This window comes from Nanhaiella sioensis (genome assembly GCF_046557775.1).
In the GTDB taxonomy this organism is placed as follows: domain Bacteria; phylum Bacillota; class Bacilli; order Bacillales; family SM2101; genus Nanhaiella; species Nanhaiella sioensis.
The window spans coordinates 1,268,772-1,730,144 of the sequence record NZ_JBKAEG010000001.1 but is presented as its reverse complement, the minus strand read 5'-3'; the positions used below and the strand labels follow the sequence as shown (position 1 = coordinate 1,730,144).

Below are 461,373 nucleotides of genomic sequence, written 5' to 3'. Positions count from 1 at the left end.
AATCAAACATATAGTGAGTATATGGAAGAGCAAGTATTTTCGCCGTTAGGTATGAATAATGCTGCAGCAGATAATGATACAGCATATGAAAGAGGGTATTTAGCTGGGTACCAGTCATGGTTTGGAATTCCACGAAAAAGTTCAGTAACATATGATAATGGTGGAGCACCCTATGGGTACATCACGGCTAGTGCAGAAGATATGGTTCAATTCATACGTTTTCTCAGTCAACAAGATGGAAATTCATTGCTAAATGAAAAATATATGAACCTTTATTTAACTCCTCATGTTCAAACAGGTGATAATCGATTCTATGGTTTAGGTATTAGAATTTCAAACCCATATTCTGAGGATAAAATAGTATGGCATTCAGGTTCAACGCCTGATTCGCACTCTGAAGTATTTTATCTTCCTGAATCAAAGTGGGGTGGTGTCATTCTCACTAATAAAAATCATGCTTTAGAAGAAGTGGCACTTGTAAACCTAAAACAAGGAATGATAAACATTTTACATGGTGATGATCCAGTTGAGATATCGAAGTTCACTCCTATCTTGCAGTTGATTATATTAGGAATAGTTGTTCTATTAATTATGTTGTTTGTTTACCGATTAATTACCGTTAAATCAGTAAAAGTTCGACGAAGAAAAAGGTGGAGCATCATTGGTATGTTGCTATTAGTATTAGCATTTGCCATCAAGCCGGTATTTAGTTATAGCGTTGGATCACCTTGGCATTCAATTAAAGTATTCGGTCCGGACGTTGCGTTCCTTACTAATTTAATGATGATTCTTCTAGCATTGAACGGCATATTATCAATCTACATTTCTTTAAAATATAAGAGGTCGAAGGAACATGTAATAGCAGCATAGTTTTATCGATCAGAAGCTACGTCTTCCAGTCTCTCAAGTCATTTCGTCAAAGGGAACAGTGCCCTTGAAACGAAATGACTCTAAGGCATGTCGGAGAAGACCATGGTGCTTACGCTTTTCATACAGTCATTTATTTTAAAATAAACTGAACTAATTTTGTGCTTAGTTCTTCGTCAAGAGGCAAATTTGCATTTGTATATGTTGCAAGATTTCCTGTTCTATCAGCAGGAGCTTGTTTTAATATATGATTCATTCCTTCTATCATAAATAATTCAGCTTGAGGGTTTGCTTCTTTAAGCAGATGTGCTTCTTTTTCAGTTACTTGTATATCGTTTGTCCCATTTACAATTAATAGGGGTATGTTGAGTGAACTAATAATATCTACTGGATTATATGTAAACCAAGAAATTAAATAAGGTTGCACAGAAGGCCTAAATAAAGCACTTAATTCTTGAGAAACATCTGTTACTTGTTTTCCTTGCTTAAGTTGATTCAGAATATTTTTCGTTTCGTCCATTAATTTTGGCGGTAATTGTCCATCAAGTTGTTCGAGCAAGAGCTTATCGGCTGATTGCCCTACACCAGCTAAAGAAATAAATTTATCAACCGATGCTTCCTGTGCAGCTATCATTCCAATTAATGAACCTTCACTATGTCCAACGATATTTACTGAAGCAAATCGGCTATCTTTTTGGATATAATGAACAATCGCTACAACATCATTTACGTATGATTCGATTGTTAAGTCTTCTTCCTTGTTAACGAGGCCTGTATTATCTCCTACACCTCGTTTGTCATAGCGCAGAGTTGCAATACCACGTTCATTCAAGGCATCAGAGAGCATTTTTAGACTATTGTTCTTACCGTTTGCCCCGACTGTATTCCCATCTTTGTCTGTAGGACCAGAACCCGCAATAATAATAGTAATAGGTAGAGAATCCGTTCCCTCTGGTATGTCGAGAACAGCTGTTAAAGTACCATTTTTAACTGGAATTGAAAGTGTGTTTTTCTCTATTGACCCGTTTTTTAGCTGTTCTTCAGATTGATTGGAACAGGCTACAATTAATAAGGACATGATTAACAAAACCCCTCCAGTCAGTGTTTTCTTCATTGTAAATCACCTCTTAATGTAAGACTGTTTTCCCGTTAGAACATATATGTATACAGAACTGGGTGCGTGTCTTCTATTATTCTATATAAACAATGACAGCCGCATAAACCTCCATCTTACTGCTTTCATTTTATTGCCTTTTTTCACTTATTATGAATAACTAAAATGTATTATCCGATTTTATAGCCTGTAGAGAAGATAAGAAGCTGAACGTGAGTAGCCCTTATGTTGAAAAGCAACAATTAAAACAAAAGCCGCCATGAGTCATTACTTGTTAAACATAGGTGAGAAAAAAATTGGAGTGAAGGTCTGCTTGTTTTTTTACTTTGACATATCTTATCCATGTTGTGGTTGAGATCTCCTTCTCACAACACATGATACGAGGCAAGGTAGTGTAAAAAATGACTATTATTATTCTAGGTATATTTTTATCTTGTGTAATAAATATATAATAGATTATGAATTATGTAGAAAATTATTCCATGTTAATTGAAGAGTAACTAGATTGAGTAAATTAATTATCTATCTTATAGGTAGAGAGTATCGATAATCCGATGAATATAAAAATAACAAGTAATGAAAGGGACGATAGTTATGCAAATTAAAAGAACAGACATCAATTCAGTGATATCAAAAGTTGTTAAAGAAACAACGTTTTCTGGAGTCATTTTACTAAAGGATGACAAGAATAATATTTTTGAAGAAAGTCATGGCTACGCAAATAGATCAGAAGAGGTTGCTAACACAATAAAAACACGCTTTGGAATTGCCTCTGGCTGTAAATTATTCACTTCTATTGCTATTTGTCAGTTAGTAGAGAAGGGATTATTATCATTCAATACAAGGCTCGATGAGTGTTTAGAAATTGAATTCCCACACTTCGATGAAGCAGTAACGATTCATCACCTGTTAACCCATACTTCAGGTATCCCTGACTACTATAACGAGGAAGTTATTGAAGATTATGAAGACCTGTGGAAAGATAGACCAATGTATGTGATGAACACTTTAAAAAGCTTTCTGCCAATGTTCCAAAACGAGAAAATGTTGTTCACACCTGGCGAGAGATTTCATTATAATAATACCGGATTTATCTTGTTAGGACTCATTGTAGAGCAACAAACAGGTTTAAGTTTTACAGAGTATGTCGAACAGCATATTTTTATGCCATGCGGAATGAGAGAGTCAGGTTATTTTTCACTTGACAGACTACCTAAAAACACAGCTATTGGCTATATAGATAACGATGAAGAGGGTACATGGAGAACAAACACTTACGCTATTCCTATAAAAGGTGGTGCTGATGGTGGTGCATTTATAACTGCCCCTGATATGATGAAGTTTTGGAATGGGCTATTTAGTTATGAATTATTAAGTGAAAGGTGTACTAACGAATTGTTAACTCCACATACTCATGAAGATGGTGATGACTACTATGGGTATGGTATATGGATTAAGAAAAAGAATAGTAGAATTTATAAATATCATGTAATGGGGTACGATCCAGGCTTATCATTTCACTCATCTTTTTACCCTGATAGTGGTGTGACGATGGTCATCACTTCAAATGATGAAAAGGGAGGCCCATATAAAATAACTAGAACGCTAGAAGAGCATGTATTGGATGTTTGATAGGTTACAAAATTGCAGGAAATACTATTGTTAATCTCAGACGAAGTAGCAGCTAAAGTCAAGCACTGTTCTTTAGCTGCTTTAACTTTGTTAGCAATTTACTAGACATGCATTTTATTTACTCCAACGAAGGGTAATCCCTCCCCATCCAAGACCCGCACCGCAACCAACTAGTACGATTAAATCTCCATCATTAATGTTTCCTTTCTTTCATTTTATATGGAGCAATAATGTTACAAGTTTTCCAGGTCGTAAATTATTATTAAAGTAGTTTGTAGCATGCTATACTTCTATTAGGAGGGTTACTACTATGAAAAAACTACTATTAACAGGATTTGTTCCGTTTTTAGATAATCCTATTAATCCAACTGAAGACATTGTGAAAAAATTAGATAAAACGACTATCGGAAATTATGAAGTGTTTGGTCGTGTGCTACCAGTGGAATTTGCAAAGTCAGGTAAAGAAATAATAAAGCTATATGAGGACATTGAACCTGACGCTGTTATTTCGTTAGGATTAGCGGCTGGAAATAACCGAATAACACCAGAAAGAATTGCAATTAACTGTAATGATGGTGCTGTTGACAATACGGGTGCAGCTATGAAAGACCAGCTGATAAATATTGAAGGGCCTGATGGTGTTTTTTCAACATTACCAATTCGCCGTTTTGTAGATGCTTTACAAGAGGAAGGACTCCCTGCAGAAATCTCTAATTCTGCTGGCACTTATTTATGTAACAATGTGATGTATACTATGCTTACATATTTGCAACAGCATAATAAACCAGTTCCGTCAGGGTTTGTCCATATTCCAGCTTCCCATGAGCTTGCCTTAAAAAATAGGAAGCTACCAAGTTGGTCTAGTGAAGATTTAATAAAGGCAGTTACAACGATGATTGGTGTGTTAGATGAAGCGTAATTAACCAAAGGTTGTTCACAATCACCATTTAGTTAGTAGTGAGTATTTAGCAAATAAACTGTATACTCGCTACTATTTTAGTTGTATAGAATTATGGTTGAAAAAATGTGTGGGGTCACGTCGAACATTTATCATTATTAACCTCCCACAATGACAAAAATATAGGGTGATCGATTTGAAGCCATTTGCATTTTATCCTATTGGTGATTCAGGAATAAAGATTCAATTAAGCGATGATATCTCGTTACATACTAATAAGAATGTTCATCAAGTCTGTAAGGTGTTAGAGGAGAGAAAGGTAGATGGAATCGTAGAGATTGTGCCATCCTACCATTGCTTTTACGTATACTATAACCCACTGAAACTGAAAATATTTCATATTGTCGATTCAGTAGAGCATGCCTTTCACCAGCTTGGAGCTCAAGTTGAGGAGCAGAATGAGGTCGTTTTAGTCCCAACTTTATATGGTGGGGAATATGGCATAGATCTCACTCGAGTGGCGCAAGAAAATGGTGTTTCAGAAAGTGAAGTTATTCAAATACACTCCAGTATAGATTATTTTATATACATGATGGGTTTTTTACCTGGATTTCCTTATTTAGGCGGAGTTGAGGAGGCAATTGCTACACCTCGTCTTACAAATCCTAGAACAAAGGTTGCTGCTGGTTCTGTTGGAATTGCTGACCGTCAAACAGGGATTTATCCAGTTGGTTCGCCAGGTGGCTGGAACATCGTTGGGAGGACGCCTTTACCACTTTTTAATGCTGACTCTGCAAAGCCATTTCTTTTTCATGCTGGACAGTATATTCGCTTTACACCTATTTCAGAGGATGAGTTTTACTTTATTCAGGAACAGGTGAATAACGATACGTACGTAGTGAAGGTAGTAAAAAAGTATAACTAAAAGAGCTATGACCATAGGGATAAAGAGGTGACTTTATGTTGAAAAGCATTGACTTAAACTGTGATTTAGGAGAGAGCTTTGGTGCATATACGATCGGGCAAGATGAGGCTGTCCTTGAGTATGTGACATCTGCAAATATTGCTTGTGGATTCCACGCTGGGGACCATAACGTCATGGCCAAAACAGTAAAACTTGCAAAGGAAAAAAATGTAGCTATCGGTGCTCACCCAGGGCTTCCAGATTTAATTGGCTTCGGTAGGAGAGAAATGAAAGTGTCTCCGGAAGATGTATATCATTTTGTTATCTATCAACTAGGAGCCTTACAAGCATTTTGCACAGTTCATAATGTAGACATGCAGCATGTGAAGCCGCACGGAGCACTGTACAATATGGCTGTAAAAGATAGACAAATTGCCGCTGCTATAGCTAAGGCCGTTAAAGCTATAGATCCACAGCTCATCCTTTTTGGTTTAGCAAACAGTAAGCTTATCGAGGCCGGCCATGAACTGGGATTAACAACAGCATCTGAAGTATTTGCTGATCGGACATATCAACAAGATGGAACATTAACACCTCGCAGTGAACATAATGCACTCATTCATGATGACAATGTAGCAGTCAATCAAATAATTGGTATCGTTCAAGAAAAAACTGTAACGGCTATAACAGGAGAAAATATACATTTACATGCTGACACAGTTTGCGTTCACGGGGATGGTCCACAAGCGTTGATGTTCGTAAAGAAACTGTATAAAACATTAACAGACAAAGGATTTTCAATTAATAAAGTAGGTGGCTAGTATATGGGTAAGCCAATATTTTTTGTGAAAAAGAAGGGGTTATTTACAACATACCAAGATTTAGGTCGATATGGCTACCAAAAATATGGGGTGCCTGTTTCTGGTGCAATAGATCAATTGGCATTAAAGGTAGGTAACTTATTAGTTGGAAATTCCATACGTGAAGCGGGAATTGAAATTACGATGCTTGGGCCACTATTAATTGCAGAAAATAAATGTCTCATAGCAATCACCGGCGCTCATTTAGGAGCAAAAATAAACGGCAAGCCAGCACCATTGTGGAAAGCATTTTTGTTGAACAAAGGTGATGAACTCTCATTCTCTGGTCCGCAGGAAGGTATGCGTGCTTATATTACTGTAGCTGGTGGCTTTGATGTGCGTACAGTAATGGGAAGTAAATCAACTTATGAAAAGGCTGATATTGGCCAAGCAATCGATGATGGAGATATTATAAAATGTAATAATTCATATGAAGAGCACACGAAATCAAAACTACATCAAAACGGTAATGTCATACGAAATCATTGGCTTGCAACACATACTGTCCCTACATACGGAAAACATATTGTTGCTCGCATCATTAGTAGCCCTCATAGGGAACAATTCACGAGCACAAGTTTAAAAACATTCGCTCAAACTACGTATACTGTTAAACAAGCTGATCGCATGGGCTATCGCTTAACATCACCTTCACCCATTGAACATAACATCGGTGCGGACATCATCTCTGAACCAATACCAGTTGGCACAATCCAAATATCTGCAAACGGTCAACCTATTATTTTAATGTCCGACAGACAAACGATAGGTGGTTATACAACGATAGGAACGGTCATCACTGCTGACATACCAAAAATCGCACAGCTCCCACCAGGTGGCACGATTCAATTTCAAGTTGTTACTGTAGATGTTGCACATATGCTAATAAAAGAAGAACGCACGATGCTTGCTCAAATCGCTTTAGGTGTAACTGGATGTGGGGCACAGGCTTTAGCACTTATAAATGAATGATTGTAATATAACGTAAATGTATTTGGTGCAGGTCTATTGAACTTGAGAGTGTGAGGAAATGAAATAGTTAGACAGTAAAACTATTAATTTGGATAGTAAACAAGCCAGTTTGGACAGTAAAACACCAAAGTTGGATAGAAACCTAACTAGTTTGGACAGTAAAGCACCGAAGTTGGATAGAAAACTGGCTAGTTTGGACAGTAAAACACCGAAGTTGGCTAGAAAACGAGCTAGTTTGGACAGTAAAGCACCGAAATTGGCTAGAAACCCAGCTAGTTTGGGCAGTAAAGCACCGAAGTTGGATAGAAACCTAGCTAGTTTGGACAGTAAAGCACCGAAGTTGGATAGAAAACTGGCTAGTTTGGACAGTAAAACACCGAAATTGGCTAGTAAACTAGCTGAAACGAACATAAAGCTACAAAATGTTATTGAAATTGTCTAAATTTCAGTAAGCTGAAAAAAACAATCAAGGTTCGATTGCTGTTTTCCAATTAAATCGTCTCCATTTATTTCAATTTTACAAACTTTACATGTGTAGCATGTTAAGTTGACACAAGGTCGCTTGAGTAAGGAACATTTTACTCTTCTGAAGGCGTTGGTTTTCAACTGCTCGTTCCCTATCTTTTCCTCACCCATTAACATCTCTGCAAGTGGATTAATTATCAGTGAACAATTGTATATCTCGATCAACAACTTTAAGAGGCTTTTTTTGAATGTGTATTTTTTTGTAGGGGTTTTAATCAATTTAGGGTGAAAATATAGTAGCAAAAGCAAATGTGCTTTTATATTTCGAAAATCTTTATTTGGCTTTCTTATGTTAAATGTTATTGCAGCGAATATTTCTTCTCGGTAATAATCCCTGTAACTTTTTACTTAACTGTATGAGAGAAAATTCAACTTAAAAATAGTATTTTCAAGTGTCACCGAATGTTCAAATACAGTTGTCGTATCTAATAATTTTTGTATTCTATGTAGAAAGAAATAATCTTCTTGTATGAACTGCTAAAGACAATCATACATATAAAAATATATAGAATTATTTAAGATAAAATTGATTATTTTGTACAAAATGTATAGTGCATAATGGTTTACAAATTCTTTGCATCAAAACAATCTTTGAGCTATGATGTTAAATGATGGAATGGAAACGCCAAGAGACATAATAATAAATAGGATGATGGGTATGAAAAGAGCGCGAATTATATATAATCCAACATCAGGACGCGAAGCATTTAAGAAGCATTTACCTGAAGTACTTCAGCGGCTTGAACAAGCTGGTTATGAAACCTCATGTCATGCTACAACTGGTGAAGGTGATGCAACAAAGGCTGCACAAATTGCTGTAAAGAGACGTTATAACCTTGTAATAGCAGCTGGTGGAGATGGAACGATTAACGAAGTTGTGAATGGAATTGCAGAACAGCAATACCGTCCTAAATTAGGGATTATACCAGTAGGAACAACGAATGATTTTGCGAGAGCAATCGGTGTACCTCGGTCAATTAATGCAGCTTGTGATATTCTCGTCGAAGGTGAACCGGTACCAATTGATTTAGGTAGAGTTAATAAGCAATACTTTATTAATATTGCAGGTGGTGGCCGCCTAACTGAATTAACGTATGAAGTACCTAGTAAGTTAAAAACGATTCTAGGACAGCTAGCATATTATTTAAAAGGGATTGAAATGCTACCTTCAATTCGTCCTACAGAAGTGGAAATTGAGTATGATGGGAAGTTATTTGAAGGAGAAATCATGCTTTTTTTAGTAGCAAACACAAACTCTGTAGGTGGCTTTGAAAAACTAGCTCCAAAATCAACATTAAACGACGGCATGTTTGATTTGCTTATTTTGAAAAAAACAAACCTTGCAGACTTTATTCGTATTGCTACATATGCGCTAAGAGGAGAGCATATTCGTGACCCGAAAGTGATTTATGCAAAAGCCAACCGCATTAAAGTGCAAACACATGATAAAATGCAATTGAACCTTGATGGGGAGTACGGTGGCTTAATGCCAGGTGAATTTGTAAACCTCTATCAGCACATTGAAGTATTTGTATCGAAAGATAAAGCCGCGAAAATGAAAAAAAAGTCATAGACTGTGTTTCGGTTGAGAGGGATGACACAATCGTTTTCAAGTAGGAACATAGCTCAGCATATTCATTTGTAGAAGTTGTAGCGGAAGCTGCTAGCTAATGTTTCTCCATGGTAAGTTATTGATAGGCCGTCATAAGCGGTCTATTTTTGATGGTCATGAATAACCTTCAGGTGCTCAGCACATGCAATTTATGTTACAATCGTTTCAGTATTTTATTGAAAAGGAAGTAGTCATGATGACAAAGGAAATAGCACCTATAGCAAAAAATGAGTTTGTGACGGTAACGTTTGAAGACCTTACTCATGATGGAGCAGGGGTCGCAAAAATTGATGGGTTTCCATTGTTCGTTCCACAGGCATTACCTGGTGAAACGGCTAAAATAAAAGTAATAAAAACAAAAAAAGGCTATGGTTTTGGGCGCTTAATCGAAATAATTGAACCGAGCAAGCACCGAGTAGAGCCAATCTGCCCGATATATAAACAATGTGGTGGTTGCCAATTGCAGCATATGAGCTATGAAGGGCAGCTTTCAGCAAAGCATAAGCAAGTAACAGACGTTTTAACTCGTATCGGACATATAGAAAATGTGACAGTGCACCCAGTCATCGGTATGAACGATCCATGGCGCTATCGGAATAAAGCACAGGTTCCAGTTGGAGAACGTGAAGGAGGACTTGTCGCAGGATTCTACCAACAAAGATCTCATGAAATTATTGATATGGAGTCTTGTGACATTCAGCACGAGCAGAATGATTTTGTCGTGCAAAAAGTTAAGTCCATTTGTGAAAAATATGGCGTTCGTGCGTATGATGAGAAAAAGCATCGTGGTACACTACGTCATATTATGGCTAGGTACGGTCAAGTTACAAAAGAAGCTATGATCGTACTCATCACCAAAACGGCGGACATCCCTCAAAGGAAAAAGATAATAAAAGAAATCGTGGAAAGCATTCCAAACGTAAAATCTATCGTTCAAAACGTCAACACAAAACGGACGAATGTTATCTTTGGTGATGATACGTCGGTTCTTTGGGGAAATGAATATATTTATGATTATATCGGCAACATCAAATTTGCCATATCCGCACGATCATTTTTTCAAGTAAACCCAGAACAAACAAAAGTACTATATAACAAGGCGCTAGAATATGCAGAGCTTACTGGTGAAGAAACAGTCATCGATGCATACTGTGGCATCGGTACGATCTCCTTATTTTTAGCACAAAAAGCTAAACAAGTATACGGAGTTGAAATCGTACCAGAAGCAATTGAAGATGCAAATAGAAATGCACAGTTGAACAACATATCAAATGCCGAATTTGCAGTAGGAAAAGCCGAAGAAGTCATTCCAGCATGGTATGAACAAGGCATACACGCAGACGTCATGGTGGTAGACCCACCACGTAAAGGCTGTGATGAAGAACTACTAAAAACAATTATCGATATGAAGCCTAAACGAGTCGTTTATGTGTCATGTAACCCGGCAACGTTGGCAAGAGACTTACGAGTGCTTGAAGCAGGGGGATATGAGACGAAGGAAGTACAGCCTGTTGATATGTTTCCGCATACGGGGCACATTGAGTGCGTCTCGCAGATCGTTTTAAAAGAAGCAGCAGGCCCTAAATAGGGATTCCTGCTGCATTTTATTCGATTATTGGAGCCGAAAAGCGATAGTGAATATTAAAACTGCTGTCTTCATTTACTTCAATACGATTGACTAGTCGAGATAAAATCTCTGGTGACAGCTCATTAAAGTTAAGGAAGCTGAGTAGTTCTTCTTTTAACTTTTCTATACTATCTATAACTTGTTCATCCTCAATTTTTGATAATAACTCATTTTTCTTTTTAACTAATTGTTCGATTTCAATATTGCTTGCTTCAACGTTTTCACGATAATCTTCATGAGTTATTTGTTCGTCAGCCAACATATTAATATATTTACTTTTCCGTCTTTTAAATACAAGTATTTGTTTATTGGCTTTGTCTATTCTTTTCATAAGATCATGTTTAGATTTCTTTGTCTTTAGCTCTAGTTGCTTGAGATATTCTTCTTTATTAATTTGTTTCACTAACAATTTAATGTCGGTTAAAATCGTATTTGTAAGATGCTCCTCTTTTACAAAATGACTACTGCAGGCTTTCTTACCATGCCGTGCGTAATTGCCACAAATATACCCTTTTCGGTTACTACGATACCACAATCCTTTACCACAATCAGCGCAGTAAAGAATGTTAGTAAATAGGTGTCTCTTAGGTGCAGTAATATATTTAGTTCTTACTTTCATTTGTTGCTGAACAACATTAAACATTTCTCTTGGAATAATTGCTTCATGAGTATCTTTGTGGATGATTTGATGTTCCTTTTTAACTTTTTTACGTTTCTTGCTTGTAACACTGACTGTAGTTGTGCGCCCCTGAACTAAGTCACCAACATAATGAGGATTTGATAAAATAAGTCTAATGGTCGAGTCATTCCACTTGTCATTAGCATTTTTTTTACCAGCAACTTCAGCAGGAGTAGAAATACCATCGTTATAGAGCCCTCTTGCTATACTTTCTCGTCCAGCTCCACGTAAATATTCGTTAAAAATCCTCCTAACGATATCAGGTGAATCGTCATTTCTAATATGCAACTTTCCACCTCTAACTTCATAACCATACGGAGGGCTAGATCCCTTAAAGAGCCCTTTTTGTGCTCTAGTTCGCAAAGTCTCTTTCACACGGTTACTCGTATTTTCTGATTCTTGTTCATACATCCATGCGTAAAGTCCAAACATATTAGTATTTCCAGTTGTGGTATTAATGGCATTATCTAAAGTGATGATATGGATGTCTTGATTCTCACATAAATTTTTTATTTTATATGAAAGCTCTCCGTTCCGTGCTAATCGAGAAAGTTCCTTAGCCAAGATTATATCGAATTTTTTCTCTTCAGCATCTTTAATCATCTTTTGAAGATTTTTTCTCTTCGCTGTAGTTCCAGATTGGACATCCACATAGAATTCGTAGATGTCCCATCCTTGTTCCTTAATATATCTATAAAATAGTTCTTGTTGATACTTCAATGATGCTTTTTGTTCCTCTTTATCGGTTGATACACGAATATAAACTGCACATCTCATAGTAAATCCAACCCTTCAGGTTTATTTTGAGATGTAGCAGTGCTTACCTTGTTAGCATTATTAACAATTTCATCAATTTTATTATGAATAATTAAACTAATAAGTTCGTTAAATCCAGTTTTTGGATCGGTATAAATTCGTTTAGCAATAGTCTTTTTTGTGTTCTTCATCTTTTTTCCTCCTTTCCAAAGAAGTAAATAAATGAAGATCTATAGTATGAATAGGTAACTTCCTTTTGAATTTTTGAGTAGGTTTATGGTTGTGAAATAGTGACCTTGCATAATAATTAATATTTGTATTCATAAAGATGATCCTTTCTTACATTAGTTGTGAAAAATAAAAAGCCGCAAAGTATTAGCTTTAATGAGCTAATTAAACTTTGCGGTTTTCGCTTTTCTTGTTATTTTGTTTTTTGCTAATTTAATTTTCGGTTTTCATTATTTAATCCGATTTTTCTTACTCACAATATTTGTAAACCTTACAAATACTATATGTCTTTGGGGTTTCTTATTTCGAGAACATCTCCTTCCTATTCAAATTAGTAATATGCTTTATGGTTAACATAGTATATTGTATCTTCGTTTTTTTATATTTTAATGCTATTTTTATAAAAAATATATTTTTCTTCGGTTTTTTGACCAAGAAGAATATTTATGATTCGATTTTACAACCATCGAAGTATACTTCGATGGTTAAATAACCGAAGAATTGCCTCCAAAAACCCTTGATTACAAGGGTTTTTGATGTGTGTATATCTTAGAGTCAAAAATTCAATGGCCTATCTTCGGTTTTTTAACCAGACAAATCCTCGACCTTGTTAATTTTTTCGGTAAAGTAACTAGTTACATTTTCCAAAGACACAAACGGTGAGAGTCTGTAATTAATCTCTAATTCATTGTCTTTTTGAAAGTTGACTTTTACTTCTTTAAAATACATGAGAAAAAATACTCTCAGTTCTGTATCTGTAAATTTAAAGAAGGAGTGTTTTTTTAGTTGTGTAACAAATTCATAGAAATAATCGTCATTTAAAATTCTGCTAATTTCATCCTTGGTGCTATTCAAATAGATGATGTCATTCTCAAAGTTTTTCTTAGCTGAAACAAAGACATCTCCTAAATCTTTGTCTGAAGCAATTTCGTTGGCCATTATTTTTTCGTTGTATTGTATTTTTTCTAGTTGTTTTTTAAGCATTTTTTCTGATCTGTCTAATTTCACTGACCAACCTTTTAGTTGTTTGTTAGCAGTTTCAGCAAAACTACTTAGTTGAGTAGACCACTTATTCTTCAAGTCATTTAATATAACGTTATGAATTTCAATAATTGGTAGTGAATTCTTACACTGATTACATCTATAAATCATATACATGCCTTTTTTACTTTTTGGAGAGTTATCCTTGGCTATCATTATACTATTACAATTACAACATTTGATTAAATTACGAAGGTAATAAGGTGTTTCCATTTTTCCATGCTTTTCTTTTAATTTGTTCATTTGTTTAACAAGATGTGCTAGAGTTACTGAAATAATTGGCTCATGCACTTGTTTAAATAATTCAATATCTTTATCAGGTTTAGGTTTACTAAGATCATATTTTGTTCTTACATACCATGCTAGGTCACCATTATATACTTTATTGTTAAGAATATAACCAATGGTGCTGCTGTTCCAAAATATAATCTGTTTCGTTGTTATAGAACAGCGATTTAAATGGTTAGCGATTTTTTGATGTGAGTAGCCCCAACTTGCAAGATAGTAAATATATTCAATTACTTCAGCATCTTGATTAGGAAATAGACATGCGTCTATCATATCGTAACCAGCAGGTGATTTTGAGCCAGGACGCTTACCAGCAGAAAGTGAATTTTTCTGTGAATCTTTTGCTCTCGAAGATTTAATCTCTGATTCTTCTGATGCAAAAACTAATTTAGATTGAACTAATGGATTATTAGGATCCCAAATTCCAATAGATTGAGTACTGTAGAATCTTGAATCAGGGTATTGACCTATAATTGGTAAATAAAAGTCGTAATAAAAATCCGTAATACTTCTAGTCACCCGTGATTCCTCATAAAAACAAATCGCTATTACACCTTCATTAAGATATTGAAAGATCTCTTGAATACCTTTTCTTTTTGAAACATTATTGTGAAAAGCGCTTGTAGCCTCGTCTATACACCAAGCTACAATGTCAATACCTTCTTCTTCAGCAGTTAAGAGAATTTGTCTCTTTTGTATATCTAATGAATGATTTCCATGCTGTTTTGTATCCGAGTATCGTAAATATCCTATACCTCTCACTTTTTTCATGAAGTCTCAACTTCTTTCATGTATTTTGCTAGGAATAGTTCAACACTTACATGATCATCATAAATAATAGCCTTTTTGACTAGTAGTTTAATCAACTTAAATATATCCAGTTTATCCTGGTCATGATCAAAATCAAATATCATAGCTTTTATGTCTTTTATCTCATGTTTTAGTTTTAAAAGACTAGCAAGGTCATTATTTATCAATTTGTATTGTTTTTTTAATTTATAGATTTCTTTTAAAATTTGTTGGTAATTGAATCCTTTTGACTTTCCTCTAATGCTTATTTCTATAGATAAATCGTCACAACGTTTTGAGATTTTCTTTTGTTCTCGAACTAATTCCGTACTTCTAAGTTTAATCCCTTCTTCCATTAATCTCTTAGAAATGCTTGGGCTAATATTCTCCACATGTTCTAACACTGTTTGTGTAATTACATCATTAAATTCTTTAATGTCCATAAAATTTCTCTTATGCTTAGAACTGCAAACAAAGTAGCCAACATCAAGTACGTTTTTCTTCTTATGTTTCATAACTTGTTTACACATCCCACACTGTGGAATGAACTGGATCTCTGCATTGACATCATGAACTTTATTTTTGTATTGGGTGTAGAAGCTATTAATAATTTCATTAACTTCAGTAAACAATTTTAAACTAATGATAGGTTCTACATAAGAAAGTGGCTGATATCCACCACCATGTGATTTATGATGTCCAGAGTAAAATGGATTTCTAAGTATTTTTAATATCTTATCAACATTGTTTATTCCTTTTCTACGCTTAATGAGGACTTCAAAAAATTGATCTTCATTTTCCACTTTTTTTAAATCTTTAAATAATACTTCAATAGATTTTTTTTGCTCATGATTAATGACATACTTTACATTTTCTTTTCCTTGTTCTTTTCCTTTTATGCGTTTATATCCGAATATTCTAGAGGGATACAGCATTCGGGCATCAGCTGTACGAGTCCGAATGTTTTCACCTTCAACTTGACTAAATATCCCATACAATGCTTCAACACTTAGTTTTCCACTAAAGGGTGGTTCATTACTTGCGGTGTAAACTACTTCAACACCATTGTTGAAAAATATTCTATTAATATCCACACACTCATAAAAGTTTCTAAACAAACGATCGCGTTTATAGACAATTAATTTTTTAACCTCCCCATTTTTAATTAAATCAATGACCTTCATTAAATCTGATCTTTTAGTCATAGGGAGTTGTGTAGCTGATACATCTTTATCACGGAAAAAATAAATTAAATCTTCATCACCATTCAATCCGATTGATTTCAAATACCTTATAGCAGCAGTTTCTTGGAGCTCAAGACTTTGTGTTGCAGAACTTACACGTCCATAAACTGCAATAATATTAAGTTCTTCCATAAAATGTTCCTTTCATTATCGGTTTTTACTAATTAAAAGAGTTCGAAGTTTATCATCATCACGAGTTAAGTGGTTTAAAAGTGCCTTTTCAATGAATCGCTCTAGCCATAATTCAGATTCTGAAGACAATTCTTCTGAATAGGTGACTTTTACAACTCTGTACTTTTCACTCATATTTATCCCTCCAGTAAAAATGGTTGATATCCATCTTAGCCTGAAGGGACATTATTTATACCAGTGAGAATTTACTTCCTTTATCACTCTGAATCAATCTCTAGAGATAATTGAGATCCTTCATTTTGTTTGATATTTTTACCCTTTCTAGGTTTAATAACTACCTTAGTTTTATAGCCGGGAATTTTTAGCTTTTCTATTATTTGGTTCATAATCCCAACCTCTTTGCCGGATAAACAATTTGATTATGGCTTTGGATATACCGTCAGATTCACATTGTTCTAAACATCGATAGTGCCATATAAGGCTGTGCTTTCCAATATCCATCATCGAGGAAGTCCTCCTTTCTATATTTTTATACACTGAGTAGTGTGTAAATATAATAATTAGTATTAATGAATATTCTTATAGGACTTTTGTCCTGTTTTGTGTTTTGGAATTAATATTTTGAAATTTAAGGGAGACTAATTTTTACAGAAGAATTAAAAGCGTGCTTTCATTGGTGAGTTTTTTAGATATGTTTGTGTCCATAAGATTCTGAGGAAATAGGATAAAAGATGTCTAGTGGTAGAGTCCAACTGTGCATAATACGTGAGATCCAGCAGCGTGAACTTGCTGTCGAAAGCTAAATCCACAGACGTGTTATACCTACACACTGATACTGTTTTTTAGCAATATATCAAACAATTGGATAAACACTACTATCATCATATTTGTTTGAAACAAAGATTTTTCTCCCCATAAATGAATAACACTCCATGAAAGTATTAATCTATCTATCCTTATATTTTTGGTATGTCTTGTCAATAATTTATAACAAAGGGGTGGTAATATGGATAACAAACAATTCGTAGAATATTTTTTATGGCTATGAGGCGTGAAATAGTGAATTTTCATAGAATTAGGTTTAAAAGGGTTATTGTAGAATTTAGAATGATTTGGAGGGACAACTATTGACATCAACGTTATCTTGGACTAAATTCGGACCATTAGAAGAAGAGACTACTATTCTTGATCCGTTAGCTTTTAATTATTTTGCTCAAGTACTAGGTAATGTGATTCTGCCTAGTTTTACTACAAGGACATCTAGGGCACGTTATTACAGTATGGTATGTTACGGCATTTATATATCTAATCTACATCTTAAAAAAAAAGACAAAATTAATTACGAGAAGGACGTTTTAAATGCTTTTAAATTATATGAGAGATTTTGGGCAAGGGCAATTGTTGAACATTATAAAGGGAAATTATCTGAAGGTGATGGAAAAGAACGAGATTTTAGAGGCAAACGTCCTGCAATAAGCTCTTACAAAGATAATACCTTTTCACTCCATTACCCTTTTCTTACAAGGCAGTTAGAGTTAGGTGGATTAGGAGCGTACCGAACAAGTCTCGAAGATTTAGAGTTAATTAAAGAAGATCTGAGCCTTACTCATAAAGGATTGAAACTTGCGGAAAACTTTGTTAATACTAGCAGGTACGACAAACTAGTACTTCAAGCGATGAATAAAGAAAAGATCGTCTTTAAAGAAGGGAATGCAACTATTAAATCATTTGGCTTTCATGGATCATTGGACGCAACGACTAATGAGGCAATAGCAAAAAAATTTGTGCCAAGTCATCAGGATGAAATAATTTTATTAAAAGAATACATTTTGGATCATCCCAAAAATGCTGCTGCTGTTACATTTATTTATGAGAACCAAAGTGCAGGTAAAGCCATTGACGTAATCGTGCAGATTTCAAATAAGCTTGCCCAAACTGAACAGGGAACAAAAGTAATAGATGGATTTAAAACGGTACTTGCCTTTGAACAATTGGTAATTATCATAAACCGTATTTGGTGTGCGATTATTCGGACTGCTGAAGAGCATTTGGGCACAATTAATGTTACCCAAGCTGTCAGTGGTTGCAGAGATTATCTTGATATTCTTACAAGTGAGGGGCAATATATCAAACATTTCTTAGAACAAAAAGAATACATGATTATAGCGAATAGCTTACATGGATCGTCATTTGCGGTTTTATTAAACAGTTTTCAGAAAATGAGCTATGATCGATACTGCGATTTCCTCATTGAGTTAATCAAATATCATGCCAGTGTTATGAAAAGAAGAAATAGTGGGCCGTGGATTATTCTTGATGGTAACGATATTGTTGTTACTACTGGCTATGATTATCCTAAAAAAACAGAGAAGCTTCCATTTTTACATAGTTTCAAAATACCGAATATCTTGACGTTGATAAAGGATACGGGGTGGGTACCAAGTGATAAAGTATACTGATTTTTTCGAGTTACTAAATACAGAAAAAGAAGATCCTGTAGCAGCCCTTTTTATGACATATGGATTTGATGCTGAGCTATTTGAATATTTTGTTCTCCCAAACTTTTTAGGGATCATTGGAAATTCCGATGATAGAAAAGAAAAAGCTAGATTTCGTCATCAAATTGCCTTGAAATTAAAGGATATACCTGTAACTGTTTTCTCAGATGGAAAACAGTATCATGGCGGCAGGACTTTTTTATATGATCATATTACGATTTCAACACAGACCTTTCATCCAAAGAGTTACCTACTTTTATATAAGACTTTTTTAAGGGTGATTATTGCGTCATGTAATATATCTAAGGGTGGGTTATGTTTTAATGCAGAGACGGTATGGTATGAAGATATTAAACTAGACAAGCCTTCTAGTATTTCAAAAAATCTTTTGAAAATTTTGATATGGATTGCAGATCACTATGGTACCCAGGGTAATGATGCAATAAAGGAAATTATAAGGTTCTTAAAAGAAACAACTGTTTCTGGCGAAGAATTCCCAAAGTTAGTATCGACGGTTAACAAGAATTGTGTGTTTCGAACCCTTTTTTCTGTAATACAAGAAGTAAACGAAGAATGCGAGAGTATTTCGATCTTGTCACCCTTTTATGAAAATGATAGAGATAGGGCAGTAGAGAAATCATTATTAATTGAGTTTTCCGATGAATTTAAAACAGCTTTTCCAAAGGCAAAGATGAAAATCTATTTTCCTGCCGTTAAAAGCCAAGAAGAAGGTCTCTATAAAGTGACAGCTCCAGTTAACATTTTTGAAGAGGTTTATACTAAATATAAGGATATTGAACTTAATGTTATTCATAGGGAATGGCTACGTGAGGATGATGAGCCTGTTCTGCGGGTATTACATGCAAAAATCATTATGTTCGAATTAAAGAGTGGGAAGAAGCTAATATTGAGCGGTTCAATTAATTTTACGAATAATGCGATGAGATCGAAAATTGGTGCACTTAAAAATATTGAAATTGGTGTCCTTGAATATGGAAAAAGTAATTTTGAATTCCCCAATAGCACATTAGTCCAAGTAAAAGATCTTTCTTATGAAGATAAAAAAGTTAGTGAAAAGAGTATGGTTATCTTTGTTGAAAGAGCTGTATTAGATGAAAAAAAATTAATGATAATACTGCTAAAGGAACAACAGACTGTGCCATTTAAAATTGAATATCAAAACCATGCCATCTATGAATGGAATGGGAAGGAAGATACGATTAGTATTGAAGCCTTTCACTTAAAACAATCACAGGATTTACATATTATCTGTGCGGACTATGATTTTTACGTACCAATTGAAGTTATGAGAAAGGATGAAATTGTAACTGACGATCTAAAGCTATCCTTTGAGTTAAATATTAAGGATATTATAGATTTTCTTGCTGGAAAGTATAAGAGCATTTCAGAGATTAAGAGGTTAAAAAGGGTTCAAGGAATAAACACCATTGAGGGAGTTGGTGAACTAACTGTTTACTTCAAATATAATCTACAAAGATACTATAAGGCGATGGCCTCGTTAAAACAAGGGTTAGAATTACCTTATTATACTGAAATGGCATTTAAAAACTATTTAGCAAATCCAATCGGATTAAAAAATCTAATCTACTTAATTGTAGAAGATTTTAAGGAAGGTAGGTCCAGAAATGAAGAAACATTCCTATTTTTAGTTGAGATTGAGAATGTAATTAATCATTTACAGTTTCCTGAAGATAGACTTGACAAAGATTTTAAAAAGCTTGAGCTTCAAAAGATGATGATTGAACCTATTATTATTCGAAAACGTATTTATAAGAAGTCTAAGAAAACTATTCGGGAACAGTTTGATGTCATGTTAAAAGCATATGGATTGGGAGTGTAATAGATGTTGGATACAAAAGTAAAAGACGTTACCCAGTTGTTGGATTTATCTGTAAGTATTGATCGCAACACAGCAGCCTTGCAGATGAAAACTTGTATCCAAATGATTGATATGCTTAAAAAAGTGCCGGGTATCATCCTTGGTGATGATGTGGGTATGGGGAAAACCTATATCGCTTTTAGCACTGCGGTATGGTTTCTAGTAAATAATCCAAATAAACCAATAGTTATTATTACACCAAGTTGGTTGTTAAACGCAAAGTGGCATAATGATATTCGCAATATTATTGAGAGAAACCTATATTTTGATCATGTAGAGCTTTCAGAATCTGACGTCGTTATGATCCAAGAGAGAAATGGGACGTATATGAATCAGATTGCAGTAGCAGCTAATAAGGCGAAGGTTATATTAATTCCGATGAATGTATTTGCTTCTGGGGGATGGAAGCGTGAGAAAAGCTTCTTTTTGTCATGCTGGTTTAAGCATAAACGGTTTGGGGATAGAAAAAGGGAAACAATTTTGAAGGCATTGAATGGAGAAAAGAACCTATTGGAACCAGAAGAATTCACAAATATGGGAATCACCTATCAGGAAATATCAGCTAGCTTCTATGAAATACTAGATCAAATCTATCAGGAGGAGGGTCTTTCCCATGCTGGGGTTCGAAGTCTAAAGAAAGCAATCAAGGAGTTCCGTTATAAAGCGATCAATAAAGTCATGCCTAGATCTTCCCTTCTTATTTTAGATGAAGCCCATAAAATGAAAAACCCAGAAACGGTCAAAAGAAAAGCCTTAGAAAAAGCAGTTTTCCATAAATTTGAAAAGGGGATATTTCTAACTGCAACTCCTTTCCAATTAAGTGAAGGAGAGTTAAGATCTGTATTAAATATGTTTAAATCAGCAGTGTTGTATAAAAATAAAATGAAAGACTTTGAAATGTTAATTTCTAATATGTATTTTGAGATGAATAAATACCAGGAATTGATGCACACATTTGAGTACTATATTCAAACCATGAGTTCAGATGAAGGAATTCAGCTTGAGAATGTAATTCAATCAGGGATGATAGAGAATGTAGGTTACGACGTTATCGAAACATATGATTTGTACAAAAGGCTTACAGAACAAAAAAATATACTTGAATCAAATATGAAAAAGTTGATTATACGAAATGTAAAAAAGAAGAATGAATATAGACAAGAAATCATCGGGTCATTACAAAACGAAGATAAGGTAGGGATACCGTTAACTAATGAATCGTATATCCCATTTGCAATTATGGAGAAGGCGATTTACCAAATTCTTTCTCAAGGGGATAAGACGTTTATTGCTAATGTGAAGAAGACTTTTACATCTTCCTATGAAGCAGTGAAAAATGCTAGTATTTATAAAAAAGATCTTGAAGCAATAGAAATGCTGAGCGAAATTAAATTGGATAAGATTAAACATCCCAAGTTAAATGCTGTCACAAATGAAGTTGTAACAACATTACAAAGTGGTGAAAAGACCCTATTATTCTGCGGTAGAATTGAGACAATAAAACAGTTGAAAACAAACATCGAAAAAAGGCTGAATTTTTCATATAACAAAAATATTAAAAAAGTATTTCCAGAAAGCGGGATAAAAGGTTTCGAGAATTACTGCAAACGTTTTTACAATAAGCAAGATGTTTCTTGGCTTCTATTGCAGGAAAGCTATATCCATTCCGTCTTGGTCCCAATCTTAAAGCGATGTGGTAAAAATATGAGAAGTATCCCAAAAGCTAATCAAATCTCAGGTGAAGTAATCAAAACATATCGAAAGTACAATTCAACAGTTAAAGCAAATTATATGTATATCAAACGCATAGTCGAACAGATTGTTTTTCGAGAGGCATTACAAAAAGCAAATGGTTGGGAAAGTATGTTACATCATAATCCCGAACTCTTGGATACTGTCACTCATATTCTACATCCAAACTATATTGAATTAGGGTTGAATCCCCAAAAAGATGTTGATGAGGAAACCCTATCTGAAGACGTAGGTACTGAACATAGGAATATTTCAACAAAACTGATCCAAACTGTCATAAACTATAAAGGCATTTGGCATCTTTATCAAGAAAATTTAAATAAATTACCCCCTGTTGATCGTGATGGAATATTAACATCGATGATTCACTTTTTAAGAAGGGATAAACGGTTTTTCATCAAGCTAAGATCATTAAAGGAAAAGTATCCAGACAAGGATGATAGTTTTCTCGTAGAAAAGACTTTTCGGAAAGGAAATATTCTGGATTGGGAAAATGCTTTTCAAAGGTTTCTGACGAAATATTGTAATGAAACTGCTGCAAATAGGGAAGAAATGCAGTTGGGATTATCTAGCTCAGATGTTGTCGCGATAATAACCGGTGGTACTAAAAATGATACTAGAATGAAAATAAGGGCTGGATTCAATACACCTTTTTACCCACAAATTCTGATTGCAACAGCGATAATGCAAGAAGGAATTGATTTGCAGGTAGAGTGTAGAAGAGTTATCCACTATGATTTAGAGTGGAACCCAGCTTCGATGGAACAGAAGGTAGGAAGAATCGATAGAATTGGAAGTCTTACATCAACACTTAGAGAAAAACAACAGGATATTACCTTAGACGTGTTTTATCCATATATTAAAAATACGATTGATGAAAGTATTTATAAGACAGTTAAGGACCGCGAAAAATGGTTTAATCTCATACTAGGAGGGACACCCCAATGGGATACATTCGAAATTGATCCAGAAGTAAACAATATCAAACCCTGGGTATTTAAAAAGTTGCAGATTAATTTAAGTGTAGACTAGGTGAGCTATATTCAACTAATAAAAAATATTGAACTTCTTAGAGGTGTTGGAGAGCGGTTATAATTAAGACCTTCTATTTAATAAGGGAGGAACTATTTTGTGGGTAAGGATTGCAGGAATAAAAGATTCTACTATTCATACACTTGGAAGAAATAAGCCCTTTCAAAGATGTGTGCTTTATGTTCCCTAGGACTAAACGGTTGTGGGGGGGTATTATGGGGGTCTAATTATTACGCGGAAAAAACTACTACGTGTTTAAATTTGTTTGTAACGTAAAGTCGAAAAAAATTCGATAAATCGAAATGATAATTGACATATCGAAAGAAAACTATTAAGTTTAATATTGGTTAATAGTGTACTTTTGTTTCGAATGATTGCGAGGTGCGATATGAATATCAATTATAAAGGGTTATGGAAAATACTTATTGATAGAGATATGAGTAAATCTGACCTTCGTAGTACAACGGGAATTGCTGCAAGTACTTTTACAAGGATGTACAAGAATGAATATGTATCTTTAGAAGTCTTAGTGCGTATCTGCTCAGCACTCAATTGTCAAATTAGTGATATTGTTGAAGTTGAGTTTAATCCCGCGAATGATGAGAAAAAGAAAGATAGATAATTAACATAATTGCTGATCGTTATCAATTAGGAGGATATTATGACAAAAGCTAATTTTACTAAAGTAATGTTTGATGAAACTTCAATTAATGTAAGTAAAGAAGTTGCCTTGATCTTTTCTATCGCAAACACGCTTAGGGGTACATATAAATCCGATAAGTATAAGGATGTCATCATTCCTATGATTGTAATACGCCGCATAGAGTGTGCGTTAGATTCTACAAAAGAAAAAGTTGTTGAATTGTTCGAAAAAAACCCAAATACTCCAAGTAGAATATTGGAACGCACATCAGGATACAAGTTTTACAATACAAGCAGGTATACTTTAAAAGAGTTATTAAATGATTCTCAAAATATTGCAACTAACTTTACTAGTTATATAGAAGGCTTTTCTTCGAATATCCAAGAGATTATACGTAGTTTGGACTTTGAAAAAGAAATATTAAAAATGGATAAAAATAACCGTCTATTAGGCGTAGTAAAGAAGTTTTCTGAACTAGACTTAGACCCAGAAACAATTGATGGAATAAAAATGGGTTATATGTTTGAAGAAATTATTCAAAGGTTTTCTGAAAATGCGGAAGCAGGTGACCACTACACCCCTCGTGAGGTTATTCGCCTGTTGGTTAATATTATCTTGGCTGAAGGTTGTGATGACCTTTTTACTGAAGGCAAAATCACTACCGTTTTGGATATGGCATGCGGTACAGGTGGTATGCTTTCTACAACTTATGATTTTGTAAAGCGTATGAATCCTGATGCAGATGTAAGATTATTTGGCCAAGAAATTAATCCTGAGTCTTATGCTATTTGCTTAGCTGATATGTTGATCAAGGGACAAAATGCCGAGAATATTCATTTTCAAGATACTATGAAGAAAGACTGCTTCGATAATCAGTCAATGCGTATTGTAATTGCTAATCCTCCTTTCGGAAACCCTTGGGGTGGCAAAGACGCAGCTGATGGTGTGGAAAAAGCGGTTAAAGAGGAACATAAGGAAAAAGAGAGTCGTTTTTCAGCAGGACTCCCGTCAACTGGAGATATGCAATTGTTGTTTATGCAACATGCAATTTATAAGATGGATGAAGATTTTGGGCGTGCTGCAATTATCACTAACGGTTCACCACTTTTTAGTGGCAACACAACCAGTGGAGAGAGTCAAATTCGTAGATATATGCTAGAAAACGATTTGGTCGAAGCAATCATTGCACTGCCTACCGATCTGTTCTATAACACAAATATAGGAATATATGCGTTTATCCTCTCTAAGAATAAACGACCTGAACGCAAAGGTAAGGTACAACTTATTAATGCAGTTGATTTGTGGAAACCACTAAAGAAATCGTTGGGGAAAAAACGTAAAGAGATATCCCGTGAAGATATGAAAAGAATTACTGAGATTTACGCATCTTTTGAACCTGGTCCAAATTGTAAAATATTCACTAACGAAGAATTTATGTACAAAGAATATGCTGTTTACCAACCATTGCAAAGAACAGGTAGCATTTCTCACGAAAATATAGAACGTCTGAAAAAAAGTGCTTTCTTTACTACCAACTCCCATATTTTTAATGAAGCAGATTTCAAAGAGCTTTCTGAAATAAATCCTCGCCCTGCTGTTGAAGAAAAGAAATTTAAAAAATATAAAAAAGGCTTTGTTTTTATAGAGACCGTTATTAAAATCTTGACAGAAAATGCATCAGATAAGGAATTCAAGAATTTTGCAGAATTTGAAAAATTGTTGAAAAAACTTCTTAAAGATGTTGAGTTGATGACACCCAGCCGTCTTAGAAATATAGCTATCGAGCTTTCTGTATTGGATAAAACGGCAGTTATACAAAAAGATAAAAAAGGTAATATTCTTTATGATTCAACAACTAAAGACACCGAGATAGTTAAATTAACACTTGATGTTGAAGAATATTTTAAAACTGAGGTCTATCCACATGTGCCAGATGCGCATTATATGTATGAGTATGATGAGAATAAAAAGGTTAGTTCCTCAAATAGAGAAAGACTAGGTGCAGAATTTCCATTTACACGCTTTTTTTATGAGTACAAGGAGCCTGAAAAAGCAGATGATCTTTTGCTGCATTTTATGGAACTTGAAAAATCTTTGACTGCAAAAGTAGCAAAGCTTTAAGAAGGTGAGGTTTTAGTATGACAAAGGAGACAAAACCTAGCGGTATTTGGTGGATTGGGGATATTCCGTTAAGCTGGAATGTTAAAAGAATCAAATATATTGCCAATTTAAAAGGTCGGATAGGTTGGCAAGGGCTTACATCTGATGAATATACAGATGAGGGAGCGTACCTTATTACTGGTGTAGATTTTAAAAATGGTCACATTGATTGGGATAAGTGCGTCCATGTACCAATTGAACGTTGGAAAGAGGCACGTGATATTCAAATTAAAAACGGTGATTTGCTTATTACTAAAGATGGTACAGTTGGTAAAGTTGCAATTGTGGATAATTTAAATAAAGAAGCTTCCTTAAATAGTGGTGTATTACGTATAGTTACTGATGAAAATTATGATAGAAAGTTTTTATTTTGGGTGTTGCAATCTAAAGTGTTTTGGACATGGTTTAATTATAGAAATTCTGGAAACAGTACAATTATTCACCTTTATCAAAATGACTTCGCTGAATTTAAATATCCTATTCCTCCGATGCTAGAACAAAAAGCTATTGCAAATTTTTTAGATACTCAATGTGCAAAACTTGACTCTATTATTTGTGATATGGAGAAACAAGTGGAAGTTCTTCAAACATATAAAAAATCTCTCATAATTGAAACGGTAACTAAGGGGATTGATAAATCGGTACCAATGAAAGATTGCGGTATTAAGTGGATTGGAGACATTCCAAAGCATTGGGAAGTGGCAAGGTTAAAAAATCTTTTTCTTCTACAGAGAGGGTATGACTTAGCACAGAGTGAATTTATTGCTAATAATACACCAGTTTATGGATCAAATGGGTTAATTGGTTATCATGACACAATTACTACCAAATCACCAAATGTTACGATAGGCAGAAGTGGAAGTATTGGGGAAGTAAATTACATTGAAGAAGATTTTTGGGCACACAATACTGCGATTTTTATAAAAGATCTTAAGGGGAATATTGCAAAATATTTATATTATGTATTGAAGAGTATTGATATTAAGAGCTTAGGAAGTGGTTCAGCAGTTCCAACATTAGATAGGAAAAATGTGCAAAATTTCCATTTCCCCTATACCATTAATACTTCAGAACAGCAAAGAATCGCTAATTACCTTGATCAAAAATGTGAAAAGATTGATACAATCCTTGCTGAAAAGAAACAGTCGATTGCAAATATGAGGCAATATAGAAGATCCTTAATTTATGAATATGTAACTGGTAAATCACGGGTAAAGGAGGTTGAAGAAATATGCCAATAACAGCAAACCAGTTACGAGAAAAAGAAGATTATCAAAAGCTAATTGTTGAGCGGCTTGAGGAGGACAACGGTTATCTGGTTCGACCAGCTGAAAAATATAGTTCAAGATTAGCGATGGACACTGAGATTTTACTACAGTTTTTGGAAAACACACAACCAAATGTAATGGAAAGGTTGCGAAAGTTTTACAAAAACAAAACTGAACAAACTATTATAAACTTTATTAATCAAGAAATTAATAAATCTAGTAGGAGTTTGATTGATGTATTAAAAAATGGTGTTGAATTTGATAATGGTGCAACACTTCAACTAATGTATCGTCAGCCAGCTACTTCGTTTAATCAGAAAGCAACAGCACTATATAATGCAAATATCTTGTCTGTTATGGAGGAGGTCTATCATAAAGAGGATGAGCGTATAGATTTGGTTATATTTCTAAATGGCCTTGCAATATTTGCTGTTGAGTTAAAGTGTAATACCTCGGGTCAAAATTATGAGGATGCAATTAAGCAATTTAAGGAACAGCGTGATCATAAGACTCGTCTGTTTAGGTTTAAGTCTGGTTGCTTAACTTGTTTCGCAATGGACTTAAAGGAAGTCTTTATGTGTACCGAACTAAAAGGAATGTCGTCATTATTCCGTCCATTTAACAAAGGATCTGAAGATTATGGCAGAGGAAATCCGCATAATAAAGATGGAATTAACGTTTCTTATATGTGGGAGGACATCTGGAAAACGGATAAAATCTTTTTTCTGATTGAGCGCTTTATTTTTGTGGAGCAAAAAGAAACTAAAAATCCAGACACAAGTAAAAAAAGTTACTCGGAAAATCTGATATTTCCACGTTATCATCAGCTTCGGTGCATAGAAAAACTGATGGACGATATGATTGAAAACCGAACAAGTAGTAATTATTTGATTGAACATTCAACAGGCTCTGGTAAAACAAATACAATAGCCTGGCTAGCTCATATACTTTCATCCCTTTATGACCGTTCTGAAAGAAATATCTTTGATACTATTCTTATCATTACAGATAGAATTATTGTGGACAGACAGTTGCAAGATGCTGTGTCAGGTATTGATCATAAGTTAGGGCAAATTAAGGTAATGGATGATAAGTGTACATCCGCAGACTTAGCAGATGCATTGGCAGGGAATACAAAGATAGTCGTAACAACAATTCATAAGTTTTACTATATTCTAGAACAAAATTTATTAGGGAATATGAAAAATAAGAGTTTCGCAGTTCTAATAGATGAAGCACACTCCTCTACAAGTGGTACTTTAATGAATGCTGTAACCACTGTGCTTTCAGGTGGAGAAACTGATGAGGAAATAACCGAAGAAGACAAAATTCGTGAGGAAATACAAAAGTGTGGAAAACAGGAAAATGTATCAATGATTGCATTTACGGCAACTCCAAAACCTGAGACTATTCAACTTTTTGGAACACTTAACGAACAAGGCCAAAAAAACGCATTCGATCTGTATCCAATGAAACAGGCCATTGAAGAAGGATATATTTTAAATGTGTTGGATAACTACGTGACCTGGAAAACATATTTTCATTTAAATAAAAAAACCGAGGAAGATCCAGAATTACATTCTATCCCTGCAAAGCGTAAGATAGCTAGATTTATCGACTTACATGATACTAATATTGCTCAGAAGATAGAAATAATTATTGAACATTTTAGGTCAAATGTTGCTCATTTATTGGATGGAAAAGCAAAAGCTATGGTTGTAACATCTTCTCGTAAATTGGCGGTCCGATATAAGCAGGAATTTGAAAAATACATTATTTCTAATGGTTATAATAATATTCGTGCTCTTGTCGCTTTTTCTGGAAAAGTGCCAATTGAGGGTAAAGACTATACAGAGCCGGTTATGAATGGTGTTAGCGAAGAAGAGTTAAGAGAGGAGTTTGATAAAAGTAGTTATCAAGTGCTTCTTGTAGCAGATAAATATCAAACAGGTTTTGATCAGCCCAAGCTGGTAGCTATGTATGTGGATAAGAAGTTGCATAAAACTTCTGCTGTTCAAACATTATCTCGCCTAAATCGCATCTATCCTCCATATGACAAAACAACTTTTATTCTTGATTTTAAGAATGAGTACGAGGATATTAAAAGAGCGTTTGAGCTTTATTATAAAGACACTATTTTGTTTGAAACAATTACTCCTTCAGATATTCGTCATGTAGAAAAGGTAATTGATGGACATGGTATTTTGGATTCGGATGATATAGATATATTTAATACATATCTATATCAGGAAAAGCGTACAAGTAAGGATAAATCAAAGATGTGGTCACTTTTGGATAAATCATTGAGGGAATTTGATAAAAAGGCAGAACTAAAGAAGGTTGAAGTTCGTGGAACAATTAAACAATTTTTGAAGGGTTATACCTTCTTGATTCAAGCTACTGCCTATGAAAATGTTACTTTGCATAAGAAATACAACTTTTTGTCTTATCTAATCAAGGAAATCAATGTTGGGGGAGGCGGTAATGATTTTGACGTCGCTGACAAAATTACCGTTAGTAGCTTTAGGCAAGTAAAAACTTTTGAAAATAAGACAGCCGATGTTAAATCTACTCCAGAAGTAAAACTCAAAAAACCTACACCTTCCAATCCAGAGGTTGTAAATAAGAAGTTATTGTCAGCAATAATAGATGAAATAAATTCTTTGTATGATAAAGATTATGAGCCGGATGTGGCATCAAAATCTGCAATGCAAATTCGAGATTTATTATTAAAAGATGGAAGATTAAGAGCGAGTGCTAAAAATAACCCAATAGATGATTTCAAATTCACTTATGAAGATAGCGTCGAGGATGCTCTGGTGGCAGGGTACGAGCAAAACATGGATTTCTATACATTGTTACTTGAAAATGCAGAACTTCGGGAGCGGATAACCATTGTGTATATGGAAGAAATTTATAGGTTATTAAGAGAGGATAAATAGATCCAATTGGATACCTTTATGTGATCAATAGCTTTATTTAACCCTTTATGTTTGTTCTGATTTAGGACATTTAATAAAAGAGGGGTAATGAAAGTGGGTTTAAGGAGAGGATTCATGAAACAAAAATATACATCTTCATTTGTACCAATTGTATATAAAGACGATTTTGATGCAGTTACAAGTGAATTTTTAAATAAGTATTGCCCAAAAGCCTTGAAAAAGCCGATGCCTGTCCGAATCTTAGACATTGCAGAAAAAAATACAATTAAAAGTTATTGGGACAGAGAGTTTTTCTGAAAATCTGGATATTATAGGTGGAATTACACTTTGTGATGGATTCATTGATATTATAATTCCGTCACAAAGGAGTATATAGGTTTATAAGTGAAAAAAGGTACGGTATTTATCAACAGATATGTAAACCATACAGGACGAGAGAATAATACACTTGCCCATGAGTGTGTTCATTGGTTTAAGCACCGTCCATATTTTATCCATCAAAGTAAAAAGGAAGATACTTTTACTACTATTGCTTTTCGTTGTCCAGTAAAGACAATACCGGATGATAAAAGTAATTGGTCAGCAATGCCGAGTGGATGGAGTGGCAAGCAACTGGAATTGTACCAAGGATACTCATGCCAAGAGTAATGGTGAAAATTAAAATTCAGAAAATAGGATAAGGAGTATAAAATCTATGGCTAGTGGGGTTGAAGAAGAAATTTACAATCGAGAAATAGAAATTGAAGAATTGTATCAGCTAGCTTCACAGTCACTTAAACCTTCTATAAAAGCTATTTGACAACCAAAAGAGACTCAACTTTTGTGTGATTAAAATTCTTATAAATATAATGGGTATTTTTGGAATGAGGGTTGAACTTCAAAGGTATAACAATTTCGACAAAATGGCGTTTTTCAGAAATAATACTGAAAAGCGCCTTTGTTTGTTTGCTTTTTTTACATTAGAATTATTATTCTATAGTAATTATATTGAATAGTTGCCGAACATCCAATTAATAGACAACAAAGGCTTCTTAAAGATTTTTCAACTCTTAGTACATTTGGAAGTCTTACAGTTGAATGAAATTGAAGTTTTAAGTGAACTAATTAATTTTGAAAAGTAAAAATCAACATCAGGATAGGAAGCCTGATGCTCTTTTTGTCTCTTAAATAATAACGGTGAACCATATTTTCTGACTTTTCAAGATAAAAAGTTATTCTAAACCTATTGATTTTTGGACTATAACCAAAAATTCAATTGTATCTCTAAAAGTGTACTATTGATCTTTTCTAATTTAAAGAAATTATCAATTCCCTTTGCTAGGTGGTTGGTTTACTTATGTTATTTGTTTTATCTTCGAGATCACAAGTGTTGTTTTCAAATAAATTAAAAGAGTGTAGAGAAAAACTACCTCATTCCCTACACTCTGACCACACGTTAGTGCAAGTGGTTTTAATTAAAGTTGAATCATTTAGAAATATTTATTAATACAACCTCTCGTTTTAGGTTTATTTCATTTCCAAATATAAGCCAAGTAAAGAATATGCTCCTTTGGCCTTACTGTTTTGTTACAGATGTTTTAACAAATTTCCCATATATATCTTCATCTGAATCCTGTAAACCGTTATAGTCACTTATGTATCTTTGTAGTACCTTTTGAATGAGAACTATACGTTCTTCTTCTTATGATGGATCAATGAGTTCATAAATAGATTTAGCTTGATGAATGTCTCGTATGAGTTGTTCATACTCAGCTGTTTCTTCTTCAGTTAAATAGACATAAGGTAGATGAACCTTTTTTTAGTGCAACTTGGTTATCATATTGATCAGATGTTATGTCTGTTATCTCAACTATTGCCTTCTTAGAAAGACCATGTTGAATAAGCCTACATACTGTCCTTTGAAGAGGGAGGATATTTTTATTTCTTTCATTAATTGTACAATTCATTTTATTCCAATTGAGAAAAAACCTTGATATTGTTGGGAAATATCAATAAGTAACAGACATTAAAAGTTAACATTTATTTAGAATTTAATATATTAAATTTTGAGGAGGTAAGATCTTTTTTTTCTTATTTAAACAAGTAGAACTAAGCTATTCATACCCAATCGGTTTTTACATGACAAATGGCTACAGGTGAAGACTCCCATTTAAAATAAATCTTTTCTTTTTCTTTCCACATTTGAGTAATCTTCATAGCATAAGTGGCACTGACTGTTTCTGCAATTACAATGGAACCGACATATAAAAGTTGTTCAGAATTTAATGTGCGTATTTTGTTTTTTAAATCATAAAAGTGATAAATATATTGAAAATAATATGTTTTATTAGGATGACGAATTAGCATAATATAAAACTCCCTACAAATTAATCTAATCATATTTTATAATGTTGAATTTGTATTATATTTATTATTATTGTTTCTATAATTATCATAAACCATTAGTTTAAAATCTAAACAATTAATTTTTCTATTAACCGATACTATTAGACCATAAAAGCTTTCTTTTGGTTTCTTGATGGGTATTATCTAAGACAGGAAAGGTTATTTAGAAAATTGTGTATGATGAGATTCGTCGTATAAAGAAACCTCAAAAAATTGATTCTTCCATGAATACATCTTATTTTTAAAAGGATGTAGATGAATGGATATATATATATGCTTTTCTTCGACCTAAATAATGTTTTATATCCCAATCTTTATTGTTATTATTCTGTCAATGATATTAGGTGTTCAGTTTTCGTAAGTATTTTAGCAGTGCATGGGGATTTAGCTGCTCCTTTTTGAGAGAGGGATATCAAAATACGTGTACGGGTTTTGTATTTTACCATCATTTTGGAATTGCGAACCTTGAGTCTCAGTATTTTGAAGTTACCTGAGAAACTACCAATGATATTGCTACCAAGATAGTCAGTATTGTATTTCTAAAGAATTTCATTTTGTGCTGACCTTTAGAAAATAAATACAGCTGTTTCCCACCCTCTCATCTCTTACGAACAGTCTACAATATTTTATATAGATTTATATTGGCATTAATTTTATATTCATAAGATTTTTACTTATTAATGAAATTGTAATATTTTAGTATTATAATAGAATTATTATTTAAATTTTGTTCTATGTGAGGTTAGCTTATGAATCGTCTTACTCCGGAAGCTGAAGATGCGTTAATAAAAAAGATTATTGGCTGTGAATTGAATGAATCTCAATTTAATGCTCTAGCAAGGGTATTAGGGGAATACCCACAAAACATTTACCCTTCTTTATCAAATAATGAACTGAAAGCGAATATAATAGTAACTCGTGCAAATCAAAAGGAAAAATGTAACTTAATAGAAAAAGAAATAGACATTATGATTTCCTTTAAACAAGATAAAGTAACTACAAGAAGTTTAAATAATCAATTAGCCATCGCTTTTGGAAAGTTATATGAAGATTTGTTAAACTCTCTTGAGGCCCTTGATGATGATGTTGAAGTGGAGAATGAAGGTAGTAGTGATGATGAACATACAGAATTTAGAGTGAAACTCAAAAATAAAGCAAGATTTTCAGAAAGCACAAGTGAATTAGCTGTCTTTCACAAAAATGATAATTCAGTTATGCAAAGAAAAGCGAAGAAATTAGGTTATAAATCATATAATAAAATTGAGTTAAAGGTAAGACAGTTATATCAAAGTGTTCTTGCGGAATTTCCAGTTGAAGAATACTCTGCTGAGAAAAGATTAAGTGATTTACTCAATAAGCTTTATTCATTTCTAACTGAAGAATATAAAGAAAGCCTAGATACAAGTGATCACTTATATGGAATAATTTTTGGTACTGCTTCTAGGTGCCTAATATTTAATGAATAGTGGTGTCTCTATATGACTAGAAATTTTGATTACGAGGAAATGTTATACCAAATAGAGGAAAGTTCAAAACTAAATGGATTTATTATGCTTAACTTAATGCTTAATTTTAGAAAATGTTCAATCCAACAGCTTGCAGTTGGCTTATATTTATTTAGATTTAGTAATGTCCTCCAGATAATTATCTCTGAAATCGAAAATAGCAAAGAAGTTTTTTCAGAATTTCCCCAATGGGATTACTTTAATCTCGATACAGTACTTACCCCCTTCTTAATTGAAAAATATAACGATAGATTTCAAAAAGGTTTCATTGAATTACTATCTAGAAATTTAATAAAGGTTGATGGCGAAGAATTATTGATTAATGATGAAGTTGTATTAGGTTTTAAAGAAGAAATAAGAAAAAATAAATATGTTTATAAAAAATGCGAATATATTTCAAAGGTAATTAATACATACCCTACTGATATTTTAAATGAAAAGATTTCTAAGATAGTTGGTGACTTAAATGATTAAATTATATGTAAATTATGTATGTACCCAACCCATTAAAGGTAAAGTTAACGTAATTTTGCGAAAAGGGTTAAACGTTATTCGCGCAGAAAAACTTGAATCTAGTGAGGATAATGGGCCAAGAAATAGTTTAGGGAAATCAACTTTTGTTAGGTTATTAGATTATGGGTTAGCGAGAACGGATTTCTTACAGAAGGATGATAAAATTGCGGTAAGAGAATTACTTGAGCATTACTTGATTATGGAAGTAATGATTAATGATCAGAATTATACATTAAAAAGAAAATTAGTTGATAAAAGTGAAGCTTTTATTTTTGAAGGATGGGTAGCAAAGGAGCTTTTAAAAGAAAAGCCTGTTGGAAAGTTAATTGGACCTGATTTTAATGATTATAAAGCCTTCCTAGAAGAGCATTTACTGCTACAATATAACTTTAGTGGAGAGGAAAAATTGCTAAGTCTTAGGCAATTTTTACCTTTGTTATTAAGGGACCAAGTTAGTGGATTTAGTGATATTTACAAACCTTTTGGAATGAGTGAAGGGCAACAACTTGCTCGACTCAGGGCGGAGTTTTTCTCAGGTTTAAGTACTGCAAGGAAAATGAACCTTGAAAAAGATCTTATAGATGTTGAAGAGAATAGAAAGGATGCATTACAAGACTTTAATATTATTTCAAAATATATCAATAAGAAGTTTCAAGATGAATTAGATGACTTAGAGGGTAGCATAAGTAACTTGGATGTTGAAATAGTAAAAGCACAAAAAAATGTAAAAATTCGTAGAGAAACTTTAATGAGGGAAAGTGAAGATAAGAGGATCATTAAAAAAAATATGGCTGAAGTTGAAGAGGAGATTGAAAATTTAAATAAAAGAATAAACTCTAATCATTCTAGAATACATAATTACCAAGCAACAATAAATGAAATAATTAAAGAGTTGGAAACTTTTAATTTATATTCATATGCTTCATCACTTTTTGATAATTTTGAACAAGAAACATGCCCAGTTTGTTTAAATCCTATAAATAAAAAACATAAAGGTTCAAATGATTGCAAGAAAAAGGAAAATGAAATTATCAAAGACAAAGAAAGCACAGTTTTAATTATAAAAAAGATATTGAATAATGAATTATCTGACTTGAAGAATGCAATATTTGTTCTGCGTTCGCAAAATAATAGGTTTGAAGAAAAAATTCAATTTCTTATTAAGGAAATTAAATTATTTAAAGAAGAGTTAAGAAGTAGAAATAGCAAAATTGTCGAACAACTAAATAAAGAAGAAGAAAAATTAATGGAATTTAATGGTGAAAAGACAGAACTATTGGGTTTACAAAAGGCTCTGAGTGATGTGGAAGGGTATAAAAAGAAATGGATATATTACAAGGAGAAGAAAAAGGAAATAAGTAATGAACTAGATTTAGCGAATATAGAAGTAGAAAAGAACCGTGAAAAATTAATATCTACGTATGATAAAGTGGTTAGATATTTATATAATGGTTCTAGAAAGGGGATATTAAAATTTAGTCCTAAAGCTGGGAACATCGAAGTTGCTCTTGCTTATATGAATGAAGAAGAAAGTATAGATAAAGGTGCTGCAGCTCAAATAGTAAAAGTAATAGCTTTTGACTTAACACTACTAGAATTATCACTTTCTAATCAAACGTATCACCCAAAATTTCTTGTACATGACTCACCTAACGTAAATGATATTGATATAGATGTGTACCACCGAATTTTTAGTTATATTATTGATTTAGAGAAGCAACAGATAGAGACACATGGTAAAGTTGATTTTCAATATATAATAACAACAATTACAATGCCGGAAGATGAAATAACAAAAGACCATGTAAGATTAGAACTTGATAGCAAGGGAGAAGGAGGAAAACTATTTGGTTTCACTTTTTAATTTAGATTTTGAAGATCAGGATAAAATGATAAAATTTTTAACATCGAGCTATTCGGATATGGAGTTATTTAGTCTTTTAAGACAACTAAACATAGAAAAAAATGAGGTATATTCGAAGTATTTTACTACGGTAGAGTTTTGCGAAAAAATTGTAGAAACTATTTCGAAAAGGGAACTTTCTGAAAAGTTATTATTATTACTTCAATCAAAGGAGTTTTATAGGGAACGACTGATTAATGACTTTAAACATCTGGATTTAGTCGAACCATTAACAGAGGAAAAATTTAGCCAATATAGTAATAGAGTCTATGATGTTAACGGTACTAATACAAGTGTAAATGACTGGGTTCATGAATGTAAAAATAAACTGGTGTTAATTTTAGGGAAGGACTCTCCTGAAGAAAATATGGAGGAATTGGAGAATATTTCGGGAGTGGTTGAGAGGATGGGTTATCAACCTATCTTAATAAAGAAACAGCCAGAAATAGAAGTGTTAACTAATGAGGAAAAGATGCTTGCTTATGCTTCATTATCTAGGTTTATAATAATTGAAAAATCTGTTCCAGCTGGTCAGATTGATGAAGCAAAGATCTGCGCGGTTAACCGATTTGCGGCAATCTGGATTCAAAAAGAAAATACAGGTGATACATGGATGCAAGGAGATTATGAAGTCGACTCAAAGAATATAAAGGTGTTTAAGTACACTGAATCAACTCTAGAAGAATGTTTGAGTGAATCTGTTCGGTGGGTTGAAAGCTATTTGGAAGATAAGACTATGAGGCTAAATAAATTATATCCTTGGAGATAATAAACTTGGTTTAGTTTTATTATGAATTAAAAGACTCTTTTTAAGAGTCTTTTTTTAATAGTAAGATTGTAGTTCTTCCACCTCTTTAGCAATTTCATGGGGTGAATTTTAAGTGTTTTAGAGATAATGAAAACAGTCGTTAATGTTGGTATTCTTGGATTTATTTGAATTATCAACAAGTGATGAGGAACTATAAATAGATTTACAGAGGTATTATGCTCATACACTAGGTCAAAAAAATAAGAGTTAATGACCAATTATTGACAGCTAAACAAGTCGGTCTAAACGAAAGGAATGTAATAAGTGTTTCTTCAGATATTTTTATATACGATAGTGAAGAGGTAATAAGAGGAATTGATGTAATTGTATTTGCATATCTCTGTTATGAAAGTTATAAGGAAAAGGAAAATATTATTAAAATTAAAGTTTCTGAGATTTCTAGGTGTAAATGGCATTTATTCTATGTATGTTTTGGCAGTTTGTTTAATATTAAAGTGGAATTTATATAATTGAGCTTTCAAATGTATAAATTCAGTTATCTCCGATTCAAGTCTTCCGCATAAAGGGCCAGATTGTTGAGTAAGAGGTATATCGTAGTAGAATTTATACTGCGCAGCAACATTTCCCATAATTCTGTAAAATAAGAACAATAATTATCTATTTTTTGGTATCATTTTTTTAGATCCCTTAAATTGCGAAGAGTTTCACGTAAAGTAACAAGTTAGTGGAAGAATCAGGAAAAGAATTAAGCTTTTCTCCCATATGTATATGTATTCTTTGTCTTTTGCCTCTTGAATAATAAAGGGTTGACAGGTTTTAAAGCTGGAGGATTAGAAAATATGTTGTATTATTAAGAATTTCATTATTAGCGCACTGAAAGACTCTTTTTTGAATTGTAAAAAAAGATGTATTGGAATTGAAGGTTTGGAGGATATTGTAATAACTTGTCGAACTACTTAAATTGAAGGGGGAGAAAATTTGAAAGAAGAAATTATCAATTTTTATAAAATAGAACTTGGTGTTTGGAATATGGTTTACAAATATATGAATAGGTTAGCGTTAATTATTTACATTCTTGTTTTTCTTTTGTTAATTGTTTTATTGGTTAATCTCCTACTTAACCAAAATACATTTTGGTCTTTATTGGTAATTTTGTTGTTTCTTTTAGAAGGGGCTATATTAAATCAACATAATAAAAAGATATTTGAAAAAGCACATAAGATACCTAAAAAAAAGCAAGGTATAATGTGGGGAGGATTATATTTAAATAAAAGAAGGTATGAAAAGTTAGAGCTATTTGTTTTAAGAGAATTGGATTCAAAACAACAACTTGAGAAGTTAATAGATATATTAAATAAAGAATCTGATAGTAGAAAATTCTCAGGTCTTTTCATAAGGGGGTTAGGAGTAGGGTTATTCTTACCACTTTGGAATTTTTTCGTTAAATGGATATTTGATAATGGAATTGATAACTTAAATATGGCTATTGGTTTATTTGTAATCTTTGTGGTGTTAATTTTTGTAATAATCCTTTTTACTTCAATGACTAAATTAATAGTGTTGGATTTCTTTGATAGAGAATCAACTAGAATTAATGATTTAGCAACTATGTTAGAAGACATCTCATTAAAGGATCTAAATTTTAATAAGAAAATAAGTCAATTAGTTTAGAAGGGATAACAGTGAGAAACAAGTTTAATAAACTCTTAGAGTCGTGCAATTGCTGGATCTATGTCCATTTTCATCCACAAAAAGTATTTTGAATATTGATACATTGATGGTGGAATTAGGCATGAGAATTGACATGGATCCTTTGGTCTCAAATTTAGATTAACAATGAATTCTGATAATTTAAAGGTGTATTTTTTATAACTTGAAAATTGTATCAGCTTTAAGTGTTGATGAGAGTGAAATATAAATACTGAATGAAAAAGTACAGGTATAAAATGAGGTGAATAAATTTGCCAAATTATTTAGAGTATCAAAGATCTATTGCAGCTGAATTCAAGGCATATGAAAAGAGGGTGAGAAATCTAATTGACGCTACTCATTGGGGAGAAGAGGGCCGTTACAAAGAAATTATACTGATGAATTATTTAAAACGAGTTTTACCAAAAGATCTATCAGTGGGTACTGGATTTGTAAGGAATGGTGACAAAATCACTTCTCAAATTGACATAGTAATTTACGATAATTCATTTCCGGTTTTATTTTCTGAAGGAGATTTTGTTATAACTACTCCAGAAAATGTTATTGGAGTAATAGAAGTGAAATCACTTATTCGACCAAATGAGCTATGTAAAATAATAGAAAAATCAAATCAAAATGGTACTATTATTAATGATAACTCTGATAAGTATATATTTAATGGAGTTTTTTCATACAATAGCAGTAATCGACATAATAAATATATAGAAAATTTGAGAAATTACGACTTTTCTTCACTCCTAATTAAGAGTCACTTTAATCAGATCATACCTCCTGCACTGTCTTATTGCACAAATCATATTGCTTTAGGAGATCAATATTTTCTTAAATTATGGGAAACGGGACAATCTCTAGACACCATAGGACCTCCATATTATAGTATTTATGATTTACATGGGGGACTTGCATTTTCTTATTTTTTTTCTAATTTGCAAGACTTAGTTATTCGGAGGGCTAGAGGATATACAATAGAAAAGTCAACTAATGAAAATGAATCATTTTATTATCCAATACCAAATGGAAAAGAATCGCGTTTAATTGAAAGAATATTTTTAAATTAATTTAATATATTAACATTACTCCAAGTGGATTAAAGAAAGATTCAAGAAGGGCTTTGTGAGACATCATAAGGAATTATATAATCATTCATTACAAATAGAGATGTATATTTTTCTGGGATTAATTATTCAATTTTAACAGGTGTGATTACTCATTTTAGGGTAAAATTTAATAAAAATAATATCTTGTTTCTTTTGTTATTTTCTACAATCCAGTGTGATTATTAAATTACTAATAACAATCTTTCTATGTTAAATTTAAACAAGGTAAACACCACTACATCCTTCTATCTGCCATCACCACTCAAGCCACGTGGAGTGCGTAGCGTTAATAGAGTTAAAATAGCTTGGTATCATTAGATTTAGTGTGTTTTTAACTAAAAATCGAAGTTTGTTTTATGTTCCCTCGGACAAATGGTTCGGGGGGTTTTTGCTATCACTTGCTATCAATCTGATAGCACTTTATTAATATATCCAAGCAGGGGTCTGACACAAAAAAAGTTCTGAGCAGAAAATCTACTCAGAACTCAAAGATTATTTCAATTTATTACCGTCGATATACACTTTAATTTTATCAATCTTACCTTCACGATTGAAAATAGTTTGACTTGTTACAAGATCTAAAGTATCCACATCTTCAAAAGTACTTTCTGTACCATCTTTATAACAAACGATGATTTTCTTGTTGCCTTCTAGGTAATAAATTACCGGAACTGCACAGAATGTAAATCCTAAGGAATTCTCATCTAACTCGATTGTTTCAGTTTCGGTAGCATTATTATTCCTAGGTAGCGCCCAGGTTTTCATTTCTTTTAAAAACTCAGACTTTGCTAATAACTCCGGTTTAAAACAAATACGTCCCTCCTCTACCTTTACTCCTAACTCGCCTAGTCTAGAGATAAAGTCTTCTTTTACCTGTCCGGTCATACCAGGTTGTTGTACTCCCGCAAAGCTTGGAGTATGGGAATAAGCATCTGTTGGAAATGCGCCGTATTGTTCCGGTGATTTTTCTAATCCTATTCCTGTCTTAATAGCTTCATACTCATTCATAAGCGCCTTAGTTTCTTCATTCATACCACTTTGACAATATATATCATTGAAGCTTTCTTGTGTCGCCAAAACTAGCTTTGATACCATGTGCCAATAGATAGATCCTAACCCTTCATACTTATAAAAGGTACCGGAGCGTCCTGTGAAAGCATGATGGTCAAAAAGGTTTGAGAAGATTTCTTCAACAATTTTAATATCCTCATCGTTATACTCTTTTGTGGCTTTTAGTGCTTCTCGAATCTCTTCACCGTTTCTGAACTGACCGTTAAAATGGTACTTCCCATTCACATCTTTTTCAATAAACCGTGTGTGATTCTGATTCAGTTCTGCTTTTAAAACAGTTGATGACATAACTTGTTCATCAGGAATCACATTTTTCTCTAAGAACTTTGGCAATTCACGGTTTGGATAGAGCATATAGCTGTCTTGGTCTTCGCGATAAATAGAACTATTTCTAAGTGCCTCTAGTACATTAATGGCTTCTTTTCCATCTAAAGCTTTTGAACTTAGAACGGCAACCTGACCTTCTAACATCTCATAAAGATTTGATATGCTACAGTTTTCGTTATCAAATCGGATGAGATTGTATGAGTGGTATAGACCGTCTTCTCGTTTATTCTTTTTAATTGAATCTTTTAAATGAATCATTGAAACCTCAATAAATTCTTTAAAGGAGTCTATAGAAAGTGCCGCTTTTTCGCCTGCAAAACCATTGTCATAAATAGAATTTCTATATGTTTCGCCAATCTTACCTAACGCTTTTACAATATTAAAACGAGTGTTGTCGGACATTTTATCGCCAAGATATTGTTGACTATCCTCCAATACCTCCATTGTATCATTGAACATCTGAAGCACTTCAACTGAAACCTCAACAGAGTCCTCTTTAATTTCATTAACTATTTGACTCATATAAGCTTGGAAACGATGCAAATAATAAAGGGTAACCATTGACATTCCATTCCCAACAAGAGCGTTGTTAGCATCGTTCCACTCTGGACGTTGAGTATTCATCCAAATACCACCCTCAGGCACATAGTTAGAGAACTTAGCAAGCATAGTAACCAAAAGTTTTTCCATTAAATTAACTTTGTAGATACCGTCCCTGTTGTAAACTAACTTACCATCTGATCCAAGACTTGCAACTTTGTTGTCAATATGTTGTTCACTCTCTTCACTATAAACAATACTGTTTCTTGGGTCGTCTACTAATGCATCAAATCCTTTAATTCTATAGGGCACATTCGCATATACAAAAATGTCTTTATGAAGAAGGTCCAGTAGCTTTTCAGGATTATAAGCCTTTGATAATTCCATTAGCTTTAATAGATAAATAATTTGATGATCTCCCCAGTATCCAATATTTGACCATGGATCTTCAGGGTCAAGCTTCTCCCAGTCAATTCCGTCTTTCGTAATTCGATACGGGTTATACCCGTCTGCTGTTGATGCATTTACGAATTTAGCAATTATACTCTCGGTAAATGCAGGGTAGGAAATGGATAAGGCTTCCCAGTTTTGAAATATATCACGCCAGTTCCCTTCAAACTTTAGCTCCTTGCTTCCATCTTCTTTGGTAATCTCTATATTAAATTTATTCCATGGACGACTTGGATCTCCATGTCGCCTACTGAATGTAAGTGGTAAGTACTCTAATACTAAACGTTCAAAATCCTTGCAATTAAGCTGTCCTACCATAGCAATGAGTTCATTATAGTTAATTGTTTCAGGTAATCGGCTCATAAAATCCAGTTGCTTCGTATATACTTCTTTATTCCAATTCCCTACAAATGCTTTGAAATCCTCTCTATCAATCTCATAGCCATCTACATATATGCCACCTCGCATAATATTGTAAAGGGTATTTGAAAAATGTCTATAACCCTCCTTCTCATTTGAAGTACATTGGAATCCATCTGCATTAAACACTAGTTTTTTAAGATTGTACTCACTCTTTGAAACATCAACTTCAATCTCTTCAAGAATCGATTGATTGTTCATAACTTCTTTAATAAGTTTCTCAACTTTCGAAGCGCTTTGATTAAGCTCAGCTACTACATACCAGTTTTTCGATTCATTACCATTAAGGTGGATAGAATCTACGACATAGTAAGAACCTCTTCTACCCTTAATATCAACTTCTGTTTGAATCTCTTCGTTTTGTGAGAACGCTCTAATCTGTTGTTCTGACAGAAGGTAGCTAGGATTCTCAAGTCCCTTTGACCAAACCGTCGTTGCTTTCAATGATTCACTTGGCTCAGCTTTATCTGTTATGATCGAACTAAGTGTGTAAATACCAAGCCCTGCTTTTTCTACTAATTCACATCGTTTATATCCATCGACAAGCGTACTTTTTGTGGTTTGTAAAAGCGTATTGACACCATATGGTAGTAAGTTACGAATTCCGTCTAGGACTCTAATATCTACTTCCTTATCAGCCATGTTAACTATTCTAGATTCTTTAATAAATCCAAATAAATCACTACTCTTCCATGTATAGGTATAACTAACCTCTAGGTCATGGTTGATCTCTTCAAACATAACTTTATTGCCTATAGTGTTTTTATATAGGTTTCTTGTAATCTTATATACATTGTCATTATGAAAAGAGAAAGGTTTCCACAGGAAGTTCCTATCGTCTTTATTGACGATTAGGACTGTATGTGATCCGGTTGTCTCAATACTGTCATGGATTTTATCATCTGTATAATATGGAAATAAAGCTGTCTCTGCATTTTTACGACCGCAAGTCAGCCCGCAAGTACTTGATATAAACATCCAAAGGTCAACATCACTTACTACTGTCATAAAGAATGGATTCATATGATTGTAGTTTTCAATCTTAAAATAAGTGTCCTTATTCATAGTTACCGTTTTAAGCGAAACCGCTTTCGTTTCGGCGTGCAAAGATGCATTTCCTAAGTGCAAATTTGGTGTTTTCTTCATTATATGTTCCTTTCTGAATCAGATTTTAAAATTTATCTCGTCACTAAATATTATAATGTGATAAGGCTAAAAGTACAATAAACTTCATAATTGGAGAGGAATTTTAAGAATTAAAAATGGTAGTTTCTAGAGCTGAAGATTTAAAAAAGAGGTACTTAAAGAAGATGTATTCACGATAGAACAGTGAATATAGAAAGAGAGGTTTGGGATAAAGAGGATGAAGGATAAGAGGATGAATCACTCATTCGCAAACAGATTGAAAAGTGGCTATATACGAAACTGTTTCGTAAATATGAGAAAGAAAAAGACATAAGCGTAAAGTGTAGAAAAGTAAGTAACGATGGCAAAGTAAGTGGAGCTCTTAATAGCTGGGGAAAATCAAATGCTTCGCCTTGGGGAGAGAAATGGAGTAAAACTTGGCATTCTTAACTATTTATCCGAAAAAAGGGTACTACTACAAGGAAAACAAAAGTGACATCGAACAGTCATTGTCGATAATCCATTTTGAAAAACATCAATTTCTTAGATCTTTCGGTGTGTTTAATATCTTTCATTAGCTGTTTATTGTGAAAATATCGAGTTTAAACAATTTTAGTTGTAAAATTATAGTATATTTGTCTGTGATAATATTAATAACATGTAAGCATAGTACAGCAGTTCTAGTAAGTGATGCGAAGCTATATCAGAAATAACAGAGGCCTTATTGTTAAACAGCTTAGCCCATATTTAAAGCAAAATGGGTGTAGATATGGTTAATCAAAATCCAAACCAAATAGCGAGAGAGAATCCATGTAGGTTGGGCTTGGACAATACCTAAAGATGCTAAGGAATAACGGTTAGGTGAAAGACTATTAAAAAAATGAGGGGTGTAACGTGTACATTTTGAAAGGAAATAAAGCTGAAAAAATAGATGCAGTTAAGTTTGCTGAGCTAGGTATGCAAGAGAGTGATATGGAAGAAGTTGTAAGGTCTGATATTGATCTGATTTGTTCGGATGAGGAATCGATGCTTATTGTCGGACAACAAGTGCAGAATGAGAAGAGAGGTCGTAGTGACTTAACAGCAGTAGATAACAATGGGAACATTGTTTTAATTGAAATTAAGCGTGACCGTAGAGATATAGAGGGAAAAAAAGAGGCTTTTGAATTTCAAGCAATTCGTTATGCGGCAAGTTATGCAACAATCGATAGCCCAGATGAACTTGTGAAAAAGGTCTATGCTCCTTATATTGAAAAGTACCATAGAGAATTTGAACTGGGTGAATTAACATCGTATGAGCTTGGTATCCGTAAGTTGAATGAATTCCTCTTGGTCAACGAAGCAGAAAAAAGCTTCAATAAAAAGCAAAAGATAATATTAGTAGCTTCTGATTTTGATGAACAAACATTATCTGCCGTGGCATGGCTAAATAGCAATCAAGTTGATATGAGCTGCTATAAATTGACCCCTTATAAGTTTAATAATGATGTTTATTTATATACGGAGAAGCTGTTACCTGTAACGAATTACGATGATTACTATGTGAACTTAATGGATAATTCACTACCCGCAACAGTAAAAAAGAGCAAAGGTTTCACTAGGCGATCACTGCCAAAAATTGATGCAATGTTGGGATGGGGCGTGGTTAAAGAAGGGGATATTATTGTTGCTAAGGATAGAAACAATGAAGGAATACTTCTTCCAAGTGGAAATGTCAGGGTTAACGGACAAGAACTATCGATGCAAGTATGGTTAAAAGAAATATATGGGTGGTCTAGTGTACAAACGTATGTATTTGCTATTCATAAAGAGAGTGGGAAATCACTATCACAAATTCGTAAGGAATATATGGAACAACAGGAGAAAAAAGTAGCTGAAGAATAATTGAACATAAGGGCAAACCAAGTGGTTGGTCTCAGACTGTCGACAAATTCGATGATAATCGTTTTTGTCTGCAGTCTTTTTTTATAGTTATTAATAAGTTCCGTCTAACTAACAGATGAATGATAAGGGCTTCTTGTTTCTTTTCATATGTTGTACTAGGTTTGACCAAAAGCATTTGAATTATGTTCCGTTATTTTACAAAGTAAGAAACACTGATACTTCGTTATATAGTTGTATTTAACAAAATAATAGGTGTACAAAACTAATATATTGCGTTAATCAATCAACGTCCGATACTTCTCGATGTTCTCTTCTATCAAAACCTCATTTTTATAAAAATACCTTGTGTAAACGGTTAACATCATTTCATTTTTTTCCGTAATTACCGTCTTCGATAATACGCGGTTAATAATACTTGCTAGCTCTTTAGGATTAGCATGCATCGTATTCCATGCACGTACTTGCAATTCTAAATCGTCACTTAAGGCTGCTAGTTCAATTTCTTCTTTTGGAACATGAACCTTTTGATGAGCATAGGGATCTTCATAAACGTCTGTATAAATAAACTTAATCGGGTTGTATTCGTTTAAATTATATGTAAAGTGTTTGTTATCTACAGTAACGATCATTTCATTTTGTCCATATTCAATCGATCCGTTTTCAATTACGATGTTCTCCGATACTAATTGGATGGCACACTCTATATGAGGTGTAATTAACCAATAGTCAAATTCTGAATTTAACCTTGAAATATATTCAGTAACTGGCGTCTGTTCAAGCTTCCTATCATTTCTCAATAATATATATTCCTTTGGATGATAAAAATACTGGGCTTCTAGCTCCTTCATTGTAATTGTCCACTGGCTATAGGGACCTTCAAATAAGACTCGAAAGGCAAACTCATCATCGGTTTTCTGTAATTCATCATAAACAAACCATTGTCCAACTTGGATTGGTTTGTCCATTTCTTCTGATGTAATACCTTTAAAAATGAGGTGAATAAGTGATTTTGAAGAAAATCCACCGTCTGTATTAATATAAAGATGAAGTGTATTCCCGTCTCGTTCAACTCGTTCAATAGTTGAGTCATGCAAGCCTCCGGCAAAGACATCTTGAACTGCAGTTGATAAGAAAGGGACAGCTTGTTTTTTTTGTTTATAAGCAGCATCTAAGGTTTGTTCAAATTCCTTGCGCGCCTCCAGCATCCATTGTAAATAATCCTCTCGTACTGCTTTAGGTAGTGTCGGTTGATTTAATGTACCATTCTCTAGATATGGAATGAAACGATTTGGCAACGTATGTAGTAATTCTCCTTTTACTCTAGCAAGTTGTTCTTTCAAATAGGTAAAGAGAGCGTCCTTTTCTTCTTTCCCACCTCTAAGTGCAATTTCCCAATCGTGATCGGATTCATGAATGGGGAGAAGGTTACATTTTAAAAAATTCTCTTGTGCTTCTTTACATATATTCCACATCATAGCACCTCATAGTAGTTGTTGAAACTAGTATACTATCATTTTTTTAAACAATTGATTTTAATCCTATGGTAGACAGAGTTATCGATGAAGGGACACTATTGTAAAAAGTTGGTTTTTTTAATAGACTAAAATAAAGATAAACTAGGAAGTGTTTGGAGGGAAAATTAAGGCTCATACTCTGTTATTACTTGACTAACATCGTGGAAAGAAGAGTAGTTAGAGATTTCTATTCAAGGGAGTATCTGCAACAAATCTGTATACTTAACTAAAGATGGAATTAATGAAAATCTATTTTGGGGATTAATAATAAAGTTATCTAGCAGCTAAACTATACAAATCAAGAATAATAAATGAAAATATCAAATAAGATAGATATAAAAAATACATGCTAGAATCTAGGAGGTATATAGTATGCTAAAAGAAGAGTTAAGGAAACGAGCCTTGTCGATAGTCGAAATTCCAGCTAATTTTCAACCTATCATAGAGGAGTATGCTGAGGGAGAGAATGGAGAAGGTCAGGCAATGTTTTCATGGGCGAATGAAAAAAGAGATAAAGGGGTTATTATCAATCTTGATTTGTCCGGTAATTTGACAAGTTTAACAATTGACATGGGTGCTGGTGGAAATTCCAATACGGTTCTTTCAGATGTAGAGGAAAGAAAAGAACGAGCGGAGCAATTTTTACTTAGTCATTACCCTGACGCTTTAAATGATTTAACTTTCTCTGAAATGAGAAAGCTGGATCATGCATATCGCTTTAACTATGAACTGGTTGTCATGGACTTACCACTTAAGTCTACAGGCTGTATTATTGACGTAGACCATATGGGTAATATTGTGAAATTTTCTTATAAAGTTGCGAATCAGATACCCGAAATACCAACAACTTTGATTTCAAAAGAGAAACTAATTGAACATGTAAAAAATAAGCTGAATTTTCAGCAAGCTATTACAAATCTATATACTATTAATCATAATGTAGCGGATGATGGACTAAGCCTTGTTTATGAACTAGAGCCATCTTCCATGAAGTTCAAAGCAGATGTATTGACCCCAACCTTGAGCATTATACATGATGAAGATATTCAAGAAACCTACGTTCTACTGCCAGCTCCTTTAAATACAGCCACACAAAAAGTTTTAGCTATTAAAGAGGTCATTGGAATACCAGATGAATTTGAAGTTATTAGGGAAGTAGATATGGGGGAAGAAATAGGCATTGTATGGCGGGACCGGAACTGGAAGTTGGAGGAGCAGGACTTATCTTTTGAAGGCTTTTTGAAGAGACATACAGAAGATACAGTTAAAGCCTTCATATCAAAGAAAACAGGAAAAGTTAGAAGTTTTGTGTGGTTCAATGAACGAAGTGGCGATCTCAGACTTACTCGTGAAGAATGTTTGCAACATGCGACCCGTTTTCTTGAAGGGGTCATTCCAAATTATCATAAATATCTACAATTGGTTGCTCGAGAGAATGGGGAAGAGGTGAACGATACGAGAAAAAAAGAAACATTTTCTTTCCGTATTCATAATGGTAATGGCATACCAGTTCAGTTAGAAAAAGTAGTAGTTACAGTTAATTGTGAAACAGGACAAATTGATCATTATAGTGGGCCAAGCTTTGACATAGAACAATTGAGCCAAATCCCTGCAGAGCCTGCAATTTCAAAAGAAGAAGCGAGAGATATATTTTTCAATCATTTGGACTTTGAATTGGCTTGGAACAAAAATTATAGTGGTGAAACAGAATCCTACATTCTTGTCTACCAAGCATGTGATCGGTATCCCAGAACTCCCATTAAGTACATTGATGCTATGACTGGGGTCGTTATTTCAGCAAAAGAAAAATAGCATATGGTGCTAAAATCAATTGCATTCCTTGACAAATAGGCCGTTCAGAGTGATTACTAGTCTACTATTTGTAAGGAGTGTCATGAAAGTAAATTTTGTGAAAAAAGAAGTACTGATCAATCGAGACAGGCGAATCTGTATGATAAGCTTAATGATTTTAAAGAATGGTTACAAAGTAATAGAGGATCAGCGAAAGCTCAAGGTATTGAATGTGGCAATGAATTTTTATATGATGCAGTAAATAATGCAACTAAGACCATGGGTGACATTAGTAAAGAAATGAGACTACAAGTAGGAAGCTTATAAGTGTTTTCTGCCGAAAAACCGTTAGTTATTTCAAAAGTATAGTATACACTCAGCACCTGCAACCTTAAATCAAAATAGGAAGTTATAAGATTTAAATAAGATAAGGACATTAATACTAGCGTGAAAAAATAAAATTCAAATTTCGGCTAGATAGGACTTAGAATTATAGTTAGTAGTACTAAGAATGGAGCAAGCAAAATACATTAGGAGTTATAATGTTTAAAACTCTATTTGGTATGAACATCAGCTTATGTGTTGAAGACGGCCAATCACGATTTGTTGGTTGAAAAATCTACCTTTACATCTCCTTACTATAGCTGCAAACCACCTTTTTCTTTAGTAAGAGAGATTAGTACTATTATGAAGCTCACTTTCTACAGAAAGATAAGAATAATGAGAGTTAAAGAAACTTGCATTAGAATTAGTTCTAAATAAAATATTGGTCTACCGTTATTATGATTTATATAACTTTTACAACAACAAATATCATATAAAACCTGTCTTTTCTTTTCATGTTTTTTCTTGTAAAAAAGAACTAGATAGATGTAACATTAGCAATAATAAGGAGGGGTTATATGATATTGGAAGCGGTTATGCTACAAGTTAGGAAAGGTATGGAGGAGGAGTATGAGGAGGCTTTTCGTCAGGCATCAGAAATCATTTCCTCAATGAAAGGGTACATTAATCACGAATTACAGCGTTGTATAGAAGTAGAAGGAAAGTATCTACTATTAGTGAAATGGGAAACGTTAGAAGACCATACGGTTGGCTTTAGGCAATCAAAAGAGTACCAAGAATGGAAAAAGAAATTGCATCATTTCTATGATCCATTTCCAACAGTTGAGCATTTTAACAAAGTTCCTTTATCATAAATCTCTGCTCTAAAACATTTCACTACATATTAATTACTTAGTGGAGAATGCTCTAAAATAATTTTTTTACAATGTGTAATATCTTAGAGGTTTGACAGGTACAGTTTATATCCTACCTATGACCAGAAGCTACCGAAATTGACATTAATGAAATTTCACATCTAATGTATGTAAAATAGTATAATTAAGAAAGCAGCTTGTAAACAAGCTGCTTTCAAGCTATCCGAACTATTTAGATCTATCCGCAGCCAAAAACTCCTCTTTCAATATAGAATACATTTTTAAATCTTGGTGTTTGCCTTTTGCGAGCATTCCTTTTCGAATGATGCCTTCAAAGGTCATGCCTAATTTTTGCATTACTCGTTCTGAACCGATGTTTTCTATGAAGCATCTCGCTTGAATACGGACTAAATCCATATGGTTAAAACCGAATGTTATAATTTCTTTTGCAGCTTCAGTCACTATGCCTTTTCCCCAATACGCTGGAGAAAGGACATAGCCAACCTCAGCTCGATTATGGTTTGGTTGCCATAAAATAAAATCTGCCGTTCCGATTAATTTACCGTCTTCCTTATATTCGATACCCCAAGGAGCTACATTTTTATTTTCATATTGGCATAGTACAAAGTCTACAAATGCTTTAGTGTCAGATAATGTTTTATGTGCGTCCCAAGTCACGTATTTAGCTACTTCTTCATTAGAACCGTATGAATAAATGTCATCAACATCATCTAGTGTGATTTTTCTCAGAATAAGACGCTCTGTCTCCAATGTTGGTAAATCACCGTATATTTCTTCAATTTCCATAAGCTCACCTCCACATCATATGAAATATGATCTAATATTTTGTTTGCAGAATCACCAGAAAATTTAATAAACAATAATTTTTATAGATTATATATTATATTTTTTAAGGTGTCTATGGATTAAATAACAATTAGCAGTGCTACAGGTTGTTTACACTTCTAATTGTTAATTATGGATAGACATGTAGATATGCTAGGATGAACGTAGGGGTAGAAACTATGAGAAGTTATAAAGATAAATTGGCGAAGTGTCGTCGGTGGTTTTTTACTAAAATAGCTATTAGGAAAGAAACAGGGATTCTTAAACAGCCTGTTTCTTTCCTTTGAGAAATAGGATAAGGAAATATAGTATTTATTTCTTCTAAAAATACCAATAAAGAAACAGTTTTTTTTTGAGGTAAAGGATTAGGAATTCTATATTTTTTAGTGATGAAGTGACTACTAATAGTACAAAAATACAGTTATGATACTATATGGGGATGAGACATGATATATAAATGAAATTGTGGAGGTGATTTTTTTGAGTGATGTTAATTTAGGCGACTTAATATTTCAATTATTTACTTTTGGAAGTCTAATACTAGGTATCATTCTAATTGTGCTATTCATTCGTTCTATTTCAAAACGAAGAAATCAACTTGATAGTATAGAGAAGAAGGTAGATGCCATAAATGAACGTATAAATAAAAATAACGATTAACATGAGTCTACATAATAATTATATTTCTAGTTTGTTGTTATCATATAGGGAGGAAGCGATGAAGAAGAACATTCATGTGGTTGGAGGGAATACTTTTGTTTTGCTAGACTTTACTTTTGTTTTAGCGAAAAATGGATTAATGATAGTAGTGCATAATAATATACAAAAATAGGAAGTTGTAAAATTCACTATTCAACATATAAAACGTTCATGCTAGGTAGTTCTAAACAATTAAGTCTGTGACCGTAAGCGCATCCACCATCAATTCCGATAATGTTATTTTTGCCAACAAAAACATCAGGACGCTTATGTAAATAGTTTGTAGGTGTGTGTCCGAAGATTACGGTTTTGTCCCCTGTATAACCATGATGAAATTCTTCTCGAATCCACACTAATGTGTATGGATCTGTATCATGTATAGGTGTTTGGGGATGAACTCCAGCATGTACAAAAATATAGTCTTCAGTTTCATAATAATAGGGAAGGTCCTTTAAAAACTCAATGTGTGGGTGAATTTCATCATTGATTGCTATAGGATCTGGGAATTCATCCGTTGTATACCAATATTTAGCATCATCTCTTTTGATCTCATACCCATAATTTTGAAGCGTCTTAATACCTCCGTTGTAATACCATCTTTTTAGGTTCATTGGATCATCTTGGTTTGCAAATGCATCTATCATCATCTTGTCATGGTTACCAAGTAAAGCAATGGCACCGTCATTCTTCAATTGAATGATTTTATCAATGACTGCTCTTGAATGAGGACCTCTATCAACATAATCTCCTAATAAAAGTAATTGATCTTGTTCTTTATTATATTTAACTAATGTTAAAAGTCTCTCAAACTTTTCTATATCTCCATGAATATCACTTACAGCAAGCATGCGCTTCAATTTAGTCACGTCCTGTCTCTATCCTTTTAGCTGTTTTCACATTGATTGTTGTTTTTCTTAAACGATTAACTACGTACACAACCCAATTATGTGGCGTTTTTCCCTTATAATAAGTTAGCTGTAACGTAAAACGATAGTTAACACTTTTGCATATAGGAACAATAGCAACAAAGTTTTCAAAAGTAGGATTTCTTTTTCACTGCCCATGTATATTTTACCATATTTTTCATCTTGACGTCTGTTGAAAATGGAGGAGCTACATTCTTTAATACAATAATGTGATGGGGGTAGGTAGCCCAATGCTTAATATCACTGGGCTACTGACCTCCTATATGACATTTATCATAGTTTGTATATGATACCTGCTACTAACATTATTTTTTCATTGCTCTATAATAAAAATTATCTACATTATGGAAGGGAATTCGACGGATATGACCTTACAAAAGAGCATGAAAAATTTGAAAAAACAAGTTTCTCCTTTTGAGAAGTCGACTAGAGCAAAAAGTGTGTGGCAGATAATAAATACAATTGGACCATTTCTTATCTTATGGTACCTCGCATATATAAGTCTTTCAGTATCTTATTTGTTAGCACTCGTTCCTATTGTGCTTGCTGCAGGATTTTTAGTAAGGGTTTTCATTATTTTCCATGATTGTACACATCATTCGTTTTTTAAAAATCGTCGTGTCAATCGCTTGCTTGGAACTATTACAGGAGTTATATCGTTATTTCCGTTTGATAAATGGGGGCATGAGCATTCCGTTCATCATGCTACAAGTGGTAATTTAGATAAACGTGGGACAGGAGATATATGGACTCTTACGGTAAATGAATATGTAGCAGCACCATTTAGAACTCGTTTAGCTTATCGTCTATTCAGAAATCCGGTTGTTATGTTTATATTAGGTCCAATTTACGTTTTTCTGTTGACAAATAGATTTAACCGCAAAGGCGCAAGAAAGAAAGAGCGCATGAATACTTATTTAACAAATTTACTTATCGTTGCTATTATAGGAATATTATGCTGGACAATTGGATGGCAATCATTTCTAATCATACATGGTTCCATTTTCATGATCTCAGGTTCAGCAGGCATTTGGCTCTTTTATGTACAACATACATTTGAACAATCGTATTTTGAAAAAGATCAAGAATGGGAATATGTACTTGCAGCAGTAGAAGGCAGCTCGTTTTACAAACTTCCAAAAGTTTTACAATTCCTTACTGGTAATATAGGCTACCATCACGTTCACCATTTAAGTCCAAGAGTACCAAACTATGAATTAGAGAAGGCACACAACAATACTAAGCCTTTAGAAAATGTACCAACAATAACAATGGCGAAAAGTTTACAGTCTTTAAAGTATCGTTTATGGGATGAACAAGGCAAGGATTTTGTTACTTTCAAAGAAGCAAAACAGTTAATGAAAAAAAGCATGGCTGTTCAAGTAAAACCTGAACATTAAGTCTAGCCGGTCTAAATGTAAAAGCATGTTAATAAACGTTGAAATTCAGTAATGGCTCTTTTCTAAACTTTGTTGCCACGGTTTCTAAAATACATGAAAAGATGTCCCAAAACTTGGCTTTATACGTGTTTATTTATTGTACAAAAAGTAACGCGAAAACAACCTTAGTAATAAATGTAGCACTCAACAAGCGCTCGGAAATTTTTCCGAGCGCTTTTCTTTTTTTAAGGCTCGTTTTGTTAACATTGTTGTACAAAAGAAAAGATGCCAAGGACTCTAGTTGTGTACGTGTTTACTTCCTAATCCGAAAAACAACACATTCCACATTTAAACAACCCATTACATGCTAAAAGAAGTATGGTTTTGGGGGCTGTTGTTGGTGGAGGGACATTGGTTGGTGTTCCACTTTTTTGTATTTTAATTATGGGAGTTGATAGCACTACACGTAATATTTATCCGACTTATGCTCTTGCTAAAAAATTACGATCGGTGAATTTTATTAATCGAATTGAAGTTGTGGTAGTTGGTGTTTAAGCGCTATAAAACATTGAACAGGTAGTGTAGACGTTGTATAAAAAGGAATTACCATTAAAACAACGAATTATTACATAAGTTCTTTTAGTGGAGGAGATCTAGGTGTTATTTCAAAACAACAAGTTAAAAGTTCGTCAACTAGAATTAAAAGATAATATATTATTAGCTAAATGGCTTTCTAACCCTATCGTTCTCAAATATTATGAAGGCAGAGATAACCCATTTAATGTTGAAAAAGTAAATATGGAGTTTTATAACAGACTGAACGGTGTAACAGGTTGTATCGTTGAGTATGAAGGAGTTGAGATTGGCTACATACAATTTTATGAATTAGATGATGCAACAAGAAAAGCTTACGATTATGTGAAAATTCCTGAACGTATTTACGGTATCGATCAGTTTATTGGAGAAGTAGAATATTGGAATAAAGGTATTGGTACGCTTCTCGTACGGTCTATGGTGAAGTTTTTATGTGAAAAAAAGCAAGCAGATAGAGTAGTAATGGATCCTCAAATGTGGAATGACAGAGCCATTCGCTGTTATGAAAAGTGTGGTTTTAACAAAGTGAAAATGTTACCTAAACATGAATTCCATGAAGGCGAGCATCGAGACTGCTGGCTAATTGAATATAAGCATGATTAATATTAGTTGGCTCTTTTCATTAACTGTAGTGCTATTTTTAGTAAAGGCTCATTTCATAGACTCTGTTGCTATTGTTATCGAATGAGTACCATAAAAAGTGGTTTTACATGTCAATCATCGTTGTACAGAAGAAAAGATGAATGCTAGAGTATGTGTGTTTATATCTAATGACGAAATACCACAATCAATGTGAAAACAGCCTATTATTAAGGGCTTTTTATGTGTTTTCAGTGTCGTTATAATGACGGAATTAAAAACAGCGAAGGGTAGTTAAATAAGATTGTCATCTTATAGATGGAAGTGAAGATGTTTCAAAATCTAAAGGTCGGGGTTTTTGTAGCATCTGGGAGAAAAAGAGTATAACATGTTAGACGAATAATATGGCAATAGAATTTAATAAATGCGATCGTAAACGGAGGAAGGACATGTCTATTACTTATCTAGGTATTTTAGCAGGTATATTAACGAGTTGTGCATTTATTCCACAGGCTATTAAAGTATTGGTAACAAATAGAACACAAGATATATCAATTTTAATGTACAGTTCTTTTACTTTGGGAGTGTTTATTTGGGCAATATATGGTTTCATCATAGGAGATTTAGCAATTATATTAACAAACATTGTCACGTTCATTCCAGCTGTACTCATTTTAGTACTTACGGTTAAGAATAACCGTAAGAAAACTAGTCATTAATTGTAAATAATAGTGCGGTTATTTTTTATCCCAAGATGATTTTGCTGAGTAGCAGCAAAGTTTACGAAAAAAGCCAAAAAAAATAAAGATGGGAGCAGTTGTAATGAGTGAAATGAATCCTTTACTGGAAGCTTATAACGAAACAGCATATCAAATAGCAGGTCATAGCAAAAGAGATATCCGAGTTTTAAAGGAATCTTTTAAAGATATTGCTGAAGGGCTTGAGAGTGATATTTATGGTAAGGGTAAAATAATTGAAAATTTCGAAGTGAAAATGGCAAAGTTTTTAGGGAAAGAATCAGCTGTGTTTTTTCCAAGTGGAACGATGGCACAGCAGATCGCATTAAGAATATGGTGTGATCATAAAGGGCTAAAGAAAATTGGTTATCATCCATTATGTCATTTAGAAATTCATGAAGAGGATGGGTTGAAAGAATTACACCATATTGAACCTGTGTTATTAGCGGATAAAGATAGACTCATTACTTTGGAGGATATTGTCAGTATTGATGAGGATGTGGCTTGCGTATTATTAGAGCTACCTCAACGTGAGATTGGGGGGCAATTGCCAGATTATACAACACTAAAATCTATTTCTCTATACTGTAGAGATAAGGGGATTAAGCTACATTTGGACGGAGCTAGATTATTTGAAATTCTTCCGTACTACGAGAAGACTGCAGCTGAAGTTTGTAGACTTTTTGATAGTGTTTATGTGTCTCTTTATAAAGGGATTGGTGGGATTGCTGGAGCGATTCTTGCTGGTGATAACAAATTTATTGATGATTCGAAAGTCTGGAAAAGACGTCATGGTGGTGACTTAATTAGCTTATATCCTTATATCATTAGTGCTGATTATTATTTTAATGAACGGATACATAGAATGGGAGAGTATTTTGATGCCACAAAGAAGCTTGCAGGAATGATTAATGAATGCGACTTTATATCAACTAGACCACTCAATCCGGTTTCTAATATGTTCCATGTGCATGTTGATGCGCCAAAAGATGTAATTATACCAATACTAGTCTCAATATATCGTGAGACGCAAGTGGGTTTAACGAGCTATGTAAAAGAGTCACTAAACAATACATGTTATTTCGAGGTAAGCATTGGAGATAGGTATAACAATATACCAGAAGAGAAGGTGGAAAAAGCATTTCGGATGCTTGATGAACAAAGTCAGACTGTACAAGGTTAGAATTAGTAATTGTCTAGTGAGGGAAGACTCACTAGTCATTTACTTAATGCAGGTTATTTAGTTGTGGCTGATGAACGCTTTCGGGATGATTACATCTATTGAATGCCGGAAAAAGTTAGGATGTAAACGCTTCATTCTACAATTGTTTTAAATATCCAATAAATTGTTAAGACTTATGAGCAAATCTATATATAAAAATAATAGGTAGGAGGTATATACTAGAAGCATAGATTTCTAGGAGTGAGTTATTAACATGTCTCAGATTATAAATCACCAACGAAAAGCTTCAGAAGTAAATATTATAAAAAGTTTAGCTTTCTTAGCTGTCGTTTTCCAAAGTTCTTTGATCTTTGCTGTAGATCAAGGAAATATTTCACCAGAAGAGACAGTGATGATTGGTATGTTATTTAACTTCGTAAAATTTTCTGCACCTGTCTTTATTTTCGTAACTGGATTTCACTTAATATATCATCATAAACAGCAAGTGAAGTATGCATCTTACATTACTCACAAGTGGTCTGAGTTAATAGTGCCATATTTATTTTGGTCGGCTATATATGTGATTTTCTTCACAAACTTTACTAGTACTTCAACTCTTACATTAAGTGAAATGATAAAATCGATATTTACAGGGTCAGCTGCTCCGCATTTATGGTATGTAGTGATGGTGTTTCAATTTCATCTAGTATTTCCGCTGCTCTTTGTGATATTTAAATGGCTGGATAAGAAATTCACATCTGCTAAGCACATTGCTTATACGGTTGGTTGCGTAGCAGTAAGTTATTTATTGCTTATGTGGTTGTCATCTCGATTTATATTTAATGGTAATTTGTTAACAGACGTGGCGTGGTTAAAGTATACAGACAGAAGTTTGTTATTCTATTCTTTTTATTTCTTCCTAGGTGGATTAGTTGCATTAAAACTGACCGCATGGAGAAAATTTGTTTCAAAATATGTAGCATTAAACACTTTTATTTTTTTAGGTTTATTTATTGTAGTAGGTTATGAATTAGTAGCATTTAATGGTGTTACACAAATAGATTTACAGGCATCAACATATTTAAAGCCATCTATGTTTTTGTATGTCGTTTCTGAAATTATTTTATTATATGGATTGTCTATGATCATTGTTCAAACGAGAACATTTTTATACAAATTGTTAGCATTTATAGGAAAGTTTACGTATGGTTCGTATTTAGCTCATTTGTTTTTCCTTCAAATAGTCGTTACATTTATTGAGAATAATCATATTACAGGCCATTATATTTCTTTAAGTATAGCAATTTTTATTATAACAACAGTTATGTCTATAGGATTTTCTTTTATCTTTAGTCACTTGCCATTTGCAACGTCAATTATAGGACCATTTGAAAAGGTGAATTGGAGTTTGCCTGCATTAATTGGTCAGCTATTACCGAAAGAAAAGCCTGTTTATAGTAAAAGCCTTAAAGGGAGAGACTAAGTGGAGAATGCTATTTATTTCATTTAATCGGGTTTTATCTAATCAATAAAAAAAAGGGGGGCTCACATAGAGCTACCCCCAACATTGATATATTTTCACTTTCTGATTTTTTTCTATATACATTTAAGACTAAAAGAATCGGATGCTATTTCCGTGTGTTGCAAAATTAGCTATCTACCCCTTCCTTTAATTCGAAATTCCAATGCAAACCATTCTGCAAAACGCTCTCTTTCTTCATAGTTCTTTTTCTTAAAATCATGTGATATATTTTCAACGTGGTGTCCTAGTTCATGGAACAATACATCTTTTAAAGTGGCATTTTTCGAATTAATTGTTGCTTTTCCTAACACGAGATAAAGACGAATTTAACAAACGTTCGTGGCATCATTTCTTCGCTAAAGACAAAAAAATTATATCAAACAACCTCAGTTTCTCAAATGTAAGTGAAAAAAACAAAGTTTAAAGGTTAGTAAATTTTTGTTCACTCCAAGCACCATTTCTTAATCTGTTAGAAAACGCTCGAATTTTACGCATAAAAAATTCCCTATATTATCATAATCATTTATAAGGGTCTTTTATCTAGGCAGTTTTCGCATTGATTGTTGCTTTTCGTTCAAAGGTATAGTCACATATACACCCAGCGTTCGTGGCATCATTTCTACTTATACAATTATTGAGCTCTCATAAAACTCATCATACTGTCGAATCTTAGTGAAAATAACAACAAAGTTTACCAAAAGAGCCTTTATTTAAAATATAATTTTAAGTAATTTAAGGATATGTTTTCATGTTGTTAAATTAATGTTAACAGACAGTAAAATTTTTAGCTCAAGTTTTGTTGACAAATATTTATCCTAATGTTAGGATAAAAATATCCTGAAGTTAGGATAAATAATTATAGGATAACTTATACATGATTTAACTCGTTATAAAGAGAAAGCAATAAAGGAGTCACATATTCACGTTGTTCTTGTGTTGATTAATTTATCCCAATGATAAAAGGAGATGAAAATCATGTTTCAAGGAGATGATCAAAGTGAGCTTGATCTAAGGTTGTTTCGCGTTTGGATGAAATCCTTTAATACTGTCTTCAAAAACATTAGCTTAGATATAGACAGTTACGGAATTAGTCATGAACAATTTATGATTCTTGAGCTTCTGTATAGTAAAGGTCCACATCCTGTTCAAAAGATTAGCGAAACTTTTTCTATTCCAAGTGGGAGTATCACATATGTTGTAGATAAGCTTGAAAAGAAAGACATGGTCAAAAGAGAACCAATTCCTTCAGATAGAAGAGCGTTCAATGTTACGCTAACAGAAAAAGGAAAGGAATTATTTGATACGATATTTCCGAAACACGTTGAAACAATTTCTCAAAATCTATCGTTTGTTACGAACGATGAGAAACAACAGTTAATTGAATTATTAAAGAAAATTGGTTTCGGTGCACAAAAATTATAAAAAACAAAGGGAGAGTGTAAATATATGAAATGGGTTACTCGTATTATTCAAGGATTACTTGCAGTTGCATTTATTTTATCTGGTGTAATGAAATTTGTAGGTGGTACAGAACAACTTGAAATGATGGCAGGGGGATTCGGATATGCTGTTGGGTTTATGTACTTTATAGCCGCTTGTGAAATCTTAGGAGGGATTGGACTAATTGTTGGATACTGGAAAGCAACAATTGCATTACTTGCTTCAACAGGATTAGTCATTCTTATGGGAGGGGCTGTATTTTCACACTTAAATGCGGGCCAAGGTATGGGCGCAGCAATGCCTTCTTTAGTTCTCTTTATTTTAGGATTAGTTGTACTTATCGGTAAGGTGAAAAAATAAATACAATAGAAAACACACGACATAATTAACATGTCGTGTGTTTGTTTAACTAAGGCTACTGTCATTCGAATTTGTGCACTATTTTTTTCACTAATGACTTAAACATATAATATATATCGTTGACTCATACGAAAAGAGCTAAAGAATAGCAACAAGGCTAGTTTAATTAATACTTACAGATTACAAATATTTATTAAAAAACTCGCATATTGCTCTGTACACTTTTACCTCATTTTCTTTTTTGGAAAAACCATGCCCCTCGTCTTCTAAAACGAGGTATTCAACTTCACGACCTTTTTCTTTTAAAACAGCGACAATTTTATCAGATTCCTCCTTGACTACTCGTGGGTCGTTCGCTCCTTGAATGACCAACATCGGCTTAGACATATTTTCTAAATAAGTGATCGGTGAAAACTCGATTAGCTTTTCTTTATCTTTTTCTGGGTGCCCAACCCACTGGGTCAACATTGGTTTCCAATGCTCTGGTACTGACTCAACGAAGGAGAATAGATCACTAGGTCCACAAATATCGACAACCGCTTTAAAGTATTGTGGATGTCTACCGTGAAGTAATAGGGACATGTAACCACCGTAGCTTCCGCCCATAAGAAGTACTTTGTCACGGGCAGCGAGCCCATTTTTAAATAAAAATTCTAGACCTTCAATGTTATCGAGTCTTGGTCCATGTCCCCAGTCACCTTCAACCATTTTTGTAAATGCTAAACCGTATCCGGTAGATCCACGGAAATTAGGTGCGAAAATACTATATCCCTCATTTAAAAGGTACTGAAATACGTCGTTAAATTCTTTACGCTCAGCATGCTGAGGACCTCCATGTGGCCATAATATAACGTGACCGTTACTAGTCACAGGATTTGCTTTAAAGTAAAGCGCTTCTATGTCAAGGCCATCAAATGATTGATAAGATAAGACAGCTGGATCAATAAGCTCGTCTTCATGTACACCCATAACACGGTTATTTGTAAGTTGTTCCCAACGATGTTTATTAGCGTGTTTTCTAAACATATTTGAAGGTTTTGTAGCTGATGTACCAACGAGGTATACATTTCCTTGGGCAGTCACTTCTAGCTTGTTGATATTTCCAATTGGACATTCAAGTTCTGTCAGTTTTGCTGTAATAATATCATAAGAGTATAGATGATCCTCTACACCTCTCTCACTAACAAAATATAAAAGGTGATGTTTTTCATCAAACTTAATCATTTTAAAGCCCTCACTTGGAAGTGAAACGACTTTACTAAATTCTTTTTCAGCTAAGTCAAATTTCGCAATATATGAAAAATCTGCTCCAAAGTTAGTAATGAAATAGATGTCTGAGTCTGAGGCATAAACACCATTTGTTACTGTGTGCTGCTCATCTAATTCTGGAGTTAGGGGAATCACTTCATTATCTACTTTTACATAAGCTAGCATATGTGTAGTAGAGAAATACTTTATAAAAAGAAAACTATCTTCACTTGGGCTAATATCATATAAATATGTAGCTCCACCGTCTCCATCTATGATTATTTCTTCTTCCTTTGTGTCTATGTGATAGCAATAGCTTTTCAGAAAGGTTGGATCCTCCTTATTAGAAGTGTAATATAAGCGTTTTCCATCATCTGATAAGATAGGAACTACATGTTGGAATCCTTCAGCAATTCTAATAGGCTGCAGCTGTCCCCCCTCTGGTGGTATCATATATAGCTGTGAATTTTCATCACCATCACGGTCAAAAGCTGTAATGATAAATCTTCCTGCCTTGTCGTAGCAAAGCCCTTGACAACTCTGATCATTAAATGTGAGTGGATACGGAAATTGACTTGGTAAATCCATTCCCCATAAATTATAGTTCCCACTAATATTTGTACTGAAAACGAGCTGTCTTTCATCATTACTTACGACAAAATCTTGAATTGTGTAGGCACGTAAAAATTGCTCTACATCCGGTTTTTTATACATTTCCACTCAAAATTCCCCCTTTAATTGAATGAGAAGCTGTTCAATAAATTATGAAAAAAACTGCTGTTCTATGATGAACAATGGGCGCTTTATAGTTGATTATTGTTTATCATAGGCTGTTTTCGCATTGGGTTGATATTGTAGGCACTTATTCAATTAGTTTTCTTGGTGCCAAGGCTTTTTCATAAACGATGCAAGTTGCATATGACTTAACGTGTTGTTCTTTTTTATTTGCATAACAACAAAGCATAAATAGTATAAAAATCTATGTTTAAACAAAATAGCAAGAAATACATGGTTCCCAAGGAATTTGACATTTTTCTTTATTGAATACGCACTAATATTCTATTACCGATAAATGATAAGTATTCTATGCTGTAAGTTGGATTTTCTTTACGTCTCGCGTCGGATTGAGAGTGAAATGTTCCTAAAAAATCAATAAGTTAGAAAAATTTTGTAAAAACCTCTTGAATAACGACATTGATGTCGTTATAATAATAAAAAACGACATCAATGTCTATTATGGGGAAGCAGGGGGAAAATTTAAATGAAAAGTTTAATGAAAAATAAGGGTTATGTAACATTAATGGTCGCTCAGGCTATATCAAGTATTGGGGATTGGTTAAGTATTGTCGCTATCATAACTCTCGTTGGTTTGAAGTGGAATGCTACACCGATGGAAGTATCCCTCATCTTTTTGTGCTTGGCTGTTCCAATGGCGCTGTTAGGTCCAGTAGCAGGAGTTGTGGCAGATAGGCTTAATAGAAAGACGTTAATGATAGTATCCGATGTTGTACGTGCAGGACTCATCCTTATATTGACGATTGCTGATGCTATATGGATGGTATATATTTGTTTGTTTATAATTGGTGTGTTTTCGGCGGTGTTTGTTCCTGCGAAAAACGGTAAGTTAAAAGAACTAGTAGCTCAAGATGATATGAAGGGTGCGATGTCAATTACATCTATGATTGATTCAACTACGAAGGTAATCGGGCCATTATTAAGTGGATTATTAGTTGCAGCGGTTGGTGCAAAACTAGTATTTTATATCGATTCAGCAACTTTCATCGTGTCAGCTCTAATCATTTTGTTTTTACCAAATGCGGTAAATTCGTTACAAGATGAAAATAATGAAGAAGAACACGTTAAATCGTCATTTAAAGCTGATTTTGTTTTGGGGATGTCGTTTATTAAATCTAATAGATTTATGCTTGTAGGAATGTTCTTTTTAGGTTTTAGTCTATTGATATTACAGTTATCTGATTCTCAAATTATTGTGTTAATTAGAGAGTTAACGACAGCATCTCCTGATTTGTTTGGGTATGTAGTTGCAGCAGCTGGCGTAGGGACGTTTTTTTCCGGATTACTATTAGCGAAAAAAACTGAATATAATGCTTTTCCGTTAATGCTAATAGGCGTTTGTGGAATCGGTCTTAGTTTTGGTATGATGTCCGTATTAACTTATGTTGATTTAGACTATTCGATTATATGGGGTATTGTACTTGGATTTTTTGCAGGGTTTGCAGCGGGTGTTGTTTTTGTACCATTTTATGCAACTGCACAGGTTGAAACACCTGGTCATATGACAGGAAGGGTATTTGGGGTCATTAATAGTGTTACAACAACAGCAACGATTATTGGACCGCTACTAGGTGGATGGCTTGCAACGTCAATAGGAGTTATTCCAACGTTTATGATTACTGCCTCACTCTTGATTATCGTATCATTCATAGGGTTTTTCGCAAAAAACAGCATAGAGAGGGGAAAGGATAATGTGTCCGAAAGTAAGCCAGGAGCATCTACAGAAGCGACGAACTAAAATTATAAAGGCAGCAGTACAAGTGTTTATAAAACATGGGTACGAAAGAGCTACGATGAAGCACGTGATGGAGGAAGCTGAAGTAAGTAGGGGTGGATTGTATCAATATTTCTCAAATAAAGAAGATTTATATGAAACAATTTTAAAGGAAGCCTTAGCAAAAGGAGTTTCAAAAAACAAAGAACTGTTGGAAGGTAGCGTAGATTCATACTGGGAGTTACTATTACTGAGCATGCATGGTAAAGCAAAAGAGCCTAGTGATGAAGTGGATGAGTTTGTTCCAAGTAATTTAGAGTTTTTTATCACAGGTAGAAATGATGAGCGCCGAAGAAAATATGGCAGAGATCGGTATTATAATGTTTTTGAAATATATGACTCTGTCATTAAAGCGGGACAAAATAGTGGAGAATTTAGTAATAAGTATAATAGTGAAATTATCGCAAGATCGATTGTCGCTTTTAATGATGGCTTAGCACTCCATTCGATTTTACCTAAGGAAGATATTAAGAAGAAGGAACAGTCTATTATGTTTATTGAATATTTAAAAATGGCGTTGGGAGTAGATAAGCCTAAGTAAGGATTTCTTATCCTGCCATTCCTTCAATGAACTGTTTATTTCGATGATAAATGTTCTGAAAGCAAAGAGAACAAAGAGGAGCAATTTGTTACAAATAGTGAATATAAATCGTGGATAGAGTTGTTTTTATTGGTATCTAAGGTCTATGACATGTGAGTCTAATTTTAAAGTTAGGCTCTAGTATTTATTTAATGCTGCTCTCGCATAGGTTCTTATTTTTCATACTAAAAACGTATACAACTAGATTACGTGGCAACTTTTCTTCTGTAAAACAGTGGTTGTTGTATAAAGAGACATCTTTATCTCCAAGTTTTCGAACGATAGCAATAAAGTTTCCGAAAAAAGAGCCTTTTTTAAACAAACGTTTGTTTAATGTGTCATTACAGCTTGCTAATTCTGGTTCGTATACCCTCGTACTAATTAACATTCCTAGCATTCTGTCTTCAGAACATGCTCTTTTAGTAAACTTTATTGTTTTGTAACTAATAATAGATAGTAGATAGTGTGCTATCCGAACGCCATCTAACGTAGCATAGTTACCATGTACATTAGATGTATACTCTTTAATATTTCTAGGACGAAGTATAACAATATATGAGCAAACAGCAACAATACGTAATAGGATAAAGCGTGATGTAGCTGACCTATGTTAACAAGTAGAAAAAGAACTATGGTAACTTATATAGATTAATAGAATAGTAGATAAGAGAGGGTTTTTACATGATAACAATAGGGCTTATAAGGCATGGAGTTACTGAATGGAATGATTTAAACAAAGCTCAAGGTGTATCAGATATCCTTTTAAATGAAGAAGGCAGGAAACAAGCTTTAGCTGTCGCGAATCGCTTATTTAAGGAAGAGAATTGGGACGTACTTATTACAAGTGACCTACAAAGAGCAATAGAAACGGGACAAATTATTGGTGAGAAATTAAACTTACCTATTGCTTTTGTCGATGAAAGAATACGTGAAATAAACTGCGGGAAAATTGAAGGTACAACTGAAGAGGAAAGAGTAGAAAGATGGGGTAGAAAATGGTTTGAGATGGACCTTGGCATGGAAACATTTGATGATGTTGCAAAGAGAGGTTCCGAGTTTATAGAAGAAATAGTACATAAGTATCAACATAAAAGAGTGCTATTAATAAGCCATGGCGCTTTAATTGGTCTCACTTTGAAGCACTTACTTCCTGATAAATTTCAGAAAGTATATTTACATAATACGTCAGTTACCATATTAAATAATATAGAAGGTAAGTGGGATTGTAACCTTTATAATTGTACGAAACATCTTAGCTAGTTTAACTCTTTTTTCAACCTTTTGGAGTAGAGCTTCTAAATCTAATTATTGATGAAAAATATATACCTTTCTCCGACGTTAACAACGTCGCTTTTTTTTATGATTAAAGTAACACTAGACAAAGGAGAGAGGGACAGATGAAGAATAAAGTTGTGATGATAACTGGAGCGTCTAAAGGGTTAGGTAAGGCATTAGCGATAGCTTTTGCAAAGGAAGGTGCAAATTTAGCCATTTGTGCAAGGGGTAAGATAGCCTTACAGGAAGTGGAGCAAGAGTTACTTTCATATGGTGTAAAGGTGTTAGCAATGAAGGCTGATGCATCTGAGCCTAGAGATGTGGAAAGGTTTGTGGCAATAACGGAAGATACTTTTGGTCATATTGATGTGCTAATTAATAACGCTTCAATGCTAGGTCCAAGTCCAATGCCATATTTACTTGATTATCCTGAAGAGGATTTTCAGCAAGTTTTAAAAGTTAATACAGTTGGTCCGTTTCTTGTAACTCGACGCGTCATTAGTAGTATGCTTCAACGAAATAAAGGGTCAATTATTAATGTTACTTCTGAAGCTGGTCATGTTGGTTATGCTGGATGGGGTGCTTATGGTATTTCAAAATTTGCATTAGAAGGATTAACAGAAACGTGGGCAGATGAGGTTGCTGAAACAGGAGTACGAGTAAATATGGTTGACCCGGGAGAGATGGACACTGAAATGCATGATCTTGCTGTTCCAGATTGCGATTATCCTCTTGCAAATCCAAACGATTTAACAGATGTTTTTCTCTATTTAGCTTCTGATAAAGCTAGTAAGGTTAATGGACAAAGGTTAAATGCACAAACATACCTTGAAGACAAGGAGGGTTTATGATGCAGACTGCTTTGAACTTTGAACTACCTGATCAACTCAATGCATCATCCCCTCCAGAAAGGCGAGGGCTTCGAAGGGATTTTGTGAGAATGATGGTACTGAATCGTACGAATGGAGCAGTAAATCATTCAACATTTTTTCACTTAGACAAATTTTTAGCAGCAGGAAATGTACTCGTTTTAAATATTAGTCGAACAGTCCCTGCCATTTTATATGGTGAGCAACTTCGAGGTCATAATGAAGTAAATAAACGGGTAGAAATACGTTTAGCACATCGACTAACAGAGAGTAGTTGGGAAGCATTAGTTGTGAATGATGATGTTATGGCCGGTGATCGCTTGATGATTTCACCTACATTATGCGCTACCGTGAAGGAGAGAGCAGACAGAGAGCCTTTCTTTTTACTACAGTTCTCGTTAAAAGGTTCAGAGCTTTATGAGCAAATTTATTCCCTAGGTGAGCCCATTCGATACGAATATATAACAGAGCCGTGGGGCCTAGATTATTATCAAACTGTCTATGCAGCACAGCCAGGATCTGTTGAAATGCCATCTGCAGGGCGTGCATTTAGTTGGGAGCTTTTATTAAAACTACAGCGAAAGGGAATTAAACTAGCATTTATTCAGCTTCATACAGGATTAAGTTATTTATTGGATGATAAATATCATCAACAACCATCTGAAAATAATGAATCATATGATGTACCTCCAGAAACAGTTAAGATAATTAGAGAAGCAAAACGAAATGGTAATAGAGTAATAGCTGTCGGTACGACTGTTGTAAGAGCATTGGAAACTGTTGCAAACGAAGGGGAGATATTATCATCACAAACTGGGTGGACGAATTTATATATAACAAAAAATTATCCTTTACAAATTGTCGATGGCTTAATTACTGGGTTTCATGAACCTGAAGCTAGTCACCTACAATTATTATCAGCATTTATTAATGAGGGTTACTTAATGGAGGCATATCAGCAAGCCATTGAAGAAGGCTATTTATGGCATGAATTCGGTGATATGAATATGATCTTATGAGCTTAATCAAAGGCTTTCACCATATTGCGCTTGAGGTTCAGCATGTCAACAAGTCCATTCAGTTTTATCGAAAACTGGGCTTTGAAATTGAAAAGACAATCATTGTTGAAGATGAGCCAATCACGTTTCTAATATTTGATCAGTTCCGTCTTGAATTGTATGAAAATGAACGGGCATCTTCTAGTGACGATATTCATTTTGCGTTTGAAGTTGAAAGCATACACAATATTATTGCTTGGCTAAATGAGAATGAAATCAAGATTGTAGAAGGTCCATTGGAATTGGATAATGGATGGCAAACGGTCTTTGTAAGTGGCTTGGACGGTGAATTAATTGAATTTATACAGTGCGAGTAAAATAATGGGATTGGTAGTCAGCCTATAAAAAGGCATACTTGCTTTTCTGCTATGTAAGGAGGATACCCATATTCACGAGATAGTGATTTTAAAAAAACTAGCTTCTACTTTGTAATTATACGAAGTAGAAGCTTTTTTGCTCGCTTAATAATGCATTTATTTAGCTTTTTCTTCAAATGATTTGGCTATTTCTACAATTACATTTGTTGCTTTAAGCATATTTTCCACCGAGATAAACTCATATTTACCGTGGAAGTTTTCACCACCTGTAAAGATATTAGGTGTAGGCAGTCCCATGTATGAGAGTTGCGAACCATCCGTACCACCACGAATTGGTTCTATAATTGGTTTAATTTCAAGCTTTTCCATTGCTTTATGTGCAATGTCAATGATTTCTTTAACGGGTTCAATTTTTTCTCTCATGTTGTAATATTGATCATTCATTTCTAAAACAATATTGTCATTTCCATATTCAGCTTTGAGTTCATCAGTAATCTTTTGAATCATAGCTTTTCTAGCATTAAATTTTTCTCTATCAAAGTCACGGATAATATAATTTAATACAGTGTGCTCAACGTCTCCTTCAATGGAAATGAGATGGTAAAACCCTTCGTATCCATCTGTGTATTCTGGTGCTTCCTCTTTTGGAAGGCGTCGATTAAACTCCATTGCAATCTTAGCTGAATTGACCATTTTTGCTTTGGCAGAGCCTGGATGTATATTGTTTCCTTTTACTTTAACTTTTGCTCCTGCTGCATTAAAGCTTTCGTATTGAAGTTCTCCTAGTGGCCCTCCGTCAATCGTATAAGCATATGTAGCATTAAATGCATCAACATTAAACTTATGAGGTCCTCTACCAATTTCTTCATCAGGTGTAAATGCTACTCGAATTTTACCATGTTTGATTTCTGGGTGCTTAATTAAATAAGCCATTGCGGTCATAATTTCTGCAATACCAGCCTTGTTATCAGCTCCCAGTAAAGTCGTACCATCTGTTGTAATGAGTGTATGTCCTTTGTAGTCAGCTAGATAAGGAAAGTCCTTTGGAGAAAGTGTGATATGTAATTTTTCATTTAAAACAATATCGTTTCCATCATAGCTTTCAACAAGCTGTGGATTTACACCTGTACCAGTAAAGTCAGTGGCAGTATCAACATGTGCTAAAAAGCCAATCGTTGGGACTTCTTTATCAGTATTGGATGGGAGAGTAGCCATAACATAACCATTTTCATCAATTGAAACTTCCTCCATGCCAATTTCCTTTAGTTCGTCTACTAACATATTAGCAAGTGTCAGCTGACCAGGAGTTGAAGGACATGTTTGACTCTCTTCATTGGACTGAGTATCCACTTTTACATAAGAAGTAAATCGTTCGATCATTTCATTCTTCAACATTAACTATCATCCCCTTTTTATGTATATTTTCATCTTACCATAATGACGATTACAAGCACTAATAAGGATTCTTTAACGGGTGTTTTCTTCAAAACAGTAGGCTTATTTTCGTAGAGTTTGTTGAGATTGTAATTAATTTTTGGTTTGAAAATTTATGTTTACAATAACTTGCTGACTTTAGGATGGTTGGTTTTCTATAAAAATAAAAGTCGCTTAAGGAACAACTAAACTATACGATAGCTTATCCTTGAAAACATTAGATGACAACATCTATAACTTCTTCTATATGTAACTATTACACATCACCGGATTAACGCAATTGAGGTAAGACCGCAAATTTGATTTAATTGTTTATAAGTGTTAGAGTTTTATTATTGTTTAGGTGTAAGATGAATATTTCGATAAAAAATTGCTCTCGTTCTTGGGTTTGTTGCGACAACAATCTTGATAAAGGGAGTATCTTTTTTTGGTTATAAATCGTTATAAGTTTTGGGGGAGGGATGAAGTGATGAAAGCTAAAGAGCCTTTATGGACTAAATCGTATATTATGCTTATGTTAGGTAACTTATTTGTTTTCATGTCGTTTCAAATGTTGATTCCAACGTTACCTCCATATATTAAGTCAATAGGTGCGTCAGGATTAGAAATTGGCTTAGTTACAGCGTTGTTTTCAATAGGTGCTGTATTGAGTCGTCCGTTTATTGGGTATATGCTTGAATATAAGGAAAGAAAGTCACTTGTGCTAATAGGTGTCATCTCTTTATTAATAGTTACTTTACTATATCCAGTATCTCAATTAGTTGTCCTTTTTTTGGTTTTTAGGTTTTTACACGGGCTTGCTTGGGGATGGTCTACAACGGTCAATGGAACGGTAGCTTCAGATATTGTACCTAGTTCTCGATTAGGGGAAGGGTTAGGATATTTTGGCCTTTCTATTACGCTTGGAATGATTATCGCTCCAAGTCTAGGAATTTATTTATTTCAAGTTACATCATTTTCTAACCTAATATATATTTCTGCAATACTAGGACTTATCTCTATTTGTTTATTATTTCTCATTCGTTACCAAACTCCAGATACAGTTAAAGCAACAAAAAAAGAAGACTTAAAGTTTTCTTATTTGGGTTCATTAGTTGAAAAATCAAGCTGGTATCCAGCTTTTATAACTATCATCGCAACATTTGGCTACGGTTCTGTTGTAACATTTATCGTCATATTTGGAGAAGAACGTGGTATAGATCAAATTTTTCTATTTTATTTGTTTAATGCGATAATGGCGACTATTTCTCGACCAATTGCTGGAAAATGGTTTGATAAAAATGGTCCAATGGGAATTGTGTTAAGCTGTCTTACGTTAACCTTTATTGGGTTATGGGTACTATCAATGGCTTACTCTAATTTATTTATTATTATTTCAGGTATCTTATTTGGAATTGGTTTTGGATCATTAATTCCAACATTACAATCGTGGACGTTATCTAAAACACCTCCTAACCGTCGAGGTGTAGCGAATGGAATGCTGTTTTCAGCTATTGACCTTGGTATTGGTTTAGGTGGATTAGTATTTGGTATATTAGCAACGTTTTTTGATATAGCTACATTGTTCCAGTTATCCAGTATCTTTCTAGTAATAGCGATAATAGCTACATTATTTGAAGGTCGAAAAAATAAAATTGCTCAGCAGCATTCAGTATCATCTTAGGGGCAATAATTTTAAAGGAATATTAAAAGAAACTTCTCATTTATATTGGGAAGTTTCTTTTTGCATTAAGTACTTTTCATAATAAGAGCTGAGCATGAATGTAAATATTCGTCGGTGCATCTTTTCGTCTCTAATGACTATTAACATTTAGTTGCTCAAATGTAAGTGAAAAAAAGACAAAGCTTAAGAAAATAGCCTTTGAATGTTCTACATTTTAAAATAGATAGTGAAGGGTGTATAATTTAAGTTAAGAATAATTGTCTATTTTTAGTGATTTGAGTCGAATTTTTTATGGGTTGAAAGGACTGATTATCATGTTTTTGGATTGGTTTAGTTCATTAAATCCAACGGTACAAGCGTTATTAGGTGGCATGCTTACATGGGGGTTAACTGCGCTAGGAGCAGCGACAGTTTTCTTTTTTAGAAAAATTGATAAGCATATTTTAAATATGATGTTAGGTTTTGCAGCCGGTGTAATGATTGCTGCGTCTTTTTGGTCGCTATTAGCTCCATCGATTGAATTTAGTGAACAGAATGGTCAAATTCCTTGGTTAGCACCAGCCATTGGTTTTTTACTAGGTGGATTGTTTATACGGCTACTAGACTTTATCGTACCACATTTGCATTTAGGTGAGAAAAAAGAAAAAGCAGAAGGACCCGAAACGAAGTTTCAGAAATCTACACTGTTATTTTTAGCTATAATGTTACATAACATCCCTGAAGGTCTTGCGATAGGTGTAGCTTTTGGTGCTGCTTCGTTGGGGATTGGTGAAGCATCTTTAATTGGTGCGATTGGTCTTGCAATAGGAATTGGTATTCAAAATATGCCGGAAGGAGCTGCTCTTTCAGTTCCATTAAGAGGGGAAGGGATGTCTAGGGCACGAGCATTTCATTACGGACAGCTCTCAGCAATTGTTGAGCCGATTGCAGCTGTCATTGGTGCAGCAGCTGTTTTACTCGTTCAGCCTATTCTTCCATATGCGTTAGCTTTTGCAGCAGGTGCGATGATTTTTGTTGTCGTTGAAGAACTTATTCCAGAATCTCAATCATCTGGCAGCACAGATTTGGCTACACTTGGACTAATGGGTGGCTTTGTTGTCATGATGATTTTGGACGTAGCGTTAGGGTAACAGAGGTGAGAAGCAGATCCCGATAGGGTCTGCTTGTTTTGTTTTTAACAATTAATTTTAGTATGATGTTGATTTTATGTATGTTTTTCATTTAAACTTGAAAAACAAATGATGATACTTACGTGTAAACAGTATTATTATGTATAAATTTTTAATATTAACGATACAAGATACGATATTTAGTTCGGGCACGTTCCACTCGGGGGGACTTCACCAATTCCAGCGCCTGCAGGTGTAATGCAATTATAGGGCATTACTGGGGAGAGGCAGGATGGCAACATACCACCGTTGTCATCAGAGGACCAGGTCTCGTATTTAGGTGGAATTGAAGGTGCTTACGCTTCTTTTATTGGAGAGAATGGAAATGAATAATCAAATAAATGAGACGTATGACATTATGGAAGTATGTCTACTTGCAGGAAAAATAATGTTACAAAGTGGTGCTGAAACTTATCGGGTTGAAGATACGATGACGCGTATCGCAAGAGCTTTTGATGTGAAGGAATCACATAGCTTTGTTACTCCAACTGTCATCATTTTATCAATTGAAGGGGTAGATCCGACTAAGACTAAGCTAGTTAGAATTTCTGAAAGAACGACAGATTTGCATAAAGTTACTTTAGTTAATAGTATTTCAAGGCAAATTAGCAGTGGTGAATTAACTATTGAGCAGGCATATCAATCATTAAGAGAAATAGAACAGTCCAATGTAGCTTTCCCATTTTTTGTGCAAATTTTAGCTGCAGCTTTTACCAGCGGTTGCTTTTTAATTATGTTTGACGGAGAGTGGCGAGATTTCATACCAGCATTTATTGCTGGTGGTGTGGGCTTGTTTTTTGTGATTTATTTACATAGGCTAGTCCCTATAAAGTTTTTTGCTGAGTTCACATCTTCAGTCATTATTGGTTTGTTAGCTTTATTGTTTGTGCAAATTGAGCTTGGGTATGAACTTGATAAAATTATTATAGGTTCAGTTATGCCATTAGTTCCTGGTTTGCTCTTAACGAATGCTGTAAGAGATTTAATGGCTGGTCACCTCATGTCAGGCTTAGCAAAAAGTGCAGAAGCCTTATTAACTGCATTTGCAATTGGTTCGGGGATAGCAGTGGTGTTTATGATCTTTTAGAAAGGGGCTGTAATAATGATTATAGAACAACTTGTAACAAGTTTTGTTGCAGCAGCAGCCTTTGGCATTATGTTTAATGTTCCAAGAAAATCGTTGATTAAGTGTGGCTTTGTTGGGATGTTAGGATGGATCATTTATGTCTTGTTAACGGATAATGATATCGATTCAGTATTTTCAACAGTTGTAGCATCGTTTGTAGTTGCTGTAATGAGTCAGATTTTTTCCAGAATGTATAAAACACCAATTATTGTTTTTATCGTATCTGGAATTATCCCTTTAGTACCAGGTGGGTTAGCCTATGATGCAATGAGGAATTTTGTTCAAAATGATTATAATACTGCAATAAATTTAGCAGCTAAGGCATTTATGATTTCAGGTGCTATTGCCATTGGCCTTGTGTTTTCGGAAGTAATCAATCAAGTAATTAGAAAATCAAAACTTACATTAAATAGATCAGGCTACTCAAAATAGTAGCTATGTAATAAATATAAAATGTCACTCGAATTGGTTGTTACTTGTCGTTCTAAGATATAAGCAAGTATACACCAAGCATTTATGGCATCTACATTTACCATTAATGAGATCCCACATATAACTTTCATGATTTAAAATAGCAACAGAATTTTAAAAAAGAGACAAAAAAACAGACAGGTTGGTTCTGTTTTTTTTTGTATATGAATATATCATTAGTACTAGCGAATCTGTAATTGGCTAAAAAGAGAAAACGTCGAAACTTTGATAGTAAAAATGCAATCTTGGTAATACAGCTTCATTGAACAAGGATAAATCCCACGTATTATCAATCAGTGTTTTTATAATTTCATAAGAGAATGCTGATTGACAAGGGTTGATAGTATACACGACCATATCTAAATGATATGATAATAAGCAAATATATCCAGTATTGGGGTGGTGAATATAGTGGAAAGTACAATGATTCCGCTTCGTAAATTAGGTAAATCGGACCTGGAGATTTCTGCACTGGGACTTGGTACGTGGCAATTTAGTAAAGGGAATGGCATGGTAGGCCGTTTTTGGCCAGTGCTAGAAAAAGAAGAGATTCAAGAAATCGTAAAAATTAGTTTAGAGGGCGGTATTAATTGGTTTGACACTGCAGAGGTGTATGGGAAAGGGAAGTCAGAGGAAGGGCTTGCTGATGCATTGAATGGTCTTGGGGACAAGGCGAATGATGCATTGATTGCTACAAAATGGTGGCCTGCTATGCGTACTGCAAAATCAATTACAAAAACAATTGATGAGAGGCTGAAGGCGTTAAAAGGAAGAAAGATAGATTTATATATGGTTCATCAACCATTTTCTTTTTCCAGTGTTAAGGCTGAAATGGATGAAATGGCTGAGTTGCTGAAAAGTGGGAAAATCCGTCATGCGGGTGTAAGTAATTTTAATGAGGAGAAAATGCGGGAAGCACATAAAGTATTGGATCAACATGGTTTTCCACTCGTTTCTAATCAAGTGAAATATAGCTTATTAGACAGGAGAATTGAGAAGAACGGTATATTAGATGCTGCTAAGGAACTCGGTATCACACTTATTGCGTATTCTCCTTTAGAGCAAGGGTTACTCACAGGGAAATTTCATAAAAATCCAGATTTAATTAAAAATATGTCGGGGCCACGTAAACACTTTTCTTCTTTCAAAACATCTACACTTGAAAGAACGAAACCACTGATTGATTTACTTGACAACTTGGCTGATGAATACAATGTTTCACCAAGTCAAGTTGCTTTAAATTGGCTCATCCACTTTCATGGGGAAACAATCGTTGCCATTCCTGGTGCAACAAAAAACCATCATGCACAAGAAAATATTGGCGCACTAACATTTAAATTGTCACAAAACCATCTTGATGAATTAGATATGGTGTCTAGAGATGTTTCTGTGAAATGATTGAAATACATATATAAAGTAGCCAATTTTAGAATTCAACGAGTTGCAATCAAGTTTCAACCTCGTTGAATTCTAATTATATAAAGCTTTGTTCCAGCTTGTTTGATTTTTAAATAGATTTCTAATGTGCGGAAGTATGAATGGCTTCCAATAGCTAAGTGTTTAGCTACTCCAAAAATAAAACACCTTTCCTTATCCCTTCAATCTATCAAACTACCCGTTTATAATAAACTAGTGTTAAGTTATCGTTTATTTTTTTGTGTAAACCTATCTTTGTATAGCCCATTTTTTCATATAAGTAACAATTACGCTTTTCCTCTAGGACCGTTAATAATTCCCAGCTCTTTGCTTGAGGGTACATTTGCTCAATTAATTGTAATGTTTTTTGAGCTAGCCCATTTCCCTGATAAGATGGGAGAATAAACATAGGGCTAATCCAAAATCGTGTTTCTTCTTTCGAATATATACATATCCCACCAATTAGTGTTTGGTTGACAATGATTTTATAGAATTTTCTGTTAGGGTCGATAATTCTTGTAATTACTCGATCAATTTTTTCATTTGCAGGGTTTGTTTCATAATCTTTATACTTCTGTAATAATGGTGTAAATGCAGCTACTTGTATATCAAAAATAGCTTGTGCATCAGCTTTTGTTGCTATAACTAATTTGGGTTCCATCATCTTCACTCCAGTATATTGACGATTAGCTTTACAATTATAAGAGAAGCTAATCGTATGGATAATATTTATTTTAACGGCTACTTCCACAGCTACATTGTAGAAAGTTCATTGCCTTGTGCCTCTTAATGACTGGTGACCACTCATTATTTACCAATAGTAACATAGAACAAAAGGAATCTTAACAGCTCCCTTGTTATCTACATTATTTCAATTCGAGTTCTAATCCAAAATAATTTAAAAATTAAGATAGAAAAGGTATGATAGAACTTAATATAAAATCGGATTAGTAATGTATGGAGGATTATTTATGCCAAGAGTGCTATCATTTCTTAAACCGTACCGTCTCCCAGTTGTTATTGCACTGTTGCTTATGCTTATTGAATTAATAGTAGAGCTGTGGCAACCGTTGTTAATGGCGAAAATTATTGATGATGGAATTCAACAACAGGATATGACCGTCGTGTTGAAGTGGGGCGGTTTAATGATTGGGTTATCGTTTATCGCTTTTATATCAGGAATTATTAATACGTTCTACGCTGCGCATGTAGGTCAGAGCTTCGGCTACGATGTGAGGCAGGAATTGTTTAAAAAAGTTCAATCTTTTTCATTTGCTAACTTTAATAAGTTTCCGACATCATCACTCGTTACCCGTACGACGAATGATGTAACACAAGTGCAAAATACAGTGTTTATGAGCTTGCGAATTATGCTACGTGCACCGTTATTAATTATCGGTGGAACGATTATGGCAATCGTAGTGAATGTGAAGCTAGCTCTTATTTTTTTAGCAAGTGTGCCAGTATTGTTAATCTTTCTTCTTTGGGTTATGAGAAGAGGGTGGCACTTATTTCAGTCTGTGCAGAAAAAGCTAGACACTGTAAATAGAGTAATGAGGGAAAATTTAGCTGGCATGAGATTGATTAAAGCGTATGTACGAAAGGATTACGAGTCAAATCGATTCTCAACTGCTAGCGCTGAGTTAAGAGGCGAGACAACATCAGTGTTTAGGTTGCTAGAAATAACTGTGCCAATCTTACTTTTAGTTATGAATATTAGTGTAATTGCTGTTCTTTGGTATGGGAATACAGGTGTAATTGCAGGAGATGTAGCAGTCGGGGAAGTTGTTGCAATTGTTAACTATGCGACTCGAATTACAGCTGCTCTATCGGTATTCTCGTTTATCATTATGGCTTTCTCACGTGCCAGTGCATCTGCTGAACGTATTACAGAAGTGCTTCAAACAGATATTGATGTAATAAATTCATCTGATACGAATTCGTCATTGCAGATCAGGGCAGGAAAGGTAGCTTTTCGCAATGTTTCGTTTCAATATCCAGAAAAGCAAGAACCGGTTATACAGAATATATCCTTTGAAGTAAACCCTGGAGAAACAGTCGCCATTTTAGGGGCAACTGGCTCAGGTAAAACATCTATTGTTCAACTTATTCCTCGTCTTTACGATGTGAGTAAGGGCAGTATTTTTATAGATGATCACGATATAAAAACGATGAGGCTTGAACATCTCCGCAGAAGCATAGGATTCGTTCCTCAAGAAGTATTATTATTCACAGGTTCAATTAAAGAAAATATACGCTGGGGAAAAGAAGATGCTTCTATGGAAGAAATCATTGAAGCCGCTAAACACGCTCAAATTCATGAAACGATATGGGAGCTTCCGAATAAGTATGAAACAGAGCTAGGTCAAAAAGGAATAAACTTATCAGGTGGCCAAAAACAACGGATTTCGATTGCAAGAGCACTTGTGAGGAAACCGAAAATGCTGTTATTAGACGATAGTACGAGTGCACTGGATGTACATACTGAGTCAAAATTATTAAGAGCGTTAAAAACGTATGCTTGCACTACATTTGTTATTACTCAAAAAATTAGTACTGCTAAACAAGCAGATAAGATCTTACTAATAGATGAACAGGGTAATATACAAGAGGGGGATCATAAGTATTTATTAACTTATTCAGATCTTTATAACAGAATTGTTCATTCACAGCTTGGAAAGGAGGCACTTTATGATGCTCAAGCAACTAACTAAGCCTTTCCAATATAAAAGAATTGTTGAACACGATGACAAAGTAACTCAAGTTCAATCATCTAAAAAGAAGCCACAACAGTGGTTAACAACATTAAAAAGGATTTGGATGTACTTATCTTATAAAAAGAGCTTGCTCTCGTTAGTATTATTTATGGTTGTTGTAAGCTCAAGCCTTGCAATTATAGGGCCATTTTTAGTAGGGGTAGCGATTGATGATTATATTAATACGTCAAATACTGAAGGTTTTATAAAGCTATTAATCGGCTTAGCGGTTATATATGTACTACGCTCTTTAGCACTATTATTACAAAACTATTGGATGATTGGTATCGCGCAACAAACAGTTTATAGGATGAGAAATCAGCTTTTTGAACATCTCCATAAGCTTCCAATCCCATATTTTGATAAACGTCAGCATGGTGAGCTTATGAGTAGGGTAACGAATGACATTGAAAATGTGAGCTCAACGTTAAATAGTTCAGTTATTCAAATTTCATCGAGTATACTTACGTTAATCGGAACTGTTTCAGTTATGCTATGGCTGAGTCCATTGCTTACGTTGATCACGATGACAATTATCCCTTTGTTAATTTTTGGGATGAAGTGGATTACAAAGAGAACGAGAAGAGTGTTTAAAGAGCAGCAACGAAACCTAGGAGATTTAAACGGATACATTGAAGAAATCATATCTGGCCAAAGAATCGTTAAGTCTTTTTCTCAAGAAGAACGAGTCATCTCTGAATTTATGGTTAAAAACGAGAGATTAAAAGGGACAGCGTTTTGGTCACAAACTTATTCAGGCTTTATTCCTAAAGTAATGAATGTCCTAAATAATCTAAGCTTCGCCTTGATCGCAGGAATCGGTGGTTTATTTGCATTAAATGGTATGATTTCTATCGGTACAATTGTTATTTTTACGGAGTATTCAAGACAATTTACACGCCCCTTAAATGATTTAGCAAACCAATTTAATACACTATTATCAGCTGTTGCGGGTGCAGAGAGAGTGTTTGAGGTATTAGACGAAGATGAAGAAGAAGTCAAAGGAACTAATTTGACTCACCTTCAGGCTATTCAGGGTAAAGTGGATTTTTGTAATGTTTCTTTTTCGTATGAAGAAGCTGAAAGCACGATAACTGATGTCAGCTTTACTGTCACTCCTGGTGAAACAGTTGCCCTTGTCGGTCCTACAGGTGCTGGAAAATCAACAATTATTAATTTACTATCGAGATTTTATGATGTGGATAAGGGCAAGATTTTAATTGATGATCGAGATGTAACGACTGTAAATAGAGCGAGCTTGCGAAGTAATATGGGCTTTGTATTACAGGATCCATTCTTATTTGAAGGAACAATAAGAGAAAATATTCGTTATGGAAGGCTAACTGCAACTGATGAAGAAGTTGAACAGGCTGCAGCTTTAGCAAATGCTCATTCGTTTATTCAACGATTACCACAACAATATGAGACAGTATTAACACAGGACGGTTCTGGAATAAGTCAAGGGCAAAAACAGTTATTATCTATTGCACGAGCGATTCTAGCAGATCCATCTATCCTCATTTTAGATGAAGCGACAAGTAGCATCGATACGATTACAGAAATTAAAATACAAGAAGCACTACAGCGATTAATGAACGGTAGAACAAGCTTTATTATTGCTCATCGACTGAACACAATTCGTAAGGCTGATCAAATTTTGGTATTAAATAATGGTCGTATCCTAGAAAAAGGAACACATGAAACACTACTAGAGAAAAAAGGGTTTTATAAAAAATTGGCAGGAATTTCTGTTAATTTGTCGAATGCGACAATGGGGGAATAATATGTAATTTTTATGCGTTAAACAAGGGGAATAATAGAAGGTGGCTCATGGTTACAATGACACAAATCCAACAATGAGGGTTTGGAAAATTGTTACTAGAGTCACTTTTTAATTAAGGGGAGTTTTCTGCAATTCTCCTACCTGGAGATTAATTTTAAACCTCTTGAAACATCCTCTTTTATAGAAGCCTCATTTGTAAGGCTATATTCACATAACAATTATTTTTAGTACCAAAGTTATAAAATTGTGTTTGAATATCTTCATCAAAGTGACAACGCCTCCATTCTGCTGTTATTGTTGTTTAATTAATAATGATACTATTGTGTATAAATTTATTTGGAAAATTATATAAGGAAAATGAAACGCTTTGACTGTTTGGCACGTATATGAGATGTATTATAAATATACTGTTGGAGGTTGGTTCAATGAATGATTCGGTGCTATTCATAATTATTATGGCTACATTATTACTTATAATTATTGTTGTAATGATTCCAATTCAGTATGCTTATTTCAAAAAGATTGAAGAAGAAAAGAAAAATAAACAACTTTCTCAAGGAGAATTTTTTGATGAAATGGAATTCCAAGAGCAATTACTCCATTTTAATGCACATTCTAGCATATTTATTTTCCCAGCAAACTTCATTGCATATTCAATCTATAAGAAAAGAGTTCGTAGACAGCTCGCATAGGTAATTTAAACAAACGTTTGATTAAACTGAAAAGATTGGATCACATAACACCAAACACTAATTAATGAACCTACATCATTATAATTAGTTTTTAGTGTATGTGGTCTTTTTTAATAGAAATTGTTCAAGCCTTGTTCAGTCCTGTATTTATAAATCTCTTAGATCGCTTTTTTATTGAAATATGTTAAACCGCTAACGAAAAAGGCTAGAAAGCTACCTAATATAACGAATAACAACGTTATTAAGGAGAAGTTTAATACACCAAATGTAGTGTCATCGCTCGGTAACATTGCCAAAATAGGTTGTGCCCAAGGGTAATAAGGTCCGTATTTTGATTGAATGATTAAAATATTTGGTATTGTAAAAATAACATTGATTGCCAATGGAGCAGCAAAGCTAGCCCATGCAATAGATACAAATATTTGTAAAGCAGCTAAGGGGAATGTTGCGATCCAACCACCAAGTACCCCACGCAACAATATACCCCAAGGAATCGCTTGATCAAAACCTCTTATTTGACCGACAGCGAGTATTGCTATTAAAAATAACAGCTGTGTAACGAGCAGTATAATCATTACTAATAGAAGCTTTGACATATATACGTTAGTCCGAGAAACGGGCAAGGCTAACAGTTGCTTCCAACTACCTCCAACATGCTCATAACGACAAACGAACGCTGCAAATATGCCAGTTAATAACGGTAGAAATAACAATGCATGAACGATCGTCATCATACTAAGTGTATATAACCAGTCTGCGCCTGGAATTTCTAACGGTGCTAATAAGCCTGTAATAAAGGCAAGTGCAGGACTTACAAAAATAAGTAACCAAATCGGTGATTTTCTAAGCTTTAACCATTCAGAGCGTAGAATATTATTAAATGCTTTCACTTAATTCACGTCCCTTCGCCCAAAATCAATAAGGCTAAGCATAAAAATAACCATACCTACTAATATACCTGCTAATACAGTGTATTCTACCTTACTCCAATCATTAATAAGCATGGGCCATTTCCAAAAAATCCAGTCTGGTAGCACGATAGAATACATCGATAGTACGCCACCTAAAATGCCGATAGTTAAAGGGATTGCTTGATTTTTGAATACAATTGACAACCAAATCTGCAAAGTTAAGATTGGTAGTGCTGCGAAAAATGGATAAAAGGATACTTTTAAGAGTTGTATATAAGGTATGCTAACTTCAAATTTAAATATGAAACCAAGAATGATTGAGCCGATGCCTAATAGTAAACAAGACAGGAATAAGAGCATGGCTGATAAATAAAACTTTGAAGAAAAAACGGTAATTCTTGAAACAGGTAAAGCTAAAAGCTGCTTCCATGAATTCACTTGATGCTCTATATTAGCTATCATAGACGTAATAATAGCAATTCCTAGCACTAATGTAGGCGTAGCTAATTGTTGGATATTTTCTAGGAGCCCTCCCCATAAATCAGCGGCATAATAATTTGTAAGATAGTCATAGCGCACCCCAAAGTTTACCGCTTGTAAGGCTATTACACCAAACGGACCTAAAAAGATGAGAAACCATATCATTTTTTTGCGTACTTTTAACAGGTCTGAAGATAATACTTTTGCGATCATAGGCTACCAGCCTCCCCAACGAGTTCGAGGAAGATATCTTCTAATGATTTTTTTATTTCCTCTACACGATAAATGGACACATTTTCATGTACGAGCGTTTTAATGATATGAGCAGTTTGAAAATCCGTTATGTTGTCAAATAATAGTGCTGACTCATTTTGTTCAACTGTATATCCATTTGCTAGCATCGTGCGGTAAGCTATATTAGCGTCACTAACTGCAACGTGCACTTTACTCTTTGCTCGTTGTCTTAATGTTTCAATAGAATTTTGAAAAATCATTGATCCTTTTGAAATGACACCAACTTGTGTTGCCATTTGGTCAATTTCACTAAGTAGGTGGCTAGAAACGAGAACGGTGATGCCATGTTCTTTCGGCATATTTTTGATTAACTCACGAATTTCTAAAATACCTGAAGGATCAAGACCGTTTGTAGGTTCATCCAAAATAAGTAATTCGGGATTCCCTAATAATGCTGTAGCAATCCCTAATCGTTGCTTCATTCCAAGAGAGTAGCCTTTCACAGCCCTTTTTGCATCCTTTGTTAAACGTACAATTGAAAGGACCTCATCAATTCTCTTTTTAGGTACGTCAAGAATTTTTCGCACAGCTTCCAAATTTTCATAGCCAGTTAAATGGCCATAGTAAGATGGAGATTCAACGAGAGAACCGGTCTTTCTAAGGATTGAAAGCTTATCTTGTTTTAGTTGTCGTCCGAACATAAAAATTGCCCCTGAAGATGGCTTCATCAATCCTAAGAGCATTCGGATGGTAGTTGTTTTTCCTGCACCATTTGGACCTAAAAACCCATAAATCTCTCCAGATTTTATTTCTAAATTTACACGATCGACTGCGATTCTTCCTTTGAATCGTTTCGTTAAATTTGTCGTTTGAATAATATATTCACTCATTATGATCACCTCGTCTTTCATCCTACACATCGTAGGTTAAAACGAGAGGAACTGTTAGTATAAATTTTGTTTAAAATGTACAAATCGAGGGGGAAGTCGTCAGTTGTACAAACAGAAATTAAGTTTGAAATTGATTCATGAAACGGCGGTCAATCCAATTCTTTGCATACCATGTCCACTTCCCTGAGGTAGCAAACGTACCATAAGTTAACAGTGCATGATGATTGCCAATAGATATTAGTGCTAAATAATTTTTTTGAGGTTGATATTCAAGTAAATCCTTCTTCTGTACTAGACGGTTAAGATTTTTCCATAATACTGGACCCTGTCTAACAGCGGTTACACCATTTTTAGGTATATTTAGGTCTGATTCGATAGAAATACAGTCACCTGCTCCAAATATATGAGGATATCTAATGTTCTGTAATGTGCTTTTTATGAGCATGAAGCCGTATGAATCTGTCGGTAAGGATGAATTTTTAAATAATGGAGAAGCTTGAGGTCCCCCTAAATATATTAAGTGAGAGTAATTGATTCTAATTCCTTTTTGTGTAATTAAATTTTCTTTTGTTACTGTGGCTACAGTTTCTTTACTAACTACATTTAATCCGGATTTATGTGCCAATTGCGTTATGATTTTTGATGACCTTATCCCTGTAGAATGAAGTAGAGGAGATGAATGAACTAACGTGACTTCACTGTCATTAGGGGTATACTTTTTTTTCCATGCTAACAATGACAGAGCCATTTCAATACCAGATGCTCCACCTCCGACAATAACTGGGTGCTTACTACAGCGTAGATCATTTATATGTTTCGGGAAAAGATGATTCGGTTTAACTGCAATGCTATTGTTAGCTAAATTTGGTATGTTGGGATCAATATTTAAGGAGCCAATATCAAAGGAAACATAATCAAAAGAGATCGTTTGCCCACTTGCTGAGTAAAGAGTATTGTTAATAGGATCAATAGAGCTTATTGTTAATTCTATAAATTGAATACCCACCCATTTCGATAATTGTAATAAATCAATTCTTATGTCTGACTCTTCATATAATCCTTCTACAAAACCTGAAAACATACCTGAATAATATTGATATCTAGAGCTAGAAACTAGAACCCATTCAATATCGGGTTGTTTATTTGCCTTTAGTTTTTTCACACAGTGGAGATGGCTATGACCTCCACCAACGAGTACAATCCTTTTCATATCTAAGTCAGCCCTTTTAGTAGTTTGTTCTTATCATACTCTTATAGACGAGGAAGGAAAAAGAATATGCTTAATGTAAACAGAGTATCAGTTGACATAAATAATCGCCCATAAAACTTAAGAAATTCTTTATATTTATATAAAACAAAATTTAAGAATTGCTGGTTACAATAAAAAAACGTGAAAAAGAAAATTAAATTGTCGTATACGTTGTACCCATGCTGTAACAGGATTAAAAAGTAAAAGGTATCTACTATAAAATATACTAAGGCTCTTTTCGTAAACTATTTTGCTCTTGCTATCAAATTAGTAACTTAAAAAGTGGTTTTATGTTGTTAGCTATCATTGTACAGAACAAAAGATGCCACGAACGCTAGTTGTGTGGATGTTTACTTCTTATTATTAAAACAACAATCACTGCGAAAACAGCCTATACCTAAAAATGATATCTAAGAGGGGAAAGAGATAGATGAGTAATAAAGTTTCAACTTCATTATCTCCAACTATGAAGCTTTCAATAATCGCAGCAATATTTATGTTAATTTCTGCAATATTAATCCGTCCACCAGAAAATAATCTTGCAATATTTGAAGAAGGGATGTACCATCCATATCCCATGATCAAAGATTCTCTTAAGACTATTGAAATAAATGATGATATTAGCTTAAACATTGTCACTGATACTACAGGAAATGTTTATTTCTATACACTAAAAGATGAAGAGCTGTTAACAAGTGGGCTCATTGCCAATAATAATGACTTAGAAGGGGAAATGTACTGGGTGTTAAAACAGCCTGCAACCATAATAGATGCAACTGAAGAAGATATTCGAAGTGAACGTGAACGTCAACTATTTATCGGTATGATTACGAATGCACAAATAGACAACATAGCAGTTAATGGTATAAATAGCGACATACAATATTTCGATTATAGAGGCTATAAATACTTTTATACGACTGAACAAATAGATGAGTATGCTATATTAGAAGGTTTTTCAAGCGAGAATGATTTAGTATATCAAAATGAGGTAGACTCCATTTCCGACTAGACAATATTTTCTATATGCTTTTTTCAATTACATTATACAAATGGAAAAAGGCGAAAGGTAAGCAGTTTTAAAGGATTGAAAGGAGTTAAAGAAATGAATATTTCAACTTTAATGAATGTGACAGATGTATTCTTATTGATAAGCGAAATCGGTTATCATGGGGCAATAGGATCATTCATAGCCTATTTAATATGCCGAAAAAAAGAACTGTCACGAAGAAAAATGATGACTCTACTATTATTTGGATTTATAGCTGGACTAACGCCAGATTTAACATTACTAACATCAATCTTCTTTTCTATCATTCCTACTGAAGTAAACTATGCAAATAACCTATACATGTTAGGTCATTCTATTTTGGTAGCTCCTAGCTTAAGCTTAGGGTTGGCTATCATTGCAAGACGCTTCTTTCGTTCTGAACTAACGCTAGGTTTACTATGGATAACAATGTTGTCATCATTAGTTATTGGACACTTGCTTATGGATTTTCTCGATAATGGCTTAAGTTTGTTTTATCCTATTAATGAATCAACTGATATTGGGTTAAATATATTCACAGGAAATGACGGTTTTATTGTTTATCCTTTTATTTTGTTGGTGTTATTAGTATTTTTATTTCATAACAAAACGAATAAGAAATACCAAGTCACCCTACTTATAATTGGGATATCCTTATTCATATCCTTTGCTAGTTTAAAAGGATTTTCAAAGATTCAAATACAAGAAGAATTATTAAAAGAATACCCTTATGCAGAGATTACTCTCGAACCCGTCAGTGGTAACCCATTTTCAAAAACACAGTGGAACTACGTAGTGAACGCTGAGAATCTAAATGTAGAGGGTGAAGCATCATTTTTTGAAGTGAATGAGCTAAAACGTAATGTTAATACTCACAGTGGATTTAAGCATTTATTACAAAAAATGAATATAAATAATGATGAATATTATATTACTACAAATTATATTTTTGATAACTCTGTGAATATTGATCTACTTGAAGAAAATATTCAATATGAATATGTTTATGTCTTTAAGCTCAATCCAAAAACTCAGAATTTAGAAGAGTTGGTTGATGAGGAAAAAGATGAGATACTGGACGCGTATTACCCGTTCTAAATGAGAATATGATACTAAATTTATTTATCCAAACAGAGAGAATACTATCGGACAATTATTCTATTTGTGCTTTTAAATCATGCTTTTAATCTTCGCGTGTTTGAAGAGTATTTGCGAACTGGATAATTATCTATAAAAATTCAATACTAATCTTAAATGTACAACTTGTCATTTTTTTTCTAGGTTGTTGGGTGTGCGGTACCCTTGATCATCTATAGGATTAAAAGAGGAGAAGTTTTTTTATAAAACCTCTTATATGAATGACTTACTTTGGGTGAAAGTTTTGATTATACCATCTATTACAGGAGATGAAAGAATGGAACATATATCAATTTTAATAGCTGAAGATGAGCAAGAAATCGCTGATCTAATCTCAATCCATTTGGAAAAAGAAGGTTATAAAGTTATGAAAGCTACTGATGGGGAAGAGGCTATAAAAGTTATTCACAAACAACCAGTGGACTTACTCATTTTAGATATTATGATGCCGAAAATAGACGGATATGAAGTTGCCCGCCAAATTCGTAGTGAAGGTTATAATATACCAATCATTTTTTTGAGTGCCAAAAACTCTGATTTCGATAAAGTACATGGGTTAGTGATTGGGGCAGATGATTATATGACGAAACCATTTACTCCTATTGAATTGGTTGCTCGGGTAAACGCACAGCTTCGCCGTTTTACTAAATTAAACAAATCTACAAAAAAAGAAGATATCCCTATTCTAGAGTTTGGTGGCTTAATTATTTCTCCAGAACAACGGGAAGTTACACTATATGGTGAAGACATCGATTTAACACCAAAAGAATATGAGATATTACTTTTACTAGCAAGTAATCCCAAAAAAGTATTTAATGTAGAGAACATCTTTCAGCATGTATGGAAAGAAGCCTATTTTGAAGGTGGAAACACAGTTATGGTTCATATACGTACGTTACGCAAGAAGCTCGCAGAAGATAATAGAAAGAATAAGTTTATTAAAACGGTGTGGGGAGTAGGGTATGCATTCAATGGTTAAAATCTTACAAAGTTTTCGTTTGAAAATGATTGTATTATTTTACTTTAGTATGCTTGTATCTACTCTCATATCTTTTTTGTTCTTTAAGTTATTTCAGGCACTTTATCGGACGATGGTTAATCTTGGAAATGACTTACTTCTTCCGTTGTATTCATTTATAACAGAAATTGGTGAAATTACTTTTTTTCTAGTAATATTTATTCCACTTTCAATATTCTTTTTCTTTTTATTTACTAAACCTTATGAGAATCATTTAAATGAGATTTCGAAAGGGATTCATTATCTTGCCCGAGGTGATTTTGCACATCGTGTAGAAATTTATTCAAACGATGAGTTTAGGGTAATCGCACAGGATATTAATTTGGCAAGTAATAAATTAAAAGAAGCGACAGAGAGAGGGGATTTAACTGAAAGCAGTAAGGATCAATTAGTCGTAAATTTAGCTCATGATTTGCGTACACCGCTGACTTCTATATTAGGTTATTTAGACCTGATCATTAATGACAAACATTTAACTGATGAGCAGAGGGAGCATTTTTTAACGATTGCTTTTACTAAATCTCAGCGATTAGAGAAACTCATTGATGAATTATTCGAAATTACACAAATGAACTATGGTATGTTAACAATTGATAACACACAGGTTAACCTAAGTGAATTATTGATACAATTAAACGAAGAAATGTATCCCGTCTTTGAGAAAAATTATTTAGCTGCTAGATTAGATATTTCACCCAATTTACTTATTATAGGTGATGGTGAGTTGTTAGCACGTGTGTTTGAAAACCTTCTAACTAATGCAAATCGATATGGATATGATGGGAAGTATGTAGATATTAACGGATTCGTTGATAGAGGAGAAGTCGTAATTCAGATTGTAAACTATGGAGATTATATTCCTGAAGATGAGCTACCGTATCTCTTTGATATGTTTTATACGGGTGATAAAGCTCGAACGCATAAAAAAGGTAGCACCGGTCTAGGATTATTCATTGCAAAGAATATTGTGGAGCAACATAATGGAACCATTAGTGTTGAAAGTAGCTTGGAACGAACGCTATTCGAAGTACGCTTGCCACGGGTAGATATATCAACAGATGAGGTGTGAAGAATAAGCATAAATGTTTAAGATAAATTTAAAATTTATCCTACTCTTCTTTTAAATAGTTTCTCCTATGATATATGTAAGTTAGATCAAGGGGGTACTGAAAATGAAAAAGCTGGGGTTTTTCTTTTTTATAGCATTGTGCTTCGGTATTGCAGTTAATATAGCAGCAGCACCATATTACGAAGATAAAGTAAAAGAACAAAATATTGTTGTAGATGTAAAGAAAGATGAAGAAAAAGCGATAAAAATGAAGAAAATTGAAATTGCCAAAAAACAAATTTTTGAAGGGAATTTATTATTGGTAAACAATGAATATCCTGTTCTTCAAGAGAGTGTGAAATTAGATATTGTCAATTTATACACACACATAGAACTAACAGATGGATATGGGTTGATGAATACTGAAATATATTTATCAACAGCAGTTGCAAACAACTTTTCCGACATGATAGCTGCAGCTAACAAAGAAGGAGTTAGTCATTTTATTATTAGTAGTGGCTATCGGGGATTCGATGAACAAAATAGCTTGTATGAAGAACTGGGCTCTGATTTTGCACTACCTGCAGGTTCCAGCGAGCATAATCTAGGGCTATCCCTTGATGTGGGCTCTACTCAAATGAAGATGAGTGAAGCACCTGAAGGAAAGTGGTTAGAGCAAAATGCATGGAAGTATGGCTTTATCGTACGCTATCCAAAGGATAAAATAGACATAACAGGAATTCAATATGAACCATGGCATATCCGTTATGTTGGTTTGCCTCACAGTGCTATAATGGAAGAAAAAAATCTAGCATTAGAAGAATATATAGATTATTTAAAAGAAGAAAAGAACATCTTTGCGAATGTGAATGGTGATCAATATACAGTTTCATATTATCCTGTTCCTCAAACGAGTGAAATTCAAGTACCTATTGATAAGCAATACGACATTTCAGGTAACAATATAGATGGAGTCATTGTGACGGTGTATGAAAAAATGTAATATTTAGTGGAAATCAGTTACACAATTATATATAAAGGCTGATGTGAAAAATAGCGATATTAAAATGAAAGTGGACATAAGTTGTGTAGAATAGCAATTTATGTCCACTTGCGTTGATATAAGACTAATACAGGTGCTAATAATAAAAAGCATGAAAGAGATTCAAAAGTGCATAAGTAATAATTGGAACTAAAAGATTGTTATAACGAATAGCAAGATAATAACATCGATCCTGTCAGTTATAGACGGAGAGGGAATGCTAATTTAATAGGGTTGTTGTTATTCTCGAAAATAGACACAGATACAACTAGAGCTTATCGTATCTTGTCTGCTTTATAATAGTAGGTGTTGAGTAAAATCATATTATCTCTTCTAATGGCTGCTTTCGCATAGATTTTTGTTTTTGTACTTAGGTATATGCATGTCTATACCTACGTTTGTTGCATCCTTTCTACTTTAAAAACCTATGAAGCCTTATCATACTCATCATACTGTTCATGTGAAAATAGCAACAAAGTTTACGAAAAGAGCTTTAATGAGATTATCTTCTAAATCCACCCTCTGAATGGATAATTTGACCTGTAATCCATGCAGCTTCTTCGCTTACGAGAAATTTTATCGTCTTGGCAACATCTGTAGGTTCACCTATTCTTCCGAAAGGAAATGATGGTTTTAGGTCATTCCTAATATTTTCTGTCATCCATCCAGTATCCGTAGGTCCTGGATTAACAGCGTTTACTGTTATTCCTAAGGGGGCGAGTTCTGCTGAGAGAGTAATCGTCAGTGCGTCAACTCCACCTTTCGTCGTTGCATAAGCCAATTCACCAGGCATAGGCCCTTGAAATTGCCCTGAAGTCAAGTTGACAATTCTTCCACCAAATTGTTTATTAAACCTTTGTGCAAACTGAATACTCAATAAAGTTGTCGCGCGAATATTGATCTTATAATGTTGATCTAGTTCTTTTGTGGTTAAATTAGCAAACGTGTTATTCGTAGAGTATGTAGCATTATTAATTAACATATTGGGATACCCAAGTCGCTCAACGACTCGATTTAAGAGTAGCTCGGGGGCATCAGGATTTGATAGGTCCAATTCCATACAAGACACATCAATACCTTTTTGTTGTAGCTCTTCTTTTAGTTTCATTGGTTCATCTAATTCCATGCTCCAAGGCATGCTTTTATCGTAATCTGTCCAATAAGTGAAAAATATATGGCATCCTGTTTCGGCTAATTCTCTACAAATTGCTGCTCCTATTCCTTTAAGCCTACTTGCTCCTGTTATAATAGCAATCTTGCCCTTTAAGTCATGCACAGATATGTCCTCCTTACGAAAAATAATGATCTAGTTATGCCGGTAGATAGATAACTAAACAATGTTTTGCAGACTGCTTAGATAGGTAGTCATACATGATTATTGGTATAATTTATCTAGGTTGAACTGTATAACTTCGTTAATTACTGTATAAATTTAGCAAATAAAAAAGAATTTCACAATAATTTAGTTAAACAAAGCAGTATGAACTGTATGTGAAAGGAATGAAAACGATATGAATATTAGACTTGCAGAAACAACAGATATTGAACAATTAATTAAGATGAGATGGGATTTTACATTAGAAGATGATGAAAGTGGAAAAATACAAGATAGTGAATATAGTAAGTTTCACACAGAGTGTGAGTCCTTTTTAATAGAGTCATTAGCAAGTGATGAGTGGTTTATTTGGGTTGTAGAAATTGAAGGGAAAATCGTTTCACATATATATACAGAACTTGTACAAAAAGTACCTAGACCTGGGAGAGTAACTTATCCATTTGCATTTATGACCAATGTATACACTGTTCCAGGCTATAGAGGAACAGGTATAGGAAGTAAACTATTATCAACGATTAATAAGTGGGCAAAAGAACAAAAATATGAGTTTATTATTGTTTGGCCAAGTGACCAAAGTGTAGATTATTATAGCAGAAATGAATTTGAGCATTGTAAGGGAGCAATGATGAATACGATTAACTAAGACATTGTATGGTGCAAAACCATTTTCTAGACAGATAACTTGGTACTGATTGATATATATACATATACACCTTATCTTGTTTTAAACTCTGGCTATTCATTTCAGCCTTATATAGCTTTTCATAAAATTAAGCTGTTTTCACATAGATTGTTATTTTCCGTACTAAAAAATACAACTAGATTTCGTAGCACCTTTTCTTTATAGAACGATGACTTTTATGTAAAATGACATCTTTATCTTCTAGTGTAGTAACAATAAAAAAGAAAGGGAGGAACTATGTATCCACCCTACAATGTTCTGTGATCCTTAATATAGTCATTTTGTGAAAGATAAAATATTGTACCGTGTTCATCGCTTACTTGTGACACAGAGATTTCCATTTTTTGTAGCATTAAGTGGACGATAGACAGTCCAACTTTTGCACCTTTATGCTGAGATTCAGCATTCATACCGGGACCCTTGTCTTTAATGATGAGCATGTCTTTTCCTTGTTGATTTATGATGCTAATTCCTACATACTTACCTGCTTGTGCATGGCGGTATACATTTTGTAGTAAATTATCAAGTATGCGTGTAAACCATTGCTTATCAACAACCCATTGTACTTGCTGTTCAGGTAAATTTACTTCGATTACAAAACCTTCTTTTTCAAAGATCGGATACCATGAAGCGACCGAAGAACGAACGATACGTAATATATCAATCTTCTCTGGGTTGTATGGGTATTTATTAGACGAAATGAGCGTGAACGAGAGGAGATTATCAATTAATTGACTAAGGTAATCTATTTTATCATTAATGATCGTAATAGATTGTTCACCTTCTGTACTGAGCTCTTCTTTATTCAATGAATGTGTATGACCTCTAATTGTAGTAAGTGGTGTCCGTAAATCGTGAGATAGGTTTGCAATTAATTGTTTTCGCAGTTGTTCTTCTTCTTTTTCTTTTTCTTGACTTTGTTTCAGTTGGTAAATCATTTGATTGAATGCTTCTTCTAGTTGAGCAATTTCATCTTTTTTTTGAATGAGTATTGGTTCTGGGATACCATCTGCTGTTTGGTGCGTCATCACCTGTTGTAGTGAGATAAGTCGTTTGCGAATACTTCTGAAAAAAAGCCATGATACAACAATAAAACCGATCATTAAAATGATTACTGCAAGATAAATAATGTATTCAAATTGATCTCTGTTCTTTTCCCATTCAGTTAACATGAGGTCTCTTTGAATTTGAAATACGATAAATCCTTCTGTAGTGGATTCACCGATAAATGCAATGATCGTAAACGGGTCTTTATCATACGTTTGCTTAATAAATGCTATACTATTTGAGGCTGACCATTGATTTTGAATGTCCACATCAATAGGTATTGTCAGCCTGGTTTTTCCTGTTCCATCAACCCAAAACATCGTAGCATCGGGGTATAGTTTGCTTAACTCGTGTAAGCGGGTGTCAATTGTTTCATCGGAAGCACCAGCAAGTTTAGCTGCTTCTTCATGCCACATATTTTCAAGATTTATACTGTTTGTATAAATGGTCTCATCATTATCAAGTGTACTTGTAAAAGGTAAATTAATGAGAATGATCGTTAAAGGAAAAGCGAAAGGTACGAGCATGATTGCCAAACAAATAATAATGATGTATTTAGCTTGAAGTGAATGACGAAATTTCATTGCTTTATCCTATATCCAATTCCACGGATTGTTTCTATAACCACTGGCTCACTTGGGTTCTGTTCAATCTTTTCTCGAATATAGCGGATATGTACCATTAACGTCTTATCTCCTTCTATATATTGCTCGCCCCAAACCGCTTCAAAGATTTGTTCCTTTGTTAAAATTTGATTTAGATTGTCCAATAAATAAAAGAATATTTTATGCTGTTTTCCTGTCAAAATGATTTCATCATTATTACATGTATTGATAATACGTGACTCATTAATAAATACATCAAGGTGATGAAGCTTAATCATTTGCTGTGAAGATTTTCCAAATCTACGAAGTAATACTTCGACTCTAGCATGCAACTCATCAATATGAAAAGGCTTTGTCACATAATCGTCTGCAAAAGATAATCCTTGGAGCTTATCTTCTACAGCAGTTCTTGCTGACAACATCATAACTGGCGTTTCAGGAAACTTCATTTTTAAACGCTGTCCGACAGTAAATCCATCGAGCCCAGGTAGCATGACATCTGAAATAACAAGATCAATTTGTTCTGCGTAATTTATTGCCTCATCCCCTGATTTCACCCAAGTGATGTCATATCCACACTCTGTCAAGCATGCTGATACCCATGTGCCGATTTCTAAATCATCTTCTATGTATAGAATTTTTTTAGCCATACAGTTGCTCTCCTAATTTACCTTAGTCTATTTTAGTTTTAGTCCACAGAGAATCTACGAATTAGGTGGGATAGAGTCTCAACCTAGTTCGTAGATGATCAAATTTAATTGAACTACTTTACTCTTATTGGTAGGCTCTTTTCGTAAACTTTATTGCTATTGACCCCAATAGAACTGCAATAAGTCATCTTATACGGTTGTAATCGTATTGCAAAAGAAAAGATACCATGAATTCTAGACGTCAACTTTGTTTATTTCATAGTATGTAAAACAAGGATTGATGCGAAAACAGCCTATTAATTTTATTTTATCATACATATTCTTACAAGAAGTTAGTGTTTATGAGATTGATTGACAAATAATCAACAAAAGTCTATTGTTAAGACAAATGTTGTTATTTTGGAATGTGGGGTGTATTTTCATGAATGAAAAAGAAAAATATATTTTACATTTGATAAGTAAAAACCCTTATATCTCGCAAAATGAGCTAGCAGAAACGATGAAGTTGTCTAGGTCAGCAATAGCAGGCTATGTTTCATCATTGACAAAACAAGGAAAAATTCTTGGAAGAGCGTATGTTTTACCAGAAGCGTCTCGAATAACATGTATAGGTGGAGCGAATGTAGATCGTAAAGCACAATCACAAGAGAGCATACAGTACGGCTCGTCTAATCCAGTTTCCGTTACACAATCTAGTGGTGGTGTAGCAAGAAACATTGCAGAAAATATCGGGCGAATTGGCAGTGCTGTCTCACTTGTATCGGTCGTCGGTGATGATCAAGAAGGTGAATGGTTGATTGGATCAACAAACTTATACGTTGATACAAGTCAAGTTATGAAGCTTCCAAAGATGAACACAGGAACATATACAGCTGTATTAGATCAAGAAGGTGAAATGGTTATCGCCCTTGCTGACATGGCAATATATGATTCAATCAATGATAGTTTTATTGAAAAACGTTGGAGTCACATCACGTCCTCGTCGATTGTCTTACTAGACACTAATTTACCTAGTCATTTAATACGAAAAATCATTGAACGATGCCGCCAAGATAACATTAAGCTTTGCGTTGCTCCTGTTTCCGCTCCAAAGATGAAAAAGCTTCCTAATGTCCTTGGTGGAGTTACTTGGCTTATCTGTAATCAACAAGAAGCGATGACATTAGTTGGAGAGTGTAGAAATGATCGTGTTATGTGTGAAAAAATTCAGCAGCTAGGTGTAGAGAATGTCATTATTACACGTGGCGAAAGAGGAATCGTCTACCAAATAAATGATAGCGCTTACGGAGAAATTACTGCACCTACTATAGATGCGATAGATGTTACTGGCGCAGGGGATGCGTTTGTAGCTGGCTTTCTATATGCAATGAATAAAGGAGAAAATTTTAGGAAGTCATGTAAATACGGAATGACCTGTTCAATGCTTACTTTGCAAACGCAAGAAACGGTTAACAACCAATTGCATGAGCAGTTATTGGTGAAAACATATCAACAATATTTTGAGGAGGATAAGTAAATGAATTTACAAGATGTGCTAGTGTATTCAGAGGAAGTGACAAAGGCAATAGAAGAAAAAAAGCCGGTTGTAGCATTAGAATCAACAATCATTTCGCACGGTATGCCTTACCCGCAAAATGTAGAAACCGCAAAAGAAGTAGAAGCATTAATTCGAGATAACGGTGCTGTACCTGCTACAATTGCCATATTAGATGGAAAAATAAAAATTGGATTAAATAATGATGAGCTTGAGCTATTAGCTACGAGTAAGGAAATAGAAAAAGTAAGTAGAAGAGATTTACCGTATATCGTTGCAATGAAAAAGCACGGCGCAACAACGGTGGCAGCTACTATGATTTGTGCGCATCTTGCAGGCATTAAAGTATTTGCCACAGGTGGGATCGGTGGTGTTCACCGTGGGGCAGAGCAGACGATGGATATATCAGCTGACCTTCAAGAGCTTGCTCAAACAAATGTAGCAGTCGTATGTGCGGGTGCCAAGTCAATATTAGATTTAGGACTAACTTTAGAATATCTAGAAACAAACGGTGTTCCAGTTATAGGTCATGGCACAAAAGCATTACCAGCATTTTACTCAAGAACGAGTCAATTTGAAGTAGATTATCAAATAGATTCACCGAAGGAAATAGCTAATTTAATTCAGACGAAGTGGGAGCTGGGATTACAAGGTGGTCTCGTCATTGCTAATCCGATCCCGACTGAAGATGAATTAGATGAAGTGTATATTACATCTATCATTGACAAAGCGCTCGTTGAAGCAGAAGAGAATGGAATTTCAGGAAAAGACGCAACACCTTTTTTACTAGACAAAGTGAAAGCATTAACAGATGGAAGAAGCTTGATAGCAAACATTGCCTTAGTAAAAAATAATGCAATTGTCGCTGCTAAAATAGCAGCAAATCTATAGAGGTTGGTTAATCTCACGTCTTAATAATAAGTTCAAACAGCACCGGAATCTGGTGCTGTTTGACTTTTGTTTTACTTAATAAAACACTTCTTCCTATTTTGAAGCTATGAAAGAATAGGCTCATTTAATAGGTACTATAGCTTTCTCCTCGTTAATATTTCTTTCCAGTAATACCACGCTCTTTTATATGCATCAAAATCATCTGGATGATGTTTGATGCATGCTGCTATTCTGAGGTATAAGACAATAAGTACATCCTTATATGAAAAGCAACCACGATCATCAGTTGTTAAATGCAGCATAGCTGAATCTATCGTCTCTACTGTTAACTCTACTGGAGAGGAACAAAAAGCATAAATTAAATCATAGTAGCTTCTTCCTAAAACCGGTGCTGGATCAATGACTCCCTTTAATTCTGCCAAGTCAAAAATAAAGTTGTGCATACCACAATCACCGTGAAGTAAGTACGGGTGAGTCGAAGTAGATGATTCAGGAATTAAATTAAGAACAAAATCATATTCAGCACTGCCTAAATAAGGGGCTATGTGAGTGTTCGCACGAGTGATTTCACTCTTAAGAAAGTCTCTCCATGATTCTGCTGGTTCATCTGCCCATCCCCAATTTTCCTTTGAAGTGACTGTTTGATAATTATTTATTAGCTCTAACACAAGTGTGATAAGTAAGTCTTTTTTACTTTTCAGTGTATAGTTTGTAGCGCCAGGAATAAAAGAATAAACGATGTATTTATACGATGGCTCTACAAAAATAAGGTTAGGTATTAAACTGATATTCTTATAATAATTAAGATATTCAGCCTCTGACTTCACAATATTAGTTTCATTAATTTTAATAACATAATGAGAGTTATCCACATTTTTTATTAGGTATAGTTCACTAACAGTACCACCAGTTAATGGTTTATATTCTGGTTTTGATGGGATAATATTATGTTCTATTAATTGGTTAATTATTTTTGTTACACTCATATTTCTCAACCCTTCAAAAAAATTAAGGCTATATGTCTTTTTACATTCGTTCCTCATATAATCTAAAGTTGTATATTTTAAAGCTCATCTATTTTTGTATAGGATATTTTTCATCTAGACGAGGTTCATGTTTTTTTATATATTCGTCTAACTTTCCTTGAGTAGTCTTATTTTTTGTCCAAGCACTTAATGTGTCTCTATCGTTTACGTATTCCATTAAGGGAATAGCAAAACCACAACTAGTTTGAACAGATTCTATATTCACGACAAAAATTTGTCTAGCTGATTCGGGTGGGATATGAGCATAATAATTGTCCATCCATGTAAAATATTCATCAGTATATTTTTTTATAACTTCGCCGTATCCATATGCTCTTAAAATGAGGGGCTTTTGTTCAAAACTACACCACATAAATGTAATCCTCGAATTATCGAGTAAATGATTTGCTGTTTCGTTGCCACTGCCTGCAAAATCCACATAAGAAATAGTATGGTTATTGATGACTTTTATGGAGTCGTACCCTTTTGGTGACAAATTAATTCTTCCATCACCCGTTGGGGCAGTGGCAATGAAAAAGATGTGTTGATCTTGTATGAAGTGTATTTGTTCTTCAGTTAACTCCCTAAATTGTTTTCCCATCTAAATTCTCCTCCTGTTTATAAAATGTAAAGAACTTCAGTCAAAAAGAAGAAGGTCTTCAAAGGTTTTCCAATAGTTGAAGGTATGTGATCAGTGATGAAGTAATGTTAATCATCCTATATTTTGCTAAATGAATTACCGTAATTGTAAGAACTTACAGTATAATATGTCAACTTATTACTTACATCATATTTTTATGAGCATCTCCTAATTAGAACCATTGATGACTTATTTTTAAAAAGTATAAATTGGTAAAAAATTCAATTTGTTGTTACAAAATAACTAGTTGTTAAATTTTATGAAATAAATAGAAAGTAGTATTAAAAATTTGTAATTAATGGCGATATAGTAAGGATAGGGATAATTAATAAATGAGGAGAAAGTTGGCGAAGCAATGTATAAAGTTGTAAGTAGTACATCTCAATTAGATTTGTTTAACAACATTAAGCAATCGTGTTGGCAAGAAAAAGGATTTGAAATGGAACATAATCAACACTCCGATAAATTTTTATTAATAGCTGATAATGGAGAAGCAGGGGGGACTGTTGAATTTTCACCATCTGCATACATGAGCGAATTTACAAGTAAAATATTTAAAGACGTTATTAAAGAGGACATGAAAGTCTTTGAAATTGACGGTTATGCCGTTTTACCTCATTATCGAGGTGTGTTAGGAATGAATGGAATTAGGTTGGCTGTTCAATATGCAGAAAGATATAAATACACACATGCTATTGCCTTATGTGATCCCAAAGTTTATCAATATATTGATAAAGTTTACAAGTGTGATATTAAACAAGTAAGTGATAAATTTTTCTATAAAGGAGCAGATGTAATACCTGCAATAATGGATGCAGTAGTTGTTTATGAAAATAAAAACACGTTCAATTGGTGGAAGGAAATGGCCGAAATAAAAGATGTAGTTTCAGTGTAAACAACAGAGAAGGGAAGTAGTTTTTTGCATGGAAAGTAATATGAAATTAATGAATGAAAGAAATAACATAGTCATGATTATTTTTGCTGCAATGGTTACGTTAACTCAAATATTTAACATATTAATAGGTGTGCCTTTAAACGTAGTATTACCTTTATTAGGGTTTATATATTTAGTTTTAGGACCAGTTTATTTCATTTCCAACCGATCTAAATTAAAGAAATATGTGAATATATTTAAATACTTTAATATCATTCTAGCAGGCACCTTCATGATCATGTTACTTGTCTTAGATCCTCATATTGTAAATATCATGTTCTTATTTGTATTAATGACTATAGTGGGAATATATCAAGAAAGAAATATAAACATTGTAGTTTTTATTATTACATTCGTAGTTGTGTTATTAAATCTTGACCAATCTATAGCTGAGATCACGCAACAAGATACAGCATATATTTTAATGTCATTTTTATTTGTTTTCGTTGCAAATGCTGTACAGACGAGATTTAATAATAAATTACGGGAAGAAAATGAAGAACAGAAGGCCGAAGCGATCAAATCTAAAGATAACCTTACACACATTTTAGCTAATATCCATTCCTCAATTGTTTCAGTTAAAGAGTATCAAGAGAATTTAAATACTGAAACAAACGATGCAGGTCAACGGTCTGAGGAAATGATGGCTTCAATTGAAAGTATGGTAATTGCTTATGGTGAACAAGCAAGCCTTACAGAGGAATTGTATAGTGAAATGGAATCAACAAATGTACAAATAGAAAATATTACTAAATCCGTTGTAGAAATGAATGAATATGTTGAATCTACAAAACAGGCAACAACAGAAAGCGTGAGCAAAGTCGGAGAATTAGAAAAAGATCTTGAAGAATTTAATTGTGACATTGAACTAACCGTTGATTTAATGGAAGATGTAAAAAACACAACACAAATTATTGAAGACACTTTAAGCACAATATCAGATATAGCGGAACAAACGAATTTATTAGCATTAAACGCAGCGATTGAAGCTGCTAGAGCAGGAGAACACGGTAAAGGATTTTCTGTTGTTGCAGAAGAGGTAAGAAAGCTCGCTGAGTCTTCAAAAGAGTCATCTGAATCAATTGGTGAACATCTTTTAGCTTTTCGAGAGAAAATTAACAAAGCATCGCACACGATAACTGGATCTCAGGAATCCATTAAGAAGAATCGACAAGGAATGAATCATGTAAGAATGATATCTTCAAATGTAAATTCTTACATGGAAAGTTTCCATGATAAAACGATACATTTGCAAGAATTTATAATGGGTGTTCAATCGATGATGCAAGAGGTAGGTTCAAAAGTTGAAGTTAACACAAATATCACTCAGAAGAACACAAATAGTATTGCTGATGTCAAAGAATTAGTCATTAACCAACAACAAAGTATTTCTAGATTGTCAGATGGTTTTTCTAACCTAGGAAAGAAGATTGTTACATTAGATTCATGAAAGGCTTAATAATGATACGCACGTTTTATAACAGTTAAGTATAAGATTATATTGGTAATTTTAGTTGTGTATGTTAATATACAACTAAATCTACTTGGAGAAAGGATTCGGTTCTGTTTATGCCAACATCTACTTTGTAATGGACCAACAAATTTGATAGTGCTTCTTTGAAATATGTATATATTTCCTTAGGAGAAGTCTGTCTTTTTATCCCATTACAAAGGAACGGAACGAATATGTGTAGTATGCAATATTCTAAGTTCTCTCGCTGTCGGGGGAACTTTTTTATATGCAATAATTAAGAAATCGGTCATGCTACAAAATATATCCGAGTAGTTGTTTCGTTTCTTTATCTTGTGAAGAGGTGAAGAAAATGAACGTAAAACACTATTATTGGAATTTAATTAATATGGAAGATGTGATACAAGAGCAACGCTATTGTTCAAATTGTGGTAGAGTCGTTCTCTTTTACGATACATTAATTAGACGCCATAATGCGAATGGAAAAAATATTTATCGATATGCGATTTATAAGTGTGAAAAAAACCATACGTGGAATAAAAAGCTTGAAGCTTATAAAAGCTATACCGATCACATTAGGTTGAATGAAGCTGTTCCAACTGATGACGAAGTTAATACCCCAATTTGTTATAAATCGTTAGTAGTTAATGAGATAGCATGTGTTCAAATATCAATAATTCATGTGATTGGTGATTTTCGAATAGATAAAGTGTTAGCTGATCGCTTAAGTAATATTAGTAGAAACGAAATTGTAAAAAAGTTGCAGGACGGTTTAATAACTGTTAATAAACAACATGTTAAGCCAAGTACAAGAATACGTAATGGAGATAACATTGTTCTATTAATAACTAACACTGAGCATGATGTTTAAGCCGTAGTTTTTTATATAGGGATCGGCCGAGAAATTTCTCGGTCTTTTTTTGTTTACATGTCTACATCTTAAGTGTAAATGTACAGACACTGTTACCCTAAAGGAGTTATTTTACAACTGATGAATTTCTAAATATTCTTCTTACTCTTTCTGTACATAGCTGCTCGCTAACCTTGAAGTCTTCTATAAGTGTATCGATGATTGTTGAGCTTTTGAGATTATATGCCATTATCATATGGTATGGAATTGCTGCATATAAAGTGAAATGTTGGGCATCACGCTCTTGTAAGTCTCTAAATGCTGGAGGCATCATTTGTAATTGCCAGCCGTAATGTCGAAGAATATGACAGAGCTCGTGAAAAAATTGTTCTCTCTGCTGTAAAGCTTGTACTCTTGAATCAACAGTAATGGATTTAAACTTGCCGTTCTCATAAGAATAGCTCGGTATGGGCCTTCGGAAAAAATAAATATTATTGATTTGACAAATGGTTTCTTCAAGGATATCTGATGGTTGATGGATGTTCATTTTTTTATACCAAACTGAAACCCATGTTTCTAAATGTGTTGGTTCATATACTACTTCCACAAATTTCACCTCTTACATAAATTATACAAACGTATGTTCTTATTTGCAATCATTTAGTAGTGGAAATAGAATTAAATGGAGTTGACTAAAATATTTGTAAGCTATGATTAGTCGTCCTTATTTACTTTTTTAGCGATTGCTCGCAGATATTTTAAGTGATCATTTAATGCTTGGGCTTCCTCCTCTGTAATACTCTTTTGATCAAAGAAAAATAAACTTTCTTTATGATCTTCTTGTTTTACTAGAGCTAATGACACGGGATTGTCTGCTCGTCCTAACAAGTAATCTGTTGATACATCGAAAAAATCTGCAAGGTCCTTGATTGTTTCCGCATCAGGCTTGCGATCACCAGATTCATAACGGGAGAGCTGGACATTAGATACTCCGATCGCATGAGCAACCTCCTTTTGTGAAAATCCCTGACTTAGCCGTAACGATCTGATCCGTTCCCCTAATACCTTCATCGAATATTCTCCTCTACAGTTATTTATGATTATATCTTAGCATTTACCAATTCGGTAAGTAAGTATAATTACCTAAATGGTAAAAAGATGTGGACAATTACCTTTCGGGTAAGTTAATATGATATTATCACAAAAATATGACATATTCATAAGTGGAAGAAATATTTTTTGCCAATATGGCAATTTATTTAAGGAAGGGAGGTGAATCCCGTTACACCTTAAGTAGTGGGGATGATAAATGCGATTGAAAGAAATAGATATCACAGATTCAACGTTTGAAGCTAATGTAAATGAACAACAGGCACCTTATGTTGTTATTGTAAGTAACGGGAAAGCAAAGATCTCTCAATTACCTAGTTACGGTGAAACAAAGATTATTACTCATCAAAACGAAGTGACAAGAGTTAAGTTTGATGAAGGTGAAGAGTTTTAAGAAAAATAAATCACGTTCTACCAGTCGACTGGAGGACACCAAGCTTTGGATATCATATCTGAGGTTTGGTGTCCTTTCTTATAAACTTAGTAACTAAAAAATGATGAATTGAGGTGATTTGGTAAAGATTCAACTAAGCTATAAAAAATCATTGTGAAAATTGTAGATGGTTGTCAAAAGAGTACCTTTATCCGTTTGATTGGTAAGTAATTAAAAACATTAATAGGAACATGGACTGCCATTACAGTACCATCGTCACGCAGCCTAAGATTACAAAAGTTTGTCAAAACAAAACAGTGAGAATGGAAAAAATGCAAATTGACTTTAGATAGATGGAATAAAAAAATCTTAGAACAAGTTAAGGTAGAGATAGAATATTTTTGATGAGAAAGGAGAGCTTGTATGGAATGGATTGGAATTGGATATGTCATCTCATTTTTAATAGAAGGTGTAGGTCTAGCAATTGCTATACTCCTAGCAATGATGGTTATTGATTGTATTACAGGCTTGCTCGTTGGTCTAATGAATAAAAACCTGAATGGTGCAAATGGTTTTAAAGGACTACTGAAAAAAATGTACGTCCTATTATTAATTAGTGCAGTTTATTTACTGGAAAAAATAGTGTTTAGAACAGGTTACATTGGCGACGGGGTAACAATCGCTTATATTATTATTGAGTTTATTAGTATTACAGAAAACGGTGGTAAACTTGGTGTACCAATTCCCCGACAAATACGTGAAGTAATCAAAGTATTTAATAGTAATGCATCGACGAGAAAATGAAAAACGAGTAAATCATTTAAGGTGTTGATTGGCTAGTAAATAGCCCGTATTAAAAAGAGGTGAGGACCGATAAACAGTTGAAACTGACCCGAAAGAAAGGAGAATTGACCGATAAACAGTTGAAACTGACCCGAAAGAAAGGAGATTTGACCGATAAACAGTTGAAATAGACCCGAAAGAAAGGAGATTTCACCGATAAACAGTTGGAATAGACCCGAAAGTATGAAGATTTGACCCATTAACAGTATGAAATGGACAATACCAAATAAAAAAAGCATCAAAAGAAACTTGTTTCTTTTGATGCTTAATTGTGCGTGATTTATTGTTTTTTGTTATCCGGGATTGGATCAATAATCGATGCATCTTCTGAGTTAAGTGACACTCTTAGAAAATAAATATAAACACCTAGAGTTGAGAATAGAATGATTAAGAAACCAATTGTCTTTAGCCAAAGAGCAGCCAAACCCATCCCCCCTTTGTACACTACTATGCTAACGTGTACCAAAACATTCATAGAGCATTGAAGCGTGTAAAAACTTCAATGCCCTAATGAAATAATTCTGTAAGCGGGTTAACGGTTTGTATGAGTGTGGGGAATAAATTTCTTTTTTGAAGTCGACTTTCGCTGTACAATCTTCTCTTCTATAAAACGGTGCTGTGTGATGCATATTGCGGGAGTGTCGATTGACGGAACAGTATGTAGGGAACAAATAGTAAAGCAATAATTCTGATAGCTTTACTATTTGTTTCAAATGAGCTGTTATTATTAAACCTTTCTCAGGTTACCTAATTCTTCAACGATGGCTTGCATTTCATTAGGGCTGAATGAATTTTTTTTCATGACAAGCTCGTAAATTTCCTTTAGTTCTTCGTACATTTCCTCGTCAAAATGGGATGACTTAATTGCCCCTAAATTAAGTACATTCAATTTTTCTTTAATTTGTTCAATCATATAATTCACATTATCTACTGATTTTTGAGATAAATTCATCATGTCATCCTTTCCAAAATTACTATTATTATTATTGTAACATGTTTAACATAGGTAGGTAGTTTTAATTGTTTTCTGGCTATAGCAATTGCTCTTTCATATAAATACTGTTCGTACTATAGAACTCTTGACATCTTTTTTTATAAGGCTCTTTTCGTAAACTATGTTTTGCTTTTTATATAGCTGTTTTCGTATTGACTGTTGTTCTTCGTACTAAGATATAAGCACGTATACACATAGCGTTCGTGGCATCTTTTCTTTTGTACAACGATGACTAACAACATAAAATCACTTTTTATAGTACAAATTTGATAACAATAGCAACAATGTTTACGAAAAGAGCCTTTTACATTAACAATTGAGCAACTGTTGTGTATTGTTAAATTTTTAGTCTAGCGAAGAAAAGGTACTCCGAATATTAGTAATATCAAACGCCTCTTCATAATCAAATAACCATTGAAAAATATATCATTATAAATACTATATAAGGAAGAATAATTTTATATGAGCATTATAAATGAAACAAGAGTGACATTTTAAATTCTATCTTACATATCAAATCAAATTTTGCTTATAATGGAGATGGAAAGATAAAGGAGCTGGAAAACATGATTCGAGTTTTATTTGTATGTTTAGGTAATATTTGTCGCTCGCCTATGGCAGAAGCTGTGTTCAGAGAAATAGTTAACAACCAAGGTCTTGGTGATAAAATAACAATAGATTCTGCGGGCACAGGAAATTGGCATATAGGTAAGCCACCTCACGAAGGTACTCAAGGGATACTAACAGGTAAGGGGATTCCTTTCGAAGGTATGAAAGCACGGCAAGTTGTTGAAAATGATTTAGAGAATTTTGATTATATTATTGGTATGGATTCTGAAAATATTGGAAACCTCCATAAGATGGCGGGGTACAATAAAACAGGTTATATTGGAAGACTTCTTGACCTTGTTCCTGAAAGTGATATAGATGATGTGCCAGACCCATACTTTACAGGGAATTTTGAAGAAGTATATGATTTAGTCGTCAAAGGCTGTGAGAATTTACTACAGATGATAAAAAATAAACATAATATTTGAATGGTGTAATAAAAGGGAGAGGTGAGCATGTCAGCAAATAATTTGTTCAAAGGGATGATGGCAGGCGCTTTTGTAGGTGGAGCAATTGCAATGCTAAACAAGGAAACAAGGAAAGAAGTTGTTACACAAGGAAGAAAAGCAGTGCATACTACGGGAGAATTTCTAAAAGATCCTGCAACATTAGCAGTGAAAATTAAAGATCAAATACATACAGTGAGAACAACGATTGAAGAAATAGAAGAAGATGTATCGTTTGTTACGACTAAAGCCTATGAATTAAAACAATCAACTCCTCAAATGATAGAGGTAGTGAAGGATACGAAAGAGAAAGTTTTTAACGATAAGGAAGGATAAGTGGGTGTTCTAAATGGAGACTAAGCGGAGAATGAGTGTCGTCTTCTTTGTTAAGGAGCTTTTTAGGCGGTTTAATGATGATGATATTGTAGGTTTGTCTGCTGAGTTGGCCTATTTTTTCTTGCTTTCATTGTTTCCTTTTTTAATTTTTTTAGTGACCTTACTTGCTTATTTGCCTGTTTCACAAGAGGATGTTATGGAAGTATTTCAACAATTTGCTCCAGGTGAAACACTCGAAATGATTGAAGCGAATTTAAAGCTTATCGTCGGTTCACAAAATAGCACACTTCTTTCATTTGGAATTATTGGGACGATATGGACAGCGTCGATAGGGATGAATGCGGTAGTGAGAGCTTTTAACCGTGCGTATGAAGTGAACGAAAGTAGATCACCTCTCGTAGCTAGAGGTGTGTCGATCTTATTAACATTTGCTATGATTTTTGTAATTGTTGTTGCGTTATTACTTCCTGTATTTGGACAAAAAATTGGCTTGTTTATTTCGTCATCATTTGGCTTTTCGATAGAATTTATGAATGCATGGAATGCGGTAAGGTGGATTCTGAGTTCTATTATCTTATTGGTTGTATTTTCATTTCTTTATTTCATTGCACCTAATAAACGCTTGAAAATGAAGGAAGTTACAACAGGGGCTATTTTTGCGACGGTTGGGTGGATTATCGTTTCTGTAGCTTTTTCTTACTACGTTGAAAGTTTTGGAAATTATAGTTCCACGTATGGTAGTCTCGGCGGTATTATTGTATTAATGATATGGTTCTACCTAACTGGGATGACTATTATCGTGGGTGGAGAAATTAATGCGATCATTAATTGTCGTAGAATTGATTGTGATGAGTAATGTTATTGCTTTCTTCTATAATTTACTATTATGCTTAGGGAAAAACTAGCCATATTAATTGATGATAAGTTTCTTATCATTATGAGCTAGGAGGATGAAGCAATGACGAAAAAAACGAAAAAAGATGGAGATACAAAGCAGAAAAATCAACAAGCTGGATCAAACCCTAAACATAAAACAAGCAGCAGTGCTAATGGCACAAACGGTTATCATTAACGAGAAAAGCGGAAGTATCTTATTGATTCTCGACAAGCAGTGGAGCAAATGCATCTGATGCTTTTATGCCATTGGATGTATTTACTAAATGGTTCTGCAGCTACAAAAAAGAAAAGCAAAAGGGTCTTGAATATACAACCTCAAGGCCCTTTTGCTTTTGTTACGCCTTTAGCAGCCGTAGGCCGTTTAAGATAACTAATATTGTGCTTCCTTCGTGCCCGATTACACCAAGTGGTAAATTAACAACTTGGAGGAAGTTTGACAGGATTAATAGGGAAATGACCGCGATTGAAAAAATGATATTGTGCTTTACAATACGATTCATTTTTTGTGATAGCTTGATTGTTTCCGCAATTTTTGACAGGTCGTTTTTCATGAGAACGACGTCTGCTGTTTCTAATGCGACATCTGTCCCTTCTCCCATAGCTACACCAACGTTTGCTGTAGCTAACGCAGGTGCGTCGTTGATTCCATCACCAACCATCGCTACATTGTTATATTTGCTTTTAAGTTGCTTTAAGTGTTCAACTTTCGCTTCTGGTAGACACTCGGCGATATAGTGATTTACCTGACATTCTTCTGCAATGGCCTTTGCCGTTTGTTCTCCATCTCCTGTTAACATAATCGTTTGAATACCAAGTGCTTTAAGGCTTTGAATTGCTTTAATCGCTTCCTCACGAACAGCGTCCTTTAGTGCAATAATTGCAGCGATTCCGTTAGAGTCAGCTATAAAAACGACAGTATTGCCTTCGTCAGCCAATTGATTGGCAATTCCACCGTGGAACTGTTCTGCTAATTCGCTGCCGACGAAGTCAGCTTTGCCTATTTTCCACATTTGGTTATTGTACATACCTTGTACTCCCCAACCAGCAACATCCTCTAAGCTATCAGGTTGACTAAGCGTACATTTATAGGTGCTTTTTGCGTAAGATACAATGGCTTGAGCTAGTGGGTGGCTAGAATGACTTTCCAATGAAGCTGCTGCTGTAATGACATCTTCATGAAATAGACCATCTCTCACGAGTACTTTTGTCACAGTAGGTTTACCTCTCGTAAGTGTTCCTGTTTTATCAAAAGCAATTGCCTTGACCTCACTAAGTTTTTCTAAGTGAACGCCACCCTTGAATAAAATACCCTTCTTTGCACCATTTGAAATGGCAGATAATGTAGCGGGCATAATCGATGCAACGAGTGCACATGGCGAAGCCACAACTAATAAGATCATTGCTCTATAAAATGTTTCAGTCCAGCTCCAATTAAATAGATAATGGGGTGCGAACATCATGATTAATACAGTGATTAACACAATTTTTACATAAGTTCCTTCATATTTTTCAATAAAAAGCTGAGAAGGAGATTTTTCACTTTGTGCTGATTGAACAAGTCGGATGATTTTCTGAAATAAAGTATCTTCACTATGTTTGGTCATTTTTACAAGAATGGCACCACGTAAGTTAACTGTCCCAGCAAATACTTCGTCCCCGATATCCTTCGAAACAGGGATCGATTCGCCAGTGATGGTCGCTTGATCAATGGACGTTTGCCCTTTTAGAACCTCTCCGTCAATGGGTATTCTATCACCAGGCTTAATTAAAATCGTATCACCAATTTGTAATTCTGAGATATGAACAGTTTTTTCTGAATCACCCACTAGTAAGATCGCTTCTTCAGGCTGTAAATCCATTAACGACGAAATCTCACGATTACTTCTGTTCATCGTATATGTTTCTAATGCGCCACTAAGAGAGAATATGAAAATTAATACTGCGCCCTCCCACCAATAGCCAATTGAAGCTGATCCGATAGCAGCAAAGACCATGAGCATTTCAACATTCAACTCGCGGTTTTTAATAGTTTCTTCTATTCCCTCTTTAGCTTTCGCAAAACCACCAATAAGAAACGCTAATATATATAAGGAAACTGAGAATGTTGGCATACTGAGTGTATCCATTAACCATGCAAGAAAAATGAGTACACCGGAGCTTAAAGCTGCAATTAATTCTATATGTGTTTGCAGTTTGTTAATAAATGTTTCAGTATGATCAGTTTTACAATTGATGTAAGTTGATTGGGTATTATCTTTTATTACTGCCTTTTCACTTGTTTCCATAAAATCTCTCCTCCTAATTAATCTAATTGAGAAAAGTAATCAAAATCAATATCCCAATAAAATGACGAAAACTGCCATCTTATAGGGATAGCAGCACTCTTTATAATAATTTTAATTAAATATTTATTATATTTCTTATTTAATACTCTACCATACTATATGCATTAAGGAAAGAATATTGTGCTTAAAAAGCTCAAAATACTTGTATAAAATTTTAGATTGGATTATAACTAGGTAAGTGTACTTTAAAGGATCAAGGAGATGTATTGATTTGACAGCAGAACGCTTTTTTTCTCATAAATTAGGGATGATCGCTGCGGCAGCTGCAGCGACATTTTTGTGGGGGAGTGCTTTCCCATTCATTAAGCTCAGTTATGAAGAATTGAACATTCAACCTAATGAGATTGGTGAACAAATTTTATTCGCTGGTTACCGATTCATTTTGGCTTCATTAATGATTATGGTTTTTTACGTATTTATAAAACGAAATATCTTTTTGAAAAAGAGTACAATTAAGCCACTAGTTCATATAGGTTTGTATCAGACATTTTTCCAATATGTTTTGTTTTATATAGGATTAAGCTATTCAACGGGCATACAAGGATCAATAATCGCAGGGACTACGTCATTATTTCAAATGATTTTTGCACATTTTATGTATAATGATGATTCCTTAAATAGAAAAAAGGTAGTAGGGGTACTAGTTGGGTTTACAGGCGTCATTTTAGTAAATATAACTAGAGGTTCCTTTTCTTTTTCATTCGGCTTAGGTGAATTTTTATTACTTCTTGCAATGGTTTCGGGTGCTTTTGGAAATTTAAAAGCGAGAAATGGCAGTTTTAGTATGGATGTTGGCTATTTAACTGCTTATCAAATGTTATTTGGATCCTTTGGTTTATTAGGCGTAGGGATGATAATGGCAGGTATATTTCCTTTTGAGTTTACAGTAAAGTCATTATTCTTATTGCTGTATTTAGCATTTTTATCTGCAGCAGGTTTTGTGCTTTGGAATAATGTCATGAAATATAATCAGGTCGGCAAGGTATCGATGTTCTTATTTCTTGTCCCTGTATTCGGTGTAATATTATCTAGTATACTTTTACAAGAATCGATTCACTTTTTCGTTGTATTTGGATTGTTGTTTGTTACATCAGGAATTATTATTGTGAATCGACCTGATAGGAAGCGGCTAAGAAAGGTGAATGATCAAGTTAGTTAAGCCATGTACTAATTTTTTTGCTGCCAACTAATGAGTGTTATCAAAAGTCGAATATACAAAAATACACCTCGATGTTATGTTATCGAGGTGTATTTTTTATAGTTAGTCATGTTAATGGAATTTCGAATATAAAAGGAATATTGTTAGTGGTAGAACACTTATTAATGAGGTATTGTGTTGAAAAGCAGTAAACTGTTATTCAGCGATTTCTTCAAATTGGTAGTAAGTAGTATTGTAAATATGCTCAATTTCAGCGTCTGTCATGTAGATTAAGTGATCTCGATCCATACCTTTCATTTTCTCAATGAACTCAATCATATTTTTTCTTTCTTGTCTACTCATTTATATCCGCTCCTTTTTTCATCTGTTTTAATACAGTATATTATCTTTGTTTGTATTATATAACAGTTTAATAAAAATGTGCAAATACTTTTTTGATTTTTTTGAAAATATTTTAGTCTACCGAGAGTTATTTCGTAACTGTATAAATGATGTGGTTTCTTTCTATACTTTGCTGCTGTATTTAAGGAGAACAGTTAGGGGAGTTTAGTTGACGATCGTTGTTAAATTTAGTATTTAATGCAACAAAAGCTTTGTTACACAACTAGACCTCAACTATATAAGTTGAGGTCTAATTTATCTGGGTGATGTCCTACATTATTTTTTTTGATGTAAGATGAATGCAGTAGCACAGAGGCTCGTATTAAATAGTTATTTGCTCAATCTCACAGGTTCACTTTCTTGTATGGTAGGCTGTTTACCAAAAAAAGTGACGATAAAAAATATGCTTAATAACATGATGCTTATAATAGTGAAAAAGCTAATATTTTCGAAGAATTGTATAAATGTACCTCCTAGGATAGGACCTGCTAAACTACCTACACTAAATGCAACACCACTAAGTAAATTTCCTGTTGGAAGTAGATTTTTTGGCATTAGGTCTGTCATATAACTTATACCCATGGAAAAAGTAGATCCTACTAGCATACCTGCTATGAAAATGAACGTCGTTAGTAAAACGATGGATTGTTCGAAAAAGCTGGCAGCTAAAAATGCTACAAAACCTAAGAAAAGAATGCCCATTAAGATATTTCTTCGACCAAATTTATCACTCAGCATGCCTAGTGGTAGTTGGAACACAATACCTCCTATAGCGAAGGCAGTAAGTAAAATAGAAACACTTGCTACCTCTAATCCAATACGTAAACCGTAAACAGGGAAGCTACCGTTTAAAGACGATTCTAGAAATCCGTAGCTTAATGGTGGTAAAAATGCAACCCAACCGTATTTCCAAGCTTGACTAAAACGTTGAATCGTTTCTTTGAAAGAATTTGACTCGATATCTTGTTCAGGATAGTCATTATCAAGCATAAAAATGAAAATCCATCCAATGAGACATAACAAAGATGATACTACAAAAGGGAGTGTTTCATTAATTTTTACTAAAGGAGTTAATAATGGGCCAGTCGCAAATCCAAGGCCGAAAAATAAGCCGTATAAAGAAATATTTCGTCCTCTCTTTTTGGCTGAGGAAAACGAAGTTATCCACGTTTGAGTTGCAAAGTGTAGTGCATGATCACCTATGCCAATAAAAAGACGTAAAATAAACCAAAACCAAAATGATTTCCAAAGAGGAAATAGCGCGAGAGATACGATCACTATGAGTCCGCCCATGATAATAACAGATTTATAGCCAAACCTTCTTAAAGGCTGCTCCATAAACGGAGATATAAGAAGTATGCCAATATAAAGCGCAGTTGCGTTTAAGCCATTTAAAGACGAACTAACCCCGTCATTTTCAAAAATAATTGCTATAAGTGGCAGTAGCATACCTTGTGAAAAACCAGAAATCATAACAATACTAACTAGTATCCAAAATCGAAATTTATTTTTATCCATTGTATAACCTCTATTTCTAACGATGTTAATAAAATGCACCCGATAAAGATCGTACAAATAAATGAAGAGATATACAAGGGTTTTTCAGAAATAACATCATTTGTTATATTTATTTTTTCTTAGCGGTAATACACCCTTAACTGTTTGTATAAATAAGACGAGGAATTAGTAATAATTTCTCAATGCTTAAGTGAAAAATATATGTAGTATTCAATGAGAGTGTGGTGAGTAAAAAATTTCCTTATTTTACTAATAATAATTATAGCTATAAACAGAAAGGTTTGAGGATATGAATAAAATATTTTTTCTCCTAGTAGCTACTGGTATCCCACTATCCGTTGTTGGTAGTCTATTGCATTGGTCACCTGTGATAATGTTCGTTATTTACAATATTACAATTATTGCTTTAGCTAGCTACATGGGGAGAGCAACAGAAAGTATTGCTATCGTTAGTGGACCACGTATAGGTGGACTTTTAAATGCCACATTTGGAAATGCAGTTGAGCTAATCATTTCAATCTTTGCTTTAAAAGCTGGTCTTATTGGTGTTGTATTAGCTTCGTTAACTGGATCCGTTATCGGGAACTTACTACTTGTAGGCGGATTATCTTTTTTTGTAGGAGGCTTGAAATTTAAACGTCAAGAATTTAACGCATACGATGCTCGTCACAATGCGGGTCTCCTAATGTTTGCTGTTATTGTTGCGTTTGTTATCCCTGAAGTTTTTTCAATGGAAATGACTGAAAGCCAAACGCTAGCTTTAAGTATTGGGATATCAATTATTTTAATGGCATTATACATAGCTGCACTATATTTTAGGCTTGTCTCACATCGTGGGGTTTATCAGCATAGCTCGGATGAGGTAGAAGAACACGAGGAACCGGAATGGTCGAAAAAGGTAGCCATCACAGTTTTAGCGCTAGCAACTGCAGCAGTTGCTTACGTGTCAGAAAACCTTGTTCACACATTTGAAATAGTAGGTGAAACGTTTGGGTGGAGCGAGTTGTTCATCGGGGTGATCATTGTTGCTATCGTAGGGAATGCGGCTGAGCATGCTTCGGCAATTATTATGGCGTACAAAAATAAAATGAATATCGCTGTAGAAATCGCAGTCGGTTCAACCTTACAAATTGCCATGTTTATTGCACCACTACTTGTACTTATTTCTTTATTCTTCCCGACAAAAATGGCTCTTGTGTTTACGCTTCCTGAGCTCGTAGCCATGGCTTCTTCAGTATTCTTAACGATTGTTTTGACAAATGATGGAGATACGAACTGGTTTGAAGGTGCAACACTATTAGCAGCATATATCATTATGGGAATTGGCTTTTACTTATTATAAAGCTCTTTTCAAAACCTTGTTGTTATTGGTAATAAATTAGAAGTGCAAGAAGCAGTTTTATTAATTTGTAAATATTTTACAAACAGAAAGATGGCACGTATTCTAGTTATGTAAGTGTTTATTTCTTAGCTCGAAGAAACTGCAGTCTATAGGTAAAGAGCCTATATAAGGCTCTTTCCGTACACTTTGTTGCTACTGGTTGTAAATTAGAAGTGCAATAAGTGGTTTTATCCCTTTATCATTGTTTTAAAGAAGAAAAGATGGCACAAGTTTCAAACTTTGAGAATAGTAAAGACTTGTCCATTGTTAACAAAAATCAAGATGTTTTGAACTTAAATCTCATATCATTCAAAGAATATAAATAAGGATGCCTTCAATGTATCTGACTTACCTATTAAGTTATTTATTAATAGGCAATGATTTCAGACGTTATTGTTGAAGCACCCTTAATCTTTTATGTTCAGGAAATGGAATTGTAAAATAAATATATTTCCAATCGTTATCATCTACGTAAATTCAAAGTAATTATTACCTAACTACATTCACACAAACTCACTTGTCGTATTTCGTACCTTTTTAAAGTAGTCACTACGATGATTCTACTCGATACGCATACCTCCTTATGTGTTGTATGATGCTTTCGAGATCCCTCCTTTTTGGTAAGTATAGTTTATTATATTCAAAATTTATTTGAATATTCTGTTTATTGAACGCTTTTTTTTAGTTCTTTTCATATTTTTGAATGCTTGTCATCGTTTATGTCATGAATCTTTTAAAAACAACAACAGCAATTGTGAAAACAGTTTGTTGAACTTAGTAAATGTATTGGAAGAAAAATATGCAAATTGATGTAATTAAGTTGGATAATCTATAGTCTGTTCGAAAAAACTAATGAAAAGATTATGTGTTTGAAAGGAGTAATTGCAAATGAAACGTATATCACAGTTTATTGTATTATTATTCTTTATGTCTTTAATAAATCCGAATGTCATTACAGCAGAGGAAAAGCAAAAAACAGCAAAGAATCAATATGTAATACCTGATTCTGTTGTAAATATTTCAAAAGAAAATACTTATCCAAACCCAACAGAAGATTTACCATACTTGGAGCCAAGTGAACTTGCTAAGAAGCTTATTGAAACATCAAATGTAACAATAGAAAATCCGGATCTCATACGTATTTTAAATGAGTCTTCTATAGGTAACGCTCCGCATGCAATTGGGTATCGTGCAACGATTTTTTTAGGTGAATGGCCATTAAATTATGAATCACAAGAAACGACAACAAACTGGGAATATCAAAAAATTAATACTAATTATTTTGATAATAGAGGAGGAGAAGCACCTCAGAAAATATTTTACACCCAGGATACCCAAAAGGTAGTGAAGGGAGGTTTAACTTCAACTGTCCCAAATGAAGAGGATGTAAAAAAAATGATGCTGTTAAAATCAATGGACAAAACTAAATTACAATTATCGTTTCAAACGATTGTTGGCTTAGGTACAAAAAAAGAGCAAATATATAATATACCTCCAAAGAAAGTGGGCTATTTATATTCACACTCACCTGCTGTGAATGAAAAAGGTAAAGTGACCTATGGTGAAGTATATTTAGTGTTGAGGGGTAACAGTAAGAAAATTGAGGTCAAAAATGTAACTTCTCAAGGGATAGGTGCTTGGATTCCTGTCCAAGATCATGTATCATTCTCCTTTGTTACAACAAATCATCCGAGATAAGGAAAGAGCGCTATTACGACTTTAGTGTAATGGCGCTCTTTGTTGTTATTGAAAGAATGTATTTTAATGATTGTTGCTTTTCGTACTAGGAAATAAAAATAAACTAAGCATTCTAGGCATCTTTTCTCATTTGAATTGAGGTCATTTGCATAGAATTATTTATTGTTGTTCTAAATTATTTTCAATGGTAACAAAAGCTTACGAAAAAAAACTATTGAAATTGTCTTGTGCTTGTCTCGTCGTTCATTTCTTGGTTGTTTTGTACAATTAATTGGCCTTCAGCCATTAAAATATCATGGTCAAACATAGCTTGAGCAACAATTCGTCTAGTCTCTTTCGCTGCAGTCCAGAAGTGTGCGTCATCCACTAAGCCTATAATTGTATACTCATAGCCGCGAAAGCCAGCATTTAGGGACGTCATTCCATATACTTGGAATGGTTCAACGACTTGTTCATTGTTCGTCTTTAAATAAGCTTGTAAAGAATCATTTAATTGAACACAAGTTTGCTCTAACAGTTTGAATACTTCTTCTGGATTTTCTCTAAAACTAACGACGACGCGTTCGATGACACGCATATTTTCAATATTATAGTTCTGGATTTGTTGAATTTCCCCATTACTAATAGTAAGCAACTTGCCACTCCATTCACGCACCTTCAAAAACCTGAGTCCGATCTCTTCTACCGTCCCGTTATACGTGTTGTTGACAGTGATAAAATCCCCTTTATCAAGTTGTTTTTCATACAACAGGAACACACCTGACAACACATCCTTTATTAGCCCTTGTGCGCCTAAGCCGAGTATGATTCCTGCTACACCAGCTCCAGCTAGGAGTTTTTCAGCTTCAATGTCAAAAAGCTCATCAAGCGTATATATAATAAAAGCAAATGTAGCTACGTATTTCGTAACCGAGCGAACCATACTTTCAATTGTTTGTTCTTTGCGCTCTTCAAAAAAATGTGTTCTCTTAAAAAAGTTGTGAACCATTCTATTAATAATGAGGACAGCTAACCAAACGATAAACCCAAAACGGATGACTTTAGTTATTTCATGCTGCCATACTGTATTTAGTATTTCTAACGTAGTTTGCATCATTTATCAACACTTTCTGTGAAATTAATTTTCAACATTTATATATACAATAACGATTAATCTTAAGTTTTTCAATAGAAACTGCTAAGCTTCGCTTCTTACTAGTTTCGTTTCTTTTGTTAGAAAATCAGTGTCTTTGTAATAACGATCCTTTACTAATAAATTGGGACCAAGACATTTTACAGCAGGACAGTGGCAGCTTAACATTTTTGCTAAAGGAGATCGCGTCCAAAGCTGATAAGACTCTAATAAAGAATTCGATTGTATATTCCCTAATGGGGGGGCATCACCGAAATCTGTGACAATGACTTCTCCAGTAAATATGTTTACATTTAATCTAGAACGACCGTCAGGATCATTTCTTACGGATATATTTCTACTCTCGTATAGACGTCTTAGCAAGGTGAGATCCTCATCTTTATCACTGCAAGGATAAAAAGGTAGTGTGCCAAAAAGCATCCATGTATTTTCATCACGTACGTCAAGTAAGTGATGAATGGCTGCTCGGAGTTCATCTAATGACAGAACTTCTAAGTGACTAGCAAAATCGCTCGGATACATTGGATGAATCTCGTGACGTGCACAGAGCATGTCATTGATCACTTGATGGTGGATCTTTTCTATATAAGGGAAAGTCCTTTTGTTTAACATCGTTTCTGCAGAGACCATAACACCCTCTTTTGACAATGCTCGGCTATTTTCAATGATTTGGTTAAAATACTTTTCACGCTGTTTAAACGTTGGCTTGCGCTCCATCATCGCAAACCCACCCTCAACAAATTCTTCAACTGTTCCCCAATTGTGTGATATATGAAGTACGTCTAAATATGGCATGATTTGTTCGTATTTACTTAAATGAACTGTAAGATTTGAGTTCAATTGTGTGCGCACACCACGATCATGAGCGTATTTTAATAACGGTTTAACATATCCATTAACTGAGGATGAAGATAGCATTGGCTCACCACCGGTAATACTTACGGAGCGTAAATGTGGAATCTCATCTAACCTCGTTAATAATAGATTAAGGGGCAATGGATATGGATCCTTTGATTGTAAAGTATAGCCAACTGCACAGTGCTCACAGCGCATATTACATAAAGTTGTCGTGGTGAATTCAATATTTGTTAATTCTAGTTGACCTAACTCCTCAACATCTGTGTATGCCTCCCATGGATCATTTAAGGGAGAAATTAGCTTTTTTTGTTTTGTTGTGCTCATGTAAAACTCCTTAACGATTGTTTTTGACTAATGCTCTTTTCGTAAACTTTGTTGCTATTTTTGATGAGTATTATGATAGAAAGATGCCACGAACGCTATTTGACTACGTGCTTATATCTTTGGACGAAAAGCTACAAGCAATGTGAAAACAACTTTGACTAAACAATAACCTCCGATAATTATGTAGAATGATGAGGGATGTTGTCAAATGGTTGTGAATTCGTTACGATAATAGAGAGAAAGGGGCGAGCTAGTTGGATAAAACATCAAATGGCAATCACTCACAAATAATATATTTGAAGGATCGGTTAAATATGTTTTTAGAGACGATCGACTCATTAGATCCAGAAGAAACAAAGCTTGAAGATATTGATCGTTTAATACAGATGATTGATGATATTGAAGATAAATGTGAACAAATAAAAGATCATAAATAAAGACTTTTTTCGTAAACTTTGTTGCGTTTTTTAACTTACATGAGTAACTGATGTGTATGATATGTCTGAAAAGATGCCTTGAACGTTCGTTATATTCATGTATAGCTCTTATTACGATAAGCAACAATTAATTAATCAGGTGTGGAATACTCTACACCTGATTTTTACTTTTACAGTAAAAGGGAGATAGCTTGGTCTAGAATTTATGGAAGGTAACATAGATTAAGAATATGGAGCTTATGATTCAAATTTCTCGTTTTTCTAAATGGCTTCGATATATAATGATTACGGAGGTGTTGTTGTGATGAAAACTGCATTAGTATTCGGAGGAACACGTTTTTTTGGAGTAAATTTAGTTAATGAATTATTAAAGAAAGGCTTTCAAGTAACTGTTGCAACGAGACAAAAAAGTACAATCCCATTCGGCGATGAAGTGAAAAAATTAAAGGTTGATCGATTTGATAAGCAGTCAGTAATAACTGCTGTACAAAATAGTAAATGGGATATTGTATTTGATCAAATATGCTATAATGCACAGGATGCAGAAATTACCATTGAAGCTTTAAAAGGTAAGGTAGGTAAATACGTATTTACATCAACGATGTCAGTTTATGACTATGGTGTGGATATGGCAGAAGAATTGTTCGATCCATATACATATGAAATTAACCCTATTCCTACCGACGAAATATCCTACCAGGAAGGCAAACGACAAGCAGAGGCTGCTTTTTTTCAACATGCTTCTTTTCCAGTTGTAGCAGTTCGTATTCCGATTGTGTTGGGGGAACATGATTATACAGAACGTTTGAAGCTTCATATTGACAAAGTGAAAAAACAAGAACAAATATACTTCCCTAATCTCGATGTAGAAATGGGCTTTATTAACCAGCAGGAGGCAGGGGACTTTATTGCATGGACGGGTACCCAAGATTTTGCAGGACCTATCAATGCTTGTGCTGATGGAACGATTTCGATGGGTGAATTGATGGAGCTTATTGAGAAAGAAATCGGCAAAAATACTGTGATTTCTAAAGAATCCACAAAAGACAATCACTCTCCATATGGAATTGAAGAAACATGGACAATCTCTACTGATAAAGCAAAAGGGTTAGGATATACATTCACTAATCTATATCAGTGGTTACCAAATTTAATAAAAATAATTGCTAACGAGAAATAAGTATTAACATTGAAGGTCAGAACTCATGGTACATATCTTCAGCCTTAGGTATGTAGTTGCAGAGTTATCTGCCCTTTTTTATGTTGTTCTTTTATAAGCTCTGTTGCTATTTTTTCTCACTTATCATAGCAAAACGATGTTATCTGTGTTCGATACGAGTTATAGAGAAATGACATTAATGCGATAAAAAGTCTATCACAATGAATGCTATTGGTAATATAATTACTATATTTAATTGAAAAGATCATTTTATATAATTAAAAATTACGTTAAAATGTTGTTTAGAAATAATAGGAGAGATGAAATTGGATAATATAAAAAAAGAAAAAATAAAAACTTGGTTAATCGTTGCTCTGATACTTTCGCTTGTAGGTTCATTCGTTCTTTTTTTCATAGGTTATTATACGATCGGCTTTGTGGTAGGTGGAATGTTTATGGTTTTAGCTACTATTTTAGGTCAGTGGTCTTTTCACAAAAATGCAGATTATGTACACAGAAATATCTATAATAACAAATAATAATTGCGTTTGGGTTTATTCCAAGCGCTTATTCTAGTCTTCTTAACCTTTTGACTAAGAAAATAAACATAAAGAGTAGAAAAGATAGGAACTTCAACCATTAGAATCGATTTTGGGCCTTCAGGAACCGTATTATATCAACTATCCAAAAATCACCGATCTATAATGGAATAGCCTTTAAACTATTTCGTTGTTTGTTGTGTTTTTATTTTTTCTAGTAACTCATGTTCCCTCCAATCGATTTCCTTTACCTTTTTCGAGGATTTATAGCATTTTTTACATACATAATTTCCTGGTATGAGAAAAGGTACCCAACAAAAGAATACACCGTTTGGGAATATTAATAGCAACATAGCAATTGGTAATTTAAATTCTAAATAGTTCTTTTTTTCTATCATATCTGAATCGCAATGTATACAAAGCTTCAACTTGTTGATTCCTCCTCTAACCACTGTAATCCGGCCGTTCTTTATTTAAATAATGATGTTTTTCGTGTCCAACACCTTAGCATTAATAACAAATTTTACGATAAGATTCTAAAATAATTATAGCATTATTTTCCTATTTTGTAGTGTGAAAAAGAAATCGCTTTCGAAAATAATATTGTAGGAGTATAATTTAATTGTGAAAAATAAGACAACTTCATTTTAGCGGAATATAAGGGGGATTTTGTATGGAGAAGCTTCAAGAAAGTATGTATAAGCTTATCGTTGAAACATCTACAAACTTACCAAAGGATGTCCGTAGTGCTATTGCAAAAGCGAAAAAACGTGAAAATGCAGGTACTCGAGCTGCTATGTCATTATCAACGATTACGAACAATATTTCCATGGCGGATGAAAATGTATCGCCTATTTGTCAAGATACGGGTTTGCCAACATTTAAAATTAAAACGCCTGTAGCGGTAAATCAGTTAAAGGTAAAGGATGCGATTTATAGTGCTATCGCACAAGCTACAAAGGATGGCAAACTACGTCCTAATTCTGTTGATTCCTTAACTGGAGCCAACAGTGGCGATAATTTAGGTATAGGCACTCCGGTAATTAAGTTTGAACAATGGGAGAAAGATTATATTGATGTAAGACTAATTTTAAAAGGTGGAGGCTGTGAAAACAAAAACATCCAGTATAGTTTGCCATGTGAACTAGAGGGGCTTGGTCGCGCAGGACGTGATTTAGACGGAATTAGAAAATGTATCATGCATTCAGTATATCAAGCGCAAGGGCAGGGATGTAGTGCTGGTTTTATTGGTGTTGGAATCGGAGGAGATCGTACGAGTGGTTATGAGTTAGCTAAAGAGCAGCTTTTCCGTACGGTTGATGATGTAAACCCTAACGAAGATTTACGTAAACTTGAAGAATACGTGATGGAAAATGCGAATAAGCTCGGTATTGGTACAATGGGCTTTGGTGGAGAAACAACGCTTCTCGGCTGTAAAGTGGGTGTCATAAACCGAATCCCAGCAAGCTTTTTTGTATCAGTAGCGTACAACTGCTGGGCATACCGACGCTTAGGTATGACTGTAAATCCAGAAACAGGAGAGATTAATGAATGGTTGTATCAGGACGGAGAAAAAGTAGATTTTGCTAATGATGCAAATAAAGCTGACGAGGAATCAGAAACACGCGAAGTTGTATTACAAGCACCGATAACGGAAGAACAAATCCGAGAATTAAAAGTGGGAGATGTCGTTCATATTAATGGCATGATGTACACTGGGCGCGATGCGATTCATAAATATTTAACTGACCACGATGCGCCAGTAGATTTGAACGGACAAATTATTTATCATTGTGGACCAGTAATGTTGAAAGATGAAGAAGGCAATTGGCATGTAAAAGCAGCAGGTCCTACTACATCAATTCGCGAAGAGCCGTATCAAGGTGATATTATGAAGAAGTTTGGTGTCCGTGCAGTTATTGGTAAAGGTGGTATGGGACCAAAAACACTTGCAGCTTTAGAAGAGCATGGCGGCGTTTATTTAAATGCTATAGGTGGTGCAGCACAATATTATGCTGATTGTATTAAATCAGTTGAGGGAGTTGACCTCATGGAGTTTGGCATTCCTGAAGCAATGTGGCATCTGCAAGTTGAAGGGTTTACTGCTGTAGTAACGATGGATTCTCACGGCAACAGCTTACACGAAGATGTTGATAAATCATCTTTAGAAAAGCTAGCGACATTTAAAGATCCTGTTTTTAAATAGGAGATATATATGATTTTTCAAAGGATCATTAGCAATTGCTAGTGATCCTTTGTTATTGGAGGTGTACAGTAGATTTATCGACTTACCTTTATTATTTATGGGCCAAATTAGATGTTTTACGGGTCAAATCCTGAATATACGGGTCAAATTAGATGTTTTACGGGTCAAATCCTGAATATATGGGTCAAATTAGATGTTTTATGGGTCAAATTGCTGAACTTATGGGTCAAATTAGATGTTATATGGGTCAAATCCTGAATATACGGGCCAAATTAGATGTTATATGGGTCAAACTCTGAATATACGGGCCAAATTAGATGATTTACGGGTCAAATTAGATGTTATATGGGTCAAATTCTGAATATACGGGTCAAATTAGATGTTTTACGGTTCAAATCCTGAATATACGGTTCAAATTAGATGTTTTACGGTTCAAATTCTGAATATGCGGGTCAAATTAGATGTTTTACGGGTCAAATCCTGAATATTTGGGTCAAATTAGATGTTTTATGGGTCAAATCCTGAATATACGGGTCAAATTAGATGTTATATGGGTCAAACTCTGAATATACGGGCCAAATTAGATGTTATATGGGTCAAATTCTGAATTACGGGTCAAATTAGATGTTATATGGGTCAAATCCTGAATATACGGGTCAAATTAGATGTTTTATGGGTCAAACTCTGAATATACGGGCCAAATTAGATGATTTACGGGTCGAATTCTGAATATACGGGTCAAATTAGATGTTATATGGGTCAAATCCTGAATATATGGGTCAAAGTTTATCGGTCAATTTGCTGACCTCATGGGTAAATATCTAAATTTATCAGTCAAAAGAGCACATTTGTGAAAAAAACAAGACTAGTGTAATTTTGCACTAGCCTTGTTTAAGTGTATGTTAATCAATCCCAAGGTTTTGATATTGATTAACGGAAAAAACGATTTGTTCATTTTTGTGCGAAAAACAATCTATACGAAAACAGCTTTATAAAATAGACATCGGAAAACTCTACCTAGTATGAATTTCAACTAACGTAAAAAACTAATAAAAATATGTTGAACTTACATTATTAGGAGGGTGTCGATTGAAGATTCGATTCATACAAGCAATTTTTCTATCGCTATTATTAGCAATTACTTTTTCATATGCAACAGAAGCGAGTGAATCTAACGAGCCAATTCATTGGGGGTTTAAAAGAAGTACGAATAATGAACCACCTTCAGCTGGTGAGGAACTTGACCAATTACTTGAAAAATATAATAGCTTTTATATAGGGGATACATCAAAAAAAGATATATATTTAACGTTTGATAACGGGTATGAAAATAACCAATATACTGCCAAAATATTAGACGTTTTAAAAGAGAAAGATGTGAAAGCTACTTTTTTCTTGACAGGTCATTATCTTAAAGATCAACCGAGTTTAGTCAAACGGATGGTAGAAGAAGGACATATCATTGGTAATCATTCATGGAAGCACCCTGATTTTACAACTGTTAGTGATGAGCGTTTAAAACAGGAGTTGGAGTCAGTCAAGAAAAAAACCGAGGAGTTAACAGCTCAAAAAGGTATGAGTTTCTTACGTCCACCTAGAGGAATCTTTAGTGAACGAACATTAGCCATATCAGAACAGCTAGGTTATCATAATGTTTTTTGGTCATTGGCATTCATTGATTGGCATATTGATCAACAGAAAGGCTGGAAGTATGCGTATGATAACATCATGAAACAAATTCATCCTGGTGCAGTCATCCTTTTACATGCAGTATCAAAAGATAATACAGAGGCACTTGAAAAGGTGATAGACGATCTTCGTGAACAAGGATACTCTTTCAAAAGCTTAGATACACTCATTATGGAAAAAGTGTTATTAGAGCCAATCATTTTTGAAAGATAAGATAGTAAACGTAGAATACTTTCTTTTTTTGACATAATTTCATTTAATACTTTTGTAAGATTTTTGTTATTGTTTGATAAGGTTCATCCGCGATTATAGTAGTGTACAAAAAAAGAAAGGGTGAACGAAATTATGAATAAAAAAAGTCTGTTTTTTACAGGTATTGGCATCGTAGCAGTATTAATAGGGTGGTGGTTATTGTCACCATTGTTTATAGACAAGCAAGTGAATGAGCCGTTACCTGGTTCTGCAAACGCATCCGGTGAACATGGAGAAATGATGGATGATAAAGAAGACATGGGTTCTGATGAAGAAGCAATGAAAGATGACATGGAAGAAACAATGGAGGGTGAAGATAAGGAAGGCATGTCTGAAAAAGAAGAAATGAGTGATGATGCATCTGAAGAAGCAATGAACAAAGATAAAGAAATGTCTAACGAATCCTACGCTGGAACATTTGTTGAAGTTGATAATGAGCATAATATTAGCGGTAATGCATTCACTGTCACAGCAGATGGCAAAATGTATATACGGTTTGAACAATTCTCGGTAACGAACGGTCCCGATCTTAAAGTTTATTTAACTAAAGAAGGGCAGCCAACGAGTGAGGGTATTGATTTAGGGAAATTAAAAGGTAATCAAGGTGATCAAAACTATGAAATTCCTGAGGGTGTAGATTTAAGTGAGTATAACAAAGTAGTCGTTTGGTGTCGTGCGTTTGATGTTGATTTTGGCTACGCAATGCTTGAAAAGCAATAATATCCACTCTCGTGGTACAATACGAGAAAAGAGGTAAGAGGTGGATAGTGGATGTCACAGAAAATCTTAGTTGTTGATGATGAGTCCAACATAACAGATGTTTCAAAACGTTACTTAGAACGGGAAGGTTATGACGTTTTATTAGCATCAAATGGAGAAGAAGGCATAACACTTTGGCGAAGCCACAAACCGGATTTGATTGTCCTCGATGTGATGATGCCAAAAAAAGATGGCTGGGAAGTGTGTGAAGAAATAAGAAATGAGGACGATGTACCCATCATTATGCTCACTGCAAGAGGAGAAGAAATGGATCGGCTCATGGGACTGACGCTAGGGGCAGACGATTATATGACGAAGCCATTCAGTCCCCGTGAGCTCGTATTGCGAGTGAAAGCTATCTTTCGTAGGATTCATGTTGGTAGTAAGAAGTCAACTGAGAAATCGACAACGACTAAGCTTAAATTTGATGGCTTAGAAATTGATTCTGAAATGCGTAAGGTGGTAGCGTTTAATAATAATATTGAATTAACTGTTAAAGAATTTGACATGTTGTTTTTACTTGCAAGCCACCCAAATCAAGTGTTTTCAAGGAGCCAACTATTAGATAAAATATGGGACATTGATTTCTTTGGGGATACAACTACAGTCACTGTTCATATTAGAAGACTTCGTGAAAAAATAGAACAAAATCCATCAGAACCTGTCTTTCTTCAAACTGTATGGGGGATAGGTTATAAGTTTACTGGGCGTGAATTGTTATGAAGATGCGCACGCAACTACTAATTGCTAATGCACTAAGTATTATTATCATATTAATATTCCTTACGATAAGCTATGTTCGAATGCTACTCCCTAATGAGGCGATTGAGCTTTTAACGATTGTAACCGTCGCGGCTGGTATTTTATCATTTTTTATTCATGGGTTGTTAATTAGACCCATTGAAAAGGCGATAACTCTTATTAGATTAGAATCAAAAAAAATAGCAGAGGGTAAATTTGAAGGTAAAGTTTCCTCAATAGGACCTAAAGAATTTCAGCAATTGGCAGAGCATTTTAATGAAATGAGCAGCAAGCTTGAGGAAAGCTTTACAAAGATCAAGCAAGCTGAAGCATCGAGAAAAGAACTTGTTGCAAATATTTCACATGACTTACGTACTCCATTGGCTTCAATTCAATCGTTTGTTGAAGCCCTGCAGGATGACGTTATTGAAGATAAACAAACGTTTGATCAATATTTAAAAACAATACGTCTTGAAACGAAAAGACTAGATCATCTGATTAATGATTTATTTCAACTTTCTCAGCTTGAGGCAGGTACTGAGGCATTTGAACCTACCCGATATCACTTAGATAGCTTAATTGTTGAAACACTTCAAAATCAATACTTTCAAATTGAAGAGCACGGCTTGAAAATATCGGTTCAAATACCAGATAAGCTTTCGCCGTTAATGATTATGCCTGAAAAAATAAAGCGAGTGCTTATTAATTTTTTACAAAATGCAATACGGTATGCTCCGAGAGGAAGTCAGCTAGAAATTGAAGTGAAGGAAAGTGTAGATTGTGTTAAGGTCAGTGTTACTGACGAAGGAGAAGGTATCCACGAATCAGAGCTTCCACATATTTTTGAACGGTTTTATCGAGTTGAAAAATCACGTAACAAAGCTCATGGCGGTGCTGGATTAGGATTAGCAATATCTAAATCTATAATAGATTTACATGGCGGAGAAATTGGTGTGCAAAGTAAACAAGGTGAAGGAAGCACATTTTATTTTACACTCCCGAAACAGCAATAAATAGTGAACGACAGGCGATCTTGGACCTGTCGTTTTTTGTTATAAGTTATACCCTTCCTTTAATTTAACGTCTTATTGTAAAAATAGGTAAAATAAAGTAATCTAATATAATATTATTTTGCTAAATTGTGGGAGGGAGAAAAAGGTGAATAAACTGGAGTATAAGGTTAAAAGAATAGATAATATAGATGACCTACTAGTACTAACAACGAGCGTAGCTTAGAGCTTTACTGGGCAACAGTTTGAGCTAATGTTATCTGTAGGAGCTTTCTATGGTCATTACGATAACAACAGACTTATATCCTGTGCAGGAATTTTTCAGTATGAGAATAATCTTGCATCAATTGGTATTGTTTGTGTCCATCCGCGATATCGTCGTAAGGGATTAGCTAAACAATTAATGACAATATGTATGGAAGAAGCTAATAAATTAGATTCATCAATCTCACTTGTCTCTTCTCCAGAAGGGTTTCCTTTGTACAAATCTCTTGGTTTTAAAGCAATAAGAAATATCCATAGATTACAGTTAGATAATAGTTATTTAGCGTTAAAACAAGGAGAGCTTGAGAAAATTGACCAGATGAATATAGAAGATTTAATAGATGTGATTCAGTTAGATATAGAAGCATTTGGACTTAATCGCAGTGCAATGTATGAACAGCTTTTTTATAATATGGAAAGTGGTTTCGTTGTAAGGGGAGAGGATCGAATGCTTAAAGGGTTTAGCATGACAACGAAAGTAGGAAATGCGATCAGGGTTAGTCCGTTGATAGCTAAAGACCCTAGCATAGCTAAGCTATTAATATCCAACATTTTTGGACATCACGCATGTCCAATACAAATTGATGTACCTTCAAATCAAGCGGATTTTATTAATGAATTAGAACAGAGGTATGATTTTAAAAACATACTATTATCTCCACAAATGACTTTAGATGCTACAGATTTACCAGGAAAGAATGACCATATGTATGGAATTTTAAATCCCGCCTTTGGATAAATGACTTACGTTCTCAGATAATATCATGACTATATATTATGAGGTGCAAAAACCAGGAAACTGTAATAGGTTCCTGGTTTTTATCGAAATGAGACTAGAAAAGTGGTGAATCTTCTAGCTGTGGATTATATGATTCCATAAAGTCGTTTGTTACATTTACAAAAATACTTAATGCCTTCTCAAATGCAGTAATATTTAAATTGCCATAACTAATTCTTAAATGGTGATATTCTGGATCGTTTGGGTAGCACATCGCTGAAGGTAGAAACGATAGCTCTTGCTTCTGTGCATGTAATAATAGATGTTCTGTGTTTATGTGAGTAGGAAAAGTAATCCACATGACGGGTCCACCTTTAGGAACCGTCCATGTAACACCTTCTACCTTTAAGCTTTTTAGTGCTTGAATGAGGAGGTTCCGTCGATATTTTAATAAAGAATTTTGTTTCATAAAATGCTTTTCAAAGTTAAATGTTTGCATAAATCGTGCAAGAATTCGTTGATTTAATAATGGGGAGCCGAGGTCTGAGACACTTTTGGCAGCCTTTAACTTATTTAATATTTTCCCATTTGCTACGATACATCCTATCCTAAGACCAGGAGATATTGTTTTACTAAATCCCCTCATATAAATCACATGACCATACTCATCCATGGATTTGATAGGCTTTGCAGAACCTTCTATAGTTAGCTCTGTCCAAGGATCGTCTTCAATAACGATTACATTGAAAGCCTGTGCAATTTCTATTAATCTCCTTCTCTTTTTTGGAGGAAGTATTGTCCCCATTGGGTTTTGGAAAGTGGGATTTGTGTATATGAGCTTTGGTGAAAATTGCTCACATAAACGTAAAAGCACGTTAACATTGATTCCATCTTTATTGGTAGGTATCGTTTTAATGGTTACGCCACGGGATTTAAATAAATCAATAATGCCAATATATGTTGGTGCTTCGACCAATACGACATCTCCTTCATTAAGAAAAGTCTTAGCAACTAAATCGAGCCCTTGCTGGACGCCAGTTGAGATGATGATTTGATCGGCGGTTGATGATAAGCCATAATGAGAAAGGTATTCACATATCGTTTCACGTAAAATTTTATCTCCAGGTCCAGGGCCATAAGTAGTTAAAATATTTGGCTCAGCTGTAATGACTTTTTTAGTAACTGCAGTTAATTCTTTTACTGGCAAGAATTCTTCGCTCAAGTTAGCGAGTGATAAGTTATATGTAAGTTGATTAGAAAATGATTTCATCTCCTTCCATGTTTGTGCCCTCGGTAAATAATCAACAATCATATTTTGCCAGTTATGATGAGATATCTCTTCTTGTTGCTCATGTTGTTTTTTTACATAACTCCCCTTACCATGTCTTCTTTCTATTAATTGCTTTTTTTCAAGTAATTCATATGCTTTTTGAACGGTGACTAAACTAACATGTAGTTGATCAGCAAGCTTTCGAACAGATGGTAATCTATCCCCTTCTGACATTAAGCCTGTTTTAATACGATCTGATAATGATAGGTATATTTGCTCAGGTAATGAGTGATCAGAATCTTTTGAAAGAGATATATTCAATGTCATCATCCTTTCTTTAAACTGTTATATTAAGTGTTTTACTGTTATAGAATATTTATTTTAATATTACCTAAACAAACAGCGATTGGGGAGTGGGTAATATGATTTTATTTAATTATTTATTTATATGTATCATATTTGGAACAACCTTTTTTGCAATAAAGATAGGTATTGATGCAGGAGTTGCACCTTTTTTTTCTGCATCACTAAGGTTTTTTATTGCTGGAGTAATTGTTATACTGTTCTATAAAATTCGACAAGCTCCATTTCCGCCTTTACGTATGATATTGCAATTAGCCATCATAGGTTTCTTCTTAACATTTGGCACATTTTCAACACTTTATTGGGCAGAACAGCATATTCCTTCAGGTTTAGCTGCTGTATTGTCTGCATTCGGACCGATTATGGTCTTTTTACTAAAAAAATATGAGGATAAATCAAAATTTTCACCTATACAAGTGCTTGGTTTGATTGCAAGCTTATGTGGTGTAACGCTAATAGCATGGCCAGGAATGAATGGTGATGTGAATGCGATTTGGATTATTGGTTCCATTGTTGTAATTCTAGGCCAGCTGTTCTACAGCGTTGGGACAATAAGGTCAAAAAAAATAATGTCATCAAGCTCACAGTTTTCCCCGTTTTTATTAAATGGCTTTCAAATGCTTTTCGGAGGTATCATGCTTTTTCTGCTCTCATTAATAATTGAACGACCAAATTTAGCCTCGTTCTCCAATATGACCGCACAGCTATCACTCATATATTTGATTTTCTTTGGTTCAATTTTGGGTCATGGAATTTTTTATTGGCTAGTTGGTAAGACAAATCCAGTTTTTCCTTCTACATGGTTATACGTTTCACCTATTATTGCAATGATATTAGGTATTACCTTTTTAAGTGAAGAAATTTACTTGATTTCTATCTTTGGTTCAATTTTGGTGCTTGTCGGAGTATTTTTTACTAATCAAGAAACATTTAAAGAATATTATAAAAAAGGGAGTTTAATTAAAAAAGTAGCTAAAAACATATAGTCGGAAGGGGAGTTAATCTTTATATTAGGCTGTTTTTGTATATATGACTTTACTAGTAAGAATGTATACATCCAGCTTTCGTAGTACCTTTTCTACTTAAACGTGTGGGTTCTAATAATACTTGTTCTTACTATCCATATACAGTAAAGATTGCAATAAAGTTTACGAAAGGCTCTTTTCGTAAACTTTGTTGCATATTAACATAAAAAGTGGTTTTATATGTTAGTTTTTGTTGTACCGAAGAAAAGATGCCACGAACGTTAGTTATAATCGTATTTAGCTCTAATTACGAAAAGCAACAATTAATGCGAAAATAGCGTTACGAAAAAAAACCTTAAGTTAACTCCGCTTTCAATTGTTGTTTGTTCTTCCTCCAAATAAACAAAGCAAGGACAGCTGAAATACCATATAAGCTCGCTGCTATGAAAAAAGTATACTGTACACCGAATGTATCTGAGATTACACCCATGATACCTATAGAAATTCCTAGTGTAGCAGATGTTAATAGTCCTTTTGCTGCAAAAACCTTTGGTAAATGTTTGTCTTCGACGTTTTGCTGAAAGAGAGTTTGTTGAGAAATATCACGTAATTGATATGCAGGGCCATTAATAATACTTAACAATATTGGTACAAACGGGTTAGTTGTTAATCCGAAAATTAATGTGAAAATGCTAACTACGAATGATCCAATAATCATGCTAGCGATCAGGCGGTGACTAACCCACTTTGAAAATGAAACAACGAATAACCCACCTAGAATTGTACCTATATAGTAGCTACCGCTAATGTACCCCCACCAAGCTTCATCTTTATTCAAAAATTCAATTACGTATACTAGGATGTTAGCTCCAATCCATACACCATTGGCGATTCCTTCTAATATATCCATCGTTGTAATGATTCGCAAAGCGGGATTTTTCCATAGTGATAAGTACCCTTCACTAATAGAACTGAATGCTGATTTTTTTGTTGCATGATTGGTGATCATTTCCTTCTCGTCTTTCACGAAATAAAATAAGAAGAATGATAGTAAAGATATGAATAAGGTTAGTTGTAATGAATGCACAACACCTATCTTTACTACGATAAAGCCCCCAAGAGTATACCCAAGAACAGTTAATGTTTGATTTGTAATGGATAAAAAGCCATTTGCTTTCACTAACTGGCTTTTCAATACGATACGTGGAAGCAGGGCAGAGTTTGCAGGACTGATCAACCCGTCTATAAACGATCTAATAAAAACGAAAATCAATAAGGTCATTATTGAATGAGAAAACATTGTAAAAGTTAAAAGAATTAAAAGTAAGATTATCGTATTTAGTCCTTTGGATACGAAAATTATTGTCTTTACTCTGATTTTGTCCATAACTAAGGGAGCTACAAAACCAGCAAGTAATGTCGATAATACATCGATTAACGGAAACATGGCGGCCATTGTGGCAGAACCACTTGTTTTAAAAATAAATGTAGTAATAGTCATGACATAAAACACTCTTGAAAATAATCTAGTAGCTTCACTACTTATATAAAAATAAAAATGATGGCTGAATCGCATTGTATTCACTCCTTGGACAAATGTAAAAGGGCTATTGTTTTCGATTTCGTTGTCTTTCAATCCATATAAGTAATCTCTTCGTTTAGGAGTTATATGTTTTTGTGGATTTTAAATAAAGTTAGTGAAAATATAGCAACAGAGTTATGAAAAGAAGCTTTGATTTCATTTTAATAAATCCTCATAATAATAAATGGGGGAAAGGATGGATCTTTAATTACTACTTTAGAATGAGGAATTAGTGTTTTATTAAATTATTTTAGATTGGAAAATCAAGCATTTGTTAATGTAGAGCTTGAAATAAGAGGAGACTTTCTAATGGAATTTACAATAAACAATGAACATTTTAAAAAAGCGATGAAAGAAGTAAGTAGAGCTATATCATACAAAACACCTCTTCCTATACTTACAGGAGTTAAAGTGATTGCAAATCAGGACAGTTTAACTCTTATAGGGAGTAATTCTAATATTGTAATAGAAAAAACTATTCCAGCTGTAATTGATGGCTTACGCATAGTGGATATTTATCATACAGGCAGTATTGTGATTTCAGCGAAATACTTACATGAAATAGTTAAGAAGTTACCTGATCATATTCATGTGAAAGCAAACGATAATCACACTGTGACGATTCAATCAGCTGACATAATCACTAGCTTAAATGGTATGAATGCAGATGAATACCCTAGCATACCAGAAATGGATGAGAGTCAAGTCGTTACAATAACAGGTAAAGATTTTATTGACATCATTAAACAAACATCATTTGCAGTATCCAAAAATGAATCGAGACCGATATTAACAGGTGTGCTTATGTTATTTCAACAAGGTAGGTTAACTGTTGCAGCGACAAATTCTCATAGACTAGCTCTTAGAGAGCACATGATTGAATCAAACATCCATAAATCATTCATTGTCCCTAGTTCTTGCTTAAATGAATTGACCAAGTTAATAGATCATGAATCTGACATAATAGAAATTCATGCAACAGAGAATCATATAGCATTTAGCATGAACAATAGTTCCATTTTTTCTAGATTAATTGAAGGTAATTATCCGAGCATTCACGAGTTAATACCAAAAGATGCAAAAACAGTTATAACTGTGAACACGAAGCAGCTGCTAAATGGGATAGATAGAGCTAGCTTGTTTGCTAATGAATGGACAAACAATAATATACACATCGAAATTGTAGATAAGTCAAAATTGAAAATTTCATCAAATTCATCACAAATAGGCCAAATAGAAGAAATCCAAAGTGTAAAGACTTTAAGCGGAGAATCGGAGCTAAGCATTTCACTCGATGGCAGCTTTTTAATGGATGCTTTAAGAGTTATAAATGAAGAGGATATAAGCATCAGCTTTGGGGGTTCGATGAAACCAATTCTTATCCAACCGCTGAGCAATATATCACACCTACACCTAATATCACCAGTGAGAACGTACTAATATATTTCAGCAACTTATAATTACATATAATGCTACATTTGATTGACAAGATTTATAGAAGCAAATTTTATTGTTGAAGTTTTCAGTGTGGTGATAGCAAATGACTAAGTCTAGCATTATAGTTTCTATATCGTTATTTATCGGAAGTCCCGATTTGTAGTATCGGGAGAGGCTAGTTATATGTTTGTCGAACGATTATTTTTAAAACAAAGGAGGAACCTGTTAAAGATTATAGAAACCTTATTTTACTTAACTAGTTTATAAATTCGTGAACAGGAGTGGTTAGGGATGGAAGTAAACCAACTAAAGCGTGGGAAATTAGGACAAACCATTCAAGTACGTTTAGTCTCTAACTTAACAAAATCGCAGGAATATTACCGTGATGTCCTAGGGTGTGAAATTGATGACTGGGGACACGCAAAAAGAGACGGCATGACTATTATTCTCCAACAATCGGAATTTCCTGAGGATGTGAGACCTAACGCTGCATCAAAAAAGCGTTCAGATTATCCAACTGATTGGCAAGGCCCTGAATTCGGATGGGATACGTTTATTCATTTTAGTTGGGATGATTTGGACAGTCTAGTGAAAGAAGCTCGAGGAAATGGTGGAAATATTGCGGTTGAGCCGTTTACTGGCACACACGGCGAGTGGGAGTTTAAAAATACTTGTATCCAAGACCCGGATGGATACAATATCGTTTTAGGTTCAATGCGCAAAATTTAGCCATAAGATCATACTTCCTAGCTCATACTCATGAGAAAACTTTATATCTATATAGTAACTTATCTATAAGTCTTTTTTTGAAATAGATCAATCAGCAATCTTTGGCTTACCTTATAGTAGGAATAGCACCTTGCTATAATTGTTCAGAATGGCTAGTATTCATAATGTTTTTATTTTGTGGCATGTCAAAGTAGGTTAGCTAAAGCCGTTTAAATTAGAAAGGAGTGTAAGAATGAAAAATGCTTTTACGTTCATAAAGTTTTCCAGTACCTTATGCAAAGCCCAGTGTCTGAAAGGTGAAACTTTGCATAAGGTGATGTGACAAATCACCATAATCATAGGAGTTCATTTCTGACACATTTGGTTTTGCACCTTATCATATTTACTAAATAAGGGGCTGCAGAAATGAGTAAACAGACAATTACAGAAAAATTACCTAAAGAATTACTTGTAGAACTTCAAAAGTATGTACCAGGGGAAATCATATATGTTCCTAAACCGAAAAAGGATTATCAAAAATGGGGAGTAAACTCTGGCGGCAGAAAGAAAATTGACTATAGGAACACCTTAATTAAAAATGGATTTAACAATGGAAGATCCATTGATCAATTAGCAGACGAGTATTTTCTTTCAACAGAAACAATAAAAAAAATCGTATATTCAAAAAAATAGTAATTAAAGCACTGGTCATCATTAATATATATTTGATCAGTGCTTTTGTTATGGTGAGTTTAGTGTTAGGTTATTTTTTCTATATTTATAACGATGATATAGAATTAAAGTAATGATAGCAAAAAGTTTAATTGATGTAATCATAACGATTAAGGATAAAGAGGTGAGTAGATGTATAATATCAAACAAGTTGAGCAATTGTTGAATGATCATTTCAAACTAAATGTTCGAAAAATATCGAGCTTGGGGTGGAATGATAATATGACATTTTTAATTGAGGCACATGATAATAATAAGTACGTATTAAAACAACATTTAGGAATTAAAACGGCTAACATGATTGAATCAGAGTTGCTATGGCTTAAAGCGATAGCAAAGGATACAAATTTAAATGTCCAAAGAACGATAAAAAATACATATGATGAATTAACTACTTTAGTGTTTGATAAAGTCACAGGCACAAGTTTTTATTGGACACTTCAAGTTTATATTGTAGGTGAAATATTAAAAGGTCAACCCTCTGAAAGTGAAATAGAAAATCTAGCACAATTGATGGTTACCCTACATGAACATTCGATTAATTGGAACATACCGGATGGATTTGAAAGACCTATCTATGAAACTGAAGATCTTATATATTCACTTCAACAATTAAAAAAAATGATGTCAATCAGGAAAATGACATCTAACGATTTTGAAATAATTGAAAAAGCTACTAAAAAAATATCCTTAATAATTAAAGCGCAGGACAAAACTAAAGATACATGGGGTCTAATTCATGCGGATCTTCATGAGAGTAATTATGTGCTTTATCAAGGTCAATCTGCCCCAATTGATTTTTCATCATGTGGTTTTGGTTTTTATTTATATGATATAGCAATAACTTTTCTGCATCTCAATCCACAAGGGAGAAAAAATTTTATTTCTTATTATCAAAAAGGAAGAAATCTTCAAGATGACTACATTCAAGTATTGGAGGCATTTTTCTTATGGGTAATAATAAAGAATTTAGCATTTCTTGCTAAAAATCCAAAAGAACATAAAGAGTTTGCCAATATTATCCCATTCTTAATAAAAAACTGTGTTAAATTCTTACAAGGAGAAAAGTTCTTATTATAGGTGTAATGCTGATCAAATGTTAATAGAGATAATAGTACGCTAACTTCGTAAACTTTATTGCAATAGTTCTTAAATTAGAAGATAAAGGTGTTGTATTACACAACACCCATCATTTTATAGAAGAAAAGTTGCTACGAAATCTAGTTGTGTACAAAAAACCTCAATCTATGCTAAAACAGCCTAGTAGTATTAGCATTCACTCTAAGGTGACAATCTGAAATAAAGATAATCTTCTTTCGTTTTAGGAATATTTTGCTGGAGAACCTTTGTCTATAAGTTAAATATTTACTACTATTAAACCCTTTCGGTATAATTTATTTAGGTTGGTAAATTAATCAATGTAATTCTTTTTTTGTAAGTTAATTTTAAAAGCTCACTACTACCTAATATATGTATGGTGTGGTAGAAATCACGATATATTTAGCTAAAAAGTACTTTAAAGACAAGAAGGTTTAGTTAAATATAAAACTATAATAAAAAAATAATGTGGAGAGAGTAAACGTGATGTGGTAAAACTTTCTATAGCAAAAAAAGTATTCGATTATAAGTGTAAACTCATAAATGAAAGGGTGAGGGTATTGGATATTTTATACATACCTCCTTCAAAACACTTGAGAGAATTTATAGATTGTTATTGGATATGGGAATCTAGCAATGACAATCAACAAATCAAGTTACCTAGAGTTTTACCTAGTATAAATATCGAGATGGTCTTCCACTATCAGTCCCCTATTATATTTATTAACCATAAAAAAATTCCATCTAAGCTTTCTGATGCCCATGTAGTTGGCATACAAAAAAGTTATATAGATTTACATGCAACAGGAAAAATAGGTATGATAGCTGTTCGTTTTCTACCAGGATCATTTCATCATTTTTGTAATGAAAATATGGCAAATTTCACAAATGATTTAAGGGGTATTACAGAAATTTGGGGTAACTTAGGAGACGAATTACAGTATCAAATTAAAGATTCTTCGACGTTAAAGCAGAAGGTCGAAATTATAGAAAAGTATTTATTATTGTTATTAAAGCATTATCACAAGAATACTGATTATCAAAAAATCCAAGCATATGTAATCGATAAATTAACTTATTCTAGCAGTTTTACAACGATTCAAAACCTATGTAATGAAATAAATGTTAGCCAGAGGCAGCTGCAAAGAATCTTCCGCGAATTGGTTGGGGTAAGTCCTACATTTTATCGGAAACTCTCTACATTTGCTGAAACTTCACAAAAGATTTGCTTATACGAAAAACAAAAGTATCTAGACATCATATATGAAGGTGGATACTACGATCAATCTCATTTCATTAATGTTTTTAAACAATTTTCTGGACTAAGCCCACTCTCAGTCTTATCAAAAGAATTTATGTCGTATTTTTACAATACAAAAACTCCTCCTGCATCTAAAATATGCACAAACTAACATTATTGGGGGAATTATAATGAAACTTTGGAAACTGAGCGGAATATTGCTGATTGGAACAGGAATCTTACACACCATTGTGGGTCTAATTATAGGGTGGGGAGTGCTGGGGGAAATTGTTAAAGAAGGTATTTTCAATACTGTGGGGACACAATATGATCGTAATGCTGCAGTATGGTTTTTATTATGTGGGATATTTTGGGTTATAATTGGTCAATTTATGCATTTATATGTGAAGGAAAGACAACAGCCATTACCTCGTTTCATTGGCTGGTATTTTCTTATCATTGGGATTTTAGGAGTATTCATATCTCCTGTGTCTGGTTTTTGGCTATTTATTCCGCAAGCTCTAATTATAATTTATGCGGATACAATATTTACTTACAATCCAAGAAACTAGCAGTCTACCATTCTAAAAAACGATCTAGGGAATTAATTGCATAAAGGTGATTAAAAGTTCAAATAATCGAAAAGTTTATTATGACGAGGGAAATAAACTGCTGAGTATTAAATTGAAATATCAATCAATCCAAGGTGGGCAAATTGAAAAAACAGAAATAATGGATTTCTCAATGCGACTCTATGAGTTAGAAGAATTTAGAAACACACTTATATCTAATGGCTTTCAAAATATTGTTATTCATGACATAAAAGATGGATATGGGAAAGGAAGTTCGTTTCAAGTTTTTGAGTGTACCATATAAATGTTTATTCTCGTTGTATAGAAAAAGCAAAAATAAATGAGGTATGAAATGGAAAGAGATAATAGACTAAAAGAACAATTACTTGTACTTGAAGAGAAGTTATTAAAGCCAGAAATTCGTGCATCTAAAAATGAATTAAAAAAATTGCTATCTGAGAATTTTTTTGAATTTGGAAGTTCAGGAAGAGTCTTGTATAAAAATGAGGATATTAGTGACGATGGGATAGGGGCAGTTAAGATGACGTTGAGTGACTTTGATATACATCCATTGTCTCAGGATGTAGTGTTAACAACTTACCGAATATATAACGAAGAAAGCAAACAACATACGTTGCGTAGTTCAATCTGGAAATATAGTAATGGTAGCTGGCAGATGTTTTTTCATCAAGGAACAAAGACGAATTGATAATTCATAATATGTCAATGAAGCTTGCGTAGTTAATTTCTATATATTTATTTTGAAAATGAGGTTTAAAAGGCTGGCGCAAAAAAATAAGCGTCCAGATTTTGGGCCATATTCTAGAATAAAGTTACTATCGAATAATAATCGAAGCTTAGTGATCCTTAATGATGATATAGAAAGGAAGCAGTAGGATGGTCAAAAAAATATATATTGTTAGACATTGTGAAGCACAAGGGCAGCCTTCAGAAGCACAATTAACTAACAAAGGATTTGAACAAGCGAGACTTTTGTCAGATTTTTTTTCTGACAAGAAAATAGATAGAATCATATCAAGCTCATTTATTCGAGCGATTCAATCAATAGAACCGTTAAGTGTGCATAAAAACGTAACAGTTGAAGTCGACCAACGGCTAACAGAAAGAATATTAAGTGAAGAAAATTTAGTTGATTGGCTTGAGAAATTAAAACGAACTTATGATGATTTAGATGCAAAATATAAAGGGGGAGAATCGAGTCGAGAAGCGATGAATCGTATTTCATGTGTTGTAAATGAAATCTTTAATAGTCATTTTGAAAGTACTATCATCGTTACTCACGGAAATATCATGTCATTATTGCTGAAAAAGTATAATCATCATTTTGGTTTTGACGAATGGAAGAGTTTGAGTAACCCTGATGTATATTTATTAACTAGTAAAGATAGGGCAACTAGTGTAGAGAGGGTATGGCAAGAAGGTGAGATTAATGAAATTTGAGCAATGTAATAGGGTTAACGTATTAATGTCCTCGTACAATAAACCATGGTTTATTGCTGGTGGGTGGGCAATAGATTTATTTATTGGAAAACAAACAAGACCCCATCATGACTTAGAAATAGCCATCTTTCGAAAGGACCAACTTCACTTAAAAGATTATTTCCAAGACTGGGAATTTAACAAAGTTAGCAACGGTACATTATACAGATGGGAAAAAGAATTTTTGCAGCTACCAATACACGAAATTCATGCTGAACATAAATACAATGACCAGCAGCAATTAGAGATTCTTTTGAATGAGGCTGATAATGACAAATGGCTATTTAGAAGAGATGCGCTAATTACACATCCAGTCGAGAGTATTTGGAGCTATTCTGCTTCACGTATTCCTTTCCTAAATCCTCAGATTGTGCTTCTATATAAAGTGAAAAATACGAGAGAGAAAGATCATCAAGATTTTTTTGCAACTTTACCAAACCTTAATGAAAATCAAAAAGAATGGCTTCGTCATGCAATTCAAATTCATAGTCCGGAACATACATGGCTGGAATTTCTTTAAGACTTGGAAGGGAGTAAGTATGGTTTGATGAAAAGATTTGTTGTGGCAATTATTCTATCTTATGTTATTTTAAGTGTACCGCATATATTAGGTTTTGGTTATGTAATTGATTGGGTGCCAGAAGCCTCTACAATAACAAAAATCATTACATACATACGAGAAGGCTTAGTTTATGGCTTCATGTACAAATTACTTATATCGATATTAATAGCCGTGTTGAGTAGCCTCTATGTTAAGAGGTAGAAAGTAACATTTTGGTATTTATTTACTTTTAGATCTCTTATTCTTAAAGCTGTTCTATTGTCATACATTTTATACAAACTTTGTAGCTGAATGAGGATATGCTTGGTGTATGAAGCCCTTTGTTTATCAAATGAAAGGGGAAGATTAAATGAAACTGCAGCCTTTCACGAAAAAATGGCTCCTATCAACCTTTGTTTTGCTAATGTTAGTAATAATAGTCATACCACTTTTATGGTGGAATATGCGATCATCATTACCAAGTGGCTTGTATGTAGAAAAACAAGTGGGTTCCGTTGGAGTAGAAATGGGTGAACATGAATGGGGGTTAGAGTTTTCCTTACCTGTTCAGTGGAAAAAAGCATCCCCTTGGGAGGATATACCTATTTTAGATGAAATTACTTTGTTGAATTCGTACGGGGATATCATAGCATCGGTACGAGGAAAGACCCCTTTAATGGTAGAGGTTAATAAAGATAATTTGTTAACTGAGAGATTAATAAGTGGAGAGATAGAATTAAGTATTAATGGAGAACGAATTTTGGATGATAGAGGATTTACATTAAGAACACCTTTGTCTAGTACGATGCAAGCTTCTTATCTTCCACACGAGTTGAGGTTATCATTTAATGGAGAACAAATGATTTTCCCTATGAAGGGGAGCTATAAGATTTTTCCGATTATAGAAACGATGACAGATTATAGACCAAGTGCTTGGCATGTGGAGGGTATCAAGGTGCATCAAGATACAGGGTCTAATATAACTAAGGGATATATAGTCAAATTACAAGGGCCAAAAGGTTCCACACTCAAGGATATTTTATTTTGGCTTCCGGGGATGACGAATGAATATTATAGTAATCATGTGTTATATTCACTTGATGAAAATTGGGATCGATATGATCTTGATCAATTTGATGGAGAACCGTTGTCCTTACCGTTAACCATTATGTCTAATAACTTGCTCGTTTATTTTCCTATTACAGATGAGATACGGACAAATATTAATAAAACAATCGTTCATGTAAGACCGTACTTTACCTTTTTGAATGAAGATAAGGTTGAATATTACACAGGTGGTTCTGGTAGTGTTGGTCCTTTTGAAGACGGCATAAGTAAAGAAGAAATGCTTATAGCTCCACAGAAATAGCAAAAGATTATATTATATAATTTTAATTTTAGATATTTTGCAATTAATATGTAAAGCTTAATTGGAAATCTAGAGGTAAAATCATCAGGTGGAAACTTCCTCCACCTGATGATTTTAGTTTGTAACCTCTACAACCTTCAAAATTGAGAAGTGATGTGGTGCTAGAGGTAGGATGGCATGGCTTGCTTCAGCCGCAAACTCCTCTTCTGTCCATAAATTAATGAGTTTTTTATTTTTTATATCAATTGGTAGCTCCACGTCAATGTTATTCTGTGAATTATTAATAACGAAGAATATTTCTTCTTTATGAGACGTTCTTTTATAAATGATATGGTTCGTTTCATCATTTGTGTCGACAAAATGAAAGGTACTATTTTTACTAAAGATAGCTTCAGTCTTATATATATGAATTAGTTTTTTTAGGAAATCAAATAAATCTGTATTTTGTTTGTCTTTTTCCCAAATCATACAGTTACGACATCCTGGATCTTGTCCACCTGTCATTCCTATTTCATCTCCATAATAAATGCAAGGTGACCCTGGAAATGAAAGTTGAAACAAGTATAGGAGCTTTAAACGTTCTATATCATTTTCGCATTCTGTCAATATTCTTGGTGTATCGTGACTTCCTAGTAAATTGAATTGTACCTCTGATACATTTAGTGGATACGAGTGATATACTTGAGAAATCGCATTCGCAAACTGTGTTGCTGTTACAATCTTCTTTGCGAAAAATTGTAAAGCTGTATGTGTGAACGGATAGTTCATAACTGCATCGAATTGATCACCTTCTAGCCAAGGCATTGAATCATGCCATATCTCACCAAGAATATAAACCTCAGGGTTGATTGATTTAACAGCGGAACGAAACTCTTTCCAAAACTGATGATCAATCTCATTTGCCACATCTAAACGCCACCCATCAATACCGAATTCACGTACCCAGTAACGGCCAACATCTAGTAAATAATTTTTCACTTCCTGATTTTGGGTGTTTAGCTTAGGCATTGTCTCCACAAACCCAAATGTATCATAATTTGGTGCAGGAGAAGTTTGTACAGGGAACTCTTTTATATGAAACCAATTTTTATACCGTGATTTTTCTCCATGCTTTATGACGTCTTGAAATTGTGGGAAATAGTAGCCACTATGATTGAACACAGCGTCAAGCATGACTTTAATCCCATGTTGATGACATGTGTTTACTAGTTTCTTGAATGTTTCTTTATCACCAAAGTGAGGGTCAATTTCCATGTAATTGATTGTGTCATATTTATGGTTTGAAAATGCCTTAAATATTGGTGTGAAGTATAAACCAGTTATACCCAAATCAACTAAATGAGGAATGTGGTTAATAATTCCCTCGAAATCACCTCCGAAGAAATTTGTTGAAGTAGCTTCTTCACTTCCCCAAGGTAATGTGTTTTGAGGGTTGGTCTCAGCATTTCCATTAGCAAATCTTTCTGGGAATATTTGATACCACACTGTTTTCTTCACCCATGCTGGAGCTTTAAATACATCATTGTGATGTAGAAAAGGGAAACAAAAATAATATGTAATATCATCTACAAGTATATGATTGAAAAATCCCTTTTCTGTATAAACGATCGTTTCATCTCCTGAAGTTAGTTCAAACCCATAGCGTAATCGACGAAACTGTGGTTGAATGACAACAAACCAGTAGTCAAATAAGGAATCACTTCCTTCTTTTTTCATGGAAGTTTGGCTTGTTTGCCAATTGTTTTCCTTCCAATCATATGGATCTCCATGAATGAGCTTGATGTTATCAATATTATTTTTCTTTGTACGTAAGCGTATATGTATTGTTTTTTCATCGTATGCATAAGCGTAATTGTCTTTTGGCCTATGGTAAATAGCTTCTATGATCATAGTAATACCTCCCTGAAATGAGGAACCGTTTGCACTATTTTATCAATATGGTAGTTGAAGTGTAATTAGAAGTCAATATTCGAAAGTGCGAATCTTTGAAAATATGTAAAAAAAGTATTGAAAAGAAGAATAATAAATATATAATAGAGATGACAAATAGTATGGAACCGTTTTCTTATTGTATGAAGATGGTTTGTTTTTATACTTATTTTGCGCAAACGTTTGCATAATATGATCATTTATGAGGAGGTACAAGCAATGAAGAAGGTATTCTTTCTTAGTGTGATGGCAATTTTCCTTATTAGTATGTTAGCAGCTTGTGGACCCCAAGAAGCGGTAGACCAATCATCTAGTGATAATAATAGGGATACCGAAACAAATGGTGAAATGCCAGTAAAACCAGAAAAGCTCATCGTATGGGAGGATAAAGAGAAAGGCCCAGCAATGGAAGAAGCCATTAAAAGCTTCGAAGCAGAATATGGTATTAAAGTAGAGTATAAAGAAGTGGAGATGGCTACTAGTCAAAGAGATCAATTACGTTTAGATGGTCCTGCTGGGACTGGTCCAGACGTTATCACAGTGCCACATGATCAAATTGGTCAATTAGTTACTGAAGGTTTAATTCAAGAAATAAAGGTAGAACAAAGTATATTAGACACCTTTACAGAGTCTTCAGTTACAGCTCAAATGTTTAACGGCAAGCTGTACGGTTTACCGAAAGCAACTGAAACACCTGTTTTTATTTATAACAAAGCACTAATGGAAGAAGCGCCTCAATCATTTGAAGAGCTATTTGAAATTGCAAATGACTTTGATAATAAAGATGAATTTGGCTTTTTAGCACTATGGGACAACTTTTATTTTGCCCACGGTGTATTAGGAGGGTACGGTGGTTACGTATTTCAGAATAATGAAGGTAGGCTAGACCGAAATGATATTGGCTTAAGTAATGAAGGTTCAGTAGCGGGAGGACAATATATTCAACAATGGTATAAAGACATTTTTCCTAAAGGGATCATAGGTGAGTCGGGTGGCTCAACGATGGATGGACTGTTTAATGAAGGAAACGTTGCATCTGTTATGAATGGGCCTTGGGCATTTCAAGGTATGACTGATGCAGGAATTGATTTTGGTGTAGCACCATTACCAACCTTACCGAATGGTGAACAAGTTAGAACATTTATGGGTGTTAAGGGGTGGCAAGTAACTTCATTTACAAAGCACCCTGAATGGTCAACAAAATTGGTTGAACATTTAACGAATGAAGAGAATGCAAAAATTCGTTTTGAATTAACACAAGAAATACCTCCTGTTAAATCCTTAATAGAAGACCCTATTATTGCGGAAAATGAAGCTGCAAATGCAGTGGCTATTCAATCTCAATATGCTATTCCAATGCCAAATATTCCAGAAATGGCTGAGGTTTGGGGACCGATGGCAACTGCATTACAGTTGGTTGCAAACCAAAAAGTAGATCCGAAATCAGCACTAGATGAAGCGGTAAATACGATAACAACAAATATTGAAACAAATCATCCAGATGAATAAATAATAGGAAGTAGTCTCCCTTCAAGGGGAGACTGCTCATGTGAATAAAGGGCATCAATTAAGATTTCTTACATAAGGAATTTGGGAAGGAGCTAGAGTATGTGATGGAATCTACTCCATATCAATCGAATCATAGGAAAGTTGCAGTTGTCTTATCATTGATCCCTGGTGTGGGCCAATTGTATAATCGGCAATTTTTGAAAGGTGTTTTATTTCTTGTTTTAACTGTATCTTTCTTTATCGTATTTAAAGATCTACTGAATATGGGCCTATGGGGAATCGTTACGTTAGGTGAAAAACTACCACGAGATCACTCTATTTTCCTGTTAGTTGAAGGCATTTTAGCAGTAATAATTATTATATTAGGGGCAGGTTTTTTTATATTTAATCTTGTTGATGCTTATAAGACTGGACTCAAAAGGGATATAGGTGGAAAATTAAACACACTTCGTGAGCAATACCATAATCTCATAGATAATGGGTTTCCGTATTTAATGATCTCACCGGGGTTTTTATTACTACTATTTGTTGTCATTTTTCCAATAATATTCGTCGTTCTTTTGTCTTTTACGAACTACGATTTATATCATTCTCCTCCTGCGAAGCTAGTAGATTGGATTGGTATACAGAATTTTATTGATATTTTTAAAGTTCCTATTTGGAGAAATACATTTTTCTCTGTATTAGCTTGGACAATTATTTGGACATTTGGTGCTACAACATTTCAAGTTGCTTTAGGTATTTTTTTGGCCATTATTGTAAATCAAAAAGATATAAAGGGTAAAGCAATCATACGGACGGTTTTTATACTACCGTGGGCAGTACCCGCATTCGTTTCAATTTTAGTCTTTGCTGGGATGTTCAATGAATCGTTTGGAACGATTAATCGTGATATTTTAGCAGCCTTTGGTATAGATCATATTCCTTGGATGACAGAGCCGTTGTGGACGCGAATTGCATTAATCCTTATTCAAACATGGCTAGGGTTTCCATTTATCTTTGCGATGACTACTGGCGTATTACAATCAATTTCGAATGAACTGTATGAAGCTGCAACTGTTGATGGTGCTTCTAGTTGGGGCCAATTCAGCAAGATTACATTACCGTTAGTGCTTTATTCAACAGCTCCAATATTAATTACTCAATATACTTTTAACTTTAACAATTTTAACGTCATTTTCTTGTTTAACGGTGGAGGTCCTGCAGTTTCGGGTCAAAATGCGGGTGGTACAGACATATTAATTTCTTGGATTTATAAATTAACAATGACATCTGCACAATATTCAAAAGCTGCAGCGATAACGATGATATTATCTTTGATTGTTATTACGGTTGCCTTATGGCAATTTAGAAAAACAAAATCTTTCCAAGAAGAGGATATGATGTAATATGAACATAAAACATCAAAAAAAAATAAGACTAACATTATCCTATCTAGTTGTACTAAACATGACCGTCATTATCTTTTACCCAATATTATGGATCATTGGTTCTTCATTAAACCCAGGTATGAGCTTATCTGGCTCATCAATCATTCCAGAAAATGCAACGTTAGATCATTATCGTTACTTGTTTGATCCAGCACAAAGTGATTACTTGAAGTGGTATTGGAATTCAGTAAAGATTTCTACTTTAACGATGGCTTTTTCAGTGTTAATGGTAAGTATAACTGCGTATTCTTTTTCTAGATATCGTTTTGTAGGTCGTAAGAACGGCTTATTAGCATTTTTAATACTACAGATGATACCAAATTTTGCTGCACTTATCGCTATATTTGTTTTAGCACTTGTCACAAATTTATTAGATACACATTTAGGGCTCATTCTCGTATATGTTGGTGGCCAAATTCCAATGAATACTTGGCTCATGAAAGGTTACTTAGATACGATTCCTAAGGATCTTGATGAATCGGCAAGAATTGATGGAGCAAGCCATTTAAGAGTTTTCTTTCAAATCATTCTGCCTCTTGCTAAACCAATTATTGCTGTAGTGGCATTGTTTACTTTTATTGCTCCATTTGCTGATTTCATCATGGCTAGTGTGCTGCTGCGAAGTGAAGAAAAATTTACATTGGCAGTGGGGCTATACAATATGGTAGCTAAACAATTTGGGAATGAATTTACGAAATTTGCTGCTGGGTCAGTATTAATTGCGATACCTATTTCAGTTCTCTTTCTATCGTTTCAAAAGTATTTTGTTTCTGGCTTAACAGCTGGTGGAACAAAAGGATAAATATCGAGTAGTCACTTCTCAAATAGGAGGGTATAACATGTTAGATGATAGCAGCTTTGCGATCCATCCTGGACAAAATGAAAAACACACTAAGGTGAATTATCGTGATATAAGTTCAATAGTAAGAATGCGTAAAGAAGGCAATGTGTATAGCTATTTTTGTGAAGGAGGTAGCGTTGCACTTCAATTTTTTCGCGAGGATATCGTTCGAATCGTAATGAATGTTGATAACAACTTATCTATGAAGTCGAGTGTAGCTGTGGTGAAAAAACCTGAAGAGATAGAAGTCAAGACGGAAGAGACTGCGGGGTGTTTTATGTTAAGGACGAACACCTTGAAAGTAGAAATAACGAAGTCCCCACTCCGCATCAATATATTTGATACACAAGGTGAGCTTATTGTTGGAGAAGGAGCAAGGGGCCTTGGCTTGAACGAAAAAGGAGATGTCATTTGTCATAAAATGATGAGTGAACATGACCATTTTTACGGCTTCGGTGAAAAAACAGGCTTTTTAGATAAACGTGGTGAAAAAATGACAATGTGGAATAGCGATGTATACGCACCACATAACCCTGAAACGAACGCATTATACCAATCTATTCCTTATTTTATGACCTTGCGAGACGGGAAGGCTCATGGGCTATTTTTTGATAGTACGTGGGAAACAACCTTTGATTTTCAAACTAAAACGGATAGTTATACATTTTCAGCTGCGGGAGGTCAAATCGATTATTTTGTAATGGCTGGGCCAACACCAAAGGATGTAATTAATCAATATAGTGAATTGACTGGAAGAATGCCACTTCCTCCTAAGTGGGCACTCGGTTATCATCAATCTCGTTATAGCTACGAATCTGAACAAGAAGTTCGTCATATTGCAAAGACATTTTCCGATAAAAAAATTCCGGTTGATGTGATTTATTTAGATATACACTATATGGATGAATACCGGGTGTTTACTTTTGATAAATTACAATTTCCAACACCAGCAAAAATGATTCAAGACCTTAAAGAGGTAGGGATTCGACTCGTACCAATTGTTGATCCTGGAGTGAAAGAGGATGCTGAATATGAAATTTATCAAGAGGGAATACGTGAAGATCATTTTTGTAAATATATAGAAGGTAACATCTACTTTGGTGAGGTTTGGCCTGGCAATAGCGCATTTCCTGACTTTACTTCTAGCAGCGTTCGGAAATGGTGGGGAGCAAAACACTCCTACTATAGTGATATAGGTATAGAAGGTATTTGGAATGACATGAATGAACCAGCTGTTTTTAATGAAACAAAGACAATGGATATAAAAGTCATGCACGATAATGACAATGACCCACGAACTCACCGTGAGCTTCATAATATATATGGGTTTATGATGGGTAAAGCAACCTATGAAGGAATGAAAGATCATCTAAATGGAAAACGTCCGTTTTTATTAACAAGGGCAGGATATGCTGGTATTCAACGATACGCTGCTGTTTGGACAGGGGATAATCGTAGCTTTTGGGAGCATTTACAAATGTCATTACCGATGTGTATGAACTTAGGTCTTTCTGGAGTTGCTTTTACAGGACCAGATGTAGGCGGGTTTGCACACGATTCCAATGGGGAGTTATTAACGAGATGGACACAAGTTGGTGCATTTACACCTTATTTCAGAAACCATAGTGCAATTGGTACTGTAAGGCAAGAACCGTGGTCTTTCGGCGAAAAGTATGAAAAAATTATTAAAAAGTATATTGAGTTACGCTATCAATGGCTGCCACAAATATATTCATTATTTGAAGAAGCTTCACGTACAGGGATGCCAGTGATGAGACCACTATTAATGGAGTATCCAGAAGATGAAAATACGTACAATTTATCTGATCAGTTTATGATAGGTGATAATGTCATTGTCGCACCTATTTTACAGCCTACAACTCAACATCGAGTCATTTACTTGCCTAAAGGAAACTGGGTCAATTATTGGACAGACGAACCTGTTGTTGGTGGTAAGCATCAGCTTATAGAGGCTGATTTGGAGACATTGCCAGTTTTTATTAAGCAGGGAACAATGATTGCGCATGGTGATATTAAACAATCTACAGACATAACAGACGTTAACAGAACTTTACATTTGTATGTTGGAGATACAAACACTACTTATACGTATTCACTTTATGAAGATGATGGGTCAACATTTGCTTACAAAGAGGGTGAATACTTATATAAGACCTTTACGGTTCATTGTAACTCTAATAAGGTAGAAATCGCTGTGAAGGATGAAGGTCAATATATTCCTGATTGGCAAGAATTAATTGTAGTAATCCATGGAGCAAATAGCCAACTTCAGCTGAAGGTAAATGGAGAAATTGTTAAAAATAAATCATATGACAACATTTCGAAAAAAATGCTTTTCTCCATATAGCCGTTAAAAAATACTCACAAACTAATAAGTGGATGTAGTAAAATGATTATGTCTTTAATTTAGGATCTTTTCGTAGTTGTGATTTATCTCAAATTACAACAATAAAAAAGTGTCTTATGTGATTATCATCATATATAGAAGAAAAGATATAAAGAAGCTTATTTATTAGTTTGAAAAAAAAAATTAGTTAATGGAAGGTTAATTTGTAACCAACTAAAAGAAAGAGGAGTGGAAAAATGGTAGTTACAATTAAAGATGTAGCAAAGCATGCAAATGTTGCTCCGTCAACAGTTTCAAGGGTAATTGCCAACCACCCTCGAATTAGTGATAAAACGAAGGAACGAGTGCGTGCAGCAATGAAGGAATTGGGCTATCACCCTAATTTTAATGCGCGAAGCTTAGCGAATAACTCTACTAGAGCGATCGGGTTAGTAATGCCTAGTACAGCTGATAAAGCGTTACAAAATCCTTTTTTCCCTGAAGTCATTCGTGGAATTAGCGCAGCTGCCCATGTGAAACAATATGCATTGCATATATCAACAGGTGGAACCGATGACGAAAAGCTTGATGGTGTCATGCAAATGGTACAGGGAAGACGTGTTGATGGCATTATCCTCTTATATTCTCGTGTGGATGATGAAGTATTACATTATTTGCGTGACAAGGATTTTCCCTTTGTAGTCATAGGCAAGCCTTTTACAAATGTTGAGGATATTACTCATATTGATAATAATAATTTTCGAGCAGCAAAAGAAGTAACAGAATATTTAATCCAGCTCGGACATGAGCGAATTGGCTTTGTAGGTGGGGATAACCATCTTATAGTAACGATAGATCGACTTGGTGGTTATGAAAAAGCGATTCATGAAGCTAAACTAACATATAGACATGAATATGTAATCCATGAAGAATTTTTAAAGGAGGGGGGACAAGAGGCGGTTTTGGAACTGATGTCACTTTCTCAACCTCCTACCGCATTAGTTGTATCAGATGATGTCATGGCATTAGGTGTACTGAATATGCTAGATAGGATGGGCAAAGTTGTACCTGATGATATATCTGTTGTAAGCTTTAACAACGTTTTATTATCAGAGATTGCAAGACCACCACTAACATCAGTCGATATTAATATATATCAGCTTGGCTATGAAGCCGCAAAGAATCTCATTTTACATGTTGAAAGTCCAGAAGAACCGATCAAAAGAGTAATTATTCCACACAAGCTAATTAAAAGAAGCTCGTGTATCGAGCTACAAAATAAATGATGCAATCCTAAAGGGTTGCATCATTTATTTTGGCTAAAGGCAGATTTTTATTAGTAACAATCTGGAATGACTGGTTAACACCCTTATAATTAACTACAAATATGTACATCTCTGCCCAATTAGACTAATTTTACATAAATTTATAATTTTTTTACAAATATGTGCGAAAATTTTATTTTTCATCCGTTGTATAAGGTGTAAAAGCTTTTACAAGAGACTTTTTTCGCAACTTAATAATTATATAGATTTGGGTGCTAGACGATAATTTTAGCTGATTGGCATTTTTTTAATTAAGGTGCAATTGAACGTTAATATATCTTATTATTCAATATTTAATGCGAAAGCAGTCTTACAAAAAGGAGAATAGTTACATGAAGTCTAATAATAAAAATTTTATACGGAGATTACAGCGCCAAAAAGAAGACGCTTTAGAGTTTATTGTTGATAACTATTTGCCATTAATAAAAGGAATCACATATAAAGTTCTTTCTCCACTTAACAATGAAGGCATAATAGAAGAATGTACAAACGATACTTTCTTATCAATTTGGAACAATGCTAAAAAATTCTCTGGTGACGAGAATGATTTCAAAAAATGGATTTGCGCTATTGCTAAATACAAAGCCATAGATTATTACCGAAAAGCTATTAAGAATCGTGAATCTACTTCTCGCGAAATAGATATTATCGAGGGAAAATCAGTGGAAGATGAACTGATTATGGCAGAGGATAGAGCAGAGTTATTACAGCTTATCAACGAATTGGAGCCTGTAGATCGTAATATATTTATTATGAAATTTTTTCTTGGGTTAAACAATGAAGAAATATCCCAAAAAGTAGGGCTGACTAAATCGTCCGTAGATAATCGAATATACAGAGGAAAAAAGAATTTGTCTAAACAAGCTACGAACCTTCATTTAAGGGGGAATGTCATATGAAAGATATCTATGAATTATTGAATGACTTAGACATGGATGAAAATGAATTTGAAGAAATGAAAGTTGATGAATTTGAAAAAAACAAAGTGAAAAAGGTATTAAAGCAGTCAGTAAATAAAAAGAACAAAACGAGAAGTTGGAAAAGAAATGTTGCTATAGCTTCAATGATCGCCTGTCTTACATTAACTACGTTGGTTTTAACGTTTCCTACACAAGCTGTGGGTATACCAATTGTGGGGGATTTGTTTAAATTTTTAGGTAAAACGCATCTTTACGATCAGCATCAGGAGTATGCTAAGGAAATGAATATAACCGAGGAGAGTAATGGTATAAAAGTGACAATTAAGGATGCGGTATTTGATGGGGAGTCTGTATTTTTTACATATTCTATAGAAAGTGATGTTGACTTAGGTGAAGAGCCTCATTTGGTTGAAAAACTATTCATAAGTGGTGCGAGTGGTGGCTCAGGATTTTCAACTAATGAATATGATAAAAGTAAAGACACATATGTACATAGAGGGAGCGGTGGAACTAAAAAAATCGATGACAATACTTATGTCGGCATGCAAAGCATAAATATTGGCCATGGCTATAATAATGATACAGCAACTGTAGAGTGGGAGATTAAAGGTATTAACCTCCCAAGTAAACAACAAGAAATCAAAGGAGAATGGAAGTTTAATTTTCCTGTAAGCGCACTAGATGGAGAAGTATATGACGTTTATGATAGTGTTAGACAAGATGCGATAACAGTCAATGTTCATAGGTTATTAGTTACTCCGTTAACGTCGATTGTGTATATTCAACAGCAATCGACGAGGGATGTAGATCGAAATAAGTGGGATATGATAGATACTGATATAGAAATTCGAGATGACTTAGGAAATCGCTATACAGGCCAAATGAATGATGGAGGTAGTATTGATGCATATAATAAGCTTCGGGTGAAAACCTTCGAGCTTCTTGATCCAAATGCAACAAAATTATACGTCACGCCACATGTGTCATTAATAGATTGGATCGAGGAAGAAGAAGCGGGCTATCAAATTATAGAAACTGAAGAAATGGTGCTAGATGAAATAGTAATAGATTTAAAGAAATAAAAGTATATAAGTATGTGTAAATGATGAAGAAAAATTGTTTTAAAGTGTATAATCATCATAAAAGCTCAGAGTTTTCATCCTGAGCTTTTTATTATGCTATTAATTCTTTTATAATCCTAAAATGAAAATTAAGGCGTATTCCAAAAAAACGTCGTAACAATGAGGGGAATAATAATTATAAACAATACAATGAAGCCATTACCAATTAAGCCAATTTTTCTATATAGCCCTTTTTCTGCAAACATTGCCAAAAATAACCCTATAACTGAAATGAAAATTCCGAAGTTATATAAATAATCATCTATACCGATTAGCATCAATACAAACGTAATAAGTCCAATGATGAACGATATGGTGGATAACACACTCAATTTTTTTTTCATTGCTCTCCTCCTTCCTTGAAAAACTACCTTTCTCAACTTTAACTTGATGTAGGTGGCTGAATAAGGTTCTTTTCGTGTTGTTTTTTTCACTAATTTGCGGATGTGTATTCTATGATTTTTATAACCTTTCACTGTTAATATTAGCATATATTTCCATGTATTTTTAGTATTTTTAAAGGAAACTGCACTCTAGTATAATTAATGAATAAGAAATCACTTTATTCATCACTTCGGGAGTACATTTATTATTAGAATAATAATTTAAAAAAGGTATGAAGATAAATGGGTTTTACCATAGACTTTGCTAATGTACGAATAATGATGTGAAATACCACAGCTTGAATGAAGAGGGTTTAATATGATGACTATCACAATATTGAGGGAGTTGGTTTTATGAAAGTTGGAATTATAGGTGGTGGGTTTGGTTTGCGAGTTCAAGCTCCAATCATTCAGGCTCAGGAAGAGATGGATTTAGTCGCTGTTTGTACAATGAAGCGTCACCAAATACCAGATGAGTTAAATAATGATTTGAATAGCTTTGTTCATTATCAAGATTGGAGACAGATGCTAGATAATGAAAGCTTAGATCTTCTATTTGTTAGTTCTATGCCAGTTCACCATTATGAAATGGTAAAGTACGCGTTAGAAAGAAGGATTCATGTTGTTTGTGAAAAGCCTTTTACTACGAACAGTCAACAATCTGCTGAACTTATACAACTATCAAAGCATTATAATAAAAAGGTTATTATTGACTTTGAATGGAGGTATTTACCGAGTCGTCAACGAGTAAAGTCTCTTATTCAGAACAATGAAATTGGTGAACTATTGCATTTTGAATACCATGTTAGTTACTCACAGTATCAAAATCTTGTTACAAACAAAAGAGGTTGGTTAGGACAGAAACAACAATATGGAGGTATGCTAGGTGCACTCGGCTCACATATGATCGATTGTTTGCATTGGCTAATTAATGCAGAAGTCGATACAGTTAACGGTTTAGTACATACTCATGTCCCATATGGGGGTGGGGAGGAAAGAGACGCTGATGATGCTTTCTTCATTCATGGCAAAATGACGAATAACACGACTTTTTCTATTCAGCTTTTAACTGGGGTTAATCACGGCACAGGTTCTAGCTTGAAAATTTACGGTGATTTAGGGACAGTTACTCTAAAAAATGATGACAAATTATTAATAGAAAAAATAAATCAACCTATCCAAGAAGTAGTATTACATGAACAAAAAAACAAAGCTATAGAACTTTCGGATATTGCAAATCGTTACTATCCTGCATTCTTGCCCTTTTTAGAAAAGGTCTACGAATATCTTACTTATGAAAAGTTAGATGAGGATTTACCACTTATTGATGATGGGCACAAGAATCAATTAGTCATTGATAAAGTTTTCGCAACTTGAACAACTACGACTATATAGAATTTTCCTTATTGATGATTGCTCGATAGAAGTAGCAACATGTTATGAATAAATTCCTTTTATTAAAAAGCAGGGAGTTTTTATTTAACAGCTTCAAATATTAAGTACATAATCATTGCGGTAAAATTGGACAGGTGGCACTTTTCTGTAAAATGGAAAGTGCCTTTTTGTTGGTCCAGTTGATGAGAGGAAGGAGTTTAAAGTGTACACCTGGAATGATTGGATATGTGATTAAGAGCAATTTTGTCGGTGTTGACATAATTTACTTTTATTGAATGAAAACTCATAATAGCAAAATTGTTAGTAAGTGGTGATAAATATATGAATAATAGTATTCCTCAAAAAATCCATATTGTAGGTTCAGTTGGAAGTGGAAAAACAACTCTAGCAAGGACTTTATCAAATTCGTTGAATATCCCTTATTATGAATTAGATCATGTTGTGTGGAAAAGACATGATGCCGGTGACATCCGTAGAAAGGAAGGCGAAAGAGATAAATATTTAGGAGGAATAGTCGGTCCGAGTACTTGGATTATAGAGGGTGCCCATACTCATAAATGGGTGGAGTAAAGCTTTCAGAACGCTGATCTAATTATTTTTTTGGATACACCATACTCGACTGGAATAGTAAGGATTATAAAGAGATTTATCCTACAAAAAATAAGATTGGAAAAAGCAAACTATTATCCAACACTAAAAATCTTTAAGATGATGTTTCACTGGAATGCTGTTTTTGAAAAGGAAAGTAAACCAAAGATCTTGTAAACTAGATGAAAATACATATGATCAATTATTTTAAAGAATGATAGGAATTTAAGTAAGTATATCTAGTGATATTAACTGTAACCAAATTGTTTTCTTTAGTGATTTTTTCTTATGTGAAAAGTATAAGTAATCAATTAATATAATAAGTGCCAATTTATGTGTAGTAATGACTGTAAGTATCAATTGGCACTTACCATGCTATTTAAATATTTTGAGGGTTAGGTATCTTGGATGCTCTTAGGAATAAAGCAAGTATATAGCAAGCAAACGAAACAGAAGAGAAGATAACTCGCAGTGCATTTGCTTGATTCCATGCATCACGGGTTTGCATCCAATCTTCAGGCACTGCCTTAGGTATCCAGCTTTCTGTTTCATAATTAAGAGGTAGGTTTACTTGGGAAGTGAAAATAATAATACCAAAAATGTATATCAGCCCAGCAGTAACGATTAACCAAAACGAAAAAGACTTATAGTGCCTCAAATTAACTAATATTGCTATAATAGATGCTGCTCCACCACCAAAGAAAAAAATGAAAAACATAAAGTGTCTAACATTTTCGTTAAATAGAGACTGCACAATTGCGTATATTTCACCGCCTACTTCTAACATGGCTAAATTTACATTAAACGTATAGGTATAGAAAAATCCTGCCATAATTCCAGTGATTAATAAAGTGATGGCTAAAGTTCCATTTTCCACGTAGCTAGTTCTCAATATAACCCCTCCAAAATTATTATTCAAATTTGATTAGTTATTTACATTATATTCAAATTTGAATAATTGTCAATGCTTAAATTCTGAAGTGGCTAGCTATTAATTACTGTTCTAAACGCATAATTAGATCGATATTTTTAACTGCCTCTTGAATCCATTCTTTTTCTGCTTCATATAACCGTTGATCATGCTGAATGAAAAAAGAATCGTATGTATACCTGTGACTGTTCGGTTCCAAAGAATTTAAATGTGCTTTCATTGCGTCTAATTTTTCATCGATAATTTGTATTGCCATTTGAGCGTATTCATTAATTTCTTCTTCTGTACGACGAGTATTTAATTTTAGTGCTAATTTAAAGCCATAAAAATCAGGAAATAAACCTAAAAACGATTTTTTCTGTAGAGTATCAAATTTCTTTTTCCCCTCGTTTGTAACAGTATATATTGTCTTCGTTGGATAGTTTCCCTCTTGTAATTTTTTCACTTCACTAATAAAACTTTCTTTGTGGAGCTGCTTTATAGCATGATAGATTGAGCCTATTTTTATATCTACCCACTGGTAGAATTTATTTTGATCATATATGTGTTTAATATCATAACCGCTACCTTCTCCTAACTGCTCTAAGATACCTAAAACAATAAACTGTGCTTTATTCATAAAAATGGCTCCTTTATTAATAGTTAAATACAAATATTCAAATTTAAATAATTCTAATATATCTTCTAGATATTTTTAAGTCAACTGCCTAAACATTTTATTAGTCAGTATGTATAGTTAATAAATGTTTTTATCGATATTTCTTTCTTAACCATAGAAATATAGGGGGTTTTGAAATCAAAATAAGATGATGAAATTTAAACACTAGTCTTCAAAATGTCTATTTCATGTCCTAAGAGATTATAAAAATATAGTGATTCATGAAAAAGTATATATTCATATTCTTGTCAGATCTGTGAAATACGTAGATAAATTGCAGTCTCGAAATGATGTAAAAAAGAACACAAAAAGTTCGAATTTCGTAAGATTATTAAGTGCTATACTGATTTTGAAGGTAATGTATTTGTTTTCCAATAGAGTATTTATGTTCATATCCACCTGGTCGTTAATGATCAAATAGAGGGGGAAATAGTATGGAAACTTATAAAATACTTGAGATTAAAGAAAGCGTTTTCAAAGATAATGACCAACAGGCAGCTATGCTTAGAAGCGATTTAAAAAAAGACAAAACCTTTTTATTAAATTTAATGTCATCACCTGGTTCAGGTAAAACCACTACTGTTGTAAAAACAATTGAAGCTTTGCAGAATGAAATGAGCATTGGGGTGTTAGAAGCAGATATTGACTCAGATGTCGATGCTCATACTGTTGCACAAACAGGTACAAAAGTTATCCAATTGCACACAGGTGGAATGTGTCACCTTGATGCTGATATGACTAAACAAGGCTTATCAGGATTAGGAACAGAAGGCATTGACTTCGTTATATTAGAAAATGTAGGTAATTTAGTATGTCCTGCTGAATTTGATACGGGTGCTTCAAAAAATGCCATGATTTTAAGTGTACCTGAAGGAGATGACAAACCTCTGAAATACCCTTTAATGTTTGAAGTTGCTGACGTCTTATTAATTAACAAAATGGATGCCATCGATATTTTTGATTTTGATGTAGAAGCAGTCAGAGAGCGTGTACATAAATTAAACCCAAAAATTAAAGTTATTCCGATCTCAGCTAAAACCGGTGAGGGAATAAGTGAGTGGGTAGAATGGATTCGCACTCAAATCAAAAGCTGGAACGAATAATACATTGAAGGAAAATATGATGGGGAGTTGAACTTTATGACTAAGGAAAAAGTTCTTGATCTCGCAAATAAGATAAGTCGAACAAAACGTGGCTCAAAACATGAAGTAAAGCCTGAGGATCCTGAATATCGAATTCTTGAGCCAGTTGTTACCGATGAGATGGCTGAAATCGCACTTAGCCTTGAGCTGAGACAACCAAAGACAAAGGAGGAAGTCGCTGCTATATTAGGAAAACAAGTAGAGGAAGTAGAAAAAATCTTGTTTCAGTTGGCGGATGATGGTGTTATAAGCTTTTTTTCTGAAGATGATATAGATTATTTTCAACTGGAATTGTGGGTTCCTGGTGTAATGGAATTCATGGTCGTCAACAAAGAAAATGTCAAAAAATATCCGCAGATAGCCGAATGTTTTGAAGAGTATTCAAGAAGTAAAGGTGAATTTTTGGCTGGAAATGTTCCCCCAGGTTTAGGAGTCATGAGGGTTATTCCGATAGAAAGTGCAATTGATGGTGAAACTAGAAGGGCTTCTTATGAAGAAGTTTCTATGTATCTCAATGATAATGATACCTTTTCAGTTTCTGATTGTGCTTGCAGAGCAGTCAGAGAAGCGATGGGAGAAGGTTGTGGCCACTTGAAGGAGGATATTTGTATTCAGTTGGGTGATGCTGCGGAATTCTACATTCGCACTGGAAGAGGTAGAGAGATAACTCGTGAAAAGGCTTTTGAAATTATTAAAAAGGCAGAAGATAACGGTCTTATGCATCAGATCGCAAATACAGAAGGTCCGGGAAAAACTCATGCTATTTGTAACTGTTGTGGATGCGCATGTCTAGCATTGCGTCATGCTAACCATTTTAAAAATCCTGATATCGTTAGGTCAAATTATGTATCACAAGTAGATAAAGATAAATGTGTTGCATGTGGTGAATGCGTTGAAAACTGTCCATCAAATGCATTGAAGCTTGGTCAGAAAATTTGTGAACCTAGTATCGTGGAGAAAAGGGAGCTTCCATATAATACAGAGTGGGGCCCAGATAAATGGAACCCTAATTATCGGCTTAATCGAGAAGTTGTTGTTGATTCTGGGTCAAGCCCTTGTAAAGCAGATTGTCCAGCTCATATTGGAATTCAAGGTTATATTAAGCTAGCTTCACAAGGAAGGTATACCGAAGCTCTTGAGCTAATCAAGCAAGAAAATCCGTTTCCAGCAGTATGTGGGCGTGTCTGCCCGAGGTATTGTGAATCTGCTTGTACACGAGGTGACATTGATGACCCTATCGCGATAGATGATATTAAGAAATTTATCGCTGAACAAGATTTAAATAAGGATCGTCGCTATATCCCTGAAATAAAACATCAATACGATAAAAAAATTGCAGTCATAGGTGCAGGTCCTTCAGGTCTTTCCTGTGCTTATTATCTAGCAATTGAAGGTTATCAAGTAACAGTGTTTGAAAAACAACAAGCACTTGGTGGCATGCTAACTTTCGGAATTCCGTCTTTTAGGCTTGAAAAGAATGTTGTTCAAGCTGAAATTGATATTGTAAAGGACCTAGGTGTTAAGTTTATGACCGGCGTTGAAGTTGGAAAAGATGTAAGTTTGCAGGAGCTAAGAAATCAAGGTTTTAAAGCATTTTATTTAGCAATAGGTGCTCAAGCTGGTAGAAGGATCGGTATCGAAGGAGAAGATGCTGAAGGAGTGATGACAGGGGTAGATTTCCTACGCGAAGTTAATGCTAAGCAACAAATGAAATTAGCAGGAAGAGTAGCTGTCATTGGTGGTGGTAATGTTGCGATTGATGTTGCTCGTACAGCAGCACGCGTTGGTGCATCGCAAGTAGATATGTATTGTTTAGAGAAATGGGGAGAACTACCGGCAATGATGGAAGAAATTGACGAAGCCTTATTAGAAGGTATTCGTATCAACACATCATGGGGGCCTAAACGCATTCTTGTTGATCATGGACGTGTTACAGGTATAGAATTCAAAAAGTGTATTTCTGTTTTTGATGAAAACAACAAGTTTGATCCACAATTTGATGAAAATCAAACGAAAATCGTTGCTGTAAACAATATTTTAATTTCAGTAGGTCAGGCGATCGACTGGGGTCATTTGATTGCGGACAGCAATATACAACTACATCCAAACAAAACAATTAAAGCAGATCCTGTAACTTATCAGACAGGCGAAGAAGATGTATTTGCTGGTGGTGATGCATTAACAGGGCCTAAATTTGCCATCGATGCGATTGCTATGGGCAAAGAAGGTGCAATTTCCATTCACCGTTTTGTTCAGCCAGGTCAAAGCTTATTGCTTGGACGTACGAAGAGAGATTACCGTGCGTTTGATATAGACGGGCTTGACCTTAAAGGATACGATCATATACCGAGGCAAACAGTAGATCATGTTGATGTGGCTGAATCTAAAAAAACTTTCAGGGATCTTCGTTCAACATTTACTGAAGACCAGGTGAAAAAGGAAACAGAACGATGTCTAGGATGTGGCGCAACGGTTGTTGATGAGTTTCTATGTGTGGGATGTGGTTCCTGCGTCACCAAGTGTAAATTTGACGCAATTTCAATGGTACGAAAATATGATGCTACGAGTGTTGAATTGCATGAAATAAAACCGACAATAAAGAAATATATGGTGAAACGTAAAGTGAAAGTAGCAACAAATAAGGTACCTAAGACCCTAAAAGCTATTTTCTCAAAAGAAAACAGCTAGATTTCTATTAGCAAACTGTGTTGTTAATTAAAGGCTCTTTTCATTAACTTTACTATGTTGCTGTTTTCCCCAAACTAGCAGATAGTGGTGTCTTTTTATAGAAAAGATGCCAATACGACAACAGCTTGTGATATAGATGGAAGCGAGATATATCCAATGATAAAGAACGAGAAATTTGAGAGCTATAATAATAGAATAGCTTTAGCACCATCGGTTTCAATCCCTGTTATTTTGCTTGTCTAGTGTTCGTTAATAAATCAGACGATGCATTTTCAAAAATGGTATTTAGTCGGTACCTTTTGGAGCGGGTACGGGCATGGTAGTTTAAGTTGGATTGTGGGTGTTTGCTCTTTTCTTACTTGAGGAGTAGGGGGAGTTAAGGTGCACGAGTTAAGTGTAGTTATTCATGTCATAAAATCTGTAGAAGATTTTGCTAAAACGAATGCATTAACAAAAATAGACACTTTAGTACTTCAAATTGGTGAGCTTTCCTCATTAATTCCTAAATATATTGAGGCGTGTTACCCAGCTGCGGTAGATGGTACAATTTTGCAGTCTACGAAATTAAAAATTGAGACCTTACCAGGTAATGCGATTTGCAAAAAGTGCAATATAGTTTTTAATTTAATAGAGAATAATAGTAAGTGCTCTAAATGCCACATGAAAGACTTTGAGATTTTATGCGGAAAAGAATTTATGATAAAAGAAATTATCGCTTGTTAGGCTAGGTGCTAATCAACGAGCTACTCAAAGCATACAACATCATGATATTTAACATAAAACTGCTAACTCTTATAGAGGATAGAACTTTAATTGAACACGTGTTTAATTGGTTCTACAAAAAAATGATCAATGCAAAAACAGGCTAATTCTCAGTGATTAGCCTGTTTTTGACTTTCAAACTGTAACATTGTTATTGAATATATATAAATATATGCTAAATTTGTAAGTAAAAAAATGATTACATTAAAGGAGAATTGAATGGAGAAACATCTAACATCAAATAATTTTGAAGAGTATGAAGATGCCAACTTGTACGATATGGAAAACACATTTTTGAATGATATTCCTTTTCTCACCAAGTGGGCTTCTAAACAACAGGGTATGATAATAGATTTAGCTTGTGGGACAGGTAGAGCAACGATCCCCTTAGCGAAAAAAGGGTATAAACTAATTGGTGTGGATATCTATAAAAGTATGTTGGAACAAGCAAAAAATAAAGCAAATAATCAAAATCTACAGATAGAATGGGTAGAGCAAGATTGTACCCGGCTAAATTTAAGTGAAGTGGGTTCAATGGTTTACATGGTTGGGAATGGTTTTCAGCATTTTCTTACGAATGAAGCGCAAAATCACTTGTTAACTTCTGTTAACAGACATTTAGAACATGATGGGATTTTTATTTTTGATACAAGGTTCCCTAGTGTTGAAGAACTGTTGCAACCAAATACAGAAGAGTATTGGAGAACTTACACAAGAAATGATGGGAAAACTGTTGATCTGTCAACGATTAGTACATATGACTCACTTAATCAACTTCAGCATTACACCACAATTAGAAAAGTTAAGAATGAACATGGAATCAAAATAGATGAAACAAGTACAAAAATAACTTTGCGATATGTATTTCCAAAAGAAATGGAACGCTTACTAAGTGATAGTGGATTTGAGATTTTACATATATTTAAAGATTGGAATGAAACACCTATCACCAATGATAGCTATAGCATGATCTTTGTATGTAGGAAAGTAAAGTAATTTGCATATTTTGTTCCATACCCGTCAATCTACTGAATAGTGAAAAATAACCTTTATGTTTATACAGACGCTTAGCTGTTTTAAAATAATAGGTAGGTTAGTTTAAAAAATATTAACTTAATGTCGTGAATAGGAGGTATACCAGATGACGTTTATAATATTAATTCAAGAAGTCTCAATAATAGGTTGACCAAGTGAGGTATAGCGATAAAGGAGAAAAAATATTTAATATACTTTTATAACCAATACATAAGATTAAGATTCATATAATTGTAACTCCTTAAATTTAAGAAAACAAATTCAAGGAGTGGGTTATAATGAAATATATTAACGCTAATCATGTCTTACCTGACCAACTAATACTAGAAATACAAAAATATGTTCAAGGACAAGTAGTTTATATACCTAACACTGAAGGAGTTCGTAAAAAATGGGGCGAAAATTCAGGGAATAGGGAATATTTAAACTGTAGAAATTAAAAAATCTGTGAAGAATTTAAAACTGGGAAAACTATTGACGACCTCGCAGAAAAATATAGTCTTTCTGTGTATAGCATAAAATAAATAGTTTATTCAAAGAAGATAGAACACTGAATGGATTAATCCATCCAGTGTTTTTTATGTAATGGCTGTTTTCGCATTATTTTTTGCTTAACTTAAGAGCTAAACATAAATATCGTTCATGTTTGGGGTATCTTCTTTTCCATAAAACACTGTTGAGTAAAACATCATCTTCATCTTCTAGTTTAGGAGCTATTGAAACAAAGTTTAGTCTATGAAGACGCTGCTTTCGCAACTAAGCACGAAAAGAGCCTTTCTTTATGATAATGATATTATTAGTTGTTAGTCTGATTAAGTGTTATATCAAAATTAAAGATCAGAATGATTCAGTTTCTTTCTGAATCTATTGAATTATTCTAACATTTAATCTTTTTTAAGTTATCTTTCATTTTACTTATCTTTAAGTATAATTAAAATGGAAAATAATTATACTTAAAGATAATTTTGTAAAAAACGGTACTTTAAGTAGGGAGGGGTTTGTTATGAAAAAGTTCTTATCATTTATGCTCGTGTTAGTTTTAATCCTGCCTTCAACAGCTATATCTGCCAGTATAGAGGAATGGGATACTCCTATTGGTGGGATAAAAAACACGATTCAAAAAGGCATTGATTTAGGCATTGTTCCAGAAAGATTGCAGTCACAATATGCTAATTCTATAACAAGGGAAGAGTTTGCAGAGCTTCTAGTAAATGCTATATTTATAGAGTTACAAAATACAGACTATACTCTATTTTGGACGAAAGAGATGGTTCTAGATAAAGTAACAATAGATACTCCATTTTCTGATACAGATTTAGATCACGTTAAGCTTGCCTATATCATTGGAAGTGTAAACGGTATAACAGAAACAGCATTTTCTCCTAATAATCTAGTTACAAGAGACCAGGTTGTTGACATGTTAATGAATACATTTAGCATGGAAAATATTAAGGAAGATTTAACAGGAGCGATGAAGTACTCTGAAGCTGAAGGTTTAGAAGGTTATGTTAATCAGCTTGTGGACTCATCCTTAAGTTTTGTTTCAGGAAAACATGTATTTAAGGAAGCTAATGAATCTTTATTTCCTTTTAATGGGGTCATTGGAGAAGAGGATAACTCTGATAGCATTTCTAGAGAACAAGCTATTTTAATTGTAATGAAACTGATGGACCGTACGGACTATAAAACGTTACAGTTAAGGGGAGCTATTGACGCGAACCCTATTTATGATGATTTAAATTATAGCATTGGCAAGGATTATGTTAATGTAACATATGTTGATAATAATTACAGTACTTCTGAAAAACTATTGGAGAAATATTGGACAACATTTAACATTACGAAAGATCTAAAATCAGGATATATTCATGAGAAAGCTCTGATGTTGTATCCATTCAAAGATGATTTGTTAATTGAAGAGTTTCCTTGGGTATCCTCATTAATATTAACAGGAGCAAGCTCTAACATAGACTATGGACATATGTTGGTAGACACTTTCTCTAAAGGTCATTTACTAGAATTTACACTTCTCAACAATCTAGAGCAAAACAATGAGACCGAGGAAACTAATAACCCTGTACATGTAAAGTAGAAAAGATTTAATTTGAACAAAAAAATGATAGACTTTTATTCATTATAAGGTCAAATAAATCAAGGTAAGTATGTATTACATCATGTAATATATACTTACCTGTTTTTAATACATTATTAGTCTTCAATTATATCGAGGGCATTCCCGATAGATTCCGTGAATTTGCTCTTCTTGTTGACGACTATGACCGTTGGGTACATGCACACCCTGATTCAAAACGATTAAATCGTCTTTATTACATTTTAGGAATCGACCGTTTTGAAGATCGTTGCTTGAGACTTACGAATCCTATCAATTTCACGGAATCCGACGAACTTCTACTTGAATTGGAAGAAGAAGCAATTGAACGGTATATTTACAAACTCGAAAAAGGAATCGTTATCTACGAATTAACAGGTGATAAGCAAGTTGGCGTTGTATTTGCTGACCGTTATCAATCCGAAGCAGGTCATGAACTATTGAATCGGTTGAACTTGGACGCAATTATCATGATTGACGCCAATAATCGCAAGATTTCAATGCGTAGCAAACCGAACATTGACGTGGGTGAAATTGCAAAACGTCTTGGCGGTGGCGGACATAAAAACGCCGCAGGGGTTGAATTTAATTACGAAAGTATTGACGATTTTCACGGCTCTAAGTATTCGTTATTCGGATTCTATCAAAACTACGAAAATACAATCTTCGATTTATATTGGAAGTTTCATAACACGTTTGAAGATATTGAAACGGAAGCTGTTTCGCAAATGTTTGGTGAATACAAATGAAGGAATTATAAACAACTTATAAATTAAGCTTCTTCCGTAAAAAGGAGAAGTTTTTGTTTTTTCTATATGTAACGTAACATATGCTAGGTTCATAAATCTAAACTGCTTGGGTTGATGTTCCGATACAAGTACATTGATATAGTACTAGTTCTAGTACTATTCATCCTTTTAGTTATTATTTTAGTTGCTGCAAGTGGACGTTCGAAATATGGTTCATCTTTTGAAGGTGATCACCTTCTTTCATCTTTTCCACGTACGGAAAACCTCACTATTTATGTAGTGGGGTTTTAACCTATGAAAAATGTACGCTTGTATTAGAGTATTAACCCGAGCAGTTTAGATTTTCCTTTCATAATATATATTACATCAAATATAGAAAGGAGGGATTTACATGAGCGGACATAGTTCAGCAGCAGGAATTGTTCTAGTACTATTCATTCTTTTAGTTATTATTTTAATTGCTGCAAGTGGGCGTTCAAGATATGCAGGTTTTGAAATGAATGGGGGCCCGAGATATGGGGATACCAGGCATCCAACTGGTTGTGTATTGATATAGTACTAGTTCTAGTACTATTCATCCTTTTAGTTATTATTTTAGTTGCTGCAAGTGGACGTTCGAAATATGGTTCATCTTTTGAAGGTGATCACCTTCTTTCATCTTTTCCACGTACGGAAAACCTCACTATTTATGTAGTGGGGTTTTAACCTATGAAAAATGTGCGCTTGTATTAGAGTATTAACCCAAGTAGTTTAGATTTTCCTTTCATAATATATATTACATCAAATATAGAAAGGAGGGATTTACATGAGCGGACATAGTTCAGCAGCAGGAATTGTTCTAGTACTATTCATTCTTTTAGTTATTATTTTAATTGCTGCAAGTGGGCGTTCAAGATATTCAGGTTTTGAAACAAATGGGGGCATGAGATATGGGGATACCATAAAGGCTCTTTTCAAAAACTATGTTATTTTTTTCACTTCTATTTGAGTAATTGGTAATTTTGATTATTGTTTTTTAATGAATTGATTAATTCTCCAATATTGTTAATATTGAATATGGATAAGCTATTTTTTATTGGATGGAGCTCTAGTAGAAAGCTGAGCGAAATTATAATACTCTTTATAATTGTGTTTAGTAGTTACGAAAAATAACAAACTAATTGCGTGATTATTGTATGGAGTTAGCATCATCGGATTAGTTGCGGTAAATATGCTACTTTTAAATGATCTCTTTTTGCTATTTTTTATTTTGCAGGTTTCTTAAAATTTATAACTGTTAAGGTTCTGCCACGGTAGTTAATTCTTTAAACCTGGTAACAAAGTTTATCAGAAGAGCCTACTTATCATATTACTTGTAATAGATTATCTAGTTGAGATTCAGCAATAACAACTTCAGAAAGGATGGTTACCTTGATTAAACATGTTATATTCGATTTTGATGGAACACTTGTCAAATCAAGAGATTTAGCAGTATCACTTTTCAATGAACTTTCAACAAAATATGGGTATCGAAAAATGAGCAAAGATGAGGTTGAGTACATGAGCACCTTATCAATAAAAGAAAGGTGTAAAATGTTAGGGGTATCATGGTATAAATTGCCTTTAATAGTTTATGATATGAAATCAAACTACAATACAAGAATAAATGAACTAATAGTGGTAGAAGGTATAAAACATCTTCTAATGAACCTAAAAGAACGGAAATATAAACTAGACATTATCTCCTCCAATAATGAAGAAAACATAAGAACATTTTTAAAAGCAAACAATATTGATGTATTTGATAACGTAATTTGCACAAGGTCATTATTTCAAAAAAACATAACAATAAAAAAACTCTTGAAGCGACTCGAGTTAAAGAACAGTGAAGTTTTATACATATGTGATGAAATTCGTGATATCCCTCCTTGTAAGGAAATAGGTGTTACATCTGTTGCTGTTACTTGGGGGTACGACGCAAGACAAAGCTTGGAAGTGGAAAGACCTGACTATATTATAAATAAACCTACTGAACTATTAACTATCCTTGATAAGGAAGCGTAGTTTGTTGTTCTTCATAGATAGACTTAAACCCGGGTTCAACTAAAATTCAGGGGGGTTTTTCTTCTCAATTACTACGTAACCTTTTCTAGTGAGTTGCTTTATTAAATTTATTAGTAACATAGTTCACGGAAAGGGTCTATTGAGCTGAGAGAAAAATAGCTTCGATAACCGGGGGAGAAATTCCACACATTCATCGAGAGCCTGTCTTTTTTCCTCATTCAACCGAGGGATGAGAGGCTCAGTTATTTTACCTCGTGTAATAGATAATAGTAACAAAGTAAATAATTAAATAACTTTAATTACAAAGACAACACTTATGAAGCACCGATACTTTGCGGTGAAATCTAAATTTGTTAGCTTTTCTAGTTATTTTACAAAAGTGGTAATTAATCTTCTTGTTTAGTTGTGATGGCAAGAAGATTGCTAAACTCCACATCCCCGTAGTTATCAATTGTCCTCTTTTTGTATTATGTTGTAGCTACTTGCTTGTAAACCTTCCTCTACTAAAGCCACATAAATTAAACTGAATATTATCAGCATTAAATGTTTTATATGGTTCTTCATTTCTGTGAATCTCATAAGCACCGATGAGAAATAGCTTAAGTAATTTGGAAATAATTACATTATATAGAATAAATTCATGCTAAGCTTATTAAAAGGGGCTTTTTGTAAACTTTGCTGCTATTATTACAAATAACAAGAAGCTTAAAGAGATTTTGTGATTATTTTAGAAGATAATATGCTACAAAATCAAGTTGTAGAATTCTTAGTACGAAAAATAACAAAAAATGTGAAAATAGCATATTAATAAGGAAACTCAATATGTTGCTATTGAAAGGATAATATATGAGCAACCATATTTTTGTAAATTGGGATGGACATCACGTAAAACTTTCATGGTTACCAATGGTACATATACAAGACGTTAAACAAATTACAAGCGCACATGGTTATTGTTTTAGTCAAGGTAAAATTCTGTTAGTGGATGTAAAAGGTAGAGGATTTAATATACCAGGTGGACATGTTGAGGATGGAGAATCACCTGAGGAAGCGTTTCATAGAGAAGCATTTGAGGAAGGTTATGTCAAAGGTAAGGTAGAGTATATTGGAGCAATTGAAGTAAGTCACGAACATAATCCACTCTTTAAGCATGGTGGGAAGTATCCTCTTGTTGGCTATCAAATATTTTATCGAATGGAAATAGAAGAGTGTTTTCCTTTCCAAAGAGAGAATGAAACTTCCTCACGTATTTGGGTAGAACCAGAGGAAATACCATATGTAATGAATGACCATGAACTTTCTTTACAAGTATTAAATGAGGCATTAAATAGTAAAAAAAGTGTTATGTAGAGGATTTTTTTAATACTTAGTTGTGATTGTTATCTTTGCATGAACAGTTGTTTTTTAGAGATTATTTAAGAAGTAACGAAAAAATGAGAAGTGAGTATGAATAGCTAAAAAACGCTTAGTAAATAAAAATAAAGATAAATATGCAGAAAAACAAACTAATTTTGTACAGTCTATACTTGAGAATCAATTACTCAGTTAATTAAGGTTAAAAAGAAGTGCGTTTAAGGAATGTTGACGAAAATCATATTATTATTGGTTACAGGAGTAGTTTGATTTGATATTGGTGAAAAACTATTGAAAAGAAACTTACGACTACTAATAGTGCTGAAGAAGAGTGAACCTATGAAGTTTTAGCCTTTTTATTAGCAATTGGGCTAAGGGTCTCGTATGTTTTAAATTATACTAAAGATAACTATGCAGGTGAAATAAAACCAGTGTTGATGTGGATAATCAACGCTGGTTTTATTGTAACGCTTTTTAAAGATTTGTTAATAAATGGTCCACCATAGAATCATATTGTGCAAAATTTCCAGAAGTCCTTACTAACAGGGGAGCACCTTGTGCAACCGCTAAGAATAGGCGTGCTTGATCTCGTAAATCCTCAGCTTGTATAGGATTTTCAGTTGCTTTTTTTTCAGCTAACACATTTTCAAGCCATTTTGCATTATCAACAAAAAATTGATTAATATTACCACGTATTTCCTCTGGGAAGGAAGAAATTTCTGCTGCCATCATCGTACATAAACAAATTTTTGAGTTATTGTCTAGAGTATTACGATACAGTTGGAAAAAAGCCTTAAGTTTTTTTACAGGGTCATTAAACTTTTGATCTATTTGGAAAAGATCATTAAGAAAATCCTTGTGATATTGCTGTAGAACAGCTTGGACCAATTCTTTTTTTGATGGAAAATAGTAATGAATACTTGCCTTTTTTATACCGACCTGCTCAGCAATATCAGCATAGCTAAAGCCGTTATAACCGTTTTTCTGAATAAGATGCTGACCGACATCTAAAATTTTTTGTAATGTAGTTTTATTATCCATATAAATAATCTACTATCAAGTAGATAAGTAGTCAAATGACAAGCCCTATTTATGAATACCTCATGAGCATATCGTAATAATATTTGCTCATACTATGTTATGCTAACATCATAAATACTATTATTGAGGTGCAAACGATGAAAATCGAAGTATATTCAGATTTTGTATGTCCATTTTGTTATATAGGAAAAAGACATTTAGAGGATGCATTAGAACGAACATCCCTAAAAAATATAGCTGATGTATCTTATAAAAGTTTTGAACTTGATCCAAATTCACCGCGAGATACGAACTTATCAATTCATGAAATTATTGCTAACAAATACGGTGTGTCCATTGAACAGGCGAAGCAAAATAATGAGGGGATTCGTAAAAGAGCTGAAGAAGTTGGCTTGGACTTTCGTTTTGAAAACATGCTACCCACAAACACGTTTGAAGCTCATCGTTTAGCAAAATATGCTTCGGTTGTTGGTAAGGAAGAGGAACTAACTGAAAAATTATTAAAAGCTTATTTTACCGATTCTAAGCATATTGGAGATCATAGCACATTACTTGATATTGCTGAAGATGTTGGGCTTGACCGGGAACAAGCGAAATCAGTATTAGAAAGTGAGCAATATAAAGATGAGGTTCGCAGTGATGAATCCGAAGCAAGGAGCATTGGGGTTCAAGGTGTGCCATTTTTCGTCATTAATGATAAGTATGCCATATCTGGTGCGCAACCGACAGAAGTATTTGTTGGTGCACTAGAGAAAGTGCTAGAAGAAGAAAAACAATCAAGCAAACTAACTTCGCTTAATACAGAAAATGCAAAAGGTACCTATTGTGATGATAATGGCTGTGAGTGAACAGCTAAAGATATCTAGTTGAACATTGTATATAGAAACATAAGGAACTTTCGACGTGAACACATCCGATGATTAACGACTGACATGAAGGATGCAGTTCATTATAAGAAAGTTCCTTTTTCTATTTTATAAGCTCTTTTCGTATATTTTTCTTATTCTCATTTTATTGAACAATGAAGTTCTAACATTCGTAGCATAGCATTTGGTACATAAACTAATTTCTACTTTAAAACCTCATCTCATCCTAGAGAGTAGTATCAAAGAAGGTATATGTCCCCCATGATTTTGAAATAGGTCAGAAGTGCCGTTTTTACAGCATAAGTTAAAGAATAAGAGAGTGTGATATCTAAAATCATAGTTCTATTATCTTAATTTACAATAAATTCTGAAGATTACTTTGTTTTCTAATCTCGATTCCTGTACAATTTTATCAAAAAAAGAGATTGGAAAAGAGGAGAATAGTATGAGGAAATTAGTCACCATTATACTAATATTTAGTAGTTTAATATGTTTTAACGTTACAGTAGCCTATGCGAAGAATGAGGACTTACGCTTAAATATTGTCGATGAGTTGACAAAAAGAGGAGACTTTGAAGGTGCAAAGGCTTATGCGCAAGTTTATGAAAACGATACAAAGGTTGGTGTTCAATATTCATTTTTTTATCCATATAATGGCGTAATGGATGGAGCAGTTGGACAAGGTGCTCATGAAGGAGATTGGGAAAAAGTAAGAGTGATAGCTGATAAAGAGACTGAGGAAATTGAAACAGTGTACTATGCAGCCCATTCAAATGAAGGGCAATGGTACGATGACAGCTTTATATATAGTGAAAATATGAAAAGCTATGAACGTAGTAATTATGATACAGGGCAAAAGCCATCAGTAGCAGTTACTGTTGATGGAATGGTTATTGAAGTGCATGAAAATGAAGTTACCGGTGGAAGTCTTTATTATAATTTGGGGAAAATTGTTGATCAAAAGGTTGAGTGGCTTCGTTTAGGAACTAAATACGATACTGGGCAAAATCCAGCACTTACTGTTACCAATGACGGTAAAATTATTGAAGTACATGAGAATGAAGTTACTGGTGGGAAATTATATTATAATATTGGAACAATTGAAGGGGATAAAATCAATTGGACAACGAATGGAACATATTATGATACTGGACAAAATCCTTCTGTAAGTGTTACTACGGATGGCACAATTATCGAAATTCATGAGAATGAGGTCACAGGTGGGAATTTGTACTATAGTGTAGGGAAATTGAACGGCAACAAAATAACCTGGATGACAAAAGGTCATAAATACGATACGGGCCGTCACCCTTCTGTTACAGTATCAAATAATACAATTGTTGAAATGCATGAATCATCGGGAAATCTATACTATAATGTTGGCTCTTTAAATGGAGAACAGGTTGATTGGACTTCTAATGGAACGTTTTATGATACAGGGTATCTTCCTGATGTTACTGTCACACAAGATGGTAAAATATTTGAAATTCATGAAGGTGGTGACAGGCTATACTATAATATCGGCCAATTAAATGGTGAAAATATACAGTGGTCAAAATGGAATGGAACTAAAGTAGTTGGAACGCCTCTAGACTTTGGGAGCAAACCCTCTGTGCATTTCTCCTCTAAGAATGACGTTATTGTAGTGAGTGAGTCTCATAGTAGTTATCACATAAATGCTCGAATAGCAACGTTATTAGATGATTATAGACCTGTAGGTTTTTCTTCAAAGATTTCTCATGCAAGTTATCCAAGGGTAGCCACATATTCTAGATTTCCACTGCCAAATGATGTGACAAATAGAGGTCCAATATGGGATATTCAAGAAAATTTCTCATTGATCGGTAGTGATTACAGAACGAATGATTTGTACAGATGGGTAGCCTATGATGGCTTATGGGGAAATACGTATGAGGATGATTTAATTGGTACGAAGAGTCCTAGCTTTGGAATAGGAAGTGGATGGTTTAAAGATAGAACAGGTAGTTCTGTAGCATACGATGTCGTCGTGGCTGATTATAATCGAGCTATGTATTATGCAAAAAACTTTGCCCCAATTATGTATATGCATAGCGAAGATATCGATCATCCATCAACTGTAGAATGGTTTTTACAACGGGTTCAACTGTTATACAAAGATGAAGTTCTTTTAGATGTAGGCGAAGTAAACCCAATTTCACTAGTTGAGGTTAATATACAGTGATTATGCTATTGTTTTCGTAAAAAGGGATGGCTCTGTTCGTAAACTTTGATGTTATTTTTACTTAGAAATGGACAGAGTGATCTTTTTGAAGGGGCTCAATAATTGTAAAAGTAGAAAAGATGCCACGAACGGTAGATGTATACGTGCTTATACCTTAGAACAAATGCTTATTATATAAGCTCTTTTCTAAAATTTTATTGCTTTTTTCACTTAAATGTTAGCAACTGATGTATTAATGACTTTAATAGTCTTTATTGGTGAAAAGATGCCGAACGTGTTTAGTTCTTATGCATAAAGGACCAATTAATGTGAAAACAGCTCTATATAAAAACTCATAAGTTGAGCTTATTTAGTAAGAATACAACTGCAACTAAGTATTGAAAATAACCTTTAAAAACATGAAACAAATTTCCGGTCATTTGCGTCATATTTAGTAATAATTTCCTTAATTGACTGGAGTGGTGTGATGAATAGAATGATTTATTTTAGTTTAAGTTTCTTATTATTAGTATCGCTTGTTTTCACTGGTTGCAAAGCTGAAACTGCAAAGGTAGATAGTGATAACGAAAGGATCCAGACTGATTGGACTGTCCGACAAGAATATAGTGACAATGGTGAGACGTTATTTACTGTTTATCCTGATCCTACGCTTGTTGCTGGTAGGTCGTATGGTTATTTGATTAGCTTTACAGCACCATTTGAAACCTTTAATGGGAAAACAATTGAAATAGAAGCCTACCATAAGGGAACGGGGAAACGTATTAATGCCATACCCCCACAAACGATTACAGAACCTACCTCTGGTTACGACAGTTTAAACCGCTTTACAGTGAGCTTTATGCGGATGGCGGAACATTTAAGAGTGCAAAAGAAAAAGATTTTCAAGTCGTTTTACAACTATTAATTCAAGCAGCTACATGGTTACAAACAAAAGGTACAACGCAATGGGATTATTATCTTACTCATTTAGAGGAAAATACACAAGAGATATTAGATTCTATTTTAAAAGGGAATACTTATATTTTAATGAAAGAAAATAAAGCAATTGCTACGATTTCATTGGAGGATCAACCAACTGAATGGGATACTGATATTTGGGGACAAGCGCGAAACAACAATGATATTGTTTATTTGCATCGAATAGTCGTTGACAGAGAATATGCTGGTAAACAAATAGGTGAAAAATTAATCGAATGGGCAGTACAATTAGTAAAAGGTCAAGGAAAACAATACATCCGTTTTGATTGTCTTCGAAGTAATAAAGGATTAAATACTTATTATCAAAGAAAATATGAATTAAAAGGCATTGCGAATATTTATGGTGAGCATTGTAAATATGAAATAGTGGTGTGATATAACTATCATAATCTCTATTAACTTTTTCTGAGCTTAAGGTATATCCATTCTTATTATTAAGCTTAGGATAAAAGTACCAGAATAAGAGCCTGTTTAATTCTATCATGATAACAGGCTCTCTATTTTTTCTACCAAATTGAATCTGACCTTTCAACAACTATAATGCTTCTTTTATGACTTTTTTGTAATAAAGAACAGATAACACGCCAAAGATCGAATACAGGGCAGTATATAATATCATAACGATAATCATTGGTGTCCAAAGCTCTGTTCCAAACCAAAACCATCCTGATTGAACTGCAAAATAGCTATGAAGTAGCCCAAAAAGCAGTGGTATTCCAAAATTATACATTTGCTTTACTTGAATTCCTTTTAATAAGTCCTCTTGTGTGAAGCCGAGTTTACGTAAAATTGTAAAGCTTCCCTTTTCCTCTTCACTTTCATCCAATTGCTTAAAATACAGGATGCATCCTGATGTAATCAAAAAGGTTAATCCTAAAAAGCCAACGATAAACATAAGCAACCCTATATTTCTTTTATGGCTATTACTCATTTGTAGGCTTGATGAATGAGCATTCTCACTATCAAGTGTTTGGTATATATCATTTGCTGTTAAAATATTTTCGTTGTTAATAATATCAATTCCGATATAGACCGAGGATTCTTTTTGTATGTCTGGATTTAAATCAGTCGTTAATTTATTGAATGTTATGGCATCTACAATTGCAACTGCTAATCCTCCAAAGGTAAAGTAACTTGAGATGTAGAAGTCATTACGATTAATCCCTATATAATTTTGCTTTAAGACAATATTTTGCCCCATCAATTCAATTTCTCCACTATTGTTAATCGGCATCATTGTTTGTTTAGCATTCTCATAACCTGCAAGAAGGATTTCATTTGGATCTAGGTCAATTTCTTGCAAGGCATGATCACCTATAACTGCTACAGTCGTTAAGCTTGGATCAGTGTTTATTTCTTCTATATTTACATCTAATATATCCTCTAGATTGGCATGTGCTTGAATCACATCTACTTTTCTTTCTAAAAAGTTAATATTTTGTGACTTCAATGCCTGTGCGAATTGTTTCGCATCTTGTACATTGGTGAAAGCAAAATCAGCAGCTACACTATTCCTAGCAGATTTTTCTGCTGAGTAATAAGAAATATAACTTAATGATAATAAGCCGATTGCAAGGGCAGATACGGTCGTAATGACTGTTAATAGCAAGGCATTAGATTTCATTCGGAACATAATCGTTGAAAGTGATAACACCTCATTAATGTTTAAATAACCATCCTTTCTTTTCCTGGTGATTTGAGAAATTACACTAACAGAACCTTTGTATAAAAGGTATGTTCCCAAAATAACGGATGCTAAAATACCTATCATCGCAAAAAATAAATCATTAAATGAGTTAAAATAACCATTAAATAGTACAGATGATACATAATAGCCAATAACGATTAAAATAATTCCTAGTATTCCAATTATGATTTCAACTATAGATAATTTTTTCATTTTGCCTTCTGTTTTTGAAATCACCTGAAATAAAGATAAAATGCTCTGTCTATTGATGAAAAGAAAATTCATGAACATAATAAAAAGATATATAATAGAAAAAATTATAATGGTTTGGGTAAATGCTTCGGATGAGAAATGTAGGGTTGCGATTGTTTCAACCTTTGTCGTCTTAAATAAAATCATCACAATTAATTTTGACACGGAAAACCCAAGAAATATTCCAACCATTAATGAACTAAAATATAGGATGAAGTTCTCAACAGAAAGAATGCTGAAAATCCTTCTTTTTGTCATTCCTATGAGCTGAAATAAGCCTATTTCCTTACCCCGACGTTTTATGAATATTTTATTAGCATATAAAAGAAAAATAGCTACTATAGCTACGAGTAAAATAGATGCCGTTCGAATAGCGGCAGCTCCTTTTATTGATCCTTTTACTGGATCCATTGAAGGGTCATATTGTAAAGTGACAAATGAAAAATAAAGGGACACACTAAAAATTAATGCGAATACATATAGATAGTAATTTTTTAGATTTTTTCTCAAGTTTCTTATGATGAGCTGATTAATGCTCATATTGCACACCACCTAGAACACCCTGTGTTTTCATTATGTCTTTAAAAAAGAGCTGTCTATTTTGTTCACCTCTATTTAACTGTGTATATACTAATCCATCCTTGATGAAAATGACTCTATTACTATACCCCGCTGCAACTGGATCGTGAGTGACCATAACGATTGTTGCTTTTCGTTTTATGTTTAAATCGCTTAACTTGTGTAATAAATCTGATGCAGATTTTGAATCGAGCGCACCTGTGGGTTCATCAGCAAAAATAATGCTAGGCTCATGGATAAATGCTCTAGCTGCTGAAGTCCGCTGCTTTTGTCCACCCGAAATTTCATTAGGATACTTATCTTTTACGTCTAGAATACCTAGCTCGGTTGCTACATCATGAAATTTTTGTTTAGCTTCTTTCTTCGATACTTTTGTAATAGATAGCGGTAATAGTATATTTTCTTTGACTGTTAGCGTGTCTAACAAATGATATTCTTGAAAGATAAAACCTAAATGCTTTTTTCTGAAATTAGCAAGTTGTTTATCCTTCATTTTTGTAAGTTCATTTTGCTCAATGGTGATTGTTCCGTTACTTACCTTATCAATTGAAGATAGCACATTAAGTAATGTTGTTTTCCCTGAACCAGACGGTCCCATAATACTAACAAACTCGCCCTCTTCAATGTTTAGATCAATTCCTTTTAAAACTTCTTGTCTATGAAACTTATTACCAAAGTTTTTGTTAATTTTATTAGCTTCTAAAATATACATACCATCACTTCCTTTTCTCTTATAGTTTAATTATAAAAATAGTGAGATTTCATTTCCTTCGATTGTCCGAACAAAATGATAAAGGCATGTGACACTTTTGTCACACGCCTATCATATTGACGAGGTCATTACGTTTTGGAAATGTCAAAGTAATAGTAGTACCCTCTCCGAGTATTGATTGTACTGAAATGGTAATTTTTAAAGATTTTGCGGCTTTTTTGACCAAATATAATCCCATGCCAGTTGCATTTTGGTCGTCATGATTTGTTGTTGATGTAAACCCTTTATCGAAGATTCGAGGTAAATCTTTTGGGTCAATCCCTCTCCCAAAATCTCTCACCTCAAGGAAGGTTTGCCCATCTTGTTGATAGCATGTAATACTTATATCTGATTGACTACTATACTTCACTGCATTTGTTAACAGTTGCCTTATAATAAATGCAAGCCATTTTGCATCACAAAGTACTCCTGTCTCGTCGATATGTATATCAAAGCCAATCCTCTGTTGAATACACCAAGTTTGTAATGTTTTAATCTCTTTGATCACAATTGATTCGACATCAACTTGTTCTATAAATAAATCGTTTTCAATAGACGATATTCGTTTTTGGTGCAGTTGTTGATCGAGAAGCAGATGAATGCGTAACCATTCATAAGTTAAGCTAGCTTTCAATTCTTTATCTTCAATGCGTTCAATCATTAAATGCATTGCCGTTAAAGGAGTTTTTACTTCATGAATCCAAGATAACAAATCATCCTTTTCTTGCTCCAATGCAATTAAATTTTCAGAATTCACTTGTTTTAACCAATCAATCTGGTTAAGCATTTGTTGTTGAACAATATTTTCAAAAGGACTCTCAGGCTCAGGTATACTTGCAAAGTCAAGGTTGTTTTCACGTTCTTCCAAACTATGATAAAAGGCTGTTTCTTTAATATAACGAATGATTAGAAAAAGACTGAAAATGATGGCTGATAAAAAAACGATATAAATGGTTGGCTTTAATGGAATCAGTGAATCAATATAAGCGACAAAAATGAATAATAGTTGTAAAGATAAAACTAGCAATATCCAGCTTCGCCTTTCTTTCAAAAATCTTCTAATCATAGTTTTTATCCTGTTCGATAGCCATATATCCTTGTCCAACTTTTGTTTCTATAAATTGTCCTAATGTTAGTTCATCTAACCGTCGTCGTAAGCGATTTACATTAACAGTTAATGTATTATCACTTACAAAACGTTTATCGTCCCATAGACTATTCATTAGTTTATCCCGACTTACGATTTTATTCTTGTCCTTAATCAATTGTTTTAATATAAATATTTCATTCTTTGTTAGCTCGATCGTTCCTACACCGTTTGTTACTATATTTTTCTCATAATCTACTGTGGCACCGCACCATGATTGGAGATTACCTTGTTCAGAGTTATAATTATATACACGCCGAAGAGTAGCTTGAATTTTGGCGATTAGTACATCGAAATGAAAAGGCTTTTGTATATAGTCATCTGCTCCAAGCTGCATCGACATAACAATATCAGTAGGATGGTCGCGTGATGATAGAAATATAATAGGAACATTTGAAAAGTCTCTAATCATTCTACACCAATGGAACCCATCAAATTTAGGTAATTGGATATCGATGATGACTAGGTGTGGTCTAATCGTTGTAAATTCATGAATGACATGATTAAAATCTGCAATACCATATACTTCATAAGACCATTGAGTCAACCTATCTTTCATCTCTTGAAAGAGAGTCTTATCATCTTCAATCAATAACAGTTTAAACACCGAACCACCACTCTTTATAACTTTTTCACAATTAATTATAAAGCAAAACCTTTTTAGATGCTAAAAAATGTTAGGTGTTTGTTAAGTTAATAAAGCCAGTAGCCTGATTTTTGAAATCCTTCTACTGGCATATCACTTTTATATACGAAGTAATTTTTTCTCAAGTATTGAAACTGTACGTACAGTTTTCATTTGGACATAAATATAAGGGATGATTAACAAGAAATAAACGGTAGAAAATTGAGTAACTAGCCCGTTTTTTACAAAACCCCAATGAATAAAGAAAAATCCTAGCACCATAAAAGCAACACCAGGACAAATAAGTGCGAAACTTCCAGGGCTTTTCTTTGATCCATGAATATATTCATTAAAATAGCTAGTACGTTTAAGAACTGAAAAACCAATTAAACCAAATATTAGTTGAATCGATACAAGTATAGTTAAAATAATTAATAGCGGTAGCTCACTTGGGTTAGGCTCATGTAACAAATGATGACTAAAGCCCATATAATTACGCACGATGGAAATGCCGATAAGTGTTAGTATAGGAATCATCATCCATAAGCTAGGACTGCCTTGTACGTCAATCCCTTGTTTGAAGATTGACTTAAATCCTAGGACTAAATGGATAGTTATGAAGACTATGGCAATGCTAATGAAAAATATTGATAATAATAGACCTATCGTCGAAACAACTTTTGTATGACTCATCGCAGCAGGAGCAGCAAAACCTACGGCTACCATGCTAAAGGTAAAAGTGATTAGCATTTGACTGAGATTATTATTCATGACAAAGTCAAAATCTCCATTTAGCATGAGTCGAGTAACGTAATTCTTAAAAATGTATAAGCTGTATACTCCTATCACCATAAATGAAATTAACGAGATAGGGAATAAATATTCAACGTAATTCCAGAGATTTGGTATAAAAGTACCGAAAATAATAAAAACAACGTTTACGCTCATAGCGAGTGTTAACGGTATTGCCATTAATGTAACTTCATTGTTAGATTCTCTTAAATTATTGTAAGCTGTTGTTTTCTTAAACTTGCTATATTCTGCAATATTCCAAAATAGTAGTTTGTAATGCTTAAATCCAAAGTAAATAATGCCTAGTAGAGCAATTGCAATCGTTAATATTAGCAAAAAATTACCTGACTTAAAGCCATTGAGTACATGTTCAAAGTTTGCCATCGGCTTGCCAGGGTGTTCGACCATAAACATGAGGTACATGTAAAATGCTACAGCTAAGCCTCCATTGCCGAGTGATGATAAAAAAAACATTGGGTTATATTGTTCTTTTAAATTTTTACGCATGTAGATCCTCCTTCGTACACTTCACATACCCATATGGGTAATTGAACACTATTCTAACGAGTTAAAAACTAGTTTTCAAGAGGGAAGAATTTTTTGTTGCAGGAAATGTTTCATATAAAGATACGCATATAAGGAAGCTTTAAGTTAAAAACAAATTGTTACAATTTGATGGCTACGATAATAGAATTCTATTAGTTGACTTTCTTATATAATTTTCGTAATATACCCATGTGGGTAATTTAGAAAATGGAGGTTAGATAGGTGGAATTTATCGGTTATATCATGATTGGTTTATTTATTGTAGTTCTTTTTCAAAAACTTGTTCCGACTAAAGGTGTACGACAAATTTCAGTAACAGAATTAAAAAATCAAATGAGCGCACCTAACAAACAATTTATCGATGTTAGAACAGTTGGTGAGTTTAAAACAAACAACATTCGAGGGTTTAAAAATATACCTTTGCAGCAACTAAATAAAAAAATGAGTGAGCTTTCAAAGGATAAAGAGGTAGTTGTAATTTGCCAAAGTGGAATGAGGAGTAACCAAGCGAGTAAACTTTTAAAGAAAAACGGCTTTAAACAAGTTGCAAATGTAAAGGGTGGCATGAGTGCATTATAGCAAGAGTGTTTTAATTAATTATTAGATATAGAAAAATTAAGGCTAGAGGTAGTTTAATCAAATTTAAATCGTATTTACGAAGTAATATATCAGTAAGAAGGGAAGACCTAACTCTGATCCCTTCTTATTAGAAACTTGTGATCAACATTAGAAGATATAAAAACAGCAAAGCTCATTAACTATTAAGATCTGTTAATTCTTTAGGTAAGCTAAAACCTTCATTACCATCTGGTATAAAGCGTATAACTTTAAATACAGCAGCTATATTTAATGAACCATAAATATGTGGGAATAATTTTCCCGCTTCATACAAGTCTTCATATACAATCTTTGCTTCCACTTTATTAGGGTCTATACATAAAAGTACTAGATCTGTATGACCCTTATACAAAAAATTTGCAACATCAACAACTTGTTCACTAGTAGAGCAGTGAATAAAGCCATCAGTTTTTATGCTTGATGGAGTATAGATTCCCTCTCTTTGTGCCTTGAACCAGGCTTCTTTTTCAATAATATGTAATATCATTTTTCAAACCCTCCTCTTAGTTCAGTACGTTCCAAAAGTTCATTTTGGCAAATAAATGTATAGATAATATTATACTATTTTTCTATTATATAGGACCATATAAACATTCTTGTACAATAGTTTCTATCTTTAAAAACAGCTTATATTTGGTGCTTATTTAATTCTTCTTTTTTTAAAACTGAACTCTTCAAATGACGTATAATATAAATAGTTTATGTGTATGGGGGTGGTGCAGTTTATGTTACACAGAATGGGATTATATAAAGTGTACCTACAAGCGATTAAAGACGGCAACAAAACTGTTGAAGTACGCTTGAATGATCAAAAAAGAAGGAACATAAAAATTGGAGATACTATCGAGTTTGTCTCTGTTCCTGAAGCAGATGAATCACTAAGGGTAAATGTAACAGGGCTAAAAAATTATCATACTTTTAAAGACATGTACGAAGATATTCCTTTAAAGGATTTCGACTGTGAAGGTTGGACGATGAAAGATTTACTCGAAGGAACATACGGAATTTACACGCTTGAGCAAGAAGAACGATGGGGTGTTTTAGCGATTTCTATTAAAGCAATGAAATAATAGGAAGAAAAACCAAGAGGTTAGATGATTGATGAAAGGCGGAGATGGATGATGGATGTAACTGAGTTTCAACAATGGGTTAAGGAATATTATGAAACAAGAGGGTGGTCAGAGTTAGATATATTTATTCGAATTGGCTTTCTAGCGGAGGAAACTGGTGAGGTTGCACGAGCGATCAGATCCCTTGAAATAGGAAGAGATAGACCAGATGAAGTAAATGGGACATTTGAGGAAAATAAGCAAGAATTAACGGAAGAATTGGGTGACGTATTAGGAAACTTAATTGTTATCGCTAACAAGTATGATATTTCTTTGGAACAAATTTTTTATGAACATAAAAAGAAACTATCCAATCGCTATACGAATAATTAAGTGATGGTAGTTTTATAAAATGAAAGCTAACAAACGGAAAGAAATCAATGTTAAGAGGTTGGTGACCAACAATACATAACTCAATATTAGAAAAGGTTTCAGCAAAATACGGAGTGAATCCTACATCATTGAAGTTATTAGGAGGATTCGATCAAAATGTTTATGAATGTAAGGCTAAAGGTAACAACTTTATATTAAAAATTCTATCAGGAACTAAATATGATATTTCTTCAGTAAAGCAAGAGTTAGCATGGATGAATTATTTAGCTGATCATGGGTTAAACATTTCTTTACCAGTGCGGTCTGTAAAAGGTAAGATCATTGAAGAAATGAAATGGGAAAGTGAGTATTATATCGTCGTGGCTTTCGAGAAGGCGCATGGTTCAGTTCTTGCTGATCTTCATTTAGCTGATTTATTGACCGTAAAGAAATGGGGAGAAGCTATGGGGAGGATGCATCATGTTGCTAAATTATATCCTACCTCTAGAAATAGCCTTGTTATTAATAAAGAATGGAACAATAACAGTATTTTTACGGAATACCCACCAATTGAGAACAAAGTATTGGATAAGTGGCAAACATATATAGCTGAGTTACAATTGTTAGATAAAGATATCAATAGCTATGGAACGATACATAATGATTTTCATCATCATAACTTTCATGTGCATGCTGGTGAGATTATCTTATTTGATTTTGGAGATATTGAGAAAAATTGGTTTGCATATGATATCGCAATTTCGTTATATCACGCAGTAAAAACTATTCCTTCATCTGAACAAATAAGAAGAAGAGATTTTACTTTACGTTTTTATGATACGTTTATGTCAGGGTATACGAATGAAAATTTGCTTGATAAATATTGGCTTGCAAAAATACCTTACTTTCTCGATTACAGACAAATTTATTCATATGTATATACTTCAAAATATATGAACATCGATCATTCGAATGAGAAAGTAAACAAGGTTCTTAAAAGAATGAAATACAATATTGAACACGATATACCATTCATAGATTTCAACTTACATATTGGCTAAAAAATATAGGCTTGCAAGAAAATTGATAAACGAAGGGTAAGGGGTGATATGATGCAAAGCTTAAGTGATAACGAGGTAAATAATGATAACATAGAAACCACTCGCCTATACTTGAGGAAAATAACTCATAACGATATGGAATCACTGTATAAAATCGTCAAGCAAAACGAAGTTGGAATGTGGTTAGCCAGGGGAGAGGGGATGTCCCGTGAAGAGACAAAAAACTACGTGGAAAATATAGTAAGCCATTGGAATCTATATGGCTTTGGTGTGTGGGCAGTTATACATAAAGAAACCGACAAGCTTATCGGCCATTGTGGTTTAAGATATATAGACGATACAGAAGATGTTGAAATACTCTACCTCATTAATCAACAGTATTGGGGTAATGGTTATGCAACAGAGGCAGCTAATGTAGCAATAGGTTTTGCTTTTAAGAATTTAAGGATTGAAAAATTGTTTGCTAGAGTTAGAACAAAGAATAAGAGGTCGATGAATGTATTAGAAAAAATTGGATTTACGTTCCTCATAAATAAAGACTACAATGGTCGTACACTATCATACTTCGAGTTGAATTCTACTAGAGGGGTATAAATAAACTAAATGTGAGCAATATTTAGTCAACATAATGACCTAATATTGCTCATTTTAATAGATCGATTGGAAAACATTGTGAGTAAAAAAATATAGAATATAAATAAAGTTTGTTATAAGATAATATTATAAAAATGATAACGTTTACATAAAGAGATAAAAGGGTAGGTGAGTAAATGTAGCAAAAAACAAATAAGACAACTCTACTTGTAGGCATAATAATGTTAACGTTTACAATTTTTTGTTAAATAAATATAAATAAGGTGGGGGAGATAGCACATGTTTAAAAGAAATAGTAAAACTCTTCGTTCAATAGCGGTGTTTTTTCTTATAGTCTGTTTAACTTTTACAAGTTTTATTGGGATAGATAAAGGTATAGCAGCAGGTGAATCCGTTCAAGTTTGGCTTACAACCCCTGATGAAACTAAATTACTTGAGCAACAAGAAGATATTACGTTTTCACGAGATAGCTCATCCGCAAATATTCATATTGATGAAAATATTGAATACCAAGAAATGGATGGATTTGGGGCTGCAGTTTCAGGCTCTTCAGCGTATTTGTTGAACCAATTAAATGAAAGTGATAAGGAACAAATTTTAAATGATTTATTTAGTGAAAAGGGTATTGATTTAAGCTTTGTGCGTCAAACAATTGGTGCGTCGGATTTTAATCTAAAAAGCTATACGTACGATGATATGCCTGAAGGTGAAATAGATCCAACCTTAAGTCATTTTACAATTGACGAAGATCGAATCGATGTCATTCCTGTTCTGCAACAAATTAAAAGTATTAATCCACAATTGAAAATTTTAGGTACACCATGGAGTGCACCAGCGTGGATGAAAGAGAGTGGTACATTAAATGGGGGGAGCTTGGATCCTCAACATTTTCAGTCTTATGCGGATTATTTTGTGAAATATCTTCAAGCGTATGAAAGTGAAGGGTTACCAATTTATGCTGTGACAGTGCAAAATGAACCTCATCATGAAACAACCAGCTATCCAAGTATGTATATGGATGCAAATCAACAAATTGATTTCGTGAAAAATTATCTAGGTCCTACCTTTAACGCAGAAGGAATGGATACAAAGATTATTGCCTGGGATCACAATTGGAATGAATTTGATTATCCAATTCAAGTGTTAAATGATGAAGAGGCTAATTCTTATGTAGCAGGAAGTGCATTCCATTGTTATGCAGGTGCACCAGAGTCACAATCTGCAGTGTTTGATGCACACCCAGATAAAGGAATTTGGTTTACTGAATGTTCTGGTGGGGAATGGGCAACTGATTTTGGTGATAATTTAAAATGGAATATGTCTAATATTGTAATAGGTGCAACGCGCAATTGGGCAAAATCAGTCTTATTATGGAACTTAGCACTAGACGAAAATTTTGGTCCGATAAATGGTGGATGTGTTGACTGTCGTGGCGTTGTTACAGTAAATCAAGGTACTGGAGATATTGTTAAGAACGTAGAGTATTACGTGCTTGGACATATTAGTAAGTTTGTAAAGCCAGGGGCAAAGAGAATAGAGTCTAATGAAAATACGGAAATAGAGAATGTTGTATTCAAAAATCGAGACGGTTCAAAAGTATTACTCGCAATGAATAGTACAAATGAACAAAAAACGTTTAAAGTAAGATGGGGAACACAAGCGTTTGAGTATTCACTTCCTGCTGGGGCAGTAGCTACCTTTACATGGAACGGTGAACAGGAAGGAGATAGTGGATTATTCGAACTTAACCCGTATCAACAAATGGAAGCTGAGAACTTTTCTTCAATGGAAGGTGTTGCAACTGAATCAGCAAATGATATCGGTGGCGGCTTAGTAGTTGGACAAATTGATAATGATGATTATGTAGTATTTAAAAATGTTAATTTTGATGATGGCGCCCAACTTGTCAAGGCAAGGGTTGCTACAGAAGCTGATGGAGGACAAATAGAGTTTCGATTAGGAAGTCCAACAGGCACATTGATTAGTACAATAGATATTCCGAATACAGGTGGCTGGCAATCATGGATAACTAGTTCTGCCCAAGTTGAAAATGCAATTGGTGTACATGATTTGTATATTGTGTTTAAAGGTGGCTCAAATGGTATTGGTAACTTTAACTGGTTTGAATTTTCAGCAACGAATGAAATTACAAACGAAGTTAATGCATTTGAAAGAATTGAAGCTGAAAACTATGATACATTGTTCGGTATTCAAACTGAAGGAGCTAATGATGCTGGTTATGGTTTAAACGTTGGGCATACAGATGACGGGGACTATATCGGATTTAAAAATGTTAACTTTGGTAGTGGAGCAATATCTGTTGAAGCGAGAGTAGCTACAGATGGCGATGGTGGAGAACTTGAATTTAGATTAGATAGCCCAACTGGGCCTGTCATTAGTACTATAGATGTTGAAAAAACGGGTGGCTGGCAATCATGGGTGACAAGATCAGCAAAAGTTTTAGGGGCAGATGGTGTTCATGACCTATATGTTGTGTTCAAAAGTGAAACTGGTGGTATAGGTAACCTAAACTGGTTTACATTTTCGGATGCCATACAGGACAATCCTGCAATAAATGCTTTTGAACAAATTGAAGCTGAAAACTATGATACACAGTACGGTGTACAAACTGAAAATTCTAGTGACGTTGGTGGAGGCCTGAACGTTGGTCATACTGATAACGGTGATTATATAGGCTACAACAATGTTGACTTTGGTGAGGGAGCTGTAGCTGTTGAAGCGAGGGTAGCAACTGACTCTGAAGGTGGGATGATTGAGCTTCATTTAGATAGTCCTACTGGAGATTTAATTGGAACAATTAATATTACGAAAACAGGCGGTTGGCAGTCGTGGGTAACTGAATCAGCTGAAATATCTGGCGCAAAAGGTGTCCATGATGTATATCTTGTATTTAAGAGTGAAGCTGGAGGCATAGGTAACGTAAATTGGCTTAAGTTTATTAATTCAGCTCAGCAGCTTCAGCAGCATATTGAAGCGTTCAAATCTGATTCGAATCAAATGGAACAATTATCAGCAATGATCGTAAACAGTGTCATGCTAGGTGAAGTCGATGGAGAAGAAGTGAAAATCTTACTTCAAGAAGCTTTTTTAGCTGAAGAAACTGCTAATGAAACGGTTATCCATGTTCGAAATATTACTGAGCATATTGAAAGAGATTTAGAGCGTATGGCAGGAGAGCTTGATAAAAAGAATTTTGACAGTGAAAAATATATTAGTAAGATAGCAAAAGAGTTAGAAAAGCTGATTAACAAAACATCCTAATATCTTTTAAATTAATCATTGTAGCCACTTTATTATTGGGATAATAAAGTGGCTACTCTTATAGTTTAGGCGGATTTGTTATTAATAGATGCTACAGAACAAATCGTTCAAGACCCTAGGTAATAACACTGGTAAAGCAGAGAATGCACTAACAGAGAAAAAATAATATCGAATTAAAGCTGAAAAACATTCAAAGGAGTCTATTTCGTAAAGTCATCGAAATAAAAACGTCATTGGCGACTTCTGTTAAGTGTGAAAAGTATGGTACTAGACAAATGAGCTTTGTATGGATTAAGGCCCTTTTAAATAAAGCTTGCCGATCTACACTCACTCAAATAGCTATTTTATCAAATCATAATAAAGTTGTTTAGAAAAAAATCTTTTCTCTTGCAATTCTACCTATTGGTAGGTAAAATATGCATAAGCAAGTGATATTGATCTAGTATTGGTCAAATAAAAACAACAGGAGGAATGCAAGATGTTCAAAGATAAAGTGGTAATCATTACAGGTGGTGGCTCAGGAATTGGAAAGACAACGGCTAAGAGGTTTATCGATGAAGGTGCGAAAGTAGTCATAAATGGAAGAAGAGAAAGTATCTTAACAGAAGCAGCGAAAGAACTTGATCCTACAGGTGAAAACATTGCATATGTGGCAGGAGATATAAGTGTTAAATCTACATCAGAAAAATTAGTTGCAAAAGCAGTTAAAGAATTTGGGGGTGTGGATGTATTAGTTGCTAATACGGGAATCTTCAACCCAACTAGTTTTTTAGATCACACAGAAGATGATTTGAACAGTTATATTGATGTGATCGTTAAAGGGACCTTCTATCCTGCACAGGTAGTTATCCCTGAAATGAAAAAACGTGGGGGGGGCGCAATCGTCAATACTGGTTCAATGTGGGCAATTCAGTCAGTTGAAGCGACACCATCTACTGCATATTCAGCAGCAATGGCAGGTAGACACGCACTTACTAAAAACTTAGCTGTAGAATTTGCTAAGGATAACATTCGTGTGAATGCAGTTGCACCAGCTGTTGTAGAAACACCAATTTACAACACATTTATGTCTGAAGAACAAGTTTCTAAAACATTACCTACCTTTAATGAATTTCATCCAATAGGAAGAAATGGTCAGCCTGAGGATGTAGCTGAGGCAATCCTATACTTAGCTAGTGATCGTGCATCATGGGTGACTGGTGTAATTATGCCTTTAGATGGTGGGGCGACAACAAGGTTAAGATAGAATGTGATGTTATGCTAGTGACTTAATACTAAATTTTGTTACACATATATAAAAGATAGATTATTCTTGATAAAGTGTATGTAACCATATGAAAAGTCATAAATTTGAGCCGCTTTATTTTGTTAACTAGAATAAAGTGGCTAGTTTAATAGTCATCATTTCCATCAGTGTATTTAATAAAGAATTCAGGTAATAGAAGTTTAATATTCACTTTACGTCTTTGCCATTCTATAAGCAGTATTTATGAATAAATATTCTTATAATTTCAAATTATAGGTAAATTATATTATCTTTTCATTTCCATTCTACTATTGTTACAAAAGGGGTTTTAAACGATCATTTAATAGAAGCAGAAATGTCACGAATACTAGTTGAATAAGTAATGTTTATTAGTTATAAATATATTAATCTAGGTGAAAGCAACTTTAATTAAATGTGAACAATTTTATTAATTAGTAAAGTTGAATTGGACTATTGCAGCAGTGAGCAAGCATGAAAAGGACTATGTTTTGAGAGAGAGGAAAGAATTATGACTTACGACTTTACAAAAATGTCACAAAAACAAGCGGAGGATATAGCGTTCAATTGGCACTATGATGGTGATTATTCCTTTTATGACATGGAAGCAGACCAAGAAGATTTAGCTGAGTTTTTAGATGCAAACAAACGAAGAGATTATTATTATGTAGTTAAAAGAAAAAATGAAATTATTGGGTTTATGAGTTTTATCGAAACTGCTACGTCTATAGTCGATATAGGGTTGGGAATGAAGCCAGAATTAACTGGGCATGGTTTAGGTTTAGATTTCTTGAGAGCGGGTCTGAACTATGCTAAAACAAAATATAAACCGCAAAAAATAACTCTTTCAGTTGCTATATTTAATAAACGGGCAATTAAGGTCTATAAGAAGGCAGGCTTTGTAGAGGGGAGGGCTTTTATGCAAAATACAAATGGTGGGTTATTTGAATTTATTTCCATGGAATATGATTGTTCATCGAGTAACTAAGGAGGTATTTGTGCACCCCTTAGTTAAGCTATTTCAGTTTATTTTAAGGCGTTAAGCTCATTTGACGATTCGCTTAGTTTACTATCTTCGATATATACAACACGATCACATAAATCTAACATACGCTGATCATGCGTAACCATAATGGCAGATTTGCCTCTTGATTTTAATTCATCAGCAAGCATTTGTACGACAACTCTTCCTCGTTCAGAGTCTAGGCAAGACTTTAATAGAACACATTACATATTACTTGGATTGGGTGGAGGATAATTTTTATTTCATACATACAACAACGCTAAGGTTCACATTTTAGAAAATGGAATAGGGGGATACGCATGTTTATTGTCAATGTTGAAGGTGCTATTAATAAAGATGGAAAGTGGTTAATGATTCGTCGAAGTATGAAAGAAGAGCATGCAGGTGGTGAGCTCTCTTTAGTTGGTGGAAAGGTTGAAAGAGAAGGACATTGTACAGATATTTTAGAAAAAACTCTAATGCGAGAAATATTCGAAGAAGTTGGAGTTCAAGTTACAATTCTTGGGTATGTAAACAGCTCGTCGTTTGTTACCGATCTTGGAGAGCATGTAGTAGATATCGTATTTCTTTGTGAATATGAATCTGGCAAGCCATTTGCAAAAAGCCCTGATGAAGTAGACGAGGTAATGTGGTTGACTACGGAACAAGTTATGAATCATGAGGGCTTACCAGATTATTTAGTAGAAAATATTACGCTAGCTGATTCCAAGCTGCGATCGTCGAAGGTTAACCGAAGTTTTTGTTGACCATTTTTTTAGGTGGAATAATCTCTACCTGAATCGATTTATAAGTTCAAACTCATGTAATTAACTTATATGTGGAAAGTACATCGAAGTTGTTTTAAAAGGCTGTTTACGCATTAATTGTTGCTTACACAACTAGCGTTGTTCGTGGCATCTTTTCATCTGTACAACGATGAAGAACAATGTATAACCACTTTTTATGGTATGATTTGGTAACAATAACACAGTTTACGAGAATAGTCTTTGAAAAAAATAATAGCTTACTATAGGTAGCAAGGCTCTATTTAGGGAGGAGAATATAGTTGAATCCAGCTGTTATCGCATTGGATCTTGATGGAACATTACTTAATAATGAAAAACACATTACTAATAGAAACTTACAAGCTGTGCTTAATTGCTATAACAATGGTAAAAAAATTATTATAGCTACAGCACGACCTCCACGTTCAGTCAAAGACTTTTTACCAACCGTGCTACGAGAAGTATCATCATTTGTTTATTACAATGGTGCTCTTGTTGTTGATCACTTATCACATTTTGAAGAACATATATCTATATCGAAGAAAATAACAGCAAGGGTCTTTGACTATTGCTTAGACTACGATCAAAATTGTTCGGTTAGTGTTGAAGTACGAGACAAATGGTTTGCAAATGAAGAAATATGTGATGCTTCAATATTCAATGTTAAGTATCGTCCACGTATTTTACCAGTTGAGCAATTAAAAGAGTTTGAAGCAACAAAGCTGTTACTTACAGGTTTCAATGATGCTAAGAAGCTACAGGAACTGTTCGGAGAGTATGTTAAATTAATCGTAACAGACAATGGTAAGCTCATTCAAATAATGAATAAAAATGTATCAAAGAAAACTGGGATACTAAGATTATGTAATCATTTTGGTGTCAAACAATCAGATGTCATTGTTTTTGGAGATGATTATAATGATTTGGACATGTTTAATATGAATGGATACGCTATTGCAATGGCAAATGCTGTCCAAGAACTTAAAGAGATGGCCGACGAGGTAACGGATACTAATGACAATGACGGAGTTGCAAAAATATTGGAGAGAATGGTAAGGTAGAAGGAATTATTTGGAAAGTTTTAAGGGCTGATTTCTTCTACTGTTGGATAAACATTAAATGTGTAAGTTTTAGATTGATTGGAGGTATTTATGTGAGACAAAGACAAATCATAGCATTAGGTGGGGGTGGTTTCTCTATGGAACCTGACAATCCCCTGTTGGATCAGTACATATTAAAGCAATCTATAAAACCAAAGCCTAGCATTTGCTTTATTCCAACTGCTAGTGGGGATGCAGAAGATTATATAGAGAGATTTTATCAGTTTTTTCATAAGCAAAATTGTAACCCATCCCATTTATCTTTATTTAAGCCACAAACAAGGGATTTAGAGAGATTTTTATTGAAGAAAGATATCGTTTACGTGGGTGGGGGGAGTACTAAAAACTTATTAGTATTATGGAAAGAGTGGGGGCTCGACCTCATCTTGAGAAAAGCTTGGAACAAAGGAATTATATTAGCTGGTATTAGTGCTGGTGCAATATGTTGGTTTGAAGAAGGTGTCACAGATTCGTTTGGAGAAGGGCTAGAGTCTATAAAATGTTTAGGTTTTTTACAAGGAAGCCATTGTCCTCACTACGATGGAGAAATAGATCGGAGACCAGCGTATCACAGATTAATTAATAGTGGAGACATACAAGACGGTATTGCTGCAGATGACGGAGTTGCCATTCATTTTATTGAACAAAAGGTAAATAAAATTATTAGCTCAAGGCCAAATGCAAAGGCTTATCAAGTCTCTTTAAGTAATCACAATATAGAGGAAGAGTTACAGACATATTTTTTAGGCTCTTAAAAAATAGCTGTAAAAATACTTATCTATCTTAGTTAAACTCTCACAATGCTTAAAGAGTTAAATAGAATAGTAGTATATATTCTTTGTTTACACAAAATCATTAAAGATACAGTATCAAAATCTTGTAAACCTTGACTCTATCTCTCATTTGTATATTGCAAATTTAATGTAAAAGTAGTTGTTTCTTACTATGTTAGTAAATATGGGAGGATTAATAATGAAGAGGTTTGTTGTTTTTGTAATAGTAATAATTGGATCATTTTTTGCAACTTCATGCGGTTTTACTTCTACGACAGAAAATACTAATTTTGCAACTAAAGCAGAAAGTGCTGAAAAAGAAACTGCGACAGAAAATGATGAAGTAGAAACTATAACAAAAAATGATGAAAAAGAAACTATAACAGAAAATGTAAACAAAGAAGAGTCCAGGGAAAATATTATAAAAGAAGAAATACATGAAATAAAGGAGGACAAAGCCAAGAAACTTGAGGTTTTGTTATATTATGGTGCAGGTTATTTAACTGTTTCTAATGGTGCAAAAGGTTGGGCAGAAGGAACATTTAAATATGAAGATGTAGAAGTTAAGCCAGATGTTTCATATGATTTAATTATGGACAAAGGAACAATAACAGTAAAACAACCTGACAAAGCTTCAATTATAGATGATTTTAACGATTTTTCTGGTAGTCAAAATAATAGATGGGATATTCATTTGACAGATAAAATTCCTATGGACCTTAATATTAATGCGGGGGCAACATACACAGAGTTAGATTTACGAGGTTTACAATTAAACAATTTAAATATCAATTCTGCAATTGGTGAACTAACTATTGACTTAAGTGGTGACTGGGAAAAAAGTTTTGACGTTACTCTTAAAAAAGCTATGGGAAGTACAAAAATATATTTACCTTCTGATGTAGGAGTTAAAATTAACTCTAATAAAGGATTTCAATCAACAAATTTTAAAAGACTATTCTCAAATACAGATGACTTTTACGTAAATAATGCTTATGAAAATGCGGATGTTATTGTTAATATTAATACAATTCTCACTACTGGAGATATAGAGTTTATAGTTAAGTAGGAAGAAGATATAGTAAATTGATCTTATCATGTATGAATGTTTTTATATCTATTAAAAGTAATTGGTTCTAGCCGAGAATCCATTGCCATTTATCGTTATAGATCCCAAAAGGTCTCTGTGTACGATCAAAGCCAACTTGTCATTGTTTGTATACTACAAAGTAACATAAGTTGATAGTATTACGCGAGCATTATGTTCATTTAAGGAGGATGTCACGGGTTCATTGAAGGGGTAGAATCTATTGAATGTCTAGTTTTTTTTGAGCTTATGCCCCCATTTTGTCGGTGAGAGAGATCGAGCATAACATAAGTTAATTGGTCAGGGGGCATACAAGTGGGGATTGTGAGAAATGTGAAAGTATATTATAATCCTGAGCGTAAATCATTCAACCATTTGTGTGCTATGCTTTAAAATCCTCTCTTTATTTTCATGTAACCATAAGAACATTTTTTTATTTGCGTTAAACAAGGTAGGTATATTCATAAAAAACGCCATAAAAATTGTTTGTATGGATAACATCACTAATGCAACAGACTTTCTTTCTACTTCACTTAAAGGATTTACTGTATGATAACTTGCAAACAAGTTTTTGATAAAATCAAACCACTTTTCCCTCAAAGCTTCATCAGAAAATACTTCGTTCAATACACTTGTAGAGCAGTAGCAAATATCGAATAACCTAACATTATGCTCAACGATATCAAAATCTACAAAACCAGCAAGTCTATCCTTTTGAATAATTACATTAAAAATATGTGCATCCCTATGTATTAATTGCTGTGGTAAATCATGTATCACATTTTTTAAATCGACCTGGAGAGTATGATATATACTTGTTAAATCTTGATTTTCTTCATTATCTAATATTTCTTGAACAGCCCAATCAAATACTTGGTTGTACAGGTTCTTTTTCGGGAATTGTAAATCATTACTTACTTGTTTTAGTACTTGATGTAATTGAGCTAGGTTACTTCCAAGTAGTTCAGGTATAGATGTATTTTTTACTGTATCAATTGCTTTAAATGTTAGGCCATCAAGGTAGTTGTAAATACAATAAACAACATCATCAGAACAGTAATAATATTCTCCTCCATTTGTTTTTATGGGTAGATGTACCTTGAAATCTTGTTTATCTATACGTAACAATAGCTTTATTTCACTTATCGCTTTTTCTAGGCTTTCTTTTTGCTTTAATACATATCGTTCTCCATTATTAGAAGTTATAAGAGTAGCTCTTTCTGATAGTTTTGCTGAATTTGAAATCTCAATTCCCCAATTGGATGACAAATCCCTAAGATGCTTTATAGACATGATCTCACCTCAAAAGTTAGTAGGAGATGTTCAAAAATGCATGTTAAATTTTAACGAATATGCATTGAGTGAGAGGTAGTAATGGGACTTAGTCAGTATGCTTTATTTGTCTCGAATGTACAAAGTCACGAGATTTCTCTTTGTTGAACATATACCCCATGCTTGTATTTTCTATTATTGAGCCAATTTCTCCTGCTAATATTTGTATGATAATTAGTTAAGATAAAATCAAGTATTAATATCCATGAGATTGCTTGTTATCCTAACAGGATTTAAGAAATTATTATTGAATAGTAATGTTGGGTAGGTGATTATATGACCAAAAAAATAATATTAGACAAGATGGTTCCAAAAGATTGGGAACAAGTGAAGGGCATATATCAAGAGGGTATAAATACTGGCAATGCCACATTCGAAGATGAAGCTCCAATGTATGAGGAGTGGGATCGTAATCATCTAAAAGAATGTCGGTTTATTGCACGGGATGGTGACGAGGTTTTAGGTTGGGCTGCGTTAAGTTCAGTTTCCAGTAGATGTGTGTATAATGGTGTTGCAGAAATAAGTGTATATGTAAGTAGTGCTAGCCAAGGAAGAGGGATTGGATCGAAACTGATGGATATGCTCATTAAATCGAGTGAAGAGGAAGGAATTTGGACATTACAAGCGGGAATCTTTCCTGAGAACGCTTCGAGTCTTGCATTACACAAAAAAGCGGGCTTTCGAGAAATTGGTATACAAAAGCATATTGGCAAAATGCAAGGTAGGTGGCGTGATGTCATTTTATTAGAAAGAAGAAGTCGCAAAGTAGGAGTTTGATAGTATTGTAAGCTCACAATACTATTGCAGGAGGATAAAGAATAATTGGACAAATTAATTCATGAAGCTCTTAAGCACTATACGATAGCTAAACAAACAGTAATTGTTGAAAAAGAACTACATCATAACAGTTGGCATAGTGATCTTCATTATAAAATAGTTGTTGGTAGAAAAAGATATTCTGCAAGGTTTATTAACAAAAGTCGTTCTCCTCATCATGCCTTTGGTTTATTAAATGAGACTATTATGATTGAGCAGATTCGTTTTTGTAACTATCTTGTTGATAATCAAATTCCATTTATGCGAGTTAAACCAACTTCAAAAAATGAACCATTTATATCTCTCAAATGTGATAATAACCTATTGTTGTTTATTTTGTTTGAATGGATTGAAGGTATACATATCACTCATTGTAATGAATATTTTGCAGGTAAATTTGGAAGGGTGGCAAGACGTATTCATGATGTATCAAGTGACTTTCATAGTGATGAGTTAATAAAAAAATCACACTTGCATGGTTATAGGGAGTTTATAAACAAAATTCGTGAAAATATTGCTACAGCATATATTTCAGTAAAGCATCTACAGATGATAGAAGATTATGTCATGCTAATTGAACATCACATTGAAAGATCAACGATAGGGAACTATAAATTTATTGTACAGTCGGATTTAAATCCGTTAAATATACTTTGGGATGAGCAAAGAAGTGTAAAAGGCATCGTTGATTTTGAATCAATTGGGTATGTAGATAGAGTGGAAGGTTTAGCTTGGCTCGTTAAGTGGTATTCAAGAACTGACGGAGTGCATTCTCATAAGATGTCATCTAATGTAGCAGCAGCTTTTATAGAAGGCTATCGAGCAACGGATATACTAGATGATAAAGACTTTGAGCGGTTAAGGTCTTTAATATGGTTATCAGGTTGTATAAATTGGAATTTCACTAAGAAAACTATAAATATACTAAATCGCGATCCAAATTTACTAGAAGACCATTTACAAATATATATAAAACGTGGAGAAGGTTTATTAGCTTTACTCAATTGAGCTGATATGACCGACTATTAAGAGGCGCTTATCGAGATTCTTTTATCATAACGTTTATAGAAGCTCCTTATCAGATATTGAAGACAGTTTTATAGTTATTTTTCAAGTATATTTAATGAATCATGGCAGAGTTAACAGTCTGTAGACATGTTAATACATTTTATTGATGGTGGAGAAGGAACAAGGGTTAGTCACAACGAAAATATAGAAAACAACTATGACTAGGAGAGAGGTTAAATGAATCCGATATTATTAGATTTTCCAACAGAATTTACTACTGAAAGATTACTAATACGAATGCCAAAACCGGGTGATGGGGAAGCTGTATATCAAGCTGTTACTGCTTCGTTACCTGAATTACAGCCTTGGTTGCCATTCGCACAAAAGGAACAATCCCAACAGCAAACAGAAATTAATATTAGAGAAGCACATGTGAATTTTTTGAAAAGAGATGATTTACGCCTCCTTGTTTTCTTGAAAGATTCTGGACAGCTTGTTGCTTCCTCCGGATTACATAGAATCGATTGGTCTATTCCAAAGTTTGAAATAGGATACTGGGTTGATTCACGTTTCACTGGTAAGGGTTATATGACGGAAGCAGTACAAGGAATTACTGATTTCGCTAAAGATGAATTGAAAGCGAGAAGAATTGAAATACGCTGTGATTCGAGAAATGTAAAAAGTAGAGCAATTCCAGAGCGCTTAGATTATACTTTAGAAGGAATTTTGAAAAATGAGGCTGTAGCTATTAATTCCAATGAGTTGAGAGATACTTGTATATACGCTAAGGTGTTCTAAAAGTCGAAAGACCGATAAAAGCTTGATATTGACCCGAAAAAAGTTCAAATTGACCCAATAAAATCAACATTTGACCCGATAACCGCATAATTTGACCGATAAACATCTGAATTTGACCCAATAAAACGGTGTAATCTTATATTTGCACTAAATGTTGACATAGTACGGTCTAGTATGTTATTTAATTAATGGGTTAGCACTCAATTAGTTTGAGTGCTAAATGTATGAACAGTATGTTTTACATATATTAAAAATTAAAGTAGGATTGTACTGAAAGGAGAGGTTTATATGACTGTAAAGCAGTTTGAAGCAGAATCGAAAAGGTTATTAGAGATGATGATTAACTCCATCTATTCACAAAAGGAAATCTTTTTAAGAGAATTAATTTCCAATGCGAGTGATGCGATTGACAAAATTTATTATAAAGCATTATCAGATGATACGATTACTTTTGAAAAAGATAATTACTATATGAAGGTAGTCATTGATAAAGAAAATAGAATATTGAAGCTTTCTGATACTGGTATTGGTATGACGAAAGAGGAGCTAGAAAATAACCTAGGGGTTATTGCGAAGAGCGGTACGTTAGCGTTTAAAAAAGAAACTGAAATTAAAGATGGCCATGATATTATAGGTCAATTTGGTGTAGGGTTTTATTCAGCATTTATGGTAGCTGACGTTGTCACTGTTATTACGAAGCCATTAGGTAGTGAAGAAGCATACAAATGGGAATCTCATGGGGCAGATGGATATACGATTGAGCCTTACGAAAAAGATGAAGTAGGAACAGATATTATTTTAACAATCAAAGAGAATACAGAAGATGAAACGTATGATGAATACTTAGAAGAGTTTCGATTAAAATCTATTATTAAAAAATACTCCGATTTCATCCGTTACCCAATAAAGATGGACGTTACGGAACAAAGACCTAAAGAAGGTAGCGAAGACGAATTTGAAGATGTACAAGAAGAACAAACGCTTAACAGTATGGTTCCGATTTGGAGAAAGAATAAAAGTGAGCTAACAGACGAAGATTACGAGAATTTTTATGCTGAAAAACATTACGGCTTTGATAAGCCGCTAAAACATATACATATTAGTGTTGATGGTGCGGTGAGATATAATTCGATTTTATTCATCCCACAACAAACACCATATGACTATTATACAAAAGAATTTGAAAAGGGCTTAGAGCTTTATTCCAATGGTGTTTTAATTATGGAAAAATGCTCAGATTTGCTGCCTGATCATTTTAGTTTTGTAAAAGGGATGGTCGACTCTGAAGATCTATCTTTAAATATTTCTAGAGAGATTTTACAGCATGATCGTCAACTAAAGCTTATTGCAAAAAATATCAAGAAAAAAATAAAAAGCCAATTATTAAATTTACTAAAGGACGACCGAGAAAAATATGAAGAGTTTTATCAATCTTTTGGTAGACAATTAAAATATGGTGTGTATAGTGAGTACGGCACACATAAGGAAGAATTGCAGGACCTTATCATGTTCTATTCTTCAAAAGAGAAGAAGATGGTAACACTAGATGAGTATGTGTCAAGAATGCCAGAAGATCAGAAATATATTTATTATGCTGCTGGAGAAACACACGACAGAATTGAAAAACTACCACAGACAGAGATGGTACTAGATAAAGGTTATGAAATTTTATATTTCACTGACGATATAGATGAGTTTGCTATTAGAATGTTAATGAATTACAAAGAAAAGGAATTTAAGTCTATTTCAAGTGGTGACTTAGGAATTGATTCTGATGACAAGCAAAACGAGGATAATAAAGAGGAGGAAAGCAATAAAGACCTCTTCGAATATATGAAAAATATATTATCAAGCAAAGTGAAGGATGTTAGAGTATCAAAACGATTAAAGACGCACCCTGTATGCTTATCAACTGATGGTGAAGTAAGTATAGAAATGGAAAAAGTCCTTAATGCAATGCCTGATAACCAAAATATTAAAGCTGATAAAGTGTTAGAGATTAATATTAACCATGGTGTGTTCCAATCATTAAAGAGTGCTTTTGAAACAGATAAGGAAAAAGTAGACTTATACACAAACCTGTTGTATAACCAAGCGCTTCTAATTGAAGGGCTGCCGATCAATGATCCTGTAGAGTTTACGAATGATATGTGTAAAATCATGGTATAACAAATGCTTGCTCCCTTTACTCGTATTGTAAAGGGAGTCTTTCATTTAGAGAAAGGGTTATTGAACATGACAATGCTGTTCAGAATAGGAGCTAACAAATGACTTCAATATGTTTAATAAGACATGGAGAAACCGATTGGAACAAAGAAGGCATACTTCAAGGGACAAATGATACACCACTAAATAGTAATGGTATTTTACAAGCTCACCAGTGTAGTGAGTTTTTGAAAAACTCCCAGTGGGACATACTGGCTACAAGCCCATTACAAAGAGCAAAACAAACAGCACAAATAATAAATAACAACCACAACATTTCACTTATTGAAGTGAAAAAGTTTATGGAAAGGCATTACGGAGATGCAGAAGGGATGACTGTTGAAGAAAGAAATACTAAATTCCCAGATCAAAAATATAGAGATCAAGAAGCATGGACCGATTTACAAAAACGCTCCATGGAAGGACTTTATGAATTACATGAAAGGTTTACGAATCAAAAAATATTACTTGTTTCTCATGGTGCAGTCATCAATGCCATTTTAGCTACATTGTCTAATGGCAAGATTGGAACTGGAAAAACGGTTTTAAGAAACACATGTATGAGTCACCTACATTTTGATGGCAAATGGAGCATAGAGAATTATAATGTTGTTTCACACCTTTCTCAGTATAACGACCAAGAAAACATAGTTCATTACTGAACAATTTTTACACATGAAATATGCGAATATCCAACTACATAAGTTTGTGCTAATTTTTAAAACGTTTAGCGTAATGTCTAAGCGTTTTCTTTTTTTGAAAAATTTGTTGCTCTATTTAATTAGAAAGGTGATTTCATGGATAGATTGTTTTAGCATGGATTGGTGCTTCTAGTTCATAGATATGAGCACGTATACACTTAGCGTTCGCGGCACCCTTTCTACTATTAAATATATTGAGTTCTCATAAAGCTCATCGTATTTCCCACTTTTAGTAAGGCTGTTTTCGCATTGATTGTTGCTTTTCGTTCAAAGATATAAGCACGTAAACATATTGCGTTCGTGGCATCTTTTCTACTTAAACAATTATTGAGCACTCCTAAAAACTGTCCATTTTTAATAAAAATAGCAACAAGTTTAGGAAAAGAGCCTTAAGTAAAAATAGTAACAAAGCATACGAAAAAAAACTCTGTAAAATAACAACCCACATGAAAATAGTGTGATTTTTTGAATTAAAAAAATAAAATCAACCAAAATAAATAAGAAAGTAACTTCAATAATACAGAAGGAGTGAATCGACTAATGATGAAACGTAACAAAATTAACGCAATGGTTGCAGTTCTTGTGTTATTTGCTCTACTAGCTGGACCTGTAAGTACAAACGCGAACAGTAAACATAAGGCTCATACGGATTGTTACACCAAATCGGTAGTAAATTTTAAATTTGACCTACGTAAACTCTGGATAGACCATACTGTCTGGACGAGAAATTATATCATTAGTGCTATTGCTGAATTAGAAGACAAAGAAACAGTACTTACTAGATTGCTTCAAAATCAAGCCGATATTGGTAATACTATAAAACCATATTACGGAGAAGATGCTGGTGAACAGTTAACAAAACTACTTACTGAACATATTGAAATAGCAGGAGAAATTATTGATGCTGCAAAGAGAGAAGATAAAGAGGCGTTGGAAGAATCCACTAAAGAATGGTATAGAAATGCTGATGATTTAGCAGTTTTTCTAAGTAAAGCAAATCCGAACTGGAAAGAGGAAGAATTAAAAGAATCTCTGTATGAACATTTGAAATTAACAGCCGACGAGGTTGTCTCAAGGTTAAAAAAGGATTGGGAGTCTGATATAGCTGCTTTTGATGCAGGAGAAAAACATATCATCATGCTTGCAGATGTGCTTGCTAAAGGGATTATTAAACAATTTCCTGATCAGTTTAACTCCGGACATTAATATTTGCCAACAAAAGATGAAGTGTGGTGTCTCAATTCGTGAGACACCACTTTATTTTAGATAAGACATGAAAATTAGTGGCATTTTTTATGAAAAGAGTACTGGCTGAAGAAAGGGTTCCATTGGGTTAGTTATTTCATTGATTAGCCATGAATACGATTTGTGCACAAATTAGTATAGCCAAGAAGTTATCTTGATCTGAAAAGTCTGTGGTTAAATCTTAACAACATACTTATCATCAGCTCGTAATGCTTCATGCCATTTCTCTTCTAAGTCTTTAATCCTGTTAGCGTATTTATTTAAATCATTGTAGTCCAATACAATTTCCTCTTCAGGCTTTATTTTCTCCAATATTTGAAAAGAAAAGTTGTCTTTACCATATAAATCCCATTCTTTTTGTAAATCCTTATTAAAATGAGTTTTAAACTTTAGTTCAAATTGATGGCGGTTAATGATCTTAGCTAAATCCATACTGCTTCCAACATACATTTTGCTGTTTACAAGGTTCGTTATCGTGTATACACCCATCAAAGTATGGGTTTGTTTATATTCTCTTTTCAATTGCTTTTTGTCCATATGAAGACCTCCTTCAATATAAGGTTATAGTTTTGCTGACCAGCTAAGTAAGCAAGAAGAAAAGGTACTTGCTCATATAAATCTTAGTTTAAATTGACGTAATTTATGTCAAATATAACACAGACATAAAATATGTCAAATATAAATGTATGAAGAAATTGTAAAAATTACTTGAAGTTGACTTTGAAATCTTATACGATTACAATCGAAAAAAATTAAGATGAGGTGAATCATGTGTATCAGAGGCTATTAAACTCAAAAACCGTATTAGAATACTTAGTTGTTCGTAACGAGCAATCCTACACCCAAATAGGAAAGCAATTAAATATTACACCTCAACAATTTTCTGACTGGATTAAACTACGTAGACCTATACCAAATGAAAGGTTAAAAAGTTTATGTGACTATTTTGCAGTTCCTGCTGATGTATTAGTCAATGAGAAAAAGTTTGCAAAACCTCTTGATCCAATAACGAAAATTGACGTGGAAATGCTTGAGGTAAATAAAGCAACTAAGGAAGAGGATTCTATAATTTTGAAGGAGAAATTAATTGAGCTTCAAAAGGAAAAAGCGAAGCAGGTCAGAATTCTCCGTTTAACGACTATGTTAAATGCTGACAATGATCAGTTAAATGCAGTAATTGATACTTTTTTGGACCAACTAGAAAATATTGAAGAAAGCGAAATAAATCTTTTTTTAGAAAAAATTCGTGTATAGAGCTGTCAGAAATCCTATCATAAGAAAATAGACGGTGTTAGTTCTAGTAGAAATTTTAAAACAAATATGAGAAAATAAAGAAAAATAGGAAAATACATACTCGAGAGGTGGGAAAGTGTTTATTTCTGTCACTAGACTTCATCTGAGGGGTAAAAGAATGTTACCTATCTTCTTTTTTTATACATACAAATCAACAAGACAAGTAAAAAAAGCTGATGGGTTGCTGCATTCTTCATTGCATCAAGAAGGATGGGATACTTTTTGGACATTAACTGTTTGGGAAAACGAAGGTGCTATGAAAAACTATAGAAATGCAGGAAGTCATCTAAAAGCCATGAAAATCTCAAGGAAAATTGCAGACGAATTAGAAAAGGTGAATTGGGAAAATGATAGCATTCCAGCTTGGGAGAAATGTATAGAGCGACTTCATCAGCATTATGGCAGGCTTTGAATGAATACAAATGTGAAGGAGCTTATAAAAAGGGTGATTATAATAAAGCTCATCCCATCTAGCACCATGGATAAATGAAGGATAGTAATTTCCTAAGGATATTTTCGCAATGAGAAAAGAAGCCTGAAACACCTTTATATCCATAAAAAGGTATTCCGGCAAGAGGTGAAATCTTGTTAGCAGAATTATTTTGAATTTTTTTAATAAAGGATGAAAAGTAAATTAGAGAAAACGAAATTTAATTGTAAAATCTATAAGAGGTGATGATGTGTTTCCAGAATTAGCAACTGATAGATTAATTTTAAGAGAAATTACAGAAGCGGACGCTGAAGGAATATATGCTTGCTTTTCTAATGACGATGTCACACGGTATTATGGGCAGGAATCGTTAGTGAGTATAGAGCAAGCAAAAAATATAGTAAACTTCTTTGCAAATAATTATAAAGAAAAAAGGGGGGTTAGGTGGGGGATACAAATAAAGGGCACTGATGGAATCATTGGGACAATCGGCTTTAATGCTTGGTTACCTAAATACAAAAGGGCTGAAATAGGTTTTGAAATTAATCCAGCTTATTGGCGGCAAGGGTATGCATCAGAGGCCATTAGGAAAATTATTACCTATGGATTCGATTCACTTGATCTAACTAGAATAGGCGCAGTTGTATTCCTTGAAAATGATGCCTCTAATAATCTATTAACAAAGCTTGGGTTTCAAAAAGAAGGCGTTTTAAGAAATAATATATATCAGAATGGTAGACCTTATGATACATATGTTTACTCGATGATAAAATGAGTGGATTCGTTTCAACTAATGTACCAGAACAAGTTAAATGTTAGCTCTGGTACATTTTGTTTGTGTGGAAAACTTGCTAATAAGTAATAATGTTATCCTAAGTTAAACCGTGTGAATGCATAAGTACAATTCGCCATCCATCGGGATCTTCAATAGTAATCCCCTTTTCCTGCCAGTATGGGTTTTCTGGTTCAACCTCATGATACCCCATTAAGTCCAACTTCGTTTTTATTTCTGTAATTTCATTAATATCAGGTATATAAAAGACGAGCAAATTATCCTTTGTTGGAGCAGGACATGGACTCCCTTCAACATGTCTAGTAAATTCTAAATGGTATTCTACTCCAGGTAAGCCAAACATCACACCATCGTACCCGTCATGGTTTTGAAAGCTTCCTATTCTTGTTAACCCTAAGCCTTCTTCATAAAATGTAATGACTTCTTCAAAGTTGTCCGTAGGTCTTGCTATTCTGAACTGAACACAATTTTTCATGTGAATTTCCCCGTTTCATATATTAGTCTTTCCTATAGACTAGTATATCTAGGTTAATCCAATTTATCATTGCTCAAAAGTAGTAATATTTTTTCGTACTTTGGTTGTACACATACTGTTTTGACTACTAATATTCATAGGTGGCAGTCTCAAAAAAAATCACCTTAAAGTATGCAATGAGGGAGGAAGCTTATGTTAAGGAAAAATCTCCAGAACTAGTTCTTACAGTCAGCTCATGCTCTCCACTACCGATGGTTCCCACGACCGCATTACGTTTATTTTTATCATATGTAAGTCCTTGTAAGCGAATATTTGCATCGCCAGAAGAACTTTTAAAATCAACTTTAAGCGATTCTGGTTGATTATCAGATATAATTGAAACATCACCACTATTTGACTCTACGGTTGTTTTACCTTTAAGCTCATTTGTGATTAATTTAATATCTCCAGAAGATGTTTTACTGTTTGTAAACATGGCTGTTACATATCGTGTGTTAATGTATCCACTTGATGAACGTACATTAAATTTTGAAGCTTCCGTATTCATAATATGAATATCGCCACTAGATGTTTCAACAGATAAAGTGTCTTTTACTATGATTTTATTAGCGTTAATATTTCCTGAATCTGAAATAAATGTAACTGTATTAGCTGATATATCTTCAATATCTGCATCGGCTGACGATGAGTCAATATCAATTGAATCGAAGTGTTTCTGAGGAACTGTTATTTTTAAAATAGACAGATCAATGATTATACCAATGTGAGATGTTTTTTTTGATCGTAATGCAATATTTAATTCTTTATCATTGACCTCTGTATCAAGTATGAAATTATCTGCTAATTTGCTGTTTACTTGTCCTGTTAGCTCTACTGTGATCTCATTGTCATTTGAACATATGAACCTTACGTTATTAGAACAAGAATTTATTTTTATTCGAATTATATCGTCACTTATAAATGATTTTTTCTCAGACAATTCAACCATGTCATCTTTTATTTTCTTATCAATGGTGGAAACTGACGCTTTAACAAACCTCTTCCATAAAATTGATGCTCCATATGAGATTTTATTCATACACTCACTCCTCAAAAAATACTTTAATATATTGAAAATTAAGAATTTTATATTGGTAACCATTCTAACAATATTTCGGTGTAGACTGTGCTAGGACTTATTTTCATATTGTTTATATTAATTATAACAAATTTAACTAATAATGGGGATTTCTATATGGTGTGTCAAGTATAGAAACTCATCCGATACATGTATAATAATGATATTTGGTCATATTGCCACACGTTGTCCTACTTTCCAACAAAGTTCTTTTACAGTCGTAAAAGCGTGTCTTAAAGTCCAAAACTGATGTAATACTGTCGGAAAACCGTGATGTACAGTCCGAAACCGATGCTATACTGTCAGAAAAATATGTTTTACTTATCCGAAACCAATGTAATACAGTCTAAAAACATGTTTTACTGTCCAAAATCGGAGTTATACTGTCGAAAAAACGTGTTATACTGTCAGAAAACCGTGATGTACTGTTCGACTATCATCTTTATAGGAAATATACTTCAATTAAGATATCAAACAGCTGATTAAAAAATTTCATTTCTTAGTAGGGGGAGTTTCTAATGAGTGACCACATTAACTATAAAATTTGGACTGTTTGTATGATACAAGATGGGAACAAGGTGTTACTATTGGATAGGCAGCATGATAGCTTTAAAGGATTTATACCTCCCGGTGGAAAGGTTGAATTTCCTGAGAGTATAGTTAATAGTGCTATAAGGGAAGTCAAGGAGGAAACTGGCCTTGTTGTACATAACCTTGAGTTCAAAGGTTTATATGAATATGTTAATGTGGATAAAAAAGATAGATATATGATATTTAATTATTTTACGAATGATTTCTCAGGTGAATTACTACAAGAATCTCGGGAAGGTCGTCCTGTTTGGGTAGATATACAGGAAGCATACAATCTTCCTATGCAAGACTCAATAAGGAGAAGGTTTCCTCTGTTCTTTGAAGAGGGTACGTTTGAAATACAAGTAGAATGGGACAATGAAAGTGATAAAGAGGGTATTGTTAGTATTAAGAAAACGTAAAACCTTTCAGAGTAATTCAAGGAGTGCACAATAAAATGCTAAAGCGTAAATATGCAGATCGCTCTAATTGGAAGCGTATTGTGAAAAGTGGGTATTCTCAAGCTTATCTTTATACTAAAGACTTTAAAGGTCATATATCTTTACTAACAATTGATAAAGTTACTGAGCCATTAAATGTTAGTTATGGAACGCAAAATGTCTGTATAGTTGATGAGGGCTATAATTGGCTTCAACAATTCCCGCTAAATAAACATCATTCAGTTACTACTATGTTTAATGAAAAAGGTGAAGTTGTTCAATGGTATATAGATATTTGTAACAAGAATGGTGTAGAAAATAATATTCCTTATATGGATGATTTATTTTTAGATTTAATTGTATTACCATCTGGAGCAATTTTTCAGCAAGATGCTGATGAATTAGAAGATGCGCGATTAAAAGGATTAATAGATGAAACTTTATACGATAAGGCTTGGGAAGAAGCGAAACGAATTCATCAACAACTTGAAGAAGGCTCTTTCAAGCTACTTCATTTGTCAGTAGCTCATAAACATTTGCTTAAAAATTGTGATGGATGGTGCACTTAACCAATAGATTCGATGATAAAAAAGGAAGGAAGGTTAATTATGTGGGGAAAAGAAGTTGACATTTCGCCTCCATACGATTTTAATAGAGTGTTGGGACGTTTATCACTAGATCCATTAAATCAAGTTGATGTAGAGGCAAAAACGGTAAAGATACCACTTTATATTGATGATGAACGAACTATCGCTACGGTGAGAAGTATTGGTACTATCAACCATCCAAGCTTTATATTAAGTGGTGAACAAAGTGCGCTTCAAGATGAAGTAATGAAGATTATAAATCACTTATTTCAGTGGAATGTTCCTCTAAAAAAAATCTCAGATCACTTTAAACAAACTAATTTAAATAAGTTATTTGAGGAACATCGTGGAACACCTCTTGTTCTTGATTTTAATTTATACGGCTGTTTAATGAAATGTATTATTCATCAGCAGTTAAATTTAAAATTTGCATTTACGCTAACTGAGCGTTTTGTGAAAACATTTGGAAGTGAAGTAGATGGTGTTTGGTTTTACCCATCACCGGAACAAATTGCAGAACTTTCATATGACATGCTGAGAGAATTACAATTTAGTCAGCGGAAGGCTGAATATGTTATAGATACATCGAGATTAATTTCTGAGGGAAAGCTAAACTTAGATGAACTAAGCAACATGCCGGATGAAGATGTTATTTCATCTCTTGTGAAAATCCGTGGGATCGGTCCGTGGACAGCACAAAATGTATTATTATTTGGATTAGGTAGGAAAAATCTTTTTCCAAAAGCAGATATAGGTATTCAAAATGCACTAAAAAAATATTTTTCACTGGATGATAAGCCCACTAAAGACGAAATGGATGAATTAAGTGAGAAGTGGGCTCCATACTTAAGCTATGCTTCATTGTATTTATGGCGTAGTATTGAAAATTCTTAGGAGTTGTGACAATGAAACAGAAACGACAAAACCGCTCAAGGCAACAAAATCGAAATAGACAGCAAAAACAAGATACATCAATTACCCTTACAAAGGGTCAGCAATTCCCGTTAACGATCAAACGACTTGGCATTAATGGTGAAGGTGTAGGGTATTTCAAAAAACAAGTTGTTTTCGTACCAGGAGCCTTACCTGGAGAAGAAATCTTAGCCGAAGCATCGGTTATTCATTCTAAATATGCAGAAGCTATTATTAGAAGAATTCGCATTAAATCACCACACCGTGTTAAGGCACCATGTCCTTTATATGTTAAATGTGGTGGTTGTCAATTAATGCACCTTGACTATAATGAGCAGTTAAAACAAAAGCGTGATATCGTAGTACAGGCATTTGAACGTTATGGAAAAGTACCTGTTGAAAAAATTCAAATTAAAGAAACCATCGGTATGGAAGACCCATGGAATTACAGAAACAAAAGCCAATTCCAACTAGGTATGCAAAAGCAAAATGTTATTGCCGGGTTGTATGGCTTGAATTCACATCAACTTGTGAGCATCAATAACTGTATGATTCAGCATGAAGCAACAACCAAAGTGACAAATGTCATTAAACGCATATTACAAGACATGCAAATACCAATTTACAATGAAAAATCACGCTCAGGAGATATTAGAACAATTGTAACCAGGGTTGGTTTTAAAACAGAGGAAGTACAGGTTGTGCTTGTAACGAGAACGGATAAGCTACCTCGCAAAGAGCAGCTAATCAAAGAAATTACAAACCGTTTGCCAGAAGTAAAGTCCATAATGCAAAACATTAACGGTCAAAAAACGTCGCTCATTTTCGGAGAAAAAACAGTTCATATACATGGTAATGAAGTCATACAAGAAACACTCGGTGACTTATCATTTGAGTTATCGGCGAGAACGTTTTTTCAGCTAAACCCTATCCAAACGGTAAAGCTATATGAAGAAGTGAAAAAAGCAGCCGCATTATCTGGTAAAGAAAAAATTGTTGATGCATACTGTGGTGTAGGAACGATTGGTCTATGGTTGGCTGAGGGTGCAGCAGAAATTCGTGGTATGGATGTCATTGCGGAATCTATTGAAGACGCAAATAAAAATGCTAAAAAACACGGCTACAAAAACGCTACTTACGTCCAAGGAAAAGCCGAAGAACTGCTACCGAAATGGGTCAAAGAAGGCTGGAAACCAGATACAATTGTTGTCGATCCACCAAGGTCAGGCTGTGATGATGCGTTATTACAAACAATTCAAAAGGTTAAACCGAAAAAAGTGATCTATGTTTCTTGTAACCCATCAACATTAGCTAAAGATATTGAAAAGCTAAATAGACTTTATAAAATAAAATATATTCAACCAGTTGATATGTTCCCACATACGGGGCATGTAGAGGCAGTCGCAGTCTTGGAGTTGAATAAATAGTAAAAGTAAGAAGGCATCAAAAAGTAAAAGCAGCTTGCAAAAGCTGCTTTTACTTTTAATCATAATATTCCAGAGGCTTGTATACATCCTCACATTGTTTCATTAATCAAGTCGTAAACTATCTATTATTTTGGAGCAGTGAGTGTCGGTATATATATCAGCTCCACCTAGTTTGTCAATCCATTTTGGAACGGTCGCGTCATTACAAGATTTGATCATCTCATCATAATAAACATCCATGAGGTGCCAAGGGTTCTCAAAGCCGACATTTTGCCCAATTGCATTAAGGTCAGTGGTTTTCAGAGCATTTTCTGCATTTTTCTGTACATCATTCATGTAGTCAATTTGAGTTTGTACATCCTCACGGGTACCTAAGCGCGTAACATGACCAGCAACTAATGTGTCAAAGTCATATTCCATTATTTTAGCGTGTGCTTCTATGTACCCTGGGATGTCTTCAGAAAGAGCTAAATAACGAAAAGGTACCCAGCCTGGAAAAATGATATCCACAGCCATTAAAACTTTTTGATCTGGTACATAAATAAATATGTTACCTCTTTGGTGATTATCCCCCATATAATCTAATAGAAGTTCCTTGTTACCAAGCTTTAACTTCTTCTGACTACCTTTAAAAGGTTTTGTAGGGATTGGACGGTTAGGATCTTGACGTTTCTCTAATATTTTTGCTGTTTCTTCATGCGCAAAAATCTCTACATCATCAGGAAACAAAGATGCGGCACCAATATGATCTTTGTGTGCATGAGTATAAATGAGATATTTTATCGGTTCATCCGTTACTTCTTTAATCGCATTTAAATACTTCTCTCCTAGCGATTGTGGTGCATCTACCGCTATTACACCTTTGCCAGTAGTGAGGAACATCGTCGTGAAAATACCATCCATTACTGCATAAATTCCATCTCCTATTTCCTCGACTAAATACCCTTTATCCATGGGAATAGCTGGTCCTTTTGCATTTTCAGGAAGTGGAGCTACTTGGCTGTCTTCTTCTAATTCACTACTACTATTTGTTTTAATTATCATGTCATTTCTTTCAGTTTCCTGCTCGTATCCCATAACACTTTGAGCGTAATATGTTGTTTGTAATAGTGTAAGTGCCATAATACAAACTACAATCAATTTTTTTGAAATCCGTCGTTTTTGTGACATGTTTTACACCCTTTCTTTGAATTGAATTAGGTACGTGAAAAAAGACTAATTTCACTGTCTTTATTATGCGAATTTATTTTTTTATTATGCTCAAGATGTTCGAGTCAAACGAACAAAAAAGTGTTCATTTTGTTAATTAGGAACACCTTATATAACTATACACGAGGTTCTCATAATGTAGACTTATAAACGATTAGTAGAAATGAAATCACATATGTCCAAAAAAGAGAATTGTCCTACAACAATTGAAAATGCTGAGATCTCAACATTCTGATGTATCCATAGCAAATTAATAGACTGTTGAAGAGCTTAACATACATCTTTTCTTATTTACTCAGGCAATTGAAATAATAGATTTTTCATCAATAGGAGTGTATTGAGTTTTTGATTTCTGTAAAACAAGCACATGGAAGGATTAAAAGGGCTAGAGAAGCTATTTGATAAAGAAACCTTACTTTGGAATAAAAGGCTCATTCCGTAAACTTTGTTGTTATTTTATACAAAATTACGATAGTAAAAAGAAGCCTTATAAGATTATCATCATGATAAAAGAAGAGATGCTACGAAACCATAGTTGTATCGGTGTTTATTTATTAGTATGAAATAGAACAATCAATTCGATTACTTATCATAATCTTTCTTCCTTTGAAACTCCTATATATTAAATGGACAACTCCACATAGAATACACATGAATATGAGATAATATTTTTAAGATGCCCAATTGGCTTATGTATGAGGGGAGAGTGATGATCATGCCTACAATTCTTGTCGTTGAAGATGACAATGATATTCGCGAACTAATTAGCGAATTTCTATTATCACAGCAGTATCATGTGAAATTGGCAAGTGACGGCCTTGAAGGGTTTACAATGTTTCAGCAATATGAAGACATAGACCTTATTATTATGGATATTATGATGCCGAATATGGATGGGTTTCAATTTTGTCAACTTATAAGACAACAGTCTGAAGTTCCGATAATTATGCTTACTGCTTTAGAAGACGATGTTGAGCAAATTAAAGGTTTTGAGTTAGGTATTGACGATTATATTACAAAACCCTTTTCTTTTAACATTCTTATTAAGAGAGTAGAAGCCATACTTAGAAGAAATAAACGAACAAAGGTTAAATCAAGCACACAGCTCATATATGAAAACTTAATTCTTGATTTACAATCCTACCAAGCTTATGAAGAAAATGGTTTGGTGAACCTCACGAAAAAGGAATTTGAATTGCTTCAACTGTTAATGGAGAATAAAGGAAAGGTGATTACGAGAGAAATGATGATTGATAAATTATGGGGATATGATTTTTATGCAGATACAAGAGTCATTGATACCCATATTAAGAATCTCCGAAAAAAAATAAACGGTGACTACATTAAAACAGTTGTGGGACTAGGATATAAGATAAATGAGTAAATTTTTTAGTCAAATGAAACATAAAGGTATTGTTTTCAAAATCTTTGTTATAACAACGCTATTACTATTAAGTGCTTCTTTAATGATTTACTTTTCAATTTATTTTTTCCTTCCAGGATATTATAAGGATTATAAATTGAATCGATTAGAAATTGCAATGTCCGATTTAATTAAAGAGACTGAAGGTAAGACTTTACCAGAGTTCTTTGAAGCTTCACAACAATATCAGGATGAAAATAATGCAATGGTATACTTAATAGATACGAAAAGCGATTATGGTTTGGTTACAGCTCCAAAAGATTATCTTAGCCAAAAATTATTAGAAACAAATGAATTAGAGAAGTCAATTTCTTTGAAAGAAAGAGATTATATTATTAAAATTTCTCAAACCTTGCAGCCTGTTGATGAAGCTCAAAGTGCTATATTAAGGTTTTTTCCTTATGTAATCATTGTCATTTTTCTCATTTCGATTTTAGGAGCTATGTTTTATGCAAGAATTTTATCCAAGCCTTTACTAGAACTTAACTCAGTAGGGAAAAAAATGGCGAAATTAGATTTCTCAACTAAAAGTGAGTATAAAGCAGAGGATGAAATTGGTGAACTAGCAGAAACCTTAAATAATATGTCATCTAGGTTACAAAGGACAATAGATGATCTTCATATTGCAAATGAATTATTAACAAAAGACATCGAACATGTAAAAAGTATTGAAGCAGAAAGAAAAGATCTATTTGCGGCAATTTCACATGAATTAAAAACCCCGATCACGATCGTAAAAGGTCAACTAGAAGGGATGCTTCATCGTATAGGAATATATAAAGATCGCGATAGTTACTTGAAACGAAGCTTGAACGTGATGGGGGACCTTGAGGGTCTTGTTAAAGAAATTTTGAATCTTTCTAAAATCGAAAATGAAGGGTTTAATCCATCTTTAACTGACGTGAATATATCTAGAACTTTACAGGATATTGTTTATTCTTTTTCCTATTTTTCATCTGACAAAAAATTAAATGTAAGTCTAGAAATTGATCCTGATATAATCGTTCAAACGGATAAAAACCTTTTAGAAAAAGGGCTAAGAAATGTTATTCATAATGCGATGATGTATTCTCCTAATGAAGCAGAAATTCAAATTTCTTGTCAGAAGGAAGGTACAAATATTAACGTAGCTGTATTTAATTCAGGTGTGTTCATTGAAGAAGACCACTTAAAAACAATCTTTGAGCCATTTAATAGATTGGAAAAGTCAAGGAATCGTAATTCTGGTGGTACAGGTATTGGATTGTATCTTGTAAAACGAGTTTTTAATATTATCCATGTACAATATGAATTAAAAAATGTGAAGAATGGCGTATTATTTACGATTAATATTCCAGTATAACCAAATATGTATTGTGGTTTAGTTGGTATAAGTAGCATTTCTAATTATAATATCCATAGGAGAAATCTCGGTTCATTGCTCCTATGGACATTTGTATATTAAATCAACTTGGTTACTTTAGTTTTCTTCAATAGGCTCTCCTGTTTCTGGATCAACTTGGATCAGTTTATATTCTTCTTCAATAGGGCCTAATTCATCATTTAAAAGATTCATGAGTTTTTCTGGAACATCATCTTTAGACATTTGTATTCCTCCTTCAACCTCAACCCACAATCGTTCAACAATTTCTGAAGGCTTTGTTAATAATTCGTCTGTCTCAGCGTCAAAGATTTCACCTGTATTGATATCTGTTTTAAGTGTTTTTAACTTGTGCAAATAGTCTTTTGTTTCAGGGTCTTGTACAAAGTGGAGTCCTGTTTTGTCGTCTTCATAAACTTCTAAAAGTTGATAGTTATGCTCATCTATAGAATTAGTAGCCTCTATTTCATTCCATAGATCTTGAGGAATATCTTTAATAGCTATTTGGGTTCCCCCTTCGAACTCAGTACCATATTGTAATAATTTTTCTTCCGTTGTTAAGTTTTCGTCTTCAGTTAAATATACTCCTGAAGCTCCTAATCCTGTAGTTAATAGACCACCTGCAATTGCTAAAGATAAAAATTTCATATTAGTATTCTCTCCTTTTGAAAATTTTTCTTACAAGTGTATTAAAACATTTCAATATGAATTTCATGTGTAATTCATGTGTGGGTTAAGTGTGCATTTTATTGAGAACTGTACAAAGTTTATCGAAGTTTTATTATGACTGGTATAAAGGTATATAGCTTATCGATTTATCCGACTCTTACTGAACGAATCGAGCTAAAAAGATAAGTCTAAACCTTTCATACTATCGAGTAAACACTTCTTTCTTCCATGCACATACAATAATTTGAACAAGTTTAATACGTGATGCAAGGAATCGCATTATAGTTTCGATCAGGTGTATATATCAGCATGAAGAAGTGACTGCTTGAAGAGTTTATAAAAAATCATTCATTATTTTGGATACTTTTTTGGACTAGTATCATAAATAATGATGATGGATTGTATACAGATAATGAGTTAAGTAACTTCAATAAGTGATAGTATTCCTTATTTTGAAGTTACTTTTTGTTTGTTTTTTATGTGGTTTGTCTCAAGCAATCTTGTTAACTTTGAGGAGAAAATTAGTGGTTTATTATAATTGCGTATTTTACGAACTTGCTAGTAAAAACAGAGCGGTAACTTCCTATTAAAAATCTTTGCTGAATTGATTAGATGTTAATGTCATAAGGTTTTCAAACTGCATGTATAGGATTCAAATATACACCTTCACTTCTAGATCTGTTTTTCCGTTGTAACACCTTCTACCGTAGATCATAAAATAATAGCAACAATGTGCTCTAAACGGAGGTGAAAGCATGCAAATTAGCCTTTGTATGATTGTAAAGAATGAAGAGGAAGTATTAGATAATTGTTTATCTTCTATAGCCGAATTAATGGATGAAATTATAATTGTTGATACTGGATCATCTGATAGAACGAAGGAAATAGCAATGAAATATACTGATAAAATTTATGACTTTGAATGGATAGATGACTTCTCAAAGGCTCGAAATTACTCCTTCTCAAAAGCTACGAAAGATTATATTATGTGGCTTGATGCTGATGATATTGTACCTAATGAAAGTCAACTTAAAATTGCTGAAATAAAGAAAAACCTGTTGGAGCTTAACCCTGATGCGATCATGATGCCTTACCAATATAGCTTTGACTCAGAGGGAAGACCGATCTTAACAATCTATCGTAATCGGATAGTGAAGAAGGAATGTAATTTTAAATGGCATGGATATGTTCATGAGGAAATTCAAGTTTCAGGTAAAGTATTTAAAGCAAATATTATTATTCAGCATAAAAAAGTTCGAACAAAATCAGATCGCAACATAAAAATATACGAAAAAGTCATTGCAGAAAAGAAAACGTTACCTCCGAGGGATGTGCTTCATTATGCAAATGAATGCTTAGATCATCAACAATTTGATCAAGCCATTGAATTATTCGTCTCCTTTTTAGCCACAGAAAATCAGGCTAAAGATTTTCGTAACTATGCATGTTGGAAGCTTGCGGATACTTATATTAGTCTAAAAGATTATGAAAAGGCAATTGAGTATTGTTTAACATCTTTTACAATTGATTCTCCGAGAGCAGAAATGTGTTGTAGATTAGCATATTGTTTTCAAATAAAAAACGAAATAACTCAGGCGATAAGCTGGTATAAAATAGCTACTAATCTTGATATCCCAGAATTAGAGGATCGTGTAACAATCTTTCAGGAACCTTGTTACACATGGCTTCCTCACCTTGAGTTGTGTAGCTGCTATATTCATTTAAAGGATTATCAAAACGCGAAATTGCATAACGACTTGGCAGCAAACTATATACCTGACAGTTCTGTAGTAAAGGAGTATAATCAGTTTTTTCATAAAATAACTAATCATAATAATTGAATATTTGTTGATGAATACAGATGTGTACTTTGCCTGTTTGCGCAATGGAGAAATAAATATGTACTCACTGTATAGTTTTGTGACACTTTTTTTTCTATAAAATGATAATATCCGCCTAATACATCATTTTTCTGTTGTCATTTAGTAAGGCTATTTTCTCATTAACTGTTGTTTTTTCATATTAAGAGGTAGACACGTATACAACTAGAGTTCATGACACCTTTTTTTCTCAAAAGACTATAAAAAACATTTAATACACATCAATTATTCAAATGTAAATAAAAAAGCAACAAAGTGTCCGAAAAGAGCCTTTACTTTAGAATGGAATATCGTTGTGTTTCATTTTCTGTAATGTAAGATATTAAGCCTCTCACAATTAGCCGGCATCAGTTAATTGTAGGAGGCTTCTTATTAGTTTAATTATTCTATGGTGGTACAGTTGTACAAAAACCTTTTTCAACAATACGCCATGGTTCCATGATAATAAGAAGGTAATACTTAATGTGTTTTTTAGTAGAAAAAAAATGATAAATAAATAGTTATAATTTCAAAGTATTACAAAAAATACAATAAATATAATTCATTAGAACTATTTTTTGTTATTAAAATGCAGAAAACTCTAAAAACTAATATATTTGAACTATTTAAAAACTTTAGAATACTATTGTATAATAGCGATTGCAGACGACAATTTTCTTCAATTATTACCATTTGTACATAACTAAAAATAAGTTTTAGAGAAAAAGAGAGGGGAATGCATATGAAAAAGAAGCTAGTTTCAGCTGTTTCAGCAACAGCACTAACACTGTCTTTACTTACACCTTCTTTGAGTGGGGCTCAAGTGAGCGCAGCTTCGAAAGATTGGAATGCTGAGAGATATGGTGATGTTTTAGATATCGGAGCAAAATTACGAGCACAAGCTGAGGATGAAGGCTTTTTAAAAAAGGCTAGAGAAGAAATTGCTGCTCAAGTTGATAACATTAATTTAAACGGTGAGGAAGTAGATGCAGAAAATTCTTCTGAAGGTACTTTTTCATTTGATGGTGGTACTAAATATTTCCTAAACCAAGATTTACAATTGAAAACATTTACTCTCCGCAGTGTCGGCGAAAATGTAGAAGTATGGGTTGCAGATGACCTTTCTTTCCCAGAGGGAGACCCAAGACCAGCTCACGTAGTTACTCAGGAACAAGTTGATAAATTACGAGACGAATTTGATAATAATATTTATCCAGTAGAAACAGAGTTTTTCGGACAATCAGACTTTTTAACTGGAGAGCAAGCTCAATTACCAGCAATTCTTGATTTACCTGAAGATTATTATCTATCTGAAGAAGGTAAAAACATCATGTTAGTGGATAACATCGTTGATGAAAACTTCAATGATCCAGACTATCCATTTTTTACTGCAGGGTTTTATTATTCTCTATTTGAAACATATATTGACCGTAATATTATAACAATTGATACGTTAGATTGGGAAAATAGATTAGATGGTTTCCTAGGAACGGTTGCGCATGAATATCAACATTTAATTCATGATGATAATGATAGTGATGAAGAGAACTGGATCAATGAGGGTATGTCTGATTATGCAGAGTACTTAACTGGTTATGGTCATCCGATGGGTCATGTTAATTATTTCTTAGATCACCCAGAAAATTCACTTGTAGAGTGGGATGAGTTTCTAGCAGCTGGCATGGCTCCAGAAACGTTAGCAGATTACGGTCAAGCGTATTTACTACAGCTTTACTTAAGTGAACAATTTGGACAAGAGTTTATTCAAGAGTTAATCAAAGATGAAGATAATGGTATAGAAAGTGTAAACAACCAATTGTCAGCATTTAATACAGGTATTGATTTTCCTGAACTATTTAGTAGATTTAACACAGCATTAGTTATTGATAGCGCCCAACCAGGTGATGGAATCTATGAATTTGAAAGCATTGATCTACAGGTGAACTTTGAATCTGCAGCTGCTTTCGAAAAGGATGGTGTTCCAGCGTGGGGAGGAAACTTCAAAGTTATTGAATTAGATGATAAGATTCGTACAATTAACTTTGATGGAATTGATTTCCTTCCGATTCCTTGGGAAGTAGCTCAAGATCCATTAGGGTCAGGTAATGAAGTATTATGGGCAAGCGAAGGTGATGAAGCAGATAATTTTATCGTTTTAGAAGCTGACCTTAGCAATGTAAACGAAGCAACGTTGCAATTCGATAATTATATTGATATTGAAGAACAATGGGACTTTGGGATTGTACAAGTTTCAACTGATGGTGGCGAAAATTGGACAAGCCTAGCAAATGAAAATACTCGTTCGGATATCGTAACAGAAGGTTATCCAAAGATTAAAGAAAATCTTCCAGGATTTACTGGGCATTATGATGATTGGCAAAAAGAAACATTTGATCTTTCTGATTACGCTGGTCAAGAGATTTTAGTTGCTTTCCGCTATATGACTGACTGGGGATACAATGATTCAGGTTGGTTCATTGATAATATCGAAATACCAGAAATCGACTATGTTCATGATGGAAACTCATTAGATGGTTTAAAATCAATCAATGAAGTAAAAGGACAATATGTTGATTATGCTGTAACGTTCATTAATGAAAGAGCTGTTGGTAAAGATGGCAAGAATAAAAAGTATAAAGTTGTCAATGTAGAACCATTTAATGTAAATGACGAAGATGCATTAGAATTACGTCAATTATTTAAAGACGGTAAAAACTATATGATCATCTGGTATGCACCACCTGCTGGTACAAAAGGTTTCGTTGATTTCACATACGAAATTATTACGAAAAGTGATTCAAAAAAAGACAAAAACGGTAACTAGAGTTTGTACCATGTAAATAAAAAGAACTAAGCGCAACGCTTAGTTCTTTTTGTTTTTATCAAGGTTATGTTCTTCTATACATACCAACTAAAGTGTATAGGATTTTCTTACCTTTACATCTATATCAATCATTATATAAAGCCTTTGACATACATCGAACAAAAACGAGCAAGAAACAAGGAAAGGTAAAGGAAGGAATACTTAGGGTAACTGGAATATGTCGATCAAGTACAAATAGTCAATTGAGTGTGATCAGAGTTGAAAGATCGTAAAACACCAGTAAGGCGGAAATGAATGCACTTCGCGTAAGCGCTACATATAATATAGGGATGATTAATATAAGTAACGAAATAGCATTTGTTTCAAATCCAATGCCTCTATCCGCTTTTTTTAATATGTAAGACTTGAGAGTTTGGAGAGATTTTGTAGCCTTCTTTATAATATAGTGTGTTGATTTTACAATCCTTGCCGATTTCTACATTATTCCCTTCAACAACATCAATTTCTGCATGAGAAAGATTAATATATTCCCCTTTAATAAACTTGCTTACTAGTTTTTTCTTAATTAAGGGGATAGTTTTTCTATCTCGTTCCACAATTATTTCTTCAGCAATTAACTTATTTATATGACTTTTGGCTGATAGTTTGATGTGAAATTGCTTTGCAAATAACTCTTTTGCAAACACGACTCCTTTACATTTCATTTCGTCTGTTTGAAGTTTTTGATCAATTGTAACACTGCCTGAGCTTACAATCTTTTGTGCTTTTCCATTCATAATATGTAAATTGCCCATATTCTCTATTTCAGCTATTTCAAAATTCCCTTTTATTACACAAGAACCCGCATTTTTTAAGAGATCAGCAACAATTTTTGAGTGAAATGAGCTAGATCCATGTGATGATATTACTTTAACGTTTACATCCTGAAGAATAGTAACAGAACCGCGAATATTTAACTTTTCTAGTTGGGCGTCTAAGTCTTTTAATTTGCCACTCGTAACAGTAAGTTGCTTATCCTTCTGTTCCTTGTTCATAGTTCACACCACCAATGATTTTGTTAATATTTATGTAAATAACTATCTATGTAACTGTAGAATTTATTTTAACATAGTGTACTCATTCTATCGATCGTTCTATAAATTTATGATAATTTTATAAGGCTATTATCTTAAACTTTGTTTTAAAAATGGACAGTAAGATAAGTCTTATAAGATATTATAATTATTAAAAGAAAAGATGCCACGAACCATAGATGTATACGTGTTTAAATTTTAGAACGAAAAGCAACAATAAATGCGAAAACAGCTTTTAATAAAGACCAAAGTATAAAGTATTGATAAGTTTTTCCCTCTCGTCACATTCATAGTCGAATGGACGACTTTCATGAATATTTATAGGAGGAAATCATGCATATTAGGAACTATACTTCAAAGGACGAAGCAGGTTGGGTAAGGTGTAGAGTATTATCATTTTTGGACACAGCTTACTTTGATAATGTAATAAGGGAAAAAGAGACGTACAACAACCCTGTAATTGAACTTGTGGCAGTAAAACAAGGTCAAATTGTTGGATTAATAGACATTGAGTACGAATTGGTGGAAAGGACAGTATGTTCAAGAGGAGTCGGTTTAGGAGGAATGATTTGGCATATAGCTGTTCATCCTGATTTTCGTAGGAACGGTATTGGTAATTTACTATTATGTGAGGCAGAGAAGATAGCGATAGAAAAAGGCTTAAATCGCTTAGAAGCATGGACTAGGGATGACCCTTGGGTGCATAAATGGTACAAAAAAAATCAGTTTATAGATGTAGAATCTTATTTGCATGTGTATATTGATGGTAGTCTAGAAATGAAAGATACATTAACAGCTAAAGTGCCAGCATTACACCTTGTTCAAGCTTTTTCCCATTATAATGGTGATAATAAAGACAATATAAAAGCAAAGTACAAAAGAGTTCATGAATGTACTTGCTTTGAAAAAAATCTTATTGATCATATATAATTAGTAATAAATTTGCAAACATCGTATTACATAATAAAGGAGAACGGGTGATAACAATGAACGGTCAACAAAGGTCAAACATTAAACGAGGGCTTGAAGTAGAGATTGTGTTAAAAAAAGATCAAATGACTGGAGCACTAACTAGAGGTATTGTAAAAGATATTCTAACAAACTCACCTCATCACCCCCATGGTATTAAAGTAAGGTTAATTGATGGTCAAGTTGGTAGGGTGCAGAGAATTTTGTAAAAATAGACTGTTTTCACAGGGATTGTTTTCAACTAATGTATGTGGTAGTTGTTCAACTTAGTAACGATGGAATATCCATAAACCGTCGTCTAGTATAGTATAAATAGCAATAATATATTAAGTTAACTGGATGATACTTCTATACTATTGCAATTTCAACTATTGCTTATAAATCCTGTTTATAAACAATTCCTTCTTCTAAGTATATCTTTAATAGGGTAAGTGCTTCTCCCCAACCTGTTGCACACCCTATACATGCCTTGAGGTCTTTATCCGATTTAGCATAACCAGTCTCTGTGAGGTCAATCAATGTGCCTTCTTTATATGGCTCTAACTTAAGAGTGACTGTAGTGTGTGTTGTTCCTGGTGACCATTGAAAAACAAATTTTTTATTAGGTATACTCTCAACTATTTTTCCACCATCTTCAAGGTTTGCATTTTCAATTCCGAAATTACTCCATTTGAACCGAATATCACCTGTACCATCCGCATTCATATGTAAAGATGTTTGGTCTGTAAACCATGCATTCCAGCCATCAGCAGAAGTAATCGTTTTATATACTACTTCTTTTGGACTTTTAATATATGTTTTATGGTGAATTGTTAACACTGTTCAAGCACTCCCCTCTGTTATTAATCTATAGTATTACATTAACATAAATTGTTAATAAGTTATTCATTTCTTGTGAATCATTACAGTTTTCTCTTTGTTTGTAACAAAAATGAAAGTGTATTGAAATCTACTTTGCTAAGAATTTTGGTAGAATACAGTAACAGCGGTCAGTTTTGGCTATATGGCTTAGCAATAAATACATCGGAGGAATGTCATGACTGTAGAACAACAATTAATTAATAAGTCTTATTACGAGACTTTTATGGGAGATTATCAATCAAGTTATCCTATTCGTGTGCTTGGTGAGCTTTTTGTTAACGAGCAGCAACGTGAACAGCCTGAGTTATCCTTTATTAGGTACGCTCAAGGGGAGGTTTACTACTTAAGTAATGATTACGAAGCAGCCATTTTTAAATGGGAAAAGGTTGAAAATGAGCTTAAACCTTGGGCTCAGAAAAATATTGCAGATGCATACCTTGAATTACAGATGTATGCTGAGGCTGAGCATGTTTATTCTTCAATTATAACAACCTCTAATACACTTACTTCAGAAATTTCTTTAAAGTTACATACTCTTTATATTGACCAAGGAAATACACAGTTAGCGAATAAAGCTATTAGAGATGCTGTTGCATTTAACCCAGATTATTCGAATGTAACGAAGTTAGCTCAAAATTATTTTGAGGAACAAGAAGATTATTTTAGCATGATTGAGCTTGCAAAAAATGAAGCAGTACGATTAGGATCAATCGAGTGGTATAACACTTTAATGATATACATAGATGAAGGTTGGGCAAAATCAATAAACCCCGATCTTTTTAAAGAACCTTTGCTTATTTTGTACCAAATTGATTTATCTCATTTTGAGTCAATGGTCCAATCACTTTGGATGAGCTATAAAGACGAGGAATACTATTTTGCTTGGATTACAGTGATTAATGAGATATTAGTTGGAGAGGATGATGAAGACAACAAACTTCGTAAGTGGGAGAAGTTAAGTGAACTATATAAGAAATCATATATAGATTTTCTGCATGGGCCATATTCAATTAAAGAGTTAGCTAAACTTGTCCCTATCTATTTGCACGTATGGAAACATATTACACCTGATAATGAAGCAATGTTTGTGTCTGCAGCGATCTTATCTTGGAATGAGGTTTTTAATGGTGACATCCCAATTGATATTGCTCGACAATGTGAACAACACGTTTTAACAGATCATCTGTATGAGAACGGACTTGAGGATAGTTTAACTTTATTTGATGACATCTTAACTTGGTCAGACCAACACTCGTTACATGTAGGTAATCGTTTGAAGTGGCTTGTAAACGAACTAACAAGTTTACAAACACAACGTGTGCTAATTGCAAGTGCATTTGAAAATGGGAAAGCTACTTTTATCAATTCCTTGGTAGGGGATCATGTTTTAGCAGAGAACCGATCTACACCTTTTGTCGTATTTAACAATGGAGAGAAGAAGGAAATCAAAGAGGTTTTGGATTCGGCTGTAAAAGAAATTTCAAGTTTAAGTGAATTTCATCAAACGCTTTCTTTTGGTTCGATTGACACGAATACCATCTTTGATTTTAAGCTACCATCAACATTTCTACAACAACATCAAATAACAATGATGAATACGCCAGGCTTCTTAAGTCATAACCAAATGTTGTTGAAATATCTACCACTTGCAGATTCATTAATTTTTGTTCTTGATAGTAGCAACATTTTGACAGAAAAAGAGGTGGAATTGTTAATTAAGCTACAAGAAAGGAATCCATCTTTACCTGTGCATTTTGTTTCAATGACAGTAGAAAGGGATTATTATAAGGATATTCATGAAGAAACGATAGCGGATACTAAGGCTATCATTCACAAGTATTTCCCCAATGCTCGAATTTTCTCATACACGAAACATGAAATGAACAAATCGAACTTTAATGAATTAGCGAACGCGGTGAAATCAGGTTTAACTAATAAAAAGCTCATGCATGAACGTACGAAAAAGATTCTCTATTATATTCGAGAAACGATTACTTATATTTTGCAAAAACGCATTGAGAATGAACAAGCGTTAACGAATGAAATACAATCACAAGAAGAAATGGTATCGAAGCTAAATGGGGCAATTAACCAATTAAGTGATATAGAGAAAGAAAAAGTACAAGTGATTATAAATATGTTCAGATCGCGTAAAGAAGAGTATAGAGCAGAATTGGAAGACAATATTCCAAGAATATTAAAAGAATGTTCAAATATAATTAGTGAGCTTAGTGATTTAGGCACGATCCACCATCAAATTAATGAAGAAATGAACATGAGGATACAACAATATATTGAACAAACAACTTTACCTAAATTACGCAATTCCATTGAACAATGGGTTGAAATGTCGGGAGAAGTACTACGAGATAGTCAGGAATTTTTAACTGAAATGAGTGTTGAATTTAATAAAATATATGAAGAAGAAAAAGTGAAATTAGAATGCGACTTCAAATTATTAGATGATTGGCGAAGAGATGCTAATAGATTGGCAGTAAAAACAAATTTTACAAAGCAGAATATCTTTTTAAGACGAACTCCTTCTCAGATGATGCTAAAGAGTGCTGGAAAGTTGTTTGGAATGCTGCAGCCAAATAATGAAATGATATATAATAAGTACAAAAGTTTTGTTGAAAATGAAGATTACCTTGATGTAACTGATGCCTTTACAAATCAATTGCTAGAAAGGTTCAATTGGTTTGAACAATCATTAGCAGAGGATATATCATCTTTCTTTACACAACCGCATCGAGTGTTAGATGATAGTTTACAAGAGATGAAACAAGAAATTGACCAAAACACTGAAACGTTAATGAATATGAGATCAAATCCGCAATTAGTAGATGACCCTGTATCGTTATTTACTTTAAGACATAAACTACAGGAATGGTTAATAAAAAATAAATAAAATGATTGATGGGTGCTACTGATCGTTTTTAGATTTATACTAAAACGTAACATAAGTGTTATTGGCAGGGCGATTTTTGTGAATATAGCTGCTATTAATAAATGAGAACTGAAAACTGTAACTTTATACAGTTGTCAATCTTACCGAAAAACTATAATCAATGTGAAAACAGTGATAGAAAAAGAGGGTACTTTGTTTGTAAAAAAATAAGGACTACAAAAAATAAGTATAGCAAAGGAGTTACAATGACAAGTAAAAAAGAAATCGGATGGAGCCTAGATCATAGTTATGCTCGTTTACCGAAGTCATTCTTCTCTAGTTTAAGCTTAAACCCTGTACGATCACCTAAGTTAATAATACTTAACGAGCAAGTTGCAGCTACACTAGGGTTGAACGTCCAGGAACTACAAAGTGAAGAAGGGCTCGCGATATTTGCTGGTAATGATGTTCCTGAAGGTGCTCAGCCTATTGCACAAGCTTATGCAGGACACCAATTTGGGCACTTTACTATGCTGGGGGATGGTCGGGCTTTACTAATAGGCGAACAGCATACACCTCAAGGTGAGCTTGTTGATATTCAGCTAAAAGGTTCAGGTAAGACAACATATTCCCGTGGTGGTGATGGTCGTGCAGCTCTTGGACCAATGCTCCGTGAATATATTATTAGTGAGGCGATGCATGCTCTAAATATCCCCACTACACGTAGTTTGGCAGTAGTAACAACTGGTGAGCCAGTTATACGTGAAACGGATTTAGCAGGTGCTATATTAACTCGTATCGCTGCCAGTCATATCCGTGTTGGTACCTTTCAATACGTTCGGAATGGATGTACAGTTGAAGAACTCAAAATACTAGCAGATTATACTTTGGATCGGCATTTTCCTGATGTCAGTGCCGATGAAAATCGATACGTTGCACTACTTCAGGAAGTAATCGAGCGCCAAGCTTCACTTATTGCTAAATGGCAGCTTGTTGGCTTTATCCATGGAGTAATGAATACTGATAACACAACGATTAGCGGAGAAACGATCGATTATGGTCCTTGTGCCTTTATGGATCATTATGATGAAGCTACGGTGTTCAGTTCGATTGATACACAAGGACGCTATGCTTTTGGTAATCAACCAATGATAGGCGGATGGAATCTCGCAAGGTTTGCTGAATCTTTGTTGCCCCTACTACATGTTAAAGAGAAACAAGCAATTGACATCGCTCAGGAAAAGATTTCAGCATATAATGATTTATTTTATAGTCATTGGCTTTCAGGTATGAGAGCAAAGCTTGGGCTATTTAATGAAGAGGAACAGGATGAAATTCTTATTAAAGATCTTTTAAAGATGATGCAAGAGAACCGTGCTGATTATACGAATACATTCCGTGCATTAACTTTTGATACTTTACAGGATACAGTGATGTTTAAGACAGGGGAATTTGTTACTTGGTATGAAAGGTGGCAAGCGAGGTTAGAAAGGCAACTAGAATCGAGCGCTGCATCGAAACAGTTGATGAAGGGTAATAATCCTGCAATCATCCCCCGCAATCATCGGGTAGAGGATGCGCTTGATGCAGCAGTGGAAAGAGGAGATTATAGCGTGATGCAGCGACTACTACACGTCCTTTCGAACCCATACGACCACACTTCGGAACAGATTGAATATAGCACACCACCAGACCCATCAGTCAAACCATACCGAACGTTTTGTGGTACATGATTGGGTGGCGAAATCGGTTTTGATATTAAAACCTCAATAAAACTTAAAAAAGTTCCACTAATAAGTGTCGAAAATCTCATATTAGTGGAACTTTTAAAAGGTTCTGCCGTCTGGCAAATATGTTATTAAATTACAAATATGTATCTGTATCTTGCTTATCTTGTAGTAAACAAAAAACGGGACCATCTTAAATCCTAAGCTGTCCATAGATGAAGTAATAAACACTATAATAGAACAAGGTTTTAATTGGAAACAGTGGACATATCAAAGAATCATGTCTTTATCCAGAAATTAATCAGTGTTTTACGAAAAGCGTTGGATTTATTAAAAGGTCTATTTGTGTATTTCAATCAGGAGATGACTTAAAAGAAAGCGTTTTTTACAATGACTGTGTAGCGCTAGAGCATACAAAGCCTTTACTGTTCAAAATGTATTGATTTTTTATCGTGAAGGAAAAGAGGAGATTTATAACAATTTACCTAGTTATTATTTACGTATTATTATATTTTACGACAGGCCACTTCTCTTGTCGTAAAGCGTTCATTAGCTCTGGCCCTGCATTCAAATTAGTTTGCACTAACTCATGTGGCGTTAATGCTAACCATTGATTTAAAGATATATCTTCAAAGCGGTTACTCTTAAAAACTTCTAAAAACCAAAGACTTTCTTCTCCTATGTTTTGTATATAATGTCCGAAAGCAAACGGGACATAACCAACATCTCCAGCTCTATAATTAAAGGTTCGCGCGGTACCTTCTGCAGCAAATACTGTCATTCTTCCCTTACCAGTAAGATAATATTGCCATTCATCTGTGTTTGGGTGCCAGTGCATTTCTCTCATGGCACCAGGCTTGATTTCAACTAGAGCTGCTGCAATCGTAGTTGAAACAGGAAAATTGGTAGAATCAACGATTCGAACAGTTCCTCCAGAAGTTATGATTGGCTCTTGTGCCATTAAACGATGTGTAAAGCTCTTTGGTACAGTTCCATAGGGGCTTTGAATAGCTTGATCGTTAATAGGCTTAGGAACTTGTGCTTGAAACATGTAACGTTGCTTGGTAGGAATATGAGCAAAAGCACTTTCAGATACTCCAAAGTTATTTGCCAATATATCTTTTGGTGTATGAGCAAACCAGTCAGAGAGCATAAAAGTATCGCTCTCCGTAAAATTTCCATCATCAAATAAGAGTAAGAATTCACAGCCTCCATCCAATCCCTGAATCGAATGTGGAATGCCAGGTGGAAAATACCAAAGGTCACCTGCCTCTACATCTGCAATAAAGTTTCTACCATCCTGATCAACTGCTGTAATCCGTGCTTTCCCTAGAAGCAAATAAGCCCACTCGGCTTCTTTATGCCAGTGTAACTCCCGTACGCCACCTGGGGTTAGACGCATATTGACACCTGCGATTGTAGTTGCAATTGGTAGTTCTCTAACAGTCACTTCTCGTGCCCACCCTCCGTGATATAGACTCATTGGTGTATCAGAAAATGAGAACTTTAGATTAGGTATTCTGCCAGCATCAGTCTTAGGAGGGACGAGCATATCGGGGTTCTCTATATCTCTCAAAATGTTTCTAGGTCCAAGATCAGTAGCACCAGCTCCATCTTCCCTAATTGGCTGAGGCACATCTTCCGAATGAATCTGATGTCGTTTTTTCATTATGAACACTCCTTGATATGTGATCCTAACGTAGGATGTTTATGATATATAGTTTATGAATTCCATGTTATCCATATGTCCATTGAAAAAGTTAAAATAAACATAATAAAAAAATTAAGAAAATTAACAAAAAACACTTGAAAGTGACAATGTCGTCACTTAAAATAAAATATGAATAGTGAGCATATTACATAATAACTTATGGCTCTTTTCGTAAAACTTTGTTGTTTTTTTCATTAAAAAATATACAGAATGATGAGTTTTATGAGAGCTCAGTAATTGTAAAAGTAGCAAAGGTCCAACTATACGTGCCTATATCTAAGAACGAAAAGCAACAATTATTGAGAAAACAGCCTAAATGATAATCTATTAGTTAGGGGGAAGACAGAGTGGAAACATTTAAAAAGCCAGATGTAGAACAATTTTTACGAGCATATAAAATACAAGATTTTGTTGTAAGTAGTGATGAAAGTCAACTTATTTTCAGTACGAATATTAGTGGTAAATTTAATTTGTGGGCAATGGATTTACCAAATGAATTTCCATATCCACTTACATTTAATGATCAAAGCTGCCATGGACTTCAGTATGATAAGAGTGGAAAATTTGTAATCGTAGCATTTGATCATGAAGGGGATGAAAATGCTCAACTCTATATGATTCCTCCACACGGTGGCGAATTACAGCCAGTTAGAACCTCAGAAGGCCATCGTCACATTTCACCGATTTTATCAGATGATGGCAAACGTTTATACTATACATCTTCAAAAGATGAACCGACTTTCCTAAAGAGTTATTGCTATCACCTCGATTCAGGGAAAGAACAAGTCATTCATGATGGGGAAGGCGCGGCTACATTTTTACTAGATATTAGCCCTAGTGAAGAGAGCTTTATTATTAGTAAGTTTTTCTCTAACACTCACAAGCTATCCTATGTAAAAGTAAATGAGGAGATCATTTCCTTAACACCAGAAACGAATGAGCAGCACACTGTAACAGATGCTATATATGTTTCAGAGACAGAAATTTTTCTAATAACTGATTATGGTGAGGATTTTTCATATATTGCTAAATTTAATATTGAAACTAAAGAGTTTAACAAACTAGTTTCAGTACCTGGTGCAGGGTTCAAAATGATTAAATATGATAAACAACATAAACAACTGTACGCTGTTAGCGAAAAGGGTGTTGAAGATCTTCTATATCGATACGAAATAGATTCGAAGAAATTAGAAGAGGTTGAGAGTCCAGTAGGAGAGGTTCAAAAGTTAACTGTTACAGAAAGTGGTCATTTATATTTATTAGGCACTTCTGCTACAAAGCCAGCAAATATTTATAAAAAAGAAAGTAACTCACATTTATGGAAGCAACTAACAAACAATCGTGTGCTCGGTGTAGATGAGAAGCAGTTAGTCGATCCCGAGGTAATTAAGTATGAGTCGTTTGATGGACTCGAAATAGAAGCACTCTTCTTTAGAGCAACAGCTGCACATAGCAATGGTCATGTTATTTTTTGGCCACACGGTGGACCTCAATATGGCGAACGAAAATTCTTTAGAGGTGTGTTTCAATATTTAATTAATGAAGGATTTAGTATTTTTGCACCTAATTTCCGAGGCTCTACTGGATATGGGTTGAAGTTTACAAAAATGGTTGAAGGTGATTGGGGACATGGTCCACGCCTTGATAATATTGAAGGGTTAGAATACCTAATTAAAAATGGCTATGCAGATCGAGATAAGATTTTCCTAATAGGTGGAAGCTATGGTGGCTACATGTCATTATTGCTACATGGAAGGCATCCGGAATATTTTAAAGCTGTAGTTGATATTTTTGGTCCTAGTGATTTGTTTTCGTTTATTAATTCTGTACCAGATTTCTGGAAACCAAGTATGGATCAGTGGGTCGGAAACCCGGAAAGAGACAAAGAAAAGTTAATTGAATTTTCTCCGATTACATATTTAGATAACATGACCAAACCAATGCTTGTTATTCAGGGAGCGAACGACCCACGTGTTGTAAAAGCAGAATCTGATCAAATCGTAGCAGCACTACAAGAAAAAGGTCGAGATGTTGAATATATGGTGTTAGAAGACGAGGGACATGGATTTTCAAAGCTGGAGAATGAGTTAAAGGTTTATAGAACTGTATCAGCATTCCTTGAAAAATATATGTAATGTGATTAAATAACTATGGGGCTGTCAAACTAGTCAATACTTGACTTTTTGACGCTCCTTTTAAATGTACAATTAGTATTTCATTTTCACTTTTAGTTTCATTCAATTTTTTCAGACAATCATTATTTATATTTTGTTCATGATTATAAACTGGGAAAGGTTCATAGTTCAAAGGAGTGTCCATATGCCCTTGTATAACAAACTTGTTCGTGATTACATACCTCAAATTATTGAAGAATCAGGAAAGAAATATCGAATAAAACATTTATCAGAAGAAGAATATACGGAAGAATTAAAGAAAAAACTGATAGAAGAAATGCAGGAGTATCTTGATGCTAAAGATCATGAATCTGCTATAGAAGAGTTAGCTGATGTACTTGAACTCATACATGCATTAGCAAAAGTTCATCATGTAACCATTGAGAAAGTTGAGGAAAGGCGAGATTTAAAGAACCAAAATAGAGGTGGCTTTAAAGATAAAGTGTTTCTTATTGATGTGGAGGATCATTAAGTGAATGTGAAACATCTTCATTTCAAATCATCTTGTAGAAGCAAGTTTCTAAAATGAAACAAGTATGTTTACCCCGCCCTATAATTAGGACGGGGTAATTATACGTCAGATTAAAATCATTTGCTTATCTTTCAAATACTTCTTAGTAGACTAAAATAGAGAGACATGATTAGTTACCTGATACTACATCGATAGGTATTTTTTGGCCATTACTAAAAAACCGAATGTATTCATAATCCTTATCTTTATTTATCTTAAACAATACATGATTATTTAAGGTCTTATTAGTGTAATCGTCAGTTTCATCTTTGTTAAACCGAACGTTTATTGTATCATCAGTAGCTTCTACATTAAAATTCGTATAGTAAGTAGCTGGATCTCCTTGTATTACATTTTTTCCGTTTAAAAGCACATAAAGTGCTTTTTCGCCATCAAAAAAAAGATAAACCCCATTTTCGCTCTCCACCGATTCGAAAAATTCCCTAACATCTTTGTCAATATGGTTCATAGTTGTTTCTGAAAAAGTTAAACCTGAATTGCATCCTACTAAAAATAAAACAAGTGTAAATAGCGATAAAAGCTTTTTCACAAATAACCCCCTTATACTTCATGTCTATATTTTACATTATATGAATGGTGTGATTGTACTAATTTTCCGTTAACTTATTAGATATTAAAATTTCTTATCTCTTTTTAAAAAGTTGCTTCTTATATAGCCCATGTGGAAAATATAGAATTGTTTGTATACATAGGAGGTAGGGATGATGTATTCCTAATTGAGAAGATGCAATGGGTTGTTGTCAATGTGATAATATTTTATTATATAAAACAAACTATACAAAAATGAGGTGATCATATGGCAAATATAAAATATGAAGTAATAGATAGATTTGGAGTTCTTTCTGAGTCAGCGAAAGGTTGGACAAAAGAGCTTAGAAGTATTAGCTGGAACGATAGAGAGCCGAAATTTGATATTAGAGAGTGGTCTCCTGATGGCGAAAAAATGGGTAAAGGTATCACAGTTACGAAAGATGAATTGATTAAGCTCAGAGACATGTTAAATACGATGGAGCTGTAAGTCACAACGTTTCTTTTGATTTATTCAAGTCTATCGTTAAAATCATTTTTCATGTAGCGGTATTCTTCATAATATCTATTTATGCTATAAGAACGAAGAAGAGATTACATGCATTCTTTTATTTGTATCAGCATGTTCACGTTAAGAGCTTCAATTATACTTAAGTGTCTTATAGTAAGAGAAACTTACTACTAGTTAGAGCTTTGATAAGGTCTTCAATGTGTTGAAATTCCTTGAGGCTGACTTTTGTGTCAGCCTCTTAGTTATGCGACATTTTGTCACATAACTGAGTATTAAGGAATCATTCCGTATTTAATAATGGAGACGAGGATGTTAAATTTAGCAAATATTATTGTTTATGAAAGGGTTTCTTGTAACTATTATTAGGTGGTTTTATACGTTTAAACAGATACCAAGCGCTTGATTTATACTTATTAGTATGACAAGAAACAATTAATGCGAAAACAGCCTGTTTATTTTACTCTTTTTGGGAAAACATGAATAACATTTAAGGCGTCCTTTCATAAACTATAACTAAACCTATACATGCTATAATCGCAGTATACAAACAATATTTTGATTGAAGGTGATGTGATGTTCTCAAATGAAGAACGAGATGCTGTTTACAAGGTCATCGGCAGAAGAAGAGATATTCGATCCTTTTTATCTGATCCATTACCAGTAGATGCTATTCAACGAATTCTTCAGGCAGGGCATAGCGGTCCATCAGTTGGATTTATGCAGCCATGGAATTTCATTTTAATAACTACAGATGATGTGAAAGAACAGTTAGCTTGGGCGGCGGATAAGGAACGTAAAGCATTGGCCATTCATTATGAAGGGGAGAGGAAGAACAACTTTTTAGATTTAAAAGTTGAAGGTTTAAAGCAAGCGCCACTCACGATTTGTGTTACATGTGACCCGACACGCGGTGGTTCACATGTACTCGGGAGAAATTCGATACCTGAAACTGATATTATGTCTGTTTCTTGTGCCATCCAAAATATGTGGTTAGCCTCTTGTGTCGAAGGAATTGCACTAGGTTGGGTAAGTTTTTACAAAAAGAATGATGTTAGAGACATATTAAATATTCCTCCACATATCGACCCAGTTGCACTTCTATCACTTGGTTATACAGATAATTATCCTAAAGCGCCTTTGCTAGAAATCCATAACTGGGAAAAGCGTCAAGATCTACAAAAGTTAATCTACTATGAAACATGGGGAGCTAAAGGGGAGTTGCGTGAAGAAGTTTAGTTACCTTGAATTGCAGTTAACTAAAAATGAAATAGTGTAACGTACTATGCTCGGCATCCATAGTTCAACTTGTTCTCATTAACACAAATAGATGTATATGTAGATAAACCGCTTGCTGCTACGTGTGAGCAAGCGGAAGAGCTTGTTTAATATGGATAATAGATGATAGATCTGAATAAATAGCAAGTTGACCCGTAAATATATAAAATTGACCTGAAAAACGAGTGAAAAGACCCATAAATCATTGAAATTGACCCGAAAAAGGAGTGAAAAGACCCGTAAATTATTGAAATTGACCTAGAAAATAGTAAGGACAAACTCTTATTTATTTTTACCTAAAGTAAATCCACTAAATAGACGTCCTCCAGAGGGCAGTAACACGCTTTCTACCAATGTAATGATTTTTTCTTTATTATTCGTTTGATAGAACAAATCAAACGCTTCGACATATCCCTTCGTAAACGACTTATCAAAATGATTTAAAGAGCGAACAATCCATTTGGACGTACCGGTCGTTCTTAGTACAAACTCGTGAACCAGTTCAGCCAACGTGTTGGCAATAAAGATAGCTTCGAACCTATCTGTGCAGCCAATAAAATCATCAAGGGCATCAGTAATGAAATATCGTTTCATAGTAATAGTCTCTTCGGACCACTGCTCTGGTCCTTTGCTTAATATTTCATTAGCCTCTTGTTTAATTAGACCTATGATGTCGGAGTCTTTTATGACAATCCCTTCGGAAACCATTCTTTGTAAAGATGGTCTCGCCCTTTTATAATCACTATTAAAAAATTGCTTATAGGAAGATAAATTATGAACAAAAACCTCGATAGGCCAATCTAAATAAATGAGTGATTCTCGATATGAACGATCGACATGTTTGTCAAAAATAACGATATCGAGTCAGATGTCTCTGTCGCCTCACCTCTTATGACACTTCCTGCGAGTATAGCTGCATGACAATTTGGAAAATGACAGTGTATAAATTTTCTTGCAGCTTCGATAGGACTTAATCTACTAGCTAAGGCTTTGCCAAGTTCACTACTTGTTCCTGCACCACCATAATTAATACTCCCAGTGTTGTTAAGATCATCCATAATTTTCCTCCGAAGTATATTCTATTTTTTCATTTAATTATATAATATAAATTGGTAATTTATATAAGCTCTTTTAGTAAACTGATGCTATTGTTATCCAATTAATACCAAGTATAGTGATTTTACATGCTTAGTCATTGTTGTACAGAAGGAAAGATAACAGGAACTCTATTTTTGTACGTTTTTGGCTCATAGTATGAAAAGCAACAATTAATGCGAAACAGCCTTTATATATCATTTAAAAATTAAGACGAGGTATAAAATGGAGCCCTATAAACTATTAAATCAAATCATAGATACATATAAGCGTATATTAGATAATAATCTAGTAGGTATATATTTACATGGTTCACTGGCGATGAATTGCTATAATGATTCGAGTGATATAGATTTTGTTGTTGTCGTAAAACAACCAATCGATTTTACTATAAAAAAAGAACTCATTCATGCCATTATTCAATTAGAAAATGTTCCTCCTAAGGGAGTGGAAATGAGTGTCATTCTGGAGAGGTTTGCACATGAAATCGTACATCCAACACCGTTTGAGTTGCACTATTCAAATTTTCATAAGGAAAGATACTTATCAGACAATAATTATATATGCGGAGGGTATACAGATCCTGAATTAGCGGCCCATTTGACTATTATTTTTCATAGAGGTAAGTGCTTATATGGAAAAGAAATTGATGAAGTTTTTACAGACGTACCAAGAGATATTTATATTGATGCTATTTGGTACGATATTAAAAATGCCAAAAATGAAATTGTGGATGATGCAGTCTACTTCACTTTAAACTTGTGTCGTGTACTTTATTATGTAACAGAAGGTGTTATTTGTTCAAAACTTGAAGGTGGATATTGGGGTCAGGAAAACTTACCCCAACGATATCGAAAAATAATCGGTGATGCTGTAAAAGTGTATATTGGTCAATTAGGAGAAATGAATATTACAGACGATAGATTATTAAGCTTTGCAGATTATATGTTACATGAGATAAGAAAAAACATCATGCCTATTAAGTAGGGTGCTTGAAATCTAACGCTTTCAAACAGTACATTTATTAGGAGCGTGATCAGGTGACATTTACGTTTAATTTTTATAAGAATGTTCCTAGGCTTATTTTTAGACTCATTGCATAGGTAGACGAAAATAGTCTTGCGAAAAAAGAAGGATGATTTTGAATATTAACTCTTTATGAATCCCAACATTTACATTTAAAACAATACTGAATACCTATATAAATCCTGTTATAATGAAATAGAAGCAAAAGTAAGAAGTCATACATCAGACTTCTTTGGCTATATTTTTTTGCTTTCCATGTAAACGTATTCAATAGAACATAGTTGAGAGAGGAGAATGCAAGTGTCTAAGCTTACTAGAAAGCGAACAAGCTTCGTATTGGTGGCTTTATTAGTGTTCAACTTATTTAATGTTGGACTTGTGAGTCAATCGTTTGCAGCAGAAACTTTTGTTGAAACTTTTGACAACTCTAATGCAACAGGAAGTTATGGAACAGACTCATTTGTTGGAAACGATGGGGTGACTTGGTCATATGTAGCTTCACGTGATGAAGGTGATTATCCAATTGACGGTAATGGATTAATGTTACGTCGTTCAAGCGACAATAGTAGTATTAATTCTAGCCCAATTTCAGACGGTATTAGCTCTTTTTCAGTAGATCTAAAGAAAGGTTTCACTGGAATTGGTAACCGACAAGTAGAGTTATTTATAAATGGTGAATCAAAAGGTTTATCAGAAGCATTTGATGACACTGATATTCATACTTTTTCAGTAGATGAGTTAAATATTGCTGGAGAGGTAGAAATTCAGTTAGTAAATGTAACAGGCAAACAAATCGTTATCGATAACATTACTTGGACAAGCTTTGATGGAGAAGTTACACAAGCTTCAAAAGTTAAGGCTTCTGTTAACTCGGGGGAAGTAGACGCTGGAACGGAAGTTACATTGTCAACTTCAACTAATGGTGCAGACATTTTTTATACAACTGATGGTACAGTACCAACGGCAGAAAGCACATTATATGATGCACCAATCGCAATCAATGAAGATGTAACGATTCAAGCGATTGCAGTAAAAGAAGGATTAGATGCAAGTAATGTAGCTTCATTCTCATATACTGTAAAAGCACCACTTGAAGTGCAACCTATCGCAGATACACGCGCACTTGAAGTAGGTAGTGAAGCGAAAATTGAAGGAGTTGTCACTGCTTCGTTTGTGACAGGTGGAAAGACAAATCTTTTCGTACAAGATGATTCAGCTGGAATCGTCGTTCGTGGTGATATTGCAGCGAATATTGGTGACCGTATTTCAGCAGAAGGTACAATGAATCAATATTATGATATGGCTCAATTAGAAGTAGATACTATTGACGTAATCGTCAATAATGAAGGTGTACCAGCACCACAAATTATATCGTCAGCTGATTTAACTAGCACTACAGGTGAAGCTGTTGAAGCTGAATTAGTAAAAGTTGAAAATGTAACAATTACTGAAGTAGATAGTAATGGAAACTTCACTGGTGTAGATGTAAATGGTGAGTTCAAACTACGTCCACAAGATCGTAGTCTACTAGAAGTAGGTAAAACGTATGATTATATCACTGGAGTAATTGATTATAATTTTAGTGAATATAAGCTTACACCACGATCTGCAATAGATGTGGTTGAAGATATCTTCTCGGTATTTGCAAACCCAGCATCTGGTACAATTGAAATCGGATCAACAGTTGAATTAACAACTTTAGTAGAAGGTGGAGTCATCTACTACACAGTAGACGGCACAGATCCATCAACTGCAAGTGAAGTATATAGTGAGGCTATAGAAGTTATAGAAGATGTAACAATTAAAGCGGTCGTTGTTAAAGACGGAGAAACAAGTGATGTTGCTGTGTTCGATTACCAAGCAATTTTACCGCTTGATTCCCTTAATATTCATGATATTCAAGGTGTAGGACATGTTTCCTTATATGATGGGGAAATTGTTAAAAATGTAAAAGGTATCGTTACACACTTAGATGGATCAAATGGTTTCTTCATGGAGTCAGTAGAAGCTGATGACGACATTCGTACATCAGAAGGAATCTATGTCTACTTCAAAAATTCTGGTGTGAAAGTCGGCGACCTTGTATCTATTACAGGTGAGGTAGAAGAGTTTAAACCGCGTGGTTACAATGACGCAAAAGATTTATTAACGACAGAAATTAAAGGATCTACAGTAACAGTTGAAGCATCTAATCAACCATTACCAGCACCTGTTGTAATCGGAGATGACCGTATCCAACCGACCAAGGTGATTGATAATGATGCATTTGCTGAATTTGACCCTGAAGAAGATGGCATTGATTTCTACGAAAGCTTAGAAGGAATGCGTATCGTATTAGATGGTGCGACAGTTGTCGGACATCCTAAATACGAAGAAGTTCCAGTTGTAGTAGACAGTGCAGTTGACTCATATCGATCTGAAGCTGGTGGTGTAATCATTTCACCAGAAGACTTCAATCCAGAGCGTTTGTTAGTGAAGCTTGGCAAAGATATGGATCTCAAAACAGGTGATCAATTTGATGGACCAATAACTGGTGTTCTAAGCTATGATTACAGTAACTTTAAGCTAGTATTAACTGAAGATCTACCAGAAGTAATTGACGGTGGACTAGAAAGAGAAATTACGAACATTGAAAAAGCAGAAGATAAATTAACAGTAGCTTCATACAATGTCGAAAACTTCTCTGCTGAAACTGATCAAGAGAAAATAGACAAAATAGCTCATTCAATTATTGAAAACTTAAAAACTCCTGACATTGTAGGATTAATAGAAGTACAAGACAATGATGGACCAACTGATAGCGGTACAACTGACGCTAGTTTAACATATGAAGCGTTAATTGCAGCAATTGAAGCAGCTGGTGGACCGACTTATAAGTACACAGATATCGCACCAGAAGACAAGATGGATGGTGGACAACCAGGTGGTAATATCCGTGTGGGATATATTTATAACCCAGAGCGTGTAAGTCTAGTTGATAAACCAGCCGGTGATGCAACAACTGCTGTAGGATACGATGAAAATGGCTTAACAATGAACCCTGGACGCATCGACCCTACAAATGAAGCATTTAGTAACTCTCGTAAATCACTTGCAGCTGAATTTGAGTTCAACGGTGAAAGAGTCGTTGTTATAGCGAATCACTTAAATTCAAAACGTGGTGACGGAGCGTTATATGGTAGTGAACAACCTGTTGTTTTAGGTAGTGAGCCTAGTCGTGTTGACAAATCACAAGTATTAAACGACTTCATTGATGGTGCATTAGCAGTAAATCCAGATGCAAACTTTGTAGTACTTGGAGACATGAACGATTTTGAATTCTCAGCTCCATTACGTACGCTAGAAGGTGACGTATTAACAAACATGATTGAAGAGTTACCTAAGGAAGAACGTTACACATATATTTATGAAGGTAACTCACAAGTGTTAGACCACATTTTAGTATCAAACAATGTAGCAGCTAATACTGAAGTAGACATTGTTAACATTAATACAGACTTTACAGAAGCGTCAGGTGCAGCGAGTGATCATGACCCTATATTAGTTCAAATAGGATTTGCTGTTGATCCAATCGAAGAATTAAACAGCTTAGTTGTTGACTTTAAAGATGGCAGCTTATCTGCTGAGGAGTTAGCTCAAATTCTAGCTGAATTGGTCTTAGCTGAGGAAGTTAGTGCAACTGATGTGAAGGCTACAATTACTGAAGTTATTTTAGCTGATGTTACTGATAAAAAGACAGTGAAGCATGTTGAAACGTCTGCTGATCATATCGAGCGTGACTTAGCTAAAATGGTAACAGAAGTAAATAAGCATGGAATGTCCAAGTTCTCTAAGTATGTAGATAAAGTAGAAAATGAATTAGAGAAAATTTTAAAGAAACTGTAGTTAGATAAATAATATAACTGTTAAGAGGATGACCTTGAGTCATCCTCTTTTTGTAAGGCTCATTTTGTAAACAATGTTGTTGATTTTACTAAAAATGAAAATTGTAGTTGTAAGAGCTAAATTTGTAAATGTAGAAAAGGCACCATGAATGCTAAATGCAGCCGTGCTTATATCAAAGAACGAAAAGCAACAATCAAACATTTTTTGAGGAACAATTCATCGTACGAGACATTTATCGTCCCGTTTCATTTCAAACAATATAATAACGATTACTAGCATTAATCGGCTGTTTATGAAGCATGTTCATTCGTTGTTTCATGCTTTCTAACAATTCCTAATCTCGCGAATGCTATTCCGATAAAAGCAAATAATATGTATAAAAAGCTCATTCCAATTCCACCGATTTGTTGTCCAACAATGATACCGAGTGCCCCGAACATTTTGCCAATTTGAAAAATAAATCCATTAAATGCCATATAAGCACCTCGACGAGTATCATCTACAATGTCTGCTAGAATCGATTGTCTAGTTGGAACAAACAATAGTTCACCGATGGACAATATAATTATTGCAATAAACAACAATAACACATCATTTGAAAAGGCTAGAATCGCGTATCCTGCACCAAATAATAGGCACCCGATATACATTATGGGCTGTTCTGCTTTATTTTTTATTAATTTTGAAACAAATGAAGTAAACAATACAATGATTAACGTATTCCCCACGAATAATAAACTTAAGAGCTTTACTCCATCTAAGGAAAACTGTATATTTCCAAATAGAGACACAACTGTTGGAATAATTTCCCCTTCTAACCTTACTGCTATAAAATTGTTTCTTTGGTGCTCTAGTGATAATATTGCTATCCCACCAATGGTAAATAAGACAAATGGTATATCTTTTATCACAGTTTGATAGCTTAGCAGTAGTGGTTTTATTCCGTATGGTTTCAACGCTTCTACTGGTTTTTTTGAAGTATATGTTTCTTTAATAAGAGTAATTGTCATCGTTAAAGTGATGATAGAGATGATAAATAAGATTATTAGTAGCTCGAAAAAATGAGTTATAAAAAGCCAACCACCAACCAGTAATCCGAGCATTATTGATAAATTGACAGCCCAGTAGTTGATCGAATACATTAAAGTACGAGTTTCTTTCGTACTTACATCGATCAGCATCGCTTCAGCTGCTGGATTTATAAGACCTGAAGCCACACCCATAATAATGACCATTAAAAATGTAGCCCAGGGTGATGTGAAAATGGGGGAATTTACTGTGATCATACCTAGAAAAGCGAATACTTTCAAACATTCACCAATGACCATCATTTTTTTTCTACCAATTGTATCAGCAAAATAGCCTCCATATAAACTAGAGATAAATTGAATAACGACTTGAGTTAATATAAAGAATCCTGCATAAGTAGCGTTTAACTCTCTCGTATAATAGATTGCCATAAATGGGAAAATCATTGAAGCGATCACGCGACTCAAAAACGACGTATATATTCTAATACGAATATTGGGATGTAACTCTTTCAACATGAGATTTTCCTCCTTCCCAATAATTATCCTTTGTTCGACAAGTGATAAAAAGGGTATATTGTAATATATACAGAAAATAAATTCTGGTAGTGATTATATGAAAAATTACCCATATATTAATCATGTCATATTTTCTATATCAAAAAAACAATAATTTACAAAGTGAAAATTATGGATAAAAAAGTAATCTAACATATGATTGTTATGTATCTATCATACAAAGAAAGGTTGGAAAGTGATGATTAACAAGACAGCTATCGTTACTGGATCTTCAAGCGGGTTTGGTTATGTAACGGTTATCGAGCTAGCAAAGGCCGGTTTTCATGTAGTCGCAACTATGAGGGACCTTACAAAATCAGCACAACTTGAACAGGAATTAAATAGTCACAACTTACTCGAACAAGTAGATATAGAATATGTTGATGTAACGAGTCAGGAATCTATTAATAAGTTAGTAGAAAAATGCTCAAAGTATAACAGTGTAGATTTACTCGTCAATAATGCAGGTTTTGCAGTGGGAGGCTTTGCTGAGGAAGTTACGATTGATGAGTACCGTAAGCAATTTGAAACGAATGTATTTGGCTTGATGGCAATGACTCAGGCAGTTCTACCTATAATGAGGAAACAGAGAAGCGGCCGGATTATTAATATGAGTAGTGTTTCAGGTTTGATAGGATTTCCTTCTATATCTGCTTACGTATCTTCAAAGTTTGCAGTTGAAGGCTATAGTGAATCGCTACGCATAGAATGTAAGCCATTCGGAATTGATATTGTGTTGATTGAACCAGGTTCATATGCCACAAATGTGTGGAAGGAGGGAAGATCCAATTCTACAGGGATAGGGAATGAGGACTCTCCTTATGCAACACATTTAGCAAAAATTGAAGAAAGGCTAGCAAAGGAAGAAAAAAACTTGGGGAATCCCTTAGATGTGGCAAAGTTGGTTGTTTCTGTTGCAAATAAACACAATCCAAAACTTCGTTATAAAATTGGTAAAGGTATAAAAATGAACGTGTTCATGAAGCATTTAATACCATGGAACATATGGGAAAAGATTATTTTACGGTTATTATATAAGTAGAATGTTAGAAATCTACTAGTAAGTTTGTCGCTAGATTATAAGAATGATTGTTAAAAGGGTTAAGGGGTCAGACCCCCTAAAATCGTAAAAGAGACTATCAGCTCTTTTCGAAATAATAGATTTGGTAAGTCTGACCCTATTGGCTAATTTTTTATTTTATAAAGAATGTATCTTCAACCTAGTTATTATTAATCCTTGCTGATTTGTTTTTTTCTTCGCCATTCCCGCATTAAGTCATAAAAATGCCAAAGGGATAGGTCCTTTAAGAAATCTGGATTGTGCATACAAGTTCACCTCTTAATTTGATATATGTTTTTAGTTACACGTTGATCATGGCTATTTTTTGCTTTTACGAAAAATGAGCCTTGTTAATAAAACCGAAATATTATTAACCTACTTAATCGAATGATGTGCTTTTTCATCTTAATCATCACCTTCCTAGATAAAATAAAAAAAGACCGTTATGGTCTTTTTAATTTATATAAATACTTAGTTTGGGAGTACCTCAAAATTATTCTTAAAGAGAGGCACAACAAAAAAGTATTTAACACTATTATAGAAAAATATGGTTATCGTGAATATAAAGCACCATATTTTTTCTAGCATCATAAAAAAACCATAGAGAGGCTCTCTACGGTTTTACATGCATAATAAATAAATATATTCTATTAAAGAATAGCATCCAATAGAGGCCGGTTATTACATATTAAGTTCGTTGAGTTAATTGTTTCGTTTATCATGTGTAGACCTCCTTAGTATTTCTATCATTATCCAGTATATAATATATTTGGAAGGTAGTAAATAGCTATATTGCAAATATTTATTCTTTCGTTAAAGACAATAGTCAATGTTGTATCATTATAAGTTAATTTGTTATTCCAAAGGCATCAGCGATGAGTTCATAGGAGCGTACTCGAGCATCAAAGTCATGCGTAATCGTTACAATCATTATTTCATCTGCATTGTAAGATTCTTTTAATGATTCTAGTTGTTCTTTTACTTGGATTGGGTTACCTACGATCATTCTCTTACGATTTTCTTTCATTCTCATGTAATCCAACTCAGTATAATTATATTCTTGCGCTTGTTGAATACTAGGAACCCCACGTTTACTCTCGCCCTTTTCTAACAATAGTGCTGCTAAATCAATACTTTTGTTTATTTTTTCTGCTTCTTCATTCGTTTCAGCACAAGTGACAAAGACAGCAACACTCGTATGAGGCTGTTGATTAACAGGAGACGGTTTAAAGTTCTCTTGATAATGACGAACGACACCTTGCCCACCATTACCATTAATAAAATGAGCGAATGTATATGAAGCGCCTAACTCGGCTGCCAATTTAGCACTGCCACCACTAGAACCTAACATCCAAAGTTCAGGTGCTGTTGAAATTTCAGGTGTTGCTATTAACCCAGGGTGTAGCTTATATTCTTCAACTTCGTGTAAATAACCGACTAACTCCTGGATTTGGTTTGGATATTGATGGAACTTCTTCGTATCTCCTCCTGTTAAGGCCATTGTTGAAAGTGAATGACCACCTGGAGCTCTACCTACTCCTAAATCTATACGGTTCGGATAAAGCGCTTCGAGCATGCGGAAATTTTCAGCTACCTTATATGAGCTATAATGTGGCAGCATGACCCCACCTGAACCTACACGAATTTTTGATGTTTTTGCAGCTATATGTGATATAAGCACTTCTGGAGTGGAACTTACAAGATTAGTAGAACTATGGTGCTCAGCAACCCAATAACGATGATAGCCTAACTTTTCTGTTATTTGAGCAAGCTTCACTGTTTGATTGATCGCCTCGACAGGTGTCACACCTTCAGGTACGGGTGATTGATCTAACACACTTAATCGGACCATTTATCTCATTTCCTTTCATAATAGAATATTATAGTAACTTTATATTATTTACTTACTTAATGTAACTAACTGTTTCTTTATGATATAATGAAATAACGCATCTGTCAAAATATATAAGTCCTTCTAGTAACTTTCGTGTTATGATGACAAATTTTTAAAATAGTATCATGAGTATTGGCATACATGCTTATTTTAGTGTTGTACAAAAAGAGACAATATATGTGAATGCAAAGCTTATTTCAAAAGGCTCTTTCGGTAACCTTTACTGCTATTGTTACTTATAAGGTTGTCATCGTTTTCAGAAGAAAGCCGTCATGTACTCTAGTTATGTACGAGGCAAGTCCTTAGTGCTAAAAACAACAATCAAGGTGAAAAACAGCCTTTCAAAAACATTGTTGCAGTATTCACAAAATCATATTAAATTACGGGCTTACGCGAGTGTCAGCGTTAAATAGATAAAAAGATGAGGAAACACATAGTTGCAAACGTACTTATTTCTTCGCAAAAAAAAAAATCAAGATGAAAAAAGTTACTTATATAAGCACTTTTTGGGGGTGAATTGTTTGGAAAAATCAAAGTCATGTGCGAACTTCCAACACACATGTGATTTATTAGGAAAGAGGTGGACTCTTTTAATTATTCGTTCGTTATTGTCAGGCTCGAAGCGCTTTAAAGAGATGACAGATGACATTGATAACATTAGTCACCGTGTATTAGGAGAGCGCTTAAAAAATTTAGAGCAAGATAATTATGTCGTTAGGCATGTCTATCCTGAAACTCCAGTACGGATTGAATATGAGTTGACCGAAAAAGGTAAAGACTTAGCTGAAACGATTACAGCGTTGGAAAGATGGGCAGAGAAATGGACACATTAAATGGATAGTAAAAATGGCAAGAGGCTGGGATATAAGTTCAAATCTAACTGATTTTTATACAATACTCAAAAATATAACCGCATGAAATCAAGGTTTATAAATTTGATTTCGTGCGGTTTCTTCATTTTAATTGGGTTTTGTCCCAGCCTCTTTTGCGTTAATGGTTTCATTTGATTTTATGAAAGGTTGACTGTGGAACTAGCATGAAGCTTTGCTTCCAAATCTGCTTAAAAAAGTTTTTATTATTTCATCTTTTAAAGGCTTAAACTGTTCATTACTCTGACAAGGCTGGAAAAGTGCAGGCCATGTTAAAGCTCCTTCGACCATGGCATGAAAAATTTGTGCAGCCATGTATGGGTCAGGTACTTTCATTCGTCCATCTGCATCTGCGGATGTTAACCATGCTACGAGATTATCGTGAGGGGGACCATATTTAGATTTTGTTTCCTTAAGTAGCTGATAATCTTGCATAAATACAGTAGTAAGGACTTTACACAATGCTAGTCGATTAGGGTCATTAACTAGAAAAAGTTCTGCATCAGCAAAGAGCTCAAGTTGTTCTTCAATCGTTTTATCAGGAGAATAGCTTATATTTTTTAATAATTCTTGTTCAGATAAAAACCTTTTGAACACTGCTTGGAATAGATCATCTTTATTTGAAAAATGATTATAAACTGTACGTTTTGAAACTCCTGCATGATTGGAAATACGATCCATAGATGCCTTTTCGTATCCTTCTACTACAAAGGCTTTAATAGCCCCGTCCATAATAGCTTGACGTTTTTTTGATGTTTCCACAACTTTTTTGCTATCCATCGCTTCATACTCACTTTCTAAAAAATTTTACATAAACTACACCGTGTAGTGCAAAATAGGTATTGACTAAATGTAAACTACACCGTATAGTATACACTAAAGGTGAATAAAATTCAACAATAACCAAAATTTGTTAAACCTTAATAAATAACATGAAGGAGGAAACTGATGAAAGCTATTGTTTTCACTAAATACGGGTCACCTGATGTTCTTCAATACAAAGAAGTAGTAAAGCCGATTCCTAAGGAAGAAGAAGTTCTTGTAAAAGTGTATGCAGCTGCTGCTAATCCACTTGATTGGCGTTTTATGAGAGCGAAGCCATTTTTAGCTCGTATAGAAAATGGTCTCTTTAAACCTAAAAACATGCGGCTTGGTGCAGATATTGCTGGAAAAGTTGTTGAGGTTGGTAGCAATGTAACACATTTTAAGATAGGTGATGAAGTATTTGGGGAGAAGTTTGAAACAGGCTTGGGAGGTTTTGCAGAATATGTATCAGTCCCTGAAGGTGCATTGGCTATGAAGCCTGCTAACATATCTTTTGTAGAAGCAGCTGCTGTTCCAATTGCTGCCCTTACTGCATTGCAAGGCTTGCGCAATGAAGGGAAAATTCAACCAGGGCAGACAGTGTTGGTTAATGGTGCATCAGGAGGCTTGGGGACATTTGCAGTACAGATATCCAAAGCAATCGGAGCAGAGGTAACTGGCGTGTGTAGCTCAAAAAATGCGGATTTGGTACGTTCTATTGGTGCAGATAGTGTGATTGATTACATGAATGAAGATTTTACGAATAATGGAATTGGATATGATCTTATTTTTGATGCTGTAGGAAATCGTTCTGTTTCAGATTTAGAAAGGGCGTTAAGAACGAATGGGACTTGTGCTATAGCAGGATTTACAAATATCGCTCGTTTAATTGAAATTAACGTCAATGGAAGACGGGTTTCTCGAACTGGCAGGAAGACTATCGGAATGATGAAAACGGTTCATACGAACAAAGAAGATTTGCTTTATTTGAAGGAGCTACTTGAATCTAAGAAAGTCGTACCAGTCATTGATAAATGTTTCCCGTTAAATGAAGCAGCTGAAGCGCTTAAGTATCTTGAGACCGGGCGTGCTAGAGGAAAAGTGATTATAACTGTAGTTTAACTATACTAGCTAGGTGAGGTGATTAAATTATCGTTCTACTAATAATAGTTTTGTATTGATGTATAAAACAGCAAAGCTCTTTTCGTAAACTTGGTTCACAGAAAAATTGAGGAAATTAAATATGCTTTATATAATTTCCTAATCTTTTAAGCAGAAAGGATGTTACGAGTTATTTCATGTTTAGCTCTAAGTATGAAAAGCATCAATAAATGCAATAACAGCATGTAGAATTAGATCGTTAAGAAAGGAGAATGAGAGTGCTTACAGAGAAAAAAGTAATTGATCTTGATAGAAAAACAACACTTTCAGCATTGTGGATATTTGTATTGTTAAATGTCATTTTTCGAGATATACATGAATTATTTAGACCTGGGCTTCTACAGGAAATGATGATGGGAAATGTGAATGGAACGATAATTACCGAAGAGCTTTTATTGGTATTTGGAATACTGTTAGAGATTCCTATTGCTATGGTAATTCTCTCTCGAATTTTACAGCACCGAATTAATCGCTTAATAAACATTATTGCTAGTTTCATTACAATGATTATGCTAATTATCTTTGGTGGTATAAATGATCTAGATGATATATTCTTTTTAATTATGGAAATAATAGCGTTAATCGCAATCATATGGTGTGCATGGCGTTGGCCTAGCTCTAGCCCTAGCCCTAGCCCTAGCTCTTTAAAGTAACCTGCTTTATTTTACCTTCTAACAATATCACCACACTACGATCCTTTCACTATCATTATAAATTCATCCTACTCGTATTAATCAATCTATGTTGCAAATAATTAAAACGTTAAAAATGCTCCAACGCTTGTTTGAGGTCAACAAGACGCTGGAGCATTTTGTATTTGCACTTATTTAGTCATTCGTCACTATCTTGTTGTAGTGATAGACCAAGACGTTACATTCCTAATACATTTTGAATACGTTCAATCGCCCAGTCAAGCTCATCTTGTTTAATAACAAGTGGTGGAGCGAATCTGATAACATTTTCATGTGTTTCTTTACATAGCAAACCTTCTGCTTTAAGTGTTTCACAATATTTACGTGCTGGTTCATGTAGCTCTACCCCAATAAATAACCCTCTGCCACGTATTTCTTTTATCATTGGATTATTAATTTCTTTTAGCTTATCTGTGAAGTAATTTCCAAGCTCTAATGATCTTTCTGCAAGCTTTTCATCCTCTAATACTTCTAAAGATGCAAGTGATACCGCACACGCAAGTGGGTTGCCACCAAATGTTGATCCGTGAGAACCAGGGTTAAATACATTAAGAATGTCTTTATTTGCAACTACACAAGAGATAGGGAACACACCACCACCTAGTGCTTTTCCGAGAATCCACATATCTGGTTCTACGTTTTCCCATTCTGTAGCAAACATTTTTCCTGTGCGTGCTAAGCCTGCTTGAATTTCATCAGCAATAAATAATACATTCTGTTCTTTACATAGATCATATGCTTCTTTTAAGAATCCATCTGGAGGAAAAACGATACCAGCTTCGCCTTGAATTGGTTCGAGTAGAAAGCCTGCAGTATTTGGAGTAATCGCTGCTTTCAATGCATCTAAGTCGCCATATGGTATTAGCTTAATACCTGGAAGCATTGGACCGAAGCCACGTTTATATTCAGCTTCAGAAGATAGTGAAACGGCTGTCATTGTTCGCCCGTGAAAGTTTCCTTCACAAGCAATAATTTCAGCTTGATCTTGTGCAATACCTTTAACGTCATAACCCCAACGACGTACGGCCTTAATTGCCGTTTCAACTGCTTCGGCTCCTGTATTCATAGGTAAAGCCATTTCTTTACCTGTCAATTCACAAATTTTTTCATACCAAGGGCCTAGTTGATCGTTATGAAAAGCGCGTGAGGTTAATGTTACTTGATCAGCTTGATCTTTCAATGCTTGAATTATTTTTGGATGACGGTGCCCTTGGTTAACTGCAGAATAGGCACTTAACATATCCATATATTTATTACCTTCTGGATCTTCAACCCAAACACCTTCTGCTTTTGAAATAACGATAGGTAGTGGATGGTAGTTGTGAGCTCCGTACTTCTCAGTTTGTTCAATGATGCGATTTGAAGTTGTAGTGTTCATCAAATTCTCTCCTTCTTTTACTTAAAAATAGTGTAGTAATATGCATTGCAATTTCCATGCCAACAAAAGGCTTTTCTTACACTATTGTTTCCCAATTTAAACTGTAATAAGTGGTTTTATATGGTATTCCTTGTTTTACTGAAGAAAAAACGCCACAAAGTCTAGGTATGTATATGTTCATTTCATAGTGGAGAACAACAGTCAATGGGAAATAGACTTGTATCATTAGTATTTATCAAATATAAATATGTATTTATGCAAAAAAAATTTGCGTCATGTTATTACATTGTATGATTGGTGCATAATTATATTGCGGCTGTCATGTTGTTCATCTACAATATTATTGTGGTGATGAAGATGAATAACAAAGAACATGAAAATAAGCTTCTGTTTATATTTGATCAACTTGTAGATGAAATTGATGTCGGTGTACATGTGATAGATCAGCATGGACGAACGATAATATACAATAAAAAAATGGCACAAATAGAAGGCATGGAACGTGAAGATGTGTTACACAAAAATTTATTAGAAAGCTATACATTTCAGGATCAACAATCAAGCACACTCATACAAGCGCTCCAACATTTGCATATAACAAGGAATGTAAAACAAACATATTTTAACCTACTAGGAAAAGAAATTACAACTATAAATGATACTTTTCCAATTAGCGATAGCAAAAAACAAATGATTGGTGCGATGGAAATTGCTAAAGATGTAACTAAACTTGAGAGACTTATACGCGAAAATATGCAGAAAAAAGGAAATGCAACTTTTACATTTGAACATATTTTAAGTGGTAGTCAAGTAATGAAGGAACTAATTGAGACTAGTAAGCGAGCAACACGAACATCGTCATCTGTGCTCATTGTCGGTGAGACTGGAACAGGAAAAGAATTATTTGCTCAAAGCATTCATAACGGTAGTTCTCGATCTGCAAAACCCTTTATATCACAGAATTGCGCTGCACTTCCTGATCATCTTATTGAAGGGCTATTATTTGGTACGAAGAAGGGTGCCTTTACAGGAGCAATAGAGCGGCCAGGGTTATTTGAACAAGCGGAAGGCGGGACATTACTGCTCGATGAAATCAATTCTTTGAATCCTGTATTACAAGCTAAGCTGTTACGTGCACTTCAAGAAAAAAGTATACGTCGCATCGGAGACACGAAAGATACGCCAATCGATGTACGTATTATAGCAACAATGAATGAAGATCCAATAGATGCAATTGCCGAAAGACGATTAAGAAAGGATTTATATTATCGCTTAAGTGTAGTCTCAGTATTTATTCCGCCATTACGTGATAGAAAAGAGGACATTAATCTGCTATTAAAAAGTTTTATTAACAAGTATAATAAACTGTTTGGGATGAGTGTTAAACAAATCGACGATCAAGTAATGAGATCTTTTTATGAATATGATTGGCCTGGAAATGTAAGAGAACTGGAACATATCGTAGAAGGTGCAATGAATTTTATTGAAGAGAATGAAGACATTACATTTGCACATTTACCAATTCAATTTAGAAATAAACCTCAGTTCAAGCAGCATACTATTCACGTTGCCTTAAATAAGGAGGAGTCATTGAAAACACTTGAAGAATATATGAATAATATGGAGGTTGAGTATATTACAAAAGCTCTTCAAGTTAATGATTATAATATATCTAATACTGCAAAAGCTCTTGGCATGAGTAGACAGAGCCTTCAATATCGACTGAGAAAATATCATATTAACAGGGACTATTCGTGAACTTATCATTATTGTTAATACATTTGAGTAATTAGGTATGTTTTTCTAGACTTTGGATAGGTATTTTTCGAAAATTATGTTGCTTATAAAAGATTGTGTTTCTCTGCTAGTTTTTAGTATGAACACCAATATTAATGAAACAAGAATCGTTCCTGTCATTGATTTAGGTTTTCTTCATAAACTTTGTTGCTAAGAAGACTAAATACATGAAAAATGCTCGGTTTATAGTTATTTTTTTCTTAGAACGAAAAGCAACAATTATTGAGAAAACAGTCTAGGTTTACGAAACACAGCTAAGTGTTTTTTCTGTATAAGCAGATTTTAGACCTTCCATGTAGCAAACAATTCCATTACAATTATAGTGTAAACTTTAAATGAGGGAGACTGGATGATAAATGGAATATATAGTTGGGGCGTTTAATCCATTTCTTATATTATTGTCGATTATACTAACTATATTAGCTACATATACGGCTATAGATTTATTATTAATATATAAAAATGCAAAAAAAAATAAACGACGTATATTTATTAGTGGATCTATTTCTATGGCAATTGGCATTTGGATCGTTAATTTTTTAGGTATACTTGCTAGTGCTCCAAAAGGGATAAAGATATTTCATATACCTCTAGCGACTTTTTCTTTCATTCTAGCACTATTATTTACCGCAACTTCCTTTTCTTTAGTAACTAAAAAATCCACGAAATTTATACATATTTTCATATGTAGTTTAGTAATGACGATTGGTCTTGTCACTAGCCATATTATTGGTATTTCAGCTGTGTCTGATGTTGTCTATAATTTGTTGCTAGTTGCTTTATCAAGTATGATCGTATTAGGAACTTTTGTACTTACTTTTTGGATTTTGTTTCAGCTGCCAACACAGTCTGCAACTATTCGAACATGGATCACACCGATTTGCTCTTTTCTAATTACTTGTGCAATTGTACAAAATCATTTTATTTTAATTAGAGCCTCTAACCTCCAGTTTCAAGGCGGGGGTGGATTGGAGCAAAGTGGGAATCAAGATGTCACAGCATTATTTGTTGTACTAGTATTTTCTATAATGATTTTTTCAGGACTATTGGCAAATAGCATTTCATTAAATAGAAGAGTAGCAACTAAAGAGACATATGCAAAGGATATTACAACCGCATTAGATGAATCTTCAATTGTCGCTATTACTGATGCTAAAGGTTCTATCACATATGTGAATGATAAATTTGTGCAAATATCCAAATATGAGGAGCATGAATTACTTGGACAGAACCATAGAATTTTGAATTCTAATTATCATTCATCTACGTTTTTCCGAGAGCTATGGCAAACGATTGGTCATGGTGATGTATGGAAAGGACAAATTAGAAATAGAGCAAAGGATGGAACCCATTATTGGGTAGATACAACGATTGTGCCATTACTTAATAGCAAAGGAAAACCTTATCAATATGTATCGATTAGAAATGATATTACGAGTAAAAAGCTGACAGAGCTTCAGTTGAAGGATAAATTAAAAGAAATAAGCGATATCAAATATGCTTTAGATCAATCAACAATTGTGGCAATTACTGATCGTCAAGGCTTTATTACTTATGCAAATGATGAATTTTGTAAGATTTCTAAATACGATAGAGAGGACTTACTCGGCAAGAATCATAGTTTGTTGAACTCCAGATACCATTCCGCTGATTTCTTTAAAAACATGTGGCAAACGATAGGGAATGGTGACATATGGAAAGGTGAAATTCGTAATAAAGCCAAGGATGGAACATTTTATTGGGTTTATACAACAATTGTACCTTTTACTAATGAGGATGGAAAACCGTATCAATATTTAGCGATTAGAAATGACATCACAGATCAGAAAAAAACAGAAGAAATGCTTCATCGACAAGATAAATTAGCTGCGGTCGGTCAATTAGCAGCAGGTGTTGCTCATGAAATTCGAAATCCACTCACTTCAATGAAGGGGTATGCGGAATTTCTAAGAGAGGATGAAAATAATATTGAACGACAGGAATTCCTCGATATTATTCTTGATGAAATTGAACGAGTGAACTCTATTGTTGAGGACTTTATGGTACTTGCAAAACCTAATGCACCATTGTTAAAAGTGAGGGATATTATACCAATGATAAATAATGTCTTATCATTGTTAGAATTTGAAGCTAAAAAAAGGAAAGTAAAACTTAAATTCGACTATAACGAGGAAGAAATAAAGGTCGCATGTGATGAAAATCGCTTAAAGCAAGTTTTCTTAAACTTTATTAAAAATGGTATAGAAGCGATGCCAAATGGTGGAGACCTTATTGTAAGAGCGGTCATTCTCGATGAGCATGTTCAAATTTCCATTCATGATACAGGTGTAGGCATTCCAGAAGAAAAGATGAAGAAGTTAGGTGAACCATTTTATACGACAAAACAAGATGGAAATGGGCTTGGGCTAATGGTTAGCTTTAAAATAATTGAAAGTCATTATGGTAAAGTTTTTATTGAAAGTGAAGAAAACAAAGGAACAACCTTTAATATTTTGTTGCCTAAAACGGCTTAGCATAGAAAAGAGGGCAGGAGAGTTCTGCCCTTTTTGTATGTGGTAATTTTCTAGGATAAATGATAATGGTTATTTCTTCATGTTATCTGCAAAAATTTTCATTGATTTACACATGAATTTTGCTAAGCCTTCACCGTATTTGTCAATATTCTTTGTGAACCGATCATCATTAACATACAATTGCCCTAATCCTTTAAATGCCTCAGGAGAATAATTTCCTATCTTATTCAAAAGATCATACCATTCTTTAATTGCTTCTTGTGCTACTTGTGATTCAGGTGAACGATCTCGAAGTAATGCAAGTTTCATACACACTGAGTCCCACTCTTTGGAAAAATGCTCCCTTTCATCTTTAGACATATTTGTTATACCAGTGTTTACTGTATCTACAGCTTGATCTCCCCACCGTTTACGTGCTTCCTCCTCGTAGGGATTATGACTAAAATCAAAGCCTTCGAATTTTTCTTTATTCGTCATGTGAATTTCTCCTTTCATATGCTTGATTGTTTTATTAATCGTTGTAATCATGTTATCTAGTCGACGTCGCTTTTCTATTAACATTTGTTGGTGAAGTTCTAACGCTTCACGCCGGTTAAATGAAGGGCTATTAATAACCTCTTTAATTTTTTTTAAAGGGAAGCCAAGCTCTCTAAAAAAGAGGATTTGTTGTAATGTTTCAAGATTATCATCGGTATATAGCCGATAACCAGCTTCAGTCACTTTAGCTGGTTTTAGCAGTCCAATTTCATCATAATGGTGTAGTGTGCGCACACTTATACCTACCAAATCTGCAACTTCTTTAACTTTCTTTGACATGGTTATAACCTCCCTTCAACTTTTACTATAAAGTATAACGTAACGTTAGAGTCAATATGGAAAGGGAGTTTTTCATAAATTGTTGTTTTCGTACAAAAAATACCACGAATACCATAGCTTTTGTGGTATTTTTCTTATATAAAACGATGACTGTTACGAAAGTTTCTAGTTTAGGAGCAATAGCAACAAAGATTACGAAAAGGCCTAAAAAAGAGATATGAGAAGAAATAAGGATGGATGTAGAAAATTTTAAGGGATCTTTTACTTTTTTAAAACGATGGAGGTAAAATAGCTTACAACTTTGTTGGATTTTACAAATTTTCAGCGACAAACAAAGTTATATTACTATTTTATAGAAGGAAAGCTACTACGAAATAGTGGTGATTAAGTATTTTTTCTTATACCAGATCAACCTTCGATCAGAAAATAAAAAAGACCGCAAGTTGTTAACTTAACGGTCTTAATCGATTGTGCATTCGTTTTTATGAATGTCTAACTATACCGTATTGGCTTAATTTTACCTATGGAATAGTCTTAGGTGTTGAAAAATTTGGTATTTTCTTAGTTATGCTTGTTCAATAGTTTCGTTAGCCCATTCTTCAACATTCCAAACTTTTGTTACCCAATCCTCATAGAAGTCAGGTTCGTGACACACTAGGAGAACCGTTCCTTTGTAAGCTTTTAACGCTCGTTTTAGCTCTTCTTTGGCAACGACGTCTAGGTGATTTGTTGGCTCATCGAACAGTAACCAGTTACTTTCATTCATGAGTAACTTACATAGACGTACCTTTGCTTGTTCTCCACCACTTAATTGATTAAGAGGTCTTGAAATATGCTCGTTTTTTAAGCCGCAACGTGCAAGTACTGCTCTCACCTGGTGCTGGTCTAACTGTGGAAACTCATTCCAAACATCGTCAATAGGTGTAATACTTTCTACTTTTACTTCTTGCTCAAAATAAGATGGATAGAGAAAATCTCCACGCATAGCTGATCCACTTAATGGATTGATCGTCCCTAGTATCGTTTTTAATAGCGTAGACTTTCCAACTCCGTTACATCCAACGATGGCAATCTTTTCTCCTCGCTCGATCGTCATTGTTAACTTAGGTAATAGTGGATTTGTATAGCCTATTTCAAGGTCTTTTCCTTCAAAGACAAAACGACTACTTCCACGTGATTCTTTAAATTCGAATGTTGGTTTCATCGCCATTTCAGGGCGATCAATCCTCTCCATCCGATCTAATTGTTTTTGGCGACTTTTTGCTCGTCCAGTAGTTGAATATCGTGCTTTATTTTTTGCAATAAAATCTTCTTGTTTTTTAATATGCTCTTGTTGCTTTTCATATGCTTGAAGGTGTTGGTTTTTATTGATGTCCGCCATTTCTAGGAATTTTTCGTAGTTTGCGGTATACCTTGTTAACTTTGAAAATTCGAGATGAAATATGACATTTACAACCCTATTCATAAATTCTGTATCATGTGAAATTAACATAAAGGCGTGAGGGTATTCTTTTAAATAATGGCTAAGCCAGTTTATATGCTCAACATCTAAAAAGTTAGTCGGCTCATCTAGTAATAGTACTTTCGGTTGCTCTAATAATAGTTTAGCAAGTAATACTTTTGTGCGTTGCCCCCCACTTAGTGTGGCAACATCTCGTTCTAAACCAATGGCATCTAGGCCAAGTCCACGAGCTGCCTCATCAACTTTCAGATCAAGTGAATAAAACCCTCCAGCATCAAGCTGATCTTGAATATCTCCCATTTTTTCTAGTAAGACTTCTAATTCCTCTGGAGAGGCTGTAGCCATTTGAGCTGTTATTTCATTCAACTGTTTTTCTTGTTCAAAAAGTGGTAAGAAAGCATCATTTAACACGTCTTTTATTGTTTTTCCAGGAGTTAACACTGTATGTTGATCAAGGTAGCCATATTCAACATTCGGTGTCCATTCCACTCTACCGGTATCATGGATTAATTGTCCGGTAATTATATTCATTAACGTCGACTTACCTACACCGTTTGCCCCGACTAGCCCCACATGTTCTCCAGCTAATAGTCGTAGAGAAACATCTTTAAAAAGCGTACGATCTCCAAAACTATGACTTAAGTCGTCAATTGCTAATAAACTCATTGATTTATTCCTCCAATATATATCTTAAAGAATTACCTCGACTCATAATACTAAATAGGAGTCTAGATTGCTATTGTTTTCAATTGTAAATAAACAGCCTAATTATATAGGTTTTTTTCTGTAGTTTCTTCTGTCAATCATAACATATAGAATGAAGAAGCAGTATCGTGGATATATTCCAATTTTATCTCGATGATATTCTAGGACAAAGTACACTAATTGGTGGGAAACCACTCTAAAAAAGACAGATTATTTTTTTGTGATGAAGCTTGGTTTCGCATTCATTGTTACTTTTAATAATAGGTTGTTTTCGTGGCATCTTTGCTACTTTTACAATGATTGAGTTCTCATAAAACTCATCATATTGTCAAAGTTTAGTAGAAGTAGCAACAAAGTTAAGTTTCTAGATCCCGTCAGAATGAAGAAGGATTTTCAATACACCGAATTAATGTATAAAAATATATGTTATCAATAATTAAAGAAATGGTCTGTCACTCATATTACAGCATGTAAGTAGTTGATTCTTTATAATAAACGCTAAGCTGAGTAAAAGATAATAAAATTACAAGCAATATAATGAAGTACTTGTGTAGATACTAAGGTGTTCGGTCAAGAGATAAAAAATTGTCATGATTTTCACAACAGATTTTTTATTACTGATAGATTAGGTAAACTACATAAAATAATTTCTTCAATAAACATAAAAATGAGTCTGAATGATTGATATGAACACCAAGTCAAAGCCTAAGAGCAATCTACCTCTAATCGTAGTCATAGTGAAAAGTTGACAATTAAATGTTTTTTGTTATTTATTCTAGTAGCATAAGTGTTCGTAAACTAATAAAATATATAAAAACAGGATAAATATGGATTGGGGGTATAAATATTAAATAATAAAATTATCTAGAAAACCAATAAAGTCACATATTAATATGTTAAAGACAATAAAGCGTAGGTAATTGAAATGAGTATATTGTGGTCAAATATTTATACTAAGGGTATGGAAATTTTATGATAGATAATAGATTAGAATATGACATAAACAGTTTTCAGTCAGAAAAACAAATGAAAGAATTACTGCGTTCTTGCTTTGGAGATGATGAACAGTCAAAGGAGTATTTCTTAAGAGGGTTCAAGAGTACCATGAAAATATGTTCCATCTCTGTTTTATATAATAAGAATTTAGTAGGGATGGCAGTAGCTTGGAAATCGGTATTCCATCCATACTGTACGTACATCTCTATAGCTGCTAAGCCATTATATATTGTTGACTTGCATAAATTACTTGAACAACTTCAGTACTATTGTGACGATATGCTTCCTTTACAAACATCAATTTGGGAAACCTCGCTTAAGCTTAAGAATTTCTATGAATCAACGGGTTTCAGAGAAGTTAGAAGAACCTATAACAGTTTATTAGATCTTTCATCAGTAGCTGATTTGTCAGTGATTGTAAACGAATTACAGCTTAAACATGTTGAATACTCGGTAGTGAGCCTTTCGGATATTAGCTGTAACAACGAACTTAAAGAAGAAATTGTTATGCTTATAAAAAAGACGTATGAATCAACACATACTATCAACCCATTAGGTGTTCATGACTTAAATAAATGGGAACAATTAATATATAACGAGGACACCTTTTTAGAAGGTAGTTATATTATAGTATATAAAAGTAATGTATTGGCATTTTCGCTTTTACACTATTCAGATGATATGAATAAACTTGAATTTGGCTGGCGTGGAACAAAGAATGGTATAGATGAAAACTTAATTTTACTACTGACGGCTCATCAAATTAACTTCGCAAAAACTAGAGCATATAAAGCAATTGAAGCTGAAATCGATAATACTGATCCATATTCCGTAGCAATGGCAAGTTTTTTTCCGTTTTCACCTTCGCCGACGCTCATAACATTTCAAAGGTAATTGGAGGATACCTAATGTATTATAAAATTTTTAACGAAATTGTTTCTATTATGCAGCATGATTATTCAGGGTGTGTTGATAAACGAGGATGGGATCATCCAAATAATTACCTTTCTAAGGTTAAGAGTCTAGAGGAGGACAGTTCTTTAAATCCACAACAATTTGTTGAAATTGCTAAAGACTATTTAATTGATTTTAAAGACCATCATATAAAATTTCGATTATTAAATAGCAGCGAAGGAAAAAGGTATGAAAGCGGTTTTAAAGTTAGGAGATATAATGATTTTTTGTACATCACTTCAGTTGGTAAAGAAACAAGTATAGAAAAAGGACAAAGAATTATTTCAATCGACAATATATCAATTCCTAAATTAGCAAAAATACACGAAAGAAATTTAAAATCACCCAATCCAGAAAGACAGGACTGGAACGCAGTAATAAATCAATATGAATATTGCGAGCTAATCGATCATGAAGGAGTGAAAAAAACTGTTGGACTAACAAAATATGAGCAAACTTCTTATATTCCAACATATACGATTGAAAAGCTACAACACCGTACATTATTGATGACTATTACTGATTTTGATAACCCAGAGGCGATCACCAACTTAATTAATGAGCATGCGGAAGAAATAGCAAATAGTGAAAATCTATTAATTGACGTAAGAGTAAACCATGGTGGGAGTGATACTTCCTTTTATTCATTACTTCCGTACATTTTTGAAGATAGGGTTATTAACCTTTTTGATGAAAGTGAAGATGACATGTATTTTCATTGTACTGACCGTAATTATCGTCTTTGTATCGATAGCATCAATAACTCTATAAAAATGACAAAAGATCCAATTGCGTTGAAATCTCTTACGGTTTTACGTGATGAATGGGAAAAACATCAAGGGAAAGGGGTCGTTAAGTTTGATTTCAGTGATTTAAAGCAATTAGCCATCTTTTCAGGTTCAAAATCCCCAAATAAAATTATTATACTTACAGATGTATATTGTGGAAGTTCAGGTGACTCTTTTGTTGAACTATGTAAAAAGTCTTCAAAGGTCACAGTAATCGGCAGACCTACAGCAGGTGTAAATGATTACTCTAGCCTCGCAGTTATGAAATGGAATAATTTATTCGAACTATGGTATCCAACTACTAGGTTAACTAGAATTGATCAAGGTAGGGGGATGTCAGGTGTAGGCATTAAGCCTGATGTTTATATTCCTTGGACACCGTTACATATTGTTGAAGATATAGATTTAAAAGAAGCACAAAAGATTTTAATGAAGTCAAGCGTTCATTAAAATGGAATGAAAGCTTGATCTGGTTTACGACTATTACAAAACAATTATTGATCCTTAGAGTTCATTTAATAATAACAACTTATATTCATAATATAGTCATTGTTATTCATTAAGACGCTTTTATATTAAAAAGCGTCTTTGTTTATGTGGTCCATATCAAGCCAGTTCGGGACAAATGAAATTATACTTTGGCCTTATACATCATATATGGTCGCTATGAAGCTATGAGCTTTTACATCAATAATGGAATCAGTAGAATTATCTATGTTGGTAACATAGATAAATACCATACAACCATCTCCTAAATGATTCATTTTTTATATCGTAATCAATTGTTGAGAAGTGAGCATTATTTTTACATACTGAAGTCTATGAAAATATAATTTAAATTACATATTAAATGTGTAAAATAATAACATATTAGAGCTGTAAAATTCCATAAAACATACTAATAATAAAGGATTTATTAATTTATATCTAGTAATGTTAGTAAAGGCTATTAGTTTAACAACAATAAAAACAGATTTTGTGACTATGCATTTTTAAGAAAAGGGTGAATGGGTTATGGAAGCAAAAGTTTTAGTTGTAGAGGATGATCTATCAATTAGTGAAATGGTTGAAGAATATTTGACAAAAGAAGGGTATTTGATAACGACTGCTTATGATGGAAGGGAAGCTGAAAGAATACTAATAAATAACGAATTTGATTTGATTTTATTAGACATTATGCTTCCACAACTTAATGGTATAGATTTATTAAAGTTAATCAGAGAAAAAAGTACGATCCCAATTTTAATCATGTCAGCTAAGGACAGTGATGTTGATAAAGCATTAGGTTTAGGTTTTGGTGCAGATGACTATATTGCAAAGCCATTTTCAATGATAGAGTTGTCCGCTCGTGTTCAAGCAGCAATAAGGCGCGCTAAACAATATTCGCAAAATAGGGAAACTAATGAAGCGAAGATAGTGAAATATAATGGACTTAAAGTTGACCTTAATAATTTTTCAGTTAGTAAGGATGGGAAGGAAATTAAGCTAACTTCAAAAGAATTTCATATTTTAAAGTTATTTATTTCACATCCGAATAGAGTTTTTACTAAAGAACAGATTTATCAATTGATATGGGATGATGGTTATCTTGGAGATGAGAATATCATTAATGTACATATGAGAAGGTTGCGAGAAAAAATTGAAGAGAACCCTTCTTCGCCTATTTATATTAAAACTTTATGGGGCATTGGCTATAAGTTAGGGGACGTTTGAAATGACTTTTTTCTTGCTTATGGTAATAGGTCTATTAACAATTGTTATTTTCGTACAATATAAATCGATGCGTAATCGAGATAATGATATAACGTATATCTATAAGAAGCTAAGCAACGTTATTACACAAGATTCTAGTGAAAAGTTATTACTTGTCACAAGTCATAATGAGCTACAAATGCTGTTAATTGAAATCAATCGGCTATTGAATAAGAATCAACAAGTGATTTCTGATTTCACTAAATTAGAAATATCAATGAAGAAAATGCTTTCAAATATTTCTCACGACTTAAAAACACCATTGACTGTCGTGTTAGGTTATATTGAAACGATCATTCAAAATCCAAATATAAGCATGGAAGAAAGAAATAGATTATTAACGAAAATACATAACAAAACGATTGAAGTATCTGAACTCATTAATAAATTTTTCGATTTAGCAAAGCTGGAGTCAGGGGATAAAGAAATAGCTTTGACTAGAGTGAATATGAATGAGATTTGTAAAAAAAACATATTGAGCTTTTATGATATTTTAACAGCAGAAGGTTTCGAAGTTGTTATAGATATACCTGAAAATACGATTTTTTCACTAGCAAATGAAGAAGCTCTTGATAGAATATTAAACAATTTAATTTCGAATGCGATTCAATATGGGAGCGATGGAAAGACAATTGGAATTAACTTATCGAACGATCCTGAGTACGTATACGTAGAAGTTTGGGATAAAGGGAAAGGGATTCACGAATTGCATAAAGACCTAGTATTTGAACGGTTGTTTACCCTTGACGATTCAAGAAATAAACAGTTTCAAGGGAGTGGACTTGGACTTACAATTACGAAGAGACTGATTGAAGAATTATCAGGGGAAATAACTTTACATAGTATTCCACATGAAAAAACAAGTTTTTGCTTTAAATTAAACAGATTAACATTATGATCGCAATCTTAAGATTTTTGTAAGAAATAAGAGATAAAAAAGAAAATTATGATGGGTATGATATGACATAGAAGCTTTAAGAAAGGGGAATGAACATGACTTTTATTTTGAAAACTAACCAGTTGACTAAAGTAATAGAAGGTAAAGAAATAATTTCTAATGTAAACATGAAAGTAAAAAAAGGTGAAATTTATGGTTTTTTAGGGCCTAATGGGGCTGGTAAAACAACAATTATGAAGATGATAACAAATTTATTTAAGCCAACGAGTGGTGAAATAGAGATCTTTGGTGAGAAATTAACGAACACATCTTACGAAATTTTAAAGAGATTGGGAAGTATTATTGAGTATCCCATTTTTTATGAAAAGCTTACAGCAAAGGAGAATTTGGAGTTGCACTGTGAGTATATGGGATATCACGATAAAAGTTCTATAAATCATGCGTTGCAACTTGTAAATTTAAAAAATGTAGACGACAAATTGGTTAAACATTTTTCGCTAGGTATGAAACAAAGGCTTGGGATAGCACGAGCGATTATTACAAAACCGGAGTTATTAATCTTAGATGAACCGATAAATGGACTTGATCCTGTTGGTATAAAGGAGCTAAGAGATTTATTCAAAATGTTAAGCAAGGAGTACGGTATTACGTTACTCATTTCGAGTCATATATTAGGAGAAATTGAACAAATTGCTGATACAATTGGCATCATTAAGGACGGAAAATTAATTGAGGAGCTTTCAATGGATAATGTTAGACAATTAAATACTGAGTTTATCGAAATGATAGTAACAGATTGTAAAAGGGCTGTTTTTGTTTTAGAACATACGCTTAGCATATCCAATTTTAAGATAATCGATGAAAAATGTATAAGAATTTATGATTCAAAAATTTCGCAAAGTGAAATTTCCAAAGCGCTAATTTTAAAAGATGTCGCCATTGAATCTATTACAAAGAAAAACAATACACTAGAGGAATATTTCTTAAAAATGATTAATGAGGATGGGAAGATTGCTTAAACTGAATGAGGTAAGAACTGAGGAAGAATAAAGGTATAACGATGAGAGGTGGATATGATGCTAAATTTAATGAAATTAGAATTAAAGAAACATAATTTTAAAGGAATTATGAGAGGAGTAATTATAGCGAATATTTCAATAACACTTTTTTTTGCTATGATTTATTATATAGAAAAAGACAACTTTATCCCAGATTATAATGAGCTATTTTTAATAATTGATACGTTTGTTAGAATTACCTTTGTAATCTTTGCTGCAGTTCTTATTGCTAAATTAATTATTGATGAATATAAAAATAAAACAATTTCTGTCCTATTTACTTATCCTATTAACAGAAAAAAATTGATATTTTCGAAGCTGATCATGATTAGCGGATTTACTTTTTTTACAATATTGTTATCTAATATAATTATAGCTACTATTTTTATTATACTTGAGTCATATAATCATTATATCCCAGATATTTTGACGACGGATTTAATTGTAAATCAGTTTAGTAGAATGGCGCTTCAAGCCGTTGCAGCTTCAGGCATTTGCTTAATTCCGCTTTATTTTGGTATGAAGAAAAAATCAGTACCAGCAACGATTGTTTCCTCCATAATAATTATTTCAATACTTAATTCAAATAATGGTGGCTTTTCCTTAAGTTCCATTATCATCATACCATTGGCTCTATGTGCTATAGGGGTAGGGGTTGCTTACGTATCGATAAGAAATATAGAAAATGAAGATGTTTTGTAATGGCTGTTTTCACATTGATTGTTGCTTTTCGTATTAAAAAATAAATACGTATAACCCAAGCATTCGTGATATCTTTGCTCATGTAGCATGAGTTCAATGCATAAATTTATTTTAATGATGGTTTTCTTTTATTTTCCATTATTGTCATATCATTGGCTCTGTGTGCTATAGGAGTAGTGGTTGCTTATGTATCTATGAGAAATATAGAAAATGAGGATGTGTTGTAGTGGTTGTTTTCGTATTGATTGTTGCTTTTCGAACTAAGAAATAAATACATATAAACAAAGCATTTGTGGCAAATCTTTGCTCATGTCACTTGAGTTCAATGCATGGATTTAGTTGTTGCTGTCCTAAATTAGTCTCAATAGCAACAAATAGACAAGGGTTCCCTGATATTAAGTGCTTAAGTTTACTTGAACGTTCAATATTAGTCTGTATTGGGTAATCCCTTAGTAGGAAAGATCCATCTTCTAAGCCTCAGGTCTTAGCAACAATTAGAGCTCAAGAGCGTTAATGGTAACGGGAATCTCCAGTATGATAAATATTAGCTAACTAAAAGGGGGAAATTTTCAATGAGGAAAATTACACTTGTAGGTATTGTAATCGGTACGTTATTAATTGCTGCATTTGGGTTTAGTATGACAACCGGGGGAACTACTCAGAGAGAAGAAACAATTGAGATAAAAAAAGATCAAGCGAAAGAACTAGATGTTAATCTTTCCTTTGGAGTAGGTGATATACATGTATCTGAAGGGGCAAATGAATGGGTTGAAGGAAATATAGCATACAAAGATAAAAATTTAAAACCTGATGTATCATATGATGTGAGAAGAGAGACTGGGAAGGTAGAAATTACCCAAAACCGTAAAAATTCCTTTTTCGATCTTAATTTTGATATTCCTGGTAAAGGTAGCTTTAAAAATAATTGGGATTTAAAATTATCGGATGAGGTTCCAATAGACCTTAACGTTGATGCTGGGGTATCCGATACTGAATTAGATTTACGTGGTTTGTTGTTAAGTAATTTAGAGATTGATACTGGTGTTGGTGATATGACATTAGATTTAAGAGGTGATTGGGAAAAGAGCTTTGATGTCCGTATTAACGCTGGTATAGGGAGTACAACAATTCTGCTTCCTAATGAAGTGGGAGTAAGGGTTCATTCAGAAAAGGGGATCGGATCTGCTAATTTCAAAGGACTGATTTCTGATGGTAACGGAATCTATGTAAATGATGCCTTTGAAAATGCTGATGTGATAATAGATATTGATACAGATGTCGGTATTGGTGAAATTACATTTGAAGTAAAATAATGTAGCGTCATATATATTGAATATTAAAAATATTTAGAATTATATTGAATTAACACTTCTCTCTGAACGGTGTAAATATCGTTTAGAGAGTGATTTTGACCTAGTAATCCTTAGAAGGTCCTTTTCGTAGGGATGGGAGTGTAGAGAGTGAAGAGCTTGGGATGGTGGGGGATACTTTTATTGGCACTTGTAATTTGCAGTTATGCACTGTTACAATACGGCTTTTTTGGTGTAGAAACCTCAGGCTTTATAAGTGATAAAATTGAACAATACGGACCACAAAGTAAGATGTGGTATGTGACACTCTTTGTTCATGTTTTCGGTAGTTTATGCTCCTTGCTACTTGGTCCATTTCTTTTATCTGAAAGGTTCAGGAAAAGAAATATTAATGTTCACAAAATGATGGGCAAAGTTTATCTCCTTAGTGTTTTCATTGGTGGTATTTCAGGTTTATTGTTAGCATTTTACGCAACAGGGGGCTTGATAGCACAGGTTGGCTTTGGATTGTTAGCTGTAAGCTGGTTATTATCTGGCTTAATTGCTCTAAAAATGATTAAAGAGCAAAAAATAGATTTACATCGCAAATGGATGATGAGAAACTATGCACTGACATTTGCAGCAGTGATGCTACGAATATGGTTACCAATATTTATACTGATCTTTGGTGAGGCTTCGTTTCATATTAGCTATCAAATAATCTCGTGGTTATGTTGGGTTCCTAATCTGATTGTTGTAGAACTAGTTATGAGGTCACAAGCCTTTCATGACAATGCTCTTAAACTTTAATTTGTGAACTTTTATTTAAGTAGCTATCGCTTAGAATATTATTTACCGGACTAGGAATAAACCGGTAAGCAATTAGCATTCGTGACATCATGATTTATGGGCAATGAGGAAACCCGTATAAAACCACATCATGCTGTTCTAATTTTATTGAAACATAGCAGCAAACTTTATGAAAAGAGCCTTTATTTTTAGCTGAAGAGCTTTTTTCATTTTTGTACGTTCACTATAAATACACATACTTTCTTTAAAGTGTCTATAAAGCAAAATACGGATAATAAATTATATACTTCTTGTTATCGTTTATCCCACCTTTCGCTGGTATTCTGAAGGGGTTTGTCCAACCCGTTTTTTAAATGTGCTGCTAAAGTGACGTTCATCTTGGTAGCCAACAAGTTTTGCTACTGCATAAACCTTCAACCCATCCTTTAACAAAGGCTTAGACTTATTGATACGAAAGTTGTGTAAGTAGTCTAAGAAGTTTATCCCGAGCTCTTGCTTGAAAAGTGAACTAAGGTAAGTCGTAGATACAAAGACTTCTTTTGCGAGCCAATCCAGTGTGATATTTTCATGATATTTTTCATGAATTATTTCTAAAGCTGCTTTTACAGTTTTGTGAATAGGTACTTGGCTTTTAATTAAAGAAATAATAATATTCACATTTTCTTGAACAAGATTGACTAATTCATTAAATGATTCTGATTTTGTTATTAAGTCTATTTGATATGGCTGGTTTTGAATCCATTCATTACTTTGAATGTTTTTTCGATGTAATAGTTTTCCCAGCTCTAGGATAAAAGCTGTTGCTATCATGTTAAGGTTTTTTCTCGAGGTTGTTGAATTTTGGCTAAGTTGATGCAGCCAACTATATAACTGATCATTTGCTAAGTTAAATTCTTCTTGTTCTAAGTAACGTAATATCTTTTCTTCTTGCTCAGCAATAGCCTTAGTGTGAAAAGTTGGTTCATTAAGAGTGCTTGCTGCTCTTTGAGCCAATTGTGAATAAAGGAAAGAGTCACTTGCTTCTTCATAAAATTGATATTCAATGACATTTAATGCTTCTTTGTATGACAAATGGAGAAGGTTAATGCTTGGTTGTATAGACCCCACACCTATACTGATTGAGTATTCAATTGCTTCATTAATATGGAGCACCATGCTAGTTAAGTGTTCATTAAGACGTTGCTCATTATAAGACGTTGTTACATTGGCACACCATACAATTTCATAATTATGTTGGAAAACTTCTATATAATTATTATTATAAAAATCACTAATAAACTTATTGGTTATGTCAAGGACAGTTTGAAAATAATGATTGTCCTTTTGTTTACTAGTATTATGTGTAGTTGGATAGTGAATTTTAATTACACCGACTTGTATATTAGCATCCAGCAATGATATCCTTAGTTCCTCAATATCGTCTAAATGTTTTTTATATTTAAGATCAGCACTTTTTAGCCAACTTGAAAGCTTTTGCCATTTTAATGTAGGTAAATGTTTATCCCAAGTCTTTTTAACAACCTTTGACTCTCTTGCTGTTTCTAGCTTTTCCTTGGCTGTTAAAACTGCATTTAAGATGTCATTTGGGAGGCAGGGTTTAAGCAGGTAATCGTGAGCACCTAACCTAATACCTTCTTGTGCATAACTAAACTCATTGTAGCCGGAAAGTAGAATGGCTAAAAAATCATATCCAGTTTCTTGTGCTTTTTCAATAAGTTCTAAGCCATTCATTTGGGGCATCCGTATATCTGTTAATAAAATATCAGGTTTTGTAGCTAGGAATGTTTGATAGCCTGTTAAGCCATCTTCACAAATACCACATACCTCAATTCCGTATTGTTGCCAATTAATCATTTCTTCCATACCTTCTCGAATGGTTATTTCATCTTCAACAATTAATAGTTTAAACATATTGAACTTTCTCCTTCCTAAGTCGTTTAGTTTCTCATTATTATATTTCTTTGTATTTTTATATTAGAAGAGGAAGATGAGTAATTATATGACTGTAATCATTTTAAAATAAGATTTTCGTGCGTTAAACAACAATATATATATATATGAAAAAATCCATAATAAAAACTATATTTCAATGCTTGTCCGGTATTGGTCAAGTATAATTATTTTTCTAGTGGTAGACGAAGTTCTACTCTGGTTCCTCGTCCTTTAACACTATGGAAAGTTAAGGTAGCTTGTTCATCATACAATAGTTTCAATCTCTCTTTTATATTTAAAATTGCATAGCTTCTATCTTGTTTTTCGTTAGTGCTATTAAATTGATAGGATTTTAATGAGCGATTTAATTCTAATACTGTCTTCTCGTTCATTCCTACACCATTATCTGTTACTTCAATGAGGCATGTGTCATGATGGTGGCTAATTTGAACTTTAATGTAGCCACTTTCGTTATTAGGCTCTATACCATGAAGAATTGCATTTTCTATAAATGGTTGTATTAACAATTTGGGTATTTCAATGTCTAGTACTTCAGGGACTATGTCAATCTCATATGTTAATTTTGGTTTGAAGCGCTGTTCTTGTATGTACAAATAATTTTTTACTAGTTCAATTTCTTGTCTAATTGTAATTGAGTCTTTTCCATTATTAAGACTTAGTCTAAAAACACTTGATAGAGCGTATGCCATATTAGCAATCTCAGGTTCCCCTTTCCTTTGAGCAGTCCAGCATATTGTATTAAGTGTGTTATATAAAAAATGGGGATTTATTTGAGCTTGTAATGTTTTTAACTCTGCTTCTCGCTGTTGGATTTTAGAGAAATATACGTCATCTATTAATTTTTTTATTCTATGAACCATATTGTCGTAGCCTTGTCCTAGTTGTCCTATTTCATCATTTCCAACAAATTTCACACTTTGCGAGAAATCTCCATTTTCTAGTTTTCTCATCGACCTTATAAGCTTCTTAAGTGGACTAGTTAGTCTAAAAGCCGCAAACCACGAAACTATACTACCGCCGATAAAGCACAAAATGATCGCAATTACTGTAATTAATCGAATCTGATTAAGCTCAAGTAATACGGTCTTTTTTGATTGAATGATGACAACACGCCATTCGGTTAATAGAGATTGATCATGACTAATGATCCAATCGTCTGTCGTATATTTTCTAGGCATTTCTTCTATTACATGTTTACTAGTTTGAAAAGGGGGTATATCAAAGTAGTAACTACCAACCCAATCTTGATTTGTTGCAGTTAAAATTTGGCCATCATTATTCATTACTAGCATCTCTGTTTCTGGGTCTTCTAAAGACATATATTTTTTTCGTAAGAATTTTTCGTTAATTCCAGTTACGACGAATCCCTCAGGGTTTAAATCATAAATATTTTTAATCATTCTTACATTAAGAAGTTTAAATTGGTTATCTCCTATAAATAAGCTATTTTCAGAGTTAGCTAAATACCAAATTGAATCACCGTCTTGTTTCTTTGCTTTGTCATATATTATTGTGTGACGGAAGAACTCATATGATTCTGCACTTATCTTTCCTTGATTAATTGTCAATGGCTGCTCAAATGGATTTAGACTATTTATATCATAAACAATAAGAGAATGAATGTTTGGTCTCGTTACTAATATTTTTGATAATGATTCATTCATTTGTTGCCTTAGGTTAGTATTGGGGCTATTTGAACTCAAATAATCTTGTACGGAAGATGATAAAAAAAGGTAGTTTGTAAAATCATTCACATCTTGAGCAATGAGATCAAATTGGTCAATACTTTTTTTTAGTAGGTTATCTTGGTTTTGATCAATTTTGCTAAATACTTGCTTTGCTGCAATTTGATAAGATATGAAGCCTGTTATCGCTACAGTTGTAAGAATTAATGGTACAAACCAAACGAGTAATTTATGTCGTATGGGGAGGTTAATATACCAAAATAAAAGCTTAGATGGAATCATTCTCATCACCTTAATCAATTTTGTATACCCTATCATATCACGAAAGTAGAAACTAAATTTATAAGTACAATAGAAATTATGAAAAATGAAAACGCTATCTAAAATATGACGCATTAACATTAATTTTGAAATTTTTTATGATGGAATAGAAGATTTACTGGAGGTGATGAAACTGCATAAGGTATTAAGTAATAAATGGACTATATTTCTTCTAGTTGCTCCAGGGGTATCTATTTTCTTTTTTATGATTGGAATACCAGTCTTAATGAGTATCTATTATGGGTCAACAGATTGGAGTGGAATTGGAAGTTACAGTTTTATAGGTTTAGACAATTTTAAAGAAATTTTATTTAATGATTCAGTTTTCTGGAAATCGCTATGGAATGCTGTGTTATTAGCTGGAGCAACAGTACTTTTTCAACATCCGATAGCTATTCTTATTGCCATTTTTTTAACTCATTGTGGTAAATGGGAAAAGTTCTTTTCGGCAATTTTCTTTATTCCAGCTGTCATATCTATTGTTGTGACATCTAAATTATGGGTAAGCATCCTTCATCCTAACTATGGTTTATTAAACAAAGTTTTAGATTCAGTTGGTCTGTCATTTCTAAAACAAAATTGGTTAGGTGATCCAGACATTGCAATTTGGTCAATTATCATTGTCGTTATGTGGCAAGGATTTGGATATGCCCTATTACTATACCATTCTGGGCTGCAGTCGATCCCAAACTCTGTTTTTGAAGCAGCTAGGCTTGATGGAGCAAATAATTTTCAATTATATACAAAAGTTATTATTCCGCTATTGTCACCAGTGATGAGAATAGCCATTGTAATTGCTGTTGTAACTAGTTTAAAACAAATGGAAACGGTTTTTCTAATGACAAATGGTGGACCTGGGGATAGTACAGAATTTTTAGGAAACTATCTATATAATACTGCTTTTTCTTCCTCTTTATATGGGTATGGAAATGCAATATCTGTCTTGTTTGTAATCTTCTGTTTGATTTTAACGGTCGTATTAAATAAAACCTTGAAGAAGGAAGTGGGAGAATACTAACAGGAATTATGGAGGGATTGGAATGGAGTCCAAATTACCAGTGTCTAGTAACAAAACACTGTTTTTAAATGATAAAGGTGCTAGAAAGCGATTTTCGATAAAAAAGATGCTATTATTTACTCTCATGATCATATTAGCACTCGGACAAATATTTCCATTAATTTGGTTAATAAACTTTTCATTTTTAAAAAGTGGTGATTTTTTCGGTTCTGCATTTTTAAAATGGCCAAAAACGTTTGAATGGCAGAATTATATTGATGCTTTTACTTACGGTAGTGTTCCGAGATACTTTTTTAATAGTTTATTAATTACTATGATCACAGTGGTCGTTTCTGCTATTTTGTCTCTAATGCTTGCATATGCCTTTACACGAATGAAGTGGAAATATAAAACTACTGTTATGAATATCATTCTTCTCGGCATGATTATTCCGATCCATGCGACTTTGCTACCAAACTTTATTATATTTAATAAATTAAATATGTTAGATAATATGTTTACACTTATATTGCCGTATATTGCATTTTCTCTACCAATTAGTATGTTTATTATGACAGGATTTCTAGAAACAATTCCAAAAGAGGTAGAAGAATCAGCAGTAATGGATGGGGCTGGTGTGTTTGGTATCATTTTTAGAATTATGTTACCGATGACAAAGCCAGCGATTGCAACAATTAGTGTATTAAACTTCATTACTTGGTGGAATGAATTCATTATCGCAAATACGTTCCTCGTTTCTGATGAATTAAAAACGTTACCATTTTCAATATTAAAATTCACTGGTCAATACTCTTCTAATTATGGGGCACAGTTTGCAGTGATGACGATGATAGCAGTACCGTCTATTATCATTTATATAATTTTTAGTAAACAGATGACAAAAGGGATTACATCAGGTGCTGTAAAAGGATAGTAAAAATGAAAACATTATCTAAAAAATAATACATTACGCTATGAAAGCCTTTACATTATGATAAATGTTAGTGAAGGGGGAATAAACGTGGGAAAATTGAAATCACTTTTGACAATGTTGTTAAGTATTATGGTTATTTTAAGTCTTGCTGCATGTGGTACAGAAAACTCAACAGGTGATAATGAGGGAGGCGCCGATGATGAAGGTAAAGTCACGCTTACATTCTTTAGTGCAAACCCAGATCGTTCAGTCGGAGTTGGTAAGGTTGAGCAAGAAATTATAGATGTTTATATGGAAGAAAATCCTAATATTAAGATTGAAGTAGAAGCTTTACAGGATGAACAATATAAGAATAAGATTAAAATTTACTCTTCAACTAACAAACTACCAGATATTATGCATACTTGGGGACAGGAATCATTTATAGCTCCACTTATTGATAATGACTTATTATTAGAATTAAATCAAGAAGACTATGCAGATTATGGATTTGTTAATGGTTCTTTAGATGGTTACTCAAAAGGTGGTAAAACGTATGGTTTACCTAAAAATGCAGATTTATTCGTACTCTATTACAATAAAAAAATCTTTGCAGAAAATAATATAGAGATTCCTAAAACACAAAATGAGCTTTTAGATGTTATTGGGAAATTAAGAGCAGAAAATATAAATCCAATTTCTATTAATGGTATGGATGGCTGGTCACTACCAATTTGGTTTGAATATGTACTCCAACGTGAAACAGGCGACTTTTCAAAAATGGATAAAGCTTTAAGTCGTGAAGATAGCTTTACTTCAGAAGAATTTATTAAGGCTGCTGAATTCATGAAAACATTGGCTGATGCAGGCGGTTTTCAAGACGGATTTTTAACATCTGATTATGGTGCTGCACGCAATTTATTCGGTCAAGAACAAGCGGCTATGTATTTAATGGGTTCTTGGGAAATGGGCCTTGCAGCTGATGAGAATTTTTCAGAGAGCTTCAGAGAGAATGTTGGTGTTATGCCGTATCCTTCGACTGATAAAGGCAGTGTAAATGATGTGGCTGCTTGGTTTGGTGGTGGCTACTCTATTTCAAATAATTCTAAGAATAAGGAAGAGGCAGTGAAGTTCTTGCAATACTTCTTTAAACAAGAAAACTGGGTGAAATCTTCATGGCAAAGTGGTGCAACAATCCCAGCTCAACAGTTTGACAGTTACTTAACAGGAGATGAAACAGAGTTACAAAATGATTTAATTGAACTGTTTAATTCTATTGAGACTTCAAGTGGAACACCAGTATTAGATAAGGGAACACCAGAATTCAAAGAAGAAATTATGCAACAACATCAACAATTACTTTCTGATCAACTTAGCCCTGAAGATTTTGTTGAGCAGTTGGACGATGCCGCTGAAAAAAATAACAATAAGTAAGGCTGTTTTCGCATTGATTGTTGCTTTTCGTTCAAAGGTATAAGAACGTAAACATATAGCATTTCGTGGCATCTTTTCTACTTAAACAATTATTGAGCACTCTTAAAACTCGTCAAATTGTCCATTATTAATAAAGATAGCAACAAAGTTTATGAAAAGAGCCATAAGTAATTATGATTAAGAAGGGAATACAATAAATAATTGTATTCCCTTTTCAATGATTGAGAAACTTTATCATGTTCAAGACTACTTCATCCAAAAAAAGAAAACGTTTTCCAAAATATCATTACTTATGTATAGCTTGCTTTTTCATTATGATTATAAAGTGGATTTCTATACTCTTTGAGGAGGATAGAAGAATGGTTTTAGGAGGGTAAGCTATGAAGAAAAAACCGCTGATTATTTCTGTTTTTATGATTATTATAGTAACGGTAGTTGGAATTATAATTGTAAAATACGGACAACTAGAACAACCCGCACAAAAGGTAGTGTATTTAGATCCAGAGGCTTCGATAGAAGATCGTGTCCAAGACTTATTATCTAAAATGACAGTTGAAGAAAAAGTTGGACAGCTGATTCAAGCTGAAGAAAAATCTGTTACGAAAGATGATGTGAAAGATTACTATTTAGGTTCAATATTGAATGGTGGTGGATCATTCCCAGAACTAAATGTGGAAGAAAGTAGCACAAGGGAATTGTGGGAAGAAATGGTTAATTCATATCAAGATGGAGCTTTGGCTACTAGATTAGGTATACCACTTATTTATGGTGTTGATGCAGTTCATGGGCATAATAATGTAAAGGGTGCAACAATATTTCCACATAGTGTAGGCTTAGGCTCAACGAGAAATATTGATTTAATACGTGAAATAGGAATAGCAACAGCAAAGGAGATTAAGTCTTCGGGTCCTAACTGGACATTTGCACCTACTGTAGCAAGTGTTCAAGATATTCGTTGGGGAAGGTCCTATGAAGGTTTCGGTGAAAATGCCACTTTAGTTGCTGATATGGGTGTGGCTTATATCGAAGGATTTCAAGGGACTAGCATTAGCGATTTAAAACAAACCTCTAAGGTAGTTGCGACGGCAAAGCATTTTATCGGTGAAGGTTATACAGATGGTGGAAAAAACCAAGGTGATATAACGCAATATACTGAGGAAGAGATTATTGAAATGGATAAGGAAATTTACGAAAAAGCAGTAAAAGCTGGAGTTAGAACAGTTATGGCATCCTTTCATAGCATACAAGGATTAAAAATGCATGCTAATGAACGATTATTAACAGACTTTTTAAAAGATGAATTAGGCTTTGATGGATTTGTTATTTCTGATTGGTATGGAATACAACAAATTACTATGGATCATAACGGAAATCCTGTTTCTGGATTAAAAGAGCAAATCAAAGTCTCTGTTAATGCTGGTGTTGATATGTTAATGCAGCCCGAGAACTGGAGAGAGACGTTAAAATTAACATTACAATTAGTTAATGACAATGAAATTACGATGGAACGGCTTGATGATGCAGTGTCTCGTATTTTACGTGTGAAATTTGAGGCGGGCTTATTTGAAAATCCTAAAACTGATCGGTCACTTGCTGATTCGTTTGGGTCAGAAGAACATCAATCAATAGCACGTCAAGCTGTGAGCGAATCTTTAGTATTATTGAAAAATGATGAAATAAGTGGGCAACCAATTTTTAATCAATTACCTGATATGGATAAAATATTTGTAGCTGGTAAAAATGCAGATGATATTGGTAACCAATCAGGAGGATGGACGATCACTTGGCAAGGTAAATCTGGTGATATTACTGATGGAACATCTATTCTTGAAGGGATAAAAGAAGTAGCTCCTAATAAAACTGTTACGTACGATGTTAATGGTAAAGGTGCTGCGGGGCATGATGTGGCACTTGTCGTTATTGGTGAAGAACCTTACGCAGAAACTGATGGTGACACGAATGACCTTAATTTAAAGCAAGTAGACCTAGAAACGATACAAAATATTCGTACAGAAGATCCTAATATTCCAATCATTGTAATACTTGTAGCTGGTAGACCTATGATTGTGACAGAACAACTGAATGATTGGTCAGGCTTAGTTGCTGCATGGCTCCCTGGGACTGAAGGTGCAGGTGTAGCAGATGTACTGTTTGGTGATAAAGACTTTACTGGTAAGCTGCCAATTAGCTGGCCAACTCATTTAGATGCTTATGACAATCGTGACAAGTTTGATGAGTATATTTTATTTGACTACGGCTTTGGCTTAAGTAAGTCAGAGGTTACACCGTAGTTGTGTGACTAATCGAAGAAAATTAACTGCCTAAGCTACGATCATTGCTCTTACAAATGATTAAATACTAATACTCAAAAAGCACCTTGCTGATGGTGCTTTTTGAGTATCGTTTTACGAGTCTTTCAATGAGAATTTGAATCCATTCTGTAAAAATAGATTCAATATCTTTGTACTCAAAGTCGTTTGAGAAAACAAGCCATTGCAATTGCTCAGGTAAAAGGTGTAGCTTTTGCCTAAGTTCTGCATTATCCGTAGATTCATCATCGAGGAATATTAAACGATTGTTGTTCGCTGATGTAACGAAAACACGACCAGTGTATTCATTACCGTTCATATATGTATTAATATGCCCTCTTGTATTGGGTCTACATCGAATATGATTTCCTTTTAATTTAAATAGTGAGTGTTCAAAGGAAGCCAATTGAGTTTTACTTATATAAAACTCCTCCAAAAAATACTTATTTTCGATGTGCCTCTCACTATGTACATCAAAAACATCATAAATTAATTTAATCTCTGGATTGCTAGAGATATTTTTATTTACGTTATTATAAAATTTTTTAAAAGGCATTAATCGGTCTTTTAGTAAAAAATCAATATTGCTATGATCCAAACTACAGCCATAGCTTAGTATAAATACAGTTTCCAATGAAATTCTCCCCCTGTGCAGCTACTGATATCAACTAGTTTAAGCATATCATCGTGTTTAGAAATAGTACACAGAAGCTAAGTAAGAAAGAGAGGCTGGGACAAAACCTAATTAAAATGAAGAAACCGCACGAAATCAAATTTATAAACCTTGATTTCGTGCGGTTTTATTTTTGCTTAATGTATAAAAACCAGTTAGTTTTCCACTTATGTCCCAGCCTCTTTAATTTAAGAAGCTTTTACTTTCTTGTTCTTTGTATCTCTTTCAATCTTTCCACTTCCTACCGATAGTGCAACGATTATTCCAAGACCAATGAAGATAAGACCTGTTAAGAAGACGGTGGAAAAGGATTGTGTCCACACTGATTGAATTGTGTTAACAACTATATTACTTACATCTTCTGGCATGTCAGGTGTCATAGGTGCAAGCATGGTTTTAAGTAAGTCATCTGTTTTACCGACTAAGCTATCGAGAATACCAGAAGCAACTTGGTTAGTTTCAGTTGAAGCTGCAGCAGCTAACTTTGTTTCGATTGATTTATTCATCACCGCATTTAAAACGGTGATCCCGATAGTTCCGCCAATTGAACGGAAAAAGGTTGAGGCTGAAGTAACAGCACCTAATCGAGATTTAGGAAATTCATTTTGGACAGCAATCATGAGTGTTGGCATGACAAGCCCCATTCCAAACCCCATGACAATCATATAACCATATGCTATAGACTGATTCGATTCAACTCCCATCGTACTCATAAGATAAAAGCCAGTCATCGTAATCGCCATGCCAGCAGTTAATACTGTGCGGTAGCGAAGGCGGAGCAATAATCTTCCTCCGATAATACTTGCAACGATAAGGGAGATCATCATTGGTGTCATAGTAGATCCAGCTTCTGTTGGGCTCACACCAAAAATATATTGCATAAACATTGGGACGAACATAATTGCTCCGAACATTCCTAAACCTAATAAGAAACCTAAACCACTTGTTGTTGCAAAGACACGATTTTTAAATAACTGTAAATCTAATATTGGATCCTTGGCCTTTCTTTCAATAAATATGAAAATAATGAGTAATAATAATGAACCACCAAATATGATATAACTAGTACTTGAAGCCCATTCAAATTTATCTCCACCAAAAGTTAAACCTAGAAGTAGCAGTACAACAGATGGAATTAATGTGAAAATCCCTAAAAAGTCGATATTTACTTTTTCTTTCCTTGAAAAATCCTCTTGCTTTAACCCGATAAAAATGAGTACAGCTGATAGTATTCCAAATGGGACATTAATGAGAAAAATCCAATGCCAGCTAATTGTATCGACGATAAATCCACCAATGAATGGCCCAATGACTGAGCTTAAGCCGAAGATAGCCCCAAAGACACCTTGCCATTTAGCACGTTGTTCGGCTGTGAAAATATCACCAACAATTGTTTGTGATAACGGCATAATCATACCGCCACCAATTCCTTGTATACCTCGATAAATAATAAGCTGCTCCATAGATGAAGCAGTGGCACAGAGTGCCGAACCTATCATGAAGATAATAACCCCTAACAAATATAAGCCTCTTCTACCGTATAAGTCGGCTAGCTTACCTACAATTGGAATGACTGTTGTCGAAGTAATTAAATAAGCTGTTGTCACCCATGCAAATATTGAAAAACCATTTAGATCATGAATAATAGTTGGCATGGCTGTTCCAACAACAGTTTGCTCGAGTGCACTAAAAAACATCCCAATGATTAAGCCAGTTAAGACTAACTTTGTATTAATACCTTGTTGTGTGCCCAATTTTCTCCCCGCCTTTGTTAAAAATATATACAATTTGTTTAATTCATCATTAGTATGCCAAAATTAAAGTATTGATGGTAATGATGATTAGAATGAATTAATATAATATAAGTTAAACACAAACGACCATTCGGTCGTCTGTGCAGGTACTTTTGAATAATGAGTATGATTTTTCATTCTTAATGTAGCTAAAATTAGAAAACGATTTATAACTTTAGCTATGTTATACTTTTCTTATAAATAATTTATTCTTATATATATACCGACCATTCGGTCATAGTATATGATAATCAACTTAATAAGTCAAATATAAAGCTGTGAATACAAGCTTATTGAAATTGTATAACTATTAGGATAAGATGGAAGAAAACGACCGTTCGGTCACATAAGTATGTATTATTTTAAACTTTTTTGGGTAAAGTTCTTTTCGTAATCTTTGTCGCTATTCCAAGAAAATTTGAGCTACTAATTGGTAGTTGTAGCCATTTTCAATGCTTTAGAGAAGGTAAGATGTTACGTAACACTATGTGTGTTTAAGTTTTAGTACGAAAAATAACTACCAATGCAATAACAACCTATTTGAAATATTTAAATGAGCTCATTTGTATATTTGTGCTTAAAATGAATGTTTAATATTGTTGGGCTTCAGCACAAAGCCCTCGAAATTACCTTGGTGGCGTGAGGAGCTCATATTAATAAATTTCCTTCGTTGAGGGTAGATAAGGTCTTCCATTTCATGATCAATAATTAGGGAGAGAATCAAATTGAAGAGTAGAAAGCAAGAAATTGTGAATTCAGCAATGAAGCTATTTGCTAGAAAAGGCTATCATGCTACATCTATGCAAGAAATAGCGGTTCAGAGTGGAATTGCGAAAAGCTCATTATACAATTATTTCAGTTCTAAAGAAGAGTTGTTAATGACTATTTTTAAGCATTACTATGACGTTCTGTTTGAAAAAGTTTCAATGGTAGAAAGAAACTCAAAGCTAACCCCAAAAGAGATACTCATTGAGCAAATTAGTGTACAGCTCCAAGAAGCAGTTAATTATAAGGATTTTATGCGATTGCAAATGAGAGAACAAATCATTCAAGTCAATGATGACATTCGCCAATATATCTTTCGAATGCGATCGCAATTTCTAAGTTGGTACAGTCTGCGTTTACGTGAAGTATATGGTAATAAAATAGAAAAACATTTATTAGATTGTGTAACGATGCTAAATGGAATTCAAAGGGAGTATACATTTAATTTACTCGTTGGCGAAGCAGAATTGGATGTCAAGAGGATGGGTGCTTTCATCGTGCGTAGACTTGATGCCATTGTTGAGAGCATGATGGATGATGAAGAGCCCTTATTGACAAACTCAATTTTTGACCATGAAATGATAGGGGAACGGACTGCAAAAGAGCATCTGAGAGATCAAATTACTCATAGCATTCATAAGATGAGAGAGCATGTACAAAAGACGTCACTTGAAGAGATGGTGAAGGAAAGATTTGTTTCGACGCTCCTTGCACTTGAAGAGGAAATGAACAAGGAAGAGCTTAAAGTGGTGTTAATTGAAAGCCTCCTATTTTTCTTGAAAAGCCAGCAAGATTCGCAAATCAATAGTGAAGTAAAAAAAATTGAAAAACTTCTTGAAATTTATTTGTAAAGGCTCTTTTCGTTAACTCTGTTGTTATTCAAAAATGGAGAGTAAGAAGAGTTTTTATGAAACCTAAATTATTGTAACAATAGAAAAGATGTTACGAACGGTAGGTTTATACCTGCTTATCTATTAGAACGAAAAGCAACAACCAATACGAAAACAACCTTATTAAAATAAGGGGTCCAACAATGTGTATGATCAATTTTGGGATTCCGTTTATATTTTATTATTTTTCGGTCAGAAGACCCCCAATACAATCCCTTGAGATCTGAAGTGGAGGGGAGTTCGAAATTTACATTTTGTAACTTATGTTAATAGTATTATAAAAAACTCCTATAAAAATAGGCGGGGGAATTATGCTAAACTTCAACAAACTATCTAAAGAAATGTATGCCGAATTAGTAAAATTGTTAACTTCTGAAACCTGGCCTTTTCATGGACATGAAATGCCGTCAGAAGATATGATTAGAGAATCTATAACAAATGGATATTACACCGAAAATGGCAATGAAACATTTTTGATAACATTGAATGATGAGACTATTGGCATGATAAGAATCTTTGATTTAGCTGATCCTACATGTCTATTTGATCTACGCCTTAAAAACCGATATAGAGGCAAGGGGTTTGGTTCAATATGTGTAAACTGGCTATCAAGATACGTTTTTAAAAACTTTGCTCATATTGTAAGAATAGAAGCACATACGCGACATGATAATTATGCGATGCGAAAAACGCTATATAATTGTGGGTACGTAAAAGAAGCATACCATAGAAATGGTTGGCCTCAAGGGGGGATATTACACGATGGTGTCGGATATACGATCATAAGAAGTGATTGGGAAAAGAACACTGTAACGTGTATTAATGATTCATTCCCTTATTGATGTCAAGAAAAAAATGTGGTTGACATTAATTGCAAATTTATGTAATGATAAAAATAATTAAAGTGGAAAGGAACGGTACTTAAACGAATGTGGAATTAATCCTATTTTTTTAGACATTATTTAAATAGTTTATTTTTAATAAATGTTGTCTAGATAGGATTAGTCTATGCATTTTTAGGTACTATTTTTATATGTGTTATAATTGGACCATTAATATGGTTGAAATTATAGCAGGAATGATGTGTTCAAAAAAATGGTGAAGAATAATTGGAGTAAATGTACCAATTTCTAATCTTTTTGAAAAATTGAGCCGTTTTTGCTGAACTTTTTAACATCATTACATACCTAAATATTACAGCTAATCCTCTCTAGAATTGTAGGGAGGATTTTTTATGCTATTGTTAGATGCGAATCAAATTGAAAAGTCTTATGGAGACCGTACGATATTAAATATTCAACAATTACAAGTGTTTAATGGTGAAAAAATTGGGGTTGTCGGTAAGAATGGGGAAGGGAAATCTACGTTATTGAAAATTTTAGTGGAACAACTTGAGCCAGATAGTGGAATTGTCAACGTATATTGTCCGATTGCTTATATACCGCAGCTTGAAGATCTCGAAGTTAGCGATATTCCTCAAAAATTGAATGGTCATTGGAGAATTCCTAAAGATAGGAAGCAATTTTTAAGTGGGGGAGAAGAAACGAGAAAGAAAATAGCATCAGCTTTGTCTGCAAATGCTAAATTAATCATTGCTGACGAACCAACAAGTCATTTAGATGTAGAAGGAATAGAACAATTTGAAAGAGAGTTAAAAGCATTTGCTGGAAGTGTCATTATTATTTCTCATGATCAACAACTTCTTAATCAAGTTTGTACCACGATCTGGGAATTGGATAAAGGAAAGGTACATTGCTATGATGGCAACTATGAAGCATATGTTGAGCAAAAGAAACATTTGAAAGATAGACAGCAGTTTGAGTACGAGCAATATGTGAAGGAGAAACAACGTCTAGAACAAGCTGCAGTAGAAAAAAGCCAAAAGTCAAAATCATTGAAAAAAGCACCAAGCCGCATGGGTAATTCTGAAGCGAGATTGCATAAAAGAAGTGTTGGTCAAAAGAAAGCGAAATTAGATAAAGGTGTCCACGCACTTAGATCGAGAATTGATCAACTTGAGAAAAAGGAAAAACCAAAGCAAGAAGAAGATATCACCTTTGACATTAGTCAGTTTAAGAAAATTCATAGCAAAAGGGCAATTGCATTTAACGAAGTAAGTGTAAAAATGGGAAATCGTTTGTTATTTAATAACTTAAACGGTGCCATTAAACCAGGGGCAAGAGTTGCTATAATTGGAAGAAACGGTGTAGGCAAAACAACATTATTAAATATGATAGCAACAAGGCATGATGATATTTCTATTGCTAAACCTGCTTCCATAGGATATTTCCATCAAAAATTAGAAAGTCTAGATGAGCATAAAACGATCTTAGAAAATGTAAAAGAATCCAGTCATTATTCAGAGCAATTTATTAGAACCGTGTTATCGAGGCTACGATTTAAACGGGAAAATGTCCATAAAAAAGTATCCATGTTAAGTGGAGGAGAACGGGTAAAAACTGAATTAGTAAAAGTCTTTTTAGGAGATTATAATGTTCTGCTATTAGATGAACCGACCAATTACCTTGACCTTCAAACAAAAGAAGCGTTACAAATGGTGTTAACATCTTATCCAGGAACAATTTTGTTTGTAACTCATGATCGTTATTTCGTCCAAGAGTTGGCGACACATATTTTACAAATTGAGCATGACAAAGGCGTTTTGAAAGATATTGACTTATTAGAGTCAAATGATTCTGTTGAACAACAACAAGAAGAAACGAATTTGTTAGCGGTTGAAATGGAGTTAACAGAGGTGTTAAGTAGATTATCACTAATCACAAATGAAGATGAAAAACAAATGCTTGAAGCTAGGTTTTCGAATTTACTAGCACAAAAGAAGCAGTTAGTGAATAAGAAATCTCGAAAATAGTCTTGACGGTTACCTTGGGGAGAGTTGAAACTAGAATAGCGAAGCTTGTAAACAGTGTGGGTTAACCAAAAAACAAGTGCTTATAAACATTTGTCATCGAATTCCAGATGAAAAGATGCCCAGATTTCTAGTAGTGAACGTATCTAATTCTTAGTAAGAAAAACAATAATTAATACAAACAGCTATTGTAAAAGAGCAATTCACAACGTGGATTGGTCTTTTATTTTGTAGGCTTTTTTCATAAACTTTGTTGCTATGGTTACCAAATTATTACCATGAAAAGTCGTTTTATATGTTAGTCTTCGTTGAACAGAAGAAAAGATGTCCCGAACGTTAGTTATTATCGAATCTAGCCCTAATTACGAAGAACAACAATTAATACGAAAATACCCTTTTAGTAAGAAGGGCATTTGGAAGCTTAGTTGTTATGCTCCTTCATTAAAATACGATTCAGAAATTTTTGTTATGCTTGTGTCACTATTTTTTAATACGAATAAACAAGACATAATAAAGTGTTCATGAAAACTGAAATTATATAAAAATACCAAAATATGAAACTATTCTATGAATTTTCCGTATATACAATTAGTAGAATAAAAAGCTATCAGATTAAGAAAAAAACTTCTTCGTTAATGGCTTGCTAATTATCAAATAAAGCCTTATTTAAGGCTTGAAAGGATAGACCTTCATTCATCACATGGAATATTGTAGAGACGGGGGCATATATGGAATTACAAGATCACTTTGTTAAAACAGTTCATTTATATTTTAAAGAAGAAGGAGCAGCTTGGTTACAAAGGCTACCTGAATTAATCCGTGATTGCGAGCAAAAGTGGCATTTGAAGATAAAAGAACCTTTTACCCTTTCGATAAATTACGTTGCCGCTGCGATTATGAATGATGGGAGGGAGGTAGTAGTGAAAATTTGCATTCCGGGAGAAGGGTTTCTTGATGAGATTGAAGCGTTAACGTTATTCGATGGCAAAGGCATGGTTCAACTAATCGATTTCGACAAAGACAAAGGAATAATGATACTGGAAAACGTCTCACCTGGACACACTTTAGCAGAAATTGAAGATGATGCTAAAGCTTGTCGACTAGTCGCTAACGTAATCAAAAAACTATCTATACGTGCTCCAAAGGAAACTAGGATCGCATCAACACTTGGTAGAGAAGAAAAGCTTCGGAACCTGATTAAAGAACACCCAGAAGGATTTGGCCCTATTTCACAACATACACTAGAAGTAGCTTTGAAAGTTTTTACATATTTAAATCGAACGATAGAACAACACTTTCTCCTTCATGGAGATTTTCATCATTACAATGTTCTATCATTTACAGATGAAATATGGATAGCAATTGACCCTAAAGGGTTAGTCGGTGAAATCGAATATGATTTAATTCAATTTCTGCTAAATAAATTACCTGACCAAAACGCTTACGACGTAGTAGCAAAAAGAGTTGATATTCTTACGCAGGAATTGAAGCTTAATAAAGAACGCTTACTGCTGTGGGGCTACTGTCATACCGTGTTAGCTACTTCATGGACAGTTGATGATGATGGAACTTATGACGATAAATTTTATCAAGCAATTGACATATTTCACAAGCTGTATGAAGCTAATTATGGAATGGAAATTGAAGCATTAAAATATGTAAACTAAAACAAATAATGAGTTGTTTCATAAGCTGAAACTTAGTTATAGTTTATAACTATAAAGGACGGGTATCATGAAAGGTTATTGGAATGAACGTTTTAGTAAAGGAAAGATATGGGGAGAACTGCCAAGCAATACGGTAGAGACTGCTACTAAACTTTTCTTGAACAATGGTGCAAAAACTGTTTTAGTACCAGGCGCAGGCTATGGAAGAAACTCGAAAGCACTTGCGACTACTTTTAAAGTTGATGCAATAGAACTTTCACAGCAAGCTATTGCTACTGCTAAAGAACATGATAAGTCGACGTCGTATATTGAAGGGTCAGTATTCGATTTACCTATTCCTCATAAAAAATATGATGGGATTTATTGTTATAATCTATTACACTTGTTTTTGTTATCTGAAAGAATGACATTTATTCAGAAGTGTATCGATCAGTTAGCTGAAGATGGAATGATTTTTTTAACCTGCTTTTCGAACGAAGACTCTTCTTATGGTCAAGGTGTAGAGGTAGAAAAGGACACATTTGAATATAAGCCAGGAAAAGTCGCTCATTTTTTTAGTGAGGAGGACTTGGTAAACCATTTCAAACATGCTGAAGTCATTCAGACAGGCTCAATAGACGAAAAGTTAGAGTATATAGATCAAACTGAAAGAACTTACAAATTAAGATACATCATAGCCAAAAAATAGATGAAATTGCAAATGTAACCTCCCTGAATAAAAAGAAAAGTGAACATAGGGAGGTTATTTAAAGAGCTCATAAATTTTTGTTATTCAGACGGTCTTTCCTCTAAATCTTGCTCTCTTGTACGACCATTGTAAAATAGTGCCTCATCTATTAGTTTGTTTTCTTTCGCTGTAACCTGTTCAGCACGAAGGCGGTACACTACGGTTTTACTATTTTTAGAAGAACGATATGAAGATACGTGGTGCTTTGATAGTTTATCACTAAAATAGCCTGGCACATATTTATCAAGCATGACTTGCATAGCATAGGTTGCTTCCTCAATGTCATGTACAATTTCGAGTTTACCGAAGATCATCACACTGTAATAGCCAGTGCTTGTATGTGCTGGTACTGGATTTGTAATTGTACCCTGATCTTCTGCAATTGTGAAGCAGGCTTGTGGATTTTCTTCAATGATACGTTGTTTTCTCCCTTCTTCAGCTCCGTGAAAATATATGCAATCATTCATCCATACATAATTAAGTGGAACGACATACGGTAAATGACCATCTGCTAAACCTAAATAACCCGCTTTGATACGGTGGCAAAATTCATTAACTTTTTGTCGATTCACACTTTGTTTTTCTTCTCTTCTCATTGTATACATTGAAGCCCCTCCTTTTATTTAGTAAAGTAATTGTATTAACAATCTGACTATTCGAAAAGGTACAGTTTTTACATTTCACTAGGGGATAGATTGGAGGAACACATGCTTGAAGTCACATTAAGCTTAGATAAGGATAGTGAAACGCCATTATATATGCAAGTGTATCAATACTTTATAAAAGAGATAGAAACGGGTAAAATCCCACCACAAGCAAAACTTCCATCGATTCGTAGCCTTGCCGACCACTTAAGTGTCGGTAGAAATACGATAGAGTATGCGTATCAACAATTGATTACAGAAGGGTACGTAAGAAGTGAGCCACGGAAAAGACTAATTGTTAACCAACTGGACAAAGACCTTCTATCTCAAATACATACTATACCTACTAAAAAAGATACCGCAGATGTTCAACAGGAAAAGCATTTTACGTACGATTTTCGATATGGAAATGTTGACCTTGAACATATTCCTTATAAGCTGTGGAAAAGACACATGAATGAAGTGTTGGCAACTAATGATGATCAGCTCATATTTTATGGTGATAAAAAAGGTGATATACAGTTACGACAGCAGCTTGTTCATTATTTGTATCAAGCAAGAGGAATTTCTTGTACGACTGACGAGATTATTATCGGAGCTGGCATGTATCAAATGTTAAGTGTTATAAGTCAAATACTTATGAAGACAAATGATACGGTTGCCGTAGAAAACCCTTGTTATGATGGTGCACAGCGGGTTTTTGCAAATCATGGCTTTAATTTAGAAGCTATTTCACTCGAAGAGGATGGTTTAAATATAGATCAATTGGCAAAGGGAAGCGCTAAAACTGTATATGTCACACCGTCACATCAATTCCCAATGGGGATGGTTCTACCTATTCAAAAACGTCTTCGCCTCATACAATGGGCGATCCAAAATAATGGCTTTATTATTGAGGATGATTATGACAGTGAATTTCGTTATCAGGGAAATCCGATTCCTGCATTAAAAGCACTGGATCGAGATGAACGTGTCATTTATATTGGCACATTTTCTAAATCTTTTATGCCAGCCATCAGAGTGAATTATATGGTCTTACCAACAAGGTTATTACATACATATCATTCTCATTTTGTAACGTACAGCCAACCAGCTGCTGCACTTATTCAAAAAACATTAGCACATTTTTTAGCAAAGGGTCATTTTGAACGCCATATCCGGAAAATGCGTAAAGTATATGCTCAAAAGCATCGTGTATTAATTGAGGCAATCCATAACTATATGGGGAATAAAGTGAACGTACAAGGTACACATGCAGGAGTTCATGTAATTATTAGCATTCCACATCGTAATGAAACAGAGCTACATGAAAAAGCAATTTCTGCTGGAGTTAATATATATTCAGCTAAAAAATATTGGGTGGGAGAGTCAACAGCAGATACCGCTCATTTTATCCTTGGCTTTGGAGGGATGTCATCAGAAAAAATTGATGAAGGCATAAAACATTTAAGTAAAGTTTGGTTTGCAGATTAAATGCTTTTATTATGATATTAAAAACCTGGCTCTTTTTGGAAAAACGGTTAGTAGTCAATGTATTTGGAGTATTTTCATTGTAAGTAAGAGCTCATGTAATATCAATAACATCAAGGTTCAAAAATGAGGGGATAGCTATTTTATTAAATATAATCGGTTTCTTTCTATTTGTTACTACTTTACTGGTATTTTTCATCTTTACTATTAAATTAATAATCTTCTTTGTTAAAAAGAAAAAATTCCCCACAAAATTATTACTTGCTACTTTGTCAGGAGTAATTTTGTTTCTTGGATTATTTGTTTATAGAGACTATTTCTTTACATTTGATAGCCTCAAGGGTGAGTCTTACTTAATTCCAGTGACTTCTCCAACAATGAAATACACAGCAAATGCCTACTATATGCCATACGGTGGCGCAGCTGGTGGCGTGAAAATATGGGTAGATGTTACATATCATGATGAGAATGATAAAATTCAAACAGTTTATTATAGTGAAGCAAAAAGTGGTTTTTCTATGAGCTGGAATGACGAGGATATTCTATATATAAAAAATGAAAACTCAGAAGTTCCAAATTCAAGCAGAAGTATTATGCTGGAAATTGGTAAAGAGATCTATCATGAATATGGTTTAGCGTGTAAAAGTTGGTTAATGCAGGATGAATATGAGACTTGTTATCAATATGAATAGTTATCGTGATAGCGGGTGTTTACTAGATAGTATTCATTATATAGAGGGTTAAACAATATTCGAATGAGTAGTTTTAATATGAAAGGATCTTTTCGTAAACTTTGTTGTATTGTTATTAATTAGATTAGCAGGTAGTAATTTTATTCTGTTGTCTTCATTTTAATGGAGAAAAAATGTGGCTTGTCGGAAAAACAACAATCATACGAAAACAGACTATGTAAAAGAACCTGTTTTGATCAACCTTAGATCAAAACAGGTGTGGTTAACGTCGTTGTTTTTAGGACTCTTCTCATAAACTTTGTTTGAGGTTTATTAAAAACTAGAAGAACCTTAATAGGATTGTATATTTTAATGTTGTAAATAACTACTATCTGTGAGGTAAAAGCGTTTATTAAAAGTTGTTATTGATATATTAGTTGTTATTATCATGCTCTTCTTTTAGTTTTCTTTCTTCTTCATTTGCTTTCTCAATCTCTTCTGCAGTCATTACGTCTAATTCAATCGGTACGTATGGAGAATCTTCTAACATAGCATTAAGATCTGAAGTTAATAGCCCTTCTACACCTTCTAATTTTTTGCTGCCGACAGCAACAATTTCTCCATCTTTTTTGACTTTGTAATGACCTTGATAAAGTCCCATAAATCTGTAGGCATCATCAATAACTGGACCTTCATAGTTCTTTAAGAAGAATAGAACCTTTTCATTTTTTTTGACAAGAGGGTCCAATTCACCTACATCATTTTGTAATAGTGTAATCGTGTCTCCTTTCGAAAGACTATTATCATGATCTCGGTAAATGTCTTTAATCTGAATTGTAGATTCATAGAAGTTGATTCCTTTATAATCAAATGCCTTGCCTTCAGTTTTTACTTGCCCAACTATTACGATAGGTGTATTTTGGGCTAATTCATTCATATCTGCGAAAACCTCTGAAGGGTTAGCATCCACGCCTTGTTGATAAGGAGCTTTAACAGGATTAGAACTTTGAATAATATTGTTACAACCTACTAATGTAATTACCGTAACCAATGCAATGAGGCATTTTTTCATGTTGATTCCTCCTTTTAATAAATACTTCTAATACCACTAATATCTCCATCACCAAGATCAACTTGACTAATATCTCTATTAGAGTTATTACTCATAATTTCAGTTGTACAACTAGTATGGCTTAATCCATGAGTATGACCATACTCGTGAATGGCAGTACGTTCATACTCAACAAATCCGTACCAAGAATAATTTTTATGGTAATATTCATTTAAATATATATCCTTTGGTGAACGTGCATAATAAGCAGCACCGACCCATCCGGTATCCCCATAATCATCACTTTCTATTGCAAGATTATTTCCTCTTGATACTTCATTGAAATTAAAGAAACTAAAATGTTCATTCCATTCTTCACCAGCGAGATCAATGCGATAACTGTAATCATAAGATCCATTCTGAGTGTACGTGAAATTAATGTTAATTTGTTGATTGTTATCATATTCCCATCCACTATAACGAGAAATCTTTTTATAGCAATTTGAGGAGGGGTGTTCATCTGTTGGAGCAGCATTTGTCGAACCTATAACTATTCCAAAAAGCATCAACATTGTCAAAGCTGATAGAAATAACACTCTAACTTTAGAGCTAATACGAGAAGACATAAAAATTTTCTCCCTTCTAATTAAAATGGCCAACAAACTACTAACATTGGTAACTAATTTACATTTTCACCTCACCTTCTAGCTTTTTCTGATGTATACGATCGTTATTTCATAAAAAACACTCTTTTTAATATTGAAATAGCAAAATGATATTAAATGCCTAAGTAAGTGCTTATCCACTTTATTGACATACTGTCTATTTGTAAAGATAAAGACTCATTGACAACTCATTTGGGAGGGGAATCTTTGCTCTAATGTCCAATCACTTTGTAGAATATTTCTGTAAATTGAATTGGTAACAACATAGATCATGTCTTAGTGGTATACTGCTGAAAAAACTAAATCTGTTCATTTTAAGCTGCTTTGGAATAACAATTTGTTTTCGTACGATAACTAAACATATTGTGATAGCTAAAACGGTTAGTATCAAATACCCTTGTCTTGCTTGTTATTCAAATTTAGTAACAATCGTGGCAGAGCTTACAATGATTGGTGTTATTTCTTTATAGTCGGATAAAGTTCTCCCTTTAAATTTTTCTTCGGTTTGTTCTATCAATAGTACTTTATCTATTAATTTGGAATTAATATTTATTCTGTAAAAAATCCTCTAGAGACCTCTACGTAGTGGGAGATGTCACATCAAAATATTTCAGATAGGAGGAGGTTGGACTCGCCTTGGTTGTTGAATAATCCTCCTTTAGGTGGAAGTAATAACCTGCTAAAGGCTGTTACTTAAACATTCGTTATCAAGTATAGTCAAAGGGTAACAGTACTTGGCAGTAAATTATAATATTCATATATTAAGAAGACTAGGGGGAGGATACACATGATTATAAGTAGAACGCCTAGTTTTAAAGATTTAAATGGTAGACTTATCGAAGAGAGCGTCGCATCTATAGAAATGTTTCAACTTGGAAAAATTCAACAATGTGTCTTAATGAGAGGGAAGAATAAAAAGAATCCAATACTACTTTTTCTACACGGGGGTCCAGGTACTGCCCAAATAGGTTTTGCACCGAAATTTCAAAGAGAATTAGAAGAACATTTTGTAGTAGTGAATTGGGATCAAAGAGGGGCTGGTAAATCTTATGCTAGTAATATCCCAGTTTCTAGCATGAATATAGATCAGTTTTTGCTTGATCTTCATGAACTTATTGAAGAGCTACTACAGCGCTTTAAGCAAGAAAAACTCTATTTAGTTGGTCATTCATGGGGGAGTGTATTAGGGTCTCTGTTCATTTCGAAGTATCCTGAGTTAATTCACGCATATATTGGTGTAGGTCAAGTAGTCAATATGGAGAGAAATGAAGAAATCTCGTATGAATATACGTTACATAAAGCAAATGAAACGAATAATAAAAAAGCGCTTGAACAGTTGATGAAAATTGGCAATCCCCCATATAAAGATCAGGTAGATTTATTTTTACAAAGAAAATGGTTACGGAAATTTGGTGGATCATTTCACAATATGTCATTAAGTAAGTTTATTCTCTCATCGATATCATTTCGTGAATATTCATTTGTCGATTTAGTAAGGTATATGGCAAATGGAGAACGTTTTTCTATTAATAATCTTTGGGATGAGTTGATGGAAGTAAATTTAATTAAACAGGCTCATACATTTAAAGTTCCAGTGTATTATTGTGTTGGGCGTTATGATTATCAGACGCCTCACGAATTAGTTGTGGATTATTTTAATATAGTGGAAGCACCCAAAAAAGAGCTTATATGGTTTGAGAATTCTGCTCATGCTCCAAATTTTGAAGAACCTAATAAGTTTTATGAAGTTTGCATGTCTGTCGCTCAATAGATTTTATTGACAAAGGTATTGAACATAATAGGGAAACCTCTATAATAATTGAGGTTTCCCTTCATTTGTTCCAATTCATTCAATTAGTTATTTTCGATCACGTTAAAATATTTCGCTTCAGGATGTGAGAAAACAATAGCCGAGACAGATGCTTCAGGTTCCATCATAAAGCCATCAGTTAAAGAAATTCCAATGTCATCTGGCTTTAATAAGCGGAAAAGCTTTCCTTGATCGTCCAAATTTGGACATGCTGGATAACCAAATGAAAAGCGTTGACCTTGATATTTGGCTGCAAAGCGCTGCTGCATTGTAAAGTCAGCTGGGTCAGGAAATCCCCATTGATCTCTCATCATTTGATGAATACGTTCGGCAAACCCTTCTGCTAGCTCAAGTGCGAGTGCTTGAATGGCATGACTTTTTAAAAACTCGCCCTTTTCTTTTAACATATTTGCCTTTTCTCTCACATCAAAGCCAGCTGAAACGACGAAGAAACCAACATAATCCATTTCACCACTATCGACTGAACGAATATAATCAGCCAAACATAAATATGGCTTTTTACGTTGTCGAGGAAACGTAAAACGTTCTAGGATTGTTGTTTTATCATTTGGGTCGTAAATGATGACGTCATCATCTTTTGATTGAGCAGGGAAAAATTGATAAACAGCTGCAGTTCGTAATAGGTTAGCTGTTTTTGCTTCAAGAAGTAAGTTATCAACTACTTCTTTTAAGGCAAGTGCTCGCTCATCTTGTTCAGCTATTAACTGATCTACCTTTCCTTTGAGCCCTAAATGATGTCCTAATAACATGCGCATGTTAATATATGGCTCAAGATGACCTATAGGATAACCTTTTAAGACATGCCTTTTTAAATCATTTGGCAAAGTTATTGGATTATTAGTCGCTACACTAGATTTAATTTTTTCTAATACGGCTACAGCAGTTTCTTTTTTAGTAGCTGTATTGATCTGTTTATAAGCTTCTTTCTTCGTTGCGACATCTGATAAAATCTTATTCTTTTCGTCTTCATCTTGCAGGCGGTTAACGATTGAAAGGCCATCCATCGCATCTTTCGCGTATAGGACTGGACCTTCGTATTCGGGAGCAATTTTTCGATCGGTAAATTTTCGAGATAGAGCTGCCCCACCAACTAATATAGGAATTGATATGTTTGATTGGCTCATATCTTGAGCAGTTAAGACCATTTGTTGAGCTGATTTAACGAGTAACCCTGATAAGCCGATGATATCAGGCTGTTCTTGTTGAATGGCTGATATCAGCTGTTGTGGTGTCACTTTGATACCTAGGTCAACGACTTGAAAGCCATTATTGCTTAAAATAATTTCTACAAGGTTTTTACCTATATCGTGGACATCACCTTTGACAGTTGCCAATAATACTTTCCCTTTTCCATGACCAGCTCCATCATTTGTTTCCATATAAGGCTCGAGGAAGGAAACCGAAGCTTTCATCACTTCTGCACTTTGTAATACTTCCGCTACGATCAGCTGATTGTCGTTGAAGAGACGACCGACTTCAGCCATACCTTCCATAAGAGGTCCGTTAATAATATCTAACGGTGTATCATATTTAGTTAAGGCGATTTCTAAGTCAGGAATTAAGCCTTCCTTCGTACCTTCAATCACATAGTCAGCGAGTCGTTCTGGCAGGGATCTATTGATGGCTGCTTTTTTCGGCTCCTTCTTTTTCCCGCGATAAAAAGCTGTAAATTCAGCTAGAATGTCATCTGTTGTTTCAAATAATAAATTCTCTGCTAGAGTCACTTCTTCTTGTGGAATGGAAGCAAATCTTTCAAGCTTTTGTGTATTGACAATCGCATAATCTAAACCAGCTACTGTGCAATGATAAAGGAAAACGGCATTTAAAATTTCACGCCCTACACCAGGTAATCCGAAAGAGACGTTGCTTATGCCAAGCATTGTTAAACAATGTGGTAATTTTTCTTTAATAAGCCTAATCCCTTCAACAGTTTCCTTCGCTGAGCCTATATACTGCTCATCACCTGTACCTACAGGGAAGACGAGAGGGTCAAATATAATATTTTCTGGCTTAAGTTTATATTTATTTACTAGTAGATCATAGGAACGTTGTGCGACCTCTAGCTTCCGTTCTCTCGTTACAGCCATGCCAATTTCATCAATGGTTCCAACAACAACAGCAGCCCCATATCGATGAATAAGTGGAACGACCTTTTCAAAACGTTCTTCGCCATCTTCTAGGTTAATTGAGTTAATGATCACCTTTCCTTGTGAATAAGATAGCGCTTTTTCTATCACTGCTTCATCTGTAGAATCAATAACGAGTGGTACTTTCACCTTTTTTACAACTTCTTGAATAAATTGCTCCATATCATCTAGCTCTTCGCGGTCTGGATCGGCTAGACAAATATCAACTACGTGGGCCCCACCTTTTACTTGTGCTCTACCGACTTCAGCAGCTTCTTCAAACTTACCATCAGCAATGAGGTTTTTAAATTTTCTTGAGCCGATTACATTTGTACGCTCTCCAACTAATAACGGTCGCATAGAATCATCGTATATAAGTGGTTCTATCCCAGCTACAGTGTGTTGATGATTACCTTCTTGGACACTTCGAGGCTTAAGACCTTCTACCTCTTTTGCAATCGCTCGGATATGTTCAGGTGTTGTCCCACAGCACCCTCCAATAATGTTTAGCCAACCATTTTTAGCAAAGCCTGCTATTTTCCTTGCTAATGATTGTGGAGACTCATGATATTGACCTTCTTCATCAGGTAAACCAGCATTAGGGTAACAGCTCACAGCTGTTTGAGATAATTGAGATAATGTGCGTAGATGGTCGGTCATAAATTCAGGACCTGTCGCACAATTTAAGCCGATGGATACTGGTTGCATGTGCTCTAAAGATAAATAAAATGCTTCAATATTTTGTCCAGCAAGCGTTGTACCCATCGGTTCTATCGTAACTGAAACCATGAGTGGTAAGGTTTTATTTGTTAATGTAAAAGCATTATTAATACCAAAAAAAGCAGCTTTTACATTAAGCATATCTTGACATGTTTCAAGTAATAAAAGGTCACAGCCACCATCAATTAAGCCTTTAGCTTGTGTTTCATACTCATTAACTAATTCAGAAAATGTTGTTCCACCAGTAACAGAAAGTGTTTTTGTTGTTGGTCCCATAGATCCAGCAACAAAGCGAGGCTTATCAGTAGTAGAGAAATCCTCGGCTGCTTTTTTGGCAATTTCAGCTGCAATTTTGTTTATATCATAGGCTTTATGTCCGAGTTGGTATTCATTTAGAACAAGGGGGGTTCCTCCAAAAGTGTTCGTTTCAATGATATCAGCCCCCGCTTCTAAATAAGATCGGTGAACCCAGTCAATGACATGAGGAGCTGTGATGTTTAAATGTTCGTTACAGCCGTCAAATTCTTCTCCTCCAAAATCTTCAGCCGTAAGGTTTGCTTCTTGAAGCATCGTCCCCATTGCTCCATCAATTATTAAAATTCGCTTGTTGATCTCTTGTTGAAAACGCTCAAAGCACATGATGAATCTTCCTTTCTCTTACTCCATCTTTTTTACGGATATAGTTTGTTAATGCTACAGTCATGTCATAGCGTAAAAATGGTGTAATTAAATAGATTCCTTTAAAAAATTCCATAGCCGTATCTATTAACTCCTGTGCAATTTTCACACCTTCTGCTGAGCATATTTCTCTATCTTCTCCACAGCTCTTCATACGGTGTAATATGTCATCAGCAAGCTTAATACCTGGAACCTCATGGTGTAAAAATTGGGCATTACGATAGTTTGTTAACGGCATAATACCAAGAAAGATAGGAACTTGTAAATGCTTGGTCGCTTTATAAATTTGGATTATCTGCTCTTGGCTAAACACAGGCTGACTAATAAATGAATCAGCACCGAATGCGATTTTCTTTTCAAGCCTTTTTACGGTTGGTTCTAAATGACGGACGTTTGGGTTAAAGGCAGCTGAAACACCAAAGTTCGTCTGTAATTTTAATGACGTTCCTGAGATTGACTGTCCGTTATTAAATTGTTTGATCATTTGTATTAGTTCAAATGATGAAACATCATATACTGAAGTAGCACCTGGAAAATTACCAACTTTAGTCGGATCACCAGTTACAGCCAATACTTGATTAATACCAAGTGTATGAATACCCATAATATGTGATTGAAGTCCTATGATGTTTCGATCACGACAAGTAATATGAACGAGAGGGCGTATATCATATTTTTCTTTTAAAATTGAAGCAACTGCAACATTACTTATGCGTGGAGTTGCTAGAGAGTTATCTGCTAAGGTAATCACATCAACCCCAGCCTGTTGAAGTGCTTGTGCACCTTTGAAAAATGTATCTGTATCCAAATGTTTCGGTGAATCAAGCTCAACAATGACTGTGCGTCTAGACTGTACCATTTCGTGTAAATGAGGTTCAGCAGCAACGGTAGGCTTACTGACTGAAATTGGTTTACGTTCCTTTACACGTTTTTCATCAATTGGAGTTAAACCATTTATTGCTTTCCTCATCGCCTCAATATGCTTTGGTGTCGTTCCACAACAACCACCTAACAATCTAACTCCTTGCTCGCGCATGCTAGTAGCTGCCTCTGCAAAATATTCAGCATCAGATTCATAAATCAGTCTTCCATCAACTAAGTCTGGTAAACTTGCATTAGGGTAGGCAGAAAGGTATGCATTGTTAGGCAAAGGAACTTGCTCAAGTGACTTAATTGTATGATAAGGACCGAGTCGGCAGTTTGTTCCAATCACATTTGCTCCAAGTTGCTCGAGCTTTGAAAATGCTTCATGTAATGGGGTACCATCCTGTAGTACGCCAACTTCATGCATAGACACTTGGGCAACGACTGGTTTTGTTGTTCTTTTCCTTACTTCTTGCAGTACGGTGTATAGTTCTTCAATGTCATAATAGGTTTCCAGTAAGATTCCATCAACATTTGCTTCTAACAGTGCATCAAGCTGTTCGATAAAAGCCCCTTTAATTTCTTCAAGTTCGGCAATACTTTTCCTTACGCCACGAATTCCACCTATAGTTCCTAATATATAATGCTCGTTACTTTTCCCGATGGAACGTTTTGCTATTTGAACTGCAGCTCTATTAATTTCTTTTACTTTATTTTCAAGGTCGTATCTAGCTAATTTAACACGATTTGCTCCATACGTATTAGTTTGGATAACATTAGCTCCTGCTTGAATATATGCTTCATGTACTTGTTGGATCCGATTTGGTTGAGTGAGGTTAAGTTCCTCAAAACAATAGTCGACACCGTATGAATAGAGGAGGGTCCCCATCGCACCGTCAGCAATTAAAATGTCATTTTTTAAACGTTCTAGTAGTTTCATAGGCTCACCTTATACTCTGGCTGCTGTGTTGGAAGTTGATCTAATGCTTGTGAGAAATCTGCTATAAGATCAAGAGGATTTTCAAGACCAACAGATAGTCGCAAAAGCCCGTCAGTGATTCCTCTTTTATTTCTTTCTTGAGCAGGCATAGCTGCATGCGACATTTTTGCCGGATAAGATAAAATGGATTCAACAGCACCTAGGCTGACAGCGAATACTGGTATTTTTATATATTTTGAAAGAATACGTACACTTTCAACATTCTTTAATTTAAAAGATAATACAGCACCTGGGCTAGTAGACTGCTCTTGTTGAAGGGTATATCCTTCATGGTCAGTTAAACCTGGGTAGTAAACCTCCTCAACTTTGGGGTGTTGTTGTAAAAATTGCGCAAGCTGTAATGCGCTTTGTGAAGATTGTGTCATGCGGACGTGCAATGTTTTTATGCCTCGTAAGACGAGCCAAGCATCTTGGACCCCAAGGACTGCACCGAATGCATTTTGAATAAAGGCAAGTTGGGTGGCTAACTGCTCATCTTTGACAACGGCTAGCCCCGCGATGACATCACTATGTCCTGATATGAACTTTGTTGCACTATGCAAAACGATATCTATACCTAAATCCAATGGTCGCTGTAAAATTGGAGTCATAAACGTATTGTCTAAAAATGTGAGACAACCTTGCTTTTTAGCTAGTGTGACAATAGCTCTAATATTAGTCACTTTAAGTAAAGGGTTTGACGGTGTCTCAATATATATTACCTTCGTATTTGTTTGAATAGAGTTTTTAACGTCCTGTAAGTTCGTCATGTCAACAAATGTGTGATCGATGCCGAATTTGGTTAGTACCTCCGTTACAACCCGAAATGTTCCACCGTACACATCCTCACTTATGAGGACATGATCTCCTTTTGATAACAGCATAAAAGCACTTGATATGGCTGCCATACCAGAGGAAAAAGCAAAGCCTCTCACACCATTTTCTAATTCTGCTATCGTCTCTTCTAAAGCTTCACGGGTAGGATTACCAGAACGACTATAGTCATATTTTGAAAAATTCTCTAAATCATCTTGATGAAATGTTGATGCATGCTGAATTGCAACACTTACTGCTCCTGTATGAGGATCTACTTTATGCTTATTATGAAGTAGCTTAGTTTGATCAGAAAATGAATTAGACATAGGTGTTTACTCCTTCCTTAGCAGCTTTTAATGCTGATATAAGGTCATCTATGAGATCATCAGCATTCTCGATACCTATTGAAAATCTTAATAAGCGATTGCAAATTCCGTTTGCAACTCTTATTTCTTCAGGTATATCTGCATGTGTTTGTGTAGTTGGATAGGTGATGAAGCTTTCAACGCCACCAAGACTTTCAGCAAAAGTGATTAGGCGTAAGTTTTGTAAAAATGGATTAACCCACTTTTCTTCTCGAATTTTAAACGACAACATGCCACCACGCTGTGGATAATAGATTTCTACAATATCTTCATGCGTTTGCAAAAATGAAGCGATTTTTTTTGCATTTTCTTCATGCTGTTTTAGACGTAAATGAAGAGTTTTCATTCCACGGATGAGTAACCATGAATCAAAAGGTGATAATACAGCACCAATTGCGTTATGGTAATTACCGAGTTGAGCAGATAGCTCCTCTCCTTTTGAAACAATTAACCCTGCTAGCACATCGTTGTGGCCCCCCAAGTATTTTGTCGCACTATGGATGACAATGTCTGCCCCTTGAGTTATAGGTTTTTGTAACAGTGGAGTATAAAATGTATTGTCCACGATTAATAATAAATCATTTTTCTTTGCAAGCTCTGCTGCAATTTTTAAATCAACCTCTTGCATAAGTGGATTTGTTGGAGTTTCTATAAATAAAGCTTTCGTATTGCTGTTTATTAACCCTTCTACAGCATTTATGTCACTAAAATCAGCATAGTGAAAAGTAAACCCATTTTTTCGAAAAGATTCTTCAAATAGCCGATATGTTCCTCCGTATAAATCATGTGTAACGATCAGTTCATCACCCTGCTCAAAGAGAGCTAATACTGTTTGAATCGCAGCCATACCTGAACTACAAGCAAAGCCTTGATCACCTTCCTCAAGTTGTGTTATTGCCTGTTCGACAATTTGTCGTGTTGGATTACCCGTTCGAATGTAATCATACCCTGTAGATTCGCCTATACCTGTGTGACGATAGGCTGTAGACAAATAGACAGGTGGATTGACCGTCCCAGTAACATTTTCACTTCTGTTTCCAATCTGGGCACATGCTGTTTCGATATTTATTCTTGTCATATAAATTCCTCCTCATTTCATTTGGTTTTCTATACTTGTTTAAAGTAGTAAAGTTTTGTGGTAGTTTTAGAACGTTAAGGACTTTTAAATCCATAAAAGAGAAATAAAAAAAGCCTTCTGATAAGAAGGCTTTGAGTTTAATCATCAGCTCTCCTTATCTTCCAAGCGAAAAGTATATACATTTCGCTTGCTGGATTTAGCACCTGACCATAAATTCGGCTGGTTGCTGAGGTTTCAAAGGGCCAGTCCCTCCACCTCTCTTGATAAGATGAATTGTTTATTTATCTTAGTTTTTAAGACTCCTACCTCTAAAAGAAGGAGCTTTCGATCAGGTGGGCTATATTTACCACCTGATTTAATGATTTTAAGTTGAATGAGTTAATGTATTAAATATTGATTGCATATAAATTTACAATAGATTTGACTGTTTTGCAAGATATTTTTAGAATTTTTTTATAAGTTAAAAAATGGTATGATCAATATATAACGTGTTCAACAAGGATAAAGAATACAGAAAATAATTAGGTAAATTGTATGCAGGTGGTGTGTTATATATGAAAACCTTTTTAATAAGGTTGACTACTTTTTCAGCTTTGTGGGGAGGGTTTCTCTATGTAGAAGTATCTTATTCAACAAGGTGGTACATATCCATTTTGGTTTGTGCTTTGTCGTTCGTCTGTTTCTTTTTCATTCCTATTGTTAAAAAAAAGCTAATATTCTATTCTCTGCTTCTTTGTATGTTGTTTGTTTCGAGTGTTTTGTTTATTCAAGACGAAAATACCTTTAGTAAATTACTATTTTTGTATATAACGATAGATGCTATTTCACTACTATCACAAAAGCATTATCAACTATTTTCAGCCGTTAGTGCAGGTTTAATGGGTATGCTGGTGATTTTTACTAATGCTATAAATGTTGAATTGGTTGTTATACTCATATTTTTTTATTATTTGAGCATTTTGTTAAATAAAAAAATGACGGAGACCAATTATAAACAAGACATGTATGAAGAGCTTTTAGGTGAATATCGAAATCTAAAACGTATTAGTTTACGAAATGAACGGGCAGCTCGATTAGAAGAAAGAACAGGAATTGCTCGTGAGATTCATGATTCTGTTGGTCATAAATTAACAGCATTGCTCATGCAAATCGAAATGCTTTCGATGAAAGAAAAACGACAGGAATATGGAATTTTGAGGGAGCTTGTTCGTGAAAGTTTAGAAGAAACGAGGCATGCGGTTAAAACACTTAAAGATGAAGAATTTGCAGGTCTGTCGTCAGTGCTTCAATTAATTAGAAAGTTAGAATCAGAGAGTCATATACTCGTGCATTTTACGACGAAGCAAGGAGCTTTATCTGTGAGCTTGTCCAATCAACAAAGTGTTACTTTATATAGAGTTATACAAGAGGCACTAACAAATGCGATGCGACATGCACAATCTCGTGAAGTATTTGTAACTATTGGTAAATCAGCTGTTGGAGATCTTTATTTTGAAGTGACGAATAAGATTTTTAAAACCGAATCTTTTACTATTGGATTTGGACTAAGTAACATGCAGAAACGTGTTGAAGAGCTAAATGGGGATATAAACTTCAATCAAACAGAGTCTCATTTTGTAGTTAAAGGATCATTTCCTGTATATGCAAAGGAGGTTATATAAATATGTATAACATTATTGTAGTAGAAGACCAAGCAATTGTTAGGCAGGGACTTGCCATGATGATTGAACAAGAAGACCAATTTCAAGTAGTGGCTCAAGCTGGAAATGGCCATGAGGCAATTGAACAATTGGAGAAGCATATGGCTGACGTTGTTGTAATGGATATAAGAATGCCCCATATGAATGGTCTTGAAGCTACTCGCCAAATTAAACAGCGATGGCCACAAGTGAAAATATTAATATTAACGACGTTTAACGATGATGAATATGCAATGCAAGCACTTAAAGATGGTGCCAATGGTTTTATGCTAAAAACAGCAGAGCCAGCGAAACTCGTTAGTGCAATACATAGTAGCTTAAACGGAGGTATGACTATACATGACGAAGTAGCTGCAAAAGTGATGCCTCGTTTGTTGACAGATAGACATCGGGAAAAAATAGACATTCCATTAACAAACCGTGAGCTTGCTGTAACAAAGTTAGTAGGCGAAGGAAAAACAAATAAGGAAATTTCTGAGGAATTGCACTTGTCGATAGGCACTGTAAAAAATCATATTACGCAAATACTACAGAAGCTTGATTTACGGGATCGCACACAACTCGCCATCTTTGCTGTGAAAAATGATATTACCTAAGCAGATAAAAATGAGAAAAGTACGGTGATTAATTATAGATTAATATACCATTAAGTCGGCAAGACATTGCACATGTATTCCAAAGTTCTGGTATATAGCGACCATATGATGACCTTGAAAGAATTGAGAAGGGGTTTTCACATTCTAACATTGTTGTAGAGTGCTTGGGATGGAGATGAGCTTGTGGGCATTGCACACTATTATTGTTGTTACTTATCAGATTTAGCTGTGTCAGCACCATTTTAACAAAGAGGTATTGGCAAAGAATTAATCGTGATCACCCAACAGGTTGTGGGTGATCAAGTGGCGCTTATTTTAAATTATCTTCAAAACAAGCGATGGATTACTATCCTAACATTGTTTCTTCGAAGCTTGATAATGCATTTAGGATTGCGAGAAAACAATGATCTAACGTGATTAAAGCATAGTGCGTAGGTTGGGAGCCGCAGAGGCTCTTTTTTTCATACAGTTTGACTTCGGACAGTAAAAGTAGTGAATTGGATAGTAAATACAAGGGTACGGATAGAAAAAGTAGAGAATTGGACAGAAAACGTACGAGTATGGACAGTAAGGCGTAAAATTAGCGCATTTGAATAATCATGTGACTAAGGTCATGTTTATCATTCAAATTGGTGACGTCAGACAGTGTGAAATGTCAATGAAAGACTGTACGATATAAATAGTTAGTTAGAAAGAGGAGGCGATAATATTGTTAGAAGTTGTAGAGTTGAAGAAGAAATTCAAACAAATCGTCGCTGTGGATGGAGCAAATATGTTTTTAGAGCGAGGAGAAACAATTGGTCTGCTCGGGCCAAATGGAGCAGGCAAATCTACTGCGATTTCGATGATTTCTACACTCATAGCACCTACGAGTGGTGATGTGCGCTTAAACAATACTAGTGTGTTAAAAAATCCGCAGTCGCTTAGAGAAATACTTGGAGTTGTCCCTCAAGACATTGCATTATATCCTGATTTGACCGCGAAAGAAAATCTTGAATTCTTTGGCAGTGTTCATAGATTAAAAGGATCAAAGCTTAAAAAACAAGTTGAAGAAGTTCTTCAAATTATTGGACTTGAAGAGAAGAAAAAGGAATTAGTAAAAAATTTTTCAGGTGGAATGAAGCGTCGTTTAAATATCGGTGTAGCCCTTTTACATGAACCAGAAATTATCATCATGGATGAACCTACGGTAGGAATTGATCCACAATCTAGAAATTATATCTTACAGACTGTTAAACATTTAAATCAAGAGAAGCAAATGACTGTTTTATATACGAGTCACTATATGGAGGAGGTCGAATTTATTTGCGATCGAATTTATATTATGGACCAAGGGAGAATTATTGCTTCTGGTACTAAAGATGAAATCAAAAATATTTTATCAAATGAAAAAACGTTAGAAATAAAAGTTGAGAGATTGAAGGATGACTTTATTTATTCACTCAAGAATCATCCTCTTATTAATAAATTATCCACCGAAAATCAATTAGTTACAATTATTGTAGCTAAGGAAGTGAATTTATTTAGCGAATTGTTTAAACTCGCTGAAGAAACGGATACGACGATCACTTCGGTTGAAGTAAAAGTACCTACATTAGAGGATGTTTTTCTTCATTTAACAGGAAGAGCATTAAGAAATTGAGGTGATGATTATGTTTTGGTATTTACTCAAAAAACAATTGTTACTATTTCTAAGAAACCGCCCGGAATTGCTGTTGTTACTTGGGATGCCGCTAATTTTAATCACGATTTTAGGTTTTGCATTAAGCGGTGTGATGGATGGTGATCATCTTGAAATCGACGCTAAAGTGGCGCTTATTGAAATTGGAAGTGAACAGGATGAGGTCGATCGTTTTATTAATGATTTAGAAGAAAAGCAATTGCCAGATGAGCAAAAAGAAGTCATTACAGCTGTTGCAAGTGAACTGTCACCAATTGACATCATAAAAAATGAAATATTTAAAAATGAGGAACTTTCATCCTTTTTATCACTTGAAGAATTTGATGAGAACGAGATTGAACAGCTAAAAAGTGATGACACATATGCTGTGATCATTGAAACACCAGAAAACTTTACGTATGACATATTGAATTCAATGTTTTTTAATGTAGATAACGTACCTGAGCTAAACTTTTATGTAAATGAAGGAAAAGATATAACATCAAAAATTGTTGAAGACGTAATCATGTTTTTTCAAAATCAGCTTTCCACATTTGTTATTTTGGGAAAACAAGGTGTGATAACAGAACAAGTATTTGCCAACCCAAGTGATATGGAGATCAACACAGAAACTGTGACAAAACGGGAGCCGGTTACTTCTCTCGGCTATTATGCAATAGGTATGAGTGTCATGTTCGTTCTGTATATCGCAACAACAATAGGGTCATATGCCCATGTTGAAAAAGAGTCTCTCGTCTTTGATCGTATCATGTTAGCAAACGTATCTAGGTGGGTCTATTTTACAAGTATATTTTGTTCGGCTGTTATACTAGCATTTCTTCAGTTATGTATATTATATGGTGTCGTCGCCTTTGTTTATCAAGTAACGTGGAATTCATTAGGAGCATTCATAGCTGTTACATTGTCAATATGTTTTACGACAGGTGGTCTTGCTGTGCTTATGACATCATTAAATTATCGCTTTAAATCAGCAGAAATATCTACCTTTTTCTCTTCAGTGGGCATTCCAGTTATCGCTTTTTTAGGTGGGAGCATGATGCCTATATCACAAATGCCTGAGTCTATGGCATTTATCTCTAAAATCACACCTAATGGAGCAGGTATGACAGCTTATTTGAAGATATTACAAGGATATTCTCTAACAGATGTAATCCCATCGTTGCTCACTTTATTTTCAATAGGAATTGTGCTTCTATTATGTTCAATTGCGAGCTTTCCTAAAAGGAGAGGTGCTTTATGATTACGATATTAAAGACAAAATTCCGGTTGTTAATGCGAAAACCATGGGCATATATTATTATGACAGCTGTTTGTATGCTCATTGCAATGTTTATAAGTAAGGGCTCTGAACAATCAATTAGCGTACCTGTTTATAGTGACTTGTCAGAGCAAGCAACGACTGAGTTTATAAATGAGCTTAAAAGCTCTGATGCTTTTAGTTTTAATTTAATGAGCAAAGAAGAACTAAATGAAACAGTGGCAGAAGGAAAAGCAGAGGCAGGAGTGATTCTTAGAGAGCGAGGTTTCGATCTCATTATTGCTGCAAACACAGAAAACCAAATGGTCATTAAGCAATATATACAGCAAAAGTATATTAATCATATGCAAAAACAGGCTCTAATAGTAGAAGCTGAACAACAGGAGTTCAGCACTGAGCCTATAGTAGAAGCATTTAACTCATTAGAAAATAATCAAGTTTTTACGATTAATAAAGAATATTTTCATTCAAGTGATGCCTTCTTATATGATGCAAATGTGCAAGGTTTGTTTGGAAGTGCCCTTTTCTTTGTAATATTTACGATTGCCATTAATGTATCAACTATTCTAGAAGAGAAAAAAGACGGGGTTTGGGATCGAATGATCTTGTCACCTGTTCGTAAATGGGAGATGTATGTTGGTAATCTGATGTATACATTTTTAGCAGGTTATTTCCAAGTCGTCATCGTATTTCTCGTTTTTCGGTACTTAACAAATATAGATTTTAATGGAGCGTTTTGGAAAGTACTATTGCTCCTTGTGCCTTACGTTTTTTCCATCGTAGCTTTATCAGTGATGTTAACAGGGTTTGTAAAAAATATTCAGCATTTTAATGCATTAATCCCAATTATTTCTGTAAGTATGGCGATGATTAGCGGGGCCTATTGGCCAATTGAAATCGTTACATCTGAAGTTTTATTAGCAATCTCGAAGGTTTTACCTCTTACTTATGGAATGGAGCTCTTAAAGGGAGCAGTTATATATGATTATTCAATGAGTGATTTTATCTTTCCAATAAGTATTTTATGTTTGATGGGTGTGTTGATGATGGGCGTAGGAATTAATTTTATTGAACGAAGACAAACGTAGATAAATGTTAGATGAGTTTTTATATGAAGATTTTTTAAAAGGCTCTTTACGTAAACTGTGTTGATATAGTTCCTAAGCTAGAAGATAAAGATGTCGTATGACTCAGCAGTCAATGTTTTATAGACGAAAAACTGCCCTGAATGTTACATGTATACGTGTTTAGATCTTACGAATAGCAACAATCCATACGGGAACAGCTAGAAAAAGTGTGAATAATTCGTAGTGGGAGGGCTTAATTTTGAAGGGCATATTAATTATTAATGGACACCCTAATGGTAATAGTTTCTGTTCAGCGTTAGGGAAAGCCTATAAAGATGGTGCATTAGAAGGTGATAACGAAGTTAGAGAACTATCTCTTGCTGAGTTGAAATTTAATCCAATTCTTAAAGGGTATGGTCAAACAATGGAGTTTGAGCAAGATTTACAGAGGGCTCAGGAATTCATAAAATGGTCGGATCATATCGTATTTACGTATCCAACATGGTGGGGAACGATGCCTGCATTATTAAAAGGATTTGTAGACCGGGTTTTTTCACCGGGATTTGCTTTTAAATATACTGAAGGTCCGCTTCCTGAAAAACTATTAAAAGGTAGGTCTGCGAGGTTAATTGTGACAATGGACTCACCAAAATGGTATTACAATATAGTTTATGGGAAGCCGGGACATAATGCCATGAAAAGGAGCACGCTTAAGTTTTGCGGAATTAATCCCGTTAAGATTACAACAATCGGACCTATTAGCCAATCGACAGATGACAAAAGACAAGTGTGGCTAAAAGAAATTAAACAATTAGGCATTTCGTCAGCATAATTCACTAAGATTAATTGTATTTGCCCCTTTACTTATAGCCAAGTGCTTAAGGTAAAGGGGCTTACTCGTTATAGCTTCTTTTGAAAGTGTAAGTTGCTTAATGCGATGTAATGGATAGCCTGTGTGCTCTGTTAAACTAGTAATGTATATAAATACTGTGATTGAATGTTTGGAAATGATTGTACAATTATTAGCTATATTTTGTATCGTATGGCGGTAACCTCACAGAGAAATGCTCATAGCAAATATGTTAAACTAAAAGGTAGCAAACAAAGAGAGGATTTTTTGATGAGTAAGACTGTAGTATTAGCTGAAAAGCCTTCAGTAGGTAGAGATATAGCAAGAGTATTAAAATGTCAGAAAAAGGGAAATGGATTTTTCGAAGGAGATAAATATATCGTCACATGGGCACTAGGTCATTTAGTCACATTAGCTGATCCAGAAGCATATGACGTGAAATATAAGTCATGGAAGTTAGAAGATTTACCAATGCTTCCTAACAAGGCAAAGCTCGTAGTTATTAAAAAAACGAGTAAGCAATTTAATACTGTAAAGGCACAATTAAATAGGAAAGATGTAAAGGAAGTAGTTATTGCCACAGATGCTGGCCGAGAGGGTGAGCTTGTAGCTAGGTGGATTCTTGAAAAAGTACGTATGAATAAACCAATCAAGCGCCTTTGGATATCATCTGTTACAGATAAGGCGATTACAGAGGGCTTTCGTAAATTAAGGAATGGAAAAGATTATGAAAATCTATATGCATCTGCTGTAGCTCGCGCTGAAGCTGATTGGTATGTGGGTATTAACGCAACACGTGCATTAACGACAAAATTCAATGCACAGTTGTCTTGTGGAAGAGTGCAAACACCAACAATTGCAATAATTTCAAAAAGAGAAGAAGAAATTCGTAACTTCAAACCGAAGACATATTATGGAATTCAAGCGATGACGAAAGATCATTTGAAATTAGTATGGTTAGATAATAACACAAAGGACACTAAAACATTTTCAAAAGATAAAATAGAAAACACTCTTCTAGCAGTTAATAATAAACATGCACAAGTTGTGGATGTGAATAAAATAGCGAAAAAGAGCTATGCACCACAGCTATATGATTTAACAGAATTACAAAGAGATGCCAATAAGCGTTTTGGATATTCTGCCAAAGAAACGCTCTCCATTATGCAAAAGCTGTACGAGCAGCATAAATTATTAACATATCCACGAACAGATTCTAGATATATATCAACGGATATTGTGGCTACATTAAAGGACAGGGTTGATGCTTGTAGTATTCAGCCATATGCGAAATTAGCAATGAAAATATTGAAACAACCAATTAAGGCGAAGAAATCTTTTGTTGATAATAGTAAGGTTTCTGATCACCATGCTATTATACCGACTGAACAATCAGCCATGTTAAGCTCGCTTAGTGACAAAGAGAGAAAGATATATGATTTAGTGGTAAAACGTTTTTTAGCTGTACTCTTCCCAGCATTTGAATATGAACAAACAACAATAGTTACATCTATTGCTAGTGAGCAATTTATTGCCAAAGGGAAGCGGATTATAAACCAAGGGTGGAAAGAGGTCTATGAAAACCAATTTGATGATGAAGTAAACGATGTTATTTCTGAACAAACGTTACCAAGCATCTCAAAAGGGGATGTATTGCAAATTACAGCAGTGTCGCAAACAACAGGAGAAACCAAACCTCCTGAACCGTTCACTGAAGCTAGCTTATTGTCTGCAATGGAAAACCCTAAAAAGTATATGAAAAAGAACGATAAACAATTAATAAATACAATTGGAAAAACTGGTGGGCTCGGTACGGTAGCAACAAGAGCAGATATTATAGAAAAGCTATTTAATAGCTTTTTAATAGAAAAAAGAGGGAAAAGTATCTTTATTACTTCCAAAGGGAAACAACTGCTAGACTTAGTTCCTGAGGATTTAAAATCACCGGAACTTACAGCAGAATGGGAACAAAAACTAGAGGCTATTTCAAAAGGATCTCTCCAAAAAACAGCATTTATAAATGAAATGAAACATTACGCAAAGGATGTTGTTCATAAGATAAAGAATAGTGACAAGAAATTTAAGCATGATAATGTAACTGGCAAGAAATGCCCTGATTGTGGAAAACCAATGCTAGAGGTAAACGGAAAGAAAGGAAAAATGCTTGTTTGTCAAGATCGTGAATGTGGCCATCGGAAAAATGTATCAAAAGTAACGAATGCACGGTGCCCGAATTGTCGAAAAAAACTAGAGCTACGTGGTGAAGGAGAAGGTCAAATATTTGTCTGTAGCTGTGGACATCGTGAAAAACTATCTACATTTAATGAACGTAGAAAAAGCTCGAAAAATAAAAACGTTTCGAAACGAGAAGTATCGAACTATTTAAAGAAACAAAACAAACAAAGTGATGAATTTAAAAATCCTGCCTTAGCTGAAGCGTTAGCGAAGCTAAAATTAAAAAAATAGTAACAAAAAACGATAGGTGCTCACATGCAGTCACCTGTCGTTTTTTGTTGAAAGGCAGTTTTCGAATGGATTGTTGTATTTCGTACTAAAATTTTAAAGTATCTTTTCTTTTGCTAAAAAGATGACAAACGTATTAAACGATATGTTGCGATTTTAAATGGTAACAAAAGTATACGTAAAGCGTTTGTTGAAAAGAGAAAAAGTGTTGGGTTTTGGTGTTCTTAAAAAAGTACAAAATGTAAGAGAATAAAAGTAATAGTGAGTAAACAGTAGCAATTATGTTCTTTATAAAGAAAAATAACCGATTTTGACAGTTTTCTTTTCTTAAAAATCATTTTATACTCAAGTTGTTGATTCGTTATAACGAATTATTAACGAACAACAAAACGATGGAACGATTTTAGTAGAAGCCTTGTTGCAACTTCTTATGCATCTACATAAGGGTTCCAAATAAATATCATAACTTTTAAAGAAAAAGAGGAGGAAACAAAATGGGTATTAAAAAGAAATTAGGTTTAGGAATGGCATCAGCAGCACTAGGATTATCACTAATCGGTGGAGGAACTTTTGCATACTTTAGTGACAGTGCAGAAGTAACTAATACATTTGCAGCAGGAACTCTTGATCTTTCAGTTAGTAATACTGAATTGTTCATGGTGGATAATTTAAAACCAGGAGATTGGATGGAAAGAACATTCACTATATCAAACGCTGGAACGTTAAACATAAAAGATGTGTTATTAACTACAACGATAGACGAAGCTGATTTAGAGGGCGACAATCCGGATGCTTTTGCAAATCATTTTACGGTTGAGTTTATAACAAGTGATGGACAAACAATTTTAGAAAACAAAACACTTGCTGAGCTTCAAGGAATGACTCCTGATATTACGACACATTCAAGTGCTTTGAAAAACTTACCTGTTGGTGACACAGATGAAATTAAGGTTAAAATTACATTTGTAGACAATGGTGAAGATCAAAACCATTTCCAAGGGGATTCTTTAGAGGTAGGATTTAGCTTGGAAGCTACTCAAGAAGCTGGTGAAGAAAGATAGTTTTAGATTATATGTAAAAAAATTAACTAATAAAGGCAGGGGAATTCCTCTGCCTTTTGCTTTGTCATTAATCTGTAATCATATGTATCTAACAAATAAAAATTGTATTATTAAGGAAAATTGAGAGAATATGAGAAAACAAGAGAAAACAATGTTCTTTATAAAGAATATTCGTATATTTAGTGGTTTATCTTCACTTTCGTATCAGCTATGATGTAGATAGTTCTTTAAAAAGAACAAAAAGTACTATTTAGTGAACGTTTAGTAACACTTTATGTCATGCATAAAGGTTTACAATAAAAAAATAAAAAAGAAAATGGGGAGGAAACAAAATGGGTATTAAAAAGAAATTAGGTTTAGGAATGGCGTCGGCAGCACTGGGCGTATCACTAATTGGTGGAGGAACATTTGCATATTTTAGTGATACTGCCGAAGTATCGAATACTTTTGCAGCAGGTACACTAGACTTATCGGTTGATCCAGAAACAATCATTAACGTTAATGATATTAAACCTGGGGATTGGATGAAAAGAAATTTCAAGCTGATAAACAGTGGATCTCTAGATATAAGTTCTGTAGATTTAATTACGAGTTATACGGTTACAGAGGCGGACGGTAGCCCAGCTAATAATGGGGAGGAAGACTTGGGAAAACATATTAAAGTTCAATTCTTAAAAAATAAAGACAAGAAAACTGAAGTCATTGATGAAAAAACACTATACGAATTAAAAAATATGACACCAGATGCTGTTGAAAATTTGAGATGGAAAGGTGAGAAAGATGGCTTAAAAGCAGGTGATACAGATAAACTTCGCGTTAAATTTATTTTCGTAGACAATGATGAGGATCAAAATGTGTTTCAAGGGGACAAGCTGGAGTTAAAATGGGAGTTTGTAGCTCATCAAACTGATGGGGAAGAAAAATAAAAATAAGATTGTAATTAATTCGAAATAGAAAGACGTTACTAGATCTATCGTTTTGGCTGTTTTCACATTGATTGTTTAAGATATAAACACGTACACAACAAGAGTTCACAGCATCTTTCCTCTGTACAATGATGACTACCAAAATAAACTTCTTTTCTGGTACAAAATTGATAGCAATAGCAACAAAGCTTATGAAAAGAGCCTTTGTTGTTAAGTAACGTAGTTCTTTATTGAGAAATTTGCAAATAGAATCATGATCTAACTTATGAAACAACAAAGTAAGAATGACAATGGATATGTATAAATTTAGATGATCATCACATTCTTCAATAAAAGATAATGTTCTTTAAGGTTATACATCGTTGTTAAAACGTTCTTTATTAAGAACTATCTATCGTGTTGTTTATGTGAGTGTTGTTATTAAATGTATGACAAATAAAACTACCGTTAAGGGAGGAAACGAAATGACATTGAAAAAAAAGCTAGGCATGGGAATAGCCTCAGCAGCTTTAGGACTATCATTAGTTGGTGGAGGAACATTTGCATATTTTAGCGATTCAGTTGATACTGAGAACACATTTGCAGCTGGTACATTAAATCTCTCAATTGACCCATCTGTAATTATTGATGTAAATAATATAAAACCAGGAGATAAAATGCCTAGAAGGTTTTACTTAGTTAACGATGGCTCTTTAGACATTAGTAGGATTGACTTGAATACGAGTTACGAAGTAATTGATACAAAAAATGATAATAACGGTGAGGATTTTGCTGAACATATTAAGGTGAATTTCTTAGATAATGATGATAAAAATACCCATCCAATATTTACAACTACACTTGCTGATTTAGATAGTTCCACAATTGATTTGTTACAAGAGAACGGCTGGACTCCTGATGATGAGGAGGGATTAAAGAGTGGTGAACAAGATACTTTGTTTGTAGAATTCGAATTCGTAGATAATGGTTTTGATCAAAATATCTTCCAAGGCGACATATTGAAATTAACATGGACGTTTGATGCACATCAAACCGAGGGAGAAGAGCGGTAAGCATAGTTTGTCTGTTCCATCTATATAAGAGGAGTTATCCAATAAGTCAATCATTCTAATAATGGATGACTCCTCTAGCATATTGAGTTTCACCCTTCTTCATATTCCTTCTATATACCTCTTTTGGACAACCTCTAAACGAACCACTTGAATGACAACTTACTTGAACAAATTAACTAAGCCAAACTATTTTATGAGAAACATCGAATTAATACATATCCATGTCTATTATCTATCCCCTCAAGTAACTACGCCATATTACGTTCTTCATGTGATGTTGTTTCGAGGGAGGTGGCTAAATCGTCGCCTCATTTGTTAATATCACCCTCTAACGTCTGTCGTCTCAGAACCCAAAAGACAATAATACCTTAAACAAGATGATCAATTCACTTCTATATTAAATGGTAGAACCTCCCTAGGTAATGCTATATAATGGAAGTGTAAAGAGGGTTTTATCCTAAATAGAAGGAGGGATAAAGTATGGATGTTGTATCAATCATTGCCGAAGATAAAATAAAAAGGGCATATAGCGACGGGGAGTTTAATCACCTTCCAGGTAAGGGGAAGCCCCTAGTCTTAGAAGATTTATCACATATACCAGAACACCTCCGTATGAGTTATAAGATGTTAAAAAATGCTGGAATGATGCAGGAAGCAGATGAATTAAAAAAAGAGATGATGACAATAGAACAGTTGATTGCATCAACTCAAAATGAAGCCGAAAAACTCAAATTAACAAATAGGTTAAACGAAAAAATGATTCGTTTTAATCAACTGATGGAAAAAAGAACTGTGTCTTCGAACTCCTCTGCCTTTAAACAATATCAGCAACAAATTCATAACAAGCTTTGGTAAGTCATTTTATGAAGTGATTAAAGCTGAAAAATATATATAATGTTTCTGTAGAATCATATGTTTATTACTAGAGGCTGGGACATAAGTGGAAAACTAACTGGTTTTTATACATTAAGCAAAAATAAAACCGCACGAAATCAAGGTTTATAAATTTGATTTCGTGCGGTTTCTTCATTTTAATTAGGTTTTGTCCCAGCCTCTTTTTGCGCTCTCGATTATTGCCTTGACGAAAACGATTTAGTAAAAAACAAACAACAAAGAAGATATAAATTATAAAATGTGAACAATTTAAGAAAACGATTCCATTGCTTTCATATCAATCCTTTTGAGGGTGTGTATATCTAAAATAATGTGACCTAATACAAAATTTCCTTACTTAAAAGGAGCGAAAACATTTCTTACAATATATGTAGAGAGAACACATCGAGTATAAGAGGTGGTGAACATATGGATGCAAAAATTGACCAAGCTTCTGAGGAAGTCATTATCACCAGTACAAAAAAAGAAAAAGTAAAAAAGGTATCCAGAACAATAATTTCACAAAAATATTTACAAGTCATGGCTCTTCTCGGAGTCGTATGGATGTTTATATTTAATTACATCCCTATGTATGGGGCAATTATAGCTTTTAAAGAGTACAGCATTATTAAATCGATTGCAGAAGCACCTTGGGTCGGCTTATTGCATTTCAAGGAATTTTTGCAAGACGAGGAATTTGTAAATGTACTTAAAAACACACTTGGAATTAGTTTGATTAAACTATTTATTGGTTTTCCATTACCAATTATTTTCGCACTATTATTAAATGAGCTAACGTCATTAAAGTTCAAAAAAGCAGTTCAAACAATTACCTATTTACCTCACTTCCTTTCGTGGGTTGTGTTAGGCGGAATTGTCACAACATGGTTAGCTGATATCGGGTTTATTAATGATATTCTACTAGGTTTAGGAATCATCGATGATCGAGTAAGTTATTTAGCTGATCCGAAATACTTTTGGGGAATTGTGATCACATCTGATATATGGAAAGAGCTAGGTTGGTCAGCGATCATTTATTTAGCAGCAATCGCAGGTGTCTCTCCTGAGCTATACGAATCTGCGAGAATTGATGGGGCAGGTCGTTTGCAAAGAATGTGGCACGTAACTTTACCATCGATTCGTCCAACAATTACAATCTTATTTATCTTAGCTGTCAGCGGTGTGTTAAATTCAAATTTTGACCAAATCTTAATTTTACGTAATCAATTAAATGAAAGCGCTAGTAATGTAATAGACATTTACGTGTATTCAACGGGTATCCAAAATGGTCGTTTCTCCTATGCAGCAGCAATTGGGTTATTTAAAGCAGTCATCGCCTTCATATTGTTGTTAGGTGCAAACAAGATTACTAAAAAACTAGACGGAACAACGTTATTCTAGGAGGTGACTGACTTATGTTAAAGCTATTTAAATTGAATCGAAGAACAAAAAGCGAATATATCTTTGATACTTTTAACTTATTATTAATGCTGTTCATATGTTTTATCACCATTTACCCAATTTGGTATGTTATAGTAAATTCTTTAAATGACGGTGTCGATGCGATGCAAGGAGGAATTTACTGGTGGCCACGAGAATTTACGCTAGAAAACTATGCAGCAGTATTTTCTAACCAAGGTATCGTTACATCATTTGGAGTTACAATTGCCAAGACAGTCATCGGAACAATTGCACATGTGTTTTTCACCGCAATGGTAGCGTATGCTTTTTCGAGAAAAGATTTAACTGGTAGAAAGATATACATGTTTATCGGTGTTGTTACGATGTTCTTTAACGGAGGTTTAATCCCTTACTTCCTATTAATAAGAGATATTGGCTTATTTGATAATTTTCTTGTGTACATTATCCCGACATTGTTTAATTTCTTCCATCTTATTATTTTCGTCTCTTTCTTTAAACAATTACCGCCATCACTAGAGGAAGCAGCAAAAATAGATGGTGCCAATGATTTTATGATATTTATTAAAGTCATTATTCCGTTGTCAATGCCTGTTATTGCGACGATAGCATTATTCCAAGGTGTTTATCAATGGAATGACTACTTTGCAGGGGTAATATTTGTTAATAATCCTGATTTACAACCGATACAGACGTATTTATATAGGGTAGTAGCTGAATCCAGTTCTAATCAGATGCTAGCTAATGCGCCTGGAGGCATAACGACGAGAACTGTTACATCACAATCTATTAAACTAGCAACGATGGTCGTTACGACATTGCCTATCGTCCTAGTATATCCATTCCTACAAAAATACTTTGTTAAAGGAATGTTAATTGGATCAGTAAAAGGGTAATATAATTTTGTTTTGAATATCTTTTTACTTAAAAAGATATTTAAATATATTGGACTCTGAATGGTACTGAGTACTTAATAGAAAGAGGAATGGATGTTATGATAGAATAAATTGTTCCTCTTTCTTTATGAAAGTATTTAACTAACGAGTATCATAAACAGATTCTAACTTATAAAAGGAAAAGAAAGGGGTTTATTATGAAAAGAGTATTTTCTTTAAAGGGCTTATCATTATTATTAGTGTTAGCACTATTTCTTTCCATTATTGCAGGATGTGGAAGTAAGGAAACAAATGAAACCGCTTCCCAGAAAGACGAAGGAGAAAAAACGACAAGAACTGCTGATGAACCTGCATGGCAGGCTGATACATCTCCTATAGAGTTTGATTGGTATGTAAACTTCTCATGGTTTGCTCATAAATGGGGAGAAGATGCTATCTCAAAATATGTAACAGATAAAACTGGAGTATCAATTAACTTCCTTGCGCCAGCAGGTAATGAAATTGAAAAAATGAATACGATGATTGCTTCTGGAAAAATACCTGACTTTATTACAATCGGTTGGTGGGAAGATGCAGTCAAGCAAATGATTGAGGGAGAATTAGTACATCCATTAAATGAGCTAGCTGACCAATACGATCCTTACTTCTTTAAAGTAGCAGATGGTGCGAAGCTTGAATGGTATAAACAAGAAGATGGAAACGTTTACGGCTATCCGAACGCATCATCTTCACCGAAAGACTTTGAAAAATATAGTGAGTTTAAATCATCAAACCAAACGTTCTTAGTTAGAAAAGATATGTATGAAGCAATTGGTAGCCCTGACATGAGCACTCCAGAAGGATTCTTAAATGCTCTTGAAGCAGCAAAAGAGGAATTCCCTGAAGTGAACGGCGCACCATTAATTCCACTAGGACTAAATGAGTTTACAGATGTCGGTAACTCTTCATTAGAAGGTTATTTACAAAATTTCTTAGCAATTCCTTGGGAAAAAGATGGAGAAGTATATGACCGTCGAACAGATGCTGAATACTTAGCTTGGTTAAAAACATTTAGAGAAGCAAGTGACAAAGGTTTACTATCTGACGATATCTTTATTGATAAACGCCCACAAATGGAAGAAAAAATTGCACAAGGTAGATACTTTGCAATGTTATATCAACGTAGTGATATGGCTGCACAACAGCAAGCATTATATGCTCAAGACCCTAACAGCGTATATATAGCTGTAGACGGACCAGCTAACTCAAACGGTGATGAGCCAACACTTGCTGGAGACAGTATCTCTGGATGGACAATAACGTTAATTTCTAAAGAAGTAGAAGATCCTGAGAGAGCGATTGCCTTCTTGAGCTATTTAATTAGTGAAGAAGGTCAAAAAGATACTTTCCTAGGTATAGAAGATGAAACATACGAAGTTGTTGACGGAAAACCTCAGTTCACAGCTGATGTTCAAGAGTTATTAGATACTGACCGTGCTAAATTTGATTTAGAAATTGGAGCTTCACATAAATATTGGATGCTTATGGATACAAACATGACCCTTCCTTGGATGCCACCAGCTGTAGCACCTTTCAAACAAATGGAAGATTGGACAAGAGGGAAAACAGTTAGCTTTGCTGAGTTTGATGGTATGAATCCAACAGGAACCTCAGAAGAAGGTGTAGCGGCTAATAAGATTGCACAAGAGTGGGGTAAAACATTACCAAAATTAATTCTTGCAGAATCTGATAAAGAATTTGATGAGATTTTTGACGAGTTCTTAAAGAAACGTGATGATTTAGGACAAGACAAAGTTGAAGCTTACCAACAAAAAATATATGAAGAAAATAAAGCGAAAATCGAAGCTTCAAAATAATAATACAAGAGTAAAAAAGCTGCTTGCGAAGGAATTATCCTTAGTAAGCAGTTTTTTTCTTGTAGACAGAATGGTGGTGAGTGACGGTTGCCTTTCGTTATACCATTTAGTGATTAAGCTCTTTGAAAACAAAAGGCTCTTTCCGAAAATAAAATAGAAGGTAAAGATGTCGTTTACTCAACAGGCATTGTTTTATAGAAGAAAAGATGCCACGAAATTTAGTTGTTTACTTGTTAATTTTTATCGTAAGGAAAACAACACTCTATACGAAAGTGGCTTATTTCTAAAGCAACAATTCATGCGTAGACGATGATTTAAGAATTATTCTACAAAGCAAAATTGTCATTTTCACTCGAAACTAAGAGTCAATTGATATGTTTATTTTTAGAGCCAGCTTTATAACTTTATTCTTTGTATCTACAAATCTTTTTTAAATTTGTTTAGCTATCTCCGATTATTGTTTGCTGAAATTTTACATGTGTATAGGTGGAACAAAAGGCGGTATGAGCTGAAATTGAAGGTAGATTTTCATTTCTAATGAAGTTGTCACACTTTTTTATAATAAAATCTTATATAATATAAATAACTATCATTTTATGGGATGTGTAACAAATGAAAATGTTCAAGAAAATAGCATCCTATCGGTTAAATCAGCGTTCATTATCATTACAAACAAAATTAATTATACTCTATATAGTTATTATCATGGTACCAGTTATCACATTTACGCTATATTACACTGAACAAATCTCTAATAGTGCAATTAGAGATGTAACCAAAAAGCAAGAGCATTTACTAGAATTAGAGAAAATTAATATTATGAACCATATTGAAACGATGAGAAGAACAGCGCAAATTGTCATTTCAGATCGTGATTTTCTTGATTTTATAAAAAAAAACCATGATAGTAATACGACTGATTTACTTTATTTTAAGTCAAATGTGTTTTCAAATATTATTAAGTTGCAATTTAATAACCCTAATATTAATGATATTCGTATATATACAGCTAACCCTAATATTAAGGAAATGTGGCCAATTATATTTGATGAAAGTCGTATAAATAATAAGCCGTGGTTTGAGGAAGTAATGAATCGAAATGGCATAGAGCTTTGGTGGTTCGATAATGACAACGTTGACATTCTTAATCGCTCGCTCAACATTAGTGATGCGAAAATTTCTGTTTTAAGAGAATTGGAATACCCTAAAGGTGAGCACTTAGCGATTATTGAAATAAGTATGTTGCAAGAGAATTTTTTTCCGAAAATGTTTAGTAATGTGAACGAAAACGAGTCGGCAATTGTTGTATTTGATCAAAACTTGAATTTAGTTCATAATCCTTTTAATCAGTTTATTCAAGAAAATAACTTGAATATTATTGAATTGAGAGAGAAGTTCGTTGGAACTGATAGTCAGTTAACTTCATCCTTTCAATTTATGAATAATGAAAAACGATTTCTCGCAGTGTCGACATATATGGATGAGTTAAACAGCTACATGCTAAGTATTACATCTCTTGAAAGTATATATTCTGAAACAGCTAAAACGAGAAATCTAGTATTAAGTGGTATTATCCTTTTAGTAATTATTTTGTCTATTATCACGTATAAATTAATCTCTTATTTATTGAAAAATATGTATTTACTTATAGATTCGATGAAAAAAGTTGAAAAGGGAAATTTTGAAGTGGATGTTACAGTAGATGAACGTAGTGAATTTGGAGAGCTTGCCAACCATTTTCGTAATATGCTAGGAAAAATTAATAGTTTAATTGCAGATGCAGTTAACAAACAAGCTATTACAAAAGAAGCGGAATTAAGGTCATTAAAAACTCAAATAGATGCGCATTTTCTCTATAATACGTTAGAAAATATTAAAATGATGTCTGAAATTGAGGGGAATTACGAAGTATCTGATGCTGTCACATCATTAGGTGATATTATGCGCTATAACTTAAAATGGAAGAACGATTTTGTAAGTCTAGGTGAAGAGCTAAGCCACATACAAAACTATGTTGATATTATGAACTTACGTCTAGACAATCGTCTTACATTAACACTGACGATCCCCCAAGAATTGAAAGAACATGAAGTGTTAAAAATGTCCTTACAACCTATCGTTGAAAATTCGATCAAGCACGGAATTTCACCGATCATATATAACAAACAAGGAATCATTGATATAAGAGCTTCGGTTGAAATGAAAAATATTTATATTGAAATAACGGACAATGGGATAGGTATGACGCAAGAAGAAGTTGCTGAGTTGCATGAGAAGATAAGTTTACCTTCATCTCGCATAGAAGAAACTGAAAATGGAAGCGGTATCGGCCTTAGAAATGTACATGAAAGAATTAAAATACATTATGGAAACGAATACGGGATGTCAATTCAAAGTGTGAAAGGGCAGCAGACAAAAGTAATGATTAAAATACCGTGTTAACTCATCTGGGAGGTAACTACAATGTATAAGTTATTAATAGTAGATGACGAAAAAAATATTAGATTAGGTATTCAAGCGATGATCAAAAGGGAATTCTCTAAACTCATCGATACGATGGTTGCTGCTGACGGAGTAGAAGCATTAGAATTGATTCGTGAAAATAGCATAGACATATTGATTACAGATATAAAAATGCCTCGGATGGATGGTATTGCACTCATAAAAGAGCTTCATACGAGTGAAGATAAGCCAATCCTATTTATTTTAAGTGGCTATGATGATTTTGAATATACGAAAGCAGCGATTAAATGTAAAGTTAGAGACTATTTACTAAAACCAGTAAATCGTCAAGAATTATTTGAAGCTTTGCAACATACAATTGATGAACTAGCTACAAATCGCTTAGCTTCACATCAACATTTAGATGATTTTCGGACGAGTCAATTAAACTACATATTATTAAATCCAAATATACAAGAGGAACAAGTCCAGCACATTTGTACAAAAATGAACGTTAATGTTTTTTCAAATGGTTATTACGTAGGTGTGATTGAACAAGATCGCATAATAAAAGGAGAAGACTTTCTTCAACATATAAGAAACCAAATTACAACATATCGTAAAAATGATGCTGATGATATTTTTTGTTTTTTAGATAAGGATGGACATACGGTAGTTATAACGGGAAATGAGAGTATATTTACTTTTATAAAAGATCAATTTAAGAAAGAAAAATATCCTTCATTTTCTATTGGTGTAAGTGAGAAGAGAGCAGAGATTAAGCAGTTGAAGAAGTCCTATATTGAAGCTTGCTATGCTGTGAAATATCAGTTTTTATTTCCTAAAAGGCAAGTCATTTTGTATAAAGAAATAAAAGATAGGAAAGAAAATATTGCGCCACCGATTGAAGCAATTAATAAAATATCGAATATGTTAGGGACAGAGAGAGAAAAAGAAATTAAAACACTTCTTTTTGCCGTTCTTGATTACGAAAAAATATCAAAATATGATATTAGTTACATGGAAACGATAGGTAAAAAGTTGAATACACTTGTTTTCGAGAAATCTTTTGCAAAGCTTGGGGAAGAATCTATTGAGAATTTTCAGCTCGTTCACAAAGTTGCAGATATCTACAATTTTAACGATTTCCATCAGTATTTCCATGCGGTTGAAGATTTGACGATGCGATTACATGAATATATTAAACAAGTTAAATCTGTTTATTCCGAACAAAAGTATATGGATAAGGCACTTCAATATATTGAAGATAATTTTCATAAGGATTTAAATTTGGCGGTAGTATCGAATTATATCTCTTTAAATTATTCATATTTCAGTCATGTTTTTAAAGAATACACAGGCCTTAATTTTGTAGATTATTTAAAAAAGGTACGCATTCGCCGAGCAAAATTGCTCTTGGTAGATACTGGAGAGAAGGTTTATGAAATTAGTAAACAAGTAGGCTATAAAAACCCAAAACAATTTACACGAGTTTTCCGTGAAATTGAAGGCATATCACCAAAGGAATATCGTGAAAAAATAAAATAAGTAAATTAACTTTATAATATTCCTAAAAATCATTGTGTAAACAGTGATTAACTGAACAAAATAGTTCGTTATTTCTCTTAATTATTATAGGTTTATTGCCCTCCCTAAAATTTTGTAACCGAATACAAAATTATATATCTAAAGATGTGCTTATAGCAAAGGTAAAATAATGATGAGAAATAAAAATGAGGGTTGAAGGAAAAGGAAATTTTCCTACGATTGGTAGGTATGTGCAAAATGGAGGTCTACGATATTTTGCACTAGGACAAGTAATTTCAATAACATTAATTGAGGTGTTAATTATGGAAAAATACAAATTTGATAATGAAGGCTATTTTGTCATTCAAGATTACGATAACGCAAAAACTTTTTCAAGCTTCTTACCTGGGGTAGCAGGTCTTTACGGTGTTCCGATGTGGGCATTTTATGTAAATCGTGGACAAGCTATGGTGTCTTTTGGTGTTCAAGATAAAAACCATGCGATTACAGAATTTTTTCCGGCAAACCAAGCATACCAACGTGTATCAATGAATGGTTTTCGTACATTTATTAAGGTTAAAGGTGAAGCTGGTGAATCTATCATTGAGCCGTTCTCTTCCTACGGCGGTTCGAATGGTAAAGGTAGGAGCATGAAAATAAAAGAAAACGAATTAAAGATTGAAGAGATTGACGAAGTAAGTGGAATTAAAACGGTAGTCACATATTTCACGCTTCCAAATGAAAACTTTGGTGCATTAATTCGTAAAGTTGAGATTGAGAATATTTCTGACAAAGCAGTGCAAATGGAGGTTCTTGATGGCCTTCCAGCAATTATTCCATTTGGAATAGATGATGCAGCTTATAAAGCAGTTGGGAATACACTAAAAAGCTGGATGGATGTATTTAATCTCGAGAATAACATTCCATATTATCGTGTACGATCATCAACTAATGACACTGCAGAAGTTGAGGAAATTACAAAGGGGCATTTTTATTTAAGCTTTGTAAATGATGGTGAGCTGTTATCCCCTATTGTAGATGGAGATCTAATCTTCGGTCACAATAGTTCAATGTCATATCCTAATATGTTTGAGCAGTATACTGTTTCGCAATTAGTTGATAAGACTCCAATTACAAGCAACAAAGTGCCGTGTGGATTTTCAGCATTTGAGGCGTCGTTGCAACCGGATGAAAACGTTGTCTTAAATACAATCATTGGTCACGTGAACGACATAGAAATTGTTAATAACAAAAAAGATGAGATTGTTACTTCCAAATTTATTAATTTAAAATATGAAGAAGCAAAAACGATCGTGAATGATATAACTGAAGATGTTACGACTAAAACTGCTCATCCGTTATTTGATGCATACAGTAAGCAAAGCTATTTAGATAATATTTTGCGCGGAGGGTATCCGATTACACTTGGAACTGATCAAAATCCATTTGTTTACTACGTGTACTCTCGTAAGCATGGAGATTTAGAACGAGACTATAACTTTTTCTCCCTTGCGCCAGAATTTTTCTCACAAGGAAATGGGAATTTTCGTGATGTAAATCAAAATAGAAGAAATGATGTGTTCTTCCATCCAGAGGTTGGAGATTACAATATTAAGCTATTTATGAGCCTTGTCCAAGCTGACGGTTACAACCCACTAGTAGTAAAAGGTGCAAGCTTTGAGCTAGTTGATAAGACTGATATGGAGTGGCTTAGCGAGTTGTTTAATTCTCTAGAAGATAGTCAATTTATGAAGCAAAAGCTAAATAAGACGTTCACACCAGGAGATGTATTACAAACAATTGTAGATAAACAACTGTCTCTATCAACTTCTCTAGAGGACTTTTTAACGGTTATACTCTCTAAAAGTAAACAAAACATTGAAGCTGAATTTGGTGAAGGTTATTGGATGGATCACTGGACATACAACCTTGATTTAATAGAAAATTATTTAAAAATATTCCCAGAAAATAAAGCTTCATTACTGTTTAAAGACCAATCATATAAATATTTTTATAGCCCTGTGTTCGTCAAGCCAAGGTCTGAAAAGTACGTACTTGCGAACGATAAAGTTCGACAGTATGGAGCGATACTTGAAGAAGAGCAAGCCACAAGTGGAAATTGGTTAACAACGAAAAGTGGAGAAGAATATACAACAAACTTGTTTGTGAAATTATTTAATTTGAGCCTTGTGAAATTTGCTACATTAGATCCATACGGTATGGGAGTTGAGATGGAGGCTAACAAGCCAGGTTGGAATGATTCAATGAACGGCTTGCCAGGGCTTTTTGGATCTGGTATGAGTGAGACATTTGAATTGAAACGACTGCTTCAATTTGTGAAGGTTGCTGCTGCAACATCTGAAGAAAGCTCGATTTCACTTCCAGTTGAAGTGCATAAACTGTTTGAAAGCGTGAATAAGGCAATAAATGAGTCTATAACAAATTCTGTAGATGATTATCATTATTGGAATGCTGTTACATTTGCACGCGAACAGTATCGAGAAGCTATTCGCTCAGGCTTCAGTGGGGAAGAAGCAGCTGTTTCTTTAGCTACTATAGAGGAAATGGTCACGATTTATTTAACTAAAATACACAAGGGGATCACTAAAGCAAAAGAGCTTGGAAATGGTCTCGTACCAACATATTTCTACTTTGAGGCAGAACATTATGTTGAGAGAACGGCAGCTGATGGCTCATTAATTCTGAATGACAAAGGTCAACAGCTAGTAGAAGTAACGTCATTTACGGTTCACACATTACCACATTTCTTAGAAGGTCCTGCAAGAGCATTAAAGAGTATGACAAAACAAGAAGCATCAGATACTTATACAAAAGTGAAGGCTTCTGACATGTTTGACCGTGACTTGAAAATGTACAAAACATCAAGTTCACTTGAAGATGAAACATTCGAAATTGGTCGTTCTAGAGCATTTACCCCTGGTTGGCTAGAACGTGAATCTATCTTTATGCATATGGAGTTCAAGTATATATTGAGTGCATTAAAAGCAGGTCTATATGATGAGTTTTTCGAGGATTTAAGAACTGCCTTGCCACCATTTATGAATCCTGAGGTGTATGGAAGAAGTGTACTAGAGCATTCATCATTTATTGCTAGTAGTTGTAATCCAGATCCAACTGTACACGGACAAGGGTTTGTAGCGAGATTAAGTGGAACAACAGCTGAATATTTAACGATGTGGCAAATGATGATGACAGGTAAAACATTATTTACTGTTGAGGAAGGGCAACTAATGTTAACGCTACAGCCTATACTTCCAGAATGGCTATTTGATAATAATAATCAAGTTGAATTTACTTTCTTAGGGAAGACAAAAGTTACTTATCATAACCCGAATCGCAAGGATACATTTGGTGAGAACGGTGCAAAAATAACAAAGTATGTGTTACACAGTGATAGCTCATCTGTCGAAGTACAAGGTGAGAAGGTGGAAGAGCAATATGCACTGCTAATCCGTGAAGGAAATATTAACAAAATAGACGTACATTTAAACTAAATTTTGAGGTGTAAATACTATGCAAATGAAAGTCATACAAACAGCAAAGAACAGTAACGAGCGTTTTGAAGATAAAGGAACAGTAGAGCTTTTAGCTGGTCAACCGAAGTCTAATAATGTCCTAACGATTGACAAAAGTACAAAATATCAAAAAATCATTGGATTCGGAGGAGCCTTTACCGAGGCCGCTGCTTATACATTGTCCCAAATTCCAGAAGAAGAACGTAGGAGCATCATTGAAAGCTATTTTCATCCTGAGAAGGGTTTAGGGTACTCACTTGGAAGAACACATATCCATAGCTGTGATTTTGCACTTGAGAATTATACGTATGTAGAAGAAAATGATATAGAATTGACAACATTTTCAATTGATCGTGAACATAAATATGTTCTTCCATTAATTAAGGATGCTATTAGTTCAAGAGGTGAAGAGTTGACAATACTATCTTCACCTTGGAGTCCACCAGCGTGGATGAAAACAAATAATGACATGAATCATGGGGGCAAATTAAAAGAAGAATACTACAAAACATGGGCTCTTTATTACACAAAATATATTAAAGCAATGGAAGAAGAAGGTATTAACATTTGGGGTATTACTGTCCAAAATGAACCAGAAGCTACTCAGGTTTGGGATTCATGTCGTTATACTGCTGAGGAAGAAAGAGATTTTGTTAAAAATTATCTAGGTCCTACAATGGAAGAAGAAGGTCTAGGGCACAAAAAGATTATCATTTGGGATCATAACCGGGATATCGCATATGAACGTGCAAAAACAATTCTTTCAGATTCTGGTGCTGCAAATTATATTTGGGGAACAGGCATCCATTGGTATGTTTCAGAGGAATTTGAAAACTTATCAAAAATTCATGATGATTTTCCTGATAAGCATCTTATTTTTACAGAAGGATGTATCGAAGGTGGCGTACAGCTTGGTGCATGGCATACAGGGGAACGTTATGCTCGAAATATGATTGGTGATTTTAATAATTGGCTTGAGGGCTGGCTTGACTGGAATATCGTGCTAAATGAACAAGGTGGGCCAAATCATGTAGGTAATTATTGTGATGCACCTATTATCGTTAATACAAAAACAGGTGAAGTTCATTATAATAGCTCATATTATTATATTGGTCATTTCAGTAAATACGTTAAGCCAAATGCAACAAGAATTGGACATGAATTAAATAATGATTCACTACAAACAGTTGCATTTCAAAATGAAGACGGTTCAATTGCAGTAGTTATGATGAACGCTACTGACAAAGATGAAAGAATTAGTATTTTATTAGATGGTAAACATTCAGAGCTAGTATTACCAGAGCATTCAATTACAACAGTACTTATATAAACAACTGGGGCTATCATATAGAGTTAATAATAAAACGGGAGAAAGTAACTATACGTGAAATAATAGTACTTTCACCCGTTTTTCTTGTTATATTCGACAAACCTACGAAAAAGAGCCTAATAGAATGAAAGGTGATTAATATGAACTATAGAGAGCTAGGGAAGACAGGAATACAAGTATCAGAGGTAGGCTTCGGTGCATGGCAATTAGGCAACAAACAAGATTGGGGGGAAATGAGTGAAGAGTATGCGGTTCAACTAATTCACGATGCAATTAGTCAAGGTTGTAATTTTTTTGATACAGCTCCTAACTATGGGTTAGGAAAAAGCGAAGAGTTACTCGGCAAAGCGTTGGAGGGCAAGCGAGATCAAGTAATTATTAATACTAAATTTGGTCATCATCCTAATAATGTTCAAGATTTTGATGTGAGTTTATTAAGACAATCTCTTGAAGCTAGCTTAAAGCGTTTAAATACTGATTATGTCGATTCGATCTTATTGCATAATCCGCCATTTGAATTTCTAAATGGAAATAGTCCGCATTATGAATTGCTAGAACGTTTAAAAGAAGAAGGAAAAATCCGTGCATATGGTGCATCGGTTGATTCCAGCCGTGAATTATTTGAATTACTAGAAACAACAAACAGCCAAGTGATTGAAGTCATGTATAACATCTTCCATCAGGAGCCCGCAAAAGCATTCCAACTAGCAAAAGACAAAGGTGTTGGTCTTATTATTAAAGTCCCACTAGATTCTGGTTGGCTTTCTGGCAAATATAATGCACATAGTACATTTGAAGGTGTACGCAGCCGTTGGTCGAAAGAACAAATTGAAACAAGAGCAAACTTATTGACGCAGTTATCATTTTTAACAGCTGATGGAGCAACTATGGCACAGGCTGCCTTACGTTTTATTCTAGCTAGGTCTGAAGTATCAACCGTAATCCCTGGGTGTAAAAATATTGAGCAATTGACAGAAAACGTATCAGCAACTGAGATGGTATTGTCGGATGAGGATGTAAAACAAATCCGACACCTTTGGGAGAAAGAACTTAAAGATGAGCCGTTACCTTGGTAATTTTATTGTTAGGTTTTTTAGCTAAAGCTGTTTTCGAATAGATTTTTTGTTATCGTACTAAGAAATAAATACGAATACACAAAGCATTCGTGGTAACTTTTCTCATTTAAAACGTTACATTAGTCTAATTAGCAACAAATTTTATGAAAGAGCCTTACTTAATGACCCTAACCTTTATAGGCAGGGTCATTTTAATTTGTTAGGGCAGAGTCGCCACCAGTTGCCTGATGTATTGTTTTTTAACTAGAATAGGGAAACCTTGACTAGATAATACTTAGAAAATGTTTTAAGTGAAGGCGTTTCTCGTAAATTTTGTTACTGAGAAAGAAAAGATGCAAAGAATGGTAGTTATATTCGAGTTTAACTCGTATTACGAAAAGCAACAATTATAGCGAGGTAAAAAACAATTATACTAATTTCTTATATATTATCATTTTATTGATGCAGATATAATTGTAAGACAGGAGGAGACGCTATGATTACTGAATTAGATAAGGTTGATTTTATTAAATGTAAATCGTTAATTAGTGAACAAGGACAGGTAGAGGCTTCAGCAATTATTGAAGGAAATAATCCAGGGCGCATATTTGTAGATAATACCATATCTCCTTCATCTGGGGTTATTTGGTTAGGGAACAATGATGGATTTATCTTTTTTGGAAACCCCCATAATGAAGAATTTAATTTGAGTCTAAATAAATTTATAGATACTAAGATTTTACCAGATGCTGTTGGATTAGGATTGGATTACTTTGAAGCAATGGCCACTCATTCTGGCTGGAATAAGACACTAGAAAATCTATTTAAACATAGAGAATTGATGAGCTGGAATCAAAGAGTATATAAGCTGAGAAAGGACCACTTCAAACCAGAGCATGAACCATCTGTCGATCAAGATTATGTGACAATGAAAGTGACAAAATCTATGTTCTATAACAGAGAAGTCCCTATTAAAAACATTGAATTTTTACAAGCTAAAATCTTGGAGCTTTGGGAAACACTAACTGATTTTTTTAATAAGGGAATTGGTTATTGTATTGTTCATCAAAATAAAATTGTAAGTTTATGTATATCAGGATTTGTAGGTCATAACGTTCATGGCATAGCTATTGAAACACTAACTGCGTATCAAGGAAAAAAGCTTGGGCAAAAAGTAGCACATCAATTTGTTTATCATTGTCTTAAAAATAGTATCGTGCCTTATTGGGATTGCATGGAAATGAATAAACCTTCAATTGCTGTTGCTGAAAGTATTGGCTTTACATTAGAGTACGATTATATCAGTTACGAATTTTTATTCGTTAAAAGTTGAATGATAGATAGAAGGAAAGAGTAGGTATGATAGAATGTGTAATTACAAAAATTTCACCAACCTAGAGACGGAAAGACTGTGTTCAAGACAAGTAGACGAAAAAGATGTAGCGTTTGTATATAAGCTATTTAGTTAGGCTCTTTTCGTAAGGAAAGTTATTATTTATACAAAACTACAACAACAAAAAGGTTTTCTGAAATTGTCACCGTTTTATAGAAGAAAAGATGCCCCAAACGTTATTCATATTCGTGTTTAGTTCTTTTTACGAAAAGGAACAACTAATGCGTAAGTAGCCTCTAGTAACGAAGAAGTTTGTAAATATCTATATGATGAAGAATTGTATACGAGTATGGATGATGCAAAAGAGTTTATAAGAGATTATAGTCATTCTGAGGCAAAAGGTCGAAATAGATAGTGTATCGTTAGAAAAGAAGATAATCAACAATTACGTACATGTGGATTCCATTGCTGGGACCTTATAATCATATTGCGGAAATTGGCTATGATTTATGGCTTGATTATTGGGGGCAAGGATATATGAAGGAAGCCTTGACTACTACGATTGATAGTGCCTTTAACAATATGAATCTAATTAGAATTAATGCATTTGTGGCGATAGAGAATGATCAATCTAAATATTTACTAAAATCTTTAGGGTTCCAAAATGAAGGAATCCATCGTGAAAAACACTTATATCGTGGGAAGTACTATGATCATTACTCATATTCACTATTAAAAAGAGAGTGGGTGTGAACACTACACTGCTCATTAACTTGCAACCTATGTCACTTCGCCATATCATCTAAAGAAATGAACCTTCCAGTGAAATGGCGAAGAATAGGGTGTATACACTCTGATTGTTCGTATTCTATACGAGTGAAACTTTATTGATAACATATTCCTCTACAACCTGTGCTACACCATCATTCATATTTGTATCGGTAACAAGGTCTGCTTTTGCTTTGATGTCATCAGGAGCATTACCCATGGCTACGCCAAGACCAGCAAATTCAATCATCGTAAGGTCATTATAGCTATCACCAAATGAGATCACTTCTTCTTGCTTTATTCCGAGCTGCTTAATGAGGAAATCTAAACTGGCTCCTTTTGTAACACCTAAAGATGTAAATTCTAAGAAAAAAGGTTTTGATCGCAGGACACATAATTCCCCAGCTAGCTCAGCTTGTAGCTTGTTCTCTACTGCTATTAACCTTTCAGGCTCTGCTAACATTAATGTTTTCACGACAGAATCACTGACTGCCTCTTTGAAACTGCTTACTTGTTGCACTGGTAATCCTGTTAACTGACTTTCGATGGTGGAAAATTTATTTGGTGTTTCTGTCACAATTGAATCTCCCACATACGTTAAGATTGCAACTTCTTCCCGCGCACTTAAATCGTACAAACGGTGAGCCGTTTCTGGTGAAAGTACATTGCTATATAATTCTTCTTTTGTATGGCAATCAATGATTTTTGCTCCATTATATGACAGAATATAACTTCTGAATTTTTCTAGCTGAAGCTCTGATGCAATTGGAAGCATTCCAAATGTTGGACGTCCAGAAGCAAGAACGACTTTCACGCCAATTTCTTGTGCCATCATTAATGCATTTTTTGTGCGGGGGGATATAGTTTGATCATCTCTGAGCAAGGTATCGTCTAAATCAAGTACAATCATTTTATATTGAATAGTCATCTTGGTAGTTCCTTTCTTGTTTGCTTGAACTCTATTATACTACTACAAATAAACAATTATTAGAAATGAAAAAAATAGTACATTTTTATAGTAATGAAAATGTATTAAAGCAATATAATGTATTAGCGTATACACTTATGTTTCCTAGGATCTTATACTTGTACAGTTGTACATAATGAAAAATATATAACAAGTTGAGTGATGTTATGAAGAAACTGTGAAATGATGTTACATTATATTGTAGATATAATGCTAATGGTATATATTAGAAATGAGGAAGATAAAATAATAAACTTTCTCTTTTTCAAGGGTATTGGTTTAGTCGTATATTGAGTGGTTTAGTAAGATTGCATGTGAAAACATTCACAAACCAAAGGAGTTGAATAATGATGTCTTGGATAAAGGGTCCTAAAATGGCAGTTTTATGGACATTACTTAGAATTTGGTTAGGGGTACAATGGATACAAGCAGGTTGGGAGAAAGTTACAGGTGAATTTGATGCGTCTGGTTATCTGCAAGGTGCTATCGGTAAAGCTTCAGGAGATCATCCAGCTGTACAAGGGTGGTATGCAACATTTTTAGAAAATGTGGCGGTTCCTAATGTAGGGTTATTTAACTTTTTAGTAGCTTGGGGGGAACTATTAGTTGGTATAGGACTAATCTTAGGTGCTGCAACTATTCCAGCATTAATTGCAGGAGCATTTATGAACCTAAATTTTTTATTAGCTGGAACAACTAGTACAAATCCGATTCTATATACTGTAGCATTTATATTATTAGGCGTAGGGACAGCAAGCTATTATTGGGGTGTCGATCGGTTTGTAATTAATTACGTTAGAAACCGACAAGGAAAAGAGAGCATTAATTTTAAGCAATTACCTAAATAGTCGTGTAAAAGGTCTGAACCTTTAATTTATACACATCGTGTATAGTGAAGTTCAGACCTTTAGTTTGATTTTATTAAAGTAAACTAACCCCAGCTGGGAGTTATCACTTAACCTTTTTGTCTAGCTTTACTTTGTCTTATGCCTGCTGCATCTGCACGGGCTTGAGCTTCTAAATCCTCTTGATCAGCCAGCTCCCGTGAAAATTCCTCGTTAATCCCATCAAACTTCAAATTTCTAGGGACTTGTGGAAGACCTGCCTTGTTTTTATCTCGCGAATTTTGTCCACGACTTCTACCCATAATACGATCACTCCTGTTAATTATTTTAAGAACTAAACTTTTTAATTTAACTGTAAAGCTGTTTCGATGTGTTGACCTTGTTGCTGTTAACAATTAAATCCGTATACATGCAGTATTCATAACGACTTTTCTTTATTAACAATAACAGTCTTTAAAAACTCTAAAAAACACTACAAAAGATTCTTTAACAAACATTAATAGGGTGAACAGATTTAGGTAAAATATGCATGATAAAGCTACAGTTTTTTGTCAAGGCTGTTATTCAGAGTCATCGTTAATGATGGGCTTGTTTACTTGTGAATCCACCAGCTTGATCAGCCATTTTAAAATCTCTAGCATACGAAACTTCTTGTGCATTACTTAATGTGCTTTTTGTCTTATCGCGTCTTTTTTTTCTGTCTACCATCATTCAACCCCCTTTTTCAGGTAAGTATTTTTAGTGTCACCATACATATGATTATCAATGCATAAATCATTGAATCCTTTTTCATATGAGTATCTCTTTGTTAGGTTAAATCATGCAAGGTGATGGTAAGTAGTTATTTCACTAGCAATGCTGACAACGCATCCTCTAAATGCTGATAACAAAATGTAAAACCTTCTGCTGTAAGGACATCTGGCAAAACTTTTTGCCCTTCTACAATAAGCATACTCATTTCGCCGAGTAGTAGCTTAAGGGCGATAGCTGGCGCAGGGAGCCAATGAGGTTTTCTCAAAGCTTCTCCTATTTTAATGCCAAACTCTTTCATCGTTTCAGGGTTAGGTGCAGTAATATTAACTGGCCCGTGCACGTTTTTATTACTAATAACGTAAGCGATAGCCTGACATACATCATCGATATGAACCCAAGATAGCCATTGCTTTCCTGAACCCACAGTCCCTCCGATAAACAGCCTGTATGGAGTCGTCATCTTAGGTAATGCACCTTCACTTTTTCCGAGGATAATTCCGAACCGAGCAAATACTGTTCGGACATTATATGACTGTAAATCATTAGCCGAGTTTTCCCATGCTGAAACTGTCTTTGCGAGGAAATCAGTTCCGATGTTTTCATCCTGTTCTGTAAAAGTAAGAGCTTCAGATGTACCGTAGATACCGATTCCACTTGCATTTACTAAGATATCAGGTTTTATTTCTAAATTTGCAATGATTCTAATTATTTCATTCGTGGCTTCGAGTCGACTATTAACAATTCTTTTTTTACGTTTTTCAGTCCACCGACCACTATTAAGAGACTCACCCGCTAAGTTTATAAAAGCAGTCATTCCGTTCAACTGACCCTCAGGGTTACTATTATCATTAAGCCATGTCACGTAGTGTATAAGTGGATTATTATGAATTAAATTTTCCTTTCTAGTTAAAATGAAGCATTCATGTCCTTGATCAACAAAATATTGCGTAATTGCTTTACCAACAAACCCTGTACCACCAGCAATTGCTATTTTCACTCCGCTCACTCCTAACCATTAAGTACCATTTTCTTCATTATAAATCGTATACTCCTTTTAACACTAATTTTTTGCTAAAATTAAAGGAGGGGTGATAAGTTTGGCTTTTATAACAAAAATAGTTACGCAAAAGAAGAACTCGGAGCGATATAATGTTTATCTCGATCGAGGCAAAGGTGAAGAATATGCATTTAGCGTCGATCAAGATGTTCTTATAAAATATAATCTTACAAAAGGCAAAGAAATTGATGAGCTAGATGTTGGAGAAATTCAGTTTGCAGATGATGTGAAAAAAGCTCATAATGTTGCATTAAGATATTTGTCATATCGAATAAGGTCGATTAAAGAAATTGATGATTATTTGAAAAAAAATGAAGTCCCAGAGCAGATCATTCAAGAGGTCGTACATAAGTTACAAGAAGCTAATTATGTAGATGATGAGAAATTTGCGTTGTCTTACGTACAAACACAAATTAAAACGTCTATAAAAGGTCCTGATAAAATAAAAAGAGAATTGAATGAAAAAGGAATTTCGGCAAAGTATGCAGAAAAAGCAATGAATACCTATACTACTGAGTTGCAAATTCAACACGCAATGAAACATGCCGAGAAAATATCTAAACAAAGTGCTAAGTTTTCAATACTAAACATAAAACAAAAAATTGAACAAACTTTAGTTCGAAAAGGGTTTTCTTGGGATATTATACAAATTGTAATTGAAGAGATTTCACAAATTTCTGGCCAAGAAGAAAATAATGAATTGGAGGCGTTACAGCATCAAGCTAACAAGATAAACAACCGTCTGAAGAAATATACCGGATGGGAATATGAGCAAAAGTTGAAGCAAGCACTGTACCGCAAAGGATTTTCTATTGAGTTAATTGAAGAATTTATTCAAAAGAATAAGCCCTTTGAGTAATAGGTATAAGACTAGAAGACAAAAAGCGTCATTAAGTGACTTTATTACGTGTCGGGGATGAACAATCTGCTCTGCATTTCTGGTTGTCCAGCTTCCAGCACCTATCTCCAGGTCACTTCACCATTTCATCTGAAGGCAAAATACGCCTTCTAATGAAATGCTTCCAGTGCTTGTCGGGGATGAACGAGGCGCCGCGCTTTTATATTGTCCAGCTCCGCCTCCTAGCCTCTTAAGTCGTTTCAGCTATTCAACAGAAGACAAAAAGCGTCATCAGCTGAATAGCTTCCAACGCTTGTCGAGTCTGAACAATCGGCTCTGTATTTCAGGTTGTCCAGCTCGAGCACCTATCCCACTCGAGGTCACTTCACCATTTCGCCAAAAAACTCCTTCATAGTCTTTGACTCCAATACTAATCGCATATTTGACTCTTAAATACGGTGAATTGACCCGTATAACTGAATAATTGACCCATATAACTGAGTAATTGACCCGTAAATACAGTGAATTGACCCATATAACAGAAAATTTGACCCGAAATATGGACGATTGCACTCTACCAAAAGCCGGGGCTAGTGTTAGGTAAGAATTGAGTTCGCTTTACTTTCCTCATCACTCTATAATAATTTCTGGACGACCGTCGTCTAGTTCAATGATTTTTTGTGCAACTTCTGAAGGTGACCGAAGGCGATTTTTATCCTTAATATGGTCGGATTCTTCCCAAAATGGTGTGTCCATACCACCCATATATACAGCTGTCAATGATACAGAAGTATGTTCTAATTCTTTAATTAAACTCTCAGTGAAACCTCTAACAGCGAACTTACTAGCTACATAAGCAGATTCGTTCACTTTTCCTCGCAAACCGGCGGTGGATATAATGTTCATAACTTTGGCTTTTGGTAATGATAAAAGATAAGGTAGGCATGCCTTTGTTAAATTGATAGTTCCAGTTACATTTGTTTCTATCATATCATTAATATTTGAATATGTTAGGTCTGTTAAGCTACCGAAGTAACCTATGCCAGCGTTGTTAATTAGCGTTGACACATTATATTCCTTTAATAGGTTAGGAATTTGTAATTCGATTTCATTACCATTGCGTATATCCATTTTGTATACAAAGGCACGTCCGCCAGCTTCATTGATCATAGATTGAACTTTGTAAAGCTTATCTAGTGATCTGCCAGTTAAGACAATATTCTTTCCACTTTGACTGTATTGGACGGCAAGTTCTTGCCCTAAGCCGGAACCAGCTCCAGTAATTAAGATTGTTTCTGTCATGTTGAATTCTCCTTATGCGTTTATAAATCGTTATGGTTCAAAATTTTATTGATATTTTACCACAACTATGCTTAAACTAATAAATATTGTGAAAATATCCTTTGAATGAAAATTATTTTATGAATTCGTTAAGAATACTTTTTATCAAGAAAACGCTTTACATAAACTATAATCAAATACGTTCACAAATAAGCCATAAAAGATTGTGAAATGCAGCACATAGTTCGAGTATAATGATCTGTGTGTTTAGATTAGATGATCTAATTTTGTAGTTATTACTTCAGGCAGTTACTGCCGTCTTATTTAAAATGAATAAGCACTGTCCCATTTGCTTTACACTTTTATGACAAACGTTACGATTTGTTACTTTTGCCTACAGAGAATGTAGGCTTGTTTAAGTATTGTTTAGAAGTATGTACTTTTCTAAATGGCTCTTTTCGTAAACTTAACCTTTACAAATAGAACCGTGAAGAAGTAGTTATATATGGACGACATGATTTAAAGAACAGTGTACTTTTTTTCTTTTCGTAGTACTAAAACCGACAATCGATGAGGAAACAGCTTTCTTAATAAATGAAAAAGGTGATATCGATATGAATTTTTTAGAAATTATTACGGCTTCATCCCCTATATTAGCAGTTTTTATTTTCTTAGTCATTTTAAGGTTACCTGCAACAAAGGCTATGCCGATTAGTTTAGTTCTAACAGGCATTATGGCGTTACTCTTTTGGAAGATGCCTTTTGTTCAAGTTGCAGCTGCGACAATTGAAGGTTGGATTATAACTATTTCAATTTTGTGGATTGTATTCGGTGCAATTTTATTGCTTAATACGTTAACAAATAGTGGTGCAATGGATTCAATTCGTAATGGATTCTTAGGAATTACACAAGACAGACGTGTACAAGTCATTATTATAGCATGGTTATTTGGTTCGTTTATTGAAGGAGCTGCTGGCTTTGGAACGCCTGCTGCCATTGGGGCACCTTTACTAGTTGCATTAGGTTTTCCTCCTTTAGCCGCAGTTGTTTTAGCACTCATTGCAGATAGTAGTGCTGTATCGTTTGGTGCAGTTGGTACACCAGTGATTGTTGGAGTCAATCAAGGTCTTCAACAAGGTTCCTCAGTTGCAACTCAAGTGGTCGAATCACTTGGTACTGATTCATTAGGAGTATATTTACAAAATGTTGCTAAACAAGCTGTTTCAATGGACATTTTTATTGGGACATTTATTCCTTTAATACTCGTTGTCATTTTAACGCGCTTTTTCGGTGAAAACCGTTCTTGGAAGGAAGGCTTACAAGTGTGGAAATTTGCTTTGTTTGCAGGGTTAAGCTTTACTGTGCCCGCCTTTATCGTCGCCACCTTCCTTGGGCCAGAGTTCCCATCAATTATCGGTGGACTTGTTGGTCTAGCTATCGTTATACCTGCCGCTAAAAAAGGTTTCCTTTTACCAACAAAGCATTGGGACTTTGGTGATAATGAACAGCAACATGAAATTAATGAACATATAAAGACAGAAGATGAAGGTAAACAATCACTTTCTATACTAATGGCATGGATTCCTTATTTGTTAGTAGCGTTGTTACTCGTTCTTACACGTATTGATGTGTTGCCATTTAAAGATATGCTCCGTTCAGTAAAGGTTGGTATGGGTAATATTCTTGGCACAAACATAAGTAATTCATTCGAGCCGTTATATTTACCGGGAACTGTTTTTCTCGTAGTCGTATTAATAACGGTGTTTCTTCACCGTATGTCAGCAACAGCAGTTAAACAATCCTTTGTTACTTCAGCAAAAACGCTAGTAGGAAGTGCGATCGCACTAGGTACAGCTTTGCCTATGGTTCGGATTTTCATAAACTCGGGGGAAAATAGTGCGGATTTATTAAGTATGCCAATGGAGTTAGCTCTAATGGTTTCAAATGCTGTTGGTAATGCTTGGCCTCTTGTTGCACCAATTATTGGGGCACTAGGTTCATTTATATCAGGTAGTGCTACGTTTAGTAATATGATGTTCTCGTTATTCCAATTTAGTGTTGCTGATCAAATTGGTGTAAGTAATCAATTAGTATTGTCACAACAAGTATTAGGGGCAAATGCGGGTAACATGGTTTGTGTACTGAATGTAGTTGCTGCTGCATCTGTTGTAGGGCTCTTAGGTAAAGAGGGCCAAATTATCCGTTTTACGATTATTCCGATGTTATTTTATGCCATAACAGCAGGTATCATAGGTTTAATTATTTCATTTATTGTTTAAATCATGCTTTGTATCTTAATAAAAATGCATTATACTATTAATAGATTATTATCACATTGATTGTTGTAATTTTATACAAAGGAGTAACACTATTGGCTTCATTTTTCCTTTTATAAGATGACAATCACATAGCTATTTCTATTTAATAACAATAGCAATAAAAATTAGATCGAAGTCATTAATAATTATAAATATGGATAGATGGGTAATCAGGTGGGGGAACTACTTCACCTGATTGTCATTTCCCATGAGTTCATTAATACGATAACGGAGTGTAGCTACACATGGTTGAGAAACGTTTTAGTGAAATGTCTGAGTTTGAACTTAAGAGTGAAATTGGATCCCTTTTGGAAAAAGCACGTAAAGCGGAACAACTTGGCATGGTTAATGAATTTGCTGTACTAGAGCGAAAAGCTGTTATAGCAAAGGCTTACTTATTAAATCCTGAAGATTTTCTACCTGGTGAAGTATATGAATTAGAAGGCGATGTAGGGGTTCATTTTGTAGTGAAATATTTAAATGGCATATTCGTTTGGGGGAATCGAACTGGTCAAGAAGATATTGAGGAAGGTATTCCAATTTCAATGCTAGGGAAAAAAGTGAAGGATACAAAGTAAGAGAGGGTATACCCCTCTCTTATTTTGTCTTCACATAAAATTATTAACTGCGCTTTCTCGTTTGATTTTCTAATATGATTAAGTTTTGTGCTTGCTGTGTTTCACCATTCACTTGAGCGTGAGCATGTTTAGGGTTAGCACCTGGCTGTTGATACGGGTTAGAATAACGGTTATCAAAAAAACGTTTTTTAGTATGCTTAGCCACTATCACACCTCCAAGGTTAAGGTAAAGTAATGCTTATTCAATAAGAGTTTTGCCTTTGACCTGAAGCCCTCATTCTTTCCTGAGGGTGAGTATTAATCGTTCCATTTGCTCGTTTAGATGCATACTCAGCTTTCGCACGTGGTTCTCCTTCGAACTTTTGGTTGTTTTGATTTGGAAATCCTGTCGTTTTATTTCTTACCAAATCTCTCCGCCTCCTAAGTGTAGATGTGTTCAGGAACACATTATTAGTATGAGGAGATACATGGGGTATATGTATGTGTAGAAATGGGAATTTGCGGATAAACAAATAATAGACGGTTATCTTTTTTCTACTAATTCCTACAACAGCTTGGGGAAGGGTCAGATGTGGCAACTTTATTGAAAGTGTGTAGTCTGACCCTTATAGAAGTCTAGCTTAGTATGTCATCATGTTTAATTTTTTTCTAAGCTTTTGATCACTAAATACCCATCCTGTATATGAGCTTATTATATTTAAGTCTAAATCAAGCTGAACAACTGCGACGAATGGGTAATGTCCTTTGCTACGATATCGTAAATCAATAAATTTCACTTCATAATAATCATCAAATTCATTGATTACCCAACGATAAATGGGCGAGAATGATAAAAATGCTGATAAGTTTTCATCTTTTTTAGCAGCATCAATGATCGGTGAATCAGGAACAGGTTGCTTTTCATATTTATCATGTAAAATAATATCATCATCCATAGCTCTTGCTACATAAAAGTTATTTTTTGTAGCTATAGCCAAATGCCATTGATTAAATTTAAAGGTAGGAGATATGGTTATACTTTCGACATCTTTATGATGTTTTAAAATTGATTTAGTAATTTGTCGCTGTTTAACTAGTCGTATCACATAGTAGATAGCAATTATCATATACATTGTCAAAAAAGTATAACCTGGATATGCACCTAGCTTCCATACAAAAATACCAAGAATATGCATAATGAAAATAAAAGGGTCGAAGGTATTTATTACGCCTAGAGCAACCCATTTTTTTGTAAAAGGTCGCAGAGCTTGTGTCCCATAAGCATTAAAAATGTCGACAAAAACATGGAGGATTACAGCTAGAAATGTCCAAATCCATATATGTAGCACATTCCCACTAGGAAATATAAAATATAAAACGAAAGTGATCAACAAAGGCCATAGTAATACCGCAGGAATAGAATGTGTAATACCTCGGTGATTTCGAATGTATTTTGCATTGTTAAATTTCAATATTGTATCTAGATCTGGTGCAAGTGAGCCAACAATAGCTCCTATCATGATGCCTTGTGCAGTTATTGAATCAGCTCCTGCTATCGGATCAAGAGTTGCTAAACCACCGATAGCAATTCCCATAACTATATGTGTTCCAGTATCCAATCTTGATCCTCCTTAATGGAATATTATATGGCATTTTGAGCGTTTTTGGAGAACAGAAGAACATATCAATACAAACATATTGGTTTTTGCTCTATTCTTATTTAATGTAACCAAATACCAAGATTTCTAAAGGGGTTTTTTTAATGGAAGAAAGTTTAAAGATGTTTATTGAGTATCCTATAAATGATCTCCATATTTATCAATATGAACAAGTTATGGAAGATGTGTTATTCTTTCTAACAGAATTTGAAGCAGCAAAGATTGAATGGTATAGAACTTCTAGCGGTTATATTGAATCATTTTATCTTCCTACAAGATCTCATTATTTTGCACTTCGAAAAGTTCGTAAGCAAAAAAATCATTCTATTTTTGGTCAATTTGAGAACTTTGTCGATGGTGGATTAAAAAACATACACAGTTGGGCTATTGTTAGCTAGGTATCAATTTCATCTTAAGTGTAACATCTAGGAGGTATATCGTGAAATATTATGACAATATTTTAGAAAACTTTAACATTGAACAATTTCAAGATGATCTACTTTATTGGTTTGCAAAGGAACAGCGTCAGTTACCTTGGAGAGAGGATCAAAATCCTTATAAAGTATGGGTATCGGAAATCATGTTACAACAAACGAGAGTTGACACTGTAATCCCATATTTTAAACGATTTATTGATAAGTTTCCTACGATTGAAGTGCTAGCAGAAGCGAATGAAGATGAAGTGTTAAAAGCTTGGGAAGGACTTGGTTATTATTCACGAGTACGTAACCTACATACTGCAGTAAAAGAAGTGAATGAGAAATATAATGGCGTCGTTCCAAATAAACCTGAAGAAATATCAAAGCTAAAGGGGATAGGACCATATACGAAAGGTGCTATATTAAGTATCGCCTATGATATACCAGAGCCTGCAGTAGATGGAAATGTAATGCGGGTATTATCAAGGATTTTGTCTATTTGGGAGGATATAGCTAAAACTAGCACGAGAAAAATATTTGAAGAAATAATTAGAGATTTGATCTCAAAGGAAAATCCATCACACTTCAATCAAGCTTTAATGGAGCTAGGAGCATTGATTTGTGTACCAGGAAAGCCAGCTTGTTTATTATGTCCAGTTCGGGAACATTGTCGAGCAACAGCTGAAGGTGTACAAAGTGACCTTCCAGTTAAAAGCAAAAAGAAACCTCCTAAACGTAAATCGATGGTAGCGGTTGTGTTAACAACGAAGGATGGCAAAATTTTGATTCATAAACGACCGAAAACGGGTCTTTTGGCTAACTTATGGGAATTTCCAAATTGTGAGCTGTTTACAGACTTAGGGACAGCAAAAGAACAAATAAAAGCCTTTATTGAGAGTGAGTATAAGGTGAATTGTAAAATAGGTAGTCAAATAACAACTATTGAACATGTTTTCACACATCTTATATGGAACATTACTGTATATCAAGGAGAGATCATTGAGAATGTGGATAAGACACTAGATTGTGAAATTGTAACAAATGAAGAAATGGAGAAATACGCTTTTCCTGTTTCACATCAACGTATATATGAACAATTTAAAATGTTAAGGTAAGCTTCTACTATTCGAGTTAAGAATGTTATACTCCTCCTCTTGACTCGATCTCTTCAATAATCTCTCTATGGATTGTTTGACCTTCCACATTTAAATATGGTGTTATTTGCTGTAGCGAATGATGAAAAAAAGACAATTCTTCGTTCTTCCATTTGTTTTTTGCCATCATTGATAACTCTGTTAAATCACGACCTGTATACATGTTATTCACCCCTTTTTTCCGCGTTATTTCTCCCTTTGTTATTTTTACTTTTCTTATAATTAATTATACTGAATTCTAGAAGTTGTTCATCTGAATCAATGATGTGATAAAATATTCATCAGAATGTGAATGAAGGAAAAGGAGCTTGATTTAATTGGCAGAAAAAGTAGCACTCGTTACAGGAAGCAGTAAAGGGATTGGCAAGTCGATTGCACTTGAGCTAGCGAGAAAAGGATATCATATTGTAATTAATTATAACCGAAGCAAAAGTGCTGCTCTCGAAGTAGCAAAGGAGATAGAATCTCTAGGCAGAAAAGCATTGCTTATAAAGGCTAATGTAGGGAGTATTGAAAAAATAAATGACATGTTCAGTGCGATTGATGACACATTTGGCAGGCTTGATATATTCGTAAATAATGCTGCATCAGGTGTGCAACGTCCTGTCATGGAGCTAAAAGAGTCTCATTGGGATTGGACAATGGATATTAATAGTAAAGCATTATTATTTTGTGCTCAACAAGCCGCCAACCTGATGGAGAAAAATGGCGGTGGAAAAATTGTTAGCATTAGCTCATTAGGGTCAATAAGATATTTGGAGAATTATACAGCAGTTGGAGTGTCGAAAGCTGCTTTAGAGGCTTTAACACGATACTTAGCTGTTGAATTATCTTCTAAAAACATTATAGTCAATGCAGTTTCAGGTGGGGCTGTTGACACTGATGCACTAAAGCATTTTCCTAACAGAAACGACATGTTAGAGGATGCCCGTAAACATACACCAGCTGGTCGAATGGTAGAAGTAGAAGATATTGTGAAAACAGTATTATTTTTAGTGTCTGATGATGCACAGATGATACGTGGCCAAACGATTATAGTTGATGGAGGAAGATCATTGCTCGTTTAGAATATGAAAAATATCATTTTTTTTGGATAGTCCTTTCACCTTCTGGTTACATTATATGTCGTGGAGGTGATTAATAGTGGCAAAAAACCAAAATCAACAGCCTAACAAAACAGCTTCTGGAACGAATATTCAACAGGTAAAGCAACAAAACGCGCAAGCTGGACAGTACGGAACAGAATTTGCGGGTGAAACGAATGCTCAAGAAGTGAAACAACAAAATCAACAAGCAGAAGCGCAAAAAAATCAAAATAACCAAAATAACCAAAATAACCAACAATACTAAGAATCACCAACAGGCACTTCTTATTCACGCATAAGAAGTGCCTTTTTAATCGAATAGCTTTTAATATCAAAAAAGAATAAATCATATTTCTATAAACTCATGCGTCCCTTATGGGTAAATTTGCTATTCACTCAAAAAGGAATGTGAAATTTAGCATATTACACCCTGCTCCTATCCATAGAATTTGGACTTATTATGAGAGGAATTGACAGTATGAGAGCTTTTATTAAGTTCAATTGTTTTAAATTCTCAATTGAACCGTTATAATAAGAGAAACAGGAAATAATTCTTTGGTAACATTTTGAAGAAAATTTAGGTTCAATAGTTTCCAAAGCGTCCAATGAAAGTAGGGGAGAAAGATGGGTTTTCCCATGGAAGGAGACAAAATACAAATACATAGCTACAAACATGATGGACATATTCATCGAATTTGGGAAGAAACCACAGTTTTAAAAGGGACGAAAAACTTGGTTATAGGTGGAAATGATCGGACGATGGTTATTGAATCTGATGGTCGAACATGGATAACGAGAGAACCAGCAATTTGCTACTTCCACGCCAAACATTGGTTTAATGTGATAGGTATGCTAAGGGAAGATGGGGTATATTTCTATTGCAATATTAGCTCTCCTTTTGTATGGGATAAGGAAGCTATAAAATACATTGATTATGATCTGGATATAAAAGTATTCCCAGATATGACGTATGTACTTTTAGATGAGGATGAATATGAGCAACACCGCAATCAAATGAACTACCCTGAAGTAATTGATCGCATTTTGAAAATGAATGTTGAACAATTAGTTCATTGGATTCGACAAAGAAAAGGTCCTTTTTCGCCTGATTTTATAGACATGTGGTATGAGCGTTTTTTAACATTTCGGGGATAATTCTTACATAAAAGTTCTCATTTGTATCATACCTCTTTACGTAAACTTTATGGCTATGATAACTAAATGAGAACACCAAAAAATGAGTTTTTCAGTTGGTATCGTTTTTAGACAAGAAATGCACGAACATTTGAATTATTTGTATTTATTCCTTGATAAGATAGAACAGCTTTATTAAATGTACGATAGTGAGGTCAAGTTGAGTAAATCTTCACTTGATCATTTTTATGTAGCTTAGACAAGTTCACCATTTTGAGGTGTTTATTTGAATAATATTACGAGATATTTACGGTTTGTCAAACCGTATAAATGGCATGTAATAGGTACAGTCTTAATTGGCATTATTAAATTTTCTATACCTTTAATTATTCCGTTGTTATTAAAATATATTATAGATGATGTTATAGGTAATCCAAATTTAACAACAGACGCTAAAACTGAAAAGCTAACGATGATTATGGGGGTAATGTTTGTTATTTTTGTACTTGTTCGTCCCCCGGTTGAATATTTTCGTCAATATTTCGCACAATGGACAGCTAGTAAAGTATTATTTGATATTCGTAGCAACCTTTATCAACATATGCAAAAACTAGGGCTATCATATTATGCGAACACTCGAGCTGGCGAAGTAATTTCACGAGTGATTAATGATGTGGAGCAAACAAAATCCTTTGTTATTACCGGCTTAATGAATTTATGGCTCGATATGGGAACCATTGTTATAGCCATTATTATAATGTTTACAATGGATGTGAAGCTAACGCTTGTTTCTATCATTTTACTGCCACTATTTGCGGTATCTGTCAAATTCTTTTTTGGGCGTCTTCGTTCATTAACACGACAACGTTCACAAGCATTGGCTCAAGTTCAAGGACATTTACATGAACGTGTTCAAGGAATGCCAGTCATCAAAAGTTTTGCTATTGAGGATTATGAACAAAAGCAATTTGATCATCATAATAATCATTTTTTAACAAAGGCATTACAACATACAAGTTGGAATGCAAAGGCATTTTCTATAGTGAATACAATTACAGATATATCACCACTTATTGTAATTAGCTATGCAGGTTATGGAGTCATTCAAGGAAGTCTTTCAGTCGGAACGATGATTGCGTTTGTTGGGTATATAGATCGTTTATATAATCCGTTAAGGAGATTAGTTAATTCGTCAACGACTCTTACTCAAGCATTTGCCTCTATGGACCGTGTATTTGAGTTTATGGATGAGAAATACGATATTACCGACCGCCGAGATGCAATAGAATGTAAAGATGTGAAAGGGGAAGTAGCTTTTTCTTCTGTCTCTTTTAAATATAGTGAAAGTGAAGCTCCTGTCATTAATCAATTTTCTTTACATGTCAATAGAGGTGAGACGGTTGCATTTGTAGGGATGAGTGGTGGTGGAAAATCGACTCTTGTAAGTCTACTTCCACGCTTTTATGATATAACATCAGGCTCAATTAAATTAGATGGTGTAGATATTCGTGATTACAAGGTTCGTTCATTAAGAAATCATATTGGGATGGTATTGCAGGATAGTATTTTATTTAGTGAATCTGTGAAAATGAATATATTATTAGGGAAGCCAGATGCTACTGATGAAGAGGTGATTGCAGCAGCAAAAGCAGCAAATGCCCACGAGTTTATTTTAAATTTATCTGAAGGTTATGATACAAAAGTAGGTGAACGCGGAGTTAAGCTATCAGGGGGACAAAAGCAAAGAGTTGCAATCGCACGTGTCTTCCTAAAAAATCCGCCACTACTAGTGTTAGACGAAGCAACTTCTGCATTAGATTTGGAGAGTGAGCACCTTATACAAGAGGCGTTAGAACAACTTGCGAAGGAAAGAACGACGTTTATCGTTGCTCACCGTTTGTCGACTATTACTCATGCAGATAAAATAGTTGTTATTGAACATGGTCAAATTGTTGAGGTAGGTACTCATCATGAATTAATGAACAAAAAAGGTAGCTACTATCAATTGTTTACAGTACAACAGCTTGATCAAGAAGAAATGGCATAGGACACACGTTGTTCTATGTTTTTTTGTTGTCTACTTCAGTGCCTGTTAATTATAGTTTATTCATTCTCATTTAGGAAAAAAGTAACAAAGTACCGATGATTGTAGGGTGATGAAAGAGTTATAAGGCATACTCTTATGTAATAAAGAATGTGAAACGGACAAAAAAGTATAATAATGCTTCTCAACTTTATCTCGTTAAAGGGGAAGATGAAAGTGAAACATTCGGAAAATTTAGTATTGTAATAATATAAAATGAATGGCATAATGATACATATATTTATTTTAACTAGTATAATAATTTTGAATTAATAATATGTTTTGAGAGGGGTATTTTTTTGCGAAAACGTCCAATTCTCGAAGTGAAAGGGTTAAGAACGTCCTTTTTTACTGATAGTGGAGAAATTCCTGCAGTTGACGACATAGATTTTCACCTTCAAGAGGGAGAAATGTTAGGAATAGTCGGTGAATCCGGCTGTGGAAAAAGTGTTACCTCTCTATCGATAATGGGGTTGATTCCAAAACCTCCGGGGAAAATAGTTGCAGGTGAAATTTTATATAATGATGAAGACTTAACAAAGTCTTCGGAAAAAAGAATGCGTGATATTAGAGGAAATGATATAGCGATGATTTTTCAAGAGCCAATGACCTCGCTTAATCCACTATTCACGATAGGGCAGCAATTAGTAGAAGCATTACGAATACATACTGACTTAGATAGAAAAAAAGCACGGCAGCGTGCTATTGAAATATTAAATTTAGTAGGTCTCCCACGGGCTGAAGAATTAATAAATGAATATCCTCATCAGTTATCTGGTGGTATGAGGCAGAGGGTAATGATAGCAATGGCGATGCTATGTGATCCAAAAATTCTTATAGCTGATGAGCCTACAACTGCACTTGATGTTACGATTCAAGCACAAATTTTACGACTGATGAAAGAGTTAAATAAAAAAATGAATACTGCGGTCATGTTAATCACCCACGATTTGGGCGTGGTTGCGGAAGTTTGTGAGCGGGTTGTTGTTATGTATGCAGGTAAGATTGTAGAAGAAGGCGACGTTAAAACAATTTTCAAAAATCCTAAACATCCATATACTGTTGGATTAATCAAATCTGTTCCTGATATTCGTCATAAAGCAGAACGTCTTTATTCAATACCGGGCAATGTTCCTAAACCAGGCTCTATTAATCAAGGCTGTCGTTTTGCTGAACGATGTTCTCATGCAATGGAACGTTGCTTCACAGAAACACCTCCACTCTATCAATCAGATGAAATTGGGCACCGAGTACGTTGCTTTTTACATGATGAAAAGGAGGTAGACAGCTATGACAGAACAGTTACTACAAGTTAAAGAATTAACGAAGCACTTTCCGATTAATGGAGGAGTGTTAAATAAAAAGATAGGTGAAGTGAAAGCTGTTGATGGTGTGTCTTTTTACGTTAAAAAGGGAGAGACCTTAGGTTTAGTTGGTGAAAGTGGTTGTGGGAAATCGACAACTGGTAGAACGATACTTCGACTATTAGAACCGACTGAAGGCCAAGTGTTATTTGAGAATAAAGACATCACAAGCCTTTCAAAAAATGATTTAAGAAAAATAAGGCGCGACATGCAAATGGTATTTCAAGATCCATTTGCATCGCTAAATCCACGTCATACTGTGGAAAAAATACTAGAAGAACCACTGATTGTTCACGGTATCGGAACGAAAGAGGAACGGAAAAAAAGAGTACAAGAAATGCTTGAAGTAGTTGGACTAAGCAGCTATCATGCGAAGCGTTATCCACATCAATTTAGTGGAGGTCAACGTCAAAGAATTGGTATTGCGAGAGCACTAATGACAAAACCAAAGCTTATCATTGCTGATGAGCCAGTATCTGCACTTGATGTATCTATTCAATCGCAAGTACTTAATCTTCTTGAAGATTTACAAAAGGAGTTTGACTTAACATATTTATTTATTGCCCATGATCTAGGTGTTGTCAGGCATATTAGCGATCGTGTTGGTGTAATGTATCTAGGTAGATTAGTAGAGTTAGCAGATAGTGAAGAACTTTACAATAATACACTACACCCTTACACGAAAGCTTTACTATCTGCTGTGCCAATACCTGACCCTGATTTCCAAATGGAAACAGAGGTGTTGTCAGGCGATATACCGAGTCCATCAAATCCTCCTAAAGGATGTGCTTTTCACACGAGGTGTAGTGAATGCATGGATATTTGTAAGTCAAAAAGACCTGAGTTAAAGGAAGTTGAAACGGGTCATTATGTTGCTTGCCATTTATTTGAATAGTGAGCAGTATTGATGATAAATAACAATTATTACAAGGGGGAAAAGTGGGGAATGAAGAGAAAAAATCTATTTATGACATTCATATTTATACTTATGCTGTCACTTGTCGTTGCTGCCTGTGGTAAATCAGAAGATACGAGCTCAGGTGAAGACGTAGAAGAGACAGAGCAAGAGCAAACAGAAGAAGAAGCTACAGAGCCTGAAGAGGAAGCAAAGCCAAAAGAGCTTGTCTTCGGACGTGGTGGTGACTCAGTAGACTTAGATCCTGCAATCGTTACAGATGGCGAATCTATGAAGGTTGCAAAAAATATTTATGATACGTTAGTAGAATATGGTGATCAAGATACAACTATAAACCCTTCATTAGCTGAAGATTGGAATATATCTGATGATGGTTTAGTTTATACGTTTATGCTACAACAAGGTGTTAAATTCCATGATGGTACTGATTTTAATGCTGATGCTGTTGTATATAACTTTGAGCGCTGGGCAAATGGAAGCAAAGATGCATTCTACTACTACGGCTCAATGTTCGGTGGCTTCGCAGGTGAAGAAGGTCACGTCATTAGTGAAGTAGTAGCTGAAGACGAATATACAGTGAAATTTACATTAACTGTACCACAGTCACCATTCTTGAAGAACTTAGCAATGACACCATTTAGTATTGCAAGTCCTTCAGCAATTGAAGAGTTTGGTGACAACTTCACAGAAAACCCTGTAGGTACAGGTCCATTTGTCTTTAAAGAATGGAAGCGTGATGAGCGTATCGTTCTTGAAAAAAATACAGATTATTGGTTAGCGAACTACCCATTATTAGATAAAGTTACATTCCTGGCAATTCCTGATAATGCTGCAAGATTTAATGCATTACAAAGCGGTGAAATCGATTTAATGGACGGAATAAATCCTTCAGATGTGGACTTAGCTGCAAATAATGGAGATTTACAAGTGTTTGAACGTCCTTCAATGAACGTTGGCTACTTAGGTTTAACGAGTACGAGAGGGCCATTACAAGAGAAACTCGTTCGACAAGCATTAAATCATGCTGTTGATAAAGAAGCATTGATTGGAGCATTTTATGCTGGCCAAGCAGAACCAGCGAAAAACCCAATGCCTCCTAGTATTTCAGGTTATAATGATGACATTGAAGATTATCCATACGATTTAGACAGAGCTAAAGAATTACTTGCAGAAGCAGGATACCCTGATGGCTTTGAAATGGAATTATGGGCAATGCCAGTACCAAGACCATATATGCCAGAAGGACAAAAGGTTGCTGAAGTATTACAAGCAGAATTTGCAAAAATTGGTGTGAAAGCTGAGATTGTTACTTTTGATTGGGGTACTTATTTAGATAAAGCTCGTTTAGGGGAAGCAGATACATTCTTATTAGGATGGACTGGTGATAACGGAGATGCTGATAACTTCTTAAATGTATTATTAAGTGGAGGTAGCATCGGAAGTAATAACTATTCATACTACGATAATGCTGAAGTAAATGAGCTGTTAAAAGAGGCACAAACGACAGCTGATGAAGATACCCGAAATGACTTATATAAACAAGCACAAGAAATTATTAAAGATGACGCACCTTGGATTCCACTCGTTCATTCTAAACCTATGTTAGCAGGTAAAGAAAATATTACTGGGTTTTTACCACATCCAACTGGATCTGATAAACTAACGAAGGTTGATTTTAAATAACGACTATTGGAAGGAGAGTGTAAAAGCTCTCCTTTCTTATCTATTTGTATTGATTAGTTTGTAAGAAAGAGGTGAACATATTGCTATCATATACCATTCGCCGTATATTGATGCTCATACCCGTTTTGTTAGGTATGTCGCTAATTGTCTTTGTAATGCTACGTGCGATTCCAGGCGACCCAGCTCAAATTATATTAGGTCAGCTTGCGACGAAGGAAGCGATTGAAGCACTAACGATAAAGCTTGGTTTAGATCAACCATGGTATATTCAATATTTTTCTTATTTAGGTAATTTGTTAACTGGCGACTTAGGGGAATCAATTACGACGAGTCAACCAATTAATGAGGAAATATGGCCTTATCTTGCAGCAACTATTGAACTTTCATTTGCTGCGATGCTTATTGCTATTATTCTTGGTGTTAATGCTGGAATTATTAGTGCTTGGTTTCAAAATTCTTGGTTTGACTATATTGCGATGTTATTAGCCTTAATAGGCGTTTCGATGCCAATATTTTGGCTTGGGTTAATGGAGCAATGGGTGTTTGCAGTGCAATTAGAATGGCTACCGACAACTGGGAGAGAATCAGTTCGTGACCCAGTTGAACCAATAACGCACTTATTTATCGTAGATACATTACTACAAGGTAGAACTGATCAATTTGTAGATGTTATTAAGCATCTTGTTATGCCAAGCTTGGCACTAGCAACGATACCGATGGCAATTATTGCTCGGATCACACGATCAAGTATGTTGGAAGTTATGCGCTCTGATTATGTTCGTACAGCGCGAGCAAAGGGAGTACGAATGTTTTGGGTCGTTTATAAACATTCCTTGAAAAATGCTGTTATCCCAGTTTTAACAATTATTGGTTTGCAAACAGGACTGTTATTAGGTGGAGCCATTTTAACAGAGACGATTTTTAGCTGGCCTGGTATCGGAAGATACATAGTTGATGCAATTTTTGCTCGGGACTATCCTGTTGTTCAATCTGGAATGTTAATTGTTGCTACTATCTTTGTGCTGATTAATTTAATTATTGATCTTTTATATTCAGCTATAGATCCACGCATTAAGTATGACACAAAGTAACAGGAGGGGAAAATGGCGGAACTTGCGAGGGAGAAATCCCCTTTAAAACAAACAGATACGAAAGAAGATATATCATCTCCATGGAGAGATGCATGGAAAAACTTTAAGAAAAATAAACTTGCGGTAGTGGGTATGTTTATCATTTTATTCTTTGTTATTGTGGCATTAATCGCACCTTACATCGCACCGTATGATTATGCTGAACAAAACATTGTTAACCGTTTGCAGCCACCATCTAGTGAGCATTGGTTAGGTACTGATGACTTTGGCAGAGATATCTTTTCCCGCATTATTTTTGGAGCTAGAATCTCATTAACCGTAGGTTTCTTTGCTGTATTAGGTTCTGTTGTAGTTGGTACATTACTAGGTGTTATCGCTGGATACTATGGTCGTTGGGTAGATGTTATTATTTCAAGAATATTTGACATTATGCTTGCTTTTCCAAGTATGCTACTAGCGATTGGAATCGTTGCTGTATTAGGTCCATCACTTAGGAATGCATTAATTGCAATTGCGGTCATCAATATACCTATATTTGGCCGATTAATTCGCTCAAAAGTACTTAGTGTAAAACAGGAAGAGTATATCGTAGCTTCAAAGGCTATTGGCATGAGTGACTCGAGAATACTATTACATCATATTTTGCCAAATAGTATGGCTCCAATTATCGTTCAAGGAACACTTGCTGTTGCCACAGCAATTATTGAAGCAGCAGCACTAGGGTTTTTAGGGCTAGGTGCTCAACCTCCTGAACCAGAATGGGGGAAAATGCTTGCAGATTCAAAAAATTATTTAATACAAGCCCCATGGACGATGATATTCCCTGGACTTGCCATTATGCTTACTGTATTAGGGTTCAATTTAATGGGCGATGGTCTTCGGGACGCTTTAGATCCAAAAATGAAAACGTAAAAACAGCTAACCTCATTTGTTAGCTGTTTTTTATTAATAAGGGATGATTACTAAAGGTAAGGTCGTAAAGAAAGTAGCCAAGGAGGTAATAAGGCAATTTTCCGGTCAACTAGTATATGCTTCCGATACACCCCAGTTGTTTTGCACAGTTCTTACATATCCTCTTTATTAGCAATTTGAAATTCATTCTCATCCTTATGATATTGTTGGAAACTATCAATGAGATGATCAAGGTGCAGTAGTTGTTCATAATAGTCAATAATTACACCAATTAAAGGTAACACTTGATAATGATTTAAATGATCATTAATATTTTGTGCATTGAAATCTTTAATAAATGATTGTAACAGAAAATATCTTCCGTTGTGTGCTTCCTTTTTTGCATCCTCAGTTGGTTGACTCTTTATTTTTCCGATAAATTTTAATAGAATCTGTTCATGAAAACCTAATAAGCAATCGAGTTCAGATATAATCATAGATTGAAATTCTTTTGGCATATGGCGTAACTCATTTTCTAGTCGGTGTAATAGCTTTAATGTGTCAAGCGACCGATTTGTTACGATAATCATTTGCCTAAATAGTACAAGTTTCCTTGTTTTTACATATTTATGTTTTCTCAAGTAGATTCTTTCTTCTTTATATAATAAATACATTTGATCAAGCTTTATCATATTATCTTTTAGTTTATTTATATCGTTTTTTAAGAACCCATGTTCAGAGGCATTTCTTGTACTCATTCGGATCCATTTTATAATTTCATTAGTATTTTCAACTATATTATAGTAAAGCTTTGTTTCATATTTAGGTGGTAAAAAAATTAAATTTACGAAAAAAGCTGATAGTATTCCTAGCATAATTGTCGAAAATCGTATGAATGAAAATTGAATAAAGTTGTCAGTTGGACTTGCCATAATAGCGATAACTGTAACCAATGATATAGAAATTGTTTTTTCTAGGTTAAGCTTTAAATTAATAGCAATTACGATAATGGCAGTTAATCCAATAATAAAAGGGTCGTTACCAAAAATCAGTACGAAGATCACAGCAAAAATTGCCCCTATAATATTTGCTTGAGCTTGTTCAATGATAGATAAATATGACCGATATATTGAAGGCTGTATTGCAAAAACAGCTGAAATCCCAGCAAACACAGGGGAAGGCAGGTTCAACATATGAGCCAAAAATAATGCAAGAGCTATTGCAATTCCCGTTTTTAACATTCGGGCACCGAGTTTCATTTTTTAAAATGTCCTTTCATTTAGGCTAAGTAAAAAAATAACGTACAACAGATTTCTAATAATCTATACTTGTTTTTACTAAGCCTAGCAAAATGTAAATAATAATGTACTATACAATGATTATGATTTATTGGCAAGAGATAGAATGTGTCAATCGATTTTAATTATTTGTAAAGGTGAACATTAGTATAGTGAGAAAAGGTGGGTAAACATTGTATAAGTTTGTGTTTCTCTGTTATACAAAAATGTACCCTATAAGGAGACTTTTTTAAAGTGTCTACTCTATAGGGTACATTTTAAAGAATGCGGGGCTTAAATTAGGTTTTGAAAACTTGTTTTTACTTAATGAATTCCAGAACTAAATGATTTTATTATTCAGTTGATACTGAAGGGTCAGCTTGTTCTTTTGATGGAATCAATTGTAAAAAGTTATTTTCAAGATCTTCAAGTAATACATTTAATTCCTGTATTTCATCAGACTGATCAGTTTCACTAAGTGCTTCAATATATTTGTTAAGTAGCTCTTTGACATCATCAATGCCTTTACTACTTAATGGTTCTATAGAAACTTTGGCGCCTTTTGCAATTCTTTTCATAATAGCTTCTTTCGTAAGGCCCATTTCAGGCTGATGTCTTAAATAAACTACTCCACCGGTCATACCCGCACAAATCCAAGGGCCTGGATCACCTAAGACGAGTCCGCGACCGTTAGTCATATATTCAAAAGCAAATCCTTTAATATTTGCATGAACACCTATATTGCCATGCTCTTTATCTGAAATAGGCGTTGTTACTTTTCCGCCAATGATCATATCTGCACCAGATAAACGAATTCCTGCACGAGCATCCGCATTACCTTGGGCAATGAGTAAGCCTTTTTGTGCTCCATAACCGAAGCCCTTTCCAACAGCACCATTATAGTATTTTCCATCTTTTCCTTTAGATTTTAGGATTGAGATATTACCACCAAAGGAAGTTTTTCCAATGCCGTCCTGTGCGCCACCATCAACTTGGATATTAATACCGCTGCTGTTATATGCACCTAAACCATTTCCAGGGATGGATCCGTTTTTATATTTTAATGTTACATCTGGAAGTTGTTCATATGAGCCATCGAGACGTCCACGTACACGGTGACATGACACGCGACTTCCAAGAATGCGTTGTTCTGCCGTTACGGTCGTAAATTCTCGAGAACGATGTAAGTCTTCTACTTTGTCATCTAAATACTCTGCACCTACAGCTGTAGCTAATTGCTTTTCTGTTTTTTCAACTGTTGTATCTCGATAAGAAAATTGTTCAACATCAAGTGTTGATAATAAGCGTGATAGGTCCATTGCATCAATCCCGTGAACCTGTTCAAGTAAATCAGATCTACCTACAATATCTTGTAAATTAGTCATGCCTAATGAAGCGGTTAGAGCTTTCAGTTCCTTGCCAAAAGCAGTAAATAAATTTTCAAGTCCTTGTACTGCAGCATCAAATTGTCTAGGAACGAATCTGCGGAGTCCATGCTCTTTCGCCTGAGCTTCTGATTCGATTTGCGTCGCAATTCCAACGTGACAAGAATCTAGATGACATCCTCTACATGTCGTACATCCAATCGCAATCATAGATAGGGTTCCAAAACCAATTCTGTTTGCGCCGAGTAGCATTATTTTCAAACAGTCTTTTGCGCTCTTTATACCACCGTCAGCCCAAAGTTCAACTTTGTTTCGTAAACCAGCTTCTAATAATGCGTTATGTGCGGCCTTTACACCAATCTCTACAGGAAGGCCTACGTGTTGTAAAGCATGAATTCTTGCAGCACCCGTACCACCATCAAAACCGCTAAGTGTTATAATATCTGCTCCAGCCTTTGCTATGCCAACTGCAATCGTTCCGATATTAGGGACAACAGGTACTTTCACTATAACTTTTGCTTGGTCATTAGCGGTTTTCAGTTCTGAAATCATTTGTGCTAAATCTTCAATAGAATATATATCATGATTATTAGACGGCGATATTAAATCAGAACCAATCGTCGCGTTTCGTGCTTCTGCAATTTTTGCAGTTACTTTTGATCCAGGAAGATGTCCACCTTCACCAGGCTTAGCACCTTGACCTATCTTAATTTCTAATAAATTCGATGAGTTTAACAGCTCAGCGTTTACTCCAAATCGTCCAGATGCTACTTGCTGCCCACGAGTATGAGGGTATTTTCCTAGCATATCTTTAATTTCTCCACCCTCACCATTAAGGCTGACCATATTTAAACGATTGGCTGCTTCTGCATAAGCTCTAAAAGCAATTTCATTTTGTGATCCGAATGACATTGATGCGATGACAAATGGTAGATCATGATTTGCTACACTAATGTCAACTTTTTCAGCAGGTACTTGTTTTTCCGTCTGCTTCAATTCTGTTAAATGACGTATTGTCGTTGGGTTAGCTCCTTCTTGTTCAGAAAGTTTTTCTCGGTATAAATCATATGAACCTGTCTTTGCAACATCGCTAATGGCTTTCCATAAACGTGGGAACAAATGAAAAGTTTTTCCAGGACGCGCGCTTTCGTTTTCAAAATCTTGTGCTCTTGTAATTGCATCATTTTTAAGAGATGCAAAATTATGTTTCAATTCGTTTGATCCGAAAAAGTTTACAACGTTTAATGTACTTGCCACTTCATCATGTAATCCAATCGCTGAGAAGAGCCTGCCATATCCACGGAGCTCGTGTATGCCGATCGTAGATATTACCTTTTCTAAACCTTTATTTAATGAATTAAATAGGTTTTGGGTTTTCATAGTTGTGTCATCAGCAACAGTAGCAAATAATAAATACGGACTAATAACATTAGCTCCAAGTCCATAAGCTACTATAATATCATGTAATGATCGGATCGCCCCAGAGCGTAATAGTACAGAACAATGTCGTCGTAATTGTTTCTTAACTAAAGCTTGATCTATTGCAGAAGTAATGAGCAAAGGATCAATCCATAATTTCCCGTCACTATGTGCTTGTGCATCGTCGATAATAATGATAGCTTTTCCGTTATTTACAGCTTCACATGCCTCTTCTACAAGACGATTTAACGCGGTTGGAATCGTTTCATGTTCCTCATAAATAGCTGGTAGAAAATGGGTAAGTTTATGATTGCTGAATGTTTGCACTAATTGATCGTAAGATGGTTGACTTAGGTCATTAGCACATGCATTTCCAATGCCACCTTCTAAAAGAATTGGAGATATAAGTTCAACAGCATAACTATCCTCGCTGTTATCAAATAGAGATGGCCTTTTGCCGACAATGGTTCTAGTTGAAAAATGTTCAGTTTCTCTATCACGATCTATTGCTGGGTTTGTTACAACAGCGACACTTTCCTTAATAAAATCTGCAATATTTTTTCTAGAGCTATTAATTGCTGCAAGAGGTGCATCGTGGCCTAGAGAACGAATCGGTTCCGCCCCTTTTTCCGCCATTTGTTCAAGCAGTTGAATATGCTCTCTATCCCAACCAAATGCAGCATATTGACGGTTATGAACTTTAGTTTCGTTAGAGATCATTACTTGTTTTTCGTACGATGGATAAGTTAAACGTTCTCTATAATTTGTAATGTCGCATCTACTATTAAATCTATTGTATACCTCTTCTTGGTACTTATCATATTCATATAGTTTTATATAATTGTCTTCTCCCCATTTTAAGCCGACTTTTTCACCCGGAGAAAGTGGTTTCGGTTCAGCAACAAATTCACTTGCAGGAATGATGCCCTGTTCAGAAGCAAAAAGATAACTAGTTTCAGTTTCTACTTGCCATAATGGGCGTAATCCTAGTGAATCGACACTAAAAACAGCTTCGTCATTATATCTAGAAATAATTCCCGCAGGCCCCTGAGCGAAATGTCCCCAAGCTTCTCGAATGTAAGTATACAAATCTTGAAGATGGTTAGGGAATGTTTTTATTTCATTAATAATTGGTGGAAATAACACATCTACTGCCTCAAACAAACTATAGCCATCTCTAGCTATGAATGTTTCTATTGTACGATTTAAATCTTGTGAATCGCTCCCACCATCCGTTAAAGGAACCCCAATCATTGTTGCTTCATCACGAAGTTTAGCAATTGTATTAATTTCTCCGTTATGCCCTAATACACTAAAAGGTTGTACTCTAAAAAAGTTGGACAGTGTATTCGTTGAATAACGGTTATGACCTAATGTCATAGTAGACGCCACTAATGGATTGGCTAAATCATCGTAGTATTTTGGTAAAATATCTCCAGCACCCATGACTTTATAAACAGCATGGTAATTACTTAGTGATGCAACATGAACATTTTCATCTTGCTCAATGTTAACTGTTAAGTCAAAAAGAGTATTAGCTAAGTTATTATTTGCGTCTTCTGGTAATAAGGCTATTTGCCAAAAGATCGGATCTTGTTGTGAGGCGATAGGACCTAAGGCTTTAGATGAAGTAACTTGATCTGATTCAAATACAATTGTCAATTCATGTTCTTGGAAGAGATGTTTAATGCTATCTTTTATTTTTTGCGTGTTATCAGATTTAGTAATGAAAAGATGACCAACGATGAAATCATGTCGACTAGCGAGTTGTGGATCTTGATTTATTTTTGTTAACTTTTCTTCCCAAAGAGCTTTTGGAATATCTATATGAATTCCAACACCATCACCTTCACCGTTAATAAATCCAGCACGGTGGTTCATAGTAACGAGAGCATTGATACATGTGTCGATATTGGCTTTTGTAGGGATTTTTTCCTTTTCAATAGCTGATACAATTCCACAAGCATCATGCTCAGCGTGTTGATAATCTTCGAATAAGCTTGGGCTCCAGTTGTTTTTCATACAAGCGGCTTTGAAGTAGGATATGGTATGTTAAAGTTAATTTTGATCACAGTTGTACCCACTTTCTAGCCGTTCACCTCCTATTTAGAATGATCTATAAAACATATTGGATAAGGTTACGAGGAATCAAATTTGGGTGAATCGTCTTAAGCAATGAGTTAGTGTTGGGTAATGAGGACAGACACTACTTACTACACCTGTTAAGAAGCTCTCACCTGTGGAAGTGAGGTCTTTACCTCTAGAACGAACAATTCAATTAAAAGTATATAAGAATACTAATATTTGAAGGGAAAATTACAGAATTTAAAACCTATTCTAACATGTTCTGTAGGAAAAATCAATTATTTATTCATAATTGTTTATATAATATACATAATACTGAATAGTCAATCAATTTTACATAAAACAACAACATTGATGTGTAAGCGTTTTCATGTATGTGTTTCAAACAAACACTATCATTTACTATAAAATAGTGTTTGTTTGAAATGTATAATTATGCATTTTTCAATTGTTTAAATGCAGTCTCCACAGCCTTTATTGTCGTACGAATGTCTTCTTCTGTATGAGCTATTGTAATGAACCATGCTTCATACTTGGAAGGAGCAAGGTTTATGCCTTGAGCAAGCATAAGCTTGAAAAATTTAGCAAAAGTATCGCCGTTTGTCTTTTCAGCTTGTTCATAGTTTTCAATGGTTTCGTTCGTAAAATAAACAGTTAGGGCACCTTTAAGTCGGTTTATAGATATAGGTATTTCATAGGCTTTTGCGTGAGTCAAAATACCCTCTTCTAGCATCGCTCCCAAGTTATCTAGCTTTTCATATACATTGTTTTGTTGTAATACTTCTAGGCAGGCAATGCCAGATAAAATTGATGCGGGGTTCCCAGCCATTGTTCCCGCTTGATACGCTGGACCGAGTGGTGCAACTTGCTCCATAATTTCAGCTCTGCCACCGTATGCTCCAATAGGCAAGCCTCCCCCGATAATTTTTCCTAATGCAGTTAAATCTGGTTTTACGTTTAGTAAGTCTTGAGCACCTCCGTACATGAATCGAAATGCTGTAATAACTTCATCATAAATGACAAGACTTCCAGCTGCATGTGTTAACTCATTCACTTGTTGTAAAAAGCCAGGTTTAGGTTCTACTATTCCAAAATTCCCTACTATTGGCTCTACTAGTACTGCTGCTATTTGATCTCCCCATTTTTGAAGTGCTTCTTTAAATGGTATTATGTCATTAAATGGTACAGTAATGACTTCTTGAGCTATACTTTTTGGAACACCTGCAGAATCTGGTGTTCCTAGTGTAGACGGTCCAGAACCTGCAGCGACGAGAACTAGATCAGAATGACCATGATAGCAGCCTGCGAATTTTATAATTTTATCACGTTTTGTATAAGCACGTGCTACTCTAATGGTGGTCATCACTGCCTCGGTCCCAGAATTAACGAATCGAACTTTCTCTAATGATGGCATAGCTTCTTTTAGCATCTTTGCAAAAGTAATTTCATGTCGTGTCGGCGTTCCATACAATACGCCATTTTCTGCAGCTGTTTTTATTGCTTCAGTAATATGTGGATGGGCATGACCTGTAATAATGGGACCGTATGCAGCTAAGTAGTCAATATATTTATTACCATCAACATCCCAAAAGTAGGCTCCATTCGCCTTCTCCATAGTTACAGGTGATCCTCCCCCCACAGCTTTGTAAGAACGAGAAGGACTATTCACACCCCCAAGAATGTGTTGTAAAGCTTCATTATGTAATTGTTTAGATTTAGTAAAATTCATAACTAACCTCCATAATAGTTAAAATATACTCGCGTTATGCTTTTCAATTGGTTAAGCTTCAGTTCAGTGCATAATTCTTCGGTTCATCATGATCATTCATTCCAGGAAAAATACACCTTCATTTTTTATGGATCGCTTGCTTATCGAAGGTGAACAAAGCGCTTCCGCTTTTCTGGTTGTCTAGCTCCAGCGCCAATCCCCTCGAGGTCACTTCACCATTTCATTTGAAGGCAAAAAGCGCCTTCGAATGAAATGCTTCCAGTGCTTGTCGGGGATGAACGATGCGCTTCCGCTTTTATATTTGTCCAGCTCCGCCTCCTAGCCTCTCGAGTCGTTTCACCTTTTCATCAGAAGACAAAAAGCGTCTTCAGTTGAAAAGCTTCCAACGCTAGTCGAGTGGAGTCATGGATGACGACTTTCTGCCGTTGCCCACAGGACGTGGGCTGATGTTAGGTAGAAATGAGTCGGCTCCGCTTTTATTTATTATACTATCAAAATATATTTTTGGTATGCTGTATGCTTTGTATTTGTTTCATTCACAATATTTATATAAACTAGTTCTTATCGTGTGTAGTTGGAGGGAAAAAAATGAAGAATGTAATAGAAGTAGATAGACTGAACAAAGAATTTAAGTCTTTTTCAAGTCGAGCTGGGTTAAAGGGAGCGTTTCGAGATTTATTTACTCGAAATTATAAGTTAATTCATGCTGTTGATGATATATCGTTAAAGATTAAAGAAGGAGAAATGGTAGGTTACATTGGAGAGAATGGTGCTGGTAAATCAACAACGATTAAAATGCTTACAGGTATTTTAACTCCATCGTCTGGAAGTGTTCGCGTGAATGGGATGAACCCTCATAAAGATCGTGAAAAATTCGTAAGAACAATCGGGGTAGTGTTTGGTCAGCGGTCACAATTATGGTGGGATATTGCGGTACAAGAATCATTTAGGTTATTAAAAAAAATATATCAAGTGTCTGATGAAGACTATAACAATCATATGGGACACGTTATTGAAACGTTAGATATTGGACCTTTGTTGGATAAGCCTGTGCGAAAGTTGTCTTTGGGTCAACGTATGCGCTGTGAACTAGCTGCAGCTCTTATCCATAACCCCCCGTTATTATTTTTAGATGAGCCTACAATTGGTTTAGATGTGTTAGTAAAGCTTAAAATTAGGAAATTCTTAAAAGAAATAAATGAAAAATATAAAACAACAATATTATTAACGACACATGATTTATCGGATATTGAAGCATTATGTGAGCGTGTTGTCATGCTTGATGAAGGGAAAATAATATATGATGGTTCATTACAAGCACTTCGATCAAATTGGGGTGATGGTAAACAAATACAGTTTCAATTTACGAAGGAAATAAATGAAGCTGAATTATTGTCGCATACTGGTGATCTAGATGTTAAGTGGCAAAATCACGAAAGAATGAATGTTTGGATTGCGAATGTCAGAGATGAAGAAATAATCATTTCAGAGCTCATTCGAAGAATTGTGGCAGTATACCAAATTAAAGATATTAATATTAATGAGGTTGCTACTGAAGAAATTATAAGAAATATATACGAAGAAGGCGTTGTTAATGGATAAATACATAGAAATGATTAGAATACGCTTCTTAATGATGCTGGCTTATAGAACAAACTATTACAGTGGGATTTTAATTTACAGTATAAATATAGGTGCATACTACTTCTTATGGACAGCAATCTATGGTGATAAGGGCGAGTTACAAGGATTGTCTGTTATACAAATGACTACGTATGTAGCAGTAGCTTGGATGGCTAGAGCTTTTTATTTTAATAATATTGATCGAGAGATTGCGATGGAGATCCGTGAAGGAAAGGTAGCGATAGAACTCATACGTCCATACAACTATTTAGGTATGAAGACGATGCAGGGATTAGGAGAAGGTTTATTTCGTTTGTTGTTTTTTTCTTTACCGGGTATGTTTATTGTAGGATTAATTTTTCCCTTTAATTTTTCTACTAGTGTATCAACATGGCTTTATTTTATTATTGCAATTGTTTTAAGCTTCATTATAAATACTCAAATTAACCTAATTACCGGAATTATGACGTTCTTTTTATTTAATAACGATGGCTTAATCCGTGCAAAAAGAGTAGTGATTGACCTTTTTTCAGGACTACTGCTACCTATTAGCTTTTATCCATTATGGGCACAAGAAGTTATGATGTTCTTTCCGTTTCAGGCAATTAGCTATATTCCGAGTATGATATTTACTGAAGGATTCAAAGGAAATGACATCATTGAAGCACTTATGTTCCAACTTATATGGGCAATCGTATTAGTCATACCTATTAAGCTTTTATGGAATAGTGCTAAAAAGCAGCTCATCATTCAAGGAGGATAAAAACGTGTTTTACATATCGACTTTTTTTCAATACGTTAGTCAATATTTAAAAACGAGATTACAATATAGAGCAAACTTAGTCGTTGAAATTTTATCTGACTTATTATTTCAAGGTGTAAATCTCGTGTTTATATTAGTGGTATTCGGTCATACCCAATTGCTAAATGGGTGGAGTAGGGAAGAGATCATTTTTATTTACGGCTTCTTCCTTGTACCGTTCGCTTTGTTTACATCTTTTTTTAATATTTGGGATTTTAATGAGAGGTATATTGTTAAAGGTGAAATGGATCGTATTTTAACTAGACCAATTCATAGTTTATTTCAAATTGTGCTTGAGAGGATGGAGCTTGAGTCATTATTTGGTGGCGTGACAGGAATTGCGATAATGAGTTATGCAGCTTATCAATTGGAGTTAGCTTTTCACTGGTATGATGTAGTAATTTTTATATTATTTGTAATCGGCGGCGCACTTGTCTATGCCGGGATTTTTATTATGATTGCTAGTATAGGCTTTTGGTCTGATGCTCGGACATCAATTATGCCTATGATGTATAACATCGGGAACTATGGAAGATACCCAGTTGATATTTATAATAAAGTAATTCGTTACATATTAACATGGATATTACCATTTGCATTTGTTGGAGTGTATCCAGCTGCGTATTTTCTTAAGAGAACAGAGTGGTATGGATATTCTTTTATTACTCCAATTATTGGTAGTTTGTTTTTCGTTTTAGCTGTAGTTATATGGAACATAGGAGTGAAAAAGTATAGAGGGGCGGGCAACTAGCATAACGGATTTTATTTCTATGCCTTTATATTAATACGATGGTTGTTTCACATTGATTGATGTTTTTCGTACTAAGAAATAAACTTGGATAAACAACTATGATACCGGGGCAACTTTTCATTGTATAAACCGAGGCTCTACTTATGTAAAACCTTAGTCTAAGTTTTATTAGGCTAAGGTTATTTTGTTCGATTAATTTAGGCTGTTTTCACGTTGATTGTTGTTTTTCGTAAGAAATAAATACGTATAACCCAAGCGTTCGTGGCATCTTTCCTCATTTAAAATGAGGTCAATTTATCTATTTTGTCCTAAACTCGTCTCTATAGCAACAAAGTTTTTGAAAAAAGCCTTTATTTATGTACAAACGAGAATAGGCTTGTTTTTTTTTCGTATATATAGAGTAGGTTTAATCGATGGAATATTGGAGGGGTAGAAATGGTGAGTTTTATCGTCTTGCTTACTTTTTTTTGCATTATAATGAGTGTCAGAACGATATGGAGTTTAAAACGAAAAGCCCACCAATTAGTATCCTTTGAGAATTTGTTTGCGTTAGTTACTATTTATATAACGGTATTAGTCGGGTTTGGGTTAATCTATACGATACTTGAGGAAAATGGCTATTCAATATTAAAAGAAGACGGTCAACATATAATAGGGGATTTTCTTACTAAGCTACAAACAAGTATGTATTTCAGTGCAATAACATTATTATCTGTAGGTTATGGTGACATAACACCAGTTGGTGGCGGCAGATGGATTGCGATAGCAGAGGCATTATTAGGATACACAATACCAGCAGCCTTTGTAGTGAAGACAGTTATTCAGGTAGATAAGAAGGAGAGCTAATTAAAAATCTAAGCTCACCACGAAGCGAAGCTTGAGGAGGGGGGCTTCTGGGATGATAAATTGACACGGAAGGATGTGTTATGTATAATGAATTCAAGATATTGGATATTGAGAGGTTTGATATAATGGAAGAAAATAAAGAAATTAATTCTGCACTTAAGCTATTTGTTGTAATGTCAAAAGCACAGCGTTCGATTGTAGATGTTGTTAGCAAAGATGTTAAAAGCTATGGCTTAAACACAACTGAATTTGGTGTGCTGGATTTATTATATAATAAAGAAAAATTTCCATTGCAAAAAATAGGTGAGCATATCTTAATTGCTAGTGGAAGTATAACATATGTTGTTGACAAATTAGAGCAAAAAGGGCTTATTGAACGAAAAGGTTGTCCGAAAGACCGTCGTGTAACTTATGCGGCAATAACCAAAGCTGGGGTCGAGTTAATGGACGATATATTTCCGAAACATAAAAAGGTCATTGATGAGATTTTCTCTGTGCTTACAGAAGATGAAAAACAGATGATGATTGGATTATGGAAAAAAGTAGGATTTCATGTTTCGCAGTCATAGTTAATATTTAGAAACAAAATTTTTTTGGTTGCATTTATCTTGAATTCGTGATATATTAATTCATGACAATTCAATTGGTTCATAATAGTCGAATGATACCTCGATTTAATAATATATAGAATTGAGATGTTTAAGGTAATTAATATTTTTTTGCAAATATATCTCTAATTAGAGAATTCTATCTTTAGATTATATTTGTATAAATGTATGAAGCTACGAGGTTTTGGTATCAACACACTAAAGGGGTGAGAGAATATGATTAAAAAATTTCCCGCTAATTCAAGACATGAGATGAATCATGGATGGCTGAAAACGCATTTAAGTTTTTCCTTTGCGGAATATCATGACCCAGAAAATGAAACCTTTGGTCCATTACGTGTACTTAACGATGATGTTGTAGCTCCTTTAAGAGGCTTTGGTAAACATCCACATCAGGAAATGGAAATCGTCTCAATCGTATTATCAGGGCAATTACAACATGAAGATAGTCAAGGTAATAAGGCAACGACGACTTTCGGTGAAATTCAACGAATGTCAGCAGGGACTGGAATATATCACTCGGAGGTCAATCCATCTAGTGAAGAAGATGTTAACTTTTTGCAGCTTTGGTTTTTCCCGAAAGAACAAGGTGTAACTCCTTCATATGAAAAGACAGCTTTTGATATCGGAGCGATGAAGAATCATTTACTACCTGTTGTCGCTAATCATCCTGACAATAGTAAAGTAGCAGATATTAATCAAGACCTAACGATCTATTTAGCTGATTTAGAGTCAGATCACGCTATAACGTTTACACAAGATAAAGATAGAAAAACGCTCATTTTCGTCATTGAGGGAGAGTTACTTCTTAATGGAAATACAACATTAAATAAGAGAGATTCAGCACGTATTGTAGACGTAACTTCTCTAAATATAGATGGGGTTGGTCAGTCTCGGTTTATGCTAATTGATTTGCCAGCATAACGTAGCACACTTTAGGAAATCATAGGTTGTCACAATATTGGAGGTGATGCCTTATTGGAAGTGATTAACCAATTTGGTTATTGACTTCTACATGTTAATGAGGAGGATAAACAATGGGATTTATTAATAATATTATAAATAAATTTAAAACTAATAATGGGAGTGTAGAAAAAATGACAAAAGTATTATTTGTAAAAGGAAATCCAAAACAAGAGAAAGATTCATATTCATTACGCTTAGCAAATGCTTTTATTGATGCGTATAAAACTGAAAATCCAAATGACGAGATTATTGAGTTAGATCTATATAATGAAAATATCCCTTTTATTGATGGTGATGTGTTATCTGCATGGGGAAAATTCGCAGCACAGCAAGAGCTTACTGCAACTGAACAAGAAAAAGTAGGTAGAATGAATGAGTTAACTGATCAATTTATAGCTGCTGATAAAGTGATCTTTGCTGCACCAATGTGGAATTTTGGTTTCCCGCCGATGGTAAAAGCTTATATTGATACAATTTCAATTGCTGGAAAGACATTCAAATATACTGAAAATGGTCCAGTTGGGTTATTAGAAGATAAGCCAGTTGTTTTATTAGAAGCGCGCGGGGGAATTTATTCAGAAGGCCCAGCAGCAAGTGCGCAACATACTGTAAGCCATTTACAAACTGTTATGGGCTTCATAGGCATTCAGAATTTCCAAACAGTTGTAGTTGAAGGAGTTAACTTTGACCCTTCAAATGCCGAGAACATATTCCAAAATGCGGCTAACAAAGCAAAAGAAGTAGCAAAAACATTTTAAATAATGACAATAAAACCACGTCACATTAGAGACGTGGTTTTTTATTGTTGCTTAACCAAGGTGTTGTAATCGTACCAATAAATTAAAATGTACCCTAATTTCAAATTCCTCACTAAAACGATGTCAATTACATAGGCTCTTTTCGTAAACTTTGTTGCTATTGAGACTAATATAGAACAGTAACCAATAATAATTTTATGCAATTGACTTCAATTTAAATGAGAAAAGATGAAGTGTGTTTATACGTATTCTGTTCTTAGTATTACGAAAAGCAACAATCAATGCGAAAACAGCCATTACATAAAAGCATAATAGCTGTTATTACTCAGTATTAATAGTAATTTACATATTGTGCAGATATGTATTTGAGTTTGAAAACAATTCATTTGTTTTTATTGTCCTATTAGCGTTAAACTTTACATAGAAGTGTTCAAAAAAGGCGAGCTATGTCAGTCGCTATTATATGGAGGCATACTATGAGCTTAGAACTTAATCAAAAAGCACCTGATTTTCAACTATTATCAAATACTGGTGAAGAAGTTAAACTGTCCAATTATTTAGGCAAGAATGTTGTAGTATATTTTTATCCAAAGGACATGACACCTGGATGTACAACCGAAGCGTGTGATTTCAGGGATAGACATGAACAGTTTACTGAATTAGATACAGTAATTCTTGGGATTAGCCCGGATCCAATCGAAAGGCATAAGAAATTTATTGAAAAGCATGGATTACCTTTCTTATTACTCGTTGATGAAGACCATAAAGTTGCTGAAGAATACGATGTTTGGAAGTTGAAGAAAAACTTTGGTAAAGAGTATATGGGAATTGAAAGATCAACTTTTGTCATTGATAAAGAGGGAAATGTGGTAAAAGAATGGCGAAAAGTTAGAGTGAAAGACCATGTTGAATCAGCTCTACAATTTATAAAGGATAACTTACAATAACAAAGGTAAATCAATCGGTTTTTCATAAGGCTCTCTTCATTTGTTGCTAATAATACCAAACGACAGGGAGCGGTCATATACGGTTGTCATCGTTTTATGGCAGAATGATGCCGTGGGTTGTGTTTTAGTTCGTAAAACAACAATTAATGCAAAAAAGACTCACTTTAAGAGTGTAGAGAAGATATATAATTTCTCTACACTTTTTTTATACAATTTTAGACTTGTCCATATATTGACAATTATATTGTTACGGTGTACTATGTAACTAGAACACTAAAACAATTATTGAATTAAATTATTAGGAGGTAGCGAAATGGTAGGAACAAGTTCCTTTAGTGGGGTATTGAAAAAAGATTTTTTACTCATGAGAAGTCATTTAGTCGCTGTTTTAATTTTAAATACAGCAGCCTTTATTTTAGGGTGGTACCTTTATTCAAAATTATCATGGTCTAACTTTGATATTGGACTTAATGGGTTAGAGGTGATAGATGATCATTTAATTAAATTTATTCCGTTGTTAACTATTAGTGTATTGCATGTCTTTTTTTTAAGTGTATATATGTTTTCTAGCTTGAATAAAGAAGCAAAAAAAATGCATTTATGGCTGCATAATCCTCAACCGTCGTTTCAGTTAATAGCTAGTAAATTCTTAAATGGCTTTTGTGCATTAATCATTTCACAAGCAACAATCATCATTTTTATATTAATTAACTTCATTCCGCTATACGGAGAATTACAATCACCAATTTTGGCTGAAATATTTAATTTTGCCTCGCTAGAGATGTTCTATATTATTAGTATCTCAACAGTACTTTCAATCACCGTTCTCTTTTTTTGGGTAATATACCGTTTCATTAAAACTAGAATAGGTAAAGGATCCAAATTAATACTTTTCCTTATCATTATCGTATCACTTTATTTCTTTAACTCTTTGATGAATTTATCAATCATCGAGGTAATGTTAGAGTGGGGTGCTTATGAGATATATTATCCTAGTATTTTTGTTAGTGGAGCAATCTATGCAGGTTCACTCTTGTTTTTCTTAATATTCACCGCATGTTTGTTTTTCATATCATCATGGCTTATTGACAAGAAGTTGGAGGTATAAAGTAATGGAAGACTTTCAAGCAAATAGACCGATTTATATGCAATTAGTAGACCGGATTAGTCATAAGATTGTTAGGGGAGAGTTAAAACCGGGTGATAAATTAAAATCAGTTCGTGAAATGGCAGTTGAATCAGGGGTAAATCCGAATACGGTTCAACGAACTTATAGCGAAATGGAAAGGGTGGGTATTGTGGAAACGAGAAGAGGGCAAGGGACTTTTGTATCAGAAAGTGAAGAAAGGCTGGAAATGTTAAGAGAACAGCTTAAATCAAATCACATTATGAAATTCATTCAAGAAATGACTGCAATGGGATTTAAGCAAGATGAAATTATAAGAGACATCCAATCCTTTATGGTAAAGGAGAATATGAAATGATTGAATTACAAAATGTTACGAAAAAATATATCGGTAAAACAGCTTTGCATAATGTAAGTTTATTATTTCCTGAAGGTAAGATTATAGGAATTATCGGTGAGAACGGCAGTGGGAAATCCACCCTTTTGAAGTTGATGGCTGGATTAATACAACCTTCGCAAGGCTTTGTGAAAGTAGGTAATATGCAAGCTGACAGACGAATTTGTCATGTTGTAACCTATTTATCTGAGTTAGATGATTATTATCCATTTTACACCGTCAAGCAGACAATAGAATTTTTTGCAACTCAGTTTGAAGATTTTCAGTTATCCAAAGCTTTTGAGATTATGAAATTTATGAAGCTAGATCCAAATCAAAAGGTTAAGCATTTATCTAAAGGGAACCGAGGTCGTTTAAAAATAGTATTATCTTTAGCTAGGGATGTACCTTATATATTAATGGATGAACCTTTTTCAGGGCTAGATCCTATGGTAAGAGAGTCCGTTGTCAAAGGACTCATATCGTTTATCAATTTGGAAAAACAAACTGTCATTATAACAACTCATGAAGTGGATGAAGTTGAACCTTTACTGGATACGGTTGTTGTAATTAGAGATGGTAATGTAGTTAATGTTACTGATGTTGAGCATTTACATGAGGAAAAAAATATTGGTATAGTAGATTATTTGAAAAGTTTACATGAACCTAAAAGTAGTTGAGGATTTTGAAAAAGAAAATAAATGTACCTCCCTTCACCTAGATATATGACGAAAGGATGGGGAGGTTATTTTTTTTCATTCGTAAGATTTGTGTAGGTTTATTTTTCTGATTTTTAAGTATATTCAAAACTGAATGTAACAGCTTGATTGTTAGTCTTAATTATCTATAAGCCTTAAGTCTTAGAGAAGTATAATACTCTGGCACGTTATGTAAAAATCTTGTATTCGCTAAGATTGAATTACGTAAAGTTTGAATATCTTAAATCCAAGGTGAACTTGTTCAAGTTAACATGAATACCGGAATTAGGTAGAGAGGCTTTTCTATATGGTCAATCCCAACTGTATAGAAGCCTAATTGCAACATGGAGCTTAAACAGAGGAATCTTAGTGAATTCGATATATGTGAAAGGGAAGGGAGAAATAATGATGAAAAAAGTTTTATTTTTACCATTGTTAAGAATGCCATCAGGGCATCATCAAGTTTCAGAGGCTTTCATTCATTCATTTAATTGTCATGACCAGTATGTAAAAACGAAGAAGATAGATTTGCTTAGTCATTCAAATCCTCTTTTAGAAAAGTTTATTACTTCGTTTTACCTAAAATGGATTAAACTAGCTCCGCAATCTTATGAATGGGTTTATAAAAATTTTGGATATTCATCATCTAAAAATTATTCCTTACAGTGGTATGAGTTATTCTTTTTGAGGAATATGGAAAAACTCCTGCAGGAAGAGAAACCTGATTTAATAGTAGCTACACATGGTTTTCCATCATTTTTAGTTAGTTGTTTAAAAGTAAAAAATAAAATCGACATACCTTTAGTCAATGTTTATACTGACTTTTTTATTAATAATGTATGGGGAAGAGAAGGTGTTGATTTTCACTTTGTTTCAAGCGAACAAATGAAAACATATTTAATAGATGAAAACGGATTATCACCAGATAAAATTATATTGACTGGTATACCAATTAGTGAAGTATTCAATGGAATGAACAGGCAGTTTAAGCAAAAGGAGAGATATCATATTCTCATATCAGGTGGTAGTAGTGGTTTAGGAAATATAACAGACTTCTTGAGTAAAGTTGATATAGGAGAAACAACTCAATTTTCTGTATTATGTGGTAAAAATGAAAAACTGTATCAAGATCTCAAAAATAGCAAGAACCCCTATATTACTCCATATCCATATATCTCTTCTAGAGAAAAAATGAATGACTTATACGAAGATGTTGATGCAATTGTTACGAAACCTGGCGGAGTAACTGTCAGTGAAGCTTTGCAAAAAAGGTTACCTATCTTTATAGAATCTGCCTTACCAGGTCAAGAAGATTTTAATTTGGCATACCTACAAGAGAAAGCACTCGTGTACAAACTAAATGCTAATACCCCACTAAATCAACAACTTATGGACAAATTAAATAATAAAGAAAACTGGGAAGAACATCAACGTAGAATAGAAGAACATGTTCAAAGTTTTCATAACCCGTATGAACAACTATTGCAAATTATGAAAACGACCAACCGCATAGAGGTTGGTTACGTTGGCTAAAAGAAAGGCATTTTAAGTTGAGTTTTGTTGAAATTGTCCAAAATTTAGGAGTTGTTGGTTTATTCATCTCAATGTTTTTAGAAGGATCTTCATTACCTTTCCCTGGGGTAATAGTTGTATTATCGTATGGATTTTTATTAAACCCTAGCTATGTTAATTTGGTTGTGATTTCAATTGGCATGGCAATGATATATACATTGGCAAGCTTCATTCCTTATTTAATTGGTTTAAAGATGAGTTCTATATTTCCTAAAAAACTTCAAAAGGGGATTAACAAAGCCAAGTGTTGGTTTCAAAAGTACGGGACTTGGAGTATTTCTTTATCTAGACCATTTGGTATGGGGAATTATATTTCATATATAGCAGGAATGAGCGAAGTGAAGGCTAGCGTTTATACCATTCATACATTTTTGGGTATTTTACCATGGTCATTTTCGGTGTTATTAATAGGTAAGTTTGGGAACGAAATAGCAATAAGAGATTTTTTCAAAGAATACCAGATTTATATTTATTCATTCTTGATCGTAGTGCTGCTTATTTATGCTTTATATATATGGTGGAAGGCAACAAACAATACTAATGAAGTAATGGGGCAAGTTCAAAAAAAGGAAATGATAGACAATGAAAAACAGCAGAACTTGGCTCCGGCGTTGGATATGTTGGTTCGTGTGGTCCGTGAAGAGAGGAAAAAAGAGGTAATGAAATAATTCACTCCTATCGATCTCTAATATGTAAAATTATAGAAACAGGAGGAAGTAAATAATGATGGAAACTGGTTTATCGCTGAGTGGGGGTTCTTTAAGGGGAGCAGCACATATTGGAGTTCTAAATGAACTACAATTTCAAAACATAGATATTACACATATTGCTGGTACGAGTGCAGGTGCATTAATTGCAGGTTTATATGCATGCGGTATGGGACCAGAACAAATGGAACATGAGCTAGAAGATTTATCAATTAGGAAAATGTTAGATATACAAGTAGGTAGAAAAGGATGGGTAAAAGGAAAACGGATTTATGAAAAATTAGTTCAGCTTACAAATGGTAAGCACTTTTCAGATCTTGACATACCGTTAGCAATTATAAGTTTAGACCTTATTTCTGGACAGTTGGTTATTATCAAGTCAGGTGAAGTTGCTAAGGCGATTCATGCTAGTATCGCTATTCCAGGTATATTTGCACCTGTAAAACATGGAAATCAACTTCTCGTTGATGGTTATATTTTAAATAATAATCCAGTAGATGTGGTGAAAGATATGGGAGCTCAACATATTACAGCGGTGAGCATTAAAGGATCAAAAGACAGTAACCCAAAACATATTTTTCATCAGCTTTCACGGTATATAGGAGTTGCAAGTAAATATCATACAAGCCAGCTCGTAGAGAAATATGCGGATTTAATCATTAATATTGACCTTCAAGGGGTCGCTCGCTCTGAGAGAAAGTCTATGGACAGATATATTGAATTAGGAAAGCAACAAGCATGTGGAGCTTTTTCTAGTTTAAATATGAATGCTAGTGAAAGTGTTGCTAACATTTATAAGCAAAAGGTTGTTTAATACTGGGTTTAAATGGCTTTTTTATATAGAATGAGAACGCAAATCACTATGAATTGATATTAGGGTCTTATCGTTACTAGGACTCGAGTCTTAATAGAAAATAGAGCGCAGGCGCGTTATGAAAAAGTGTAAAAATAGATATGATGGACTTAAGAAAGGAGGAACATAATAATGAAAAATGTTGGTTTGTTTATAATCGGTGGAATAGCTGCAATGGTGTTAATTTCATCACTTGGACCAATGGTTGGATTAGCAATTAATCTTCTCATCCTCTATTTAGTTTTCAAACAGTTTATGAAAACTAAATCTACATTCGCTAAATTCGGATGGGCGTTAATCGGTATTGTGATTCTTATGATCGTTGGGTCACACATTCCAGCTGTTATTGGTTTTGCAGCCGCTTATGTTTTATATATTGTGTATAAAAAATGGAATGCTAGTCAAGATACGATTGAAGAAAAAACAGATGATCCCTTTGTAAATTTCGAAAAACAATGGTCAGAAATGAAAAGGTATAATTAAAAGGAGATGACGAGAAATGGCTAACATAATTTCACGTATAAGAAATAGTATTGAAGCAGATTTACATGATGCTCTTGATAGAAAAGAACATAAAAATCCTGTGGCGGTTTTAAATCAGTATTTGCGACAATGTGAGCAAGAAACAGAAAAAGCCCGCAAATTATTAGAACGTCAATATACATTAAAAGATGAATTTACTCGCGAATATAAGCATGCAAAACAATTTGCAGAAAAAAGAAAACGACAAGCTGAAATTGCTTCTCAAGCAGATGAAAAAGAATTATATGATTTTGCAGTACAAGAGCAAGCTCAATATGAAGAGCGAGCATACCGCTTAAATAATTTACTTACAGAAGCTACTCAACAAGTAGATGTCCTTGAACGAAAATATGAGGAAATGAAGCATAAGGTAAAAGATATGCACATTAGACGAATGGAGCTTATGGGTCGAGAGAATATTACTCGTGCACATCACCGTATGAACAAAGTAATAAATTCGAATGACGCAAAGAACAGCCCTTTCACTAAATTTGAAGAAATAGATAATTATCTAGATCGATTAGAACATGAAGTAAATAGTTCATATTTTAGAAACACAATTGACGCACGGATTGCTCAATTAGAAAAGGAAGCAAAAAAAGAAGTAAATTAGAAGAAACGCATTCAAATATCTAGACTAGACATGGTATGCTAGAAGGCGTAGGTAACTGCGCCTTTTCGGTTCTAAAAATTGACTTATAGTGTGAGCCCTATCAAGTAGCCATACAATTTTAAAAGAAGAGGTCTTATACAGAGAGGAGTAAACCCATGTTTAATAAAATAACTACAGAACAATTAAGCTGGATTGTAGTAATAATAATCGCTATGCTACTGCTAGAGGTTTCATTTTTTAACAGTGGGGTTATTTTTTCTCTAATCGTTTCAATAAGTTTAATTTATATTGGCCGAAAACGTATGCCAAAGGCTAGTGGGAAAATTCTGTTTTGGTTTGGGTTACTTTTTACATTATTAAGTGTAACAGGGATGATGACGTTTAAACTCTTGCTGTTGGTCATCATTATTTTCTTAATTAATAGTTTCGTACAATCGAAAAAAGAACCAACTACTATTAAGCCAACAATAGAAGAACCTGGACTGATAACTTCTGAGGAAACATTAATTACACGTTCACCTCTCATGAAAAATATTTTAATCGGGCAACAACAAACACCATCTCATGTATATGAATGGAACGATGTTAATATTCAAGCTGGTATTGGTAACACCATAATAGATTTAAGTTATACTGTTCTTCCTAAGGGAGAAACAATTATCTTTATTAGAAATTTTATAGGTAATATTGAAGTTCTCATACCATATGATTTAGAAGTTAGTATTCGCCATTCGGTTTTCATTGGTTCATCAACGGTGTTTGAAGTACATGATGCCAATATGTTTAATCAAGTGTTTAGCTTACAAACCCCTCAATATGATAATGTTGACCAAAAAATAAAAATTATTACCTCAATGATAGTCGGGAATATTGAGGTGAAGCGGGTATGAATGCAATCCAAAAGCAGCTGATTATTGGTTTAAGTATGTCAATGATTGTTTTACTAGTGACTATGATTGGTACATTTCTAGTATTTCCATTACCAGAATGGAACGTCTTGTGGAAAAAAGAAATAATGGAGATACCGTTTGCACTATTTATTGTTGCCATCAGTATTATTGTTGGGCTTTTTTTTGGCGCGATCTCTGGATTGTCTTGGAGAAAACAACTTATATCAATAAGTGGTATGCTTCACCAAATGGAAACTGGTCACAAAATAAAAGTAGATGAAAAAGCTCCACTCAGCGAAATTCAAGCTATTCATGATCGAATGGACAAAATACAAAGAAAGATGTCGGAACAGACGAAATTATCAAGGAAGCTAGCTAATGATATTGTGGAGGATCAAGAGCAACGAATTCAAGAAATGATTTCTCAAGAGAGGAATCGTTTAGCTCGTGAATTACATGATTCAGTTAGTCAGCAGCTATTTGCAGCATCTATGTTAATGTCTGCGATTAACGAATCAAATCCCCTTTCAAATGAGCGTGAAACGAAACAGCTAAAAATGGTTGAACAAATGATTCATCAATCCCAGCTAGAAATGCGTGCCCTGTTGCTTCATTTGAGGCCAGCTGCTCTAAAAGGGAAGTCTCTTCAAGAAGGGATTGAGATGCTATTAGTGGAATTATCTCAAAAAGTATCAATGTCGATCCAATGGAAGATTGAAGAGACACCTATGGAAAAAGGAGTGGAAGATCATCTGTTCAGAATATTACAAGAATCGTTATCAAATACTTTGCGTCATGCGAAGGCTACTAAACTTGAAGTGTTATTGATTCAAAGAGACGAACTAATTATTTTACGTGTAGTAGATGATGGAATTGGCTTTGACGTGGAAGAAACGAAAGCAGGTTCTTATGGTTTACAGAATATGTATGAACGGGCGATCGAAATAGGTGGTACGATGAATATAGTAAGTGTGAAAAATAATGGTACCCGTCTTGAAGTGAAAATACCGATATTAAGAAATGAGGGAGAAGCTGGTGATTAAAGTATTATTTGTTGATGATCATGAAATGGTTCGTATCGGTGTGTCATCATATTTATCTGCCCAATCAGACATAGAGGTGGTGGGTGAAGCCGATAATGGGAAAGATGGTGTTGAACTAGCACTTTCATTACGTCCAGATATCATCCTTATGGATTTAGTAATGAAGGAGATGGATGGGATAGAAGCAACTCAGGTGATCATCGATCAATGGCCAGAAGCGAAAATTATTATTGTTACGAGTTTTTTAGATGATGAAAAAGTATATCCTGCTTTAGAAGCAGGTGCAACGAGCTATTTATTAAAAACTTCAAAAGCTAATGAAATTGCTAATGCAGTGCGAGAAACGTATCGTGGGCAGTCAGTCCTTGAACCCGAAGTAACAGGGAAGATGATGCGGAAAATGCGACAAAAAAATGTTCAGCTTCTACATGAAGAACTAACAAGTAGAGAAATGGAAATTTTACTATTAATGACAGAGGGGAAAACAAATCAAGAAATTGCTGATCAGTTATATATTGCATTAAAAACGGTGAAAGCACATGTCAGTAATATTTTAAGTAAATTAGAAGTACAAGATCGAACACAAGCGGTGATTTATGCATTTAAGCACTCGTTAGTTAAGTAATCATATACATATTACCCCTTTTAAATCTCACCTCAAAGCCTATCTTTTTTAGTATAGGGGCAAACATCCAAACGAATTCATCTTAGTTGAGTATGATAGTATTGTAGGGCATACCTCCTCAGTATTCAATACAATTCATTTTGCGGGATTTAGTTCCGCATTTTTTTGTGTATGGATCTTTTTGTAAACTTTATTGCTTTTTCACTTACATTCGAGAAATTGATTTTTATTATATGCTTTAGAGAAGAAAAGTTCCTCCAAACGTTTGTTATATACTCGTATAGTTCTTATTATGAAAAGCAACAATTAATGCCAAGGTAGCTTTGTGTATCAAGAAGTTAGGATCTTGTTATTTATTTGAAGTGAAGAAACTCATTTTGTTAATTTCTTGCTAAAATTAACAATGTAGGATGATGCTATATCCCCTTGTCATAGCTTTAACGCTAGTTGCATAATTGTTTCGCTTTAGTAGGTAAAACAATAACTAGTCCGAACAATCTTGAAAAGTGGATACTAATCAAATAATTTGTATTATTTTTTTCGAAAAGTGCGTAAAATTAGATTTCATCTCATATAGTAAAGGTGTATATATTGACAAAACTCAGTATAACAATGTAGACTAATTATAAATATTATAAAGTAAGAATCTTTTTAGGAGAGAGGTGCATGACGGTGTCCCATCATGACCAATTGAAAGAAGCTCTTGAGGCGTTAAAGCAAACAGGGGTTAGAATTACCCCACAACGTCATGCGGTTCTTGAGTATCTTATTCATAATGTGTCACACCCAACTGCTGACGATATTTATAAAGCGCTTGAAGGTAAATTTCCTAATATGAGTGTAGCAACAGTATATAATAACTTGAGAGTGTTCCGTGAAGTAGGTTTAGTTAAAGAGCTAACTTATGGAGATGCATCCAGCCGCTTTGATTATGTTACAACAGATCATTACCATGTGATATGCGAAGAATGTGGTAAAATTGTTGATTTCCATTATCCTGGATTGGATGAGGTAGAAGCTTTAGCGGAACATGTGACAGGATTTAAAGTAAGCCATCACCGTATGGAAGTTTACGGAGTATGTGAAGATTGTCAACAAAATAAAAAGCATTAAAAAGCTGATGGTCGAAAAGACTATCAGCTTTTTATTATCTTATAAGATGTTATTTGGTTATTGTTTTTTTGTCTTTTTTATTATATTTTTCATTAAATTCTTTTCCTTCAAGTGATGGATCAAGAGTTAGTGGTTCATTGCAATACATACATATATCTACTTTACCTAACATTTTTGTTGGCTTTTGACATGATGGACACACTACTTGAACAGTTTTTGTAGATAACATACCAATCCAAAAGTAAACAACCGTACTAGCTACAATACATAGAAGACCTAAAATCATAAAGACAGTCATTACAACAACAGATGATCGAAAGAATATTCCACCATACATTACAAGAACCCCAATGAAAATCAAACTAAGCGCAAATGTGCGTATCTTGTTTATTTTACTTGAATATTTTTTAGCCATGCCGTCAACCTCCTAATTTAATAATATAGCATAACTAAAATAGAAATGTACACGCTTAACAATTGCATTGTATAGACATAAGAGAGTATATTTATTGATATCAATAGTTTCGATATTAATAACTTTAAAAATTAAAGGTTTTTTCATATTAATATCGAATAAATTATTATCAAAAAAGGGGGGAATTTAAAATGGAAGATATACTTCGTCCCATTTATCAGGAAAGAGCGAGTCATAAAAATACACTAGGTGTAATTATCGTTGAAAAAAAGGGAGAAGCTGTTAGTTCTATCACAGATACATTTGATGTTGTGTTATTAGTCATTATAAAAGATTCAGAACAATCGGTTCAAATTAAACATTATGAATTCAATCATAACAAAGCTGCTTTACATATTGTAGATGAAAACCAATTAAATGAATGGGTATTATTAGGCTCTAATAGAAAAGTTACTGAATGGTTAATGAATGGACGGGTTTTATTTGATAGAAATGAATACATTCACAACCTTAAAAATGAGTTAGAGATGTTTCCTAGGGACTACCGTAAACTAAAAATGGGAGTAGAATTTGCTAAACTAATTAGAAGATATTTAGAAGGTAAAAAATTTTATGAATCTAGGCAATATCTAGATGCGTATAATTATGTTGTTCATGCGCTGCATCACCTTGCACGTTTAGCGGTTATTGAAAATGGGTTTCATCCTGAGGTTCTTGTTTGGGGACAAGTAAAGCAAATTGAACCTGAGATTTATAAGCTGTATGAGAAATTAATTGAAGGTGAAGAAACATTAGAGAAAAATTTAGAGTTATTATTTTTAGCCAGTGATTTTCTTATCAGTTCAAAAATTGAGCTAGGCTCTGAACATTTACTTGAGATTTTATCAAGCAAAGATGAACCATGGACTTATGAGGATATAATGAATCATTCACAACTTACTCATTATTCAATAGACCTTTCTATTATGATAGAATTTTTAATAGAGCGTGGGTATATTCATGTGCATAAGGTGGAAACAAAGGGTCAGCATATTTATCACAGATGTTATTCTGTAGAAAGTAATTAAAAAAATATAAAAAAGCATATTGACGTATAATTATCCCCGTGATATATTTATATTCGTCGCTGCGGAACAATGTTTTAAAGCAGCACATTATAAAAGCAAACTAAAAAAAGTTATTGACATAACAACTTGAAAATGTTATACTAAAAAAGTCGCTTATGAGCGATAACTTAAAAAATGTTCTTTGAAAACTAAACAAAACAAAAGCGTCAACGTTAATTTTTTTGAACAAATGAGCAATCAAACTTTATTGGAGAGTTTGATCCTGGCTCAGGACGAACGCTGGCGGCGTGCCTAATACATGCAAGTCGAGCGAACCAAAGGGAGCTTGCTCCCGGAGGTTAGCGGCGGACGGGTGAGTAACACGTGGGCAACCTACCTGTAAGATTGGGATAACTTCGGGAAACCGGAGCTAATACCGAATAACAATAAGAACCACATGGTTCTTATTTGAAAGATGGCTTCGGCTATCACTTACGGATGGGCCCGCGGCGCATTAGCTAGTTGGTGAGGTAACGGCTCACCAAGGCGACGATGCGTAGCCGACCTGAGAGGGTGATCGGCCACACTGGGACTGAGACACGGCCCAGACTCCTACGGGAGGCAGCAGTAGGGAATCTTCCGCAATGGACGAAAGTCTGACGGAGCAACGCCGCGTGAGTGAAGAAGGTTTTCGGATCGTAAAACTCTGTTGTTAGGGAAGAACAAGTATCGTTCGAATAGGGCGGTACCTTGACGGTACCTAACCAGAAAGCCACGGCTAACTACGTGCCAGCAGCCGCGGTAATACGTAGGTGGCAAGCGTTGTCCGGAATTATTGGGCGTAAAGCGCGCGCAGGCGGTTCCTTAAGTCTGATGTGAAAGCCCACGGCTCAACCGTGGAGGGTCATTGGAAACTGGGGAACTTGAGTGCAGAAGAGGAGAGTGGAATTCCACGTGTAGCGGTGAAATGCGTAGAGATGTGGAGGAACACCAGTGGCGAAGGCGACTCTCTGGTCTGTAACTGACGCTGAGGTGCGAAAGCGTGGGGAGCGAACAGGATTAGATACCCTGGTAGTCCACGCCGTAAACGATGAGTGCTAAGTGTTAGAGGGTTTCCGCCCTTTAGTGCTGCAGCTAACGCATTAAGCACTCCGCCTGGGGAGTACGACCGCAAGGTTGAAACTCAAAGGAATTGACGGGGGCCCGCACAAGCGGTGGAGCATGTGGTTTAATTCGAAGCAACGCGAAGAACCTTACCAGGTCTTGACATCCTCTGCCAACCCTAGAGATAGGGCGTTCCCCTTCGGGGGACAGAGTGACAGGTGGTGCATGGTTGTCGTCAGCTCGTGTCGTGAGATGTTGGGTTAAGTCCCGCAACGAGCGCAACCCTTGATCTTAGTTGCCAGCATTAAGTTGGGCACTCTAAGGTGACTGCCGGTGACAAACCGGAGGAAGGTGGGGATGACGTCAAATCATCATGCCCCTTATGACCTGGGCTACACACGTGCTACAATGGATGGTACAAAGGGCAGCAAAACCGCGAGGTTAAGCGAATCCCATAAAACCATTCTCAGTTCGGATTGCAGGCTGCAACTCGCCTGCATGAAGCCGGAATCGCTAGTAATCGCGGATCAGCATGCCGCGGTGAATACGTTCCCGGGCCTTGTACACACCGCCCGTCACACCACGAGAGTTTGTAACACCCGAAGTCGGTGGGGTAACCGTAAGGAGCCAGCCGCCTAAGGTGGGACAGATGATTGGGGTGAAGTCGTAACAAGGTAGCCGTATCGGAAGGTGCGGCTGGATCACCTCCTTTCTAAGGAAATATGTGAAGCTAGACTTCATATAAAAAGACGCTTTTGTTTTTGTTTAGTTTTGAGAGAACATTCTCTCAAAATGAAGAAGGTAAACAACAAGCTGACGAAGAAATTCGATGGCTATTTTTTACCGATGTTCCTTGAAAACTAGATAATAACGACACATTCATTGAAGAAAGTGAAAATCTTTTTTCATTATTTGATGACGGTTTGACCGTTGGTCAAATAAAAAAAGCAAATTAGCAACGAGAAGGTCGAGGAAGCAAAGTTCTGGAGCAGCGGAGTGTATCTTGCATACATGAGCAGTGGAAGAACGAAGCTGACGATGAGATTCGAAGTTGATCATTTGTTTAAAAATCAATGAGAAGCAAAGAGTACAAGGCGTCGAGTTTCTGAGTAGCGGAGCGTACGTTTTTGGGTACGTGAGCAACGGAGGAAGTGAAGACAACGCAGTAATCTGCCGCTTATCATTATTTTAAGGTTAAGTTAGAAAGGGCGCACGGTGAATGCCTTGGCACTAGGAGCCGATGAAGGACGGGACTAACACCGAAATGCTTCGGGGAGCTGTAAGTAAGCATCGATCCGGAGATTTCCGAATGGGGAAACCCACTGTTCGTAATGGAGCAGTATCAATATCTGAATACATAGGGTATTGAAGGCAGACCCGGGGAACTGAAACATCTAAGTACCCGGAGGAAGAGAAAGCAAAAGCGATTTCCTGAGTAGCGGCGAGCGAAACGGAATAAGCCCAAACCAAGAGGCTTGCCTCTTGGGGTTGTAGGACACTCTATACGGAGTTACAAAGGAACGGAGTAGACGAAGCGATCTGGAAAGGTCCGTCGAAGAAGGTAACAACCCTGTAGTTGAAACTTCGTTCCCTCCAGAGTGGATCCTGAGTACGGCGGGACACGTGAAATCCCGTCGGAAGCTGGGAGGACCATCTCCCAAGGCTAAATACTCCCTAGTGACCGATAGTGAACCAGTACCGTGAGGGAAAGGTGAAAAGCACCCCGGAAGGGGAGTGAAAGAGATCCTGAAACCGTGTGCCTACAAGTAGTCAGAGCCCGTTAATGGGTGATGGCGTGCCTTTTGTAGAATGAACCGGCGAGTTACGATCCCGTGCAAGGTTAAGTTGAAGAGACGGAGCCGCAGCGAAAGCGAGTCTGAATAGGGCGAAATAGTACGTGGTCGTAGACCCGAAACCAAGTGATCTACCCATGTCCAGGGTGAAGTTCAGGTAACACTGAATGGAGGCCCGAACCCACGCACGTTGAAAAGTGCGGGGATGAGGTGTGGGTAGGGGTGAAATGCCAATCGAACTTGGAGATAGCTGGTTCTCTCCGAAATAGCTTTAGGGCTAGCCTCAAGTGAAGAGTCTTGGAGGTAGAGCACTGATTGGACTAGGGGCCCCCAACGGGTTACCGAATTCAGTCAAACTCCGAATGCCAAAGACTTATACTTGGGAGTCAGACTGCGAGTGATAAGATCCGTAGTCGAAAGGGAAACAGCCCAGACCACCAGCTAAGGTCCCAAAGTATACGTTAAGTGGAAAAGGATGTGGAGTTGCATAGACAACCAGGATGTTGGCTTAGAAGCAGCCACCATTTAAAGAGTGCGTAATAGCTCACTGGTCGAGTGACTCTGCGCCGAAAATGTACCGGGGCTAAACGTATCACCGAAGCTGTGGACTGTCCTTACGGACAGTGGTAGGAGAGCGTTCTAAGTGCAGCGAAGCTAGACCGAGAGGACTGGTGGAGCGCTTAGAAGTGAGAATGCCGGTATGAGTAGCGAAAGAGGGGTGAGAATCCCCTCCACCGAATGCCTAAGGTTTCCTGAGGAAGGCTCGTCCGCTCAGGGTAAGTCGGGACCTAAGCCGAGGCCGAAAGGCGTAGGCGATGGACAACAGGTTGAGATTCCTGTACCACCTCCTCACCATTTGAGCAATGGGGGGACGCAGAAGGATAGGGTAAGCGCACTGTTGGATATGTGCGTCCAAGCAGTTAGGCTGACAAGTAGGTAAATCCGCTTGTCATAAAGGCTGAGCTGTGATGGCGAGGGAAATATAGTACCGAAGTTCCTGATTCCACACTGCCAAGAAAAGCCTCTAGCGAGGTGAGAGGTGCCCGTACCGCAAACCGACACAGGTAGGCGAGGAGAGAATCCTAAGGTGAGCGAGAGAACTCTCGTTAAGGAACTCGGCAAAATGACCCCGTAACTTCGGGAGAAGGGGTGCTTTTTAGGGTGAATAGCCCTGAGAAGCCGCAGTGAAAAGGCCCAGGCGACTGTTTAGCAAAAACACAGGTCTCTGCGAAGCCGCAAGGCGAAGTATAGGGGCTGACACCTGCCCGGTGCTGGAAGGTTAAGAGGAGGGGTTATCCGTAAGGAGAAGCTCTGAATCGAAGCCCCAGTAAACGGCGGCCGTAACTATAACGGTCCTAAGGTAGCGAAATTCCTTGTCGGGTAAGTTCCGACCCGCACGAAAGGTGTAACGATCTGGGCACTGTCTCAACGAGAGACTCGGTGAAATTATAGTACCTGTGAAGATGCAGGTTACCCGCGACAGGACGGAAAGACCCCGTGGAGCTTTACTGTAGCCTGATATTGAATTTTGGTACAGCTTGTACAGGATAGGTAGGAGCCGTAGAAACCGGAGCGCTAGCTTCGGTGGAGGCGTCGGTGGGATACTACCCTGGCTGTATTGAAATTCTAACCTACGGAGCTAATCGCTTCGGGAGACAGTGTCAGGTGGGCAGTTTGACTGGGGCGGTCGCCTCCTAAAAAGTAACGGAGGCGCCCAAAGGTTCCCTCAGAATGGTTGGAAATCATTCGAAGAGTGCAAAGGCATAAGGGAGCTTGACTGCGAGACCTACAAGTCGAGCAGGGACGAAAGTCGGGCTTAGTGATCCGGTGGTTCCGCATGGAAGGGCCATCGCTCAACGGATAAAAGCTACCCCGGGGATAACAGGCTTATCTCCCCCAAGAGTCCACATCGACGGGGAGGTTTGGCACCTCGATGTCGGCTCATCGCATCCTGGGGCTGTAGTCGGTCCCAAGGGTTGGGCTGTTCGCCCATTAAAGCGGTACGCGAGCTGGGTTCAGAACGTCGTGAGACAGTTCGGTCCCTATCCGTCGTGGGCGTAGGAAATTTGAGAGGAGCTGTCCTTAGTACGAGAGGACCGGGATGGACACACCGCTGGTGTACCAGTTGTCCTGCCAAGGGCATAGCTGGGTAGCTATGTGTGGAAGGGATAAGTGCTGAAAGCATCTAAGCATGAAGCCCCCCTCAAGATGAGATTTCCCATAGCGTAAGCTAGTAAGATCCCTCGAAGATGACGAGGTTGATAGGTCTGAGGTGGAAGCGTGGTGACACGTGGAGCTGACAGATACTAATAGATCGAGGACTTAACCAAGTTAGAAATGCAGAGCAAGCTTTGTTCAATGAATGTCTATTATCTAGTTTTGAGGGAATAAAAACTTTAAAAAAAGTTAAATTTTCTCTTGATAAATCTCGATAAATTAGTATAATAAGATTTGTCGCTAATAAAATAAGCCTGGTGATGATGGCGAAGAGGTCACACCCGTTCCCATACCGAACACGGAAGTTAAGCTCTTCAGCGCCGATGGTAGTTGGGGGTTTCCCCCTGTGAGAGTAGGACATTGCCAGACTTATTATTCCACAGTAGCTCAGTGGTAGAGCTATCGGCTGTTAACCGATCGGTCGCAGGTTCGAATCCTGCCTGTGGAGCCATTTGGAGAGTTGTCCGAGTGGTCGAAGGAGCACGATTGGAAATCGTGTAGGCGGTTAACACTGTCTCAAGGGTTCAAATCCCTTACTCTCCGCCACTTGGTTTATATAACATAAACCTTTGCGAATGTCTATTGGCCCGTTGGTCAAGTGGTTAAGACACCGCCCTTTCACGGCGGTAACACGGGTTCGAATCCCGTACGGGTCACCACGGAGGATTAGCTCAGCTGGGAGAGCACTTGCCTTACAAGCAAGGGGTCGGCGGTTCGATCCCGTCATCCTCCACCATAAAAAACATTTATATTATCGCGGGGTGGAGCACGATCGAATTCTCTTCCTTGAGGTAGCAACAGCGTACCGATTGATAAGCAGTAAGAATATGCTTGAAGAAATCGGGATGGAGGCGCAAACAATGCGCATAGAAAAATTAATTAATTTCCCATTATCGCGGGGTGGAGCAGTCTGGTAGCTCGTCGGGCTCATAACCCGAAGGTCGCAGGTTCAAATCCTGTCCCCGCAACCAATGAATAAATGTGGTCCCGTGGTGTAGCGGTTAACATGCCTGCCTGTCACGCAGGAGATCGCGGGTTCGATTCCCGTCGGGACCGCCATTATTAAAAAAATTGGCTCGGTAGCTCAGTCGGTAGAGCAAAGGACTGAAAATCCTTGTGTCGGCGGTTCGATTCCGTCCCGAGCCACCATTTGTAATATATATGCTATACAAAAGAATTAAGCCGGTGTAGCTCAACTGGTAGAGCAACTGACTTGTAATCAGTAGGTTGGGGGTTCAAGTCCTCTCGCCGGCACCATCTTTTCAATGAGTTGGAGGGGTAGCGAAGTGGCTAAACGCGGCGGACTGTAAATCCGCTCCCTGAGGGTTCGGCGGTTCGAATCCGTCCCCCTCCACCATTTATAATTATAGGGGCATAGTTTAACGGTAGAACAGAGGTCTCCAAAACCTCCAGTGTGGGTTCGATTCCTACTGCCCCTGCCATTTATTTATTTATGGCGGCTGTGGCGAAGTGGTTAACGCATCGGATTGTGGCTCCGACATTCGTGGGTTCGATTCCCATCAGTCGCCCCATTTAAAATGAACATATTTTTAAATAATGCATATATTTTATAGTAGAAGGTTCTTTATTGGGCTATAGCCAAGCGGTAAGGCAACGGACTTTGACTCCGTCATGCGCTGGTTCGAATCCAGCTAGCCCAGCCATTTGCGGAAGTAGTTCAGTGGTAGAACACCACCTTGCCAAGGTGGGGGTCGCGGGTTCGAATCCCGTCTTCCGCTCCAAGTTTGGCGGCATAGCCAAGTGGTAAGGCAGAGGTCTGCAAAACCTTTATCACCGGTTCAAATCCGGTTGCCGCCTTTTTCACCCAGTCGCCGGGGTGGTGGAATTGGCAGACACACAGGACTTAAAATCCTGCGGTAGGTGACTACCGTGCCGGTTCAAGTCCGGCCCTCGGCACCATTTATTATTATAGTAGTATTTGCCGGTGTGGCGGAATTGGCAGACGCGCACGACTCAAAATCGTGTTCCTTCGGGAGTGTCGGTTCGACCCCGACCACCGGTATTGTAAAAGAACGTTGAAACGTTGATATAACGCACATTCAGACGATGACTCAAGCGGAGTACATCGTCTTTTTTATGTGTCACTGCGCACGATTTAGGCACTAAAAATCGTACGCAATCAATCGTACGCATAGGAGGCTTTATATGAGTAACGGTAGACGTTCTAATCATTTATCAACAAGCGATTTGGAAAGACTCAGAGGGTCGTTGCGTTCTGACTTCCTCGATTTCGATGACGCAGTGGAATTGTTTATTAAAGACGGTAAAATTCGTAACTTACGTGAACACACCATTAAATACTATTTAAACGAATTAACCACGTTTAAAAAGCTGTTAATCGAGCAGAAAATTACGACATATCCAGGCGAAATAACGCCCGATATTATTCGCGAAAATGTTATCCTATACTTACGCGATGTGAAACAGTTAAAAATCGTTAGTGTTAATACGAGGCTTCGCGCGATAAGGGCGTTCTTTAACTATCTGTATAAAGAGAATTACATACCGATGAACCCGATGAAAAACGTAAAACTCGTTCGTGATCGGAAAAACATTGTCGCTACATTTAGCGTGAAACAATTAAACGACATATTAAATCAACCGGACTTAAAAACGTTCACTGGCGTTAGAGATTACACGTTTATGTTGTTGTTAGTAGAGACGGGAATACGAGCGAATGAGTTGGCCGGTTTGACGATTACGGATATTCATTGGGACGAGTCGACCTTACTTATTCGCAACACTAAAGGATATAAACAACGAATGGTTCCGTTATCGGCGACTATGAAAGCGCAGTTAAAACTTTATTGCTCGATTAGAGGTACGGTAATAGAAAGTAACGGTCTTTTTCTAACGGTTGATAATACGCCTATTACAAAGCGTCAAGTTCAATCGAGAATAAGCCAATATGGTAAAGATGCGAAGGTAACGAACGTGAGGTGTAGCCCGCACACATTTCGCCATACCTTTGCGAAATTATGTGTAAAAAACGGTGCGGGTATTTTCGAACTACAGCAAATCCTCGGTCATACAACGATGGAAATGGTTAAGACTTACGTTAATTTATTTTCTGAGGACGTTAAGGACAAGCATCGGAATTTTTCGCCACTAAACAATTTGAAGAGGCGTGATTTTTAATGAGTTTAAAAGTGTGTGATAAAATGGAGATAAGAATTGTTTTATAAAATACTCTAAAGGGATGGTAAAATGGCGAGAAGTCAATTACTAACAGACATAGTTAATGGAAAAGAAAGCATTGAAAATATTCTTTTAAGACTTAAAGTTATACTGTCTGATCTCGATAACGAGCCAATCATGAACTGGGTTAACGGAGAACTACAAGGCTATAAAGGAAATATAACAGCTCCTATGTACAGAATACTTAAAGGACAACCTATTGGAACATACCTTGTCAATTATACAGCAAAATATTCTGAAGCACCTGTACCCCTGCATCACCTTTTATCAGGGGAGACAATAGATGAACTTGTTACGTTGAAAGTGACAGATAGTATTGCAGTAATCCAAGATATATTAAACGGTGAAAACCGAAATAATTACTCTAAAACTATCCCTACATCTCTGTGCCATAATATCTCTAGTGGCGAACTTCAAATTCTAGGAATGCGAATATCATTTGCTGCTAATCAACTAGGCGGAATAGTTTCTATGGTGAAATCTAAATTGGTTGATATAGTGATAGAATTAGAAAATCAATATAATGATTTGGATGCATTAGATATTAAATCACAGATAGAAGAAGATGATTCTAAAAAAGAACGAGTTGTCTACAATATTGAAAAGATAATCTACGAGGGATCGATCGAGATTGGGGATAAGAATAAGATTGGTAAAACTAGAATTGGGAATTTATTTGGTGGTGAGAAAAAATAAGTATTAAAATTGGACATAAAAACAAAATTAAACATTCAACTATAGGTCATCAATATAACTCATCTAATACAGAGAATAAAGAAGTCGGAAAAAGAAGTACATTCGCTCAAAGACATCCTGTTTTTGTTTCAATACTTGTGTCATTTTTAGTTGGATTTATTCTACTTTTTTCATTTTGGGAAAACGTAGTGAGTTGGTTAGAAAATTTTTTTACCTAAATGAAAGAAAAGCCTTAGAAAGATTTATTTCTAAGCTTTTTTATTTATCTACATACTCCAAAAATCGTCATAATCAACGTTATTATCAAACCTTCGTAAGAACCTTACTATTTTATTCGCAGTATTAAAAGTCGGCTTGTTGTCATCGCTCGAACACAATCGGCTAATCGTTCCTCGACTTAACTTCGTTCCTTTTTCAACTTCAATTTGCGCTATACCGTGGCGATCTAAATAGCGCCCTAGCTTCGATCTTTTCTTTCCTAAACCGAACCAACTCATACGATAACCTCCTATTAATAAATATATTTTGGCAACGCTTGTCTACCATTGTGACCAAAGTTTCAACTTTTTAAACGTTTGCACAAAAGATTGACATATTGGACAAACCGTCCTACATACGCTCTACCATACCGTTAAAATGTCCGAATGAATGTCGCTTACTCCGTCGAATCAACCGTCTTTTACTCCGTCGTTCCTACGGTCGTTTACACCGTCTACCTCCGACATTTATTCCGACATTTAAAGTCCCGTTATATCAACGATGAAACGCTGATATTACCGTCTTTTAACTCGAGACTATACTACGTATACACATACGGAAAGGTGGTGTCGCTATTGTTCGAATTAGTATCATCGATTGCTCTCGGAGCTGTCGCGCTAACATTCCGATATAAACACAACGGGGGCGGCAACGATAAAGCAAAAATCGAGCGTATTTTTGAGAACTGCGGTTTGACTGTCAAAGAAAACGGCGTCAAAAAGTCGATTCAACTATTGCACCGAACTCGTCACGATTGGGGCGTTGAGTATGCATATCGGATTCCCCTCGGACTATCATTCGCTGACTTTGAGCGTAAACGAGGTAATTTGCAAGACGGCTTAAATAATAAGCGATCGGTACTCGACGTTAATCTTGCCGACCTTAAAACGCTGCGCCCTAACCGGCAAATAATCGATCAAATACGCGAGCTAATTAACGCCAAGCAAAAGCAGCGCAAGGAAGTCGAGCTGTCTTATGACGGTGTACTCAAAATCAAGGTTTATAACGAGGCCCTTGCGGACTTTTATCGCTATGATAATTCAGTATTACAGCGCTGCAAAGGCTGGCAAATCCCTGTCGGCGTTACACGTGATTCATTCGTCAAGCATGACTTCGAAAAGATTCCGCATTTAGTGGTCGCAGGAACGACGCGCTATGGTAAATCGGTGTTTTTAAAAAACGTAACGACAACTCTAATCAGCCGAAAGTCTGCCGATGTTAAATTCACTTTGATCGATCTAAAGGGCGGGCTCACTTTTAATCGGTATAAAAATGCCAGGCAAGTCGTTACGGTAGCGAAAGACGTAGATGAGGCGTTGTTGACTTTGCGAGCAATACAGTCGGAAATGAATCTGCGAATGAGTGAGTTTTTGGCTGCGGGTTATGAGGACGTGAAGGAATCGAAGTTTAAGGAACGCCATTTCATCGTTATTGATGAAGCTGCGCAATTAGCTAGTAAAGGGGAAACGAATGCAGAAATCAAAAAGGCGAAGGTAGCTTAGGAATCAATAATCGCTGAAATAGCACGAATTGGGGGCGGGCTAGGTTATCGGATTATTTTCGCTACTCAATATCCGACTGCGGACACTTTGCCTCGCCAAGTGAAGCAAAACTGCGATGCGAAACTGTGCTTTAAACTTCAAACGGATGTTGCCAGCCACGTTGTTTTAGACGAAGCAGGGGCGGAAGAATTACCGTTAATCAAGGGGCGGGCAATTTACCTTACTGACCGAAAACAAATCGTTCAATCGCCGTTTATTTCAAACGATTACATTGACGAAGTTATACAGCCACATATCGTAATTAAGGCGCGGGAGGTGAAGGCGAGTGCAAACGCTAAAACGGCACCAGCGCGAGGAAGCCATACTCTTATCGTTGAAAAAACTCGATTATCTTAATCGGTCGCAGTTGCAAATACTGCATAACCTCGGCAGCGATCGCAATGCCTCACGAGTATTAAAGGGTATGGACGATTACTTGTCGTATTTTCGTGAAGGTGAAAACGTGTATTATCTCAATAAAGTCGGTCGCGAAGCGGTGGATTGCGATAAAGTCAGAAAACGAACGCTGCAAACTCAACATTACATTATGCGCAATTATCTCTATATCGCTCACGGTTGCCCGTCATCGTGGCAGAACGAAATGAGCCTCGAAGTAAAGGGCGTTGTGAAGGTAATAGCCGACGCCCTGTTCGTTAAAGATCGGCGCTACTATATTATTGAGGTCGATCATACGCAAAAGATGCTAGAAAACAAATCGAAGGTAGAGCGGTATAGGAAGCTGATCGAGGCGGGAGTGTTTGAGCGTAAGCCAGTTTTTCGGTGGATTACAACGACTGAATATCGCCGTAAAAAGTTAACGAAGCTATGCGAAGGATTTGACGCAATGGTGTTTACGATAAATGAATTTCAATAACGAAAAGGAGGCGGACGGATTGTTATTTGAACGCAAAGTGAAAACGGTGGGGTCGGTTAGCGAGTTTATCAGCGGAGAATGGCGACTGAAAGACGAGATAAAACGGTTCAATAAAAAAGCGAAAGCCCACGGAGTTAAAGTTGCGCTTATTACTATCGGAGGTGGACTGGCGATCAACTTTATGTCCGTGGGAGCTACGAATCTAGTTTATGCGGAAGGGCCTGTCGAATATGTTAAGGGTGCTGCGAAAGAGAAAATAGTTGCAGCGTTCATGCCGTTGGTCGATATGATACAAGCGCTAAGTTATCCGATTGCAATGGTAATGCTGACGAGTGGGGCGATATTATTTATGATTAATCGCAAAGATAAAGGTATCGACTTGATTCAGAACGCTTCGGTCGGGTATATTCTCGTTCAATTAATGCCGTTGTTAATGCGGTTGTTGGTCGGGATAGGTGATACGGTGGGATAATTTCGCTAGATGAACAACCCTATGAATTTCTTTGACCACATTGCAACAATCTACAAATCTTGTAGAAAAATAAGGAATATTGTAGTAATGTATTCTTGTAATGTTTAATTTTACTAAAATACTAACGAAACGTAGGAGGATTTATTGCATGAAATCAACGAAGAAATTTCTAGGGTTTTTGATTTTTTCTTTATTTGCATTAGTGTTGCCGTTAGTTGCGACTCCAAATGTAGCAAGTGCAGAGGTAGGGGATCAGTTTATTGATGCTCCTGAAGAAGGTTGGAAAAGGTATGATAATGTAAATGGTAACTTGACACTTGAAGGATCGTTTCAAATAGGTTCTAATTCGGGCCGATATATGGATACATTCTTTGGTTCATCTGAAATAGGGGATAAAGTTAAATTTGGCTTTAAGGGAACAAAGATTAGACTAATAGGTAATTTGTTTCAAGGTGAGCCTGGGTCTAGATTAATAAAAATTAAAATAGATGATCAAACTTATACATATTCTCAGTATATTCCGGATTTAAATGGATTTGAAAATAGTCAATATGTGATGTTTGAAAAACTGGATTTAGAAGATAAAAACCATTTGGTAGAAATCATCTTAGAGAATGAAAATACTGGCTTAAGTGTAGACGCTATAGATATAGATGAAGATGGTGAGTTATTACCTTTTGTAGAAGAGGGTTGGAAAAGGTATGATGATGTTAACTCAAATTTAACCCTTGAAGGATTTGTAGGTGGGTTTACAGATTTTATGTATTCTTACAATGAAACATTAACTAGTAGCCTAGAGAAGGGTTCTAAAATTAAGTTTAACTTTAAGGGATCAAAAATTAGACTGCGAAGTATAAAAACTGCAGCAACATCAAATTCAACAATCAAAATAGATGATCAAACTTATACATTTTCACAGCACAGTCGTTCTTGGTCATTTGAGACATTTTTTGAAAAGCTAGATTTGGAAAATAAAGAACATAGTGTTGAAATTACTTTAGAAGAAGATAATTATCTTTCTCTTGACGCAATCGACATAGACGAAGACGGAGAACTATTACCATACAACGAAAATATTGAACCTGAAGAACCTGGCGATACGAATACTTTTAACTTAGTAGCAACTCCTGGCGATTATGAAGTTATCCTTACGTGGGATGATATTAGAGGTGATGAATACGATTATTTTATAGTTAGTAGATCAACAACACCAGGAGGACCTTATGAACAAATCGATAACTATGTTCGTGATGTAACTTTTATTGATAGCGATGTGGAAAATGGAGTTACTTATTATTACGAAGTAGAGGCAATCATAAAGAGTAATATATTATTTATTACTTCCAACGAAGCATCAGCAACTCCTGAAGCTTCGCAAGTAGATGAAGGTGGCCATGCAATCCTAACAATCACATTGAATACAGGTTTGGTAAAAGAATACGATGTAACAATGACAACAGTTGAAGAGTTTATTAGTTGGTATGAGAATAGAGCTAATGGTGAAGGTTCAGCAACCTTTGCAATTGATACAACGGATGAAACAGGTGAATTTGTAAGAAGTACCGATTACATCATTTTTGATTCAGTGTTACTGTTTGAAGTCGACGAGTACTAAAATTCACGTAAGTTTCTACATTTATAGAAATATAATCTTGTAATGTTTAATTTTACTAACATAATAACAAAATGTAGGAGGATTTATTGCATGAAATCGACAAAGAAATTTCTAGGGTTTATGATTTTTTCTTTATTCGCATTAGTGGTGCCGTTAGTTGCGGCTCCAAATGTAGCAAGTGCAGAGGTAGGGGATCAGTTTGTTGATGCTCCTGAAGAAGGTTGGACTAGGTATGATGATCGATCGGATATTCTATCATTTGAGAATGAATGGACTTTCTTTACAGATGAGACCAATCTTTATTATTCTGACGATAGCTATGCTATTACAAAAATTGATGGTGCTAAAGTTAAGTTTAACTTTACAGGCTCAAATATTAGATTAATAGGGCCATTTAATTTTGGAGGAACACAAAATTCTACCATAAAGATTGATGATCAAATATATCCTCTATTACAACAACATGACTCAATTCCGAATGCTCATTTTCAAAGTGTATATTTTGAACAACTTGGATTAGATGATAAGGAACACTCTGTAGAAATAACTTATGCAGGTGACGGTACTCAATTTATTTTCGATGCGATCGACATAGCCCAAAACGGAGAACTTTTACCATATAATGAAAATATTGAACCCGAAGAACCTGGCGATACAAATACTTTTAACTTAGTAGCAACTCCTGAGGATTGGAAAATATCCCTTACATGGGATGAAGTAGAGGGAGCTAGTCAATATGCAGTTCTAAGGTCAACCACATCAGGGGGACCTTATGAAGAAGTTGGCAATATTTTTAATGATTCCACGGAGACGTATTATTTAGATAGTACAGTTGAATATGAAGAAACATATTATTATGTAATAAGAGCAACAGGACTAACTATTGAAGATGTTTTTTCTAATGAGGTATCTACTACGCCTGATGCTGTACGTGAGGGTCCTATTCTTGTAGCAACACCAGGAGATTCTGAAATTATTCTTACATGGGATGAAGTAGAGTTTGCTAATGGCTATGCTCTTTATAAATCAACAACACAAGGAGAGGGGTATGAACTAGTTTCTGTTGATAATCCCTCTGAAAACTTTTATACAGATATAAATGTTGATAATGGAGTAACTTACTATTATTATGTATCCGCGTATGGAAAGCATATAAATAATATACAATCAAACGAAGCATCAGCAACTCCTGAATCTTCACAGGTGGTTGAAGATGGTAGTGCAATCCTAACTATCACATTGGATACTGGTTTGGTAAAAGAATACGATGTAACAATGACAACAGTTGAAGAGTTTATTAGTTGGTACGAGAATAGAGCAAATGGTGAAGGTCCATCTACATTTGCGATCGATACAACGGATGAAACCGGTGAATTTGTAAGAAGTACCGATTACATCATTTTTGATTCAGTGTTAATGTTTGAAGTCGACGAGTACTAAAACTCTCGTAAGTAACTACAATTAAATATAAAATTCTTTTTATCCCGTCAGCCCTCCGTAGGGTTGGCGTTTTTTTGTACGTTATATATTCTCGTACAGTTGTCGCCGTTGTTCGATGTCGGGACGATGGTGGCGTGATTATATTCATTGTAATAAAATGGTGGTGAGGAGGGGGAAAATGGAAGAGAAAAAACACGACTACAAAGTAATATTAATCGGTCTATCTTTACTATTTTCAATAACAGGAATATTACTAGCTTATTATAGTAGTAATTTAGGAATGTCGGCTGCCGAATCGTGGCTTATCGGTAAGGGTTCATTTAACTCGGAAGAATATTATAATATTCAGCAAGGGTATATGAATTCAATATTGACTATCGGAGGAATATTATTAGGCGCGGGACTTGCGGGTCTATTATCGTTTGTTGTATTACAATATAAAAAATCTATGTGAAATCCGTCAACCCAACGAAAGGGTCGGCGGATTCTTTTATTTTATTTATAGAATTATATTCCTTGGATAATTAAAGTGTTGTTGATAAATATTACTAATGTATTCTCGGGGCGATTCAGCGTCCTTAAATCGAGAAGTCTTTCAAGTAGGAGAAAACACTCGATAAGGTATGCGCATTCGTGCATGAAACTCTACTCACAAAAACCGAGTAGACATCAACATAGTTAATCGTCGATGTGCAATAGCGCATAAAACATAGGAGATCTACGACAAAGGGAATCCTTTGGTATATCTTTACATCAATTAATATCAAGTTTTTATGAAAATGTACTTCACTAAATAAATATTGATTTGCTGGGTTTTGTTGGGGTTTCTATAGTTACTATATTGGATGTGAAGTTCCCTATCGGCGCGACTTGCCTTTTCACCGGTAACGTTTCTATAGTTTCTATATTGGATGTGAAGAGGTATAATTTTTCATGTATTAACATCTCTGTTATGTTTATATAGTTACTATGTATGGTGTGAAGTATTGAAGAGTTGCAAATATATGGTGAGCTACTAACGTTTATATAGTTACAATGTAAGATGTGAAGCGTTCTAACATAGGAGGGTCATCATTTGTAATGAGGTTTATATAGTTACAATGTATGATGTGAAATCATATAACGATACAAGTTATGATCCTGATGGACATCCGTTTATATAGTTACTATGTCTATGTAAGGTGTGAAGTGTAAATCAGTTTTCAAGTCAAAGCCAAGTATGAGTCTATGTAGTTACTATGTAAGATGTGAAGACAATATGATAACATCGTTCGATAAATTTCCATAACGTTTTCATACTTACTAAGGAGTGAAACATATAGGAACTAAAGTAATGCGTTATCAGATAATAAAACCAATGTGTTGCGATTGGAATACTTTCGGTTCTGTATTACGATCACTACAACGTGAAACTAGAGAGACTCTAAATAAGACTATTCAACTATGTTGGGAATATCAAGGGTTCAGTGCCGATTATAAAGCAATCCATAATGAGTATCCGAAAACAAAAGATATTTTGAATTACTCAAGTATGCATGGATTCGCATATGACAATCTTAAACATAAAGTACAGGTTATCAACAAAGGGAATTTCGCTCAAACTATAAAAAGAGGAACAGATAAATGGAAGTCCGATTTGAAGGAAATTCTGCGAGGAAATAAATCTATTCCTACATTCAAAAAAGATTGTCCTATCGATATTGTGAAAAGCTCGATAAAGGTAAGGAAAGAAGGAAATCAATATATCATCACTTTTTCTCTTATAGGAAATGAGTACAAAAAACAGTTAGATAGAAAAAATGGGTCATTCGAATTATTGGTGAAAGTTGCTGATAATTCACAAAAAACGATAATAAATCGTGTAATAGATGGAAGTTATAAATTAAGTGCATCTCAAATTGTATTTAAGAAAAATAAGTGGTATTTTATTTTAAGTTATCAGTTTGAAAAAATAGAAACTAGACTACCTAAAGATAATATCATGGGCGTTGATCTTGGTATTGTTAACCCCGTCTATATGGCATTTAACTCTTCCTTAGAACGTTATCATATGAAAGGCGGAGAAATAGAAAGGTTTAGGAATCAAGTAGAAAAACGCAAAAAAGAACTGCTTAATCAGGGTAAGTATTCCGGGGAAGGAAGAAAAGGTCACGGTAGAAAAACTCGTACTAAACCCGTTAATAATATTAATAATAAAATTGCAAGGTTTAGAGACACTTGTAATCATAAATATTCCAGGTATGTTGTTGATATGGCGAAAAAGCACCGTTGTGGCGTCATTCAAATGGAGGATTTATCGTTCGTTGATTCTGAAAGCATCTTTCTGAGAAATTGGTCGTACTACGATCTGCAAGAAAAAATCGAAAATAAGGCGGTAGAAGAAGGTATCGAAGTTGTATACATAAATCCCGATTATACTTCTCAGCGGTGTAGTAAGTGCGGAAAGATCGATAAACAAAATCGCCCAAATCAGAGCACATTCGAATGTCAATCGTGTAATTTCAAGACAAACGCAGATTTTAACGCTGCAAGAAATATATCAACGAAGAATATAGACGTTATTATAGCAAACGAATTAAAATCTTCATCTTAACGTTACGATGTCCGCCAACTCGGCGGATTTTTTTTCGTTCTTTATGTGATTTCGGCCGATCAACGTACCTATATAAATGAGTACTCGAAAAAAGTTTGAGTAAAAGTGCCCGAGATGGATTTCTCGCGGGTATTATTATACGAAGAGTTAACTCAAGTGGAATAAAATGGCTTTTTAGGGAGGTTGTAATGTGGGGGTAGATATTGAGAATGCGCAGTTATTGTTAGATTCAGGGTATTCCAAAAATAAAACAGCGAAGTTATTAGAAGTGCATCATATGACAATTTCACGTTTAGTTGAAAAGGGAGTTCTAGAAGTATATGAACCGAACTGTGAACAAAAAGACGATCAGCATCTATACCAAAACTTTGAATGGTTGTGGGAAGAAGATAAGCTAGAGGAAATGTGTTACAAAGCTTTCGATGATGATTATGTACTATTAAATGATTTGCTAGAAGATAATTTTTATTCGGTTGGTAAGTACGTAAAAGAAAAATATGGGACTATCTATAAATATCTTATTATTAAAGGCTTTTATAGGTTACGAGATTCAATTTATAAAAATTGTTCAAAATGCAATAAGTCTAAGAAAATAAAAGATTTTTCAAAAAGAAGATGGTCTTTACCGTTTGGTTTAGAGTCTCAATGTAAAGGTTGTGTACAAAAGAGATTTAAAAAATACTATAACGAGAATGAGGAATATCGAGAAAACTGTAAAGCGTCAGGTAGAAAATGGAGACAAGAAAATCAAGAGCGTTTTCGAGAATCTGTATATATTGCATACCACAAGAGGAGAGCGATAGAAAAAAAGTTACCAGCAGACTTTAATATAAATGATTATAGAGAGCTATACAAAGTATTTAAAGGTTGCGGACTAACTGGGAGTCAAGATTTGCACTTAGGCCATGTAATCCCCTTATCAACTGGAAGAGTTGGAACTTTAAAAGGGAACATGATGTTATTAAAATCAGAATTAAATCTATCTAAAAATAATCAAAACATTTTTGAGTGGTTCAAAACGAATAGGCAACGTTTTGAATTAACACAAGAAAAATTTGACGCTGTTATCGAGTACTTAGCGCAACAAAACGAAATGACACCGATAGAATATCGTAATTATGTTTATTGGTGCCATGATAATCCTCGTACTATAGAAGAGTTAAAGGAGCTGATTAACTGATGAACACTATATCAATTTCACACGCAACCAAAATCGGTCTACTGGCTGAACTAGGCTCCGAAAGATGGCAAACGCTATGCCTACTTGCTGCATACGCGAAGGAGGACGGAACAACTAGAGTCACGCAGGAACACATCGCCGACATTTTAAAAATGCGTCGTGAATCCGTTTGTAGGAGAATTAAAGCTTTATGCGACTTTCATTGGAAAGGTGAGCCGATCGTTTATAAAGAGAAGATGCGCCATATTCGTACAAGCCGGTTCGAACAATGCTATTACGCAATTAACCTGGAGGTGTTGACGTAAATAATGGCGGACAATAAGCTAATTTCCATCGAATCGCAGTCCGAGTATAACTTAACTTCCGGCAAATCCGAAACAAGAATTTTCGTCAAAATGTACGTCGATGCAGTCCGATCGGGGCTAATTGGCGATATGGGAACGAAGAACTGGACGACACTTTGCGTCATAGCTTCGTTTATGAATGAAAAAGGTGAGTGTTATCCGAAGCAGAGTTCGATTGCAAATGGACTCGGCGTTAGTAGACAGACAGCGAATAAGTATATTCAGAAATTGCTAGACTACCGATGGGAAGGGAGGCCGGTTGTAATAGCGAAAAAAGGAAGGGCGAAAGGAGGAACGTTTGACAACACAAGATATACAGTTTTACCGGTTAGTAGGCTTGAAATATCTAACCATGTAAACAACGACTGACAACGTAACGACTGACATAGCGATTGTTGACACTAAGAAGAACCAACGTATAACAAGAACGATTATTAAGAAGATAAAAGATAGCGCCAAGTTCGTTCGTACCTCACTACCTTGTCGCGGTGTCTATTAAACAAATATAAAATTAGCGCTAAAGTACTCAGCGATAAGAGGTACCTAAGAGAATAAAAGAAACGGAGGTAAGCGTATGAACTTATATATAGCGATAATTAACGGTTTAATAATTGCATTAGCTTTATCACTTGCGATAAGTATTACGATAATAGACGCATTAGCCGTATTAGTATTCGGTGTTATACACGCGTTATTACTAATAAAACTGCTTATTGTAGAACGGTGGCTCAAGCGCTCGAGTGGATTGTCGATCAACGAATACGCGAGAGTGGGGCTACTACTATAACGGAATTGCTCGGTGAAATCCAATTATTTCAGCGTGAGATTAGAGCGTTATTCACTGTTGAATGTAATTAGTCTCGGAGAGGTTAGAACGTTAAATAAGACGGTAATTATAAGGAAAGCGAGGGCAATACGGTGAGAGTTTTCGAAAAAGTAACGCTAATTACCGAAGAGTTGACGCAAGTAACTTGTAATTGCTGCGGCAAACAAACCGATGTTAAGCCAGGTGACGTGGGCGTGACGTGACGAAGGCTACAAGCTGACTATTGCGCATCAAATGACGAATGAGTGGACGGAAGTTAAGGCGCTATATGACGGGCATTCGATGGTGAAAATACAACATGGGAAACGGAGGGTAATAAAGTGAATTACGACTTCACAGGCGATTACAAATCGAAGTTTACGCAGTATGTTAACAAAATGTATGAGCAAGTAACGGCAGACAGATCGAAGCTCATAGAAGAAATTGACGAATTAATAGAGAGGAATATGTTACAGCGACAGGACAAACACCTGATAGCGTACAGTTAGAACGGTTAGGGACGTTGATTCTACGTGAGGAGCTGACGAACAAACATCCGGACAAGATGACGCGTGAGGAATATCCGATAATGAGTGACGAGCAGTTGGCACGCAGGCAGGTAAACACGTTAAAAATGGGAGGTTTCCGAAAGGTGAGGTCGCAATTGGAGCGCTATCTACTCATGGAACTGACGGGGAAAACTACCGGCTTCCAACGAGGGCAAAACGAACGAAAGATGAATATATTCATCAAGATAAAGCGAAGTCTAAGAAAGCGGAGATAAGGCGAAAATATAACGAGTTTACTAGAGTTCAGCATATCGTTAAGTATATAAGATAAAAGTTAAAGTAACCTATTCTAAACTATTATTAAAGTTATGATAGGTTACTTTAACTAATTTACACTGGAGTTTCTTCCTTTTTTTGGGTATAGGTAACGAACTGTTATAATCAGGTATTGCGCTCTTGATTTCTTCTGGAGGAAAATTTTTAGCAGAAGAAGCCATTTGTTTAGCTACTTGAGGGTTTCTGCGACACCAAATAATTGTTTTTGTAGTAAGTGAAGAAAACCATTTTCTTTTTGTAAGTATATCGAGTTGTGTTTTCAGTGCCTCAACTTCCTTCTGTAATCTAGCAATCTCTTCATCATAATCTTGAGTGGCATTATTTACTTTTTCTACTTTTTGTGACATTTCAAATAGGATTTGCTCTAGCTTTGTTTTGTATTCTGCTGCTTCTTCTTTTGTGAAGTATGTATCAAACTCGGTGCGCTCATTAAAAAACTTTTCTAATATTTTTTTCTGTGCATGAATATCACGTGAGTTTTGAGTTACTTGCCTTGCTATAGGTGTATCAAAAATTTCTTCAACTAAATAATGAACCCATTTTTTTATATTTATTAAAAGGTCAATATTTTGAATTTCAATAGATCCGGAGTTTTTGTAAAACGATGATGGACTGTACTTAACTGTTACATGAGTATTAGTACTAAGCTCAACAGAAAAATTATACTCACTTTCATAACTATATTGTAATATGAACTGATTGTTTTTTTCTATTGGTGTAAAATCTTCGGCATTTAACCTCCATTCGCTAGATTCCTCAATGATTTTAAAAATTTTATTTTTCATAGAACTGTTGAACATAAGAACCTCCTGTGAATTTTATCTATAATTTACATTATATTATAAAAATTTACAATAAATAAAAAAATGTATGATTTTATCCATTATTAACTCAATTAGTTATCTTTACTTAGTGAGGATGAAGAAATCTATTAGAATAAAAAAACCAAAAAGGAGGCGATCAACATGGCGCAAACAAAGCGCGAAGTTGGCGAGTTAACAGTAAAGTTAAACGTTGAGGTGTCGGATGCTATTATCGGTTTAAAGGCCATTAAACGTGAGGCGAGGAAAGCAATGCAGGTACTTCGGGAGTTGGAAACCAACGTGCCACCTCATATTAATAAATATGGAGAGCCTAGTTGTGATTAGAAGCGTGGTTTAAGGGCGGATCGTTAAATCGATGGGCTTTTTATATTGTATAAAACAGTACATATTCAAGTTTTTTATATGAGAATATTTACAATACCCTACTAATATGGTAAAAAAATAGAATCTAGTAAATATTTAAATATGGAGTGATAATATGACTCAAGAAATAATTAATTTCTTTTCAGTGAATGGATGGGGTATTGGACTGTTTATATTTATTATAGTTCTTACTTATATTATTGACACATTCAATACTACACATTTTGAATATCATTTAAAGTCTAATAGTGAGAAGGTCAAAATGCATGTTGCACCTATATTATTAATAACGTCTTTATTTTCTATAATACTTATAGCATTTGTGGCTTGGGATATAGGTGATGGTTCTGTTAAGACAATACTAAAGAAACTACCAATTAGCCAATTAGTCACTTACATTGTACTATTCACCTTCATACTATTTGTTTATATTGCCTCGGTTTATGCATTATTTATTTTTATAATTAACAAATATGTGATAATAAAGCCCATATTTTATTTGGTCAACTCAGAAGAAAGTGGTGATAGATGGAGGGTAATCAGAGCGGAAAAAGATAAAGTTGTATTAAGAAACAGTGTTGGAACTCAATATAGACTATTATTAAGAAGTTCCATACAGGATAATATTTTTGAAAAAAGATATGTTGCAAGCAGGGTAGCTAGACACAGCAATTGGAATAACTCTTGGAGACATAGAACTTCAAGGTTTGTCGATAGATGTAATTGGATTTTTTTTGTGTTTGCAGTTGTTTGCATAGTTTTAGTGCAATATTCAAAAATATATGTTGTTTTGGGTTTATGCTTAACGATAGTATTTTTAGTTTTAGTAGTTTTAAATATAAATAATAAAGTCTTACAAGAGGTATATAATAATCAAGAATTAATAGATCGGAATGGTGCAAGTAGTTATTCTACCACACAAACAGAAAATGAACTCCGATAGGAAGATAGACATTGCTATATGAAAATTATTCATATAGAATTATTTTCGTTTAAAAAGCACCCCGGAGCTACTTTTTATATTGCAACAACGGAGGTGTCAGCGATAACTAACATTCTAGTAATCGATCGTTCAACCGGCGAAGAAATCACCGCAAACTACGTCGTAACCAATCGTCGTCAAGCTGCGGCATATCGCAGGCGCAAAGAAGCCGAGCAATACGAAATGACTGACGTAGGCAAACGTTGGGTCGCAAGTTATCACGACCCGATTCGAAATATAATAAAAGATTTATCGTTAATTGAGGCGGGAGCAATCGTTAAGTTGCTGCCGTTTTTGCGTTTTAAGGGCGAGGGCAAATTAGCGTTGAAGCAAACTGAGATCCAGCGAATATTTAAGCGAGGCAAGGACGCCACTCGAGATATATTAGATCGGTTACACTCGCTGAGCGTTATTTCGATTCAAAAGGAAGGACGCTCGAACGTGTTTTACATTAGCGCTAACTTTCATACGATTGGCGACGTTCGGGAGGGCGAGCGATTTACGAAGTTGTACCAGGTGAAAACTAGCGAAATAGTTGACGGGCTGGACTTAAGTACGACCGGCTTATTGTATAAGGCACTGCCATTCTTTCATTATTCCGAGTATTATTTATGCGCCAATCCCAACGAAGAGAATCCGGAAGTGATCGAGCATTTAAACCGTGAACAGTTGGCGGAAGCTATCGGGCATGATGCTGATACGGTGACAGAAGCGATCAAGAAGTTACGGAGCAATCGAGCAATACTGACGACTAAAAGCGGTCGGACCATACGCTATTTAATTCACCCCGACTTAATGTTCCGTCAAAAAGTCGAGACAGATTGGACGAAATCAGTGCGTAAAATGTTTGCGCAACATAGAGTTCGATAAAAACATGCGGTGAAAACCCGTCATATTAAAAGTGAGTCAAACCGTTGGGGGAGTAAGGGGGAGTTCGATTTTAGGAGGTTTTCTTCTCTTTATCTTGTTACAAACGTAGAAGTTCATGGGCTCTTTTGAGCCCGCGCCTCATTCCGTTTCACTTCATTCGTCGCTATCCCCTTTATCGCTGGGTATTAAATTATCGGCGAGAAAAGGTATTAATGAACAGTGACGACTTGAGCGAAGCGAAAGGCGGCACAATGGTTTTGACTTTACTAAATCGGTATATAATCGCAAAGTATTGCGGAAAGGAGGGTGTTAGTAATGGCGAAAAGATTACACGAAAGACAACTCGCTGCTATTGCGTTATTAGTAATTCCACAACGAGGCGGACTAACTTACGAACAAATTGCAGAAAAAGTAGGCGTAACTGATCGGACGATAAGAGAATGGCGTAACAATGACGCTTTTAACGAGGAATTAAAGAAGCAAGTTATGCGCAACAGTGTTGAACACTTACCGGATATAATGTGGTCAGTACCGAAACATATTATTGATGACGGTAACGCTGCGATGTTTAGGACGTTCATGCAAAGCCTTGGCTTATTAACGGAAGAAGTAGAGGTCGAATCTAAGGGCGGTAATAAGGGAGTTAGTGTGTCGGATATGAAAGCGAAGATCGAACGGTTTAAGCAATCGGAAGATGATACGTAAGGGAATTTATAATAAGAAGTGATTAGGTTCGGGGATTCCGTTCTTTTCCGAAGAAGGTGAATTACGTCCAATCATGGTTATAAATATCGGCATAAAATACCGTATTAAACTGTGATTATGGAGGTAAAACAATGAGTCAATATAAGAAGGTAACAACGTGTTGCGGGAGTACTATCAAGGAAGGAAAAACGTGTGATTGTCCGTGTCAATTAATTATCGCCCTTTTCAACTTACTTTATCGTGTAGACGCAGGAGTTACGCGGGTGCTTTATAACGGTAGACCGGTCGGGTTACATGGGGCTGTAGATTACGAGGACGGAGGAACAGCAACTGTAAAATTCACTGCAAACGGAATTGAACAAACGATAATAGTTGATTCAGCTAATGATAACGTAATGTATTCATTTGAAAATGTAACGAAAATAGAAGTGACATGTGTTGGGGATACGTGTGTAGGCAGTGTTGGTGTAAACGGAATGACAGAACCATGTAGATAAATCATCTGCACGGCGAACCCGACGCGCGGTACCTCGAACACTTTCGCCTTAAAACGGAAGGTTACCGTATGCACTATTTTAGCGTAATAAAGCACAGGCAACACGCTAGAAAGACCGTCATATCAACGATGTATAAAGTAGTGTATATCTGATAAGTTTACATGCGTTAGGAACGCTGTCATATCAACGCATGTGATCGTATGTTGGTTCCTATAGTTGCTATTATGTAAACTAGAAACGAATGACGTATACAGCGATATGCAGAAATCGGAGTGTGGTCGCAAGGGGAAAACGGCTTACCCCCAAGCGCCACCATCCAAAAGCCCTTATCAGACGGAAAAACAATGCGGATTCAAAAAATCACTTTGCCTTTAACTCGCATACAATGTAAGAAACGAATTTAAGGAGGCCGTACAATGGTACTGGCTTACGTAGTAAATAGAATTGACACAGTGTCGGTGATCGACACGAAAACACACTCGGTCAGTTCTACAATATCTGTTGGAGATCAACTAAATAATATAGCAATCACGCCCAACGGTAAATTAGCTTATGTTCTGAAAGGCGATATTGATTTTATGGGCACTGTATCTGTAATAGATATCAAAACACATTCAGTTATTGCTACAATACCGATAAATAACAATGGTAACGCCCAAAATTCAATCGTTTTTACTCCCGATGGAAAATTAGCATATGTCACGAACCTTGGATCAGGTAACGTATCAGTTATCGACACTAAGACACACTCGGTCATTGCTACTGTTGCTGTTGAAATAGGGGCACGAAGTATTGTTATTTCACCTGACGGGAAACTAGCTTATGTTGCTTTCAGCGGGGGTGAGGGTGGTGTGTCAGTCATTGATACAAAGACTCACAATGTGATTGCTACTGTTCCTGTTGGAGATTTTCCTACGCTTCTAGCTATTGTACCTGGTGAGAAACTAGTCTATGTTTCAAATAGTTCTTCAGGAAATATGTCCGTCATAGATACGAATACTCACTCGGTAGTTGCTACTGTGACTGTTGGGGTGGGACCAGGCGAGATCGTATTTACACCAAATGGGAAAACGGCATATTTAATAAACGGAAACCAAAACGGTGTTGGTTTCGTATCGGTAATCGATGTTAAAACGCATTCTGTAATCGCTACAATTCCGGTTGGTAACGTGAACGACAGACCAAATGATATTGCTATCACACCAGAAGGGAAATTAGTGTATGTAACTACTATATTCGGAGACACAGTGACAGTTATTGATACGAAAACGCAATCAACTATTGCGACAGTTCAAGTAGGAGATACCCCAAGAGGTGTCACGTTCACACCCGACGGAAAACTCGCCTACGTAGTAAATAATGGCGATGCAACCGTATCCGTAATTGACGTAAAAACCCATTCCGTTATCGGAACCGTTACCGTCGGTACTAATCCGGTCGCTATCGCATTTACAGAGAACTAATATAACGCTAATTTATATATTCAATAACCTCGCCATCAACGGCGGGCTTTTTGGCGTGCACTAAAACGGAAAGGAGGACGATTTATTGGCGTGGGAAAATGGCGAATGGATTGGTTACGACGATAGACAGCACAAAATTGAAGAAATAAACGAAATTATTACGTTAATTGACGCTGAATATACCTCAGCCGAAGATATGCCGGTCGAAATTGCGCAAGACTACTTTGAATTAATCGAAAAGCTCGAACGCTATAACAGAATTCATCGCGGCGAACGTGACTTGCTCTACTTTGAGTATGAATATTTCGGGGAGGACTTGAACCCGGAAAACTCCGGTAACTGGATTCCGAGCTACGTTTTCGACTCGGAAAGCAAACCACCGAGCAACGTATTAGGAAACACCCCATCGTTTCACCGTGAAATTTGTGTGCTAATGGACGAAGTATCATACGTCAAGCACAGTTATATAAATAAGGTGAAGGGGTGGCGTTACCTATGAAACCACTAATAATAATTGACGCAGGGCACGGCGGCAAAGACCCCGGCGGTTGTTCGAATCAACACTGGATCGAAAAAGACCTCGAATTAAAAATATCGCTTTATCAATATGACGATTTAAGGCGCTAGGCGTGCCGGTTGATTTGACGTGAGATAGTGACGTGTATTTGTCGCCAAGCGAGCGAACATCGATCGTTAAGTCCAGCGGTGCTAAATACTGTATATCGAATCATATTAACGCAGGCGGAAGGTATATCGAATGGTGAACGGTTAGGAGAGGCGTGTACGAGGGCGCAAGTGGTGACGATGTTGTATCGGGCGTTAGCGAATAATAAATAGGTAAGCGGGGAATACTACGGCAGACAGTCTGTAAAACCCTCCGGAAAAAAGCCCCGTTCGAATGAGCGGGGTTAATTCGGTGTGAATGCGATAGCCCTCGGATCCGTACCGACAGGAACGGTTGCAATTATCGAATGAGTTTTTACGTCAATTACCGATACAGTGCCATCAGCCTGATTTCCAGCGTAAGCTAATTTATTATCGGGTGTAAATTCTAAGAAACTGTTAAATTGGATATTACCTACTCGTATCGTAGCAATTACCGAATGAGTTTTTGTATCAATAGCCGTCACTGTATCGACTATTTCAGAATTAACATAAACGAGTTTCCCATCATTGGTTATTACCACATCAGAGGGATTGCCCCCAATATTTAAAGTAGAGATTACACTATGTGTTTTTACATCTATGACAGTAACGGTACCACTCATTTTATTCGTGACATAAGCAATTTTCCCATCCGGTGAAAATGCTATTCTATGGGCTTGAATTCCTACAGAAATCGTAGCGATAACAGAGTGTGTCTTTACATCAATAACTGAAACTGTAGAAGGGCGATCACTAGTAGAATTAATTACATAAGCTAATTTACCATTAGGAGTAAATTTGAAATTTTGCGCATCTATTATATTTGCATTGTCTACCTGAATAGTAGAAATCATTAAGTGCGTTTTTGTATCGATGACGGAAACAATGTTACCTGCACCGTTCCTCACATAAGCAAGTTTCCCATCAGGGGTAAACGCTACAAAAAATGGAAAATCTATCTGAACGGTAGCAATTACACTATGCGTTTTCACATCGATGACAGAAATAATATCATCACCACTATTCACATAAGCGAATTTTCCGTCAGGTGTGAAGTCTACGAAATTTGGTTGATTTCCAACCTGAACAGTAGCAATCACGCTATGTGTTTTTACATCGATGACAGAAACTGTGTTATCACCGAAACCAAAATTCGCAACATAAGCCAGTACCATCGTACCGACCTCCTTTTATTCGTTTATAACAGTGTATGCGGTGATTTTCGTTAAGAGAATTACAAAACCCCGTTCGAAAAGAGCGGGGTTAATTTGGTGTAAATGCGATGGAAGCCGGTCTAGTTCCTACGTCAACAGTTGCGATTACTGAATGCGTTTTTACGTCAATTACTGATACAGTTCCATTGCTTGAGTTTCCAACGTAAGCAAATTTACCATCTGGTGTAAATTCGACAAAACTGAAAGATTGGCTATTGCCTACTTGAATTGTAGCGATAACTGAGTGGGTTTTTATGTCAATAGCCGTCACTACATCGCCACTAAGAGTATCAACATACGCAAATTTACCATCTGGTGTAATTGCGATGTTGGCTGGTCTGTCGCTCGGATTACCAACCGGAATCGTAGCAATAACCGAGTGAGTTTTTACGTCGATTGCAGATATAGAACCAGTACCGCCTGAATTTGAATTTACAACATAAGCGAGTTTGCCATTAGGTGTAAACTTGACTCCTAATGGTAGATTCCCAACTGGAATCGTAGCGGTAACGGAGTGAGTTTTTGTGTCTATGACTGAACAAGAATCGCCGGTGACATTTGTCACATAAGCTAACTTTCCATCCGGTGAAATCGCAAATCTATTCGGCAGGCTTCCCACTGGAATCGTAGCGATAACTGAGTGAGTTTTCACGTCTATAGCGGAAACACTATTGCTGTTACTTGCTCCGTTTACTACATAGGCAAGTTTTCCGTCTGGTGTGAAGGCCACAGAGTTTGGAGCCGAGCCGACTTGAACGGTAGCAATAATCGAATGAGTTTTGGTATCTATGACTGTTACAAGTCTTTCTGTAAAGCCTTCTATACTTGTGTTTACGACATAAGCAAGTTTTCCATCCGGTGTGAAAGCGACCATTGACGGTCCATTAGCTACATTAATAGTTGCAATAACCGAGTGAGTTTTTGAATCAATTACCGTAACGGAATTATTAATAGGAATTTGATTATTTGTAACATAAGCAAGTTTCCCGTCGGGTGTAATTGCTATGTTGTTTGGACTAGCACCTGGGCTAGTTACAGGAATAGTAGCAATAACGGAATGGGTTTTAGTATTGATAACAGAAACACTTCTACTACTATTATTTACTATATAAGCCAACACCATTTATAACACTGACCTCCTTTGAATTGTCTGTCTGTTTTAATGTAAGCGGTGATTTTCGTTGTGAGTATAGAAAAAGCCCCGTTCGTAATGAGCGGGGCAATGCTAGTTCAGATCAGGCAAAGCGTAAATGCCGAAATTACTTTGCTTGATAAAATGTATGTGCGTAGGCTTGCCGTTGTTAGTAATTTACAGTTGTAAATTTATTCGCGTTAAAAGCGAGACTTCCTCAACGCTCGCATAAAGCTCATCCCACATCGCAACTACCCCCAGTTTATGTCTATTTCTTCGGCGTTTACTTCTTGTAAATGTGCGTTGTAGTATTTCCGAATCTTATATAATTCGTCGGCTGCCTTGTTGCTGGATAGATTAAGAGGTGCTGTAAACCGTAGTAATGAATCGTTATGATAATAATAAAAATCGTAATAATGATTCGGAAACGACTTTTTAATTTTTACCATTCCTTCGTTAACTGTGAACGTTAACTCATCATTTTCACCTAAACAGCGGAGAGTTTCTTTCGCTTCCAACTTCGTAAATATCATTTTTAATTCTTCGTATATGCCGTAGTCACTCACTGGGAGTTAGCCTCCTCTCGTTGTCTTAGCGATTCCTTTACAAACCAAATATACCAATAATCTATCATTTTTTACAGTTTACGACAATAAGTCAACTAAACTCCCTCCCGTAAACCACACTCGCCGTCTTTTTTCCGTGCTCAATCACGTCCTTAATCGCATTCTTCGCCCACTGTTTCGCCAAATCATCCGTACCACCGGCTTTAAAATGGAAGTCCGCGATTAATTATGGATTTATAACGCAAATGATATAAGCGTCATTTAGATAGGGGTCGGCTCCGTTTTTTACAATTCGATAGTTTAGTAAATTATTACGCATATATAATAGGAAGGAACTCGTCATATCTCGTCTCATAATTGCTCTTACAACAAAACGTGTAAATTCCCTTTCGCCTTTTTGCATGTGTACAACCTCCGTTAATTTTATTGATATATTAATTCTGAATATTTCGCTAATAACCTTGTGACGAATCGAACAGCTGAATAACAAACAAATGTTCTGTTATAATATCGTTATGGAGGCGATTAATGATGGCGATAAAAGACCGAGGAATCATAAAATGGGCGCCAGCATTTCAGACGCCCGAACAAGGAAAATTTAAGCGCGAGGCTGAACGGGCGTATTACCACGTTGAAAGACCGACAGTTGACGAATATATGTTAACCGAATGGGAAGAACGAATTTGTTTAGCGATGGAGTATCATTATACCGTTAAGTTCAAGACGTAGCATGACGGTGTTATTTCGACAGTAATTGGAGAAGTACATTTTATCGATGATAAGGCGAGGCAGTACGTTGTTGAAACGAGTACGGGATTTAAGCGAGTTAAATTTAGCGAAGTGGTGGGCGTTGAAGTGGACGTATATGACGAGTGAGATTGCGCCCTTATTGCAGGGCGTATTCTGTATGGATAAAAATGGGCGAAAATAAATCGTAACTTTTTTCGAATAAACTATTGCAAAATTCGACATATCCTGTTAAGATTATATTCGTCCCAGTTAATGAGTCGTACGCAACGGACATTCAACGATTGACTCATCGTAGTCACAACGGACTTTTAAACGGTATTTGACCTTAATGGACTCAAAATCGTGTTCCTTCGGGAGTGTCGGTTCGACCCCGACCACCGGTATTACAACTTCATATGCGGGTGTAGTTTAGTGGTAAAACCTCAGCCTTCCAAGCTGATGTCGTGAGTTCGATTCTCATCACCCGCTCCATACATACTAATCACAACGCAGTGTTTCGTTCAAAGAAAACGAAGCATTGCGTTTTTATTTTACAATAAGTTAGTATGGTGGTATTAGATTTGTTTACTGTGTATGAACTGTTTTTAAACATAAAGGAAATTATATATATAACAATGGGGAAGGAGGTATTATTAATGAATATCCAAGCTTTAAAGGATGAAATAATTAATTATGCACATTCCATAGGAATAGACAAAATTGGTTTTGCAAGCTCCAACGTGTTTTCCCAATTAAAAGAACGATTACAAGAACAACAAATGCTTGGATACCGATCAGGATTTGAAGAGAGTGACATTGAAAAAAGGACGAATCCAAGAATATTATTACCAGAAGCAAATTCAATAATATCCATTGCGCTAGCGTACCCTTCAAAAATGACAAATGCACCTCGAAGTACGAAAGATGAACGTAGAGGAATTTTTTGTAGAGCTTCATGGGGCAAAGATTACCACCATATTTTAAGGGAGCGTTTGTTAAAGCTAGAAAACTTTATTAAAGAAAGGGTACCTAATGTAGAGTGTAAGTCTATGGTAGATACAGGAGAATTATCTGACCGTGCAGTAGCTGAGCGAGCAGGAATTGGCTGGAGTGGGAAGAACTGTGCAGTTATTACACCAGAGTTTGGTTCATTTGTATATCTAGGTGAATTAATAACAAATATTCCATTTGAACCTGATCAACCAATAGAAGAACGTTGTGGATCTTGTAATAAGTGCGTAGAAGCATGTCCGACCGGAGCATTAGTTCAAGGTGGCCAGTTGGATTCATCAAAATGTATTGCCTTCTTAACCCAAACAAAGGGGTTTTTAGCTGATGAGTATCGCATGAAAATTGGTAATCGTCTATATGGATGTGATACATGTCAAATGGTTTGTCCAGAAAATAAAGGAAAGGACTCTCACTTTCATTTAGAAATGGAACCAGACCCAGAAATAGCAAAGCCACTATTAAAGCCCTTATTACAAATAAGTAACAGAGAGTTTAGAGAAAAATTCGGCCATGTATCTGGATCTTGGAGAGGGAAAAAACCAATTCAGAGAAATGCTATCATTGCGCTAGCACATTTTAAGGATGAATCTGCAATTCCGGATTTATTAAAGCTAGTTACTGATGATCCACGTCCTGTAATACGTGGGACTGCAGTATGGGCATTAGGAAAAATTGCAAAACATGATATTTTGTCACAACTTAATAAAACTAAAGAACAAGAGAATGATCCAGATGTTTTAAATGAATACGAAAAATTATTCTGTTCACTTTCATAGTAATACAGTTACTTACTTTTTTGTTATCTGGCTAATAATTTATACTTCACCACATATGGTAGTAATGAAGGCTTATAGGTGGTGATTATTTGAAACAGAGCATTCATTTTTTAGTGAAAGATAGGATTGATTGCTATGTAAATAAAAGTAGCACGAATTTCAATGTTCTTAGTGAAAAAGAACAACAAGCTCTCAAGAGAAAACAAGCTCTTTGTAATAAGCGATCAGTAGAAGTGTTAAAATGTAATGTCAAAGGAAAAGTACTTGGGAAGAAACAAATTGCTGGCAGTACGAGTATTAATTATGTCTTACACTATAGAAGTTTAATGAAACAGGGAGATTTTTTTTACATTGAAGAGATTTGTGAACATAGAATTGCTTCCTTTCTGTTAAATGATCTTATTAATGATTGTGAAGACAATAATTTTGTAAGTATGCAAGAACATGTACCTTTGGATAGGAATCAATCTGAAGCAACTAGGAAGTCGTTTAAGTATGATCGACTTGAAGCTGTTAAATATGCTGAGAATTGGTGGAACAGCTATAATGTAAAATACAAAACATTTGAAGTAGATTGTACAAATTTTGTATCACAATGTTTGCATGCAGGTGGTGCTCCTTTAGTTGGATATCCTAATCGTTCAAATGGGTGGTGGATGGCGGGGAATAGTTGGAGCTATAGTTGGTCTGTAGCACATTCATTAAGGTGGTATTTATCCGGTTCAAATGCAGGTTTACGTGCAGTTGAAGTTGAATCTGCAAAGGCTTTATCACAAGGAGATATTATATGCTACGATTTTGAGGGTGATGGAAAATTCGATCATACGACGATAGTAGTTGCAAAAGACAAAGAAAGTTATCCTTTGGTCAATGCACATACGGAGAATAGTAGAATGAGATACTGGTCATATGAGGACTCTACTGCTTATACCCCTAACATTAAATATAAATTTTTTCATATTGTTGACGACAGCTGATTTAACAAAAATTTGATATAATAATATAGAATTTTATGTTTGAGGTGAGATAATTTTGGGAATACATGTTGTACTATATCAACCAGAAATACCAGCTAATACAGGAAATATTGCTCGCACATGTGCTGCAACTGATACGACATTACATTTAATCCGCCCATTAGGGTTTTCAACTGATGATAAGATGCTTCGTCGGGCAGGACTAGACTATTGGCAATTTGTAAATATTCATTATTACGACTCATTACAAGAAATTTTTGATAAGCATGAGAATGGACACTTTTATTTTATTACAAAATTCGGTAAAAAGGCACATACAGACTTTGACTATAGTGGTCAAGGTACTGATCATTTTTTCGTATTTGGTCGTGAAACGAATGGTTTGCCAGATGACTTAATTAAAAACAACATGGACTATTGTTTACGTTTACCGATGAATGATAATGTGCGTTCTTTAAACTTATCAAATACAGCAGCAATTCTTGTGTATGAAGCATTACGTCAGCAAAAATATCCAGGATTGTCGTAACAAATAAAAAATGACCTTCACAGCTATGTTGTGGAGGTCATTTTTTAATTGGCTACTATTACGAACAAAGACTTTAGTGCGTAAACATATAACATTCGATCGTATCTTTTCTAAAATACCTAGCTGTTCCAGTTAATTGAAAGCAGTAACTAAGTTTACGAAAAGAGCCTTTTAATTAAACTTGAAAAGTATTATAAAATGTTCTTTCAAAAAAATTAATTTTTAGCACCTGGTTTATCGTCGTACCCCGATGTAAATATTGCTGATAAAAAAGCAACCATGACAAGTAAAATTAGAACTAAACGCATTGGTATATCCTCCTTCAGTACTATAAATGTGCCTATAAACTTACGATATTTTTATTATAACTTATCAGACAAGAAGTGTGAATGAAAAGTATGATTAATCAGTCCAATTTATAAAATGCTTTATAGAGGACTTCTTACTGATATATTAGCCTAATTATCGTTAATTAATCATGCTATAGGTTATCCTCGCATACAGTATATTAATCATGGTACATGAAATTTTGAGGAGGTCCTTTATGGATATTTTAAAGAAAATTGAAACGTACAGAGAGGAAGAACAGCGGCTAAAATGGGAAGGTACCTTCGCGGATTATTTAGATATTTTAAAAGAAAAACCATATGTAGCACAATCTGCTCACTCTAGAGTGTACAATATGATTAAAGATGCAGGAATAGAAGATGTAAATGGAAGTAAACATTATAGATTTTTTAGTCATAAACTATTCGGTTTAGAAGAAGCATTGGAGAGACTAGTAGAAGAGTATTTTCATCCTTCAGCAAAACGTCTAGATGTCCGTAAACGTATATTATTATTAATGGGTCCTGTAAGTGGAGGCAAATCAACACTAGTAACCATTTTGAAAAGAGGGCTTGAAGCATATTCACATACTGACCGAGGGGCAATATATGCAATTAAAGGGTGCCCGATGCATGAAGACCCGTTACACCTGATTCCGCATCATCTTAGAGAAGATTTTTTTGATGAATATGGAATTAGAGTCGAAGGGAACTTATCACCCCTTAATATGATGAGATTGGAAGAAGAATACGGTGGGCAAATTGAAAATGTATTAGTGGAACGAATATTCTTTTCTGAAGATAAGCGTACTGGTATTGGAACATTTAGTCCTTCTGATCCGAAATCACAAGATATAGCTGATTTAACTGGAAGTATTGATTTTTCAACAATAGCTGAATTTGGCTCAGAATCAGATCCTCGCGCATATAGGTTTGATGGAGAGTTAAATAAAGCAAACAGAGGAATGATGGAGTTTCAAGAGATGCTGAAGTGTGATGAGAAATTTTTATGGCATTTATTATCTCTTACACAAGAAGGAAACTTCAAGGCTGGTCGCTTTGCACTAATAAGTGCAGATGAATTAATTGTTGCACATACAAACGAAACTGAATATAGGTCATTTATTTCTAATAAGAAAAATGAAGCCTTACATTCTCGTATTATTGTTATGCCTGTACCATACAATTTAAAGGTTTCTGAGGAAGAACATATTTATACAAAAATGATTAGAGAAAGTGATGTTGCTAACGTTCATATTGCACCACATACTTTACGTGTAGCTGCCATGTTTACAATCTTAACAAGGCTTAAGGACCCGAAAAAAAATGATATTGATTTAGTTAAAAAAATGCGGTTGTATGATGGAGAATCAGTGGAAGGCTTTAACCCTATTGACGTGGAAGAATTGAAGAAAGAGTATCCAGATGAAGGAATGAGTGGGATTGATCCGAGGTATGTAATCAATCGAATATCATCAACAATTATTAGAAAAGAAGTGCCAGCTATTAATGCATTGGATGTTCTTAGGTCCTTAAAAGAAGGTTTAGATCAGCATCCATCGATATCAAGCGAAGAACGTGAGAAGTTTTTAAATTATATCTCTATTGCTCGGAAAGAATATGACGAAATAGCCAAAAAAGAAGTACAAAAAGCCTTTGTTTACTCATATGAGGAATCAGCTAAGACGCTGATGGATAATTATTTAGATAATGTTGAAGCATATTGTAATAAAAATAAACTTCGAGACCCATTAACGGGTGAAGAAATGAATCCGGATGAAAAGCTAATGCGTTCAATTGAAGAGCAAATTGGTATTTCAGAAAATGCAAAAAAAGCGTTTAGAGAAGAAATTCTCATTCGAATTTCTGCCTATGCTCGTAAGGGGAAAAGATTTGAGTATAAATCTCATGAACGTTTACGTGAAGCTATACAGAAGAAATTATTTGCAGACTTAAAAGATGTAGTTAAAATAACAACATCAACGAAAACACCAGATGAACTACAATTGAAGAAGATTAACGAAGTTGTTGCAAGGTTAGTTGATGAACATGGCTATAATTCTACATCAGCAAATGAATTACTGCGATATGTTGGCAGCTTGTTAAATAGATAATTGACCAAAATAAAACGTAAAATTCAATTGAATTTTACGTTTTATTATGAATAAAAAATCCATGCGTTTAGGTAGACAATAGTATTCACAAAGAGGAAAAAATGATATGAAGAGAAAAAAATATGAATATCGCATAGTAAGGGGAACTTGAAGGTATGTAAGCCTAAGTGCAGTTTCGTCAGGGAGATGACAAACTGTACTTAGGGTGTATGAAATCAGAAATGTTCTTGACATAAATTTTGACATGTTTTTAGGAAGGTGGCTTACCAATCCATCTTCTTATCTAAATTATAGTAAATAATAAGTTAATATGTACATGTAAAATTGGTGGATGAAAACACAATCATTTCCTTATAAAGTATATTTTCCTAGTACTGCTCCAGAAACATTTTATCTAACCTGGTCATAAATATTAATAGCATAACTGAATTACTACTTGTTTACTTATGATTTTGAATGGATCAATATCACCACTGACTATCATAAATTTACTGGATATTATATATTGAACTTCTTTATAACAAAGTCAAGGTGAAAGCAAGTTTACTAACAAGAGTCCGCTAGAAATTCCTTTCAAACAAAAATAATGAGAAACGTAGTTAACGATTATCTCCATAGTAGAAATGATATGGTTAGACCTTAAGGATGGTTAGATAACCGTTATTTATGAATGATACAAATACATAAATGAAAATGACATAGCAGTATTGTAATAACATCTTAACCTAGCGACCTGGCTGCTTGTTTAAAGCTAGATGTAGTGGGTTAGCGCCCTAATCAATAAATCAGATGAAATTGATTGTATTTAAGGTTATATGATCGAGTTCGTAGTCTGCTTAATAATTGAAGTAATTGTAATGGATTCATTGCTGGATGTTTTGCGGTGGATTTTGCTACTGGATAATCATAAAAAGGTGAGAGGGGGTTTACCCTACCACTCTCTATTTTAAACATGGAATGATCTACTCTATACGTACGAAATAATTATCAAACCTTTTGAAGTTAATAATTGTACACTTGCTTTGATAATTTCTTACCTGTTTGAAGCAGAAACTTGACCCTTTCTAAGCACCAGTCTATTGTTAACTTAGAACTTTTTCCATAGGAGTTTAGGTCTGCAATTATTTTAGAATCTATGATGCAAACAGGAACATAGTCACTTTTATTAACGAGTTCCTTTATTATTGAATGGTTAGAAGTAGCTACATAATGAAATTCTTTTTTGTGTTCTAAAAGCCAATGATCTTGAGTTGTGTCACAAACTAAAATAGCACGTACGACACCCTCGATAAATTCTATTTCTTCAACTAACTGTCTTATCTTTACCCCTTCTTTCTTGTATCTACACACCAATGGAAAATTATACATAACTAATAGGTATTTAGTCTTGGAATTAAATAAAATGTCATAAAATGTTCAAAAATTAGTAAGTATAAGTTTCTAGTTATTTTGATTATCTTTGAAAATTTGACAAATAATTTTATAAATAACAAAATTATTATTAAAAATATTATTATGAAATAAAAAATTAATTTTGTGAACAGATATACACTTCAATTGTCTTCTGTTTTATCAATGCTGTTTTCGTCATACTGAAATATAAGCCCGTAATACAACTAGCGTTCGTGGCATCTTTTCATGTTGTTAAAATGACGGATAATACATATGTTGCCACCATGGGTTAATTAATCTCCCATTTTATCAAATTACTGTCCAAATAAAAAAACTTTAAGATTTGAGTGTCTAGACCCAAATCTTAAAGTTATTACATCATTTTATCATTTCACCTTTTTATTTACGCAGACAAACTTTGATCATGCGCAAGCTTTTTTGTACCAAATAAAAATGTACTTAATGCAAGCATTGAGAAAATCACAAAGTAAATGAGTAAAACTGAAGTATTTGACCACATGAAGCCAGTATCATTAAGTGAAATAATTGCCTTAAATCCAGCATTTGTATATGTTAATGGGAGGAATTCGCTCAAGTTTCGTAAATTCTCTGGTAACATATCAATAGGTAGGTTAGCGCCAGTTATCGATAACTGAAGAACGATAAATACAAAGGCTAAGAAACGTCCAACATTTCCAGCAAGAGATACAAGGAAGAAGATAATCGTCATGAATGTTAAACTAACGGAGATAGTAAATAGTATGAATGAGACAACGTTTGCTACATTAAGCTGTAAGAATAGTATCGTAACGACGGAAACTAATAATCCCTGGACTACTGAAAATAATGTCAACGTCATAAATTTACTAGCAAACAAGCTTATAGCTGAAGTTGATAGCTCTGGTTCAGATGGCTTTTTAAAGTCTATAATGAAAGACATCATTAAGATACCTACAAAAAGCGCAAGAGAAATGATATATGGAGCAGTAGAATCACGATAGTATTCGAAACCGCTTACTTTCTCTTCAACAAGTTGGACAGGTGATGAAAACATTGCAATATTTTTATCCGAAGCATTGATGCTAGTCGTTTGTTGAGCACCTTCCTCAAGCCCTAACGCTAGCTCCATGCTGCCCTCTTCAATCTGGCCTGCACCCGCATCTAATTGTAATACACCATTTGTTAAATCTCCCCAACCTGATTGTACGCTTTGATTACCTTCATTAAGTAGTTGCATATTACTATTTATGATAGTTGTACCTTCTGTTAGTGTTTTCCATCCAGTATTTACATCATTGTTGCCTATCCTAACCATTGAAGCCCCACTATGGATAGAAGATAAGTTATTTATTATTGAGTTCCAAGATGAACTTACAATAGCTGTTCCATCAGCAATTTGTTTAGCTCCTGTATCTAATTCTAAAACACCATTATTTACAGCTTCTTGACCAATGATTAATTCACCAAGACCTGCCTCTAATTGTTTTACACTTGGTGCAGCTTCGTCTAGTCCTTGAGCAACTAGATCAGCTCCAGGCTTCAGCTTAGTTTGGGTGTCATTCATCAATTGATTAACGCCTGCTGATATTCCGTTACTTAGTGCTAGTATAGTGGTGAAGTTTTCATCAGAATTAAGATTATGAGTTGCATTGTAAGCTTCTAGGAGAGTAAGTAGAGTTTGCATATTTTCTGCTAAATCATTAGTTCCTGTAATAATACCATTAATACCATTAGCGACTTCTTGACTTCCTGGTGCAAGTAGTTCCATACCACTATTTAAACTCACACTTCCATTATATGCATCATTTAATCCTTGGAGGATTTGAGGAGTATATTCTGCAAGTTCTTGACTACCATTTGCTAACTTTTCTCCACCCTCAGCTAATACATCGATCTGTCCGGAGCCTTGTTGAATTGTAGTTAGTAATAATCCAATTGCGGCTTCAAGGTCCTTTGATCCACTAGCTAATTCCTCAATACTTCCTTGTTTTGAAATTAATGATGTTAACAATTCTTGCGTACCTGCTTCAAGTTCTTGTGAACCAGCAGCTAGTGCATTAATTTCTGGAGCCTTTTGTTGTAGAGCTGATAGTATTGACCCTGTTCCTTCACGTAATTCTATTGAACCAGAGTATAATTGATCTGAGCCTTCTGCAGCAGATTCAAAACCACTTGAAATTTCACCAAGCTGCGCAAAAAGACTTTGTGTATAAATTTCGGTTATTTTATTTCCGAGTTGCTCCCGGATTTTTTCTGTAGCTCCACTTGTTACTTGTGCAGCTGTAAAGTTCAAGCCTTCATTTTGGTAATAACGGAGTTCAGGTATCTTAGGGCTCTCAGTTAGTACTGTTGTAATTTTTTGAGAGAAATCTTCAGGAATTTCGATAACCATGTAATAATCTTGATTTGTTAGGCCTTGTTGGGCTGATTCTTCATTTACAAAGTGAAAGCCCAATGTCATGCTTTGCTTCATATCAGCGACTAATTCTTCACCAATATTAATAAGCTCATCACCTGACATGGCACCTTTGTCCTTATTGACGACAGCAACAGGTAAATTTGACATATAATCATATGGTCCCCAAGTAGATGAAAGTAGGATGGCTACGTAAACAATAGGAACGAGAAGTACAAGGATGACAGATAATAACATCCCCTTTTTACTAGTTAACTTTCCAAGGTCAGTTACCAGTAATTTAAATGCATTCATTTAATCCCCCCAAAATATAAATGTATATATATAAAAAGAAACTGGATGTTTATTAATAACTGAATATTCAATCAGTTTCTAATGATTCATATATTCTTTGGATAAACTCATTAATCCTGCTAAATTATACAAGTTTAAATATTTTTTCTTCTCCTTTTACATTCAGTAATTATAAGCATGCAAGCTAAATTAACGTTATGCTCTTATTTCCTTCAAACACGATTTGCAGGACTTGTCTAATTTTAATAGATATGTACCTATTTAGCTGAAATATTTGTCAATAATTCATCCTTACTGCATATGATAGAGTAACCAACCTTTATAATGAGAAAAAAAGCACTATGATACGTTATGCAGGCAATGCCAATTTTGTGAATGGATTTTTCAGATTGCTAAAAAATTAAATAGGGGGATTAACAATGTCAGCAAAAAATGTGCAATCGTTTGTGGTTTCACGTGAAGATTGGTCCCTCCATCGTAAAGGACATGATGACCAGCAAAGGCATCAAGAAAAAGTACAAGAAGCAATTCGGAACAATTTGCCAGATTTAATAACAGAAGAAAGTATTGTCATGTCAAATGGACGGGAAGTAATAAAAATCCCAATTCGTTCATTAGATGAATATAAAATTCGATACAATTATGATAAGAATAAACATACTGGTCAAGGAGATGGAGAGAGTAAAATTGGTGATGTAATTGCACGTGATGGTACACCTTCCAAAAAAGGTGCAGGTAAAGGACAGGGGGCTGGTGATCAGCCGGGAGAGGATTATTACGAAGCAGAAGTTTCTTTAATGGAATTAGAGCAAGCGTTATTTAAAGAGTTAGAGCTTCCTAACTTAAAGCAAAAAGATCAAGATGAAATCGTTATTGATAAAATAGAATTTAATGACATAAGACGGACGGGTCTAACTGGAAATATTGATAAAAGAAGAACGATGCTTTCTGCCTATAAAAGAAATGCAATGCAAGGTAATCCAAGTTTTCATCCTATATATCGAGAAGATATAAAATATAAAACATGGAATGAAGTTATAAAACATGAATCAAAAGCGGTTGTCATTGCGATGATGGATACGAGCGGAAGTATGGGAATTTGGGAAAAGTATATGGCTCGTAGCTTTTTCTTCTGGATGACTCGTTTCTTGAGGACTAAATATGAAACAGTTGAATTAGTATTCATTGCCCACCATACAGAAGCAAAAGTTGTTTCTGAAGAGGATTTCTTTTCGAAAGGAGAAAGTGGAGGAACAATTTGTTCTTCAGTTTATCGTAAAGCACTTGAAGTAATTGATAATAAATATAACCCGGCTCTATACAACATTTATCCATTTCATTTTTCAGATGGAGATAATCTTACTTCCGATAACGCCAGATGTGTTAAGCACGTGAAAGAGCTTATGGAGATATCAAACATTTTCGGGTATGGTGAGGTGAATCAGTATAACCGTCACTCCACATTAATGTCAGCTTATAAAAATATAAAAGATGAAAAGTTCAGGTACTATATTTTAAAGCAAAAAGCTGATGTATTCCATGCGATGAAAAGTTTTTTTAGAAAAGAAGAGGAAAAGTTGTATGCATAAGTGTAAGAAGTCAGCTGTGAGGCTGGCTTTTTATATGGGGTTTAATACAGAAAGAACATGATTAATGCATGTGCTTTATTGTTTGTAGAGGCAGTGACCTATAACGAGAAAATTCAAAGCTGTATTTTACGAAGGCTGTTTTCTCATTAATTGTTGCTTTTCGTAATTAGAGCTAAATACGATACTAACTAACGTTCAGGGCATCTTTTCTTCTGTACAACGAAGAATAACATATAAAATCATAGCAACAAAGTTTATGAAAAAAAAACCATTTATGAAAAAGTGGGTGACTAACTGGTAACGTGGACATAAGAAAAGGAAAAAACAAATAGAGAGTGTTTTTTTTGTTTTCAAAAAAATGGACATTGATTGTACCATTAATTCATTATAATATTACAAAATAAGTACGTTGTAACCATTTTGTAATCCATTTTTGTAAAAGTTTTAATAAAATATAGCCATCATAAGAATCACAAAATAATTGGAGGCTACACTTCATGATAAAAATCAAAATTGCTATTATTTTTACAATGTCATTATTTGGTGGGAAATTAGTACATCATGAAGATGATATTACAATAAATGATAAAAAGGTTCAATTATTTCAAGTATCTGATTCAATAGATTACAGCAAATTATATGAGAACCCGACATCTGATTCAATAGATTACAGCAATACAAATGAGAACCCCATATTAAGTGAAGAAAGTTTTATTAAAAAGATGAAGGAACAGATGGCAAAGTTTAAAGCTTTTAATAAGATAAGTATATATGAATTATTAAATACTAGAATTAAAGATTCAGGTTGGACTTTTGTAAGTGATGATTATAATCTAATTCTGTTCGAAGGTAATGATCTTGATAAACAATATGTAATATACTTCGATATTAAAGAAGAATTTATAGATATGTATGTAGATGGGGAACAGAAAACGAGAGAAGAATTTGATGAATGGATAAATAAACTAGTATATAGAGATTATGAGATAAATGATAATGATATGCAAAAATTAGATAAACAGATGAAGGAGCAAATGAAACAATTTAAAACTGAAAATGAAGAGAGTGTATATAATATATTAAATTATACATTCGAAAATGAAACTTGGTCCTTTGAAAGTGACGATAATAATATGATGCTCTTTCTAGGGGAACAGAATGATAAGCAATATGTAATATTCTTTAACTATAAGAAGGAATCAATATATATGACTGTAGATGGTATGGAGAAAACGAGAGAAGAATTTGATGAATGGGTCAATAAATTAGATGATAATTTGAAGACGCAAATGGCAAAGTTTAAAGCACCAAATAACGAGAGTATATATGATTTGTTAAATGGTACATTTGAAAACCTAGAGTGGTTCTTTGGAAATAATGGTAGTAATGTAATGTTCTTTGAAGGGGACCAGCAATATGTAATATATTTTTTCTATAATGATAACTCTATAGATATGTATATAAATGGGGAAAAGGAAACGGAAGAAGAGTTTGATAGATGGGTAAATAAATTAATTCAATAATTGTTGTTATAAGATAATATTTTATACGATTCATTATCTTCTTATCTCCGATAACCAGAAATTTTTTAGAGTAACAAACGACTGTGAGTTGCTGGAGAAGTGTTAAATAAAAGGTTTATAAATCTTATGTAAGTTGATATTACAATAGGGGTAATAAAACTTAATAGAATTGATGAAAAAGAGCATGTCAGGATAGCCAATGACATGCTCTTATACTTATAAATGATAAAGCATTTAGAAATATCTAGTACACTTTGAGATTGTACAGCACTTGCAATAACGAGTATTAAAAAATTGCACACCTTTTTTGAAAAATTGGGACATAGATGGACAAGCAAGTACTTTCAAATGTTGCAGCATCGGTAGTTCCGTGTATCACAAATTGAGAACCGGTACAAATGACAATCGATTGGTGGGTGATTACGGACTGTGTTGTTTGGGGAAATCAAAGCCCCTTTGATTAAATACTCTATAACTCATAAAACGTTGCTTTTAATATTTGATTTTTTCCCTAAACTTAAAACTAGTATAACGCCTATAGGGTTTAAGGGTTTCAAAGTACCTCGCCTCCTTTGAGATAAAATTTGTTGCAACCATTCATATATTCACCTTTCTTTTTAATCGCAATAATCTTGTAGATTATTGTACACTTATAAAATTGTGTTTATGTTAAAAGTGATTTAAAATTATAAATATATGAAATATTAATAGAAAGTAGGGAATGTAAATGACAAAGAAAAGACAGCTGTTATTTCACTCCGTATTTATTCCTACCTTTGTATTAGTTTTTGTGGTAGTAAGTAATCTATTAGGATGATACTTGTAGTTAATATAGAGGCTGCCACGCATAGCTTGGTAGCCTTTTGTATTGTTGATTAATAACTGTAGTACTTCTCTAATAACTATTAAAATATTCTATCCTATATATCAGTGACTCAAATGTAAGTGAAAAAAGCAATAAAGTGTAGGAAAAGAGCCTTAAAAAAGAAACTAACTGTGGTTAATACATAGTTTTGGGGGAAATAATTATGAAAAAAATGATACTGAGTTTAATAGTAGGAACGATTGTACTGTTCTTTGTATTTATCTTGATGACGGTTTCAGTCGGTACAAAAGTTGAAATTGAAGAAAACTCAAGTGTAGATTATTCTACTTTGGAATAGTCTATGAATCTGACTTATTATTTATTTGAGGTGACTAAGCGCTAAAACGAGTGATCTTAAAACTTGTGATTTAGCTTTTGGTGGTATTACATATAAGACAGGAAAGTTGAAGGGAAAGCACTAGTTGAAATGGTGCTAGGAATAAACACTAGGATTCTTTTTGGTGAAATTGCACATATATTTATCATTAATCGTTAATATTCTAGAGTATATCTCTTTTAATTCTTCAATTGGTTACTACATAATGACATAAGTTATCGATGTGTTATGTCCATGGGCATACTAAAGTAGTGGAATGAGCGAAAGAAAAGGTATTTCAAACAATGAAACACTGCGCGAAAGTTTAAAAAAACACGGATGATCATGTATACAGATACATCAAAATATAATCATCACATCATGACATCACTTTCATTAAAAAACAGCCCTGCAAAGTATATGGGGCTGTTAATTTTTTTGTACATTTATAATACTCTCAAATTTTAATTTATGAACATTTTCTAAATTATCTATCACCATTATATGTTTATTGAGTTTATCTACAAAATAGATGTGCCCCACACAAGGTCTAGAAAGTCCATTTTTAGTATACGTTATAGTTACTTCCGATTTAAATTCTAAAGCTTCTAGAATTTTACTTTTTATATCTTGTATTTCATCCTTATTTTGTAACTTGCTATAATCATCCCACTCATCTTTGAGCAACTTGATTTCTTCAGGTTGCATATAGGAAGGAGCCCCTTTCACCTTTTCACGACCTTTCAATAAAATCACCCCTATTATTATATTATATAAGAAAATACGTTCTGTTGTTAAATAAAAAGGTATAAAATTTTTGAGTCAAATTCACGCAAAATAGTGTGTTTTTTAGTAAATACATATGATAAGTTAAAGTTAGACGTTTTGAAGATGGAAGAGAATAACCAGTCAAGAAATATGTGATGTATTGATCCCATAAGTGAAGGTTGCTAAACATACAGGTTTCTCTCTTGGAACTGCATACAAAAAACATAATGAAAAAAGGTTAGAAGAATTGATTGGCTATTATATTTAAGGAGGGTGAGCAATGGCTCGAATCGGAATTTATGGGTCTTCGTATGACCCAGTGACCAATGTACACTTATGGACTGCAAGTACGGTTGCACACCGTTGTAAATTAGATTATGTAGTTTTCTTACCTTGTTCTAATAAACGAAAAGATAAGCGAATGAATATTAGTGATGAGCATCGCAAAGAAATGGTTAAAATGGCAATTGAAAACAATCCTATATTTATTTTCGATGATTATGAAATGAATCAAGATGCATGGAAAATTGATACCTATACGACGATGAAACATTTTGAGAACAAATATCCGGGTGATGAATTATTCTTCATCATGGGAGCGGATTTATTGGTTGATATAGGGGATGGAAAATGGTCTAACGGTGATAAATTGGTGTCAGAATTTAATTTCATTATAATGGCTCGTGATGGTATTGATATGTTAGCTACTATTGGAAAGTCAGGTATATTAAGAAATAATGATGACGGCAACACATTCCATTTAATTGATAAAGGTCTAGCTATGGAAATCAGTTCAACCTATATTCGTGATGAATTAAGTATGGGGGGAGAGCCGAGGTATCTGATGCCAGAAAATTGTTATCAGTATATTAAAAAACATAAGCTATATATGAAAAGAATAGGATAGCGAAGGCTACCCAGTGACAATAATTTCGTTATTAGGAAAATTTACTATTTATAGTCATCATCCCATTGTGGATAATGGTAAGACTTGTGCAACAAATGAATCCATTTCCAGTAGGAAATTTACAACTAATAAGTTGGTGGAATCCAAAAATCGTTAGGGTGAATCTTATATAAAAGTTGTCCTTAAGGCTATAACTTCTAGAGAACTAAAAGACATGGGGATTTAGGGAGAAATATAAAAATCCTCAGAATGAGGTAACAGGCGAATTCAGGCTATGAAAAAAGCTGTTCGAGTATAGTATACTTAGCAGGTATAATGAAAAGAGTTCTTTCAACAGGGATGCTTTATTCGTGAAAGTTTGTCCTTCGGATTATTTCTGGGGATGCAGGAAAAATGAATAAATAAAAACATGTTAAATAAATAGTTAATAAAAATTAGGGAGGAAGTTCTCGATGCACAAATATCAAAATGAAATTATAAAAGAAATGATGGTTCAACCAATTATTAATCCACAAGAAGAAATTCGAACAAGTGTAGATTTTATCAAGAACTACCTAAAGAAACATCCTTTTATTGATTCTTTAGTTTTAGGGTTATCAGGTGGTCAGGATTCTACTTTGACTGGTAAATTAGCTCAAATTGCCGTAAATGAGTTAAATGAAGAATGTGGTGATAGCAAGTATTCCTTTATTGCTGTTAGACTTCCTTATGGTGTTCAGAAGGATGAGGATGATTGTCAGATGGCAATTGAATTTATTCAACCAACAAAGGTATTTACAGTTAATATCAAGCCATCGGTAGATGCTAGTGTAGAGTCTTTAAAAGAAGCGGGGGTTGAAATCTCTGATTTCTTAAAAGGGAATGAAAAGGCAAGAGAGAGAATGAAAGTTCAGTATAGTATTGCTGGTACTCACAATGGTGTTGTTTTAGGTACAGACCATAGTGCAGAAGCTGTGACAGGGTTTTATACTAAGCATGGCGATGGGGCATGTGATTTAGTTCCAATCTTCCGCTTAAATAAAAGACAAGGTAAAATGCTTTTGAAAAATTTAGGTTGTCCAGAAAGATTGTACTTAAAAGCACCTACTGCTGATTTGGAAGATGGGAAACCTCAATTGCCAGATGAAATAGCTCTTGGTGTCACATATGATGAAATTGATGATTTCTTAGAGGGAAAAAAAGTATCGGAAGACGCATCGAAAAAAATTACATCCCATTGGTTAAAAACAAAACATAAACGCAATGCGCCTATTAGTGTTTTTGATGATTTTTGGAAATAACAGACAGCACGTATAAAGAAGCGGGTATAACAATTGTTATATCCTTTTTTTATTTCTTTAGTTATACCGTTGGTTTCAAGTGAACTTAGCTTCTTATTTATTTGATTGGCTCTGTAAATGATCATGACTAATTTAAGCCTGTAACAACACATTTTTTCTCTTTAATCTAAAAAGAATTTCTTTTGTATGTTGCAGTAAAAGTTGAAAAGGTCAAACTATTTGTAAGTACAGTAACCTAGCATTTAGATATATATGGAGGGGAATAGTGAGCATTTAACATATTTGCAAGACAGTAAAAAAAATAATGAGGCATTTTTTGAGTTGATCTTTTTACCATAAAAATGTTTGCGTGAATTTTGTTGTTATAGTTCTTAAACTAAAAGGTAATGATGTCGTTTTACAAAGTATTCATCGTTTTATAGAAGAAAAGATGCAGCAAATCTAGTTATACACTTTTTTATTTGTATGATAAACAACAATCTATGCGAAAACAGCTTTGAAAAATAAATCAGATGTTTTCGAAGCAATACAAAAAGTCACCTAAAGATCTAATACATCAATAACTGTCAGATGGTTTTGTTAAAATTATGAATAGTTTGGTAGAATGATATCAATTAGGAGGGAAATTATGGAGAAATGGAAAACGTTAAAATCAGAGTACATACATAAAAGTCCATTCGGTAATATCAGAAGAGATCATTGTGAGCTTCCAAATGGCATAGAAATAGAAGATTATTATGTAAATGAATACACAGATTGGGTGAATGCGATAGTCATTACAAAAGAAAACGAGCTTGTACTAGTTGAACAATATCGTCATGGTGGTAACGATTTTTTTGTAGAAGTTCCTGCTGGAAGAAGAGAGGGAAATGAAACACACGAGCAAGGGTTAATAAGAGAGGTTAAGGAGGAAACAGGTTACACTTCTTTAAGAGAACCCATTTTATTAGGTGAATTTATGGTTAATCCGGGAACACAAAACAATAAAGTGAAAATCTATCTATTATTGGAAGCATTTAAAGGGGATAAGCAAGATTTAGATGATACCGAAGAGATAAAAGTTCGATTAGTAGATTTCGATAGTTTTGGGAATCAAATATTATCAAATAGCATAAACACGCAGATATTTACAGTCACTTCATATTTTTTGGCACAACAATTTCTTGTAGAAAATCAGAATACAAAATAATGGTCAGTTATGTAAAATATAACTTATTTAAAATAGCGTTTTGTAGTAAAAAAGGGCATGTAGATTAAAAAAAGAAACTCCCTAAAACCATCATTTAAAAGATGCGTTAATTTTATAAAATCATCGAAGGAACTATATTAATTGGTAAGTTGTTAGTGAAGTATAGGCATTCACGGAGTGTATGTTTTTCCTATGAATAGTTGTTTTGTATTCATAAAAAGCTAATTTATTTCAGTAGAAATTGTAAGAATGTTTACCAAAAAGGGTCTGCAAAAGTAAGAATAGCGGGAGGTAGTTACTGTGTTAATTAAGCCCAAAAAATTACAAGCGGGAGATCGTGTTGCTACAGTAAGTCCTTCTTGGGGAGGAGCAGGCGACCCTGACCTTAGATGGCGTTATGAACAGGGCGTAAAGAGGTTAGAAGAGGTTTTTGGTCTTGTGGTTGTACCGATGCCATATAGCTTAAAAGGATCAGAGTATACTTATCATAATCCAGAAGCTCGTGCTATGGACCTAATGATGGCTTTTAAAGATAAAAGTATAAGAGGGATTTTTGCAAATATTGGTGGAGAAGATAGTATTCGCTTACTTCCATATATCGATTTTGATGTTATACGAGAAAATCCAAAGGTTTTTATAGGATATTCAGATGTGACTGTTTCTCACTTTTTTTGTTATAAAGCGGGTATTACGTCATTTTACGGTCCAGCAATTTTAACTGATTTTGCTGAAAACGTTGAAATGAACCCATATACAATTGAAATGGTAAACAGAACGCTATTTTCAAATGAGATTATTGGTGAAATTCAACCCGCCAATGAATGGACGAGTGAGCGTTTAGAATGGACAATTTCAAACAAATATCAACGACGTAGTATGAAACAGAATAATGGCTATGAGATACTTCAAGGTTCAGACATTAGACAGGGACATTTAATTGGAGGATGTATGGAAGTGTTGGAGTTTGTAAAAGGCACATCACTGTGGCCAAAGATGAAATATTGGGAGAATAGTATTCTTTTCTTTGAAACATCTGAAGAGCATCCAGAACCAAATTATATTAAGTATTGGTTGAGAAATTATGCAGCACAAGGGATTTTACAAAAAACAAGGGGTATCATTTTCGGTAAACCTAAAGATGAGAAATATTATGAAGAATATAAACATGAAATATTAAAGGTAATGAAAGAATACCATCTAGAAGACTTGCCGATTCTCTATAATTTAAGTTTTGGTCATACGGAGCCGAAGTTTATTTTGCCATACGGTGTGTTAGCAGAAATTGATTGTAAACAAGGCAAATTCTCAATTCTTGAAAGCGGAGTGGAATAGATCGGGCGTACTGAATTAAGTGAGACAAATTGATTCATTAATAACTTATAGGGGGATATATAATGAGATTGTATTTTGATATTTTTGAAAATGACCAGCCTGCTATTCTTTCCTAAGTTGAGGGATGAATAGTTAAGTAAATTGTCATGCCTCATCATAGGGGAAATATTTTTTTCAAATTTCCTATGTAAAGATGGAGGTATTTATAAATATGAAACAAAACTTACTTGGAGCGACATGTTTATCTTTAGCCGCAAGTATTTGGGGTGGGATGTATGTTGTAAGTAAATATGTTTTAGAATTTGTTCCACCATTCACCTTAATGTGGTTGCGATATATGATTGCCTTTGCTTTTTTAGTTGCAATTTTAAAAACATGTAGAGTGAAAAAGAGAAATGAAGTAATAATTAAGAAAAGGGATTGGTTATTACTAGCCTGGATTGGTTTTATAGGATATTTTGTATCTATTGCTTTTCAATTTATTGGTACAAAATTAGCTGATGCACATACAGGAGCACTAATTACTTCAGTTACACCTGCCTTTACTATCATCTTTGCAAAGTTTGTATTAAAAGAGAGGTTAACAATTGTAAAAGTTATGGCACTGCTTCTGGCAACCTGTGGAGTTGTTGTGGTTATTGGAATAGATATCACTTTCGATACCTATCTACTTGGTGTCATAATTCTAGTAGGAGCTGCAATTACATGGGCAGTACTTTCAGTTTATGTGAAAATTGCATCTCAACACTATTCAACATTGTTTATTACAACTTACTCCATACTATGTGCATTTATATTTACAACACCCGTCATGCTATGGGAACTTCAAGTATATGACGTATATGTTCAAAGCAGTTTAATCATTTTGGGTATTACGTACCTTGGGTTAGTTTCAACAGCAGGAGCTTTTTTTCTTTGGAACAAAGGTATGGAAATCATGGATGCTGGGGTCGGTTCATTATTTTTCTTATTTCAACCAATAGTAGGTTCTTTATTAGGGTGGGTTTTATTAAGTGAAGAACTAAATATTAGTTTCTTTATTGGAGGAATCTTAATTTTAACCGGAGTTGTAGTAGGAAATTTTCAAAAGAGAAAATAACTATTAAATATTGCAGGGAGTTTTTTCTTTCTGCAATAGTATTTACGCTATAACACCGGTACAATTTTGTTATATTGTCAAAAAATCGCTGACGCATTTCTGTAATGAAAAGCGTCTTTTTTGTTACCTTTAATTGCATGCATTATTGTACGCGCCAGGAATCATATCTAACCTCATTTGTAAGTATATAATAGCGACCTCTATGTAAATGGTGACTGTTTATAAAAGTGTTGAATAATTTTTTTTCCCACCTCATGTAATGATTCATAGGCGTATTCTAACAAAGTAAAAAAAGTGATTTTTCAAAAAAATATGATAATATAAGTTTAATTTATATGATAAGAGGTGAGTTTAGTTGAGTAGAGTTGATCAGAGTACAAAGTTATATATATAAGAAAATTGCTGTTATTGGGAGAAACTGCACTTTCCGTAAACAGACTGAGAGGGAAGTCATTTTCTATTTTAATTAGATTATCAATGTAAATTTGAAATTCTAAATGAATTTTTGAGGGTTATATTAGAGGAATTTCATAATTCCATTAGAAGGTAATATACTTATGTGTTATTAGTCTCATATAAAATTCATAAAAATGTTATTGATGTAAAAGTAATAAAAAGTGACAAGGTTTGTCGTTGTAATAATAGTTTTAAAACAAGGAGAATGTGCAATGAATCCATCGATATTGGCATATACAAAGATTTTCTTAGCTATGGCAATTGTGGGAAGCTCAGTGGTTTTTGGAAAACTTATTATTTCAAGTTTTCCAGTTTTTTTAGCATCGGAATTACGATTTATTGTTGCAACAATCATTCTGGTTCCATTTTTATTGCTACAAGAAAAACAATTTCCATCTATTAGATTAAAAGACTTATTCATTCTATTTCTTCAAGCATTTACAGGAGTATTTTTGTTTAATATTTTTATGCTATACGGTTTAAAATATACGACTGCAATTGAAGCAGGGATCATAACAAGCACTCTCCCAGCAGTGATAGGCTTAGTATCTTTTTTATTCTTAAAAGAAAGACTGTCAAGAACAAAAGGGTTGGGGATTATTTTTGCAGTATTAGGAGTATTGTTGATTAATCTTATAGATGGGGAATTAGGTACCGTCAATTCTTTATTAGGAAACCTTTTAATATTTGGAGCAGTATTGGGTGAAACATTGTTTATTACAATGGGGAAATCTGTATCTAATAGGTTCACACCCCTTACAATATCAACGTTGATGAGTATTTTTGGTCTTATTATGTTTTTACCATTTGCAATTTATGAAGCTAAAGAATTTGACTTTTCAAGTGTTGGTATAATGGATTGGATGAATATTTTATATTTTGGAATCGTTGTAACTGTACTTGCTTTTCTCTTAATGTATCAAGGTTTATCAACAGTTCCTGCAAGCTCAGCTGGAGTTTTAACAAGTGTAATTCCATTCAGTTCTGTAATCCTTTCCTTTCTAATTTTAAAAGAAGAGCTTTTAGTGTCACATTTGTTTGGGATGTTGTTTGTTTTAATTGCTATTTTCTTTATTTCAAAGGACTCATCCGGTGAGAAATTTGAAACAAAGTCTTCTATTTCTCAATCAAGATAAACTTCGTTTCTCTGAAATGAAGACTTTACTTGAACGTCACTTATGGACTCCATGTTTTCTTTTATCATCAATCTTTTTCACAGGATGTTTTCACATTGATTGATAATTTTCCTCTTAAGACATAAGTATATATCGCGTTCATGACTTTTTTATCATTAGATAAAGTTTTTATAAGGTTTAGTTGATCTTTTATTCATGACGAGGGGAAATAGACTCTTCTCGTTTGGTCCATCAACAATCCATGGCTATATATAGATCATGGTGCTTAACTGTATTAATTCATAGAATTGTCTTTTTTTATTGTTAGTGTGGCACTATAATGAAAAGGAAATATTGGATAATATGTAAAAGGAGTGTATGTATGGAATTATTGGCAATTATTTTTGTTTTGATTGTAGCTTTTGAGCACATATATATCATGCTTCTTGAGATGTTTTTTTCGACAAGTAGAACAGCCCAAAAAGCTTTTGGAGTGACAAAAGATGTACTCGAAATTCCAAAGGTGAAAATTTTATTTGCTAATCAGGGTTTGTATAATGGGTTTCTAGCAGCTGGCTTGATCTGGGGACTATTTTTTGTTCCAGATTCAAGTAAAATTATGATTCAGCTTTTCTTCTTAATTTGTGTGATAATTGCTTCGATATTTGGAGCCCTGACAGCAAATAAAGGAATTTTTATTAAGCAAGGAACTCCTGCAATTTTAGCGGTTATTATCATTCTATTTTCAAAATAAAAGAAGAAGTAATTGTGAATCGAAACAGCACTGTTGTTTGAAATATAGTAGTGAATAGTTATAAAATTGTAGTTTAGCAGATGTTATATAACATGGAATTCTTTAAGAATAGTTGTTTTCTCATTGATTGATATTATTTACACGTCTTCATGAAGAATTTACGGCTTCTGTTCTTCGCTATTAAACCTTAACAATGATTTAATAGTCATTATTAAGGTTTATTTTTGTGAAGAATTCAGCAACAAAGTTTAGGGTAAGAATTTTATGAAAAAAGGTAGTAATTATATAGAATTAAATGAAAAAATGTAATAAAAGTATCTCTTTTAAAAACACTTTTTCTGTTCGCCCATGTTAAGATAAATAGTGGTGTTTCTTTTATGATAGATTTCTATTATTCCAGAGTCTATTAATAACTTTGAGAGGTGACATATGAAACGCAGTAAAAATCAATCATCAAAATTTCTAATAGCACTTCCTTTAATTATTATTGCCATGATATCTTTACTTATTATAGTAAATAAAGAGAGTCAAAAACCTGGTAGTGATATGGCTTCACACCCACCTATTGAGAATCAACCTACTATAGGACAGGCTGATGCACCAGTTTCTATTGTTGAGTTTGGAGATTTTTTGTGTCCGGCTTGTAAGAGCTGGGGAGAGTATATTTACCCAGAATTAAAGAAGGATTATATTGATACGGGTTTAGTAAAATTATCTTATGTAAATGTGTTATTCCATGGGGAAGAATCAATTCTAGCTTCACTTGCTGCCGAAGAAGTATATAAGAATGACCCACAAGCATACTGGGATTTTCATAAGAAATTGTTTAGTGAACAACCTGAAGAGCATGTAGGACAATGGGTTACTATAGAGAAAATTCTTGAAGTTGCCGAAGCCACAACAAATATCGACTTACAACAATTAGAGGATGATTTAATTGAAAAGTCAACAATGGATGAAGTAAGTATTGACGATAATTTAGTGAAAGAATATGAAGTTGAAATGACTCCATCGGTTATTATAAACGGGGTTATGATGGACAATCCTATGGATTATGATGCAATAAAGAAATTAATAGAACAACAACTAGAGGACAATTAAATGATGAAGGATTCCAGTAGAGAAGGTAGCGGTCAATTCTTCCTATATGGTGCATGGCTAGTGTCTTTAATAGCGACCTTTGGAAGTCTATATTTTAGTGAGATTAGAGAGTTTATTCCTTGTGAGCTGTGTTGGTATCAACGAATATTAATGTACCCACTAACTCTAATATTAGGTATCGGTACTTATCAAAATGATATAAGTGTAAGAAAATTTGTTCTTCCGATGTCAATTTTAGGATTTTGTATTTCTCTTCTACATTATTTAGAACAGAAGATACCTGGTTTTGGTGGAATAAAGCCATGTGTTAACGGAGTTCCATGTAGTAATGAGTATATTAATTGGTTTGGCTTTATTACGATTCCTTTTTTAGCTTTAGTTGCTTTTACTTTAATCACATTATTGCTTTTGTTAGGGTCAAAAAAATATAAAAAATAGAGTAGCTGTAAGAAATAATTGCTAAAAATAATACTAGCAAGTTGAAGCTGTTTTTTAGGTCTATCTTTATTATGATAGGCTTTTTTTCATATATAATTACAATTTACACCATAAACGACTAGTTTGTATTTTTCTTAGCTGTTTTCGCATTTATTGGGGTTTTTCTTATTAATAAATAAACATGGATACAGCTTATGAAAATCACTTAGGACTTCTTTTTAATAACATTTACGAAAAGAGCCTGTTCTTAAGGTTGGTTAAATCTAAACATAATATTATATATATTGATATAGTAAGAAAGTTTGATATTTATCAATAATAACTACATTTTTTGATAGAATAGCCCGTTTTTTTCGTAATTATGCCAAAATTATAGCTATATTGTCGTGTTTTTATTTGAATTATAGAAATTTTTAAGTTTTTGTAATATTATTAAATTTATAATATACAGAAAATAAAGGGGGGTAAATAAGGTCTAATCAAAAAATTATAGTTATTTTGATTGTATAATACCAACTATCTCTATCGGGTAACATCTATTTTGGAGTTGTTTGAGAGTAGCCATTAACAATTTGGCTTTCTTTACTACTTAATAAGTAAAAAGCAATATGAGGGGAACTTTGTTGTTGTGTTGCTGTGTATCTCTCATTTGTATATTAATAAACAAGGAGGAAAAATATGTTTAAAAAAATATCTTCACTCGTTTTATCAGCTACGCTAGTAGGTGGAACTTTAGCTGGAACTCATCTGCTTGAGTCACCAAAGGCAGACGTGGACAACGAATCTCTTAAAATTAATCTAGCAGAATATGTTTCTGTTGCACCTGAGCTCGCTGATCGTGCGAAAAAAAATGGAGTTAAGTTGGAGAAAATTGATCCAGCCAATAAAGAGTTAAACCGTGGAAATAAATTTGAACAACCTGGACATGAGGGCTTTGACTATCAATTTACAGATGATGAAATTCCTATGTTAGTCCTATTGGCTGAATTTCCAGATACAGCTTTGGGTGCGCCTGAAGACCGAGTACCTGCTAGTTACTTGAATGATTTAGTGTTTGGAGAGCAATACAATCCGTATGAGATCGATAGGTTTAAACAATACGAAGAGTTTGAAGGTATTAAAGCTCCTACAAACCGAACGATGGCAAATTTATATAAAGAAGCAAGCTATGGGAAAGTAACGTTAACAACGTACGATGACATGACAGATATCGGATGGATTACCCTCCCTAAAGAAGCTTCTTATTATTTGGAACAAAGTGATGCATTCGTACACGGGAATGTAAATGGAGATGCTAGAATTGGTGAGTTATTAATTGATTTATTGCAAACTGCTGATGAGAAAATTGATTTCTCTAAATATGCTGTAGATGGTGAAGTGCCGAATATCTTTGTCGTTCATGAAGGAACTGGAGCAGAATTTAGTACTGATCCTGCTCAAATTTGGTCTCATAAATGGAATGTGCTTTCAGCAGCTTACTGGGGTAAGTATTATGAAACTGGCTTTCCTGCAGCTGACGTAGATCAAGATGGAAATGTAACTGATGAAGAGATCGATCAATTCATGAATGACATTACTCCAAGTTTAGTTTACGATGGTGTCGTAGTAAATAACTACACAGTAGAACCAGAAATTGGTGGAAATGTTGCTGGGTACGATGAATCAACTGGAAGTTACAGTGAGGAGTTTGTTACTGGTCCATATCCTGCACAACCAGGTGTATTTGCCCATGAGTTCGGACATGCTTTAGGTTTACCAGATTTTTATGATACAGATTATACTTCAAGAGGTGCAGGACAGTTCACACTTATGGCAGGTGGATCTTGGAATAGATACCCTAATGCTCCACAATACTCTGGTAACTCACCAGCACATTTTGATCCACTATCTAAAGTATTCTTAGGGTGGGTTGATCCAATTGAAGTAACACCAGAAGATGGCGTACAGGAAATTACTTTACAACCTATTAATGAGTCACCTGACGTAGTTAAAATGGCAGTTCCAGGTTCTAATGGAACAGAATATTTCTTAATTGAAAATGTACAGCAACAAGGGTTTAATGAAGGGTTTAATAGAATGGGTGAGGACGCTAGTGGTCTAGTTATATGGCATGTTGATGAAAATGTAATTAGGGAAGCAGATCCAGTAAACAGGCCAAATAACGTTGAAAACTGGAAGAATAAGCGTTTCCAAGAAAATCAAGTAGAGTTCATCGAAGGTGCACCAATTACGCATTATGGTTTATCAGTACTTCAAGCTGACGGAAAATATGATCTTGAGAAAGATAATAATAGTGGTGAAGCAGCTGATTTCTTTAAAACTGGTGATGAAATAACACCTAATTCTAAAAATGTACACACTGGTTCATATTACTTCTGGAAAGGATTTAATTCTACACCAGCAGATAGTGGCATTCATGTAACAGACATTGTGGAAAATGAAGATGGTTCAGTTACTGCAAAATTCTATTATGCTAATTAAGCTATAAAATAAAATCAGCGATGAAGCTGGAAAAAGATATATTGACCTACAAACAACTACTATAGAAGAAGATTTGCCGTATAAACAAAAGTCCTCTTACACATTTGTGTAAGAGGATTTTTATTTCGTAATCTTTGAGTACATGACATCACGACGTGTAGTTGTATAGTAGGATTTATTGGTCAAAGTTATATCCAAAGATGCTTCTACTTATTTCTCATTCGTAGCTATTTGTATATGTTTGAACGTTTTTACATCAAATAAACCAAGGTCTGTCACCTTTAGCTTAGGGATAACTGGCAAACATAAAAAGGACAATGTTAAAAATGGGTTAAAATGAGTTGGTGCGTTAATTTGCTGTAATGCATCATCTAGCTGTTTTAGCTCCCCATATACACTGTTGAATGATTTTTCGGACATAAGCCCACCGATATTCAATGGTACAGCACTTAGTATTTTTTTATCTTTGACCACAACAAGTCCGCCACCCATATGTGATATTTGATTGATGGCTGTTATCATATCTTCGTCATTTGTACCTGCTACAACAATATTATGTGAATCGTGTGCAACCGTTGCAGCTATGGCACCTGATGATAATTCAAGTCCTTTTACGATGCCTAAGCCAACATTTCCAGTCTTTTTATGTCGTTCGACTACTGCAATTTTTAAGTGATCCTTTTTCGTGCATGGTATAAATTCATTATCCTCCACTAAGACCTCTTCAACAAGGTGCTTAGTATGTATACTATTTGGAATAATACCAATTATATTAGCACTAGAACTATTTGACATTGGGATCATTAAATCTTTACTATCGATCTTAGGAATGTTAACTGTATGAATAATACTTTCAGGTAAATGTTGTTCTAGTTTTTTCGTATCTTCTATTACCATTTTACCATCTTGAGCAACAAGCTTCCCAGCTTTGAAAACTTGATGAATAGCTACCTCTTCTAAGTTATCAATTAGTAAGAAGTCGGCTTCATAACCAGGAGCAATGGCGCCTTTATTTTTTAGCCCGAAGCACTCTGCCGCATTTAATGATGCTAATTGGTAAGCAAGTAACGGTTCTAAACCATGCTGAATTGCTAAACGTATATTATGGTTGATACTTCCTTCTTCAATTAATTCATCTAAATGTTTATCATCTGTACAAAATGCAAATCTACGAGCATTGTTTGTATTTACAGCTGGAATGACTGAAATCAGGTCTTTTGCACCAGAACCTTCACGAATTAACACGTACATTCCACGTTTAATACGATCTCTAGCTTCTTCAACAGATACACATTCGTGATCAGTTCGTATTCCAGCAGTCATGTATATATTGATAGCTTGCTCATCTAATCCAGCTAAATGACCATCCATTCGATCAGAGTATTTCATCGCTGTCGTTAATTTATCCATCATCGTTTCTTCGCCATTCATAACTGCTGGATAATCCATTACTTCTGCTAAGCCTAAAACTCTTGGGTGCTTGAAGAAGGGTTCTAAATCTTTAGCAGATAACGTTGCACCTGAATTTTCAAATGGCGTCGCTGGAACACATGATGGCAGCATGAAATATATATCCATTGGAACATTTTCTGAATTGTTTAACATAAATGATATGCCATCAGCTCCAGTAACATTAGCTATTTCATGTGGATCTGTGATAACAGTTGTAATCCCATGGGGTAAAACGACTTGAGAGAATTGAACTGGAGTGACCATGGAAGATTCTATATGTACATGGCTATCAATAAAGGACGGAACAATGTACTTCCCTTTTGCGTCAATTTCCTCTTTTCCTGAATACTTGCCAATGCCGACAAAAACACCGTCTGTGATGGCAACATCTGCATTTATTATATCTAAATTAAATAGATCAACTATTTTGCCATTTTTTATAACTAAATCCGCCTCATTTGTTTGATTTGAGGCTGCAATACGTTTTTTTAACTGACTTTTATTCATTGGTGAGCTCCTTCCTGATGCAATGTAGTAATATAAATCACAACAATGAACATATTACTGTAGATAATATTGTGTTTCATTCTACTGATTTATGATTTGTTAGTCAATGGTTTATAATGAGATGGATAAAAGATCATTATCAATCATAAAAATTCATTCTCATTTATGCGAATTATTAATGCTATAAGAACATTTGATACTAATTAAATGTGGTTATTACATATATCTTTTCTAGATAACATAGGAGTATCCCTCGTTGGCACAAATATTGCAAAAAAGATGTTGTTTCATTATCAAGGGAGGAACTCGAAATGACAGAAATGATATATGATTGGAGTATAAATACTAAATGTATTCATGGTAATAAAGAAAAGAGAAGAAATGGGGTTATAGCGAACTCAGTAACACCAGCTGTGGCATATGCATTTGAAAATACTGAAGAAGCTGCATCGGTTGTTTCAGGAGCAAGGGCTGGGATTTATTATGGAAGATATGGTAATCCTACGACAAATAATTTAGAAGCGCACATCGCTTTATTAGAAAATGGAGAGGCTGCATTAGGTTTATCAAGTGGAATGGCAGCTATTTCTAGCGCCATCCTAGCAAATGTTAAACATGGAGAACATATACTCGTTACAAAACACATATACGGTGGGACGTATAAATTTTTATCTACGCTAGGCCCGCGCTTTGGAATTACATATGATTATGTAGACTGTACTGACTTAACTATGGTAAAACAAGCAATAAGACCTGAAACCAAAGTGCTATTTATTGAAACACCATCTAACCCTTGTCTAACAGTATTAGATATTAACAAGTTATCAACATTAGCACATGAACATGGGCTAACCGTCGTAGTTGATAATACTTTGATGACCCCATTATTACAAAAGCCATTAGAGCTTGGTGCAGACATTGTTATTCATAGTGCCACAAAATACTTAAACGGACATGGTGATGTATTAGCAGGTTTCATAATTAGCAATCGGCAGCAAATTGAATCTATTCGTAAAAATGTGATGGGTGATTTAGGACAGCACTTAAACGCATGGGATTCCTACTTAATTTTACGTGGGTTAAAAACATTACCTATACGCATGAAGCAACATTGTGATAGTGCTCAAGAAATTGCAAACTATTTGGACCAACATCCGTATATTAGTAATGTTTATTTTCCAGGATCAACAACACATCCACAATATCAACTTGTCAAAGAACAAATGAATGGATATGGTGGTATCGTTTCTTTTGAAGTGAAAGGAGGCTTTGAAGAAGCGAAGAAATTTATAGATAGATTGGAGCTTTGTATGATTTCGTTCAGCCTTGGTGATCCAGAAACGCTTGTACAACACCCGGCATCAATGACCCATTTTGCTATCCCTAAACATGAAAGAGCTTCGTTTGGAATTACTGATGGTCTCATTAGATTGTCAACTGGATTAGAAGAAAAACGCGATATACTATTAGATATCGAGCAAGCACTTATGAGGTGAAAATAATGTCATATATATCTAAGATAGAAGAATTCGCCCAATCGTGTGCCGACAATATGGCCGACTTACTAGGGTTGGAAGTTTCTATTATAGATGAGTTAGGAATAAGAGTAAGTGGCACAGGGTTTCATCAAAGTCTTATTGGAAAATCGATACCAGAAGGTTCTTTTTTTGAGCAAATATTACGTACAGGATCGAAGGGAACTATTTTCGATAATCGCAAAGATCATGAACACTGTATAAGCTGTATTTTTCATGAACGGTGTACCGAATTAGCAACTATGGGTTACCCTGTCATGATGAATGATCAACCAATTGGAGTTATAGGATTTATCGGTTTTACGGCAGAACAACGAGATTTAATTGTAACCAACAAAGAAAAACTATATAAATTTATGGGAACTATTAGCACATTACTTGAAAATAAGCTATTACTACTTGAAGTAACAACAAGAAATTGTGAAGTTCATGAAGGATTTCAGCAAGAGAAGAGAGCTTATTCTTTCAACGATATGATAGGGGAAAGTGAACAATTTCACTCTGTCGTTAAGAAGGCAAAAAAAGTAGTCAATAGCCCATCCACTATTCTACTAACTGGGGAAAATGGGACAGGTAAAGAATGTATGGCGAAGGCTGTTCATTATGAGAGTAGCCGAGCTAACCAACCATTTATTACTGTTAATTGTTCGGCTATTCCAGAAACATTAGTTGAGAGTGAATTGTTTGGTTATGATAAAGGCGCTTTTACTGGAGCAAATCGTGAAGGGAAAATTGGTAAATTTGAGGCAGCAAATAATGGGACGATCTTTCTTGACGAGATAGGTGATTTACCACTATCGGTACAGCCCAAATTACTACGAGTGCTACAAGAGAAGCAGGTTGAAAGAGTGGGAGGCACTCGTCAATATTCATTAAATGTCCGAGTCATCGCAGCAACAAACAAAAGCTTGTGGGAAATGGTTACGAAAGAGACTTTTCGTGAAGATTTATATTACAGGATTAATGTCATACCACTTCGTTTACCTTCATTATCAGAAAGGGTTGGAGATATACGATTATTCTTGTCTTATTTTCTAAAAAAATATAGTCATATATTACAAAAAAACGTCCCAAAATTGGATCCTCTTCTAGAGCAGTGGTTTTTACAAAATGAGTGGAAAGGGAATATTCGTCAATTAGAGAATACAGTAGAGTATATGATGAATATGGTAGAATCACCACATACTCTAACCTTTGAAGATCTTCCTTATTATCTACATACTCGTCAAAATAGTAGTAGTTTAGATTCAATGGTTGCTAACTTTGAACGAAATATATTAGCACAGCATCTCCCATTAAATCAAAAGGAGCAAAAGGAGCAGCTTGCAAAAATGCTAAATATTAGCTTATCGACCTTATATCGAAAGCTAGATAAGTATGGACTATCTTAACGTGGCTGTTTTTGCATTGAAAGTTGTAAGAAATAAACATGTACGTTAACTGATAATCACAAGCTAAGGTGCTTCTCTAAAACTTTGCTGTAATTTTACCAAAGTAGAATAGCAAGACGTAGTTTTATATGGTTGTCATCGTTTTAAAGAAGCATAGAGCTTAAGTCAAATAATTAGTTACATCATCAGGAAAAATTGGTGGCTCGTCCAAGAACGGTGCATAGCATTCAATTAATTCACGTGTGAAAGGGTGGTGAAAGGAAATTTTTGCAGCATGTAATGCTTGTCTAGCAGCTTTTGATTTTTTCCCACCATATAAAACGTCGCCAATTAAAGGGTGATCCAAATGACTGAGATGAACGCGTATTTGGTGCGTACGGCCAGTATCTAATTGCAAATATAATAGGGCTGTGTTTTCATTTCGGTTATTTGAAATGACCTTGTAATGAGTGATTGCATCTTGACCGTTTTTAGACACCCTTCTCCTCGTTGGATGGTGTCGATCACGCCCGATCGGTGCATCAATACATCCTTGTTTTTTCGTGAGAATACCATGAACAACAGCCAGGTATGTTCTTTTAATTTTGCGCTCTGTTAGCATTTTATCTAACATCACACCAACAAGAGGGTGTTTTGCAAAAAGAACTGCACCTGTTGTATTTCTGTCTAGACGATGGACGTGTTTTGCAGTAGCAGAAATACCGTTTGATAGAAAGTGATAAGAAACAGCATTAGCTAGCGTACCTGTTTGTCCTAGTTCATTGGGGTGTGTGTCCATGCCACTCGGTTTATTAACAATAATGAGATGATCATCTTCATATAAAATTTGTATATCGGCATAATCCGGAATAACTGAATCTTTAACTTCATAAAAAACATGTAATTGAATCCGATCTCCAGCTTGTATTTTTGTATCCCATGATATGGCTTGATTGTTTATTTTTATTCTTCGGTGCATGCGGAAATCATGAGTCAATTTCTTTGGAATATGCCAATGATTTTTAAATAAATGATTGATTGTGAATTGATGCCATTCTATAGGTGCAATGATCTCAAACCATTCTCCTTTACGATTCGCTCTCAATGTATATGTCTCCTTTCTTTGTTGCGTATGTACCATATCTATTTTGTTATTAAGATAGAGTAAAAAATGGTATTTGTTTAATTTTCCTCATTGTTATAATTTACTATAGATGGGGAAACAGTTACCAGCACCATGTACATTAAGTCTATGGTATTCTTATAAAAGAATTGTAAAGATGGGGGTCATCTTGTGAAAGTTGTGTATGCATCTACTCCTGAACAAGAAAAACAGATAGAGGAGTTAATCGCTTATTTTTATTCAGACATTTTTCCAAGTTATTTCACAGATGAGGAAATAACAGAGATGGAAGAAAACAACATATTATCTAAGGTAGAGATGTATAAGCATTATAATGGAACGGTGAAAGAAGCTATTCAAATTATTACAAGCCTTCAAGTAATAATACATATTATAGAAACAATACAATACGAAAATGTTTCTGAGTATCATCGAACAGCTTTTAAAAAAAATATAAGCTTCTTAGAAAAGTATAGTTTATCATTTCCTTTTCAAATTGACAGCTTTTCCTTACCGAAAACAAATATAATTAGTTATTATTGTAAACCTAATAATCAATTTTTAGTTTGAAGATTAAAAACCGCCTTATGTAAGATAGGCGGTTTAAACGTTATAAAAGGTGCTTTTTAAATTACTTATTTACAAATAGAGTTCTTAGCATCTGGCTGTTTTCGCATTGATAATTTTTTGTACTAAGATTTAAACATCTACACAACTAGAGTTCGACGCATCTGCTCTTTTCTATAAACGATGACCAAAGTATAAAACCTCATGTTTCAGTTCAAATTTGATAACACGAAAAGAGCCTTTGTTTGACATTAAACCATAGCAATCAAATAATCCACTCTTCTAACTGCCACATTTTAAACTACAATAGTAGTAATATGTGGTTATCAAAATAATCTAAATTAGGAAATCAATGTAGGGATAAACCTAGAAAGCAATTAGGTTATTTTGCCCACTCCTTAAACCAACTTTCAAATTTCTCTGCCCCAACTGCTCCATTTAAACGACTGACTTCTTTACCATCTTGATATTGAACAATTGTAGGCGTGCTCTCAATGTTATATTCATCCCATCCTTCATTAAACTCTAGTAAATTATACAATTTTAAGTCAATTCCCATCTCTTCTGCCATGGGAACGATGATGGGTGATGTTTCTTTACATGCCGGACATGTGGACTGATAGAAATAGATCGTGGCTGGTTCATTGTTAGCCAGTTTGTCATCAAGTTCGTTAGGTAAAATAACATTTTGGTAATTTGGATCATCTAATTGATTTACTGTTTCAGGGTGGAGTGATGTTTTGTTAAATGGGTTTCCAGCAGCCTCTTGTTGTTGCTGATATTTGGTAACGAATACTAATGCAGCGAATAAACCTAATACGATTAACGTAAAAATGATCACTTTCTTCATTTAGTCCAGCTCCTTATATGTTTTCATTGTTATTAAGCTAAAAATGGATATTAATACAAATGCAATTAGTGCAAGGAAAGGAATGGTAATAAAGCCCATCCAATTAATATATTCGACATTACATGGTATCATGCCACATGATAATGAATGTTCACCCATGAAAGAGATTTTTTGAATGGATAAATGGTAAATAGAAATCAATCCCCCTATAGTAGATAGGACAAATGAATATAGTGAGATAGAATAATCTTTTTTTACCAATGCAATTCCAAGGATGATAACGAGTGGATACATCAGTATACGTTGATACCAGCATAATTCACACGGTATGAACATCATAACCTCAGAGAAAAATAAACTACCTAATGTAGCAATTAATGATACTGCCCACGAAATAAACAGATAATTATTTAGGTTATTTTGGTTATTCATAAAGTCTCCTAACGATTATGTATTGTAAGAACATCTCTTTTCTAACCTTTGTAGCTGTTTTATTACTCGGGTGGATCTTAAAACGTATAGATATATCGTTCTTGGTAGCTTTTCTTCAGTACAACGATGACTACCTGTATAAAACCACTTATATGGTACTAATTTGTAGCAACAAAGTCTAGGGAAAGTGCCTTTTTAGAAGTGAATGTGGCATGAACATTAAAGAGTGGATGAACGCGTTCACTTAGTGATTAAATGATTTCATAAACAATCCCTCTATATTATTATCGTCATTACCTAAGAGTTATCAAACATGTAGCCTATTATCTATTACTTGGGATTATCCAATTAATAATTGTTTCATACATATATGCTTTTGTCTCTAGGCTCTTTTCGTAAACTTGTTACGATCGTTCCTAACTAGAAGATAAAGATGTCGTTTTACTAAAAAGCCTTTGTAATATAGCAGAAAAGATGCCACGAAAATCTAATTGTATTCATGTTTCTTTATAAGTACGAAAAACAACAATCTATGCGAAAACAGCTTTCCCTCTATTATAGCATGTAGAAATTTATCCCTCACAAAAGGACAGAAATAAAATAATGTCGAAATAATACGAAAGGTTTTCAGCTTGTACATATTGACGTTGTCAAGTACAGAAAAGATAATTTAATTATTAGGAATATTCTATTAATCTCATTGTATAAAATGGTTTTTCGGATACAAGATTAATTCAGCAAGCCTCCTTATATAAATAGTAATATTAGAATATTTAGTTAATAAATTCAATACATCATAATATGTATTTAATAGGGGACAATCTCATCCCCTTTTTCGTGTATTTATGAACAAAAGTAAATGGGAGCATTTACACAACGAATGGTCGTAGCACCTTCTTTCAAATGATAGGTACCCTATAAAATCTTGGCTTGCTGCGCTAACTAATTAACATAATTATTAAAGTTTCAAAAGAGCATTGTGTAGGGAGGAGGGATAAATATTTTTAAGGTCATTCCATTATCTATAGAGACGCCATTTACAGTAGGGAACGTTAATGCATATGTTGTCATCGGTGAATCTGTGACACTTATCGATACAGGACTTCCAGGAAAAAAATCACTTGAAAAGCTAAGATATTTACTAAAGCAGGAGGGACTTACTTTCAAAGAACTAGATGAAATTGTTGTCACTCATATGCATACAGACCATGCTGGAGGCGTAAAAGATATACAAGAAGAAATCGACATACCCACATATGTTCACGAAGGAGCAAAACATATATTATCTGGCGGAATAGATGAATTTAATAGAACTAGGTGCTTTTTAAATTCATTTATAAAGGAATGTGGTGCAGACCCTGAAAGCCATCAATCGAAACACCGTTATCATAATATGAATTGGCAACAAGTTAAATATGTAAGTAATGAAGATCATATATTTGTAGGTGGAAGAAAATTTTCAGTTCTTTTTGTACCAGGGCATAGTCAAACAGATATGATTTTATGGGAACCTGAGACGGGACTTACATTTGCCGGAGATCATCTATTAAAAGACATTTCTGTTAACGCATTTATTGAACCATCTATACCATTTGAACAAGAGCGACCTAAACCACTTATACAATATCGAGAGTCATTAATGAAAACAAGGGCATTACCATTAACAACGATATACCCTGGTCATGGCAGACCATTCTCAGACCACGTTTCAATCATTGATCAAAGATTAAATGATCATAATTATCGTTGTGACCAAATAAGAAAAGTTTTAAGAACAAGTGACAAAACCGTCTATCAAATTTGTATTGAAGTTTTCCCTAGATTAAAAGGAAAATTAGTGTTTCTTGGACTATCTCAAATTCAAGGTCATTTAGATTTGATGGAAAGTAGAAATGAAGTACATGTGAATAAATCAAGTGAAGGTATTAATGTTTATAGGCTCTATGAATAGTGCTATTTCGTCTAGTGTTATAAAGGTCTATGAATACATGGGTTGTTGTTTTTAAGATTATAAAGAGGAGATGAGTTCATGATATTAAGTGATTTGCTTGATAAAAATATCGAAACTTTTGGTGAATATCCTTTTATTTATTTTAAAGATAAGAAGTATTCTAACTTAGACATTAAAAACTATTCAAACAAGATTGCACATGGGTTAAAAAAACTTGGGGTAGCTAAAGGTGATCGTGTTGTTGTCTGTATGCCCAATTGTCCTGAGGTTATTTTTTCGTATCAAGGCATTATAAGGGCAGGCGCAATTATTGTGCCTATTATGTTCACCTTACATGATAAAGAAATTCATTACATTATTAAGGACTGTCAAGCGAAGGTAGTCATTACGTCATCACTATCTTTAGAAAAGGTAGAATCAGCGCTAGACAATTTGGAACAAAAACCTGTTGTACTGGTTGTTGACCAGCCAACTGATGAAAACATTTTTCATTTATATGATACAGATATCACAGAAAATGAACTTTATGTAGAAAGTGATCTAAAGCTAAATGCAGAGGATACTGCTGTTATTTTATATACGTCAGGAACAACTGGAAAACCTAAAGGTGTGATGTTGACTCATAAAAACTTATATTCAAACGCTGAAAATACTTTTCTTCATAATGAAACAAAAAGAGGAGTAACCCTCGGTATCCTTCCTCTTGCACATGTATATGGCTTAACTATTTCTAATACTTGTTTTCTAACTGGGAGCTCAGCTGTTGTATTTAATCACTTTGATCCAAAAGCTGTTTTTGAAGCAATTGAGAAATATAAAGTGACTAATTTTTCTGCAGTGCCAGCTATGATTTTTGCATTGCTTTCTTATCCTCATTCTAACAAATTTCAATTAGGTAGTCTCGAATGGGTTGCTTCTGGGTCAGCACCTCTTCCAGTTGCGTTATTACATGCGTTTAAACAAAAATTCGGTGCAGATATTTTAGAAGGGTACGGGTTGTCAGAAGCTGCACCTGTTGTTGCTGCTCACCAAAGAGATTCAGTTATTAAACCAGGTTCAGTTGGTATCCCAATACCAGGTGTTGAAGTCAAGATTGTTAATAATGATGAAAGTGAGTTAGCTACCGGACAAGTTGGGGAATTAATTGTTCGAGGTGATAATATCACACCAGGGTATTATCAAAATGAAATAGAAACAAAGCAGGTGTTAAAAGGTTCTTGGTTGTATACGGGTGATATGGCATATATGGACACAGATGGTTATTTATTTATTGTTGACCGAAAAAAAGATTTGATTATTCGGGGGGGATTTAATATATATCCTCGTGATGTAGAAGAATTACTTGCAAAACATGAAGCGGTTGCTGAATCTTCAGTTGTGGGTATCCCTAATGATCAAATGGGTGAGGAAGTGGTCGCCTATGTTGTTAAAAAGGATAAACAAGCGATAACCGAAGAAGAGCTTATACAATATTGTCAAGGCCATTTATCTAAAAATAAAACACCTAGGAAAATTATATTCATTGATCAACTTCCGCGAAACGGAGTAGGAAAAATATTAAAAACCCACCTTCGTAAGTTAGCTGAAAATATTAAATTATCACCATTACAAGAATGAAGAAAAGCTGCCTCTAATGAAGTACTTCCAGCACTTATTCGTATCGACAAATTTCTCAGGAAATAATTGACCTGACTGTGATTCATGTTGCTAAATTAAAGTCCGCTCCAACAGTATTACAAGCAATTGAGAATTGCTGTTAATGAGGCATTATATATTATTTGACTCATTAGTGAAAACAGCAGAGCTGAAACGGGAAAGACTATCCTTTAAGGAGTATAGCCATTTGAACTAATTGGTTATAGTGCACCTTCACGAAAAATAAAGGATTTAGAATATTATGCCCAAATTTCTGACTAGAATGTATATAAGACATTCCTGAGTAATAGATGCGTTTACAACAGCTTATTTGTTTGTTGAACTTTTAAATCCACTTAAGCAAAAGGGTAGTATACATGGAGGGACATACTTTTTTTAACTAATTAGCTCATGTAATATCACTAATAATTAGAGTTTTCATTATGTAATTTTGATATGTATATGTATGCTAAGTTAGGTAAAAATACTTTTTGAAAGGGGTGGATACAATGACAATGAACATGCTCCGCAATATTATGACGGAAAATGTTGCAACTGTCTCATCAAATCAAACCATTCAAGAAGCAGCTGAAATTATGAAACAAAATAATGTAGGATCAATTCCAGTAGTAGATAACGGACAAATTTGTGGCATCATTACTGACAGAGATATTACATTACGCTCAACAGCAGAAGGATTAAATAATTCAACTTCGGTATCACAAGTGATGTCAACGAATCTTGTCTCAGGTACACCCGAAATGACCGTTGAAGAGGCAGCAGATGTAATGGCACAAAATCAAATTCGCCGCTTACCAGTCGTGGAAAACAATCAATTGTGTGGTATTGTTGCATTAGGCGACTTAGCCACAAATGAATCGTTTGATAATGAAGCAGAAGAAGCACTTTCAAGTATTTCAGAGCCTTCAAATACCCAACAGTAATAAACCTAGGGGATGAAGTAAAGCCCAAACTTACGTCAATAACATCTTGAGTAAGATGAAATTGTGTAAGATTTGACGGCTTTTGCTTCATCCCTTTGCTATATGATGAATGCTCCTCTAATTGACTTTACAAGTAATTGAGTTGTAGGATAATAGTATTCTATTATTTATTATTTTCCGTTTTTTTAGGAGGTAAAAATATGTTTCATGGGCAAAAAATTATACCTGCAATTCGCGATATGAAGCATTTAGAGAAGTTCGTTCGTAGCGATTATGAATATGGAGTTATACTTGAAAGTCATGTTGCACAGCTCAATGCTATTGTGAAAATGACAAAACAAGAGGGTAAGAAATTATTTCTTCATGTGGACTTAGTCAATGGCTTAAAAAATGATGAATTTGCAACAGAATTTCTTTGCCAAGAAATTAAACCGGCAGGACTCATCTCTACGAGAGCAAATGTTATTAGTAAAGCAAAAAAACGGGGTATATATGCCATTCAACGACTATTTCTATTAGATTCTGGATCATTAAAAAAGAGTTACAGTATTATAGAAAAAACGAACCCAGATTTTATAGAAGTGTTACCTGGTGTGGTACCCAACCTGATAACAGAAATACATAACAAAACGGGTGTTCCAATATTTGCTGGTGGAATGATTCGTACACATGAGGATGTAGAGCAGGCTATAAAGGCTGGAGCAAGTGCAGTGACAACTTCAAATAAATTGTTGTGGGATTTAGAGTATACAGAAAATTAAAATATTATATTGACAGCGCTTTCTATTTATATTAGTATTTGAATTAAGTTAATAGATGTGGCGGAGACTTGGAGAATCACAGCATCCCCTTTTATTTTTTATAAAAGGGGTATGTTGTGATTTTTTTGTTAGTAAAAATACAAATATTTCTATATTTTAGAACCAGTCTTGACATATTAGTTGATGAGTTAACGTATTTTTTACTAGTAAAAAGATGATGGAATTTTAACAGATTTATTTACTTTTCCATGTCATACCTCGTTCTCCATGTTCTTTCGCTGTAATAAAGTATGAAATTAATGATGGGAAAGGGGATGCTGTATGACACCATTTATCGGGGAGTTAATTGGTACAATGATGTTAATTATTTTTGGAGGGGGAGTTTGTGCTGGGGTTACTTTAAAGAGATCAGGAGCTCATAATAGTGGCTGGATTGTTATTACTTTAGGGTGGGGATTAGCAGTTGCTATGGCAGTATATGCTGTTGGTTCATTTAGTGGAGCCCATGTTAATCCTGCAGTGACACTAAGTCTAGCCATTATAGGTGAATTCCCTTGGAGTGATGTACCTAGTTATATTACTGCACAAATGCTTGGCGCATTTTTAGGGGCAGCAATTGTTTTCTTTCATTACTTACCACACTGGAAAGAAACTGCTGATCCCGCAGCTAAATTGGGAGTATTTTCAACAGCGCCGTCTATTCGAAGTACAACAGCAAATATCGTAAGTGAAATGATTGGAACCTTTGTACTCGTTCTTGGGTTATTATCAATAGGTGCAAATGAATTTACTGAAGGATTAAATCCACTTATTGTAGGCTTTTTAATTGTTGCAATTGGCTTGTCTCTTGGAGGTACTACAGGGTATGCGATTAATCCTGCTCGTGATCTAGGTCCTCGTCTAGCACATTTTCTTTTACCAATTCCAGGAAAAGGTAAATCGGATTGGGCTTATGCTTGGATTCCTGTGATAGGCCCAATCGTTGGAGGTATGTATGGTGGCCTATTTTATAAAGCTATTTTTGAACAAACTGTCACAAGGAATTTTTGGATTTTTACAGTATTAGTGACACTGATATTATTCATTTCTTTACTGGTTGAACAAAAGGAAAAGCACCATGTAGCTTCTGCAAAACAAACTACGGTGTAAGCTTTTCGTGATAAGATCTTAAGAAGTAACTTATAACAGTGTCATCGTATTTATTGAAGAAAAATGCCACGTTCTAGTTGTGTACATGTAATTTCATCCTATGAAAAAAACAAGCAACGCGCTACTTGTTACTTTTTCTTAATGAGAGCTAAGTACGAATATAACTAACCTACAGAGCATCTTTTTTTCTCTATAAACTAGATAAAAATCATATTATACACACCGTTACTTAAATGTAAGTTGAGAAAGCAACAATGTTTACGAAAAGAGCCATAAGAAAGCACGCTATAGAAGAAATAGCTGAAAAGGGGAGAACAGTAATGGGACAATATATTTTATCTTTAGATCAAGGAACAACGAGCTCGAGAGCAATACTTTTTGACAAATCAGGCCAAATCGTACACGTTGCTCAAAAAGAGTTCACACAACACTTTCCACATCCTGGTTGGGTAGAACATGATGCTAATGAGATTTGGGGGTCAATATTAGCTGTTATAGCGAGTGTTTTATCGGAATCACAAGTTAAACCAGTGCAAGTGATAGGAATCGGTATTACTAATCAACGAGAAACGACGGTCGTCTGGGATAAAGAATCTGGCAATCCGGTTTATAACGCTCTTGTATGGCAATCACGCCAAACAGCACATATTTGTGAAGAGCTTAAAGATAAAGGGTATGATCAGAAGTTTCGTGACAAAACTGGTTTATTAATTGATGCATATTTCTCAGGAACAAAAGTAAAGTGGATTCTAGACAATGTTGAAGGCGCAAGAAAAAAAGCCGAAGGTGGGAAGTTATTATTTGGAACGATTGACTCTTGGATTATTTGGAAGCTATCAGGCGGAAAAACACATGTTACAGACTATTCGAATGCATCAAGGACTTTGATGTTCAATATACATGATTTGAAATGGGATGAAGAATTATTAAAAATATTAACTATTCCAGCTTCTATGCTACCAGAAGTTCGCTCATCTTCTGAGGTGTATGCACATACCGCAGATTATCATTTTTTCGGACATGAAGTTCCGATAGCTGGTGCAGCGGGAGATCAGCAAGCTGCTTTGTTCGGTCAAGCGTGTTATGAAGAAGGTATGGCTAAAAACACATATGGTACTGGGTGTTTTATGCTAATGAATACTGGCGAGCAAGCAGTGAAGTCAGAACATGGATTATTAACTACAATTGCTTGGGGATTAAATGGTAAAGTAGAATATGCATTAGAAGGCAGTATTTTTGTTGCAGGGTCAGCCATTCAATGGCTACGAGATGGTCTTAGAATGTTCAATGATGCTGCTGAGAGTGAAAGGTATGCACAACGTGTAAAATCAACTGATGGTGTATACGTTGTTCCAGCCTTCGTCGGCTTAGGAACACCTTATTGGGATAGTGATGTGCGTGGTGCTGTGTTTGGATTAACGCGAGGCACAGAAAAAGAGCATTTTGTTCGTGCTACGCTTGAATCGTTAGCATACCAGACGAAGGATGTGCTAACTGCAATGGAATCTGATGCTAATATTTCATTAAAAACGTTACGGGTTGATGGTGGGGCTGTTAAAAATGATTTCCTAATGCAGTTCCAAAGTGATATGCTAGATGTACCTGTTGAGCGTCCAATAATTAATGAGACAACTGCATTAGGTGCAGCTTATCTTGCTGGTCTTGCTGTTGGATTTTGGGAAAGTCAAGATGAAATTGCAAAGCAATGGAATATTGATAAAACGTTTGACAATACAATGGATGAACAACAACGAAATAGCTTGTATGACGGCTGGAAAAAAGCAGTAAACGCAACAATGGCTTTTAAATAGACTATGTAAATTACATGATAAGTTAATATTATGGTCGGAGAAACGGAGAAACCACAAAATCTTGTATTCATATTATGTGTACGAGAATTTTGTGGTTTCTTTTTTATTTGTATTTATATTTACGTATATAAGCTGTTAGGAAAAAGGACATAATTTCTAATTTATTTGGAGGGAAAAAGATGGAAAAACCCTTTTCAAGCATGAATAGAGTAGACATTCTTAAACGGGTTGCTAGTGCAGAAAACGATCTAATCATAATTGGTGGAGGTATTACAGGAGCTGGTATTGCATTAGATGCTGCTACTAGAGGAATGAAAACTGTGGTCCTAGAAATGCAAGATTTTGCGGCAGGTACATCAAGTCGATCTACTAAACTTGTTCATGGAGGATTACGGTATTTAAAGCAGTTTGAAGTAAAGATGGTTTCAGAGGTTGGTAAAGAACGAGAAATTGTATATGAAAATGGACCGCATGTTACAACACCACAATGGATGTTGCTCCCTTTTTATAAAGGAGGGACGTTTGGTCCGCTTAGTACGTCATTTGGTCTTAGAATATATGATTTTTTAGCAGGTGTTAAAAAAAATGAACGTCGCATTATGTTGGATAAAAATGGAACGTTAAATAGAGAACCGTTATTAAAAAAAGCTGGGTTAAAAGGAAGTGGTTATTATGTTGAGTATCGCACGGATGATGCACGGCTAACTATTGAGGTTATGAAAGAGGCTGTTAGACAAGGTGCAAGTGCTGTAAACTATGCTAAGGTTGAGAAGTTCGTCTATGAGAAAGGGAAAATGGTTGGTGTTGAAGCAGTAGATCAAATTACAGGGGAGATGTATATAATCTCAGCAAAACAAATTGTAAATGCGACAGGTCCTTGGGTAGATTCAATACGTGAAAAAGATCTTACTGAAAATAAAAAGTCATTACAACTAACAAAGGGTGTACACTTAGTAATTGATGGAAAAAGATTCCCTTTACGCCAAGCCATTTATTTTGATACGGAAGATAAGCGCATGGTTTTTGCAATACCAAGAGAAGGAAAGACATATATAGGTACAACAGATACTAAATACAGTGATGATATCTCCCATCCAAAAGTGACAGCTTCCGATCGTCAATATGTGATTGATGCAATTAATTATATGTTCCCGGAAGTTAAAATAACGGATCAAGATGTTGAATCTAGCTGGGCAGGTTTGCGTCCATTAATATATGAAGATGGAAAAGATCCATCTGAAATTTCACGTAAAGACGAAATATGGCAATCTAGTACTGGTCTTATTACGATTGCAGGCGGAAAATTAACGGGTTATAGAAAAATGGCAGAAACCGTAGTGGATTTAGTCGCTAGATTATTAGAACAAACACAAGGTTTAACCTATTCTCCTTGTAATACGCAAGATTTGCCTATTTCAGGGGGGCATGTTGGAGGGTCGCGGAATTTTCAAAAATTCATCCAACAAAAGATTGATAAAGGTATTAAGTTAGGGGTACCTAGAGAACTAGCGGACTTCTTTGTTCATCGCTATGGATCTAATGTAGATCAAATTTTTTTCTATTATATTCGTTACGCTAAACAGAGAACAAAAAATGATAAGCTATTAGAAGATATTTATGCGCAAATTTTGTATAGCATAGAAGAGGAAATGGCAGTGACCCCAGTAGATTTCTTTATGCGCAGAACAGGAGCACTTCTATTTAATATTGCTTGGGTAGAAAAATGGAAGGAACCTGTTATCAGGCTGATGTCGACTATATTAGTGTGGGATACTGAACAGGAAGCTATATATCAACAGGAAATTGATGAACTAATAAAAGAAGTAAAAATGTTCTAACAAGGTCTTAAACAAAGGCTTTCATGTTATTCGAGAGTGAGTAGAGAGTGTTCTACTCACTATTTTTAAAAAAACGTTCGATATTGAAAACGGTATTGTTCTTTATAAAAAAAGAAAAATTGAGATATTATGCGAATTAAAGAGGTAATGGGAGTTATTTGTTCGTTATAACGGAAAAACTATGAAAAACGATGGTTTTCAATCATAAGTATATCTATTATACTTTAAACATGAATTCGTTAAAGCGAACGGTGGGTTCTCTTGAAAATATCTAAGAGAGTGAGGAAAATTTGATGGAATCAAGAAATGAACGAATAAAAAGAGAAGGAAAGTTTAAGCGGAAAACAAAGGTGAATTACATAACTTCAAGCGTAGCAATTTCCTCACTACTTATCGGAGGCACACATTTTAGCTCAGCTACGTATGGTGCCTATAACGAAGTAGAAATGACAAATGCGATAATTAGTACAGCTTTCGTTTTTCCAAGTACAGTAGAGAGTTTAGTTGAAAGTGCAAATAGTGAGTTGGAAAATATTAAATCTAGCAGAAATCTATGGTCTTGGAATTGGGCTAAACCTTCACTTCAAAATGGACTTTCAGTTAGTCAACCAAATACATCGCAATTTATGCTCGAATTTGCCTTCATAAAAAAAATGCATCTTAAGGCATTGAAGGGTGGGGCAGGCTTAATAAGTAGTCATGTTAATACGTTAAGCGACAAACAGACAGAAATTGATGCAGTGCTCAATAATATTAGAGAGATAGAAGAAGAACTTGCATCTTATAACGTCCGAGCTCAAAACGAAAATGTTAATAGTATTTTGGAATATGTACAACCCGCATATGAGAAAGGTGTTGACATCAGAGAGCAAGCTGAAGAAATTAGCTTAAACAACAGTGAAAAAATCACATTTTGGAAATCGATGTTAGTTGACATAAACTTTGAGATAGAACGATTAGAAGCTGAAATTGCTTCAGCAGAAGCAGAAGCTAAGAGGCTACAAGAGCTTGAAGAACAGAAAAAGTTAGAAGAACAACAGGCATTAATAGAAGAACAGGAAGAACTAGCTTCAGAAGAAGCAAGTGAAGAACAGGAAGAATCAGTTTCAGAAGAAGCAAGTGAAGAGCAGGAAGAATCAGCTTCAGAAGAAGCAAGTGAAGAGCAGGAAGAATCAACTTCAGAAGAAGCAAGTGAAGAACAGGAAGAATCAACTTCAGAAGAAGCAAGTGAAGAACAGGAAGAATCAACTTCAGAAGAAGCAAGTGAAGAGCAGGAAGAATCAACTTCAGAAGAAGCAAGTGAAGAACAGGAAGAATCAACTTCAGAAGAAGCAAGTGAAGAACAGGAAGAATCAACTTCAGAAGAAGCAAGTGAAGAGCAGGAAGAATCAACTTCAGAAGAAGCAAGTGAAGAGCAGGAAGAATCAACTTCAGAAGAAGTAAGTGAAGAACAGGAAGAATCAACTTCAGAAGGAGCAAGTGAAGAAGAACAGGAAGATCCAGGTGAGAATGTTGGGAACCCGGGAGAACAAGGTGAAGAATAATATAGAATTAATCAGCTGTTGGTGTAACTGATCATCATAAATCATATAAGTGGAAATATTTATTAATAAGACTGAGAGGATAAATATATTGTTTATGAACTGTAAACAAATAGAGTGGTCAACTGATCAACTATTAAAAGGTATCTATAAACAAAATGTTCTTAATTAAGAATTGAGTTTTGAATTTAGTTGGTGGAAAGGATTTGATAAATGATGCAGCTTGTAAAGCTTTGGATTAGTAGGATTATTTCATTTGTATTAGTAGTACTGTTTTTGATTATGGTTGTTGCAGTCATTGTTTCAAAAGCCTCAGGAGGAGAGCCTACTTTCTTTGGCTATCAAATAAAAACAGTGTTGTCAGGTTCGATGGAACCAGGTATTAAAACCGGTTCTATCATTGCAATAAATCCAGATGGTGACATGACTAGATTCAAAGAAGATGATGTAATCATATTCAAAGATTCTGAAGAGAAACTAATTACCCATCGAATAATCGAAGTTAGAAACATCAATGAGCAGGTTATGTATATCACTAAGGGTGATAACAACGATGCAGCTGATAGAGAGCCAGTCCTATCTGATAATGTAGTAGGACAGTATATTGGCTTGACTATACCTTATGTAGGTTATGCAATAAACTATGCTAATTCAAGTATGGGTGCAATTATGCTGCTTGTCGTACCTGGTATTCTACTACTTGGGTATGCAATCATTACTACTTGGAGAGCCATTAGTGAGCTTGAAGGAACAAAGGCAGCAAAGACAACAGAAAAATAACCTTCATGGATAAAAAATATAGCTAAGCACACCTCAAAAATAATAAGATGAGAGGATTCGATATGAAAAGAAATATATTAATTAAAATAATCGGAAGTTATTTCCTGTTATTACTTTTATTCATATATTTTGATCCTTTTGGAGAAACAGAGGCAGTATCAAGTATACCAACAATTCAAATTGACACAATTCCTAGCTCTGAGCAAAGGTTGTTTAATGTAAACAAATTAAAACCTGGTGATTGGATGACTAGGAATCTCACAGTAAGGAATAGTGGGAATATTAATTTCGATTATTCAATCTATGCAGAAGAATATTCCTTATCTAATGATGAATTAGAAAATAATGAGAAGGATATTCTAGCACAAGGTGAACTACAAAGTAATCAACTTGCTAGTTTATATGACAAGTTAAAATTGACTGTTACTCATAAATCAGCAGAATTATATTCTGGTTACATCAACAACTTCACAGGAATTGAAGATAGACACCTTGAACTATTAAGTGAGGAGATTCTTACTTTTCGAGTAGAGTTCGATAGTAGTGCTGGGAACGAATATCAAGGACTTAGTACAGGGGTAAAATTATTATTTATTGCTGAGAGTGATAATGAAGATGATACCCCACCATACAATCCACCAAAAGATCCGCCAACATCTGATCCAGACCCAGATCCAGACCCAGATCCAGACCCAGATCCAAACCCAGATCCAGATCCAGACCCAGATCCAGACCCAGATCCAGATCCAGACCCAGATCCAGATCCAGACCCAGACCCAGATCCAGATCCAGATCCTGACCCAGACCCAGATCCAGACCCAGATCCAGATCCAGATCCTGACCCAGATCCAGATCCAGATCCAGATCCAGATCCTGATCCAGACCCAGATCCAGACCCAGAACCAAGCCCAGAACCGAATCCAAACCCAGAACCAAACCCAGGTCCAGATCCTGAAGAATCCCTAGTAGTAGGTGGAGAGCTTCCACAAACCGGGGAAGCTAGTCCAAGTGGTTATTATATAATAGGTTTCTTATTGATACTTGCAGGTTTAGTTGGTTTAGGAGCAAATAAGTTTCTTAGTAGATATTAAGATTAGTAGAGTTTGATTATATTTTCAAGCAATTGAAGTTGACAGAAAAAATCGATTTTTCCGATTATAAGGAAAAATCGGTTTTTCAATTGTGTTGGAAGTTCTAATAATAAAATGGTACACGATTGTCACTTGAGTGGAATGTACGAATATGGTACTTTTCTTTTAGAGGATATGCTTTGTTAAAATAGGGAGGTAGAAGAAGTGAATTGGAATGAAAAATATGAATTGTGGAAACAATCACCAAATTTAGATGGTGAGTTAAGAGAATCATTGATGCGAATAGAAAGCAATGAAAAAGAGCTAGAGGAAAGCTTTTATAAAAATTTAGAGTTTGGTACAGGAGGGATGCGTGGAGAAATCGGTGTTGGAACAAATCGAATGAACTTGTTTACAGTCCGTAAGGCATCGGAAGGGCTGGCTAGATACATAGATTCGTGTGGAGATGAAGCGAAGCAACGCGGCGTAGTTATCGCATACGATTCTCGTCATAAATCACCGGAGTTTGCAATGGAAGCCGCAAAAACTTTAGCGACGCATGGTATTCAAACGTATGTGTTTGAAGAGCTTCGACCTACTCCAGAGCTATCATTCGCTGTTCGTTATTTGCATGCATTCTCAGGAATTGTTGTTACAGCGAGTCATAATCCTCCAGAATATAATGGATATAAAGTATATGGGCAAGACGGTGGACAATTACCGCCTAAAGAAGCAGATGAAGTCATTCAATTTGTAAATGAGATTGATAATGAATTAGCGATAGCAGTAGATGATGAACAGGATTTAAAGGATAAAGGACTCATCACAATCATAGGTGAAAAAATTGACAACGCATATATCAATCAGCTAACTACAATCTCAATACATCCACAGTTATCAAATGAAGTTGATGTGAAGGTAGTGTTTACTCCTCTTCATGGCACAGCAAATAGATTAGTACGTAAAGGTCTAGAAGAATTCGGCTATCGTCACGTATCAGTTGTCGAAGAACAGGAACTCCCAGACCCAGATTTTTCTACGGTAACATCTCCAAATCCAGAAGAAAAGAGTGCTTTTTCTCTAGCGATTCGAGATGGGAAAAATATTGATGCAGATATATTAATAGCAACAGACCCTGATGCAGATAGATTAGGTATAGCCGTAAAAGATGACAAAGACGAATATGTTCTATTAACTGGAAATCAAACAGGAGCACTAATATTAGAATACCTTCTGTCACAACGTAAAGAAAAAGGGAGCCTACCATCTAATGGTGTTGTGTTAAAAACAGTGGTTACTTCAGAGCTTGGTAGAACGATTGCAAATGCATATGGTGTGGTAACTATCGACACCTTAACAGGATTTAAGTTTATTGCTGAAAAAATTAAGCAGTACGAGCAATCTGGGCAATATGAATTCCAATTCGGCTATGAGGAAAGCTATGGATATTTAGTTAAAGATTTTGCTCGTGACAAAGACGCGATACAAGCAGCGTTATTAGCGGTTGAAATATGTGCATTTTATAAAAAGCAAGGTAAGACTATGTATGAAGGCTTAACCCAAATTTATGAGAAATACGGTTTCTATCGTGAAGGTTTGGAGTCATTAACACTGAAGGGCAAAGCTGGTGCGGAAACGATACAAACATTATTAGCGAGCTTCCGTAGCAATCCTCCTTCAGAGGTGGCAAATAAAAACGTCGTTAGTATAGAAGATTACTTATCAAGTGAACGTTTGAATATTCATCTAGGTAAAAAAGAAACAATTAAATTACCTAAATCGAACGTATTAAAATATTATTTAGAGGATGGTAGTTGGTTTTGTTTACGCCCATCTGGAACAGAACCTAAGGTCAAGTTTTACTTTGGGGTAAAAGGCGCAACGCTCGATCAGGCTGAAGGTGAATTAACCGCAACGAAGGAAGCTGTTATGACAATGGTACATTCGTTAATTTAAGCTCTTCTCGTAAACATTGTTGGTATCGTTATCTAAATTAGTACTTTAAAAGTGTTTTTATATTGTTAGTCTGCATTGTATAGAAGAACTCTAGTTGAGTACGTGTATATTTCTTAATACGAAAAACAACAATCAATGCGAAAACAGCGGTTAATTTAAAATAATCAAAGGCTCGTAAACTATGTTGTTATTGAGTCTAATATAGAACAGCAATAAATAATGTATTGCAATTGACCTCATTGTATATGAGAAAAAAACAATAGTTCTTGGTTTATATGCATTTATTTCTTAGTACGAAAAGCAACACTCAATGCGAAAACACCATAATAATGAATGAGAAGCTTGGAGGATATTTTATAAATCCAAGCTTCTTACCATATAGAAGAAATAGTTATTTCAACAAAACTCGAACAGTTATATGTTGTCGCTATTCGATTTTAACTTTTTAAAAGGTTCTATGCTGAAAAAAAGATGCCCCGAAATCTAGTTGTATACGTATTTATTTTTTAGTATGATAAACAACACTTTATACGAAAAATGCCTATTACGAAAAGCAACAATTAATGTAAAGAGAGCCTTCTTAAAACGAAAGGTTATTTTGGTTGTATTGTATTGCATTGCATATGAAAAGAAACCACGAATGCTAGTTGTGAACGTGTTGATTTCTTACAATAAAAACTACAATTAGCGCGAGAAATTATGTCACTATGTACATACGTCTTAGTATTAAAAAAACACCATTGATACGAATACAGTCTTGGATATTTGACAATAGCGATTTATTAGATCGCTTGTGTTATGTAAGAAACTAATCCTGTAAGCGGTAATCACATATATAGTTTTAGAACCAAAGATGATCACATGGACTACATAATAGAGGGATGTGTAGTACATAATTAGTTGGAGGTATATAAATGAAGCCTTATACCATAGGGGTAGACATTGGTACAACAAGTACAAAAGCAGTGATATTTAATGAAAACATGCAAGTGATTTATCGTAGTAATTATGAGTATCCATTATACACTGAAACACCGGATGCTGCTGAACAAGACCCTGATGAAATATTTCATGCAGTACTACAAACGATTCGTACATGTGTCAATGAAGCAAAAGTAGATTCAACTCAAATTAGGTTTGTGTCATTTAGTTCGGCTATGCATAGTTTACTCATTGTAGATGAGTACGGAAACCCACTTACACGTTCTATTACATGGGCAGATAATCGTAGTGAAGCATGGGCACATACAATAACAAGTGATCATAAAGGTCATGATATTTATCGCAGAACTGGAACGCCTATTCATCCTATGTCACCACTAGTAAAAATGAAATGGTTGCAAGAGGAACATACACATTTGTTTCAGCAAGCATACAAGTTTATTTCTATAAAAGAATATGTTTTTTTCCGCTTGTTCGGTATTTACGCTATTGATTATTCTATCGCTTCTGCGACGGGGTTATTTAATTTGAAAAATCTGGATTGGGATCATGAAGTGTTATCGTTACTAGATATTTCCCGTTCTCAATTGTCTGAAATTGTTTCAACAACCGAGTCGTTTACTGGTATGAAGAAAGACTATGCCCAAATGATGTGTTTACAGCCAGATACACCGTTCGTAATAGGTGCTAGTGATGGCGTTTTATCTAACCTTGGTGTAGACGCTATTGAGCCTGGTGTTGTTGCATTAACAATCGGTACGAGTGGTGCGATTAGAACCGTTATAGATGGACCTATTACAGACCCAAAAGGTCGGTTTTTTTGTTATGCTTTAACAGAGAACCACTGGGTAATCGGGGGAGCTGTAAACAACGGTGGTATGATTTATCAATGGGTACGAAATGAATTAGCCAATTTGGAAGTGGAGGCTGATGAACTAAGTGGGCAAGACCCTTATGAAGCATTATCCTTAATTGCAGCTAAGTCTGCTCCTGGTTCCGCAGGTCTCATTTTTCATCCTTATTTAAGTGGTGAAAGGGCACCTCTTTGGAACGGAAATGCACGAGGTTCTTTTATTGGCTTAGGGCTCCATCATAAAAAGGAGCATATGATTCGTTCAGTATTAGAGGGAATAACTATGAATTTATACACTGTGTTATTATCTTTAGAAGAACAAATAGGTAAGCCTACACGAATTCATGCGACCGGAGGGTTTACACGTTCCTCCCTATGGGTACAAATATTAGCAGATGTTTTTCAGATGGAAATTCGTATACCAGATAGCTATGAAAGCTCATGTCTTGGAGCAGTAGTTTTAGGTATGTATGGGCGCGGTGAGATTGATTCATTAAATGCTGTTAAAGGAATGATCGGGACGACAAATCATTATCATCCGAATTTACAGGCTAGTAGAGCATACGAAGAATTACTCCCCGTTTTTATTAGGATTCCTCAAATACTTGCTAATGAGTACGATGTTCTTGCAAGTTTTCAAAGAAAGCATACGTTGGGTAAGTAGAGGGATTCTCGTTGTCAAATGACTGAACTGGAGTTGAGCATAATGGAAAAAATAAAACTTAGCGAAACATTACAAGTATCGAGAATTGTACTCGGACTATGGCGGTTATCTGAATGGAATATGGAAAAAGAAGAGATTTTACACTTAATGGAAGAATGTAAGGAACTTGGTATTACAACGTTTGATCACGCTGATATTTATGGTGATTATACATGTGAAGCATTATTTGGAGAAGCTCTAGCTTTAAAACCAGCACTTAGAAGGGATATACAAATTATAACAAAGTGTGGCATAAAACTTGTGTCAAAAAATCGACCTGATCATAAAATTAAATACTATGATACGAGCAAGAAGCATATTATTCATTCTGTTGAAAATTCTCTGCGTAATTTTCGTACAGATTATGTTGATTTACTATTAATACATAGACCCGATCCATTAATGAATCCTGCAGAAGTTGCTGAAGCTTTTGCTCAATTAAAAGCGGAAGGGAAAGTCCTTAACTTTGGTGTCTCTAATTTCAGCCCATCTCAGTTCCATTTACTAAACTCGTATTTAAATTTTCCACTCGTTACAAATCAAGTTGAGCTTTCTGTAAGTAACTTGTCTCAATTTGTAAATGGTTGTATTGAGCAATGTCAAGAAAGAAACATCCCTCCGATGGCGTGGTCTCCACTAGCAAGGGGAGAAATATTTTATTCTGAAAATGAAAAAGAGGTTCGATTACGAGAAACTCTTCATAAGATAAAAGGTGAACTAAATATAGACTCAATTGATCAAGTGATGTATGCATGGCTGTTAAATCATCCGGCGAACATTATTCCAATCGTCGGTTCAGGAAAAGTGTCAAGAATACGTAAAGCAGTAGATGCGCTAAACATCCACATGACGAGAGAGCAGTGGTTCGAAGTTTGGCAAAGCTCAGTCGGAAAAGAAGTAGATTAGTCAATTAAAGAATATAGACAAAATAATTAACATTCAAAGGGGTGGAGGTATGGGACTATTAGACGGCATAATGGGAAATGCTTCAGAAGCCGATATACAATCTACAGAAAGAGAATTGAAAACGATTATTACAACAGACGAAAAAGTTGAAAAGGCTTTTAAGCTTATAAGAGACTCTATTGTTTTTACAA

The 461,373-nt window shown here is 34.6% G+C and carries 392 protein-coding genes, 17 tRNA genes, 3 rRNA genes, 4 pseudogenes and 1 riboswitch (2 of these 417 running past the window's edge); of the genes and pseudogenes, 314 read left to right on the top strand and 102 right to left on the bottom strand.

Going from position 1 to position 461,373, the window contains the following annotated elements; genetic code table 11:
* Nucleotides 1–870, top strand: partial view of a serine hydrolase domain-containing protein gene (locus V1503_RS07940; protein ID WP_410626129.1) — the 3' portion only. It extends 609 nt beyond the left edge of the window; 870 of the gene's 1,479 nt are visible here — the last part of the coding sequence; the start codon falls outside the window, past its left edge; it ends in the stop codon at nt 868–870.
* A 130-nt stretch (nt 871–1,000) separates the two neighbouring features.
* Here the strand turns inward: V1503_RS07940 and V1503_RS07935 are convergent, their stop codons facing one another.
* Nucleotides 1,001–1,981 carry an alpha/beta hydrolase gene (locus tag V1503_RS07935; RefSeq protein ID WP_410626127.1) on the bottom strand — a complete coding sequence of 327 codons (981 nt, stop codon included), beginning with the start codon at nt 1,979–1,981 and terminating at the stop codon, nt 1,001–1,003.
* A gap of 594 nt (nt 1,982–2,575) precedes the next feature.
* Here V1503_RS07935 and V1503_RS07930 point away from each other — a divergent pair.
* The gene (locus V1503_RS07930) at nt 2,576–3,613 is read left to right on the top strand and encodes a serine hydrolase domain-containing protein (RefSeq protein ID WP_410626125.1); all 1,038 of its coding nucleotides are present in this window, start codon (nt 2,576–2,578) and stop codon (nt 3,611–3,613) included.
* A 114-nt stretch (nt 3,614–3,727) separates the two neighbouring features.
* On the opposite strand, the gene V1503_RS07925 is transcribed toward V1503_RS07930, so the two are convergent.
* A complete protein-coding gene (locus V1503_RS07925) occupies nt 3,728–3,811 on the bottom strand; it encodes a hypothetical protein (RefSeq protein ID WP_410629410.1) in 84 nt (27 codons plus the stop codon).
* A gap of 112 nt (nt 3,812–3,923) precedes the next feature.
* Here V1503_RS07925 and V1503_RS07920 point away from each other — a divergent pair, with 112 nt between their 5' ends.
* From V1503_RS07920 to rlmD (V1503_RS07890), 7 genes are all read left to right on the top strand, one after another.
* Entirely contained in the window at nt 3,924–4,532 is a 609-nt protein-coding gene (locus tag V1503_RS07920; protein WP_410626123.1) for a pyroglutamyl-peptidase I, read from the top strand.
* 175 nt (nt 4,533–4,707) lie between these two features.
* Entirely contained in the window at nt 4,708–5,436 is a 729-nt protein-coding gene (gene pxpB / locus V1503_RS07915; protein ID WP_410626121.1) for a 5-oxoprolinase subunit PxpB, read from the top strand.
* A gap of 38 nt (nt 5,437–5,474) precedes the next feature.
* The gene (locus V1503_RS07910) at nt 5,475–6,236 is read left to right on the top strand and encodes a 5-oxoprolinase subunit PxpA (protein WP_214484001.1); all 762 of its coding nucleotides are present in this window, start codon (nt 5,475–5,477) and stop codon (nt 6,234–6,236) included.
* A 3-nt stretch (nt 6,237–6,239) separates the two neighbouring features.
* A complete protein-coding gene (locus tag V1503_RS07905) occupies nt 6,240–7,247 on the top strand; it encodes a 5-oxoprolinase subunit C family protein (protein WP_410626119.1) in 1,008 nt (335 codons plus the stop codon).
* A 109-nt stretch (nt 7,248–7,356) separates the two neighbouring features.
* Nucleotides 7,357–7,689, top strand: coding sequence for a hypothetical protein (locus tag V1503_RS07900; RefSeq protein WP_410626117.1), 333 nt, complete (start codon nt 7,357–7,359; stop codon nt 7,687–7,689).
* 741 nt (nt 7,690–8,430) lie between these two features.
* A complete protein-coding gene (locus V1503_RS07895) occupies nt 8,431–9,345 on the top strand; it encodes a diacylglycerol kinase (RefSeq protein WP_320259431.1) in 915 nt (304 codons plus the stop codon).
* Between the two features lie 235 nt (nt 9,346–9,580).
* The gene (rlmD, locus tag V1503_RS07890) at nt 9,581–10,972 is read left to right on the top strand and encodes a 23S rRNA (uracil(1939)-C(5))-methyltransferase RlmD (protein WP_410629409.1); all 1,392 of its coding nucleotides are present in this window, start codon (nt 9,581–9,583) and stop codon (nt 10,970–10,972) included.
* Between the two features lie 16 nt (nt 10,973–10,988).
* Here the strand turns inward: rlmD (V1503_RS07890) and V1503_RS07885 are convergent, their stop codons facing one another.
* From V1503_RS07885 to V1503_RS07860, 6 genes are all read right to left on the bottom strand, one after another.
* Nucleotides 10,989–12,467 carry a recombinase family protein gene (locus V1503_RS07885; protein ID WP_410626115.1) on the bottom strand — a complete coding sequence of 493 codons (1,479 nt, stop codon included), beginning with the start codon at nt 12,465–12,467 and terminating at the stop codon, nt 10,989–10,991.
* Nucleotides 12,464–12,637: a hypothetical protein gene (locus V1503_RS07880; protein WP_410626113.1), complete on the bottom strand. Its 174-nt coding sequence runs from the start codon at nt 12,635–12,637 to the stop codon at nt 12,464–12,466. Before V1503_RS07880 ends, V1503_RS07885 begins: the two co-directional genes overlap by 4 nt.
* 622 nt (nt 12,638–13,259) lie before the next feature.
* A complete protein-coding gene (locus tag V1503_RS07875) occupies nt 13,260–14,774 on the bottom strand; it encodes a recombinase family protein (protein WP_410626111.1) in 1,515 nt (504 codons plus the stop codon).
* Nucleotides 14,771–16,168, bottom strand: coding sequence for a recombinase family protein (locus tag V1503_RS07870; protein WP_410626109.1), 1,398 nt, complete (start codon nt 16,166–16,168; stop codon nt 14,771–14,773). Before V1503_RS07870 ends, V1503_RS07875 begins: the two co-directional genes overlap by 4 nt.
* A gap of 15 nt (nt 16,169–16,183) precedes the next feature.
* Nucleotides 16,184–16,342, bottom strand: coding sequence for a hypothetical protein (locus tag V1503_RS07865; RefSeq protein WP_410626107.1), 159 nt, complete (start codon nt 16,340–16,342; stop codon nt 16,184–16,186).
* A gap of 83 nt (nt 16,343–16,425) precedes the next feature.
* A complete protein-coding gene (locus V1503_RS07860; protein WP_410626105.1) occupies nt 16,426–16,554 on the bottom strand; it encodes a hypothetical protein in 129 nt (42 codons plus the stop codon).
* A gap of 741 nt (nt 16,555–17,295) precedes the next feature.
* Between V1503_RS07860 and V1503_RS07855 the strand changes: the two genes are divergently transcribed.
* From V1503_RS07855 to V1503_RS07815, 9 genes are all read left to right on the top strand, one after another.
* Nucleotides 17,296–18,627: a hypothetical protein gene (locus V1503_RS07855; protein ID WP_410626103.1), complete on the top strand. Its 1,332-nt coding sequence runs from the start codon at nt 17,296–17,298 to the stop codon at nt 18,625–18,627.
* Nucleotides 18,611–20,527: a phospholipase D-like domain-containing protein gene (locus V1503_RS07850; RefSeq protein WP_410626101.1), complete on the top strand. Its 1,917-nt coding sequence runs from the start codon at nt 18,611–18,613 to the stop codon at nt 20,525–20,527. Before V1503_RS07855 ends, V1503_RS07850 begins: the two co-directional genes overlap by 17 nt.
* Before the next feature lie 3 nt (nt 20,528–20,530).
* Nucleotides 20,531–23,350 (top strand): helicase-related protein, encoded by a 2,820-nt coding sequence (locus V1503_RS07845; RefSeq protein WP_410626099.1) that lies wholly within the window; start codon nt 20,531–20,533, stop codon nt 23,348–23,350.
* Between the two features lie 388 nt (nt 23,351–23,738).
* The gene (locus V1503_RS07840; RefSeq protein ID WP_410626097.1) at nt 23,739–23,972 is read left to right on the top strand and encodes a helix-turn-helix domain-containing protein; all 234 of its coding nucleotides are present in this window, start codon (nt 23,739–23,741) and stop codon (nt 23,970–23,972) included.
* Between the two features lie 39 nt (nt 23,973–24,011).
* The gene (locus V1503_RS07835) at nt 24,012–26,114 is read left to right on the top strand and encodes a type I restriction-modification system subunit M (protein ID WP_410626095.1); all 2,103 of its coding nucleotides are present in this window, start codon (nt 24,012–24,014) and stop codon (nt 26,112–26,114) included.
* Between the two features lie 17 nt (nt 26,115–26,131).
* Nucleotides 26,132–27,394: a restriction endonuclease subunit S gene (locus V1503_RS07830; protein ID WP_410626093.1), complete on the top strand. Its 1,263-nt coding sequence runs from the start codon at nt 26,132–26,134 to the stop codon at nt 27,392–27,394.
* Nucleotides 27,385–30,363, top strand: coding sequence for a type I restriction endonuclease subunit R (locus V1503_RS07825; protein WP_410626091.1), 2,979 nt, complete (start codon nt 27,385–27,387; stop codon nt 30,361–30,363). The genes V1503_RS07830 and V1503_RS07825 overlap by 10 nt, the downstream gene beginning before the upstream one ends.
* Before the next feature lie 114 nt (nt 30,364–30,477).
* Nucleotides 30,478–30,660, top strand: a complete 183-nt coding sequence (locus tag V1503_RS07820; protein ID WP_410626089.1) for a hypothetical protein — start codon at nt 30,478–30,480, stop codon at nt 30,658–30,660.
* Between the two features lie 87 nt (nt 30,661–30,747).
* Nucleotides 30,748–31,011 carry a M78 family metallopeptidase domain-containing protein gene (locus tag V1503_RS07815; RefSeq protein ID WP_410626087.1) on the top strand — a complete coding sequence of 88 codons (264 nt, stop codon included), beginning with the start codon at nt 30,748–30,750 and terminating at the stop codon, nt 31,009–31,011.
* A 1,449-nt stretch (nt 31,012–32,460) separates the two neighbouring features.
* Here the strand turns inward: V1503_RS07815 and V1503_RS07810 are convergent.
* Nucleotides 32,461–32,709, bottom strand: coding sequence for a hypothetical protein (locus V1503_RS07810; RefSeq protein ID WP_410626085.1), 249 nt, complete (start codon nt 32,707–32,709; stop codon nt 32,461–32,463).
* 788 nt (nt 32,710–33,497) lie between these two features.
* Here V1503_RS07810 and V1503_RS07805 point away from each other — a divergent pair.
* The 6 genes from V1503_RS07805 (at nt 33,498) to V1503_RS07780 (ending at nt 40,206) form a co-directional block, all read left to right on the top strand.
* A complete protein-coding gene (locus tag V1503_RS07805; protein ID WP_410626083.1) occupies nt 33,498–34,214 on the top strand; it encodes a hypothetical protein in 717 nt (238 codons plus the stop codon).
* Nucleotides 34,215–34,226: 12 nt separating this feature from the next.
* Nucleotides 34,227–34,727, top strand: a complete 501-nt coding sequence (locus V1503_RS07800) for a hypothetical protein (protein WP_410626081.1) — start codon at nt 34,227–34,229, stop codon at nt 34,725–34,727.
* Nucleotides 34,720–36,630 (top strand): DUF2326 domain-containing protein, encoded by a 1,911-nt coding sequence (locus V1503_RS07795; protein ID WP_410626079.1) that lies wholly within the window; start codon nt 34,720–34,722, stop codon nt 36,628–36,630. The genes V1503_RS07800 and V1503_RS07795 overlap by 8 nt, the downstream gene beginning before the upstream one ends.
* Nucleotides 36,614–37,438, top strand: a complete 825-nt coding sequence (locus tag V1503_RS07790) for a hypothetical protein (protein WP_410626077.1) — start codon at nt 36,614–36,616, stop codon at nt 37,436–37,438. The genes V1503_RS07795 and V1503_RS07790 overlap by 17 nt, the downstream gene beginning before the upstream one ends.
* A gap of 978 nt (nt 37,439–38,416) precedes the next feature.
* Nucleotides 38,417–39,109 (top strand): hypothetical protein, encoded by a 693-nt coding sequence (locus tag V1503_RS07785; protein ID WP_410626075.1) that lies wholly within the window; start codon nt 38,417–38,419, stop codon nt 39,107–39,109.
* Between the two features lie 290 nt (nt 39,110–39,399).
* Nucleotides 39,400–40,206, top strand: a complete 807-nt coding sequence (locus V1503_RS07780; RefSeq protein WP_410626073.1) for a DUF6602 domain-containing protein — start codon at nt 39,400–39,402, stop codon at nt 40,204–40,206.
* Between the two features lie 531 nt (nt 40,207–40,737).
* On the opposite strand, the gene V1503_RS07775 is transcribed toward V1503_RS07780, so the two are convergent.
* Nucleotides 40,738–44,199, bottom strand: coding sequence for a 1,3-beta-D-glucan phosphorylase, GH149 family (locus tag V1503_RS07775; RefSeq protein ID WP_410626071.1), 3,462 nt, complete (start codon nt 44,197–44,199; stop codon nt 40,738–40,740).
* 873 nt (nt 44,200–45,072) lie between these two features.
* On the opposite strand from V1503_RS07775, the gene V1503_RS07770 reads away from it, so the two are divergent.
* Nucleotides 45,073–46,062: a hypothetical protein gene (locus V1503_RS07770; protein ID WP_410626069.1), complete on the top strand. Its 990-nt coding sequence runs from the start codon at nt 45,073–45,075 to the stop codon at nt 46,060–46,062.
* 275 nt (nt 46,063–46,337) lie between these two features.
* Here the strand turns inward: V1503_RS07770 and V1503_RS07765 are convergent, their stop codons facing one another.
* Nucleotides 46,338–47,534 (bottom strand): DUF4085 family protein, encoded by a 1,197-nt coding sequence (locus V1503_RS07765; protein WP_410626067.1) that lies wholly within the window; start codon nt 47,532–47,534, stop codon nt 46,338–46,340.
* A gap of 414 nt (nt 47,535–47,948) precedes the next feature.
* Between V1503_RS07765 and V1503_RS07760 the strand changes: the two genes are divergently transcribed.
* Together V1503_RS07760 and V1503_RS07755 are read left to right on the top strand one after the other, a co-directional pair.
* Complete coding sequence (locus V1503_RS07760) at nt 47,949–49,388, top strand: YcdB/YcdC domain-containing protein (protein ID WP_410626065.1); 1,440 nt, start codon at nt 47,949–47,951, stop codon at nt 49,386–49,388.
* A gap of 881 nt (nt 49,389–50,269) precedes the next feature.
* Nucleotides 50,270–50,566 (top strand): antibiotic biosynthesis monooxygenase family protein, encoded by a 297-nt coding sequence (locus V1503_RS07755; protein WP_320258426.1) that lies wholly within the window; start codon nt 50,270–50,272, stop codon nt 50,564–50,566.
* Between the two features lie 228 nt (nt 50,567–50,794).
* On the opposite strand, the gene V1503_RS07750 is transcribed toward V1503_RS07755, so the two are convergent.
* Entirely contained in the window at nt 50,795–51,373 is a 579-nt protein-coding gene (locus V1503_RS07750; RefSeq protein WP_410626063.1) for a GNAT family N-acetyltransferase, read from the bottom strand.
* Nucleotides 51,374–51,892: 519 nt separating this feature from the next.
* Here V1503_RS07750 and V1503_RS07745 point away from each other — a divergent pair.
* Complete coding sequence (locus V1503_RS07745; protein WP_214483987.1) at nt 51,893–52,072, top strand: DUF4083 family protein; 180 nt, start codon at nt 51,893–51,895, stop codon at nt 52,070–52,072.
* 188 nt (nt 52,073–52,260) lie between these two features.
* Here V1503_RS07745 and V1503_RS07740 read toward each other — a convergent pair whose 3' ends face one another.
* A complete protein-coding gene (locus V1503_RS07740; protein WP_410629408.1) occupies nt 52,261–52,968 on the bottom strand; it encodes a metallophosphoesterase family protein in 708 nt (235 codons plus the stop codon).
* Nucleotides 52,969–53,402: 434 nt separating this feature from the next.
* Here V1503_RS07740 and desA point away from each other — a divergent pair, with 434 nt between their 5' ends.
* From desA to V1503_RS07710, 6 genes are all read left to right on the top strand, one after another.
* A complete protein-coding gene (gene desA, locus V1503_RS07735; protein WP_410626060.1) occupies nt 53,403–54,437 on the top strand; it encodes a Delta(5) desaturase DesA in 1,035 nt (344 codons plus the stop codon).
* 318 nt (nt 54,438–54,755) lie between these two features.
* On the top strand, nt 54,756–54,971 hold the full coding sequence (locus tag V1503_RS07730; protein ID WP_410629407.1) for a GerAB/ArcD/ProY family transporter: 216 nt from the start codon (nt 54,756–54,758) through the stop codon (nt 54,969–54,971).
* Nucleotides 54,972–55,073: 102 nt separating this feature from the next.
* Nucleotides 55,074–55,613, top strand: a complete 540-nt coding sequence (locus tag V1503_RS07725; RefSeq protein WP_410626058.1) for a GNAT family N-acetyltransferase — start codon at nt 55,074–55,076, stop codon at nt 55,611–55,613.
* Nucleotides 55,614–56,038: 425 nt separating this feature from the next.
* Nucleotides 56,039–56,308: a SemiSWEET transporter gene (locus V1503_RS07720; protein WP_410626056.1), complete on the top strand. Its 270-nt coding sequence runs from the start codon at nt 56,039–56,041 to the stop codon at nt 56,306–56,308.
* A gap of 103 nt (nt 56,309–56,411) precedes the next feature.
* Complete coding sequence (locus V1503_RS07715) at nt 56,412–57,509, top strand: threonine aldolase family protein (RefSeq protein WP_410626054.1); 1,098 nt, start codon at nt 56,412–56,414, stop codon at nt 57,507–57,509.
* Between the two features lie 253 nt (nt 57,510–57,762).
* Entirely contained in the window at nt 57,763–58,971 is a 1,209-nt protein-coding gene (locus V1503_RS07710; RefSeq protein ID WP_410626052.1) for an acyltransferase, read from the top strand.
* Between the two features lie 170 nt (nt 58,972–59,141).
* On the opposite strand, the gene V1503_RS25170 is transcribed toward V1503_RS07710, so the two are convergent.
* Nucleotides 59,142–59,321, bottom strand: coding sequence for an ImmA/IrrE family metallo-endopeptidase (locus V1503_RS25170; protein ID WP_496113362.1), 180 nt, complete (start codon nt 59,319–59,321; stop codon nt 59,142–59,144).
* Between the two features lie 664 nt (nt 59,322–59,985).
* Here V1503_RS25170 and V1503_RS07705 point away from each other — a divergent pair.
* Nucleotides 59,986–60,432 carry a MarR family winged helix-turn-helix transcriptional regulator gene (locus tag V1503_RS07705; protein ID WP_214483996.1) on the top strand — a complete coding sequence of 149 codons (447 nt, stop codon included), beginning with the start codon at nt 59,986–59,988 and terminating at the stop codon, nt 60,430–60,432.
* Between the two features lie 24 nt (nt 60,433–60,456).
* Nucleotides 60,457–60,810, top strand: coding sequence for a DoxX family protein (locus V1503_RS07700; RefSeq protein ID WP_410626050.1), 354 nt, complete (start codon nt 60,457–60,459; stop codon nt 60,808–60,810).
* A 180-nt stretch (nt 60,811–60,990) separates the two neighbouring features.
* Here V1503_RS07700 and V1503_RS07695 read toward each other — a convergent pair whose 3' ends face one another.
* The gene (locus V1503_RS07695) at nt 60,991–62,772 is read right to left on the bottom strand and encodes a S9 family peptidase (protein WP_410629406.1); all 1,782 of its coding nucleotides are present in this window, start codon (nt 62,770–62,772) and stop codon (nt 60,991–60,993) included.
* 547 nt (nt 62,773–63,319) lie between these two features.
* Here V1503_RS07695 and V1503_RS07690 point away from each other — a divergent pair.
* The 6 genes from V1503_RS07690 to V1503_RS07665 all read left to right on the top strand — a co-directional run bounded on the left by V1503_RS07690 (nt 63,320) and on the right by V1503_RS07665 (nt 68,726).
* Nucleotides 63,320–64,591 (top strand): MFS transporter, encoded by a 1,272-nt coding sequence (locus V1503_RS07690; protein WP_410626048.1) that lies wholly within the window; start codon nt 63,320–63,322, stop codon nt 64,589–64,591.
* Nucleotides 64,545–65,168 (top strand): TetR/AcrR family transcriptional regulator, encoded by a 624-nt coding sequence (locus tag V1503_RS07685; protein ID WP_410626046.1) that lies wholly within the window; start codon nt 64,545–64,547, stop codon nt 65,166–65,168. Before V1503_RS07690 ends, V1503_RS07685 begins: the two co-directional genes overlap by 47 nt.
* Before the next feature lie 720 nt (nt 65,169–65,888).
* Nucleotides 65,889–66,467, top strand: a complete 579-nt coding sequence (locus V1503_RS07680; RefSeq protein ID WP_410626044.1) for a histidine phosphatase family protein — start codon at nt 65,889–65,891, stop codon at nt 66,465–66,467.
* Nucleotides 66,468–66,604: 137 nt separating this feature from the next.
* Nucleotides 66,605–67,333: an SDR family NAD(P)-dependent oxidoreductase gene (locus V1503_RS07675; RefSeq protein WP_320258411.1), complete on the top strand. Its 729-nt coding sequence runs from the start codon at nt 66,605–66,607 to the stop codon at nt 67,331–67,333.
* Nucleotides 67,333–68,370 (top strand): S-adenosylmethionine:tRNA ribosyltransferase-isomerase, encoded by a 1,038-nt coding sequence (locus V1503_RS07670; RefSeq protein ID WP_410626041.1) that lies wholly within the window; start codon nt 67,333–67,335, stop codon nt 68,368–68,370. Before V1503_RS07675 ends, V1503_RS07670 begins: the two co-directional genes overlap by 1 nt.
* Nucleotides 68,367–68,726, top strand: coding sequence for a VOC family protein (locus V1503_RS07665; protein WP_320258409.1), 360 nt, complete (start codon nt 68,367–68,369; stop codon nt 68,724–68,726). Before V1503_RS07670 ends, V1503_RS07665 begins: the two co-directional genes overlap by 4 nt.
* 156 nt (nt 68,727–68,882) lie before the next feature.
* On the opposite strand, the gene pepT is transcribed toward V1503_RS07665, so the two are convergent.
* Entirely contained in the window at nt 68,883–70,118 is a 1,236-nt protein-coding gene (pepT, locus tag V1503_RS07660; RefSeq protein WP_410629405.1) for a peptidase T, read from the bottom strand.
* Nucleotides 70,119–70,629: 511 nt separating this feature from the next.
* Between pepT and V1503_RS07655 the strand changes: the two genes are divergently transcribed.
* From V1503_RS07655 to V1503_RS07635, 5 genes are all read left to right on the top strand, one after another.
* Complete coding sequence (locus V1503_RS07655) at nt 70,630–71,823, top strand: MFS transporter (protein WP_410626038.1); 1,194 nt, start codon at nt 70,630–70,632, stop codon at nt 71,821–71,823.
* A 314-nt stretch (nt 71,824–72,137) separates the two neighbouring features.
* The gene (locus tag V1503_RS07650; protein ID WP_320208896.1) at nt 72,138–72,953 is read left to right on the top strand and encodes a ZIP family metal transporter; all 816 of its coding nucleotides are present in this window, start codon (nt 72,138–72,140) and stop codon (nt 72,951–72,953) included.
* Nucleotides 72,954–73,317: 364 nt separating this feature from the next.
* Nucleotides 73,318–74,079, top strand: a complete 762-nt coding sequence (locus tag V1503_RS07645; RefSeq protein ID WP_410626036.1) for a threonine/serine exporter family protein — start codon at nt 73,318–73,320, stop codon at nt 74,077–74,079.
* Nucleotides 74,080–74,091: 12 nt separating this feature from the next.
* Nucleotides 74,092–74,550 carry a threonine/serine exporter family protein gene (locus V1503_RS07640; RefSeq protein ID WP_410629404.1) on the top strand — a complete coding sequence of 153 codons (459 nt, stop codon included), beginning with the start codon at nt 74,092–74,094 and terminating at the stop codon, nt 74,548–74,550.
* A gap of 462 nt (nt 74,551–75,012) precedes the next feature.
* The gene (locus V1503_RS07635; protein WP_410629403.1) at nt 75,013–75,987 is read left to right on the top strand and encodes an aldo/keto reductase; all 975 of its coding nucleotides are present in this window, start codon (nt 75,013–75,015) and stop codon (nt 75,985–75,987) included.
* 208 nt (nt 75,988–76,195) lie between these two features.
* On the opposite strand, the gene V1503_RS07630 is transcribed toward V1503_RS07635, so the two are convergent.
* Nucleotides 76,196–76,666, bottom strand: a complete 471-nt coding sequence (locus tag V1503_RS07630; protein ID WP_410626034.1) for a GNAT family N-acetyltransferase — start codon at nt 76,664–76,666, stop codon at nt 76,196–76,198.
* A gap of 310 nt (nt 76,667–76,976) precedes the next feature.
* On the opposite strand from V1503_RS07630, the gene V1503_RS07625 reads away from it, so the two are divergent.
* From V1503_RS07625 to V1503_RS07615, 3 genes are all read left to right on the top strand, one after another.
* A complete protein-coding gene (locus tag V1503_RS07625; RefSeq protein ID WP_410626032.1) occupies nt 76,977–78,719 on the top strand; it encodes an ABC transporter ATP-binding protein in 1,743 nt (580 codons plus the stop codon).
* Nucleotides 78,700–80,544, top strand: a complete 1,845-nt coding sequence (locus V1503_RS07620) for an ABC transporter ATP-binding protein (RefSeq protein ID WP_410629402.1) — start codon at nt 78,700–78,702, stop codon at nt 80,542–80,544. The genes V1503_RS07625 and V1503_RS07620 overlap by 20 nt, the downstream gene beginning before the upstream one ends.
* 425 nt (nt 80,545–80,969) lie before the next feature.
* A complete protein-coding gene (locus tag V1503_RS07615; RefSeq protein ID WP_410626030.1) occupies nt 80,970–81,236 on the top strand; it encodes a DUF3949 domain-containing protein in 267 nt (88 codons plus the stop codon).
* A 158-nt stretch (nt 81,237–81,394) separates the two neighbouring features.
* Here the strand turns inward: V1503_RS07615 and V1503_RS07610 are convergent, their stop codons facing one another.
* The 4 genes from V1503_RS07610 to V1503_RS07595 all read right to left on the bottom strand — a co-directional run bounded on the left by V1503_RS07610 (nt 81,395) and on the right by V1503_RS07595 (nt 84,961).
* Nucleotides 81,395–82,126, bottom strand: a complete 732-nt coding sequence (locus V1503_RS07610) for an ABC transporter permease (protein WP_410626028.1) — start codon at nt 82,124–82,126, stop codon at nt 81,395–81,397.
* On the bottom strand, nt 82,127–82,840 hold the full coding sequence (locus V1503_RS07605) for an ABC transporter permease (protein ID WP_410626026.1): 714 nt from the start codon (nt 82,838–82,840) through the stop codon (nt 82,127–82,129).
* Complete coding sequence (locus tag V1503_RS07600; RefSeq protein WP_410626024.1) at nt 82,837–83,751, bottom strand: ABC transporter ATP-binding protein; 915 nt, start codon at nt 83,749–83,751, stop codon at nt 82,837–82,839. Before V1503_RS07600 ends, V1503_RS07605 begins: the two co-directional genes overlap by 4 nt.
* Before the next feature lie 118 nt (nt 83,752–83,869).
* Nucleotides 83,870–84,961 (bottom strand): NAD(P)/FAD-dependent oxidoreductase, encoded by a 1,092-nt coding sequence (locus tag V1503_RS07595; protein WP_410626022.1) that lies wholly within the window; start codon nt 84,959–84,961, stop codon nt 83,870–83,872.
* A gap of 469 nt (nt 84,962–85,430) precedes the next feature.
* Between V1503_RS07595 and V1503_RS07590 the strand changes: the two genes are divergently transcribed.
* The 5 genes from V1503_RS07590 to vanY all read left to right on the top strand — a co-directional run bounded on the left by V1503_RS07590 (nt 85,431) and on the right by vanY (nt 90,236).
* A complete protein-coding gene (locus V1503_RS07590) occupies nt 85,431–86,012 on the top strand; it encodes a hypothetical protein (protein ID WP_410626020.1) in 582 nt (193 codons plus the stop codon).
* A 93-nt stretch (nt 86,013–86,105) separates the two neighbouring features.
* On the top strand, nt 86,106–87,128 hold the full coding sequence (locus V1503_RS07585; RefSeq protein ID WP_410626018.1) for a metal-dependent hydrolase: 1,023 nt from the start codon (nt 86,106–86,108) through the stop codon (nt 87,126–87,128).
* 316 nt (nt 87,129–87,444) lie between these two features.
* Complete coding sequence (locus V1503_RS07580) at nt 87,445–88,146, top strand: response regulator transcription factor (protein ID WP_410626016.1); 702 nt, start codon at nt 87,445–87,447, stop codon at nt 88,144–88,146.
* Entirely contained in the window at nt 88,139–89,254 is a 1,116-nt protein-coding gene (locus V1503_RS07575) for a sensor histidine kinase (protein WP_320258458.1), read from the top strand. Before V1503_RS07580 ends, V1503_RS07575 begins: the two co-directional genes overlap by 8 nt.
* Before the next feature lie 103 nt (nt 89,255–89,357).
* Entirely contained in the window at nt 89,358–90,236 is an 879-nt protein-coding gene (gene vanY / locus V1503_RS07570) for a VanY-A/VanY-F/VanY-M family D-Ala-D-Ala carboxypeptidase (RefSeq protein WP_410626013.1), read from the top strand.
* 541 nt (nt 90,237–90,777) lie between these two features.
* Here the strand turns inward: vanY and V1503_RS07565 are convergent.
* Complete coding sequence (locus V1503_RS07565; RefSeq protein ID WP_320258393.1) at nt 90,778–91,551, bottom strand: SDR family oxidoreductase; 774 nt, start codon at nt 91,549–91,551, stop codon at nt 90,778–90,780.
* Between the two features lie 235 nt (nt 91,552–91,786).
* Here V1503_RS07565 and V1503_RS07560 point away from each other — a divergent pair, with 235 nt between their 5' ends.
* Nucleotides 91,787–92,254, top strand: a complete 468-nt coding sequence (locus V1503_RS07560) for a GNAT family N-acetyltransferase (RefSeq protein ID WP_410626010.1) — start codon at nt 91,787–91,789, stop codon at nt 92,252–92,254.
* A gap of 287 nt (nt 92,255–92,541) precedes the next feature.
* Here the strand turns inward: V1503_RS07560 and V1503_RS07555 are convergent, their stop codons facing one another.
* Together V1503_RS07555 and V1503_RS07550 are read right to left on the bottom strand one after the other, a co-directional pair.
* Nucleotides 92,542–93,924 (bottom strand): HAMP domain-containing sensor histidine kinase, encoded by a 1,383-nt coding sequence (locus V1503_RS07555; protein WP_410626008.1) that lies wholly within the window; start codon nt 93,922–93,924, stop codon nt 92,542–92,544.
* Nucleotides 93,921–94,595 carry a response regulator transcription factor gene (locus V1503_RS07550; protein WP_410626006.1) on the bottom strand — a complete coding sequence of 225 codons (675 nt, stop codon included), beginning with the start codon at nt 94,593–94,595 and terminating at the stop codon, nt 93,921–93,923. The genes V1503_RS07555 and V1503_RS07550 overlap by 4 nt, the downstream gene beginning before the upstream one ends.
* Nucleotides 94,596–95,016: 421 nt before the next feature.
* Between V1503_RS07550 and V1503_RS07545 the strand changes: the two genes are divergently transcribed.
* Both V1503_RS07545 and V1503_RS07540 read left to right on the top strand, forming a co-directional pair.
* Complete coding sequence (locus V1503_RS07545; RefSeq protein ID WP_410626004.1) at nt 95,017–96,111, top strand: carbohydrate kinase; 1,095 nt, start codon at nt 95,017–95,019, stop codon at nt 96,109–96,111.
* Entirely contained in the window at nt 96,112–97,020 is a 909-nt protein-coding gene (locus V1503_RS07540) for a pseudouridine-5'-phosphate glycosidase (protein WP_410626002.1), read from the top strand.
* Nucleotides 97,021–97,154: 134 nt separating this feature from the next.
* Here the strand turns inward: V1503_RS07540 and V1503_RS07535 are convergent, their stop codons facing one another.
* A complete protein-coding gene (locus V1503_RS07535; protein WP_214480683.1) occupies nt 97,155–98,006 on the bottom strand; it encodes a phosphotransferase in 852 nt (283 codons plus the stop codon).
* Between the two features lie 88 nt (nt 98,007–98,094).
* Nucleotides 98,095–98,646 (bottom strand): pyridoxamine 5'-phosphate oxidase family protein, encoded by a 552-nt coding sequence (locus V1503_RS07530; protein WP_214480682.1) that lies wholly within the window; start codon nt 98,644–98,646, stop codon nt 98,095–98,097.
* Nucleotides 98,647–99,040: 394 nt separating this feature from the next.
* On the opposite strand from V1503_RS07530, the gene V1503_RS07525 reads away from it, so the two are divergent.
* The 3 genes from V1503_RS07525 (at nt 99,041) to V1503_RS07515 (ending at nt 101,961) form a co-directional block, all read left to right on the top strand.
* The gene (locus V1503_RS07525) at nt 99,041–99,580 is read left to right on the top strand and encodes a GNAT family N-acetyltransferase (protein ID WP_410625999.1); all 540 of its coding nucleotides are present in this window, start codon (nt 99,041–99,043) and stop codon (nt 99,578–99,580) included.
* A gap of 28 nt (nt 99,581–99,608) precedes the next feature.
* The gene (locus V1503_RS25165; protein ID WP_496113361.1) at nt 99,609–101,069 is read left to right on the top strand and encodes a methyl-accepting chemotaxis protein; all 1,461 of its coding nucleotides are present in this window, start codon (nt 99,609–99,611) and stop codon (nt 101,067–101,069) included.
* A gap of 373 nt (nt 101,070–101,442) precedes the next feature.
* Nucleotides 101,443–101,961, top strand: coding sequence for a S4 domain-containing protein (locus V1503_RS07515; protein WP_410625997.1), 519 nt, complete (start codon nt 101,443–101,445; stop codon nt 101,959–101,961).
* 106 nt (nt 101,962–102,067) lie between these two features.
* On the opposite strand, the gene V1503_RS07510 is transcribed toward V1503_RS07515, so the two are convergent.
* Complete coding sequence (locus V1503_RS07510) at nt 102,068–102,547, bottom strand: ImmA/IrrE family metallo-endopeptidase (RefSeq protein WP_410625995.1); 480 nt, start codon at nt 102,545–102,547, stop codon at nt 102,068–102,070.
* Between the two features lie 107 nt (nt 102,548–102,654).
* Nucleotides 102,655–103,011: a helix-turn-helix domain-containing protein gene (locus tag V1503_RS07505; RefSeq protein ID WP_410625993.1), complete on the bottom strand. Its 357-nt coding sequence runs from the start codon at nt 103,009–103,011 to the stop codon at nt 102,655–102,657.
* A 238-nt stretch (nt 103,012–103,249) separates the two neighbouring features.
* On the opposite strand from V1503_RS07505, the gene V1503_RS07500 reads away from it, so the two are divergent.
* On the top strand, nt 103,250–103,444 hold the full coding sequence (locus V1503_RS07500; RefSeq protein ID WP_410625991.1) for an XtrA/YqaO family protein: 195 nt from the start codon (nt 103,250–103,252) through the stop codon (nt 103,442–103,444).
* A 402-nt stretch (nt 103,445–103,846) separates the two neighbouring features.
* The gene (locus V1503_RS07495) at nt 103,847–104,227 is read left to right on the top strand and encodes a phage holin family protein (protein WP_410625989.1); all 381 of its coding nucleotides are present in this window, start codon (nt 103,847–103,849) and stop codon (nt 104,225–104,227) included.
* Nucleotides 104,228–104,546: 319 nt separating this feature from the next.
* Here V1503_RS07495 and V1503_RS07490 read toward each other — a convergent pair whose 3' ends face one another.
* Entirely contained in the window at nt 104,547–104,690 is a 144-nt protein-coding gene (locus V1503_RS07490) for a hypothetical protein (RefSeq protein WP_320258376.1), read from the bottom strand.
* Nucleotides 104,691–104,993: 303 nt separating this feature from the next.
* Nucleotides 104,994–105,218, bottom strand: coding sequence for a DUF1128 domain-containing protein (locus V1503_RS07485; protein ID WP_214480673.1), 225 nt, complete (start codon nt 105,216–105,218; stop codon nt 104,994–104,996).
* Between the two features lie 608 nt (nt 105,219–105,826).
* On the opposite strand from V1503_RS07485, the gene V1503_RS07480 reads away from it, so the two are divergent.
* The 3 genes from V1503_RS07480 to V1503_RS07470 are packed head-to-tail and all read left to right on the top strand — an operon-like array spanning nt 105,827 to nt 107,507.
* The gene (locus V1503_RS07480; RefSeq protein ID WP_214480672.1) at nt 105,827–106,297 is read left to right on the top strand and encodes a low molecular weight protein-tyrosine-phosphatase; all 471 of its coding nucleotides are present in this window, start codon (nt 105,827–105,829) and stop codon (nt 106,295–106,297) included.
* A gap of 27 nt (nt 106,298–106,324) precedes the next feature.
* Nucleotides 106,325–106,651, top strand: a complete 327-nt coding sequence (locus V1503_RS07475) for a YtxH domain-containing protein (RefSeq protein ID WP_410625986.1) — start codon at nt 106,325–106,327, stop codon at nt 106,649–106,651.
* A 13-nt stretch (nt 106,652–106,664) separates the two neighbouring features.
* Entirely contained in the window at nt 106,665–107,507 is an 843-nt protein-coding gene (locus V1503_RS07470) for a YihY/virulence factor BrkB family protein (protein ID WP_250886487.1), read from the top strand.
* Between the two features lie 376 nt (nt 107,508–107,883).
* On the opposite strand, the gene V1503_RS07465 is transcribed toward V1503_RS07470, so the two are convergent.
* Nucleotides 107,884–109,833 carry a heavy metal translocating P-type ATPase gene (locus tag V1503_RS07465; protein WP_410625984.1) on the bottom strand — a complete coding sequence of 650 codons (1,950 nt, stop codon included), beginning with the start codon at nt 109,831–109,833 and terminating at the stop codon, nt 107,884–107,886.
* 271 nt (nt 109,834–110,104) lie between these two features.
* Here V1503_RS07465 and V1503_RS07460 point away from each other — a divergent pair, with 271 nt between their 5' ends.
* Entirely contained in the window at nt 110,105–111,052 is a 948-nt protein-coding gene (locus tag V1503_RS07460) for a DMT family transporter (RefSeq protein ID WP_410625982.1), read from the top strand.
* 195 nt (nt 111,053–111,247) lie between these two features.
* Here V1503_RS07460 and V1503_RS07455 read toward each other — a convergent pair whose 3' ends face one another.
* Nucleotides 111,248–111,394, bottom strand: a complete 147-nt coding sequence (locus V1503_RS07455) for a BH0509 family protein (protein ID WP_214480668.1) — start codon at nt 111,392–111,394, stop codon at nt 111,248–111,250.
* Nucleotides 111,395–111,763: 369 nt separating this feature from the next.
* Nucleotides 111,764–112,951: an MFS transporter gene (locus V1503_RS07450; protein WP_410625979.1), complete on the bottom strand. Its 1,188-nt coding sequence runs from the start codon at nt 112,949–112,951 to the stop codon at nt 111,764–111,766.
* A gap of 289 nt (nt 112,952–113,240) precedes the next feature.
* On the opposite strand from V1503_RS07450, the gene cax reads away from it, so the two are divergent.
* Both cax and V1503_RS07440 read left to right on the top strand, forming a co-directional pair.
* Complete coding sequence (gene cax / locus V1503_RS07445) at nt 113,241–114,293, top strand: calcium/proton exchanger (RefSeq protein WP_320258371.1); 1,053 nt, start codon at nt 113,241–113,243, stop codon at nt 114,291–114,293.
* Between the two features lie 927 nt (nt 114,294–115,220).
* On the top strand, nt 115,221–116,030 hold the full coding sequence (locus tag V1503_RS07440; protein WP_410625977.1) for a YfkD famly protein: 810 nt from the start codon (nt 115,221–115,223) through the stop codon (nt 116,028–116,030).
* A gap of 211 nt (nt 116,031–116,241) precedes the next feature.
* Here V1503_RS07440 and V1503_RS07435 read toward each other — a convergent pair whose 3' ends face one another.
* Together V1503_RS07435 and yfkAB are read right to left on the bottom strand one after the other, a co-directional pair.
* Nucleotides 116,242–117,123, bottom strand: a complete 882-nt coding sequence (locus V1503_RS07435; RefSeq protein WP_410625975.1) for a mechanosensitive ion channel family protein — start codon at nt 117,121–117,123, stop codon at nt 116,242–116,244.
* Between the two features lie 84 nt (nt 117,124–117,207).
* Nucleotides 117,208–118,344, bottom strand: a complete 1,137-nt coding sequence (yfkAB, locus tag V1503_RS07430) for a radical SAM/CxCxxxxC motif protein YfkAB (RefSeq protein WP_410625973.1) — start codon at nt 118,342–118,344, stop codon at nt 117,208–117,210.
* 254 nt (nt 118,345–118,598) lie between these two features.
* Here yfkAB and V1503_RS07425 point away from each other — a divergent pair, with 254 nt between their 5' ends.
* The 3 genes from V1503_RS07425 (at nt 118,599) to V1503_RS07415 (ending at nt 120,479) form a co-directional block, all read left to right on the top strand.
* On the top strand, nt 118,599–118,781 hold the full coding sequence (locus tag V1503_RS07425; RefSeq protein ID WP_214480739.1) for an SE1561 family protein: 183 nt from the start codon (nt 118,599–118,601) through the stop codon (nt 118,779–118,781).
* Between the two features lie 304 nt (nt 118,782–119,085).
* On the top strand, nt 119,086–119,961 hold the full coding sequence (locus V1503_RS07420) for an NAD-dependent epimerase/dehydratase family protein (RefSeq protein ID WP_410625971.1): 876 nt from the start codon (nt 119,086–119,088) through the stop codon (nt 119,959–119,961).
* A gap of 305 nt (nt 119,962–120,266) precedes the next feature.
* Nucleotides 120,267–120,479, top strand: a complete 213-nt coding sequence (locus V1503_RS07415; protein WP_410625969.1) for a hypothetical protein — start codon at nt 120,267–120,269, stop codon at nt 120,477–120,479.
* A gap of 182 nt (nt 120,480–120,661) precedes the next feature.
* Here V1503_RS07415 and V1503_RS07410 read toward each other — a convergent pair whose 3' ends face one another.
* The gene (locus V1503_RS07410) at nt 120,662–120,907 is read right to left on the bottom strand and encodes a hypothetical protein (RefSeq protein WP_410625967.1); all 246 of its coding nucleotides are present in this window, start codon (nt 120,905–120,907) and stop codon (nt 120,662–120,664) included.
* A gap of 245 nt (nt 120,908–121,152) precedes the next feature.
* Here V1503_RS07410 and V1503_RS07405 point away from each other — a divergent pair, with 245 nt between their 5' ends.
* The 6 genes from V1503_RS07405 (at nt 121,153) to V1503_RS07380 (ending at nt 128,139) form a co-directional block, all read left to right on the top strand.
* On the top strand, nt 121,153–122,685 hold the full coding sequence (locus tag V1503_RS07405) for a fumarate hydratase (RefSeq protein ID WP_410625965.1): 1,533 nt from the start codon (nt 121,153–121,155) through the stop codon (nt 122,683–122,685).
* A gap of 1,113 nt (nt 122,686–123,798) precedes the next feature.
* A complete protein-coding gene (gene pdaA / locus V1503_RS07400; protein WP_410629401.1) occupies nt 123,799–124,587 on the top strand; it encodes a delta-lactam-biosynthetic de-N-acetylase in 789 nt (262 codons plus the stop codon).
* 132 nt (nt 124,588–124,719) lie between these two features.
* Nucleotides 124,720–125,346 (top strand): DM13 domain-containing protein, encoded by a 627-nt coding sequence (locus tag V1503_RS07395; RefSeq protein ID WP_410625963.1) that lies wholly within the window; start codon nt 124,720–124,722, stop codon nt 125,344–125,346.
* 51 nt (nt 125,347–125,397) lie between these two features.
* The gene (locus V1503_RS07390; RefSeq protein WP_214480656.1) at nt 125,398–126,108 is read left to right on the top strand and encodes a response regulator transcription factor; all 711 of its coding nucleotides are present in this window, start codon (nt 125,398–125,400) and stop codon (nt 126,106–126,108) included.
* Nucleotides 126,105–127,139: a sensor histidine kinase gene (locus tag V1503_RS07385; protein ID WP_320258363.1), complete on the top strand. Its 1,035-nt coding sequence runs from the start codon at nt 126,105–126,107 to the stop codon at nt 127,137–127,139. The genes V1503_RS07390 and V1503_RS07385 overlap by 4 nt, the downstream gene beginning before the upstream one ends.
* 250 nt (nt 127,140–127,389) lie before the next feature.
* Complete coding sequence (locus tag V1503_RS07380; RefSeq protein WP_410625960.1) at nt 127,390–128,139, top strand: GNAT family N-acetyltransferase; 750 nt, start codon at nt 127,390–127,392, stop codon at nt 128,137–128,139.
* A gap of 94 nt (nt 128,140–128,233) precedes the next feature.
* On the opposite strand, the gene pdxR (V1503_RS07375) is transcribed toward V1503_RS07380, so the two are convergent.
* A complete protein-coding gene (gene pdxR / locus V1503_RS07375; RefSeq protein WP_320258361.1) occupies nt 128,234–129,709 on the bottom strand; it encodes a MocR-like pyridoxine biosynthesis transcription factor PdxR in 1,476 nt (491 codons plus the stop codon).
* Nucleotides 129,710–129,810: 101 nt separating this feature from the next.
* On the opposite strand from pdxR (V1503_RS07375), the gene V1503_RS07370 reads away from it, so the two are divergent.
* Nucleotides 129,811–130,737, top strand: a complete 927-nt coding sequence (locus tag V1503_RS07370) for a DMT family transporter (RefSeq protein WP_410625957.1) — start codon at nt 129,811–129,813, stop codon at nt 130,735–130,737.
* A gap of 334 nt (nt 130,738–131,071) precedes the next feature.
* On the opposite strand, the gene V1503_RS07365 is transcribed toward V1503_RS07370, so the two are convergent.
* Nucleotides 131,072–132,292, bottom strand: a complete 1,221-nt coding sequence (locus V1503_RS07365; RefSeq protein WP_410625955.1) for an MFS transporter — start codon at nt 132,290–132,292, stop codon at nt 131,072–131,074.
* 315 nt (nt 132,293–132,607) lie between these two features.
* Here V1503_RS07365 and dnaN point away from each other — a divergent pair, with 315 nt between their 5' ends.
* From dnaN to V1503_RS07305, 12 genes and pseudogenes are all read left to right on the top strand, one after another.
* Nucleotides 132,608–133,738: a DNA polymerase III subunit beta gene (gene dnaN, locus V1503_RS07360; protein ID WP_410625953.1), complete on the top strand. Its 1,131-nt coding sequence runs from the start codon at nt 132,608–132,610 to the stop codon at nt 133,736–133,738.
* Nucleotides 133,739–134,026: 288 nt separating this feature from the next.
* Nucleotides 134,027–134,464 (top strand): VOC family protein, encoded by a 438-nt coding sequence (locus tag V1503_RS07355; RefSeq protein ID WP_214480648.1) that lies wholly within the window; start codon nt 134,027–134,029, stop codon nt 134,462–134,464.
* Nucleotides 134,465–134,869: 405 nt separating this feature from the next.
* Complete coding sequence (locus V1503_RS07350) at nt 134,870–135,136, top strand: CD3324 family protein (RefSeq protein WP_214480647.1); 267 nt, start codon at nt 134,870–134,872, stop codon at nt 135,134–135,136.
* A 261-nt stretch (nt 135,137–135,397) separates the two neighbouring features.
* A complete protein-coding gene (locus V1503_RS07345; protein ID WP_410625950.1) occupies nt 135,398–136,255 on the top strand; it encodes a phosphotransferase enzyme family protein in 858 nt (285 codons plus the stop codon).
* A gap of 578 nt (nt 136,256–136,833) precedes the next feature.
* Entirely contained in the window at nt 136,834–137,685 is an 852-nt protein-coding gene (locus V1503_RS07340; protein ID WP_410625948.1) for an AraC family transcriptional regulator, read from the top strand.
* Nucleotides 137,686–137,704: 19 nt separating this feature from the next.
* Nucleotides 137,705–138,085, top strand: coding sequence for a DUF6463 family protein (locus V1503_RS07335; RefSeq protein WP_214480644.1), 381 nt, complete (start codon nt 137,705–137,707; stop codon nt 138,083–138,085).
* Between the two features lie 67 nt (nt 138,086–138,152).
* Nucleotides 138,153–138,389: pseudogene (locus V1503_RS07330) on the top strand (SAM-dependent methyltransferase); the annotation flags it as partial.
* A gap of 48 nt (nt 138,390–138,437) precedes the next feature.
* Nucleotides 138,438–138,794 carry a nuclear transport factor 2 family protein gene (locus tag V1503_RS07325; RefSeq protein ID WP_214480642.1) on the top strand — a complete coding sequence of 119 codons (357 nt, stop codon included), beginning with the start codon at nt 138,438–138,440 and terminating at the stop codon, nt 138,792–138,794.
* A 188-nt stretch (nt 138,795–138,982) separates the two neighbouring features.
* Nucleotides 138,983–139,546, top strand: a complete 564-nt coding sequence (locus tag V1503_RS07320; protein WP_410625945.1) for a histidine phosphatase family protein — start codon at nt 138,983–138,985, stop codon at nt 139,544–139,546.
* Complete coding sequence (locus V1503_RS07315; protein ID WP_410625943.1) at nt 139,536–140,105, top strand: nucleotidyltransferase domain-containing protein; 570 nt, start codon at nt 139,536–139,538, stop codon at nt 140,103–140,105. The genes V1503_RS07320 and V1503_RS07315 overlap by 11 nt, the downstream gene beginning before the upstream one ends.
* Nucleotides 140,106–140,129: 24 nt before the next feature.
* Entirely contained in the window at nt 140,130–140,348 is a 219-nt protein-coding gene (locus V1503_RS07310) for a hypothetical protein (protein ID WP_410625941.1), read from the top strand.
* Nucleotides 140,349–140,496: 148 nt separating this feature from the next.
* Nucleotides 140,497–141,495, top strand: coding sequence for a hypothetical protein (locus tag V1503_RS07305; RefSeq protein ID WP_410625939.1), 999 nt, complete (start codon nt 140,497–140,499; stop codon nt 141,493–141,495).
* Nucleotides 141,496–141,609: 114 nt separating this feature from the next.
* Here V1503_RS07305 and V1503_RS07300 read toward each other — a convergent pair whose 3' ends face one another.
* Complete coding sequence (locus V1503_RS07300) at nt 141,610–143,385, bottom strand: alpha-glycosidase (protein WP_410625937.1); 1,776 nt, start codon at nt 143,383–143,385, stop codon at nt 141,610–141,612.
* Nucleotides 143,386–143,643: 258 nt separating this feature from the next.
* Here V1503_RS07300 and V1503_RS07295 point away from each other — a divergent pair, with 258 nt between their 5' ends.
* The 7 genes from V1503_RS07295 (at nt 143,644) to V1503_RS07265 (ending at nt 152,878) form a co-directional block, all read left to right on the top strand.
* Nucleotides 143,644–144,933, top strand: a complete 1,290-nt coding sequence (locus tag V1503_RS07295) for an extracellular solute-binding protein (protein ID WP_410625935.1) — start codon at nt 143,644–143,646, stop codon at nt 144,931–144,933.
* A gap of 104 nt (nt 144,934–145,037) precedes the next feature.
* Nucleotides 145,038–146,321 carry a carbohydrate ABC transporter permease gene (locus V1503_RS07290; RefSeq protein WP_214480727.1) on the top strand — a complete coding sequence of 428 codons (1,284 nt, stop codon included), beginning with the start codon at nt 145,038–145,040 and terminating at the stop codon, nt 146,319–146,321.
* 1 nt (nt 146,322) lies between these two features.
* Entirely contained in the window at nt 146,323–147,165 is an 843-nt protein-coding gene (locus tag V1503_RS07285) for a sugar ABC transporter permease (protein WP_410625933.1), read from the top strand.
* Nucleotides 147,166–147,202: 37 nt separating this feature from the next.
* Nucleotides 147,203–149,572, top strand: coding sequence for a glycoside hydrolase family 31 protein (locus tag V1503_RS07280; protein WP_410625931.1), 2,370 nt, complete (start codon nt 147,203–147,205; stop codon nt 149,570–149,572).
* Between the two features lie 236 nt (nt 149,573–149,808).
* Entirely contained in the window at nt 149,809–150,837 is a 1,029-nt protein-coding gene (locus V1503_RS07275; RefSeq protein ID WP_410625929.1) for a LacI family DNA-binding transcriptional regulator, read from the top strand.
* Between the two features lie 371 nt (nt 150,838–151,208).
* Nucleotides 151,209–151,775: a sigma-70 family RNA polymerase sigma factor gene (locus tag V1503_RS07270; RefSeq protein WP_410625927.1), complete on the top strand. Its 567-nt coding sequence runs from the start codon at nt 151,209–151,211 to the stop codon at nt 151,773–151,775.
* Nucleotides 151,772–152,878: a DUF4179 domain-containing protein gene (locus V1503_RS07265; protein ID WP_410625925.1), complete on the top strand. Its 1,107-nt coding sequence runs from the start codon at nt 151,772–151,774 to the stop codon at nt 152,876–152,878. The genes V1503_RS07270 and V1503_RS07265 overlap by 4 nt, the downstream gene beginning before the upstream one ends.
* Nucleotides 152,879–153,006: 128 nt before the next feature.
* On the opposite strand, the gene V1503_RS07260 is transcribed toward V1503_RS07265, so the two are convergent.
* On the bottom strand, nt 153,007–153,261 hold the full coding sequence (locus V1503_RS07260; RefSeq protein ID WP_410625923.1) for a hypothetical protein: 255 nt from the start codon (nt 153,259–153,261) through the stop codon (nt 153,007–153,009).
* Nucleotides 153,262–153,654: 393 nt separating this feature from the next.
* Here V1503_RS07260 and V1503_RS07255 point away from each other — a divergent pair, with 393 nt between their 5' ends.
* Together V1503_RS07255 and V1503_RS07250 are read left to right on the top strand one after the other, a co-directional pair.
* Nucleotides 153,655–154,677 carry a Gfo/Idh/MocA family protein gene (locus tag V1503_RS07255; RefSeq protein ID WP_410625921.1) on the top strand — a complete coding sequence of 341 codons (1,023 nt, stop codon included), beginning with the start codon at nt 153,655–153,657 and terminating at the stop codon, nt 154,675–154,677.
* A gap of 339 nt (nt 154,678–155,016) precedes the next feature.
* A pseudogene (locus V1503_RS07250) lies at nt 155,017–155,457 on the top strand (shikimate kinase); the annotation flags it as partial.
* Nucleotides 155,458–155,662: 205 nt separating this feature from the next.
* On the opposite strand, the gene V1503_RS07245 reads toward V1503_RS07250, so the two are convergent.
* Complete coding sequence (locus V1503_RS07245) at nt 155,663–156,175, bottom strand: anthrone oxygenase family protein (protein WP_410625918.1); 513 nt, start codon at nt 156,173–156,175, stop codon at nt 155,663–155,665.
* A 103-nt stretch (nt 156,176–156,278) separates the two neighbouring features.
* The gene (locus V1503_RS07240; RefSeq protein ID WP_410625916.1) at nt 156,279–156,833 is read right to left on the bottom strand and encodes a PadR family transcriptional regulator; all 555 of its coding nucleotides are present in this window, start codon (nt 156,831–156,833) and stop codon (nt 156,279–156,281) included.
* 473 nt (nt 156,834–157,306) lie between these two features.
* Between V1503_RS07240 and hypB the strand changes: the two genes are divergently transcribed.
* From hypB to V1503_RS07185, 11 genes are all read left to right on the top strand, one after another.
* Entirely contained in the window at nt 157,307–157,975 is a 669-nt protein-coding gene (gene hypB, locus V1503_RS07235) for a hydrogenase nickel incorporation protein HypB (protein WP_214480627.1), read from the top strand.
* Between the two features lie 36 nt (nt 157,976–158,011).
* Nucleotides 158,012–160,702: an FAD-dependent oxidoreductase gene (locus tag V1503_RS07230; RefSeq protein WP_214480626.1), complete on the top strand. Its 2,691-nt coding sequence runs from the start codon at nt 158,012–158,014 to the stop codon at nt 160,700–160,702.
* A 381-nt stretch (nt 160,703–161,083) separates the two neighbouring features.
* Nucleotides 161,084–161,425: a hydrogenase maturation nickel metallochaperone HypA gene (locus V1503_RS07225; protein WP_214480624.1), complete on the top strand. Its 342-nt coding sequence runs from the start codon at nt 161,084–161,086 to the stop codon at nt 161,423–161,425.
* 258 nt (nt 161,426–161,683) lie between these two features.
* Complete coding sequence (locus tag V1503_RS07220; RefSeq protein ID WP_410625913.1) at nt 161,684–162,460, top strand: class I SAM-dependent methyltransferase; 777 nt, start codon at nt 161,684–161,686, stop codon at nt 162,458–162,460.
* A gap of 317 nt (nt 162,461–162,777) precedes the next feature.
* A complete protein-coding gene (locus V1503_RS07215; protein ID WP_352222802.1) occupies nt 162,778–162,939 on the top strand; it encodes a CD3324 family protein in 162 nt (53 codons plus the stop codon).
* A gap of 563 nt (nt 162,940–163,502) precedes the next feature.
* Nucleotides 163,503–164,591 carry a hypothetical protein gene (locus tag V1503_RS07210; protein ID WP_214480622.1) on the top strand — a complete coding sequence of 363 codons (1,089 nt, stop codon included), beginning with the start codon at nt 163,503–163,505 and terminating at the stop codon, nt 164,589–164,591.
* 272 nt (nt 164,592–164,863) lie between these two features.
* Entirely contained in the window at nt 164,864–165,358 is a 495-nt protein-coding gene (locus tag V1503_RS07205; RefSeq protein WP_214480621.1) for a DHHA1 domain-containing protein, read from the top strand.
* 391 nt (nt 165,359–165,749) lie between these two features.
* Nucleotides 165,750–165,914, top strand: coding sequence for a hypothetical protein (locus tag V1503_RS07200; RefSeq protein WP_214480620.1), 165 nt, complete (start codon nt 165,750–165,752; stop codon nt 165,912–165,914).
* Nucleotides 165,915–166,163: 249 nt separating this feature from the next.
* Complete coding sequence (locus V1503_RS07195; RefSeq protein WP_214480619.1) at nt 166,164–166,346, top strand: hypothetical protein; 183 nt, start codon at nt 166,164–166,166, stop codon at nt 166,344–166,346.
* A 422-nt stretch (nt 166,347–166,768) separates the two neighbouring features.
* On the top strand, nt 166,769–167,401 hold the full coding sequence (locus V1503_RS07190) for an HAD hydrolase-like protein (RefSeq protein WP_214480618.1): 633 nt from the start codon (nt 166,769–166,771) through the stop codon (nt 167,399–167,401).
* Nucleotides 167,402–168,247: 846 nt separating this feature from the next.
* Entirely contained in the window at nt 168,248–168,751 is a 504-nt protein-coding gene (locus tag V1503_RS07185; protein ID WP_214480617.1) for an NUDIX hydrolase, read from the top strand.
* Nucleotides 168,752–169,228: 477 nt separating this feature from the next.
* Here the strand turns inward: V1503_RS07185 and V1503_RS07180 are convergent, their stop codons facing one another.
* Nucleotides 169,229–169,795, bottom strand: a complete 567-nt coding sequence (locus tag V1503_RS07180; protein ID WP_214480616.1) for a TetR/AcrR family transcriptional regulator — start codon at nt 169,793–169,795, stop codon at nt 169,229–169,231.
* A gap of 137 nt (nt 169,796–169,932) precedes the next feature.
* On the opposite strand from V1503_RS07180, the gene V1503_RS07175 reads away from it, so the two are divergent.
* From V1503_RS07175 to V1503_RS07160, 4 genes are all read left to right on the top strand, one after another.
* Entirely contained in the window at nt 169,933–170,643 is a 711-nt protein-coding gene (locus tag V1503_RS07175; RefSeq protein WP_214480615.1) for a DsbA family oxidoreductase, read from the top strand.
* 463 nt (nt 170,644–171,106) lie between these two features.
* The gene (locus V1503_RS07170; RefSeq protein WP_410625908.1) at nt 171,107–172,864 is read left to right on the top strand and encodes a hypothetical protein; all 1,758 of its coding nucleotides are present in this window, start codon (nt 171,107–171,109) and stop codon (nt 172,862–172,864) included.
* A 466-nt stretch (nt 172,865–173,330) separates the two neighbouring features.
* Nucleotides 173,331–173,768, top strand: coding sequence for a hypothetical protein (locus V1503_RS07165; protein WP_410625906.1), 438 nt, complete (start codon nt 173,331–173,333; stop codon nt 173,766–173,768).
* Nucleotides 173,768–174,217, top strand: a complete 450-nt coding sequence (locus tag V1503_RS07160; protein WP_410629400.1) for a GNAT family N-acetyltransferase — start codon at nt 173,768–173,770, stop codon at nt 174,215–174,217. Before V1503_RS07165 ends, V1503_RS07160 begins: the two co-directional genes overlap by 1 nt.
* A gap of 160 nt (nt 174,218–174,377) precedes the next feature.
* Here V1503_RS07160 and V1503_RS07155 read toward each other — a convergent pair whose 3' ends face one another.
* The 5 genes from V1503_RS07155 to V1503_RS07135 form a co-directional block, all read right to left on the bottom strand.
* A complete protein-coding gene (locus V1503_RS07155) occupies nt 174,378–176,321 on the bottom strand; it encodes an ABC transporter permease (RefSeq protein ID WP_410625904.1) in 1,944 nt (647 codons plus the stop codon).
* Nucleotides 176,311–177,072, bottom strand: coding sequence for an ABC transporter ATP-binding protein (locus V1503_RS07150; RefSeq protein WP_410625902.1), 762 nt, complete (start codon nt 177,070–177,072; stop codon nt 176,311–176,313). Before V1503_RS07150 ends, V1503_RS07155 begins: the two co-directional genes overlap by 11 nt.
* 100 nt (nt 177,073–177,172) lie before the next feature.
* Nucleotides 177,173–178,177, bottom strand: a complete 1,005-nt coding sequence (locus V1503_RS07145) for a sensor histidine kinase (protein ID WP_410625900.1) — start codon at nt 178,175–178,177, stop codon at nt 177,173–177,175.
* On the bottom strand, nt 178,170–178,865 hold the full coding sequence (locus tag V1503_RS07140; RefSeq protein ID WP_410625898.1) for a response regulator transcription factor: 696 nt from the start codon (nt 178,863–178,865) through the stop codon (nt 178,170–178,172). The genes V1503_RS07145 and V1503_RS07140 overlap by 8 nt, the downstream gene beginning before the upstream one ends.
* A gap of 138 nt (nt 178,866–179,003) precedes the next feature.
* Nucleotides 179,004–180,182: a TsoY family (seleno)protein gene (locus V1503_RS07135; protein WP_410625896.1), complete on the bottom strand. Its 1,179-nt coding sequence runs from the start codon at nt 180,180–180,182 to the stop codon at nt 179,004–179,006.
* 261 nt (nt 180,183–180,443) lie between these two features.
* Here V1503_RS07135 and V1503_RS07130 point away from each other — a divergent pair, with 261 nt between their 5' ends.
* Nucleotides 180,444–180,800 (top strand): rhodanese-like domain-containing protein, encoded by a 357-nt coding sequence (locus V1503_RS07130; protein WP_410625894.1) that lies wholly within the window; start codon nt 180,444–180,446, stop codon nt 180,798–180,800.
* Nucleotides 180,801–180,975: 175 nt separating this feature from the next.
* On the opposite strand, the gene V1503_RS07125 is transcribed toward V1503_RS07130, so the two are convergent.
* Nucleotides 180,976–181,326, bottom strand: coding sequence for a DUF952 domain-containing protein (locus V1503_RS07125; RefSeq protein WP_410625892.1), 351 nt, complete (start codon nt 181,324–181,326; stop codon nt 180,976–180,978).
* 238 nt (nt 181,327–181,564) lie between these two features.
* Between V1503_RS07125 and V1503_RS07120 the strand changes: the two genes are divergently transcribed.
* The 7 genes from V1503_RS07120 to V1503_RS07090 all read left to right on the top strand — a co-directional run bounded on the left by V1503_RS07120 (nt 181,565) and on the right by V1503_RS07090 (nt 189,449).
* Nucleotides 181,565–181,909, top strand: a complete 345-nt coding sequence (locus V1503_RS07120) for an ASCH domain-containing protein (RefSeq protein ID WP_410625890.1) — start codon at nt 181,565–181,567, stop codon at nt 181,907–181,909.
* Between the two features lie 51 nt (nt 181,910–181,960).
* Nucleotides 181,961–182,281, top strand: coding sequence for a MazG-like family protein (locus V1503_RS07115; RefSeq protein ID WP_320209103.1), 321 nt, complete (start codon nt 181,961–181,963; stop codon nt 182,279–182,281).
* Nucleotides 182,282–182,409: 128 nt separating this feature from the next.
* Nucleotides 182,410–183,321 carry a phosphotransferase enzyme family protein gene (locus V1503_RS07110; protein ID WP_410625888.1) on the top strand — a complete coding sequence of 304 codons (912 nt, stop codon included), beginning with the start codon at nt 182,410–182,412 and terminating at the stop codon, nt 183,319–183,321.
* Between the two features lie 51 nt (nt 183,322–183,372).
* Nucleotides 183,373–183,915, top strand: a complete 543-nt coding sequence (locus V1503_RS07105; RefSeq protein ID WP_410625886.1) for a GNAT family N-acetyltransferase — start codon at nt 183,373–183,375, stop codon at nt 183,913–183,915.
* A 279-nt stretch (nt 183,916–184,194) separates the two neighbouring features.
* The gene (locus tag V1503_RS07100) at nt 184,195–187,197 is read left to right on the top strand and encodes a carbohydrate-binding protein (RefSeq protein WP_410625884.1); all 3,003 of its coding nucleotides are present in this window, start codon (nt 184,195–184,197) and stop codon (nt 187,195–187,197) included.
* 478 nt (nt 187,198–187,675) lie between these two features.
* Nucleotides 187,676–188,443, top strand: coding sequence for an SDR family NAD(P)-dependent oxidoreductase (locus tag V1503_RS07095; protein WP_410625882.1), 768 nt, complete (start codon nt 187,676–187,678; stop codon nt 188,441–188,443).
* 529 nt (nt 188,444–188,972) lie between these two features.
* Nucleotides 188,973–189,449 (top strand): GNAT family N-acetyltransferase, encoded by a 477-nt coding sequence (locus V1503_RS07090; protein WP_410625880.1) that lies wholly within the window; start codon nt 188,973–188,975, stop codon nt 189,447–189,449.
* 38 nt (nt 189,450–189,487) lie between these two features.
* On the opposite strand, the pseudogene V1503_RS07085 reads toward V1503_RS07090, so the two are convergent.
* A pseudogene (locus V1503_RS07085) lies at nt 189,488–189,667 on the bottom strand (hypothetical protein); the annotation flags it as partial.
* 117 nt (nt 189,668–189,784) lie between these two features.
* Here V1503_RS07085 and V1503_RS07080 point away from each other — a divergent pair.
* The 4 genes from V1503_RS07080 (at nt 189,785) to V1503_RS07065 (ending at nt 193,191) form a co-directional block, all read left to right on the top strand.
* Nucleotides 189,785–190,231 (top strand): NUDIX hydrolase, encoded by a 447-nt coding sequence (locus tag V1503_RS07080; protein WP_410625878.1) that lies wholly within the window; start codon nt 189,785–189,787, stop codon nt 190,229–190,231.
* Between the two features lie 299 nt (nt 190,232–190,530).
* A complete protein-coding gene (locus V1503_RS07075; RefSeq protein ID WP_410625876.1) occupies nt 190,531–191,310 on the top strand; it encodes a Cof-type HAD-IIB family hydrolase in 780 nt (259 codons plus the stop codon).
* 92 nt (nt 191,311–191,402) lie between these two features.
* A complete protein-coding gene (locus V1503_RS07070) occupies nt 191,403–192,104 on the top strand; it encodes a Type 1 glutamine amidotransferase-like domain-containing protein (protein ID WP_410625874.1) in 702 nt (233 codons plus the stop codon).
* A gap of 217 nt (nt 192,105–192,321) precedes the next feature.
* Complete coding sequence (locus tag V1503_RS07065) at nt 192,322–193,191, top strand: toast rack family protein (RefSeq protein WP_410625872.1); 870 nt, start codon at nt 192,322–192,324, stop codon at nt 193,189–193,191.
* Nucleotides 193,192–193,572: 381 nt separating this feature from the next.
* Here V1503_RS07065 and V1503_RS07060 read toward each other — a convergent pair whose 3' ends face one another.
* Nucleotides 193,573–194,502 carry a phosphotransferase enzyme family protein gene (locus V1503_RS07060; protein ID WP_410625870.1) on the bottom strand — a complete coding sequence of 310 codons (930 nt, stop codon included), beginning with the start codon at nt 194,500–194,502 and terminating at the stop codon, nt 193,573–193,575.
* A 315-nt stretch (nt 194,503–194,817) separates the two neighbouring features.
* Here V1503_RS07060 and V1503_RS07055 point away from each other — a divergent pair, with 315 nt between their 5' ends.
* The 6 genes from V1503_RS07055 (at nt 194,818) to V1503_RS07030 (ending at nt 201,275) form a co-directional block, all read left to right on the top strand.
* On the top strand, nt 194,818–195,318 hold the full coding sequence (locus V1503_RS07055) for a GNAT family N-acetyltransferase (protein ID WP_410625868.1): 501 nt from the start codon (nt 194,818–194,820) through the stop codon (nt 195,316–195,318).
* A gap of 45 nt (nt 195,319–195,363) precedes the next feature.
* Nucleotides 195,364–196,365: a phosphotransferase enzyme family protein gene (locus V1503_RS07050; protein ID WP_410625866.1), complete on the top strand. Its 1,002-nt coding sequence runs from the start codon at nt 195,364–195,366 to the stop codon at nt 196,363–196,365.
* Between the two features lie 237 nt (nt 196,366–196,602).
* Nucleotides 196,603–197,163, top strand: coding sequence for a GNAT family N-acetyltransferase (locus V1503_RS07045; RefSeq protein WP_410625864.1), 561 nt, complete (start codon nt 196,603–196,605; stop codon nt 197,161–197,163).
* 288 nt (nt 197,164–197,451) lie between these two features.
* Complete coding sequence (htpG, locus tag V1503_RS07040; RefSeq protein WP_410625862.1) at nt 197,452–199,332, top strand: molecular chaperone HtpG; 1,881 nt, start codon at nt 197,452–197,454, stop codon at nt 199,330–199,332.
* Between the two features lie 98 nt (nt 199,333–199,430).
* The gene (locus V1503_RS07035; RefSeq protein ID WP_410625860.1) at nt 199,431–200,030 is read left to right on the top strand and encodes a histidine phosphatase family protein; all 600 of its coding nucleotides are present in this window, start codon (nt 199,431–199,433) and stop codon (nt 200,028–200,030) included.
* 579 nt (nt 200,031–200,609) lie between these two features.
* Nucleotides 200,610–201,275, top strand: coding sequence for a glycosyltransferase (locus V1503_RS07030; RefSeq protein ID WP_410625858.1), 666 nt, complete (start codon nt 200,610–200,612; stop codon nt 201,273–201,275).
* Nucleotides 201,276–201,488: 213 nt separating this feature from the next.
* Here V1503_RS07030 and V1503_RS07025 read toward each other — a convergent pair whose 3' ends face one another.
* Nucleotides 201,489–201,851 carry a GIY-YIG nuclease family protein gene (locus tag V1503_RS07025; RefSeq protein WP_320258293.1) on the bottom strand — a complete coding sequence of 121 codons (363 nt, stop codon included), beginning with the start codon at nt 201,849–201,851 and terminating at the stop codon, nt 201,489–201,491.
* Between the two features lie 234 nt (nt 201,852–202,085).
* Between V1503_RS07025 and V1503_RS07020 the strand changes: the two genes are divergently transcribed.
* The 3 genes from V1503_RS07020 (at nt 202,086) to V1503_RS07010 (ending at nt 203,812) form a co-directional block, all read left to right on the top strand.
* On the top strand, nt 202,086–202,568 hold the full coding sequence (locus tag V1503_RS07020) for an XRE family transcriptional regulator (RefSeq protein WP_410625855.1): 483 nt from the start codon (nt 202,086–202,088) through the stop codon (nt 202,566–202,568).
* A gap of 157 nt (nt 202,569–202,725) precedes the next feature.
* A complete protein-coding gene (locus V1503_RS07015) occupies nt 202,726–203,019 on the top strand; it encodes an antibiotic biosynthesis monooxygenase (RefSeq protein WP_410625853.1) in 294 nt (97 codons plus the stop codon).
* 268 nt (nt 203,020–203,287) lie between these two features.
* Nucleotides 203,288–203,812, top strand: a complete 525-nt coding sequence (locus V1503_RS07010) for a GNAT family N-acetyltransferase (protein WP_410625851.1) — start codon at nt 203,288–203,290, stop codon at nt 203,810–203,812.
* Between the two features lie 97 nt (nt 203,813–203,909).
* Here the strand turns inward: V1503_RS07010 and V1503_RS07005 are convergent, their stop codons facing one another.
* Both V1503_RS07005 and V1503_RS07000 read right to left on the bottom strand, forming a co-directional pair.
* The gene (locus V1503_RS07005) at nt 203,910–204,305 is read right to left on the bottom strand and encodes a VOC family protein (RefSeq protein WP_410625849.1); all 396 of its coding nucleotides are present in this window, start codon (nt 204,303–204,305) and stop codon (nt 203,910–203,912) included.
* A gap of 190 nt (nt 204,306–204,495) precedes the next feature.
* Nucleotides 204,496–205,383, bottom strand: coding sequence for a DUF4097 family beta strand repeat-containing protein (locus tag V1503_RS07000; protein ID WP_410625847.1), 888 nt, complete (start codon nt 205,381–205,383; stop codon nt 204,496–204,498).
* Between the two features lie 557 nt (nt 205,384–205,940).
* On the opposite strand from V1503_RS07000, the gene V1503_RS06995 reads away from it, so the two are divergent.
* Genes V1503_RS06995 through rlmD (V1503_RS06980) form a run of 4 tightly spaced genes read left to right on the top strand, consistent with a single transcriptional unit; the run spans nt 205,941 to nt 209,358 of the window.
* Nucleotides 205,941–206,414 (top strand): 8-oxo-dGTP diphosphatase, encoded by a 474-nt coding sequence (locus V1503_RS06995; protein WP_410625845.1) that lies wholly within the window; start codon nt 205,941–205,943, stop codon nt 206,412–206,414.
* Nucleotides 206,415–206,449: 35 nt separating this feature from the next.
* Nucleotides 206,450–207,001, top strand: a complete 552-nt coding sequence (locus tag V1503_RS06990; RefSeq protein ID WP_410625843.1) for a ribonuclease FAU-1 family protein — start codon at nt 206,450–206,452, stop codon at nt 206,999–207,001.
* 39 nt (nt 207,002–207,040) lie between these two features.
* Nucleotides 207,041–207,913, top strand: coding sequence for a DNA-3-methyladenine glycosylase family protein (locus V1503_RS06985; RefSeq protein WP_410625841.1), 873 nt, complete (start codon nt 207,041–207,043; stop codon nt 207,911–207,913).
* A gap of 11 nt (nt 207,914–207,924) precedes the next feature.
* Nucleotides 207,925–209,358: a 23S rRNA (uracil(1939)-C(5))-methyltransferase RlmD gene (gene rlmD / locus V1503_RS06980; RefSeq protein WP_320209026.1), complete on the top strand. Its 1,434-nt coding sequence runs from the start codon at nt 207,925–207,927 to the stop codon at nt 209,356–209,358.
* A 102-nt stretch (nt 209,359–209,460) separates the two neighbouring features.
* Here the strand turns inward: rlmD (V1503_RS06980) and V1503_RS06975 are convergent, their stop codons facing one another.
* Entirely contained in the window at nt 209,461–210,528 is a 1,068-nt protein-coding gene (locus tag V1503_RS06975) for an MBL fold metallo-hydrolase (protein WP_410625838.1), read from the bottom strand.
* Between the two features lie 748 nt (nt 210,529–211,276).
* Between V1503_RS06975 and V1503_RS06970 the strand changes: the two genes are divergently transcribed.
* Both V1503_RS06970 and V1503_RS06965 read left to right on the top strand, forming a co-directional pair.
* The gene (locus V1503_RS06970; protein WP_410625836.1) at nt 211,277–211,951 is read left to right on the top strand and encodes a response regulator transcription factor; all 675 of its coding nucleotides are present in this window, start codon (nt 211,277–211,279) and stop codon (nt 211,949–211,951) included.
* On the top strand, nt 211,944–213,332 hold the full coding sequence (locus V1503_RS06965; protein ID WP_410625834.1) for a sensor histidine kinase: 1,389 nt from the start codon (nt 211,944–211,946) through the stop codon (nt 213,330–213,332). Before V1503_RS06970 ends, V1503_RS06965 begins: the two co-directional genes overlap by 8 nt.
* Nucleotides 213,333–213,449: 117 nt before the next feature.
* On the opposite strand, the gene V1503_RS06960 is transcribed toward V1503_RS06965, so the two are convergent.
* On the bottom strand, nt 213,450–213,998 hold the full coding sequence (locus tag V1503_RS06960) for a hypothetical protein (protein WP_410625832.1): 549 nt from the start codon (nt 213,996–213,998) through the stop codon (nt 213,450–213,452).
* 776 nt (nt 213,999–214,774) lie between these two features.
* Between V1503_RS06960 and V1503_RS06955 the strand changes: the two genes are divergently transcribed.
* Both V1503_RS06955 and V1503_RS06950 read left to right on the top strand, forming a co-directional pair.
* Nucleotides 214,775–215,860 carry a tetratricopeptide repeat-containing glycosyltransferase family 2 protein gene (locus V1503_RS06955; protein ID WP_410625830.1) on the top strand — a complete coding sequence of 362 codons (1,086 nt, stop codon included), beginning with the start codon at nt 214,775–214,777 and terminating at the stop codon, nt 215,858–215,860.
* 760 nt (nt 215,861–216,620) lie between these two features.
* Nucleotides 216,621–218,702 carry a choice-of-anchor J domain-containing protein gene (locus tag V1503_RS06950; RefSeq protein WP_410625828.1) on the top strand — a complete coding sequence of 694 codons (2,082 nt, stop codon included), beginning with the start codon at nt 216,621–216,623 and terminating at the stop codon, nt 218,700–218,702.
* Between the two features lie 377 nt (nt 218,703–219,079).
* Here V1503_RS06950 and V1503_RS06945 read toward each other — a convergent pair whose 3' ends face one another.
* Entirely contained in the window at nt 219,080–219,736 is a 657-nt protein-coding gene (locus V1503_RS06945) for a hypothetical protein (RefSeq protein ID WP_410625826.1), read from the bottom strand.
* Nucleotides 219,737–220,108: 372 nt separating this feature from the next.
* Between V1503_RS06945 and V1503_RS06940 the strand changes: the two genes are divergently transcribed.
* Nucleotides 220,109–220,705, top strand: coding sequence for a GNAT family N-acetyltransferase (locus V1503_RS06940; RefSeq protein WP_410625824.1), 597 nt, complete (start codon nt 220,109–220,111; stop codon nt 220,703–220,705).
* Between the two features lie 56 nt (nt 220,706–220,761).
* Nucleotides 220,762–220,953 (top strand): YwbE family protein, encoded by a 192-nt coding sequence (locus V1503_RS06935; protein ID WP_214480569.1) that lies wholly within the window; start codon nt 220,762–220,764, stop codon nt 220,951–220,953.
* Between the two features lie 166 nt (nt 220,954–221,119).
* Here V1503_RS06935 and V1503_RS06930 read toward each other — a convergent pair whose 3' ends face one another.
* Nucleotides 221,120–221,563: an SRPBCC family protein gene (locus V1503_RS06930; RefSeq protein WP_410625821.1), complete on the bottom strand. Its 444-nt coding sequence runs from the start codon at nt 221,561–221,563 to the stop codon at nt 221,120–221,122.
* 217 nt (nt 221,564–221,780) lie between these two features.
* On the opposite strand from V1503_RS06930, the gene V1503_RS06925 reads away from it, so the two are divergent.
* Complete coding sequence (locus tag V1503_RS06925; RefSeq protein ID WP_410625819.1) at nt 221,781–224,513, top strand: GTP-binding protein; 2,733 nt, start codon at nt 221,781–221,783, stop codon at nt 224,511–224,513.
* A 245-nt stretch (nt 224,514–224,758) separates the two neighbouring features.
* Entirely contained in the window at nt 224,759–226,225 is a 1,467-nt protein-coding gene (locus tag V1503_RS06920) for a protein adenylyltransferase SelO (protein WP_410625817.1), read from the top strand.
* A 490-nt stretch (nt 226,226–226,715) separates the two neighbouring features.
* On the opposite strand, the gene V1503_RS06915 is transcribed toward V1503_RS06920, so the two are convergent.
* Nucleotides 226,716–227,888: an oxalate decarboxylase family bicupin gene (locus V1503_RS06915; protein ID WP_410625815.1), complete on the bottom strand. Its 1,173-nt coding sequence runs from the start codon at nt 227,886–227,888 to the stop codon at nt 226,716–226,718.
* A gap of 389 nt (nt 227,889–228,277) precedes the next feature.
* Here V1503_RS06915 and V1503_RS06910 point away from each other — a divergent pair, with 389 nt between their 5' ends.
* Nucleotides 228,278–230,065 (top strand): S9 family peptidase, encoded by a 1,788-nt coding sequence (locus V1503_RS06910; RefSeq protein ID WP_410625813.1) that lies wholly within the window; start codon nt 228,278–228,280, stop codon nt 230,063–230,065.
* Nucleotides 230,066–230,249: 184 nt separating this feature from the next.
* Nucleotides 230,250–230,576 (top strand): nucleoside triphosphate pyrophosphohydrolase, encoded by a 327-nt coding sequence (locus V1503_RS06905; RefSeq protein ID WP_410625811.1) that lies wholly within the window; start codon nt 230,250–230,252, stop codon nt 230,574–230,576.
* 169 nt (nt 230,577–230,745) lie between these two features.
* On the opposite strand, the gene V1503_RS06900 is transcribed toward V1503_RS06905, so the two are convergent.
* A complete protein-coding gene (locus V1503_RS06900) occupies nt 230,746–231,165 on the bottom strand; it encodes a hypothetical protein (protein ID WP_410625809.1) in 420 nt (139 codons plus the stop codon).
* Between the two features lie 267 nt (nt 231,166–231,432).
* Between V1503_RS06900 and V1503_RS06895 the strand changes: the two genes are divergently transcribed.
* Both V1503_RS06895 and bluB read left to right on the top strand, forming a co-directional pair.
* Complete coding sequence (locus V1503_RS06895; RefSeq protein ID WP_320258265.1) at nt 231,433–231,654, top strand: YdbC family protein; 222 nt, start codon at nt 231,433–231,435, stop codon at nt 231,652–231,654.
* A gap of 594 nt (nt 231,655–232,248) precedes the next feature.
* Nucleotides 232,249–232,911, top strand: coding sequence for a 5,6-dimethylbenzimidazole synthase (bluB, locus tag V1503_RS06890; protein WP_410625806.1), 663 nt, complete (start codon nt 232,249–232,251; stop codon nt 232,909–232,911).
* Between the two features lie 321 nt (nt 232,912–233,232).
* Here the strand turns inward: bluB and V1503_RS06885 are convergent.
* Nucleotides 233,233–233,981, bottom strand: a pseudogene (locus tag V1503_RS06885) (nucleotidyltransferase domain-containing protein).
* Nucleotides 233,982–234,270: 289 nt separating this feature from the next.
* Between V1503_RS06885 and V1503_RS06880 the strand changes: the two are divergent.
* Nucleotides 234,271–235,032 (top strand): aminoglycoside adenylyltransferase domain-containing protein, encoded by a 762-nt coding sequence (locus V1503_RS06880; RefSeq protein ID WP_410625804.1) that lies wholly within the window; start codon nt 234,271–234,273, stop codon nt 235,030–235,032.
* 339 nt (nt 235,033–235,371) lie between these two features.
* On the top strand, nt 235,372–238,956 hold the full coding sequence (locus V1503_RS06875) for a DUF8508 domain-containing protein (protein WP_410625802.1): 3,585 nt from the start codon (nt 235,372–235,374) through the stop codon (nt 238,954–238,956).
* A 290-nt stretch (nt 238,957–239,246) separates the two neighbouring features.
* Here V1503_RS06875 and V1503_RS06870 read toward each other — a convergent pair whose 3' ends face one another.
* Nucleotides 239,247–240,503 (bottom strand): MDR family MFS transporter, encoded by a 1,257-nt coding sequence (locus V1503_RS06870; RefSeq protein WP_410625800.1) that lies wholly within the window; start codon nt 240,501–240,503, stop codon nt 239,247–239,249.
* A 238-nt stretch (nt 240,504–240,741) separates the two neighbouring features.
* Here V1503_RS06870 and V1503_RS06865 point away from each other — a divergent pair, with 238 nt between their 5' ends.
* Nucleotides 240,742–241,584: an SDR family oxidoreductase gene (locus V1503_RS06865; RefSeq protein ID WP_410625798.1), complete on the top strand. Its 843-nt coding sequence runs from the start codon at nt 240,742–240,744 to the stop codon at nt 241,582–241,584.
* 865 nt (nt 241,585–242,449) lie between these two features.
* On the opposite strand, the gene V1503_RS06860 is transcribed toward V1503_RS06865, so the two are convergent.
* Complete coding sequence (locus tag V1503_RS06860) at nt 242,450–243,454, bottom strand: LLM class flavin-dependent oxidoreductase (RefSeq protein WP_410625796.1); 1,005 nt, start codon at nt 243,452–243,454, stop codon at nt 242,450–242,452.
* 563 nt (nt 243,455–244,017) lie between these two features.
* On the opposite strand from V1503_RS06860, the gene V1503_RS06855 reads away from it, so the two are divergent.
* Complete coding sequence (locus tag V1503_RS06855; RefSeq protein ID WP_250886482.1) at nt 244,018–244,329, top strand: winged helix-turn-helix transcriptional regulator; 312 nt, start codon at nt 244,018–244,020, stop codon at nt 244,327–244,329.
* Between the two features lie 198 nt (nt 244,330–244,527).
* Here V1503_RS06855 and V1503_RS06850 read toward each other — a convergent pair whose 3' ends face one another.
* Complete coding sequence (locus V1503_RS06850; protein WP_320259050.1) at nt 244,528–245,145, bottom strand: TetR/AcrR family transcriptional regulator; 618 nt, start codon at nt 245,143–245,145, stop codon at nt 244,528–244,530.
* Nucleotides 245,146–245,313: 168 nt separating this feature from the next.
* On the opposite strand from V1503_RS06850, the gene V1503_RS06845 reads away from it, so the two are divergent.
* Together V1503_RS06845 and V1503_RS06840 are read left to right on the top strand one after the other, a co-directional pair.
* Nucleotides 245,314–246,291: an NAD(P)-dependent alcohol dehydrogenase gene (locus V1503_RS06845; protein WP_410625793.1), complete on the top strand. Its 978-nt coding sequence runs from the start codon at nt 245,314–245,316 to the stop codon at nt 246,289–246,291.
* A gap of 257 nt (nt 246,292–246,548) precedes the next feature.
* Nucleotides 246,549–246,983 (top strand): DUF6326 family protein, encoded by a 435-nt coding sequence (locus V1503_RS06840; RefSeq protein ID WP_410625791.1) that lies wholly within the window; start codon nt 246,549–246,551, stop codon nt 246,981–246,983.
* Nucleotides 246,984–247,200: 217 nt separating this feature from the next.
* On the opposite strand, the gene V1503_RS06835 is transcribed toward V1503_RS06840, so the two are convergent.
* Entirely contained in the window at nt 247,201–248,400 is a 1,200-nt protein-coding gene (locus V1503_RS06835; RefSeq protein WP_410625789.1) for an ornithine--oxo-acid transaminase, read from the bottom strand.
* 357 nt (nt 248,401–248,757) lie between these two features.
* On the opposite strand from V1503_RS06835, the gene V1503_RS06830 reads away from it, so the two are divergent.
* Nucleotides 248,758–250,158: a sigma-54 interaction domain-containing protein gene (locus tag V1503_RS06830; protein ID WP_410625787.1), complete on the top strand. Its 1,401-nt coding sequence runs from the start codon at nt 248,758–248,760 to the stop codon at nt 250,156–250,158.
* A gap of 395 nt (nt 250,159–250,553) precedes the next feature.
* Complete coding sequence (locus tag V1503_RS06825; protein ID WP_410625785.1) at nt 250,554–252,710, top strand: PAS domain S-box protein; 2,157 nt, start codon at nt 250,554–250,556, stop codon at nt 252,708–252,710.
* Nucleotides 252,711–252,779: 69 nt separating this feature from the next.
* On the opposite strand, the gene V1503_RS06820 is transcribed toward V1503_RS06825, so the two are convergent.
* Nucleotides 252,780–253,526 (bottom strand): MerR family transcriptional regulator, encoded by a 747-nt coding sequence (locus V1503_RS06820; RefSeq protein WP_410625783.1) that lies wholly within the window; start codon nt 253,524–253,526, stop codon nt 252,780–252,782.
* Between the two features lie 565 nt (nt 253,527–254,091).
* Nucleotides 254,092–255,654: an ABC-F family ATP-binding cassette domain-containing protein gene (locus V1503_RS06815; RefSeq protein WP_410625781.1), complete on the bottom strand. Its 1,563-nt coding sequence runs from the start codon at nt 255,652–255,654 to the stop codon at nt 254,092–254,094.
* Nucleotides 255,655–256,665: 1,011 nt separating this feature from the next.
* Between V1503_RS06815 and V1503_RS06810 the strand changes: the two genes are divergently transcribed.
* The 8 genes from V1503_RS06810 to V1503_RS06775 all read left to right on the top strand — a co-directional run bounded on the left by V1503_RS06810 (nt 256,666) and on the right by V1503_RS06775 (nt 264,940).
* Nucleotides 256,666–257,583, top strand: coding sequence for a hypothetical protein (locus tag V1503_RS06810; RefSeq protein WP_410625779.1), 918 nt, complete (start codon nt 256,666–256,668; stop codon nt 257,581–257,583).
* 14 nt (nt 257,584–257,597) lie between these two features.
* On the top strand, nt 257,598–258,881 hold the full coding sequence (locus tag V1503_RS06805) for a S41 family peptidase (protein ID WP_410625777.1): 1,284 nt from the start codon (nt 257,598–257,600) through the stop codon (nt 258,879–258,881).
* 564 nt (nt 258,882–259,445) lie between these two features.
* Nucleotides 259,446–260,144, top strand: coding sequence for a response regulator transcription factor (locus V1503_RS06800; RefSeq protein ID WP_410625775.1), 699 nt, complete (start codon nt 259,446–259,448; stop codon nt 260,142–260,144).
* Nucleotide 260,145: 1 nt separating this feature from the next.
* On the top strand, nt 260,146–261,081 hold the full coding sequence (locus tag V1503_RS06795; RefSeq protein WP_410625773.1) for a sensor histidine kinase: 936 nt from the start codon (nt 260,146–260,148) through the stop codon (nt 261,079–261,081).
* A 95-nt stretch (nt 261,082–261,176) separates the two neighbouring features.
* Entirely contained in the window at nt 261,177–262,100 is a 924-nt protein-coding gene (locus tag V1503_RS06790) for an ABC transporter ATP-binding protein (RefSeq protein WP_410625771.1), read from the top strand.
* 57 nt (nt 262,101–262,157) lie between these two features.
* Nucleotides 262,158–262,841, top strand: a complete 684-nt coding sequence (locus V1503_RS06785; protein WP_410625769.1) for an ABC transporter permease — start codon at nt 262,158–262,160, stop codon at nt 262,839–262,841.
* Nucleotides 262,842–263,413: 572 nt separating this feature from the next.
* A complete protein-coding gene (locus V1503_RS06780; RefSeq protein WP_214480541.1) occupies nt 263,414–264,154 on the top strand; it encodes a toast rack family protein in 741 nt (246 codons plus the stop codon).
* Between the two features lie 147 nt (nt 264,155–264,301).
* The gene (locus V1503_RS06775; RefSeq protein WP_410625767.1) at nt 264,302–264,940 is read left to right on the top strand and encodes a DUF2306 domain-containing protein; all 639 of its coding nucleotides are present in this window, start codon (nt 264,302–264,304) and stop codon (nt 264,938–264,940) included.
* Nucleotides 264,941–265,240: 300 nt separating this feature from the next.
* Here the strand turns inward: V1503_RS06775 and V1503_RS06770 are convergent, their stop codons facing one another.
* Together V1503_RS06770 and V1503_RS06765 are read right to left on the bottom strand one after the other, a co-directional pair.
* Nucleotides 265,241–266,851, bottom strand: a complete 1,611-nt coding sequence (locus V1503_RS06770; protein WP_410625765.1) for a response regulator — start codon at nt 266,849–266,851, stop codon at nt 265,241–265,243.
* A gap of 206 nt (nt 266,852–267,057) precedes the next feature.
* On the bottom strand, nt 267,058–268,869 hold the full coding sequence (locus V1503_RS06765; protein WP_410629399.1) for a sensor histidine kinase: 1,812 nt from the start codon (nt 268,867–268,869) through the stop codon (nt 267,058–267,060).
* 157 nt (nt 268,870–269,026) lie between these two features.
* On the opposite strand from V1503_RS06765, the gene V1503_RS06760 reads away from it, so the two are divergent.
* The 4 genes from V1503_RS06760 to V1503_RS06745 all read left to right on the top strand — a co-directional run bounded on the left by V1503_RS06760 (nt 269,027) and on the right by V1503_RS06745 (nt 274,534).
* The gene (locus V1503_RS06760; protein ID WP_410625763.1) at nt 269,027–269,917 is read left to right on the top strand and encodes a carbohydrate ABC transporter permease; all 891 of its coding nucleotides are present in this window, start codon (nt 269,027–269,029) and stop codon (nt 269,915–269,917) included.
* A gap of 22 nt (nt 269,918–269,939) precedes the next feature.
* Nucleotides 269,940–270,830 carry a carbohydrate ABC transporter permease gene (locus tag V1503_RS06755; RefSeq protein WP_410625761.1) on the top strand — a complete coding sequence of 297 codons (891 nt, stop codon included), beginning with the start codon at nt 269,940–269,942 and terminating at the stop codon, nt 270,828–270,830.
* Nucleotides 270,831–270,917: 87 nt separating this feature from the next.
* The gene (locus tag V1503_RS06750) at nt 270,918–272,243 is read left to right on the top strand and encodes an ABC transporter substrate-binding protein (protein ID WP_410625759.1); all 1,326 of its coding nucleotides are present in this window, start codon (nt 270,918–270,920) and stop codon (nt 272,241–272,243) included.
* Nucleotides 272,244–272,623: 380 nt separating this feature from the next.
* Complete coding sequence (locus tag V1503_RS06745) at nt 272,624–274,534, top strand: glycoside hydrolase family 3 protein (RefSeq protein WP_410625757.1); 1,911 nt, start codon at nt 272,624–272,626, stop codon at nt 274,532–274,534.
* A gap of 67 nt (nt 274,535–274,601) precedes the next feature.
* On the opposite strand, the gene V1503_RS06740 is transcribed toward V1503_RS06745, so the two are convergent.
* A complete protein-coding gene (locus tag V1503_RS06740) occupies nt 274,602–275,186 on the bottom strand; it encodes a hypothetical protein (RefSeq protein WP_410625755.1) in 585 nt (194 codons plus the stop codon).
* Nucleotides 275,187–275,413: 227 nt separating this feature from the next.
* Complete coding sequence (locus V1503_RS06735) at nt 275,414–276,922, bottom strand: MDR family MFS transporter (RefSeq protein WP_410629398.1); 1,509 nt, start codon at nt 276,920–276,922, stop codon at nt 275,414–275,416.
* A gap of 821 nt (nt 276,923–277,743) precedes the next feature.
* Here V1503_RS06735 and V1503_RS06730 point away from each other — a divergent pair.
* The 5 genes from V1503_RS06730 (at nt 277,744) to V1503_RS06710 (ending at nt 283,897) form a co-directional block, all read left to right on the top strand.
* On the top strand, nt 277,744–278,634 hold the full coding sequence (locus tag V1503_RS06730) for a TetR/AcrR family transcriptional regulator (RefSeq protein ID WP_410625753.1): 891 nt from the start codon (nt 277,744–277,746) through the stop codon (nt 278,632–278,634).
* A gap of 350 nt (nt 278,635–278,984) precedes the next feature.
* The gene (locus tag V1503_RS06725; protein ID WP_320259028.1) at nt 278,985–279,515 is read left to right on the top strand and encodes a GNAT family N-acetyltransferase; all 531 of its coding nucleotides are present in this window, start codon (nt 278,985–278,987) and stop codon (nt 279,513–279,515) included.
* Nucleotides 279,516–279,907: 392 nt separating this feature from the next.
* Nucleotides 279,908–281,545 carry a ribosomal protection-like ABC-F family protein gene (abc-f, locus tag V1503_RS06720; protein ID WP_410625751.1) on the top strand — a complete coding sequence of 546 codons (1,638 nt, stop codon included), beginning with the start codon at nt 279,908–279,910 and terminating at the stop codon, nt 281,543–281,545.
* Between the two features lie 725 nt (nt 281,546–282,270).
* Nucleotides 282,271–283,209, top strand: coding sequence for an aminoglycoside phosphotransferase family protein (locus V1503_RS06715; RefSeq protein ID WP_410625749.1), 939 nt, complete (start codon nt 282,271–282,273; stop codon nt 283,207–283,209).
* A gap of 67 nt (nt 283,210–283,276) precedes the next feature.
* The gene (locus V1503_RS06710; protein WP_410625747.1) at nt 283,277–283,897 is read left to right on the top strand and encodes a class I SAM-dependent methyltransferase; all 621 of its coding nucleotides are present in this window, start codon (nt 283,277–283,279) and stop codon (nt 283,895–283,897) included.
* A gap of 80 nt (nt 283,898–283,977) precedes the next feature.
* Here the strand turns inward: V1503_RS06710 and V1503_RS06705 are convergent, their stop codons facing one another.
* Complete coding sequence (locus V1503_RS06705) at nt 283,978–284,541, bottom strand: pyridoxamine 5'-phosphate oxidase family protein (RefSeq protein WP_352222770.1); 564 nt, start codon at nt 284,539–284,541, stop codon at nt 283,978–283,980.
* Nucleotides 284,542–284,643: 102 nt separating this feature from the next.
* Here V1503_RS06705 and pdxR (V1503_RS06700) point away from each other — a divergent pair, with 102 nt between their 5' ends.
* The gene (gene pdxR / locus V1503_RS06700; RefSeq protein ID WP_410625744.1) at nt 284,644–286,053 is read left to right on the top strand and encodes a MocR-like pyridoxine biosynthesis transcription factor PdxR; all 1,410 of its coding nucleotides are present in this window, start codon (nt 284,644–284,646) and stop codon (nt 286,051–286,053) included.
* A gap of 266 nt (nt 286,054–286,319) precedes the next feature.
* A complete protein-coding gene (locus tag V1503_RS06695) occupies nt 286,320–286,742 on the top strand; it encodes a DUF5412 family protein (RefSeq protein ID WP_410625742.1) in 423 nt (140 codons plus the stop codon).
* A gap of 412 nt (nt 286,743–287,154) precedes the next feature.
* On the opposite strand, the gene V1503_RS06690 is transcribed toward V1503_RS06695, so the two are convergent.
* Together V1503_RS06690 and V1503_RS06685 are read right to left on the bottom strand one after the other, a co-directional pair.
* Nucleotides 287,155–287,793, bottom strand: coding sequence for a hypothetical protein (locus tag V1503_RS06690; RefSeq protein WP_214480529.1), 639 nt, complete (start codon nt 287,791–287,793; stop codon nt 287,155–287,157).
* Between the two features lie 14 nt (nt 287,794–287,807).
* Nucleotides 287,808–288,398 (bottom strand): matrixin family metalloprotease, encoded by a 591-nt coding sequence (locus V1503_RS06685; protein WP_214480528.1) that lies wholly within the window; start codon nt 288,396–288,398, stop codon nt 287,808–287,810.
* An 826-nt stretch (nt 288,399–289,224) separates the two neighbouring features.
* Here V1503_RS06685 and V1503_RS06680 point away from each other — a divergent pair.
* Nucleotides 289,225–290,208 (top strand): alpha/beta fold hydrolase, encoded by a 984-nt coding sequence (locus V1503_RS06680; RefSeq protein ID WP_410625739.1) that lies wholly within the window; start codon nt 289,225–289,227, stop codon nt 290,206–290,208.
* Nucleotides 290,209–290,291: 83 nt separating this feature from the next.
* Here the strand turns inward: V1503_RS06680 and metH are convergent, their stop codons facing one another.
* The 4 genes from metH to V1503_RS06660 are packed head-to-tail and all read right to left on the bottom strand — an operon-like array spanning nt 290,292 to nt 297,894.
* Nucleotides 290,292–293,753 (bottom strand): methionine synthase, encoded by a 3,462-nt coding sequence (gene metH / locus V1503_RS06675; RefSeq protein ID WP_410625737.1) that lies wholly within the window; start codon nt 293,751–293,753, stop codon nt 290,292–290,294.
* Complete coding sequence (locus V1503_RS06670) at nt 293,743–295,596, bottom strand: bifunctional homocysteine S-methyltransferase/methylenetetrahydrofolate reductase (protein WP_410625735.1); 1,854 nt, start codon at nt 295,594–295,596, stop codon at nt 293,743–293,745. The genes metH and V1503_RS06670 overlap by 11 nt, the downstream gene beginning before the upstream one ends.
* Nucleotides 295,593–296,777, bottom strand: a complete 1,185-nt coding sequence (metC, locus tag V1503_RS06665; protein WP_320259019.1) for a cystathionine beta-lyase — start codon at nt 296,775–296,777, stop codon at nt 295,593–295,595. The genes V1503_RS06670 and metC overlap by 4 nt, the downstream gene beginning before the upstream one ends.
* Complete coding sequence (locus V1503_RS06660; RefSeq protein WP_410625733.1) at nt 296,770–297,894, bottom strand: methionine biosynthesis PLP-dependent protein; 1,125 nt, start codon at nt 297,892–297,894, stop codon at nt 296,770–296,772. Before V1503_RS06660 ends, metC begins: the two co-directional genes overlap by 8 nt.
* A 151-nt stretch (nt 297,895–298,045) precedes the next feature.
* A riboswitch (SAM riboswitch) is annotated at nt 298,046–298,164 on the bottom strand.
* Nucleotides 298,165–298,448: 284 nt separating this feature from the next.
* On the opposite strand from V1503_RS06660, the gene V1503_RS06655 reads away from it, so the two are divergent.
* The 21 genes from V1503_RS06655 to V1503_RS06555 all read left to right on the top strand — a co-directional run bounded on the left by V1503_RS06655 (nt 298,449) and on the right by V1503_RS06555 (nt 327,568).
* A complete protein-coding gene (locus V1503_RS06655; protein ID WP_410625731.1) occupies nt 298,449–299,555 on the top strand; it encodes a sensor histidine kinase in 1,107 nt (368 codons plus the stop codon).
* Between the two features lie 2 nt (nt 299,556–299,557).
* On the top strand, nt 299,558–300,190 hold the full coding sequence (locus tag V1503_RS06650; protein ID WP_410625729.1) for a response regulator transcription factor: 633 nt from the start codon (nt 299,558–299,560) through the stop codon (nt 300,188–300,190).
* A gap of 709 nt (nt 300,191–300,899) precedes the next feature.
* The gene (locus V1503_RS06645; RefSeq protein WP_214480518.1) at nt 300,900–301,832 is read left to right on the top strand and encodes an ABC transporter ATP-binding protein; all 933 of its coding nucleotides are present in this window, start codon (nt 300,900–300,902) and stop codon (nt 301,830–301,832) included.
* A gap of 10 nt (nt 301,833–301,842) precedes the next feature.
* Complete coding sequence (locus V1503_RS06640) at nt 301,843–303,111, top strand: ABC transporter permease (RefSeq protein WP_410625727.1); 1,269 nt, start codon at nt 301,843–301,845, stop codon at nt 303,109–303,111.
* Nucleotides 303,108–304,217, top strand: coding sequence for an ABC transporter permease (locus tag V1503_RS06635; protein ID WP_410625725.1), 1,110 nt, complete (start codon nt 303,108–303,110; stop codon nt 304,215–304,217). The genes V1503_RS06640 and V1503_RS06635 overlap by 4 nt, the downstream gene beginning before the upstream one ends.
* A gap of 235 nt (nt 304,218–304,452) precedes the next feature.
* Nucleotides 304,453–305,028, top strand: coding sequence for an NAD(P)H-dependent oxidoreductase (locus V1503_RS06630; RefSeq protein WP_320259056.1), 576 nt, complete (start codon nt 304,453–304,455; stop codon nt 305,026–305,028).
* A gap of 288 nt (nt 305,029–305,316) precedes the next feature.
* On the top strand, nt 305,317–307,512 hold the full coding sequence (locus tag V1503_RS06625; RefSeq protein WP_410625723.1) for a DNA topoisomerase III: 2,196 nt from the start codon (nt 305,317–305,319) through the stop codon (nt 307,510–307,512).
* Nucleotides 307,513–308,003: 491 nt separating this feature from the next.
* Nucleotides 308,004–308,570 (top strand): TasA family protein, encoded by a 567-nt coding sequence (locus V1503_RS06620; RefSeq protein ID WP_410625721.1) that lies wholly within the window; start codon nt 308,004–308,006, stop codon nt 308,568–308,570.
* Between the two features lie 332 nt (nt 308,571–308,902).
* Nucleotides 308,903–309,496: a TasA family protein gene (locus V1503_RS06615; protein WP_410625719.1), complete on the top strand. Its 594-nt coding sequence runs from the start codon at nt 308,903–308,905 to the stop codon at nt 309,494–309,496.
* Nucleotides 309,497–309,960: 464 nt separating this feature from the next.
* Nucleotides 309,961–310,548 carry a TasA family protein gene (locus V1503_RS06610; RefSeq protein ID WP_214480512.1) on the top strand — a complete coding sequence of 196 codons (588 nt, stop codon included), beginning with the start codon at nt 309,961–309,963 and terminating at the stop codon, nt 310,546–310,548.
* A 480-nt stretch (nt 310,549–311,028) separates the two neighbouring features.
* Entirely contained in the window at nt 311,029–311,403 is a 375-nt protein-coding gene (locus V1503_RS06605; RefSeq protein WP_410625716.1) for a DnaJ family domain-containing protein, read from the top strand.
* A 447-nt stretch (nt 311,404–311,850) separates the two neighbouring features.
* Nucleotides 311,851–312,822: an ABC transporter permease gene (locus V1503_RS06600; RefSeq protein WP_410625714.1), complete on the top strand. Its 972-nt coding sequence runs from the start codon at nt 311,851–311,853 to the stop codon at nt 312,820–312,822.
* Nucleotides 312,823–312,836: 14 nt separating this feature from the next.
* Complete coding sequence (locus V1503_RS06595; protein ID WP_214480509.1) at nt 312,837–313,736, top strand: carbohydrate ABC transporter permease; 900 nt, start codon at nt 312,837–312,839, stop codon at nt 313,734–313,736.
* A gap of 197 nt (nt 313,737–313,933) precedes the next feature.
* Nucleotides 313,934–315,592, top strand: coding sequence for a type 2 periplasmic-binding domain-containing protein (locus V1503_RS06590; protein WP_320259007.1), 1,659 nt, complete (start codon nt 313,934–313,936; stop codon nt 315,590–315,592).
* 612 nt (nt 315,593–316,204) lie between these two features.
* Entirely contained in the window at nt 316,205–318,034 is a 1,830-nt protein-coding gene (locus tag V1503_RS06585; protein WP_410625711.1) for a sensor histidine kinase, read from the top strand.
* A gap of 21 nt (nt 318,035–318,055) precedes the next feature.
* Nucleotides 318,056–319,582, top strand: a complete 1,527-nt coding sequence (locus V1503_RS06580; protein ID WP_410625708.1) for a response regulator — start codon at nt 318,056–318,058, stop codon at nt 319,580–319,582.
* Nucleotides 319,583–319,767: 185 nt separating this feature from the next.
* Entirely contained in the window at nt 319,768–323,076 is a 3,309-nt protein-coding gene (locus tag V1503_RS06575) for a cellobiose phosphorylase (RefSeq protein ID WP_410625706.1), read from the top strand.
* Between the two features lie 19 nt (nt 323,077–323,095).
* Nucleotides 323,096–324,427 carry a glycoside hydrolase family 30 protein gene (locus V1503_RS06570; protein ID WP_410625705.1) on the top strand — a complete coding sequence of 444 codons (1,332 nt, stop codon included), beginning with the start codon at nt 323,096–323,098 and terminating at the stop codon, nt 324,425–324,427.
* Between the two features lie 140 nt (nt 324,428–324,567).
* Nucleotides 324,568–325,503, top strand: coding sequence for an aldo/keto reductase (locus V1503_RS06565; protein ID WP_410625702.1), 936 nt, complete (start codon nt 324,568–324,570; stop codon nt 325,501–325,503).
* A 475-nt stretch (nt 325,504–325,978) separates the two neighbouring features.
* Nucleotides 325,979–326,815, top strand: a complete 837-nt coding sequence (locus V1503_RS06560) for a GNAT family N-acetyltransferase (protein WP_410625700.1) — start codon at nt 325,979–325,981, stop codon at nt 326,813–326,815.
* A 465-nt stretch (nt 326,816–327,280) separates the two neighbouring features.
* Nucleotides 327,281–327,568 (top strand): GNAT family N-acetyltransferase, encoded by a 288-nt coding sequence (locus tag V1503_RS06555; protein WP_410625697.1) that lies wholly within the window; start codon nt 327,281–327,283, stop codon nt 327,566–327,568.
* Nucleotides 327,569–327,683: 115 nt separating this feature from the next.
* Here the strand turns inward: V1503_RS06555 and V1503_RS06550 are convergent, their stop codons facing one another.
* Nucleotides 327,684–328,505: a Cof-type HAD-IIB family hydrolase gene (locus V1503_RS06550; RefSeq protein ID WP_410629396.1), complete on the bottom strand. Its 822-nt coding sequence runs from the start codon at nt 328,503–328,505 to the stop codon at nt 327,684–327,686.
* Nucleotides 328,506–328,900: 395 nt separating this feature from the next.
* Here V1503_RS06550 and V1503_RS06545 point away from each other — a divergent pair, with 395 nt between their 5' ends.
* Entirely contained in the window at nt 328,901–329,398 is a 498-nt protein-coding gene (locus V1503_RS06545) for a DoxX family protein (RefSeq protein ID WP_410625695.1), read from the top strand.
* Nucleotides 329,399–329,505: 107 nt separating this feature from the next.
* Here V1503_RS06545 and V1503_RS06540 read toward each other — a convergent pair whose 3' ends face one another.
* The 3 genes from V1503_RS06540 to V1503_RS06530 all read right to left on the bottom strand — a co-directional run bounded on the left by V1503_RS06540 (nt 329,506) and on the right by V1503_RS06530 (nt 331,145).
* A complete protein-coding gene (locus tag V1503_RS06540) occupies nt 329,506–329,697 on the bottom strand; it encodes a YfhD family protein (protein ID WP_214480501.1) in 192 nt (63 codons plus the stop codon).
* Nucleotides 329,698–329,971: 274 nt separating this feature from the next.
* Nucleotides 329,972–330,103 carry a YfhE family protein gene (locus V1503_RS06535; protein WP_214480500.1) on the bottom strand — a complete coding sequence of 44 codons (132 nt, stop codon included), beginning with the start codon at nt 330,101–330,103 and terminating at the stop codon, nt 329,972–329,974.
* A gap of 133 nt (nt 330,104–330,236) precedes the next feature.
* Nucleotides 330,237–331,145, bottom strand: a complete 909-nt coding sequence (locus tag V1503_RS06530) for a TIGR01777 family oxidoreductase (protein WP_410625692.1) — start codon at nt 331,143–331,145, stop codon at nt 330,237–330,239.
* A 91-nt stretch (nt 331,146–331,236) separates the two neighbouring features.
* Here V1503_RS06530 and recX point away from each other — a divergent pair, with 91 nt between their 5' ends.
* On the top strand, nt 331,237–332,064 hold the full coding sequence (recX, locus tag V1503_RS06525) for a recombination regulator RecX (protein WP_410625690.1): 828 nt from the start codon (nt 331,237–331,239) through the stop codon (nt 332,062–332,064).
* Nucleotides 332,065–332,673: 609 nt separating this feature from the next.
* On the opposite strand, the gene V1503_RS06520 is transcribed toward recX, so the two are convergent.
* A complete protein-coding gene (locus V1503_RS06520; RefSeq protein ID WP_214480496.1) occupies nt 332,674–333,345 on the bottom strand; it encodes an SDR family NAD(P)-dependent oxidoreductase in 672 nt (223 codons plus the stop codon).
* A gap of 593 nt (nt 333,346–333,938) precedes the next feature.
* Between V1503_RS06520 and V1503_RS06515 the strand changes: the two genes are divergently transcribed.
* Nucleotides 333,939–335,603 (top strand): L-lactate permease, encoded by a 1,665-nt coding sequence (locus V1503_RS06515; protein ID WP_410625686.1) that lies wholly within the window; start codon nt 333,939–333,941, stop codon nt 335,601–335,603.
* Between the two features lie 284 nt (nt 335,604–335,887).
* Complete coding sequence (locus V1503_RS06510; RefSeq protein ID WP_320258997.1) at nt 335,888–336,220, top strand: YfhH family protein; 333 nt, start codon at nt 335,888–335,890, stop codon at nt 336,218–336,220.
* Between the two features lie 43 nt (nt 336,221–336,263).
* Here the strand turns inward: V1503_RS06510 and V1503_RS06505 are convergent, their stop codons facing one another.
* From V1503_RS06505 to V1503_RS06495, 3 genes are all read right to left on the bottom strand, one after another.
* The gene (locus V1503_RS06505) at nt 336,264–336,425 is read right to left on the bottom strand and encodes a YpzG family protein (protein ID WP_214480494.1); all 162 of its coding nucleotides are present in this window, start codon (nt 336,423–336,425) and stop codon (nt 336,264–336,266) included.
* Nucleotides 336,426–336,462: 37 nt separating this feature from the next.
* Nucleotides 336,463–336,627, bottom strand: a complete 165-nt coding sequence (locus tag V1503_RS06500) for a small, acid-soluble spore protein K (protein WP_214480493.1) — start codon at nt 336,625–336,627, stop codon at nt 336,463–336,465.
* 213 nt (nt 336,628–336,840) lie between these two features.
* Nucleotides 336,841–337,818, bottom strand: a complete 978-nt coding sequence (locus V1503_RS06495; protein ID WP_320258995.1) for a metal-dependent hydrolase — start codon at nt 337,816–337,818, stop codon at nt 336,841–336,843.
* 143 nt (nt 337,819–337,961) lie between these two features.
* Here V1503_RS06495 and V1503_RS06490 point away from each other — a divergent pair, with 143 nt between their 5' ends.
* Nucleotides 337,962–338,255 (top strand): hypothetical protein, encoded by a 294-nt coding sequence (locus V1503_RS06490; protein WP_214480491.1) that lies wholly within the window; start codon nt 337,962–337,964, stop codon nt 338,253–338,255.
* 41 nt (nt 338,256–338,296) lie between these two features.
* Nucleotides 338,297–339,391 carry an A/G-specific adenine glycosylase gene (mutY, locus tag V1503_RS06485; RefSeq protein WP_410625682.1) on the top strand — a complete coding sequence of 365 codons (1,095 nt, stop codon included), beginning with the start codon at nt 338,297–338,299 and terminating at the stop codon, nt 339,389–339,391.
* A 25-nt stretch (nt 339,392–339,416) separates the two neighbouring features.
* Here the strand turns inward: mutY and yfhS are convergent, their stop codons facing one another.
* Nucleotides 339,417–339,593, bottom strand: coding sequence for a mother cell protein YfhS (yfhS, locus tag V1503_RS06480; protein WP_214480489.1), 177 nt, complete (start codon nt 339,591–339,593; stop codon nt 339,417–339,419).
* A 154-nt stretch (nt 339,594–339,747) separates the two neighbouring features.
* On the opposite strand from yfhS, the gene fabL reads away from it, so the two are divergent.
* The 9 genes from fabL to nikC all read left to right on the top strand — a co-directional run bounded on the left by fabL (nt 339,748) and on the right by nikC (nt 349,698).
* Nucleotides 339,748–340,497, top strand: coding sequence for an enoyl-[acyl-carrier-protein] reductase FabL (gene fabL / locus V1503_RS06475; RefSeq protein ID WP_410625679.1), 750 nt, complete (start codon nt 339,748–339,750; stop codon nt 340,495–340,497).
* Nucleotides 340,498–340,573: 76 nt separating this feature from the next.
* Nucleotides 340,574–340,780: a gamma-type small acid-soluble spore protein gene (locus V1503_RS06470; RefSeq protein WP_214480487.1), complete on the top strand. Its 207-nt coding sequence runs from the start codon at nt 340,574–340,576 to the stop codon at nt 340,778–340,780.
* A gap of 359 nt (nt 340,781–341,139) precedes the next feature.
* The gene (ntdP, locus tag V1503_RS06465; RefSeq protein ID WP_214480486.1) at nt 341,140–341,670 is read left to right on the top strand and encodes a nucleoside tri-diphosphate phosphatase; all 531 of its coding nucleotides are present in this window, start codon (nt 341,140–341,142) and stop codon (nt 341,668–341,670) included.
* 265 nt (nt 341,671–341,935) lie between these two features.
* Complete coding sequence (locus V1503_RS06460) at nt 341,936–343,696, top strand: ABC transporter ATP-binding protein (RefSeq protein WP_410625676.1); 1,761 nt, start codon at nt 341,936–341,938, stop codon at nt 343,694–343,696.
* Between the two features lie 335 nt (nt 343,697–344,031).
* Nucleotides 344,032–345,048 carry an ABC transporter ATP-binding protein gene (locus tag V1503_RS06455; RefSeq protein ID WP_320258990.1) on the top strand — a complete coding sequence of 339 codons (1,017 nt, stop codon included), beginning with the start codon at nt 344,032–344,034 and terminating at the stop codon, nt 345,046–345,048.
* Entirely contained in the window at nt 345,023–345,991 is a 969-nt protein-coding gene (locus V1503_RS06450; RefSeq protein ID WP_320258989.1) for an ABC transporter ATP-binding protein, read from the top strand. The genes V1503_RS06455 and V1503_RS06450 overlap by 26 nt, the downstream gene beginning before the upstream one ends.
* Before the next feature lie 51 nt (nt 345,992–346,042).
* The gene (locus V1503_RS06445; protein ID WP_410625672.1) at nt 346,043–347,695 is read left to right on the top strand and encodes an ABC transporter substrate-binding protein; all 1,653 of its coding nucleotides are present in this window, start codon (nt 346,043–346,045) and stop codon (nt 347,693–347,695) included.
* Between the two features lie 80 nt (nt 347,696–347,775).
* Entirely contained in the window at nt 347,776–348,786 is a 1,011-nt protein-coding gene (locus tag V1503_RS06440) for an ABC transporter permease (protein WP_320258987.1), read from the top strand.
* A gap of 12 nt (nt 348,787–348,798) precedes the next feature.
* On the top strand, nt 348,799–349,698 hold the full coding sequence (nikC, locus tag V1503_RS06435) for a nickel transporter permease (RefSeq protein ID WP_214480480.1): 900 nt from the start codon (nt 348,799–348,801) through the stop codon (nt 349,696–349,698).
* Nucleotides 349,699–349,850: 152 nt separating this feature from the next.
* Here the strand turns inward: nikC and V1503_RS06430 are convergent, their stop codons facing one another.
* The 3 genes from V1503_RS06430 to V1503_RS06420 all read right to left on the bottom strand — a co-directional run bounded on the left by V1503_RS06430 (nt 349,851) and on the right by V1503_RS06420 (nt 357,572).
* The gene (locus V1503_RS06430; RefSeq protein ID WP_410625668.1) at nt 349,851–350,936 is read right to left on the bottom strand and encodes an FUSC family protein; all 1,086 of its coding nucleotides are present in this window, start codon (nt 350,934–350,936) and stop codon (nt 349,851–349,853) included.
* A 371-nt stretch (nt 350,937–351,307) separates the two neighbouring features.
* Nucleotides 351,308–355,780 carry a glutamate synthase-related protein gene (locus V1503_RS06425; protein WP_410625666.1) on the bottom strand — a complete coding sequence of 1,491 codons (4,473 nt, stop codon included), beginning with the start codon at nt 355,778–355,780 and terminating at the stop codon, nt 351,308–351,310.
* Between the two features lie 496 nt (nt 355,781–356,276).
* The gene (locus V1503_RS06420) at nt 356,277–357,572 is read right to left on the bottom strand and encodes a glutamate-1-semialdehyde 2,1-aminomutase (RefSeq protein WP_410625664.1); all 1,296 of its coding nucleotides are present in this window, start codon (nt 357,570–357,572) and stop codon (nt 356,277–356,279) included.
* Between the two features lie 588 nt (nt 357,573–358,160).
* On the opposite strand from V1503_RS06420, the gene V1503_RS06415 reads away from it, so the two are divergent.
* From V1503_RS06415 to perR, 20 genes are all read left to right on the top strand, one after another.
* Nucleotides 358,161–359,174: an ABC transporter ATP-binding protein gene (locus tag V1503_RS06415; protein WP_410625662.1), complete on the top strand. Its 1,014-nt coding sequence runs from the start codon at nt 358,161–358,163 to the stop codon at nt 359,172–359,174.
* Nucleotides 359,167–359,958, top strand: a complete 792-nt coding sequence (locus V1503_RS06410; RefSeq protein ID WP_214480475.1) for an ABC transporter permease — start codon at nt 359,167–359,169, stop codon at nt 359,956–359,958. Before V1503_RS06415 ends, V1503_RS06410 begins: the two co-directional genes overlap by 8 nt.
* A gap of 4 nt (nt 359,959–359,962) precedes the next feature.
* A complete protein-coding gene (locus V1503_RS06405; RefSeq protein ID WP_214480474.1) occupies nt 359,963–360,748 on the top strand; it encodes an ABC transporter permease in 786 nt (261 codons plus the stop codon).
* Between the two features lie 435 nt (nt 360,749–361,183).
* Nucleotides 361,184–361,594 (top strand): potassium channel family protein, encoded by a 411-nt coding sequence (locus V1503_RS06400; RefSeq protein ID WP_214480473.1) that lies wholly within the window; start codon nt 361,184–361,186, stop codon nt 361,592–361,594.
* A gap of 80 nt (nt 361,595–361,674) precedes the next feature.
* Entirely contained in the window at nt 361,675–362,163 is a 489-nt protein-coding gene (locus tag V1503_RS06395; protein ID WP_413785434.1) for a MarR family winged helix-turn-helix transcriptional regulator, read from the top strand.
* 255 nt (nt 362,164–362,418) lie between these two features.
* A complete protein-coding gene (locus tag V1503_RS06390; RefSeq protein ID WP_214480472.1) occupies nt 362,419–363,126 on the top strand; it encodes a pirin family protein in 708 nt (235 codons plus the stop codon).
* Between the two features lie 173 nt (nt 363,127–363,299).
* Nucleotides 363,300–363,926, top strand: coding sequence for an FMN-dependent NADH-azoreductase (locus V1503_RS06385; RefSeq protein WP_410629395.1), 627 nt, complete (start codon nt 363,300–363,302; stop codon nt 363,924–363,926).
* A gap of 476 nt (nt 363,927–364,402) precedes the next feature.
* Nucleotides 364,403–364,873 carry a thioredoxin-dependent thiol peroxidase gene (bcp, locus tag V1503_RS06380; protein WP_214480471.1) on the top strand — a complete coding sequence of 157 codons (471 nt, stop codon included), beginning with the start codon at nt 364,403–364,405 and terminating at the stop codon, nt 364,871–364,873.
* A 313-nt stretch (nt 364,874–365,186) separates the two neighbouring features.
* Nucleotides 365,187–365,981, top strand: coding sequence for a hypothetical protein (locus V1503_RS06375; RefSeq protein ID WP_410625657.1), 795 nt, complete (start codon nt 365,187–365,189; stop codon nt 365,979–365,981).
* Between the two features lie 4 nt (nt 365,982–365,985).
* Nucleotides 365,986–366,357 carry a GntR family transcriptional regulator gene (locus V1503_RS06370; RefSeq protein WP_214480469.1) on the top strand — a complete coding sequence of 124 codons (372 nt, stop codon included), beginning with the start codon at nt 365,986–365,988 and terminating at the stop codon, nt 366,355–366,357.
* Nucleotides 366,354–367,055: an ABC transporter ATP-binding protein gene (locus tag V1503_RS06365; RefSeq protein WP_410625654.1), complete on the top strand. Its 702-nt coding sequence runs from the start codon at nt 366,354–366,356 to the stop codon at nt 367,053–367,055. The genes V1503_RS06370 and V1503_RS06365 overlap by 4 nt, the downstream gene beginning before the upstream one ends.
* 426 nt (nt 367,056–367,481) lie before the next feature.
* Nucleotides 367,482–368,606, top strand: coding sequence for an MGDG synthase family glycosyltransferase (locus tag V1503_RS06360; RefSeq protein ID WP_410625652.1), 1,125 nt, complete (start codon nt 367,482–367,484; stop codon nt 368,604–368,606).
* Between the two features lie 17 nt (nt 368,607–368,623).
* Nucleotides 368,624–369,313, top strand: a complete 690-nt coding sequence (locus V1503_RS06355) for a DedA family protein (protein WP_410625650.1) — start codon at nt 368,624–368,626, stop codon at nt 369,311–369,313.
* A 55-nt stretch (nt 369,314–369,368) separates the two neighbouring features.
* Nucleotides 369,369–370,166, top strand: a complete 798-nt coding sequence (locus V1503_RS06350) for a patatin-like phospholipase family protein (protein WP_410625648.1) — start codon at nt 369,369–369,371, stop codon at nt 370,164–370,166.
* A gap of 171 nt (nt 370,167–370,337) precedes the next feature.
* Nucleotides 370,338–370,688, top strand: coding sequence for a lmo0954 family membrane protein (locus V1503_RS06345; RefSeq protein ID WP_410625646.1), 351 nt, complete (start codon nt 370,338–370,340; stop codon nt 370,686–370,688).
* A 16-nt stretch (nt 370,689–370,704) separates the two neighbouring features.
* Nucleotides 370,705–371,340 (top strand): PspA/IM30 family protein, encoded by a 636-nt coding sequence (locus V1503_RS06340; protein WP_320258972.1) that lies wholly within the window; start codon nt 370,705–370,707, stop codon nt 371,338–371,340.
* A gap of 155 nt (nt 371,341–371,495) precedes the next feature.
* Nucleotides 371,496–372,230 (top strand): cell wall-active antibiotics response protein LiaF, encoded by a 735-nt coding sequence (gene liaF, locus V1503_RS06335; protein ID WP_410625643.1) that lies wholly within the window; start codon nt 371,496–371,498, stop codon nt 372,228–372,230.
* Nucleotides 372,227–373,273, top strand: coding sequence for a histidine kinase (locus tag V1503_RS06330; protein WP_410625641.1), 1,047 nt, complete (start codon nt 372,227–372,229; stop codon nt 373,271–373,273). The genes liaF and V1503_RS06330 overlap by 4 nt, the downstream gene beginning before the upstream one ends.
* Complete coding sequence (locus tag V1503_RS06325) at nt 373,266–373,898, top strand: response regulator transcription factor (RefSeq protein WP_214480460.1); 633 nt, start codon at nt 373,266–373,268, stop codon at nt 373,896–373,898. Before V1503_RS06330 ends, V1503_RS06325 begins: the two co-directional genes overlap by 8 nt.
* A gap of 666 nt (nt 373,899–374,564) precedes the next feature.
* Nucleotides 374,565–375,011, top strand: a complete 447-nt coding sequence (gene perR / locus V1503_RS06320) for a peroxide-responsive transcriptional repressor PerR (RefSeq protein WP_250886470.1) — start codon at nt 374,565–374,567, stop codon at nt 375,009–375,011.
* Nucleotides 375,012–375,060: 49 nt separating this feature from the next.
* Here the strand turns inward: perR and V1503_RS06315 are convergent, their stop codons facing one another.
* Nucleotides 375,061–375,426, bottom strand: a complete 366-nt coding sequence (locus tag V1503_RS06315) for a YgzB family protein (protein ID WP_214480459.1) — start codon at nt 375,424–375,426, stop codon at nt 375,061–375,063.
* 191 nt (nt 375,427–375,617) lie between these two features.
* Between V1503_RS06315 and V1503_RS06310 the strand changes: the two genes are divergently transcribed.
* The 22 genes from V1503_RS06310 to V1503_RS06205 all read left to right on the top strand — a co-directional run bounded on the left by V1503_RS06310 (nt 375,618) and on the right by V1503_RS06205 (nt 385,501).
* A complete protein-coding gene (locus V1503_RS06310) occupies nt 375,618–376,493 on the top strand; it encodes a nucleotidyltransferase-like protein (RefSeq protein ID WP_410625637.1) in 876 nt (291 codons plus the stop codon).
* A 244-nt stretch (nt 376,494–376,737) separates the two neighbouring features.
* A 16S ribosomal RNA gene (locus V1503_RS06305) occupies nt 376,738–378,288 on the top strand.
* Between the two features lie 480 nt (nt 378,289–378,768).
* A 23S ribosomal RNA gene (locus V1503_RS06300) occupies nt 378,769–381,699 on the top strand.
* 140 nt (nt 381,700–381,839) lie between these two features.
* Nucleotides 381,840–381,955 (top strand): 5S ribosomal RNA (gene rrf, locus V1503_RS06295).
* The 16S, 23S and 5S rRNA genes sit together here with 16 tRNA genes alongside, the layout of an rRNA operon.
* A 7-nt stretch (nt 381,956–381,962) precedes the next feature.
* A tRNA-Asn gene (locus V1503_RS06290) sits at nt 381,963–382,037 on the top strand.
* 3 nt (nt 382,038–382,040) lie between these two features.
* A tRNA-Ser gene (locus V1503_RS06285) sits at nt 382,041–382,132 on the top strand.
* A 38-nt stretch (nt 382,133–382,170) separates the two neighbouring features.
* Nucleotides 382,171–382,245, top strand: a tRNA-Glu gene (locus V1503_RS06280).
* A gap of 1 nt (nt 382,246) precedes the next feature.
* A tRNA-Val gene (locus tag V1503_RS06275) sits at nt 382,247–382,322 on the top strand.
* Between the two features lie 158 nt (nt 382,323–382,480).
* Nucleotides 382,481–382,557: transfer RNA gene (locus V1503_RS06270), tRNA-Met, on the top strand.
* A gap of 12 nt (nt 382,558–382,569) precedes the next feature.
* Nucleotides 382,570–382,645: transfer RNA gene (locus V1503_RS06265), tRNA-Asp, on the top strand.
* 14 nt (nt 382,646–382,659) lie between these two features.
* A tRNA-Phe gene (locus tag V1503_RS06260) sits at nt 382,660–382,735 on the top strand.
* A 32-nt stretch (nt 382,736–382,767) separates the two neighbouring features.
* Nucleotides 382,768–382,843, top strand: a tRNA-Thr gene (locus V1503_RS06255).
* A gap of 15 nt (nt 382,844–382,858) precedes the next feature.
* Nucleotides 382,859–382,943 (top strand) — tRNA-Tyr (locus V1503_RS06250).
* Between the two features lie 11 nt (nt 382,944–382,954).
* Nucleotides 382,955–383,028: transfer RNA gene (locus tag V1503_RS06245), tRNA-Trp, on the top strand.
* 14 nt (nt 383,029–383,042) lie between these two features.
* Nucleotides 383,043–383,118: transfer RNA gene (locus V1503_RS06240), tRNA-His, on the top strand.
* 57 nt (nt 383,119–383,175) lie between these two features.
* Nucleotides 383,176–383,250, top strand: a tRNA-Gln gene (locus tag V1503_RS06235).
* A 3-nt stretch (nt 383,251–383,253) separates the two neighbouring features.
* A tRNA-Gly gene (locus V1503_RS06230) sits at nt 383,254–383,328 on the top strand.
* A gap of 5 nt (nt 383,329–383,333) precedes the next feature.
* Nucleotides 383,334–383,404 (top strand) — tRNA-Cys (locus tag V1503_RS06225).
* A 13-nt stretch (nt 383,405–383,417) separates the two neighbouring features.
* Nucleotides 383,418–383,506: transfer RNA gene (locus V1503_RS06220), tRNA-Leu, on the top strand.
* A gap of 21 nt (nt 383,507–383,527) precedes the next feature.
* Nucleotides 383,528–383,609 (top strand) — tRNA-Leu (locus V1503_RS06215).
* A 143-nt stretch (nt 383,610–383,752) separates the two neighbouring features.
* A complete protein-coding gene (locus tag V1503_RS06210) occupies nt 383,753–384,745 on the top strand; it encodes a tyrosine-type recombinase/integrase (RefSeq protein ID WP_410625635.1) in 993 nt (330 codons plus the stop codon).
* Between the two features lie 69 nt (nt 384,746–384,814).
* Nucleotides 384,815–385,501 carry an AbiTii domain-containing protein gene (locus V1503_RS06205; RefSeq protein ID WP_410625633.1) on the top strand — a complete coding sequence of 229 codons (687 nt, stop codon included), beginning with the start codon at nt 384,815–384,817 and terminating at the stop codon, nt 385,499–385,501.
* A 266-nt stretch (nt 385,502–385,767) separates the two neighbouring features.
* On the opposite strand, the gene V1503_RS06200 is transcribed toward V1503_RS06205, so the two are convergent.
* Nucleotides 385,768–385,998 (bottom strand): helix-turn-helix domain-containing protein, encoded by a 231-nt coding sequence (locus V1503_RS06200; protein ID WP_410625631.1) that lies wholly within the window; start codon nt 385,996–385,998, stop codon nt 385,768–385,770.
* Nucleotides 385,999–386,334: 336 nt separating this feature from the next.
* Between V1503_RS06200 and V1503_RS06195 the strand changes: the two genes are divergently transcribed.
* The 11 genes from V1503_RS06195 (at nt 386,335) to V1503_RS06145 (ending at nt 397,132) form a co-directional block, all read left to right on the top strand.
* On the top strand, nt 386,335–387,261 hold the full coding sequence (locus tag V1503_RS06195) for an FtsK/SpoIIIE domain-containing protein (RefSeq protein ID WP_410625629.1): 927 nt from the start codon (nt 386,335–386,337) through the stop codon (nt 387,259–387,261).
* A gap of 325 nt (nt 387,262–387,586) precedes the next feature.
* Nucleotides 387,587–388,174 (top strand): replication-relaxation family protein, encoded by a 588-nt coding sequence (locus V1503_RS06190; RefSeq protein WP_410625627.1) that lies wholly within the window; start codon nt 387,587–387,589, stop codon nt 388,172–388,174.
* Nucleotides 388,175–388,193: 19 nt separating this feature from the next.
* Nucleotides 388,194–388,646 carry a hypothetical protein gene (locus tag V1503_RS06185; RefSeq protein WP_410625625.1) on the top strand — a complete coding sequence of 151 codons (453 nt, stop codon included), beginning with the start codon at nt 388,194–388,196 and terminating at the stop codon, nt 388,644–388,646.
* Between the two features lie 148 nt (nt 388,647–388,794).
* A complete protein-coding gene (locus V1503_RS06180) occupies nt 388,795–390,261 on the top strand; it encodes a hypothetical protein (protein WP_410625623.1) in 1,467 nt (488 codons plus the stop codon).
* Nucleotides 390,262–390,351: 90 nt separating this feature from the next.
* Complete coding sequence (locus V1503_RS06175) at nt 390,352–391,701, top strand: fibronectin type III domain-containing protein (RefSeq protein WP_410625621.1); 1,350 nt, start codon at nt 390,352–390,354, stop codon at nt 391,699–391,701.
* A 178-nt stretch (nt 391,702–391,879) separates the two neighbouring features.
* Nucleotides 391,880–392,155 carry a hypothetical protein gene (locus V1503_RS06170; RefSeq protein ID WP_410625619.1) on the top strand — a complete coding sequence of 92 codons (276 nt, stop codon included), beginning with the start codon at nt 391,880–391,882 and terminating at the stop codon, nt 392,153–392,155.
* A gap of 879 nt (nt 392,156–393,034) precedes the next feature.
* Nucleotides 393,035–394,294 (top strand): RNA-guided endonuclease TnpB family protein, encoded by a 1,260-nt coding sequence (locus tag V1503_RS06165; protein WP_410625617.1) that lies wholly within the window; start codon nt 393,035–393,037, stop codon nt 394,292–394,294.
* Between the two features lie 190 nt (nt 394,295–394,484).
* Entirely contained in the window at nt 394,485–395,474 is a 990-nt protein-coding gene (locus tag V1503_RS06160; protein ID WP_410625615.1) for a hypothetical protein, read from the top strand.
* 434 nt (nt 395,475–395,908) lie between these two features.
* On the top strand, nt 395,909–396,187 hold the full coding sequence (locus V1503_RS06155; protein WP_410625613.1) for a helix-turn-helix domain-containing protein: 279 nt from the start codon (nt 395,909–395,911) through the stop codon (nt 396,185–396,187).
* 205 nt (nt 396,188–396,392) lie between these two features.
* Nucleotides 396,393–396,605: a hypothetical protein gene (locus V1503_RS06150; protein ID WP_410625611.1), complete on the top strand. Its 213-nt coding sequence runs from the start codon at nt 396,393–396,395 to the stop codon at nt 396,603–396,605.
* A 359-nt stretch (nt 396,606–396,964) separates the two neighbouring features.
* Complete coding sequence (locus V1503_RS06145) at nt 396,965–397,132, top strand: hypothetical protein (RefSeq protein ID WP_410625609.1); 168 nt, start codon at nt 396,965–396,967, stop codon at nt 397,130–397,132.
* 344 nt (nt 397,133–397,476) lie between these two features.
* On the opposite strand, the gene V1503_RS06140 is transcribed toward V1503_RS06145, so the two are convergent.
* Entirely contained in the window at nt 397,477–398,253 is a 777-nt protein-coding gene (locus tag V1503_RS06140) for a hypothetical protein (protein WP_410625607.1), read from the bottom strand.
* A gap of 180 nt (nt 398,254–398,433) precedes the next feature.
* Here V1503_RS06140 and V1503_RS06135 point away from each other — a divergent pair, with 180 nt between their 5' ends.
* From V1503_RS06135 to V1503_RS06095, 9 genes are all read left to right on the top strand, one after another.
* Nucleotides 398,434–398,616, top strand: a complete 183-nt coding sequence (locus tag V1503_RS06135) for a hypothetical protein (RefSeq protein WP_410625605.1) — start codon at nt 398,434–398,436, stop codon at nt 398,614–398,616.
* 154 nt (nt 398,617–398,770) lie between these two features.
* Complete coding sequence (locus tag V1503_RS06130) at nt 398,771–399,598, top strand: hypothetical protein (protein WP_410625603.1); 828 nt, start codon at nt 398,771–398,773, stop codon at nt 399,596–399,598.
* A gap of 18 nt (nt 399,599–399,616) precedes the next feature.
* A complete protein-coding gene (locus tag V1503_RS06125) occupies nt 399,617–400,507 on the top strand; it encodes a hypothetical protein (protein ID WP_410625601.1) in 891 nt (296 codons plus the stop codon).
* 315 nt (nt 400,508–400,822) lie between these two features.
* On the top strand, nt 400,823–401,212 hold the full coding sequence (locus V1503_RS06120) for a phBC6A51 family helix-turn-helix protein (RefSeq protein ID WP_410625599.1): 390 nt from the start codon (nt 400,823–400,825) through the stop codon (nt 401,210–401,212).
* 131 nt (nt 401,213–401,343) lie between these two features.
* Entirely contained in the window at nt 401,344–401,709 is a 366-nt protein-coding gene (locus V1503_RS06115; RefSeq protein WP_410625597.1) for a hypothetical protein, read from the top strand.
* Between the two features lie 416 nt (nt 401,710–402,125).
* Nucleotides 402,126–403,172, top strand: coding sequence for a beta-propeller fold lactonase family protein (locus V1503_RS06110; protein WP_214484315.1), 1,047 nt, complete (start codon nt 402,126–402,128; stop codon nt 403,170–403,172).
* A gap of 85 nt (nt 403,173–403,257) precedes the next feature.
* Nucleotides 403,258–403,671 (top strand): hypothetical protein, encoded by a 414-nt coding sequence (locus tag V1503_RS06105; RefSeq protein WP_410625595.1) that lies wholly within the window; start codon nt 403,258–403,260, stop codon nt 403,669–403,671.
* Nucleotides 403,668–403,799, top strand: coding sequence for an N-acetylmuramoyl-L-alanine amidase (locus V1503_RS06100; protein ID WP_410625593.1), 132 nt, complete (start codon nt 403,668–403,670; stop codon nt 403,797–403,799). Before V1503_RS06105 ends, V1503_RS06100 begins: the two co-directional genes overlap by 4 nt.
* A 27-nt stretch (nt 403,800–403,826) precedes the next feature.
* Nucleotides 403,827–404,009 (top strand): hypothetical protein, encoded by a 183-nt coding sequence (locus V1503_RS06095; RefSeq protein ID WP_410625591.1) that lies wholly within the window; start codon nt 403,827–403,829, stop codon nt 404,007–404,009.
* 71 nt (nt 404,010–404,080) lie between these two features.
* Here V1503_RS06095 and V1503_RS06090 read toward each other — a convergent pair whose 3' ends face one another.
* The 3 genes from V1503_RS06090 to V1503_RS06080 form a co-directional block, all read right to left on the bottom strand.
* A complete protein-coding gene (locus V1503_RS06090) occupies nt 404,081–404,992 on the bottom strand; it encodes a cytochrome D1 domain-containing protein (RefSeq protein WP_410625589.1) in 912 nt (303 codons plus the stop codon).
* An 88-nt stretch (nt 404,993–405,080) separates the two neighbouring features.
* Entirely contained in the window at nt 405,081–406,154 is a 1,074-nt protein-coding gene (locus tag V1503_RS06085; RefSeq protein WP_410625587.1) for a beta-propeller fold lactonase family protein, read from the bottom strand.
* 260 nt (nt 406,155–406,414) lie between these two features.
* Nucleotides 406,415–406,729: a hypothetical protein gene (locus tag V1503_RS06080; RefSeq protein ID WP_410625585.1), complete on the bottom strand. Its 315-nt coding sequence runs from the start codon at nt 406,727–406,729 to the stop codon at nt 406,415–406,417.
* Between the two features lie 528 nt (nt 406,730–407,257).
* Between V1503_RS06080 and V1503_RS06075 the strand changes: the two genes are divergently transcribed.
* The 6 genes from V1503_RS06075 to V1503_RS06050 all read left to right on the top strand — a co-directional run bounded on the left by V1503_RS06075 (nt 407,258) and on the right by V1503_RS06050 (nt 413,191).
* A complete protein-coding gene (locus tag V1503_RS06075; protein ID WP_410625583.1) occupies nt 407,258–407,458 on the top strand; it encodes a YolD-like family protein in 201 nt (66 codons plus the stop codon).
* A 418-nt stretch (nt 407,459–407,876) separates the two neighbouring features.
* Nucleotides 407,877–407,950, top strand: a tRNA-Gly gene (locus tag V1503_RS06070).
* 164 nt (nt 407,951–408,114) lie between these two features.
* The gene (gene queG, locus V1503_RS06065) at nt 408,115–409,245 is read left to right on the top strand and encodes a tRNA epoxyqueuosine(34) reductase QueG (RefSeq protein ID WP_410625581.1); all 1,131 of its coding nucleotides are present in this window, start codon (nt 408,115–408,117) and stop codon (nt 409,243–409,245) included.
* An 89-nt stretch (nt 409,246–409,334) separates the two neighbouring features.
* Nucleotides 409,335–410,222, top strand: coding sequence for an amidase domain-containing protein (locus V1503_RS06060; RefSeq protein ID WP_410625579.1), 888 nt, complete (start codon nt 409,335–409,337; stop codon nt 410,220–410,222).
* Nucleotides 410,223–410,277: 55 nt separating this feature from the next.
* Entirely contained in the window at nt 410,278–410,751 is a 474-nt protein-coding gene (gene trmL / locus V1503_RS06055; RefSeq protein ID WP_496113360.1) for a tRNA (uridine(34)/cytosine(34)/5-carboxymethylaminomethyluridine(34)-2'-O)-methyltransferase TrmL, read from the top strand.
* 544 nt (nt 410,752–411,295) lie between these two features.
* Nucleotides 411,296–413,191 carry a PrkA family serine protein kinase gene (locus V1503_RS06050; protein WP_320258845.1) on the top strand — a complete coding sequence of 632 codons (1,896 nt, stop codon included), beginning with the start codon at nt 411,296–411,298 and terminating at the stop codon, nt 413,189–413,191.
* A gap of 1,795 nt (nt 413,192–414,986) precedes the next feature.
* On the opposite strand, the gene V1503_RS06045 is transcribed toward V1503_RS06050, so the two are convergent.
* A complete protein-coding gene (locus V1503_RS06045; RefSeq protein ID WP_410625577.1) occupies nt 414,987–417,293 on the bottom strand; it encodes a YhgE/Pip domain-containing protein in 2,307 nt (768 codons plus the stop codon).
* Between the two features lie 419 nt (nt 417,294–417,712).
* Between V1503_RS06045 and yhbH the strand changes: the two genes are divergently transcribed.
* The 3 genes from yhbH to V1503_RS06030 all read left to right on the top strand — a co-directional run bounded on the left by yhbH (nt 417,713) and on the right by V1503_RS06030 (nt 421,568).
* Entirely contained in the window at nt 417,713–418,882 is a 1,170-nt protein-coding gene (yhbH, locus tag V1503_RS06040; RefSeq protein ID WP_320258843.1) for a sporulation protein YhbH, read from the top strand.
* Between the two features lie 497 nt (nt 418,883–419,379).
* Nucleotides 419,380–420,405, top strand: coding sequence for a hypothetical protein (locus V1503_RS06035; protein WP_410625575.1), 1,026 nt, complete (start codon nt 419,380–419,382; stop codon nt 420,403–420,405).
* A gap of 1,028 nt (nt 420,406–421,433) precedes the next feature.
* Nucleotides 421,434–421,568, top strand: a complete 135-nt coding sequence (locus V1503_RS06030) for a hypothetical protein (protein WP_410625573.1) — start codon at nt 421,434–421,436, stop codon at nt 421,566–421,568.
* A 447-nt stretch (nt 421,569–422,015) separates the two neighbouring features.
* Here the strand turns inward: V1503_RS06030 and V1503_RS06025 are convergent, their stop codons facing one another.
* Entirely contained in the window at nt 422,016–422,333 is a 318-nt protein-coding gene (locus tag V1503_RS06025; protein ID WP_214484330.1) for a YolD-like family protein, read from the bottom strand.
* A 301-nt stretch (nt 422,334–422,634) separates the two neighbouring features.
* Here V1503_RS06025 and nadD point away from each other — a divergent pair, with 301 nt between their 5' ends.
* From nadD to V1503_RS05975, 10 genes are all read left to right on the top strand, one after another.
* Nucleotides 422,635–423,261 (top strand): nicotinate (nicotinamide) nucleotide adenylyltransferase, encoded by a 627-nt coding sequence (gene nadD, locus V1503_RS06020; RefSeq protein ID WP_214484331.1) that lies wholly within the window; start codon nt 422,635–422,637, stop codon nt 423,259–423,261.
* Nucleotides 423,262–423,713: 452 nt separating this feature from the next.
* Nucleotides 423,714–424,541, top strand: a complete 828-nt coding sequence (nadE, locus tag V1503_RS06015; RefSeq protein WP_320258839.1) for an NAD(+) synthase — start codon at nt 423,714–423,716, stop codon at nt 424,539–424,541.
* A 628-nt stretch (nt 424,542–425,169) separates the two neighbouring features.
* Nucleotides 425,170–425,730, top strand: coding sequence for an NUDIX hydrolase (locus V1503_RS06010; protein ID WP_410625569.1), 561 nt, complete (start codon nt 425,170–425,172; stop codon nt 425,728–425,730).
* A 300-nt stretch (nt 425,731–426,030) separates the two neighbouring features.
* On the top strand, nt 426,031–427,062 hold the full coding sequence (locus V1503_RS06005) for a S66 family peptidase (protein WP_410625566.1): 1,032 nt from the start codon (nt 426,031–426,033) through the stop codon (nt 427,060–427,062).
* 211 nt (nt 427,063–427,273) lie between these two features.
* Complete coding sequence (locus tag V1503_RS06000; RefSeq protein WP_410625564.1) at nt 427,274–428,161, top strand: DMT family transporter; 888 nt, start codon at nt 427,274–427,276, stop codon at nt 428,159–428,161.
* Nucleotides 428,162–428,829: 668 nt separating this feature from the next.
* Nucleotides 428,830–429,753 carry a DMT family transporter gene (locus V1503_RS05995; RefSeq protein ID WP_410625562.1) on the top strand — a complete coding sequence of 308 codons (924 nt, stop codon included), beginning with the start codon at nt 428,830–428,832 and terminating at the stop codon, nt 429,751–429,753.
* Between the two features lie 361 nt (nt 429,754–430,114).
* On the top strand, nt 430,115–430,486 hold the full coding sequence (locus V1503_RS05990; protein ID WP_214484337.1) for a DUF1304 domain-containing protein: 372 nt from the start codon (nt 430,115–430,117) through the stop codon (nt 430,484–430,486).
* Nucleotides 430,487–430,915: 429 nt separating this feature from the next.
* Nucleotides 430,916–431,587, top strand: coding sequence for a DsbA family protein (locus V1503_RS05985; protein ID WP_410625559.1), 672 nt, complete (start codon nt 430,916–430,918; stop codon nt 431,585–431,587).
* Nucleotides 431,588–432,025: a disulfide oxidoreductase gene (locus tag V1503_RS05980; protein ID WP_410625557.1), complete on the top strand. Its 438-nt coding sequence runs from the start codon at nt 431,588–431,590 to the stop codon at nt 432,023–432,025.
* Between the two features lie 678 nt (nt 432,026–432,703).
* Nucleotides 432,704–434,506: a M6 family metalloprotease domain-containing protein gene (locus V1503_RS05975; protein ID WP_214484339.1), complete on the top strand. Its 1,803-nt coding sequence runs from the start codon at nt 432,704–432,706 to the stop codon at nt 434,504–434,506.
* 210 nt (nt 434,507–434,716) lie between these two features.
* On the opposite strand, the gene ade is transcribed toward V1503_RS05975, so the two are convergent.
* Entirely contained in the window at nt 434,717–436,465 is a 1,749-nt protein-coding gene (ade, locus tag V1503_RS05970) for an adenine deaminase (RefSeq protein ID WP_214483607.1), read from the bottom strand.
* A gap of 311 nt (nt 436,466–436,776) precedes the next feature.
* Between ade and V1503_RS05965 the strand changes: the two genes are divergently transcribed.
* Nucleotides 436,777–437,961: a trans-sulfuration enzyme family protein gene (locus tag V1503_RS05965; RefSeq protein WP_320258831.1), complete on the top strand. Its 1,185-nt coding sequence runs from the start codon at nt 436,777–436,779 to the stop codon at nt 437,959–437,961.
* 5 nt (nt 437,962–437,966) lie between these two features.
* The gene (locus V1503_RS05960; protein WP_410625554.1) at nt 437,967–439,391 is read left to right on the top strand and encodes a sigma-54 interaction domain-containing protein; all 1,425 of its coding nucleotides are present in this window, start codon (nt 437,967–437,969) and stop codon (nt 439,389–439,391) included.
* 160 nt (nt 439,392–439,551) lie between these two features.
* Here V1503_RS05960 and V1503_RS05955 read toward each other — a convergent pair whose 3' ends face one another.
* Nucleotides 439,552–440,475 carry an RluA family pseudouridine synthase gene (locus V1503_RS05955; protein WP_250886733.1) on the bottom strand — a complete coding sequence of 308 codons (924 nt, stop codon included), beginning with the start codon at nt 440,473–440,475 and terminating at the stop codon, nt 439,552–439,554.
* A gap of 189 nt (nt 440,476–440,664) precedes the next feature.
* Between V1503_RS05955 and V1503_RS05950 the strand changes: the two genes are divergently transcribed.
* Nucleotides 440,665–441,063 carry a DUF5365 family protein gene (locus tag V1503_RS05950; RefSeq protein ID WP_320258829.1) on the top strand — a complete coding sequence of 133 codons (399 nt, stop codon included), beginning with the start codon at nt 440,665–440,667 and terminating at the stop codon, nt 441,061–441,063.
* A gap of 379 nt (nt 441,064–441,442) precedes the next feature.
* Here the strand turns inward: V1503_RS05950 and V1503_RS05945 are convergent, their stop codons facing one another.
* Nucleotides 441,443–441,910, bottom strand: a complete 468-nt coding sequence (locus tag V1503_RS05945) for a thioredoxin family protein (RefSeq protein ID WP_214483602.1) — start codon at nt 441,908–441,910, stop codon at nt 441,443–441,445.
* The gene (locus V1503_RS05940) at nt 441,911–442,342 is read right to left on the bottom strand and encodes a disulfide oxidoreductase (protein ID WP_410625551.1); all 432 of its coding nucleotides are present in this window, start codon (nt 442,340–442,342) and stop codon (nt 441,911–441,913) included. It abuts the gene before it with no gap.
* Between the two features lie 994 nt (nt 442,343–443,336).
* On the opposite strand from V1503_RS05940, the gene V1503_RS05935 reads away from it, so the two are divergent.
* From V1503_RS05935 to V1503_RS05870, 14 genes are all read left to right on the top strand, one after another.
* Complete coding sequence (locus tag V1503_RS05935) at nt 443,337–444,293, top strand: MBL fold metallo-hydrolase (RefSeq protein ID WP_410629393.1); 957 nt, start codon at nt 443,337–443,339, stop codon at nt 444,291–444,293.
* Between the two features lie 78 nt (nt 444,294–444,371).
* Complete coding sequence (locus V1503_RS05930) at nt 444,372–445,910, top strand: long-chain-fatty-acid--CoA ligase (RefSeq protein WP_410625549.1); 1,539 nt, start codon at nt 444,372–444,374, stop codon at nt 445,908–445,910.
* 533 nt (nt 445,911–446,443) lie between these two features.
* Nucleotides 446,444–446,872: a CBS domain-containing protein gene (locus tag V1503_RS05925; protein WP_214483616.1), complete on the top strand. Its 429-nt coding sequence runs from the start codon at nt 446,444–446,446 to the stop codon at nt 446,870–446,872.
* Between the two features lie 200 nt (nt 446,873–447,072).
* Nucleotides 447,073–447,633: a glycerol-3-phosphate responsive antiterminator gene (locus V1503_RS05920; protein ID WP_214483597.1), complete on the top strand. Its 561-nt coding sequence runs from the start codon at nt 447,073–447,075 to the stop codon at nt 447,631–447,633.
* Between the two features lie 321 nt (nt 447,634–447,954).
* The gene (locus V1503_RS05915) at nt 447,955–448,782 is read left to right on the top strand and encodes an MIP/aquaporin family protein (RefSeq protein ID WP_410625546.1); all 828 of its coding nucleotides are present in this window, start codon (nt 447,955–447,957) and stop codon (nt 448,780–448,782) included.
* Nucleotides 448,783–449,102: 320 nt separating this feature from the next.
* Nucleotides 449,103–450,593: a glycerol kinase GlpK gene (gene glpK / locus V1503_RS05910; protein WP_410629392.1), complete on the top strand. Its 1,491-nt coding sequence runs from the start codon at nt 449,103–449,105 to the stop codon at nt 450,591–450,593.
* A 179-nt stretch (nt 450,594–450,772) separates the two neighbouring features.
* A complete protein-coding gene (locus V1503_RS05905) occupies nt 450,773–452,431 on the top strand; it encodes a glycerol-3-phosphate dehydrogenase/oxidase (RefSeq protein WP_410625544.1) in 1,659 nt (552 codons plus the stop codon).
* A gap of 293 nt (nt 452,432–452,724) precedes the next feature.
* Nucleotides 452,725–453,975 (top strand): hypothetical protein, encoded by a 1,251-nt coding sequence (locus V1503_RS05900; protein ID WP_410625543.1) that lies wholly within the window; start codon nt 452,725–452,727, stop codon nt 453,973–453,975.
* Nucleotides 453,976–454,185: 210 nt separating this feature from the next.
* Entirely contained in the window at nt 454,186–454,752 is a 567-nt protein-coding gene (gene sipW / locus V1503_RS05895) for a signal peptidase I SipW (RefSeq protein ID WP_410625541.1), read from the top strand.
* Between the two features lie 62 nt (nt 454,753–454,814).
* Complete coding sequence (locus V1503_RS05890; RefSeq protein ID WP_410625539.1) at nt 454,815–455,843, top strand: TasA family protein; 1,029 nt, start codon at nt 454,815–454,817, stop codon at nt 455,841–455,843.
* Between the two features lie 204 nt (nt 455,844–456,047).
* Nucleotides 456,048–457,778 (top strand): phospho-sugar mutase, encoded by a 1,731-nt coding sequence (locus V1503_RS05885; RefSeq protein WP_410625537.1) that lies wholly within the window; start codon nt 456,048–456,050, stop codon nt 457,776–457,778.
* A 914-nt stretch (nt 457,779–458,692) separates the two neighbouring features.
* Nucleotides 458,693–460,237 (top strand): gluconokinase, encoded by a 1,545-nt coding sequence (gntK, locus tag V1503_RS05880; RefSeq protein ID WP_410625535.1) that lies wholly within the window; start codon nt 458,693–458,695, stop codon nt 460,235–460,237.
* A gap of 42 nt (nt 460,238–460,279) precedes the next feature.
* Nucleotides 460,280–461,182: an aldo/keto reductase gene (locus V1503_RS05875; RefSeq protein ID WP_410625533.1), complete on the top strand. Its 903-nt coding sequence runs from the start codon at nt 460,280–460,282 to the stop codon at nt 461,180–461,182.
* Between the two features lie 49 nt (nt 461,183–461,231).
* Nucleotides 461,232–461,373: the 5' portion of a PH domain-containing protein gene (locus tag V1503_RS05870; protein WP_410625531.1), read on the top strand. The gene runs 236 nt beyond the window's last position; only the first 142 of its 378 coding nucleotides appear in the window; its start codon is at nt 461,232–461,234; its stop codon lies beyond the right edge, outside the window.

What these genes read in the sequence shown, in the direction of transcription:
- V1503_RS07935 (WP_410626127.1), bottom strand. Translation starts at nt 1,981, where the DNA reads ATGAAGAAAACACTGACTGGAGGGGTTTTGTTAATCATGTCCTTATTA.
- V1503_RS07930 (WP_410626125.1), top strand. Translation starts at nt 2,576, where the DNA reads ATGCAAATTAAAAGAACAGACATCAATTCAGTGATATCAAAAGTTGTT.
- V1503_RS07920 (WP_410626123.1), top strand. Translation starts at nt 3,924, where the DNA reads ATGAAAAAACTACTATTAACAGGATTTGTTCCGTTTTTAGATAATCCT.
- V1503_RS07905 (WP_410626119.1), top strand. Translation starts at nt 6,240, where the DNA reads ATGGGTAAGCCAATATTTTTTGTGAAAAAGAAGGGGTTATTTACAACA.
- V1503_RS07895 (WP_320259431.1), top strand. Translation starts at nt 8,431, where the DNA reads ATGAAAAGAGCGCGAATTATATATAATCCAACATCAGGACGCGAAGCA.
- rlmD (WP_410629409.1), top strand. Translation starts at nt 9,581, where the DNA reads ATGACAAAGGAAATAGCACCTATAGCAAAAAATGAGTTTGTGACGGTA.
- V1503_RS07885 (WP_410626115.1), bottom strand. Translation starts at nt 12,467, where the DNA reads ATGAGATGTGCAGTTTATATTCGTGTATCAACCGATAAAGAGGAACAA.
- V1503_RS07880 (WP_410626113.1), bottom strand. Translation starts at nt 12,637, where the DNA reads ATGAAGAACACAAAAAAGACTATTGCTAAACGAATTTATACCGATCCA.
- V1503_RS07875 (WP_410626111.1), bottom strand. Translation starts at nt 14,774, where the DNA reads ATGAAAAAAGTGAGAGGTATAGGATATTTACGATACTCGGATACAAAA.
- V1503_RS07870 (WP_410626109.1), bottom strand. Translation starts at nt 16,168, where the DNA reads ATGGAAGAACTTAATATTATTGCAGTTTATGGACGTGTAAGTTCTGCA.
- V1503_RS07865 (WP_410626107.1), bottom strand. Translation starts at nt 16,342, where the DNA reads ATGAGTGAAAAGTACAGAGTTGTAAAAGTCACCTATTCAGAAGAATTG.
- V1503_RS07860 (WP_410626105.1), bottom strand. Translation starts at nt 16,554, where the DNA reads ATGAACCAAATAATAGAAAAGCTAAAAATTCCCGGCTATAAAACTAAG.
- V1503_RS07845 (WP_410626099.1), top strand. Translation starts at nt 20,531, where the DNA reads ATGTTGGATACAAAAGTAAAAGACGTTACCCAGTTGTTGGATTTATCT.
- V1503_RS07840 (WP_410626097.1), top strand. Translation starts at nt 23,739, where the DNA reads ATGAATATCAATTATAAAGGGTTATGGAAAATACTTATTGATAGAGAT.
- V1503_RS07835 (WP_410626095.1), top strand. Translation starts at nt 24,012, where the DNA reads ATGACAAAAGCTAATTTTACTAAAGTAATGTTTGATGAAACTTCAATT.
- V1503_RS07830 (WP_410626093.1), top strand. Translation starts at nt 26,132, where the DNA reads ATGACAAAGGAGACAAAACCTAGCGGTATTTGGTGGATTGGGGATATT.
- V1503_RS07825 (WP_410626091.1), top strand. Translation starts at nt 27,385, where the DNA reads ATGCCAATAACAGCAAACCAGTTACGAGAAAAAGAAGATTATCAAAAG.
- V1503_RS07820 (WP_410626089.1), top strand. Translation starts at nt 30,478, where the DNA reads ATGAAACAAAAATATACATCTTCATTTGTACCAATTGTATATAAAGAC.
- V1503_RS07810 (WP_410626085.1), bottom strand. Translation starts at nt 32,709, where the DNA reads ATGCTAATTCGTCATCCTAATAAAACATATTATTTTCAATATATTTAT.
- V1503_RS07805 (WP_410626083.1), top strand. Translation starts at nt 33,498, where the DNA reads ATGAATCGTCTTACTCCGGAAGCTGAAGATGCGTTAATAAAAAAGATT.
- V1503_RS07800 (WP_410626081.1), top strand. Translation starts at nt 34,227, where the DNA reads ATGACTAGAAATTTTGATTACGAGGAAATGTTATACCAAATAGAGGAA.
- V1503_RS07795 (WP_410626079.1), top strand. Translation starts at nt 34,720, where the DNA reads ATGATTAAATTATATGTAAATTATGTATGTACCCAACCCATTAAAGGT.
- V1503_RS07775 (WP_410626071.1), bottom strand. Translation starts at nt 44,199, where the DNA reads ATGAAGAAAACACCAAATTTGCACTTAGGAAATGCATCTTTGCACGCC.
- V1503_RS07765 (WP_410626067.1), bottom strand. Translation starts at nt 47,534, where the DNA reads ATGTGGAATATATGTAAAGAAGCACAAGAGAATTTTTTAAAATGTAAC.
- V1503_RS07760 (WP_410626065.1), top strand. Translation starts at nt 47,949, where the DNA reads ATGCTAAAAGAAGAGTTAAGGAAACGAGCCTTGTCGATAGTCGAAATT.
- V1503_RS07755 (WP_320258426.1), top strand. Translation starts at nt 50,270, where the DNA reads ATGATATTGGAAGCGGTTATGCTACAAGTTAGGAAAGGTATGGAGGAG.
- V1503_RS07750 (WP_410626063.1), bottom strand. Translation starts at nt 51,373, where the DNA reads ATGGAAATTGAAGAAATATACGGTGATTTACCAACATTGGAGACAGAG.
- desA (WP_410626060.1), top strand. Translation starts at nt 53,403, where the DNA reads ATGACCTTACAAAAGAGCATGAAAAATTTGAAAAAACAAGTTTCTCCT.
- V1503_RS07720 (WP_410626056.1), top strand. Translation starts at nt 56,039, where the DNA reads ATGTCTATTACTTATCTAGGTATTTTAGCAGGTATATTAACGAGTTGT.
- V1503_RS07715 (WP_410626054.1), top strand. Translation starts at nt 56,412, where the DNA reads ATGAGTGAAATGAATCCTTTACTGGAAGCTTATAACGAAACAGCATAT.
- V1503_RS07710 (WP_410626052.1), top strand. Translation starts at nt 57,763, where the DNA reads ATGTCTCAGATTATAAATCACCAACGAAAAGCTTCAGAAGTAAATATT.
- V1503_RS07705 (WP_214483996.1), top strand. Translation starts at nt 59,986, where the DNA reads ATGTTTCAAGGAGATGATCAAAGTGAGCTTGATCTAAGGTTGTTTCGC.
- V1503_RS07700 (WP_410626050.1), top strand. Translation starts at nt 60,457, where the DNA reads ATGAAATGGGTTACTCGTATTATTCAAGGATTACTTGCAGTTGCATTT.
- V1503_RS07695 (WP_410629406.1), bottom strand. Translation starts at nt 62,772, where the DNA reads ATGTATAAAAAACCGGATGTAGAGCAATTTTTACGTGCCTACACAATT.
- V1503_RS07690 (WP_410626048.1), top strand. Translation starts at nt 63,320, where the DNA reads ATGAAAAGTTTAATGAAAAATAAGGGTTATGTAACATTAATGGTCGCT.
- V1503_RS07685 (WP_410626046.1), top strand. Translation starts at nt 64,545, where the DNA reads ATGTGTCCGAAAGTAAGCCAGGAGCATCTACAGAAGCGACGAACTAAA.
- V1503_RS07680 (WP_410626044.1), top strand. Translation starts at nt 65,889, where the DNA reads ATGATAACAATAGGGCTTATAAGGCATGGAGTTACTGAATGGAATGAT.
- V1503_RS07675 (WP_320258411.1), top strand. Translation starts at nt 66,605, where the DNA reads ATGAAGAATAAAGTTGTGATGATAACTGGAGCGTCTAAAGGGTTAGGT.
- V1503_RS07670 (WP_410626041.1), top strand. Translation starts at nt 67,333, where the DNA reads ATGCAGACTGCTTTGAACTTTGAACTACCTGATCAACTCAATGCATCA.
- V1503_RS07665 (WP_320258409.1), top strand. Translation starts at nt 68,367, where the DNA reads ATGAGCTTAATCAAAGGCTTTCACCATATTGCGCTTGAGGTTCAGCAT.
- V1503_RS07655 (WP_410626038.1), top strand. Translation starts at nt 70,630, where the DNA reads ATGAAAGCTAAAGAGCCTTTATGGACTAAATCGTATATTATGCTTATG.
- V1503_RS07650 (WP_320208896.1), top strand. Translation starts at nt 72,138, where the DNA reads ATGTTTTTGGATTGGTTTAGTTCATTAAATCCAACGGTACAAGCGTTA.
- V1503_RS07645 (WP_410626036.1), top strand. Translation starts at nt 73,318, where the DNA reads ATGAATAATCAAATAAATGAGACGTATGACATTATGGAAGTATGTCTA.
- V1503_RS07635 (WP_410629403.1), top strand. Translation starts at nt 75,013, where the DNA reads ATGATTCCGCTTCGTAAATTAGGTAAATCGGACCTGGAGATTTCTGCA.
- V1503_RS07630 (WP_410626034.1), bottom strand. Translation starts at nt 76,666, where the DNA reads ATGGAACCCAAATTAGTTATAGCAACAAAAGCTGATGCACAAGCTATT.
- V1503_RS07625 (WP_410626032.1), top strand. Translation starts at nt 76,977, where the DNA reads ATGCCAAGAGTGCTATCATTTCTTAAACCGTACCGTCTCCCAGTTGTT.
- V1503_RS07620 (WP_410629402.1), top strand. Translation starts at nt 78,700, where the DNA reads ATGCTCAAGCAACTAACTAAGCCTTTCCAATATAAAAGAATTGTTGAA.
- V1503_RS07615 (WP_410626030.1), top strand. Translation starts at nt 80,970, where the DNA reads ATGAATGATTCGGTGCTATTCATAATTATTATGGCTACATTATTACTT.
- V1503_RS07605 (WP_410626026.1), bottom strand. Translation starts at nt 82,840, where the DNA reads ATGATCGCAAAAGTATTATCTTCAGACCTGTTAAAAGTACGCAAAAAA.
- V1503_RS07600 (WP_410626024.1), bottom strand. Translation starts at nt 83,751, where the DNA reads ATGAGTGAATATATTATTCAAACGACAAATTTAACGAAACGATTCAAA.
- V1503_RS07595 (WP_410626022.1), bottom strand. Translation starts at nt 84,961, where the DNA reads ATGAAAAGGATTGTACTCGTTGGTGGAGGTCATAGCCATCTCCACTGT.
- V1503_RS07590 (WP_410626020.1), top strand. Translation starts at nt 85,431, where the DNA reads ATGAGTAATAAAGTTTCAACTTCATTATCTCCAACTATGAAGCTTTCA.
- V1503_RS07585 (WP_410626018.1), top strand. Translation starts at nt 86,106, where the DNA reads ATGAATATTTCAACTTTAATGAATGTGACAGATGTATTCTTATTGATA.
- V1503_RS07580 (WP_410626016.1), top strand. Translation starts at nt 87,445, where the DNA reads ATGGAACATATATCAATTTTAATAGCTGAAGATGAGCAAGAAATCGCT.
- V1503_RS07575 (WP_320258458.1), top strand. Translation starts at nt 88,139, where the DNA reads ATGGTTAAAATCTTACAAAGTTTTCGTTTGAAAATGATTGTATTATTT.
- vanY (WP_410626013.1), top strand. Translation starts at nt 89,358, where the DNA reads ATGAAAAAGCTGGGGTTTTTCTTTTTTATAGCATTGTGCTTCGGTATT.
- V1503_RS07560 (WP_410626010.1), top strand. Translation starts at nt 91,787, where the DNA reads ATGAATATTAGACTTGCAGAAACAACAGATATTGAACAATTAATTAAG.
- V1503_RS07555 (WP_410626008.1), bottom strand. Translation starts at nt 93,924, where the DNA reads ATGAAATTTCGTCATTCACTTCAAGCTAAATACATCATTATTATTTGT.
- V1503_RS07550 (WP_410626006.1), bottom strand. Translation starts at nt 94,595, where the DNA reads ATGGCTAAAAAAATTCTATACATAGAAGATGATTTAGAAATCGGCACA.
- V1503_RS07545 (WP_410626004.1), top strand. Translation starts at nt 95,017, where the DNA reads ATGAATGAAAAAGAAAAATATATTTTACATTTGATAAGTAAAAACCCT.
- V1503_RS07540 (WP_410626002.1), top strand. Translation starts at nt 96,112, where the DNA reads ATGAATTTACAAGATGTGCTAGTGTATTCAGAGGAAGTGACAAAGGCA.
- V1503_RS07535 (WP_214480683.1), bottom strand. Translation starts at nt 98,006, where the DNA reads ATGAGTGTAACAAAAATAATTAACCAATTAATAGAACATAATATTATC.
- V1503_RS07530 (WP_214480682.1), bottom strand. Translation starts at nt 98,646, where the DNA reads ATGGGAAAACAATTTAGGGAGTTAACTGAAGAACAAATACACTTCATA.
- V1503_RS07525 (WP_410625999.1), top strand. Translation starts at nt 99,041, where the DNA reads ATGTATAAAGTTGTAAGTAGTACATCTCAATTAGATTTGTTTAACAAC.
- V1503_RS25165 (WP_496113361.1), top strand. Translation starts at nt 99,609, where the DNA reads ATGGAAAGTAATATGAAATTAATGAATGAAAGAAATAACATAGTCATG.
- V1503_RS07515 (WP_410625997.1), top strand. Translation starts at nt 101,443, where the DNA reads ATGAACGTAAAACACTATTATTGGAATTTAATTAATATGGAAGATGTG.
- V1503_RS07505 (WP_410625993.1), bottom strand. Translation starts at nt 103,011, where the DNA reads ATGAAGGTATTAGGGGAACGGATCAGATCGTTACGGCTAAGTCAGGGA.
- V1503_RS07500 (WP_410625991.1), top strand. Translation starts at nt 103,250, where the DNA reads ATGCGATTGAAAGAAATAGATATCACAGATTCAACGTTTGAAGCTAAT.
- V1503_RS07495 (WP_410625989.1), top strand. Translation starts at nt 103,847, where the DNA reads ATGGAATGGATTGGAATTGGATATGTCATCTCATTTTTAATAGAAGGT.
- V1503_RS07485 (WP_214480673.1), bottom strand. Translation starts at nt 105,218, where the DNA reads ATGAATTTATCTCAAAAATCAGTAGATAATGTGAATTATATGATTGAA.
- V1503_RS07480 (WP_214480672.1), top strand. Translation starts at nt 105,827, where the DNA reads ATGATTCGAGTTTTATTTGTATGTTTAGGTAATATTTGTCGCTCGCCT.
- V1503_RS07475 (WP_410625986.1), top strand. Translation starts at nt 106,325, where the DNA reads ATGTCAGCAAATAATTTGTTCAAAGGGATGATGGCAGGCGCTTTTGTA.
- V1503_RS07470 (WP_250886487.1), top strand. Translation starts at nt 106,665, where the DNA reads ATGGAGACTAAGCGGAGAATGAGTGTCGTCTTCTTTGTTAAGGAGCTT.
- V1503_RS07465 (WP_410625984.1), bottom strand. Translation starts at nt 109,833, where the DNA reads ATGGAAACAAGTGAAAAGGCAGTAATAAAAGATAATACCCAATCAACT.
- V1503_RS07455 (WP_214480668.1), bottom strand. Translation starts at nt 111,394, where the DNA reads ATGAGTAGACAAGAAAGAAAAAATATGATTGAGTTCATTGAGAAAATG.
- V1503_RS07450 (WP_410625979.1), bottom strand. Translation starts at nt 112,951, where the DNA reads ATGGATAAAAATAAATTTCGATTTTGGATACTAGTTAGTATTGTTATG.
- cax (WP_320258371.1), top strand. Translation starts at nt 113,241, where the DNA reads ATGAATAAAATATTTTTTCTCCTAGTAGCTACTGGTATCCCACTATCC.
- V1503_RS07440 (WP_410625977.1), top strand. Translation starts at nt 115,221, where the DNA reads ATGAAACGTATATCACAGTTTATTGTATTATTATTCTTTATGTCTTTA.
- V1503_RS07435 (WP_410625975.1), bottom strand. Translation starts at nt 117,123, where the DNA reads ATGCAAACTACGTTAGAAATACTAAATACAGTATGGCAGCATGAAATA.
- yfkAB (WP_410625973.1), bottom strand. Translation starts at nt 118,344, where the DNA reads ATGAGCACAACAAAACAAAAAAAGCTAATTTCTCCCTTAAATGATCCA.
- V1503_RS07420 (WP_410625971.1), top strand. Translation starts at nt 119,086, where the DNA reads ATGAAAACTGCATTAGTATTCGGAGGAACACGTTTTTTTGGAGTAAAT.
- V1503_RS07405 (WP_410625965.1), top strand. Translation starts at nt 121,153, where the DNA reads ATGGAGAAGCTTCAAGAAAGTATGTATAAGCTTATCGTTGAAACATCT.
- V1503_RS07395 (WP_410625963.1), top strand. Translation starts at nt 124,720, where the DNA reads ATGAATAAAAAAAGTCTGTTTTTTACAGGTATTGGCATCGTAGCAGTA.
- V1503_RS07390 (WP_214480656.1), top strand. Translation starts at nt 125,398, where the DNA reads ATGTCACAGAAAATCTTAGTTGTTGATGATGAGTCCAACATAACAGAT.
- V1503_RS07385 (WP_320258363.1), top strand. Translation starts at nt 126,105, where the DNA reads ATGAAGATGCGCACGCAACTACTAATTGCTAATGCACTAAGTATTATT.
- V1503_RS07380 (WP_410625960.1), top strand. Translation starts at nt 127,390, where the DNA reads ATGTTATCTGTAGGAGCTTTCTATGGTCATTACGATAACAACAGACTT.
- V1503_RS07370 (WP_410625957.1), top strand. Translation starts at nt 129,811, where the DNA reads ATGATTTTATTTAATTATTTATTTATATGTATCATATTTGGAACAACC.
- V1503_RS07365 (WP_410625955.1), bottom strand. Translation starts at nt 132,292, where the DNA reads ATGCGATTCAGCCATCATTTTTATTTTTATATAAGTAGTGAAGCTACT.
- dnaN (WP_410625953.1), top strand. Translation starts at nt 132,608, where the DNA reads ATGGAATTTACAATAAACAATGAACATTTTAAAAAAGCGATGAAAGAA.
- V1503_RS07355 (WP_214480648.1), top strand. Translation starts at nt 134,027, where the DNA reads ATGGAAGTAAACCAACTAAAGCGTGGGAAATTAGGACAAACCATTCAA.
- V1503_RS07350 (WP_214480647.1), top strand. Translation starts at nt 134,870, where the DNA reads ATGAGTAAACAGACAATTACAGAAAAATTACCTAAAGAATTACTTGTA.
- V1503_RS07345 (WP_410625950.1), top strand. Translation starts at nt 135,398, where the DNA reads ATGACATTTTTAATTGAGGCACATGATAATAATAAGTACGTATTAAAA.
- V1503_RS07335 (WP_214480644.1), top strand. Translation starts at nt 137,705, where the DNA reads ATGAAACTTTGGAAACTGAGCGGAATATTGCTGATTGGAACAGGAATC.
- V1503_RS07325 (WP_214480642.1), top strand. Translation starts at nt 138,438, where the DNA reads ATGGAAAGAGATAATAGACTAAAAGAACAATTACTTGTACTTGAAGAG.
- V1503_RS07320 (WP_410625945.1), top strand. Translation starts at nt 138,983, where the DNA reads ATGGTCAAAAAAATATATATTGTTAGACATTGTGAAGCACAAGGGCAG.
- V1503_RS07315 (WP_410625943.1), top strand. Translation starts at nt 139,536, where the DNA reads ATGAAATTTGAGCAATGTAATAGGGTTAACGTATTAATGTCCTCGTAC.
- V1503_RS07305 (WP_410625939.1), top strand. Translation starts at nt 140,497, where the DNA reads ATGAAACTGCAGCCTTTCACGAAAAAATGGCTCCTATCAACCTTTGTT.
- V1503_RS07300 (WP_410625937.1), bottom strand. Translation starts at nt 143,385, where the DNA reads ATGATCATAGAAGCTATTTACCATAGGCCAAAAGACAATTACGCTTAT.
- V1503_RS07295 (WP_410625935.1), top strand. Translation starts at nt 143,644, where the DNA reads ATGAAGAAGGTATTCTTTCTTAGTGTGATGGCAATTTTCCTTATTAGT.
- V1503_RS07290 (WP_214480727.1), top strand. Translation starts at nt 145,038, where the DNA reads ATGGAATCTACTCCATATCAATCGAATCATAGGAAAGTTGCAGTTGTC.
- V1503_RS07285 (WP_410625933.1), top strand. Translation starts at nt 146,323, where the DNA reads ATGAACATAAAACATCAAAAAAAAATAAGACTAACATTATCCTATCTA.
- V1503_RS07280 (WP_410625931.1), top strand. Translation starts at nt 147,203, where the DNA reads ATGTTAGATGATAGCAGCTTTGCGATCCATCCTGGACAAAATGAAAAA.
- V1503_RS07275 (WP_410625929.1), top strand. Translation starts at nt 149,809, where the DNA reads ATGGTAGTTACAATTAAAGATGTAGCAAAGCATGCAAATGTTGCTCCG.
- V1503_RS07270 (WP_410625927.1), top strand. Translation starts at nt 151,209, where the DNA reads ATGAAGTCTAATAATAAAAATTTTATACGGAGATTACAGCGCCAAAAA.
- V1503_RS07265 (WP_410625925.1), top strand. Translation starts at nt 151,772, where the DNA reads ATGAAAGATATCTATGAATTATTGAATGACTTAGACATGGATGAAAAT.
- V1503_RS07260 (WP_410625923.1), bottom strand. Translation starts at nt 153,261, where the DNA reads ATGAAAAAAAAATTGAGTGTGTTATCCACCATATCGTTCATCATTGGA.
- V1503_RS07255 (WP_410625921.1), top strand. Translation starts at nt 153,655, where the DNA reads ATGAAAGTTGGAATTATAGGTGGTGGGTTTGGTTTGCGAGTTCAAGCT.
- V1503_RS07240 (WP_410625916.1), bottom strand. Translation starts at nt 156,833, where the DNA reads ATGAATAAAGCACAGTTTATTGTTTTAGGTATCTTAGAGCAGTTAGGA.
- hypB (WP_214480627.1), top strand. Translation starts at nt 157,307, where the DNA reads ATGGAAACTTATAAAATACTTGAGATTAAAGAAAGCGTTTTCAAAGAT.
- V1503_RS07230 (WP_214480626.1), top strand. Translation starts at nt 158,012, where the DNA reads ATGACTAAGGAAAAAGTTCTTGATCTCGCAAATAAGATAAGTCGAACA.
- V1503_RS07220 (WP_410625913.1), top strand. Translation starts at nt 161,684, where the DNA reads ATGGAGAAACATCTAACATCAAATAATTTTGAAGAGTATGAAGATGCC.
- V1503_RS07215 (WP_352222802.1), top strand. Translation starts at nt 162,778, where the DNA reads ATGAAATATATTAACGCTAATCATGTCTTACCTGACCAACTAATACTA.
- V1503_RS07210 (WP_214480622.1), top strand. Translation starts at nt 163,503, where the DNA reads ATGAAAAAGTTCTTATCATTTATGCTCGTGTTAGTTTTAATCCTGCCT.
- V1503_RS07200 (WP_214480620.1), top strand. Translation starts at nt 165,750, where the DNA reads ATGAGCGGACATAGTTCAGCAGCAGGAATTGTTCTAGTACTATTCATT.
- V1503_RS07195 (WP_214480619.1), top strand. Translation starts at nt 166,164, where the DNA reads ATGAGCGGACATAGTTCAGCAGCAGGAATTGTTCTAGTACTATTCATT.
- V1503_RS07185 (WP_214480617.1), top strand. Translation starts at nt 168,248, where the DNA reads ATGAGCAACCATATTTTTGTAAATTGGGATGGACATCACGTAAAACTT.
- V1503_RS07180 (WP_214480616.1), bottom strand. Translation starts at nt 169,795, where the DNA reads ATGGATAATAAAACTACATTACAAAAAATTTTAGATGTCGGTCAGCAT.
- V1503_RS07175 (WP_214480615.1), top strand. Translation starts at nt 169,933, where the DNA reads ATGAAAATCGAAGTATATTCAGATTTTGTATGTCCATTTTGTTATATA.
- V1503_RS07170 (WP_410625908.1), top strand. Translation starts at nt 171,107, where the DNA reads ATGAGGAAATTAGTCACCATTATACTAATATTTAGTAGTTTAATATGT.
- V1503_RS07165 (WP_410625906.1), top strand. Translation starts at nt 173,331, where the DNA reads ATGAATAGAATGATTTATTTTAGTTTAAGTTTCTTATTATTAGTATCG.
- V1503_RS07155 (WP_410625904.1), bottom strand. Translation starts at nt 176,321, where the DNA reads ATGAGCATTAATCAGCTCATCATAAGAAACTTGAGAAAAAATCTAAAA.
- V1503_RS07150 (WP_410625902.1), bottom strand. Translation starts at nt 177,072, where the DNA reads ATGTATATTTTAGAAGCTAATAAAATTAACAAAAACTTTGGTAATAAG.
- V1503_RS07145 (WP_410625900.1), bottom strand. Translation starts at nt 178,177, where the DNA reads ATGATTAGAAGATTTTTGAAAGAAAGGCGAAGCTGGATATTGCTAGTT.
- V1503_RS07135 (WP_410625896.1), bottom strand. Translation starts at nt 180,182, where the DNA reads ATGCGTAAAAATTTAAAAGAACAATATAACCCAATGTTTTTTTTATCA.
- V1503_RS07125 (WP_410625892.1), bottom strand. Translation starts at nt 181,326, where the DNA reads ATGATATTACATATTATTGAAAAAGAAGCCTGGTTCAAGGCACAAAGA.
- V1503_RS07120 (WP_410625890.1), top strand. Translation starts at nt 181,565, where the DNA reads ATGTTACACAGAATGGGATTATATAAAGTGTACCTACAAGCGATTAAA.
- V1503_RS07115 (WP_320209103.1), top strand. Translation starts at nt 181,961, where the DNA reads ATGGATGTAACTGAGTTTCAACAATGGGTTAAGGAATATTATGAAACA.
- V1503_RS07105 (WP_410625886.1), top strand. Translation starts at nt 183,373, where the DNA reads ATGCAAAGCTTAAGTGATAACGAGGTAAATAATGATAACATAGAAACC.
- V1503_RS07100 (WP_410625884.1), top strand. Translation starts at nt 184,195, where the DNA reads ATGTTTAAAAGAAATAGTAAAACTCTTCGTTCAATAGCGGTGTTTTTT.
- V1503_RS07095 (WP_410625882.1), top strand. Translation starts at nt 187,676, where the DNA reads ATGTTCAAAGATAAAGTGGTAATCATTACAGGTGGTGGCTCAGGAATT.
- V1503_RS07090 (WP_410625880.1), top strand. Translation starts at nt 188,973, where the DNA reads ATGACTTACGACTTTACAAAAATGTCACAAAAACAAGCGGAGGATATA.
- V1503_RS07080 (WP_410625878.1), top strand. Translation starts at nt 189,785, where the DNA reads ATGTTTATTGTCAATGTTGAAGGTGCTATTAATAAAGATGGAAAGTGG.
- V1503_RS07065 (WP_410625872.1), top strand. Translation starts at nt 192,322, where the DNA reads ATGAAGAGGTTTGTTGTTTTTGTAATAGTAATAATTGGATCATTTTTT.
- V1503_RS07060 (WP_410625870.1), bottom strand. Translation starts at nt 194,502, where the DNA reads ATGTCTATAAAGCATCTTAGGGATTTGTCATCCAATTGGGGAATTGAG.
- V1503_RS07055 (WP_410625868.1), top strand. Translation starts at nt 194,818, where the DNA reads ATGACCAAAAAAATAATATTAGACAAGATGGTTCCAAAAGATTGGGAA.
- V1503_RS07045 (WP_410625864.1), top strand. Translation starts at nt 196,603, where the DNA reads ATGAATCCGATATTATTAGATTTTCCAACAGAATTTACTACTGAAAGA.
- htpG (WP_410625862.1), top strand. Translation starts at nt 197,452, where the DNA reads ATGACTGTAAAGCAGTTTGAAGCAGAATCGAAAAGGTTATTAGAGATG.
- V1503_RS07035 (WP_410625860.1), top strand. Translation starts at nt 199,431, where the DNA reads ATGACTTCAATATGTTTAATAAGACATGGAGAAACCGATTGGAACAAA.
- V1503_RS07030 (WP_410625858.1), top strand. Translation starts at nt 200,610, where the DNA reads ATGATGAAACGTAACAAAATTAACGCAATGGTTGCAGTTCTTGTGTTA.
- V1503_RS07025 (WP_320258293.1), bottom strand. Translation starts at nt 201,851, where the DNA reads ATGGACAAAAAGCAATTGAAAAGAGAATATAAACAAACCCATACTTTG.
- V1503_RS07015 (WP_410625853.1), top strand. Translation starts at nt 202,726, where the DNA reads ATGTTACCTATCTTCTTTTTTTATACATACAAATCAACAAGACAAGTA.
- V1503_RS07005 (WP_410625849.1), bottom strand. Translation starts at nt 204,305, where the DNA reads ATGAAAAATTGTGTTCAGTTCAGAATAGCAAGACCTACGGACAACTTT.
- V1503_RS07000 (WP_410625847.1), bottom strand. Translation starts at nt 205,383, where the DNA reads ATGAATAAAATCTCATATGGAGCATCAATTTTATGGAAGAGGTTTGTT.
- V1503_RS06995 (WP_410625845.1), top strand. Translation starts at nt 205,941, where the DNA reads ATGAGTGACCACATTAACTATAAAATTTGGACTGTTTGTATGATACAA.
- V1503_RS06990 (WP_410625843.1), top strand. Translation starts at nt 206,450, where the DNA reads ATGCTAAAGCGTAAATATGCAGATCGCTCTAATTGGAAGCGTATTGTG.
- V1503_RS06985 (WP_410625841.1), top strand. Translation starts at nt 207,041, where the DNA reads ATGTGGGGAAAAGAAGTTGACATTTCGCCTCCATACGATTTTAATAGA.
- rlmD (WP_320209026.1), top strand. Translation starts at nt 207,925, where the DNA reads ATGAAACAGAAACGACAAAACCGCTCAAGGCAACAAAATCGAAATAGA.
- V1503_RS06975 (WP_410625838.1), bottom strand. Translation starts at nt 210,528, where the DNA reads ATGTCACAAAAACGACGGATTTCAAAAAAATTGATTGTAGTTTGTATT.
- V1503_RS06970 (WP_410625836.1), top strand. Translation starts at nt 211,277, where the DNA reads ATGATCATGCCTACAATTCTTGTCGTTGAAGATGACAATGATATTCGC.
- V1503_RS06965 (WP_410625834.1), top strand. Translation starts at nt 211,944, where the DNA reads ATGAGTAAATTTTTTAGTCAAATGAAACATAAAGGTATTGTTTTCAAA.
- V1503_RS06960 (WP_410625832.1), bottom strand. Translation starts at nt 213,998, where the DNA reads ATGAAATTTTTATCTTTAGCAATTGCAGGTGGTCTATTAACTACAGGA.
- V1503_RS06955 (WP_410625830.1), top strand. Translation starts at nt 214,775, where the DNA reads ATGCAAATTAGCCTTTGTATGATTGTAAAGAATGAAGAGGAAGTATTA.
- V1503_RS06950 (WP_410625828.1), top strand. Translation starts at nt 216,621, where the DNA reads ATGAAAAAGAAGCTAGTTTCAGCTGTTTCAGCAACAGCACTAACACTG.
- V1503_RS06945 (WP_410625826.1), bottom strand. Translation starts at nt 219,736, where the DNA reads ATGAACAAGGAACAGAAGGATAAGCAACTTACTGTTACGAGTGGCAAA.
- V1503_RS06940 (WP_410625824.1), top strand. Translation starts at nt 220,109, where the DNA reads ATGCATATTAGGAACTATACTTCAAAGGACGAAGCAGGTTGGGTAAGG.
- V1503_RS06935 (WP_214480569.1), top strand. Translation starts at nt 220,762, where the DNA reads ATGAACGGTCAACAAAGGTCAAACATTAAACGAGGGCTTGAAGTAGAG.
- V1503_RS06925 (WP_410625819.1), top strand. Translation starts at nt 221,781, where the DNA reads ATGACTGTAGAACAACAATTAATTAATAAGTCTTATTACGAGACTTTT.
- V1503_RS06920 (WP_410625817.1), top strand. Translation starts at nt 224,759, where the DNA reads ATGACAAGTAAAAAAGAAATCGGATGGAGCCTAGATCATAGTTATGCT.
- V1503_RS06915 (WP_410625815.1), bottom strand. Translation starts at nt 227,888, where the DNA reads ATGAAAAAACGACATCAGATTCATTCGGAAGATGTGCCTCAGCCAATT.
- V1503_RS06905 (WP_410625811.1), top strand. Translation starts at nt 230,250, where the DNA reads ATGCCCTTGTATAACAAACTTGTTCGTGATTACATACCTCAAATTATT.
- V1503_RS06895 (WP_320258265.1), top strand. Translation starts at nt 231,433, where the DNA reads ATGGCAAATATAAAATATGAAGTAATAGATAGATTTGGAGTTCTTTCT.
- bluB (WP_410625806.1), top strand. Translation starts at nt 232,249, where the DNA reads ATGTTCTCAAATGAAGAACGAGATGCTGTTTACAAGGTCATCGGCAGA.
- V1503_RS06880 (WP_410625804.1), top strand. Translation starts at nt 234,271, where the DNA reads ATGGAGCCCTATAAACTATTAAATCAAATCATAGATACATATAAGCGT.
- V1503_RS06870 (WP_410625800.1), bottom strand. Translation starts at nt 240,503, where the DNA reads ATGTTGAAAGAGTTACATCCCAATATTCGTATTAGAATATATACGTCG.
- V1503_RS06865 (WP_410625798.1), top strand. Translation starts at nt 240,742, where the DNA reads ATGATTAACAAGACAGCTATCGTTACTGGATCTTCAAGCGGGTTTGGT.
- V1503_RS06860 (WP_410625796.1), bottom strand. Translation starts at nt 243,454, where the DNA reads ATGGTCCGATTAAGTGTGTTAGATCAATCACCCGTACCTGAAGGTGTG.
- V1503_RS06850 (WP_320259050.1), bottom strand. Translation starts at nt 245,145, where the DNA reads ATGGATAGCAAAAAAGTTGTGGAAACATCAAAAAAACGTCAAGCTATT.
- V1503_RS06845 (WP_410625793.1), top strand. Translation starts at nt 245,314, where the DNA reads ATGAAAGCTATTGTTTTCACTAAATACGGGTCACCTGATGTTCTTCAA.
- V1503_RS06835 (WP_410625789.1), bottom strand. Translation starts at nt 248,400, where the DNA reads ATGAACACTACAACTTCAAATCGCATCATTGAACAAACTGAGAAGTAC.
- V1503_RS06830 (WP_410625787.1), top strand. Translation starts at nt 248,758, where the DNA reads ATGAATAACAAAGAACATGAAAATAAGCTTCTGTTTATATTTGATCAA.
- V1503_RS06825 (WP_410625785.1), top strand. Translation starts at nt 250,554, where the DNA reads ATGGAATATATAGTTGGGGCGTTTAATCCATTTCTTATATTATTGTCG.
- V1503_RS06820 (WP_410625783.1), bottom strand. Translation starts at nt 253,526, where the DNA reads ATGTCAAAGAAAGTTAAAGAAGTTGCAGATTTGGTAGGTATAAGTGTG.
- V1503_RS06815 (WP_410625781.1), bottom strand. Translation starts at nt 255,654, where the DNA reads ATGAGTTTATTAGCAATTGACGACTTAAGTCATAGTTTTGGAGATCGT.
- V1503_RS06810 (WP_410625779.1), top strand. Translation starts at nt 256,666, where the DNA reads ATGATAGATAATAGATTAGAATATGACATAAACAGTTTTCAGTCAGAA.
- V1503_RS06805 (WP_410625777.1), top strand. Translation starts at nt 257,598, where the DNA reads ATGTATTATAAAATTTTTAACGAAATTGTTTCTATTATGCAGCATGAT.
- V1503_RS06800 (WP_410625775.1), top strand. Translation starts at nt 259,446, where the DNA reads ATGGAAGCAAAAGTTTTAGTTGTAGAGGATGATCTATCAATTAGTGAA.
- V1503_RS06795 (WP_410625773.1), top strand. Translation starts at nt 260,146, where the DNA reads ATGACTTTTTTCTTGCTTATGGTAATAGGTCTATTAACAATTGTTATT.
- V1503_RS06790 (WP_410625771.1), top strand. Translation starts at nt 261,177, where the DNA reads ATGACTTTTATTTTGAAAACTAACCAGTTGACTAAAGTAATAGAAGGT.
- V1503_RS06785 (WP_410625769.1), top strand. Translation starts at nt 262,158, where the DNA reads ATGCTAAATTTAATGAAATTAGAATTAAAGAAACATAATTTTAAAGGA.
- V1503_RS06780 (WP_214480541.1), top strand. Translation starts at nt 263,414, where the DNA reads ATGAGGAAAATTACACTTGTAGGTATTGTAATCGGTACGTTATTAATT.
- V1503_RS06770 (WP_410625765.1), bottom strand. Translation starts at nt 266,851, where the DNA reads ATGTTTAAACTATTAATTGTTGAAGATGAAATAACCATTCGAGAAGGT.
- V1503_RS06760 (WP_410625763.1), top strand. Translation starts at nt 269,027, where the DNA reads ATGAAACTGCATAAGGTATTAAGTAATAAATGGACTATATTTCTTCTA.
- V1503_RS06755 (WP_410625761.1), top strand. Translation starts at nt 269,940, where the DNA reads ATGGAGTCCAAATTACCAGTGTCTAGTAACAAAACACTGTTTTTAAAT.
- V1503_RS06745 (WP_410625757.1), top strand. Translation starts at nt 272,624, where the DNA reads ATGAAGAAAAAACCGCTGATTATTTCTGTTTTTATGATTATTATAGTA.
- V1503_RS06735 (WP_410629398.1), bottom strand. Translation starts at nt 276,922, where the DNA reads ATGTTTTTTAGTGCACTCGAGCAAACTGTTGTTGGAACAGCCATGCCA.
- V1503_RS06725 (WP_320259028.1), top strand. Translation starts at nt 278,985, where the DNA reads ATGCTAAACTTCAACAAACTATCTAAAGAAATGTATGCCGAATTAGTA.
- abc-f (WP_410625751.1), top strand. Translation starts at nt 279,908, where the DNA reads ATGCTATTGTTAGATGCGAATCAAATTGAAAAGTCTTATGGAGACCGT.
- V1503_RS06715 (WP_410625749.1), top strand. Translation starts at nt 282,271, where the DNA reads ATGGAATTACAAGATCACTTTGTTAAAACAGTTCATTTATATTTTAAA.
- V1503_RS06710 (WP_410625747.1), top strand. Translation starts at nt 283,277, where the DNA reads ATGAAAGGTTATTGGAATGAACGTTTTAGTAAAGGAAAGATATGGGGA.
- V1503_RS06705 (WP_352222770.1), bottom strand. Translation starts at nt 284,541, where the DNA reads ATGTATACAATGAGAAGAGAAGAAAAACAAAGTGTGAATCGACAAAAA.
- pdxR (WP_410625744.1), top strand. Translation starts at nt 284,644, where the DNA reads ATGCTTGAAGTCACATTAAGCTTAGATAAGGATAGTGAAACGCCATTA.
- V1503_RS06690 (WP_214480529.1), bottom strand. Translation starts at nt 287,793, where the DNA reads ATGAAAAAATGCCTCATTGCATTGGTTACGGTAATTACATTAGTAGGT.
- V1503_RS06685 (WP_214480528.1), bottom strand. Translation starts at nt 288,398, where the DNA reads ATGTCTTCTCGTATTAGCTCTAAAGTTAGAGTGTTATTTCTATCAGCT.
- V1503_RS06680 (WP_410625739.1), top strand. Translation starts at nt 289,225, where the DNA reads ATGATTATAAGTAGAACGCCTAGTTTTAAAGATTTAAATGGTAGACTT.
- metH (WP_410625737.1), bottom strand. Translation starts at nt 293,753, where the DNA reads ATGTGCTTTGAGCGTTTTCAACAAGAGATCAACAAGCGAATTTTAATA.
- V1503_RS06670 (WP_410625735.1), bottom strand. Translation starts at nt 295,596, where the DNA reads ATGAAACTACTAGAACGTTTAAAAAATGACATTTTAATTGCTGACGGT.
- metC (WP_320259019.1), bottom strand. Translation starts at nt 296,777, where the DNA reads ATGTCTAATTCATTTTCTGATCAAACTAAGCTACTTCATAATAAGCAT.
- V1503_RS06660 (WP_410625733.1), bottom strand. Translation starts at nt 297,894, where the DNA reads ATGACAAGAATAAATATCGAAACAGCATGTGCCCAGATTGGAAACAGA.
- V1503_RS06655 (WP_410625731.1), top strand. Translation starts at nt 298,449, where the DNA reads ATGAAAACCTTTTTAATAAGGTTGACTACTTTTTCAGCTTTGTGGGGA.
- V1503_RS06650 (WP_410625729.1), top strand. Translation starts at nt 299,558, where the DNA reads ATGTATAACATTATTGTAGTAGAAGACCAAGCAATTGTTAGGCAGGGA.
- V1503_RS06640 (WP_410625727.1), top strand. Translation starts at nt 301,843, where the DNA reads ATGTTTTGGTATTTACTCAAAAAACAATTGTTACTATTTCTAAGAAAC.
- V1503_RS06635 (WP_410625725.1), top strand. Translation starts at nt 303,108, where the DNA reads ATGATTACGATATTAAAGACAAAATTCCGGTTGTTAATGCGAAAACCA.
- V1503_RS06625 (WP_410625723.1), top strand. Translation starts at nt 305,317, where the DNA reads ATGAGTAAGACTGTAGTATTAGCTGAAAAGCCTTCAGTAGGTAGAGAT.
- V1503_RS06620 (WP_410625721.1), top strand. Translation starts at nt 308,004, where the DNA reads ATGGGTATTAAAAAGAAATTAGGTTTAGGAATGGCATCAGCAGCACTA.
- V1503_RS06615 (WP_410625719.1), top strand. Translation starts at nt 308,903, where the DNA reads ATGGGTATTAAAAAGAAATTAGGTTTAGGAATGGCGTCGGCAGCACTG.
- V1503_RS06610 (WP_214480512.1), top strand. Translation starts at nt 309,961, where the DNA reads ATGACATTGAAAAAAAAGCTAGGCATGGGAATAGCCTCAGCAGCTTTA.
- V1503_RS06605 (WP_410625716.1), top strand. Translation starts at nt 311,029, where the DNA reads ATGGATGTTGTATCAATCATTGCCGAAGATAAAATAAAAAGGGCATAT.
- V1503_RS06600 (WP_410625714.1), top strand. Translation starts at nt 311,851, where the DNA reads ATGGATGCAAAAATTGACCAAGCTTCTGAGGAAGTCATTATCACCAGT.
- V1503_RS06595 (WP_214480509.1), top strand. Translation starts at nt 312,837, where the DNA reads ATGTTAAAGCTATTTAAATTGAATCGAAGAACAAAAAGCGAATATATC.
- V1503_RS06590 (WP_320259007.1), top strand. Translation starts at nt 313,934, where the DNA reads ATGAAAAGAGTATTTTCTTTAAAGGGCTTATCATTATTATTAGTGTTA.
- V1503_RS06585 (WP_410625711.1), top strand. Translation starts at nt 316,205, where the DNA reads ATGAAAATGTTCAAGAAAATAGCATCCTATCGGTTAAATCAGCGTTCA.
- V1503_RS06580 (WP_410625708.1), top strand. Translation starts at nt 318,056, where the DNA reads ATGTATAAGTTATTAATAGTAGATGACGAAAAAAATATTAGATTAGGT.
- V1503_RS06575 (WP_410625706.1), top strand. Translation starts at nt 319,768, where the DNA reads ATGAGGGTTGAAGGAAAAGGAAATTTTCCTACGATTGGTAGGTATGTG.
- V1503_RS06570 (WP_410625705.1), top strand. Translation starts at nt 323,096, where the DNA reads ATGCAAATGAAAGTCATACAAACAGCAAAGAACAGTAACGAGCGTTTT.
- V1503_RS06565 (WP_410625702.1), top strand. Translation starts at nt 324,568, where the DNA reads ATGAACTATAGAGAGCTAGGGAAGACAGGAATACAAGTATCAGAGGTA.
- V1503_RS06560 (WP_410625700.1), top strand. Translation starts at nt 325,979, where the DNA reads ATGATTACTGAATTAGATAAGGTTGATTTTATTAAATGTAAATCGTTA.
- V1503_RS06545 (WP_410625695.1), top strand. Translation starts at nt 328,901, where the DNA reads ATGTCTTGGATAAAGGGTCCTAAAATGGCAGTTTTATGGACATTACTT.
- V1503_RS06540 (WP_214480501.1), bottom strand. Translation starts at nt 329,697, where the DNA reads ATGGGTAGAAGTCGTGGACAAAATTCGCGAGATAAAAACAAGGCAGGT.
- V1503_RS06535 (WP_214480500.1), bottom strand. Translation starts at nt 330,103, where the DNA reads ATGGTAGACAGAAAAAAAAGACGCGATAAGACAAAAAGCACATTAAGT.
- V1503_RS06520 (WP_214480496.1), bottom strand. Translation starts at nt 333,345, where the DNA reads ATGACAGAAACAATCTTAATTACTGGAGCTGGTTCCGGCTTAGGGCAA.
- V1503_RS06515 (WP_410625686.1), top strand. Translation starts at nt 333,939, where the DNA reads ATGAATTTTTTAGAAATTATTACGGCTTCATCCCCTATATTAGCAGTT.
- V1503_RS06510 (WP_320258997.1), top strand. Translation starts at nt 335,888, where the DNA reads ATGGTTGAGAAACGTTTTAGTGAAATGTCTGAGTTTGAACTTAAGAGT.
- V1503_RS06490 (WP_214480491.1), top strand. Translation starts at nt 337,962, where the DNA reads ATGGAAGAAAGTTTAAAGATGTTTATTGAGTATCCTATAAATGATCTC.
- yfhS (WP_214480489.1), bottom strand. Translation starts at nt 339,593, where the DNA reads ATGTATACAGGTCGTGATTTAACAGAGTTATCAATGATGGCAAAAAAC.
- ntdP (WP_214480486.1), top strand. Translation starts at nt 341,140, where the DNA reads ATGGGTTTTCCCATGGAAGGAGACAAAATACAAATACATAGCTACAAA.
- V1503_RS06450 (WP_320258989.1), top strand. Translation starts at nt 345,023, where the DNA reads ATGACAGAACAGTTACTACAAGTTAAAGAATTAACGAAGCACTTTCCG.
- V1503_RS06445 (WP_410625672.1), top strand. Translation starts at nt 346,043, where the DNA reads ATGAAGAGAAAAAATCTATTTATGACATTCATATTTATACTTATGCTG.
- nikC (WP_214480480.1), top strand. Translation starts at nt 348,799, where the DNA reads ATGGCGGAACTTGCGAGGGAGAAATCCCCTTTAAAACAAACAGATACG.
- V1503_RS06430 (WP_410625668.1), bottom strand. Translation starts at nt 350,936, where the DNA reads ATGAAACTCGGTGCCCGAATGTTAAAAACGGGAATTGCAATAGCTCTT.
- V1503_RS06425 (WP_410625666.1), bottom strand. Translation starts at nt 355,780, where the DNA reads ATGAAAAACAACTGGAGCCCAAGCTTATTCGAAGATTATCAACACGCT.
- V1503_RS06420 (WP_410625664.1), bottom strand. Translation starts at nt 357,572, where the DNA reads ATGAATTTTACTAAATCTAAACAATTACATAATGAAGCTTTACAACAC.
- V1503_RS06415 (WP_410625662.1), top strand. Translation starts at nt 358,161, where the DNA reads ATGAAGAATGTAATAGAAGTAGATAGACTGAACAAAGAATTTAAGTCT.
- V1503_RS06410 (WP_214480475.1), top strand. Translation starts at nt 359,167, where the DNA reads ATGGATAAATACATAGAAATGATTAGAATACGCTTCTTAATGATGCTG.
- V1503_RS06400 (WP_214480473.1), top strand. Translation starts at nt 361,184, where the DNA reads ATGGTGAGTTTTATCGTCTTGCTTACTTTTTTTTGCATTATAATGAGT.
- V1503_RS06395 (WP_413785434.1), top strand. Translation starts at nt 361,675, where the DNA reads ATGTATAATGAATTCAAGATATTGGATATTGAGAGGTTTGATATAATG.
- V1503_RS06390 (WP_214480472.1), top strand. Translation starts at nt 362,419, where the DNA reads ATGATTAAAAAATTTCCCGCTAATTCAAGACATGAGATGAATCATGGA.
- V1503_RS06385 (WP_410629395.1), top strand. Translation starts at nt 363,300, where the DNA reads ATGACAAAAGTATTATTTGTAAAAGGAAATCCAAAACAAGAGAAAGAT.
- bcp (WP_214480471.1), top strand. Translation starts at nt 364,403, where the DNA reads ATGAGCTTAGAACTTAATCAAAAAGCACCTGATTTTCAACTATTATCA.
- V1503_RS06375 (WP_410625657.1), top strand. Translation starts at nt 365,187, where the DNA reads ATGGTAGGAACAAGTTCCTTTAGTGGGGTATTGAAAAAAGATTTTTTA.
- V1503_RS06370 (WP_214480469.1), top strand. Translation starts at nt 365,986, where the DNA reads ATGGAAGACTTTCAAGCAAATAGACCGATTTATATGCAATTAGTAGAC.
- V1503_RS06365 (WP_410625654.1), top strand. Translation starts at nt 366,354, where the DNA reads ATGATTGAATTACAAAATGTTACGAAAAAATATATCGGTAAAACAGCT.
- V1503_RS06360 (WP_410625652.1), top strand. Translation starts at nt 367,482, where the DNA reads ATGAAAAAAGTTTTATTTTTACCATTGTTAAGAATGCCATCAGGGCAT.
- V1503_RS06350 (WP_410625648.1), top strand. Translation starts at nt 369,369, where the DNA reads ATGATGGAAACTGGTTTATCGCTGAGTGGGGGTTCTTTAAGGGGAGCA.
- V1503_RS06345 (WP_410625646.1), top strand. Translation starts at nt 370,338, where the DNA reads ATGAAAAATGTTGGTTTGTTTATAATCGGTGGAATAGCTGCAATGGTG.
- V1503_RS06340 (WP_320258972.1), top strand. Translation starts at nt 370,705, where the DNA reads ATGGCTAACATAATTTCACGTATAAGAAATAGTATTGAAGCAGATTTA.
- liaF (WP_410625643.1), top strand. Translation starts at nt 371,496, where the DNA reads ATGTTTAATAAAATAACTACAGAACAATTAAGCTGGATTGTAGTAATA.
- V1503_RS06330 (WP_410625641.1), top strand. Translation starts at nt 372,227, where the DNA reads ATGAATGCAATCCAAAAGCAGCTGATTATTGGTTTAAGTATGTCAATG.
- perR (WP_250886470.1), top strand. Translation starts at nt 374,565, where the DNA reads ATGACGGTGTCCCATCATGACCAATTGAAAGAAGCTCTTGAGGCGTTA.
- V1503_RS06315 (WP_214480459.1), bottom strand. Translation starts at nt 375,426, where the DNA reads ATGGCTAAAAAATATTCAAGTAAAATAAACAAGATACGCACATTTGCG.
- V1503_RS06310 (WP_410625637.1), top strand. Translation starts at nt 375,618, where the DNA reads ATGGAAGATATACTTCGTCCCATTTATCAGGAAAGAGCGAGTCATAAA.
- V1503_RS06210 (WP_410625635.1), top strand. Translation starts at nt 383,753, where the DNA reads ATGAGTAACGGTAGACGTTCTAATCATTTATCAACAAGCGATTTGGAA.
- V1503_RS06205 (WP_410625633.1), top strand. Translation starts at nt 384,815, where the DNA reads ATGGCGAGAAGTCAATTACTAACAGACATAGTTAATGGAAAAGAAAGC.
- V1503_RS06200 (WP_410625631.1), bottom strand. Translation starts at nt 385,998, where the DNA reads ATGAGTTGGTTCGGTTTAGGAAAGAAAAGATCGAAGCTAGGGCGCTAT.
- V1503_RS06180 (WP_410625623.1), top strand. Translation starts at nt 388,795, where the DNA reads ATGAAATCAACGAAGAAATTTCTAGGGTTTTTGATTTTTTCTTTATTT.
- V1503_RS06175 (WP_410625621.1), top strand. Translation starts at nt 390,352, where the DNA reads ATGAAATCGACAAAGAAATTTCTAGGGTTTATGATTTTTTCTTTATTC.
- V1503_RS06170 (WP_410625619.1), top strand. Translation starts at nt 391,880, where the DNA reads ATGGAAGAGAAAAAACACGACTACAAAGTAATATTAATCGGTCTATCT.
- V1503_RS06165 (WP_410625617.1), top strand. Translation starts at nt 393,035, where the DNA reads ATGCGTTATCAGATAATAAAACCAATGTGTTGCGATTGGAATACTTTC.
- V1503_RS06155 (WP_410625613.1), top strand. Translation starts at nt 395,909, where the DNA reads ATGGGAACGAAGAACTGGACGACACTTTGCGTCATAGCTTCGTTTATG.
- V1503_RS06150 (WP_410625611.1), top strand. Translation starts at nt 396,393, where the DNA reads ATGAACTTATATATAGCGATAATTAACGGTTTAATAATTGCATTAGCT.
- V1503_RS06140 (WP_410625607.1), bottom strand. Translation starts at nt 398,253, where the DNA reads ATGAAAAATAAAATTTTTAAAATCATTGAGGAATCTAGCGAATGGAGG.
- V1503_RS06135 (WP_410625605.1), top strand. Translation starts at nt 398,434, where the DNA reads ATGGCGCAAACAAAGCGCGAAGTTGGCGAGTTAACAGTAAAGTTAAAC.
- V1503_RS06130 (WP_410625603.1), top strand. Translation starts at nt 398,771, where the DNA reads ATGACTCAAGAAATAATTAATTTCTTTTCAGTGAATGGATGGGGTATT.
- V1503_RS06125 (WP_410625601.1), top strand. Translation starts at nt 399,617, where the DNA reads ATGAAAATTATTCATATAGAATTATTTTCGTTTAAAAAGCACCCCGGA.
- V1503_RS06120 (WP_410625599.1), top strand. Translation starts at nt 400,823, where the DNA reads ATGGCGAAAAGATTACACGAAAGACAACTCGCTGCTATTGCGTTATTA.
- V1503_RS06115 (WP_410625597.1), top strand. Translation starts at nt 401,344, where the DNA reads ATGAGTCAATATAAGAAGGTAACAACGTGTTGCGGGAGTACTATCAAG.
- V1503_RS06110 (WP_214484315.1), top strand. Translation starts at nt 402,126, where the DNA reads ATGGTACTGGCTTACGTAGTAAATAGAATTGACACAGTGTCGGTGATC.
- V1503_RS06100 (WP_410625593.1), top strand. Translation starts at nt 403,668, where the DNA reads ATGAAACCACTAATAATAATTGACGCAGGGCACGGCGGCAAAGACCCC.
- V1503_RS06090 (WP_410625589.1), bottom strand. Translation starts at nt 404,992, where the DNA reads ATGGTACTGGCTTATGTTGCGAATTTTGGTTTCGGTGATAACACAGTT.
- V1503_RS06085 (WP_410625587.1), bottom strand. Translation starts at nt 406,154, where the DNA reads ATGGTGTTGGCTTATATAGTAAATAATAGTAGTAGAAGTGTTTCTGTT.
- V1503_RS06075 (WP_410625583.1), top strand. Translation starts at nt 407,258, where the DNA reads ATGATGGCGATAAAAGACCGAGGAATCATAAAATGGGCGCCAGCATTT.
- queG (WP_410625581.1), top strand. Translation starts at nt 408,115, where the DNA reads ATGAATATCCAAGCTTTAAAGGATGAAATAATTAATTATGCACATTCC.
- V1503_RS06050 (WP_320258845.1), top strand. Translation starts at nt 411,296, where the DNA reads ATGGATATTTTAAAGAAAATTGAAACGTACAGAGAGGAAGAACAGCGG.
- V1503_RS06045 (WP_410625577.1), bottom strand. Translation starts at nt 417,293, where the DNA reads ATGAATGCATTTAAATTACTGGTAACTGACCTTGGAAAGTTAACTAGT.
- yhbH (WP_320258843.1), top strand. Translation starts at nt 417,713, where the DNA reads ATGTCAGCAAAAAATGTGCAATCGTTTGTGGTTTCACGTGAAGATTGG.
- V1503_RS06035 (WP_410625575.1), top strand. Translation starts at nt 419,380, where the DNA reads ATGATAAAAATCAAAATTGCTATTATTTTTACAATGTCATTATTTGGT.
- V1503_RS06030 (WP_410625573.1), top strand. Translation starts at nt 421,434, where the DNA reads ATGAAAAAAATGATACTGAGTTTAATAGTAGGAACGATTGTACTGTTC.
- nadD (WP_214484331.1), top strand. Translation starts at nt 422,635, where the DNA reads ATGGCTCGAATCGGAATTTATGGGTCTTCGTATGACCCAGTGACCAAT.
- nadE (WP_320258839.1), top strand. Translation starts at nt 423,714, where the DNA reads ATGCACAAATATCAAAATGAAATTATAAAAGAAATGATGGTTCAACCA.
- V1503_RS06010 (WP_410625569.1), top strand. Translation starts at nt 425,170, where the DNA reads ATGGAGAAATGGAAAACGTTAAAATCAGAGTACATACATAAAAGTCCA.
- V1503_RS06000 (WP_410625564.1), top strand. Translation starts at nt 427,274, where the DNA reads ATGAAACAAAACTTACTTGGAGCGACATGTTTATCTTTAGCCGCAAGT.
- V1503_RS05995 (WP_410625562.1), top strand. Translation starts at nt 428,830, where the DNA reads ATGAATCCATCGATATTGGCATATACAAAGATTTTCTTAGCTATGGCA.
- V1503_RS05990 (WP_214484337.1), top strand. Translation starts at nt 430,115, where the DNA reads ATGGAATTATTGGCAATTATTTTTGTTTTGATTGTAGCTTTTGAGCAC.
- V1503_RS05985 (WP_410625559.1), top strand. Translation starts at nt 430,916, where the DNA reads ATGAAACGCAGTAAAAATCAATCATCAAAATTTCTAATAGCACTTCCT.
- V1503_RS05980 (WP_410625557.1), top strand. Translation starts at nt 431,588, where the DNA reads ATGATGAAGGATTCCAGTAGAGAAGGTAGCGGTCAATTCTTCCTATAT.
- V1503_RS05975 (WP_214484339.1), top strand. Translation starts at nt 432,704, where the DNA reads ATGTTTAAAAAAATATCTTCACTCGTTTTATCAGCTACGCTAGTAGGT.
- ade (WP_214483607.1), bottom strand. Translation starts at nt 436,465, where the DNA reads ATGAATAAAAGTCAGTTAAAAAAACGTATTGCAGCCTCAAATCAAACA.
- V1503_RS05965 (WP_320258831.1), top strand. Translation starts at nt 436,777, where the DNA reads ATGACAGAAATGATATATGATTGGAGTATAAATACTAAATGTATTCAT.
- V1503_RS05960 (WP_410625554.1), top strand. Translation starts at nt 437,967, where the DNA reads ATGTCATATATATCTAAGATAGAAGAATTCGCCCAATCGTGTGCCGAC.
- V1503_RS05945 (WP_214483602.1), bottom strand. Translation starts at nt 441,910, where the DNA reads ATGAAGAAAGTGATCATTTTTACGTTAATCGTATTAGGTTTATTCGCT.
- V1503_RS05940 (WP_410625551.1), bottom strand. Translation starts at nt 442,342, where the DNA reads ATGAATAACCAAAATAACCTAAATAATTATCTGTTTATTTCGTGGGCA.
- V1503_RS05930 (WP_410625549.1), top strand. Translation starts at nt 444,372, where the DNA reads ATGATATTAAGTGATTTGCTTGATAAAAATATCGAAACTTTTGGTGAA.
- V1503_RS05925 (WP_214483616.1), top strand. Translation starts at nt 446,444, where the DNA reads ATGAACATGCTCCGCAATATTATGACGGAAAATGTTGCAACTGTCTCA.
- V1503_RS05920 (WP_214483597.1), top strand. Translation starts at nt 447,073, where the DNA reads ATGTTTCATGGGCAAAAAATTATACCTGCAATTCGCGATATGAAGCAT.
- V1503_RS05915 (WP_410625546.1), top strand. Translation starts at nt 447,955, where the DNA reads ATGACACCATTTATCGGGGAGTTAATTGGTACAATGATGTTAATTATT.
- glpK (WP_410629392.1), top strand. Translation starts at nt 449,103, where the DNA reads ATGGGACAATATATTTTATCTTTAGATCAAGGAACAACGAGCTCGAGA.
- V1503_RS05905 (WP_410625544.1), top strand. Translation starts at nt 450,773, where the DNA reads ATGGAAAAACCCTTTTCAAGCATGAATAGAGTAGACATTCTTAAACGG.
- V1503_RS05900 (WP_410625543.1), top strand. Translation starts at nt 452,725, where the DNA reads ATGGAATCAAGAAATGAACGAATAAAAAGAGAAGGAAAGTTTAAGCGG.
- sipW (WP_410625541.1), top strand. Translation starts at nt 454,186, where the DNA reads ATGATGCAGCTTGTAAAGCTTTGGATTAGTAGGATTATTTCATTTGTA.
- V1503_RS05890 (WP_410625539.1), top strand. Translation starts at nt 454,815, where the DNA reads ATGAAAAGAAATATATTAATTAAAATAATCGGAAGTTATTTCCTGTTA.
- gntK (WP_410625535.1), top strand. Translation starts at nt 458,693, where the DNA reads ATGAAGCCTTATACCATAGGGGTAGACATTGGTACAACAAGTACAAAA.
- V1503_RS05875 (WP_410625533.1), top strand. Translation starts at nt 460,280, where the DNA reads ATGGAAAAAATAAAACTTAGCGAAACATTACAAGTATCGAGAATTGTA.